Origin of the sequence: Pseudomonas sp. DP-17 (assembly GCF_022380625.1) — a bacterium.
Classification (GTDB): Bacteria; Pseudomonadota; Gammaproteobacteria; order Pseudomonadales; family Pseudomonadaceae; genus Pseudomonas; species Pseudomonas nitroreducens_A.
Window position 1 is genome coordinate 1 of sequence record NZ_JAKSXG010000012.1, and the last position, 376,465, is coordinate 376,465.

The following is a 376,465-nucleotide window of genomic DNA, read 5'->3' on the forward strand; positions in this document are numbered from 1 at the left end:
GTGGGCGCCCGGGGTCGGGCGCCCGCCCCCCCCCCCTCTGTTCGGTTCTGCGTAGGAGCGGACTCCGTCCGCGATGGTTGATCCCAACGCTGAACCCACTATTCGAACAACGCATCCAGCGCCTGCTCCAGGCGTGTGACCGCAATCACCTGCAGACCCGGCGGCGCTTCCTTCGGCGCGTTGCCCTTGGGCACGATGGCACGCTTGAAGCCATGCTTGGCCGCTTCCTTCAGACGTTCCTGGCCACTGGGCACCGGCCGCACCTCGCCGGACAGACCGACCTCGCCGAACACCAGCAACTGGTGGTCCAGCGGCCGATTGCGCAGGCTGGACATTACCGCCGCCATCAGCGCCAGGTCCGACGCCGTTTCCAGCACTTTCACACCGCCAACCACGTTGAGGAACACGTCCTGGTCATAGGTCGGGATGCCGCCGTGGCGGTGCAGCACCGCCAACAGCATGGCCAGTCGGTTCTGGTCCAGGCCCAGGGTGACGCGGCGCGGGTTGGCCAGGTGGCTGGTGTCCACCAGCGCCTGCACTTCCACCAGCATCGGCCGTGAACCTTCCCAGGTGGCCATGACCACGCTGCCCGGTACCGATTCCTGGGCGCGAGTGAGGAAAATTGCCGACGGGTTGGACACTTCCTTCAAGCCACGGTCGGTCATGGCGAACACGCCCAGCTCGTTGACCGCGCCGAAACGGTTCTTCACCGCCCGCAGCAGTCGCAGGCGGCCATCGGACTCGCCCTCGAAATACAGCACGGTGTCGACCATGTGCTCCAGCACGCGCGGCCCCGCCAGGGAACCCTCTTTGGTGACGTGGCCGACCAGGAAGATCGCCGTACCGCTCTGCTTGGCGAAACGCACCAGCAGTGCCGCGCTTTCGCGCACCTGGGCGACGCCGCCCGGCGCGGATTGCAGCTGTTCGGTGAAGATGGTCTGGATCGAGTCGATCACCATCACCTTGGGCTGCTCCTGGCGCGCCGTGGCGATGATGGTCTCGATGCAGGTCTCGGTCATGACCTTGAGCTTGTCTTCGGGCAGGCCCAGGCGGCGGGCGCGCATGGCGACCTGCTGCTGGGATTCCTCACCGGTGACATAGAGCGCCGGCAGGCGCGTGGCAATGTTGCAGAGGGTCTGCAGGAGAATGGTGGACTTGCCGATGCCGGGATCGCCGCCGATCAGCACCACCGAGCCGTCGACCAGACCGCCGCCCAGGGCGCGGTCCAGCTCCGCCGAGGCGGTGGAGAAACGCGGCATTTCCTCGACGCTGACTTCGGCGAGGGTCTTGATATTGGCCTGCTGGCCGGCCCAGCCACCACGGCCGGAAGCACTGCTGCCCGAACCACCCGTGGGGGTGGTGTCGATGACGGTTTCGACCAGAGTGTTCCAGGCACCGCAATCAGGACACTGGCCGGCCCATTTCGGGTAGGTGGCGCCGCACTCGGTGCAGCCGTACATGCGCTTGGCCTTGGCCATGAGGGACTTCCGTCGAATACAAAGTCCGCATCATAGCCAATCGAGCCAGACGCTTCAGCTCGCGAGGCGGCGGTACTGGCTTTCCATGTCGTGCTTGAGGCTCTCGCGACGCATCAGCAGCGAGGCCAGGGTGCAGTCGGGGCGTTCAATGCCCTCCTCCACGCGGCCGATGCGCTGGTCCAGCAGCTCGTACTGCAGCTTCAGGCGAACCAGTCGTTCCTGCGCGCGCAAGGCTTCGACGTTGCGATTGGGGAGCTTGGTGACGGGCTTGCCAGAGGACGAAATGGCTTTACGCATGGCGGTGGCACCGGTTGGAAAGAGATGACGGGAGCCTACGCCTCGCTCCGCCCCACACCCTTGACCCTGGTCAAGCTCAACCGGATCGCTTCAGCAGGTCGGAAATCTCGTCTTTCAGCGCCACACGCTGCAGTTTGAGGGAGTTGAGCGCGAGGTCGTCCATTGCCTGGCGGCCGTCCTCGATGTCATAGATCTTCTTGTCCAGTTCCTCATAGCTGGCAGCCATGCGGGTGAAGTTCGCGTCCTTCCCGTGCAACCGGGCCATCAGGGCCTTCTGGTCGGGGAATTCGCGGGAAAGGGGATGATGCTCGAGTGGCATGGCGGGCCTCCTTCTGTGGGTGGATTGCCCGATAAGCCTAGACCACAGCGCGATGCCGCCCACCGCCGCCGGTCAACCCGTTGGAATTGAACGCACGCAGGGTGTTCAGACGGCGACAGGCCGCTAAACTGCGCCTGTCCCCTCTATCTTGCGTAACAAGGAGTCAGTGCATGAGTCTGCTTAGCGAATTCAAGGCCTTCGCGGTCAAGGGCAACGTGGTCGACATGGCCGTCGGCATCATCATCGGTGCCGCGTTCGGCAAGATCGTTTCGTCCTTCGTCGGCGACGTGATCATGCCCCCCATCGGCCTGCTGATCGGTGGCGTGGACTTCTCGGACCTTGCGATCACGCTCAAGGCCGCCGAGGGCGATGTGCCCGCGGTGGTGCTGGCCTACGGCAAATTCATTCAGACCTGCCTGGACTTCATCATCGTCGCCTTCGCCATCTTCATGGGCATCAAGGCGATCAACCGTCTCAAGCGCGAGGAAGCCGTGGAGCCCAGCGCGCCGCCGGTGCCGAGCGCCGAAGAAACCCTGCTGACCGAGATCCGCGACCTGCTCAAGCAGCAGAACAACCGCGCTCCTTGAGCAGATCGCTGATCGGGCCGGGCGCGACCCCTCCTGGCGTCAGCCCGGCGGAGTCAGCAGCACGCGGCCGATGCGCCGCTCGCTGACGTCCGTCACCTCCAGGCGCCAGCCGCCCAGCTCCAGCGTGTCCCCCTTGGCCGGCAAGCGGCCAAGGTGCTTGAGCGCCAGCCCGCCGAGGGTCTGGTACTCCGCCGTCGGACGAGCGTGGAAGCCGACCCGTTCGGCCAGCGCCGACAGCGTCACGGCACCGTCCACCCGGTAGGCGCCAGCCTCTGCCTCGATGTCCGTACCGGACACCTCGCTGGCGTCCGGCAGCTCACCGGCGATGGCTTCCAGCACGTCGGTCATGCTCAGCATGCCCTCGAAGCCACCGAACTCGTTGACCACGAAGGCCAGGTGCGTCGAGGCCTCGCGCATCTGTTCCAGTGCGCCCAGCACCGAACTGCTGTCCGGGAGGCTCAGAGGCTCGCGCAGCAGTGGCAGGATGTCCAGTTCGCGGCCCTGCAGCAGGGCGGAGAACAGCTCCTTCTTGTGCACATAGCCCAGCGGCTCGTCGATGTTGCCTTCACGGATCACCAGCAAGCGCGAGTACGGCGACTCCAGCAGCGCACGGCAGATGTTCTCCGGGCTGTCCGCCACGTCCACACGGTGTACGCGCTGGCGGTCGATCATCACGGCCTTCACCGGGCGCTCGGCCAGGCCCAGCACACCGCTGATCATCACCCGCTCACGGCGATCGAACGGCGCATCGGTGCCATCGTCCGGGCCCACCAGGTCGGCGATCTCCTCACCCACCTCGTCGGCGTCGACCTTGCCACCCATCAGGCGCAGCACGGCGTGGGCGGTGCGCTGGCGCAGACCACGCTGACCGCGCTGGCTCTTCTGGCGCTTCCAGCGCACCAACTGGTTGGCCATCTCGATCAGCAGGCTGAAGCCAATGGCGGCGTACAGGTAGCCTTTCGGGATGTGGAAGCCCAGGCCTTCGGCGGTCAGGCTGAAACCGATCATCAGCAGGAAGCCCAGGCACAGCATGATCACCGTCGGGTGCTCGTTGACGAAGCGGGTCAGCGGCTTGCTGGCCACCATCATCAGGCCGATGGAGAAGATGACTGCGATCATCATCACTTCCAGCTGCTCGACCATGCCCACGGCGGTGATCACCGCGTCGAGGGAGAACACCGCGTCCAGCACCACGATCTGCGCCACCACCGGCCAGAAGGCGGCGTACACGCGCTTGCCGTTGGAGGTGTGGACGCGGCCTTCGAGGCGCTCATGCAGTTCCAGCGTGGCCTTGAACAGCAGGAACAGACCACCGAAGAGCATGATCAGGTCGCGGCCGGAGAAGGTCTTGCCCAGCACTTCGATCAACGGCTCGGTGAGCGTGACCAGCCAGGAGATGCTCGCCAGCAGACCCAGGCGCATCAGCAGAGCCAGCGACAGGCCGATCAGCCGCGCGCGGTCGCGCAGGTGCGGCGGCAGCTTGTCCGCAAGGATCGCGATGAAGACCAGGTTATCGATGCCGAGCACCAGCTCGAGCAGGATCAGGGTGAGCAGGCCAAGCCAGGCCGTGGGGTCCATCAACCATTCCATGTCGACTCACCTCGCTGGGTGCGCGCCATGGCAGGCTGGGAAGGCTTATCCGCGAACGCGGGTGCCGAGGGAGGTTCGCCGACCACCGGCTCTACAGGGGTAGATAGCGGGGTCGGCGTCGTACTTTGACTGTCCATAAGGTCCGAAAAAAGGAAAACGGACGCTCATCCTAAGGGCAAAGCCGTACCGACCTGAGGGGACAATCTTTTCAAAATCTATCGAGCGTGCCTTACCAATAGTTTTCCACGGCAATCTGGCCGGGCTTGCGCGTCAGCGCCAGGCTCATGCCACGGGCCTTCAGTACGGCACGGGTGTCCTCGATCATCTGCGGGTTGCCACAGAGCATCACCCGCGAGTGCTCCGGGGTAAGTTCCAGACCGGCGGCGCGTTCCAGCTCGCCGTTCTCGATCAGCGTGGTGATCCGCGCATTCAGGCAGCCGGGCACCTGTTCGCGGGTGACCACCGGGATGAATTGCAGCTTGTGGATATGCTCGGCCAGGTGCTCCATCGCGCCGAAGCTGGCGATCAGGTCACGGTAGGCCAGCTCCTTCTCCTCGCGGGCGCTGTAGACCAGCTTGATGGTCTCGAAGCGCTCCCATACCTCGAAGTCCTGCAGGATCGACAGGAATGGCGCAAGTCCAGTGCCAGTGGCCAGCAGCCAGAGGTCGCGGCCATCGGGGAAACGATCAAGGGTGAGGAAGCCGAAGGCCTGGCGGTCCACCAGCAACTGGTCGCCGACGCGCAGGCGGCTGAGCTCACTGGTGAATTCGCCGCCTGGGACGACGATGGAGAAGAACTCGAGGAAGTCGTCGTGGGGCGCCGAAACCATCGAGTAGGCGCGCCAGACGATGCTGCCGCTGGGCTTGTACACGCCCAGGCGGGCGAATTGCCCGGCACGGAAGCGGTAGCCGCTATCGCGGGTGGTGCGCAGGGTGAACAGGCTCGGGGTGAGCGTCTGCACCTCCACCAGGGTCTGGCGGGTGAACTTCTCTTCGCTGGCGGTCATCGTCCGCTCCTTTCTCAAGAACGGCCCATTTTCCCGTATTGGCGCGCGAAGAAACACCCGCAAGGCTTGTGGCTATCCCGCGAGATCGCCACAAGCCTGCCTCAGATCACTGCTGACGGATCAGTGCTTGCGGTTCACCACCTGGGCGGCGCGCAGCACGTCGGTGCCGATCTCGCCCTCGAACTGCTTCCACAGCGGCTGCATGGCGGTGCGCCAGGCCTCGCGCTCGGCCGGGGTCAGGGCGACGATACGGGCCTTGCCGTTGGCCACCACGTGGTCGCGCTCCTTCTGGTTCAGCGCCTCGGCGTCCTTGTTCACCTCGACAGTGACCTCTTCGATGATGCTCTCCAGCTGGGTGCGCACCGGGTACGGCATGCTGTTCCAGAACTTCTGGTTGCTGATCACCATGTAGCTGAGCACACCGTGGTTGGTCTCGGTGATGAACGGCTGCGCTGTGTCGAGTTTCTGGCTGCCGATGTTCGACCAGGTGTTCTCGGTGCCCTGAACCTTGCCGTCCTGCAGCGCCTTGAGGGTTTCGGCGAAAGGCATCTTCACCGACGTGGCTTCCAGCAGGCCGAACTGCGCGTTGAGCACCGATGAAGGCTGGATACGGAAGGTCAGTCCCTTGGCATCGGCAGGCGCACGCAGCTCGCGGTTGGCGGAGAGCTGCTTCATGCCGTTGTTCCAGTAGCCCAGGCCGTAGATACCCGAGCGCGCCATGGAGTGCAGCAGCTCACGGCTCTTGTCACGCTTCTGGAAGCGCTTCACCGCCTCCAGGTCATCGAACAGGAACGGCAGGTCGAAGACCTCCAGCTGCTTGGTATAGCCCTCGAACTTCGACAGCGACGGCGCCAGCATCTGTACCTTGCCGTCCTGCAGCGCCTGCAGTTCGTCCGCATCACCGAACAGCGTGGAGTTGGGGAACACCTCGACCTTCACCTGGCCGGCCAGGCGCTCTTCCACCAGCTTCTTGAACAGCAGCGCGCCACGGCCCTTGGGCGTGTCGTCGGCGACGACGTGGGAGAACTTGATCACGATGGGCGCATCGGCGAAGGCCGGTTGAGCCACGAGGAAAAGGGCGGACAGGGCCACCCCGAGCAACGACTTGTACATCGACATCCTTATGCAATGGCAATAGCCCGGCGCGCGAACGAGCGTCGCGTGTCGAGGATTCGTGAAGACTTGGAGGGGTGGCCGTCGGTCGGCGGAGCACGGCTCCGGGATCGGGCCCTACCGGGTCGCATGGACCGCCCGGTTATTATTGGGAGCCGCCGCGCATCGTCGGAAAGACGACGGCGGGCGGATAGGTCATAATTTTTCGGTATAACGCCGCCCTGCACAAGCAGATGATGGCCAACTGCTTCGCAGTTTGATGACAATCTCGTTGCAATCAGCCTCGTCTCATTGCGACTTCCAGCACCACCTGTTCTCAGCCCTATCTTCGTTCGAGAGTCCCATGCCCGTCCTCGCCAGCCCCTTCGCCCAGCTCGACCTGGTCCGCCACCCTGAACAGCGCGAAGATCCGCTGCAGGCCTTCGATGCGGCCGACGAGTACCTGCTCGCTCATCTGCACGAGCAAGGTGTCGGCGCGGACAGCCGCGTGCTGGTGCTCAACGACAGCTTCGGCGCCCTCGCCGCCAGCCTCGCGCCCCATTTACGCCTGACCAGCAGCGGCGATTCGCACCTGGGTTTCATCGCCCTTGAGCGCAACCTCGAACGCAACGGCCTGGCCGAAGCGCCGCTCACCTTCGTCCCCGCCAGCGAAACCCCGCAAGGCCCGTTCGACCACGTACTGGTGCGCGTGCCCAAGACCCTGGCGCTGTTGGAAGAGCAGTTGATCCGCCTGCACGACCACCTCGCGCCCGGCGCGAAAGTGGTTGCGGCCGGCATGATCAAGCACCTGCCGCGCGCCGCAGGCGATCTGCTGGAAAAGTACATCGGCCCGATGCAGGCCTCGCTGGCGGTGAAGAAGGCCCGGCTGCTGGTGGCCAGCGCCGAGCAGCGCCCTGCCCCCACCTCGCCCTACCCCAGCCGCTACCGCCTGGACAAACCGGTGCTGACACTGGTCAACCACGCCAATGTGTTCTGCCGCGAGGGCCTGGACATCGGCACCCGCGCCTTCCTCCCGCACCTGCCGCAGATCCACCACGCCGTGCGCGCCGCCGACCTGGGCTGCGGCAACGGCGTGCTGGGCATCGCCTTCGCCCTGCTCAACCCGCAGGCCGAGCTGACGCTGGTGGATGAGTCGTACATGGCGGTGCAGTCCGCGCAGGAAAACTGGCAGGCCGCCCTGGGCGAGCGCCCAGTGGATATCCACGCCGACGACGGTCTCGCCGGCCAGGCTGCCGACTCCCTGGACCTGGTGCTGTGCAACCCGCCCTTCCACCAGCAGCAGGTGGTCGGTGACTTCCTCGCCTGGCGCATGTTCCAGCAGGCCCGCGCGGCGCTGGTCACCGGCGGCGAGCTGTGGATAGTCGGCAACCGCCACCTGGGCTACCACGCCAAGCTCAAGCGCCTGTTCCGTGGCGTCGAGCAGGTGGCGGCAAATCCGAAATTCGTGGTGCTGAAAGCGACCAAATAAGCCGCCGGGATTGCTCCGGCCGGCGCGCCGGAGCAGCATGGATCGCCCCTACCCGGATGCGCGCCATGACCGCACAAGAAGCCGCCCCACTCTCACCGGAACTGATCCGCACCGCCGACGGCATCGATCTCGCCCTGCGTCGCGTGGGCCCGGCGGATGGCGTACCGGTAGTGCTGACCCACGGCACCTTCTCCAATCACCGCAGTTGCCTGGGGCTGGCCAATTACCTGGCCAGCCAGGGCTTCGCCTGCTGGCTGTTCGACTGGCGCGGACATGGCGACAGCGAACGCAACGACTTCGCCCATAGCTTCGACGACGTGGCCGAGCAGGATGTGCGGGCCATTCTCGATGCGGTGAGCCGACGCACCGGACAGACGGCGCTGCACTGGGTCGGCCATTCCGGCGGCGGGCTGATCGTCTCGATGTGGGCGGCGCGTTATCCGGAACTGGCAAAGCGCCGGTTGCGCTCACTGGTGCTGATCGGCTCCCAGGCCACGGCAGCCGGGACCAGCCCGCGACACTGGCTCGCGCTCCAGGCGTTCGACTGGATGCTGCGCTGGCGGCGCATCGCCCCCAGCCGCGCGAAAAGCGTCGGCCCCGAGGCGGAGAGCGCCCGACTGATGCGCCAGTGGTGCCAGTGGAATTTCCGGCGACGTTTCGATTCGCTGGACGGCTTCGACTACATGGCCGGGCTGGGCAGCATCGAGCTGCCGGTGCTGGGCGTGGCAGGCAGCGGCGATACCTTCATCGCGCCAATCGCGGGGTGCGAGGCGCTGGTGAATGCCTTTGGCGGGACAGAAGCGACGCTGGAGCTGTTCGGGCTGGCGTCCGGCGCGCGGGAGGACTACAGCCACAACCGCCTGCTGCTGTCGCGCAATGCCAGCCTGGAAGTCTGGCCGCGCATTGCGCAGTGGCTGGCGCAGCATTGATCCGCCGTTGGCCTTTGCGGCGGATAACGCTGGTGCGTTCTGTGCCCTACGAGGTTGCAAGCTGACTGCGTCGTTTCCCGTCGCTCTCACCTTCGATCCTATCGAAGTCGGCAGACACAAGCGGACTCTGTCCGCGATTGGCTTCCGGCGCGATGCGGACTATCGCGGACGGAGTCCGCTCCTACGTCAGATACTCAGGGCCTCAGGGGTATCGACGTCGCGCAGCACGCCAGCGTCGGCAACGTCCAGGGTGATGCAGCGATCGCGATGCGCCTGAACCAAAGCTCGGGCGCCTTCGTCGCCAGTGAGTTGGGTCAACGCCGGCCAGAACTCGCGGCCGAACAACACGGGATGGCCGCGCTGGCCGTCATGACGCGGGAAGAGAATGGTCGAGGGGCTGGCCGCTTCCGTTAACGCGCGCAGCGTTTCCGGAGCGATCCACGGCATGTCGCCCAGCAGGATGGCGACCGCCTGTGCCTGAGAATCGATCAGCGACGCCGCGCCGGCCGCCAGGCTGTGTCCCATGCCGAGCGCCGCCTCCGGGCTGTGGATAATCCGGCAGCCGGAGGGCAGGCCGAAATCCTCCGCCCGCTCGCCGTCACGCAGTACCACCCGCACTTCATCGAACACCGCCAGCGCCCGTTCGACGCTGTGAGCCAGCAGGCTGCGCCCATCCGGCAAGGTCGCGCGGCGCTTGTCCGCGCCGAAGCGCGAGCCCTGGCCGGCGGCCAGGACCAGCGCCACGACCGTCACAGCGCCTCGCGGGCGATACCGCTGCGGGTACGCAGGATGTCGGCGAGCACCGCCAGGGCGATTTCCGCCGGGGTCTTGCTGCCCAGGTTGAGGCCGATGGGGGCGTGGATGCGCGCCAGCTCGGCTTCGTTCAGACCGCCGATGCGGTGCAGGCGCTCCCGGCGCTTCTCGGACGTGGTGCGCGAGCCCATCACGCCGATGTAGAAAGCCTCGGTGCGCACGGCTTCGAGCATCGCCAGGTCATCGATCTTCGGGTCGTGGGTCAGCGCAACCACGGCGGTGTCCGCATGGCAACCGCCGTTGGCGATGAACACCGAGGGCAGCTCGCGACGGATTTCGATGCCATCGAGCACGACGCCATCCAGCGCCTCTTCGCGGGGGTCGCAGAGGATCACCTCGAAGCCCAGGCCCTTGCCGAACTCCGCGCAGAAATGCGCGACGCTGGAGTAGCCCGCCAGCAGCAAGCGCTGTGCAGCCCCCACGCGCAGCAGCACGCGGGCTTCGTCACGCTCGACGCGCGGGCCGTGCTCGTGGTCATCGCGCAGGTGGCGAGAACCGTCGACCAGACTCACTTCGCGCCGTAGACGGCGCTGACCGAGCAGCGCCGACTCCAGCTCGCGCAGGTGGGCCTGGACGTCGCAATCGGGGGCGAGGTTTTCCACCAGCACGTCGAGGATGCCGCCGCAGGGCAGGCGGATGTTCGTGCGGGTATCGGTGCCGTCGCCGTAGCGCACCACCACCACCGGCTCGTTGAACTCACCCTCGGCCACGCGTTCGAGGAAATCATCCTCGACGCAACCGCCGGACAGCGAGCCCACCCACTGGCCGCTGGCGTTGACCGCCAGCAGCGAGCCCGGCGCGCGGGGCGCCGAGCCGTAGGTGAAGAGCACGGTGCACAGCCAGACATGCTGGCCGGCAGCGGACCACTTGAGTGCCTGGCGGACGACTTGCAGATCAAGATGCTGCACGACTTACTCCGACTTCAGTTGAGCCACCTGTTGTACGCCCATGTCGCCCGGCAAGCCACCCCAGGCCTGGCGCAGGTAGTTGATCAGGTCGGCGAGCTGCTCATCGCTGAGCTTGTCGGCGAAGCCCGGCATCGGCTGCATGCGCTCGAAACCGGTGAACTGCTGCTCGCGGATGCCCTCGACAATCACCTTGGCCAGGTTGCGCGAATCGGCCAGGCGCAGGGTGGTGTTGCCCTGCATGGCCACCGCGATGTGCGGCTTGCCCTCGCCGTCGTTGCCGTGACAGCCGGCGCAGACGTTGAGGTATTGCTGGCGGCCGCGCTTGGCGCTGTCGCCGAGTTGGTCCTCGGCGACTGCCTGGACCACCTTGGCCTGCGGCGGCTGATCGCCCAGCAGGTAGGTGGACATGGCGGCCAGATCCTCGTCACCCAGGTGCTGGGTGCTCAGGTGCATCACCGGGAACATCTCGTTGAACATGCTGCCCTGGGGGCTCATGCCGTGCTTGAGGAAGCCGGTGAGATCGGCGCTGGTCCAGCCGCGCTCGGCCAGGTCCTGGGCCAGCAGGCTCGGGGCGCTGTAACCGTTGAGCAGGCCGCCGGTGAGGCGCTTGTCCTGCTGCAGGGCACCGATCTGGTTGCGCGGGGTGTGGCACTCGCCGCAGTGGCCGAGCACTTCCACCAGGTACTGGCCGCGCTTGTAGGCGTCGCTCTTGCCTTCGGTGCTTTCCAGCTGGACGCTCTTGCCATAGAGCATGTTCCAGCCGGTCAGACCCAGGCGCACGTTGAACGGGAAGCCCAGGCTGGTTTCGGGCGCGGCGCGGTGCACCGGCGTCTGGCTCATCAGGTAGGCGTAGAGGGCATCGCTGTCCTCGCGCTTGATGAGGTGGTAGGAGGTGTAGGGCATGGCCGGGTAGAGATTGGCGCCGTCCTTGCGCTTGCCCTCGGTGAGGGCGGCGAAGAAGTCGTCGGCGCTGTAGTTGCCAATGCCGAAGTCCTTGTCCGGGGTGATGTTGCTGCCGTAGATGGTGCCGAATGGCGAGTGGATCGGCAGGCCGCCGGCGAACGGCGCGCCGCCCTCGGCGGTGTGGCAGGCCATGCAGTCGGCAGCGCGGGAAACGTACTCGCCGCGCTTGACCAGCTCCTGGTCGGCCGCCTGGGCGCTCACGGCCAGACCGAGGCCGACAGCCAGCGCGAGGCCGGAAAGAATGCGCTGCATGCTTAGCCCTCCTTGACCAGGCCGAGATCGGTCAGCACTTCGCGGGTGGCGTCGTAGTAACGCACGTACCCGGTGCAGCGACAGATGTGGTGGCCAAGGCTGGCCTCGATGGTCGATTCCAGTTCGCTCTTCTTCAGCGGCTGGCGCTGGGCCTTCTCCACCAGCACGGTGGCGGCGTTGACGAAGCCCGGCGCGCAGTAGCTGCACTGGAAGGCGAAGCGGTCGACGAACTTCTGCTGGATCGGGTTCAGTTCCTTCACCGAACCGTCTGCCTCACGCTTGGCGTGGCCTTCGATGGTGCGCACCTTCTTGCCTTCGAAGTAGTGCGCGCCGGTGATGCAGGTGCGCACTTCCTCGCTGGTGCCGTCGGGGTTGTCGACGATCACCACGCAGGCGTGGCAGATGCCCTGGCCGCAGCCCAGGCGCGAACCGGTGAGGTTCTGGTATTCATGCAGGTAGTCGATCATCGGCAGGTCCTCGGGAACCTCGACCGGACCGACGGTTTGACCATTCAAGGTCAGGTTGAGCTGACGGTTAGCCATTGAGGGCCTCCTTGATGCGAGCGGGAGTGATGGGCAGGTCGCGGACACGCTTGCCGATGGCGTGGGCCACGGCGTTGCCGATGGCGCCGACCACCGGAATCATCACCACCTCGGCGATGCCCTTGGACGGATCGCTGGGCGAGAGCGGCGGAAGGATTTCCGAGCTCTGCTGCCAGACGGCCACGTCTTTCGCCTTCGGGAGACGGTAGCGGTTGAAGTTCCAATCGCCCTCGCCCGGCCCACCCTCGTACAGCGGCATGTCTTCCAGCAGCGCATGGCCGATGCCCATGGCAGTGCCACCTTCGATCTGGCCTTTCACCAGCTCCGGCACCAGCACGCGGCCGCACTCGATCCAGCTGTGGTGGTTGAGCACGCTGACTTCGCCGTTGCCCTTGTTCACCTTCAGCTCGACGATAGTGGCGACCGGGCTGTAGTAGGTGACCATGGCGTTGTTCAGCTGGGTCGCCGGGTAGGCCGCGTTCTGGCGGTCCAGCAGGTGGAAGCCGTTGCTGCTCATCTGCGCCTTCTTCACGGAGGGCGCACCGTCGCCGTATTTCACGGCCAATGCGTCGAGCGGCAGGCGATCACGCACACCGTCGATGACGAAGTCAGACTCGGCCCAGCTCCAGCGGTTGAAGCCGTGGACGCTGGCGCCGGTGACCAGCCCCAGCTCGTGGGCGGTTTTGGCCAGTTGCTCGAAGGCCAGCGGCTCCAGGCCGTTGGCGGTGAGTTTGCCGTCGACCCAATGGGCGTCCTCGCGGCGCACTACCAGCGGGTTGGCCGAGCCACCGAACGGGCCCTTGCCCCAGAGGTGCAGCGCTGCCGGCCACAGGCCGTGGTTGAACAGCACGCGCGCCGCTTCACGGGTGGCGTGGCTGAAATAGTAGGCCGAGTTGGTCGCCGACGAGGGCGAGGCCAGCTTGCCGACCCAGCGCGGGTTGCGCAGGGCGGCGTCCTGGTCGGCCTGGCTGATCAGGTAGGGGTTGCCACTGGTGGTCAGTTGCAGCTCCGGCCATTCAGTCTCGGCGGTGCGTACTTCGTCCGCCGGGCGGCCGAGGAAGTCACCGACCACGAAGGCCTGGGAAGTGGACATGCCGGTACCCAGCTCGGTGCCGATGTGGCGCAGGAACACGCGGCCATCGGCGCCGAACTCGACGTGGGCCATGGGCGACTCGGAACCGGTGCCGAAGTCCTTCTGGCAGATGGCGAAGCCGATGCCGTACCAGTGGTCCGGGTCCTTGGCGTCCATCTCCTTCTTGCGCGCGTCGCGGTTTTTCCACCAGTCGTGGGCTGCGGCCTTGTCGAGGATCTCGTGCAGGCGCAGCGCACCGGCGGGCACGGCGCCCTGGGTGTTCTTCATGCCCGACTTGAGGGCGTTGACGCGGCGCAGCTCGATGGCATCGACACCGAGGATGCCGGCGACTTCGTCCACCATCATTTCGGTGGCGGCCATGGTCTGCAGCGTGCCGTAGCCGCGCATCGAGCCAGCTTCCACGCCGCGCGAATGGTAGGCGGTCACCGACAGGTCGTTCTGCGGCATGTAGTAGATCGACTGCGCAGCCGTGGCGCCCACCGCCGCAACGGAGGGGCTGTAGTTGATGCGACCGCCGCCGTCGACGTTCATGTCGGCGCGGAAGATCTTGAAGCTGAGGTCGCTCTTGTCCACCGCCAACTGGTAGCGGATGTCGAACGGGTGACGCTTGATGCCGCTCTGGAACTGCTCGTAGCGGTCATTGGCCAGGCGCACCGGCACACCCTCGCCATACAGCGCGGCGACCGCGGCGTAGAAGACGAAGATGTTGTTGTCCTTGGAGCCGTAACCCACGGTGTAGCCGGGGTGCATGCTCAGCTTGTTCAGCGCAAAGCGCGACGGCTTGATCATGTGCACGCATTCGCTGGCCACCTCGAACGGGCACTGGGTGGCGACGACGAAGTGCAGGGTGCCGGTCTTGGCGTCGTACCAGCCGTTGCCGTTGTCCGGTTCCAGCGCTGCCGGCTCGATGGACGGGGTCCTGTAGCGCTCGTTGAAGACCAGCCAGTTCTCCGGCGGATTGTCGATCTGCTGCTTGATCTGCTGGGCGTAGAACAGGCCCTGCTCGGTCAGGTCGCCATGCTGCTTGGGCTCGGAGGTCCACACCGGCTTGCGGTTGAGGATGGTGGGGAACAGCATCGAGTCCTTCAGGCTGGAGAACTCGTCGTCGTCGAACGGCGTCTTGCCGCCCACGCGCACGAAACGGAAGCTGCCGTAAGGGTCGCGCTGGTACAGCGGCGCCTGGGCGCCGTAGCGGATCGCCTTGTCGTTGAACTTCAGCTTGAGCTTGGCCTGGCGATAACGCTCGAAATCCTTCCAGATCAGGATCGCCACCGGGTGGCCGATGAACATCGGCACCTGCCCCACAGGCAGCAGCGGGTCCGGCGAGTGCGCCTCGGGCCAGGCGATGCCGTCCTTTTTCAGGTCCTCGGCGGTGACGATGCGGTCCGGCTGCAGCTCGGCGCCCAGCCAGGACAGGTCGATGCCGTCGAACAGGCGGTCGGCCTTGGTGATCTTCAGCAGCATGGCGTGGCCCTGCTGCTGCGGCCAGCCGGGCATGTCCTTGGAGCGGATGTCGCGGGCGAACACCTTGTTGCCGCAGACCTTGGACAGCGCGTCGTTACGGAAGCGCGCCTTGCCGTCGTGGCCCATCCACTGCTGGGGGGAGACGGTGACGGAGTTCTCCATCAGGGCAGCGAAGGCCCGACTGCCGAGCGGCGCCATGGTCACGCTGACACCGGCAATCAGCCCGCCTTGCAGGAAGGCGCGCCGGGAAATATCACGGTTGGACATGGTTCATCCTTGGGACGGTGAAGGCCGCCCATATGGTGTTTTTTCTGTGCTGGGGAGAGTTCGGGGGCCGCACAATCGCGGGCGTCTCGGGGATGGCGCCGGAGGAAGGATCCTGCAGTAAAACCTGACTCCTCTGTCAACTTTAACGCACCTCAATAGTGCGAAGCAAAGTCAATCGGCCAGCTTGTCGCGGCGATGAAAATTTTAGTCGACGGGTCGAGACTAATCGCCAATAGCGCAATCCAGCGACGACCAGCGGAAAAGTGTTACGCCGTGCTACGCTGCGCAGCTCTTGCTTAGCCTCCTAACAAAAGCACTTCCCATGACCGCCCAAGCCACGTCCCTGCTGCGTCACCGGCCCTTTCTCGCCTTCTGGCTGGCGCGCGTCTGCACCGCCAGCGCCTTCCAGATGATCACCGTGGCCATCGGCTGGCACATCTACGAGCTGACCCACAATGTGCTCGATCTCGGCCTGGTGGGATTGGTGGAGTTCACCCCGCGCGTGCTGTTCATGCTGCACACCGGTCACGTCGCCGACCGCTATGACCGGAGGCGCATCGCCTCGCTCTGCCAGATCGGCCAGGGCCTCATCGCGGTGGCGCTGGTGGTGGGCGCCAGCACCGACAACGTGACGCGAGAGATGATCTTCGTGATGGCCTTCCTGCTCGGTACCGCGCGGGCCTTCGAGATGCCGACCACCCAGGCGCTGCTGCCGAACATCGTGCCCACCGCGCTGTTCCCCCGCGCCGTGGCGGCGTCCGCCTCGGCCATGCAGGCGGCGACCATCGCGGCGCCAGCCTTCGGCGGTTTCCTCTATGCGTTCGGTGCCTTCTGGGTCTACACGCCCACGGCGGTGCTGTACTTCATCGCCTGCACCCTGGTGCTCACCCTGCCCTCGCGCCAGGCGCCAGCCGCGCAAGGCAAGGCCACGCTGGAATCGCTGCTAGCGGGCATTCGCTTCATCCGCAGCCGCCCGGACATCTTCGGCGCCATATCCCTGGACCTGTTCGCCGTGCTGCTGGGCGGCGCCACCGCGCTGCTGCCGGTGTTCGCCAAGGACATCCTGCTCACCGGCCCCTGGGGCCTGGGCCTGCTGCGTTCGGCCCCGGCGGTGGGCGCGTTGCTGATGTCGTTCTGGCTGGCGCGCTTCCCCATCGAGCGCAACGTCGGGCGGATCATGTTCGCCGCCGTGGGCGTGTTCGGCGTCACCACCATCGCCTTCGGCCTGTCGACATCGTTCTGGTTCTCCCTGGCAGTGCTTGTGGTGCTGGGCGCGGCGGACATGATCAGCATGGTCATCCGTGGCGCCTTCGTGCAGCTCGAAACCCCGGATGAGATGCGCGGCCGGGTGAGCGCGGTGAACGGGCTGTTCATCGGCGCCTCGAACCAGCTGGGCGAATTCGAATCCGGCCTTACCGCCCACTGGCTCGGCACCGTCCCGGCGGTGGTGCTCGGAGGTGTCGGCACACTGGTCGTCACTGGCGTGTGGATGAAGCTGTTCCCGAGTCTGGCCAAGCGCGACAAGTTGCACTGATCGACCCACAACTGACCGTGGGCGGAGTCCGCTTCCACAGTCACCGGGTGCCACAACCGTAGGATGGTGTGGAGCGAAGCGATACCCATCGATCGATGCGCGAAAACGCTGATGGGTATCGCAAGCTCCACCCATCCTACGGGCCGACCTGAGGTTGCGCGAGCGAGCAAGCTGGCTCCTACAAAAAAGCCGACACCCAGGACAAAAAAATCCCCCGCACGAAACCGTGCGAGGGATGTGGGAACGGGCGCCGGGGGACGGCGCCCGGATGGGATCGATTGCGCGGGCTAGTGCGGCGTGCCCAGCCCCGCCGCGCTCATGAACAGGCGCATCAGCCAGGCCGCCACGCCAAGGGCGGCGACGCTCAGTACCCAGATCAGCACCAGCCAGCCCAGCCGCTTGCGCAGCGGTGCTTTCTCCTGCTCTTCATGAGTCATCGCACGAACCTCTAGTGGTAGCCATCGCCAGGCTTCACCTTGCCGCGGAACACGTAGTAGCTCCAGGCGGTGTAGCCGAGGATGAAGGGGATGATGAACAGCGCGCCGACCAGCATGAAACCCTGGCTCTGCGGCGGTGCGGCAGCGTCCCAGATGGACAGCGACGGCGGCACGATGTTCGGCCACAGGCTGATGCCCAAACCGCTATAGCCCAGGAAGATCAGCACCAGGGTGAGCACGAAAGGCTTCACGTGGTCGTTGTTCGCCACCGAACGCAGCAGGCTGTAGAAGGTCAGCAGCACCAGCAGCGGCACCGGCAGGAACCAGAACAGGTTGGGCAGGCTGAACCAGCGCTGGGCAATCTCGCCATGGGCCAGCGGCGTCCACAGGCTGACGACACCGATCACGGCCAGCAGTACCAGCGCCAGCGGGCGCGCCAGGTCATGCATGCGCTCCTGCAGCTTGCCTTCGGTCTTCATGATCAACCAGGTGCAGCCCAGCAGGGTGTAGGCCACCACCAGGCCCAGGCCGCAGAACAGCGGGAACGGCGCCAGCCAGTCCAGCGCGCCGCCAGCGAAGGCGCGGTTCTGCACCGGGATGCCTTCGATAAAGGCGCCCAGCGCCACGCCCTGGAAGAAGGTCGCCACCAAGGAGCCTGCGATGAACGACTTGTCCCACAGGTGACGCTTGTTGGCCCGCGCCTTGAAGCGGAACTCGAAGGCCACGCCGCGGAAGATCAGCCCGACGAGCATCAGAATCAGCGGCAGGTAAAGCGCCGAGAGCACGGCCGAATACGCCACCGGGAAGGCGCCGAACAGCGCCGCGCCGCCCAGCACCAGCCAGGTCTCGTTACCGTCCCAGACCGGCGCAACGGTGTTCATCATCACGTCGCGGTCGCTCTCGTCCTTGAAGAACGGATAGAGCATGCCGATGCCCAGATCGAAGCCATCCATCACGACGTACATCATGATCCCGAAGATGATGATGATCGCCCAGATCAGCGGAAGATCGATGCCCATGATTCAGTTCCTCCCTTCCAGGCTGTCGCTGTCGCCATCTTCCAGGCCCTCTTCGGCCGCCGACAGCGGCCGTGCCGGGGTGCGTTTCTGGCCTGCACCGCCGTGGCTGGTTTCGCGACCTTCGTGAGTGACCGGACCCTTGCGCACCAGGCGCATCATGTAGCCGATGCCCACGCCGAACAGCGTGAAATACACCAGCACGAACATCACCAGGGTCAGGCTCATCTGCGTGACGCTGTGATTGGACACCGCATCGGAGGTGCGCATCAGCCCGTACACCACCCAGGGTTGGCGACCGATCTCGGTGGTGAACCAGCCGGCGAGGATCGCGATCAGGCCGGACGGCCCCATCCACAGCACCAGGTGCAGGAACGCGCGGTTCGCGTAGAGCCGCTTGCGCCAGCGCAGCCAGACGCTCCACACGCCGATCAGGATCATCAGCAGCCCCAGGCCGACCATGACGCGGAACGACCAGAAGATGATGGTGGAGTTGGGACGGTCAGCCTTCGGGAAGTCTTTCAGTGCCGGGATCGGCTCGGTCAGGCTGTGGTTCAGGATCAGGCTGCCCAGTACCGGGATCTCGATCTTGAAGCGGGTTTCCTCGCGCTCCATGTCGGGCCAGCCGACCAGGATCAGCGGCGTCGGGCCGCCTTCGCTGTTGTCCCAGTGGCCTTCGATGGCGGCGATCTTCGCCGGCTGGTGCTTGAGCGTGTTCAAACCATGGGCGTCGCCCACCATGGCCTGGATGGGCGCGACGATCAGCGCCATCCACATGGCCATCGAGAGCATCTTGCGGATCGCCGGATTGTCCCGGCCGCGCAGCAGGTGCCAGGCCGCCGAGGCGCCGACGAAGAAGGCGGTGGCAACGAACGAGGCGATCGCCATGTGCAGCAGCCGATAGGGGAAGGACGGGTTGAAGATGATTGCCAGCCAGTCCACCGGCACCACGATGCCGTTGATGATCTCGTGGCCCTGCGGGGTCTGCATCCAGCTGTTGGAGGCGAGAATCCAGAAGGTCGAGATCAGCGTGCCGATCGCCACCATGACGGTGGCGAAGAAATGCAGGCCCGGGCCGACGCGGTGCCAGCCGAAGAGCATGACGCCGAGGAAGCCCGCCTCGAGGAAGAATGCCGTGAGCACTTCGTAGGTCAGCAGCGGGCCGGTGACGCTCCCGGCGAAGGCCGAGAAGGCGCTCCAGTTGGTGCCGAACTGGTAGGCCATGACGAGGCCGGAGACCACGCCCATGCCGAAGTTGACGGCGAAAATCTTCGACCAGAAGTGATAGAGATCGCGGTAGACCTCATCGCCGGTCTTCAGCCACAAGCCTTCGAGCACCGCCAGGTAACTGGCGAGGCCGATGGTGATGGCCGGGAAGATGATGTGGAAGGACACGGTAAAGGCGAACTGGATCCGAGCCAGGTCGAGCGCCTCCAATCCGAACATGACAATTCCTCTCTCAGGCTGACGCCGACCTCACGTAAAGGGCCGGGCACCGTACCTTGCGCATGCGCAGGGCGTTCTTGCGTGACGTGTTTTCGAGCCCGCCGGTCTGCTGCCGGTTCGACTTCATTTCGCTACAGACAGAATGGCCTGCGTTGCGCATTGACGCCGCTCAATGAAGCAAAGAGATATTACGCCGCAGCCCCGCGCAATCCGCCGTGGTGGGTTGCCGCGCGACGGGGTGCCGCGCGACAGCTTGTCCCAGGGCGCACCCTTGTGGCCGTATGAACAAAATCGAATATGAAAATGAAAAATTAATATTTTATTGGAATAAAAAGACCGGGTAGCTTTCACTGCAACCGCTGCCGAATGAGCCGCGGAAAAAGAATCCACCGCCCGTACGAAGGCCCCATCCCGGCCGGCCCGGACGCCAGCGGTCATCTGCCCCACAAGGACATCCGCAATGAAAAAGCTGCTGCTTCTGACCGCCCTCGCCGCTGCCTTCACCACTTCCGCTTTCGCCAACGAGAAGCTGGTCGTCGCTGCCACCCCGATTCCCCACGCCGAGATCCTCGAGCTGATCAAGCCGACCCTGGCCAAGGAAGGTGTGGACCTGCAGATCAAGGTCTTCACCGACTACGTGCAGCCCAACGTGCAGGTGGCCGAGAAGCGCCTGGACGCCAACTACTTCCAGACCAAGCCGTACCTGGACAACTTCAACTCCGGCAAGGGCACCGACCTGGTCACCGTGACCGGCGTGCATGTCGAGCCCTTCGGCGGCTACTCGAAGAAGTACAAGTCCATCGACCAGCTGCCTGACGGCGCCACCGTTGCCATCCCCAACGAAGGCAGCAACAGCGGCCGCGCCCTGCTCCTGCTGCAGAAGGCCGGCGTGATCAAGCTCAAGGACCCGAGCAACGCCCTGGCCACCCCCAAAGACATCGCCGAGAACCCCAAGCACCTGAAGTTCAAGGAGCTGGAGTCGGCCCTGCTGCCGCGCGTGCTGGACCAGGTCGACCTGGACCTGATCAACACCAACTACGCGCTGGAAGCCAAGCTCAACCCGGTGAAGGACGCACTGATCCTCGAAGACCGCAACTCGCCCTACGTGAACTACCTGGTGGCGCGCCCGGACAACAAGGACAGCGATGCCCTGAAGAAACTCTCCGCCGCCCTGACCAGCCCGGAAGTCAAAGCCTTCATCGAGAAGAAGTACAACGGCGCCGTGGTGCCCGCCTTCTGACCCGTCGCCCGGCCGAGTGTCGGGCGCAACGACTCCCACGCTGGGCGCGCCTTGGGCGCACCCGCTTCAACGCCGGTGGGCAGGTTCCACCGGCGTTTTTCTTTCCCAAGGACCTGCCATGAGCGACACCGCCAAAGGCCCCTCCACCCGATCCGTGCATGCCGGCCACGATGCCGACCGGCGCATGGTCACCCGCGCCAAGAGCCAGCCGATCTACCAGAGCTCGGTATTCGTCTACGACTCCCTGGAACAGGTCGACGACTTCCTTGCCGGCAACCCCGACAACTACATGTACACCCGCATCGGCAACCCCAACCACAGCGCCGTGGAAGAGCTGCTGCGCGAACTGGAAGTCGGCGAGGACGCGCTGTTCTCCGCCTCCGGCATGGCGGCCATTTCCGCTGCGCTGCTGGGGGTACTGGGCGCCGGCGACCACCTGATCGCCAGCCGCGAGCTGTACGGCACCACCCAAAGCCTGATCGAGAGGGAGCTGACCCGCTTCGGCATCGCCTCCACCCTGCTCGACCTCAACGACCTGGCGGCGGTGGAAGCGGCGATCACCCCCACCACGAAGCTGATCTACACCGAGACCGCCTCCAACCCGCTGGTGCGCATCAGCAATATTCCTGCGCTGGCCGATCTTGCCCATCGCCACGGTCTCAAGCTGCTGGTGGACAACACCTTCCTCTCGCCGGTGCTCTATCAGCCGCTGCGCGATGGCGCCGACCTGGTGATCCACAGCACCACCAAGTACCTCAACGGCCACAGCGACGCCATGGGCGGCGCGCTGATCGGCGACGCCCAGTGGGTTGCCGCCGCGCGGCGCTTCCAGATCAACGCCGGCGGCAGCGCCAGCCCCTTCGAAAGCTGGCTCAACTTCCGCGGCGCGAAGACCCTGGCCCTGCGCATGAAGGCCCACTCGCAGAACGCCCAGGCGCTGGCCGAAGCCCTCGAAGCACATCCGCAGGTGGCCCGCGTGTTCTACCCCGGCCTGCCTTCGCACCCGGACTTCGAGCTGGCGCAGCGGCTGTTCCGCAAAGGCCATTCGGGCATGTTGAGCTTCACCCTCAAAGGTGGCCTCGATCAGGTCGACGCGCTGATCGGCGAGCTGCAACTGGCTGCCTTCGCCCCCTCGCTGGCCGGAGTCGCCAGCAGCATCACCCACCCCGGCAAGACCTCGCATCGCGCGCTATCCGCCGAGGCCCTGACCGCGCTGGACATCCACGACGGCACCATCCGTGTGTCGGTGGGCATAGAGGACAGCGAGGACATCGTCCGCGACTTCCTGCAGGCGCTGGACGCGCTGTAGAAGCAGAAGGAGAAACCCCATGAATGCACCCCACGCGCCGCTACCGCTGCTGACCTTCCCCGACGCCGACAAGAGCCCGCTGAGCATCCGCGCCAAGGCGCTGGTGTTCTTCGACCCGCGCTCCCATGAAGTGCGCGACGAGGTGGAGCGCCTGGCGCCGTTGCCGCAGCCGGTGCTGATCCACGGCGAGACCGGCACCGGCAAGGAGCTGCTGGCCCGTCACATCCACCGCGCCAGCGAACGCCCGGGCCTGTTCGTCGCGGTGAGCTGCAGCGCCCTGAGCCGCAATTACGCCGAGGCCGAGCTGTTCGGCTATGCCCCTGGCGCGCACAACGGCCCGGTGGGCAGCCGCGCCGGCTGGTTCGGCTCGGCCAACGGCGGGACTTTGTATCTGGACGAGATCGCCGACCTGCCGCTGTCGCTGCAACAGAAGCTGCTGCGCGTGCTGCAGGAGCGCGAGGTGCTGCGCGTCGGTGCCCGCGAGCCGGTGCCGGTGGACGTGCGCCTGGTCGCCGCCACCAGCATCGACCTGGGGCAGGCAGTGAAAGCAGGGAAATTCCTCGAAGGGCTGCAGCAGTACCTGCACGACGGCAACCTTACGCTGCCACCGCTGCGCGAGCGCATCGGCGATATCCAGCCACTGGCCGAGTACTTCCTCGGCGTGCATGCGCAGCGCCTGGAACTGCCGGTGCCGCAGATCGCCAGTGACACCCAGCGCGCGCTGGAGGGCTATTCGTGGCCGGGCAATATTCGCGAATTGGAGAACGTCATCCACTTCGCCCTGCTGGTCAGCCCGGACGAGGAGATCCGCCCGGAGCACCTTAACTTTTCAGGTGGAGTGGCGGGATCAGGCGGCGTAACGGGAGCCAGCGAGGAAGCGCTGGAGCGCCTGGTACGCCAGCCCGGCGTCGAGGCGCAGTTGCGTGCGCTGCTGCAACGCCTGGAGCACGAGCGCGGCTGAGTCGCCGCGCTGTAGTCGCCAGCGCGACCCGATGGGTCGCGCACGGGCGACAGCATGCTGCTGGGGCTTACTTGGTAGCGGTGTTCGAGTGAGCAACCACCGGAGTGCACGACGGGTTGGTCAGCTTGGCCGGATCGGTCAGCAGGCCCGGCATCATGCGCGAGGTGCAGTTGAACACGCGGCCTTTGGTGGTGGTGGCGACATAGGAGAGTTCCTGGCCACCCAGGGCGTCCGGCTGGCCGGCTTTGACGTCGCTGACGACCAGCTCGTCGGAGGAGGCCAGACCGATCATCTGAGCGGTAGCGGCCTGCAGCGGAACGATGGCCTGGTTGGTGGTCATGGTCTGGCAACCGGCCAGCGAAGCGAAGAGTGCAGTGGCAATGGCGATGCGTTTGAAGTCCATCTCGAGATGCTCCCTGTTGGTGGATTTTTGTCCTGCGGGTGGGAGACTAACGGAACCGACGAGTCAATCGCCATACTCGCTTCACAACTTTTTCACAAAATATTGCACGCGTGTTCAGGTTTTCCAGCGCTGCCCCGCTCTATTTCGGGAATTGTGCTACGCGAAGCGCTGTATCACCGCGCTGACAGCCGGTAAATCGCTGCAATGCCAGCCGCGGCGCTGAACCGTTTCACCTTTAGCGACGAACGGTCGCAGTGAAAGGCTTCGCCGACCTGAAGATTTGCGAGAGGGAATCCTGAGCAACAAGTCAAAAACAGGACCATTCACCGCAAAACATCATGAAAGCAGTCTCATCGACCGCCTCAATACCTTCCATCAAGACCATTCACTTCTTTTTGTCACAATCTTCAGGGAAAATGGCTATCAGGCGGTCGGGACCCCTTTTCCCCGGCGCCATTGGAGACTACCGTGACCAGCTTTGCCGCTCTTGCCAACTTCTTCGCCGCCACCGCTTTCCTGACCGCGCCCGCGAAGGCCGACCCGGAACGCCGTGAGATCCGTGAGGCGAAAAAGAACCGCCGCAAGTAAGCAGTACCCGCTCCGCTCGGCCCTTGTACAGGGCCGGCGGCGGGACCACCGGTCCCGCCGATTGGCTTTCCAGGGCCTTCCCGTGTTTTCATTGAATGCTTGTTCAAGGAAAATTTCGAGGAACCCCGCCCGTTTTGTCCGTTGCACAATCCTCCCCGTCCGTAACATCCTCCCCCGCCATGCGCATGAACCCACCGGTCTTCTACGGTGCGGCCGCGCTGATCCTGCTCTTCGCCCTGATCGTCATCGCCCAGCCGCAACAGGCCGGTGAATGGCTGCTCGCCGCGCAGTCCTGGGCCGCCGACACTGTCGGCTGGTATTACCTGCTGGCGATGACGCTGTACCTGATCTTCGTGGTGGTCACCGCGCTTTCCGGCTACGGAAAGATCAAGCTCGGTGCCGACCACGACGAGCCGGAATTCAGCTACCTGTCCTGGGCCGGCATGCTGTTCGCCGCGGGCATCAGCATCACCCTGTTCTTCTTCTGCGTGTCCGAGCCACTGACCCACTTCGCCCAGCCGCCGCAAGGTGAAGCCGGGACCCCGGAAGCGGCGCGCCAGGCCATGCAGCTGCTGTTCCTGCACTGGGGCCTGCACGGCTGGGGCGTGTTCGCCCTGGTGGCGATGGCGCTGGCCTATTTCGCCTACCGCCATAACCTGCCGCTGGCGCTGCGCTCGGCGCTCTACCCGCTGATCGGCAAGCGCATCAATGGCCCCATTGGCTACACGGTGGACTGCTTCGGCATCATCGCCACGGTGTTCGGCCTGGGTGCGGACATGGGCTTTGGCGTGTTGCAGCTCAACGCCGGGCTGGACTTCCTCTTCGGCGTCGCTCATAGCCATCCGGTGCAGATGACCCTGATCGCACTGATGATGGGCGCGGCCATCCTGGTCGCCGTGTCCGGCGTCGACAAGGGCATCCGACTGCTGTCGGACATCAACATGCTGCTGGCCTGCGCGCTGCTGCTCTTCGTGCTGTTCGCCGGCCCCACCCAGCACCTGCTCAACACCCTGGTGCAGAACATCGGCGACTACCTCGGCGCCCTGCCGACCAAGAGTTTCGACCTCTATGCCTACGGCCAGGAAGGCAGCGACTGGCTGGGCGGCTGGACGGTGTTCTACTGGGCCTGGTGGATCGCCTGGGCGCCCTTCGTCGGCCTGTTCATCGCGCGCATCTCGCGCGGGCGGACCATCCGTGAATTCGTCTTCGGCGTGCTGTTCATCCCGCTCGGCTTCACCCTCGCCTGGATGTCGATCTTCGGCAACAGCGCCCTGGACCAGGTGCTCAATCACGGCTTCAGCGAGCTGGGCCGCGTGGCCATCGCCGACCCGTCGATGGCGCTCTACCAGATGCTGCAGAACTACCCCGCCAGCCGCGTGGTGATCGCGGTGACGGTGCTGGTCAGCTTCGTCTTCTTCGTCACATCGGCGGACTCCGGCACCGTGGTGCTCTCCACCCTCTCCGCCCGAGGCGGCAGCGCCGACGACGATGGTCCTAAGTGGCTGCGGGTGTTCTGGGGCGTGGCCACCGCACTGGTCACCGGCGGCCTGCTGTTCGCCGGCAGCATCGATGCGCTGAAGTCAGCCGTGGTGCTGACCTCGCTGCCCTTCTCGCTGATCCTGCTGCTGATGATGTGGGGCCTGCACAAGGCCTTCTACCTGGAGTCCCAGCGCCAGCGCGCGCGAACCCATTCACTGGCGCCGCCCTCGGCCAAGCCCGGCGGCTGGAAGCGGCGCATCTCCCAGGCGGTGCACTTCCCCACCCGCGACGAGGTGTACCGCTACATGGTCGACGTGGTCACCCCGGCGATCACCGAGGTCTCCGAGGTGTTCCGCGAGAAGGGCCTGCAGGTGGATTCCGACCTGGACCTGAGCAACCTGGAAATCGGCCTGGAGATCGGCCACGGCGCGCAGCATCCGTTCCTCTACCAGGTCTCGATGCGCGGCTACTTCACCCCCTCCTTCGCCCGTGCCGGCATGGGCGGCCTGCACCTGAAGAACCGCCGCTACTTCCGCGCCGAGGTGCACCTCTCCGAAGGCAGCCAGGACTACGACCTGATGGGCTACAGCAAGGAGCAGATCATCAACGACATGCTCGACCAGTACGAACGGCACCTGCAGTTCCTGCATCTGGTGCGCTGAGCCCGTACACCCACGAAAAAGGCGCCCGCAGGCGCCTTTTTCCCATCACGGCCAAGGATCAGGCGCGGGTGCCGGTCAGCACCTTGCGGTAGAACAGCACGCAGATCGCCACGAATACCACCAGCCCCAGCCACTGCGCGGTGTCCTCGAAAGACTCGCCGACCAGTGCCAAAGGCGTAGCGGAACCGGTGGCGCCGATGATGGCGGCGAGTAGGATGCCCATCAGGCTCTCGCCGACAATCAGGCCGGAGGCCAGCAGCACGCCCCGGCGCCTGGGCTCGTCGGAGAATTTCTCCACATCCTTGCCAGCCGCCGCCGCGCGCTTGGCCAGGGCGGTTTCCAGCAGCCAGCCGATCACCGCGCCGACCACCAGGGTCATGCCGATGGTCGGCGGCAGGTAGATGCCCAGGCCGACTGCCAGTACCGGCAGGCTGGCCTTGCCGGTGCGGCGCAGCAGCACGTCCACCAGGATCAGCGCGATGCCCAGCGCCACGCCGATCAGGATCATGTTCCAGTTCAGCGCGTTGTGGAAAATCCCGCTGGCAATCGCCGTCATCAGCGTCGCCTGCGGTGCGGCCAGCGCGGCGTTCGGGTCCATGCCCTCGCGCGGCAGCGCACCGGTGAAGCCGTAGGCGTTGAACAGCAACTCCAGCACCGGCGGGATCACCAGGGCGCCCACCAGGCAGCCGACGATCAGCGCCACCTGCTGGCGCCACGGGGTCGCGCCGACCAGGTAGCCGGTCTTCAGGTCCTGCAGGTTGTCGTTGGAAATCGCCGCGATGGCGATCACCACCGAGGTGGTGAACAGCGCCAGGGCGATGGCCAGCTTGCCGCCCTGCTGGTCGAGGAAACCGGTCTCCAGCGAGCCGACGCCCAGGATCAGCAGCGACACCAGGATCACCGCGATGATGCCGATGCCGGAGATCGGGCTGCTCGACGAGCCGACCAGGCCGGCCATGTAGCCGCAGGCGGCGGCGATCAGGAAGCCGAAGAAGAAAGCAAAGATCACGCAGACCGCCACCAGGCCCCAGAAGCCGAAGCCATGCAGGTCCGGCGCGGCCTCACCGAGGAAGTAGGAGAACACCACGAACAGCGCCAGCAAGAGAACCCCGGCAATGGTGACGATCCACTTCGCCGACAGGTCCTGCTCGGTGCGCAGGTCGCTGCTTTCACCACGGCCGCTGACGGCGCTGAGCGATGACCAGACGCCCTGCACCATGGGTTTGAACAGAGTGGCCAAGGTCCACAGCGCGGCGATACCGATGGTGCCGGCGCCGAGGAAGCGCACCTGGCTGCTCCAAAGCTTGTTTGCCAGCTCCGGCAGGCTCTGCCCGGCGGCCAGCACGCTGTTGACCGAGAGCAGCGGCACGGCCACGCCCCAGGCAATGACCACGCCGATCAGGATGGCGATGCCGGCGGTGATGCCCATCAGGTAACCGGCACCCACCAGCGCCAGGGAGAAGCCGGTGGACAGGCGGAACGCCGCTTGCCCGGCGGTGAGCCAGAAGCTGAAGCCTTCGGCGAGCACCTTGAAACCGCTGCTGAGCAGGCTGAAGGCGGCGGCGACCACACCGCCGGCGAGGATGTCGCGCAGGCCCGGGCCACCGGCTTTCGCGGACTTGCCGGCCTTCTCTTCCTCTTCGTCCTGGCTGCCGACGCGCAGGATTTCCGCCGCCGCCACACCCTCGGGGTACGGCAGGTTGCTCTGCACCACCATCACCCGGCGCAGCGGAATGGTGTACAGCACGCCGAGGATGCCGCCGATGGAGCAGATGGCCGCGGTCTGCCAGAACGGGAAGCCGCTCCAGTAGCCGATCATCAAGAGGCCGGGAAGGATGAAGATGATCGAGGACAGGGTGCCGGCCGCCGAGGCCTGGGTCTGCACCATGTTGTTCTCGAGGATGTTGGAGCCGGAGAAGTAGCGCAGCACGGCCATGGAAATGACCGCCGCGGGAATCGACGAGGCGAAGGTCAGGCCGACCTTGAGGCCGAGGTAGACGTTGGAAGCGGTAAACACCACGGTGATCAGCGCGCCGAGGATCAGGCCGCGAACCGTCAGCTCGGCGAGGTTGGACTCGTCGGGAATCCTTTCTTGCATGTAGGCAATCTCTTTACGAAGCGAAACTGCCAAAGCGTAGGACAGTGAGCCATCCACCGCGACCCAGAATGGCGACGATTGCGGTCTGCGGTGCGGCTTTGTTGCCGCAAGTCACGGGGATGACGGTAATTTCCGAGTGGCCGCTCCTACGAAAAGCCTGTTAGTTCCGTAGGGCGCATAACGCCTAGGGCGTTATCCGCCACGTCGGCGGATAACCCGTTCCGGGTTATGCGCCCTACAGGTGCCGCCCCGACGTCAGAACGGTTTGTCGCCCAGGATCGTCGCACGGTGCATCACGCGGCGCTGCGGGCGGTAGTCGTCCACCGCGTAATGCTGGGTCACACGGTTGTCCCAGAAAGCCACGTCGTTCTCCCTCCAACGCCAGCGCACGGTGAACTCCGGGCGGGCGAAGTGGGCGAACAGCAGGTCGAGGATGGCGCGGCTTTCTGCCGGCTCCAACTCGTTGATGCGGGTCGTGAAGCCATCGCTGACGAACAACGCCTTGCGCCCGGTAACCGGGTGCGTGCGGATCACCGGATGGCTGCGCGGCGGGTTCTTCTGGCGCGCCTCTTCCAGGCGCGCAAGGTCCGCGTCGGTGGCGCCGAAGCGTTCCTGGGGGAAGGACTTGCTGATGTCGTGGGTCGCGGTGAGTCCGTCGAGCAACCGCTGCAGCGGTTTCGACAGCGCCTCGAAGGCCGCGATGCCGCTGGCCCACAGCGTGTCGCCACCGTAGGGCGGCAGCTGCTTGGCGGCCAGCACGGCGCCCAGTGCCGGGGTCTCCAGGAAGGTGACGTCGGTGTGCCAGATGGCGTTGTCGCGCACGTCGGTGACGGCGGTGTCGAGGACGATGACCTCGCGCTGTTCCGGCGAACTGGGGTAGATCGGATGGATGTGCAGGTCGCCGAAGCGCGTGGCGAAGTTCGCCTGCTGGGTGGGAGTCAGCGGCTGGTCGCGGAAGAACAGCACGTGATGGTCGAGCAGGGCCTGCTCGATCTGGCGCTGCGCCGCGTCGTCCAGCGGGTCGGCCAGGCGCACGCCGGAAACGATGGCGCCCAGGGCCGGGCTGATGGGTTCGATGCTCAGGGTGGTCATGTTCGTGTTCTCTCGTGAGGTTCACGGGGTGGGCGGCTTGCTTGCCCTCTCCCCAGCCCTCTCCCTGAAGGGAGAGGGGGCCGTTTGGTTTGCGCGCAAAGGACGGAAAAGTCCTTCAGCCATGCAGATTCATCAATGAGGCAGGGGCCTCGAAGCCACTCGGGACAGGTCCCCTATCCCGCTTGCGGGAGAGGGTTAGGGAGAGGGGCTTTTACCCCGCCCGGCAGAAAGTCACTCCCAGGAAGCAAACCGCTTCTGCAGCCAGCGCAGCCCAAGCTCGAAGCTCAGCGCGATGGCGGCGATCAGCAGGATCCCCAGCACCACGACATCGGTGGCGAGGAACTGCGCGGCGGATTGCACCATGAAGCCCAGGCCGCGGTTGGCGGCGATCAGCTCGGCGGCGACCAGGGTCGACCAGCCCACCCCCAGGGCAATGCGCAAACCGGTGAGGACTTCCGGCAGCGCGCTGGGCAGGATCACGTGGCGCACCACCTGCAGGCGGCTGGCGCCCAGGCAGCGCACGGCCTGGATGCGCGACTTGTCCACACGGCGCACGCCGGCGGCGGTGGCGATCAGCAGCGGGGCGAACAGCGCGAGGTAGATCAGCAGCACCTTGGACAGCTCGCCGATGCCGAACCAGATGACGATCAGCGGCAGGTAGGCCAGCGGCGGCACCGGGCGGTAGAACTCCACCAGCGGGTCGAAGGCCGCGCCCACCAGCGGGTTGAGCCCCATCAGGATGCCCAGCGGAATCGCCGTCAGTACCGCCGCGCCCAGTGCCAGCAACACACGCAGCAGGCTGGTACCGATGTGCTGCCACAACGACGCATCGACGTAGCCTTCGGCAAGCAGGCGCTGGAAGGCTTCCACCAGTTGCTCCGGTGCCGGCAGGAACAGGGTGTCGACCCAGCCCAGGTGCGTGGCCAGCCACCAGAGCACGAAGATTCCGCCGACGCTGCCGGCTGCAGCCCAGCGGCGGTAGTCGCGCGGCACACTGCGGGATTGCGGCACGGCGGCCGGAAGTTTGGCGGCGAGGGTATCAGTGGGCATGCTCGGCCTCCGGTTCCTCAAGGAACTCATCCAGCAGCAGTTGGCGCAGACGCGCGAATTCCGGGTCGGACTTGATCGAACGCACTGGCTCGCCGGCGGCGTAGCGGCGCGCGAAGTCCAGTGGCAGGCGCTTGACGATGCGCGCCGGCGGGCCGTCCATCACCATCAGGTCGGTGGCCAGGAACAGCGCTTCATCGACGCTGTGGGTAATCAGGAACAGGCCCTTGCCGGTCTTGCGCCACAGGTCGAGGGTCAGCACCTGCATGCGCTCGCGGGTCAGCGCGTCGAGGGCGCCGAAGGGCTCGTCGAGCAGCAGGAAGTCCGGCTCCACCGCCAGTGCGCGGGCCAGGCCCAGGCGTTGCCGCTGGCCGCCGGACAGTTGCGAGATGCGGTAGTCCGCGTGCTCGCCCAGGCCTACCAGCTTGAGGACTTCATGGGCGCGGGCACTGCGCTCGGCAGCGCCGACGCCACGGATGCGCAGGCCCAGGGCGACGTTGTCCAGCGCGCTCAGCCAGGGCATCAGCGCATCGTCCTGGAACACAACGCCGCGTTCTCCGCCGGGACCGTCGAGGGTGCGGCCGTCGATCTGCACGCGGCCGCTGTCCGGCGCCTGGAAGCCCGCCAGCACGTTGAGCAGGCTGGACTTGCCGCAGCCGGACGGGCCGAGCACCACCAGGGATTCGCCCTTGGCGAGGCTGAGGGAAAGGTCCTGCAGCACGACGCGCTCGCGTCCGTTCTGCTGGAAAGTGAGGCTGACCGACTCGGCCGTCAGACGGCTCATGTTCTGCCCTCCGTAGGGTGAGAAAGGGATACTTCGGTGCGGCGATTGCCCTCTCCCTAACCCTCTCCCTGAAGGGAGAGGGGACCGTTCGGTGCCGGTTGAAACCATGGCGTCAGCTGGCAGGGACAGCTCCCTCTCCCTTCAGGGAGAGGGCGGGGGGAGAGGGGCCCCGCGGAAGAGTTTCAGGGCCTCAGCGCTGCCCGACCTGCACGCTCTGGGCCTGGCGCACGTATTCGGCGCTGACGTAGGGCGAGTAGTCCTTGAGCACTGAAGGCACGCGCTTCTGCTCTTTCAGGAATGCGGCCGTGCCGGCGATGTCCTTGGCGGTGCCGCCGCCCAGCAGGGCGGAGGACAGCTGCGCCTGGGATTCGGGGAAGGCGGAGCCGGCCAGCAGTTCAGGCACGTCCTGCGGATCGGCGCCGGTCAGCTTGGCGATCTTCTTCACCTGCTCGGAGTCGGCGGTCCACTGCGCCTTGTGGGCGTTGTAGTCAGCGAAGGAATCCAGGCTCACCTTGGCGAACTTGGCGATGATTTCCGGGTGCTTCTCGGCGAAGTCCTTGCGGGCTACCCAGACCTCGAAGGTCGGTGCACCCCACTGGCCGACTTCGGCGGCGTCGGTCAGCACCTTGCCGGACTTCTTGATCTCGCCCAGGGCGGGCGACCAGACGAAGGCGCCGTCGATGTCGCCACGGCGCCAGGCGGCGGCGATCTCGGTGGGGTTGAGGTTGACGATCTTTACCTTCGCCGGGTCGATCTGCCAGTGCTTGAGTGCGCCCAGCAGGCTGTAGTGCGAGGTGGAGACGAAGGGCGTGGCGATGGTCTTGCCGACCAGGTCTTCGGGCTTCTCGATCTTGCTGCCGTTGCGCACCACCAGGGCCTCGGCGGCGTTGATCTGTGCGGAGACGATGAAGGCAACGATCGGCAGACCGCGCGAGGTGGCGGCGGCCAGCGGGCTGGAACCGAGGTTGCCCAGCTGCACGTCGCCCGAGGCGATGGCGGCGACCACTTCCGGGCCGCTGTTGAAGCGGCGCCAGTCGAGCTTCTCGCCGATGACCTTTTCATAGGTGCCATCGGCTTGCGGAACCTTGGTCGGGTCGATGCCGGTCTGGTAGCCCAGGACGATGTCGGCGAACGCGGCGCTCTGGAAGGACAGGGCAGCCGCAACAGCGACGCCGGCCACGGCACGGCGTACGAAACGAGGTTTGTTCATGGTGTTTCCTCTGAAGGTAACGGCGGTGCCGGCCTCACAGAGGGGACGGACCACGGGACGGGATTCGATGGATGAAACAGGTGTCCGGCGGTCCGGTAGAGCTAGATTACCGATATAAAAAACTTCGAATAAATAATTTTTAGTTCTTAACTTATGAGCGCCAGCGCTTGTCTCGATTTGGCTACAGGCCCCGTGGCACGGCGCCTCAGGTCGCACCGGCACGCACACGGGCGCGAGTGCCCTCCTGGCGCAAGCCGACCTGCACCGCGTGTTGCGCCACCGCAGCGGTTTCCGCCACCAGGGTCGCCAATGCCGCGCTGCGGCTGAAGCTCAGGCTGTTGCCCGCCGCCTGGGCGGACTCGAAGGCCACCGCCGACTGCTCGGACAGCCGCAGCCCCAGCGCCAGCAGCCGCTGCAACTCGCCCGCCACCGCCCGCGCCGGCAGGTTCTCGAAGGCCTGCACGGCAAGGCCCAGGGCGATGTTCGCCTGCAACAGCGCGGAGAGGCTGCCGCGCAGTTGCGCACGGGGCGTCCACGGCAGACCGGGCGGCAGCAGGATGTCCTCGGGATGCAGGCGCACCTCGTGGCAATGCAGCAGTCCGCCGCCGTTGGGCTCGAATCGGTCCAGCCCGTTACGATCCGCCGGCAGCGCGGCGATCAGCAGCCCCTCGCTGGGCGCGTGCCGCGCCGAGATCAGCAGCCAGTCCACCGCCGCCGCGCCGAAGCAATCATGGCGCCCACCCTGCAACAGGAAACCGCCGCGCCGATGCTCGCGCGCCAGCAGGCGGCTTTCCTGGTGATCCACCGCTTCGCCCCACAGCCATTCGCGCTCCACGCTGAGCGGCAGCAGTCGCTCGCGCTGCTCGGTGCTGCCCAGCAGCAACACGCTGGCCAATTGCAGGTGATGCAGCGCGAACAGCCGCGCCAGAGTGCCGTCGCGCTCGGAGAGATCGCGCAGGGTCTGCAGCACCTCGTCCCAGCCGGCACCGCGCCCGCCGTACTCGCGTGGTACCGACAGGGCAAGCAGGCTGGACGCACGCAGGGCGTTGCTCCAGCGCTGGATGGGAGGCAGTTCGGACAGCGTGGAAAGCGGCACCAGCATGCGCACCTCGGCTCGAAGGGTGGATCAGTGGCCTGGGCGTATGGCGCGCGGGTGTACTGAAGGGAAAGAAGAACGGCCTCCGAATGGAGGCCGTTTCATACCCTAGCGAACCGCGCGAAGCGCGCGAAATAACCTTTCGGGCTTAGCTCATGCCACGAATCAGACGGCTTCCTTGCGCCGCCACTGCGGCAGGCCGATCAGCACCACGGCGCTGATGATCACCGCCATCGCCAGGGACTCCGCCAGGCCGATGTGCTCGCCGGCGAACACCACCCCGAGCATCACCGCCACTGCCGGGTTGACGTAGGCGTAGCTGGTCGCCGCCGCCGGGCGCACATTGGCCAGCAGGTACATGTAGGCACTGAAGGCGATGATCGAGCCGAACACCACCAGGTAGGCCAGCGCGCCCCAACCGGCGGCAGTGGGCATCTGTTCCATGCGCTCGCCGCTGAGGAAGCTGCCCAGCAGCAGCACGCCGCCGCCCACCAGCATCTCCACTGCGCTGGCCATAGCGCCGGCGGGCAGGTCCAGGCGCCGGCTCCACACCGAGCCGAAGGCCCAGGTCGCCGCCGCAAAGAGGATCAGCGCCGCCCCTGCCGGGCTTCCCTGCAGGTTCGACCCCAGGTTGAGCAGCACGATGCCGAACAGGCCCAGGGCGATGCCAGCCCACTCCAGCGCGTTGGTGCGATTGCCGAAGAAGCGCCCGAACACCAGGGTGAACAACGGCACGGTCGCCACCGCCAGCGCCGCCACGCCCGAGGCCACGCCCCAGTGTTCGGCCACCGTCACCCCGCCATTGCCGCAGCTGAGCAGGAGGATGCCGATGGCCCCCGCCGAAAGGCACTGTTTCAGCGTCGGCATGGGTGCTCCGCGCCAGAGCATCCAGGCGAACAGGATCACCCCGGCGATGATGAAACGGCAGCCGGCCATCAGCATCGGCGGCCAGGATTCGACGCCGATGCGAATTACCAGGTAGGTCGAGCCCCAGATGAAGTAAAGGGCGAAGAAGGCGGCGATCAGGGTCAATGAAACGCGGGCTCTGGGCATGGGCATCGTGGTCATGGAGGGGGCTCGACAAGGCAGGCAGAGCGCTTCATTTTATGCAGGTGAAACGCCTTGGATAAGGCACAGACAACGCCATTACTGGCATAACACTTTTCATTCGATGGAATTTCACGAGTCTTTCCGTTGATTCCAAACCGGAGCCAGACCATGGACAAATACGACCGCGCCCTGCTCGCCGCCCTGCTCGAAGACGGTCGCCTGTCCTTCGCCGAACTGGCCCGGCGCATCAACCTTTCGCCGCCGGCGGTGGCCGACCGGGTGGCGCGCCTGGAGGCGGACGGGGTGATCACCGGCTACCACGCCAGCGTAGACCTGTCGAAGATGGGCCGCTCGATCCAGTGCCTGATCGAGATGCGCCTGAACGACCACCGCAGCAGGACCATGCTCGACCCGCTGCTGGAGATCCCGCAGATCATCGACTGCTATCGCATCACCGGCGAGGCCTGCGTGATGCTCAAGGTGGCGGTGAGCTGCACCCAGGAACTGGAAGAGCTGATCGACCGCCTGGCGCAGTTCGGTACCAGCAGGACCTCGCTGGTGCTGTCCACACCCTTCTCGCGGCGCGTGCATCCGGGGATGTTGCAGGGCGGTTGAAGGGCGCATCTAGAAGGAAATTGCAGCGCGCCGATTTCGTAGGATGGGTGGAGCTTGCGATACCCGTCAGCAGTCCCTGATTGACTTCGATGGGTATCGCTTCGCTCCACGCCATCCTGCAAACGCCCGCTCGTCATGCGAAAAAAAGGCGGCGCCGCTCGCGCGGTGCCGCCTGAAGTCACGGAGTTGCTTACATCACGGGACCGAAAAGCATCGGTCCCGCTGTATTGGATTACCGTTCGACGATCGCGGTCACACCTTGGCCGCCTGCCGCGCAGATCGAGATCAGTCCGCGCCCCTTGCCGGCACCGTCCAGCAGCTTGGCCAGGTTGGCGACGATGCGCCCGCCAGTGGCGGCGAACGGATGGCCGGCGGCCAGCGAGCTGCCTTTCACATTGAGCTTGCTGCGGTCGATGGAGCCCAGCGGTGCGTCGAGGCCGAGGCGGGTCTTGCAGTAGTCCGCGTCCTCCCAGGCCTTGAGGGTGCAGAGCACCTGCGCGGCGAAGGCTTCGTGGATCTCGTAGAAGTCGAAGTCCTGCAGGGTCAGGCCGTTGCGCGCCAGCAGGCGCGGCACCGCGTAGACCGGCGCCATCAGCAGGCCCTCGTGGCCGCCGACGAAATCCACCGCCGCCGCTTCGCCATCCTTGAAATACGCCAGGATCGGCAAGCCACGCTCCTTCGCCCATTCCTCGCTGGCCAGCAGCACCACCGAGGCGCCATCGGTCAGCGGCGTGGAGTTGGCCGCCGTCAGGGTGCCGCGCGGCCCCTTCTCGAACACCGGCTTGAGGGTGCCGAGCTTCTCCAGGTTGATATCCGGGCGCAGGTTCTGGTCGCGCACCAGGCCGCGGAACGGCGTCATCAGGTCGTTCTGCCAGCCTTCGTCGTAGGCGGCGGCCAGCTTGTGGTGGCTCTCGAAGGCCAGCTTGTCCTGCTCGTCGCGCGGGATGGCCCAGGTCTGCGCCATCAGCTCGCAGTGCTCGCCCATCGACAGGCCGGTGCGCGGCTCGCCGTTCTTCGGGATGTGCGGCATCAGGTGGCGCGGGCGGATCTTCAGCAGGCTCCTGATCTTCTCGCCGTTGGACTTGCCGCGGTTGGCTTCCAGCAGGATCTTGCGCAGCCCCTCGTTGACGCCGATGGGCGCGTCGGAGGTGGTGTCCACGCCGCCGGCGATGCCGCAGTCGATCTGCCCGAGGGCGATCTTGTTGGCCACCAGGATCGCTGCTTCCAGACCGGTGCCGCACGCCTGCTGGATGTCGTAGGCCGGGGTTTCCGGCGCCAGGCGCGTGCCCAGCACGCACTCGCGGGTCAGGTTGAAGTCGCGCGAATGCTTGAGCACGGCGCCGGCAACCACCTCGCCCAGGCGCTCGCCGTGCAGCTTGTAGCGCTCGATCAGGCCGTCCAGCGCGGAGGTCAGCATCTCCTGGTTGCTCGCCGTGGCATACACGGTGTTGGAGCGGGCGAAGGGAATTCGGTTGCCGCCGACGATGGCGACCCGGCGCAGTTGGGTCATGCAGAGCTCCTACAAGGGTGAGCGTTGAAGTGCGGTCAAGGCTAACCTTAGCCGCTTGTGTCGCATTGGCCGCCCCGCCGTTGCGCAGGTCAGCGCGGTCAATTGCGCCGAACCCGCCGCTGCGTAGAGTGGTCAGCACTTTAGAGAACCCGTGCAGGAGCCCGTTCCATGACCGATCGCTACATCGCCTTCGCCAACTCCAACGTCGGCCGCCGCCTGGTCGGAGCCCTCGGCCTGCCCGCGCCGGTCCGCCTGGAGCGCTGGAGCGCCGGGCGCACGCGGCCGGTGGACGGAGCGCTGCTGCTCGGTGGCGAGGGCAATCTGAACGAGGCAGTGCTGCCGTTCGCCGAGCGCCTGACCGACGCGGTGTTCTCCTTCAGCGAAGGCCAGTACGGCCTGCCGCGCTGGACCGCCGAGCATGGCCCCAAGCTCAAGGCCATCGTCTTCGACGCCAGCGGCCTGACCCGCTTCGAGCAGACCCTCGAGCTGCGCACCTTCTTCCAGGGCGCCCTCAAGGGCCTGGATAAATGCCCGCACGTGGTGATCCTCGGCCGCGCGCCGGAGTCGGTGAAAGACCCGATCGCCGCCAGCGTGCAGCGCAGCCTGGAAGGTTTCAGCCGTTCCCTGGGCAAGGAAATCCGCCGCGGCGGTAACGTGCAGCTGGTCTACGTCGGCAAGGGCGCCGAGGACCAGCTCGAAGGCGTGCTGCGCTTCTTCCTCTCGCCCAAGAGTGCCTATGTGTCCGGGCAGGTCGTGCGCCTCGCCGCCTACGACAAGCAGGTGCAGGACTGGAGTCGTCCGCTGGTGGGCAAACGCGCGCTGGTGACCGGCGCCGCCCGCGGCATCGGCGCGGCCATCGCCGAGACCCTCGCCCGTGACGGCGCCGAAGTGGTGCTGCTGGACGTGCCGCCCGCCAAGGAAGCCCTGGATGCCCTGGCCGCGCGCCTGGGTGGACGTGGCGTGGCGCTGGACATCTGCGCCGCCGATGCCGGTGCGCAACTGGTCGAGGCGCTACCCGATGGCGTCGACATCGTGGTGCACAACGCCGGCATCACCCGCGACAAGACGGTCGCCAAGATGAGCGAAGCGTTCTGGAACTCGGTCATCGACGTCAACCTGAAAGCCCCGCAGGTGCTGACCCAGGCGCTACTGGACGCCGGCAAGCTGCACGACGACGGCCGCGTGGTGCTGCTCGCCTCCATCAGCGGCATCGCCGGCAACATGGGCCAGACCAACTATGCGGTGAGCAAGGCCGGCCTGATCGGCCTGGCTCAGGCCTGGGCGCCGGCGCTGGGCAAGAAGGGCATCAGCATCAATGCGGTGGCGCCGGGCTTCATCGAGACGCAGATGACCGCTGCCATCCCGCTGACCATCCGCGAAGCCGGCCGGCGCATGAACTCCATGGGCCAGGGCGGCCTGCCGCAGGACGTCGCCGAGACCGTGGCCTGGTTCGCCCAGCCGGGTTCTGGCGCAGTCAGCGGGCAAGTATTGCGGGTCTGCGGGCAGAGCCTGCTGGGCGCCTGATCGGTTCCAATCGACTCCATCTGTAGGATGGCGTGGAGCGAAGCGATACCCATCGATCCCTGCGACAGCATGGGTATCGCCTAGGCTCCACCCATCCTACGAACGAGCCACCTGCGAGCTCACTGCCGCGCCGCGATCAGCTCGCGGAACTCCTCCGCGCTCACCCGGTGATCGCCATTGCGGTCGGCGCGCACGATCAGCGCAGGCTCCTGGGTCAGGAATTCCGCTTGGCTGACCTTGCCGTCGCCATCCTGGTCCGGCCAGGCGATGGCGTTGGGCGAGACCTGCACGCTGGGATTGGGCGGGGTCACTTCTTCGCGGGTGAGCAGGCCATCCTGGTTCCGGTCCAGCCGGTGGAACATGCGCACGCGCATGGCGGACAGGTCATCGGCCTCGATGAAGCCGCTGCCATCGCGGTCCAGTCGGGAAAACGCCGTCTCGCCCATTTCACCCGCCACGGCTTGCTGAGCGCTCAGCAGCAGGACGGTGGACAGCAGCAGGGTCTGGCGGATTCGGCTTTGCATCGGGCGTACCTTGGCGGGAGTTGACCGGCAAAGCCTATCCAGAGGCGGACTCGAAACGGTTCGATCACTCCGCCGGCGGTTGCGGCCGGCCGCGGCGGCGGAACTCCACCGGGGTCTCGCCGACCCAGCGCTTGAAGGCACGGTAGAAGGTGCTCGGCTCGGAAAAGCCGGTGCGCTCGACGATCACTTCGATGCGCTCGTCAGTCTTGAGCAGCAGCTCCTTGGCCAGGCGGCACCGGTAGTCGGTGACCAGGTCGTTGAAGCGCACCCCGGCCATGGCCAGGCGCTCGCGCAAACGGCGGGCCGGCATGTCGAGACGGGCCGCGACCTGCTCCAGGGTCGCGCCGCCATCCACCAGCAACACGCCGATCAGCTCGCGCACCTTGCGCACCAGGTCCAGGCGCTCTACCTCCGCCAGTTGCCGGCGCGCCAGGGACTCGTGCATGCGCAGCAGTTCCGGCGCGGCGTGGCGCGAGGGTTTCTCCAGCACCTGGGCATCGAACACCAGCGCATAGCGCTCGGCGCCCAGCACCGCAGGGCAGCCATAAACCTCCCGGTAACGCGCGGCGGGCGCGCCTTCCTCGTGCATCAGCTGCACTTCATGGGGCTTGAAGTCGCCCTCGGTGAGCGCGTGGAACAGGCGCACCACCGCACCGGCGAGCATCTCGGGGAAATGTCGATTGGTCCCGGCGGTATGGCCGAGCAACAGCACGGCCTTCTCGCCCTCCACTTCCAGGCGGGCGTTGAGGGTGTCGGAGAGCAGGCGCACGTAGCGCAGAGCGTGGCGCAAGCCTTCGCCAAAGGTGGCACTGGAAAGGAACAGGTACTCCAGCAGCAGGCCATGGAACGCGGGCAGGTGGCCGGCCAGGTACAGGCCGACGTGCTCTTCGCCACATTCTTCGGCGGCCGCTTTCCAGAACAGGTTCTGTGCACTGTGGGGGAATCGTCCGGCAGGCAGGCTGCCGGCAGGCAGGCCGACGCGAGCCAGCACGCGGTCGGGGTCGGTGCCGCTGGCGCGCAGGGCGTCGATCACCGGGCGCATCAGCGCCACATCGTCGGTCAGATCACGCATGGTGTTTTTTCTAGTTATCCATGGGGCGGGCCCATCTTAGGCAGCTTTCCCATCCCCCCTCAAGAGAATCAGGAAGCAGGTTGAGGGAAATATCCGGGCAATCGGACGGTCACATTGACTTGCCTGCCGCGCGCCGCGTTGCCACGGCCAATGCCCGCGCCTGAGCGGCGGCTAAGCTGATTGAATACCGCAAGGAGATTCCCGATGCCCCGCGATTGGCTTGACCTGTCCGCACCACCCGCCCTCACCGGCCTGTTCGCCCGCGCCGCCGTGCGCCGCGGCGTGCGTGGCCGCAGCCTGCCGACGCGCGGGCTGCGCTGCCCGGTCACGGTGGACCCGAAGCACCTGGAGCGCTACCGCAAGGTCTGCGGTTTTACCGACAACCACCTGTTGCCGCCGACGTATCCGCACATCCTCGCCTTCGGCCTGCAGATGGGCCTGCTCACCGACCCGAGCTTCCCCTTCCCGCTCCTGGGCCTGGTGCACCTGGAAAACCGTATCAGCGTGTTGCGCCCACTGGGCGGCCTGGGGCCGTTCAACGTCAGCGTGCGAGTGCAGGACCTGCAACCCCACGAAAAGGGCGTGACCTTCAGCATCATCACCCAGCTGCACGACCAGCTCGGGCTGCTCTGGGAAGGCGACAGCCGCATCCTGTTCCGCGGCATGCGCCTGGACGGCACGCCACCTGCGCGCGAAGAGATGTCGGAGCTGCCGCTGGAGCAGATCGACGCCTGGAACTGCCCGGCGGACATCGGCCGGCGCTACGCCCGCGTGTCCGGCGACTACAACCCGATCCACCTGTCCGCCGCCAGCGCCAGGCTGTTCGGCTTCCCCCGCGCCATTGCCCACGGCCTGTGGAACAAGGCGCGCAGCCTGGCCGCCCTGGGCGAGCGCCTGCCGATGGCCGGCTATCGGGTCGACGTGCGCTTCCAGAAGCCGGTGCTGCTGCCGTCCCAGGTCAACCTGCTGGCCAGCGAGCCGGCGCCCTCCGGGCAGTTCAGCCTGCGCGGCAAGGACGGCCTGCCGCACATGGCCGGCAGCTGGAGCCCGCTGGACGTTTGACGCGCCAGGCTTGAAGCTATGGGGCTCACGTTGGAGCCCCATCTGCATGAACCTCGAAGCCATCACCGCGCGCCTGCACGCCATCCGCGACCACAACGACTGGAGCCGCTTCCACAGCCCGAAGAACCTGGCCATGGCGGCCAGCGTGGAAATGGCCGAGCTGGTGGAAATCTTCCAGTGGCTGCGCGAGGACGAATCGCGCCAGCTGCCCCCGGAGAAACTCGCCCACGCCGGGCAGGAAGTCGGTGACATCGTCCTTTACCTGCTGCTGATGTGCGCGGAACTGGGCATCGACATGAACCAGGCGGTGCTCGCCAAGCTGGCCGACAGCGAACGGCGCTTCATCGAAGGGGGCGCCAAGTGAGCGACTCCCCGAAGACCGGCGACCGCCATTTCGACGAACTGGCCACGCGCTTCGCCGAGAAGATCTATGGCGGCGCCAAGGGCGCCATCCGCCTCGCCGTGCTCCAGGCCGACCTTGCCGAAGCCCTGCCCGACCGCCCGCTGCGCGTGCTGGATATCGGCGCGGGCCTGGGGCACATGTCGCTGTGGCTGGCCGGGCGCGGCCACGACGTCACCCTCGCCGAACCCGCTGCGCCGATGCTCGAAGGCGCACGCCAGCGCTTCGAGGAGGCCGGCCTTGCAGCCACCTTCATCGAGGCGCCCTGGCAGGACCTGCTCGGCCAGCTCAACGAACCCTATGACCTGGTGATCTGCCACGCCGTGCTGGAATGGCTGGCCGAGCCGCTGGCGATCCTGCCGGTGCTGCACCAACTGACCCGTGCCGATGGCTGGCTGTCCCTGGCCTTCTACAACCGCGATGCGCTGATCTATCGCAACCTGCTCAAGGGCCATTTCCGCAAACTGCGCAAGAACCGCTTCTCCGGCGAGGGACAGAGCCTGACTCCGCAGGAACCGCTCGACCCGCGCGTACTCGAAGCAGCGATGGCCGGCCACTGGAACATCGCCGCACGCAGTGGCGTTCGGGTGTTCCACGACTACATGCCGGTGGAGTTCCAGCACAAGGCCGAACCGCTGGACCTGGTGGAGATGGAACTGCAATACCGTCGCCACCCCGCCTTCGCCGGTCTCGGCCGCTACCTGCACTGGCTGTGCCGGCCGCAGGATTAGGTGCATAGTTGCCACTGCGCACGCCCGTTGAAGTGAGCGTGCGGGAGTCCGTCATGCCGCGTTACCTGCTGATTCTGCCGCTATTCGCCACCCTGGCCGCGTGCCAGAGCCCGAATCCCTACAGCAATACCTCGCTGCCGATCCCACCCGCCCCCGCGCAGGCTGCCAACCCGGGACTCGATCCAGGGAGCTATCCCGCGCCGCCGCTGGACTACGGCCAGTACCGTTCGTGGAGCTGGGCCAACGGTGCCAGCTTCGGCGGCCCCTTGCAGGACGCCGTCAGCGAAGCCCTCGACCAGCGCGGCCTGCGCCCGGCACGCTCGAATACCCCGGCAGACCTGACCGTCAGCGCGCAGCTCTCCAGCGAACAGCGCACACGACAAACCACCGATTACTACAACGGCGGCTACTACGGCGGCTACAGCCGCTGGAACGATCCCTGGTATGGCGGCTACGGCGCGTCCTACCCGGTCACCCGTACCTACGTCGTCACCGTCAGCGTGGTGCACATCACCCTGTTCGACGCGCGCAATAACCAGCAGGTCTGGAGCGGCAGCGCCGAGTATGAGGGCGGCAGCAACCAGAGCGACCAGGCCCGCGCGTTGCGTGAAGCCGCACGCAAGGCCATGGACGGTTACCCGCCGGGCTGAACCTGGGCGCGCCGGTAGTCAGGCACGCTCGCGGGCGAATCCACCATCACGGCGTCCGCACCCAGCCCATGAGCCGCACCATAGGCCTGAGCCGAGTTGATGCCGAACATCACCACCTTCGCCCCCGGGGCGCGTCGCACGCAGGCCATTGCCTGCGGCGTCCACAGTCGCGCGGGCTTGACCTGGTAGGAGGACGACCCGAGGGTGAACTGCTCCGTCACCGTCAGATCGCGCTCCAGTTCGATGCCCATCCAGGTGTCCGCGGCCGGCGGCGAGCATCGGCCGGCCAGTGCCAGGTCGACCAACCGGTTGCGCGTGGCATCGCGGCTCTCGAAACGCTGCGCCCGGTCCGCGTAGTGCTGCGCCAGGTAATCGCTGGCATCACGCTCGGTGGAGTAGAAGCGCACCCGCGACCAAGCCTGCTGCTGATCCAGCGTGCGGGCCACCGCGTCGATGACATCGCCCACCGGTTGCGCCTTGATATCGAGGAACAGCGGAACCGACGGAGGAACGCTCCGCAGCGCCTCGGCCAGTGTCGGGATCGCCTGCGGCTGCGCACGGTACGGGTAGCCGCCCGCCGCATCCTTGAACTGGTAGCCCGCATTCACCGAGTGCAGCTGTTCCAAAGTCTTCGAAGCCACGGCGCCCTGGGCATCGGTCAAGGCAGAGAGATCCGCCGGCCGGTACAACACCGCGACGCCATCGGCGGAAACCTGCACCGACAGCCACAGCACATCACTCTGGTTGGCCAGTGCCTTGCGGATTGCCAGCAGCGTGTTCTCCGGAGCGTCCGCCGTGCCGGCTCGATGCGCCACCACCTTGGGTTGCGGCAACGATGGGCGCACGCCCTCGACGCTGCATCCCGCCAGCAGGGCCAGGCCGGCCATTGCCCCAGGCAACCACTGTTTCATACCCATCCCCCACCTTGAACGAGTGTCGACTCTAGCAAGCAGAAGCACCCCGCCAGACACCGAAGATTCCCTGCTTGCCAATCCTTCTGCCTTGCGCTTGGATGGAATTCTCTGACAGGAGTATTGCGACCATGATCCGCCGTTTGCTGTCCCGTTCACTGTTCCTGGGCTTGATCCTCGGCCTTGCCGCCTGCGAAACCACCAGCGTCAGCCGCGACTACGACACCACCCGCGACTTCTCCCGCTACCTGACCTGGAGCTGGGCGCAGCCGGCCTTCGAGTACCGCCCGGACGACCCGCGCATCAAGAGCGACCTCACCGAACAGCGCATCAGCGACGCCATCGCCGGCGAATTCGACCAGCGCGGGCTGCGCCAGGCACAGGGCGGCAACCCCGGCGACGTGAAGCTGCGCGCCTACCTGATCGTCGATCAGCGCCAGGACCAGGTCACCACTTACAGCGGCGGCTACTGGGGCGGTTACTGGGGTGGCTACTGGGGCCCGCCGCCCATGGCCGAGAGCCGCACCGTGACCTACAAGGTCGCCACCATCCAGGTCGACATGTTCGATGGCAAGGACGGCAAGCTGGTCTGGCGCGGCAGTGGCGAGCAGATCATGCGCAGCAGCCCGCCGACGCCCGCCGAGCGCGAAGCGGCGATCCGCGATACGGTGCAGAAGATCATTGCCCAGTACCCGCCGCACTGACCGCCGCAAAGACATCGGAGAACCTGTGAACCAGCCCGCCCTGCAACACCGCCCCGCCCTCGCCGACGACCTCGGCGAGGTGGTCGGCTTTCCCCAGGATGCCGACGAACTCTTCTATTGCTACCCCAAGGCGAGCTGGCCGCTGACCATCGGCCAACTCGCCGCCGCCATCGCCGAAAGGCGCGGCAGCACGGTAGCGCTGCTCGATGGCCGCCTCGCCGGTTTCGCCAACTTCTACCAGTGGCAGCCCAACGAGTTCTGCGCACTGGGCAACATGATGGTCGCGCCCTGGGCGCGTCGGCATGGCGTGGCGCAGTACCTGATCGAGGTCATGGAGAATCTCGCCCGCGACCAGTACAAGGCGCAGGTCATGAAAGTGTCCTGCTTCAACGCCAACGCCGCCGGCCTGCTGCTTTACGCACGCCTGGGCTACGAGCCGCAGGGCATAGTCGAGCGCGCCGATCCGCAGGGCCGGCGCATCGCCCTGGTCCAACTGGAGAAAACCCTTGTCCACGCCTGAGCCCCAGCGGGTGCTGATCGTCGTCAGCAGCGGCCCGAGCACCCCTGCGCGCTGCGCCGCGCCCTTCTACACCGCCACGCTGCTGGCGTGCATGGACGCCAAGGTCACCCTGTTCCTCAGCGGCGAAGGCACGCGCCTGGCCTTCCAGGACATCGCCGACCACCTCTACGCCGCCGAGGGCGGCGAGCCCATCAGCCACTTCATCCAGCAGGCCAAGGAAGCCGGCGCACGCCTGCTGATGTGCCGCGCACCGGGCGTGGCCATCGACGAAAGCCGGCTGATCGAGGAAGTCGACGAAATCGCCAGCGGCGGCGAGCTGGCCCGCATGATTCTCGAATACGACCGGGTGCTGACGCTGTGAAGCTGCACGGCCTGGAGTTCCCCGACGACCTGCTCTACGCCCCCGACTACAACCTCTGGCTGCGCGAGGAGCAAGGCGGCGCTGTCACCCTCGGGCTCACCGCCTACGGCTGCGCGGTCTACGGACAGATCTTCGCCTTCACTCCCAAGCGCGACGGCTGGCACATCGACTGCGACCGCAGCTTCGGCGTGGTGGAATTCGCCAAGGCCGCGTCGTCTGCGCGCAGCCCGCTGGACGGCACGGTTCTCGCCAGCAACGAAGCCGTGGTGCGTCGGCCGGGCCTGATCAACCAGGACTGCTACGGCGAAGGCTGGATGGTGCGCCTGAAGCCCGATGACTGGACCGCCGCCCGTGGCCACTTCCTGCAGGGCGACGCCGCACTGGAGGCCTTCGCCCAACGCATGCATCTGGACAATTTCGATCCCGACGACGATGGGGTCCAGGCCCTGCGTCCATGAGCCGCGCAGGCCTGAGCCTCGCGCTGCTGCTCGGCCTGCTGACCAGCCCGGCGCTGCGCGCCGACCAACCGACGCAGGACGGCTTCGTCTATCTCGATCAGGTTTTGAAGTCGGCACGCTACGACGTGCGCTACGCCGGCGCCGACAACTTCGTCGGCCAGCCCATCGATGGCTATCAGAAAGCCCGGATCATCCTCACCCGCGAAGCCGCCGTCGCATTGGCAGCCGTGGAAAAGGACGTCGCCCTGAGCGGCCTGGCGCTGAAATTCTTCGACGGCTATCGCCCGCAGCGCGCCGTGGACGACTTCCGCCGCTGGGCTGCCGACCCGCAGGATATCCGCCAGAAGGCCCGCTACTACCCGCAACTGGACAAGCCCGCGCTGTTCCGCGACGGCTACATCGCCAAGCACTCCGGGCACTCGCGCGGCAGCACCGTCGACCTCACGCTGGTGGATGCGAACAGCGGGAAAGAGGTGGACATGGGCAGCCCGTTCGATTTCTTCGGGCCCATCTCCCATCACGGCACCGCGCTGGTCAGCGTGCAGCAGACGCGCAACCGCGAAACCCTGCGCCAGGCCATGCTCCGGCACGGCTTCGAACCCTACGGCGCCGAGTGGTGGCACTACACCCTGAAAGCCGAGCCCTATCCCAAGACCTACTTCGACTTCCCGGTGCAGTGAAAGCGTCGCGGCCGTCCCTGGCCGCAGGATGGATCAGTCGTCGTTCTTCGTCGAATTGTCGCCGGCGTTGTCCAGGCCCTTGGTGTTGTGGGTGCCCGGAGTCGTGCCGGAAATCGCCGTCGCCTTGGACAGACCACGGGTGTCCTTCGAGTTCGCCACGGAAGAAGTGGTCTGGCCGTGGCCCTTGCTGTCGTTCTTCTCGCTGCCGTAATGGTTGCCACTCAGGCCATGATCGCGAGTGGCCTTGCCGGCGTGCTCGCCGCCGTCGTTGGCGCCGTTGCTGTTGCTGCCGTGATTGCCACCGGCGCCCCCCTTGCCACCGCCATGGCCACCGCCGTTACCACCGCCATTACCGCCGCCGTGGCCACCGCCATTGCCGCCACCGCCACCGTTACCACCACCACCGCCGCCGCCATTGCCCTTGGCGTAAACCGAACCGATTGGCGACAGGTCGGCGGGCAGCAAGGCTGTCGTGCCGAGTGCGAAAGCACAGGCTACTGCAACAACCAGGGATTTTTTCATCTTGTGATCGCCTCCAGGGCGGGGGGTTGAGATACCCGTATGACTCTCTGCAGCCGCCGTGGTTCGCGGCCTGCCGACGAAATGCCGGCACGCCGGTACCAAAATGCCTGCTGCCCGAAACGCCTGCAGCGGCTAAGCTGAGCGAAACGGCAGTTTTCCCTCTGAGGCTATACGGATATGTCCAGACCCAACCTGCTGCTCGCGGCCGCTCTCGGCCTGACCCTGGTAAGCACCAGCCCCCTTTTGCTGGCCGATCCGGGCAAGAACAAGGGGCATGGCAACAGCGGCCAACACGGCAATCAGGGCAACAACGGCCAGGGCGGTCAAGGCGGCAACAACTGGCAGGGCGGCGGCCCGAGCATCGATATCGGCGGCGTGCAAGTCATCCTCAATGACAACCGCAACTACTGGAACCCAGGCGCATCGCTGCCGCCGGGCATCCAGAAGAACCTCGCACGCGGCAAGCCACTGCCTCCCGGTATCGCCAAGAAGCTCGACGGCCGCCTGGTCGGCCGCCTGCCCCACTACGACGGCTACGAATGGCAACAGGCCGGCACCGACCTGCTGCTGGTGACCATCGCCACTGGCGTCATCTACGAAGTGCTGCATAACGTGCTGGATTGACCCTTCCGGACCTGTAGGAGCGGGTCGCTCCTACAGGTTTTACCTGGAACTCCGCCCTTGCGATCCCCCTCCAACCTTCGCCCCCATCGCCTTGCCGCTGGAGTTTCCGCATGACCCCGCAAGCCCCCGAATTCGACGGCCAGCGCTGGAGCAACGCCGACGAAGACCGCGTCGAAGTCGTGACCGCTGATCCCCACTGGCCGCAGCGCTTTGCCGAAGAAGCCGAGGCCATTGCCCGGGCAGCCGACCTTCCCGGCCTGGGCATCGAACACATCGGCAGCACCGCCGTGCCGGGGCTGGACGCCAAGCCGATCATCGACATCCTCCTGCTGCCGCCGCCGGGCAGCGACCCGCACCGCCTGATCGAACCGCTGCAGGGCCTGGGCTACCAGTACTGGGCCGAGAATCCCGACACTTCGCGGATGTTCTTCGTCAAAGGCATGCCGCCGCTGGGCAGAGGGCGCACCCACCACGTCCACGTCATGGACCTGAACGAAGCCTCGCGCCGTCTGCTGTTTCGCGACTGGCTGCGCACCCACCCCGAAGACGCCCGGATCTATGCGCGGGTGAAGCACGAAATGGCCCGGCGCTTCCCCACCGACCGCGACGCCTACACCGAGGGCAAGGACGAGGTGGTTGCGCAGATACTGGGACGTGCGCTCAACCCACCTGAACACCACCGCGACAGCTCGGGCGATGCGCCCCAGGGTGGTGAAATCCAGGGCCCGGACAGCCCGCGTTAATCCGCCGTTAATCCACCCGGCAGAAGCTCGGGGCTCACTCTCAGGAGGAAGTCCCATGCTCAAACTCTCCGTGGTCACCTTCGCCTGCGTCACCCTGGTCGGCTGCGCCGATGCCCCGCACTACAACCACTTCGGCGCCATCGAATCGCCTGTGCGCGAATCCTTCGGCGAAGACAACCTCGAACGTCAGCCCACCCGTGTGCGCCTGCAAAGCGACGATTACTCCGCGCAGCAACAGCGGATGATGTGGGGCCAGTGACGCCGCCCCTCGGCAGACCGCGCCAGCGGCTGCCGATTGCGCTATAACGGGCGCTCCACCACGCCACTGGAATGGACGCCATGGCCTTCGACTGGCACTGCGACCCGATTACCCGGCAAACCCCGCTGGATGCCCACTACCGCAACACCCAGAACGTCCGCCGCTTCATGACCCAGCATTGCGGTGACGGCTTCCACTTCGACCGCGCCTTCATGGCCTGGATACGCAGCGGTGCGCCGGCGGACATGGGGGCGGTGGTGGATGAGTGGCGGAGGCGGAAAGGCCTCGTCATTGGCTGAACACGCCGATTCCGACGATGGTGTAGCCACGGGATAGCCCGCTAGACTTCGCAGGGCACTCACCCCGGACACCGTCATGAAGAAATGGATCTTCCTCGCCGTGCTTGCGCTGCTCGCCTGGCAATACATGGACAACCCGAACTGGCAGTCGCGTATCTTCCGTTCGGCCCCGCCTTCCGCCAGCGCGCCGATTGCGCCCAATGCCCCAGCCTCCGAACCTGTTGCAACGATCCCAACGCAGCCGGAGCCCACACTCAACGTGCGCTGCGATGGCCGCCAGCACTGCTCGCAGATGACCTCCTGCGCGGAAGCCAAGGCCTTCCTGCGCAGTTGTCCGAACATGAAGATGGATGGCGACGGTGACGGCATCCCTTGCGAGGACCAATGGTGCCGCATGTAAGGATCAGCGGCGCTACAAGCCACCACCCAGCCACAGCGTGAACTGGCCGTCGCACACCGCCAGAGACTGCCGCACCACGCTATAGCGCATCGGCAGCACACTGCCGGTGCTGACCTTCAAGCGATCCGCCAACGCCAGCACCTCCTCGAAGGAAGCCTCCGGCAGGTACTTGTTGAGGGCGTAGCTGTCACGGCCGATCAGCACCTGCACCGCATGAACGTCCCGCTCGAGCGGATCGTAGGCCAGCAGGCCCTGCAACTCGATGCCCGCCGGCAGCCGGAACAATGCCCTTACCAGCAGCAACGACACCCCGGGCAGCACCTCCGCTGCCGTCGCCAGCGGCACCAGAAAGACATCCTCGCGAACGCCTTCCTGCCAGCGCCACAAGTCGCTCAGTTCCAGATGCTCTTCGGTGAAGTGATCCAGCCTGACCATGGCTTGCCTCGTCCTTGTGGGAATGCCTGCTGCGGTTCTCGGGCATCGAGCTTGATGGAAGCCTAGCTGTCCACGTCCGGGGCAACCTGCCCAGAAGCAGGGTCTGTCTCGCCCTTCCACAGCCAAAGCTCGTATTGCGGAAAAGCAGCAATCAGCTGCTCGAGGTCTTCCACTCGGGTCTTGGTCTTCATGTCCGTGGCAACGGTCTGCCAGCGACGGCGGTTGTTGTTGGCTGTTTCGACAGCCAAACGTGCAGCTCCCAGGTAGCGGACAAGAACCCGAAGACGTTCCTCGATCATAAAAGTGCTCGCGGCAAAGTGACGAAATATTTGACTGACAAATATTTCGTCTATACAGTTACTTGAGATGACGAAATATTCGTCATTCACGAGTTCCATTTGAAATGTCAGGCCTGAAGTACTGCTGGACGGATTCGAGGTTTGGCGAACTGAGGGTCATGGCTTGAGCTGCTGTCTTTCAGAAACCTGCAAGGAACCACCGTGGTCCAGCAATGTGAATAGTGAATCAACGGGTATGGAACTGGAAGCCTCGTACTGGCGGCGTGATTGAACCGGCCGAAAAGTGCCGATCAGAGAGCCCAAGGAGCTGTGCATGGCTGACTTTGATCTCGCCACCGCGATTGCGCTGATAGGGAAGTTTGCCCTGGTAGAAACGATTCACGGCGAAGGCACCGCATCCGGCTGGTACTGCGTGCACATTTTGGGTGTAGCCCCTCCCTCGGAAGGAGTATTTGCTCATCCTTTTTTCTTGGTGCGTGACATTCCGTTCGGGTCCGACCTGCCAGAAGAGCTGTTCTGGGAAGAAATCAGGTCTCTTCAAGTATTGGATTCGGAGGAAGTACAAGCGTGGAAGAAACACGTCGTGCCCTCAGGAGAATCGACATGACCCGATATGGATCGGAAAACCCCGTATCCCTGCTTGGCCAATACGCCTTGGTATCCACCACCTGCGACGCCGACCCGACTCCGGAACTGCACTGCATCCAGATCGTCGGCGTTGTGCCTCCGCTGGATCAGATCATCAGCCGCCCGTACTTCCTGGTCATGGACCAGATGCTTCGCCGGCCTTATCCACAGGAGATGTTCTGGCACAACATCCAGTCGCTGAAGGTGCTCGCTCCGGAAGAAGTGGAAGCCAGCAAGGACCTGATTCCCCAGGACGGGATCATGATCTGCTGAAGGAGAGTTGGCGGAAGGCAGTGAGAGTCGAACTCACCCAGGAACGGCTGCCGTCCCCCACCGGGTTTGAAGCCCGGCCACGCCACCGGGCGTGATTGCCTTCCCTGGACAGAAGCCGGCTGCGCGAGCGCAGCGGCGAAAGCGGGAGCCAGGATGTTGCCACTATTGCCGTGACGGATGCCAGCGCGGTGATGCCGCAGCAGCCGATGAAACAGCCAGTCCCCACCATCCACCGAGCACGGGAGTCCCCATGGGCAACCTGTTGTTGAGCCGCAATATCCTTGAAGCCATCCATCTCTTCGCCGACCCGGAGTGCTCCGACGAAGAACTGATCCGCCAACTTCGCAGCCAAAAGCTGGTGATAAGAATCGGCGGGGTCTGGGAGAAACAAGTGAGACTTGTCATCGCCGCGCCGCCTTGTATTCGAGTTTTGCGCGAGGAACTGCTGCCGGCCGATGCGCATCAGTAACGCCGCGCAAAGAGCCCGTCATCCTTTAGGATCGAATGCACTCCCAAGGTATCCACCTTCGACGAGGGCTTCTTTTCCCTGTCGAATACAAAGGTCCAGACAAGAACAAAACTAGCTTTCCATCCGCGAAAACCCGCTCACCGAGTACATCGCGATGCTCCGGGGTTGTAGTTTCAAGGGTTCTACTCCCCCTGTCCGGAAGGTCCACCTACCCCCTAAGCGGTCCACCGCCTCAGGCTGCTACCGACCCATAGCGGACATCGAAAAGGACAGTACATAAAGCACTTCCGGCAACCCAGGAATGGTTGCCGGAAGTCAGCGCGAGGCGCAATCCGGGAAGCTATGCCTGCACTGGTCAGAACTTCAGTTTGAAGTTGGCCCGCACGCCGCTATCGGTCACTCCATCGCCGTATTGGCCGTTGTAGGAAACACCAATCGAGGTGTTCTTGCCGACAGTGAAGTCGAGTCCGGTATCGACCACCGCAGCGTTCCTTGCGATTGGCACACCGGCGATGTGGAATGGTGTCGATCCACTGTCGTAGGCAAACGTCGAGTCGGGTGTGACGTCTCCAAACGCGTGGCGCCAACCCAGCGAGCCACTGACCTTGGCAGTGGTTTTGCCAACCTGGAACTGGGTCGACCCACGCAGCCCCAGGGTCGAGAAGGTGGCGTCGCTGTTCTGGCTCTTGGCGGTCAGCGCAGCCGCGCCACCGTGCTCGGTAAAGCCTTCGGTGTGGACGTTCACCAACGCCAGGTTGGCGAAGGGTTCCAGTGCGACTTCGCCGGCGTCCACGGCATACCCAAGCTCGCCGAAGACCTGTGCGGTCTGGGCGTGATAGTCGCCTGTCAGGCGATCATGGTAGCCGTTGAAGCTCGGCGAACGACGGGTCGAAAGGTCGTGCCAGGAATACGCGGCTCCCGTCCGCAAGGACAGCCTGTCCCACTGTGTCCCGGCATAGAGGCCCAGGTGGTAGTTGTCGCTGGTTGCCGACGAGTTGCGGTCGTTCACATCAAGGTCTGTCTGGCTATAGCCGCCGAATGCGCCTACCCGCCAACGGTTGGCCATGATGCCGTCGACACCCAGGAGCAGGCCGCCGACCGACCGGTCCAGGTGAGCGGCGTTGCCGTCGCTGTCGATATTCCCCCAGGACCCGAAGGCGCGCGTCCAAACCACGCTCTGTTCACCATCACAGTCCGTGTCGGCCGAGCGTGCATCGCTGCTGGCGAGGACAGTACTGGCGCCTGAAACGCCGCAGGTGGAGGAGCGCAGACGATCGAGGGCTGCTTCGCGGATGAATCGACTGTCTTCCAGGAAGGCGCTCTGGGCCGACGCATGGATTTCGCCGGAAAGCTGATCGAAGGCCGCTCGCGCGGAAGACTCGTCGAGCTGAACGACAGCGTCGTAGATCGGGTTGCCGTCTCCCAGGCTTTCGGTTCCTTCGCCAGCGGCCTTCTGATTGGGTGTGCCGCCGATGTCGCCGAAGCCGGTCTGGTTACGCACCATCGTCAGGTAGACATTGTTGGCGTCGTCGGTGAGTGACGGCGTGAGGAATGCCAGGTTGGTGGTGACGCCATCGAACTGCCCAGTGCGCCCTTGTGCTGCGGTGAGGATCGTGTAGGTATAGCTCGGCGCGTAGTTGCCTGCCCCGGCCAGCACGGCCACGGTACCGCCGTTGAGCGTTGCTTTTCCGGTGGCGTCGATGAGGGGGCCCGTGCTCGGATTGAGCGCGGCCTGGTAGGTTGATCCGGCATCGAAGGTGACGTCGCCAGAAACGCTGAGGGTGCCGATGCTGCCGTTGTTGCCTGGGGCTACCGTAGAGCCGGCGCGCGCCACGATACCACCCACGGTTCCTTCACCGCCAAGAGTTGCGCCGTCGCCGACCGTGACGTTCGAGTTGCCCAACGAGCCGTTGACGGCGAGTGTCCCGGCCACCACCGAAGTTGCGCCACTGAGCGAGCTGGTGCCGGTCAGATTGAGCAGTCCCTCTCCGCTCTTGGTGAGTGTCCCTGTGCCATTGATCGCATTGGCGAAGGTCGCATCGGCTGACTGGTCGAGCACCAACGCGGCGTTGTCCAGAATGTCGCCCGAGCCGAAGCTGGTCGCCGATCCTTTCAACGTGCCGTCGGAAATGACGGTGCCGCCCGTGTAGCCGTTTGGACCTGCAAGTGTCGTCGTCCCATCGCCGAGTTGCTCCACCGTGCCGCTTCCGACAATGGTGCCGGTGAAGTCCACGTCATCGGAGCGGTTAAACGCAAGGGTTCCATTATTGGCAACGGAGCCGAGTATCGAGCCGCTTGTCCCGCCGTCGCCGAGTTGCAGGGTGCCGGATGAGATCAAGGTTCCGCCGGTATAGGTGTTGACTCCAGTCAGCACCTGGGTGCCGCTGGCTTGTACCAGCGCACCAGCGCCTGACACGGCGCCTGCGAAGACGTTGGGATCGCTCCCGCCATTAAGGGTGAGGGCGTTGTTGCCGGACAACAGGATCTGGCTGTTCGCCGCGCCGTTCAGGTTATTCAGCGACTGGTTGAAACCGTGGGTATCGAATCGGGTACCAGCGCCCAGGGTCACAGCGCTCGAGGAGGCGATCACATTGGCTGCGCCGGCCTGCAGTGTCCCACTGGCGACCTCGGTCGTGCCGGTGAAGTCGTTGGTCGTGTTGGACAGCGAGACAGAATCGCCGGCGTTGATCAGGAGATTGCCGGTACCAGTGAGCTTGGCCGCCATATCCGCATCACTGCCCGATGCCCCCGGATCCTCGGCCAGCGTCAGGGTCTGGCCTGCCAGGATATCGATCTGCGAAAGGCCGTAGTTGACGTAGAGGCCGTCGTTTCCTTCCCCGGTGCTCAAACCGTAGCCGTAGGAGCCGACGGCGACGGTCGCGCCGTTCTGCGTCAACTCAACCTCGCGGGCGTCACTGACCGGCATGCCGTTCTGGTCCTGCAGCGTCAGGCCACTGGCATTGCCCACCACGTTGTCGGCGGTTGCCAGTTGCAGCAGCGCCGAGCCATGGCTTTGCGAGAACAGTGAGGATTGATCAGGCGGGGTGGGGAGAGCAGGAGCGTAGTTGTCGGGAATGTCGATGGAGACGGTTCCGGTGCCAGCGGCATTCAGACCGGTCAGCGCGAGCGTGCTATCGGCCACTGTCTGGGCGGGTGCAACGGCGCCGAAGTGGACGGTCCCACCATTGAAGGTCAGCCCACCGATCTGATGGTTGCCCTCAGCCACTGTGACATCACTCCCGTCATCGACTCGCAGCGTGGCGTGGGTCAATGTCGTTTCGTTGATCGCCCCTGTCGTTCCCGCTTCGCCGCCCAGCAGGAAGGTGTTATCGGAAAGCGCGACCGTGCCGGAAAAGGCATTGCCTGCACCCGCACCGAAGGAAAAGGCACCGCCGTCGTTGGATGCCAGCAGGGTGCCGGTCCCCGTCAACGCGTTTGCGAAGGAAAAATCACCCTGAGTCGCCGCCCGCAGCGTGCCCTGGCCGTCGATGAATACCGTGCCACTGCCCAGGCTGCTGGTTGATGCGATGCTGGCAGGATCGACTGCCAGCGTGCCACTGGTGATCGTGGTACCGCCGGTATAGGTGTTGCTGCCCGAAAGGATGGTTGTGCCGGCGAGTACGTTCACTGCCTGGCCGTCCAGACCGGAACCGCTGATGGTCGGGGCGAACAGGTAATCCGACTCGGTGTGATTGAACACCAGCGAGCCGCCGGAACCCAGCGTGACGGAGGGGCTGGCGAGGATGCCGGCACCTGTCGCAGCGCTGCCCTGTGCCGCGCCAATGTTGATTACTCCGGAACTGCCTTCAATGGTGGCGACCGTCACGCTGTCGGCACTGACCTGGCCGTCGTTGGCAAGGGTCAGGATGCCGTGACTGTGGTTGGAGTCGGCATCCAGTTCGCTGCCGCCCACGGACAGCGCTCCGCTGTTGTTCCAGGCCGATCCTGTTCCATCGATCAGCGCAGAACCGGTTTGACCGAAGGCGCCCACGTAGCCGCTGCCCGGCAGCAAGGGGGGCACCCCGGTGGTATAGACGGCGCTGCTGGCCACCCCGCCGTCGGTGATTGCCAGCGACCCTCCGCTGACGACTAGGAAGCCTGAACTGCTCCAGGTCGAGCCCGCCCCGCTGACGGTGGCGACCCCGTTTCCCGTGGCGTTGCCGATCGTGGCCGTGGCATCGGATACCGTGCCACCGTTGGTGATGTTCAAGGTTCCCGAGCCCGCGTTGCCGATCACCAGGTCCAGGGCGTTCGTCCAGGTCGAGCCCACGCCATCGACGGAAACCCTGCCGACCGCATTTGAGCCATTGCCAACGTAGCCCGCGGCATCGGTCACGGTGCCGCCGTTGCTGATGTCCAGCGTGCCCTTGCCGGATCCCCCCACCACCAGGTTGGTAGTGGTGTTCCAGGTGGAACCCGCACCGTCGACCGTCACCGAGCCTGAGGAACCGGAACTGTTGCCGACGGTAGAGGAGTTGTCCGAGACCAGGCCGCCATCGGTGATATGCAAGGTGCCGGTGCCGTAGCTGCCTACGGTCATGTGCCCGGAGCTGGTGAACGAGGAGCCCGCGCCATCGACTTCGACCGAACCGCGGTTGTAGTGGCCGATGATCGAGTTATAGGTCGTTGCGGCGCCGCCATTGGACATGCTGAGCGTGCCGTTGCCGTAGCCGCCGATGCTCAGCTGCACGCCATTGGTAAAGGTGGAGCCTGTGCCGTCGACCGTGACGGTACCGACCGAATTGTTACTGCTGGCGAGAGTGGTGTTCTGGCCAACCGAGACAGCGCCGCCGTTGCTGATGTCCAGCGTGCCGCTCCCCGAGCCACCGACGGTCAGGGTGGTGGAGTTCTTCCAGGTGGATCCCGGTCCTTCGACGGTCACGCTGCCCGAGCTGGCGGAGCTGTTGGCGACGGTGGCAGTTCTGTCCGATACGAGAGCGCCATTGGTGACGTCCAGCGTGCCGCTGCCATAGCTGCCCACGGTCATGTTCATCGTACTGGTGAAGCTGGAGCCCGGGCCATCAATATTCACCGCGCCGGTGTTGTAGTGGCCGATGATCGAGTTATAGGCTGTTGCGGTCGCGCCACTGTTGATGTTCAGCGTCCCGTCGCCATAGCTACCGACGGCGAGGAAGGTATTGGTAAACGCAGAACCGGTGCCATCCACGTTGACGATACCCACCGAATCGAAACCGCTGCCCAGGTAGGTGTTGACCTGGGAAGACACCACGCCACCATTGGCGATGTCCAATGTGGCATTGCCGCCGCCCCCTACCACCAGCTCCGTGTTGGCATTCCACCGCGAGCCAGGGCCGGTCACCACTACCCTGCCGTTGGAGCCCGCCAGGCTGCCGATCTGCCCTCTGGTGCTCGATAGAATCGAGCCTTGATTGATGGTCAGTGTGTCGGTGGCCCCGGTATTGGCGTTCTGGCCGACCACCAGACTGCCGAGGTTCCAGGGACTCGGCTGGTTCGTGGAGACGACCTCCACATCGTTGGCGTAAATGCCCCCGCCGCCGGAATCCGCAATGATGTCGGCATGCGCCGGGTGAGCGAGGGCCAGAGTCACCAAGCCTGCCAGTAGTGGCAGGGGGCTCAGTGCCGCTCGGAATCTTTGCGCAAACTCGGCGGACGAAGACGCCGTTGCCCGTCGACCTGAGCTTGCTCTCATTGCAGATTTACAGCATGACTTCGCCAGTTCAGACACAACCTGCCAAGTACCGAGATTGCGTTTGAAGACGATTTTGTAGGCGCGGTTCATGATCAGAAGCCTCGATGACATCACGTAACATGAGGAATGAACGAGAGGCCGTTCATGCTCGAAACCTGATGTTTCAAGGCGGTCAGTCCCTGGCCACGCCCCCTCGAATCCGAGCCGCGATTATCGGTGCCAAGAAAATTGTTTCTTTATGAGACGAATCTGAAAGTTGGGGGCGGTCTTCCAAAGGAGGTATCCGGCGTACTCCCCTTGGCGGAATGCGGCAACGCAGTGGTCATTCTTGGGATATCGAGGAGGCGGCAAGTTCTGCCTACGACGCCGGGAGCGCAGGTGTTCGCCACGAGAGGTCGTCCGATACGCATAAGCACTTACTGGTCAGTCGCAAGCGTCCGCTTCTGGCCGTTCTCTGCCGCTCACCTCTTCGGCGTGACTGTTTAAGCCGCATGCAAGCGGTGGTCAGCGGCAATGCCAATGGGTGGTCAAGCGCGATGCAATTACGCAACCTTGGTTCGCTGCGAGAATTAACGCTTCGAAACAGGGGGGCTCTGTTGGCACCACTTGAGCGCACGCAGGGCATCGTCCATTGGAACCAGGGCGAAACGGTAGTAGTACGTGGTGGGCCGGAATCGGGCTTCTATGGTGCTGGATAGGGCCTTTCCGTCGTTCTCGTAAGGGCTGGTGTTTTCTTGGTCGGCTATGAAGTAGGTCTTGCCCTCTTCAATATCCAGGTCGAATTCGGTGTCGCTCTCGTTGCCTATGACGGCTTCGGCGACGACGTGGATTCGGCCGGCATCAGCGTGTGTGACGAAGTATGAGCCCCCTGGCAGCTGGCCTACGGCTTTGCCGTTGATGGATATCGTCCTGGAGAACTTGCTGCCGAGGGTGGGTTTGACGCGGTAAAAGTACAGGGTGGCCTGGTCGGGGTGCGGCTGTTCGAGCATGTAGAAGAACGGCTGACCTGTCAGGTCGACTGTGCTGCAGGCGGAGAGGAGGGTAGCGGCCACCATCCATGCGGCGCTGCGGAACGCTTTGATCATCGCTGATGCTTCCATGCTACTTGCAGAGGCCTTTGCCGTGGTCACGAGCGTCGGAGGTTGGCCAGGGCTCGAACTTGCTTTCTGCTGCGAGGTTGATGATGGGGCGGCCCTTGAGGGTGGGGAATTTCTCTTCCAGGCGTGGCTGGGCCAGTTCAAGTTCGCTGGTGCGGAACAGGCAGTAGCTAAGGGCATTGGCCCGGTAGTTGCCGATGAAGGCTATTTCGCCGGCTTTGACGGTGAAACGGTCAGCGGTGCGCCTGGCCATCGATTGGCCGGCATAGAAATAGTACCGCCAGCTGGTGATTTCGTAGGTGCCGGGCGGCACTTGATACATGAAGTGCTCGCCGAGGGCGTTGCGGCCGCGGATGTCCTTGTTGTTGCCCATGGTTGTGAGCTGGATTCGAGTGGCCGGCTCGCCCTGGCGTTGGATCTCGATCTCCAGGCCGTGGGGCTGGGTGAGGAAGAGTTCAGCAACGGCGCCGACGATGACTGCTTGGCTGGGATCGAGCGGCTTGGTGTTGTCGTATTGGCTGGCGGTGCAGCCTGCCAGCAGAAGCGTAAGCAGGGTGAGGGCGAGGGTCTTCATGGTCTCGGTCCTTGAGAGGGTGAGGTTATGGGTTTTTCTGGGTGGCCTGGTGGATCTGCTCGAGCTGCTCCTGCAGGGTAACGGTGCGGTAGATGTCACCGGCGCCACGAAGGCAGAGGTCGGGCATCAGGGGTAGCTCGACGGTAGCGGCGCCAAGGGCGGTCAGCTTGCGGGCGCCAATCATGCAGCCGCCGCGGAAGGTGCCCAATTTGACCATCTCCAACTGAAACTCGTAGTCGCGGCCAGGCTCAGGGGTGAAAACGATTGGTTTGGGCGTGCAGGAAACGGCACTGCTCCAGCTGCCCAGGTAGACGATCAGGGGCTTGCCTGCCGGCACGGCGTATTCGTCGAACTGCAGCTTGGTGTCGTTGATGCTTTTTGAGGCTTTGGTTGGTGGGATGCCGATGACCAGATTTCGGGTATCCGACTCGCGCCATGGGTAAAGGCCTGGCGTGTGTACGTGTGCGTCTATCCAGCCGGATTGGTTGCGCGGCAAGGTTCTGGCGGACTTGTTGTAGAAGGTTTCGCAGGATTGGCCGATGACGTAGCCGCCGGCGGTGCCTTCGCCGGTAATTAGGCGGATACGGGCGGTGGTGGCGGGATCGTACTTGGCGGCTTCCGCTTCGTTGCGCACGTCGGTCTTAGTCGTGGCGCAGCCAATGAGGCTGGCAGACAGGAAGAGCAGGATAAGTTGTAGTTTCATGAGCGGTGTTATCTTCCCTGAGTGCTTAGGGCTACCTTGCCAGGGTCTAAAGTCCTTATAAATCAATCGTTTAACAGAGTATGTCGTTTGGGTAGGTGTTGCGCCAAATTTTACGCTCACAAAGCCCGGTTTAGACGGGTTTTATGAAAAATTGACGTGCCGCAGTGGTGTTGCATCAGGAATCGGCCAAGGTGTTGCACGCACTTTGTCGCGCATCATCCGCGTGAGGTGTCTCTCCTGCGTTTCGGATTAGTCGCATGACAGCAAAACGGTCGTGGCGCTGCCCAAGTGCGCAAGCCATCGATTCGCATATTTACCTAGGTCGTCGCATCGATACAGTGCGACGCGCTTTCTATCCCTGATGTTCCAGACAGATGCTGAGCGTCCGTTCCTGGCCGATTTCTGCCAGAGCAAAAAGGGACAGCAAAAAGGGAACAGGCTTATTTTTCACACGCCGCAGTGGACACCGGGTCATCCGATGCCCCACACAACGCGGCAATGTCATCATGGCCAAACAATATCTAAATGCCATTTATTGACCAGGTAAAGGCGGCAAATTGTCGGTCCGTGCTCTAACCTCGCTAGCAGTGTCCCAGGGAGCCCCACGGCATGAAGCCCACTCTACCCATCCTCGAAATTTCTCCTCACCAGTGTATTGGCCCGATCTGTCTCGGCGACACGCGAGCCATGGCGCGGGACGCGCTGGCCGCGGTTGGTTTCCCGCTGGAGTCATACAACGGGCCGACGGATTACTTCTGCCAGGCCGCGATCCAGACCGAGTGCGACGAGCACGGGTTCATCTGGTTCATCGGCCTGTCCCAGAGTGAGCGTTACCTTGCCCGCTACCGGGGCGTGGATGTGTTTGCGCTGCCGGCCGGCGAGCTGTTTTCACTGATCGCCTCGGCGGACGACTCCGGCGCACACGAGTTCAACGACAGCGAATACCTGTTTCCAGGGCAGATCATCACGCTGTGGGACGCGGACGAGCAGTACGACCGGCAAGGCAACGAGACGCGTGCGGTCTGGGCTCAAGTGGGTATCGGCAACGCCGATTACGTCGAGGCAGTCTCGGCTCTTTGATCCACAGGCGAACTTTGTGGCGCCGGGGGCTCTATGCTTGTCCCGCACGCTGACAAGGGAATTCCATGCTGAACGCAAAACTCACCAGGGCGCTGCTCTGGCTGGTCATTGTCATTCTCGCCATCGCCGTGCTGGCGTTGGGGCTGCGGGTCGCCGCGCTGCGCAACATTCCACCGCTGGAGCCCTGGCATACCTGGGTGCCCGAGGACCTGCACAGCGACGCCATCGACCGCACCGACTGGGCCGGCTACCTGGCCGCCGAGGACCGGTTGATGCAAGCCATGCGCAAGGAAATGGCGGCCAGCCTGCAACCCTTCGAGCGCGTCGCCTACAACCGCTACTTCGACCAGAGCCAGGTCTACCCCGGCCACTTCCCCACCGACTGGAATCGCTCCTACGAGATGCGCCCCGCCGGTGACGTGCGCGGCGCAGCGGTACTGCTGCACGGACTGACCGATTCGCCCTACAGCCTGCGCCACCTGGGCGAGCACCTGCGGCAGCAGGGCTTCGTGGTGATCGCGATCCGCATGCCGGGCCACGGCACTGTGCCGGCCGGGCTCACCGATGCGGACTGGGAAGACTGGATGGCCGCCACCCGGCTGGCTGTACGCGAGGCCACCGCGCAACTGCCCAAGGGTGCACCGCTGCTGATGGTGGGCTTCTCCAACGGCGGCGCGCTGGCGATGAAGTACAGCCTGGATGCACTGGGCGATACGAGCCTGACGATGCCGAAACAGCTGGTGCTGATCTCGCCGATGATCGGCGTCACCCGCTATGCGCAATTCGCCGGCCTGGCGGGCCTTCCGGCCCTGCTGCCGGCCTTCGCCAAGGCAGCCTGGCTGAGCGTGCTGCCGGAGTTCAATCCGTTCAAGTACAACTCCTTCCCCATCGCGGCGGCGCGCCAGACGGTGGAGCTGACGGACGCCGTGCAGGCCAGCCTGGAGAGCGCAAGCCGCAGCGGCAGCCTGGCCCGCCTGCCGCCTGTCCTCACCTTCCAGTCCCTTGCCGACAGCACCGTCAGCACCCCGGCGGTGATCAGCAACCTCTACGACCGACTACCGGCCAACGGCAGCGAACTGGTGCTGTTCGACCTCAATCGCTCGCTGAACTACGGCCCGCTGCTGCGCCCGGAAATGGCCACGCTCGGCAATCGCCTGCTGCCGGAGCGCGAACGCAACTACGACCTGACGGTGATCTCCAACAGTCCGCAGAGCAGCCAGACCGCCGCGCTGCATACGCCGGCCCACAGCCAGCAGCAGGAGAGCCAGCCGCTGGCCGCCAGCTATCCGCCGGACCTGTTCTCCCTTTCCCACGTGGCGCTGCCCTTTCCGCCCAACGACGCGCTCTATGGGCAGTACCCGAACAGCCTGGAAGACTACGGCATCCGCCTGGGCACACTGACGCCCCGCGGCGAGCGCGGCGTACTGATCGTCGGGCTGGACCTCTTCCAGCGGGTGACCTCCAACCCGTTCTACGACTATCTCGTGCAACGGGTCGATCAGGTATTACCAGAGCGCTAGCGCTTGCCCAGATCCAGCACGACGGCGATCAGGGTGATGGCGATGAACAGCAGAATCAGCCAGGAACTCATTGGACCCACTCCCCGGTAGTAAACAGGGCTATCGAGGGACGTGGGGGGCGGGGAGTTCAGAAAAGTTCTTGAGTGGTGCGACGGGTCGGGCGACAGCGAAGCTCCGGCCAAGTGATTTGCTGTCGCCGGCGATGCCATTCAGCACCGCCGTTTTCTTTCATTGCTTGCGAGTTGCCCCGGCTCGACGAGCGGCGAACTCCGCTTCGATGCCCTCGGCCGGTTGCCCTTCCCCGGAATTCAGAGAAGCCCTGGCAGCCTCCACTTTCGCCCGCCGGTAATCATCCTAATCCGTCTCGCTGGTGGTAATGGCCAAAGCAGAATCCTCCCTGATCCGCCGCTCATTGCCGAAGCGGCGGGTGAAGCCGATGCGGTCGAAGTACTCCAGCAACTGGATGCAGCGCTTGCGGCCGATGCCGATGCGGTCACGGAAGGCGGCGGCGCGGATGATGCCGGTTTCGTCACGCAGGTGCAGGGCGTGGCCGGCGAGTTGGCGCAGCGTCTGTTCAGGGTAGAACAGGTCTTTCACTACCTGGTGCAGCTGGCCCAGGCGGGCGAGTTTGCGCAACAGCAGGCGCACGTCGCCCTCCTCGGCCTTCAATTCACGGGCGAGGTCACGCACCCAGGGCGGGTCGAAGGCGCCGGCCACCAGCAATGGCCACAGGCGCTCGCGCAATTGCTCGTCGGCTTCGCCCAGCTGTACGCGATGATCGGGCAGGTGCAGCCAGGGGCCGCTGCTATCGACTTGTCCAGTCGCCAGCAGGCTTTCCAGCAAGGCGATGAAGACCGGCCGTTCGAGCGGCGAAAAGGCGTAGCGGCGCAGGCGGTCGCGGTCGGGACCGAGTTCGTCGGGGGCTTCGGTGTGGAAGCGTTGCAGGGCATCGAGCAGGTGCCGTTGCAGTGCGGACCAGCGTTCAGCGGCGAACAGCCGCGCGCCGAGCCGGGTGTGGATTTCGACCAGCTCGCCAGGCAACTGCCAGCCTTCGCGCGGGCGGTTGAACTGGCGTGCCAGCAGCGCGGGTTCGAGGCCGTTGCTGGCGTGGGCCAGCAGGGTCGCCAAGGCGCTTTCGAGGCTATCGCCCTGCAGGGCGCGGAGCTGCTCCAGCCGCTCCGGGCTACGCCGGTTGCGCGCCGGGGCGAATGGGTCGAGCACGCGACCGCCGCCGAGGGTACGTTGCGCGGACTGGTCACGCAGCACCAGGTGATCGCCATGCACGGCGTGGCTGGGCGCATTCAGCACCAGCTGCGCGAAGGCACGCTCGCCGGGTTGCAGATGCTCGCCTTCGAGCAGCGCGACGCGGCCGGTGACGTCCTGCGCGCCGAGGTGCACATGCACCGGCGTCCAGTGAGCGAAGGCGCGGGTTTCGCTGGGCAGCAGGTTCAGATCGATATCGATGCGCGTGGTGGGCGCATGCAGTTCGCCAGCAATCAGCCAGTCGCCCCGGTGAATCTGTTCGAGGTTCAGCCGCTCGCCAGCGATATTCACCGCCACGCGCTGCCCAGCGAGGGCCTGCTGCGCTTCGCGGTTCTGCGCGTGCAGGCCGCGCACGCGAACGCGGCGGCCGGCGTGACCCAGCAACAGCTCATCGCCAACGCTCACGGTGCCGGCAAAGGCCGTTCCGGTGACGACGACGCCTGCGCCGCTGACGCTGAAAGCGCGGTCCACCGCCAGGCGGAAGCCACCGGTTGCGGCGCGCTGATGCGTCTCACCGGCGGCGGCGGCGAGGGCTTTACGCAGCGCATCGATTCCCTCGCCGCTGACGTTGGAAACCGGAAAGGTCGGCGCGCCGGCCAGCGGTCCGTTCGCCAGCAGCTCATGCACTTCAGCGGCGACCTGTTCCACCCGTTCGCTGGAAACGCGGTCGGCCTTGGTCAGCACGACCATGGCGCGGCGGATGCCGAGCAACTCGACGATGGCGAGATGCTCGCGGGTCTGCGGCATCACGCCGTCGTCGGCGGCCACCACCAGCAGCAACAGGTCGATGCCGCTGGCGCCGGCGAGCATGTTGTGGACGAAACGCTCGTGGCCCGGCACATCGATGAAGCCGGTGAGCGCGCCGTCTCCCAGGTCGGCGTAGACGTAGCCCAGGTCGATAGTGATGCCGCGCTCGCGTTCGGCCGGGCGGCGGTCGCCCTGGATACCGGTAAGGGCGCGTAGCAGCGAGGTCTTGCCGTGGTCGATGTGGCCGGCGGTTCCGACTATCACGCGTCGTCCTCGGCCAGCAGCGGCAGTTGCGCGACAAAGCCGGGCTCGTCGTCGAGCTGGCGCAGGTCGAGCCACAGCGCGTCGTCATCAATGCGGCCGAGCACCGGGATCGGCAGGCAGCGCAGGCGTTCTTCCAGGTCCAGCAGCGCGCGGCCACGCTGGCGCTTGGGCTGGTTCGGGCGCAGGCACAGCGCGGCACTGGGCAGGCGCGCGACCGGCTGGGCGCCGCTGCCGATCATTCCCAAGGCATCCACGGCGCTGACGCTCCAGCTCCCGCCCAGCAGCGTGGCCAGGGCAGGAGCCAGGCGCTGGGCCTGGACGCGGATGTCGGCCTGTGGGCGGCTGAGCAAGCGCAGGCTGGTGAGACGTTCGGCGAGGCGATCGGGATCGCGGTAAAGGTTGAGCACGGCCTCCAGTGCGGCAAGGGTCAGCTTGTCCACTCGCAGGGCTCGCTTGAGCGGGTTCTTCTTGATCCGCCCGATCAGTTCCTTGCTGCCGAGGATCAGGCCGGCCTGTGGGCCGCCGAGCAGCTTGTCGCCGCTGAAGGTGACGATGTCGGCGCCGTCGCGCAGGGCTTCCTGCACGGTGGGTTCCCTGGGCAGGCCCCAGCGGGTCAGGTCGACCAGGGTGCCGCTGCCCAGGTCCTCCAGCAGCGGCAGACCATGGGCGTGGGCGATCTGCGCCAGCTGTGGGGTGGCGACGCTGGCGGTGAAGCCCTGCACGCTGTAGTTGCTGGTGTGCACGCGCATCAGCAGGCCGGAGCGCGGGCCGATCACCGCTTCGTAGTCCTTGGCGTGGGTGCGGTTGGTGGTGCCGACCTCGACCAGCTTCACGCCGGCGCGGGACATGATGTCGGGGATGCGGAAGGCGCCGCCGATCTCGATCAGCTCGCCACGGGAAATGATGCCTTCCTTGCGCGCGCCCAGGCTGTTGAGCGCCAGCAGCACGGCGGCGGCGTTGTTGTTGACCACGGTGACGGCCTCGGCGCCGGTGAGCTCGCGGATCAGCCCGGTGATGAGGTCGTCGCGGTCGCCACGCTTGCCGGTGGCGAGGTCGAATTCGAGGTTGAGCGGGTAGCGCGCGGCCAGCGTGATCGCTTCGATGGCTTCCTCCGGCAGCAAGGCGCGGCCGAGATTGGTGTGCAACACGGTGCCGGTGAGGTTGAACACCCGGCGCACGCGGCTGGCGTGGTGCGCGGCGAGACGCTCGCCGGCGCGGCCGGCGAGCACGGATTCTTCCAGCTCGACGGCAGCCAGTTGGCCGTGGCGTGCGGGATCGCGCAGCTCGTCGAGCAGGTCGCGCAGGGTCTTGAGCAGGGCCTCGCGGCCATAGCGTTGCTGCAGCGGCTGGCAGGCCGGGCTGCGCAGCAGGCGGTCGATGGAGGGCAAACGTACCGAGGTCATGGACGGGCCTTGTGCTGGGGACGATGGCTGGAGTCAGTGTAGGGCGAATAACCGCTCGCGGTTATCCGCCCTTGTCGCGCGACTTACGTAGGATGGGTGGAGCCTGCGATACCCATGCTGTGCTCGATGGCTATCGCTTCGCTCCACCCATCCTACGAGGAGCCGCCCGGCGCCAGCAGCAGGTTCGGCGCGGTGCGCAGGTAGCCGTCCTCGGCCAGGCGGATATCCAGCGCGAGGCTGGCCAGGTCGTCCGCCTGGGCCTCGGCGTGCTTGTCGTGCTGCAGGTAGAACTGCTTGAGGTAGGACTGGCAGCCGGGGCAGGTCTCGGCCTTGAGCGGTGCCTGGTCGCTGGCCACGCCTTCGCGCTGCAGCGAGTAGTAGGCCAGGCCCTTGCTCTCGGCGCAGTGGCTGCACTTCACACGTACGTAATGCCATTCGCAGGAGCACAGCGAGCAGGACAGGTAGCGCAGGCCGGCGAACTTGCCTTCCTGGCGGATCATCCCCGCCACCGGCGGCGCGCCACAGGCCGGGCAGAGGGTCTGGCTGTCGGTTTCCGCCAGGCTGTCGTCGGGCAGTTGCAGCAGCCACTGGCTGAAGGCGACCTGCAACACGGCACCGAGGAAGGGCACCAACGCTGGCGGCAACAGGTCGAACTGGCCGTTGAGCAGGCCCAGCGCCCAGGCCTTGCGCTGTCCGGAGTCGGCGTTGCGCAGGGTCTTCAATGCCTCGACCACGGCGGGGTTGGCGGTGAGTTCGTATGCGTCGAGGAAGGCGTCCAGCAACGGCAGCCACGCGCCTTCGCGCACCAGCACTTCATAGGCGAGCGGCGGCATGCGGTGCTCGCGGCTGCGGGCCAGTGCGGCGGCATCCGGCGAGGGCAGGAACAGCTTGCGGTCCAGCAGCGCTTGCTGTGATTCGCAGACGCCGGCGATGAGTTCGAGGTAGCCCTGCAGGGGATTAGCCGGTGCCAGCTCGCGCAGGCGTGCGGCGCGGCGGGAGAACAGATCATGAGGCGGCAGGTTGAACAGCGGCGGGATGTTGGCGGCAGCTTCGATCTGCCCGGGTTCGAGAATTCGGCCTGACACGCAGGACTCCTTGTTGGGTTCGGAGCGGGCCTGTGAAAGCCCCTCTCCCTGGCCCTCTCCCTGAAGCGAGAGGGGATGGTTCGTGCCGGCTGGCGCTTCAATGCCAGCCGGCGATGACGGCGTTGGTCAGTGGCCCTTGCCCTTGTCCACGTCCTTGAGCCACGCGGCGTGGTGCTTGCGCGCCCAGCCACGGCTGACCCAGCCGTAGAGCATGGCGCCCATCGAGCCCTTCACCCAGATACCGGCATAGATGTGCACCAGGATGCTGCAGATGAGCACGAAGGCGGCGAAGGCATGCAGCAGCGAGGCGATACGGATGAGGTCGATGCCGAAGAAATGGCTGAAGTAGGCGCGCCACATCACGAAACCGGTCACCAGCAGCACCAGCATGCACAGCAGCAGGACCCAGAACAGCAGCTTCTGCCCGGCGTTGTAACGGCCGACTTCCGGGAGGTTTTCCTCGCGGTTGGTCACCACGTCGCGCCATTGCTTGAGCCACTGCACGTCGCGCTTTTCCACCAGGTTATGGTGGGCGAAGCGGATCACCAGGCCGAGGAAGAACAGGAACATCGCCACCCCGAGGAAGGGATGCAGGATGCGCGTCCACGGGCCACCGCCGAACAGGTTGGTCAGCCAGAACATGGCCGGGTGGAACAGCGCCAGCCCCGAGAGGCCGGCAAGGATGAACAGAATGGCCACCATCCAGTGGTTGCTCCGTTCGTTGGCGTTGTAACGCTGGATATCTTTTTTCATGTCGTCGGGCTCCTGGGAGAGCTTGGAAGCGCCCTCTCCCCAACCCTCTCCCTGAAGGGAGAGGGGGCAGTTCGGCGTGCGGGCTCAGCGTGGAGTACGCGGATCATAGTCATGCACCGAAGGGTCGACCTTGTGCACCGGCGCCTGCGGGTCGGGCTTGTCTTCCTCGTCCTCTTCGACCCGGTTGGGGCCGACGCGGGTGTAGTGGAAGAACCCGGCCAGCACCACGCCCGCCATGGCCAGCAGGCCCAGCGGTTTGGTGAGGCCTTTCCACAGGCTGACCATCGGGCTGATGGCCGGCTTGTCGGGCAGGCCGGCGTACAGCGAGGGCTGGTCGTTGTGGTGCAGTACGTACATGACGTGCGTACCGCCCACCCCTTCAGGGTCATACAGGCCAGCATTCTCGAAGCCGCGGGACTTCAGGTCCTCGATGCGCTCGGCGGCGTGCTCCTTCATGTCTTCCTTGGTGCCGAAGACGATGGCGCCGGTCGGGCAGGTCTTCACGCAGGCCGGCTCCATGCCCACCGCCACGCGGTCGGAACACAGGGTGCACTTGTACGCCTTGTGGTCCTTCTGCGAGATGCGCGGGATGTTGAACGGGCAGCCGGTGATGCAGTAGCCGCAGCCAATGCAGTGGTCCTGGTTGAAGTCGACGATGCCGTTGGCGTACTTCACGATCGCCCCGGGGCTCGGGCAGGCCTTGAGGCAGCCGGGCTCCTCGCAATGCATGCAGCCATCCTTGCGGATCAGCCACTCCAGGTTGCCGGCCGGGTTCTCATGCTCGGTGAAGCGCATGACCGTCCAGGACTGGTCCGTGAGGTCGATCGGGTTATCGTAGGTGCCGTGGTTGTGGCCCACCTCGTCGCGCAGCTCGTTCCATTCCGAGCAGGCGACCTGGCAGGCCTTGCAGCCGATGCACTTGGACACGTCGATCAGCTTGGCCACTTCCTGCTCGTGCCGCACCGAGGGTGACGGCAAGGTCGTGGCGGAGCGGGCGTAGATGTCTTGACTACTCATGATTCACCTCACGCCTTTTCCACGTTGACGAGGAAGGACTTGAACTCCGGCGTCTGCGTATTCCCGTCGCCCACGAAGGGGGTCAGGGTGTTGGTCAGGTAGCCGTTGCGGGCGACTCCGGAGAAGCCCCAGTGCAGGGGGATGCCCACGTGGTGCACGGTCTGGCCGTTGACCTGCAGCGGACGGATGCGCTTGGTCACCACCGCCACCGCCTTGATGAAGCCGCGGTTGGAGGAGACCTTCACGCGGTCGCCGGCCTTGATGCCGATTTCCTTGGCCAGTGCCTCGCCGATCTCGACGAACTGTTCCGGCTGGACGATGGCATTCAGGCGGCAATGCTTGGTCCAGAAGTGGAAGTGCTCGGTGAGCCGGTAGGTGGTCGCGGCATAGGGGAACTCCTTCGCCGTGCCGAACAGCTCCATGTCGTTCTTGAACACCCGCGCCGCCGGGCTACTGATCGCCTGCGGATTCTTGTGCAGCGGGTTGACGCCGATCGGCGTCTCGAACGGCTCGTAGTGCTCGGGGAACGGGCCTTCGGCCATCTTGTCGACGGCGAAGAAACGCGCCACGCCCTCGGGGTTCATGATGAACGGGTTCATCCCGGCTTCCGGCGGTACGTCGACCTTGTAGTCGGGCACGTCGGTGCCGCCCCAGGCCTTGCCGTTCCACCACACCAGGCGCTTCTTCACCGGGTCCCACGGCTTGCCGCTGACGTCCGCCGAGGCGCGGTTGTAGAGGATGCGCCGGTTGGCCGGCCACGCCCAGGCCCAGCCCAGGGTCTGGCCCATGGCGTAGGGGTCGCTGTTGTCGCGGCGGGCCATCTGGTTGCCCGTCTGCGTCCAGGAGCCGGCGAAGATCCAGCAGCCGCTGGCGGTGCTGCCGTCGTCGCGCAGCAGCGCGAAGCCGGGCAACTGCTCGCCGGCTTTCGCCAGGACCATGCCATTGTTCGGGTCGACCAGGTCTGCCAGCGCCTTGCCGTTGTACTCCTTGGCGATTTCCTCGGGGGTCGGCTCATCGGGCGTCAGGTACGGCCAGTCGAGCCCGAGGATCGGGTCGGGGAACTTGCCGCCGTCCTTGCGATAGGCCTCGCGCAGGCGGTGCAGCAGGCCGCTCATGATGGCGATGTCGGTGCGTGCCTCGCCCGGCGGCTCGGCGCCCTTCCAGTGCCATTGCAGCCAGCGGCCGGAGTTGACGATGGAGCCGTCTTCCTCGGCGAAGCAACTGGTGGGCAGGCGGAACACCGTGGTCTGGATGGCCTGGGTGTCGACGTCGTTGTGCTCGCCGGCATTGCGCCAGAACTCGGAGGTTTCGGTCGCCAGCGGGTCCATCACCACCATCCACTTCAGCTTGGCGAGCGCGGCGCTGACCTTGGCCTTGTTGGGGAAGGAGGCGATGGGGTTGAAGCCCTGGCAGAAGTAACCATTGACCTTGCCCTGGTACATCATGTCGAAGTAGCGCAGCACGTCGTAGCCGGCGCCGGGCATATCCAGCTTGGGCAGCCAGTCGTAGCACCAGTTGTTCTCCTTGGTGGCGGACTTGCCGAACCAGGCCTTCATCAGGCTGACGTGGAACTTCGGGTAGTTCTGCCAGTAGGACAACTGCCCCGGGCGCAGCGGTTTGCTGGTGCGCTTGGTGATGTAGGCGTTGTAGTCCTGTTCGGCGTCGCCAGCCAAGGTCAGGTAACCGGGCAGCGAGTTGGACAGCAATCCCAGGTCGGTCAGGCCCTGGATGTTGGAGTGGCCGCGCAGGGCGTTCATACCGCCGCCGGGCATGCCGATATTGCCCAGCAGCAGCTGGACCATCGCACCGGTGCGGATCATCTGCGCGCCTACCGAGTGCTGCGTCCAGCCCAGGGCGTACATGATGGTCATGACCTTGGTCGGCGCCGCGGTGGTGGAAATTTCCTCCCACACCTTGAGCATCATGTCCTTGGGCGTGCCGCAGATGTTGCTCACTACGTCCGGCGTATAGCGGCTGTAGTGCTGTTTCATCAGGTTGAACACGCAGCGTGGGTGCGTCAGGGTCGGGTCGACCTTGGCGAAACCGTCCTCGCCCAGCTCGTACTGCCAGGAGGACTTGTCCGGGTAGGTGCGTTTCTCCGCGTCGTAGCCGTTGAACAGCCCGTCGTCGAAGCCGAAGCCTTCCTTCACGATGAAGGAGACGTCGGTGTAGTTGTGCACGTATTCCTTCTGGTACTTGTCGTTTTCCAGCAGGTAATTGATCAGGCCGCCGAGGAAGGCGATGTCCGTGCCGGTGCGGATGGGCGCGTAATAGTCGGCCACCGAAGCGGAACGGGTGAACCGCGGGTCGACCACCAGCAGGCGCGCCTTGTTGTGCGCCTTGGCTTCGGTCACCCACTTGAAGCCGCACGGGTGCGCTTCAGCGGCGTTTCCGCCCATGATCAGAATCAGATCGGCGTTCTTGATGTCGGTCCAATGGTTGGTCATGGCTCCACGGCCAAACGTCGGGGCAAGACTTGCCACCGTCGGGCCGTGTCAGACACGCGCTTGGTTGTCGAACGCCAGCAGTCCCAGGGAACGCATCACCTTGTGGGTGATGTAGCCCGCTTCGTTGGAAGACGCCGATGCGGCCAGGAAGCCGGTGGTCAGCCAGCGGTTCACGGTCTGGCCCTGGGCGTTCTTCTCGATGAAGTTGGCGTCGCGGTCTTCCTTCACCAGCTTGGCGATGCGGTCCAGCGCCTCGTCCCAGCCGACACGCTTCCACTCGGAAGAGCCGGCTTCGCGAACTTCCGGATACTTCAGGCGGTTGGGGCTGTGTACGAAGTCGAGCAGACCAGCGCCTTTGGGGCAGAGGGTGCCACGGTTGACCGGGTGATCGGAGTCACCCTCGATGTGGATGATGTTCTGCGCGACGTTCTTCGCCGCGTCGCCCTGGCTGTACATGAGGATGCCGCAACCCACCGAGCAGTAGGGGCAGGTGTTGCGGGTCTCGACGGTGCGCGCAAGCTTGAAGTGGCGGATCTGGTCGGCGAAGGCATCCGGGGGCGCAACCCCGAGTGCCGCCAGGCTCGATCCTCCAAGGCCCACGGCGCAGACCTTGAAAAATTGCCGACGGTTCATATCCATCGTGCGTCTCCTGATCAGGCAGCGTACGTCCGGTACATGGCCGGACCCTTGCCGCTTAAAAGATAGCCAAGCGGGCGCAATGCGCCAGCTTTGAGCGGGGCAGACCTTGCACGCGGAGGCTTTGCGGCGCATTGACGCGCGTCAGTGCGTCACTCAGAACGTGCTGCCGAGTACCCCCAAATGGGCAACGGGCGGGTAGGCACAGGAGATACTCTGGCCGTCCCCGCGGCAGGCGGATTGCGCGCGGTCCGGCTGGAGGGATTCGTGCAGCCCGAGCAGGGCCACGCCGATGAGGGCAGCGAGCAGGTAATGGCGCGCATGTCTTTTTCTTATCGCTTTCATGACGACCTCCGTCACTTCAGCCAGCGTTCGGGCCACGAGGCCCTGCCATGGGAGTCAGTCTGGAACCTGTGGCGCGGCTGTCAACCCGATGCGCTTGACCGAAATGCCCGAACGGCCCGGCAGCCGGGCCGTTAACCAAGGCGCGCGTTGCCGATTAGGGTGGCATGACCTGATTGCCAAGAGCGTTGCCATGTCGTCTGCCGCCTCGCCCTACCCTCACCTGCTCGCTCCGCTCGACCTGGGCCACCTCCAGCTGCGCAACCGCGTGGTGATGGGCTCGATGCACACCGGGCTGGAAGACCGCCTGTGGGATTTCGGCAAGCTCGCTGCTTATTACCGCGAACGGGCGCGCGGCGGCGTCGGGCTGATCATCACCGGCGGCTTTGCGCCCAACCGCGAAGGCTGGCTACTGCCGCTGGGCAGCAGCCTGACCAGCGGCCTGCAGGTGCCGGCGCACCGGCGCCTGACCCAGGCGGTGCACCGCGAGGGCGGGCGCATCCTGCTGCAGATCCTCCACGCCGGGCGCTACGGCTATCACCCGCTGGTGGTCTCGGCCTCGCCGGTGAAATCACCGATCAGCTGGTTCACCCCGCGCGAGTTGTCCGAGCGCGGCATCCTGCGCACCCTTGCCGCCTTCGTGCGCTGCGCGAGGCTCGCCCACGCCGCCGGTTACGACGGCGTGGAGATCATGGGCAGCGAAGGCTACCTGCTGAACCAGTTCCTCTGCCCGCGCACCAACCAGCGCGAAGACCGCTGGGGGGGCGATCTGGGCAACCGCATGCGCCTGCCGCTGGAGATCGTCCGCCGCATCCGCCGCGCGCTGGGCGAGCGCTTCCTCATCAGCTACCGCCTGTCGCTGCTCGACCTGGTGGAAGGCGGCAACAGCTGGGACGAGGTGCGCACCGTTGCGCGAGCCCTCGAAGGCGCCGGCATCGACCTGCTCAACACCGGCGTCGGCTGGCACGAATCACGGGTGCCGACCATCGTCACCTCGGTCCCGCGCGCGGCCTTCGCCGAAGTCACCGCGCGCCTGCGCGGCGAACTGCGCGTGCCGGTGATAGCCAGTAACCGCATCAACACGCCGGAAGTCGCCGAGCAGTTGCTCGCCGATGGCCACGCCGATCTCGTTTCCATGGCCCGGCCGCTGCTGGCCGACCCACAGTTCGTGGAAAAGGCCGCCGCCGGCCGCGCGAAGTCGATCAACACCTGCATCGCCTGCAACCAGGCCTGCCTGGACCACGCTTTCGCCAACCGCCGCGCCAGTTGCCTGGTCAATCCCCGTGCGGGATTCGAGACCGAACTGCGCTACCGCAAGGCACGCGTTCACAAGCGCATCGCGGTGATCGGCGCCGGGCCGGCCGGGCTGTCCGCCGCCTGTGTCGCAGCCGAGCGCGGCCACCGGGTGACGCTGTTCGAAGCCGCCGACGAGATCGGCGGGCAGTTCAACCTGGCCAAGCGGGTGCCCGGCAAGGAGGAGTTCTGCGAAACACTGCGCTACTTCGCTGCGCGCCTGGGTGAGTTGGGCGTCGAGGTGCAACTGGGCCGGCGGATCAGGCGCGGCGAACTGAGCGGCGAGTACGACGAGGTGATAGTCGCCACCGGCATCCAGCCGCGCACGCCGTCGATTCCGGGAATCGGCCACGCCAAGGTGCTCAGCTACCTCGATGTGCTGCGCGGCGCGCAGGTAGGCGAGAAGGTCGCGCTGGTCGGTGCAGGCGGGATCGGCTTCGACGTCGCCAGCTTCCTGCTGACCGAGCGCGAAGGTCCGCAACCGCTGGGGGAATGGCTCGGCCAGTGGGGCATAGACCTGGACAACGCCACGGGTGGCGGATTGATCCCGCCGGTCGCCGCGGCACCCCGCCGGCAACTCTGGCTGCTGCAACGCAAGGCCGGCCAACCCGGCGCCGGGCTGGGCAAGACCAGCGGCTGGGTGCACCGTGCGCACCTCAAGCATCACGGCGTCCGCATGCTCGGCGGAGTGGAATACCTGCGCATCGACGATGACGGTTTGCATGTGCGCATCGACGGCCAGGAACAATGCCTGGCGGTGGACAACGTGGTGATCTGCGCCGGCCAGGAGCCGCTGCTGGAACTGCAACCGACGCTCGCGGCGCAGAACCTTCGCTACCACGTCATAGGCGGCGCCAGCGTGGCGCGGGAGCTGGATGCCAAACGGGCGATCCGCGAAGGCGCGGAACTCGCCGCGCGGTTGTAACCGCCCAGGATCGGCGCCCACCGACGTTTCCGGCGTCCTTCAACGTAGGATGGGTGGAGCGCAGCGATACCCATGCTGCTCGGGTGAAGAGTTGATGGGTATCGCTGCGCTACACACCCTCCTACTCATGCTCATCCTGCAACCATTGGACGAGCCGGAGAGCAGTCAGCCCTCCAGCAACACCTTGATCGCCTGTAGATCACGCTCCACCCACTGCGCGTCGCGCTCGAAGGTGGCGTCGTCCATCTGCGGCTGGCGCAGCAGGGTGAGTTGCAGCTCGCAGCCATCGCCATTGGCGATCAGCCGTAGCGGGATATGGACTGCCGGTGCCTGCTTGGGCAACACGTCATGGTCCAGCACGCCGAACGCATTGCGCGGCGAGAAGCGCACGCGCATGGGGCCCTGGGGCGTCTGCGCCAGCCACAGACCATCGTCCAGCGGTTCGATGGCGTTGCACAGGCCGGACGCCCAGTAGGGAAAATTCTTCGGCTCGGCGAGGAAATCGTAAGCAGCATCGCGCGGCCGCTCGATGCGAACGCTCAGCACGCGGGAAACGCGGGTGGCCATGGTCAGGACCTCCATCGGGGCGGGAGCGATGCTCCGCATCTGGTGCATACTACGCGGCTGACCATTCTCGATCGACCGCAGGCCAGCCCTTGGCTGCCCTGCTTTGCGACCCTTTCCGGAGTTTCCCATGCCTACGCCGCCCTGGTGGTTGTTCGTTCTGCCGCTGATCGCCGGCGCCTGCCTGCCACTTCAGGCCGGCATCAACGGCCAGTTGGCCAAGCAGGTGTCCAGCGTGCTGGCCGCCGCGCTGATTTCCTTCTTCGTCGGCATGCTCGGCCTGCTCGCGCTGACCCTGGCCAACCGCGAATTCCCCAGCCTCGCGGCAATGCGCGGGATGCCCTGGTGGCAGTGGTGTGGCGGCTTCCTGGGGATGTTCTTCATCTTCATCGCCGCCTTCGCCGCACCGCGCGTCGGCGCGCTGATGTTCATGGTGTTGGTGCTTGCCGGCCAGCTGGGCATGGCGCTGGCGCTGGACCACTTCGGCTGGGCCGGTTTCAAGGAAGCGCCGGTGAGCGCCCTGAAGATCGCCGGCATGGCCGCCATCGCCGTTGGCATCTGGATGATCCGCAAGGGCTGACCGGTACCGACGAATGGCGCCGACGGCGCGGCTGCCCTGGCTATCCTTCTGGGACACGGACCGTGCCGAGGCGCACCATGGACAAGCACCCGCGATACGGCGACACCGCCGAGCAAGTATTCAGTTCGCGAGCGTTCAGCCTCCGCCGCGACAGCCTGAGTTGGCCCGACCGGCAGACCGAAGAGACGGCCTATATCCTCGAGTACCCGGACTGGGTGAGCGCCACGGCCATCACCCGCCACGGTGAACTGCTGCTGGTGCGCCAGTACCGCCATGGTGTCCGCGACTGGGTGCTGGAACTGCCCGGCGGCTGGATCAAGCCGGACGATATCGACCGTGAACACGCCATCCGCCGCGAGCTGCTGGAGGAAACCGGCCATGTCTTCGAGCGGATCGAACCGCTGATGTCGCTGTCGCCCAACCCCGGCACTCACAACAACCGCCTGCATACCTTCCTGGCCATCGGCGGAGAATCCCTGCGCGCACCGCGACCGGAAGACGACGAGCATCTTGAAGTGCTGACCATCCCATTGCACGAGGTCGAGGCCCGACTGCTCGACGGCGCATTGCTGGATAACGGCCACCTGAGCTGCCTGTTCCTGGGGCTGATGCGCCTGGGACGGTTGCAATTCAGCCATGACGAAGGAGCGGCGCCATGAGCGACATCCAGGTGATCCTGGTCGACGAACACGACAACCCGACCGGCACGATGGAGAAGCTCGAAGCCCATCGGCGCGGCCTGCGCCACCGCGCCATATCGGTTTATGTCTTCAACCGCGCCGGCAAGTTGCTGCTGCAACGCCGCGCGGCGGGCAAGTACCACTGTGGCGGCCTGTGGAGCAACACCTGCTGTGGCCATCCCTATCCGGACGAAGCCGCCAGGCTTGCCGCCGAACGCAGGCTGTTCGAAGAGATGGGTGTGCGCGTGCCGCTGCACAAGCAGTTCGAGTTCAGCTACTGCCTGGAGCTGCCAGGGGGCATGACCGAGAACGAGTTTGGCCACATCTTCGCGGCCCTGGACGACCAACGGCCGCAACCCGATCCCGAAGAGGCAGACGACTTCCGCTACGTCGCCCTGGCTGACCTGGAGCAGGAGATGGCCGCGCAACCCGAGCGCTTCACGCCGTGGTTCCTGATCTGCTACCCGGCGTTCAAGGACCACCTTCGAAACCACGGCGGGCTGTCGGCACTCTCGACCGCTTGAGCCCGGCAGCCCGCTAGACGAAAGGCCGCGCAATTCTTCGCGCCGACCACTATGATGCGCGCCTTCGCACCACCGCACCGACTTGCCGCCATGAGAAAACCACCGCTGATCGCCAACGCCGAACTGGACCGCCTGGAAACCTGGGCGAAGTACACCTCGGGCCTGTGCAAGGACTGCAACGCCACCTGCTGCACCATGCCGGCGGAAGTGAAGGTCAACGACCTGATTCGTATCGGCGTCGTCGACGAATTCGAGCGCGACGAGCCGGCGAAGAACATCGCCAAGCGCCTGCTCAAGGAAGGCATCGTCGAGCGCTTCAACCAGAAGAGCGGCATCTTCACCCTGACCCGCACCAGCAACGGCGACTGTTACTTCCTCGATCCCAGGACGCGCCTCTGCAGCGTCTACGCCAAGCGCCCGGACACCTGCCGCAACCACCCCCAGGTCGGCCCGCGTCCGGGTTACTGCGCCTACCGCAAGAAGACCGGCTGATCTCGGCTGGCTGAAGCGAGGGGCTCCCGGCTCGCTATACTGCGCGCCAGCTCAGGAGCCCCCTCATGAATTCCCTGCTCGAAGCCTGGCGGCATTCGCCGACCCACCGTCGCGTCTGGGCGCTCGCCGCGCCGATGATCCTCTCCAACGTCTCCGTGCCGCTGGTCACCCTGGTGGACAGCGCGGTGATCGGCCACCTGCCGCACGCCCACCAGCTTGGCGCCGTGGCGGTCGGTGGCGGGCTCTACACCCTGCTGGTGGGTGTGCTGGGTTTCCTGCGCATGGGCACCACCGGCTTCGCCGCCCAGGCTGCCGGGCGTGAAGATGGTGGAGCGCTGCGGCGCATTCTCGGCCAGGGCCTGCTGCTGGCTCTCGGCCTTGCCTTGCTGCTCGGCCTGCTGGCGGTGCCGCTGACCGGCCCCGCGCTGGCGCTGATGCGCCCGTCCCCCGAGCTGGATGTGCTGGCCCGCGAGTTCTTCCACATCCGCCTGTTCGGCCTGCCCGCAGCGCTGGCCACCTATGCGCTGGTCGGCTGGTTCCTAGGCACGCAGAACGCCCGCGCGCCGCTGGCGATCCTGCTGACCACCAACCTCATCAACATCGTGCTCAGCCTGTGGTTCGTGATGGGCCTGGACTGGGGGGTCGCCGGCGCGGCAAAGGCCGCAGTGACCGCCGAATGGGGCGGCGCGCTGCTCGGTCTGGCGCTGACCCGTGGCTCGCTGCGGCGCTTTCCCGGCCAGCCGGACTGGTCGCGCCTGCGCGCCTGGGCCAGCTGGCGGCCGCTGCTGATGGTCAACCGCGACATCTTCATCCGCAGCCTGGCGCTACAGGGCGTGTTCTTCCTGCTAACGGTGCAGGGCACACGCCTGGGCGACGCCACGGTGGCGGCCAACGCGCTGCTGCTCAACGGCCTGATGGTCACGGCCTACGCCCTCGACGGCCTGGCCCACGCCGTCGAGGCGCTGTGCGGCCACGCCATCGGCGGCCGCGACCGCACCGCGCTGCGCCGCTCGCTGGTGGTCGCGTGTGGCTGGTCGCTGATCGCCAGTCTGCTGTTCGTCGCCTTCTTCTCCATCTTCGGCCACCTGTTCATCGCCCTGCAGAGCGACATCCCGGAAGTGCGCGCCACCGCCGACCACTACCTGCCCTACCTCGCCTGCCTGCCGCTCATCGGCATGTGGAGTTACCTGCTCGACGGTCTGTTCATCGGCGCCACGCGGGCTCGCGAGATGCGCAACGCCATGCTGCTCGCCTGTGCCGCCAGCCTGCCGCTCGGCCTTGCGCTGCAGGGCTGGGGAAATCACGGTTTGTGGCTAACCTTCCTATGCTTCATGTTGCTGCGCGGACTGATCCTCGCGGCCTATGCCTGGCGACTGACGCGCCAGGACGCCTGGCAGGCGCCCGCCAGCCCCTGAATCTCTCGAGGAGAATCCATGCCGGCTTGTCCCATTCCCACTGACGAGTCCCTGCGTCAGCAGACTCTGGATGCGATGAACCTGCTCGACACCCCGGCCGAGCATTACCTGGATACGCTGGTGCAGCTCACCCAGGACCTGGCACAGGTCGACACCGTGCTGATCAGCCTGATCGACCAGGACCGTCAGTGGTTCAAGGCCAAGGTCGGGCTGGACGCCAGCGAGACCAAGCGTGACGTCTCCTTCTGCGGCTACGCCATTCTCAGCGAAGGCACCCTGCTGGTGCCCGACGCCAAGCGCGACCCGCGTTTTGCCGACAATCCGCTGGTGCTCGGCCCGCCCTATATCCGCTTCTACGCCGGCCGCCCGCTGCGCGCCGGCAATGGCCAGGCCATCGGCACGCTGTGCATGGTCGACCCTCGGCCGCGCACCCTCAGCGCCGCACAGCAGGCGAACTTCCGCGATCTCGCCACGCTCGCCGAGGGTTACCTGCAACTGCGCAGCCTGATCCAGAGCAACCGCGACCTGCGCGTGGAAGTGGACCGCGAACAGCGCAAGGCCCTGCTCGACCCGCTGACCCAGTTGTGGAACCGCGGCGCGCTGGCCACCTTCCAGGACCGCGAATGCCGCCTGGCGCGGGAGCACCAGGCCGAGCTCGGAGTGATCTACGCCGACCTCGACCATTTCAAATCCATCAACGACAGGCACGGCCATGCGGCCGGCGACCAGGTGCTGCGCGAATGCGCCCGGCGCCTGCGCGCCGCCTTGCGCCCGGACGACCTGCTGGTGCGCCAGGGCGGCGAGGAATTCGTCGCCCTGTTGCGGGTGAAGGACAGTAAGGAGCTGCAACGGATCGCCGAGCGCGTGCGCCAGCTGATCGGCAATGAACCCGTGGCATTGGCCAACGGCCCGCTGCCGGTCAGCCTGAGTATCGGCTGCACGCTGCTGGCTGGCGATGAGCAGGTCGACCAGGCACTGGAACGCGCCGATGCCGCGCTCTACAGTGCCAAGCAGGCCGGGCGTGACCGGGTGAGTTTCAGCTCGCCGCCAGCTTCAGCCTGATCCGCAAAGGCCCCAGCAGAGGACCCAACCATGGCCCAAGCCATCGCCGCTTACCTGCACTACCTGTCGATCTTCATCCTGTTCGCCCTGCTGGTGCTGGAGCACCAGCTGTTCCGCCTGCCGCTGGACTTGTCGCGGGCGCGCAGCCTGGTGATTGTCGACCTGGCCTACGGCGCCTGCGCCGGCGTCGTGCTGCTGACCGGCGCGGCGCGGGTGGTCTGGTTCGCCAAGGGCGCGGATTACTATCTGCACAACAGCCTGTTCCACGCCAAGATCGGTCTGTTCGTGCTGGTGGCATTGCTGTCGATCCTGCCGACCATGACCTTCCTCAACTGGCGCAACGAGTTCAAGGCAGGGCGCGTCCCGGTGCCCAGCGAACGCCAGGCGAAGCTGGTGATCATGACCATCCGCGTGGAGCTGCTGGCGCTGATGATCCTGCCGCTGCTGGCGAGCTTGATGGCGCGCGGCTTTGGGATGATCGGCTGAACGACGGCGTAACGCCCGTCCGCCTGGCCGCATTCCTACATCCAGAGCAGAGTAATCCGATTCAGCTGCTTGACCGATCGACGGATGCTCCCGCGCAGTTTCGGCTGCCGCAGGACATTCCATGCCTTCCCGCCCCCTCCGCCGCATTGCCCGGCGCCTGCTGCCCACGCTGGCGGCCCTTGCCCTGGGCGGTTGCGCCAGCAACGAGTTCACCCTGGAAGCGGACCTTCCCGGGGATTTCAGCCTGGTGGGTGACGCGCGCTACTCCCCTCCCGAAGGCCACCACTGCGACGCTTCCGCAGGCGACGACCTCAACCGGCGCATCTTCGCCACGCCTGGACACAGCGAACGGCCCTACCGGGTCAGCTACGCGGTGCCCCTGAGCCTTCGCAGCGGAGGTTGCACACGTGTGCTGAGCCATATCCGTCTGGAGATGGACGGCGAATCGGCCACCCATCCCCAGGACGCCGTGGCGCCCGACATCAGCTTCGCCCACCTGTCCATCCGCGACCGCCTCCCCGCCGGCATCCGCGGGATGCCGAAAAAGGGAACGCGCATCTTCGACGGCCGCTGCCGCTGGCTGCTGCCGGACGCAGCGGGCGGCGAGCGCCAGCTGCAATGTCACGCCTCGGACATCAATGGCAGCTGGTTCGCCGGCAAACCCGGAGGCGAGCTGCAGCGCGACGAGCTGCCCGGCCGCACCGTGCGCCTGGCCATCGGTGTCGCGCCGGATGTCCCTGCCAGCGCCGGTCGGGACAACGATCAGACCCTGAGCGCCGTGGAGTCGAGCAACTGAGCCAGCCGGCTGCGCAGCGCCCCGCCATCGAGATCGCCGGCGTGCAGAAGGAACTGCCTGTCCAGCACGTCCAACAGGTCATCGATGCTGTCGATGGCGCGCTGCTCGACCGAACCGTCTGTGTTGCGTCGCGTGAAGTGCCCGTTCAACAGCGACAGCCGCGCCCCCGCCTGGCTGAATGCCACGCGCAGGGAGTTGCGGAACACGCTCTGCGGGTAGGTCGAGGTGTACCAGTTGCGCATGGTGTAATCGGCCCAGTCTTGCGGCTCCAGGGTGAAGCGATACAGCGTCTGCCAGGACGACGTTGAGCGCGTCGCCATCTCCAGCTCGCCGTCGAGAGAACCGGCAATGCGCCAGCCGCCGGCCAATTCCTGGTTCACCCGCAAAGGCAGCGCGCGCGGCGAGGCCGGACCGCCGAAGCCGATGTCGACCAGATGCGGCCCTTCGGCCAGATCGACCCGCAGCAGCAGGTGGGTCTGCGGCGTCAGCGGCGCATCCGCCGGCAATCCCCAGCGCACCCGCGCCACCAGCAGCGTCACGCGGTAATCCAGGCTGGCGAGCAGGCGGGCGAACAGGCTGTTCAGCTCGAAGCAGTAGCCGCCACGCCGACGTTCGACGACCTTGGCGAACACCGCGTCCGGCTCGATCCGGATGGGCTTGTCCAGCAGCACGTCGAGGTTCTCGAAAGGCAGGTGATGCAGCGCCGCGACAATCAGCCGGTCGAGGTTCGCCAGCGTCGGCGCCGGGCGCTCCGCGGGCATGCCGAGGCGCGCCAGGGTCGCGTCGAGCTGGGCAGCACTGAAGGGAGTGAGCGGGGTCATGCGAATCTCCTTTCGCGACGTATCAAGGGTAGTGGTCAAGAGTGGTGCTCAAGGGTCGGCTCGGGAATCACCAGCGGACCACAGCCGTCGTCGCTGACGATGACCGCCAGCAATCGCGCGGGCTCGCTGGCACTGGGATTCTCGGCGAACAGATGCAGTTCGCGGCTGGGCTCGAACCAGGTCTGGCCCGCACCGTAAGTCTGCGCCGGAAGGCCCTGCATCCGCGAGCGCACCTGGCCGCTGAGCACGATGGCGGTCACCGCGCCGGGATGGCGGTGCGCCGGGGTGTAGCCGTTGGGCGGGAAATCCACCTGCAGCGTGGTCACGACCTTGCCGGGCATATCGGCCAGCGGCTCGCAGGACAGGGTCGTCACCTGGGTGGCCGGGCGCGTGCTGGCGGCGTGCCCGGCATGGCTCTGGGCAAGACTCAGCACCGGCCGCGACCCAGGCTGCCAGAGCAGTGCGCCAGCGGCCACGGCAGCCGCCAGCGCCACGCCGGTACGCGCTTCACGCGTCAGCGCGAAGTTCATGCCAGTACTCCCGCCAGGCGAAACCCCGGTTGCCAGCCCAGACGATGGCGCGCCCTGGCCGAGCTGACTTCGATGTCCTGTTCGGCGATGTTGTAGGCGCCGGGCGCGCCCCACTCCAGCGCCAGCAGCGCGGCGCGGGCGGCATCGTCGACGTGCACGGCCAGCCGCGGATCAGCCGCATCTGCGCCCGTACCGGGCCCGTAGAGCCGACCGTAGCGCAACACGATGCCCTCCACCGGCCGGGCACCGAGCACGGCCTCTTCCAGCGCCGCCACGCCGCCGACGCTGACGGCGCGCGGACCTTCGGCGCCAAGGTCCAGCGGTTGCTCCTCGTGCAGCGGCAATTCCCCCGGCGCATAGGCCCAGGCGATGCTCTGCGCCACCATGCGCTCCACGCCGGCCGCGCGAGCTGCCGCAACCAGGTTGGCCGTGCCCTCACGACGCAGACGTGCATTGCGCGGCTGGGCGGCAGGCATCAGGGCCGGGTCGAGACCGGCCGGCAGATCGGTGAGCTGGTGGATCACCCAGCGCGGCTGGAACTCCAGCATGGCGGCCTGCAGGGCCGGCGCGTCATAGACGTCCAGTACCCTCGCGCGCGCGCCGGCGGCCTCCAGCGCGGCGGCCCGCTGCGCGGAGCGACTGATCGCCAGCACCTGGTAACCGCGCTCCAGCAGCATCGGCAGCAGGCGCTGACCGATGGCGCCACTGGCGCCGGCGAAGAAGACTTTCATGCACATGGGGACCTCGAATCGGACAGTGCGGAACATGTCGCCACTCTAGCCACGCGATGCCCCACCCCACAGAGCCAAGATCATGCAGAACGACTGGGACATGATTGTCGAAGCTTGATCCATGTCCACGCAATGTCACGCCCATCGTCTATAACAAACGGCTCAATACCCCGATCCTGAGGAGTCGTCATGAGCCAAGTCTTCGATGTTGCCGTGGTCGTCGGCAGCCTGCGCAAGGAATCCCTGAACCGCAAGATCGCCAAGGCATTTGCCAGCCTGGCGCCGGCCAACCTGAAACTGGAAATCGTGGAGATCGGCGACCTGCCGCTGTACAACGAAGAGCTCGACGTGGGCGCTCCACCCGCCAGCTACACGGCCTTTCGCGAGCGCATCGCCCGCGCCGACGCGGTGCTTTTCGTCACTCCCGAATACAACCGCTCGGTGCCCGGCGTGCTGAAGAACGCCATCGACGTCGGCTCGCGCCCCTATGGCAAGAGCGCGTGGAATGCCAAGCCCTGCGCCGTGGTCAGCGCATCGCCGGGCGCCATCGGCGGCTTCGGTGCCAACCATCACCTGCGCCAGTCGCTGGTATTCCTCAACATGCCGGTATTGCAGCAGCCCGAAGCCTACCTGGGTGGCGCCGGCGGCTTCTTCGACGAAGCCGGCAAGCTGTCGGAGAAAACCCAGCCCTTCCTGCAAAGCATCATCGACGCCTTCGCCGGCTGGATCGAACAGAACCAGCCCCGCTGATTTCCCGAAGCGCCGGCCCGCCGGCGCATTCCCTTACCCGCCATTCTGAGTAACCGTTGGCAGGTCGCTGCGGCGCCTGGCATTCGCCATCTTTCCGGCTGGCTCCACATCCTCCCCCAAGCCAAGGTTCAGGCCCGACTCCCGCGCCCGGACCTCCGATGCTGCTGCGCCCTATCTCATCCTGTTTGCTTGCTCTGACCCTGCTCGCCGGTTGCTCTTCGCCACCGGTGAAGAAGGATGTCGACGGCGAAGGCTTCAGCTCCGGGCAGATGTTGCAGAACGACGCCAACCGCGCCGCCAACCTGGCGATGCGCGACAACCTCGACAGCCTGTCACTGCTGCTCGACAAGCTCTACAAGCGCAATCCCGGCCAATGGAAGAAAACAGGCGCGACTTCGCGTGAACAGGCTCACCAGCGAGTCATGGACGCCATCCGCAATCAACAGCCGCTGCCGGGGCTGGACGGCAGGAAGTCGGTGGACGTGCTTCCCCTGGCCTTCGCTCCCGACTTCCAGGGGGACCGGGCCGGCACGCTGATCTACGGGATGGGCAGCATGCTCTTCGAGCTTTACGGCGGAACCGACACGCAGCATCTGCTCAGTGGATTGAACGCGCAGATGACCGCCAACGCGGCCTGGAACATCGAGGTAGCCGCCTGGCTGCTGGCCAGTCGCACCGACAGCAACGGCCAGCCGCTACTGCTCTCCAACGAGATCAGCAGCAGCGGACGCAACCTGTCGTTCGAGCGGGAGTTCGGCCGCATGATCGGCCGCCTGGAGCTGCTGGCGCAGATGACCCATGAAAGCCTGCGCCGCAGCGGCATCAACTATGTGCAGGGCATCCTCGCCGCGCCGATCCTCGGCCTGGTGCAGTTCATCCCGCTGGACCAGGCCGCGGCCGCGCTGCAGTAACGCCGGCCGCTATTCCTCCAGCAATCGCGCCAGGCGCTGGCGCAGGTAACGGTTCTCCGCGCGCAGCTCATCCACCTCGTCCAGCAGGCGCAGCGCCAGGGCGATGCCCGGCCAGTCCAGCTCGAACTCGCGGCGCAGGCGCACCGCACGGCGCACCACGCTGACCGCCTGGTAATCGAAGACCCAATGCCCTGCGCGTTGTTCGCGGGGCTCCACGATGCCCACCTCGACGATCTCGACGAGCACGTCGCGGGGGAGGTTCACCGACTGGCAGAGCTCGTCGAGGTCCACCACCATCACTGTCGTCGTCATGCGCGTTTACCCCAATCGGCACGGGGGTCGAAGGCCGCCTTGGCAGCCAGTTCTTCCCAGAGTTTGCGGGTCGCTTCGTCCGCCGTCTTCGGCATCACCACCTTGAGCACCGCGTAGAGGTCGCCGGCAGCGGCCTCGCCCTTGTTCGGCAGGCCCTTGCCCTTGATGCGCAGGCGCTGGCCGGCCTGGCTGTTGGCCGGGACGCCGAGGTTGATCCGCCCGCTCAGCGTGGGCACTTCCACCTTGGCGCCGAGCGCCGCTTCCCAGGGCGCCACCGGTACGGTGACGATCAGGTCGCGGCCCTCCACGTCGAAGACCGGGTGCGGCACCAGGCGGATCGCCAGGTACAGGTCGCCCGCCGGCCCGCCGTTGATGCCCGGTGCGCCCTGCCCCTTGAGGCGGATGCGTTCGCCGTCGGCGGTGCCCACGGGAATCTTCACGTTCAGCGTCTTGTTCTGTGGCGGCAGCTTGCGGCCGTATTCGTCGTAGCTGGGCAGGCTGAAGCTGATGGGCCGGCTGTCGCCGGAGAGGGTTTCCTCGAGGAACAACGGGACCTCCATCTCCACGTCCTGGCCACGATGGGCCTGCGGCTGGCGCGCACCGCCGAAGCCTGCGTGAGCGCCGCCGGCACGGCTGCCGAAGATCTGCTCGAAGAAGTCGCTGAAGTCCTGTTCGTGCCCCGGCGACGGGCCGTCGAAACCACCGCGCGGCTGCCAGCCGGGCGGCGCCTCGAACTGCGGCCCCTGCGAGCTATAGCGGCGCAGTTCGTCATATTCAGCGCGCTTCTCCGGGCTTTTCAGCACTTCGTAGGCTTCGGAAACGTCCTTGAATTTCGCCTCGGCGTCCGGCTCCTTGCTGACGTCCGGATGGTACTTGCGCGCGAGCTTGCGGTAGGCGGTCTTGATCGCCTTCTCGTCGGCATCGGGCTCGACCCCGAGCGCGGCGTAATAGTCCTTGAATTCCATCGGTAGCGGTCACTCCTCACATGCGTTGGACCTGTCGGCGCCTGGGACACGGGGATTCGCGCGGGCAGCCGGAACTGCTGCGCGCGCTGCGAGGCGAACAGGTGGAAAAAAGCGGGTTCTGCAACAACAGATGGAGTCGCGAGCCCTGCTTTTCAACACTGCCTGCAAGCCTAGACGCTGATCCTGCATCGCGACCGCCGGGACGACTTGATGCCGGTCATGGCATAGTCGTCTTCCGGAACTTTTCCCGCCCTGGATAGGCCATGACCGCACCCGTCGATTCGTTCCGCCAACCGCTGGACCCCAGCCAGGAGTTGCCGATCTACCGGCAGCTCTACGAGCGCATCCGCGATGCCATCACCCGTGGCGCGCTGCGCCCGGGCGAGCGCGTGCCGCCGGTGCGCGGGCTGGCGGGCGAACTGGGCGTGGCGCGCGGCACCGTGGAGCTGGCCTACCAACTGCTGACCAGTGAAGGCTATTTGCTGGCGCGCGGACCGGCCGGCACCGTGGTCTCGCCGCAGCTGGCGGGGCGCACGGCCAGCGCGCCGGCCGTGGCGGTCGCGCCGGATACCGTCGAGCGCACCCTGCCCGGCCTGATAGCCCATGGCCCGAGCCTGCGGCCGTTCCAGCTTGGCGTACCGGCGCTGGACGCATTTCCCCGCGCACTCTGGGCACGCCTGTGCGCGCGGCGGCTGCGCCAGCAGAGCGCGTCCATGCTGGCTTATCCGGAACCCTGCGGTTATGGGCCGCTGCGCGAAGCGGTCGCCGCTTACCTGGGCATCTCCCGCGGCATCGTCTGCGACCCCGCGCAAGTGTTCATCTGCGCGGGTTACCAGGGCGCGCTGGACCTGATCAGCCGCACCCTGCTCGAACCCGGCCAGCGCTTCTGGCACGAGGACCCTGGCTACCCGCGCGGCCGCGAACTGCTGCGCCGTGCCGGCGGCGTGCCGGTACCCGTCGCGGTGGACGCCGATGGCCTGGGCGTGGAGGACGGTATCGCCCATGCGCCGGATGCCCGCTTCGCGCTGGTCACCCCGTCGCAGCAGAGCCCCACCGGCGTTGCCTTGAGCCTGCCGCGCCGCCTGGCCCTGCTGGACTGGGCGGCGGGCAGCGGCGCGTGGATAGTCGAGGACGACTACGACAGCGAATACCGCTACGCCGGCTTCCCGCTACCGGCACTGAAGAGCCTCGACCGCGCCGGCCGCGTGCTCTACACCGGCACCTTCAGCAAGGTGCTCTATCCTGCCCTGCGCCTGGGCTATCTCGTGGTGCCGGCGGAACTGGTGGAAGACTTCGTGCGTGCCCAGCAGGTGTTCTCCTCCGGGTGCGCGGAGCTGCTGCAGGCGACCCTCTCCGATTTCATGCAGGAAGGCCACTTCGCCCGCCACCTCAAGCGCACCCGCACGCTCTATGCCCAGCGCCGCCAATGGTTGCGCAGCGCGCTGGAAGAACGCCTCGGCGAGCGCCTGCGCTTCGCCGACACGCCCGGCGGCCTGCACCTGATCGGCGCGCTGGACCAGGACGACCTCGCCGTCGCCCGCCGCGCCCACGCCGAGGGCCTCGGCCTGCAGGCGCTGAACGCCTGGTGCGTGGAAGCCAGGCGCGAGCCGGCACTGATCATGAGTTTCACCAATGTCGCCGACGAGCAGTTCGCCGGGCGCCTGGCAGAGCGGCTGGCGCCCTTGCTCGGCTGATTTCGGAGTGCGGGGCGGTCAATACCTCCGATGGCAAAAATTGACTGACAGGTGACGTTGACCGAGGTCAATTTTCCTACGGACGAAGCCGCTAGATTCCCACAACATCTTGTTGTCTTGAATCCATCGAGACACAGCATGTTGTGGAACAAAGCCAATGCCTCTGACACGAACCGCCCTTCTTCCCACCAGCCTGCGCAAGCGTAACGGCAGCTTCGCCGCCTTCGACCCGAGCAAGATCGAACGCGCCATCGCCGCTGCCGGCGAGGCCTGCGGCGAGTTCACCGCGCCCCATGCGCAGGAGCTGACCCGGCGCGTGCTGGCCCGCCTGCCGGCGCAGAACGACCTGGACGTGGAGCAGGTGCAGGACGTGGTCGAGCGCGCCCTGATGGAGGCCGGCCATTACCCCACCGCCCGCGCCTATATCGTCTACCGCGAACGCCACGGTCGCCTGCGCCGCGAACGCAAGACGCTGGTGGACGTCGCCGCGTCGATGAACGAATACCTCTCGCGGGAAGACTGGCGGGTGCGCGCCAACGCCAACCAGGGCTATTCCCTCGGCGGGCTGATCCTCAACGTGTCCGGCAAGGTCACCGCCAATTACTGGCTGGACGAGGTGTACAGCGAAGGCATCGCCGTCGCCCACCGCGAGGCCGACCTGCACATCCACGACCTCGACATGCTCGCCGGCTACTGCGCCGGCTGGTCGCTGCGCACCCTGCTCAGCGAGGGCCTGAACGGCGTGCCAGGACGGGTCGAGGCCGGGCCGCCGAAGCACCTCTCCAGCGCGCTGGGGCAGATGGTCAACTTCCTCGGCACCCTGCAGAACGAATGGGCCGGCGCCCAGGCCTTCAGTTCCTTCGACACCTACCTCGCGCCCTACGTACGCAAGGACGGCCTGAGTTATCAACAGGTGCGCCAGGCGCTCCAGGAGTTCATCTACAACCTCAACGTGCCGTCGCGCTGGGGCACCCAGACGCCCTTCACCAACCTGACCTTCGACTGGGTCTGCCCCGAGGACCTGCGCGAGCAGATTCCCTACATCGGCGGCGTGGAGATGCCCTTCGCCTACGGTGAGCTGCAGGCCGAGATGGACCTGATCAACCGCGCCTACATCGAGGTGATGCAGGCCGGCGACGCCCACGGCCGGGTGTTCACCTTCCCGATCCCGACCTACAACATCACCCACGACTTCCCCTGGGACAGCGACAATGCCACGCGCCTCTTCGAAATGACCGCGCGCTACGGCCTGCCGTACTTCCAGAACTTCCTCAATTCGGACATGCAGCCCAACCAGGTGCGCTCCATGTGCTGCCGCCTGCAGCTGGATGTGCGCGAGTTGCTCAAGCGCGGCAACGGGCTGTTCGGCTCGGCGGAACAGACCGGCTCGCTGGGCGTGGTGACCCTCAACTGCGCGCGCCTGGGCTATCGCCATCGCGGCGACGCTGCCGCCCTCTACGCGCAACTCGACTATCTGCTGGAGCTGGCCTTCGACAGCCTGGAGGTCAAGCGCAAGGTCATCCAGCAGCACATGGACGCCGGGCTGTACCCCTACACCAAGCGCTACCTGGGCACCCTGCGCAACCACTTCTCCACCATCGGCGTGAATGGCCTGCACGAGATGCTGCGCAACTTCACCGACGACCGCGAAGGCCTGCACACCGAGGTCGGCCGGCAGATGGCGCTGGAGCTGCTGGACCATGTACGGGCGCGGCTGGTGCGCTTCCAGGAGGACAGCGGGCACCTCTACAACCTGGAAGCCACGCCAGCCGAAGGCACCACCTACCGCTTCGCCCGCGAGGACCAGAAGCGCCACCCGGACATCCTCCAGGCCGGCACACCGGAAGCGCCCTACTACACCAACTCTTCGCAGTTGCCGGTGGGCCTTACCGACGACCCGTTCGAGGCGCTGGAACTGCAGGACGCCCTGCAGTGCAAATACACTGGCGGCACCGTGCTGCACCTGTACATGGCCGAGCGCATCTCCAGCGCCGAGGCCTGCAAGACCCTGGTGCGCACCGCCCTCGGGCGCTTCCGCCTGCCCTACCTGACGGTGACGCCGACCTTCTCCATCTGCCCGGTCCACGGCTACCTCGCCGGCGAACACGAGTTCTGCCCGCGCTGCGACGAAGCTGCGCTGCGGAACGCTGCGTCCAGCAACTGCTGTGTCGGCTGACCCTCTTTCACTCTTATCCACGCAACAGAAAGGAGCACCACCGATGACTGCGAACCAACTACCCGAAAGCCAGCGCCAGCGCTGCGAGGTATGGACCCGTGTGATGGGCTATCACCGCCCGGTGACAGCGTTCAACGCCGGCAAGCAATCCGAGCACCGCGAGCGCCGCCACTTCCGCGAGACGCGATGAGCAGCACGCTCAGGGTCGGGGGCCTGGTGCCCCTGACCACCCTGGACTATCCCGGCCTGCTCGCCTGTGTACTGTTCTGCCAGGGCTGCGCGTGGCGCTGCCGCTACTGCCACAACCCGGAACTGATTCCGCCGCGCGGCGAAGCCGAGATCCACTGGAACGAGATCCTCGCCTTCCTCCGGCGACGCCAGGGCCTGCTGCAGGCCGTGGTATTCAGCGGCGGCGAGGCAACGCTGCAGAGCGCTTTGCCGCAAGCCATGGCCAGCGTGCGCGAGATGGGTTTTCGCGCCGGGCTGCACAGCGCCGGCATCCGCCCGGAAGCCTTCGCCCGCGCGCTGCCCCAGGCCGACTGGGTCGGCTTCGACGTAAAGGGGCTGGCCGAGGCCATGGACGCCATTACCGGCGCGAAAGGCAGCGGACTGGCCAACTGGCGCAGCCTGGAACTGTTGCTGGACAGCGGCGTGGAGTACGAATGCCGCACCACCGTGCACTGGCAGTTGTTCGACTTGGAACGCCTGCGTCGACTGGCCTTTCGGTTGCGCGGAATGGGTGTGGATAACTTCGTCGTGCAGCTGGCCCGCAGCGGTCGGCAACTCGATCCCGAGCTGATCGCCACGCCGGCGCCCCATGGCGCCATCGATCTCTGGCGGGAGCTTTATGCGCTGTTCCCACGCTTCGAATTGCGCGACACCTGAACGCCCCGCACTTCGTGACACCTGTTGCCCCTGTAGGAGCAACTGTCTTCTCCTGCGAGTCCGTGCCTGGGGGTTTCCCCCCTCTCCCCAGCCCTCTCCCTGAAGGGAGAGGGAGCCGTCTGTGCCGGCTGACGCATTGGTTTCAGCCGGTACCGATCCAGTCCCCTCTCCCTTCAGGGAGAGGGCAAGCCTCCGCAGAGGAATCCCAAATTGTGCAGCGGGCTATGCCCGCGATCGCGCGCAGTGCGCGCTCCTGCAAGTCAGCTCCGTCGCCGCCGACAGAAAAACAAAAGCCCCGCCGAAGCGGGGCTTTTCACTTACCCGAACTGCCAGCCCGTCAGGACGACAGGTAAGCCGAGCGGGTCAGCCCCAGGCGCAGCGCGTCGAGGTACTGGGTACGCTCGCGCACGGTGAGCTTGGCCCCGGCCACCTTGTCGCGGTAATGGGTCATCAGTTCCTCGGGCGACAGGTGCACATAGCGCAGCATGTCCTCGATGGTGTCATGGGTCTCGATGCCGGCGTGGTAGTAGCTGCCGTCGGCGTTCTGGTAGACGTTCACCGAGTCGGTGTCGCCGAACAGGTTGTGCATGTCGCCGAGGATTTCCTGGTAGGCGCCGACCAGGAAGGTGCCGATCAGGTAATCCTCGCCTTCCTTCACGTCGTGCACCGGCATGCTGGTCTCGATGCTCTGCTCGTCGACGTACTGGGTGATCTTGCCGTCGGAGTCGCAGGTCAGGTCCTGCAGCACCGCGCGGCGGGTCGGCTCCTCGCCCAGGCGGTGGATCGGCAGGATCGGCAGCACCTGGCCGATGGCCCAGGTGTCGGGCAGGCTCTGGAACACCGAGAAGTTGCAGATGTACTTGTCGGCCAGTTTGTCGTTGAGCTCGTCGAGCACCTGGCGGTGCGAGCGCTGGTGCGCCTTGAGCTGGTTGTGCAGGCGGCGGCAGATGGCGAAGTAGCACTGCTCGGCCAGGGCCTTCTGCGCCAGGCTGATCTTGCCTTCGGCGTACTGCGCGGCGGCGTCGCTCATGTAGTGGGTGGCGCGCCAGTAGGTCTCGGTGACCATCTCGGCGTCGGTCGGGCCGAGCAGGTCGGCCAGCCACTGGACGATCTCCGGTTGTTCGGCCAAGTCGGTGATCTTCGGCACTTCGTCGTTGTGACGCTCGACATCGGTGACCTGGGTGATCAGCACCGCGTGGTGCGCGGTCAGCGCGCGGCCGCTCTCGGAGAAGATGTGCGGATGCGGCAGGCCCTGCGCGTCGCAGAACTCCTTGAGCATGCCGACCACGACACCGGCATAGTCGTCGATGTCGTAGTTGATCGAGCTGGCGTTGCGCGAGTGGGTGCCGTCGTAGTCCACGCCCAGGCCGCCGCCGACGTCCACGTGGTCCACCGGCAGGCCGAGGGCGCGCAGTTCGCCGTAGTAGCGGATGGCTTCCTTGAAGCCGTGCTGGTAGTCGGCCAGGTTGGCGATCTGCGAGCCCATGTGGAAGTGCAGCAGGCGCACGCCCTGGTCCAGGCCGGCGGCGCGGAAGCGCTCGACCACCGACAGCAGTTGCGCAGCGGACAGGCCGAACTTGGCCTTCTCGCCACCGGTATCGGCCCACTTGGAGGACGCCAGCGAGGACAGCCGCACGCGCAGGCCGACCTGGGGCAGCACGCCGATCACGGCGGCTTCCTCGATCACCAGCTGCACCTCGGATTCCTTCTCGATCACGATGAACACGTTGTGGCCGAGCTTCTGCCCCATCAGCGCCAGCTTGATGAACTCGCGGTCCTTGTAGCCGTTGCAGACGATGGTGCCGCCCTTGGGCGCCAGTGCCAGCACGGCCATCAGCTCGGGCTTGGAGCCGGCTTCCAGGCCGATGGAAACGTTCTGGGTGGCGATGATGCTTTCCACCACCGCTTCCTGCTGGTTGACCTTGATCGGGTACAGCGCGGTGTAGCGGCTGGTGTACTCCAGACGCGCGATGTTGGCGTCGAAGGCGCCGGTGAGTTTGCGCACGCGGTCCTGGAGGATGTCCGGGAAGCGCACCAGCAGCGGCAGCGACAGGCCCGCCTCGCGCAGCTGCTCGACCACCACGTGCAGATCGATCGGCTGAGCACCGGCGCCCTGCGGGCGAACTTCCACGTTACCGGCGTCGTTGATGGCGTAGTAGCCAGCGCCCCAGTGGCGAATTCCGTAGATGCTGCGGCTGTCAGCCACGGTCCAGTTGCTGCCGTCGTCTTTGCGGGTCCGTCTAGCGGCCATGCGGGGTGGTCTCCTCAGATTGCGCGAATGTGTGCAGGCGCCCGCCCGGCGTGCGGGTGAGTCGTCAAGCCTGGTGGTTAAACCTAGCCGGGCCTCGTGACGTTGCCGTGTTGACCGCCGGCTTTGGCGGTAAGTTTAGGAAAATCCGACGACACGCCCAGGGCGCGCCGATAAATCTCCCATCTAGGGAAAGGGCTTGCCGGCCATGTGCGGAGGCACATCGCCTGGAACCCGTTCTCGACAGGGGAGAGTCGCTTGCCCCTTCAGACAAGCAGCAGGGCGGCTCAGCCGCCGGATTTCTTCGCCTTGAGGCCGCGCTTCTGCAGCTCTTCGAGGAGCAGGTCGACGTGGTCGCCCTGGATCTCGATGATGCCGTCCTTCAAAGCGCCACCCGTGCCGCAGCGCTTCTTCAGCGCGGTAGCCAGGTCCTTCAGCGCATCGGCCGCCAGCGGCACGCCGGTCACCGTGGTCACGGTCTTGCCACCGCGGCCCTTGGTTTCCCGACGCACGCGAGCGATGCCATCGCCGGCCGGAATATCGGCCTGCTTGCAGATGCACGCGCCAATGGGCTGATGGCAGTCCGGGCAGTGCCGGCCGGTATCAGTGGAGTAGACGAGCCCGCCGAGGGCGGACAGGGAGGAGGCTTTCTTGACCACCGGGCGTTTCCCCAGGATTGGCCTCTTCGGGCCAGGTCAACGAATGGCCGGCTGGCGCCGACCGCGACGCCCCACTCAGGCAGGGGCTGCGCAAATCCCGGCGGAGGACCCTGCCGGAAAGGTCGCGCAATTTAGCAGCATTGGAGGCAAATGCTAAGAGCGAAAATGCGTCATTGATCGGCGGTTTGGCGACATGGCCCTTTTCGAGGCTTCTGGAAGTCGGATCGAGCGATCGCGGACGGAGTCCGCTCCTACGCCAGGTTCAGCACCCGTGTAGGAGCGGACTCCGTCCGCGATTGCTCAAATCACCTTACCATCCCCACAGAAACAAACCCGGGACTTGCGCAGCGCCGCCAGCGAATCCGGGCAGTACGGCGTGCCCGCCCTGGCCTCGGCCAGCACCTGATGCGGATCGATGAAGCGCGCTTCCATGACTTCTTCGGGCTGCAACTTCAGCGGCGCATCGGACACGGCGGAGAACACTGCGCACCACAGGCGGTTGTCCGGCTGGTCGAAGAAGAACGAACCGTGCTCGCGCAACTCGACGCCGGAAATGCCCAGCTCTTCTTCCAGCTCGCGGGCGGCGGATTGGGCGTAGCTCTCGTCCGCCTGCACCATGCCGCCGGCGGCCGGATCCCAGTAGCCGGGGTAGATCGCCTTGCTCAGCGTGCGGCGGTGCACGCACAGCTCGCCGGCGGAGTTGAACAGCAGGACGAAGGTGCCCCGGCCGATCAGCCCGCGCTCGCGCAATTGCGCACGCGGCAGGCTGCCCTTGAGCTGGTCGTCGCGGTTCACCCAGGCGACCAGTTCGGCGTCCGAAGCCGCCCGGTGGGCGGCTTCCTTGTCGCTGATGCCGTCCATCAACCCTGGGCCAGCAGTTGGCGCAGATCAATGATCGCGGCGTTGGCGCGGGAAATGTAGTTGGCCATCACCAGCGAGTGGTTGGCCAGCACGCCGAAGCCGCTGCCGTTGAGGACCATCGGGCTCCACAGCGGTGCCTCGGCGGCCTCCAGCTCACGGATGATCTGGCGCACGCTGACAGTGGCGTTCTTCTTCGCCAGCACGTCGGCGAAATCCACCTCGATGGCGCGCAGGATGTGCGACAGCGCCCAGGCCTGGCCGCGGGCCTCGTAGAACACGTTGTCGATCTGCATCCAGGGGGTTTCCTGGATCACTTCCTCGACTTCCGGCGCCTGGCCCGGGGTGACCGGCTTGAGCGGCGTGATGTTGGTGTTCAGCTTGACCCGGCCGACGCTGGCCGAGAGACGCTGGGACAGCGAGCCCAGGCGCGTGGAAACGTCGCCCAGCCAGTTGTTCAGGCTGTCGGCACGGGCATAGAACTGCGCGCCGGCCGGGTCGGCGGAGAGACGGGCGAGGTAGCGGTCCAGCGACTTGATGCCCTCGGCATACTCCGATTCGGAGGACGGCAGCGCCCAGCTCTTGTTGTCGAAGTTGAAGCGCGGCTCGGCGCGTGCCAGGTCGGCGTCCTCGGTGGACTGCGACTGCGAGCGGGCGAAGTCCTTGCGCAGCGCGCGGGACAGGTCGCGCACCTGGACCAGGGCGCCGTATTCCCAGCTGGGCATGTTGTCCAGCCAGACGCCCGGCGGGAAGATGTCGTTGGACAGGTAGCCGCCCGGCTTGTTGAGCAGCGTGGCAACCACTTCCTTGAGGGTTTCCACGGTGGTGTAGCCCACCACCATCTGGCGGCCGGCGCGCTCGGCGGCGGCCTGGGCGTTCTGCTGCACGGGGAAGAGGTCCGGCTCCTGGCTCCAATACCAGCCGATCGCCCCGCAGACCACCAGGTAGACGCCCAGCAGACCGCCCAGCACGCGGCCCAGCCAGGGGCCGCCGAAGTAGGCGCGGGCGTCGTCCACCGAGTCGTTCACGCGATCACGCACGGAGCCGCGTTTCTTCCAGTTCCACATGGCAAGTTCCTTGATGTCCCGAATTCGAAGATAGCTTGGACCCACAACCGGCCCCAGGGTGCCGGGATTTTAGGCCCCGCTGCGCAAGCATGCCGCACGCGGGCGGGTCAGCGCAGCCTACCCTGCGCATGGTGCTAGGTAATGCTGCGAATTACAAAGCTTCGGATGTTTGACCGAAGGCACTGTTATTGCCATCAAGGATTGGTAGCATAGGGCCATCACTGTGTATCACGGCGGAAACATCTTCGCCCCGCAGGCCGCCGGTACGGCTCCATGAAGAAGCGCGCGATGACCGAGCTCGATGATCCATCCCTCGACCGCCTCAAGCATCACTTCGCCCAGCGGGTAATCCACCAGGCCCGTCACCTGCTGGAGGTCTGGCAACGCCTGTCGCGCTCGGAATGGAACAGCGCGGGAATGGCTGAGCTTGCCGAAGCCTGCCTGCGCCTGCAGCGCTACGCCGAACGCTTCGAGCAGGCCGAGCACGCGGACCTGGCCAAGGCCATCGACCACTGCCTGCGCGCCGTGCAGGATAACCGCGGGCGCCTCTCCAGCGAGCTGATCACCGAACTCAACCGCCTGATGCAGCGTCTTTCGCGCACCGGCCTGCGCCACGGCGACCAGTTCGAGCAGACCCACCTGCCGCCACTGCGCAAGCCGGTTTATCTCGCCCTGCAGGATCTCGAGCGCGCCGAACGCCTGGCCCAGCAGCTGGAATTCTTCGGCATGGCCGCGCAGCCTTGCGAGCACGCCAATGCTTTTCGCGCCGCCATGGCCGACCGCCATCCGGCGGCCATCGTCATGGAAATCGACTTCGCCGGCGGCCAGGGCCTGGCGCTGGCCGACGAGGCCCAGGCCGGCCTCAAGCACAAGCTGCCGGTCCTGTTCTTCAGCCATGAGGAAACCGACACCCCGACCCGCCTGGCCGCTGCCCGCGCCGGCGGCCAGGACTTCTTCAGCGGCGCACTGGATGCCTCCGGCCTTTTGGAGAAGATCGAAACGCTGACCCGCGTGGCCCATTACGAGCCTTTCCGCGTGCTGATCGTCGACGACTCCCGCGCCCAGGCCGCGCACACCGAAATGGTCCTCAACAGCGCCGGCATCGTCACCCGCGCGCTCACCGCGCCGCTGTCGGTGATGGCCGAGCTGGCCGAGTTCCAGCCGGACCTGATCATCCTCGACATGTACATGCCCGAGTGCCTGGGCACGGAGCTGGCCAAGGTGATCCGCCAGCACGAGCGCCATGTGAGCGTGCCGATCATCTACCTGTCCGCCGAGGACGACCTGGACAAGCAGCTCGACGCGATGAGCGAAGGCGGCGACGACTTCCTCACCAAGCCGATCAAGCCGCGCCACCTGATCGCCACCGTGCGCAACCGCGCCGCCCGCGCGCGCAGCCTGAAGGCGCGGATGGTGCGCGACAGCCTCACCGGCCTGTACAACCACACCCACACCCTGCAACTGCTCGACGATGCCCGCTTCCGTGCGCGCCGCGAGGAGCGCCCGCTGACCTTCGCAATGCTCGATATCGACCACTTCAAGCGGGTCAACGACACCTACGGCCATCCCATGGGCGACCGGGTGATCAAGAGCCTGGCGCTGTTCCTCAAGCAGCGCCTGCGCAAGACCGACCACATCGGCCGTTACGGGGGCGAGGAGTTCGCCGTGGTACTGCCGGACACCGACGCCGCCTCGGCACACAAGGTGCTCGAGGAAATCCGCCAGCGCTTCGCCGAAATCCGCTATCCGGCACAACCCCACGACCTTTCCTGCACCTTCAGCTGCGGCATCGCCGAGCTGGGCGATGACATGGACATCAAGACCCTCGCCAAGCAGGCGGACGAGGCGCTGTACACCGCCAAGCACGGCGGCCGCAACCGCGTCGAGGTCTACAGGTAACCCCGTCCCGGTCTGGCGCGGCGCTCTGCCGCGCGATTTTCCGACCGAATGCTGGCACCGTGTCATCAGGCAGTAACGAAACTGCAATAGGTTCAGGGCTCGCCGTATTTTCGCTGTCGGTCGAGACCTGCCATGCGCCTCAAGCTGCTCACCAACCTCAATACCGTCCTGCTCCTGCTCGTGTGTCTCGCGCTGGGCGCCACCCTGTGGTGGTCGCAGCGCGCCCTGGAGCGTCCCTTCACCCTGATGGATCGCTACCTGAAACTCTCCCAGGGCTTCGAGCGACAGGTCGCGCAGAACATCCAGGCCTACCTCGCCAGCGGTGACGCGCTCAAGCAGAAGGCCGCCCAGCAAGGCCTGGACGAACTCGCCCGGGAGCTGCCGCAACTGCCGGACAGCCTCAGCCAGCTGCTCGGCCAGAGTCTCGACGAACTGCACCAGTTCAGCGGCAACCAGTTGCTCGCCGCCGGCAAGCTGGCCGGCGACCCGCAAGGCCTGCTGCTGCAGGCCGAGCGCGAGCTGCTGGCCGCGCTGGACCAGCTCGGCGCCTATGCCGACGCCAGCCAGAACCCCGCCGCCACCGCGTACCGCACACCGCTGCTGCAAGCCGGCCTGCACCTGACGCGCCTGGCCCATGCCCGCGCCAAGCTGGTGGAAAGCGGCAATCCGGCATTGGCCGAAGACATCCAGCGCGAGCTGGAAACCCTGCGCCAGCTGGCCGAGCGCATCGATGCCCTGCCGCTGCTCGGCGTACTCGAACAACAGGCTTCCGCCTCCGATGACTTCGCCGCGATGATGGGCCTGGAATCCCAGCCGGCCGCCGAGGCACAGAGCGAGGACCGTGGCGTCACCCTCAAGCGCGACCTCGCCAGCGTGTTGCGCCGCTATCCGGACGAACTCGATCGCACCCGCCAGCTGATCGCCCAGCGCCAGCAACTGGCCAGCGCCACTGCCCAGCGCGTGGGCGCCGTGCAGCAGGCACTGGCGACCCTGGAGCCGCAAGTGCGCGAGGAGCGCTCGAAGATCCAGACGCAGGTGCGCGTCATCCAGGGCGCGCTGATCGCCCTGATCCTCGCCACTGCCCTGCTCATCGATACCCTGCAACGCCGCCTGGCGCGCGTACTCGGCCAACTGGTGCCGGCGCTCTCGACCTGGGCCCGTGGCGATTTCGCCCAGCCCATCGCCCTGGCCACCCGCACCCGCGACCTGCTGGAGCTGCAGGAATCGCTGAACCGCCTGCGCGATTTCCTCGGCACCCTGGTCGGCACCATCCACCAGCGCGCCGAGGAAGTGGCCGGCAGCAGCCGCGCCCTGGCCGAATTGAGCGGCGGCCTGCATGCCGGCGCCGAGCGCCAGGCCAGCGACACCGGGGAAATCCGCGACGCGCTGGGCGACATGGAAGCGGCGATCCAGCAGGTGGCCGGCGACGCCAGCCAGGCCGCTTCGGCCAGCCACGCTGCCGGCATGGCCGTCGAGCAGGGCCAGCAGGTGATCGGCAACAGCTTGAGCGGCATGCGCGCGCTGGTGGACGAAGTGCAGAGCAACGCCCAGGCCATCGAGAACCTGGCGGAAGAGTCGGCCACCATCGCCAACGTACTGGGGGTGATCCGCTCCATCGCCGAGCAGACCAATCTGCTGGCCCTGAACGCCGCCATCGAGGCCGCACGAGCCGGCGAGCAGGGCCGCGGGTTTGCCGTGGTTGCCGAGGAGGTCCGTTCACTGGCCCTGCGCACCGCCGGCGCCACCGAGGAAATCCAGCAGCTCACCGCGCGCCTGCAGCAGGCGGCGCGGCAGTCCGTCGAGGCGATGCGCAGCCAGGTCGAGCACGCCGAAGTCACCGCCAACCAGGCCGGCGCCGCCGAGGGCGCATTGGACGAAGTGGTCAGTGCTATCCGCACCATCGCCAGCATGGCCGAGCGCATCGCCGAGAGCTCCGCTCAGCAGAGCGGCGCAGTCAGCGAGATTCGCTCACACAGCGAGCGCATCCATGAACTGGGCAGCCAGAACCTGCGCCTGATCGGCCAGGGGCGTAGCCAGGGCGAGCAGTTGCAGGAGTTGGGCGGGGCATTGCACACCGCCGTGCGGGCGTTCCGCGTGTAACGAACCCGACCCGCGGGAGCTCTTGCCCGCTGTACGGCCCCGCAGGCAGCGTAGGAGCGGACTCCGTCCGCGATGGATCAGCCTTGCGCCATCAGGCAATCCGGAGCGGGCGTTGAGTCGATCGCGGACAAAGTCCGCTCCTACGATTTTGTCCCTGCAATTCAGCGTGAACTCAGCGCTCGCCAAGCTTGTGCCGCGCCGCGTACAGACAAACCATCTCCATCGCCAGGGTCGCGCCGGCCAGGGCGGTGATCTCGGCGCTGTCGTAGGGCGGCGCGACTTCCACCACGTCCATCCCCACCAGGTTGATGCCGCGCAGCGCGCGGAGGATTTCCAGCGCCTGGTGCGAACTCAGCCCGCCACAGACCGGTGTGCCGGTGCCCGGTGCGAAGGCCGGGTCGAGGCAGTCGATGTCGAAGGTCAGGTATACCGGGTGGTCACCCACCCGCGCGCGAATACGCTCGGCGATGGCCTGCGGCGTATGGCGGTGCACCTCGCGGGCATCCAGCACCTGGAAACCCATCACGTCGTCGTTGGTGGTGCGCAGGCCGACCTGTACCGAGCGCGACGGGTCGACCAGCCCCTCGCGGGCGGCGTGATAGAACATGGTGCCGTGGTCGATGCGCTGGCAGTCCTCGTCCGGCCAGGTGTCGCTGTGGGCGTCGAAGTGGATCAGCGACAGTGGCCCGTGCTTCTTCGCATGGGCCTTGAGCAGCGGGTAGCTGATGAAGTGGTCGCCGCCCAGGGTCAGCAGTGCGCAGCCGGCGTCGAGGATGCGCGCGGCGTGGGCCTCGATGAGTTCCGGGGTTTCCTGCGGCACGCCGTGGTCGAAGGAGCAGTCGCCATAGTCGATCACCGCCAGGTGGTCGAAGGGGTCGAACTCCCACGGGAAGTGCCGGGCCCAGGCCATCTGCACCGAGGCGGCGCGGATCGCCCGCGGCCCGAAGCGGCTGCCGGGGCGGTTGGTGGTCGCGGTGTCGAAGGGTACGCCGCTGACTACCAGGTCGACGCCGCGCAGGTCGCGGCTGTAGCGGCGGCGCATGAAGCTGGTGATGCCGGCGTAGGTGGATTCGGCAGCGGTGCCGTAAAGGCTGTCGCGGGTGATGGCCTGGTCGTTGTCGTTTGCGAGATCCATGGTGTCCTCATCGGTGTCTTTCGGGTTTTGTCCTGATCGCTCCGTGCCTGCCGGGTCGACCCTCTCCCCCGCCCTCTCCCTGAAGGGAGAGGGAGCTGTCTGTGCCGGCTGACACTTCGGTTTCAACCTGCACCGAAGGGTCCCCTCTCCCTTTAGGGAGAGGGTTAGGGAGAGGGCAAGCGCACACGAATCAGCTACGGGTGCGGAACGCTGACCACAGCCGGGTGCGGTCGCGCTGTTGCTTGAGGGTCAGCAACTGCTCGCCGAACAGCTTCTGGCGCATGGCCGGCGCCGGGTAGATGTCCGGATCGCTGGCGACTTCGGCATTGAGCAGCGGCGTGGCCTTGAGGTTGGCGTTGGCGAAGTACAGGGTGTTGGTCAGTTCGGCGATGGCGTCCGGGCGCAGCATGAAGTCGATGAAGGCACGGGCTTCCTGCGGGTGCGGGGCGTCCACCGGGATGGCCATGGTGTCGAACCAGATCAGCGTGCCTTCCCTGGGGATCCGGTAGATCACCTCGAACGGCTTGTTCGCCTGCCTGGCCTGCGCTGCGCCCATCAGCGCGTCACCGGTATAGGTCAGGGCAACGCACAACGAACCATTGGCCAGGTCATTGATGTGCTTGCCGCTGGCGATGTAGCGCACGTTGGGTTGCAGCTTGCCCAGCAGCTCACGGACCTGGGCGAGGTCGGCCGGATCGGTGCTGTAGGGCGGCTTGCCGAGGTAGTTCAGCGCCACGCTGATGACCTCCTGGGGCGAGTCGATCAGCGAGATGCCGCAGTCGGCCAGGCGGCTGGCGTATTCGGGTTTGAACAGCAGGTCGAGGCTGTCCAGCGGCGCATCGGGTATGCGCTTGAGCACTTCGTCCTGGTTGATCGCCAGGCCCACGGTGCCCCAGGTATAGGGCACGCCGAAGCGGTTGCCGGGGTCGATGGCGGCGAGTTTCGCCAGCAGTTCCGGGTCGAGGTTGGCGAGGTTCTTCAGCTGAGCGTCGTCCACCGGCTGCACGGCCTTGGCCTGAATCGCACGGGCCAGCCCGCTGCTGGCCGGGAACACCACGTCGTAGCCGCTGCGTCCGGTCATCAACTTGCTGTCGAGTACCTCGGCGCTGTCGAAGGTGTCGTACTTGACGCGGATGCCGGTCTCCTTCTGGAACCGCTGCAGGGCGTCGGCGCCGACGTAATCCGCCCAGTTGTACAGGTTGAGCACCCGCTCCTGCGCCTGCAGGGGCACGGCCAGCGCCACGGTCAGCGCCGCGAGGGTCGCCCGGAAGAACACACGCATGATCATCGCCTCAAGGTTGTTGTGGTTATGGGGCGAGCATGGGGCGGGCTTTACTTTGCAAAAATACAAAGTTAATAACTTTGGCATTTCACTCCCACAATGTTTGGTGCCCATCATGCTCAGCCAGTTGCGCGACCTCGACCTGCAGTTGCTGCGCCTCTTCGTCACGGTGGTGGAGTGCGGCGGCTTCAGCGCGGCACAGGGCGAACTGGGCTTGAGCCAGCCGAGCATCAGCATCCAGATGGCCAAGCTGGAGACGCGCCTGGGCTACCGCCTGTGCGAGCGCGGCAAGGGCGGCTTCCGCCTGACCCCCAAGGGCGAGCACCTGCTGCAATCGACACGACGGCTGTTCATTGCCATCGAGGGATTCCGCGACGAGGCGCGCGGCGTCGCCGACAAGCTGCTGGGCGAGGTGCGCATCGGCCTGTCGGAAAGCCTGGAAGAGAGCGTGCTGGCGCGTCTGTCCGACGCCATCCGGCGCTTCCGCCAGCGCAACGAGGCGGTCACCCTGGACCTTCTCACCGCCACACCCGCCGAACTGGAGCGCCTGCTGTTGCAGGACCGCCTGCACCTGGCGGTGGGCTATTTCGCCGGCACCCAGGCGGCGCTGCAGCACACCCCCCTGTTCATCGAGCCGCAGGGCCTCTATTGCGGGGCGGGCCATCCGGCCTTCAGGGAAAGCAGGCCGACCCGCGACTCCCTGGCCGACGCCGACCAGGTGCTGCACCCCTACCGCTTCATCGCCGCCGACGAGCCGTTGCAGACCAGCCGCAGCAGCGCGCGCTGCGAGCAGGTGGACGGCAGCCTGGCGTTCATCCTCTCCGGCGCGCACATCGGCTACCTGCCCCGGCATGTCGCCCAGCCCTGGATCGAGCGCGGCCAGTTGCGCGAACTGCTGCCCGGCGAGTTGGGCTTCGATGTGGCCTTCAGCCTGACCCGCCACCGCGGCCGCCACCCCGGCGACGCCGAGCAGGCCTTCGTCAGCGACCTGCTGGCAGCCTTCGGCCAGCACGCGGCCGATTGACGCGGCAGCGCCACGGGAACCGAGCCCTGCAGGCGCAGTCCCACAGCGGCTATCACTTCTTGTGACAGCTCATCCGGCAACGCCCCGGGCCGCACCGGAAGCTTTCCGCTATCATGCCCGCCACTTCCTCTGTCCGCCCATTACGTAGTCCGCGAGATGTCCATGCGCCGCCTGCTAACCCTGCTCCTGCTCCTGGTCGCCCTGCCCGCTTCCGCCGGCCTGTTCGACAAACCCGCCGACAAGGGCGGCTTCGCCGTCACGCAACCGGCCAAGGGCGACTTCCTGCCGGTGGCCGAGGCCTTCCGCGTCAGCGTCGAGGGCAGCGACAGCCAGCAGGTGAAGCTGCGCTTCATCAATGCCGATGGCTACTACCTCTACCAGCACCGCTTCAGCTTCAAGATCGAGCCCGCCGACAGCGGCGTGAGCGTCGGCGAAGTGAAGCTGCCGCCAGGCAAGCAGCACCACGACGACTACTTCGGCGACACCGTGGTCTACTACGCCATCACCGACATCGACGTGCCGCTGATCAATCCGCAGCACAAGCCCTTCACCCTGGTCGTCAGCTACCAGGGCTGCGCCGACAAGGGACTGTGCTATGCACCGGAAACCACCCGCCTGCAGATCGCCGACGGCCAGGCGGCCAGCGTGGTGGCGGGCCCCGCGCCCTCCGCCGCCGCCAGTTCAGCCACCGCTTCAGGCAACCCGCTGGCCAGCCTGCTGGGCGACCACGAGCCGGGCAAGATCAAGAAGCTCGGCCGTGCGCTGGTGATCTTCTTCCTGCTGGGCCTGGCGCTGACCTTCACCCCCTGCGTGCTGCCGATGCTGCCGATCCTTTCCGGCGTGGTCCTGCGCGGTCGTCCGGGCGGCATGCGCGGCCTGGCGCTGTCGCTGGCCTACGTGCTGCCCATGGCGGCCTGCTACGCGGTTCTCGGCACGCTGATGGGCCTGTTCGGTGCCAAGCTCAACCTGCAGGCGATGCTGCAGTCGCCCTGGGTGCTGATCCCCTTCGCGGCCTTCTTCGTGGTCTTCGCCATCGCCATGTTCGGCGTGTTCGAGCTGCGCCTGCCGGGCTTCCTGCGCGAGCGCCTGGACAACATGGCGAACAACACCCGCGGCGGTTCGATTGCCGGCGCGGCGACCCTGGGCGTGCTCTCCAGCCTGCTGGTGTCGCCCTGCGTCACCGCACCGCTGGCCGGCCTGCTGCTCTACATCAGCAGCACCGGCGATGCCGTCGGCGGCGGTCTGCTGCTGTTCTCCCTGGGCCTGGGCATGGGTACGCCGCTGGTGATCTTCGCCGTCGGCGGCGGCGCGCTGCTGCCCAAGAGCGGCGCCTGGATGAACGGCGTACGCAACGTCTTCGGCGTGATGCTGCTGGCGGTGGCCATCTGGATGCTCGAGCGACTGGTCTCCGGGCCGGTAGCCCTGACCCTCTGGGGCACTCTCGCCGGAGGCGTCGCGCTGGCCATCGGCACCCTTGAACTGGGGCCGAAGAAGCCGCTGCAACGACTCGGCCAACTGCTGGGCCTGATGCTGCTGGTCTACGCCGTGGCCGCCTGGACCGGTGCCCTGCGCGGCGAATCCGACCCGCTGCACCCGCTGGGCCGCAGCGGCGTCAGCACCCATGCCGGCCCACCGAGCGCCACCCCCGGCGATTGGCAGAACATCACCACCCCGGCGCAGCTCAACGCCGCGCTGGCCAGCGCCCAGGCCGCCGGTCGCCCGGTGCTGCTGGACTGGTACGCCGACTGGTGCATCAGCTGCAAGATCATCGAGCGCCAGGTGCTGCCGGCGCCGGAAGTCCAGTCGCAGCTGCCCGGCTTCGTCCTGCTGCGCTTCGACATGACCGCCAGCACCGAGGAACAGCGCGCCCTGCTCGACCGCTACAACCTGTTCGGCCCGCCGGCGCTGCTGTTCTTCTCGCCCAAAGGCGACGAATGGTCGGACCTGCGCATCATCGGCGAGACCGACGCCGCCACCCTCGCAGACCGCCTGAAACAGGCTGGCAAGCGCTCCTGACCACCGTTTGATTGCAATGGTTTTGCCGTAATCGGCTGGCAACATGCTGACATCTACGGCAAAACCCGCATGACTGGACAGTCACGCCAGCTTTCCGGCATAGTCCCGCCCACTCTTTCCCCGCCAAGAACAAGGACTACCGCATCCAGATGGCGACCTTACTGGTATTGCACGGGCCCAACCTCAACCTGCTGGGTACCCGCGAGCCCGACAAGTACGGCTCCGTCACCCTCGAGCAGATCAACCAGGACCTGGAGCGCCGCGCCCGCGAGGCCGGCCACCACCTGATGCACCTGCAGAGCAACGCCGAGTACGAATTGATCGACCGGATCCATGCCGCGCGCAACGAAGGCGTGGACTTCATCCTCATCAATCCGGCCGCTTTCACGCATACAAGTGTCGCTCTACGTGACGCATTGCTCGCAGTGAGCATCCCATTCATCGAAGTGCACCTCTCCAACGTGCACAAACGTGAACCTTTCCGGCATCACTCCTACTTTTCCGACGTGGCGGTAGGGGTGATCTGCGGTCTGGGAGCCACAGGCTACCGCCTGGCCCTGGAATCCGCCCTTGAACAACTTGAACGCCCGTGACCTCACCTGGGAGAGCGAACACTGATGGACATCCGTAAAGTCAAGAAACTGATCGAACTGCTCGAAGAATCCGGTATCGACGAACTGGAGATCAAAGAGGGCGAAGAGTCCGTACGCATCAGCCGTCACAGCAAGACCGCCGCCCAGCCGATCTACGCTGCCGCCCCGGCCTACGCTCCGGCTCCGGCCGCCGCTCCGGTCGCCGCCGCTGCCGCTGCCGCCCCGGCCGCTGAAGCCGCTCCGGCTGCGCAGAACCTCGCCGGCGCCGTACGCTCGCCGATGGTCGGCACCTTCTACCGCGCAGCCTCGCCGACCTCCGCCAACTTCGTCGAAGTCGGCCAGAGCGTGAAGAAAGGCGACATCCTGTGCATCGTCGAAGCCATGAAGATGATGAACCACATCGAGGCCGAGACCAGCGGCGTGATCGGCCAGATCCTCGTGGAGAACGGCCAGCCGGTCGAGTTCGACCAGCCCCTGTTCACCATCGTTTAAACCGCGGGGAACCTGCGATGTTGGAAAAAGTACTGATCGCCAACCGCGGCGAAATCGCGCTGCGCATCCTGCGCGCGTGCAAGGAGCTGGGCATCAAGACAGTGGCCGTGCACTCGACCGCCGACCGCGAGCTGATGCACCTGTCGCTGGCCGACGAAGCGGTCTGCATCGGTCCGGCCCCGGCCGCGCAGTCCTACCTGCACATCCCGGCGATCATCGCCGCGGCCGAGGTCACCGGCGCCGTGGGTATCCACCCCGGCTATGGCTTCCTCGCCGAGAACGCCGACTTCGCCGAGCAGGTCGAGCGCTCGGGCTTCACCTTCATCGGCCCCAGCGCCGACGTCATCCGCCTGATGGGTGACAAGGTGTCCGCCAAGGACGCCATGAAGAAAGCCGGTGTGCCGACCGTGCCGGGCTCCGACGGCCCGCTGCCCGAAGACGAAGAGACCGCGCTGGCGATCGCCCGCGAGGTCGGCTACCCGGTGATCATCAAGGCCGCCGGTGGCGGTGGTGGTCGCGGCATGCGCGTGGTGCACCACGAGGAAGACCTGATCAAGTCCGCCAAGCTGACCCGCACCGAAGCGGGCGCGGCCTTCGGCAACTCGATGGTCTACCTGGAGAAGTTCCTGACCAACCCGCGTCACGTGGAAGTCCAGGTCCTCTCCGACGGCCAGGGCAACGCCATCCACCTGGGCGACCGCGACTGCTCCCTGCAGCGTCGTCACCAGAAGGTGCTGGAAGAAGCCCCAGCCCCCGGCATCGACGAGAAGGCCCGCGCCGAAGTGCTGGCCCGCTGCGTCCAGGCCTGCGTGGAAATCGGCTACCGTGGCGCCGGCACCTTCGAGTTCCTCTACGAGAACGGCCGCTTCTACTTCATCGAGATGAACACCCGCGTGCAGGTGGAGCATCCGGTGTCGGAGATGGTCACCGGTATCGACATCGTCAAGGAAATGCTCAGCATCGCCTCGGGCAACAAGCTGTCGATCCGCCAGGAAGACGTGGTCATCCGTGGCCACGCGCTGGAATGCCGGATCAACGCCGAAGACCCGAAGACCTTCATGCCCAGCCCCGGCAAGGTGAAGCACTTCCACGCACCGGGCGGCAACGGCGTGCGTGTGGATTCGCACCTGTACAGCGGCTACGCCGTACCGCCGAACTACGACTCGCTGGTGGGCAAGATCATCACCTACGGCAAGGACCGCGATGAAGCCATGGCGCGCATGCGCAATGCGCTGGACGAGCTGATCGTCGACGGCATCAAGACCAACACCGAGCTGCACAAGGAGCTGGTCCGCGATAAAGAGTTCTGCAAGGGTGGCGTGAACATCCACTACCTGGAGAAGAAGCTGGGCATGGACAAGCACTGAGCCTGCCTGCTCCGCCTCGCTCCATCACAAGGGCTGCCTCCGGGCGGCCCTTGTGCTTTGCGGCCCCTGCACGCTGGCATGGCAGGGTGCCGTGCAGTAAGCTTGCCGCCTTTATCTGCGGGCCGCCCAGGCGGTCCGTTGTCTTTTCCAGCGCCATCCCAGCACGATCGAGGTACCGCCCCATGCCCTGGCTTCAAGTCCGACTCGCCATCACCCCGGATCAGGCGGAAACCTATGAAGATGCGCTGCTGGAAGTTGGCGCCGTCTCCGTGACCTTCATGGACGCCGAAGACCAGCCGATCTTCGAGCCGGACCTGGGCACCACCCCGCTGTGGAGCCACACCCACCTGCTCGCTCTGTTCGAGGCTGACACCGACGAGACGGCGCTGATCGCCCACCTTTCGCTGCTCACCGGCGGCGCACTGCCGGAGCACCAGATCGAGCGCATCGAGGACCAGGACTGGGAACGCAGCTGGATGGACAACTTCAAGCCGATGCGCTTCGGCCGCCGCCTGTGGATCGTCCCCAGCTGGCACGAGGCCCCGGAGCCGGAAGCGGTGAACCTGCTGCTCGACCCGGGCCTGGCATTCGGCACCGGCACCCATCCGACCACGGCGCTATGCCTGGAGTGGCTCGACGGCCAGGAGCTGGCCGGCCAGCAGGTACTGGATTTCGGCTGCGGCTCGGGCATCCTCGCCATCGCCGCGCTGCTGCTGGGCGCCGAACAGGCTGTCGGCACCGACATCGACCCGCAGGCGCTGGAAGCCTCCCGCGACAATGCCTCGCGCAACGGCATCGACCCGGCGAAATTCCCCGTCTACCTGCCCGCCGATCTGCCCAAGGCACAGGCGGACGTCCTGGTGGCGAACATTCTGGCCGGTCCGCTGGTCACATTGGCAGAACAGCTCACCGGCCTGGTGAAATCCGGTGGCCTGCTGGCCCTCTCGGGCATCCTCGCCGAGCAGGCCGAGGAAGTTCGCGCCGCCTATGCCGACGCCTTCGATCTCGACCCGACCGCCGAGCGCGACGGCTGGATCCGCATCAGCGGCCGCCGCCGCTGATGCCCGCCGCAAGGGGCTTGAGTTAGACTAACCGCCAGTTTTTTCCGCCGGACCGCCGCATGAGCGACAGCTTCATCACACAGTGCCCACATTGCCAGACCCGTTTCCGCGTCAACGCGGCGCAACTGGGTGCGGCCAGCGGTGCTGTGCGCTGCGGAACCTGCCTGAAAGTGTTCAGCGCGCCGCAGAACATGGTGGGCGAGCCGTCCCAGGTTCCCGCACCGACTGTCAGGGCAGCACCGCCGGTCGACGCCCCAGGACCTGTCCCGAACCCCGAGCCGGTCGCGCCACCTGCTCCGCCGAAAGCTCCGCAGCCCGTCGCAGCGGCGCCGAGTCCCACGCCAGCCTTCACGACCTTCACCCCCGAAAGGCCAGCGGCACCCGCCACCCCCGGCACCGCCACCCTCGGCTGGCCGCTGGCGCCCCATGCGGCAAGGCATTCCAGCGATGTGGCGGAAAAACCCGCCGTCGTCGAACCCAAGGCAGAAGCGAAACCGGCCCCCGTGGTCGAACCTGCCCCGGCCACCACGGTGATCGCCCCCGCGGCAACCGTGACCAGCGAGCCGTCCAGGCCCGCTCCCGTGCCGTCGAAAAAAGACGAAACCCTGTGGATTCACGACGACCTCGACCTGGACAGCCTCAATCTCGACGAGGAACTGGCCAAGCTCGATGAATTCGAACTGTCCCAGGAGTTCCTCAGCATCGATCGCGCCCCGCGCCCCAGCGAGGCCCTGCAGACCCGTCAGGAAGAAAAGCGCGACCCGCATGACGAACGCTGGGCCGAAGCGCTGCTGGAAGAGGAACAGAACGGCGCCAGCCGGGCATCCCGCCAGGAGCCCAGCCTCGGCCGACTGTCCGCCGACGAGCCCGAGGAGCCGCCCGCCAGCGCACGCCTGGTAGCCGACACGGCTCCCCAGCCCGAAGAGCCGGAGGACGAACCGGAAGACGAACCACGCATCGATCCAGCACCCCGGCGCATGGAGCCCTTGCGGGTAGAGACCGACGAGGAAAAGCTTCCTGCCTTCAGCGCCCGCCGCGACGATGACGAACCCGAAGCGGACGAGGACCAGGACGAAGCTCCGCCGCTGGCCGACCCGCGCGGCGACAACCGCCGCGCCGAACCCGCCCTGCACGATGGCGGCCTGCACGACCTGAGCGACGAACCCCTGCAGCTCGACTGGCAGAAGCCCAAGCGCCGCTGGGGCCGCCGCCTGATCTGGCTGCTGCTGGTATTGCTGGCCCTGGCCGGCCTCGCCGGCCAGTACATCGCCTATCACTTCGACGAACTGGCGCGCCAGGACCAGTACCGCCCGTGGTTCGCCCAGGCCTGCCCGGAGCTGGGCTGTACCCTGCCCTCCAAGGTCGATGTGGAGCAGATCCGCAGCAGCAACCTGGTGGTGCGCAGCCACCCGGACTTCAGCGGCGCACTGGTGGTCGACGCGATCATCTACAACCGCGCCAACTTCTCCCAGCCTTTCCCGCTGCTGGAGATGCGCTTCGCCGACCTGAATGGCCAACTGATCGCCAGCCGTCGTTTCAAGCCCAGCGAATACCTCTCGGGGGAGTTGGCCGGGCAGAACGAGATGCCGCCGCAGACGCCGATCCACATCTCCTTGGACATCCTCGATCCGGGTCCGAAGGCAGTGAACTACAGCCTGAGCTTCCACTCGCCGGAATGACCCGGCGGGTAGCTCAAAGCGCCTGAGAACGCCAGCTCCGCTCGTCTTCCTACCTTGAGTGCTAAGCCCGGAGCTGTTCAGAATTTATCCAAATTCGCCTTTATCCGGTCATCGAGAGCGGGTATCATGCCCTCCCTTTTTTGCTAGCACCGGTGGCAGGCCCCGAAACGCACCCGCGAGTCCCTAACGCGCGGCGCCTCGGTGTTCCCGCCCCATTGACCATGGAAAACCAGTCGGTGGTACGCATCGGCTCCTACACACTGCCCAACAGACTGATCCTGGCCCCGATGGCCGGCGTCACCGATCGTCCGTTCCGCCAGCTTTGTCGCCGCCTCGGCGCCGGCATGGTGGTCTCGGAGATGGTCACCAGCGACGTCCGCCTGTGGAACAGCCGCAAGTCGCGCCTGCGCCTGCAGCACGACCACGAGGACCAGCCACGTTCGGTGCAGATCGCCGGCGGCGACCCGCAGATGCTCGCGGAAGCCGCAAGGTGCAACGTGGAGCTCGGCGCCCAGATCATCGACATCAACATGGGGTGTCCGGCGAAGAAGGTTTGCAACAAGGCCGCGGGTTCCGCGCTGATGAAGGATGAACGGCTGGTGGCCGACATCCTCGAGGCGGTGGTCGCGGCCGTAGAGGTTCCCGTCACCCTGAAGATTCGTACCGGTTGGGACCGGTCGAACAAGAACGGTGTGACGGTGGCGCGGATCGCCGAGCAGTCGGGCATTCAGGCGCTGGCGGTGCACGGCAGGACGCGTGCCGACCTCTACACCGGCGAGGCGGAGTACGAAACCATCGCGGCGATCAAGCAGGCGGTTTCGATTCCGGTCTTCGCCAATGGTGATATCGATTCGCCGCGCAAGGCACGGCAGGTTTTCGAGCAGACGGGCGTGGATGCCCTGCTGATCGGCCGCGCCGCCCAGGGCAACCCCTGGATATTCCGCGAAGTCGATCATTACCTGAGCACCGGCGAGCTGCTGCCGGCGCCGAGTCTGCACGAGGTGCAGGGCATCCTGCTCGAGCACCTCGCTGCATTGCATGCGTTTTATGGGGAGGAAATGGGTGTGCGAATTGCCCGCAAGCATGTGGGCTGGTACCTCGCGACCCTACCGGGAGCGGCGGAGTTCCGCTCCCAGTTCAATCGTTTGCAGGACACGGATGCACAGAGCGCCAGCGTCAGGCAGTTCTTCGCCGAGCGCCACAATAACGGAGAAGGGGTGGCCGCATGACAACGATGACCGAGACATTAGTGAGTGGAATGACACCCGTGAGCGACAACGCCAACCTTAAACAGCACCTGACCACTCCGACGCAGGAGGGCCAGACCCTCCGCGACAGCGTGGAAAAGGCGCTGCACAACTATTTCGCCCATCTCGAAGGGCAGCCGGTCACGGACGTGTACAACATGGTGCTTTGCGAAGTCGAAGCACCGCTGCTGGAAACCGTCATGAACTACGTGAAGGGTAACCAGACCAAAGCCTCCGAACTGCTGGGGCTGAACCGCGGGACCCTGCGCAAGAAACTCAAGCAGTACGATCTTCTCTGACAGGTGGCAGGCGCGGGCCCGCGACCTCGAGGTCAGCCGGGCCCGCGCCTGACACGCGAAAAGCCCGAAGCCTTTGTGGAAGCCGCTATGACCGACCAAACCACCCGCCTGCCCGTCCGCCGTGCGCTGATCAGCGTTTCCGACAAGACCGGCGTCGTCGATTTCGCCCGTGAGCTGGCAGCCCTCGGCGTGGAGATTCTCTCCACCGGCGGCACCTACAAGCTGCTCAGGGACAACGCCATCGCCGCCGTGGAAGTGGCCGACTACACCGGCTTCCCGGAGATGATGGACGGCCGCGTGAAAACCCTGCACCCGAAAGTCCACGGCGGCATCCTCGGTCGTCGCGACATCGACGGCGCGGTGATGCAGGAGCACGGCATCAAGCCGATCGACCTGGTCGCGGTCAACCTGTACCCCTTCGCCGCCACCGTGGCCAAACCCGGCTGCACCCTGCCCGACGCCATCGAGAACATCGACATCGGCGGCCCGACCATGGTCCGCAGCGCGGCGAAGAACCACAAGGACGTCGCCATCGTGGTCAACTCCACCGACTATGCAGGCGTCATCGCGGCCCTGAAGGACGGAGGCCTGACCTACGCCCAGCGCTTCAACCTGGCCCTCAAGGCGTTCGAGCACACCTCCGCCTACGACGGCATGATCGCCAACTACCTGGGCACCATCGACCAGGACGCCGAGACGCTGTCCACCGAGAATCGCCTGCAGTTCCCGCGCACCTTCAACAGCCAGTTCATCAAGGCCCAGGACATGCGCTACGGCGAGAACCCGCACCAGAGTGCGGCGTTCTACGTCGAAGGCGGCGAGGCCAGCGTCTCCACCGCCATCCAGCTGCAGGGCAAGGAGCTGTCGTTCAACAACGTGGCCGACACCGACGCCGCGCTGGAATGCGTGAAGAGCTTCGTCAAGCCGGCCTGCGTCATCGTCAAGCACGCCAACCCGTGCGGCGTGGCCGTGGTTCCGGAAAACGAAGGCGGCATCCGCAAGGCCTATGACCTGGCCTACGCCACCGACACCGAATCGGCCTTCGGCGGCATCATCGCCTTCAACCGCGAGCTGGACGGCGAGACCGCCCAGGCCATCGTCGAACGCCAGTTCGTCGAAGTCATCATCGCCCCGAAAGTCTCCGAAGCCGCCCGCGCCGTGGTTGCCGCCAAGGCCAACGTGCGCCTGCTGGAATGCGGCGAATGGCCGGCCGAGCGTCCTGCCGGCTGGGACTTCAAGCGCGTCAACGGCGGCCTGCTGGTACAGAGCCGCGACATCGGCATGATCACCGCCGATGACCTGAAGATCGTCACCCAGCGCGCCCCGAGCGAGCAGGAAATCCACGACCTGATCTTCGCCTGGAAAGTCGCCAAGTTCGTGAAATCCAACGCCATCGTCTATGCCAAGAACCGCCAGACCGTCGGTGTCGGCGCCGGCCAGATGAGCCGTGTGAACTCCGCCCGTATCGCCGCCATCAAGGCCGAGCACGCTGGCCTGGAAGTGAAGGGCGCGGTCATGGCCTCCGACGCCTTCTTCCCGTTCCGCGACGGCATCGACAACGCGGCCAAGGCCGGCATCACCGCCGTGATCCAGCCGGGTGGCTCGATGCGCGACAACGAAGTGATCGCCGCTGCCGACGAAGCCGGCATAGCCATGGTGTTCACCGGTATGCGCCACTTCCGCCACTAAGTGGCAAGGACGCACTCGGACTCGCATCTGCGGCGTTGCCCGGCCCTTCCCCCATGCTCATTGCCAGAAGGCAACTCCGCTGGGTGAAGGGCCGGGCGCCTTGCATCTACGAGCCCGATTGCGCCCCTTGAGACTGGTTCGTGAAGAGCGGACTGATCGTGAGAATTCGTAGGTTGGGTGGAGCGAAGCGATACCCAACGATCCGGCCAAGCCGGAACTGTTCAGGAGAACTCCAATGAACGTACTCATCATCGGCAGCGGCGGTCGCGAGCACGCGCTGGCCTGGAAGGTCGCGCAGGATTCGCGCGTACAGAAGGTCTTCGTCGCGCCGGGCAACGCCGGCACCGCGACTGAAGCCAAGTGCGAGAACGTCGCCATTGACGTGCTGGCCCTGGAAGAGCTGGCCGACTTCGCCGCGAAGAACGTGCAGCTGACCATAGTCGGCCCCGAGGCCCCACTGGTCAAAGGCGTGGTCGACCTGTTCCGCGCCCGCGGTCTGGACATCTTCGGCCCCACCGCCGGCGCCGCCCAGCTGGAAGGCTCCAAGGCCTTCACCAAGGACTTCCTCGCGCGCCACAGGATCCCCACCGCCGACTACCAGAACTTCACCGAAGTCGAGCCGGCGCTGGCCTACCTGAAGGAGAAAGGCGCGCCCATCGTGATCAAGGCCGACGGCCTGGCCGCAGGCAAGGGCGTGATCGTCGCCATGACCCTGGCCGAAGCCGAAGACGCCGTGCGCGACATGCTCGCCGGCAACGCCTTCGGTGACGCCGGTTCGCGCGTGGTGATCGAGGAATTCCTCGACGGTGAGGAAGCCAGTTTCATCGTCATGGTCGACGGCCAGAACGTGCTGCCCATGGCCACCAGCCAGGACCACAAGCGCGTCGGCGACGGCGATACCGGCCCGAACACCGGCGGCATGGGTGCGTACTCCCCCGCTCCGGTGGTGACTGCCGACGTGCACCAGCGCGTAATGGACGAAGTGATCTACCCGACCGTGCGCGGCATGGCCGAAGAAGGCAACGTCTACACCGGCTTCCTCTACGCCGGCCTGATGATCGACAAGAGCGGCGCGCCGAAGGTCATCGAGTTCAACTGCCGCTTCGGCGACCCGGAGACCCAGCCGATCATGGTCCGCCTCGAATCGTCCCTGGTCCTGCTGGTCGAGGCCGCCCTGGCCAAGGCGCTGGACAAGGTCGAAGCCACCTGGGACCCGCGTCCCACCGTGGGTGTCGTATTGGCCGCCGGCGGCTACCCGGGCGACTACGCCAAGGGTGACGTCATCGAGGGCCTGGACGAAGCCGCCAAGCTCGACGGCAAGGTGTTCCACGCCGGTACCGCGCTGAAGGACGGCCAGGTCGTCACCAGCGGCGGCCGCGTGCTGTGCGCCACCGCCATCGGCCCGAGCGTTTCCTCGGCCCAGGAACAGGCTTATCGCCTGGCCGAGAAGGTCCGCTGGAACGGCAGCTTCTACCGCAAGGACATCGGCTATCGCGCCATCGCTCGCGAACGCGGCGAGGGCTGATCCGACGGGCGGAGGCGTCCGCCGTCGGACGCCTCCGCTACCCTGATCCCCGCGTGCACGGGTGGATTCCGGGCCTCAGTACACTTGGCTATAATTCGACCACTCACTACCGAAGGGACTTCGCCGTGCGTCGGCTCTGGATTGCCATAGGACTGCTCATCAGCCTCGTGCTGCTGTTGCCTGCGCTGGCTGCGTCGAGTAATGGCGATGCAACCCTGGCGCCGCAGTCCGTTGTCCTGCGTAATACCTCGACACCGCCTCCACTCACCGCGCATTGGAACGTCCTGCGCGACGAGAGCGCGCAACTGCAGATCGCCGACGTCCTGCAACGCAAACAGCAATTCTTCCCGCTCGACAAACACTCCTTCATCTACCCCGCCAGTTCCCAGGCCGTCTGGCTGCAAGTGCAGCTGCCGGCGCAGCAGCGCCCCAGCTGGCTGTGGATCTTCGCCCCGCGCGTTCAGTACCTCGATTACTACCTGGTGCAGGACGGCCGGCTGCAAAAGCAGCTGCACACCGGTGAGCTCCGGCCGTTCCAGGAGCGCCCGCTGCCTTCGCGCTCCTATCTCTTCGCGCTGCCTACCGATGGCCAGCCGATGACGCTCTACGTGCGGATGACCTCCAACCATCCGCTGATGGCCTGGTTCGAACAGATCGACGACGCCGGCCTGGTGGCCCTGGAGCGGCCGGCGTACTTCTTCGGCATGCTCCTGGGCGCCATGCTCCTGCTGATGCTGTACAACCTCACCCGCTTCGCCTACATGCGCGGCAGCACCAGCAGCCTCTGGCTGGCGGCGATGCATGGGTCGCTGGCGCTTTGCGCCGCCGCCAACCTGGGGCTGGTGGCCTTCGCCCTGCCCTGGCTGACGTTCAACCAGTCGCTGGTTGCCGACCTTGGGGCGCTGGGCGCCGCTGTCTGCCTGCTGGGTTTTGCGGCCAGCTTCTTCCGCGGCACCGTGAACAGCCCGCTCAATCGCCTGCTCCACGCCGAGGCACTGGCAATCCTGCTGATCGGCATGCTCATCGCCTTCACCCAGGTGTTCTGGTTCAGCTGGCTGGTCTACCTGCTGGTGATCCTCTGCTCGCTCAGTGTGCCGCTGGTGGCCGCCTGGCACTGGTACCACGGCTACCGCCCGGCTCGCCTGGTCACCATCGGCATGCTGGTATTCAACGGTGGCTTCCTGGTGTTCCTGCCGGTTCTGTTCGGCACCCACCAGCTGGAGCCGGGCTGGCTGGTACTGGGCGTCTTCAGCTTCGCCACCCTCGCCGGATTCATCCTCAGCGTGTCGCTTACCGAGCGCCAGCGCCTGCTGCAGCAGCTCAACCTGCAGCAGCGCACCAGCGAGGCGGCGCATGCGGCTGAGTTGCAGGCCAAGGGCGACTTCCTGGCCAAGATCAGCCACGAGATCCGCACCCCCATGAACGGCGTGCTGGGCATGACCGAGTTGCTGCTCGGCACCCCGCTCTCGGCCAAGCAGCGCGATTACGTGCAGACCATCCACAGTGCGGGCAACGAACTGCTGTCGCTGATCAACGAGATTCTCGACATCTCCAAGCTGGAGTCCGGACAGATCGAGCTGGACGAGGTGCAGTTCGACCTCGGCGCGCTGATCGAGGACTGCCTGGCGATCTTCCGCGCCAAGGCCGAGCAGCAGAAAGTCGAACTGATCAGCTTCACCCAGCCGCAGGTGCCGCGCATCGTCAGCGGCGACCCGACACGCCTGCGCCAGGCCGTGCTGAGCCTGCTGGACAACGCCTTCAAGCAGACCGACGAGGGCGAGATTCTGCTCGTCGTCGCCCTCGACGGACCGCCAGAGCGTCCGCGCCTGCGCATCGCCGTACAGGACAGCGGCCGACCGCTGGACAGCGCCGACCGCCAGGCGCTGCTCACCGCCGAGCTGCACAGCCGCGACTTCCTCTCCGCCACCCGCATCAGCAGCCGCCTTGGCCTGATCATCGCGCGCCAGCTGATCCGCCTGATGTCCGGCGACTTTGGCATCGAGAGCGGTATCGAAAGCGGCCAAGGCGCCGAAGGCGCCGGCAACCTGTTGTGGCTCAGCCTGCCGCTGGACCCGCAGCAGATCGACCAGTCCGGCGCCGACCTCGACGGCCCGTTGCAGGGCGCCCGCCTGCTGGTGGTGGACGACAACCAGACCTGCCGCAAGGTGGTGGTGCAGCAGTGCAGCGCCTGGGGCATGAACGTCAGCGCGGTGTCCTCGGGCAAGGAAGCGCTGGCCCAACTGCGCACCAAGGCGCACCTGCGCGAATACTTCGACGTGGTCCTGCTCGACCAGGACATGCCCGGCATGACCGGCATGCAGCTGGCCACCAAGATCCAGGAAGACCCGAATATCAATCACGACCTCCTGCTGATCATGCTCACGGGCATCAGCAATGCGCCGAGCAAGATCATCGCGCGCAACGCGGGCATCAAGCGCATCCTCGCCAAGCCGGTGGCCGGTTACACGCTCAAGGCGACCCTCGCCGAAGAACTGTCGCAGCGCGGCCCGAGCGGCGTCAGCAACTACCTGTCGCCAGCGAGCGAACCGGCCTCGAACGTGCCGCCGACCGATTTCCGCATCCTCGTCGCCGAGGACAACAGCATCTCCACCAAGGTCATCCGCGGCATGCTGAGCAAGCTCAACCTGCAGCCCGATACCGCCAGCAACGGTGAGGAAGCGCTGGCGGCGATGAAGTCCACCCAGTACGACCTGGTGCTGATGGACTGCGAGATGCCGGTACTCGACGGTTTCTCCGCCACCGAGCGCCTGCGCGCCTGGGAAGCCAGCGAGCAGCGCCCGCACACCCCGGTGGTGGCGCTCACCGCGCACATCCTCAGCGAGCACAAGGAGCGCGCGCGGCTGGTCGGCATGGACGGCCACATGGCCAAGCCGGTGGAGCTGTCGCAACTGCGCGAGCTGGTGGCCTACTGGGTCGGCGAACGCGATCGCCGCCTGCGCCAGCAGAGCGACGCGCTGCCTTCCTGATTTCGCCCCCGCCCGTCCTCTCCCTTGGCGTAGGAGCCGACAGACCGAGCGGGCATTTGCCCCGCCGCAATGCCTCCCGCCGCGCCACCCGCTATGCTGTGCCCTGCCGCGCCCTCTCAATCCGGACGAGTCGTTCCCATGCAAGTGATGTTCAGCGTGTACCTGAAGATGCTGGTGCTCTACAGCCCGTTCTTCGTCCTTTCCTGCTTCATCAGCCTGAACCGCGGCTTCGCCCCGCGCGACCGCAAGCGCATGGCCTGGCGCGTGGCCCTGGCGGCACTGATCGCCAGCGTGCTGCTGTACCTGTTTGGGCGCTATATCTTCACCCTGTTCGGCATCACCGCCGACGCCTTCCGCATCGGCGCGGGCAGCGTGCTGTTCATCTCCGCGCTGGGCATGGCCCAGGGTCGTTCGGCCGTGCAGGCGGACAACGTGCAGCAGGACGTCACCATAGTCCCGCTGACCATTCCCATCACGGTCGGCCCGGGCACCATTGGCGCGCTGCTGGTGATGGGCGTGAACCAGGACTGGGAGCACAAGCTGCTGGCCATGGCGGCGATATTCCTCGCCTGCCTGACCGTGGGCGTCACGCTCTACCTGTCCGACAAGATCGAGAAGGTACTCGGCGAGCAAGGGCTGATGATCGTCAGCCGCCTGATGGGGTTGTTCGTCTGCGCCCTCGCCGCGCAGATCATCATGACCGGCGTGCGCGGCTACTTCATTCCACAGTAGTGCGCACCATTGGGGAGCGCCGTGCGCCAAAGCGCGTTCGGCGCACCAAAGCCGCGCACTGAAAAACCTTACCGTTACGACAGAAAATCGCGTGCAGCCCATCTACGCCGAGGCTTTTGCCTGTTTGGCATGGATGCTGCGATGGCAGCTTCGATCCGGTCCACGGATCGCCCCATTTCCGGGGAAGCTGCCGCACCGGCAACTCCCCGCCCCTGGATAGCCAAGGAGGCTGCCGCGATGAAACGTCGTCCGCTGTTGAAAAGTACGCTGGCCATGAGCGCCCTGCTGCTCACCGGCCTGTTCCCGTTCAGCTCCCAGGCCGCCGAGACCATCAAGGTCGGCATCCTGCATTCGCTGTCCGGCACCATGGCGATCTCCGAGACCTCGCTCAAGGACATGGCGCTGATGACCATCGACGAGATCAACGCCAAGGGCGGGGTGAACGGCAAGAAGCTCGAGGCGGTGGTGGTCGACCCGGCCTCCAACTGGCCGCTGTTCGCCGAGAAGGCGCGCCAGCTGCTGACCCAGGACAAGGTCGCGGTGGTCTTCGGCTGCTGGACCAGCGTGTCGCGCAAATCGGTGTTGCCGGTATTCGAGGAACTCAACGGCCTGCTGTTCTACCCGGTGCAATACGAGGGTGAAGAAATGTCGCCCAACGTCTTCTACACCGGTGCCGCACCGAACCAGCAGGCCATCCCGGCAGTGGAGTACCTGATGAGCGAGGATGGCGGCGCCGCCAAGCGCTTCTTCCTCCTGGGTACCGACTACGTCTACCCGCGCACCACCAACAAGATCCTGCGCGCCTTCCTGCACAGCAAAGGCGTGGCCGACAAGGACATCCAGGAGGTCTACACGCCGTTCGGCCACAGCGACTACCAGACCATCGTCGCCGACATCAAGAAGTTCTCCGCCGGCGGCAAGACGGCGGTGATCTCCACCGTCAATGGCGACTCCAACGTGCCGTTCTACAAGGAGCTGGCCAACCAGGGGCTGGAGGCCACCGAGGTCCCGGTGGTGGCCTTCTCCGTGGGCGAGGAAGAGCTGCGCGGCATCGACACCAAGCCGCTGGTGGGCAACCTCGCCGCGTGGAACTACTTCGAGTCGGTGAAGAACCCGGAGAACAGCAAGTTCGTCGCCGACTGGAAGGCCTACGCCAAGGCCAAGAACCTGCCCAACTACAGCACCGCCGTGACCAACGACCCGATGGAGGCCACCTACGTCGGCATCCACATGTGGGCGCAGGCCGCCCAGAAGGCCGGAAGTACCGACGTGGACAAGGTCCGCGAGGCCATGGGCGGGCAGACCTTCAAGGCGCCGTCAGGCTTCACCCTGACCATGGACAAGACCAACCACCACCTGCACAAGCCGGTGATGATCGGCGAGATCGAGGACAACGGTCAGTTCAACGTGGTCTGGAAGACCCCCGAGCCGATCCGCGCCCAGCCGTGGAGCCCGTTCATTCCGGGCAACGACAAGAAGCCGGATTACGCGGTGCGTAGCAACTGATCTGGAGCGGGCCCAGAGCCCCTCTCCCTAACCCTCTCCCTGAAGGGAGAGGGGACCGTATGGCGCAAGATCAAGCCACGGCGTCAGCCGGCTCGGACAGTCTCTCTTTCTGACAGGAGAAGGACAGCCAGGCGCAGGATGGCACCTACGTATCGAGCGGCACGGACAGCTCCCTCTCCCTTCAGGGAGAGGGCTGGGGAGAGGGTGCATCCGCCCACACCCGCCTCTCAGGGGAAACAACACGCATGCCCACTGCCTCGCTCCACCTGCTCCGCTTCTGCGCACTGCTGCTGGCCGCACTGCTGCCGCAGCTCGCCTTCGCCGGCCCCGCGCAGGACTTCGCCAGCGCCGACAACGACGCCCGCGCCCAATTGCTCGAGCAATGGGCCGCCGCCCCCAACGCCAACCGCCTGCCGTTGCTGGACGCCATCCAGTCCGGCCGCCTGGCCGTCGATACGCAGGGTCGTGCCTTCCTTCGCGGTGACGATGGCGAATACCACCCGGTCGAAGGCGGCGCTCCTGCGGTCGGCGAGCCCGACAAGCTGCGCCTGAACAACCGCCTGCGCGGCCTGGTGAACACCGCCATGGCCAGCCACCAACTGGTCGCCGACAGTCCCGAAGTACGCCTGGAAGCCGCGCGCCAGTTGCAGAAGAGCGCCCGCCCGGCGCAACGCACGCTGCTCGAATACCGCCTCAACGAAGAGTCGGACGACAGCGTCAAAGCCGCCCTGCAACTGGCCCTGGCCAACCTGCAACTGGCCGACCCGGCTCCAGCGGTGCGCCTCTCCGCCGTGCGCCTGCTGGGCGAATCCGGCGATCCCCAGGCGCGCACCCGCCTGGAAAACCTTCTCGACCCCGCCATCGAACCCGACGAGTCCGTGCGCACCGCCGCCGCCACCAGCCTTGGCCAGGTCAAGCGCCGGCTACTGATGGGCGACCTGTTCGGCCAGGCTTTCAGCGGCCTGTCGCTGGGCTCGATCCTGCTGCTGGCGGCGCTGGGCCTGGCGATCACCTACGGCCTGCTCGGGGTGATCAACATGGCCCACGGCGAGATGCTGATGCTTGGCGCCTACTCCACCTACGTGGTGCAGCTGCTCTGCCAGCGCTTCGCCCCCGGCCTGCTGGAGCTGTACCCGCTGCTGGCGCTGCCGGTGGCCTTCCTGGTCACCGCGTGCATCGGCATGGCCCTGGAGCGTACGGTGATCCGCCACCTCTACGGCCGCCCGCTGGAAACCCTGCTCGCCACCTGGGGCATCAGCCTGGTGCTGATCCAGCTGGTACGCGTGCTGTTCGGCGCGCAGAACGTCGAGGTCGCCAACCCCGCCTGGCTTTCCGGCGGCATCCAGGTGCTGCCCAATCTCGTGCTGCCGTGGAACCGCATCGTCATCATCGGCTTCGCGCTGTTCGTACTGGCGCTCACCTGGTTGCTGCTCAACCGCACGCGGCTGGGCTTGAACGTCCGTGCCGTCACCCAGAACCGCAACATGGCCGCCTGCTGCGGCGTGCCCACCGGCCGCGTGGACATGCTCGCCTTCGGCCTCGGCTCGGGCATCGCCGGCCTGGGCGGCGTGGCGCTGTCGCAGGTCGGCAACGTTGGCCCGGACCTGGGCCAGAGCTACATCATCGACTCCTTCCTGGTGGTGGTGCTCGGCGGTGTCGGCCAGCTCGCCGGCAGCGTGCTGGCCGCCTTCGGCCTGGGCCTGGCGAACAAGATCCTCGAGCCGCAGATCGGCGCGGTGCTGGGCAAGATCCTGATCCTCGCGCTGATCATCCTGTTCATCCAGAAACGTCCGCAGGGGCTCTTCGCTCTGAAAGGGAGGGTCATCGATTGAACCAGCCACTCACCGTGACGGCCGCACAGAAGGCCGGCCCGAAACTGACCGCCGGACTTGTCGGCGCCGCGCTCATCGTGCTGCTGGTCCTGCCGCTGCTGCACCTGCTGCCGGAGAGCCACGCACTGCACCTCTCCGCCTACGGGCTGACGCTCACTGGCAAGATCCTCTGCTACGCCATCGTTGCCCTGGCGCTGGACCTGGTCTGGGGCTACGCCGGCCTGCTGTCCCTGGGCCACGGCCTGTTCTTCGCCCTGGGCGGCTACGCCATGGGCATGTACCTGATGCGCGAGGCCGCCGGCGACCAGTTGCCCGCGTTCATGACCTTCCTCTCGTGGACGGAGCTGCCCTGGTACTGGGCCGGAACCCAGCACTTCCTCTGGGCGCTGTGCCTCGTCGTGCTGGCGCCCGGCCTGCTGGCGCTGGTGTTCGGTTTCTTCGCCTTCCGCTCGCGGATCAAGGGCGTGTACTTCTCGATCATGACCCAGGCGCTGACCTTCGCCGGCATGCTGCTGTTCTTCCGCAACGAGACGGGCTTCGGCGGCAACAACGGCTTTACCAACTTCCGCAGCATCCTGGGCTTTTCGATCACCGCGCCGGGCACTCGAGCAGCACTGTTCATCGCCATCGTCCTGCTACTGGCGGCAAGCCTGGCCATCGGCTTCGCCCTGGCGCGCAGCAAGTTCGGCCGGGTCCTCACCGCCCTGCGCGACGCGGAGAACCGCCTGATGTTCTGCGGCTACGACCCGCGCGGCTACAAGCTCTTCGTCTGGACACTGAGCGCGGTGCTCTGCGGCCTGGCCGGAGCACTCTTCGTGCCGCTGGTGGGCATCATCAACCCCAGCGAAATGTCGCCGACCAACTCCATCGAAGCCGCCGTCTGGGTCGCCCTGGGCGGGCGCGGCACGCTGATCGGCCCGCTGCTGGGCGCCGGCGTGGTGAACGGCGCGAAGAGCTGGTTCACCGTCGCCTTCCCCGAGTACTGGCTGTTCTTCCTCGGCGCGCTGTTCATCCTCGTCACCCTGTATCTGCCGCGCGGCATCCTTGGCTTGATCAAGCGGGAGAAAGAGCAATGAGAGCGGTCCCCCACCTGATGCTGGAACCGGCCTACGATCCCAACCGCGACCCGGGCGCCAGCCGCGATGCCATCGGCATCGGTTCGAGCGCCAGCGGCCAGCTGGACGTGCGCCACGGCACCATCCTCACCCTGGAAGACATCAACGTCAGCTTCGACGGCTTCCGCGCCCTGCGCGACCTGACGCTGTACATCGGCGTCGGCGAGCTGCGCTGCATCATCGGCCCCAACGGCGCGGGCAAGACCACGCTGATGGACGTGATCACCGGCAAGACCCGCCCGGACAACGGCAAGGCCTACTTCGGCGAAACCCTCGACCTCACCCGCATGAGCGAAGTGGAGATCGCCCAGGCCGGCATCGGCCGCAAATTCCAGAAGCCCACGGTATTCGAAGCGCTTTCGGTGTTCGAGAACCTGGAACTTGCGCAGAAGACCGACAAGTCGGTGTGGGCCAGCCTCAAGGCGAAACTGACCGGCGAGCAGAAGGATCGTATCGAAGAGGTGCTCGCCACCATCCGCCTGCGCGAGTCGCGCAATCGCCCCGCCGGATTGCTGTCCCACGGGCAGAAGCAGTTCCTGGAGATCGGCATGCTGCTGGTGCAGGAGCCGCAATTGCTGCTGCTCGACGAGCCTGTGGCGGGCATGACCGACGCCGAGACCGAGTTCACCGCCGAACTGTTCAAGTCCCTCGCGGGAAAACATTCGCTGATGGTGGTCGAGCACGACATGGGCTTCGTCGGCAGCATCGCCGACCACGTCAGCGTGCTGCACCAGGGGCATGTGCTGGCCGAGGGTTCGCTGGAGGACGTGCAGGCGAACGAACAGGTCATAGAGGTCTATCTCGGCCGCTAGTTCTGAATCGGCCGCACTCGCACCCGCGTCTGCGGCGTTGCCGGACACTTCCCCCATGCTCATTGCCAGTCGGCAACTCCGCTGGGTGAAGTGCCCGGCGCCTTGCATCCACAGGCGCGATCACGGCCTTTTACAACGGCGTTCTCAAAGCCAAGAGCCCAGGAACTAATCCATGCTGCAAGTCGACAAACTCCACCAGTACTACGGCGGCAGCCACATCCTGCGTGGCCTGTCGTTCGACGCGAAGATCGGCGAGGTCACCTGCCTGCTCGGGCGCAACGGCGTGGGCAAGACCACCCTGCTGCGCTGCCTGATGGGCCTGGTGCCGGCCAAGGACGGCAAGGTCAGTTGGGAAGGCAAGCCGATCACCGGTTTCAAGCCGCACCAGCGCGTGCACGCCGGCATCGCCTACGTGCCGCAGGGACGGGAAATCTTCCCCCGCCTGACGGTGGAGGAGAACCTGCTGATGGGGCTGTCGCGTTTCAGCGCAGGCCAGGCCAAGGCCGTGCCCGAATTCATCTACGAGCTGTTCCCGGTGCTCCGGGAAATGAAGCAGCGCCGCGGCGGCGACCTTTCCGGCGGCCAGCAGCAACAGCTCGCCATCGGCCGCGCGCTGGCCAGCCGGCCGCGCCTGCTGATCCTCGACGAGCCCACCGAAGGCATCCAGCCCTCGGTGATCAAGGAGATCGGCGCGGTGATCCGCAAGCTCGCCGAACGCGGCGACATGGCCATCCTGCTGGTGGAGCAGTTCTACGATTTCGCCGCCGAACTGGCCGACCAGTACCTGGTGATGTCCCGCGGCGAGATCGTCCAGCAGGGGCGCGGCGTGGACATGGAAAGCGACGGTGTACGCGGGCTGGTGGCCATCTGAGACGACCTGTCACTGGCGGATGATGGCGGTGAATGGCAAGCTGCCAAGCCCCGTACTGGTTATTTCTGGAGCCCGCCATGCCGATCACCCTGCGTCCCGCCGTCAACGACGACGCCGGATTCGCCGCGGTCTGCGTGGCGGCGGCCTACGCCCAGTGGATTCCCAAACTGGGCCGCAAGCCGGGGCCGATGCTCGACGACTACCACGCGGTGATCGCCGAGGACCGCGTGCTGATCGCCGAACAGGACGGTGCGCCGGTCGGCCTGCTGGTGATGCGCGAGACCGACGAAGGTTTCCTGCTCGACAACATCGCCGTGCTGCCCGAGTGCTCGGGGCAAGGCATCGGCCGCGAGCTGCTGGTACACGCCGAGCAAGCCGCCGCGCAGCTGGGCTACCCGTCGCTGTACCTCTACACCAACGAACGCATGGTGGAGAACATCGAGCTGTACGCGAAGAACGGCTACCGGGAATACGCGCGCCGGCTGGAAAACGGCTTCCGCCGCGTGTACATGCGCAAGCAGCTGGGCTGAGGCACGGCTCTTGTAGGAGCGGATCCATCTGCGATCAGCCTATCCCTGCGCGGGAGGCGAATCAATCGCGGACAGAGTCCGCTCCCACGCACCGTTTGAGTGCATGCGCAGCGCTGTTGCACCGCAACCGCGCCCATACCTGACCGATCGGACAATCCCCCGCTCCGTTTCAAACCCTCGCCAAACCTGCATTGCGGCATTACCAGCAGGCCTCATGCACTATCCTGGCGCGTTCCGGCACGCCGCTTGCTCTGTCCCGTGCATCCTTCGTTTCGAAGCTGCCCATGAACGCACCGGCCACCCTCTTCCACCCCGCCTGGCACGCCGAGCTGGAGCTGTCCTACGCCCGCGTCGGCGACAGCTCGCGCCCAGTCACCCGGCGCCATCTCGGGCCGCTGCGGGTGCAGAAGCACCTGTACGCCGAAGGGCCGCAGGTCTGCCAACACATCGTCGTGCACCCGCCCGGCGGCATCGCCGGCGGCGACACCCTGAACCTCGACATCCACGCCGGCCAGGACAGCTGGGCGCAGCTCACCAGCCCCGGCGCCGCCAAGTGGTACCGTGCCAACTGCCCGGCGCAGCAGCAGCTGGACATCCGCGTCGGCCCCGGCGCCACGCTGGAATGGCTGCCGCAGGAAACCATCGTCTACTCCGGCGCGCAGGCCGAGCTGATCACACGCATCGAGCTCGAAGGGGACGGCCGGTTGTTCTATTGGGACATCGTCGCCCTCGGCCGCCCGGCCAGCGGCGAGCGTTTTGACGACGGGCATTTCGCCGCCGCCCTGGACATCCGTCGGGACGGCCGGCGCCTGTGGCACGAGCGCCAGCGCGTAACGGGTAGCGACCGCCTGCTGGATTCGCCCATCGGCCTCGCCGGCCATCCGGTGATGGCGACGCTGATCGCCAGCGGGCAGGTCGACGCGGCACTGCTCGAGGCCTGCCGCGCCGCCCCCTGCCAGGGACGCGGCAATCTCACCCAACTGCCCGGCCTGGTGGTCGCCCGCTGCCTCGCCCACGAGGCGCTGCACGCCCGCGCCTGGCTCATTGAACTCTGGCGCCGGCTGCGGCCCGCGCTGCTCGGCCGCGAGGCCGTTCCGCCACGAATCTGGAGCACCTGAGATGGACCTGACGCCCCGCGAAAAAGACAAACTGCTGATCTTCACCGCCGGCCTGGTCGCCGAGCGCCGCCTGGCCCGTGGTGTGAAACTCAACTACCCGGAAGCCGTGGCGCTGATTTCCGCTGCGCTGCTCGAAGGCGCCCGCGATGGCCGGACGGTGGCCGAGCTGATGCACTACGGCACCACGCTGCTGACCCGCGAACAGGTGATGGAAGGCGTGCCGGAGATGATCCCGGAGATCCAGGTGGAAGCCACCTTCCCGGACGGCACCAAACTGGTCACCGTGCACCAGCCCATCGCTTGATCACGCTGCGGTGCAAAGACAACGGCGGATGAAGCGTTCCGCTTCGTTCGCCCTACGTACAGAGGAACCACCATGCTCATCCGCGACGCCAGCCAAGCCGACCTCGGCAGTCTGCGCGACATCTACAACGACGCCGTGCTCAACACCACCGCGATCTGGAACGAGGCCGCCATCGACCTGGAGAACCGCCGCCAGTGGCTTGCTCTGCGCGAGCAGCAGGGGTTCCCGGTGCTGGTGGCCGAGGATGGCGGCGAAGTGGTGGGCTATGCGAGCTACGGCCCATGGCGCGCCTTCGATGGCTTCCGCGAGACCGTCGAGCACTCGGTCTACGTGCGCGCCGACCAGCGCGGCAAGGGGCTGGGTCCGCTGCTGATGCAGGCGCTGATCGAGCGCGCCCGCGCCCAAGGGCTGCACGTGATGGTCGCGGCCATCGAGAGCGGCAACGCGGCGTCGATCCGCCTGCACGAGCGCCTGGGCTTCGCCATCACCGGGCAGATGCCCCAGGTCGGTCAGAAGTTTGGCCGCTGGCTGGACCTGACCTTCATGCAACTGATCCTCGACCCAAGGAGCGCCCCATGATTCCTGGCGAATACGACATCCAGAGCGGCGAGATCGAACTCAACGCCGGCCGCCGCACCCTTGCCCTGACGGTGGCCAATAGCGGCGACCGGCCGATCCAGGTCGGCTCGCACTACCACTTCTTCGAGACCAACGACGCGCTGCTGTTCGACCGCGACGCGGCACGCGGCATGCGCCTGAACATTCCTGCCGGAACAGCAGTGCGCTTCGAGCCGGGGCAGAGCCGCGAGGTGGAACTGGTGGAGCTGGCGGGGGACAGGAAGGTTTATGGATTTGCCGGACGGGTGATGGGGGCGCTCTGAGAGCCCTCTCCCCCGCCCTCTCCCTGAGAGGAGAGGAAGAAAGCAGACCGCCACGGCGGAACCACACTGTGCTCCGATCAGCCTCCTCTCCCTTCAGGGAGAGGGTTGGGGAGAGGGCAAACCAGCGCAGGGAATGACCAAGGAGCCCCGATGAAAATCAGCAGACAAGCCTACGCCGACATGTTCGGCCCCACCGTCGGCGACCGCGTGCGCCTGGCCGACACCCACCTGTGGATCGAGGTGGAGCAGGACTTCACCGTCTACGGCGAGGAAGTGAAGTTCGGCGGCGGCAAGGTCATCCGCGACGGCATGGGCCAGGGCCAGCTGTGCGCTGCGCAGGTCGTCGACACAGTGATCACCAACGCGCTGATCCTCGATCACTGGGGCATCGTCAAGGCCGACGTGGGCTTGAAGCACGGCCGCATCGCCGCCATCGGCAAGGCCGGCAACCCGGACATCCAGCCCGGCGTGACCATCGCCCTGGGCGCCAGCACCGAAGTGATCGCCGGCGAAGGCATGATCCTCACCGCCGGCGGCATCGACACGCACATCCACTTCATCTGCCCGCAGCAGATCGAAGAGGCGCTGATGAGCGGGGTCACCACCATGATCGGTGGCGGCACCGGGCCGGCCACCGGCACCAACGCCACCACCTGCACCTCCGGTCCCTGGCATATGGCGCGCATGCTCCAGGCCGCCGATGCCTTCCCGATGAACATCGGCTTCACCGGCAAGGGCAACGCCAGCCTGCCGCTGCCGCTGGAGGAGCAGGTGCGCGCCGGCGCCATCGGCCTGAAGCTGCACGAGGACTGGGGCACCACCCCGGCGGCCATCGACAACTGCCTGTCCGTGGCCGACCGCCTCGACGTGCAGGTGGCGATCCACACCGACACCCTCAACGAATCCGGCTTCGTCGAAACCACCCTCGCCGCGTTCAAGGGCCGCACCATCCACACCTACCACACCGAAGGCGCCGGTGGCGGCCACGCGCCGGACATCATCAAGGCCTGCGGCTTCGCCAACGTGCTGCCCAGCTCGACCAACCCGACCCGGCCCTTCACCCGCAACACCATCGACGAACACCTGGACATGCTCATGGTCTGCCACCACCTGGACCCGAGCATCGCCGAGGACGTGGCCTTCGCCGAGTCGCGCATCCGCCGCGAGACCATCGCCGCCGAGGACATCCTCCACGACCTCGGCGCCTTCAGCATGATCAGTTCCGACAGCCAGGCCATGGGCCGCGTGGGCGAGGTGATCACGCGCACCTGGCAGACCGCCGACAAGATGAAGCAGCAGCGCGGCGCGCTGGACGGCGACGGCGCGCGCAACGATAACTTCCGCGCCAAGCGCTACATCGCCAAGTACACCATCAACCCGGCGATCACCCATGGCGTGGCCCATGAAGTGGGCAGCATCGAAGTGGGCAAGCTGGCCGACCTGGTGCTCTGGCGCCCGGCCTTCTTCGGCGTGAAGCCGAGCCTGATCCTCAAGGGCGGTGCCATCGCCGCGAGCCTGATGGGCGACGCCAACGCCTCGATCCCGACGCCGCAGCCGGTGCATTACCGGCCGATGTTCGCCAGCTTTGCCGGCAGCCGCCACGCCACCTGCCTGACCTTCATCAGCCAGGCCGCGTTCGACGCAGGCGTGCACCACGAACTGGGGCTGCGCAAGGCCATCGGCGTGGTGAAGGGTTGCCGCACGGTGCAGAAGACCGACCTGATCCACAACGCCTACCTGCCGCACATCGAGGTCGATGCGCAGAACTACCAGGTGCGCGCCGATGGGCAGTTGCTGTGGTGCGAACCGGCGGACGTGCTGCCGATGGCGCAGCGGTACTTCCTCTTCTGAGAGAAGCTGCTAAGGACAGACTATTCCGAAGACCGATTCCGAAGATTGCGACACATTGCCGGCTTCCGCTATGGCGCAATGATGGCTACCCTGCGGCCCCCTGGGAAAGAGTCCCGGGGTTTCAACTCAGGAGAGTCACGTGAAGTTCACCCGTATCGCCGCCACCCTGCTGGCGACCGCCGTCCTCGCCGGCTGCACCGGCACCCCGATGAAGACCCAGACCTACAGCCCCGAGCAGTACACCGTGCTCGGCCACAGCGAAGGCAAGGCCACCGGGGTCATGCTGTTCCAGTTCATCCCGATCCAGCAGAACGACCGCTTTGTCCGCGCACAGGATGCCGCCATCAAGGCCAAGGGCGGCGACGCGCTGATCAACACCCAGGTGCAGGAAAAATGGTTCTGGGCCTGGATCCTCAACGGCTACACCACCACCGTTTCCGGTGACGTGATCAAGCTGAACAAGTAAGGCTCTGCCTGCTTTCCGGACCGGCGCGCCATGCCCGGTCCGGCTTCATCCTTTGCCATAAATCAAGCTTTGCTCCATCCCCCCGCCCCGCTGCCCGCCGATTGAGATTCGTCTTATTCGGCTGCCTGAACGCGCGCTGAACAATGTGCCCACTGATACGGCAAAGCCTTACGCGGCGGCCGATCTGGCGTGGCGCGACGGCTCGCAGCCATGCCTCCCCAACGCAACTTCCAGTGGAAGCAGGACCCCGATCTGGAGTACTCCGATCCCCCGCCAGGACAGGCTCACACAGGCGCTGGAAATCCGCCCCGCATCGTCATACGGCGACGGGCGCAAGGAGGTTTGCAATGCGCTTTACCAAGACCCTTCTGGCCACGCACGTGGCCGTGGCGATCGCCCTGCTCGGCCAAGCCGGCGGCGCTCAGGCCGACTGCAGCAAGGTCGATGACACGACCCTGTCGTGCAACAACACGCTGTATTACACCAGCGGCTTCAACCCCAATGAGTTCGACACTGTCCAAATTGTCACCACTGGCGAAGGCACGCCGGGCGGCGGTGGCAAAGCCCTCGGCGGTTTCGGCATCTACGGCAACAGCTCGCAGTACACGCTGAACAACCTCGACATCACGACCAGCGGCAGCAAGGCCGACGGTATCCAGGCGAACAACGGCTCCAGCAAGATCACCGTCGAATCGCTGAACATCACCACGACCGGAACATCAGCCGACGGAATCAACGTCACCCGCAATTCCAACAACTCCACCGTCACCGTTGGGGACAACGCGGTGATCACCACCAAGGGCATGGGCGTGCGCGCCAATTCCTCTCCCAACGAAGGCGCTCGCAACGTCATCACGCTGGGTGAAGGCGCGCAGATCCGCAGTTCCGGCAACGGCTCCAACCTCGACCTGGGCTCGCTGGGCGAGTACGGCGACGGCTACACCGTCTACGCCGGCAATACCAACAGCGCAGCCAAGGGTGATGCCGAGGTGAACATCGGCGACAACAGCATCATCGAGTCCACCGGCGCCCGCGCCCACGCCGTGTTTGCCAACAAAGGCGGCGTGATCAACCTGGGCGATACGCAGATCGGCGCGGCACAGGCGACGTCCTATGGCATCTACGCCGAAACCAGCACGACCGGCCTGGGCAACCGGGGCGGCGAAGTGAACCTGCTGGGCAACACCCGGGTCACCGTGACCGATGGCGGCCGCGCCATGGCCGCCAGCGGAGAAGGCTCGCAGATCGTCTCCGACCAGGCCCACGTCTACCGCCTGGACAGCAGCGCCGAGACGACACTGGAGAACCGCAAGGGCATGGCGCTGTATGCGGAGAAGAGCGGTGTCATCGACCTGAAGATGGCCGCCGGCTCCTACCTCAACGGCACCACCAGCACCGCCACCGATGGCGTGATCGACCTGGCCATGGACGGGGCCTCGAGCCAGTGGTTCATGACGGGCAACTCCAACCTCACCAACCTCACGCTCACCGATGGCGCCCAACTGGTCTATGACCGTCATGACGAACACGGCGCATACACCTACAAGACCCTGACCGTTGATGGCGACTTCACCGGCGGCGGTCACCTGGTGATGAATACCTACCTGGGCGACGACACGTCCGAGACCGACAAGCTCGCCATCAGCGGCAGCACTTCGGGCGATACGCGCGTCACCGTCAACAACACCGACGGCCCCGGTGCCGAAACCCTGGAAGGCATCCAGATGATCACCGTCGGCGGCACCTCCGCTGGCGAGTTCAAGTCCGACCGGGTCACCGAGGGCGGCTACGAGTATGTGCTGCGTCGCGGCGGCAGCTTCGTCGGCTCCACTGGCCGGGACAGCGACTGGTACCTGACCTCGTACAAACCGACCGATCCCGATCCGGAGGACCCGCCACCGGTCGATCCACCGCCAGTTGATCCGCCACCGGTTGATCCGCCACCGGTTGACCCGCCGCCAGTCGACCCACCACCGGTTGACCCACCACCGGTTGACCCGCCGCCAGTCGATCCGACCCCGGAAGAGCCCGGTCCCGTCGACCCGGGCCCGACCGACCCGGTGCCGGAAAAACCCACGCCCAGCGACAAGGACCGCGTGCTTCAGCCCGAAGGTGGCAGCTACACCGCCAACCTCGCAGCGGCCAACACCATGTTCCTGCATCGCCTGCATGACCGGACGGGCAACCTGACCTACGTCGACCCGGATACCGGCAAGGAAGTTACCTCGATGCTGTGGATGCGCAACGTCGACGGCTCCAGCCGCTGGGAAGACAGCAGCGGGCAGCTGAAGACCGAGTCCAACCGCTACGTGTTGCAACTGGGCAGCGATCTGTACCGCAAGCAGACCGACAACGGTGACTGGGTCGTCGGCGTAATGGCCGGCTACGCCAACGGCAACTCCACCACCAGGTCGCGCATCACCGGCTACCGCTCGCGCGGCGAGATCGACGGCTACAGCCTGGGCGTGTATGGCACCTGGTACCAGAACCAGGACGACGAGAATGGCGCCTATGTCGACAGCTGGGTCCTGTGGAATGACTTCGACGCCGAAGTGCGCGGCGAGCAATTGGCCAAGGAGAAATACGACGCCAAGGGCATCACCGCCTCCATCGAGGCCGGCAAGACCTTCGAAGTGGCCAAGACCGAGAGCGCCAGCTACTACGTGCAGCCGCAGGCGCAGGTCGTCTACATGGGCGTGAAGGCCGACAGCCACCGCGAAGCCAACGGCACCAAGGTTACCGGCCAGGGCGACGGCAACGTCATGACCCGCCTGGGCGCCCGCGCCGCCGTGCGCAGCAACCAGGAAGGCGGCTTCGCCAACACCTACGGGGTCGAGCCCTACGTGGAAACCAACTGGATCCACAACTCCAAGGACTTCGGCGCGAAGATGGGCAGCACCAGGTTCGAGATGGACGGCGCCAGCGACATCTTCGAAGTGAAGCTCGGCGCGACCAGCAAGGTCAACAGCCGGGTCAACGTCTGGGGTGAAGTGGGCAAGCAGTACGGCGACAACGGCTACCGCGACCAGGCGCTGACGCTGGGGCTCAAGGTCAACTTCTGACCGCGCCCCCCTGGGCCGCCGTACACCTTGTGCGGCGGCCTTTTTGCGCCCGCACGCCCCATCACTTCCCGGCCGTTGCCAGCCACCCGAAAGCTGATATATCGATCAACTTTTCTCTTGCCGCCCCGGTCGCACCGTTCGAACTGCTATGCTCTGCTGCTCGAAGAAAAAGGTGGACCCGCGATGACGGCGATGACTTCGCAACCGAACGAACGCCCAGGCATCTCGCCCGCACTGGCCGCGCTGCGTGCCGCCACCCATGAGCTGCATGCCGACCTCGACAGCCGCTCGCCGCTCACTGCCACGCTTACTCACGCCGACTACCTGCACCACGCTGCCCGCGTGCTGGGCTGGATGAGGCCACTGGAGCTGGCCCTCTGGCCGCTCTGGCCGGATGCCGAAGATGCCAGCCTGCGTCGCGGCAAGAGCCAATGGCTGGAAGCCGACCTGCTGTCCGGAGCGCGCGCCATCCAGCGCCTGCCCGACTGCCCTGTCGCTCCAATCCCCCGGAGCCTTGCCGAAGCCTTCGGCATCGCCTACGTCGCCGAAGGCGCAACCCTGGGCGGACGCGTGCTCTATAAGCGCCTCAAGGTCACCCTCGCCCCGCTGCCGCTGCGCTGGCTGCAAGGTTACGGCGAGCACACCGGCGAACGCTGGGGCGCCTTCGGGCGCCTGCTGGCCGAGCACGTCACCACGCCCGAGGACATCGCCCTCGCCCAGGATGCCGCAGTGCGCGCTTTCAGCTCGTTCCGCGACTGGGTGCTGGTCGCCGCGCCGAGCCACGCGGAGCACCCATGAGCGAGCCGCCGGTCACCCTCGCCAACTGCGAGGACGAACCTATCCACCTGCCGGGCGCTATCCAGCCGCACGGCGCACTGATCGCTCTCGACGACCAGGGCCGCGTGCTCGGCAGCAGCGATAACCTGGGCACCCTGCTCGGCATCTGTGCCACGCTGGGCGAGCCCCTGGCGGAGTCGGACGTCGGCCCCGGCGTGCTGTCGATGCTCGCCGAAGGCGTGCGCGAGGAAGGCCCCTGGGTGAACAGCGTGGAAGCACGGATCAACCGGCGCTTCTTCGACGTGATCGGCCACAGCCATGAAGGCGTGCGCTACCTGGAATTCGAGCGGCGCGCGGCCGGCACCGCCTCCTTCACCAGCTTCGCCCTCAATGCCCAGCGCCTGGTCAGCCAGCTGCAGTTGCGCAACGACGTCGAAAGCCTGCTGGTCAGCGTCACCGAGGAAGTGCGGCGGATGACCGGTTACGACCGCGTCATGGCCTACCGTTTCAACGAGGACGACTCCGGCGAGGTGGTCGCCGAATCCCGCCGCGAGGACCTGGAAAGCTACCTCGGCCAGCGCTACCCCGCGTCGGACATTCCGGCCCAGGCGCGCCGCCTCTACCTGCAGAACCCGGTGCGACTGATCGGTGACGTGGCCTACCAGCCGGTGGCGGTGCGACCGACACTCAACCCGCAGAGCCGCCAGCCGTTCGATCTGAGTTACAGCACGCTGCGCAGCGTTTCGCCGATCCATTGCGAATACCTCGCCAACATGGGGGTGCGCGCGTCGATGAGCATTTCCATCGTGGTCGGTGGACGCCTGTGGGGGTTGTTCTCCTGCCACCACATGAGCCCGAAGCTGGTGCCGTATCCGATCCGCATGTCCTTCCAGGTGTTCTCCCAGGTGTGCAGCGCCCTGGTCGAGCGACTGGAGCAGAGTCGCATCAGCGAACTGCTGCGCCAGGCCTCGGAGCGCCAGCAGGCGCTGCTGCGCCGCACCCGCGACGCCGACGACCTGCTCAGCGCCCTGACCCGTCCTGGCGCGAGCGTCGCCGACCTGCTGCCCTGCGACGGCGCGGTGGTGATGCTGGGCGGGCGCGCCAGCAGCATCGGCGGCGACTTCGAGGATCTGGCCGTATCGATCATTGCGCAGCTGCAGCACGACGAGGAGCTCGACCTGTTCCACAGCGACCGCCGCCTGGAGCTGAGCGACGACCGCAACGACCCGCGCTACTGCGGCGTCATGGCCATCCGTTTTCACCGCCAGGAAGCGGGCTGGATCGTCTGGTTGCGCATGGAGCAGGTGCACCGCATCCGCTGGGGCGGCAAGCCGGAGAAGATCGTCAGCACCGGCCCGTCCGGCCCGCGCCTGACGCCGCGTGGCTCGTTCGAGGCCTGGGAGGAAGTGGTGCGCGGGCGCTCCATGCCCTGGACCGGCATCGACCTCTCCATCGCCGAGAAGCTGCGCACCGAACTGGTGGAGCTGTGCCTGAACCGCGCCGGCGAAATCGACCGCATGCGCCAGCGTCTGATCGCCGTGCTCGGCCACGACCTGCGCAACCCGCTGCAGTCGATTTCCATGGCCGCAGCCATGCTTTCCTCCAGCGACGTACGCAACGCCGAGTTGCGCCAGCACATCACCTACTCCAGCAGCCGGATGGAGCGGCTGATCAGCCAGATCCTGGAGATGAGCCGCTTGCAGAGCGGCGCGGGAATGACGGTGAAACCGGTGGGCGCCGATCTCTCGCGTCTGGTGCACGACATCGTTCAGGAAACCGACGTGGCCTATCCGGGCCTGGCCATCGAGACGGCCATCGAGTCCGGCGTGCAGGCGCGTGTCGACCCGGACCGCTACCTGCAGGTGGTCGCCAACCTGCTGAGCAATGCGCGGCACCATGGCCGCCCCGGCCGACCGGTGCTGGTGGAGCTGTGCCGCCAGGGCGAGCTGGTCCGCCTGAGCGTGCTCAACGAGGCAGAGACCCTGGATGACGCGCGCCTGGCCAACCTCTTCGTCCCGTTCAAGCAGGAAGCCGGCGGCCACAGCCGCAACAAGAGCGGGCTGGGCATCGGCCTCTACGTTTCCCAGGCCATCGTCCAGGCCCATGGCGGTCGGATCGAAGTCGAACAGGCCGACGGCATCATCACCTTCAGCGTGCTGGTGCCGCTCAACCCCTGACTTCGGCTTTTCGCAGGAGTGGGCCTGCTCCTACAGTTCCTCACGAAGAACGGCGCCTTTGGGCGCCGTTCCAATGTCACACCGAATATCAACGCAGCTGGCTGTCCTTGCTGCCGCGACGGTTGTAACCGGCGTAGTTCGCCTGCTCCTTGTCATGTTCGGTCTGGCACTTCACGCACAGGCGCACGCCGGGGATGGCCTTGCGCCGTGCCTCGGGGATCGGCGCATCGCACTCCTCGCAATGGGTCAGGCTTTCGCCCTTGGGCAACTGGTTGCGCGCCCGCGCGATAGCGTCCTCGATTGTGCTGTCGATCTGCTCCTGAACCGCTCCGTCGTTTGCCCAGCCACTGGCCATGGCGACCTCCCGTGCAAGCTTGGTGTGTCTTTCACATATGCAGGGCCCTGGTGGCGATTGCAAGGGCGATGGCGCGGGAAGCGACGAGTGCGTCGCCGGCAAAACCAGATGCGTCTTATGGCCAGGACCGAAACCCTTGCGAAGAATCGCCGGATCGCCGTCTGCCAGGAATCCTCCATGCGTTATGCCACCGCCCTGATCGCCAGCCTGTTGTTCGCCGGGCTGCTGCCGCGCGCCGCCAATGCCGACGCCGTCGATGCCAGCCTGCGCGACATGGAGCGCTACCTGCTGCTCTACAGCGCCACCGGAGACGAACGATTCCTCTCGCGGCTCGATAACCTGGGCCACAGCTTCGAGGAACAATTGGCGCAACAGAAGAACGCCGGCGCGCTGCAGGACCTCTGGCAGCTCTATCGACAGACGCTGCAACAGGTGCGGGAGGCCTACAGCCTGAAAGGCGTGGACCTGCGCCAGGCCGTGGCGCGGACTCAGGAAGTGGCGGGGCTGTTCGACAGCTTCGTTCTCGCCCGCGAGCCGGCGCCGCAAGGGCTCGAGGATGAACTGCGCGAACTGGCGCTGCTGGAAGCCCGGCAAGCCAATCGACGGCTGCTGGGACGGGACTTGGAGGACGCGGGGGAACGCATCGAGGCACTGCAGGAGAAGATCGGCGAACGCCTGGCGGCGCTACCCGCCGGTGCCAGCCGGGACTCCCTGCTCTCGCGCTGGAAATACCTGCGCAAGGCGGAGAAACCCGAAGGCACTCTGCTCTATCCCTTCAACGCACAGGTCGAATACCTGCTGGCGCATCTGCCGAATCGCTGAGCGGCACCGGATAGAACAAAACAGAGCAGGCGGCCCTACTCCTTGACTTCCATGTATTCGCGCGCCCAGATCTGGTACTCCTCGGGCAGCGTGTACTTCTTCGCCAGTTCCGAGGCGGTCAGGTCTGAGGCATGCACGCCGCGCTGCTCGCGCAGGCAGTCGTAGGTCGCCTTGATCGCGGCGAAGTAGGCGGCGTGGCCGTCGACCACGATGCGCACCCCCAGCTCGGCCAGTCGAGCGTCGTCGCGCAGCTCGGGGTTGCCGTAGGACACCAGCATCAGCGGCACGGACAGGTGGCGGGAGATGGCCTCCAGGTGGTCGAAGTCGCGGATGCCGACCATGCAGATGCCATCGGCGCCAGCGGCCTGGTAGGCCAGGGTGCGGCGGATCACGTCGTCCACCTCCAGCACTTCGGCATTGGTGCGGGCGATGATCGCCATTTCCGAGTCGATGCGCGCTTCCAGCGCCGCGCGGATCTTGCCGACGCCCTCCTCGACCGGGATCAGGTCAGTGGACTTGCGGCCGAACTGCGCGGGCAGCAGGGTATCCTCGATGGTCAGCGCGGCCACACCGGCGCGTTCCAGCTCGACGATGGTACGCATGGTGTTCAGCGCGTTGCCGTAGCCGTGGTCAGCGTCGGCGATCACCGGCAGACGGGCGACGCGACCGATGCGGGTGGCCTGCTCGGTGAATTCGCTCAGGGTGATCAGCGCGAAATCAGGCGCCGCCAGAACTTGTAGTGAAGCTACAGAACCGCCCAGGATGCCCACTTCGAACCCCAGGTCGCCGGCAATGCGCGCCGACATGGGATCGAACACCGAAGCGGTGTGATAGCAGGCTGAAGAACTCAGTAAGGCGCGGAAATCCTTGCGCAATTCGTGGAAGGAGGCTCTGTGCATGGTGGGATCCAACTGCGGTACGGGGTGGGAGAACGGAAATCAGATAATGGAAAACTCTTGTAGGAAAACTACAGGAACACAATGTAGCAAAACTACAAGCTACTCCCCAAGCCCTCTTTGCCACCATAGTCTTCCGACGGATACCCTGAATTTCGGCAGACACTCGCGTACACTGCGCGGCCGTTTTTTCTCCGGACACCCCGCATCATGTTCCCGACCACTGCGGCCCGCGCCCTGGGCATCGACTTCGGCACTTCCAACTCCACCGTCGGCTGGTGGCGTCCGGACAGCGAACCGCTGATCGCCCTGGAAGACGAGAAGATCACCCTGCCCTCGGTGATCTTCTTCAATGTCGAGGAACGCCGTCCGGTGTACGGCCGCCTGGCCCTGCACGAATACCTGGAAGGCTACGAAGGCCGCCTGATGCGTTCGCTGAAAAGCCTGCTGGGCTCCTCGCTGTTGAAAAGCGAGACCACCGTGCTGGGCAGCGCCATGCCGTTCAAGGATCTGCTCGGGCTGTTCATCGGCGAGCTGAAGAAGCGCGCCGAAGCAGTCGCCGGGCGCGAGTTCGAGTCCGTGGTGCTGGGCCGTCCGGTGTTCTTCGTCGACGACGATCCCAAGGCCGACCAGGAAGCCCAGGACACCCTGGTTGCCGTGGCGCAGAAGCTCGGCTTCAAGGACGTCTCCTTCCAGTACGAACCGCTTGCCGCGGCCTTCGACTACGAGCGCAGCATTGCACGTGAAGAACTGGTGCTGATCGTCGACATCGGTGGTGGTACCTCGGACTTCTCGCTCGTGCGCCTGTCGCCGGAGCGCCGCGAAGTGGCCGACCGCCAGGGCGACATCCTCGCCACCGGCGGCGTGCACATCGGCGGTACCGACTTCGACAAGCAGCTGAGCATCCAGGGCGTGATGCCACTGTTCGGCTACGGCAGCAAGATGAAGAGCGACGCCTTCATGCCGACCAGCTACCACCTCAACCTCGCCACCTGGCACACCATCAACGCGGTGTACGCGCAGAAGTCCCAGCTGGCGCTGCAGAACATGCGCTACGACATCGTCGACGCCACCGGCATCGACCGGCTGTTCAAGCTCATCGAGCAGCGCGCCGGCCACTGGCTGGCGATGCAGGTGGAAGCCAGCAAGATCGAACTGTCCGACACCGAGCGCCGCGACATCGACCTGGCGCGCATCGAAGCCGGCCTGGTCGCCGAGCTGAGCCGCGAACTGTTCGAAAGCGCCATCGGCCCGCTGCTGGAGCGCGTGCGCGGCAGCATCAGCGAGCTGCTGAGCTCGGCTGACGTAGACCCGGCGCGGGTCGACACCGTGTTCTTCACCGGCGGCTCCTCCGGCGTACCGGCGCTGCGCCAGAGCGTGGCGGCCATGCTGCCCAACGCCCGCCACGTCGACGGCGACCGCTTTGGCGGCATCGGCAACGGCCTGGCCATCGAGGCGATGAAGCGCTACGGCTGAGCAGCGGCTCACTGACGCAACGGCCGCCATGCGCTAGTGTGGCGGTATACCCCTCGCGCTCGGAGCCCACCATGCGCCCTCTCCAACTGACCAGCCTGCTGCTCCTGTCCGCCGCGCTGTCCGCCTGCGGCCTGGGCGAGACCGCCGCCACCGCGGCCACCACCGCCAACCTGCAGGCCCAGCAGGCGCAACAGGCCCAGCAGCAGATGCAGCAGCTCAAGCAGCAGGTCGATGCGGCCAATGTGCAGAACCAGCAGCGGCTGGACGACGCACTCAAAGCCAGCGAGTAAAGGCGGCCGCGATCACAGCATGCAGATTTCTTGAACGTCCGCGCGCTCAGGTGGCTCAAACTTGAGCGAGTGAGTTGCTCAACCAAGGAGAACACCATGTACAAGCGATCACTGCTGGCGCTGTTGGTACTGGCCTCGGTGGCGGGCTGCGCTTCCACCAAGGTGCAGAACCCGGTCAACTACATCACCTTCCGCGACCAGCCGCTGGTGCGCAACGTCGAGAAGGGGATGAGCCAGGAAGAAGTCCTGAAGATCGGCGGCACGCCGTCCTCCACGCAGAAACGCCTGATGAAGCCGGGCAGCTGCAACAGCTACATTCTCAGCAAGGACGGCCAGCAACAGCCGTTCTACGTGAGTTTCGACGGCAGTGGCCGGGTGGATGGGTCGGGCTTCATGACCTGTTCCGAACTCGACCGCCACGAGCGCGATGCCCAGCCGTGACGGTGCTCCCGGTGTGACCACAAGGCCCTCGCCCATCGGCGGGGGCCTTTTCATTCGGCAACCTTTCCAGGCATAGCGCCACGATCACGGACGCCGGGATGTTCCCACCACTCGGTGGCCGTCTATCATCCCAGCAGCGACCTCAGGAGCCGACCATGAAATACCGCATCATCGAATTGCCCGCCTTCGAAGTGGTGGGCATGGACTACCGTGGCAGCACGCAGGACGACAGTATCGGCCAGCTGTGGCAACGCTTTCTGCCACGCGAGCAGGAAGTCGCGGCCAGCGCGACGGACAAGTCCGCCTATGGCGTCTGCACTCAACTGCCGGGCGGCGAGTTCCACTATATCGCCGGCCTGCCGGTGGCGTCCGGCGCCGCCATTCCCGAGGGCATGGTGAGCTTCCAGGTACCGGCGCAGAAGTACGCGGTGTTCACCCACATTGGCCCGGTCACCGCCATCGCCGACAGCTTCCAGGCCATCTATTCCAGCCTGCTGTCGCGCCACGGCCTGGAGCCGAAGAAAGGCGTGGACCTTGAGCGTTACACCGAGCGGTTCCTTGGCCCGGAAGACCCGGCTTCGGAAACCGACCTCTACGTACCGGTCTATTAAGCCAACGCCCCTTCCTGCGACCGTTTGCATCGGACGGCCCTCTCCCTCCGTCCTGGCTAAGCGCCCCGCTTCGAGGGGAGAGGGAGCCTTCTCGGCAATTGCCCTACGCTCGGTCAGCCTTACTTGCGCTTGACCGGTGCCGGCGCCTTCGACGGCTGCTTCATCTGCTGCAGCAGCGCGGCACACTGGTTGTCGTCCTGCTTGCTCGGCGCGATCAGCGCAAGCAGCGCGGCGGCCGGCGCAACCGCCACGCCGAGGGCGACCATTCCTGCGCCGCGCGCCGCCAGCGGCACCACATGCACGCCTGCCCTGGGACTCTTGAAAGTGCCTTGTACATAGAGCGGTGAGCGCAGCGAGAAGATGCGCACGCCCTTGCTCTGCGGGGTGATGTCCAGGTCGAGTTGTTCGCTGGCGAAATTCGCCGTGCCGTCCACCGTGATAAACGCGTTCTCGGTGTCGAAGGCGAACAGCCGCGGCTTGGCCAGGCCATTGGTAATACCCACGTCCGCGGCGGCGCAGTTGATCTTCACCTCGTCGTCGCCGAACAGCTTGTTCACCACGTAGTTGCCCACGTTGAGTCCGGCGATCTCCATCAGGCTGCGGCTGATGCGGCCATCGTTGATCAGCAGCTTCATCTCGCCGTTGGCGCCCGCCAGGATGGTCGCCACCGAGTTGCCGGTGCCGGTGAGGGCCGCGTCGCCGTTCAGCTCGCCGAAGCTGGACTGCATCGGCGCGAAGCTGGGGAACAGCTCCTTGAGCTTGAAGCTGCGCGCCTGCAACTGAACCCTGCTCTGCAGCGGCGTCTTGCCGCCGTCCAGGCGGATGTGCGAATCCAGCGTGCCGCCGGCCACGCCGAAGCGCAGCGGCTCCAGGGTCAGCAGACCGTCATTGAGCACCAGATGGGTATAGAGGTCGCTGATCGGCAGCTTGTCGCTGTGCACGATGCGCTTGCCGGTGAACTCCACGTCGGCGTCCATGGCGCGCCAACGGTCGGTGCGGAACTCTTCCACCGGCAGCACCTTGTCCGCCGGCTGGCGGGCGCTCTGGCCACGCGCCTGTTTCTCCTTGTTGGAATCGGCGCCGATCAGCGGACCGAGGTCGGCCATGCGCAACTGCTCGGAGCGCAGCTTGCCGGAGAGCTTGGGCCGCGGCTGGCGATTGACGAACAGCAGGTCGCCATGCAGGTCGCTGTCACCGACCTTGCCGTTGAAGTTCTCGTAGTGGAATTGCGCACCGGCGGGATCGTGCAGCTCCGCCTTCAGGCGGCCATCGGTCTCGTAGGCCGGGGTATCGGGCAAGGTCACGCCGGTAAGCGGAAAGAGATTGGCCATGCTGGTCCCCGCCAGCTTCAGGCGCAGGTCCAGGGCACCGAGGTTCAGCGGGTCGACCAGCGTGCCGACGATGCTCGCACGCGTGCTGCCGGCAGACACATCGGCCTGCACCGGGAAGGGCCGGGCCGCATCCTGCAGGGCGAGCATGCCACCGACCTTGCCGGAGCCATTGAGCGGCAGGCCCTTGTACTGGCCCTTGAGCTTCCAGCCGAACACGTAGTCCTGGGTGCCGGCCCTCTCGCCGCCGGCCAGCGCCTTGCCCGCCAGCTGGCCGAAGGGTACCGGCTTGCCAAGCGGATCAACCACCAGCTCCAGGCGGGTCTTCAGGGTCTGGTCGTCGAGGGTGACGCTGCCCTTGTCGAAGCCGATCTCGCCGATGTCCAGCGTCCACGAGGACTTTTCGGGCAGGGCGTCGGGGTCCTCCTCCTCCTTCGGCAACTCGAAGGTCCAGGTCGCCCGCCCGTCTGCGAGCCGCAGGAGATCGGCGCTGGGTCGGGTGAGGACGATCTGCGGAATGCGCACGGTCTGCCACAGCAGCGGCAACGGGGCGAGCCGGAACTCCACCTTCTCCAGGCTGGCGAACAGGTTCTTGCCCGAGAGCGCCGAGCGCGTCTTGCCGGCCGCCCAGTCGGGGTTGCCCAGGGTGATATCGGCGGCGCTGAAATGCGGCCACGGCACATAGGCGCGCCAGCCGCCTTCTGCGGGTTCCGTGCGCCAGAAAACCTGCAGGTCGCCGTTGATGGCGAAGGTGCGGCCCAGCTCGGTGGACACTTTCTCATTGATGGTCGGCTTCAGCCGGTTCCAGTCGAAGGTGGCGATGAAGACCACCAGCGCAGCGATCACCGCGAGGATACCGAGGAAGACCCAAAGGCAGATTCTTTTCCCGCGCGTCATATCCGAAAACTCCCTGCTTGCCGCGTCGGTGGAAGCAGCGGAGCCCCCGCACCGCTGCCGATAATCGTCGGCCGCCTGAGCATGCCGGGCCGGCATTCTCCCTTGGCCTGTGGTCTTGGACCAGCATAGCCAGCCGATGGCTCCCGTTAACTGCAAGACAATCGCAGCGCGGCAAACGGCCAGGCAAAAAAACCAAACTTTCCGGCGCCACCACGACTCACACCCCTTGTGACCCGATTCGTGCCGCGCGCCAACGCAGCGCCGGCCCGTCACAAGGCCCGCCGTAAGGAGACAACTGATGAACCAGGCACAACTGAGCGACGTCCAGACCCTGCGCGAACGAGCGCGCCGCAACATAGAAGAAGGCGCCGTGACCGAGGGCTACCAGGCCGACCGGCAGACCGTACTGCGGCTGCTCAACGAGGCGCTGGCCACCGAACTGGTCTGCTACCTGCGCTACAAGCGCCACTACTTCATGGCTACCGGCCTGAAGGCCAGCGTGGCCGCCGCCGAATTTCTCGAGCACGCCGGCCAGGAACTGCAACACGCCGACCAGCTGGCCGAGCGCATCGTGCAGCTGGGCGGTGAGCCGGACTTCAACCCCAACGGGCTGACCCAGCGCTCCCATGCCGAATACGTGGCCGGAGCCAACCTGCGCGAAATGGTGACCGAGAACCTGGTCGCCGAGCGCATCGCCATCGACAGCTACCGCGAGATCATCGTCTACCTGGGCGATGCCGATCCGACCACGCGCCGCCTGTTCGAGGAGATCCTCGCCCAGGAAGAAGAGCACGCCGACGACATGGCGGACATCCTGCAAGACCTGAAGTAAGCCTTTCCTGACCTCATCGAAGCCCGGCTCCGGCCGGGCTTCGTGCTGTTTGCGCCGACGCCGGAGGCAACCGTGGGAGCGGAAATAACCGCGATGCCTTCCACCGGAGGCGGGCCTATCGCAGACGGCGTCCACTCCTACGAATCCATGGGCACCGGCGCCCCCAATCAGGCCCCTCGTGGCCGCCAACCCTCATCCCAGAGCCTTTTCCTCACCACTTCCTCTCAAAACATCTATAAATACGATACTAACAATCACGCCGATATCGCCCATTGAAGGCGTTGATACAAGTCATTATTAAAAAATAAGTACATGATTTTAAAGTATATTTCTAACAATCATCGACATCGATAGCGACTATCTTCCAGCATCGTTTTCCAATCGATAATCCAGAACAGATACTGAGCCCGTGTCCAACGAACTCCCCACTCTTTCTGGAGCCGCATCATGAAACGCACCCTCGTACTTGGCTTTGCCCTCTCCGTACTTGCTGCCAATGCCGCTTTCGCCGGCTCCCAGCAGGACTCCCCTGTAATCAACGCCAGCCAGACCCAGGTTCTGGTTCAGGAAGGCGCCGAACGCAGCCTGGGTCAGCAGCAGAAACTGCTGGACGCGGCCAAGGCCCGTATCGCCGAAAACGGCTCCAGCCAGTCGGTCGATCGCCTGATCCAGAAAATGAACGTGGCCGAGAATGGCTCCAGCCAGACCGTCGACCGCCTGCACAAGCAACTGGGCGTGGCTGAAAACGGCTCGAGCCAAACCATCGACCGGCTGCACAGCGAGATGAGCGTTGCCGAAAACGGTTCGAGCCAGTCGGTTGACCGCCTGCACCAGGCAATGAGCGTCGCCGAGAATGGCTCCAGCCAGACTGTCGACCGCCTGCACAAGCAGCTGGGCGTGGCTGAAAACGGCTCGAGCCAAACCATCGACCGTCTGCATGAAGAGATGAGCGTTGCCGAAAACGGTTCGAGCCAGTCGGTTGACCGCCTGCACCAGGCAATGAACGTCGCCGAGAATGGCTCCAGCCAGACCGTCGATCGCCTGCACAAGCAACTGGGCGTGGCTGAAAACGGTTCGAGCCAAACCATCGACCGCCTGCATGAAGAGATGAGCGTTGCCGAAAACGGCTCCGAGCACACCATCGACCAACTGCACAGCAACATGGTGGCCGAATCGGGTGGCGACACCGTCTTCGATGCCCACCTGAAGGCATGAAGCTCCAGGCAGTACACCGCAAGGTGAGAGAAAAGCCCGGTCCCGCCGGGCTTTCTTATCGCTCGAAACCCGCGAAACCCCGCCATCGATAACAGGCCAGCCGTGATTTGTAACGGCGTCTTGCCTGAAACCTGCTCAAGCATGCTTGAAAACACCGCCCTAGAGCGGTTTTCGTCGTCCCATCATTGACGGCGATAGTTGAAATTAGCCGGCTAAATAATCGACAACACTGATGCTCTGTATTACCCAGCATCGTTTTTAAATCGATTTATCCGAAGGGAAAATAACCCTGTAGCCAAAACATACCGCCCCCCTTTCGGAGCCACACACCATGAAAACCAAGATCGCCCTCAGCCTTGCACTGACTTCCCTGATGACCGCCAGCGCCGTCTTCGCCGCCCCGGCCATCCTCAACAACGGCCCGCGCAGCACCGAGCAGCTTCAGCAACAGAGCGCCGAAGCCCGCGTTGCCGCCAACGGCGCCGAGCGCACCATCGATCGCCTGCACAAGCAGATGGGTGAAGGTCGCGTAGCCGATAACGGTTCCGAACGCACCATCGACCGCCTGCACAAGCAAATGGACGAGGCCCGCGTCGCCGACAACGGTTCCGAGCGCACCATCGACCGCCTGCACAAGCAGATGGATGGCGCCCGAGTTGCCGACAACGGCTCCGAGCGCACCATCGACCGCCTGCACAAGCAGATGGAAGACGTCCGCGTAGCCGAGAACGGCTCCGAGCACACCATCGACAAGCTGCACGGCAACATGGTCGCCGAGTCCGGTGGTGACACCGTGTTCGACGCCCACCTCAAGCGTGTTTCCTGATCGGCACGAAATACGCCGAACAGGCGAAAGAAAAGCCCGGCATCTGCCGGGCTTTCTCATTTCTGCGCTGACGCAATCCGATCAGTGTTTCGTCTCGCCCGCATCCGGCTCGCCATCGGAGCGACCGATGCTCGCTGGCGCTTCCACCACCAGCTCCTCCGGCACCTCCTCGACGCGCGGGTCCAGCGCGGCCGCCATCGGGCTGACGGTGTCGGGCATGGCCACGTGATGCAGCGGCGCCTCGTCGACGCGGTGCACACCGGTCACGCGCTTGGGCTGCACCCAGAAGATCAGGATCAGCGCATAGGCCGACACCAGCATGTAGAACATGCCCGGCCCGAAGTGGCGCATCATCGCGCCGGCGAACAGCGGGCCGATACAGGCGCCGACGCCGTAAGTGGTCAGCAGCATGGCCGACAGCGCCACCCGGCGGGACTGCTCGACGTGGTCGTTGCCCAGGGCCACGGCCAGCGGATAGAGGGTGAACAACAGCATGCCGGTGACGAAACCGTTCACCAGCAGCAAGGTATACGGCAACTCGATCAGCCCCCACATCGGCACTGCGGCCAGGCACAGCAGCAAGGCGTTGACGCGGATCAGCCAGCTGCGGTTGACGCGGTCGGACAACCAGCCCAGCGGCCACTGCGCGCAGAAGCCGGCGACGATGCACATGCCGACGAAGAAGCTCGACTGCGCGGTGTCCAGGCCGTTGCGCGCCGCGTACACCGGCGCCAGGCCATAGAAGGCGCCGACCATCAGGCCAGCCACGAAGATGGTGCCCAGCGACTGCGGCACGCGCTTCCAGAAGAAGCCGATCTCCAGCGGCGCCGCCACCAGCTTGGCCGGGTGCACGCGACGGGTCAGCGCCAGCGGGATCAGGCAGGAGGAGAAGCAGATCGCGACCAGCAGCAGCGGCTTGTAATCCAGCGCCGGGCTCAGCGCCAGCAAACCCTGGCCGACCACCAGGCCGGCGTCCACCGCCACCATGTAGCCGGCGAACACCTTGCCGCGCTGGTGCCCTTCGGCCTGCTCGTTGAGCCAGCTCTCGATCACCATGTACTGGTTCATCATCACCGCGCCCATGACAAAGCGCAGGACGATCCACACCTCCAGTTGCGAGACCAGCGCGTGGATCAGCACGATCACCGTCGCCATGCCGGCGCAGGCCACATAGGAGCGGATGTGGCCGAAGCCGGCGATCAGCTTGTGGCCGAACTTGCCGCCACAGACCAGGCCGAAGTAGTAAGCCGCCATCAGGCCGCCGACCCAGAGGTCGCTGACGCCTTCCTGGGTCAGGCGCAGGCCCATATAGGTGGTGAACAGGCCGGAGCCGGCGAGCATCAGCAGCGTGGCGGTATAGAGTGCGGGGAACGTGACGAGCGGGCTGAACATGGCAGGTCCGGCAGGCAGAAAGGAACGGAGGGTGTGGCGGCAGAAACCGGCCGTCCGGACATCGGACAGCGCCGGCGAGGCAAAGATCACATGCCTGCACCGCCAAGCATTATGGTCGGCAGCCGGCCCGGCGGCTATCGGCCGCGCGCCCGCCGGGACCCGGTCGGGAGATGGCGATCTGCATCCTGATGCGGGCCATGGGCGGGTTGCCATCGGTGCGACATCATGACCGTCCATCCGAAAGCAACTTGTTGAAATTTATTGGAAATACTCAGGTCGTAGGGTGCGTGCAGTTTTCAGGAGAACACCACGTGAACCACGCAACCCGTAGCCTGCGAAAGACCCTTGACGCCGTCGCCGCCAACAATGAAGCCACGGCCCTTGAAGTCATGCGGGCGGTCGAACAGGTCCAGGATGACCTGCTCCGACAGAAGCTGCTCAAGGCCGTCCATCATCTCAACCTGGACGCCGCCGAACTGCGCGCCCTGCGTGAAGAGATCGCCTCGCCGCTGACTCGTCGCGCCTGATTCGCCTCAGGCGATGGCCGGCTGTGTCGGCCGGCGGTGGACCCAGATGCGCTTGAGCACCGTGGCGAACTGTGCCGACAGCCGGCCGCTGTTGTAGGTCTGGCCGTAGCGCGCGGCAATCGCCTGCACCTCCTTCGACAGCTGCGCATAACGGCGCGCCGGCAGGTCCGGATAGAGGTGGTGCTCGATCTGGTGACTGAGGTTGCCGGTGAGGATGTGGAACAGCGGACCGCCCTCGAGATTGCTCGACCCGCGCAACTGGCGCAGGTACCAGTGGCCGCGCGTCTCGCCCTGCAGCACCTCGGGCGGGAACACCGCCGCCTTTTCGGTGAAGTGGCCGCAGAAGATCACGGTGAAGGTCCACAGGTTGCGCATCAGGTTGGCAATCACGTTGCCCAGCAGCACCGCGCCGAAAGCGCCGGTGAACAGCCCGAGCAGCGGGAAAACCCCGTAATCCTTCACCCACTGGCGACCGACCTTGGCGTTGAACTGGCGCAGCAGCGGGCGCAATTCCTCCTTGCTCATCCGCCCTTTAACATACTTGTCCAGACGCAGGTGCTGCACCGCCACGGCGTATTGGAACAGCAGCGCCTGCAACGTCACCCACAGCGGCTGCCAGCGATAGAACGGCTTCCATTTCTGCTCGGGGAACAGCCGTACCACCCCATAACCCACGTCGTCGTCCATGCCCAGCACATTGGTGTAGGTGTGGTGCACATGGTTGTGCGTGTGCCGCCAGAAATCCGCGGGGCCGACGATGTCCCACTCGTACTGCCGCCCCGAGAATCCCGGGTCGTTCATCCAGTCGTACTGGCCATGCATGACGTTATGGCCCAGCTCCATGTTCTCCAGGATCTTGCCCAGCCCGAGCAGGAAGGTGCCCAGCAGCCAGGTGGGCGGGAACCAGCCGGCCATCAGCAGCGCGCGGCCACTCCAGCAGCAGAAGCGCACCGCCGCGCGGATGCGGCGGATGTAGCGGGCGTCGCTCTCGCCCAGATCATGCAGGGTGCGCTGGCGCAGGGCGTCCAGTTCGGCACCGAAGGCTGCCAGCTCGGCAGCGCTGAGGTCGCGGTCTTCACGCATGGCGATGGCTTCCAGAATATTCAGAGATCGACAGTCAGGTCGCCCTGGGGCGCGCTGACACAAATGCGGATGGGCTGGCCGGGCTCGCTGAACAGCTCGCCGCTGCGCAGGTCGCGCACGCAGCCGCTGACCAGCGTGCAGGTGCAACGGGTGCAGACTCCCTGGCGGCAGCCATGCACCGGACGCAGTCCAAGGGATTCGGCCTGCTCCAGCAGGCTGCGGCGGCTGTCGCCGGCCACCTGCAGTGCGCTGCGGGCGAAGCGCAGGTTCACGGCTTTCGCCGGTTCGCGCTCGTCCCAGGCCGGCGGACTGAAGCTTTCGACCTGCAGGCTGCGGCTGCTCGCACCCAGCGCTTGGCGCACGGTTTCGACAAATCCGCCGGGGCCGCAGGCCAGCACGTGGCGACCATCCAGGTCGGCCACGTGATCGTGCTGGAAGCGCCCGGACAGCTCGCCGTCCAGCGCGGCATCGCCGCTCAGTGCCCAGCGCAGCTCGAGGTTGGGGTATTGCCGCGCCAGCGCTTGAAGGCCCTCGACGAAGGCCTTCTGGCCGTGCTGGCGGACGTAGTGCAGCAGCGTGACAGGGCCGCTGTAACCGCGCGCCAGTGCCTCGCGCAGCAGACCGAGCAAGGGTGTCAGACCACTGCCTGCGGCCAGCAGCAGCACACCCTGGTCATCGGTCGGCCAGCTCAGGTCGCCGTCCGCCTGGCCCAGTTCCAGCATTTCGCCGACGCACAGTTGTTGCAGCAGGAAAGTGGAAATCCGTCCGCCCGGTTGCAGCTTCACCGCGAACTCCAGGCAACCGTCCTCGGCGATCCGGGTGAGACTGTAGCTGCGGCGGTGGCGCACACCGTCGCGCTCGACGAATAGCTGCAGGTGTTGGCCAGGCCGCGCGCCGCGCCAGTGCGCGTTGGGGCGCAGGCGCAGTTCGAGCATGTCGTCCGCCACCCACCGCCGCGCCTCGACCCGCGCGAACACCCGGCGCAACGACCAGCCACGGTTGCACGCGCGCAGCACGGCATCTACATCCGCCTCGCGCAGCCACTGGCTACGCACCAGCGCGCGAAGCGGAGACAGCAGGGGCGAGATGAAACGCAGGCCCTCGAAGGGAAGCAGGGACATGAAGGCGCACCGAACAGTAAACATGTGTTCACTTAAAATCGCACGACCCGGACTTTTCAGTCAACACTTGTTCACTGGAATGATCAGGAACCTCCCCGGCGCCGACTCGCATTTGCTAGAGTGCCTGCGCCTTCGCCTTGGATAGCAGTGCCTTATGTCCACTCCCCGCGCCGAACAGAAACAACAGACCCGCCTGGCCCTGATGGATGCCGCGCGCAGCCTGATGGACAGCGGCCGCGGCTTCGGCAGCCTGAGCCTGCGGGAAGTGGCGAAGGCGGCAGGCATCGTGCCTGCCGGGTTCTACCGGCACTTCACCGACATGGACCAGCTCGGCCTCGCCCTGGTCGCCGACGTCGACGAGACCTTCCGCAAAACCCTGCGCGTGGTGCGCCACAACGAGTTCGAGCTGGGTGGCGTGATCGAGGCCTCGGTGCGCATCTTCCTTGATGCGGTGACTGCCAACCGCACCCAGTTCCTTTTCCTCGCCCGCGAGCAGTACGGCGGCTCGCACCCGATCCGCCAGGCCGTGGGCGAGCTGCGCCAACGCATCACCGACGACCTCGCCGCTGACCTTGCGCTGCTCAACAAGCTGCCGCACCTCACCGCCCGGGACATCGACGTGATCGCCGACCTGGTGGTGAAGACCGTGTTTGCCACCCTCCCCGAACTGATCGACCCGCCGGCCGACAGCCTGCCGACGCACCTGTCGCCCCAGGCCAAGATCACCCAGCAGCTGCGCTTCATCATGATCGGCGCCAAGCACTGGACCGGGATCGGCTCACGGCCTTGAGATGCCCCGACTTGGTGCGCACCGTTTTCGTGCGCACCATCCTTGCGCGCACGCACCATTCCTGACCGCTCGGACAACCGCTCCAACCCGCGCCAGCACTGACGCTGGGCCGCACTGGCAAGCCCCTTGCTGTAGCACCGCCATTGCTACTGCCGGACGCTGCCATGCTGGTCATTCATCAACGAATCGAACCCCGCGAACACTGGGACGCCGAGTTGCGCCTGAACTACGAGGCGCGCAGCAAGAGCCGCCTGCGCTGCTTCACCCTTACCGGTGAAGACGTCGGCCTGTTCCTCGAACGTGGCCAGCCGCCGCTGGCCGATGGCGAGTGCCTGCTGGCCAACGATGGCCGCGTGGTGCGCGTCCGCGCGGCGCCGGAAAAACTGCTGCACGTCACCTGCGCCAACGCCCGCGAGCTGAACCGCGCCGCCTACCACCTGGGCAATCGCCACGTCGCCCTGCAAGTCGGCGAGGGTTGGCTACGCCTGCTCGACGACTACGTCCTCAAGGCCATGCTCGACCAGCTCGGTGCCACCGTGGAGGCCATCGAAGCCCCCTTCCAGCCCGAGCACGGCGCCTACGGTGGCGGCCATCACCATTCGTATCACGGCGAGGAGCAGTTCAATTACGCGCCGAAGCTGCACCAGTTCGGAGTGCGGTTGTGATGCTCCTGCACGGGTGTCCTGCCCTCTCCCGGAGGGAGAGGAGGCAGATCGGCGCACCTGCACGGGCCGTCGCCCATGGCTGAATCCTCGAGCGCCTGGGCGCTGCTGCGCCTGGCCAGCCCGCAGTTGCCCATTGGTGGCTACAGCTACTCGCAAGGGCTGGAAAGCGCCATCGACCAGGGCCAGGTGAAGGACGCCGATGACGCCCGCACCTGGCTCGCCGATCAACTGCACCTGAACCTCGCACGCTTCGAGGGTCCGCTGCTGGCCGAGCTGCTGCGCGCCGCGCAGAGCGCTGACTGGGACGCCCTGCGCGATGCCGCCGAGCGCCATCGCGCCAGCCGCGAAACCCGCGAGCTGGGCCTGGAGAACCGGCAGATGGGCTTCTCCCTCGGCCAGTTGCTCGAAGCGCTGCCCGAGCTGGACGAGCCGGCGCGCCAATGGCTCGCCAAGCAGGGCGAACCCTCCTTCGCCGCCGCCTGGGCACTGGCCGCCCGTGCCTGGGAGCTCTCCCCGGAACAGGCCCTCGGCGCCTGGCTGTGGAGCTGGCTGGAGAACCAGCTGGCAGTACTGATGAAGACCCTGCCACTGGGCCAACTGGCCGCCCAGAAGCTCACCTCGCAACTGCTTCCCGACCTCGACGCAGCTTGCCGCGCCGCCCTCGAAAACGCTCCCCACGGCGGCGCGCCCTTCGGGCTCGCGCTGGCCTGCATGACTCACGAAACCCAATACAGCCGTCTGTTCCGCTCCTAGGAGAACTGCCATGAACTCTCAACCTCTTCGCGTCGGCATCGGCGGCCCGGTGGGCTCCGGCAAGACCGCCCTGACCCTGGCGCTGTGCCGCGCCCTGCGCCAGCGCTACAACATCGCAGTGGTCACCAACGACATCTACACCCAGGAGGACGCGCAGTTCCTGGTGCGCAACGAGGCACTGGAGCCGGAGCGGATCATCGGCGTGGAAACCGGCGGCTGCCCGCACACGGCGATCCGCGAGGATGCCTCGATCAACCTGGAGGCCGTGGACCAGCTCAACCGCCGCTTCCCCGGCCTCGACCTGATCCTGGTGGAATCGGGCGGCGACAACCTCTCGGCCACCTTCAGCCCCGAGCTGTCGGACCTGACCCTCTACGTGATCGATGTGTCCGCGGGCGACAAGATCCCGCGCAAGGGCGGCCCGGGCATCTGCAAGTCCGACCTGCTGGTGATCAACAAGATCGACCTGGCCCCGCTGGTGGGCGCCTCGCTGGAAGTGATGGACCAGGACGCCACGCGCATGCGCGGCGACAAGCCATTCGTGTTCAGCAACCAGAAGACCGGCCAGGGCCTGGCCGAGATCATCGCCTTCATCGAACGCCAGGGGCTGCTGACCGCGGCCTGATGCCTTCTGCGCGGCCGCGGATGCCGGCCGCCCCACGACGCTCCATCACAAGAATCAGGGAGATTTCCATGTCATTGCGCAAAGTCCTCTACAGCATCGCGCTGTTCCTCACCCCGGCCGTGGCCTTCGCTCATCCGGGCCACGGCGACCATGGCCTGATCGCCGGCATCGCCCACCCCGTCACCGGCCTCGACCATCTCCTGGCGATGCTCGCGGTCGGCCTCTGGGCCGCCCAGCAACAGGGCGCGGCGCGCCTGGCGCTGCCCTGCACCTTCGTCGGCACCATGCTGATCGGCGGGCTGCTCGGCTTCGAGGGGTTGGAAATTCCGTTCATGGAAACCGGCATTGCGGCGTCGGTGCTGGCGCTGGGCCTGTGCGTGGCGCTGGCGGTTCGCCCGCCCCTGGTAGTCGCCATGGGCGTTACCGCGCTGTTCGCCCTCGCCCACGGCGTGGCCCACGGGCTGGAGTTGCCGGACCTGAGCAGCCCGTGGCTGTATGCCGCCGGCTTCGTCGGCGCGACTGCCGCGCTGCATGCGGCGGGTTACGGTCTGGTTCGCGTGCTGCCGCAAGCCGCGGCGCCGCTGGTGCGTTTCGCCGGCCTGGCTTCGGCGAGTGCCGGCGCCTGGCTGCTCGCCGGCTGACGCTTTACCCGTAGGGCGCATGACGCGCCAGCGTTATCCGCCCTGCGGGAAGTCCAGCCGCAGCTATGCAGGATGAACCTTCCCTGCCGACACCGCGGACCGTTCGATCAGCCCTTGCGATGCACCGAGAACCCCGCCCAGGCCTGGCTCACCGGCATGATCTCCAGGGTGTTGATGTTGATGTGCGGCGGCTGGTTCAGGATCCAGTGGATGGTCTCGGCGATGTCCGCGGATTGGATCGGCTCGGCGCCGGCATAGGTCTTGTCGTACTTCGCCTGGTCACCGCCGAAGCGCACCAGGGAGAACTCGCTCTCGCACATGCCCGGTTCCAGGTTGGTGACACGCACGCCGGTGCCCTGCAGGTCGCAACGCAGGTTCAGCGAGAACTGCTGGACGAAGGCCTTGGTCGCGCCGTAGACGTGGCCGCCCGGATAGGGCCAGTGACCCGCGACCGAGCCCAGGTTGAGGATGCTCGCGCCCGGGCCATGGGCGATCAGGCGCGGCAGCAGCAGGCGGGTCGCGTACATCAGGCCCTTGATATTGGTGTCGACCATGGTGTCCCAGTCATCCAGCTCGCACTCCTGCGCCGGGTCGGTGCCCAGGGCAAGGCCGGCGTTGTTGATCAGGCCACGCAGCTTGGCGAATTTCTCCGGCAGGCTGTCCACGGCGGCGGTCATCGCCGCACGGTCGCGCACGTCGAGCACCAGCGGCAGCACGTCGGTCTCGGTGGAAAGCTCCTGGGCCAGCGCGTTGAGGCGCTCCTCGCGGCGGCCAGTAATCACCAGCGACCAGCCATCACGGGCGAAACGCCGCGCACAGGCTTCGCCGAACCCGGAGGTGGCGCCGGTAATGAACAGAGTGGGAGTGGTCATCGCAGAGATCCTCTAACTGGGCGCCGCCGTCGCCGGTACCTGCCGGGGAATCATGCCGCGCGTGTTCTTGTCGGTCGGTCGAGCATAACAGCCTGAACCGGCCGCGTTGCGTTACAGCCAAGCTGGATAAAACCCGAACAGCCGCTGGAAAGCCCCATGGCTACGGGGCTGCCGCGAGTTGCACCCACCTTGTCCACAGGCTGCTCCACGGATTCTGTGGGCAAGCGGCATCAGGGTTTGCCCCTGGACGATTTTCGAGCGCTCCGCCGCAGGCCGCGTCGCCGCTGCGCTGGAGAAGTTCTTCCCAAGGTTATCCACAGGTCTTTCAACGGCTGGCGGGGACAACTATCAGAGATGCGGAACTTTTCCGCAGAGCCGTACCTGTCCATCCATACAGGGGTTGCAGGGCAATCGCTCAGAAATCGAGCGGCGCTGGCGGGGCCTGCGGCCACGCGGTCCCGCAGGGTTCGCCCAGATGTTATCCACAGCGCCGCCCACAGAATTTCGGGACAACTTCACTGCACGAGCAAGCGCGCCGCGATCAGGTCTTCCAGTGCATAACCCACGGACTTGAACAGGGTGATCTCGCTATCGTCCCTGCGGGCGCCGCGACCTTGCAGCAGGTCGCTGAGCTGGAGGTGGATGGCGCTCTCGTCGATCACGCCTTCGCCCAGCGGAATCAGCAGATCGCCCGCCTCTTCCAGCGCGCCTTCGCGGGTGTCGACCAGGATGCGCGCACGCTGCACGGCTTCGCTGTCGGTCTCGCGCATGCTGGGCAGGAAGGCGCCGACCAGATCGAGGTGGCAGCCCGAGCGCAGCCAGGCGCCGTGGACGATGGGCTCGCGGGAGGTGGTGACGCAGCTGATGCAGTCCGCGGCCGCGACAGCGCCGCGCAGATCGGCACAGGCGTGGACGGGATAGCCTTCGTCCTGCAGTTGCTTCACCAGCGCCTGCACCTTGTCCTCCTGGCGGCCCCAGACGGCAATGTCCTCGTACTCGCGCACCGAACTGTGAGCGCGGACCATGTGCGGCGCCAGGGTGCCGCTACCGACCACCAGCAGCCGTCGCGCATCGCGGCGCACCAGGTAATCGGCAGCCAGCGCGGAGGTACAGGCGGTGCGCCGGGCGGTCATTTCCGAAGCTTCGAGCATCGCTAGCGGGCGGCCGGTTTCGCCGTCGAACAGGCAGAACAAGGCGCCCACCGCTGGCAGGTTCTTTGCGCCGTTGCCGGGGAACACGGTGACCAGCTTCACGCCGATGTCCTGGCCCGGTCGCCACACCGGCATGGTCAGTAGCGAGGCGTTGCCGGGCAGTTCATGGCAGCCGCGTACCGGGGCTTCGCAGGCTCCGGCGAGGCCGATGCGCAGGGCTTCGATCAACTGGGGATAACTCAGTCGTTCGGCGACGTCGGCGTTGGTGAGGAAGCGGAGGTCTTGCATGGAAACCCCTCTTCGGGAAAGCGGTGAAGGAAGCGTAGGAGCGGGGACTCCGTCCGTCCGCGATGTCCCCAGGCGCGCCGGGAAGCATCGCGGACGAAGTCCGCTCCTACGAAGGGCGAAGGCGTCAGTGCCCGCCCAGATACGCGTTGCGAACCTCCTGGTTACCCAGCAGTTCCGCACCGGTACCGCTCAGGCGGATCTCGCCGTTGACCATCACGTAGCCGCGGTCGGAGAGCTTCAGCGCATGGTTGGCGTTCTGCTCCACCAGGAACAGCGTCATGCCGCTCTTGGCCAGCTCGCGCAGGGTCTGGAAGATCTGCTTGACCACGATGGGCGCCAGCCCCAGCGAGGGCTCGTCGAGCAGCAGCAGCTTGGGCCGGCTCATCAGCGCGCGGGCGATGGCGAGCATCTGCTGCTCGCCGCCGGACATGGTCATGGCGCGCTGGTTGCGCCGCTCCTTCAGGCGCGGGAACAGGTCGAACATGCGCTGCATGTCCTCCTGGGCATGCTCCATGCCGACGGGAATGGTGCCCATCAGCAGGTTCTCTTCCACGCTCATGTCGGGGAACACCCGACGCCCTTCCGGCGACTGCGCGATGCCGTTGGAGGCCACGTAGTGCGCGGACTTTTGTCGGATGTCCTGGCCCTTGTAGAGGATCGCGCCGCTGGCGGCGCGCGGCTGGCCGAAGATCGACATCAGCAGCGTCGACTTGCCCGCGCCGTTGGCGCCGATCAGCGCCACGGTTTCCCCTTCGCCCACGGTCAGCGAGACTTTCTTCAGCGCCTGGATCGGCCCGTAGAACACATCCACATCACGGAACTCCAACATCGGCGCCGTCATACCAGCTCCTCTTCGTCCGCGCCGAGATAGGCGGCGATTACCTTGTCGTTGTGGCGGATCTCGTCCGGTGCGCCGCGGGCGATGACCACGCCGTGGTCGAGCACGATGATGTGGTCGGAGATGTTCATCACCATGCCCATGTCGTGTTCGATCAGCAGCACGGTGATGCCGTGGTGGTCGCGCAGGTAGCGGACGATCCGCGCCAGCGCCTGGGTTTCCGCGGGGTTGAGGCCCGCAGCCGGTTCGTCCAGGCAGATCAGCTCGGGCCGCGTGCACATGGCGCGGGCGATCTCCAGGCGGCGCTGCTGCCCGTAGGACATCTCGCCGGCCAGGCGGTTGGCGCAGTCCACCAGGTCCACCACTTCCAGCCAGTAGAAGGCGTGGTCCAGCGCCTCACTTTCCGCACGGCGGTAGCCGGGGGTGTTGAGCACGCCGGCGATGAGGTTGCGGTTGACGAACATGTGCTGGGCCACCAGCAGGTTCTCCACCACCGACATCTCGCGGAACAGCCGGATGTTCTGGAAGGTGCGCGCAAGGCCGGCGCGGTTCACCAGGTGGGTGCCGCCGAACATCTTGTAGTAGAGGCGGTTGCCGAACTGCGCCGGGTTGACGAAGTCGCCACCCTGGAACGGCTGGCCGAGCACCTTGATGACGTCGGTGGTGCCGCCCTGGGTATTGAGCAGGATGTTGCCGCCGGTGGCCTTGTAGAAGCCGGTGAGGCAGTTGAACACCGTGGTCTTGCCGGCGCCGTTGGGGCCGATCAGGGCGGTGATGGAGCCGCGCTCCACGTCGAGGTTGACGTCGTTGAGCGCCTTGATGCCGCCGAAGTGCATCATCAGGTGCTCGACGCTGAGGATCTTGTCGCTCATGGCGCCACCCCCTTGCGTACGGCGAAGCCCGAGCGGCTGATGCGGATCAGCCCGCGCGGGCGCCAGATCATCATCAGCACCATGAGGATGCCGAACAGCAGCACGCGGTAGTCGGCGAAGCTGCGCAGCAGTTCCGGCGCCACGGTGAGGACGAAGGCGGCGATCACCACGCCCACCGTCGAGCCCATGCCGCCCAGCACCACGATGGCGAGGATCAGCGCCGACTCGAAGAAGGTGAAGGACGACGGGTTGACGAAGCCCTGGTAGCTGGCGAAGAACACGCCGGCCAGGCCCGCGGTGGAGGCGCCGAGCATGAACGCCGAGAGTTTCACCAGCACGTGGTTCAGGCCCATGGCGCGGCAGGCGATCTCGTCCTCGCGCAGCGCTTCCCAGGCGCGGCCCACCGGCATGCGGGTCAGCCGGTGCTTGATGTAGAGCACCAGCAGCACGACGAGGAAGAGCACCACGTAGATGAACAGGAACTTGAAGTTCTGGTTGTAATCGATGCCGAGGAACTCGTGGATCGGCGTGCCGCCCTCCTTCGCCCGACGGCCGAACTCGAGGCCGAAGAAGGTTGGCGACGGCACCGGCATGCCGTTCGGGCCGCCGGTGAAGGACAGCCAGTTGTTGAGGATCAGGCGGATGATCTCGCCAAAGCCCAGGGTCACGATGGCCAGGTAGTCACCGTGCATGCGCAGCACCGGGAAGCCCAGTAGCGCACCCGCCAGCGCGGCGGTGAGCGCCGCCAGCGGCAGCACCGTCCAGAAACCCAGGCCCAGGTACTGGTAGCCCAGCGCAAGACCATAGGCGCCGATGGCGTAGAAGGCCACGTAGCCGAGGTCGAGCAGGCCGGCGAGGCCGACCACGATGTTCAGGCCCAGGCCCAGCAGCACGTAGATCAGCCCGAGGATGATCACGGTGAGCAGGTACTTGCTGGCGAAGAACGGGAAGATCACCGCGGCGAGGATCACCAGCGGGACTATCCAGCGCAGGCGCGTCTTGTAGCCCGGCGGCAGCACGCTGATGCCCGAGTCGGAGCTTTCGAAGCGGTCCATGATGCGCAGGCCGGCCGGTGTCTGCAGGTACAGGCTGAGCAGCAGGCGACCGAGCATCACCGCGCCGATCATCCAGGCAAGGCGCACGGGTTCGAGCTTGAAGCTGTAGCCGTCGAGCACCACGCCGACGATGGGGCCGAACACGATCAGGGCGATCAGCCCCGCCAGGATGGTGTCGACGAGGCTCTTCTTGATATCGATGCGCGCGGGTTTCGACGCGGCTGAGGTCTGGGTTGCGGACATCATGCTTACACCTTCGAAACCTGGGGACGCCCCAGGAGCCCTTGCGGCCGGAAGATCAGGATGGTCACCAGCAGGCCGAAGGCGAACACGTCCTTGAAGTCGGTGTTCACCATGCCCGAGAACTGTGCCTCGGCCACGCCCAGGATCAGCCCGCCGAGCATGGCCCCTGGCAGCGAGCCGATGCCGCCGAGCACGGCGGCGGTGAATGCCTTGATGCCGATGATGAAGCCGGCATAGAAGTCGAAGGTGCCGTAGTTCATGGTGATCAGCACGCCGGCCAGAGCCGCCATGGCGGCGCCGATGATGAACACGTAGGAGATCACCCGGTCGGTGTTGATCCCCAGGATCGAGGCCATCTTGCGGTCCTGCTGGGTGGCGCGGCACATGCGCCCGAGCCTGGTGTACTGGATCACGTAGGTCAGCACCGCCATGCCGACGAAGGCAGCGATGAGGATGAACACCTTGGTGTAGGTCAGCTGCACGAAGCCTTCGCCGATGTGGAACTTGAAGGCGCCGTCCAGCAGCGTGGGCACGCCTTGCTGGCGCGGGCCCTGGGCCAGTTGCACGTAGTTCTGCAGGATCAGCGACATGCCGATGGCGGAGATCAGCGGAGCCAGGCGCGTCGAATTGCGCAGCGGCTTGTAGGCGATGCGCTCGATCACCCAGCCATAGACGCCAGTGACGAAGATGGTGAAGACCAGGGTGCCGAGGATCAGCAGCGGGAACGACTCAAGGCCGAAGAACGCCAACAGCGCCAGGGCCACGGCGGAGAGGTAGGCGGAGATCATGTACACCTCGCCGTGGGCGAAGTTGATCATGCCGATGATGCCGTAGACCATCGTGTAGCCGATGGCGATCAGGCCGTAGACCGACCCCAGGGTCAGCCCGTTGATCATTTGCTGGAGGAAAATACCGTCCACGATTGGGTACTCACACAGACAGGGCAGGGAAGGCGGGCGGCAAGCGGGCTGAACGGCTCGTGACCGTCGCCGGGCAAGCGCCGACCTGCGGGGATGCCGGCACCGCTCGTGGCGGTGCCGGCCAATCACACGGGGTGCGCAATCGCTGCAGCAAGGCCCGCTGCAACGACCAGGCGGGCCTGGTCGCTGCAGCCGGAGCCCCTCGACAGGAGCCGGCCCCTTACTTCTGTTTCTCCAACTGGTGGTACTTGCCCTTGTCGTCCCACTGGTAGACGACATAGTCGGAGACCTTCAGGTCGCCCTTCTCATCCCACTCCTTCTTGCCCATGACGGTGTCGACCGGGTGGGTGTGCAGCCACTTGCTGGCCGCCTGGGGATCGTTCTTGCCCGCGCCGTTGAAGGCAGCGGCCAGCGCCTGCAGGGAGGCGTAGGCATAGAGGGTGTAGCCTTCAGGCTCGAAGCCGCTGGCGCGGAACTTGTCCACCACAGCCTTGCCTTCGGGAATCAGGCGCGGGTCGGCGCCGAAGGTCATCAGCACGTCCTTGGTGTATTGCGGGCCGCCGGCGGTGGTCACCAGTTCGTCGGTGACGATGCCGTCATCGGAGAAGAACACGGTGGTCAGGCCCTGCTCGCGCATCTGCCGGACCAGCGGGCCGGCTTCGGGGTGCAGGCCGCCGAAGAACACCACTTCCGCGCCCGAGGAACGGATCTTGGTGACCAGGGCGTTGAAGTCCTTCTCGCCGCGGGTCAGGCCCTCGTAGAGCACTTCGGTGACGCCCAGCTTGTTCAGCTGCGCCTTGGTCGCATCGGCCAGGCCCTGGCCGTAGGTGTCCTTGTCGTGGATCACCGCGACCTTCTTGGCCTTGAGCACGTTGACGATGTAGTTGCCGGCGACCACGCCCTGCTGGTCGTCGCGGCCGCACATGCGGAACATGCCGGCAAGCCCGCGTTCGGTGACTTTCGGGTTGGTCGAGCCGGGGGTGATGGTGATGAGACCGGCCTCGTCATACACCTCGGAGGCGGGGATGGTATTGGAGGAACAGAAGTGGCCGACCACACCGATGGCCTTGTCCTGATCGACCAGGCGGTTGGCGACGGCCACGGCCTGCTTCGGCTCACAGGCGTCGTCGGCCTTCACCAGCTTGATCTTTTCCCCGTTGACGCCACCGGCGGCGTTGATCGCCTCGGCCGCCATATTGGCGCCGCGCCAGTACTGTTCCCCGAACGAGGCGTTAGCCCCGGTATGCGGTCCCGCGACGCCGATAACGACATCGGCCTGCACTACGGAAGACATGCCCAGCGCGGTGGTTACCGCCAGAGCCAGAAAGCCTTTTCTGAAAATCTTCTGCGACATGGAGTTTTGCTCCTGAGGGTTTTTGTAATGGCGCGTTGTGTTTCTTGTTGGCGATTTCTCGTATAGCGATTCAACGACTAAGCGATTAATCAACAGCAAGCGGCGTGCCATTCGTTTTTGTTATTAACCAAGTCCTACAGCGAAAACAGCCAAAGCTGGCAGACATCAAGCGCTAGACACGTGCAACCCATCGATAGCACAAGGTGCAACCAATCAGGCGACAGGGTGCAACCGCCCTTCCCGTGAGCTGGCATTTTTCAGCCACCACAGGCGCAACCCCAACCGTAACCATCGCTGTCACCGAACTGCACATCCGCGGTGCAGACCCATCGGGGTAACGCACCATAAGAGGCTAGACCAAAGTGCAGCGAGCGTTGGTGGGTCGAACCGGGGCGGCGCCCGCCCCAACCTGAACGACCTCAGATCACCACCCGCAGGCATTGCCCGGCGTGGTAGAGGGAGAAACCGGCTTCGTACAGACAGCTGCGCAGGCCCACAGCGGAGATTTCCTCCATGGGCCTGAGCGGCATCGGCAAGGCGCTGGCGTCGCCGTCGAGCAGGAAGTCGGCGAAGGCCTTGCCCACCACCGTGCCGGTGGTGACGCCACGACCGTTGTAGCCGCTCATGGCGACCAGCCCCGGCGCCGGCTCGAACAGGCGCATGAGGTGGTCGGGGGTGAAGTCGATGCAGCCGGTCCAGGTGAACTCCCAATCCACCTTGCCCAGCTTGGGGAAGTAGTGCTGCTGGATGCGGTCGGCCCAGCTTTTCAGGAACCACGCGGGCTTGCCGGTGCCCTTGCCGAGGCTGCCCAGCAGCAGGCGGCCTTCGGCGTCGCGGCGGATGCTGCTGAGCACCTGGCGGGTATCCCAGGAGCCCTGCCCGCCCGGCAGGATGCGCGCAGCTTCGGCGCCCTCCAGCGGCCGCGAGGCAACCTGGTAGTAGTAACCGGGAAAGAAGGTGCGGCGCAGTTGCGTCCACTCGCCTTCGGTGTAGGCGCTGGAGGCGATCACCACCTTGTCGGCGGTGACCACGCCACCGGCGGTGATCACGTTCCACGCGCTGCCAACGCGCACCAGGCCGACCACCGGGGAATGGTGGTACAGCTCGCCCCCCAGGCCGAGCACCGCGCGGGCCAGGCCGCTGACGTAGGCCATGGGGTTGAGCGTGCCGGCACGACGGTCGAGCAGTGCGCCAGCGATCTTCCCGGTGCCGCAGGCCTGCTCGCAGTCGGCCCCGGTTAGCAGCTCCACCGGGGCACCACGACGCCCCCACTGCTCGCAGCGGCTACGCAGGTCCGCCAGGCCACGGGCGTTGTGTGCCATGTGCAGCGTGCCTTCGCGGCGTGCCTGGCATTCGATGCCGTACTTGTCGATCAGGGAGAACACCAGCGACGGTGCATTGCCGAGCATGCGATTGACCCGCTGGCCGACCTCCGCGCCCATGCCCGCTTCGATCTCGTCCGGGGGAATCCACAGTCCGGCGTTGACCAGCCCGACGTTGCGCCCCGAGCCACCATGCCCGGTGGTATGGGCTTCCAACACGCAGACCTTCTGGCCGCGCTCCAGGAGATGCAGCGCGGCGGACAGGCCGGTGAAGCCCGCGCCGATGACACACACGTCGACCTTGCGATCTCCGCGCAGCTCCGGAGCTTGCGGACGATTTGGGGTCAGGTGTTCCCACAGACACTCTTGGCGAAGCGACATCCAGCGATCCTTCTACGCGAACCTTTGTGAATGACTCTGTACAGCGACCCTATGGCTCGTTCCTGCTGGGGAAACCCGGTACCTGCGGCTCCCTCTCCCTCTCCCTAACCCTCTCCCTGAAGGGAGAGGGACTGGTGCGTCGCAAACCGAAACCAGAATGTCAGCCGGCACGGTCAGCGCCCTCTCCTTCAGGGAGAGGGCGGGGAGAGGGATGCGCATGGCACCGAAATCCAGCGGAAGGGCCCCACATCGCAGCCTCAGTCGAAGACTATGCCCTGGGCCAGCGGCAGTTCCCGCGAGTAGTTCACGGTGTTGGTCTGCCGGCGCATGTAGCCCTTCCAGGCGTCGGAACCGGATTCGCGGCCACCGCCGGTTTCCTTCTCGCCGCCGAAGGCGCCGCCGATCTCCGCGCCGCTGGGGCCGATGTTGACGTTGGCGATGCCGCAATCACTGCCCACCGCCGAAATGAAGGCTTCCGCCTCCCGCAGGTCGGTGGTGAAGATGCACGAGGACAGCCCCTGCGGCACGCCGTTGTTCAGCGCTACAGCGTCGTTGAAGTCCTTGTAGGGCACCACGTAGAGGATCGGGGCGAAGGTCTCGCTGCGCACCACGTCGCTCTGCTCGGGCATCTCGACGATGGCCGGCGACACGTAATAGGCCTCTGGGAATTTGTCGGCCAGCTGGCGCTCGCCGCCGAACACCACGCCGCCCTCGCCGCGCGCCTGCTCCAGCGCGCCCTGCATGGCCAGGAAGCTGCGCTCGTCGATCAGCGGGCCGACCAGGTTGCCTTCCAGCGGGTGGCCGATGCGCACCTTGGCATAGGCGGTCTTCAGGCGGCTGACGAACTCGTCCTTCACCGACTCGTGGGCGATCAGCCGGCGCAGCGTGGTGCAGCGCTGCCCGGCGGTTCCGACGGCACTGAACAGCACGGCGCGCACGGCCATGTCGAGATCGGCGCTGGGCGTGAGGATCATTGCGTTATTGCCGCCCAGCTCGAGGATGCTGCGACCGAAACGGGCCGCCACACGCGGGCCGACTTCACGCCCCATGCGGGTGCTGCCGGTGGCGCTGACCAGCGCGACGCGCGCGTCGTCCACCAGCGCTTCGCCGGCACTGCGATCGCCGATCACCACTTGGCTGAGGTAGTCCGGCGCATCGCCGAATTTCTTCAGCGCACGCTCGAACAACGCCTGGCAGGCCAACGCGGTGAGCGGGGTCTTCTCCGACGGTTTCCACACCACCGAGTTGCCGCAGACCAGCGCCAGCGCGGTGTTCCACGACCACACCGCAACCGGGAAGTTGAAGGCGCTGATCACGCCGACCACGCCCAGCGGATGCCAGGTCTCGCGCATGTGGTGGCCGGGACGCTCGGAGGCGATGGTCAGGCCGTAGAGCTGGCGCGACAATCCGACGGCGAAGTCGCAGATGTCGATCATTTCCTGGACTTCGCCCAGGCCTTCCTGGGTGATCTTGCCGGCTTCCCAGGACACCAATTCGCCCAGCGCCGCCTTGCTCGCCCGCAGCTCCTCGCCGAACAGCCGCACCAGTTCGCCACGGCGCGGCGCCGGCACCTTGCGCCAGGCGTCGAAGGCGTGCGCGGCGCGGCCGATCTTCTGTTCCACCTCGGCGGCGCTTTCCAGGCGCACTGCGCCCAGGCGGCTGCCATCGATGGGAGAGTGGACGACCTGATCGCCACCGGTGGCCAGGCGAGAATCGACGCCGAGGGATTCGAGCAGTGCGGAAATCATGCGGACTCCTGTGTCATTGCGATAACCCATTGGAATGCCAGCAGTAATAAACGGCTTGCCGAGGCACAACAAACGACGTTTCCTATGCACATCATTCCGTAAATTCATGAACTGCCTGCCATGCTGAGCAAACGCCACCTGCCGTCCATGACCGCCCTGCAATGCTTCGAAGCGGTGGCGCGGCACCTGAGTTTCACCCGCGCCTCCGAGGAGCTGAACCTGACCCAGAGCGCCGTCAGCAAGCAGGTGGCGCAACTGGAGGAAATGCTCCAGCACCTGCTGTTCCGCCGTGTACGCCGCCGCCTGCAGCTGACCCCGGCGGGCGACCTGTACCTGGTGGAAGTGCGCAAGATCCTCACCCAGGTGGAGATGTCCACCCACTACCTGCTGTCCTACGGCGGCGAAACCGAGGTCCTGCGCGTGGCGACCCCGCCGACCTTCGGCGCGCGCTGGCTGATCCCGCGGCTGAACGGCTGGCGCCACCGCCACCCGAACATCCACCTCGACCTGCGCCAGGAACTGGAACCGGGCGACCTGCTGCAATCGCGCTGCGACATCGCGTTCTTCTTCGGCGCCGGCACCCTGCCCGGCGCGGAATGCGTGGCGCTGTTCGGCGAGGAGATGGTGCCGGTGTGCTCACCGGCGATCCTGCCGGCGCAACCGCTGAACGACCCGACCCAACTGGCTGACCTGGTGCTGTTGCAGAACGCCACGCGCCAGGAAGCCTGGCACGAATGGTTCCTGAGCCTCGGCCGACACAGCGAGCACAGCTACCACGGGCCGCGCTTCGACACCTTCTACATGTGCATCCGCGCAGCGCAAGCCGGCTGCGGCGTGGCGCTGCTGCCGCGTTTCCTGGTGGAAGAGGAGCTGAACGAGGGCAAGCTGGTGATCGCCTGGGACCACGGCCTGCAGAGCCGCAGCGGCTACTACCTGGCGTACCCCGAGCACGCGGCGGCGGTGCCCAAGGTTCGGGCGTTCGTGGAGTGGATCGGGGAGCGGGTGGAGGGGTGATTTTCGTGTGACCGGGAACGCCCTCTCCCCAGCCCTCTCCCTGAAGGAAGAGGGAGTTTTCGTGCCACCGCAGCCATCGGTAGCGCTTATTACTCTGGTGTTTCCATCTAACTTCGTAAAATCCCCCTTGTGCCAAGTCAGTCCCCTCTCCCTTCAGGGAGAGGGTCAGGGAGAGGGAACGCCCAGCGGCGACCTCCTCCGAAAACACCTAAACCAACAAACTCCGATCAAACACGAACGCCCCATCCCCCCGCGGGGTAAAGCGCAGCACATGCTGCGGTCGCCCCATCGGTGGCTGATGGCGCTCGCCAGTGTCTTCCACCCAGCCCGCCGTCTTCATCCGCTCCAGCCTTCCGCGCAGGCTGGAGTGCTGGATTTCCTCGCCGATGGACCACTCGAAGGCCTTCAGCGCCTCCGCCACGGTGAAGCGCTCGGGCAGCAGGTGAAGCGGCAGGGCGCTGTAAACCGACTTGCCCGCCAACCGTTCGCAGGCCTGCTGCACCAACTGGGTGTGGTCGAAGGGCAAGGCGAAGCGCTCGCCGCGCACGGCATCCAGCGGCACGAAATCCAGGTCGTCGGCGGCAAGCCCGGTCTGCGGAGCCACCAGTACCAGATAGAACACGCTCAGCGACCAGCCACGCGGATCGCGCACCGCGTTGCCCACGGTCGCCACCTGTTCCATGTAAGCCGGCTCCACCCGCGCCTTCTCGCGCAGCGCGCGCAGGGCCGCATCGTCCAGGCCATGATCGGCGCAGCGGCCGTTGATCAGTATGCCGGGCAGCGCCCACTGCCCCTCGAACGGCGCCTGGGCGCGACGGATCAGCAGCAATTCAAGCCCACGCTCGGGGTTCAGGCGCAGCGCCACGATATCCACGGTGGCCAGCACTTCAGCGGTACTCATTGATGCTCCTTACAGGCGTCCTCGCCGGAAAGCCCTGTGACTTATTTCACCATGTACAGAAAGCATCTTCCACCTTTGGAAATTTTTCATCTTTCTGCTTGACGACTTATTTCACGTCGTGAATTATGTAGCCACGACAGGCCACCAACGGTCAAGCGGAGGCTTCCATGAACCTGATCGCCAGTTTCGATGTAGACGCCCAGAAGAGTTTCACCCCGCTCTGCCCCGACGAACTGCCGGTGCCGGGCGGCGATGCCATCGGCGCCGCGCTGAATTTGATGGCAGAGCACGCCAGCCTGCGCCTGGGGAGCAAGGACGCCCACAGCCCTACCGCCCCCTGGGTGGTGAACGAGCCGGCACAGATGCTGCAACCGCTCAGCCTGCCCGATGCCGACCTCACCTGGGTCAGCCACTGCGTGCCGGGCACGCCGGGCTTCGAGCTGCTGGACGAACTGCCCAGGCCGATGGACTACGACTTCTTCATCTGGAAGGGCGTGGAGCCGGACCTGCACCCCTACGGCGCCTGCTACCACGATCTGGCTGAACGGCGCAGCACGGGCGTGATCGAATACCTGCGGCAGAATGCGGTCAGCCACGTGCTGATCGGCGGCCTGGCGCTGGACTACTGCGTGAAGACCACCGCGCTGCAACTGCGCCGCGCCGGTTTCCAGGTGCTGCTGTACCTGCCGGCCTGCCGCGCCATCGCGGAGGAAACCGCGAAGATAGCGTGCAACGAAATGCGCAGCGCCGGGGTCCTCCTCTGCGCGGACGAGAACGAACTGGACGAAGCCCTCATGGGCATCAGGGAGAATTGATCATGGCCGAGAGCGTCTTTGCCGAGCGCATCGTGCAGAACCTGCTGGACACCGACTTCTACAAGCTTACGATGATGCAGGCGGTGCTGCACAACTACCCCAACGCAGAAGTGGAGTGGGAATTCCGCTGCCGCAACGCTGAGGACCTGACCCCGTACCTGGCGGAAATCCGCTACCAGATCGAACGCCTGGCCGAGCTGGAGGCCACCCCGGACCAGCTCGCCTTTCTCGAGCGCATCCCGTTCATCAAGCCGGACTTCATCCGTTTCCTGAGCCTGTTCCGCTTCAACCTGCGCTACGTGCACACCAGTATCGAGGATGGCCAGTTGGCCATCCGCCTGCGCGGGCCGTGGCTGCATGTGATCCTCTTCGAGGTGCCGCTGCTGGCCATCGTCAGCGAGGTGCGCAACCGCTACCGCTATCGCGAGGTGGTGCTGGAGCAGGTCGGCGAGCAGCTCTACCGCAAGCTCGACTGGCTCACCCGCAACGCCAGCGAGGAGGAGCTGAAGGAGTTCCAGGTGGCTGACTTCGGCACCCGCCGGCGCTTCTCCTACCGCACCCAGGAAGAAGTCGTGCATATCCTCAAGCGCGACTTCCCCGGCCGCTTCGTCGGCAGCAGTAACGTACACCTGGCCCGCGAGTTCGACGTGAAACCCATCGGCACCATGGCCCACGAATGGCTGATGGCGCACCAGCAGCTCGGCCCGCGGCTGATCGACAGCCAGATCGCCGCGCTGGACTGCTGGGTGCGCGAATACCGCGGCCAACTGGGCATCGCGCTGACCGACTGCATTACCATGGACGCCTTCCTGAGCGACTTCGATCTGTACTTCGCCAAGCTCTTCGATGGCCTGCGCCACGATTCGGGCGATCCGCTGGTCTGGGCCGAGAAGGCCATCGCCCACTACCGCCGCCTGGGAATCGACCCGATGACCAAGACCCTGGTGTTCTCCGACGGCCTCGACATGCCCAAGGCGTTGCAGCTCTTCCGCGCATTGCGTGGCAAGATCAACGTCAGTTTCGGCATTGGCACCAACCTGACCTGCGACATCCCCGGGGTGGAACCAATGAACATCGTGCTCAAGATGACGGCCTGCAACGGCCACCCCGTGGCGAAGATTTCCGACACCCCGGGCAAGACCCAATGCCGCGACGAGAACTTCGTCGCCTACCTGCGCCACGTATTCAAGGTGGCGTAGCCATCCCATTCCGCACCGACAGGAGCCCATCCGATGAAAGACAGACAGGCCGCCATCGCCAGAGAACTCAATGTACAGCCGCCCTTCCAGTCCGACGCCGAGCTGCAGGCCGAGATCCAGCGCCGCATCCGCTTCATCCAGGACTGCCTGAAGAACTCCGGCATGAAGACCCTGGTGCTGGGCATCAGCGGCGGCGTCGACTCGCTCACCGCCGGCATGCTCTGCCAACGCGCCGTGGAGGGCCTGCGCGCCGAGACCGGCAACCCGGACTACCGCTTCCTCGCCGTGCGCCTGCCCTACAACGTGCAAGGCGATGAACAGGACGCCCAGGACTCGGTGGACGTGATCGCCCCGGACGAGCGCCATACCGTCAACATCGGTCCGTCGGTTCAGGCGCTGGCCGCGCAGACCCAGGCGCTGGAAGGTCTGGCACCGGCCACCCGCGACTTCGCCCTGGGCAATACCAAGGCGCGCATCCGCATGGTCGCCCAGTACACCATCGCCAACGCCCGTGCCGGCCTGGTGGTCGGCACCGATCACGCCGCCGAGGCGGTCATGGGTTTCTTCACCAAATTCGGCGACGGCGCCTGCGACCTCGCCCCGCTCAGCGGCCTGGTGAAGAACCAGGTACGCAGCATCGCCCGCAGCCTGGGCGCGCCGGAAAACCTGGTGGAGAAAGTGCCGACCGCCGACCTCGAGGACCTCGCCCCCGGCAAGCCGGACGAACACGCCCACGGCGTGACCTACAGGGAAATCGATGCCTTCCTGCACGGTCAGGACGTCGGCCAGGAAGCCTTCGACATCATCGTCCGCACCTTCGAGAAGACCCACCACAAGCGCGCACTGCCCATCGCGCCATAAGCCCCGAAAGCCGTTGGCACGGAAAACTCCCGCGCCAACGGCTCAAGGTTCAGTGCTGGGGAATGACGTAGCGCCAGATGGCGATGAAGTGCAGCAGGCTGCCGGCGATCACGAACAGGTGCCAGATGCCGTGCCAATGGCGGAAGCGGCTGTCGTAGGCGAAGAAGATGATGCCGATGGTGTAGAAGGCGCCACCGCCCACCAGCCAGGCGAAGCCCGCGCCGCCCAGTGCGCGGTACAGCGGCCCGACTGCGATCAGCACGATCCAGCCCATCACCGCGTAGATGATGATCGACAGCACCCGCGCCTCGGAGCGCGGCTTGATCTCCTGCAACATGCCGATCACCGCCATCGACCAGACGATGCCGAACAGCGTCCAGCCCCAGGCTCCCTTGAGCGTGACCAGGCAGAAGGGCGTGTAGCTCCCCGCGATCAGCAGGTAGATCGACAGGTGGTCGAGCTTGCGCAGGATGATCTTCGCCCGCCCTCGCACGCTGTGATAGAGCGTCGAAATACTGTAGAGCAGAGTCAGCGTCGTGCCATACACCGCCACACTGACGATGCGCAGCGGCTCGCCCACCAGGCTGGTGGCGACCAGCAGCCAGATGCCGCCCACCAGCGCCAGCACGGCGCCAACCAGGTGGGTCCAGGCGTTGAAGCGTTCACCGTGGTACATGGGTCCCCCGTCAGGATTTCAACCATGGACACCCTAGCGCCATTTGAGGAAATAAAAAGCCCGACCATGGGTCGGGCTTTTCGGATCACGCACTTTCGAACGAAAGCGGGATCACTTCACGGCCAGGGTGCCCTTCATCATGGCCGAGTGGCCCGGGAAGGAGCAGAAGAAGGCGTATTCATCACCGGCCTTGAGCTTGGACACATCGAAGGTCACCGAGTCCTTCTCGCCGGAACCGATGATCTTGGTGTGGGCGATGACGCGGGTGTCGCCTTCTTTCACGTAGTTCTTGTCCAGGCCTGCGGCCATGCCGTCGGTCACCACGCCCTGCATGTCGGCGGCGGTGGTCAGGACCCAGTTATGGCCCATGACGTTCTTCGGCAGGCTGCCCGGGTGGGACAGGTTCACGGTGAAGGTCTTGCAGCTCTTGTCGACGGTGATGGCGTTGGTGCTGAACTGCATCTGGTCGTTGCCCTGGATGTCCACGGAGCATTCGGCGGCCAGCAGCGGGGCACTGAACAGGCCAAGCAGGGATACAGCGGCGAGTTTACGGAACATGACATGCCTCCTAGGCAGGTTGGGCGGAGAATCCTGAAGGGGAAGACTGCCCGAAGGCGATCGGGGTTCCCCTGATCTGCATCAATGGCCTTCGGCCACGAACCAAGCTTCGAACTGTCTATCAGGTCGATCAGCAGGATCAACGAGGCAGAACAGCGCACCCCGCCTAGCATAGACGTCTCACCCAGGCTCAACAGGAGTTTGCGCCATGCACCGTCTTGCGCTGTTACAAAGCCCATGGTTACAGGACCTGCTCGCTTGTTACGCACTCGCCTCCGCAGGCGGCTGCCAGCACGACTGAAATCGGCTTGGTTGCTCCTCTCGCAGCCGGTAACCTGACGGCCTGCTGAAAGAGGACAGCTCCATGACCTTGCGTTCCATCTGCGTATTCTGCGGCGCCAGCCCCGGCGCCTCCCCGATCTACCAGGAAACCGCCGAAGCCCTCGGCCGCCACCTCGCCGAGAGCGGCATCCAGCTGGTCTACGGCGGCGGCGCCGTGGGTCTGATGGGCATGGTCGCCAATGCCGCGCTGGCGGCCGGCGGCGAAGTCATTGGCATCATTCCGCAGAGCCTGAAAGACGCCGAGGTCGGCCACAGCGGCCTGACGCGCCTGGAAGTGGTGGACGGCATGCACGCACGCAAAGCCCGCATGGCCGAGCTGAGCGACGCCTTCATCGCCTTGCCGGGCGGCCTCGGCACTCTGGAAGAGTTGTTCGAGGTCTGGACCTGGGGCCAACTGGGCTACCACGCCAAGCCGCTGGGCCTGCTGGAAGTGAACGGCTTCTTCGATCCGCTGCTGACCTTCCTCGACCACCTGGTGCAGGAGCGCTTCGTGCGCCAGCCACACCGCGACATGCTGCAGCGCGCCGACTCGCCTGCCGAACTGGTCGGCGCCCTGGCCGCCTGGAAACCCCTGGCCGCGCCCAAGTGGGTGGATCGCACGCCGACCTGACGCCGCCTACCAGCAACGCTCCGTGGCCGCACCACGGAGCCCGCTGTCGGCCAGTGTCAGCACCCCGCAGGCATCTTCCGTCATCGCACCGAGAGGTTCTGCCTGCAGGACATAACCCGATGCGTCAGGGCCGCTGGCAAAACCCAGCCGGTAGTACGCCCTCCCGGCGTCCCGTGGCGAGCGGTCGAATGGCAGCGTAGCGCCAACATAGGTGCCGCGGCTGGTGTAGAAGCGCTCCAGAGATTGCGCCAGCTCCACCAGGGCTTTCTGCGCATCCACCCGGTGCACCCGCCGGATGTGCTCCCGATACGCCGGTAGCGCCACGCCCAGCAGGATGCCGACCAGCGCAAGGCAGACCAGCAGCTCCACGAGCGTGACGCCGCCAGCCCACCGGCTCATCGATTTCATTCAGCGAGACTCCCACCAGGCCTTGCGCCCGACGTCGCGAGGCAGATTGATTTTCTGGCCCAGCGGGCGGCCTTCCGCATCGACGCCGAGGATTTTCCATTCACCGTCCGGACCGGCCTGGAGCAGCGCGCCGCTGGACTGATGCGCCGCATCGTCGCCTGCCGCATCACTGCCCGGCAGGCTCCCCACCAGCCGCTCTCCACTGCGAAGATCCAGCACGAGCGATGCGTGAGTCAGCGGATCGCTGCAAGGGTCGTTTCCGGGGGCGATCAGGTTGAACAGCACGAATTTCCCTTCACGAATCTGCGGCGGTTCCACCGCGCGTGTGCCATCCGCCGGCAGGTCCAGGTACCAGCCATGCGCGTCACCCGTGTCGATTTTGGAAGACACCGGGCGTAGATCCGACCGCCCGGCGATCGCCTGCCCACCGTCGAGCACTCCGTACAGGCTTTCGCTCTTCGCCGAGGGTTCTTCGTCACCCACACGGTAGAATCGACCGCTGCCAAACAGCACGCGCACCCGTCCACCACCGTCCAGCGCGGCCGCCACCGGCGCACTGATCGCCTGCGGGCTGCCGTCCGGCGTCAGCGCCCGGAAGAGCGGCTTGCCGGCCAGGGAAGGTGGAATTGCCGAGTCGCCGCCCTCTTCGCCAGCCAGATCCACACGCCAGAGATTCCCGAGGCTGTCACCCACATAGAGGCGGTTGGCAGTCACATCGCCCCTGCTGCTGATCGCCGTCACCGGCCCCAGGTCGCCGGCCTCGGGCAGGTGGACGCGCTTGAGCACATGACCATCCGCCGCATCGAGCAGCCAGATGTACCCGCCGCGGCTTTCCGGATCCCTGGCCCCCGAGGAAACCGCCACCACGAACCGGCCCGAACTCAGGGCCATGAGTGCTGGCCGCCCCAGCGTGTAGCCGAGGTCGGGATGGCTGAACTCCCAAAGTACGCTGCCCGGCTGCACGCGCTCAGGATCGCTGATATCCAGCGCAAACAGGCTGTTGCCGCCCGCCCCGGTGCCGCCCACCAGCAGGGTGCGCCACTGCCCGGAGATCCAGGCATTGCCCACCGTTGGCGAGCCATCGACGTAGTAGCGATGGGCATAGTCCGGATCGGCCAGCTCGCGAAGATGACCGAGCACAGCCGCCGGTACGTAGGCGAACAACTCGCGTCCGTCGCGCGCGTCGAAGCCGTGCAGCATGCCATCGTTGGCGCCCACCGCCACCAGCGGCGCACGCTGCCGGTAGAGCTCACTGGCAAGGAACTCCCGGTAGCGGTCGCCCAGCGAACTGGGCAGCTCAGCGTAAGGCTGCGCGTCGTGCCAGGAATAGGCTGGCCGCGAACCCACGATATCGCCCAGCCGGCTGGCTCGCCGGCGGAACGGCAACGCACTGCCGGGCTCGCGCCGCTCCTGCAGGCGCGAACCGCGCAGGTAGTCCACCAGCGACTCACCCTGCTCGCTCCCCAGCCTTAGGCGCTGTTCGTCATCCAGGGCGCTCCAGGCGAAGGGCATGCCTGCCCGCGCGATGAGCGATCCATCCGTCCCAGCAGTGGCGGGCCGCACGGTGAGGATGTTTCGCCCCGCCACTTTCGCCTCGCTCAGCTCGTCCAGCTGCTGCGCAGCAGACCACAACGGCTGACGCTCACCGTCACGCAAGAGCAGCAGGTCGCCGCTCCAGCGCCGCCCCTCCAGCCGGGTACTGAACCACTCGCCGGTCTGCGGGCCTGCGCTGAAGTTGCCGATGCTCCTCTGCTCATCGTTGGCCGCATGGGCGAATGCCGGGCTCAACGCGTCCCGTAGCTTGTCAGGCTCGGTGAGCTTCAGCAGTTTGGCCGGCCCACCATCCGGCCCCTTCCACCAGCTTTCAGGCAACGGTGCGGTACGTGTGAAGGAATAGCGGGGCGGAACAGCGAAACCGCCGTACTGGGCCGCCAGCCATAGGGCGCTGCCCTGCCCGGCTGCCTCGTGGGTGGCCGCCAGCCAGAAGGTGGAGGCGCTCTGCCGGCCGGGAAGGTCAGTGCGCAGGTCTCGTACATGGGCATCGTAGGCGAGCCCCGCCAGCGCGAGTGCAGCGGCGGAACCCGCGCCACCCTGCATGGCCGCGACCTGCTGTGTTGCCCGCGCCAGCTCCGGATCGCCAAGGCGCAGCAGGCTCGCGCCAGCCTCCCCGTCCCCCGCACCGCCAATCCCCAGCATGGCGTTACGCTGGCAGGCGTAGGTGAGCGGGTCCGCGTGATCCCCCTGATGACGCAGGAAGCGCGTGGCGGCATGCAACAGCTCGCCCACATCATCAGAAGGCCGCGATCCGGCGTCGTCAAAACGATTGAGGAAGGCGACCACCCCCACCTGCCGGTCAGTGAAAACGCCGGTCTGCGCCGACCACTCCTTCAACGGGTTATCCCGCCCGTCATCCAGCCACGGACCAATGAATTTCTGCGGCGTGCGCACCACGGCGCCTCCGCCCTCATCGGCGCGACCGAAGATGCTGTAGCGCAGGCGTCCGGCGTAGTGCTGCAACAACCCTTCGGGCTTATGGCTCGAGCCGTAGCGCTGGCAGTTGCGTTCCAGCTGGCCTGCCGCGCAGGCCTGCACGCGTACCGCGAGTCGATAGGTCGCGCCGGGTAACAACGGTTCGCCGGGTATAAATTCCTGCGGCTCACCGGGAAAGTCCGGGCTGCGACTCAACAACAGGCTCCGCGCTTCGCCCTCCACCCGCAGATGCAGCGGCATGCCCGACAATGGCGTGGCGCCCCCAACGCTATCGCGTGGCAGGCTTCGATCCGGGAAGACACCGTCGCGCTGCGTACTCAGCCCCTTCTGCAACACCGTCAGCCCGGCGCTGTCGATGAAGCGGTCGCCACCGGCCAGCACGGCGCGATAGACATCGATGGCCTGCGCCGTGGCCCAATTGAGGAAGTTGCCGCTCCAGGCTTGTCGGCAGCCGTGGACCAGGGCCGGGCCGATGGGCTGGAAGTAGCGCTCCATCTCCGCCGCCGCGTCGCGGTAGGTGTAGCACTTGTCCGAGTCGAAATAGCCGAAGTACCGATCGCCGGTAATATAGACAGCGCCCGGATTGGCAGGCGCCGCCGTCGCCGCATGGGCCGAGGACGGCAGCAAAAGCAGGTTGCCCGGCGCACCGCTGGCGATCTCCAGCGGGACCTGGCTGACCGGCGCCGCCAACGGTGCTCCCGACAGGGTGAGGCCCAGAATCAGGAAACAGATTCTCGTCAATCTCACGGCTACCTCCCTGCCTGCTAACGAATGAAAAAAATGCTGTTCAGCCGCACGCTGGACACCGCTTCCCCCGATGGCTGGCGACGTGCGCCAAACCCCGTCGCGCGTACCTCGATGGCCACGCCATTAGCCGCCCCGCCCTTGCCGACTTCCAGTCCTTCACTGGCCAGCCAGCGCAGGAAGCGCAGCTGGTAGACCGGCTTCGCTGCGCTGTCCGAAAAGCCGCTCACCTGACCGTCGCGGCTATAGGCAGCAGCCTCGTGATGGTTCTGCCGATGAATCTCCAGCGCAGCTTGCTCACCTGCACGCAGCGCGGCTTCCGCCGCCTGGAAAGCCATCTGTCGGTCACGCAGGTTACCGGCCATGCGCTCCTCCAGTTGCACCATGCGCATGCCCGCCAGGCCGATCAGCGTGAGCAGCAACAGCATGACCAGCGAGACCAGCAGCACTGCCCCGCACTCGGATCGACGAGGTATCGACGGGCTCCAGCTCATGGCGGCAGGTTGCGCAGGGCGATAGTGCTACCCATCACCAGCCGCAGCCGGCGATCCGCGTCCGGCGCGAGGCTGCGACCATCGAAAACCATTGAATTCGGAGCCTCGTCGACGTCGCGGGTCTGGCTCTGCAGCAGCAGGTTGACGCGCACCGTCCGCACCTGGCGCCATTCCTCGGCGGTCATTTCGCGCGCGGCCTTGTAGGTCGCCACCACCGTGCTATCCATCCCGGCCACGCCGTAGCGCAGGCTCATTCCCGCGACACCGGTCACCAGTTCGCTGGTCTGCACCTTGTCCGTGGTTTCGCTGTTATCGGTGACGAACAACCCCGGCGTTCCGGACTCTCCCCGTCCGATCCAGTAGATGGCGAAGCGGTAGGGATAAACCCGCGTCGCCGGCGCCAGGAAGTGCTCCAGCGGGCGATCCGCGATCAGGCTCAAAGCATTGCCGGCATTGCGCAGCAGCAGGCAGGACTGCTGATCGCTGAGCAGATAGAAAGCGCCGGCGACCGCAGTGGACGACGTGAGCAGCAGCCGGTTCGCGGTGATCGAACGGGCTGCGAGAATGGGCTCGGCCGCAGAGCGCAGCAGCACTGCATCGGTGTTCGCCAGGCGCCCGCTGGGCATCCAGACCACCGCCGGCATTCCCGCACCGTATCCTTCAATTGCCGACTTTTCCAAGGCATACCGGGCGTTATCGGTGCCCGAGGCATTGACCAGACCAGCAGGGCAGGCACCGGTGAAACCGGCATGGCGCAGGTCCTGCGCAATGGCTTCCAACGCGAAGCGGCCGTTTTCCTGCAGCTCGGCCAACGCGACGCTGTTCTGATAGCTGCGCTTGCTGCTGAGGACGACCTGGATCACGCCCGCCAGAAGCAGCAAACCCAGGGCCATGGCAATCAGCAGTTCGACCAGCGACAGCCCGCGCTGGCGCATGTCAGAACCCCGCCCGGTAGGCGAAGGTCTCCTCGGCGTCGCCTGTCGTCCCCAGACGATCACGGGCCCGCCGGTCATTCCAGCGCACGGCGATCAGCGCGCTGTACAGATTGCCGCTGCGGATCACCTGCACGGAGCCGCTGCCCGTTCCGCCGAGCGTCTCGCACACATCGGCCTGCCACTGGTTGAGGTCGAGTTGGGCACGCGTCGAACCCGTGGGCCTGGGGCAGCCGCCGGCCACATCGGCGAAGCTCGTATCGTAGGCGCCGGAACGGGCCGCCTCCGGATTGGCGCGCAGCAGGTCGGCCATCTCGCCGGCCAGCCAGGACGCCTGGGAACGCTGCAGCGCACTATAGCCGGCACTGATGCCGACACGCTGCAACCCCGCCAGCCCCAGCACGCCAATGCCGAGCACGAGCACCGAGACCAGCACCTCCACCAGGGTGAAACCTTCGCTCCGCTTGCCGCCATCCATGCTCGTCGCCTCGCTGCTGAGGAATGAGCCTCAAGGTTGCAAGGCGCAACGCAGCGCGGTCAGCCAGACATTGGCTGGGAGATCGAAGGGAAAAGTCCGCACGCCGAACAAGATCGGGCGTGCATCTAGGACGGCGTCCGATGTACTGGCCTACCTGTCGGTGCTCCCGTGCCATCAGTCCCCGCAAAAAATTACAGCGGAAAAAGAAAAGGCCACCTCACGGTGGCCTTTGCAGGAACACGAAGACCGTCAGCCGTTCGCCGACTGCTGGACGATCACCGTCTGTGCCGGCATCGGTGCCGGGAAGTCGGTGCCCAGGGCTTCCTTGATGGTGCGGTTGGTGTCGAAGTAGACCTGCCAGTAGGCGTCGTTGTGGCAATACGGACGTACGGCGAGCACCGGTCCCACCAGATTGAACTCGAGGATTTCCACGTCCACCGGCGGTTCGCTCAGCACGTTGGGGATGGCGGCGATGCGCTGCTTGAGCACGGCGGCGGCGGCCTGCCAATCAGCGGCGCCGGACAGTTGCGCCTTGAGCTCCACGCGGCGGTAGGGGTTGTGGGTGTAGTTCTGGATGGTGTCACTGAAGATCTTGTTGTTGCCCACCAGGGTCAGGACGTTGTCCGGAGTGTTGATGGCGGTGACGAACAGGCCGATCTCCTTCACGGTGCCGGTAACGCCGCCGGCAGTGATGAAATCACCGACCTTGAATGGCCGCAGCACGATGATGAAGCCGCCGGCCGCAAGGTTCGCCAGCAGGCCGGACCAGGCCATGCCGATGGCGAGGCCGATGGCGGCGATCAGCGCGGCGAGGCTGGTGGTCTGCACGCCGAAATAGCCGAGGATACCGACGACCAGGAGGATGTTCAGGGTGACGGTGATGAAGGAGCCGACATAGCGCAGCACCGTCGGGTCGACGCTCTGCCTGGCCAGGGCCCTTTCCACCATGCCAACGGCGAAGCCGATCAACCAGCGGCCCAGGACCCAGAAAAGAATGGCGACGAGGATCTTCACACCGAATGCGAGCGCGTACTGCGAAACCGTCGCCCACAGTGCGTTGATCTTCTCCGTACCCACATTGATGATGTTCGTATCTTCCATGGAAGCGCACCTGCGAGAGAAAGGGACCAGATGAACGCTAGCACGGCCCCAGCGGTTTGCTCGTCGCAGCACGCAGCCCAGAGCCCTGGCGGGCTCCAGGCCTCATTCCACTAGCAGTCGCCGGGCAGCGAGGCGATCCAGAGGTTGAGCAGTTCCAGCCCCTCGCGGTGCACCAGGGTGCGGCCCAGCTCGGGCATCATGTCGCCCGGCTTGTCGCTGCCGACTCGGTAGCTGAGGACTGACTTCTCCGGGCTGCCGGGGTGGATGTCTTCCAGCCGCCCGCCGGTGCCGCCGCCCGCCGCCACCGGTGGTTTGCAGAGGCCGTAGGCGATGGAGACCGGCGTGTGCGGGTCGAGGTGCAGGCCCGAAGTGCGCGCCGCGCCTTTGGGGTTATGACAGTGCGAGCAGTTGGCGTCGAGGTAGCTGCGGGCCTGCTTCTCCAGGTCCTCGTCGGGGCGAGGATGGCCCCATAGCGCATTCTGCGGCACCTGCGCCAGCGCCGGCAGCCCCTGGAGGAAACCGCGTGACTGCCAGTGCTGCAGCTGGTTCTCGCTGCCACCTGCGTAGGCGAAGTCCTTGTTCAGGTGCCGCGCCTTGGGCCCCAGCGGAGCGATGCCGCCGCCCTTCTGCTCGGCGTGGCATTCGGAGCACTGGTTGGCGTCCGGCACCATGTAGGTGAAGGCGGTCTTCCTGCCGTCCTCGGCGGTCAACTCCAGTGCCGGGCTGTCGCCGGCAAGCTCCAGGGTCGCTTCGCTCTGATCGGCATTCCACACGTAGGGCAGCGCCGCCCAGCCGTCTTTCTGCCGAACCAGTACGCGGGTTTCCACCAGATGGACCTTGGCCATGTCGAGCCCGGCCTTCGGGTCACGGTCGTCCTGGCTATTCTGCAGCAGGTTGCCCTGGGCGTCCTTGGGGTAATAGAAGGTCTTGGTCAGCACAGTGCCGACGGGGTAGTCGAAGCGCTCCTCGGCGTATTGCGCCGACTGCCCTTCGGGCATCCACACGGTGCGCAGCTTGTGCGCGTAGTCGGTGAACAGCGAGGTATTCAGGTCGTAGGGCAGCACCTCGGCGGTCGGCGCCAGGTGGCCGCCCGCGAGGTGCAGCATGCCCCAGCCGCTGAGCTTTTCCGGGTAGTCGTCGCCTTCGGGCTGATAACGCGGCTTGCTCTCCTGCCCGCACCCGGCCACCAAAGTGGTCAGGGCGAGCGACAACAGGAACGAAGCGGGTTTCATCATGCCTTGTTGCCCTTCTCGCCCAGGCCGGCCTGTTCGATCTTCGGCAGCGGCTTGAGCTTGCACTGGTGCGAGCTGATGTCGGTACTGATGTTCTTGTAGCCGTTGGGGCCGTCGACGTTGACGATGCCGGCGTTGCCGTTGTCGATGCAGATGGCCAACGCTTCGGGGAGCTTGCCGTCGACCAGTTTCTTGTCGTTGAAGTAGCCGTCCCAGAGGATGTCCGGCAGGCGGCCGTTGAGGCCGAACTTGGCGATCTTCAGCGCCTTGAGCTCCAGGTGGTCGGGGCTGTCGCCACCGGGGCCGAAGGTGTTGCCGTGGATGAAGATGCCCTCGGGGTAGGGGTCGAAATTGGGCTGGGTCGCCTTGTCCGAATAGCCGGTGCTGAAGTAGCTGCTGACGATGACGTTGGCGGTCTTGTGGTTGCCGATCCTGTTGTTGAAGATTTCCACGTCGTCGTTGGAGTTCACCACCACGCCAGAGCCCGCCGGCACGCTGGCCACCGGGGTGCCCTTGTGGCCGAAGTTCTCGTGGTTGTTGCCCTGCACGTCGTTGTCGAAGACGCGGGTGCCGCGCCCCGGCTGCGGCAGGTTGGGCATGTTGAAGACGAGGATGCCGCCAGTGTTGTCGGTGGCGACGTTGTTGTAGACGTCGGCGCCGATGGTGTTCTCGATCTCGATGCCGGCGACGTTGCGCTCGGCGCGGTTGTTGCGCACCACCACGTTGCGCGACTGGCCGACATAGATGCCCGAGTCGGAGGCGCCGATGGCGACGTTGCCCTCGAGCAGGGTGTTCTCGGTCTGCACCGGGTAGATGCCGTAGCCGCCGTTTTCCGTGGAGGCGCCATTGGTCCACTCGGTGCGGATGTTGCGGATGACGATGTTCTTGCCGCCGAAGACCTTCAGGCCGTCGCCCTTGGTGTCCTCGATGGCGAGGTTCTCGACGGTGAAGTCGGAGGCGTCGACGAACAGCCCTTCGGCGCCGGCCTTCTGGTTCTTGAAGCTGAGGATGGTCTTGTCCATCCCGGCGCCGCGGAGGGTCACGCCGTCTACCTTCAGGCTGAGGCTGCGGTCCAGGTGGTAGGTGCCGGCGGGAATGTCGATCACATCGCCGGCCTTGGCCCTGATCAGGCGGGCCTGCAAGTCCTTCTGGAAGTCGCTGCTGACGGCGGCGGTATGCTTGTCGCCTTCGCCGCAGGCGGCCAGGGCAATGGAGAAGGCGAGAAGGGAGAGGGTTGCGAGACGCATGGCAGGCTCCGGTCTTGTTCTTATGACATGGAACGATGGTACCAGTTTAGCCGGAGAATACTCCTACACCCCGCGCCACGCTAGTCCTTCAGACACTTCACACTTTGATTGATTGACGTCACGGCTGCCCGATGGCGGATCGGGATGATCTGCGCATCCAACCCAAGGAGTGCACGGATGAGCTTCATGCCCTGGAACGAAGAGTTCGTCATCGGAATCGAGCGGATCGACCAGCAGCACCGCTGGCTGGTCGACCTCACCAACGCACTGTACGACAGCCTCGACGGCGCGGATGGCGAGGGCCAGCCCATCGGCGAACTGCTGGAGCAACTGGTGGAGTACACGATGAATCACTTCATCGTCGAGGAGGTGCTGTTCCAGCGCCTGGGCTATCCGGAGGAAGAAGCGCACCGGGCCGAGCACGACCGCTTCAACCGTCAGATCATCGACCTGCTGTACCGTCACGAGGCTGGCGAGGTGGTCTCGGTCGAAGCACTGGAGCTGCTCAAGGCCTGGCTGATCCACCACATCCTGAAGGTGGACAAGGCCTACGTGAGCTTCTTCCAGCAAAAAGGCGTGACCGCTTAGCGACCACGCCTTTTTTCACAGCACAGAGCAGACGGATCAGCGCGGGATGTTCGGCTGCCGCTTGGTGGTGCGCTTCTTGCCCTTGGCGTAGCCGGTGGCCTTGCCTTCCTCGGCCTTGTTCCACGGCTTGGAGCCATTGCTGGCGCGCGGCGGCAGGCCGGTGTGCTGGGTCAGCAGCGGCTTGCCGGTCTTCTTGCTGCCGGCCGGGGTGGAATTCTTGCGGCGCGCGCTCTGGTACTCGTCGGTCTGCGGCTGGTAGGTCGGGATCAAGTGGTGCTTGCCGTTGCCGATCAGGTCCGCGCGGCCCATGCGCTCCAGCGCTTCGCGCAGCATCGGCCAGCCCTTCGGGTCGTGGTAGCGCAGGAAGGCCTTGTGCAGGCGGCGCTGCTGGTCGCTCTTGACGATGGTCACGCCGTCGCTCTTGTAGGTGACCTTGCGCAGCGGGTTCTTGCCCGAGTGGTACATGGCGGTCGCGCTGGCCATGGGCGAGGGATAGAACGCCTGCACCTGGTCCGCGCGGAAACCGTTGCGCTTGAGCCACAGGGCGAGGTTCATCATGTCCTCGTCGGTGGTGCCCGGGTGCGCCGCGATGAAGTACGGGATCAGGTACTGCTCCTTGCCCGCCTCCTTGGAGAACTTCTCGAACATGCGCTTGAAGGCATCGTAGGTGCCGATGCCCGGCTTCATCATCTTCGACAGCGGGCCTTCCTCGGTGTGCTCCGGGGCGATCTTCAGGTAGCCGCCGACGTGGTGCGTGACCAGCTCCTTGACGTACTCGGGCGACTGAACGGCAAGGTCGTAGCGCAGGCCGGAGGCGATCAGGATCTTCTTCACGCCCGGCAGGGCGCGTGCCTTGCGGTACAGCTCGATGAGCGAGGAGTGGTCGGTATTGAGGTTCTCGCAGATACCCGGCCACACGCAGGACGGCTTGCGGCAGTGACGCTCGATCTCCGGGTCCTTGCAGGCGATGCGGTACATGTTGGCGGTCGGCCCGCCCAGGTCGGAGACGACGCCGGTGAAGCCCGGCACCTTCTTCATTTCCTCGATCTCGGCAAGGATCGACTCGTGGGAGCGGTTCTGGATGATCCGCCCCTCGTGCTCGGTAATCGAGCAGAAGGTGCAGCCACCGAAGCAGCCACGCATGATGTTCACCGAGAAACGGATCATCTCGTAGGCCGGGATCTTCTCCTTGCCGTACACCGGGTGCGGCACGCGCGCATAGGGCATGCCGAACACGTAGTCCATTTCCTCGGTGCTCATCGGGATGGGCGGCGGGTTGAACCACACGTCCACCTCGCCATGCTTCTGCACCAGCGCGCGGGCATTGCCCGGATTGGTCTCCAGGTGCAGCACGCGGTTGGCGTGGGCATAGAGCACCGGGTCGTTGCGTACCTTCTCGAAGGACGGCAGGCGGATCACCGTGCGCTCGCGGGTCAGCTTCGGGCTCGGCAGCAGCTGCACCACCTTGGCTTCGTTGGGGTCGTCCTGCGGGCCCTTGTCCTGCTCGATGGCGCAGGCGGCGGTGTCCTGGGTGTTCACGTAGGGGTTGATGATCTTGTCGACCTTGCCCGGGCGGTCGATGCGGGTGGAGTCCACCTCGAACCAGCCTTCGGGAGTGTCGCGGCGCACGAAGGCGGTACCGCGCACGTCGGTGATCTGCTCGACCGACTCACCAGCAGCCAGGCGCTGGGCGATCTCCACCACGGCGCGCTCGGCGTTGCCGTACAGCAGGATATCGGCAGTGGCGTCCATCAGGATGGAGCGGCGTACCTTGTCCTGCCAGTAGTCATAGTGGGCGATACGGCGCAGCGAAGCCTCGATGCCGCCGAGAACCACCGGCGTCTCGCTGTAGGCTTCCTTGCAGCGCTGGCTATAGACCAGGCTGGCGCGGTCCGGGCGCTTGCCCGCCAGGCCGCCGGGCGTATAGGCGTCATCGCTGCGGATTTTCTTGTCCGCGGTGTAGCGGTTGATCATCGAGTCCATGTTGCCCGCCGCCACGCCGAAGAATAGGTTCGGCTGGCCGAGCTTCATGAAGTCGTCCTTCGAGCGCCAGTCCGGCTGGGCAATGATGCCCACGCGGAAACCCTGGGCTTCCAGCAGGCGGCCGATGATGGCCATGCCGAACGACGGATGGTCGACGTAGGCATCCCCGGTGACGATGATGATGTCGCAGGAATCCCAGCCCAACTGATCCATCTCTTCCTTGCTCATGGGCAGGAACGGCGCCGGGCCGAAACACTCGGCCCAGAACTTGGGATAGTCGAACAGCGGTTTGGCGGCTTGCATCACGGGCACCGGGGTATCTCTAAGTAGGTATCGCGGAAAAACGCGGGCGCGGAATATAGCACAAAAAGTGTACAAATCCGACCAGCGAGCTCAGATTTAACTGGGATCAGCCGATGATTTAACCGGCCTGCGGTAGATTGCCAATGCCATCATCTGGCTATACTTCAGCCACTATCCGCAGTACGCCTGGCCATCCCGCCCAGGCCAGGGAGTGCCTGTCGTGCGTCGTGCCTTCGTGCTGTTGCTTACCCTGCTGTTCTGCCATACGGCGCTCGCCTTCGAACTGGACGACAAGGCCAGCGGCGCGTGGCTCAACGATCACCTCGAACTGCTGCAGGAACGTGACGGCCCGCTGTCGCTGGAAGCCGTGCAGGCCAGCCGCGATTTCGTCCCGGCCAACGGCCGCACCAGCGTCGGCCAGAGCCCCCACGGCTGGTGGCTGCGCCTGGACCTCGACCGCCGCACCACCCCGCCCGGCGGTTGGTGGCTGGAGGTGGACGCGGTCAATCTGAAGGACCTGCGCCTCTACGTACCCGACGCACAGGGCATCTACCGGGAAACGCTGTCCGGCGAGGCCGTTCCCTTCGCCCAGGGCCGCGACCGCGACTACCGCCGCCCGATCTTCCACCTGCCCGAAGGCAACGGCCCTGTGCGCCTGTATGCCCGCGTCTACGATCCCGCCGGCAACTCCTTCCCGCTGCGCATCTGGTCGCTGGACGACCTGCAGGACCACCGCGCCGATACCAGCCTGGTCCTCGGTTTCATCTACGGCCTGATCGCCGCCCTGCTGCTGTACAACCTGTTCATCCTGCTGACCCTGCGCGACCCGGCGTACTTCTGGTACGTGCTGACCACCGCCAGCGCGCTGCTGTTCAGCTTAGGGATGAGCGGCCATGGCTTCGAGTACTTCTGGCCCGATCACCCGGTACCCTGGTGGCTCGACCGCATCACCCTGCCCTCGCTCTGGGGCCTGTGCGTGCACCGTTTCACCATCACCCTGCTGCAGACCCGCCGCCACGTGCGCTGGTCGCACTGGCTGCTGAACCTGAACTGCGTGCTGTATGGGCTGACCATTGTCGTAGGCGCCCTGGGCCTGCGCGGCGCGGCCGGCTGGATGCTGGTGGCCATCACCCTGATCGGCGTGCCGGCCGCCCTGGGCGGCGCCCTGGTGCGCTGGCGCCAGGGCTCGTTCCCGGCCTTTCTCTACCTGCTCGGCTTCGGTCTGGTGCTGACCAGCGTCAGCATCTCGGTGATGCGCGCAACAGGCCTGGTGCAGCCCTCACCGCTGACCTCGTACATCTTCCCCATCGCCGTGGCCATGGAATCGGTGCTTTTCTCCTTTGCCCTCACCTCTCGCATCCAGGGCCTCAAGCGCGAGCGCGCCCAGGCGCTGGAGCAGGCGGACCGCGAGAAGAGCGCTCGCCTCACCCTGATGCAAAGCGCCCAGCAGGACCTGGCGACAGCCGTGGCCGAGCGTACCGCCGAACTGACCCAGAGCAATCAGCTGCTGCGCGAGCGCGAGGCGCAACTGCAGCATGCCGCACACTACGACCCGCTGACCGGCCTGCCGAACCGCCGCTATCTGGTAGAGCACGCAGAGCTCGCTCTGGCCCATGCCCAGCAGAACGGCGAGACCCTGGCCCTGATGCTGATCGACCTCGACCACTTCAAACCGATCAACGACAGCCACGGCCACGACGCCGGCGACTTCATGCTGCAGAACGTCGGCAATCGCCTGCGCCAGTGCGTGCGCGGCAGCGACTGTGTGTCGCGCCTGGGCGGGGATGAGTTCGCGGCGCTGATCTCCGGACCCGACGCCGAGGGTCACGCCAAGGAAATTGCTTGCCGCATCCTCAACGAGCTGTCGCGGCCGGTGAAGTTCGACAACCTGGAGTTGCGCGTTACGCCCAGCATCGGCGTCGCCATCTATCCCAGCCACGCGATGCAGTTCAGCAAGCTCTACAAGGCCGCCGACCAGGCACTCTACGAAGTGAAAGGCAACGGCCGGGCCGCCTATGCCCTGGCCAGCGAGATCAACGAGGCCGCCGGGGAAACCAGCGATCTCTGGCTGGAAAGCGAAGACCGCGCCTGATCAGCTGCGGTAGCGACGCGGCACGCGGGCGGTGACCTTGGTCAACAGCTCGTAGCCAATGGTCCCGGCGTGGGCCGCCACCTCGTCCACCGGCAGGTTGGCGCCCCACAGCTCAACGCGGTCACCCACTGCGGCATTGGGCAGGTCGGTCAGGTCTACCGCCAGCATGTCCATCGACACGCGCCCGGCCAGCCCCGTGCGCTGGCCCTCCACCAGCACCGGCGTGCCACTCGGCGCGTGGCGCGGGTAGCCATCGGCATAACCGCAACTCACGGTGCCGATGCGCGAAGGCCGCTCGGCCACCCAGGTTGCCCCGTAACCAACACTTTCCCCCACCGCCACCTCGCGCACGGCGATCAGCTGCGCCTCCAGACTCATGGCCGGGCGCAGGCCCAGCTCGGCGGCGCCGATGTCAGAGAAGGGCGTGGCGCCGTAGAGCATGATACCGGGGCGAACCCAGTCCATGTGCGCGGCGGGAATGGTCAGCACGGCGGCGGAGTTGGCCAGCGAGCGCAGGTCGAAATCCAGGTCCAGCACGCTGAGGAAGCAGGCCACCTGGTCTTCGGTCAGCTCGTCGCCGCGCAGGTCGGCGTTGGCGAAGTGACTCATCAGGTTCAGCTCGGCCACCTGCGGTGCCCGGCGAAGGCGCGAATGCCAGTCGCGTAGTGCTTCGGGCGAGAAGCCCAGGCGGTGCATGCCGCTGTCCAGCTTCATCCACACATTGAGCGCACTGGGCAACTGGGCGGCGAGCAGCGCCTGGGCCTGCTCAGGGCCCTGCACCGCCACGTCCAGGCGCAACTGGGCGGCGATCAGGTATTCCGCCGGCTCGAAGCAGCCTTCCAGCAGCAGGATACGGGCGCCGGCCTGCAGGGCGCGCACCTCGGCGGCTTCTTCCAGGCAGGCCACTGCGAAGCCATCCGCCTCGTCGTGCAGGCAGCTCACCACCTCCCGCGCGCCATGCCCATAGGCGTTCGCCTTGACCACCGCAAAGGCATCACGGCCGGGCGCACAGCGCTTGGCGACGGCGTAGTTGTGGCGAATGGCGGTTAGATCGACGTGGGCGACGAGCGGGCGCATGGCGGCCTCTGCAAAGAAAACGGGCGCCTATCTTAAGGCGCCCGTCGGTCATGCGGAATGCGGCATCGTCACTCGTCTTCGAAGTTGTACATACCCGGCGCGAGGTTCTCGAAGCGGCTGTAGCGGCCGAGGAAGGCCACCCGCACCGTGCCGATGGGGCCGTTACGCTGCTTGCCGAGGATGATCTCGGCGACGCCCTTGAACTCGGTTTCGGGGTGATACACCTCGTCGCGATAGACGAACATGATCACGTCGGCGTCCTGCTCGATCGCACCTGATTCGCGCAGGTCGGAGTTCACCGGGCGCTTGTTGGGGCGCTGCTCCAGCGAGCGGTTGAGCTGGGAGAGCGCCACCACCGGGCAATTGAACTCCTTCGCCAAGGCCTTGAGCGAGCGGGAAATCTCGGAAATCTCGTTGGTCCGGTTGTCGCCGGCGGAACCGGGGATCTGCATCAGCTGCAGGTAGTCGACCATGATCAAGCCGATTTCGCCGTGCTCACGGGCCAGGCGGCGGGTCCGCGCGCGCATTTCCGAGGGCGAGATGCCGGCGGTGTCGTCGATGAACAGCTTGCGGTCGCTGAGCAGGTTCACCGCCGAGGTCAGGCGCGGCCAATCCTCGTCGTCCAGCTTGCCGGTCCGCACCTTGGTCTGGTCGATGCGCCCGAGCGAGGCGAGCATACGCATCACGATGGAGTCGGAGGGCATCTCCAGGGAGTACACCAGGATCGCCTTGTCGCTGCGCATCAGGGCGTTCTCCACCAGGTTCATGGCGAAGGTGGTCTTGCCCATCGACGGACGGCCGGCAACGATGATCAGGTCGGACGGCTGCAGGCCGCTGGTCTTCTCGTCGAGGTCGGTGAAGCCGGTGGTGATACCGGTCAGCGCATCCGAGGTGTTGAACAGGTGGTCGATGCGATCGATGGTCTTGACCAGGATGTCGCCGATGCCCACCGGCCCGCCGGTCTTGGGACGCGCTTCGGCGATCTCGAAGATCTTGCGCTCGGCTTCGTCGAGCACTTCGTTGGCGCTGCGCCCTTCAGGGTTGAAGGCGCTGTCGGCGATGTCGCTGCTGATGCCGATCAGCTGCCGCAAGGTGGCGCGCTCGCGGATGATGCCCGCGTAGGCCTTGATGTTCGCCACCGAGGGCGTGTTCTTCGCCAGCTCGGCGAGGTAAGCAAGGCCGCCCACCTGGGACAGTTGCCCTTCGCGCTCGAGCTGCTCGGAGAGGGTCACCACGTCGATCGGCTGGTTGGCTTCGGCGAGCTTGTAGACGGCGCGGAAGATCAGGCGGTGGTCATGGCGATAGAAGTCGCCATCGGACACGGCATCGGAGACGCGTTCCCAGGCGTTGTTGTCGAGCATCAGGCCACCCAGCACTGCCTGCTCGGCTTCGATCGAGTGCGGCGGCACCTTGAGGGAAGCGGTCTGCAGGTCGTATTGCTCGGGAATGGTGATGTCGTTCATGGGCTCTTCGTGTTGTGTGAAACGGCGGAAAAACAAAGGGCACGGACCGAGGATCGGTACCGTGCCCATTGTTATTGGACTGATTCACCCAGGCAAGCCGTGTGAATCGTCCTAGCGACGGATCGCTTACTCGGCGACTACAACCACGTGCAGGGTTGCATCAACATCCATGTGCAGTTGCACTTCGATGTTGTACTCGCCTACAGCGCGCAGGGCGCCGTCGGGCAGGCGAACTTCGCTCTTTTCCAGCGGGTAGCCGGCAGCCGAAACGGCGTCGGCGATGTCGCGGGTGCCGATCGAACCGAACAGTTTGCCTTCGTCGCCAGCGTGGGCGCCGATGGTCACGATCAGTTCGGACAGCTGGGCAGCACGAGCTTCAGCGGCAGCTTTTTTCTCAGCAGCGGCTTTTTCCAGCTCTGCGCGGCGCTCTTCGAAAGCAGCGACGTTGGCAGCGGTGGCAGCGGTGGCTTTGCCCTGCGGCAGCAGGTAGTTACGAGCGTAACCGCCCTTTACGTTCAGCTTGTCGCCCAGGTTGCCCAGTTTGGCGATCTTTTCCAGCAGGATGACTTCCATTTGAGTCTTACCTCTTAACTTTTAACCTTCACCGTTCGCAGCTTTCTGGCGCTTGGCCAGGCGACCGCGAAAATCAAACAGACTGTCGACTACGGCGACAAGACAGATCACATTGCCCAGTACGAATACCAGCAGGTACAGCGGTGCGAGCCAGAAGCCCGGGAGCCTCTTCAGCGCGGCCAGGCCGTGCCCCAGTGCGATCCCGGCGAACAGCAGCGGGATCATGCACAGCGGCGCCAGCATGGTGGCCGCGGGCCCTGCGAAAGGCAGTGCCACAACGCCGACCAGCAGCGCTACAGCCGTGCCCGGCGACAGGCGCAGTGCGCGGAACTCGCGGCCAAACCCTTCCGGGTTGAACAGTACTGCTTGCCAATAACGCGCCAGCATCAGGCACAACAGGCTGATCGTCTGCAGCGAGGCTGCCATCAGGCCGGTGATGGTCGGAACCATCTCCGCCTGCAGGGCGGCCATCTGCTCCGGCGAAAGCTTGGCTTCGGCCAGAACCTGCGGCAGCGCCTTGCCGAATGCATCGGCAAGACCTGCGACCAACCCGGCCGACACCGTGCTGAGCAGCAGCACGAACACCGCACCGAGCACAACGCTCGCCAGCATCACCTGGTTCCAGGACACCTTGCTGCGCAGAACCTGCGCCAGCACGGCACTACCCACCAGAACCAGACTTACGCTGGGGTCACCCAGGTACCACCAGGCCAGTGCCGGAAGCAGCGCCCAGGCCAGGATGCCAAAGGCATCGCTGGGACCACGGCGCAACAGCACCAGACTGCCTGCTGCGGCACCGAGCCAGAACAAAGGCTGCAGTACCGCGGCTGCGACGACCACCAGGGTCGCCTGCATGCGGCCTCGCATGACAAATTCAGCCAATGCGCGCATGCGATCTATCCATCAATTCCAGTCGACTGCCCGATCAACGGCCGTGGCTGTCGGTGTAGGGAAGCAGGGCCAGGTAACGGGCGCGCTTGATAGCGGTCGCCAGCTGACGCTGGTACTTGGCTTTGGTGCCGGTGATACGGCTCGGAACGATCTTGCCGGTTTCGGAAACGTAGGCCTTCAGGGTGTTGAGATCCTTGTAATCGATCTCTTTCACGCCTTCAGCGGTGAAACGGCAGAACTTACGACGACGGAAGAAACGTGCCATGTGTGTGGCTCCTCAATACTGGTCCGGGATTACTCGTCAGCGCTGTCGCGGCTATCATCGCCGTCAGCGGACTCGCCCTCGTTCGATTCGGGACGCTCACGGCGCTCGCGGCGCTCGTTGCGGCTCTCTTCGGCCTTCAGCATTTCGGACTGGCCGGTAACGGCTTCGTCGCGACGGATGACCATGTTACGGATCACGGCGTCGTTGTAACGGAAGTTGTCTTCCATTTCTGCCAGGGCCTTGGCGGTGCACTCGACGTTCATCAGAACGTAGTGAGCCTTGTGCACGTTGTTGATGGCGTAAGCCAGCTGACGACGGCCCCAGTCTTCCAGACGGTGGACTTTGCCGCCGTCTTCTTCGATGGCCTTGGTGTAACGCTCGACCATGCCACCGACTTGTTCGCTCTGGTCCGGGTGAACCAGGAACACGATTTCGTAATGACGCATAAATGCTCCTTACGGATTGCAGCCTGCCGACAAAGCGGTCAGACAAGGAGTGAATGATTTTTTCCTTGCCACTCGGTAGGACGCGCGAACGCCTGCCCGGACGACAAGGGCCGACATTCTAGAGAAGCGCGCCGGGGGGCGCAAGGAAAACTGGTGAAACTTTGAACAGCGCGAGGCGGAGCAACCCGCCTCGCATGGGGGACGTCAGGCGCCGGCCTTGAGCTGGCGCTGGCGGACGATCTCGAACAGGCACACGCCGGTGGCCACCGAGACGTTCAGGCTGCTGACGCTGCCCTGCATCGGCAGCTTGGCCAGGTAGTCGCAGTGATCGCGGGTCAGGCGGCGCATGCCCTTGCCCTCGGCGCCCATCACCAGCACGGTCGGCCCGGTGAGGTCCAGCTCATAGAGCATCTGGGTCGCCTCGCCGGCGGTGCCGACGATCCACAGGCCGCGCTGCTGGAGTTTCTCCAGGGTACGCGCGAGGTTGGTCACCGCCACCAGCGGGATCACCTCGGCCGCGCCGCAGGCAACCTTACGCACGGTGGCATTGAGGGTGGCGGACTTGTCCTTCGGCACAATGACCGCCAGCGCGCCCGCCGCATCGGCGGTCCGCAGGCAGGCACCGAGGTTGTGCGGGTCGGTCACACCATCCAGCACCAGCAGCAGCGCCGGGCCAGCGGAGCGCTCCAGCAGCTCCTCCAGCATGTTCTCTCCCCACACCTGGCTCGGGCTGACCTCGGCGACCACGCCCTGGTGCACGCCTTCGGCCCACTCGTCCAGTTCCTTGCGGTCGCGCGTCCCCACCGGCACGCGCGCCTGACCGGCCAGCTCCACCAGCGCCTGGACCCGCGGGTCCTGGCGGCCTTCGGCCAGCCACAGCTGCTTGACCCGTTTCGGATGATGGCGCAGCAGCGCTTCTACGGCATGGACCCCGTAGACCTGTTCCCACTGACTCATTTCTTCGCCTTACGCTTGCTGGCCGGAGCACCACCGGACGCAGCGCCCTTGGGCGCGGACGAGCCCTTGCGGTGCTTGGACGGTTTGGCGGACCGGGATTTCTGTTTCGAAGGATTGCGCGGCTTGCCCGCGGCAGGCGCGCTCCTGCCTTTGCCACCCGCCGGCTTGTTGCCGCCGACCTTGGCCTCGTCGAGCAGGGCCTTCTTCACTTCGCGGCTCTTGCGCACATCCGTATTGCCGAGCATCTCCTCGGCCTTGGCGAGCATCTCCGGGGCGACCGACGGCAGCGCCTGAACCACGCCGACCTTACGCTTGCGCGGCTGCACGGCCACGTCCGGAGCGAGGTACGGATCATCCGCAACGGCACGAGGAGTCCTGGCCGGCTTGTCTTTCGCCGCCACCCCCTTGGCTGCCTTGCCCTTGGCCACTTTGCCCTTGGCGGCCGGCTCGGCCTTCTCGCCACGCTTCTTGCGGCCAATGGGCGCGCTGAGCACGTTGTCGGAGAGCTCGAAGTCGATCTTGCGTTCATCCAGGTCGACACGCGCCACGACGACTTCCACGGTGTCGCCCAGGCGGAAGCTGCGACCCGTGCGTTCGCCGCTCAGGCGATGGTGCACGGCGTCGAAGTGGTAGTAGTCGCCCGGCAGCGCAGTGACATGCACCAGGCCTTCTACGTAGATGTCGCTCAGCTCCACGAAGATGCCGAAACCGGTGACTGCGGTGATCACGCCCGGGAAGGTCTCACCCACGCGCTCGCGCATGAACTCGCACTTCAGCCAGTTGGTGACGTCGCGGGTCGCTTCATCCGCACGGCGCTCGGTCATCGAGCACTGCTCGCCCAACTGGGCCAGGCGGGCTTCGTCGTACGGATAGATACGCGCCTTGGGCATGCTGGCGGCACCAACGCGCTGCACGTGCTCGGAGGCCGCCTTGGAGCGGATCAGGCCACGGATGGCGCGGTGGGTCAGCAGGTCCGGGTAGCGGCGGATCGGCGAGGTAAAGTGTGTGTAGGCCTCGTAGTTCAGGCCGAAGTGGCCGGCATTCTCGGGGCTGTACACCGCCTGGCTCAGCGAGCGCAGCATCACGGTCTGGATCAGTTGCAGGTCCGGGCGGCCCTGGATGGACTCCAGCAGCTTCTGGTAATCCGCCGGCGTCGGGTCGCCCTTGCCGCGATAGAGCGTCAGGCCGAGTTCGCCGAGGAACTGCCGCAGGTTGTTCAGCTTCTCCTGCGGCGGGCCGTCGTGGACGCGGTACAGCGCGGGAATCGCATGCTTCTCGAGGAACCTGGCGGTGGCCACGTTGGCCGCCAGCATGCACTCCTCGATCAGTTTGTGCGCGTCATTGCGCTGGGTCGGGCGGATTTCCGAGATCTTGCGGTCCGCGCCGAAGACGATGCGGGTTTCCTGGGTCTCGAAATCGATCGCCCCACGCACATGGCGCGCGCCGACCAGGACCTTGTACAGGTCATAGAGCGTATTGAGGTGCGGCACCACCGCCGGCAGTTGCTCCTTCAGGCGCTGGCCTTCGGGGCTGTCCGGGGTTTCCAGGTACTGGCTGACCTTGGTGTAGGTCAGGCGCGCATGGGAATGGATGACCGCCTCATAGAACTGGTAGTCGGTCATCTTGCCGGCCTTGGAGAGATTCATCTCGCAGACCATGGCCAGGCGATCGACCAGGGGATTCAGGGAGCACAGACCGTTGGAGAGAATCTCCGGCAGCATCGGGATCACGCGCTCGGGGAAGTACACCGAGTTGCCGCGCTTGGCCGCCTCTTCATCCAGGGCCGAACCGACCTTCACATAATGAGAGACGTCAGCGATGGCGACGAACAGCTTCCAGCCACCACCCTTGCGCTTCTCGGCGTAGACCGCGTCGTCGAAGTCGCGGGCGTCCTCGCCGTCGATGGTGACGAAAGGCAGGGCACGCAGGTCGACGCGTTTCTCCTTGTCCTTCTCCAGCACCTCGGGCTTGAGCTTGGCCGCTTCCTTCTCCACGGCCTCGGGCCAGGTGTGGGGAATGTCGTAGCTGCGCAGGGCGACCTCGATCTCCATGCCGGGCGCCATATAGTCGCCGAGCACCTCCACCACCTCACCCTGGGCCTGGCGATGCACGCTCGGCCAGACGTCGATGCGCACCTGGACGAACTGGTTGTGCCTGGCCTTGCCGGCCTTGCCTGGCGGGATCAGCACTTCCTGCTGGATCTTCGGGTTGTCGGCGACCACTGTGCCAATGCCGCTCTCGTCGAAGTAGCGACCCACGATGGTCTCGTGGGCGCGCTCGACCACTTCCACTATGGCGCCTTCGCGGCGACCCCGGCGGTCGAAGCCCGACACGCGCGCCAGGGCGCGGTCGCCGTCGAACACCAGGCGCATCTGCGTCGGGCTGAGGAACAGGTCGTCGCTACCGTCATCGGGGATCAGGAAGCCGAAGCCATCGCGGTGGCCGGCGATGCGGCCGAGGATCAGGTCGAGCTTGTCCACCGGCGCGTAGGCGCCACGGCGGGTATAGATGAGCTGGCCGTCGCGCTCCATGGCGCGCAGTCGGCGGCGCAGCGCTTCTTCCGGCTCTTCGCCGGAGAGGCCGAGCTCTTCGAGCAGCTGGGCCCGCGTCGCGGGGGCGCCGCGCTCGGCGAGATGCGCCAGGATGAGCTCACGGCTGGGAATGGGGTTGTCGTATTTTTCCGCCTCGCGGGCGGCCTCGGGATCGAGGTTTTGCCAATCGGCCATTAAAGTGCGGTCACCTTATATATAGGGGTATGGTTCGCCATCTGCTTATTGAAGCGCGAAATCCGCTTGTCGGTCAGCTTTGGGCAAGAATAAATTTTTTATCGCATCAGGGGTTTACAAGCTAAAAGGGGCTCCGTATAGTTCGCGCCCACAGCGTCAGACAGACGTTGTAACACGGAAACGATGAGCGATCATCGACTCCAGTGCCCAGGTGGCGGAATTGGTAGACGCACTAGGTTCAGGTCCTAGCGGTGGCAACACCGTGGAAGTTCGAGTCTTCTCCTGGGCACCACTTATTCAAGGATAAAGTCAGTCGCTGACGGGCTTTATCAGGCGGGTTCGGAACCCTGATAACCGAACAATAGACCGCCAGATGCAACCAAGGGTTGCATCACCGCAAGACGATGAGCGATCATCGCACCCCATGCTGAAAAGCATGCCCAGGTGGCGGAATTGGTAGACGCACTAGGTTCAGGTCCTAGCGGTGGCAACACCGTGGAAGTTCGAGTCTTCTCCTGGGCACCATCTTCAAACGAAAAAGCCGAGCACTGCTCGGCTTTTTCGTTTCCGGCGTTCGTGAAATTCAAACCTTGCGTAGGAGCGGACTTCGTCCGCGATGTGCTATCGGCTAGCTCCGAGCTGCGGGCGATCTATCGCGGACGGAGTCCGCTCCTACGAATGCGCTAGCATCCTCAAGCCTTGAACTGCCCCAGGCTGGCGCGCAGCTGACCGGCCAATCCATCCAGCACTCGCCCACTGCTGGCGGTCGCGCTCACCGCCTCGGCCGCGCGGCTCGCCTCGGCATGGATCACCTCGACGCGGCCGCGCACCGCCTCAGCGCCAGCTGCCTGCTGTTGTGCCGAATGAGCGGCAGCCTCGATGGCACCATGCACTTCTTCCACCGCACTCTGCACCTCGCGCTGCAGTCGCTCACTGTCCTGCAGCGCCGCCAAGCCCTGCACTGCCTGCTCGCGCGCCTGCCCAATGGCCGACACCGCCTCGCGCGCGCCCTCCTGCAGCGCACCGATGTGCGACTGGATATCACCGGTGGATTGCTGGGTCTTGCTGGCCAACGCGCGCACCTCATCCGCCACCACGGCGAACCCTCGCCCGCTCTCGCCAGCGCGCGCCGCTTCGATGGCCGCATTCAATGCCAGCAGGTTGGTCTGCTCGGCGATGCCATGAATCACCGAGAGCACCACTTCGATCTGCTCGCTCTGCCGCGCCAAGCGCTCGATCACGCCGGCGCCGTTCTGCACGCGCGACTCCAGGGCTTCGATCAGGCCACCCACCTTGCGAGCGATGGCCGCATTGTCCTGCGCCGCCTTGCGGATCTCACCGACCCGCGCCAGAGCCGCCTGCATGGAGCGACTCTCCATTTCGGCTTCTGCGGCCATGCCGGAGAGCGCCTCCAGGCTGCCCGCCACCTCATTGCGCTGCCTGTCCGCCGCCGCTTCGGCACTGGCACTGCGGCTGGCCAGTGCGGCGATCTCGCTGCCGGTCTGCTGCGCCACCTGCCCCGCCTCCCGCACGATGGGCTGGAGCTTGTCGACGAAACGATTTACCGCTGTCGCCATCTCGCCCAGCTCATCACGGCTGTCCAGCCGCACGCGCCGGGTCAGGTCACCCTCTCCGGCCGCCAGGTCATTCAGCGCATCGATCAGCAGGCGCAGACGATTGACCACACGACGGCCCAGCACGATCGCCAGGCACAGCAGCACACCGAGGCCGACCAGCAGCAGGCCCATGCCGATACGCCAGCGCAGCGTTCCCGCCGCGTCTTCGATGGAAGCCTTCGCGCCCAGGCTCATGCCATCCGCAGCCTGCTTCGCGGATTGCAGACGCGCGGTGAGCGCCTTGGCGCTATCAGCCGCCGCCCCGGCAAGGCTGTCGCCCACCAGTTGATCGCCACTGGCGACCAGGGCGGAAAAGCGCTGATCCAGCGCAGCGATCTGCTTCTCGATGGCCTCAGTGGAAACGCCCAGGCGCACCGTGCCGATGACCACCCCATTGGGACTGATCGGCGCCTCGACGAGGAACACCGAACTGTCATGACTGGCCGCTTCCAGCACCTTGTCCAGCGCTCGCTCGCCCTTGCCCTTCTCCAGCAGCACCTTGATCCGCGCGTCCTCGCGATTGAGGTAGCGGGTCAGGTGCTGGCCCTGCGGATCGTCATAGACCACGAAAAGCACGTTGGGGTTGGCCTGGGCGCGCCGCGCATAATCGGAAAGCAGCGGAACATCGTTGTCCCACATGGCCTTGGGCGCCACGGCCGCCAGCAGCTGCGCCAATTCTGTGGCGGATTGGCGCAGGCTCTGCTCCAGACCTTCGCGCAGCTGGCCCTGCTCTTCCTCCAGACGCGCAGACAGCGCCGAGCCCAGACGCTCACGGGTTCGCGCGGACAAATCGTTCAGCCCGGAACTGACTTCCTTGCCGGCCTGCTCCAACTCGCCGGCCAGGCGTTGCGATTCGTTACCCAGGCGCGCTCCCAGGTCGGCGACCAGGCCATCGACAGTGCTACGGGTAAGCCAGAGGGCAATCGCCAGCTGCACCAGCAGCGCGACGCCCAGGGCGATAAAAGCGGGTCGCAGCAAGCGACTGCGCAACAAAGACAGGACGGCGGACACGGCGGATTTCCTCCGGACGTAACGGATGTCTGGCGCGAAAGGCGCCAATCCGTTTCTCCAGCAAAGCGCGTGCCGCTACGCAAAGCCAAACCCCGGAAACGGCAACGGGCCGCATGAGCGGCCCGTTGCAGTGTGCAGCTGTGGATCAGCCGAACGGATGGCGCAGGACGATGGTCTCGGCGCGGTCCGGGCCGGTCGAGATGATGTCGATGGGCGCACCGACCAGCTCCTCGATGCGCTTGATGTAAGCACGCGCATTGGCCGGCAGGCCTTCCAGGCTCTGCACGCCGACGGTGGATTCGCTCCAGCCCGGCAGGTCCTCATAGACCGGCTGCAGGCCGATGTAGCTGTCAGCGTCGGTCGGCGCGTCGGTCAGCAATTCGCCAGCGGCGTTCTTGTAACCGGTGCAGATGCGCACGGTTTCCAGGCCGTCGAGGACGTCCAGTTTGGTCAGGCACAGGCCGGACAGGCTGTTGATCTCGATGGCGCGACGCAGGATGACGGCGTCGAACCAGCCGCAACGGCGGGCACGGCCGGTGGTGGCACCGAACTCGTGACCGACCTTGGCCAGGCGCGCGCCGACGTCATCGAACAGCTCGGTCGGGAACGGGCCGGAACCGACACGGGTGGTGTAGGCCTTGGTGATACCCAGGATGTAGTCCAGGTACAGCGGACCGAAGCCCGAACCGGTAGCGGTGCCGCCAGCGGTGGTGTTGGAGCTGGTGACGAACGGGTAGGTACCGTGGTCGATATCCAGCAGCGAGCCCTGGGCGCCTTCGAACATGATGTTCTCGTTGGCGCGACGCAGGTCGTGCAGCGCCGAGGTCACGTCGATCATCAGCGGACGCAGCTCATCGGCGTAGGCCATGCACTCATCCAGGGTCTTCTGGAAGTCGACGGCCGGCTCCTTGTAATAGTGCTGCAGGACGAAGTTGTGGTAGTCCAGAACCTCGCCCAGCTTGGCGGCGAAACGCTCGCGGTGGAACAGGTCGCCCACGCGCAGGCCGCGACGGGCCACTTTGTCTTCGTAAGCCGGGCCGATACCGCGACCGGTGGTGCCGATCTTTGCGTCACCACGAGCCTTCTCTCGCGCCTGGTCCAGGGCCACGTGGAAGGACAGGATCAGCGGGCAGGACGGGCTGATGCGCAGGCGCTCGCGCACCGGTACGCCCTTCTCTTCCAGCTTGGCGATCTCGCGCATCAGCGCGTCGGGCGCCAGCACCACGCCGTTGCCGATCAGGCACTGCACGCCTTCGCGCAGGATGCCCGACGGAATCAGGTGCAGAACAGTCTTCTCGCCGCCGACTACCAGGGTATGACCGGCGTTGTGGCCGCCCTGATAACGCACCACGGCAGCAGCCTGGTCGGTCAGCAGGTCGACGATCTTGCCTTTGCCCTCATCACCCCACTGGGTGCCCAGGACTACGACATTCTTACCCATAACACTTGTCCCCATCGTGGATGTTCGGTGCCGGCCGCGGCCGGCGGAAACTCGAAGTGGCGCGCCTCAGAGCGGCGCCACCTGCCAATTGCCATTGCGAACCAGCAGTTGCTGGTCGCAGCCCGCTTCGGAAGCCGAAGCCGCATCCTGCCCGGGCAGCGCCTGTACCACGCGCACGCCCTGACGGCGCAACTGCTGCACCGCCTGCCACAAGCCAGCCCCTTCGGCCGGCGCCCAGACTCCGGTGCGCGGCTCGTCGAGCTGGGCGCGACCAAGAGTGACCAGGGTCTTGAGGTCGGTCGAGAAACCGGTGGCCGGACGCGCACGGCCGAAATCGGCGCCGATGTCGTCGTAACGGCCGCCCTGGGCGATGGATTCGCCAACCCCAGGCACGAACGCGGCAAACACCACACCCGTGTGATAGTGATAGCCGCGCAGCTCGCCAAGGTCGAAGTACAGCGGCAGCTGCGGGAAGCGCGCCGCCAGCGAGTCGGCAATGGCTGTCAGATCGGCCAGCGCCGCCTGGACATTGGCCGGAGCGCCAGCGAGCACTTCGCGTGCCTGCTCCAGCACCTCGCGGCTGCCACACAGTTCGGCGAGCGCGCGGAGCATGCCGGCGAGCTCGCTCGGCAGGCCCTCGGTCAGCGCTGCGACCTCATCCACGGCCTTGCGCTGCAGGGCGTCGAACAGCAGTTGCTCGACCTCGCCGGACAGGCCGGCAGCCTGGGCCAGGCCACGGTAGATGCCGACGTGGCCGAGGTCCATGTGCACGTCCGGCACCTGGGCCATCTCGAGCATGTCGAGCAGCAGGCTGATGACTTCGACGTCCCCGGCGGAGCCGGTGTTGCCGTAGAGCTCGGCACCCAACTGGATCGGGCTGCGCGAAGTGGCCAGCGCACGCGGGCGGGCATGCAGCACGCTGCCGGCGTAGCACAGGCGGTTCGGGCCTTCGCGACGCAGGCTGTGGGCATCCATGCGCGCCACTTGCGGCGTGATGTCCGCACGGAACCCCATCAGTCGGCCGGACGCAGGATCGGTGACCTTGAAGGTACGCAGGTCCAGATCCTGGCCGGCACCAGTCAGCAGGGATTCGAGGTATTCGATATGCGGGGTGACGACGAACTCGTAACCCCAGCGCTGGAACAGATCCAGCACCTGACGGCGGGCTGCTTCAACGCGCGCCGCCTCCGGTGGCAGCACTTCTTCGATTCCATCTGGCAGCAGCCAGCGGTCTACCGTTGCCATGTCGCCTCTCTCCTTTTTTAGGCCGGGCGGCACTTCAATGAATGCAGTAAAGAAGGACGGTGCCGAGCAGCATGCTGCCCAGCCCGATGAGTCTCAGACTGCGGTCGCCAAGGCGCCCGAGCCCGCTCACGGCGTCGCGCCAGCCACGCGGATACAGGAATGGAAGGATGCCTTCCAGCACCAGCAACAGACAGAACGCCTTGCCGAATTCCTGCCACATGGCTCTCGTACATCATTCTCGCGGACGCAAAAAAGCCGGGATTTCCCGGCTGACCCATGATAACACGATTTCTCCGGCGGGCGCTGCCGCCCGCCGGAGAGTTGAAAGGGTCCGTTGATGTTTCGGCGTGAATCGCGTTGCCGCGGCAAATCACGTCAGGCTAGACGCGGGGCGACGACAATGGCCGGCCCTTGCCTAGCCCCGCAACGACGCATGGCGTGATTTGACGCGCAACCCGAAGGGACGAACCCCGTGTTGCGCGGCGCCCGGACCTCAACTCGGCATCGGGACAACTCGCAACACGGGGTTCGGCGCGGTCACGGCGAAGCGTCGACGGACCCTTAGGGTTTAGCTTTTTCCAGATAGCGGAAGAACTCGTTGCTCGGATCGAGCACCAGCACGTCCTTCTTGTCTGCAAAGCTTTCGCGGTAAGCCTTTAGGCTGCGAGTGAAAGCGTAGAACTCCGGATCGGCGGTGTAGGCCTTGGCATAGATCGCCGCCGCCTTCGCGTCGCCGTCACCGCGGGTCTCTTCCGACTCGCGATAGGCCTCGGCCAGCAGTACACGACGCTGACGGTCGGCATCCGCACGGATACCTTCGGCCAGTTCGCGACCCTTGGCCCGGTGCTCACGGGCTTCGCGCTCACGCTCGGTGCTCATGCGCTCGAACACGCTGCGGTTCACTTCCTTGGGCAGGTCGATGGCCTTGACGCGAACGTCGACCACCTCGATACCCAGCTCCTTCTGCGCCATGCGGTTCAGCGAAGCGGTGATATCGCCCATCAGGGCATCACGCTCACCCGACACCACCTCGTGCAGGGTGCGCTTGCCGAACTGGTCGCGCAGGCCGGCTTCCAGACGACGGGACAGACGCTCATCGGCGATCTGCTTCATGCCCGAAGTCGCGGTGTAGAAGCGCTCGGCATCGGAGACGCGCCACTTGGCGTAGGCGTCGACCATCACCGCTTTCTTCTCCAGCGTCAGGAAGCGCTGGGTCGGCGAGTCCAGGGTCAGCAGGCGGCCGTCGAACTTGCGCACCGTGTTGACGTACGGAATCTTGAAGTGCAGGCCAGGCTTCACGTCCGGCTCGACCACGCGACCGAAGCGCAGCAGTACCGCGCGCTCGGTCTGTTGCACCACGTAGACGCTGCTCCAAACGGCAACAGCAACCACCACACCCGCGATGAGGGCGATCAGGGACTTGTTACTCATCAGCGGCTCTCCCGGGTACGCGTGTCACGCTGCTGCAGGTCGTTGGCAACCCGCGAACCGATATCCGGCGTGCTGCTCGCGCTCGGCGCAGCGCTCGGAGCTGCCGAACCACGGCCATCCATCATCTTGTCCAGCGGCAGGTAGATCAGGTTGTTCTGACCCTGCTGGCCGGTCACCAGCACCTTGCTGGTCTGGCTCAGGACATCCTGCATGGTGTCCAGATACAGACGCTGACGGGTGACTTCCGGTGCCTTGTGATACTCGCTGGCCAGCTTGGCGAAGCGGTCAGCCTCACCCTGGGCGCGGGAGACCACTTCATCGCGGTAGCCATTGGCCTCCTCAATGATGCGCTGCGCCTGGCCACGGGCTTCAGGTACCACGCCATTGGCGTAGGCTTCGGCCTGGTTCTTCTCGCGCTGCTCGTCCTCGCGGGCACGGATCACGTCGTCAAACGCTTCCTGCACCTCACGCGGCGCGGCGGCGCTCTGGATGTTCACCTGGGTCACCGTGATACCGGTCTTGTAGGTATCGAGGAAACGCTGGAGGCGATCACGCACCTCGGTGGCCATCTGTTCACGGCCCTCGGTGAGGATCTTGTCCATGGTGGTGGAGCCAGCCACGTGGCGCAGGGCGCTTTCGGTAGCGTGCTGCAGGCTGACTTCAGGCTGGTCGACGTTGAGCACGAAGTCCTTCAGGTTGCTGACCTTGTACTGCACGGTCAGCGGAACCTCGACGATGTTCTCGTCCTCGGTGAGCATCTGCCCCTGCTTGCTGTAGGCACGCTCGCGGGTGACGTTCTCCTGGAACTTCTTGTCGATCGGTGGGAAGTAGATATTCAGGCCGGGGCCCACGGTGTCGTGGTACTGGCCGAAGCGCAGGATCACCGCCTGCTCCTGCTCATCCACTACGTAGATGGCGTTGTACAGCCACAGCACGGCGAGGATCGCCAGGCCGATACCGAACAGACCGAGGCTACCGCCCCGACCATTGCCGCCACCGCCCGAGCCGCTGCCGCGCTTGGGTTTTCCGAAAATTCCGTTCAGGCTGTCTTGCAGCTTGCGGAAAGCCTCATCCAGATCAGGCGGGCCCTGGCGACCACCACCACGGCGTCCACCCCAGGGGTCCTGGTCGTTCTTGTTCGAGTTGTCACCCGGCTCATTCCAAGCCATAGCGCTCTCCATCTGATAACGCGAAAACGCGCCTACGGCGCGCCCACCTATGCTACCGAATGCCCCTTACCCTGCCAAAAGCAGTGTGCCGGGCTTTATTGCAAAGTGTGTTGCGCAATGAACTCCGCCGGCTGCCAGCCTTCGCGGCTCACCATGCGGTTCAACTCGACACGCGGCAGGCGAACCTGCAATACGGCGCGCCCTTGGTCGTCGTGATTCTCCGACTGTACCGCACCCAGCTCGAAGAACTGAGCCCGCAGTCGCCCCAGGCGCTGTGGCAGGCAGAGCGTTCCCACGAACATGTCCTCGCCCAGCAACTCGGAAATCGCCTGCTCCAGCAACTCCAACCCACGCGATTCCCGCGCCGACAGCCAGACACGGACCGGCTTGCCCAGCTCGTCGCGCTGGATCATCGGCTGGATATCCGGCAGCAGGTCGATCTTGTTGTACACCTCGAGCATCGGCAACTCGTTCGCGCCGATTTCCTTCAGGACAGCCAGCACCTGTTCGATCTGCGCATCGCGATCCGGCTCGTGGGAGTCGATCACATGCAGCAGCAGATCGGAGTTGCTGGACTCTTCCAAGGTAGCTCGAAACGCCTCCACCAGCTTGTGCGGCAGGTGGCGAATGAAGCCAACGGTGTCGGCCAGCACGATCGGCCCGACGTCATCCAGCTCCAGGCGGCGCAGGGTCGGGTCGAGGGTGGCGAACAGCTGGTCAGCCGCATAGACCTCGGAAGTGGTCAGCGCATTGAACAGCGTGGACTTGCCGGCGTTGGTGTAGCCCACCAGGGACACCGCCGGAATCTCCGCACGGCGGCGACCGCGACGAGCCTGCTCGCGCTGGCTGCGGACCTTCTCCAGGCGCGACTTGATCTGGCGGATGCGCCCACGCAGCAGGCGGCGGTCGGTTTCCAGCTGGGTTTCACCCGGGCCACGCAGGCCGATACCGCCTTTCTGGCGTTCAAGGTGAGTCCAGCCGCGCACCAGACGCGTGCTCATGTGCTCCAGTTGGGCGAGCTCCACCTGCAGCTTGCCCTCGTGGGTACGGGCACGCTGGGCGAAGATATCGAGGATCAGCCCCGTACGATCGAGCACGCGACATTCGAGCGCTCGCTCGAGGTTGCGCTCCTGGCTCGGCGTAAGGGTGTGATTGAAGATGATCAGCTCGACCTTCTCGGCGTGGACGAGGTCGTGCAACTCTTCGACCTTGCCGCTGCCGATCAGGTACTTGGCTGAGGGCTGATGGCGCGAAATGCTGACGAAAGCAACCGCTTCCGCGCCTGCCGAACGGGCCAGCTCCTGGAATTCCTGCGGGTCTTCGCGCGCCTCGGGGTCCTGACCTTCCAGATGGACCAGAATGGCCCGTTCCCCACCACCCGGGCGCTCAAAGAACAAGGCGGACTCCCGTCAAACGTTGCCCGGCTCGGCCGGTTGATCACCGGTGGGCAGGCGCACAGGGCGGCTGGGAACCACGGTGGAGATAGCATGCTTGTAGACCATCTGGCTGACAGTGTTCTTCAGCAGGATGACGAACTGGTCGAAGGATTCGATCTGGCCCTGCAGCTTGATGCCGTTGACGAGATAGATGGAAACCGGAACGCGTTCTTTGCGCAGGGTATTGAGGTAAGGGTCTTGTAGCGAATGCCCTTTTGACATATGCCGCACTCCTTGTAAGGGTAAATAACTGATTTAGTAGTAGTCGAATTTGGCTGAACGCCGTCCTGAACCCCAAGGATAGACGGCCGAAATTAAGGTCTCGAGCCTATATGGAGACCGCCTCAAAGTATTTCAAGGCACGCGGCAAATTGTCGCTTGCCTGACTGTCCAACCAGTGTAGATCGCTCCAACTGCGGAGCCAGGTGAACTGGCGCTTGGCCAGCTGCCGCGTGGCGATGACGCCGCGCTCCACCATCTCAGCGTAGGACAGTTTGCCCTCGAGGTATTCCCATACCTGTCGGTAACCCACCGCTCTTATGGACGGCAGCCCTACGTGCAAGTCACTTCTTGCGCGAAGGCGTTCGACCTCGGCGATGAAGCCCTGTTCCAGCATCTGATCAAAACGTTGCGCGATACGCTCGTGCAACACCTGGCGCTGCAGAGGCGCGATCGCCAGATGAGCCACAGTATACGGTAATTGTCCACCGCCTTGCGCGCCGAGACCCGCATTTTCACTCGCCTGGCGCAGGCGGTGTGCAGTCATGGACATACCGCTCACACGGTACACCTCGAGGGCACGGACAAGCCGCTGGGGGTCGTTGGGATGGATACGTGCGGCCGACTCCGGGTCGACGCGGGCCAGCTCTTCGTGCAGGACGCTCCAGCCTTCGGTGGCGGCCCAGGCTTCAAGCTCAGCGCGCACGGCAGGGTCGGCGCTGGGCATATCGGCCAGACCTTCCAGCAACGCCTTGAAATACAACATGGTGCCGCCGACCAGCAGCGGGATCTTCCCGGCCGCAGTGATCTCGGCCATGGCCGCCAGGGCGTCGGCACGGAATTCCGCTGCCGAATAGGCCTCGCTGGGGTCGCGGATATCGATCAGGCGGTGCGGAAACGCCTCCAGCACCTCGCGGGACGGCTTGGCAGTGCCGATATCCATGCCGCGATAGATCAGTGCCGAGTCCACGCTGATCAACTCCACCGGCAGCAGGCGCGCCAACTCCAGCGCCAGGTCGGTCTTGCCGGCAGCGGTGGGACCCATGAGGAATATTGCGGGAGGCAGGGACATCGGAAGCTCGTTATCGCGCACTGCTGAATCGATTGGCGTGCAGTTTACTGCACTTTCCTGAACGCAGGCTTACGAAAATCAACGTCCCCGCAGGAACAGCTTGTCCAGTTCGTCGAGCCCCAGCTGGGTCCAGGTCGGCCGGCCGTGGTTGCACTGGCCGCTGCGCTCGGTCACTTCCATGTCGCGCAGCAGGCCGTTCATCTCCGGCAGCGTCAGGCGGCGATTGGCGCGCACCGCGCCGTGGCAGGCCATGGTGCCGAGCAACTCGTTGAGGTGCGCCTGGATGCGGTCACTGGTGCCGTATTCCAGCAGGTCGGCGAGCACGTCGCGCACCAGCTGGGTGGCCTCCGCCTGCTTGAGCAACGCGGGAATCTGCCGGATCGCCAGGGTTTCCGGGCCGAGCCGCTGCAATTCGAAGCCAAGCCTGGAGAACCAGGCGCCATGTTCCTCGGCGCAGTCCGCCTCGCGCTCGCTGACTGCGATGGACTCGGGCACCAGCAGCGGCTGGCCGCGCAGGCCTTCGCTGGCCATGGCGGTCTTCAGTCGCTCGTACATGATGCGCTCGTGGGCGGCATGCATGTCCACCAGCACGAGGCCGTGGGCGTTCTCGGAAAGGATGTAGATGCCCTTGAGCTGCGCCAGGGCATAACCCAGCGGCGGTACGTCCTGGCTGCTTTCCAGCAACGCCTGCGGCGCCTGGTCGGGCAGCGGAGCGAAGTAGGCCTTGTAGGCGCCCTGGGCTTCCTGGATCGGCGGGATCTCCGGGCGCGTCTGCTGGTAGCTGTAACCACCACCGCCACCACTGGAACCGCCGGAAGCCGGGCTCGGCTGCCAGGCACGCGCAGCGGCCGGGGCTTCGAGCACCGTCTCGGACAGGCGCATCTCGCCCTGCGGGCCGAACTCGCCGGCCTCCGCACCGGTGGGGCGCGGCACGGTCAAAGTGGTCGCTCCCGGCGGCGCCAGTTGGTCGTCCGGCCGCACTTCCGCCAGTGCCCGGTGCAGGGTGCCGTAGAGGAAGTCATGCACCATGCGGCTGTCGCGGAAACGCACTTCATGCTTGGTCGGGTGGACGTTGACGTCCACCACCGACGGGTCGACCTCGAAGAACAGCACGAAGGTCGGATGACGACCGTTGTACAGCACGTCGCGGTACGCCTGGCGCACGGCGTGCGCGACCAGCTTGTCGCGCACCATGCGGCCGTTCACATAGAAGTACTGCAAGTCCGGCTGGCTGCGGGAGAAGGTCGGCAGGCCGACCCAACCCCACAGGTGCAGACCGTTGCGTTCCACTTCGATGGGCAACGCCTGCTCGAGGAACCCGGTGCTGCACACGGCACCCACGCGGCGGGCGCGGGACGCTTCGTCCTTGGCTTCGTGCAGCGAGAGGATGGTCTTGCCGTTGTGCCGCAGGTGGAAAGCCACGTCGAAGCGCGCCAGCGCCAGCCGCTTGATGACTTCCTGCAGATGATCGAATTCGGTCTTCTCGGCACGCAGGAACTTGCGCCGCGCCGGAGTATTGAAGAACAGGTCGCGCACTTCGATGCTGGTGCCCACCGGATGGGCCGCCGGCTTCACGGTGGATTCCATGTCGCGGCCCTCGACTTCCACCTGCCAGGCCTGCTCGGCGTCGGCAGTACGCGAAGTCAGGGTCAGGCGCGAGACGGAGCTGATCGAGGCCAGCGCTTCGCCGCGGAACCCCAGGCTCATCACCCGTTCAAGGTCTTCGAGCTCGCGGATCTTGCTGGTGGCGTGGCGCGCCAGGGCCAGCGGCAGGTCGTCGGCGGGAATTCCGCTGCCATCGTCGCGCACGCGCAGCAGCTTGACGCCGCCCTGCTCGACCTCGACGTCGATGCGCTTGGCGCCGGCGTCCAGGCAGTTTTCCAGCAGTTCCTTGACAACCGACGCAGGCCGCTCGACCACTTCGCCGGCAGCGATCTGGTTCGCCAGCCGCGGGGTGAGCAGCTGGATTCGGCGCACCTCACTCATTGCTGCGACGCCAGAGAGGTGCCCGGAATCTTCAGCACCTGGCCAATCTTCAGCTCGTCGCTCTTGAGCGAATTGGCGCTGCGGATCGAAGCGGTGCTGACGTCGAAGCGGCTGGCAACCATCGCCAGGCTGTCGCCACTGCGCACCACGTATTCGCGCGGACCGGAAGCCAGTTGGCCGCCGTCACGCAGCGAAGCAATGTAGGTGCCCGGCGGCGGAGTCTGTACGAAATACTGGCGCACGCCGCTGGCGATGGAGCGCGCCAGCGCCTGCTGGTGCGAGCCACTGGCCAGCTTGGCGGATTCGTTCGGATTGGAGATGAAGCCGGTTTCCACCAGGATCGACGGGATATCCGGGGACTTCAGCACCATGAAGCCGGCCTGCTCCACGCGACGCTTGTGCAGCGGCGTGACACGGCCGACGCTGGTCAGCACCTTGTGACCGACGTCCAGGCTGGAAGACATGGTGGCGGTCATCGACAGGTCGAGCAGCACACCGGCGAGCATCTTGTCCTTGTCGTCGAGGTTCACGCCGCCGTCGCCGCCGATGAGGTCGGAGCGGTTTTCCGTGTCAGCCAGCCAGCGCGCGGTCTCGGACGTTGCGCCACGGTCGGACAGGGCGAACACCGAGGCCCCGAAGGCGCTGCGGCTGGGCGCGGCGTCGGCGTGGATGGAGACGAACAGGTCCGCGCCCTTCTTGCGGGCAATCACGGTGCGGTTGCGCAGCGGGATGAAGTAGTCGCCGGTGCGCGTCAGTTCGGCGCGGAAGCCCTTCATCTGGTTGATCTGCCGCTGCAGTTCGCGGGCGATCGAGAGGGTGATGTTCTTCTCGTGCAGGCCGTTCGGGCCGAGGGCGCCGGGGTCTTCGCCGCCGTGACCGGCATCGATGGCAATCACGATGTCGCGCTTGCCGCCGCTGCTGGGTGCGGGAATCTTGGCCACCGACTGCGCAGGGCTCACCGGCGTGGCGGGCACGCTGGGCGTCGGGGTCGCAGGGACGTCCGGAGCGATATCGGCGCCCTGGTCATAGAGATCGACGACCAGGCGATTGCCATACTGCTGGTTTGGCGGCAACACGAAGCTCTTGGGCGTGACCGCGTTCTTCAGGTCCAGCACCAGGCGCAGGTCGGTGGGCGAGCGCTGGGCGGAGCGCATCGCCGTAATCGGGGTATTGCCGAGCTTGAGCTTGTCGAGGGCAGCGGACATCTGCGCGCCGTTGATGTCGACGACGATGCGGTTGGGCGCACTCAGGGTGAACAGACTGTGCTGCACGGGACCGGACAGATCGAACACCAGGCGTGTGTTGTCCGGCGCGCGCCAGATGCGCACGCTCTTGATTTGCGTGGCGGCAGACACCTCGCCGGCAAAGAATGCCAGCAGAACGGACACCCCGATAAACAACGCCCGAAGGCGCAACCCCCAACCCATCTTTTTTCTATGCTCCCGTGGCCAGGGCGGCACACCAGGCTTCGCCCCGTGTTCCGTGCGGGTCGAGGCGCAGCATGCGTCCGCCCGCATGCGGAACAATGGTAATGTCCATGTCGGCCTTTGGCAAAATGCCTTTGCCGCGCTCCGCCCACTCGATCAGGCACAACGCATCGCCTTCGAAGTAGTCGCGAATACCCAGAAACTCCAGTTCCTCGGGGTCGGCAAGGCGGTAGAGGTCGAAGTGGAAGGCGCGCAGATCGCCGATTTCGTAGGGTTCGACCAGGGTAAAGGTCGGACTTTTTACCGATCCGCCATGACCCAATCCCCTCAGGATGCCGCGCGACAGCGTGGTCTTGCCCGCTCCCAGGTCGCCATGCAGGTAGAGGATCCCGCGTCCCCCGGTCGCCTCGGCAATCCGGCGGCCGAGATCGACCATGGCCTCTTCGCCATCGGCGAACAGATTCAGTTCAGGCATGGGGACAACTCCTCGAGCAACTGACGAACGGCAGGAATCAGATCAGCGGCAGCCAGACCGCGCCCCTCTGCGCCCAGCGACTCGCCGGCGCGCGCATGCAGCCAGACTGCCAGGCAGGCGGCATCGAAAGCAGGCAGCCCCTGCGCCAGCAGCGCACCGAGGATGCCGGACAGCACATCCCCCAGCCCCGCGCCGGCCATGGCGGGATGCCCGTGGTTGCACAGCGCCAACCGGCCGTCCGGTGAGGCGACCAGGCTGCCGACACCCTTGAGCACGACCACTGCCTGATAGCGCTGCGCCAGCGCGTGCGCGGCTCTTGGCCGGTCAGCCTGGACCTCGGCGGTGGGAATGCCCAGCAGGCGCGCTGCTTCGGCCGGATGGGGCGTGATCACCCAGTCGCCGGACGGACGAGCGACCAGGCCTTCAGCCAGCAGGTTGAGCGCGTCGGCGTCCCACACCTGCCGGCGCTCCAGGCTAGCGGCGGCGCTGACCAGTACGCGCCCCCAGGCCTGGCGGCCGACACCGGGGCCGATCACCAGCACATCGGCGCGCTCGGCGAGGCGCAGCAGCTCAGCGGAAGAAGAGACGCCACGCGCCATCAGCTCAGGCCGGCGAGCCAGTGCAGCGGGTACGTGAGCGGCACGGGTCGCCAGCGACACCAACCCGGCACCGCAGCGCAGCGCGCTCTCGGCGGCCAGCAGCACGGCGCCGCCCATACCGGTATCACCACCGATCACCAAGGCGTGGCCGAACAGCCCCTTGTGCGCGGCCTTCGGGCGCGCAGCCAGGCGAGCCAGCGAGGCGGGAGCGAGACGGCGCGCCACGCCGTCCTCGGAAATCAGCGCAGGATCGGCATCGAGTCCGTCGAACACCAGCTCGCCGCATTGATCGGGGCCTTGAGCGGTGAACAGGCCGAGCTTGAGGCCGATGAAGGTCACGGTCAGGTCGGCATTCACCGCACAGCCCAACACTTCTCCCGTGTCGGCACTGAGGCCGGAGGGAATGTCCACGGCCAGCACCGGCAGGCCGCTGGAGTTGATCGCAGCGATAGCCGAGGCGTAAGGCTCGCGCACCTCGCCACCCAGGCCGGTGCCCAGCAGCGCGTCCACCAGCACACCGCGCAGCTCAGCGCGATCACTCCAGGTCTCGATATCCACGCCGACCGAGCGCGCTTCGCCATGGGCCGAAGCCGCATCGCCGGACAGGCAGGAGACATCGCCCGCCGCCAGCACGCGCACGCTCCAGCCGGCGCGCAGGGCCAGGGCGGCGATCAGGTAGCCGTCGCCGGCGTTGTTGCCGTGGCCGGCCAGCACGGTGATCTCGCCGGCATCCGGCCATTGCCGACGCAGGGCGCGCCAGGCGGCGTGGGCGGCGCGGCGCATCAGTTCGAAGCCGGGCGTACCGGCGGCGATCAGGCGCGCATCGAGGTCGCGCACCTGCTGGGCGCTGTACAGATTCAGAGGCAATTCGTCGTGGGCAGTCATCGCGGTTCCGGGCGGCAGAATGTGTCGCCTTGGCGTTCGGGCGGGCCGACGCCGGCAAGGTCTGGCAGAATTATACGCACCCGGACTTCGCTTTCTCGCCTTCCATGCACGATTCGACACTCGACTATGCCGACCTCGCCCTCTCCATCAAGGAGTGGGGGCGTGAACTCGGCTTCCAGCAGGTCGGCATCAGCGGGCTCGACCTCGAGGCCCACGGCGAGCATCTGCAGCGCTGGCTGGAAGCGGGCTACCACGGCGAGATGGAATACATGGGCGCCCACGGCAGCAAGCGCTGGCGGCCGGACGAACTGGTGCCAGGCACCCTGCGGGTGGTGTCGCTGCGCATGGACTACCTGCCCGGCGATACGCGCATGGCACAGGTGCTGGCTGATCCGGAGAAGGCCTATGTGTCGCGCTACGCCCTGGGCCGCGACTACCACAAGCTGATCCGCAAGCGCCTGCAGCAACTGGCCGAGCGCATTCAGCAGCAGATTGGCCCGTTCGGCTTCCGCGCCTTCGTCGACAGCGCGCCAGTACTGGAGAAGGCCATCGCCGAGCAATCGGGCCTGGGCTGGATCGGCAAGAACACCCTGGTGCTCAACCGCAAGGCCGGCAGCTACTTCTTCCTCGGCGAGCTGTTCACCGACCTCCCGCTGCCGGTGGACGAGCCGCACGGCACAGAGCATTGCGGGCGCTGCTCGGCCTGCATGGACATCTGCCCCACTGCCGCTTTCGTCGCGCCCTATGTGCTGGACGCGCGGCGCTGCATTTCATACCTGACCATCGAACTGAAGGGCTCGATTCCCGAGGAGCTGCGCCCGCTGATCGGCAATCGCGTGTTCGGTTGCGACGATTGCCAGATGGTCTGCCCGTGGAACCGCTTCGCCCGCGCCACCGACCAGGGCGACTTCCAGCCGCGCCACAGCCTGGACAATGCCGCATTGGCGGAGCTGTTCCTGTGGACGGAGGAGGAATTCCTCAGCCGCACCGAGGGCTCGCCGCTGCGGCGCGCCGGTTACGAGCGCTGGCTGCGCAACCTGGCCGTGGGGCTGGGCAATGCACCGTCGACCATTCCGGTGATCGAGGCGCTGCGCGCGCGGCGGGAGTTCCCGTCGGAACTGGTGCGAGAGCATGTGACCTGGGCGCTGCATCGGCACGGCGCCTGAGTTCCTTGCAGGGCGTATAACGCACCAGCGTTGTCCGCCTCGCGCCAGTCGGCGCATAGCCCGTTCCAGGTCATGCGCCAACGAAATGCCGACCACTCAGAGTTTGATGAAGTGCTCGCGGTAGTAGCGCAGCTCGGCGATGGACTCGCGGATGTCGTCCAGCGCGAGGTGGGTGTTGCCCTTCTTGAAGCCGTCACGCACCGCCGGCGCCCAGCGCGCGGCCAGTTCCTTGAGGGTGGAGACATCCAGGTTGCGGTAGTGGAAGTAGCCTTCCAGCTTCGGCATGTGGCGGTAGAGGAAGCGGCGGTCCTGGCAGATGCTGTTGCCGCAGATCGGCGAGCTGCGCTTGGGCACCCACTTTTCCAGGAAGGCGATGGTCATGGCTTCGGCTTCGGCGGCGGAGATGGTGCTTTCGCGCACGCGCTGGGTCAGGCCGGACTGGCCGTGCTGGCGGGTGTTCCATTCATCCATGCCGGCGAGCAACTCCTCGCTCTGGTGCACGGCGATCACCGGGCCTTCCTCGAGGATGTTCAGGTCACTGTCGGTGACGATGGTCGCCATCTCGATGATGACGTCCTTGTCCGGGTCCAGCCCGGTCATTTCCAGGTCGATCCAGATCAGGTTCTGCGGGTTCTGCATGATGGGGCTCCTCAGCTCAGCCCTCTAGTTTAGCGGGAAGCGGGCGTGCGCATGCTAAACTGCGGCGCGATTTTCCCTGTGGATACCCTATGGCCAAGCGTCACCTCACCCGCCGGCAGAGCTGGCGGATCGAAAAAGTCCAGGAGGAACGCGCCGCCCGCGCGGCGAAGCGCGAGTCGCGTGCCCTGGAAGAACTGGAAGGCGGCGACCTCGGCCCGGAACAGACCGGCCAGGTGATTGCCCACTTCGGTGTGCAGGTGGAAGTCGAGGCCCAGGACGGCGACGCCGCCGGCCAGGTGTTCCGCTGCCACCTGCGCGCCAACCTGCCACCGCTGGTGACTGGCGACCAGGTGGTCTGGCGGCCGGGCAACCAGGGCATCGGCGTGATCGTCGCGCAGCTGCCACGCACCTCCGAGCTGCGTCGCCCGGACATGCGCGGCGTACTCAAGCCGGTGGCGGCCAACGTCGACCGCATCGTCATCGTCTTCGCACCACGCCCCGAACCCCACGCCAACCTCATCGACCGCTATCTGGTGGCCGCCGAGCACGCCGGCATCGAGCCGTTGCTGCTGCTGAACAAGGCCGACCTGATCGACGAGGACAATGCGCCCTTCCTCGATTCGCTGCTGGGCACCTACCGCGAGCTGGGCTACCCGCTGCTGGAGGTGTCGGCCGCCAACGGCCTGGCACTGGACGCCCTGCGCGCCGCACTGAACGAGCACGTCAGTGTGTTCGTCGGCCAGTCCGGCGTGGGCAAGTCCTCGCTGGTGAATGCGTTGCTGCCGGGCGTCGACACCCGCGTGGGCGACCTGTCGGAAGTCACCGGCAAGGGCACCCACACCACCACCACCGCGCGGCTGTTCCACTTCCCGGCCGGCGGCGACCTGATCGACTCCCCCGGCATCCGCGAATTCGGCCTCGGCCATGTCAGCCGCGACGACGTGGAGGCGGGCTTCATCGAATTCCACGACCTGCTCGGCCACTGCCGCTTCCGCGACTGCAAGCACGACCGCGAGCCGGGCTGCGCGCTGCTCAAGGCGCTGGAGGACGGGCGCATCTCGCCGCAGCGGATGGCCAGCTACCGGCACATCCTCGCGGGCCTGCCGGAAGACGAGTACTGAGCGAGTCGCGGAGCGTCTTACGCCTCACTCGCTGCACCGATGTTGCATGGGGTCTGCAGGAGCGAGCCCATGATCCAGCCCCAAAGCAGAAGGCCAGCTTTTCAGCTGGCCTTCGCGCTTCTCACTGCTGCTTGTTCAGCTCGTCGAGCTTCAGCGTGCCACCGTCGTCGAACAGGTTGAGCTTCTGCTTGAGCTGGTCCGGCGGAAGCGGGTCGCCCTGTCCGGCGGCCGGCTGGGCCGGCGCGACATTGGGCGCCGCCGTGCCCGGAGCCGCCGGAGCGGCGCCCTGGGCCGGCTTCTCGGCCTTGCCGTCCTGGCCTTCGATGGCGCGCTGGGCCTTCTTGGTCAGGACGATGATGTCGATGCGGCGGTTCACCGGGTTGAGCGGCTGGTTGCGGTCGAACAGCGCGGACGAGGCATAACCCACCACCCGGGCGATCTGGTCCTGCGGGTAGCCGCCGGCCTCCAGCGCCCGGCGCGCAGCGTTGGCGCGATTGGCCGAGAGCTCCCAGTTGCCGAACTCGCCGTTGCCGGCGTAAGGCTTGGCGTCGGTGTGGCCGCTGATGCTGATCTTGTTCGGCACCTGCTTGATGGTCTCGGCCAGCGCCAGCAGGATGTCCTCGAAGTACGGCTGCAGGCGCGCGCTGCCCAGGTCGAACATCGGCCGGTTGTCCGAGTCGACGATCTGGATGCGCAGGCCGTCCTGGGTGATCTCGAACAGGATCTGGTCCTTGAAGCGCTTGAGGGTCGGGTTCTCGTCGACCTTGTTCTGCAACTCCTGCAGCAGCAGCTCCAGGCGCTCCTTTTCCACCTGCTCGGCAACGTCCTGCGCCTGTTGCTCGGTGATCTTGGCATTCTCGTCCGGGTTGACCCGGGTCTCGTCGGCGTCCGGCTGGGCCTGGATCTGCGGGTTCAGCGTCTTGTCCGGCGCCGGCGTCGGCGTGCCGCCCAGGTCGATGACGTAGGGACTGGCGCTCTCGGTGAAACCGATCGGGTCCTGGAAGTAGCCGGAGATGGCCTTCTTCTGCTCGGGCGTGGCCGAAGACAGCAGCCAGAGCACGAGGAAGAACGCCATCATGGCAGTGGCGAAGTCGGCGAAGGCGATCTTCCAGCCACCACCATGGTGGCCGGCTGCGTAGCGTTTGACGCGCTTGACGATGATCGGCTGGTTGTTATCCATGCGTCAGGCGACCCATCAGCGACCGCGAACGGCCTGCTCCAGCTCGCTGAAGCTGGGGCGATGCGCCGGCAGCAGCACCTTGCGGCCGAACTCGACGGCCAGCGAAGGCGGCATGCCGGAGGCGGAAGCCACCAGGCAAGCCTTGATCGATTCGTACAGGTTCAGCTCTTCCTTGGCGTCGTGTTCCAGGGCGTTGGCCAGCGGGCCGACGAAGCCGTAGGCGGCGAGAATACCGAGGAAGGTGCCCACCAGCGCCGCGGCGACATGGTGGCCGATCTCGGCCTGGCTGCCCTGGCCGAGCAGGGCCATGGTGATCACGATGCCCAGCACCGCGGCGACGATACCGAAGCCCGGCAGGGCATCGGCCACGCGGGTGACGGCATGGGCCGGGTGTTCGAGGTCTTCCTTGAGACTGCCCAACTCCATGTCGAACAGGCCTTCCAGCTCGTGGGGGGCCATGTTGCCGGAGGACATGATGCGCAGGTAGTCACAGACGTAGGCGGTCATGCGTTCGTCCTTGAGCACCGCCGGGTACTTGCTGAAGATCGGGCTGGCGGCCGGGTCCTCGACGTCGGCTTCGATGGCCATCATGCCTTCGCGGCGGCTCTTGTTGAGCACCTCGTAGAGCATGCCCAGCACTTCCAGGTAGAAAGTGTGGGTGAAGCGGTTGCCGAACATCTTCGGCGCCTTCTTCAGCACGGTCATGAAGGTGCTGCCAGGGTTGGCCTGGAGGAAGGCACCCAGCGCCGCGCCGCCGATGATCAGCACTTCGAACGGCTGGATGATGGCCGCGATCTTGCCGCCGGAGAGCATGTAGCCGCCGAGGACGCTGCCCAGAATGACGATGATGCCGATGATTTTTGCCATGGGGACCGGACTGAAACGGTGAACAGAAAGGGAGGCACTATTCCCGCCTCCCTGTTGTTATCGGAGATTTCGGGCAAGACTATAGGCCGAAAACACTAAAAACCAGTTCGGCGCCTCACGCATGTCAAAGCAAATGCTTCATCCAGAGCGTCTCAAGGCCTGGCTAAACCAGCTGGAATCTCTGCCTTTGCCCGTTCCCCTGGAGCAACGCGATCACATTCGCCGGGCGCTGAACGACAGCCGCCGCTCGATACGGGACATTGCCGACCTGCTGCAGGACGCGCCGACACTGGCTTTCGCCATCCTGCGCGAGGCCAACCGCGCGGCAAGCGCCAAGGACAATCCGGCGGAAAGCCTGGAAGTCGCGCTCAACCGTCTGGGCCTGAGCCGCGCCAGCCAATTGCTCGACAGCCTGCCGGCGGTACCCGAGGCACAGATGCCGCGTGCGCTGAACCAGCTGCTGCTGATCAGCCGTCACGCCATGCAGCAGGCCAGCGGCCTGTTCGCCAACCGCCTGGCGCGGCTGTGGCAGGAAATCCACTGGGGCAGCCTGTTCACCCTCGCGCCGCTCTGGGCGCTGGCCACCGCCAAACCCGAACTGCTGGAGAACTGGCAGCGCCAGGTCTATGGCCTGGGCCGCTGCAGCAGCGAAGTGGAGGAGGAGTTGCTCGGCACCCGCCTGCTGCCGCTGTGCCGCGCACTGGCCGACAGCTGGCGGCTGCCGGACTGGGTCGGCCAGGGCTACGCCCTGCTCAGCGACGACAAACGCCTGCTGGTGCGCGCCCTGCACGTCGCCCATACCGAGCACGATCCACTGGGCCAGCAGCAGCGCCTGGACGCCGACCCCGAACTGCAGCGCTGGCTGACCCGTCCGGCTAACACCATCCTCCTCGCCAACAGCCTCGCCATGGCCGCGCACCAGTCCTGGGGCGGCGTGCACATGCTGCGCTGGCAACGCCTGACCAGCCTTTACCTGCAGATGCCGCTGGAAGAATTGCAGCAGACCGTCCACGGTCTTGCCGCACAAAGCGCTCGCCGCCACGCGCGGCCGCTGCTCTGGCACCCGGCCGAGGCGTTGCTCTGGCCCTGGGCGGCGCGCCGCTGGCTCAATGGGCCGAAAACCGAGGAACCGGCCAAGGCGCCGGACACCCTGGCCGAATGGCGCCAGCACTGCACCCGCCTGATGCAGTCGCCCAGCCCGTTTGGCAACGCCGTGCAATTGCTCGACTGCGCCACCGACGCGCTGCTGGCCTGCGGTCTGCAGCGCGGGATGATCCTGCTGGCCGACAAAAGTGGCAGTTGGCTGCAAGCGCGCCGGTACTTCGGCCTGGACGGCGAGATCGGCGACTTCAAGCTGGAAGTCGCCGCCAGCCCGGTGCTGCGAAAACTCCTGCAACAACCCGGTCAGCTGCGCCTGAGCCCGGCCAACATCGCCGAGTTTTCGGCATTGCTTCCCGGTTCGCTGAAAGCTCTGATCCCCAGCGAACACCTGCTGCTGCGTTCGCTGGGCAATGGCGCGCGGGTGGTCATGCTGGTGGTTTGCGACCGTCACGGCCAGCCATTGGCGGACCTTCACGCCCAGGCGTTCGGCCGGACCGCTCAGTGCATCGAGCACGCGGTGAGGCACATGGCGCGAGGCGCCTGATCGGCGAAAGGTTTGCGCCCCGCCGCGTCCCCTTTAAACTAACCGCCCTCAAGGGGTAGCCCAGGGCGCCTGCTCACGTTGCCTCCGCCACCGTTCCCGCCGGGAGACTCCGACATGTCCGCCTTCTCCGCCCTGCCCCTGGTGATCGAACCGGCTGACCTCGCCAGCCGCCTCGAAGCCCCCGAACTGATCCTGGTCGACCTGACCAGCGCCGCACGTTATGCCGAAGGCCACATCCCCGGCGCCCGCTTCGTCGCCCCTGCGCGCACCCAACTGGGCGGCCCGGCACCGGGCCTGCTGCCAGCCAAGGCCGATCTGGAAACGCTGTTCGGCGAACTGGGCCACAACCCCGATGCCGTCTACGTGGTCTATGACGACGAAGGCGGTGGCTGGGCCGGTCGCTTCATCTGGCTGCTGGATGTGATTGGCCACCACAACTATCACTACGTCGACGGCGGCCTGCATGCCTGGCTCGCTGACGGCCTGCCACTGAGCCAGGACGTCCCTGCGCCTGCCGGCGGCCCGCTGCCGCTGACCCTGCACGACGAACCCACCGCCACCCGCGAGTACCTGCAGAGCCGCCTGGGCGCCGCCGACCTGGCCGTCTGGGACGCTCGCAACCCCAGCGAGTACAGCGGCCAGAAAGTCCTCGCCGCCAAGGCCGGCCACGTGCCCGGCGCCGTCAATTTCGAATGGACCGCCGGCATGGACCCGGCCCGCGCCCTGCGCATCCGTACCGATATGCCGCAGATCCTTCAGGACCTGGGCATCACCAAGGACAAGGAAGTGATAACCCACTGCCAGACCCACCACCGTTCCGGCTTCACCTACCTGGTGGCCAAGGCTCTCGGTTATCCGCGGGTCAAGGGCTATGCCGGTTCCTGGTCGGAATGGGGCAACCATCCCGACACCCCCGTAGAGGTTTAAGGAATGTCGTTCAAAGATCGTCTGTTCATCCTCGCCCAGTACCTGCTGCCGCATCACCTGCTGTCGCGCCTGATCGGCTGCGCGGCCGAGTGCCGCGCGCCCTGGTTCAAGGATCGCCTGATTCCCTGGTTCGCCCGCCGCTACCAGGTCGATATGCGTGAAGCCCAGGTCGAGGACCTGAGTGCCTATGAGCACTTCAACGCCTTCTTCACCCGCGCTCTCAAGGAAGGTGCGCGTCCGCTGGACGAAAGCGAAGGCGCAGTGCTCTGCCCGGCCGACGGTGCCATCAGCCAGCTCGGCCCGATCGAGCATGGCCGCGTGTTCCAGGCCAAGGGCCACAGCTACAGCCTGATGGAACTGCTGGGCGGCGACGCCGAGCGCGCCGCGCCCTTCATGGGCGGAGAGTTCGCCACCGTCTACCTGTCACCCAAGGACTACCACCGCGTGCACATGCCGCTGGCCGGCACCCTGCGCGAAATGGTCTACGTGCCGGGCCGCCTGTTCTCGGTGAACCAGCTGACCGCCGAGCAGGTGCCGGAGCTGTTCGCCCGCAACGAGCGCGTCGTGTGCATCTTCGACACCGAGCGCGGGCCGATGGCCGTGGTGCTGGTGGGCGCGATGATCGTCGCCTCCATCGAAACCGTGTGGGCCGGCCTGGTCACGCCGCCCAAGCGCGAACTGAAGTCCTTCTCCTACGACGAGGCTTCCCGCGCGCCGATCCATCTGGAGAAAGGTGCCGAGCTGGGCCGCTTCAAGCTGGGCTCCACCGCCATCGTGCTGTTCGGCCCCGAGCAGGTCCGCTGGGCGGAAAACCTCGCCGCCACCAGCGCCGTGCGCATGGGCGAGCGCCTGGGCGGCGCGCGCCAGGGCTGACGCCTGCTGTCCATAAGGCAGGCGGCCAACGAGCCGCCTGCCACTGCTTTGTGCCTCATCGTGCCAGTTCTGCCATGAATCGTTTCCTGCACCTGATGGGCTGGCGAGCCAACGCCACCAGTCATCTTGAAAAATGGCTCTCCGCCATCGGAGCGCTCTGCGGCATCGCCGCCATCTACGCCGTTACCCACTGGGTATTGCCCGGCGAAGCGGCCATCTGGGTCGTCGCCTCCATGGGCGCCAGCGCCGTGCTGCTGTTCGCCGTTCCCCACGGCGTGCTGTCGCAGCCCTGGGCAGTGCTGGGCGGGCAGGTACTCTCAGCCCTGGTCGGGGTGATCTGCCAGAAGCTCTTCCCTGAGCAATCCTTTACCCCGGCCCTGGCAGTGGGCGCGGCCATCCTGGTGATGCACTACGCCCGCTGCATCCACCCGCCGGGCGGTGCCACCGCGCTGGCGGCGGTCTCCGGCGGGCCGGCGATCAGCGCCCTGGGCTTTCACTATGTGCTCAGTCCGGTGCTGCTCAATGTGGTGCTGATCCTTGCCGTCGCCGTGGCCTTCAACGGACTGTTCGCCTGGCGCCGCTATCCCGCTCCGCTGGCGCGCCTGCCGGCCACGCCGAAGCTTTCCGCCGGGCCGGCGCCGGAAGACCTGTATCACGCGCTGCGCAAGATGGATTCCTACATCGACGTACAGTTCGACGATCTGTTGAAGATCCTCCAACTGGCCCAGCAACACGCCCAGGCACAGCGCCTGACGCCCGACGACATCCTGCTCGGCGCCAGCTACAGCAATGCCCAGAGCGGCGATGCCTGGGCCGTGCGCCAGGTGATCGACGACCACCCGGGCAAGCGCGGCCGCCAGGACCAGGTGGTCTACAAGGTGGTGGCCGGTGCAGGCAAGGGCAACACCGGTGTCTGCCGGCGCCAGGACCTGCTCGACTGGGCCGCGCATGCGGTGATGCCCCAGGGGGACGGGTGGGTCCGCGTCACCGCCCAGGATTCGTCGCGCGACGCTCTGCAACGCCAGATAAAAGGCGAAACGCCACTGCCGTGACCTGTCCGCGCACCAGTCGGGCGATGGGCTGCGGCGGGCCACGGATGCTGCTAGAGTTCGGAAAAAGCCGACAGTAATGACCAACCGGTTCGTACAACGAAGCGGATTGTGGAGAAACCATTCCCGCCATGGACAACAGTCCCCAGCAGTTTCTACGTGTCCCCACCCCGACGCACGAGAGCCTGAGCTTCTGCAACGCCAACACGCGCGAGCTGAAAAACTGGCTGGATCACCTGCCCAAGGCCAACCTCGGGGAGACTGCCCGCCAGCTCTACCAAGGCCTGATCGAACTCAACCAGCTCAAGCTGCCGGTCGAAACGCGTCTGCAATTGCTGGAGCTGTTCCGCCCGGAAGTCCACTTCGTCTGCCATAACCTGGAGCGGCATTTCCTCAACCAGTCCATTGTCCTGGACGAGCGCCCGCGCAAGGTCGCCAATCTCTGCCAGGCGCTGCAGAACCATCTGGCCATCGGCTACAAGCTCATCGTCGTACGTGAAGCTTCGCGCTTCACCCGCGAGCGCGCCCAGGTCATGACCGCCGCCATCCAGCGCGCCATTCGCAGTCTCTGCGGGCCTCTGGTGCGCGCCTCGCAGCTGTACTGCCCGGTGCCCGAGCACCTGTGGCTGGAACTCCACCAGCTCTACCAACTGGCCCGCCAGCACGGCCTGCAGCACACCCCGGTGCGCGACGCCCTGGCGCGCCAGTCCCAAGGGCTGTCCATCGAGCACGCCTACCTGGTGGCGCTGATGCTCGGCTCTGCACGCTGCAACCAGATGCGCCAGAACAACATCGCCCGCGTTGCCGAAGCTCTCGAGAGCTGGACGACTCAGGTGAGAGTCCAGGCCGCCGATGCGGCCTCCACGCTGTTCGTGGTGGTGCCCCAGGTAGATGGCCCGCCACGCTACCGCACCCTATTCAAGGAAAGCGATCTCGCCGGCGGCCTGGGCATCGACCCGCAACCACTGGTGGACCTCATCCGCGAGTACCTGCTGCTGCCGCCGGAGAATCGTGCACAGGCGCGCCTGAAGGTGCCCGAGGGCATCAGCATCGACCTGCTGCAGCACCTCGCGGCCGCCTGGGGCGACATCGCCGAACGCACATTCCACCGCACTCCCGGCCAGGGCCAACTGACCCTGTGCATCGGCATGAGCGCCCTGCACTATTTCCTTGCCGGCCGCAAAAGCTTCAATGAGCTGCTGAAAATCCAGGTTCAGGAGCAGGTACCGACCTTCAAGGCCGAGGTGAAGGACGCCTGGTCCGGCGCTTTCGACGCGCAGAAGGTCAACGACTGGCAGCCCGGCATGCCGCTGGAAGAGATCGAATACACCGCACCGCGCAACGCCGACGACCGCGGCGGCAGCCTCACCGCGGAAAGCACGCGTGACGACTACCCCGTCCACACCCTTGCCATCGTCAACCACAGCCCCGGCGGCTACTGCCTGACCTGGCCGAAGGAAATCCCGAGCCAATTGCAGGCCGGCGAACTGCTGGGCATCCAGGACACGCCGGAGCACGGCTGGAGCGTCGCCGTGGTGCGCTGGATCCGCCAGGTCCGTGGCGGCGGCACGCAGATGGGCATCGAGCTCGTCGCTCCGCTGGCCCAGCCTTGCGGCCTGCAACTGCTGCGCAAGACCGAACAGGGCAGCCAGTACCTGCGCGCCCTGCTGCTGCCGGAGATTGCCGCGATCTCGCGCCCGGCCACCGTCATCACTCCGCGCCTGCCCTTCCAGGAAGGCAACCGCGTGCAGCTCAACCTGAACGGGGACGAGCGCCGCGCCACCCTGACCCGCAAGGTCACCGCCACTGCCAGCTTCACTCAGTTCGAATACCAGGCGCAGGACGCGGCCGGCCTTCCGAGCGATAAGCCCATCACAGGGTCGAACGCTCGTCCCAATAGTGGGGAGGAAGACTTTGACTCCCTATGGAAGTCTCTGTAGATTCCGGAGAATTCCCTTTCGTCGCCTCTTTGCTGCCGTCCAGCGCGGTATAAGCAGCCTTCCCCATGGCCAATGAAAAGAAAACCATCCGCCTGCTGATCCTGGAAGACTCGCAGAACGAAGCCGAGCGCCTGGTCAGCCTGTTCCGCAACGCCGGTCGCGCGACCCGCGTCCACCGTATCACCTCCAGCGAAGACCTGACGGACATCCTGCCCCAGGGCTGGGACTTGCTGATCGCAGCGCCCGAAGCCGAGGCGCTGGACCCCAGCGAAGCGCTGGGCGCGATCCGCCGCCAGGCCAAGGACATCCCCTTCATCCAACTGGTCGGCGGCAACGATTCCGACGCCGTGACCGAGGCCCTGGCCCTCGGCGCGCAGGATGCCCTGCCGCAAGGCGAGGATGAGCGGCTGATCCTGGTGGCCAACCGCGAACTGGCCAACCTCGAGGAACGCCGCGCGCGCCGCGCCGCCGAAGTCGCCCTGCGCGAAGCGGAGAAGCGCTGCCAGCTGCTGTTGGACAGCTCGGTGGACGCCATCACCTACGTCCACGACGGCATGCACATCTACGCCAACCGCGCCTACGTCAGCCTGTTCGGCTATGAAGACGCCGAGGAGCTGGAAGGCATGCCGATGATCGACCTGATCGCCGGTTGCGACCAGGCCAACTTCAAGGATTTCCTCAAGGGCTACCATCCCTCCAAGGACAGCAGCGAGGACAACCTCGACCTGGCCTGCAGCGGCATCCGCAGCGACGGCCAGGCGTTCGCCGCGCGCATGACCTTCTCGCCGGCGACCTACGACGGCGAGCCTTGCATCCAGGTAGTGATCCGCGCCGAATCCGACAATGCCCAGCTCGAAGAAAAGCTGCGCGAAGTCAGCAGTCAGGACCTGGTCACCGGCCTGTTCAACCGCGCCCACTTCCTCGACCTGATGGATGGCGCCGTCGAGCGCGCAGTAACCGCCGGCCAGCCGGCGACCTTCGCCTACATGCAGCTCGATCGCGCCCAGGCCCTCCAGCTCGACCTCGGCGTCGCCAGCATCGACCTGCTGCTGGCGGACCTGGGCAACCTGCTGCGCGGTCAATTCCCCGAGCAGGTCCAACTGGCCCGCCTGAGCGACGACGTCTTCGCCGCGCTATTGCCGGGCGAAACCCCGGAACAATCCGCGCCTCGCTTCAGCGCCCTGCTGAAAAAGGTCGAAGGCCACCTGTTCGACATCCATGGCCGCACCGCGCAGGTCACCCTGTCCATCGGCACCGCCGGGCTGGACGAGAAGACCACCCGTCCCCAGGACGTCATCGAACGCGCCCACCGCGGCGCCGACGAGATCGCGCAGAAGGACGGCAACGGCCTGAAGGTCTTCAACCCGGCCGATGAGCTGGCCGCCGCCGCGTACCGTGGCGACGTCAGCGCAATCGTCCGCCAGGCGCTGGAGCAGAACAGCTTCCGCCTGCTGTTCCAGCCGATCATCAGCCTGCGCGGCGATACCCACGAGCACTACGAAGTGCTGCTGCGCCTGCTCAACCCGCAGGGCGAGGAAGTGCCTCCGGCAGATTTCCTCAATGCCGCGAAGGCCAGCGGCCTGGCCGAGAAGATCGACCGCTGGGTGCTGCTCAACTCCATCAAGCTGCTCTCCGAGCATCGCGCCAAGGGCCATGAGACCAAGCTCTTCGTGCATCTCTCGGGCCCCAGCCTGCAGGACCCGGAACTGCTGCCGTGGCTGAGCGTGGCGCTGAAGGCTTCGCGCCTGCCGGCCGACGCGCTGATCGTGCAGATCAGCGAACCGGACGCCATCGCCTATCTGCGCCAGGCCAAGATCCTCAGCCAAGGGCTGGCGGAGCTGCACTGCCAGATCGCGCTGTGCCAGTTCGGTTGCGCGCTCAACCCGTTCAACACGCTCAAGCACATGAACGTCGACTTCGTGAAGGTCGATGGCTCCTACGTGCAGGACCTGAACATTCCGGAAAACCAGGAAAACCTGAAGACCCTGATGGCCAGCCTGCACGCCCAGGCCAAACTGACCATCGTGCCCATGGTGGAAAGCGCCACCGCACTGGCCACGCTCTGGCAGGCCGGCGCCAACTACATCCAGGGCCGCTACCTGCAGGGCCCGAGCCAGGCGATGGACTACGACTTCGCCTCGGATGAATAAGCGCCAGTCACGGCGCAGCTCCAGCATTGAGGGGTGATCCATCGCGGACAGAGTCCGCTCCTACCCCCAGCCTGCGCGCAGGAGCGGACTCTGTCCGCGATTGGGTTGGCTTCACGCCGAGCCATCCATAGCATGCGACAACAAAAAGCCGCCCCGAGGGGCGGCTTTTTCATTCCGGCGTCGACCCGTGCGGATCAGGCACCTTCGCGATCACGGAAGCCGAGCAGGTAGAGGATGCCGTCCAGCCCCAGGGTGGAAATCGCCTGCTTGGCCGACTGCTTGACCAGCGGCTTGGCGCGGAAAGCCACGCCCAGCCCGGCCAGCCCCAGCATCGGCAGGTCGTTGGCGCCGTCGCCCACGGCAATCGTCTGCTCCAGTTGCAGGCCTTCCTTCGCCGCCAGTTCGCGCAGCAGGTCGGCCTTGCGCTGGGCGTCGACGATGGGCTCGATGGCCACGCCGGTGAGCTTGCCGTCGACGATCTGCAGTTCGTTGGCGAACACGTAGTCAATGCCCAGCTTCGCCTGTAACTGCTTGGCGAAGTAGCTGAAGCCGCCGGAGAGAATCGCGGTCTTGTAACCCAGGCGCTTGAGTTCGGCGAAGAGGGTTTCGGCACCTTCGGTGAGGCGCAGCGAGGCGCCGATCTCTTCCAGCACGTCCTCGGACAGGCCCTGCAGCAGCGCCAGGCGTTCCTTGAAGCTGGCACGGAAGTCCAGCTCGCCGCGCATGGCGCGCTCGGTGATCTCGGAGACCTGCTCGCCAACACCGGCGGCCTTGGCCAGCTCGTCGATCACTTCGGCCTCGATCAGCGTCGAGTCCATGTCGAACACCGCCAGGCGACGGTTGCGACGGAACACCGAGTCCTGCTGGAAGGCGATGTCGACGTTCAGCTCCTGGGCCACGCTGAGGAACTCGGCGCGCAAGGCCGCCGGATCGGCAGGCTCGCCGCGCACGGAGAACTCGATGCAGCCCTTGCCTTCGTCGGCCGGCGTATCCAGCGGCATGCGCCCGGACAGGCGATCGATCTGGTCGATGTTCAGGCCGTACTTGGCAGTGATGGAGCTGACCCGCTGCAACTGCTCGGCGGTCACCCGGCGGGTGAGCAGGGTCACGATGTGGCGGGGCTTGCCCTGGCCACCGACCCACTGCCGGTAATCGTCTTCGGACACCGGCGTGAAGCGCACCTGCTGGTCGAGCTTGTAGGCCGTGAACAGCACGTCCTTGAGCACCGACGAGGCCCGCTCGGTATCCGGAATTTCCACCAGGATGCCGAAGGACAGGGTGTCATGGATCACCGCCTGGCCGATGTCGAGGATGTTCACGCCACCCTGCGCCAGGACGCCGGTAATGGCCGCGGTGAGGCCGGGGCGGTCTTCCCCGGTGATGTTGATCAGGACGATCTCGCGCAAGGCGCTGTCTCCGCCATGGAAAAAAGGCCGACATTCTACCTGCTTTCGCTGCCTCTCGGATGCTCCGCTCGCCCGCCCGCCCACTGTTCGAGAGACGGCACCGCCGATCGGAATGCGCGGCAGATCGGTGCGGCCTGCCGACTTTCGCCGCCTTGACGGAACCTGCGGCGCTTTGCCCCCCGTTAGGGCCTCGTTATACTGGCCCGCATCTGCCTTAGAGAAGACCGAGCCCGCTGTGACCCGGCCCACCTCCGTCAAGCCCGACAATTTCTTCCTGCTGCTCTTCCACGCCCTGCGCCAGCGCCGCGTGCCGATTGCGCTGCGCATCGCCATCCACGGCCTGCTGCTGGTGGCCGCCGCCCTGGTGATCTACGCCTGGGTGATGGGCATGCAGTTCAAGCAGGCCATGCAGCAGCAGGCCGACGCCCTTGGCCAGAGCCTGACCACGCAGACCGCGCAGTCGGCCACCGAGCTGCTGGTGTCCAACGACCTCCTCAGCCTCAATGTGCTGCTCAACAACCTGACGAAGAACCCGCTGGTGGCCCATGCGGCCATCTACAGCGTGGACAACCGCATCCTCGCGGAGTCCGGCACGCGGCCCAAGCAGGGCCTGCTGGGCGACGCCGAGGGCCTGTACTCCACGCCCATCACCTTCCAGGAAGTGATCGCCGGCCACCTGCGCATCAGCCTCGACATGCATCAGTTCGAGCAGCCGATGACCGTCAGCCTGCAGAGCATGGGGCTGATCAGCCTGATCCTGCTGCTGCTCACCCTGACCTTCGGCCTGCGCCTGGGGCGGCAGATTTCCACACCGCTGCTGCAGCTTCGTGTCTGGCTGCGCGACCCGGACGACCCCGCGCCAGGCGCCGGCCTGCAGAACGAGATCGGCGACCTCGCCCGCCAACTGCAAGCGCGACTGGTGCCCGAAAAGCCGCCGGCCCCGGAGCCGGTGGCCAGCGCCCCCGCTCCGCGCCCGAAAGCGCCGGCCAAGGCAGGCAAGCCCGCCGCCAGGGAGCCGTCACTGGAAGCAACCGGCTCCACAGACGAACACGAGTTCGACGAGAACATTTTCTCCGACGAAGAACTGCTCGCCCCTGCCGCGCGCCGCAAGGCGGGCGAGGACCAAGACTTCCCCGAGGAAGAGTTCGAGGCGGCGGTGGAAGAGGAAGCCGAAGACGAAATCGGCGTCGAAGAAGAGCCCGAAGCCGAACCGGAGCCGGTTTCCGCCGGCCCCAGCGCCGTGCTGGCCGTGCAACTGGGCGCACAGGAACAACTGCGTCGCCTGCCGCGCGCTCGCCTGGTCGACCTGCTGCAACGCTACCGCGACTGCCTGGAGCAGGCCGCGCGCCTGTACAAGGGCGCGCTCTATACCCTCAGCGATGGCGGCAGCCTGATCCTCTTCCACAGCCGCGACCAGGACGAGGAATTCCTGACCAACGCGCTGTGCTGCGGCGAGCTGATGCGCGCCCTGGGCCATGCCCTGCAGATCGAGGTGGCCGATAGCGGCATCACCCTGCAACTGCAACTGGGCCTGGTACTGGGCGAGGATATCGCCGACCTGGAACAGGCCGATTTGCTGCAGGACGCTTCGGCCCAGGACGCCCTGGCGCTCAGCCAGCACAGCCGCAACCTGCTGCTGGTGGAGAAATCCATCGGCGACGACGAGAAGGTCCGCGAACGGGCACGCATCCGCCCCATCGCCAGCCCGGAAAACGCCTGCTGCGTGGAATGGCTGAAGGAACCCTACCCGTCCATGCTGGAGCGTCAGCTCTCGCGTATGCGCGCCCTGCGCACGACCTGACCCCCACTAGAAAGAGAGGGGGCCGCCGGGCCCCTCGTGGAAAGGATTCCATGACTACCCTGATCACCCATCCCCTGCCCGCGCTTGCCGTGGGCCTTGCGCTCGGCTCGCGCTTCATCCCGCCGCGCCTGCTGCTGGCCGGCATGCTTGCCGCCTGCCTGCCCGACCTCGATGTGGTCGCCTTCAAGCTCGGCATCGCCTATAGCGATGCCTTAGGTCACCGCGGCTTCAGCCATTCGTTGCTGTTCGCAGCCTGCCTGGGGGTGCTCGGGGCGCTTTGCTGCCGCCTGCTGGGTAGCGGCCCCTTGAAAGCCGGCCTGTGGATCGGCCTGGCGACCGCATCCCACAGCATGCTGGATGCGATGACTGATGGTGGGCTTGGGGTGGCCTGGCTCTGGCCGTGGAGCGACCAGCGCTACTTCCTGCGGCTGCACCCCATCGAAGTCTCGCCCATCGGCTTGTCGCGCTTCTTCAGCCCGCGCGGGCTGGAGGTGCTGCTGTCCGAGGCGCGCTGGGTCTGGCTGCCCTGCCTCGCCGTAGCCATTGCCGGTACCACTGCACGCCGCCTGCTCTGTCGCCGCGACTCACGCAGCGCCGGCTGACTCAGTGCTTGTCGAGTTGCGCCTGGAGTTGATCCAGTAACGATGCTTGCCCGCTCTGTTGCGGCAACTGCGCGCTATAGCCCTGGAAACTGCCGAACCGCGCCTGGTAATCCAGCTCGATCTGGAAGCGGTTGTTCCAGCCAGGCGAATCCTCCGGCATCAGTTGGTCGCAATCGCGCAGTGCCTCGGGCGACTCGCAGGGCTTGTAGGCTTGCGGGTAGACCTGGCGCTTCCACAACACCCAGGGTGACAGGGCCAGTCCGGCAATGCGGTTGCGCCGCAGATCCAGTTCGAGCAGTTGCAGCAGGCCGTTGCCACCCAGGTACTGGTGCTGGTAGTCGACCATCACCATGTCCACGCTGTGCCCCAGGTCATTGAGCATCCGCGTGTGCACTGCGCCATCGGCATGGGCGTTCAGGGTGAGGAAAATCTGGTCGTTGCGGCGGATCAAGCGGTCCCACAGCAGCTCGCCGCTGGCGTTGTCCTCGTGGGACAGCTCCGCGATACCGCTGGGATTGCGCCGCAGGATGCTGTGCGAAGCGAGGATGACGGGCACGTGCGGATGCTGGTCGATGACGCTCTGCGCCCAGACGAGGGTGGTGTCCGAGGGATTCCAGTCCAGCGCCAGCAACATGAACGACTGACCGTAGCGCTGGAACATGTGCACCTGGCTCAGCCCCTTGGGGTCGCTGCCGACATAGGTGCTCTGCCAGGCGGCGCGCTCGGGGCCGAAGTGATCGGAGAAACGATCGAGGAAGGAGCGCCGATCATCGGTGCTGGCCTCTTCATGCACGTCACGCTCCCCTGTAGCGATGCTATAGGGAACGCCGCGCTCCTCCAGGATGCGCATCGCGCCGCTGGCGGTCTGCCATTGAGTGGCGACACCGGCGTTTTCCACCACGTCCCCCAGGTGCACCACCAGCGGAACCTGCAACACCTCGGCGTGCCTGGCCAGCCAGGAGGTCTGGGCGAAGAAGGCCAATGCCGGCTGGTACGGCAGGTCGGGGAAGCGCTCCTCGCTGCGGAACAGATGGCGCTTGCGGTGGTTGTTCTCCGCGTAGAACTGGGTGTCCGGCAGCAACGGCAGGACGAAGCTGCCGCCGCCGGAGACGAGCTCCAGGGGCGGTAGCGGATGCTGGCGGAAGAATGCCTGGTCTCGTTCGACGACATCCTGGGTATCCGAATCACCGCAGCCACCCAGCAGCAGGCAGCAGGCAAGCAGGGAAATCAGTGCTTTCATAAGGGGTTGGAGCCCACTCCGGGGAGGCGTAGCAGGCGGTAGGTGTCATTGTCGAAACGGCCTTCGAACAGCTGCTGCGAGGCCGCAGGCAGAGCGGCGGCGATACGCTCGGCATCGCGCGCCTGGATCATCAGATAGAACGGGCCATTCTGCGCCGCGAGTTGACCAGGGCGATCGAGGAACAGCGGCTGAAGGTCGCGGTCGAGGTTGACCATCAGCTTGATCGCGCGCGCGTCCGGTGCCATGCCATAGAGCGCCAGCGGCGCAGGCTGCGCGTCAAGCCGGCGGACCAGCTCGCGGGAGAACGCCTGGGAGTCGTAGAGACGATGTTCCGTCGGCTCGAAGACCAGGATGTAGCTTGCCCAGAGCGCCAGCGCCGCCCCCAGCGCCAGCGCCGCCGGGCGCTGCCAGCGCAACGCGCCGAAAACCAGCAGCGCCGCGAGCGCCACTATGCAGGCCGGCACGCGCCAGCCCAGCGCGGCGACCTCCTGCGGATAACGCTTCCAGGCCAACCACAAGCCGGCCAGCAGCAAGGCAGGCAGGACCAACCACAGGAAGCGCAGCAAACCGCGAAGCAGCTGCGCCAACCGACCGCCAGCGACCATGAATGGGTAGCCCGCGATGATGGCCGCCAGCGGCGCCAGCGCGATGATGTAGCGGGCCTTCTTGGCTTGCGGCACCGACAGGCCGGCCATGACCACCAGCGCCGCCAGGGCGCAACCCGCCACCAGACGGAACGCGGGCTCGTGGCGACGCGGCCAGAGCAGCACCAGCGCCGGCAGCGCCAGCGGGAACGCCAGCGCATAGTTGCCCAGCGAACTGCGGAAGTAATAGAGCGCATCGCTGGAACCGGCAGAGCCATCCAGGCGGCCGATCACCTGCATCTGCAGGACGTCCTGGACGAAAGCCTCGCCGCCCGAGGAGCGCGCCAGGGCGATCAGCACGAACACGCAGAGGATCAGTAGCGCCAGAGCACTGGCGGAAAAGGCGAACAGCGGCTTCCAGCGTCGATCCAGCAGCAATTGGCTGCAGACCATACCCGCCGGCACTACCAGCCCCAGCGGACCACGCAGGGCAAAGCCCAGCAGCAGCAGGGGCAGCACGCGCACCAACAGTCCCGACACGCCAAACCGATGGGCGTGGAAGGCGGCGTAGAAGGCCAGCAGGCCCACGGCGGCGACCATCAGGTCGAGGGAAACCGCGCGCGTCTCGCTGACGAAGGTGGCGGTCAGCAGCAGCATCGCCACGCTGATCAACGCCCATGAGCGCGAAAAAGGCGCCACCAGGCGATAGACCACCCCGGCGCAAATGGCCCCGGCCAGTGCAGTGGGCAGCCAGGCGGTGAATTCGCTGACCCGTCCCAGCGGCAGCGACAGCAGGTAGATCAGGAAGGTCGAGGTCGCCGGATAGTCCGGGTAGGGCAAGCCATAGGTGGTCGGGAACCAGCCCGGACCATGACGCAGCATTTCGCGGGCGAACAGGACGAAGCGCGAGTCGAAGCCGACGAAGGCATCGCCCTGCACGCCAAGCAGGAACAGCAGCAGGGTCGCCAGCATGACGCAAAACGTCTGACGACTCAGGGCGGAATCCGCCTGAACACCGGGAATAGGGGGGAGTGAAGACACGCGCGAGTCTCTTGCAGGTCCCGCTCGGAAACGTCCGGGCGCCAATCGCCTGCACAAGGGCCCGTAAATACCACGGAGGCCGTCAAGAAGATGTCAAAAGCGGCCACGCCAGACGCAGAACGGCCCGCAAAGCCATGCCTTGCGGGCCGTGAAAGTGCGTATCGACTGACTGAGGCTTAGAAGCGGTAAACCTCGACATCGGTGCGGATCGGCACCACCAGCGGAATTTTCGGCCCCTCTTCCTTGGGCTTGGCCACCTGCTCGGTGTTCGCCACCGCCGGCTTGCGTGGCGGAGCGGCCTGCTGCTCGGCAATCGCCGCAGCGACCGGTCGCACGTCGCGGGCCAACTGCACGGACAGCTTGCGCAGCAGATCGCCCTGGGCGCGCACCTGGTCCTGCACGCTGCCCGAGTGTGCCTCTTCCTCGCGGAAGACACGGCTGTCGCGCAACTCACCCTTCTGGTCGAGCAGGCGCCAGCGCGCCTCCAGTACCGCCGGCTCCTTGGGGCCGGAGTCCAGGCGGCTGATGGTCAGCATGACCTGCACCTGCGGGGTGAAGCCGGGCTTCTCCGGGAACAGCGCCAGGCGGGTGCTGTCCAGCTCCCCCGAAAGCAGGCGCATCAGCTGCTGGCTGACGTTGGTCTCCAGGCTGCCGGCCCAGCGGGCTTCGGTGGACAGATTGAGGATACCGTCGGCCTGACGCTGGACCATGGTCTCGCGCTTCAGGTAATCGGCCAGGGACACCGGGCCGAGCAGTACTGCGACTCCGTTGTCACGGGTCGGGACAGGAACCGCACCGGCATCCAGCTGGTACAGCTGGGTCGGTCGGTTCACTGTACACCCCGTCAGCCCGAGAAGGCTGGCGAGGGAAAGAAAGGCCAAGACGCGCCACGCGCTCATCTGGATCACCGTCATTCGCCGGATTTCGGCGCTACTTCCAACAAATTTCACAATAACTTCAGGCAACGCGCCAAGGCGCCGGTAGCCAAAGGGACGTATCATCCCCTAACCGGCGCCTGAGCTCCAGAGGCAGAATGTATCGAACCGCGTTTCAATCCTGAGACAGCGATTCTACCAGCAAGGCATCCACTCGCTGGAAACCACGCGGCAGTTTATTACCTCGGCGGCCCCTTTCGCCCTTGTAGTGCTCCAGGTCGTCGCCCTTGAGGGAGAGCGTGCGCTTGCCTGCCTGCAGTACCAGGGTCGCGCCCGACGGCAGAACCGCCAGGTCGGTCAGGTACTCTTCGCGGCTCGCCACGCGCTCGCCCGGCACGCTGATGATCTTGTTGCCCTTGCCCTTGGCCAGTTGCGGCAGGTCGGAGACCTTGAACAACAGCAGGCGGCCTTCGGTAGTGACTGCGGCGATCCAGTCCTGTTCCAAATCATTTACCGGCCGCGGCGCCATCACTTGCGCGCCGCTGGGCAGGCTGAGCAGCGCCTTGCCGGCCTTGTTCTTGGCCTGCATGTCCTCGCCCTTGGCGACGAAGCCATAACCGGCATCCGAGGCCAGCACATACAGGGCATTATCCTCCGGCAGCAGCACACGGTCGAAGGACGCGCCCGGCGGCGGCGTCAGGCGACCGGTCAGCGGTTCGCCCTGGCCACGGGCAGAGGGCAGGCTGTGGGCCGCCAGCGAGTAGCTGCGCCCCGTGGAGTCGATGAACACCGCGTACTGGTTCGAGCGCCCCGGCGCGGCCGCCTTGAAGCCGTCGCCGGCCTTGTAGGAAAGCCCGGTGGCGTCGATATCATGACCCTTGGCGCAGCGCACCCAGCCCTTCTCGGACAGCACCACGGTCACCGGCTCGGTCGGCATCAGCTCGGTTTCCGACAGGGCGCGGGCCTCGGCACGGGCGACGATGGGCGAACGGCGGTCGTCGCCGTAGGTCTCGGCGTCGGCCAGCAGTTCGTCGCGCACCAGTTTGCGCAGCTTGGCGTTGGAACCCAGGATCGCCAGCAGCTTGGCGCGCTCCTTGGCCAGTTCGTCCTGCTCGCCGCGGATCTTCATCTCTTCCAGGCGCGCCAACTGACGCAGGCGGGTGTCGAGGATGTAGTCGGCCTGCAGCTCGGAGAGCTCGAAACGCTGCATCAGGACCGGCTTGGGCTGATCCTCGGTGCGGATGATGTGAATGACTTCGTCGAGATTGAGGAAGGCGACCAGCAAGCCTTCCAACAGGTGCAGACGCTTCTCGACCTTGTCCAGGCGGAACTGCAGGCGGCGGCGCACGGTGTCGGTGCGGTAGGTCAGCCATTCGCTGAGCACCTGGCGCAGATCCTTGACCTGGGGTTTGCCGTCCAGGCCGATGACGTTCATGTTCACCCGGTACGAGCTTTCCAGGTCGGTGGTGGCGAACAAATGGGTCATCAGTTCTTCGGCATCCACGCGGTTGGAGCGCGGGATGATGACGATGCGGGTCGGGTTCTCGTGGTCCGACTCGTCGCGCAGGTCGGCCACCATCGGCAGCTTCTTGGCCTGCATCTGGCCGGCGATCTGCTCCAGCACCTTGGCCCCGGAGACCTGGTGCGGCAGCGCGGTGACCACGATGTCGCCGTCCTCGACGCGGTACACGGCGCGCATGCGCACCGAGCCGCGGCCGGTTTCGTAGATCTTCTGCAGGTCGGCGCGCGGGGTGATGATTTCCGCCTCGGTGGGGAAATCCGGGCCCGGTACGTGTTCGATCAGGTCGGCGACGGTGGCCTGCGGCTCGTCCAGCAGACGGATGCACGCAGCAGCCACTTCGCGCAGGTTGTGCGGCGGAATGTCGGTGGCCATGCCCACGGCGATACCGGTGGTGCCGTTGAGCAGCAGGTTGGGCAGGCGCGCCGGCAGCACGGCCGGCTCTTCCATCGTGCCGTCGAAGTTCGGCACCCAGTCCGCGGTGCCCTGGCCCAGCTCGGAGAGCAGGGTCTCGGCATAGCGCGACAGGCGGGCCTCGGTGTAACGCATGGCGGCGAAGGACTTGGGATCGTCCGGCGCCCCCCAGTTACCCTGGCCATCCACCAGCGGGTAGCGGTAGGAGAACGGCTGCGCCATCAGCACCATGGCTTCGTAGCACGCCGAGTCGCCGTGGGGGTGGTATTTACCCAGCACGTCGCCGACGGTACGCGCCGATTTCTTGTGCTTGGCGTCCGCGTCCAGGCCCAGTTCGCTCATGGCATAGACGATGCGCCGTTGCACAGGCTTGAGACCGTCGCCGATATGCGGCAGCGCACGGTCCATGATCACGTACATGGAGTAGTTCAGGTAAGCCTGTTCGGTGAAGTCGGCCAGTGACCGGCGCTCCACGCCCTCCAGACTCAGATCGAGGGTTTCGCTCATGCGTGCCTCACGGTTTGGATCGCTGGCGCAGCACCAGGGTGCCGTCCTGCTGGGTGAAATCGAGTTGTCTGAGTGCGCTCATGCCGAGCAGCACCTCGTCGCCTTCCATGCCCGGCGCGATCAGCGCCGGCACATCGGTCAGGCGGATGTCGCCAAGCTGCAGGCTGGGCAGGCGCGTGCGCCAGCCCTGGCTGCGGCCGTTGGCGGTGTCCAGGGTCACCGGCAAGCCACGCGGCAGGCCGAGGCGGTCGGCCAGGCGCTGCGGCAGGGCCACCTGGGTGGCGCCGGTGTCGAGCATGAAGGTCACCGCCTCGCCATTGATCCGGCCATCCGCCACATAGTGGCCGGAGCGATTGCCCACCAGCCGCACTTCCACTTGGCCACTGGCATGGGTCGACTGCGGCTGCGGGTTGGGGTTGTGCTGGCGGGTTTCCCAGGCGCCGAAATAGCGGGTGGCCAGCAGAATGCCCGCGCCCCAGGCGAGGAACATCATGATCTTGCCGATCCGCTTGCCCGGCACCGCGTCGTTCATTTGCCACCGAGCCAGCCGCCGGCCGGTGCTGCGAAGCGCAGCACGTAGGGACGACTATCGCCGTCGGCGCGGGCGTGCTCGCCGTTGTCCAGGCCGATCCAGGCGCCCGCATCGTCGAGGATCAGCGCCTCGGCCACGCCATAGGGCAGGTCATAGCGCCGCTCCGGTGCCAGCGCGCCTGCGGCGAAGGACCAGCACTGTTCCTGCACGCCGGTCTTCGCATCGCGGCGGCAGATCTGGTGCGCGAGGCGCTCCAGGGTGAACAGCCTGTCCTTGTACAGCGCGAGGTCGGAGAAATCGATCGGCAGCGCGCGCTCGGCGCCCAGCTCAGGCGGCGGCAGCGCGGTGCCGCCTTCGCTGAGCATCACGCAGTTGCCCTCGCATTTCCAGGTGCCATTCTCGTTGTGCACCTTGAGCAGGCCACGGCGCTGGCGCTCGGCGGCCAGCCACAGCTGCTTGCCGTCGGCGCTGACGGCGACGCCTTCGTAGAGCGCGTTGAACTCCATCAGCAGGCCACTGGCACGGGCCTGGCGCAGCAGGCTCTGCGGCAGCGGCAGCCAGCTCGGCTCGCCAACGGCGGGCAACAGCAGGACGGCGGCATAGCCCTCGCTGACCACATAGCGGTTGCCCGCCTGGTCGCAGCTGATACTTTCGAAATCCATGGCGCCGCCACGCAGCAGGCCGCCTATGCTGACCCGCGCGCGCGTGCCCCACGACAAACCGCTTTCCGGCGTGCCCGGCACCACGAAGGGCTCGGCGGTAGCCTGCCAGGCCTTGCCCGGCGTCTCGTCGATGAGCAGGCGGTAGATGCGGTCGTCGTCACGGTCGGACACCGTCCACATCTCGCTGCCGCACAACGCCAATCCGGAGAGATTGCCGCTGGGCATGCCTTCCACCGGATGTTCCGCGACGAACTGCAACGACGCCGGCGCCATGGGCGCGGCGAGCGACGCGGCAGCCTTGGGAGCCTGCTCGGGTGCCTGGGCGGCGACGGCAAGTCCCGCGCAAAGCCCCGTGATCAGCCAGGAGCAGGCCAGCAATCCGCGCATCAGGCGATGTCCGCCAGGTTGCCCTTGGTTTCCAGCCAGGACTTGCGGTCGCCGGCGCGTTTCTTGGCCAGCAGCATGTCCATCATTTCCACGGTGCCGTCGGTGTCTTCCAGGGTCAGCTGGACCAGGCGGCGGGTGTTCGGGTCCATGGTGGTTTCGCGCAGCTGCGGCGGGTTCATCTCGCCCAGGCCCTTGAATCGGGTGACCTGCGGCTTGCCCCGGCGCTTCTCGGCGGCCAGGCGATCGAGGATTCCGTCGCGTTCGGCTTCGTCCAGGGCGTAGAAGACTTCCTTGCCCAGGTCGATACGGAACAGCGGCGGCATGGCGACGTAGACGTGGCCGGCTTCCACCAGCGGGCGGAAGTGGCGGACGAACAATGCACAGAGCAGGGTGGCGATGTGCAGGCCGTCGGAGTCGGCGTCGGCGAGGATGCAGATCTTGCCGTAGCGCAGCTGGGTCAGGTCGGCGGCCCCCGGGTCGACGCCGATGGCCACGGCGATATCGTGGACTTCCTGGCTGGCGAGCACTTCGCCGCCGTCCACTTCCCAGGTGTTCAGGATCTTCCCGCGCAGCGGCATGATCGCCTGGAATTCCTTGTCCCGCGCCTGCTTGGCCGAGCCGCCGGCGGAGTCACCCTCCACCAGGAACAGCTCGGCGCGCATCGGGTCCTGCCCGGCGCAGTCGGCCAGTTTGCCGGGCAATGCCGGGCCCTGGGTGATCTTCTTGCGCTCGACCTTCTTGCCCGCCTTGAGGCGCCGGCCGGCGTTGCTGATGGCCAGTTCAGCCAGTTGCAGGCCCAGCTCGGGGTGGGCGTTGAGCCACAGGCTGAAGGCATCCTTGACCACGCCGGAGACGAACGCGGCGGCTTCGCGGGAGGACAGGCGCTCCTTGGTCTGGCCGGAGAACTGCGGCTCCTGCATCTTCATCGAGAGGACGAAGGCGATGCGCTCCCAGACGTCTTCCGGGGCCAGCTTCACGCCGCGCGGCAGCAGGTTGCGGAATTCGCAGAACTCGCGCATCGCGTCCAGCAGGCCCTGGCGCAGGCCGTTGACGTGGGTGCCGCCCTGGGCGGTGGGGATCAGGTTGACGTAGCTTTCCTGCAGCGATTCGCCGCCCTCGGGCAGCCACAGCAGGGCCCAGTCCACGGCTTCCTTGTTGCCGGCCAGCGCGCCGCAGAACGGCTCGTCAGGCAGGCGCAGGTTCTCGGACACCGAGTCGACCAGGTAGGAGCGCAGGCCGTCCTCGTAGTGCCACTCGATGCGCTCGCCGCTGGACTTGTCCTCGAAGGTCACCAGCAGGCCCGGGCACAGTACGGCCTTCGCCTTGAGCACGTGCTTGAGGCGGCTGACGGAGAACTTGTGCGAGTCGAAGTACTTGGCGTCCGGCCAGAAATGCACGCTGGTGCCGGTGTTGCGCTTGCCGACGGTGCCGATCACTTCCAGGTCGCTGGACTTGAAGCCGTCGGCGAAGGTCATGCGGTATTCGTTGCCGTCACGCTTGACGCGCACCTCGACCAGGGTCGACAGCGCGTTCACCACCGAGATGCCTACACCGTGCAGGCCACCGGAGAACTGATAGTTCTTGTTGGAGAACTTGCCGCCGGCGTGCAGCTTGGTGAGGATCAGTTCGACGCCGGGCACGCCCTCTTCGGGGTGGATGTCCACCGGCATGCCGCGGCCGTCGTCGATCACTTCCAGCGAGTTGTCCTCGTGGAGGATCACCTGCACGCTCTTGGCGTGGCCGGCAAGGGCTTCGTCGACGCTGTTGTCGATGACTTCCTGGGCCAGGTGGTTGGGCCGGGTGGTGTCGGTGTACATGCCCGGGCGCTTGCGCACCGGGTCGAGGCCGGAGAGAACCTCGATGGCGTCTGCGTTATAGGCGTTCTGCTGGGCCATGGGGTTCCTGCTTAATCAGTCGAAGAGGTGATGGCTTCAAATTCGGAGAAATCCACGTCGCGCCACTGGCTGGACGGCACGCCGGCGAAAGCCAGCAGCGCCGGCAGATGGCTGACGAAGCGCTGGAAGCCGTGGTCGCCGCCGGACTCGATGCGCAGCGCCCCGGCCCGGTAGTAACGCTCGGCCGCACGGTAGTCGAGAGTCTCGTCGGCGGTCTGCAGCCATACCTGATAGCGCGCGCCATCGATGGGTGCGGGGACTTCGAGTTCCGCCAGCGCGGCGACGTGGTCCAGGGTCAGCTCCCAGGTCTCGCCGCTGTAATAGTTGGTCTGAGGGCCGAGCTGGCCGTCGAACAGCCGGTGCGGGGCCACGGCCGGGTTGATCAGCACCGCCTTCAGGCCATGGCGCTCAGCCAGGTAAGTCGAGTAGTAGCCGCCCAGGGAGCTGCCGATCAGCAGCGGCTGGCCCAGTTCGGCGACGGCGGACTCCAACTGCGCCATGGCTTTGCGCGGATGGTGATGCAGCGCGGGCACGCGCACCTGATCGGCCAGGCCCAGGCGCTCCATGGCGGCCATGAACTGGCGCGCCTTGTGCGAGCCGGGCGAACCGTTGAATCCGTGGATATAGAGGAATGCGGTCATGGGCCGGGAGGCTACAAGCTGCAAGTGGCATGCCGCAAGTGGGTCAGCGTCGCAAGGCGTTCTAAGCGTGACCGATCAATAGCCCTTGATGCTGTAGTCGACTTCGAACGCGATGTCGGTCACCCGCGAAACGCCGGTTTCCACTCCCCCGTCGGGCAGCAGGCGCAACCACCGGTAGCCAGGCGCGGGGCTGTCGACGCAGAAGTCCTCGCTGCCCGGTGTGAACTGCACGCAGGTCGAGGGCGAGGCCAGCAGGCGCACGTCACCGCGCAGGCGGTCGATTTCCTGGTGCACGTGCCCCCAGAGCAGGCAGCGTACGTTCGGGTAGCGGTCGAGCACGGCGAACAACCGCTCCGGGTTGTAGATGCCAATACGGTCCATCCACTGGCTGCCGATAGGCACCGGATGGTGGTGGAAGCTGATCAGCAGGTGCTTGTCCGGCGCGGCCTGAATGGCGCGCTCCAGCAACTGGATCTGTTCGATGCTCATCTGCCCCGGCACCGCGCCGGGGATGGTGGAATCCAGCAGGATCACGCGCCAGGCGCCCAGGTCGATCACCGGGTCGAGCAGGTCGGTACCGGCGGCGACTTCGCGCATGGGCTGCATTTCGTCGTGATTGCCGGGAAACCAGCGGATGGGCGCGGAAATCGGCGCGGTGATGGCGCGAAAGCGCTGGTACGACTCCACCGAGCCATCCTGGGAGAGATCACCCGTGGCCAGCACCAGGTCGATCGCCGGCTGCTCCTCGCCGACCAGGCGCACGACCTGCGTCAGGCTATCGGCGGTGTCCATGCCCAGCAGCCGGCCGTTCTCTTGCGCGAACAGGTGGCTGTCGGAAAGCTGGACGACCAGGACGGAATCGGAAGCGGTGGGCTGGGTGGGCAAAACGCCTTCTCCTGTGAGGCGGGCGTGCGGGAATTCGTGACGAAGTATGGTGACAGGCGCCCCCCTGAGCAAACCGGGAAAGCGTCACAGATCACAGTTAGGGACACGAGTCTGCGATGGGCGGGCAGAATATCACGCGCCGCCATGCCATTTGGCCATCATCGAGATATCAGCGTTGCAGCACCGGCTCGAGTTCGTGGCCGCAGGACAGGCAGTGGCTCAGCCATTCGCCGAGGAACTGGTTGAGCTGGTTCTTCTCGTCCGGCTGGTGCATCGCCTGGTTCGGGTAGGGATAGATCGCCAGCAGGCGGCGCGCCTGCTCGGCGCCGACCACTTCGGCCATGCGCGCGTCGTGGTACACCCGCACTTCCAGCTTGGGCGCCGGCAGCCAGGGCAGGCCCAGTTCCTGGCGCACCTGCAGTACGGTGGTGTACGGACAGGCTTCGATCACATCCAGCGCCAGCACGCCGAGCAGCCGCTCGCCTTCGCTGAGCGCCACACGGCGTGAGACCTGGGCCTCGCGCATTTCCGGCAACAGGCGCATCAGGCGCAAGTAGTTCGCCTCGCAGGTCGCCTGCAACCCCGCCAGGTCGACGCGATAGCGCTCGCGCAGCAGATTCACACCCATAACCCCCTTACCTCGGCGCGGTTCAGCGCCAGCCATTGCAGGGCGAGCATGCTCGCCGCGTTATTGATGCGGCCGTCACGCACGGCCTGCAGTGCTTCCTCGAAAGGCAAGACATGGACGCGGATGTCCTCGCCCTCTTCTTCGAGGCCATGGATACCCGAGGCATTGCTGCTGTCGCAGCGGCCGACGAACAGGTGGACCAGTTCGTTGCTGCCGCCGGGCGATGGCAGGTACTGCGCAATCGGCCAGAGCGCGCCGAGGGTCAGGCCGGCTTCCTCCACCGCTTCGCGGCGGGCGACCTCCTCGGGCTCCTCGTCCTTGTCGATCAGCCCGGCCACCAGTTCCATCAGCCAGGGATTGACCCCGGCGTCCATGGCGCCGACTCGGAACTGCTCGATCAGCACCACTTCATCGCGCTGTGGATCGTAAGGCAGTACGCACACGGCATCGTGGCGCACGAACAGCTCGCGCTTGAGCACCGGTCCCATGCCGCCGGCAAACTGGCGGTGGCGCAGGTGCAGGCGGTCGACCTTGTAGAAGCCCTTGAAGCACTGTTCGCGCTTCTGGATCTCGATGTCCTGGGGGCCTGGCTTGAACGTTTCCGACATCCCGTTCCTACTCCCGTTCCTACTGACTGTACGTTGAACTTCGCGCCATCCTATCGCGCCACCGAGGCTCACGCAGCCTCTTTTGCCAGCAGGCGAATGGCCAGATGGCCTGTGACCGCCGCACGCAGCCGTGGTTCGCAAAGTGGTTCATAATCCACCGCCGAACCGGCAGCGCCAGTGGCGGTCGAACCACTCCATTGCCGGCGAATGTCCACGACAAGGAATCCCATGCGACTTCTGAAACTAGCAGCCCTTTGCGGCATCAGCCTGTTACTGGGGGCATGCCAGGGTCTGTTCAAGCCCGCGCTCGACGAACCGCTGACCGCGCAACACACCGCCTTCGAACACGCCAAGCCGGATTGCCAGGGCGATCAATGCCCGCTGTTCAATCTCGACACTGTCAGCTTCGACGACGAACCGGCGCTCAACGAAGCGATCAACAGGCAGCTGCTGCAACTGGCCCGCGAAGGCGACGGCACGATCCCCGCGAACCTGGATGTCTACGAGAAGCGCTTCCTCGATTCGGCCCAGCCGGGCTGGAGCAGTTACCTGCAGGCCAAGATCCGCGAACAGCATGACGGTCTGGTGATCATCGAGTTGTCCAGCTATCGCTTCACCGGCGGCGAGTACGGCCAGCCCGGCCGCGCGTTCATCAATTATGATCGACGCCTCCACAAAGTGCTCAGCCTGCAGGACATTCTCCTGCCCGGCCAGGAGGACAACTTCTGGAAGGTGGCGCGCATGGCGCACCAGGCGTGGATTCTGCAGAACAAGCTGGACGAGCAGGACCCGAACTTCTCGAAGGACTGGCCGTTCCAGCCGACCGAGCACTTCGCCCTCACCTACGGCGCCATGACGCTCAAGTACGACATCGACCGCATCGCCCCGCACTCGGTCGGACACCCGGAGCTGAAGATTCCGTATCCGCGCCTGAACGGCATCGTGAAGACCTATTACTTCCCGGGGCGCGGTACGCAGTAGATCAGCACTGGAGTTGCCGGCGAATCATCGCGGACGGAGTCCGCTCCTACGCCAGATTTCAGCATGTGCGTAGGAGCGGGCTTCATCCGCGATTGCCTGCCCCGTTTGGCGCAGGGCCCGCATCAGGCCGAAGCCGGCACCTTCGCCCCACCCCACCCCAGCAGCAGCTGCAGCACACCCGCCACCACCAGCGCCGGCAGGGTCGCGCCCAGGTCCGGCTGGTAATTCGCCAGCAGGTGATAGACCACCACGCCACCGGCCCAGGCCAACAGCGAGCCCCAGCGCAGGCCGTGAGGAATAGCAGCCGGCGCGCGGCGGCGCAGGACGAAATGGTCCACCAGCACCACGCCGAACAGCGGGGCGAATACCGAGCCGATCAGCAGCAGGAAGTTCTGGTACTGCGCCAGCGGCGCGAACCAGGCGATCAGGGTGCAGATCACGCCGATGGCCAGCGCCAGGTGCTCGACCTTGAGCGGCAGCAGGATGCCGCTGGACACCGCCGCCGAGTGGATGTCGGCGAAGGCCTTCTCCGATTCGTCCAGCAGGATCAGCAGCAGCGGGATGCCCATGCCGGCGCCGGCCAGTGCCAGCAGCAGCGCGTTGGCGTCGCTGCCCTCGGCGAAGGCCAGGGTGTAGGCCACGCCCAGGCCCATCAGCCAGAAGCAGCCGATGAAGAAGCCCAGCGCGGCGCCGCCGAAGGTGTGCCCGGCGCGCTTGCCGAAGCGCGAGTAATCGGCAATCAGCGGCAACCAGGACAGCGGCATGGCGATGGCGATGTCGAAGCCCACGGCGAACGGCATCGAACCGTCGCCAGCCTTGGCCCAGAGCGCGGCCAGGTCGGCGCGCTGGAACAGGTCGAAGGTCAGCCAGATACAGGCGGCGATCAGCAGCCAGATACCCCAGCGGCGCAGCACGCGGCGAACGAAGGCGAGCGGCCCGCTGACTGCCAGCAGGGTCGCCAGGGCGCCGAACACCAGGGTCCAGAGTGCCGGGCTGGTCCAGCCGCTGCCGTCGCCAAGGGCACGGCCCGCCAGCAGGCTGGCGGCATCGCGCATGACGATGATCTCGAAGGCGCCCCAGCCCACCAGTTGCAGCAGGTTGAGCAGCGCCGGCAGCGCCGCGCCGTGGCTACCCAGGCTCAGCTTGAGCGAGGCCATGGCGGCCAGGCCCGTGTCGGTGCCGATCACCCCGGCGCTGGCCAGCAGCAGCACGCCGACCAGCGTACCGAGCAGGATCGCGCCCAGAGCGCCGGCCAGGCCCAGGCCAGGCGCCAGCAGCGCGCCGGTCTGCAGCACCATCAGGCCGATGCCGAGGGAGAACCAGAGGGAAAACACGTCGCGCAGGCCCAGCACACGCTGGGCGCTATCGACGGCGACGGTGGGGGAATAATTGGTGGCGGTGGTGGTCACGATGCGTGCAGGGCTCAGTATTGGAATAGGTTTTGTTTCTGCTTTGGTTTTTGCAGGAGCGGATTCATCCGCGATGCTCTCGTGCAGTCGGATGCCAATCGCGGATGAAGTCCGCTCCTATGGGCGCTACCCGGTCACACCTGCTTGTAGATCACCGAGCCTTCTTCCTTGAAGCGCGCGGACTGCTGCTGGAACCCGGCCTCGATGGCTTTCTGCTCATCGGTGAGGCCGTTCTCCTTGGCGTAGTCGCGGACTTCCTGGGTGATCTTCATGGAGCAGAACTTCGGCCCGCACATGGAGCAGAAGTGCGCGACCTTGGCCGAGTCCTTGGGCAGCGTCTCGTCGTGGAAGGCGCGGGCGGTGTCCGGGTCCAGGCCGAGGTTGAACTGGTCTTCCCAGCGGAACTCGAAGCGCGCCTTGGACAGCGCGTTGTCGCGGATCTGCGCGCCCGGATGGCCCTTGGCAAGATCGGCGGCGTGCGCCGCGATCTTGTAGGTGATGATCCCGGTCTTCACGTCATCCTTGTTCGGCAGGCCCAGGTGTTCCTTGGGCGTGACGTAGCAGAGCATGGCACAGCCGTACCAGCCGATCATCGCCGCGCCGATGCCGGAGGTGATGTGGTCGTAGCCCGGCGCGATGTCGGTGGTCAGGGGCCCGAGGGTGTAGAACGGCGCCTCGTCGCAGCACTCCAGCTGCTTCTCCATGTTTTCCTTGATCAGGTGCATCGGTACGTGGCCGGGGCCTTCGATCAGTACCTGGACGTCATGCTTCCAGGCGATGCGGGTCAGCTCGCCAAGGGTCTCCAGTTCGCCGAACTGCGCGGCGTCGTTGGCGTCGGCCACCGAGCCCGGACGCAGGCCATCGCCCAGCGAGAAGCTGACGTCGTAGGCCTTCATGATTTCGCAGATCTCTTCGAAATGCGTATAGAGGAAGTTTTCCTGGTGATGGGCCAGGCACCACTTGGCCATGATCGAGCCGCCGCGGGAAACGATGCCGGTGACGCGCTTGGCGGTCAGCGGCACGTAGCGCAGCAGCACGCCGGCGTGGATGGTGAAGTAGTCCACGCCCTGCTCGGCCTGTTCGATCAGGGTGTCGCGGAAGATTTCCCAGGTCAGGTCCTCGGCGATGCCATTGACCTTCTCCAGCGCCTGGTAGATCGGCACGGTGCCGATGGGCACCGGGCTGTTGCGCAGGATCCACTCGCGGGTCTCGTGGATGTGCTTGCCGGTGGACAGGTCCATCACCGTGTCGGCGCCCCAGCGGATGCCCCAGGTGAGCTTTTCCACTTCTTCCTCGATGGAGGAACCCAGCGCGCTGTTGCCGATGTTGCCGTTGATCTTCACCAGGAAGTTGCGGCCGATGATCATCGGTTCCAGTTCGGTGTGGTTGATGTTCGCCGGGATGATCGCACGGCCGCGGGCCACTTCCTCGCGGACGAACTCGGGGGTGATTTCCTTCGGGATGCTGGCGCCGAAGCTTTGGCCCGGATGCTGGGCATCGAGCAGGCCGGCGGCGCGGGCTTCCTGCAGCTTCATGTTCTCGCGGATGGCGATGTATTCCATCTCCGGTGTGATGATGCCCTGGCGCGCGTAGTGCATCTGCGTGACGTTCTTGCCAGCCTTGGCGCGGCGCGGGGTGCGCACGTGGGCGAAGCGCAGCGCGTCGAGGCTGGCGTCGGCCAGGCGCGACTGGCCGAATTCGGAAGTCAGGCCGGGGAGGATTTCGGTATCGCCGCGCTCGTCGATCCAGCGCGAGCGCACGTCCGGCAGGCCCTTGCGCAGGTCGATGCGCACGTCCGGGTCGGTGTAGGGGCCGGAGGTGTCGTAGACCATCACCGGGGCGTTCTTCTCCCCGCCGAAGGCGGTGGGGGTATCGGCGAGGGAGATTTCCCGCACGGGCACACGGATGTCCGGGCGCGAGCCGGTCAGGTAGACCTTTTTCGAATTCGGGAAAGGCTGGGTCGACTGGCGATCCAGCTGTTCAAGGCGGGTGACGTTGTTTTTCTGGGTGCTCATCCTGGCTCTCCTGGGGTGATTGCCGGGGAGAACCTGGGGCGAAAGGAGCTGCTTGCCGCAGCGAAGGGACGCACCCCGGAATGGGCTGGGGCCGGGGCGGAATGCGCCGCGGGGTGCGTACTTCTTGTTCCCTACGCGGGTGCTAACCCGATCAGGTTCAACGGGATCCGGAACTATCCGATCTCAGCCCCTCGCAATGGGGCACCCCGACAAGAACGACCGCAGTCTAATCAAGTGCGCGCGGATTAGCCAACGCCGTCCGGCCGAAACGCGCAATTGCCTACACACAACTACACTCCTGCCTCGGAAGGCTCGTACGAACGTGCCTTGACCGCCATCGGCGGCAACCGTAGCCTTGCTCCACCTCGCATCACTTTCCAGGATGAACGAATGCTGCGCAGACTCTCTCTGGCTGTCGCTGTAGCCGCAACGACAGGCTTTGCCTGGGCTGCCCAGCCCGCTCCGGCCGCTCCAATGCTGCCCTCCAAGACGGACCTTATCAGCGTCTATAAAGATGCCGTCGACAACAACGCCGACCTCGCCGCCGCCCAGGCCGACTTCCTGGCGCGCAAGGAAGCCGTGCCCCAGGCACGTTCCGGCCTGCTGCCGCAGATCAATGCGGGCGCCAGCACGGGGCAGACCCGCACCGCGCTGGACGAGCCCAGTGCAACGCTGAACCGCAACAGCCAGTTGGTCCAGGCGAGCCTGAGCCAGCCGCTGTTCCGCGCGGACCGCTGGTTCCAGCTCAAGGCCGCGGAAAACACCACCGAACAGGCCCAGCTGGAATTCTCCGCAACCCAGCAGCAGCTGATCCTGCAGACCGCCCAGACCTACTTCGGCGTATTGCGCGCCCAGGACAACCTGGCCGCCAGCAAGGCCGAGGAAGCGGCGTTCAAGCGCCAGCTCGACCAGTCCAACGAACGCTTCGACGTCGGCCTCTCCGACAAGACCGACGTGCTCGAATCCCAGGCCAGCTACGACACCGCGCGGGCCAACCGCCTGGTGGCCGAGCAGCAGGTGGATGACGCCTTCCAGGCCCTGGTGACCCTGACCAACCGCGAGTACAGCTCCATCGAGGGCATCCTCCACTCGCTGCCGGTGGTGGCGCCGGTGCCCAACGATGCCAAGGCCTGGGTGGATACCTCGGTCCAGCAGAACCTGCGCCTGCAGGCCAGCAACTACGCGGTCGACGCCGCCGAAGAGACCCTGCGCCAGCGCAAGGCCGGCCACCTGCCGACCGTGGACGCCGTGGCCCAGTACCAGAAGGGCGACAACGATGCCCTGGGCTTCGCCAACACCGGGCAGCCGGGCGAGCCGCACTACGGCAAGTACGTCGACCAGACCAGCATCGGCCTGCAGCTGAACGTACCGATCTACAGCGGCGGCCTGACCAGCTCCCAGGTCCGTGAGGCCTACCAGCGCCTGAACCAGAGCGAGCAGCTGCGCGAAAGCCAGCGCCGCCAGGTGGTGCAGGACGCCCGCAACCAGCACCGCGCGGTGAACACCGACGTCGAACAGGTGAAGGCGCGTCGCCAGGCGATCATCTCCAACCAGAGCTCGCTGGAAGCCACCGAGATCGGTTACCAGGTGGGTACCCGCAACATCGTCGACGTACTGGACGCCCAGCGTTCGCTGTACAACTCGGTGCGCGACTACAACAACACCCGCTACGATTACATCCTCGACAACCTGAGCCTCAAGCAGACCGCCGGCACCCTCGCGCCGAGCGACCTGGAGGCACTGGGCGCCTACCTGAAGCCGGACTACAACCCGGACAAGGACTTCCTGCCGCCGGACCTGGCCAAGGCCGCCGAGGCGCAGCTCAAGTCCAAGCCCCAGTACTGATCCGGCCCCATGAAAAAGCCCCGCGATGCGGGGCTTTTTCTTTGGCCGATCATCACGCCGATAGCACAGCGTAAAGCGAACCCGATCGCGGACGGAGTCCGCTCCTACACGAACCTTATCCCGCGCGTAGGAGCGGACTCTGTCCGCGATCGGTCGAGCCGTGCGCCCCCCGACCAATGGAGCGCCGAATGGTCAATCGCGGTAACCGGGCGATACCCGGTCCAGCATGCGCAGCAGCGCACTCCACGCCAGGTCGTAGCCATCCGGGTCGCTCAACTCGCCTTCCGCCAGCGGCCGCGCCGGGGCGTTGAATTGTTGCTCGGTATGGCGGCACACCTCCTCCGGCGGGATCACCAGCTCGCCGCCCGCCTGGGCCGCCAGCTGGATGTCACAGGCCTTCTCCAGGTAGTACATGCGCAGGAAAGCCTGCTGCACCGTCTGCCCCACCGTCAGCAGGCCGTGGTTGCGCAGCATCAGGCCGAAGTGGTCGCCCAGGTCGCGTACCAGGCGCTCCTGCTCGTCCATCGACAGGGCGATGCCTTCGTAATCGTGGTAGCCGATGCGCCCGTAGAACTCCAGGGATATCTGGTTCAGCGGCAGCAGCCCGCAGGCCTGCGCCGCCACCGCGCAGCCGGCGCGGGTATGGGTGTGCAGTACGCACTGCGCGTCTTCGCGGGCGCCGTGGATGGCGCTGTGGATCACGAAGCCGGCCGGGTTGACCTTGTAGGGCGACGGCTCCACGGCGCGGCCGCTGAGGTCGATCTTCACCAGGCTGGAGGCGGTGATCTCGTCGAACATCAGGCCATAGGGATTGATCAGGAAGTGGTGCTCGGGACCGGGGATGCGCACCGAGATGTGGGTGAAGATCAGGTCGGTCATGCGGTAGTGCGCAATCAGGCGGTAGCAGGCCGCCAGCTCCTCGCGCAGCTTCCATTCCTCGGGCGAACAGGTGGCGCGGCTGGGCGCCTGCAGCGACGTCATGGTGCACTTCTCCTCAAGGCTGGAAGACGCCGAGGCACAGGCCCCGGCGTCAGGGTCAGGTTCTGGTCATTGGGCCGCCCAGGCATTGAAGCGCTCTTCCAGCTCCTCGCCGTGGTCGACCCAGAACTCATCGTCCATCGCCAAGCCCTGGGGCAGGTTCTGCGTGGAGGTCGGCACCCAGCCGGCCAGGTCGGACGGCAGGCGCTCGGCGGCCTGCTTGTTGGTCGGACCATACGCAATGTGCTTCACGTAGTCGACCTGGGCATCGGGCTGGTTGGCAAAGGCGATGAAGCGCTTCGCCGCATCGACGTGCTGCGAGCCCTTGATGATCGCCCAGTAGTCCATGCCATACAGGCTGCCCGGCCAGACCAGTTGCAGGTTGCGCCCGCCCTTGTAGGCATCGGCGATACGTCCGGTGTAGGTGGTGGTCATCACCACGTCACCGGCAGCCAGCCACTGCGCCGGTTGTGCGCCGGCTTCCCACCACTGCACGTAGGGCTTGATCTGGTTGAGCTTGGCGAAGGCGCGGTCGACGCCGGCCTGGGTGCCCAGTTCCTTGTAGACATCGGCGGGCTTCACGCCGTCGGCCATCAGGGCAAACTCGAGGTTGTAGATGGCGCGCTTGCGCAGCCCGCGCTTGCCGGGGAATTTCTGTACGTCCCAGAAATCCGCCCAGGACTGCGGCGCCGGCTTGAGCTTGTCGGCGTCATAGGCGATGGCCACGCCCCACACCAGGGCGGCCGAGCCGCAGTCCTTGGCGGCATTGGCGATCAGCTGGTCCTTGCCGCCGATCTGCTGCCAATCCAGCGGCACGAACAGGCCTTCGTCGCAGCCACGGGCCAGATCCGGGCCCTCGATCTGCACCACGTCCCAGTCGGCATGGCCGGTGTCGGCCATCACCTTGATGCGGGCCATTTCGCCGTTGTATTCGCTCTGGGTCACGCCGACCCCGGACTGCTGGCTGAACGGCTGGAAAAAGGCCGCATCCTGCGCCTTCTGGCCGGCGCCGCCGTAGCCGACCACCACCATGTTCTCGGCAGCCTGGGCGGCGCCGCAGCTCAGCCCGAGGGCGAGCAGCAGCGGCGAGACGGCGGTCCTGAAGAAGGAGCGTTTGTGGCAGGTGTTGCGGTGAAAAGTCATCGAGCATACCCCCAGTCATAGGTGGCCATGGGCGCAGCCGGGATGGCCGCGCACACGCTGGACGGGCGCGCCGAAACAACGTTGCAGGAAAGGCAGGGCAGAGAAATATCGATTGCCGGCGGGTGAGCCCGCCATGCGAGGGGGGACCGTACGGAACGGTTCATGCGCCTCTCCTCTTGTAGTTGTTGTGGAGCACGTCGCGGTGACCCCGGAATCGTCCGGAGCGGGATTGAAACTACTCAGTCACTTTTAAAAAAACAAGTTGATTTTTTACTTTTGGTAAATTTCCATAGGCGTAACTTAAGAGCACTTTCCGACTCAGGAGAAGCCGCCGTGTCCCAGGTCCGCCATTTCCAGCAATCCGCCCTGCAGTTCCAGCCCTACGCTGGCCAGGACATCGAAAGCGCCGCCATCTGCCGGCTGATCGGCCCGGCGGACAGCGAGACCATGGGGGCGGGCCTCGCCCGCTTCGACGGGGTCTCCATCGAGTGGACCGTGCTCTACGACGAACTGATCGTGGTACTGGAAGGAAACTTCCGCCTGCGCCTGGCCGACCAGGTGATCGACGCCAGGCCGGGCGACGTGATCTGGGTGCCCGAACGCACGCCGCTGGCCTACGAGGGTGAGAAAGCCTGCGTGTTCTACGCCCTCTACCCGGTGGACTGGCAGGCGCGCAACGCCTGAGTCTGCGCCCCGGCCGCCCGCTGCACCACAACAAGAATCCGGAGTTGCCCGATGAGCCAGTTTCCCCACCTGTTCAGCCCGCTGCACATTCGCGGCAAAGTGCTGAAGAACCGCATCATGTCCACCGGGCACGACACTTCGATGCCCACCGACAACCTGGTCAACGACCAGCTGGTGGCCTACCACAGCGCCCGCGCCAAGGGCGGAGTCGGCCTGATCGTCCTGCAGGTCGCCGGCGTGCATGACAGCGCCCGCTACACCTCCCACGTACTGATGGCCACCGATGACGAGTGCATCCCCGGCTACCGGCGCATCGCCGAAGCCTGCCACGCCGAGGGCACCGTGGTGCTGTCCCAGGTGTTCCACCCCGGCCGGGAGATCATGGAATCCAGCGACGGCCTGCTGGCCGTGGCCTACGCGCCGTCCGCCTCGCCCAACGAGCGTTTCCGGGTGATGCCGCGCGAGCTGAGCCAGGCGATGATCGACGAGATCGTCCAGGGTTATGCCGACGCCGCGCGCCGCCTGCACGCCGCCGGCATCGACGGCGTGGAAGTGGTCGCCAGCCACGGCTACCTGCCGGCACAGTTCCTCAACCCGCGCGTGAACCGCCGCAGCGACGGCTACAACGGCGACCTCGACGCCCGCCTGCGCTTCACCCGAGAAGTGATCGCCGCCGTGCGCGCCGCCACCGACGAAGACTTCATCGTCGGCCTGCGCATCTCCGCCGACGAGCGCGACCCGGAAGGCCTGACCGAAGACGAGTCGCTGCAGGCGGTGAAATCCCTGCAGAACCAGCTGGACTACGTGCACATCGTCGCCGGCACCTCGGCATCGCTGGGCGGCGCCATCCACATCGTCCCGCCGATGGCCATCGAGGCGGCCTACCTGGCCAATGAAGCCGGCACCTTCAAGCGCAACCTGGAGATCCCGCTGTTCGTCACCGGACGCATCAACCAGCCGCAGGAAGCCGAGCTGATCGTCGCCCGCGGCCAGGCCGATGTCTGCGGCATGACCCGCGCGCTGATCTGCGACCCGCAGATGCCGAGCAAAACCGAAAGTGGCCACGTCGAGGACGTGCGCGCCTGCATCGCCTGCAACCAGGCGTGCATCGGCCACTTCCACCGCGGCTACCCGATCTCCTGCATCCAGCACCCGGAAACCGGCCGCGAGCTGATCTACGCCGAACGCCAGATGGCCATCCAGCGCAAGCGCGTGCTGGTGGTCGGCGGCGGGCCGGCCGGCATGAAGGCTGCCGCCGTCGCGGCGCAGCGCGGTCATGAGGTCACCCTCTGCGAAGCCAGTGGCCAGCTCGGTGGACAGGTCAACCTCGCCCAGCTGCTGCCGCGCCGCGCCGAGTTCGGTGGCGCTTCCACCAACCTGCAGCGCGAGATGCAGCTGGCCGGCGTCGAAGTGCGCCGCAACACCCGCGTCGACCGCGCGCTGGTCGAGCAGGAGCGCCCCGACGTGGTGATCGTCGCCACCGGCGCCACGCCCTACCGCCCGCCTTACGAGGAAACCGGCGAACTGCAGGTGGTGGACGCCTGGCAGGTGCTGCGCGGCGAAGTGCAGCTGGGTCGCTCGGTGCTGGTCACCGACTGGCGCGCCGACTGGATCGCCCCCGGCATCGCCGAGCGCCTGGTGCGCGACGGCCACCAGGTGCACCTGGCGGTGAACGGCACCCACGCCGGCGAAAGCCTGCCGCTCTACGTGCGCGATCACATGGCCGGCGAACTGCACCGCCTGGGCATCACCATTACCCCCTACGCCCGCCTGTACGGCGTCGATGACAGCACCGTCTACCTGCAACACACCGCCAGCGGCGAGCCGATGCTGGTGGAAAACATCGACACCCTGGTGCTCTGCCAGGGCCACCAACCCGTGGACGAGCTGGCCGACGAGATCACCGACCTCGCCGAGGTCCGCCGCATCGGCGATTGCCTGGCGCCGCGCACGGCGGAGGAAGCGATCTACGAAGGGCTCAAGGCGGGTTGGGCGATCTGAGCCAGCTTGAACGCTGGGGAAGGATCAATCCGTCCCCGGCACCCACCAACCAGGATTGCGCTCTAGAATGGCTGCTTTGCAGCCAATCGTTGAAGCCATGAATCCAGGTCTCGCCAGACTGATCGCCGACTACCAGCGCGCCGTACGCCAGGCAGTGGCGTTGCTCGAACATTCGGCCATCAATCGCCCCGCCAGTAATCACGAATGGGCATTCCGCGACATTCCCCACCGGGGAACACTCAATGAAGGTGTGCGCTACTTCAAGCACGGCTACGGCTGCGCCGTGCACCTGCCCGAGGGAACTGTGGACTTCGATTTTGGCGCCAAGGGTGAAATCGACGGGTTCGATGTCTGGCGTCTGGCCGGCTTCGCGGAGGCTCGGCTACCCGACTATGGCTTTGCCGACGAAGACGCCCTCAAGGAGTGCATCAACCAGGAGATCGAAGCAGGATCGCTGCACTACTCCGGCTACATCCTCTACTACCTTGCGCCTCTTGAGCCGAACTGCGCGCAACGATGAATCGGCGCATTGTTTAAAATGCCCCACGACGCCACTCGCCAGGACCCCTTCGCATGAGCCGCAAAGCCCCGCAGGAAGCCCCCGCCAACGCCGAAGCGCAGTTCCTCGGCACCCGCATCCGCGGCCTGCGCAAGCGGCGCGGCATGACCCTGGCGGAGCTGGCCGAGCAGAGTGGGCTGACCGCTGGCTACATCAGCCAGCTGGAACGCAACCTGGCCTACCCGTCGATCCCGGCGCTGTTCAACATCGCCCGCAGCCTGGGCGTGACCATCCAGTGGTTCTTCGCCAGCGAAGTGCAGGTCGACCCGGCGGACGCTGGCTACGTGGTGCGGCGCAACGCCCGTACCAGCGTGCATTACGAAGACGGCATCGTCGACGAACTGCTCAGTCCGCAGCCCAGCCGCCAGCTGGAAATCCTCCACTCGCGCTTCCCGCCGGGCACCTACAGTCAACAAAGCTACAGCCACGATGGCGAGGAAGCCGGCTACCTGCTCAGCGGCACGTTCGAGCTGTGGGTGGGCGAGCGCTATTTCCTGCTCAATGAAGGTGACAGCTTCAGCTACTCCAGCCAGGAGCCGCACCGCTACGGCAACCCCGGAGAGGTGGATGCCGTGGTGCTCTGGGTGATTACGCCGCCGACGTTCTGAGGTGCTACGGGCTTTTTGTAGGAGCGAGCTTGCTCGCGAACGCTCCCCCGGCGGCTCGGGTGCCAAGCAGGTTCGCGAGCAAGCTCGCTCCTGCAGCCAGGGCACCGGGAAGCTCTGGGAGAGGGCAAACCGTCACGCCGCTCCCCAATCAATCCACGATCAACCGTCCCAGCCCATTGAGCAGCCTTTCCAGCGCACCCTGGTTGGCCTTCATCACGCCCAACCCGGCCTCCGCCATGCGATTGGCAGCCGCAGGCTCGTCCCACAACGCCGCCACGGCAACCGCCACCGAAGGCGCATCGGCCACTTCGCGCAGCGCACCGACCTCGCGCAGTTGCGCGGCGATTTCCAGGAAGTTGAACAGGTGTGGGCCGGACAGCACCGGCTTGCCCAGCGCCGCCGGTTCCAGCAGGTTGTGCCCGCCATTGGGCACCAGGCTGCCGCCGACGAAGGCGACATCGGCCAGCGCATAGAGGAACAGCAGTTCGCCCATGGTGTCGCCCAGCAGCACCTGGGTATCAGCCGTGACCTGCTCACCGCTGGAGCGGCGCCGGGTGCGGAAACCCTCGCGGGTGCACAGCTCGAACATCGGGCTGAAGCGCTCCGGGTGGCGCGGCACCAGGATCAGCAGCGCCTGCGGGTGTTTCTCCAGCAATTGGCGGTGGGCGGCGAGGATGATTTCGTCCTCCCCGGCGTGGGTGCTGGCGGCGATCCACACCGGACGCTGCTGCGCCTGCCACTGGGCGCGCAGCTCATCGGCGCGCGCCAGCAGTTCAGGGTCGATGGTCAGGTCGAACTTGATCGAGCCGGTGACGCTCACGCAGTCCGGGTGCGCGCCGAGCTGGCGGAAGCGCTCGGCCTCGGCCTCGGTCTGTACGGCGATCCAGCTCATCTCTTCCAGCATCGGCCGGGTCAGCCCGGCAAAGCGCGCATAACCGCGCGCCGAGCGCTCGGACAGCCGCGCATTGGCCAGCGCCACCGGGATGCCGCGCTTGGCACACTGGTGGATGTGGTTCGGCCACAGCTCGGTCTCCATGATCACGCCCAGCACCGGCCGCGCGCGGTCGAGAAAGCGCGACGCCGCCCAGGGCAGGTCATAGGGCAGGTAGCAGTGCTGCACCTGGTCGCCGAACATCGCGCGGATACGCTCGGAGCCTGTGGGCGTCATGCAGGTGACAGTGATCGGCAGGCCGGGATGGCGCTGCATCAGCGCGCGGATCATCGGCGCAGCGGCGATGCTTTCGCCCACCGACACCGCATGCACCCAGATGCCGCCGGGCTTGAGCGCCGGCAGGCCGAGGGCGAAGCGCTCGCCGACGCGCCGGGCATAGGCCGGCGCCTTGCGCGAACGCAGGAACAGGCGCAGCGCAACCAGCGGCAGGCCCAGGTGGAACAGCAGGGTATAGAGGGTCCGGTTCATGGCGGCGGAGAGTAGCAAATTACCCGCACGGCCCGCTGCAATTGGCGCATTAGGTGGGAGACGCGTAGGAGCGGACTACGTCCGCGATCGGCCACCCACGCCTGGGGAAATCATCGCGGACGGAGTCCGCTCCTACGAAAAGCTTCAGACCGGCGAAGCGAGATGCTCGGCGAAGCACTCGCCCAACCAGTTGGCCGCCGGCCCCAGCGGCTCGTCGCGGCGCCACACCAGCTCCACCACCAGCGGCGGCGGGGTCCAGTCGCTGGCCAGCTCCACCAGCAGCGGCTGGTAAGCCGGGTACTGCGCCACGTGGGTCGGCAGCCAAGCCCAGCCGAGGTCGCGCATCAGCAGTTCGGCCATGGCGTAGAAACTGTCGGCGCGCCAAACCAGCGGGCTGATCTGCTCGCCGCCGGGGTAGTGGCTGTCCTGCGGCGCCATCAGCAACTGACGGTGCCTGGCCAGCTCGCGGCGGTCCGCGTAATCGAGTCTGGCCAACTCGTGGCCGGCGCCGCAAACGGTGACCATCTCGATGGTGCCCAGGCGCTGCCGCTCCAGCGCTGCCGGCATGCCCTCATGGTGGAACAGCAGCCCGAGGTCGGCGCGGCGCTCCAGCAGCTTGCGCGCCACGTCGCCCTGGGCACTGCTGGAAAGCTGCACTTCTACCGTGGGAAACTCCTGCGCCAACGCCTGCAGCCCGGAGAGTACAGGCTGGTAAGGCATCGCCTCGTCCTGCGCCAGTCGCAACAAAGGCTCGGTGCCGCGCACCAGGGACAGCGCGCGGCTTTCCAGGCGCTCGCACTGGCGCAGCACTTCGCGGGCTTCATCCAACAGCGCCCTGCCCTCGCCGGTCAGCACCGGCTGGCGGCCGCTGCTGCGCTCGAACAGGATCACGCCCAGGTCGCTCTCCAGCAGTGCGATGGACGAACTCACCGCAGACTGCACGCGCTTGAGCTGCCGCGCGGCGGCGGAAAAAGACGACTGATCGGCGACGCTGACGAACAGGCGCAACTGGTCCAGGTTCCATTGCATAACCTATCTCCATAGCAGATAGGTAATGACTTTATCCCATCACCACCGGGACTAGAATGGGCGCCAGAATCGAACGTCAGCTGCGTGTCGCTCATACCGAGCGGCGTGTCGTTCCGGGGAGCACCCACCATGCCCGGCTATCTCTACCTCGCCATCGCCATCGTCGCCGAAGTCATCGCCACCGCTTCGCTCAAGTCGGTGAAGGGCCTGTCGACTCCCCTGCCGCTGATGCTGGTGATCGTCGGCTACGCCATTTCCTTCTGGATGCTCACCCTGGTGGTGCGCAGCATTCCCGTGGGCATCGCCTACGCCATCTGGGCCGGCCTGGGCATCGTGCTGGTCAGCATCGCGGCGCTGGTGCTCTACCAACAGAAACTCGACACCGCCGCGCTGCTGGGCATGGGCCTGATCGTCAGCGGGGTCGTGGTGATCCAGTTGTTCTCCGGTAACGCCGGCCACTGACGAGGCAACGGCGCGCGGCCTGCCGCCGCGCGCCAACGGGTTATACTGCGCGCCTTGTTTTCCCCTTCGAGGCGCTTTCATGTCCGAATCCCTGAGCACCGACATCCTCATCGTCGGCGGCGGCATCGCCGGTCTCTGGCTCAATGCCCGCCTGCGGCGCGCCGGCTTTTCCACCGTGCTGGTGGAAAACACCGCGCTGGGCGGCGTACAGAGCATGCGCTCGCAGGGGATCATCCATGGCGGCACCAAGTACGCCCTGCACGGCGCGCTGACCGGCGCCTCCGAAGCCATCGCCGACATGCCCGCGCTATGGCGCGACTGCCTGGCCGGCACCGGCGAAGTGGACCTGCGCGGCGTGCGGGTACTCTCCGACGCCCATTACCTGTGGTCCCCCGGCGGCCTGGCCGGCAACCTCACCAGCTTCTTCGCCAGCAAGGCGGTGCGCAGCCGCGTCGCCCAGGTGAAAGGCAGCGACCTGCCACCGGCCCTGCAGGACAAGGCCTTCAAGGGCAAGGCCTACCGCCTCACCGAACTGGTGCTGGACGTGCCCAGCCTGATCGCCCGCCTGGCCGAGCTGGCCGGTGACAGCCTGCTGGCCGGCGAACGCATCGAAGCGCTGCGCGACGGCGACAAGCTCGCCGGGCTGCGCGTGGATGGCCGCGAGATCCGAGCCCAACGCGTGGTGCTCAGTGCCGGCGCCGGCAACGAGGCGCTGCTGCGCGAGCTGGGCCTGGAGCGCCCGGAGATGCAGCGCCGTCCGCTGCACATGGTGCTGGTCACCGCGCCGACCCTGAAACCGCTGTACGCCCACTGCCTGGGCGGCGGGCCGAAACCCCGCGTCACCGTCACCACCCACCCGCTGAGCAATGGCGACTGGGTCTGGTACCTGGGCGGCGATATCGCCGAAGCCGGCGGCGTGGCGCGCAATGAGGCCGAGCAGATCACCGAGGCGCAACGCGAACTGCACAAGCTGGTGCCCTGGATCGACCTTTCCGCCGCGCGCTGGGCCACTCTGCGCGTGGACCGTGCCGAGCCCTCGCAGAACAACCTGTTGCGTCCGGACAGCGCCTTCCTGGCCGAGGACGGCGCGCTGCTGGTCGGCTGGCCGACCAAGCTGGCCCTGGCGCCAAACTTCGCCGACCGCGTGCTGGAGTCCCTGGAGAAGAGCGGCATCCGTCCGCAGGCGAGCGCTGCCTTGCCCGCCCTGCCGCGCCCGGCCCTGGCCCGCCCGGTGTGGGAGGAACTGCTCGGATGAGGACCCTGCATCACCTGCATCGCCCGCTGGGCAGCACCGGCCTGAACGTCTCGCCGCTGGGCCTGGGCACCGTGAAGCTTGGCCGCGACCAGGGCGTGAAGTACCCCGAGGGCTTCCGCATCCCCGATGACCGCGAGGCCGCCGACCTGATCGCACTGGCCCGCGACCTGGGCATCAACCTGATCGACACCGCGCCGGCCTATGGCCGCAGCGAGGAACGTCTCGGCCCGCTGCTGCGCGGCCAGCGCGATGCGTGGGTGATCGTCAGCAAGACCGGCGAGGAGTTCGTCGGCGGCCAGTCGCAGTTCGATTTCAGCGCCGCCCACACGCGTCGCTCGGTGGAGCGCAGCCTGCAGCGCCTGGAGACCGATTACATCGACCTGGTGCTGGTGCATTCCGATGGCAATGACCTGGACATCCTGCGCGGCACCGAGGTCTACGCGACCCTGGAACAGCTGAAGAAGGAAGGGCTGATCCGTGGCTTCGGCTTCTCCGGCAAGACCGCCGATGGCGGGCTTCTCGCGCTGGAGCGCGGCGATTGCGCCATGGTGACCTACAACCTCAACGAGCAGGCGGAAAAACCGGTGATCGACCATGCCCAGGCCCATGGCCGCGGCATCCTGATCAAGAAGGCCCTGGCCAGCGGCCACGCCACCCTCGCCCCCGGCGTCGACCCGGTGCGCGCCAGCTTCGAGCTGGTGCTTGGCCATCCGGGTGTGGCCAGCGCCATCGTGGGCACCATCAATCCGCTGCACCTGGCCCATAACGTGGCGATCGCGGCGGAGGTCCTCGACCGCTGATCGACGGTCATGTGGATTACGTATTCCTGTGCCATGCTCCAACTCCACCGGCGAAAACCGGTGGCACAGAAACTGTCGCCAGCCGGCGATTCCCACGCAAAAGCCTCGGAATCGCCCAGCCTTTCAGGGAAAAACCCGGAAATCCTTTCGATTTTCGATGACACCAGGAGAGGTGTCAGGCTGTTCAGGTTGTAGCGACCCCGTAATGAATGATCGGCCGGACCGTCTCCATCAGATGGTCAGCGTTCGCGTCGGCGCCGCTTTCTGACCCGGCACGCTCCCGCGCAACCCGGTGCCCAGTACGACCAAGGCCCTGTGACAGAAGGAAGCCCCTATGCCCCGTACGCTCGCCCGCAAGGACCCGACCGCCTTCAAGACCCTGCCGCTGCTGGTGCAAGCCAGCGCGGAAGGTCTCGCCTACCAGACCCTCGGCAAGCCCCTGAACTTCGCCCAGGTCCTGGAAAAGCGCCGCCCTATCGAGATCAACGAAACCGAGCGCTTCGACGCTGAACTGGCCAACCTCGGCGTGTCAGTGCGACTGACCCTGAACTATCAGGGGCGCGATCACTGGATCCTGGTGCGCCAGCGCCGCCTGGACCGTGGCGACACGGTGCTCAAGCTGATTTCCGGCTACGTGCCGGCCCACGAACTGAACCTGCCGCTGCTCACCGCGATCCAGGAAGTGGCCGAGGAATGCCTGGTGGAAACCGCCGACGGCTGGCTCGGCGGGCGCTTCGGTGATACCTGGCTGCCGACGCCCTACGAGGGCATCCTGCGTTACCGCGAGACCAGCCACTTCTCGCTGACGCCGCTGTCCGGCGCCGCGCGTCCGGTTCAGGCGGGCGCGCTGCGTCTGCTGGAGCGTCCGCAGGCCTATGTGCACCTGCCGACGGCCTCGCTGCAGCTGGTCTATGACCTGCGCATGGAGCTGCCCAAGGACGCGCGCGAAGTCAGCCTGTTCCATGTCGACGAGAAACTCGAGAGCGGCCCGCTGGTGGCGCGGCTTGACCGCCGTCGTCCGGACATCTACCTGTTGCCGCTGGAGCATGGGCAGCCGACCGGCCAGCTGTTCACCCTGAGCAAGGGCGAACTGTGCAAGGCCAGCACCCGTGGCCTGTGGCTGTCCGAGAGCTTCGCCGAGCAGGATGGCTGGCTCGTGCGCGAGGAACGTATCCGCTTCCGCGAATGGATGGAGCAGTGGCCGCCCGCCGCCGGCATTGCCGGCAGCGGGCGGCGCACGGCCTGAGGCCGTCATCTGTCCCAGCCGGCCTTGACCTGTAGGAGCGAGCTTGCTCGCGAACCGCCCAACGCCATCGTGCTCGGGGACGTTGTTCGCGAGCAGGCTCGCTCCTACAAGAGCCCCGCACTTACTTCAGCTGACTGGAACTCTTGCCCAGCACCCGCCGCGCCACGATCAGCAGCTGGATCTGCTGGGTGCCTTCGAAGATGTCGAGAATCTTCGAATCCCGCGCCCATTTCTCCAGCAACTCCTCTTCCCCATAGCCCAGCGCGCCGGCCAGCTCGACGCATTTGAGCGTCACCTCGTTGGCCACCCGCCCGGCCTTGGCCTTGGCGATGGAGGCCTCCTTGGAGTTGGGCAGGCGGTTGTCTGCCATCCAGGCGGCTTTCAGGGTCAGCAGGCGCGCGGCCTCCCACTCGGCTTCCAGGCGGTACAGCGTGGCTTGGGCGTGGCTGGCGCTGAGCAGCGGCTGGCGATAATCGAAGCGGCAGCCCGCCTTCTTCAGCAGCTCGCGAGTGCGATCCAACGAGGCCTTGGCCACGCCGATGGCCATGGCCGCCACCAGCGGGCGGGTGTTGTCGAAGGTTTCCATCACCCCGGCAAAGCCCTTCTGCACGTCGATCTCGGCATTGCCCAGCAGATTGCCAGCCGGCACCCGGCAGTCGGTGAAGCTGATGGACGCGGTGTCCGACGCCTTGATGCCGAGCTTCTTTTCCAGGCGGGTGACAGTCATGCCCGGCGTGCCCTTCTCCACCACGAAAGACTTGATCGCCGCGCGGCCCAGGCTCTTGTCCAGGGTCGCCCAGACCACCACCGCGTCGGCGCGGGCACCGGAGGTGACGAAGATCTTCTCGCCGTTGAGCACATAGTGATCGCCATCGCGGGTAGCGGTGGTGCGGATCGCCGCCGAGTCCGAGCCGCAGCCCGGTTCGGTGATGGCCATGGCCGCCCAGGTGCCGGAGAAGCGCTTGAGCTGCTCCTCGTTGGCCACTGCGGCGATGGCCGCATTGCCCAGGCCCTGGCGCGGCATGGCCAGCAGCAGGCCGGTGTCGCCCCAGCACATTTCCATCACACCCAGGCAGGCGGAGAGGTTGCCGCCGTTCTTCACGCCCTCCTCCGCGCCGGCCTTGCGCTTGCTGGCTGAAGTGGCGCCAACGGCGTCCGGCGAGCCGGCGTTCATGCCGTCCAGCAACGCGGCCAGCAGGTCCAGTTCCTTGGGATAGGCGTGCTCGGCCTTGTCGTACTTGCGCGATATCGGTCGCAGGTAGTTCTCCGCCACCTGACGGGCCTGGTTCTGCAAGGTACGGAATTTCTTTGGCGTCTCGAGGTACATGCAAGGCTCCTTACAGGTGCAGTCCGCCAGCCATCAGGCTGACGGCGCGCAGGTCGCGGTACCAGCGCTCGGCCGGGTGTTCCTGGGTGAAACCATGGCCGCCGAGCAGTTGCACCGCGTCGGTGCCGATCTTCATCGCCTTCTCGGCGCAGAGCAGCTTCGCCAGGTAGGCCTCGCGGTGGAACGCCTGCCCGCGTTCGGCCAGCGCGCAGGCGCGCCAGACCATCAGGCGCATGGCGTCCAGCTCGACGGCGATGTCCGCGACCATGAAGGCCACGCCCTGGCGATGGCTGATCGGCTCACCGAAGGCCTCGCGCTCGTTGCAGTAGGTGATCACGTAATCGAGTGCTGCCTGCCCCGTGCCGACGGCCAGCGCACACCAGGCCAGCGCGGTGTGATCGAGGAAGGCCTGGTAGTCGAAGCGCTCCGCCGCCAGCCGCTGCCCGGCCGGAACCTTCACGCCCTTGAAGCGCACCCGTGCGGTGCCGGTGGCCTTGAGGCCCATGGCTGGTTCGGCGCGCACTTCCACGCCCTTGGCGCGGGTATCGACGAGGAACAGCGCCGGGCCGTCGCCGGCATCCGCCGCGACGATCAACTTCTGCGCATCCACGCCGCGCACGACCAGGCACTTCTCGCCGGACAGCGTGTAGCTCGAACCGCGCTTGCGCGCCTTGGTGGACAGCCGCAGCGGATCGGCCAACAGTTGCGGCTCGTTGACCGCAATGGCGATCAACGGCGCGGCCTCTTCAGCGACGAAAGCCGGCAACCAGCGTGCCTGTTGCTCCGGCGAGCCCCAGCGGCGAATGCAATTGGCGGCCGACAGCGGGACCAGCAGCGCGGCGGCCAGGCTCAGGTCGCCACGGGCAAGGGATTCGGCGATCAACGCGTTGGTCACCACGGTGCGCTCACCGGCCATGCCGCCGTGCACTTCGCTGACGCCATAGTGGGTCAGGCCCAGTTCCTGCGCCTGGGCCAGCAGTTCCAGGCTCAGGCCGGCCTTGGCGTCAGCCTCATGGGCAGCCGGGCGCAATACTTCGGCGGCAAAGCCTTCGAGCATCTCCACCAGCATCTGCTGCTCGTCGGACAGGGACAGGTCGAACAACCCGTCCGGGTCAGCCTTGCGCGGGGTCTTGGGTTGCTTGGCGGCGCGCTCGCTGGCCAGCCGGAAGCCGGTGCGGCTGCCGCTGTAGAGCAGGCGCTCGAAGGGCTTGCGCAGCTTGAGTCGATCCGGCCAGTCGGCCTGGGCGACACGATTCAACACGGCCAGGGCACGGCCCTGCACGTCGGTGGTCATGGCATCTCGCTCCGCGGAGGGTGGATGCCGCGATCATGCGCTGCAAAATGCCGCAGGGACCATGACCGCTTTGCCGCTGGTCACTGGCAGAGCGGTCAGTGCATCGCCACAAACAAAAAGGGCGCTACCCGGTAGCGCCCTTTCTGGGGAGGAGAGGATCAGCCCTGGTGGCGGATCTTCTCGACGATGGCCGTGGTGGAGCTGTTTTCCACCAGGCCCAACACGCGGACTTCGCCGCCGTAGGCCCTGACGATGTCGGCGCCGACCACCTGCTCGACGCCGTAGTCGCCGCCCTTCACCAGCACGTCCGGGCGGACTTCGGTGAGCAGGCGCTCGGGGGTGTCCTCGGCGAAGCTGACGACCCAGTCCACCGCACCGAGGCCGGCCAGCACGGCCATGCGGCGGTCGACGCTGTTGATCGGGCGGCCCGGGCCTTTGAGGCGGGTCACCGAGGCGTCGTCGTTGGTGGCGACGATCAGGCGGTCGCCCTGGGCGCGGGCCTGTTCCAGGTAAGTCACGTGGCCGGCGTGGAGGATATCGAAGCAGCCGTTGGTGAAGACGATCTTCTCACCATGGGCGCGCGCGTCCTCGATGGCCAGCAGCAGCTGGTCGAGGCTCAGCACGCCACGCTCGGAGCCCTGTTCGCGCTGCACGGCGCGGCGCAGTTCCGGGGCGCTGATGGCGGCGGTGCCGAGCTTGCCGACGACGATGCCGGCGGCCAGGTTGGCCAGGGCCACGGCCTGCGGCAGCTCTTCACCGGCCGCAATGGCGCCGGCCAGGGTGGAAATCACGGTGTCGCCGGCGCCGGTGACATCGAACACTTCGCGAGCGCGGGCCGGCAGGTGAAGGGCGTTGTGACCGGGACGCAGCAGGGTCATGCCGTGCTCGCCACGGGTGACCAGCAATGCACCGAGTTCCAGCTCGGTCATCAGTTGCTGGCCCTTGGCGACCAGGTCGGATTCGTCGGTGCAGCGGCCGACTATGGCTTCGAATTCGGAGAGGTTCGGGGTGATCAGGCTGGCGCCGCGGTAGATGGCGAAGTCCTTGCCCTTGGGATCGGCCAGCACCGGAATGCCGCGCTGGCGGGCAGCCTGGATCAGTTGCTGGTGGTTTTTCAGCGCGCCCTTGCCGTAGTCGGAGAGCACCAGTACCCGGACGTTATCCAGCAGCGCCTCGACGTCGGCGGACAGCGCCACGGCGTCGGTGCGGAAGGCTTCTTCGAAGTCCACGCGCAGCAGTTGCTGGTGGCGGCTCATGACCCGCAGCTTGACGATGGTCGGCTGGCCGGCGATGCGCTGGAAGCGGGTGGTCACGCCCACCGCACTGAGGCTGTCGGTCAGACTGTCGGCGGCTTCGTCGACACCGGTGACGCCGACCAGGAAGGCGGGCGCGCCGAGGGCGGCGAGGTTGAGCGCGACGTTGGCGGCGCCGCCGGGGCGGTCCTCATGCTGCTCGACCCGCACCACGGGCACCGGCGCCTCGGGCGAGATGCGCGAGGTCGCGCCGTGCCAGTAGCGGTCGAGCATCACGTCGCCTACCACCAGCACGGGGGCCTGATCGAATCGGGGCATGGTCAATTTCATGGGAACTCCGCAGGTCGAAATCGCCGCGGATAATACCATAGCCGCCCAGTGCGACTTGCGCCGGGCACCGGGCGGTCACGGCAATCTCTAAGGGACTTTGCGAACCCAGAACAGCTCGTGGCGGCGCACCGCCTTGCGGAAGAACTCGTCGTCGCCGGTGGGAGGCCAGCGGCGCCCGGCGAGCACGCGCTGGATCAGTCGGCGCAGGCGTTTCTTGCCGGTAAGCGGGGTCTGCAGGTCGTGCTGCAGGGCCAGTGCCTGGGCCTTGTCGACGCGGGTCGCGGCATCCAGCACCGGGCTCCACAGCGGGTCGGCCGGCAACGCCTCGATACAGGGCGGCAGGGCAATGCCACCGTCGGCCGGTCCCATGGGCCAGCGGTCATTGTCGTGCAGGTGATTGGCATAAAGCAGCAGGGTCTGCGGCTTCCAGCTGCTGCGCTCGACGGCTTCCAGCGTCGCCCGGGTGGCATGCACGTGGTCGGCGTGAGGGTCCAGTTCCGGGTGCGCGGTTAGGATCACCTCTGGTCGGATGCGCTCGATCAGCGCCGTGAGGTCGGCCACCAGATTCAGCCAGGTCGGCGCGCCGTCGCTGTCGGCGGGCAAAGCGAACGGATTGAATCCGCGCACACTGCGGACGTCGGCCTCGCCGGATTCCTTCGAGCCGAACGCCTGGCTCGGCTCGGCGGCCATGGCCGGCAGCTGCAGGCAGTAATAGCCCAGCTGCACGCAGCGCTCGGCCGGCACGCCGCCCCAGAGCGGCGCGGCAATGCTGTCCCAGGTGCGCAGGCGGCCCTTCAGCCGGGCGGCGGCGGCCTTGTCCAGCCCGAGCCGCTGGTAGTGCTCGGCCTCGATTTCGCCCTGGGTCAGGGTGGCGATCCAGGCCTCCGGGCAGCGGCTGTACTGGCCAAAGGCGGCCAGCTCGGCATCATCCGCATGGGGCGCAATGATCAGCAGGCGCTGCCGGGCATAGTCGGGATTATGGAAGGCGTGCAGCACGCCTTGATGCGCGAGCCGGCAATGGCGGCTGCGCAAACGCAGGTGCCCGGCGCGCAGGGCTTCGCCCTGGCCGGACAGGTTGATATAGCGCTTGCCGCTGACACCGCGCTCGAAGTCCTGGCGATCATTCTCGACGCCTTCGATCAGCACCTGCGGGTCGAGCCAGCGGCCGAGCAGCGAGGACTTGACCTCGATCTCCAGCACCAGCGTCTCCTCGCTCTCCGACAGCGCGCCGGTGGCGACGTGCAAGCCGTGCGGGCCGAGGGAAACCGGCAGGGCGACGGAGCCCTCGGGGAAGTCGTAGCGGTAGTCGTCGCGCGGGGAGTAGAACAGGTGGTCGGCGAACCAGGCCTCATGGGCGACCCAGCCGAGCAGCACCGCCAGCGGCACGCTCCACCAGGGCGCGAAGATGCCCAGGAGGATCAGCGCCAGCAAGGCGAAGAGCAGAACCGCGCGCTTCTTGCGGCGATGCTGTTTGAGCAGGTGCTGCTTGCGGGCGGTCATGGTTGTGCTCCGTCAGGGACAGTGGCGAACGAAGTCCGCTCCAACGGGGAAGATTGACGTTCGGGGCCTCCCCTCTCCCCCCGCTCTCTCCCTGAAGGGAGAGGGCGCCGTACGTGCCGACTGAAGCCGTAGTGCCATCTTGCGCCGAACAGTACCCTCTCCCTTCAGGAAGAGGGTTAGGGAGAGGGCACTTCAGACCTGAAACACCGGCACGCGATGACACCAGCGGTCCTTGTACTCGCGATCGGCGCGGCCGAAGGAATAGCGCAGGGGCTTGCCCAGCGCTTCGGCTTCGGCCCAGGCCTCCTGCGTATTGACGAAGCTGAGCACGCTGCCGGGGCTGAAGTCGCGATTTTCCGGCGCCACGCCGCCATTGATGTATTCGACGCTGATCCACTTCGGCGCCTCGACCCGGTAGAGAATCTGGATCGCCACCGGCTCGTCGTCCAGGCGCACCAGCGAGCCGCGCATGAATTCGCGCATCAGGCCGAATACTTCGGCCAGCCGCGCCTTGCCCGGCACCTCGAATTCCCAGCGACGCTGGAACAGGTCCGCATAGATGCTCGCCTGCTCCTCCGGGCTCAACTCGCTCATGGGTTGCAGCACGCCGCCCGCCTCTTCCAGCAGGCGCTGTTCGCGGCGCTGGTTGTAGCGGAACTTCTTCGAGAAGTCGGCCGGGGCGCGGTTCATCGCCAGTTGCTCGGGCTGCGCGCGGGCATCGCTGACCTGCTCGCGATTGAGTTCGGAGAGGTAGCGCACCTGATGGCGCAGTTCGATGCGCGTGCCTTCGGCAATCGGCAGGATGATCTCCGCGTTGCCCAGGTCGAACAGGGCCTTCTTGCCCTCGCGCTTGAGCACGTCCTTGGACAATGCCAGGTTGCGTCCCCAGGTCGGCACGGCGGCGCGCAGTTCATCGCCCTCGAACCAACCCAGGTAGCGCACCGGAATGCCGGCCAGATGGGCGAGGCGTTCGACCACCTCCGGGTGGGTGGCGACGCTGCCGCCGAAGCGCTGCCAGGCGGCCGCATAGTCAGCTGCCGCGATGGGCGTCCAGCCGCGTTCGCGGAAGACTCGCAGACGGTTCAGCATGTCGGGTGCCGCGTCATACCGGCTGCTCGGCGGTCAGCTCGTTGCCATCGGCCGGATCATCGGCGAACTGGCGGGCGTGCAGGCGTGCGTAGTAGCCATTCTGGGCAATCAGCTGGTCATGGGTGCCACGCTCGACGATGTGGCCCTGGTCCATCACCAGGATCAGGTCCGCCGCCTCGATGGTGCTCAGGCGGTGGGCGATGACCAGGGTGGTGCGACCTTGCATGACCTTCTCCAGCGCGGCCTGGATGTGCCGCTCGGACTCGGTGTCCAGTGCCGAGGTGGCCTCGTCGAGGATCAGCACAGGAGCGTCCTTGAGCAGCGCGCGGGCGATCGCCAGGCGCTGGCGCTGGCCGCCGGAAAGCATCACGCCGTTCTCGCCGACTTCGGTGTCGAACCCTTCGGGCAGGCGGTCGATGAACTCGCGGGCGAACGCGTCCTCGGCGGCCTTCTCCACCGCTTCGCGCGGTTTGCTGGCGAGGTCACCATAGGCGATGTTGTTGAGCACGCTGTCGTTGAACAGATTGACCTGTTGGGTCACCAGCGCGATATGCCGGCGCAGGTTGCTCAGCTTGTAGTCTTCGACGTCCGTACCGTCGAGCAGGATCTGCCCGTCGCTGTGGTCGTAGAAGCGTGGAATCAGGTTGGCCAGGGTCGACTTGCCGCTGCCGGAGCGGCCGACCAGCGCCACCATCTGGCCCGGTTCGACGCTGAAGTTCAGGTCGTTCAGGACCTTCTTCTCGGTGCCCGGGTAGGTGAAGCTGAGGTTCTTCACTTCCAGGCGACCCTGTACGCGGTCACGCTCGACGGTGCCGTTGTCCACCTCGGGCTGCTCGTCGAGCTGCTCGAAGATGCTCTCCGCACCGGCCACGCCCTTCTGGATGGTCGAGCTGACTTCGGACAGCTGGCGGATCGGCTTGGGCAGCAGGCCGGCCATGGAGATATAGGCCACCAGGTCACCGACGGTGGCATCGCCGCGCAGCAGCAGCACGAGGTACAGCAGCACGGCCATGGCGCTGTAGATCACCAGCTGCAGCATCGGCGTGTAGATCGCCGAGGTCTTGTTCATGCGCAGGTTCTTGCTGGTGTTCTCATCGGTCACGTTCTGGAAGCGTTGGCGCTCATAAGGCTCGCCGCCAAAGCTGCGGACTACCCGGTAGCCCTGGATGGTCTCGGAGGACACGTGAGTCACGTCGCCCATGGCCACCTGGATCTTCTTGCTCTGCTTGCGGAACTTGCGGCTGGCGCTGGTCACCATCAGGGCGATGACCGGCAGGATCGCCAGCATCACCAGGGTCAGCTTCCAGTTCATGTAGAGCAGCGAGAGAAACAGGAAGACCACGGTCATGCCTTCGCGGATCACCACCTTGATGGCATCGGTAGCCGCGCCGGTGACCATGGTCACGTTGAAGGTGATGCGCGAGATCAGGTGCCCGGAGTTGTTGCTGTCGAAGTAGCGATTGGGCAGGGTCAGCAGATTGTTGAACAGCGCGATGCGCAGGTCCTGCACCAGCCCCAGGGAAACCTTGGCGATGTAATAGTTGCCGAGGAAGGAACCGACGCCCTGCCAGACAGCGATCAGTACCACCAGCAGCGGTACCGCATAGAGCAACGAGAGGTCGCGCAACCAGGCCCAGGGCGCGTTGGGGAACAGCTTGGCATCCGGATGGGCCAGGCCGTCGACGAAATACTTGAGGATGCCCGCCAGCATCGGCTGGGTCGCGGCGAAGATCAAAAAGCCGATGATGCTGAGCAGGAACATCCCGATATACGGGCGCACATAGGTCAGCAGTCGGAAGTAGATCTTCAGGCTCGAAGGTGCCTGGGGTTCTTTACCGGACATGTAGGAATCGCACGCTTAAAAGGTCGGCGATTATAACACAGCGCTCTCGTTTGCCCGGCGGCTGGGCTACTATAGCCGGCTATCGATTCAGGGACCCGCCATGCAAGACCTTGCTCTCTCCGCCTACGAAGCGCTACGCGCCGGCGCCCAGGTGCTGGAAGCCGACAAGCATGGCGACAAGGTTCTGCGCCTGGCCGATGGCAACTTCCTGAAACTGTTCCGGCGCAAGCGGCTGATCTCCTCGGCGGCGCTGTATCCCTACGCGCAGCGCTTCGCCGACAACACCCAGACGCTACAGCGTCTGAAAGTGCCGTGCCCGCAGATCATCGCGGTCTACCGTATCCCGGAACTCGCCCGCGATGCTGTGCACTACCAGCCATTGCCCGGCGACACGCTGCGCCAGGTAATCGCCGCCGGCGAGGCGGACGCGAAGCTGGCAGCCCAGTTGGGCACACTGATCGCCGAATTGCATGATCAGGGCGTGTACTTCCGCTCGCTGCACCTGGGCAATGTGGTGAGGACGCCGGAAGGGTCCCTGGGCCTGATCGACCTCGCGGACATGAAGAAGCAGCGGCGCGCGCTTTCCCGCCAGCAGCGCAAGCGCAACTTCGCACACATGCTGCGCTATACCGGTGATCGTCAGTGGCTGCTGGCCGGTAACACCGACAGCCTGTCGCAGGCTTACCTGGCGCGCAGCCAGGTTCGCTGGCCGCTACCGGACCTCAAGCAGTTTCTCCGTTCGGCGTCCTGACTGCCGGCCGCACCGGCGGCCAGCGCTCAAGGGTCAGCCCGAGCAGGATCACCACCCACGGCATCAGCCACATGGCGCGCGTTCGCTCCCAGAGGCTGAACACGTCGAACTGCATGGCAACGCTAGAGAACACCCACAGCAGCATCACCGACAGGCCCAGCGCCCGGGAGCGGCTGCGCCAGGCGTTGTAGCCGATCGCCCCCCATAGCGCCAGGAACGCCAGCAGAGCCGGCACACCGTACTGGATCGCAGTATGTACGGGGAAATTGTGCGCCCCGTTCTGGTACACGGAGCTCCCGCTGGTCACCGAATAATCGGACCCCAGCCCAACCCCGAACCAGAAATGCTGCTGGATCTGCGGCCAGGCATTGCGCAGCAACTCGAAGCGCTCGGCATCTCCGCGCTCCATCAGACCCGGCTCGACGATAACCAGTGCCGCCCCGCCCACCAACAGGAGCAAAGGTAGCAGCTTGGCTATCCGCCCTGGCACCAGGCTCAAGCTGAAGATGGCCGTGACCATCAGCGCCAGCAATGCCCCGCGACTTCCGCAGAGCACCACGTAGACAAGCGATGCGGCCAGCAGCAGCACCCAGGGCAACTGCGACCAGCCGCGTCGCGGCAGCAACGGCACGCATAACACCGTGACGAAGGCGATCGAGTAGGCCGCTGCATTGGGGTTGTCGAGGAAGCCGCCAAACCCGTTCAGGCGCCCCATTCCGAAAGCTGGGGCAAACAGCAGTGCCGCCACGCTGTAGAAACCGACCACGAGCGCCAGCGATAGCATCGTCAGGTGCAGCCGGCGCTCGTCCGCGCGGGCCCAGAGCACCCAACCGAAGATGAACAGCATGAACAGCGAAACACTCTTGAGTTGCCCCAGCGGCTTCCCCGATGTCGACCAGAGCAGCGAGAGGACCGCCCAACCAAACAGCGCCAGGAGCACCCACATCTCCCGGTGAGCCCGCAGCAAGTGGCCAAGCTCTTCGCGGCGAGCGATGCACAACCACAGCGATGGCACGTAGACGAACAGCGCAACCATCTGGAAGTAGAATTTCATGCTGGGCGTCAGCATCACGCCCGCGATGGTCCACAGCACGCCGATACCCAGCATTGCCTCGGCTATCCGGCTTCCCCGGCGCTGTGTCACGCCAGTGGGGGTTACAGCGGGGCACCAGGCCCTCCAGGCCGGAGCAATCACATCTTTCATCAGCAAACGTCTTATTCCCGCCCGAACTTGAACAGCAAATGGCGAACCCGCCGCAGGGTAATACGATTCCAGCGCCACGGCGGAAGCTGCAGCAACAGCGACCAGGCGTAGCCCTTGTCATTGACCACGGACTGCTTGAGCGCCTTGTTGAGAATACAGGTCATACCAGAGCCGTACGCCGGGTGATCACGGTAAGGAGCGACCGCCATCCGATCATAATGCAGCTGGTTCTTGTAGGCCGTACGCGACAGGTTGCCCTCGTGGCGGCGGTAGCCGCTGACGACCTCCGGCAGGACTTCGACCCCGTAGCCCAGATGAGCGATTTTCAGGGTCATCTGGAAGTCCTGGATGCGAATCTGCGGGTCGTAGCGCCCTGCCCGCTCCATGGCCTCGCGCCGGTACATGGCTACCGTCGCGCCGATGGCGATGGCCTCGCCCAGCAGCTCATCGAAGCTGTAGCGGCGAACAGCGCTGCCGGGGCCGCCCTTGAGGTGCTTGCCATTGGCATCGATATAGACGGCGCGTCCGCCGAGGCAACCGACCTGCGGATGCTCGCGCAGGTATCTGGCCTGCAGGCTCAGGCGCCCCGGCAGCATGATGTCGTCGGAGTCTGGCGTGGCTACCAACTCGCCCCGTGCATGGCTCAGGGCAGCATTGAGCGCGGCGCTGACGCCCTGGTTGGCCTGGCGGTAGAACTGGAATCCATGCTGTTGCTGCAGCGCCTGGATCTTCTCGGCACTGCGGTCCTGGGAGCCGTCATCCACCACGATCAGTTCGAAGTTCGGATAGTCCTGCCCTAGGATGCTCAGCAGCGCCTCTTCGATATAGCGTTCGCGGTTGTAGCAAGGCACCAGCACAGAAATCAGCGGGTAATCCACAGGCACCTCGGTGTCCGGCGAAGAAGTGGGCACAGGTCAGATCCCCAACGCCAGACGGCAACGTTCGAGCATTCCGGGCTGCGGTCGTTCGCGCAGCGGCTCGGCCATCGCCTGGACGATCCGTGCGCCGATCTGGCTGAAGCCGAAACCTTCAACCGCCAGCGCTCGTCCAGCCTCGGCGATACGGGCGGCGTGCTGCGGGTCGCTCCGCAGCAATTGCAGCTTGCTGCGCAGCTGGGCGACATCGCGGTACAGCACCACGTTGTGCATGTCCTGCAAGCCAAGTGCGCGGTTCTCCGCCTCCCCCTGGTCATAAGCCAGCAGCACGCAGCCGCAGGCCATGGCCTCGAAATTCTTGATCATGTATTCGCCCATGCCGACATCCGCGCTGACGAAGAAGCGGATGCGGTTGAGCGTGTTCAGGTAGTCCTCGCCTGAGTTGGTCTTGGTGACCAGCAGGTTTTCCACCTTGCCCAGCTCGTCCAGCAGCGCCTTGCGGCCGCTGTAGGCAACGCTGCCGGTGCTGCCGACGAATGCCAGCTCGATATCGCGCTCCCGCCCCAGATCGTGGAGCAGGTCCTGGTCGTAGCCCTTGGGCACGAAGACCGCATCGAAGCCTTCCTGGCGCAGCCGCTCGCTGACCATGAAACCCGAGCTGATCACCCTGGCCCAGGGCAGGCGACGATAGTGCGCACTGAACTTCCCGGTGTACTTGCAGGGGATGTAGTTCTGGTAGGCATCGTGCTCGAGGATGACCAGATTGGGCACGCTGCGAATGAAGGCCGCCTGGCGCATTTCCTTCTTGAAGCGCAGGAAGAACAGGATGCGGTCGTACTTCGACACATCCACCTGTTCACGGAAATAGCGGCGCAGGTTGGCCTGCTCGTCACTGCTCAGCCAGCGCAGGTCGCACTCGCAATGTTCGGCGATGCCGTCATACAGGCGGTCGAGGATGGCGCGTTGCTCTTTCTGGACCAGGAACAGAACTTTCAAGACTCACCTTTGCATCCCAGAGTGCGGGCAATCGATTAGCGTACATCTCAAGCCGGATTCGGCTATCGCCCAGCGTCCCATGCGCACCGCCCTGCTGCACCCGTGAAACAGGCCGCCAACCGGGACAATGCGCCGCGAAGATTAGGGGACGCGGAACAACCCGGTCAAGGCGACGGCCGTCTCAGGAAGAGGCATGGAGCAGGTGATTCTGCCGCACGTTGTAGAAAGTGCAGCCCGCAGGGATGTCCTTGTTGACAAACGACATGGCCCCAATGGTGACACCGCTGCCAATTTCGAGTTCATCGGCAATGATGCAGCTGTGCGCCCCCAGGCTCACGTCATCCCCGATCACCAGCGAATAATGCGGCCGCCCCAGGGTCTTGATGCCCACCGTGGAGTTCTGCCGAATGAAGAAATTCCTGCCGATCTGCGCATATCCGGTGATGACGACCCCCGGAAGATGCGCAATCCTAAAACCAGGGCCGATCCGCGCAGCAATGCTGATGTCCACCGCATAGCGCCGGTTCAGCTTGCGCTGCATGCGCAGCGCATAACGACGCCGCATCCCGCCCTTGGCATAGAGGAACTGGGCCAGGCGGTACTGCAACAGATAGCGCAGCACGTTGTGCTTGTAGGCCCGCTTCAGGATGTTGCTGAACAAGCCAATACGGCTGCCCGGTTTCTTCTTGTTGGAGACCTCGCACCTCCAGCACTCGATCAGTAGCTGCAGATCCATCACGACCTCACCCGAAGTTGCCTGCCATCCTGGCTTGCCATTTCCCCCTCCAGAAGCGCGTCCAACGCCACCAGATCGACCTTGGGCAGCACGCTCGCCGGCAGACGGCTGTTCTGCGCCAGGTTGTAGACCTTCAACGAATAACGCGGCGCGACCTTTTCGGCGACGATGCGGAAGCTGGGCAGGATGTAATCGTCGAAATCCTCGTCGAGGCTGCTCGGCAACGCCGCCGCACCGGTTTCGTAGAAGCGCCCGATACTCTTGTTCAGGTCCATGCCGATGATGAATATCTGGCTGAACCCTAGATGGCAAGCCAGCTGCGTCGCCGCGTAGGGAATGGTGCGGGCACCGAAATAGCCCTTGCTCATGTCACGGCTGAAGCCGATGCGATTGGTTTTCCGGCGCAACAGGGAGAACCCGCAGATCAGGTCGGGATCGTTGCGTACCGACCAGGCATAGGAGCGATCCGAACGCTCCGCCAGCCCATGCATGCGATTGACGCGCTCGAGCAGCATGACGCTGTCGCGCTGCGCCAGCAGAGCCGGGTCCTGTTCATGGAGCGCCTGGAAGCAATTCAGGCTCATCGCCAGATGAGTCGCCTGGCGCGCGCCCAGCGCGGCAAGTTCCGGGCGCTGACGGACGAAACCGGGATCGTCGCAGATGTAGAAGAACGGTCTGACACCCTGCTCGACGCAGCGCACGATCGATCCGTTCATCGCGATAACGGGCCAATCCGCATAGCGGAACAATGGAAAATCACTGGCGGAAGGCCCGGACGCCAGGAGAAACACACTCCCCTGGAAGCATCCGCGACAGGCCCCGAACTCCTCGATGGAAATCCGTACCTTCTCGTCGCTCAGCCAGCGCCGACCGCTCTCCAGCTTCAGTTCCAACATAGGCAAGTCGCAGGTTCGTCAATGAAAACCGGCCAGGACGCATTGCTGCCCTGGCCGCAAGAAAATCCAGGCGAGGGGTCGCTAGGACACCCCGGCGATGATCGCCTTCACCAGCGGCAGGCTCCAGAATTCCTGACGCACGGCGGCATCCGAGAAGCGCGTCTGCAACCTTTGCTGCATTTGCTGCGCACAGGCTTCACGTTGACCACGATCAAGCGCGGCCATGTGGCCCAGGCCTTCAGCCAGCGACTTGTCGTCGTGCAGCGGGAACAGGATACCGATACCCTCGACGACCTCGCCGGCGCCACCGCCGGCCGTGGAGATCAGCGGCACGCCGGCAACCATTGCCTCCAGCAGGACCATGCCGAACGGCTCGTGATCGGAGGTCAGGGCAAACACGTCGAATGCCTTGAAGTAGCGCTTGGCCTCGGGTACCTGACCGAGGAACAGCACGCGGTCGGCGATGCCGAGCTCGCGCGCCAGGTCCTTGAGATCCTCTTCCAGGCGGCCCTTGCCGAGAATCACCAGCACGCTGTTGTGCGGCAGGCGCGGCAGGGCGCGGGCGAAGCCGCGCAGCAGGGTGGCCTGGTCCTTGTCCGGATGCAGGCGGCCGACGTTGCCGACCACCCAGGCGTTGTCCGCCAGGCCCAGGTGCTGGCGAGCCGGATAGCGCTCGACCTGCTGGCCCTCGAGGGCGTCGAGGTCGACGCGGTTGTACAGCGTCTCGATGCGCTCCCGGGGCCAGGCCGGCAGGCAGGCGCGGATTTCGTCGCGGACGGCATTGGAGACACCCAGCAGGCTCAGCCGTTTGGCAAAGAAGCGCGCGAACAGCTTGCGTCCCAGGCGCTGGAAATCACCGAAACCATGATGCACCCCGATAATCGGCAGCCGGGTTCCGAGCATGGCGATCCAGGTCGGCTTGAAGCGGTGCGCGATGCAGAAGCGGAAATCGCGGGAACGGGCGATTTCGCGGATGTCGCGGATCGCCTTGAGTTTCAGCCCACGGATGTCCCGCGAGCTGTAGTCGAGGAAAAGCACTTCGTCGCTGGCGCAACCGGCAACCACCTCCGGATCGGGCGCACCGGTGAGAAACACCGTGGTGACCCGATAACCGGTACCGGCGAACAGGCTGGCGTACTGACGGGCACAGTCGAGGAACGGCCCGTCATAGCCATGGCAGAACTGCAGGACGCGCGGTTCAGCCGAGCGAGTCATAGGCCTTCGCGCCGTCCTTGACCACCAGGATGTCCTGCATGATCAGGTATTGCAGGTCCGAGCCGTAGAACATGTTCAGGGCGTCGGTCGGCGAGCAGACCATCGGCTCGCCGCGGCGGTTCAGCGAGGTATTGAGCGCCACGCCGTTGCCGGTGAGCTTCTCCAGCTCCTTCATCATGTCGTAGTAGCGCGGGTTGAACTCGCGCTTGAGCACCTGGGCGCGGGAGGTGCCGTCCTCGTGGACGACTTCCGGCACGCGGGTCTTCCACTCTTCGTTGACTTCGAAGGTGAAGGTCATGAAGGGCGCCGGGTGGTCGATCTTGAACATCTGCGGGCCGACGGTGTCGAGCATCGACGGGCAGAAGGGCCTCCAGCGCTCACGGAACTTGATCTGCGCGTTGATGCGGTCGGCGACACCGGCGATGCTCGGGCAGCCGATGATCGAGCGACCACCCAGGGCGCGCGGGCCGAACTCCAGGCGCCCCTGGAACCAGGCCACCGGGTTGCCGTCGACCAGCACCTTGGCGATGTGTTCGGGCACGTTGTCGATCTTGCGCCACTGCGGCTTGGCCTCGTGGCGGGCGCAGGCGGCGATGACGTCTTCGTTGCTGTATTCCGGGCCGAGGTAGACGTGCTCCATCTTCTCGACCGGCACGCCGCGCTCCCACGACACATAGGCCGCCGCGCCAACCGCGGTGCCGGCGTCGCTGGCCGCGGGCTGCACGTACAGCTCCTTGACCTCGGGACGGGCGATGATCTTCTGGTTGAGCTTGACGTTCAGCGCGCAGCCGCCGGCGAAGGCGATCTTGCCGGTCTCGCGGATGATGTCGCCCAGGTAGTAATCCATCATCTCCAGCGCCAGCTTCTCGAACAGCGCCTGGATGCTGGCGGCGTAGTGGATGTACGGATCGTCGGCGATGTCGCCTTCACGCTTCGGACCGAGCCACTCGATCAGCTTGGGCGAGAAGTAGTAGCCCTTGCCCTTTTCCTTGTAGCGACGGAAGCCGATGACGTTGGCGTAGTCGGTGTTGATGATCAGCTCGCCGTTCTCGAACTTGGCCAGGCGGGAGAAATCGTACTTGCTGGCGTCGCCATAGGGCGCCATGCCCATGACCTTGAACTCGCCGTCGAGCATGTCGAAGCCGAGGTACTCGGTCAGCGCGCCGTACAGGCCGCCCAGGGAGTCCGGATCGTAGAACTCCTTGATCTTGTGGATCTTGCCGTTCTCGCCGTAGCCGAAGAAGGTGGTGGCGTACTCGCCCTTGCCGTCGATCCCGAGGATCGCGGTCTTCTCCTTGAAGCCCGAACAGTGGTAGGCACTGGAGGCGTGGGCCAGGTGATGCTCGACCGGCTGTATCCTGGTCTTCTTCAGGTCGAAGCCCAGCTGCTGCAGGCACCACTGGATGCGCTTGTAGTAGCGGTGGTAGCGGCGGTTGCCGAGCAGGATGGCGTCCAGCGCGCGGTCCGGCGCGTAGGCGTAGCGCTTGGCGTAGTGCCAGCGGGCCTTGTCGAAGATGCTGATGGGGGCGAAGGGAATGGCCACCACGTCAACGTCCGACGGCTTGATCCCGGCCTGCTCCAGGCAGAACTTGGCCGACTCGTAGGGCATGCGGTTCTTCGCGTGCTTGTCGCGGACGAAGCGCTCTTCTTCGACGGCCGCGACCAGTTTGCCGTCGATGTACAGGGCGGCGGAAGGGTCATGGCTTACGGCGCCGGACAGGCCGAGGATGGTCAATGCCACAGGGTCTAGCCTCTTTCATCTGGGCGGGTGCCGGGCACCCGCGGTAAACGTTCGTCGAGCAGCCGGTGCAGTGCGCTGCCCTCTGGCCAGTTGCGCAGGAAGCGCGCACGGTCGCGGGCATAGGCGCGGGCGAAGCTCGCTTCTCGCGAGTGGCGCTGCATGGCATCGAGGTCGATCAACGACCATTGCCCGCCTTCGCCCTGCTCCTGCCAGAACAGGTTGTGCCCCTTCAGGTCGCCGTGGCTGATGCGCTCGCGCACCAGCGCCGCGAACAGTCTGTCCAGGGCCGCAAGATCCGATTCCGGCGGCAGGCCGCCCCCCTCCGGATGATCCAGGTAGGGTTTGAAACGAGCGATTATATCCTGACCCGCCAGGTAATCGGTAATCAGGAAGGCCGGGCCCCGCAGCCACAGCCAGCGCCGCTCGATCACCGCCAGCGGCTTGGGCGTGGCGATGCCGAGGAAGTCCAGGCGGTTGCCCTCGCGCCAGGAAGCCCAGGCGCGACTAGGGCGCCAGAAGCGCTTGAACCAGTGCAGCAGGTTCTTGATGTTGTAGCGCTTGACCACCAGGGGCCGACCATTGAGCTCCACGCGGGCGACAGTGGCAGCGCCGCCGGTCTTGTAGATGTGTCCGCGATCTATGTAGGAATCCGGCTCGGCCAGCAGCGGCTGCAGCCCTTCCTCTTCCTCGCGGCGCACCGCCCGCAGGCCGAACGGCCCCTTGAATACGCTGAACAGGCTGCAGTCGCGGGCGATCTTCTTCATCAGGTCGCCGACGCGCCAGCGTCGAACCCTGGCGATTTCCTTCTGCAGGGCTTCCAGCGGCAGGGCGTGCTCACCATTGGCCAGCAGGTAGTGGATCAGCAACTCTTCCAGATACGGATCGAGGCTCGCCGGCAGCTGGGCGAAGAACACCCCGAGGTTTTCCAGAACATGCTTGCGCGACAGCGGCTGGCCGGGGGTTTCCGCGCGGATGCCGGCGCCATCGATCAGGTACAGCCTGCCGGCGTGACGCAGCAGGTTGTCCAGGTGCAGGTCTTCCTGCCACAGGCCCTTGGCGTGCAGCTGGGCGATGGCCGTGAGCGCCTCGGCGATGACGGCGGTCTGGCCGTCGGACAGCAGCGGCTCGCCTTCCACCGCGCGCCAGGCATCCCAGAGGCTCTCCGCGTTATCGAGGAACTCGAAGAGCAGCCAGCCGCCCTCGCCGTCCTTCAGACCATCGGCCAGCAACTGCGGCGTGGTCAGGCCCTGCTCGGCGAGCAGGCGCACGCCCTCGCGTTCGCGCTGGAAATGGCGCGCGGCCTTGCCGCCGACCAGCAGTTTGGCCAGCACCGGTTGGCCGCGCCAATTGGCCGCACCGACGTAGCGCTGGCCGGGCAATACGCGCAGCAGGCTGTCCAGGCGCAGTTCGGCCGGGCCGGCGCCGTCTTCCAGCTCGATGCGCAGGGGCAGCGCTGGAGTGCGGCCGGCATCGCGCAGGGCGGACAGCCTCATGCGCGGTTTTCCTTCTTCTTGCGGCGCGCGCCCAGGCGGCGGTACCAGTCGTCCACTTCAGGGCCGGTGGACGAGGTGCCCAGGTAGGCCGCCAGCAGGTTGCGCACATCGGTCTCGTTCCAGTCCGGCGCGCGGCGCAGCAGCGGCTCGAGGTCGCGCACGCGGTCGCGCTGGCCGAACCACAGCGGGCGGGTCTTCTCCAGGTCGATCAGGGTCGCCTCGTAGGCGTCATCGGTTTCGCGCAGGAAGATGTGCTTGGGGTAGAAGCAGCCATGCATCTGCCCCGCTTCGTGCAGGCGGCGGGCGAGCATGCCGCAGGCGCGCAGGATGGCCTGCCGACGCTCGGCAGGCAGGTTCGACCAGCCCTGCAGCAGGCTGTCCAGGTCACGCCAGCCGTCCAGGGCGCGGGTCATCAGGATCGCGCGGCGCTCGCCGCCAACCTGCCGCGCGCCGAAGAAGGCCGCCTGCATCGAGGGAATACCGAGTTGGTGGTAGCGCTGGATATTGCGGAACTCGCGACTGAAGGTCGGCTCGCCCATGGGTTTGCGGACGCTGCGGGTCAGGTGGTTGCTCTGGCGCTTGAGGTAATAGGCGGTGCCGTCCAGCTCCAGCCGATAGACGCTGCTCCAGCCACCGCGCTCGGTATTGGGCTCGTCCACGGCGTCCAGCTGCAGGGCCCAGAGGGCGTCGAAATCGGCCAGGGCGTTGCTTTCCAGCAGGGCCTGATCGCCCTCGGCAATGAAATCCTTCACTCGCGTCCCTCGAAGAAATGGACGATCTGTCGGACACGCTTCTTATCCGACGCGTTCAGTCGCTCGCGGCGCCGGTACAGCAGGTAGAACTGCAGGCGCTGCGTATAGGAGAGGTGGTACTTGGCGACCTTGTCGAGGGTGGCCAGGTCCTTGGTGATGCGGTAGCGCAGCATGAAGCTGATCCAGAAATCGCCGATCGGGCAGTCGATGAAGTACACCGTGCCCTCCTTGTCCACCAGGATGTTGCGCCACTTCAGGTCGTTGTGGGTGAAGTGGTGGTCATGCATGGTCCGGGTGTAGCCGGCCAGCTGACGCATGACGTGCTCGACCCAGGCGCGATCCTTCAGGCGCGGATCGTTCTGCTTGGCCAGGGCATGCAGGTCCTCGGTGCCGACCAGCTCGCGGGTGATGATCGCGCCACGGGAGAAGCCGCCGTTGATGCGCTCCAGTCCGTAGGCCACCACCTGTGCGGTGGGAATGCCCCACTTGCCGAACTGCTTGAGGTTCTGCCATTCGGCCTTCACCCGCGGGCGCGGCAGATAGCGGCGCAAACCCTTGCCCGGCTTGCGGTAGCGCTTGACGTAATAGCGCACGCCGTCGCGTTCGATGCGCACGACGTCCGACATTGCATCCTTGGTGATGCGCTCGCCTTCGATGGCGAACACGGCATCCAGGCTGCCGAAATCGGCGGCGAGATGCTGGTAGTCGGCTTCGAGTACCCAGCCGGCCATCAGAGCAGGTCTCCGTAACGTTGTTTGCGGTCGTAGAGCTTCGCCGCCTTGCGCTCCATCCACGCCAGCAGCGCCGCTTCCTCACGGAGGATGTCACGCAGCGGGCGCTGGAAGTAACCGCGCAGGAAGCGCAATTTGTCACGGCGCGTAAGGCCGATGTCCAGCGCGGAGAAGTACAGCGCCGCCAGGTCCTTGTCGCGCCAGCGGCGTGGGGTAGCGGTGCGGGTCTGGGCACGGTGCAGGTCGATGACCGACAAGCGAAGGTCATCGGCGCTGATCGGGCGGTCGGTGTGCAGCAGGAAGTGGCAGATGTAGCAGTCGCGGTGGTTGACCCCGGCGCGATGCATGGTGCCCACCATCTTCGCCACCTCGGCGATCAGCGCGCGCTTCAGGCGTGGCTCGGGCGGCGTCTGCAGCCAGTCCAGCGAGAGGACTTCCAGGTCGGTGGTCGGCGCCAGCTCCTCGGTGATGATGAAGGAGTGCTGCGCGGCCGGATTGCCGCCACGCTCGCCGTAGGCTACCGAGGTCATGGTCGCCACGCCGGCCTGGTGCAGGCGCTCCAGGGCGCGCTGTTCCTGGCCCGCACCCAGCACCGGAAGCTTGGCGCTGAACAGGTTCTTGACGATCTCGCCCCAGCCGATGCCGCGGTGGATCTTCACGAAATAACCGCGCCCTTCGACTTCAGTGCGCAGCGTGCGGCGGCCCTCCAGCTCGCGGTAGACCTTGCCCTGCAGGCGTTCGACTTCGGCGAACGGGTCCTTGCCGGCCCAGAGGGTCTTGAAGGGCTCGTGCAGTTCGAGCTTCATGCGCGCTCCCGCAGGATCAGGTCGGCGGCGTGCTGCGGCATGCTGTAGAGATCGGCGGTCTCGGCAAAGGCCAGGCCATTGCGCCCCCACTGCCCACGCGCCGCGTCATCCTCCAGCATGTCCTTGAGCAGGGCGTTCAGGCGCTCCTGCTCGAAGGGCGACGGCACCACGCGCCCGGCTTTCGCCTCGTCGATGTAGTGTGCGTAGCCGCAGACGTCGGTAACCAGCACCGGCAGGCCCGCGACCAGCGCTTCCAGCAGCACGGTACCGGTGTTCTCGTTGTAGGCCGGATGGATCAGCAGGTCGGCGCCCAGCAGGAAACGCGGGATATCGCTGCGCCCCTTGAGGATCTGTACGTTGTCCGACAGACCCAGCGCCTTCACCTGCAGCAGGAACGGCTTGGGATCGTCCTGGCCGATGGCGATCAGCCGGGTGCGCTTGCGCAAGCTGCGCGGCAGCGCGGCCAGCGCCTTGAGGCTGCGGTCCAGGCCCTTGGTCTTGAAACCGGAGCCGATCTGCACCAGCAGCAGGTCGTCGTCAGCCAGCTTGAACTCGCGGCGGAAATCGGCGCGGATCTCGGCGGCGTTGGCCGGCGCGCGGCGGTCCTGGGCGATGCCCGGCGGCAGCAGATGGAAGCGTGCCTCGGGGGTGCGGTAATGCTTGATGAACAGCGGTTGCTGGACTTCGGAGATCATCAGGATCTCGGTCTTGGACTCCGGCGCAAACACCGCACGCTCGTAATCGGCGAAGTGCTTGTAGCGGCCCCAGCGACGGTAGAAGGCATTGCGCAAGGTCTGCGCCTTGTCCTCGAAGCAACCGTCGGCGGCGTAGTAGACGTCCAGGCCGGGCATCTTGTTGAAGCCGATCACCCGGTCCACCGGCGAGCGCGCGAGGTCCGCCGCCAGCCACGCGCTGAATTTCTCGTTGCGGCGATGGTTGAACAGCGACTTCACCGGCGCCACGCGCACGTCGAAGCCGGGCGGCACCTCGCCTTCCCAGATCGGCGTGTAGACGCGGATGGAGTGGCCGCGCTGCTGGCATTCCAGGGCAATGCGCATGAAATCGCGCTGCAGCCCGCCGAACGGGAAGTATTTGTAGAGGACGAAAGCCAGGGTCATCGAAGCGTCTCCGGGGCCAGCAGCAGTGCCTCCAGTTGTATCGCCACGCGCTGCGGGTTGAGTCGCGTGAAGCACAGGGGCTGTTCATGCCGCAGGTCGAACTGGCGCTTGTCTTCGGCCGTCGGCTGGTAGGTGCAGGTCTTCTGCAGGCAAGGCGCGCAAGGCCAGTCGCTGGCCAGGTGCACCTGCGAATGCCCGTAGGCGCCGGTCAGACCGGGATTGGTCGGGCCGAACAGCGACAGCGTCGGCACGTCCAGAGCGGCGGCCAAGTGGCCGAGCCCGGTGTCGACCGCCACGCAGGCGGATGCGCCGGCCAGGACCTTGGCCATGCCCGCGAGGCTTAATCTGGGGAGCACCGAGGCGTTTTCCAAGCCATCGGCCAGCCGTTCGGCTCGCTGCCGCTCGGCCTCGTTACCCCAGGGAAGGCGAACCTGCCAGCCGCGCTCACCCATGCGCTGCGCCAGCTCGCGCCAGTAGACCTCGGGCCAGTGCTTGGTCACCCAGGTGGTGCCGTGGAGGAAGACCAGGTAAGGCTCGGTCTCCACCGAATCCAGCAGGCGACTGCGGTCCAGGCCGTAGTCACCGGTGGCGGTGGGCAGCGGGTAGTCCAGCGCCTGGGCGAACAGCTGGCGCACGCGCTCGACGGCGTGCTGGCCCCAGGCGACCGGATAGGTACGGTTATAGAAGCGGCTGGCGGCCGGCTCGCGGGCTGACTGCTTGTCCAGCCCGGCGATCGGCGTGCGACGGCGCGCATAGCGGGTCAGCCAGGCGCTCTTGAGCAGGCCCTGGGCGTCGATCACCAGGTCGTAGTCGACTTCCTTCAGGCGGCGCTTGAAGCGACTCCATTCACCGCTCCTGAGGGTCTGCCAGAGGTTCTTGCGCCAGCGGCGGATTGCCACCGGGATCACCTGGGCCACGGCCGGGTGCCAAGCGGGGATCTCGGCGAAGCCCTCCTCCACCACCCAGTCGAACTGGATGCCGGGAATGGCGCGGGCGGCGTCGGTCAACGCCGGCAGGGTGTGGATGACATCGCCCAGGGACGAAGTCTTGATCAGCAGGACCCTCATTCAGCGCTTTCCACATCCACCGGGTCGGCGACCAGTCGGTCCAGCGCTTCGAGCACCGGGCGCGGCTTCAGCTCGCGCAGGCAGTTGTAGTGGCCGAAGCGGCACACGCGGTCGAAACAGGGGCTGCATTCCAGGCCCAGGCGGACAATCTCCACGGCATCAGCCAGCGGCGGGGTGAACTGCGGCGAGGTGGAGCCGTAGACCGCCACCAGCGGGCGGTTCAGCGCAGCGGCCACGTGCATCAGGCCGGAGTCGTTGGTGACCACGGCACTGGCGCAGGACATCAGGTCGATGGCTTCGGACAGGGCGGTCTCGCCAGCGAGATTGACCGATTCCTCGCGCAGGCCTGGAATCAGGCGCATGCGGATGTCTTCGCCGCCGGGATGGTCGTTCTTCGAGCCGAAGATCCACACTTGCCAGCCGGCGCGGATCTTCACTTCGGCGACCTTGGCGTAATACTCCGCCGGCCAACGCTTGGCCTCACCGAACTCGGCGCCGGGGCACAGCGCCAGCACCGGGCGGTCCAGGCTCAGGCCGAACTTGGCCAGCGCGGCCTCGCGGCTCTGCGGGTCGATGGACAGACGCGGCTGTGGATAAGGCTGCGGCAGCTCGACGCCCGGTTCGTAGGCCAGGGCCATGAAGCGCTCGATCATCAGCGGGTAGCGTTCTTTATCCAGCGTGCGGATGTCGTTGAGCAGACCGTAGCGCATCTCGCCTTTCCAGCCGGTGCGCCTGGGGATACCGGCGAAATACGGCACCAGCGCCGACTTGAGCGAATTGGGCAAGAGGATCGCCTGGTCGTACTGGCCCTTGAGGGACTTGCCGATGCGCCGGCGCGAGGCGATGTCCAGCACGCCGTGGCCGAGCGGGAAGCTCAGGGCCTGGCGCACCTCGGGCATGCGCTCGAGGATCGGCCGGCTCCAGTCGGGCGCCAGCACGTCGATCACGCAATCCGGATGCTGCTGCTTCAGACACTGGAAGAGTGTCTGCGCCATCACCATGTCACCCACCCAGGAGGGGCCTACGATCAGAATTCTCATGCCTTTTCCGAAAAACGACCGGGGAGGCTCTCGCCTCCCCGTATTCCATTCATCCAGTCGTGCGGCAGGTGCCGTCACGAGCGGGTGCCGAGCATCGAATGCCGGCAGTCTAGCCCAGCGAGCCTTGCGGCCGGGCGGATTTCGTCACTCCCTGTGACCTGGCGCAATGGCATCACGCGCCCCATTCCTGACATCTCTTTAGCCCCGCAAACAACCGACAGCGCGACCCGCTCCGGCGATCATCATCCGCCGGATGCGGCTCCATCGTTCAAAAGCCCTGGGAGGAAATCGCAGCGAGTCAGGTCAGCTCCAAGGCCTTCCACATCTGCATCACCATGCGCCTTTCTGCATGGAAGTGGTCGCCGCTCACCACGCCCGGCTGCTTCTGCAGGGACAATCGGTGCGCCGCCGCCCGGTAGGCCTTGTAGGCGTCCTGCAGATTCAGGACATTCTCGCCGGACATCAACCCGACCCGCTCCAGCGCTTCCAGAATGCGGATATTGTCGGTGAACTCCACCAGCTCCGGGTGTTTCCACGACCAGGCCAGGGCCGCGTATTGCACCATAAATTCGATATCGACGATACCACCGGCATCCTGCTTGAGATCGAACGGGGCCGCGGCCTCGAAGGCATTTGGCGCCGTGCCGGCAGCCGTGGTCGACGTGCCGAGGTTGTCGCGCATCTTCGCGCGCATCTCGCTGACTTCCTTGCGCAACTCGGCCAGGTCGCGCTGCTGACCGAGGACTTTGGCGCGGATCGCTTCGAACGCCCCCGCAACCCGCTTGCAGCCGGCGAGCACGCGGGCGCGCACCAGCGCCTGGTGCTCCCAGGTCCAGGCCTCACCCAGCTGGTAGGCCTCGAAGGCGCGCAGCGAGCTGACCAGCAGGCCGGAAGCGCCGCTCGGACGCAAGCGCATGTCCACTTCGTAGAGCATGCCCGAGGGCGTCTGCGCGGTGAGGAAGTGGATGATCTTCTGCCCCAGACGCGTGTAGAACTGCGCGCCGTCGATGGGCTTGGCGCCATCGGTTTCGCACTGCGGGTCGCCGTCGTGGATGAACACCAGGTCAAGGTCCGAGCCGTGGCCCAGCTCCAGGCCGCCGGACTTGCCGTAGCCGATGATGATGAAGTCCGGTTCGCAGGGCGTGCCGTCGACGCGGGTCGGCCGACCGTGGCGCTGCACCAGCTGGTCCCAGGTCAGGCTCAGCACCTGCTCGAGGATCGCTTCGGCCAGCCAGGTCAGGTAGTCGCTGACCTTCATCAGCGGCAAGGTGCCGGCGATTTCCGACGCCACCACCCGCAGGGCGTGGGCCAGCTTGAAGTGGCGCAGGGTTTCCATCTGCTGCTCGAGGTCGTCCACGGGGATGCGCATCAGCCGCTCGCGCAGCTCGGCGCCCAGTTCGGTAGCCTGCGGCGGACGGAACAGCCGCCCTTCATTCAATAGCTCGTCGAGCAGAATCGGGAAGCGGGCGATCTGCTCGGCCACCATCGGGCTGGCCGCGCAGAGCGTCAGCAGGCGCTCCAGAGCGCCGGGGTTTTCGGTGAGCAGCACGAGATAGGCCGAACGCCGCGCCACCGCCTCGATCAGCGGCAGCACGCGCTCCAGCAGCACGTCCGCCGGACCGCGCTCGGCGATCATGTTCAGCAGGCGCGGCATGAAGGCGTCCAGCCGTTCGCGCCCGAGCCGCTGCATGGCACGCACCTGCGTTCCGTGGCGCAGATCGGTCAGGCGCTTCCAGGCCTGCGCCGGCTCGGCGAACCCGGCGTCGGCGAACTGCCGGCAGGCGGACTCCTCATCGACCGCCTCCTCCCACAGCGGGATCCACTCGCCACCGATGGTGGTATCCACCTGGCCATCTTCGTCCTCGTCAGGGTCGGCGATGACCTGGCGGAAATGCCAGTCGATACGATCGCGCCACTGGTTGGTGGCCTGGTGGAAGGCCGACCAGTTGGCGAAGCCCATGATGAAGGCCACGCGGATACGCTCGAACTCGTCCTCCGGCAGCATCTGCGTCTGCCGGTCGGCGATGGCCTGCAGCGCGTGCTCGGCGTAGCGCAGGAACTCGTAGCCTTCGCGCAGCTCGGCGACCACCTGCGGCGGCAGGTAGCCCTGCCCTTCCAGGATCGCCAGCACGCGCAGCAGTGGCCGCTGCTGCAGGCTGAGGTCACGGCCACCATGGATCAGCTGGAAGGCCTGGGCGATGAACTCGACCTCACGGATGCCGCCGGCGCCGAGCTTGATGTTCTCGCTCATGCCCTTGCGCCGGACTTCCTGCTGGATCAGCTGCTTCATGGTGCGCAGCGCTTCGATGGCAGAGAAGTCCAGGTAGCGGCGGTAAACGAACGGACGCAGCAGCTCCAGCAGGCGCTGGCCGGCCTCCTGGTCGCCGCCGACCACGCGGGCCTTGATCATCGCGTAGCGTTCCCAATCGCGCCCCTGGTCCTGGTAGTACTGCTCCAGCGCGGCAAAGCTGTGCACCAGCGGGCCGCTGGAGCCGTAGGGGCGCAGGCGCATGTCGACGCGGAAGGCGAAGCCCTCGACAGTGATGGCGTCCAGCGACTTGATCAGCTTCTGCCCCAGGCGGGTGAAGAACTCCTGGTTATCCAGCGCGCGCTTGGCGCCCTGGGTCTCACCGCCTTCGGGGTAGCCGAAGATCAGGTCGATGTCGGAGGACAGGTTCAGCTCGCCCGCCCCCAGCTTGCCCATGCCCAGCACGATCAGCTTCTGCGGCAGGCCCGAGCGGTTGCCGATCGGCACGCCGAACTGCTGGCAATGGCGCTGGTAGAGCCAGGCCAGGGATTGGTCGATGCAGGCGTCGGCAAGGTCCGACAGGTCGCGGCAGGTACCGGCCAGGTCGCTGCGGCGGGTCAGGTCGCGCCAGATGATGCGCACCTGCTGGCGTCGGCGGAAGCGACGCAGGCGGCGGCCCAGTTCGTCTTCGTCGGCGCAGTCGGCGAGCAGTGCTTCCAGCTGGACGCCCATCTCGCCGGGTTGCAGAGCACGCTCCAGTTCACCGGTCGCGGCCAGCGCCAAAAGAAAGGCAGGATCGCGCTGGACCTGTTCGGCGACGAAATCACTGCCGGCGGTGACGCGGGCGAAATCGGCATGCCGCTCGTCGGACCAGGCTTGGAAGCTTTCAATCTGCTCGGCAGAAAGCGCGGCGATGGCGGTGCGGAAATTCTGCTCAGCGCGCTCGGCGAGAGGCTTGAGAGTAGCCGGCAAAGCGGCCAGGGACGGCAGGCTCATGGTCTATCCTGAGTGGTCGGCGAGGCGCCGGCATTCCTGTCTTTTCGCGCCCCTGTAGTTTTACTACTAACTTTTTCTGGCAGAGGGATGTATCCGCCGGCGATTTGTAGTAAAACTACAACCCGCCGGGCGTACCCCCGGAGCACTTCCAAGAATTCGCCGCGTCGCCCACGAGGTTGGCGCAGCTATCGGCAACGATCTACTGGCTTCCGATTCTGGAAGCCTTTCCGCCCTGGAGCAAGCCATGCAAGACCTCGATCCCGTCGAAACCCAGGAATGGCTGGACGCCCTGGAATCGGTCCTGGACCGTGAAGGTGAAGACCGCGCCCATTACCTGATGACCCGCATGGGCGAGCTGGCCAGCCGGTCCGGCACCCAACTGCCCTACGCCATCACCACGCCTTACCGCAACAGCATCCCGGTGACCCACGAAGCGCGCATGCCCGGCGACCTGTTCATGGAACGCCGCATCCGCTCCCTGGTGCGCTGGAACGCCCTGGCGATGGTGATGAAGGCCAACAAGAACGACCCGGATCTGGGTGGCCACATCTCCTCCTTCGCCTCCTCGGCGACCCTGTATGACGTTGGCTTCAACTACTTCTTCCAGGCCCCGACCGAAGAACACGGCGGCGACCTGGTGTTCTTCCAGGGCCACGCCTCCCCCGGCGTCTACGCCCGCGCCTTCCTCGAAGGCCGCATCAGCGAAGACCAGCTGAACAACTTCCGCCAGGAAGTGGACGGCAACGGCCTGTCTTCCTACCCGCACCCCTGGCTGATGCCGGACTTCTGGCAGTTCCCGACCGTCTCCATGGGTCTGGGCCCGATCCAGGCGATCTACCAGGCGCGCTTCATGAAGTACCTGGAAAGCCGCGGCTTCATCCCCGCCGGCAAGCAGAAGGTCTGGTGCTTCATGGGCGACGGCGAGTGCGACGAGCCCGAATCCCTGGGCGCGATCTCCCTGGCCGGCCGCGAGAAGCTGGACAACCTGATCTTCGTCATCAACTGCAACCTGCAGCGCCTCGACGGCCCGGTTCGCGGCAACGGCAAGATCATCCAGGAACTCGAGGGCGTGTTCCGTGGCGCCGAGTGGAACGTCAACAAGGTGGTCTGGGGTCGCTTCTGGGACCCGCTGTTCGCCAAGGACACTGCCGGCCTGCTGCAAGCGCGCATGGACGAGGTCATCGACGGCGAGTACCAGAACTACAAGGCCAAGGACGGCGCCTACGTGCGCGAGCACTTCTTCGGTGCGCGTCCCGAGCTGCTGGAGATGGTCAAGGACCTCTCCGACGAAGAGATCTGGAAACTCAACCGCGGCGGCCACGACCCCTACAAGGTCTATGCGGCCTACCACCAGGCGGTCAACCACAAGGGCCAGCCAACCGTGATCCTGGCCAAGACCATCAAGGGCTACGGTACCGGTTCGGGCGAAGCGAAGAATATCGCGCACAACGTCAAGAAGGTCGACGTCGAGTCCCTGAAGTCGTTCCGCGACAAGTTCGACATCCCGATCAAGGATGCCGACCTGGAAAACCTGCCGTTCTACCGCCCCGAAGAAGGCAGCGCCGAAGCCAAGTACCTGGCTTCCCGCCGTGCCGCGCTGGGCGGCGTGATGCCGGTTCGCCGCGAGAAGAGCTTCCAGGTCCCGGTTCCCCCGCTGGAAACCCTCAAGGCCATGCTCGACGGCTCGGGCGACCGCGAAATCTCCACCACCATGGCCTTCGTGCGGATCATCTCGCAGCTGGTCAAGGACAAGGAACTCGGCCCGCGCATCGTCCCGATCGTGCCGGACGAAGCCCGCACCTTCGGTATGGAAGGCATGTTCCGCCAGCTGGGCATCTACTCCTCCGTCGGCCAGCTGTACGAGCCGGTGGATAAGGACCAGGTGATGTTCTACCGCGAGGACAAGAAAGGTCAGATCCTCGAGGAAGGCATCAACGAAGCCGGCGCCATGTCCAGCTGGATCGCCGCGGGTACCTCGTACTCCACGCACAACCAGCCGATGCTGCCGTTCTACATCTTCTATTCGATGTTCGGCTTCCAGCGCATCGGCGACCTGGCCTGGGCCGCTGGCGACAGCCGCGCGCACGGCTTCCTGATCGGCGGCACCGCCGGCCGTACCACCCTGAACGGTGAAGGCCTGCAGCACGAAGACGGTCACAGCCACCTGCTGGCGGCGACCATCCCGAACTGCCGCACCTACGATCCGACCTATGCCTACGAGCTGGCGGTGATCATCCGCGAAGGCTCGCGCCAGATGATCGAAGAGCAGCAGGACATCTTCTATTACATCACCGTGATGAACGAGAACTACGTCCAGCCGGCCATGCCCAAGGGCGCCGAGGAAGGCATCATCAAGGGCATGTACCTCCTCGAGGAGGACAAGAAGGACGCCGCGCACCACGTGCAGCTGCTGGGCTCGGGCACCATCCTGCGCGAAGTCGAAGCCGCCGCGAAGATCCTGCGCGAAGACTTCGGCATCGGCGCCGACGTCTGGTCCGTTCCGAGCTTCAACGAACTGCGCCGCGACGGCCTGGCCGTGGAGCGCTGGAACCGCCTGCACCCGGGGCAGAAGCCCAAGCAGAGCTATGTCGAAGAGTGCCTGTCCGGCCGCAAGGGCCCGGTCATCGCCTCCACCGACTACATGAAGCTCTATGCCGAGCAGATCCGTCAGTGGGTTCCGAGCAAGGAATACAAGGTCCTGGGCACCGACGGCTTCGGCCGCAGCGACAGCCGCCGCAAGCTGCGCGACTTCTTCGAAGTCGACCGCCACTGGGTCGTGCTGGCTGCGCTGGAAGCCCTGGCCGATCGTGGTGATATCGAACCCAAGGTCGTGGCGGAAGCCATCGCCAAGTTCGGCATCAACCCCGAAAAACGCAACCCGCTGGACTGCTGAGGAGAGGCACGATGAGCGAACTGATTCGTGTACCCGACATCGGCAATGGCCAGGGTGAAGTCATCGAACTGCTGGTCAAGGTCGGCGACACCGTCGAGGCCGACCAGAGCCTGCTGACCCTGGAATCCGACAAGGCCAGCATGGAAATCCCCTCGCCGAAAGCCGGCGTGGTGAAGAGCCTGAAGGTCAAGGTGGGCGACACCCTGAAGGAAGGCGACGAGATCCTCGAGCTGGAAGTCGAGGGTGGTTCGGCTGCCGCCGAAGCGCCCAAGGCCGAAGCACCGGCTCCGGCCGTCGAGGCACCGAAGGCAGAGGCTCCGGCCGCTGCCCCGGCGCCGGCTGCCGCGCCTGCCGCTGGCGCCAGCGTCCAGGACATCCATGTCCCGGACATCGGCTCCGCCGGCAAGGCCAACGTCATCGAAGTCATGGTGAAAGCCGGCGACACGGTCGAAGCCGACCAGTCGCTGATCACCCTGGAATCGGACAAGGCCAGCATGGAAATCCCCTCGCCGGCTTCCGGCGTGGTGGAGAGCGTGTCGATCAAGGTCGGTGACGAAGTCGGCACCGGCGACCTGATCCTCAAGCTCAAGGTCGCGGGCGCTGCTGCCCCGGCCGCTGCGCAAGCTCCGGCTGCTGCTCCGGCTCCGGCCGCTGCTCCTGCCGCCGCCCCCGCGCCGGCCGCCGCAGCGCCGGGCAAAGTTTCTGCAGCCGCCCCCGAGGCCGCTCCGGTGGGTGCGCCCAGCCGTGACGGTACCAAGGTTCACGCAGGCCCCGCCGTGCGCATGGTTGCCCGCGAGTTCGGCGTCGAACTGGCCGAAGTGAAAGGCACCGGCCCGAAAGGTCGCATCCTCAAGGAAGACGTGCAGGCGTTCGTCAAGGAACAGCTGCAACGTGCCAAGTCCGGCTCGGCTGCGGGCGCTACCGGTGGCGCAGGCATCCCGCCGATTCCGGAAGTCGACTTCAGCAAGTTCGGCGAAGTGGAAGAAGTGGCAATGACCCGCCTGATGCAGGTCGGCGCCGCCAACCTGCACCGCAGCTGGCTGAACGTGCCGCACGTGACCCAGTTCGACTCGGCCGACATCACCGAGATGGAAGCCTTCCGCGTGGCTCAGAAAGCCGTCGCGGAGAAGGCCGGCGTCAAGCTGACCGTGCTGCCGATCCTGCTGAAAGCCTGCGCCCACCTGCTCAAGGAAATGCCGGACTTCAACAGCTCCCTGGCCCCGAGCGGCAAGGCGCTGATCCGCAAGAAGTACGTGCACATCGGCTTCGCCGTGGACACCCCGGACGGTCTGCTGGTCCCGGTGATCAAGAACGTCGACCAGAAGAGCCTCCTGCAGCTCGCCGCCGAAGCCGCCGAACTGGCCGAGAAAGCGCGCACCAAGAAGCTCTCCGCCGACGCCATGCAGGGCGCCTGCTTCACCATCTCCAGCCTCGGCCACATTGGCGGCACCGGCTTCACGCCGATCGTCAACGCGCCGGAAGTGGCGATCCTGGGTGTCAGCAAGGCGACCATGCAGCCGGTGTGGGACGGCAAGGCCTTCCAGCCGCGCCTGATGCTGCCGCTGTCGCTGTCCTACGATCACCGCGTGATCAACGGGGCGGCCGCCGCGCGCTACACCAAGCGCCTGTCGGACCTGCTGGGTGATATCCGCACCCTGCTGCTGTAAGTGTTGTAGAAGGCCGGCCCTGCGCCGGCCTTTCCTCTCGACGAGCACGCCACGCTCGTTCTCTCCAGCCCTGCCGGATGGCGGGGCTTCTTTTTGTCAGGACCGGCGGTCACGCCCGGCTCCTGCCCCTGGCTCAACTTCCCTCTGTGACGGCCGATACAGTCTTGGCTTGTCATGGCCCCGTGCCTCATGCAAATCTTGCCAACGCCCATAGAAGTCGGGCGGGGCCATGTACCTCGTCCAGCACCCTGGAAATCCACCGCGAATGAAGAGTCATCCCGATGCCGCCAGCCGTCAGGCGGCCGAGGTTGTCACGCAGCTTCCCGTCCCCTCCAGGCTCGGGATGTTGCGCTTCGAGCGCCTGAATGAACCCAGCTGGACCCTGCTGTTCCTCGACCCCGGCTGCGAACGCCAGATCGGCGTGCCGGCCCAGGACCTCTGCGGCATCCTCGACGCCCCCTATGCCAGCCTGATGGAGCCCGAAGCGCGCCATCGCCTGCACGAACAGGTTCAGCAGCAGTTGCTCAAGGACGGCCGCTACCGGGTGCGCTACCTGCTCCACTCGCCGCGCGGCACGCTGAACGTGCTGGAGGTCGGCGAGAGCTTCCAGCAGCACGGTCGCCAGCTGCTCCACGGCTACATCCTGCAGGACGAGGGCGACGAGCAGAGCGGCGAGCTGGACCCGCGCCTGCTGGACCTGGAAGCACAGAACATCCGCCTGAAGATGTCCCTGGAGATGTACCAGCGCTCCCAGGACGAACACCTGCAGCACCTGGTGCGCTCGCGCACCCAGCAAAACCTGATCGTCCGCCTGGCGCGGCACCGCTACCTGTCCAGCGACCCGCTGCTCGAAGCTGCCCAGTTGATCGCCCAGGCCGCCTGCGAGGCCTACGACGTGGCCCGCGCCGGCATCTGGCGCCTGCACGCGGATCATCGGCTGGAGGCGGTGACCATCTACCGCCGCGACATCGACCAGTACGAAAAGCCGCAGGACATCGACGCCAGCAACTTTCCCAACTACCTCGACGCGGTCCACAGCGGCCGTGCCATCGACGCCCACAACGCCCAGCAGGACCCGCGCACCCAGGAACTGGCCAAGCGCTACCTGCGCCCGCAGGGCATCAGCGCCATGCTCGACGCCACCATCCGCGTGGGCGGCGAGGTGGTCGGCGTGCTCTGCCTGGAGCACGTTGGCGAAGTGCGCATGTGGCAGAGCGACGAGATCGCCTTTGCCGGCGAGCTGGCCGACCAGTATGCCCAGGTCCTGATGAACCACGAGCGGCGCAACGTTTCCAGCGCCCTGCACCTGTTCCAGCGCGCTGTCGAGCAGAGCGCCAGCGCCTTCCTGCTGATCGACCGCGACGGCTTGGTGGAGTACGTCAACCCGAGCTTCACCGCGATCACCCAGTACGGCGCCGACGAAGTGCGCGGCCGCCGCCTGCCGGAGCTGCCGGCACTGGCCAATCTCAGCGAGCTGCTGTTCGACGCGCGCTCCACCCTGGTCACGCAGAACAGCTGGCAGGGCGAGTTCCGCAGCCGGCGCAAGAACCTCGAGCCCTACTGGGGCCAGCTTTCGCTGTCCAAGGTCTACGACGACAAGGGCGAGCTGACCCACTACATCGGCATCTACGAAGACATCACCCAGAGCAAGCTGGCCCAGCAGCACATCGAGAAGCTCGCCTACCGCGACAACCTCACGGGCCTGGCCAACCGGCACTTCTTCATCAACGCCCTGGAAGAGCGCCTGCAGGTAGGCAGCGAACACTCGCTGAGCCTGCTGCTGGTGGACATCGACAACTTCAAGCGGATCAACGACAGCCTCGGCCACCAGACCGGCGACAAGCTGCTGGCCAACCTTGCCCGCCGCCTGCGTAGCAGCCTGAGCGACAGCGCCACCCTGGCGCGCTTCGCCAGCAACGAATTCGCCGTGCTGCTGGAGGAGTCCGTGGCTGGGCGTGGCGAGAAGATCGCCGCGCAGATTCTCGATGTGCTCGACAAACCGCTGTTCGTCGACAACCAGCTGATCAGCATCACCGGCTCGGTCGGCATCGCCTACGCGCCACAGCACGGCCAGGACCCGCAGACCCTGATGAAACACGCCGGTCTCGCGCTGCACAAGGCCAAGGCCAACGGCAAGCACCAGGTACAGACCTTCACCGAGGCGATGACCGCCGAGGCCAGCTACAAGCTGTTCGTAGAGAGCAACCTGCGCCGCGCGCTGGTGCAGGACGAGCTGGCGGTGCATTACCAGCCCAAGCTGTGCCTGCGCAGCGGCGCACTGCTCGGCCTGGAAGCGTTGCTGCGCTGGCAGCACCCGGAAAAGGGCATGATCCGGCCGGACCAGTTCATCAGCGTCGCCGAGGAAACCGGGCTGATCATCCCCATCGGCAAATGGGTGATCCGCCAGGCCTGCCGCCAGGTGCGCGAGCTCGCCGCCAAGGGCCTTGGCGAGCTGCACATGGCAATCAACCTGTCACCCAAGCAGTTCAGCGACCCCGATCTCGTCGGCTCCATCGCCGCGATCCTCCATGAGGAAAGCATCCCGGCCTCGCAGCTGGAGCTTGAACTCACCGAAAGCCTGCTGCTGGACGCCACCGACGACACCCGCCAGCAGCTGGAGCGCCTGAAGAGCCTCGGCCTGACCCTGGCCATGGACGACTTCGGCACCGGCTATTCGTCGCTGAGCTACCTGAAGAAGTTCCCCATCGACGTGATCAAGATCGATCGCAGTTTCATCAAGGACATCCCGGACAACCAGGACGACATGGAAATCACCTCGGCGGTGATCGCCATGGCCCACAACCTCAAGCTGCAGGTGGTCGCCGAAGGCGTCGAGACCGCCGCCCAGCTGGCGTTCCTGCGGCGCAACCGCTGCGACATCGGCCAGGGCTACCTGTTCGACAAGCCCATCCCCAGCCACGATCTCTCCTCCAGCCTGCAGCGCTACCCCTGCCGTCCGCACTGAGCCGCTCTGGCGCGGCGTGCCCGCAGCCATGCCCGCAACCCCGCTCAAACATCCCGCAAAGCGAATCAAACGCTGTAATCTTCGGCGAGTACCCGAGTCTATTGCCGCCCCCATTCCGAGGAGACGAATGCCATGACCCTGCGCTCGCAAATACTTGCCCACAAGCTGGAACTGCCCAGCTCCGCCCAGGCCCTGCCGGGACGCGAGAGCCCCATGCCGGTGCCCGAAGCGCATTACGTCAATGGCCGCCCCCTGACCGCGCCCTTCCCCGCTGGCGTGCAGCAGATCGTTGTCGGCCTGGGCTGCTTCTGGGGCGCCGAGCGGCGCTTCTGGCAACAGCCTGGCGTGTGGGTCACCGCGGTGGGCTACGCGGGCGGCTTCACGCCGAACCCGACCTACGACGAAGTCTGCTCCGGCCTGACCGGCCACAGCGAAGTGGTGCTGGTGGCGTACGATCCGCGCGAAACCAGCATCGAGGCGCTGCTCAAGGTGTTCTGGGAATCCCATGACCCGACCCAGGGCATGCGCCAGGGCAACGACACCGGCACCCAGTACCGCTCGGTGATCTACTGGTTCGACCAGGCACAGAAAGCCGCCATCGACGCAAGCCGCGCGGCCTTCCAGAAGGAACTGAGCGCCAAGGGCTACGGCGAGATCACCACGGAAATCCGCGAAGTGCCGCCGTTCTACTACGCCGAGGCTTACCACCAGCAGTACCTGGCGAAGAACCCCAACGGCTACTGCGGCCTGGGCGGCACGGGCGTTTGCCTGCCGGCGTGAAGCTTCGCCGAGCGCACCACGAAAAAGCCCCGGCACTGCCGGGGCTTTCTTCATTCGGCGATCAGCCAGTCCACCTGGCTGCTGCCTTCGCTCTGCGCCAAGGTCTCGGCTAACCAGGGCAACAGACCGCGCAGCTCTTCGTCCAGCGGCCATGGCGGGTTGGCAATCACCAGCCCGGATCCGTTCAGGCGATCTGCCGTATCGGCCGGGTGCACACACAGCTCCACGCGCAGCAGCTTCGGCGCCGAGCTTTTCTCCAGACGCTGGTAGAAGCGCTTGAGCTGGCGGCGGTCCTTGATCGGGTACCAGATCGCGACCACGGTCTGGCGCATGCGGCCGATGGCTTCGTCCAGCGCGGTCACGCAGCGCTCCAGGTCGTCGGGCTGTTCGAAAGGCGGGTCGATCAGCAGCACGCCGCGCTTCTCGGGAACGGGCAGGAAAGCACGGGGCAGCAGCCAGCCGTCGCCCTGGTGCACCGCGATGCGGCGCTCGCCGGCCATGTTGGCCTTGAGCAGGCGACCATCTTCCGGGTGCAGCTCGTTGAGCATCACCCGGTCCTGCGGGCGGGTCAGGCGGCGCCCCAGCTCCGGCGAACCAGGGTAGAACTCCAGGCCGCCATCGGGATTCAGCGCGCTGACGACGCCCAGGTAGTCCTGCAGCAGCTCCGGCAGGTCATCGCGCCCATACAGGCGGCCAATGCCCGACTCCCACTCGCCGGTGCGGCTGGCTTCGTCGCCCAGCAGGTCGTACAGGCCGATGCCGGAATGGCTGTCGAGGTAGGCGAAGGGCGTGTCCTTGCGCGCCATCAGCGCGAAGATGCGGGCGAGGACGATGTGTTTCAGCACGTCGGCATGGTTGCCGGCGTGGTAGGCATGGCGGTAGTTCATGGATAGCGGACTCCTCAAGGCGCGCAGTTTAGGTCCTGCGGCGGGTACGGTGCGAGTCCGCCGTGACCGGGGCCTGCCGGGAGGCCGGGCGTTTTAGCCCTTTATCACGCTCATGGATGATTCTGTGCGCGCTTCATTCACCAGACTAGACTGCGCCGATTCCCACGGAGGTCGATCCATGTCCGAGACCCTGCTCAGCTCCCGCAACCTCGCTTTCGAACTCTACGAAGTGCTCGACGCGCAGGCCCTGACCCGGCGCGAACGCTTCGCCGACCACAACCGCGAGACCTTCGACGCCGCGCTGGCCACCGCCCGGGGCATCGCCGAGGAGCTGTTCGCCCCGCACAACCGCAAGAACGACGAGAACGAACCGCAGTACGTCGATGGCGGCGCGGTGCTCATCCCGGAAGTGAAGCCGGCGGTGGACGCCTTCAACGAGGCCGGTTTCCAGAACGCCTCGCGCAGCTTCGAACAGGGCGGCATGCAGCTGCCGCACCTGCTGTCGCGCGCCTGCTTCGCGCACTTCCAGTCGGCCAACATCGCCACTTCGTCCTACCCGATGCTGAGCATGGGCGCCAGCCACCTGATCGAAACCTTCGGCAACGAAGAACAGAAGCGCCTGTTCCTGCAGCCGATGATCGAGGGCCGCTGGTTCGGCACCATGGCCCTGACCGAGCCCCACGCCGGCTCGTCCCTGGCCGACATCCGCACCCGCGCGGAACCGGCCGCCGACGGCAGCTATCGTATCCGCGGCAACAAGATCTTCATCTCTGGCGGCGACCACCCATTGTCGGACAACATCGTCCACATGGTGCTGGCCAAGCTGCCGGACGCCCCGCCGGGCGTGAAGGGCATCAGCCTGTTCATCGTGCCGAAGTTCCTGGTCAACGCCGACGGCTCCCTCGGCGAGCGTAACGACGTGACCCTGGCCGGCCTGTTCCACAAGATGGGCTGGCGCGGCACCACGTCCACCGCGCTGAACTTTGGTGACAAGGGCGATTGCGTCGGCTACCTGGTGGGCAAGCCGCACCACGGCCTGGCCTACATGTTCCAGATGATGAACGAGGCGCGCATCGGCGTCGGAATGGGCGCGATCATGCTCGGCTACGCCGGCTACCTGTACTCCCTGGAATACGCCCGCGAGCGCCCGCAGGGCCGCCCGGTGGACGCCAAGGACCCGAACTCCGCGCCGGTGGCCATCGTCCAGCACACCGACGTCAAGCGCATGCTGCTGACCCAGAAGGCCTATGTCGAAGGCGCCTTCGACCTCGGCCTGTACGCCGCGCGCCTGGTGGATGATTGCGAAACGCTGGCCACCGAGGACGAGCGCAAGCAGGCCCACGAACTGCTCGACCTGCTCACCCCGATCGTCAAATCCTGGCCCTCGGAGTTCTGCCTGAAGGCCAACGAACTGGCGATCCAGATCCTCGGTGGCCACGGTTATACCCGCGAGTATCCGGTGGAGCAGTACTACCGCGACAACCGCCTGAATCCGATCCACGAAGGCACCCACGGTATCCAGTCGCTGGACCTGCTGGGCCGCAAACTGGCGCAGAACAACGGCGCCGGCCTCAAGCAACTGACCCGCCTGATCAGCCTGTGCTGCGAACGCGCCGGCGCGCACCCGTCGCTGGACAAACTGCGCGAACCGGTCGAGCAACTGATGGCGCGCCTGTCGGCCACCACCCTGAGCCTGCTCGGCGACCTGATGCAGGGCCGTGTCGCCCAGGGCCTGGCCAACTCCGCGCTGTACCTGAAGGTCTTCGGCCACGCCGTGATCGGCTGGCGCTGGCTGGAGCAGGCGATTCGCGCCGAGGAAGGCCTCGCCCTGATCCAGAAGGGCAGCGGCAACGCCGCCGACAGCGACTTCTACCACGGCAAATTGCAGGCCGCGCGCTACTTCCTGACCTGGGAAGTGCCGGCCTGCCACCACGACCTGACGCTGCTCGAAGCCCGCGACGACACCTGTTCCACCATGCAGGACGCCTGGTTCTAGGTCCCCGCATGTTTCTTGCGCCCCGGTCACGTCCGGGGCTTTTTTATGCCTGTGGAAAATTTCAGCTCCGACAGGGATGCAGCAGAACGCCGAATGAATTGAAGGAAGTTTCAGACAACAACAGCTGACCAGGCTGACAGCAAAGCCGGGGCAATTGCCGTTGAATGGCGCCCGCGCAACTTTTTCGTCTTCATGACCATGGCCATTCACCCCTTCTTCCTCAGCTTTGCTTCACGCCGTTGTCTGCATCTTTTCCCGCTGCTCGCCGTCACCGCGGCGCTGGGCTGCGTGCTCGCACTGTTCAATACCGGTCCAGCCGATGCCCTGCCCAACAGCAACGCGCAAAGCACTCCGACGTCCTCGCTGAGTTCTGCGCCCATCTTCACCGACCCCGGCGCAGAAGCCTGGCAGCACGCCGACGACTATCTGCAGAGCATCGACAAGGCCATGTCCAACGGACTTGAAGTCCTGCGCGGCGGTGATGGCAAGTCGATCGCAGCGCAGAGCCGCTACTTCAATGCCCTGGTCAACGCCGGCTACGCCCAGTTCGGCTCGTCCTACTACGACCCGCTGGGCAGTTGCGGCGTCGCCGGCAGCTCGGCCCGCCATCTGTGGCACACACAGGTCCGCGCCATCAGCGGCGAGGCGAACATCGCCGGCGAAGTGAGCAGGGCCCGCACCACCTTGCAGCGCGACCGCCAGGCCTGCCTCGATGCCGTCCGGCTCCCCCTGGACGAGGCCGTCCCGTGGGCACCCGGCGAACTGGCTTCGCTGGCCCTGGCCCCCAGCTGGTCTTCCAGCGGCGCCTGGCCGCAAAGCGCCGGCGAAACGCCCGCAACAAACCTTTGACAGCCTTGTAAATCCGCAGGTTAGAATCGATTGGCATGCGGCCTGCATCCTGATCCTCGAGTAGCGTCGCCACTCCCCCATTCCCCAGGAGGTCGACACCTTGGATGCCGTGGCCATCAACAGCTATTTCCTGATCGCTGCGGTGCTGATCGGCATGAGCATCCTGGTCAGCTCGCTGTCCTCGCGCCTGGGCATCCCGATCCTGGTCATCTTCCTCGCCGTGGGCATGGTCGCGGGCACCGACGGCCCCGGCGGCATCGGCTTCTCGAACTACCCCATGGCGTACCTGGTGGGCAACCTGGCGCTGGCGGTGATCCTGCTGGACGGCGGTTTGCGCACCCGCGTGTCGAGCTTCCGCGTGGCGCTCTGGCCGGCGCTGTCGCTGGCCACCGCCGGGGTACTGATCACCGCCGGGCTGACCGGCATCGCCGCTGCCTGGCTGTTCAAGCTGAGCTGGATGGAGGGGCTGTTGATCGGCGCCATCGTCGGCTCCACCGACGCCGCGGCGGTGTTCTCGCTGCTGGGCGGCAAGGGCCTGAACGAACGGGTCACCGCCACCCTGGAAATCGAATCGGGCAGCAACGACCCCATGGCGGTGTTCCTCACCGTCACCCTGATCGACATGCTCGCCCACGGCGAGAGCGGCGTGAGCTGGAGCTTCCTCTGGCATTTCCTGCGCGAGTTCGGCATCGGTTCGGTGCTCGGCCTGGGCGGTGGCTGGCTGCTGCTGCAGGTGATCAACCGCATTCACCTCGCCAACGGCCTCTATCCGCTGCTGGCGATCAGCGGCGGCCTGCTGATCTTCGCCCTGGCCAACGCCGTGCACGGCAGCGGCATCCTCGCCATCTACCTGTGCGGCCTGGTGCTGGGCAACCAGCCGATCCGCTCGCGCCACGGCATCATGCACATGCTCGACGGCATGGCCTGGCTGGCGCAGATCGGCATGTTCCTGGTGCTGGGCCTGCTGGTCACGCCCCACGACCTCTGGCCCATCGCCCTGCCTGCCCTTGGCCTTGCACTGTGGATGATCCTCTTCGCCCGCCCGCTGTCGGTGCTGGTCGGCCTGTTCCCGTTCCGCGCCTTCCATGGCCGCGAGAAGGCCTTCATCGCCTGGGTCGGCCTGCGCGGCGCGGTGCCGATCATCCTCGCGGTATTCCCGCTGATGGCCGGGCTGCCCAATGCCCAGCTGTTCTTCAACGTGGCCTTCTTCATCGTGCTGGTCTCGCTGCTGGTACAGGGCACCAGCCTGCCCTGGGCCGCCAAACTGCTGCGCGTGGTGGTGCCGCCGGACCCGGCGCCGATCTCCCGCGCCGGCCTGGAAGTCCACCCGACCAGCGAATGGGAACTGTTCGTCTACCACCTGAGCAAGGAAAAGTGGTGCATCGGCGCCGCCTTGCGTGAGCTGAAGATGCCCGAGGGCACCCGTATCGCCGCGCTGTTCCGCGGCACCCAACTGCTGCACCCGTCCGGCAGTACCATTCTCGAGGCCGACGACATCCTCTGCGTGATCGGTCACGAGCATGACCTCTCCGCGCTGGGCAAGCTGTTCAGCCAGGCGCCGGACCGCGGCCTGAGCGCGCGCTTCTTCGGCGACTTCGTCCTCGAGGGCGACGCCCAGCTCTCCGCCGTGGCCTCGCTCTATGGCCTGAAACTCGAAGGCGTGGACGGCGAGCAGAACCTGGGCCGCTTCATCGCCCACGAAATCGGCGGGCAGGCGATCATCGGCGACCAGGTGGAATGGAACGGCCTGACCTGGACCGTGGCCGCCCTGGACGGGAACAAGATCCGCAAGGTCGGGGTCAAATTCCCGGAAGGCCGTCCCGGCCCTGGCCTGTTCCTCTGACCGCCCACCAGCACCCGCTTGCGGGTGCCGGCCTGCCAGCACTACCCTCACTCCACTTTTTTTGCACGAGCCGCTGAACGCGACCATGTCATTCCTGCTGCGTACCCTGCTGACTGCCGTCCTCCTGGGCGGCTCGCTCACCGGCCTGCCCGCGCTGGCCGCCGAATCCACCGTGCCGAGCGCCGAAAAGGTGCAGCAGAGCCTCGATGGCCTGGCCGACCGCAAGCTGGCCGACGCCGACGCCAAGCCGCTCAAGGCCAGCCTGGAAAACACCCTCAAGCTGCTGGCGGCCAAGGCTGACAGCGAGAAAGAGCTGGAGGAACTGAACGGCAGGCTGGCCGATGCTCCCAAGCTGATCAACGAGAACCAGAAGGCCCTCACCCGACTCAAGGCCAGCAGCGAGAAGCCGGCCAGCCAGCGCTACGGCAGCTACAGCGCCACCCAGCTGGAAATGCTCCTCAACGAGCAATCCACGCAGTTGGCCGCATGGCAGAAGGACATGATCGACGCCAAGAGCGAGATCCTCACTGCGCAGACCCGCCCCGAACGCGCCCAGGCCGACCTGAGCAAGAACCAGACCCGCCTGCTGGACATCAATACCGTGCTCAAGGCTGGCAAGGAAGGCGCCAAAACCCTGACCGACGAGCGCCGCAACGAGCTGCTGGCGGAACAGGCCGCGCTGACCGCGCAGAACCTGCTGCTGCGCAAGCAGCTGGCCGGCAACAACCTGCTGCTCGACCTCGCCTCCAGCCAGCGCGATCTGCTGGCCGAACAGATCGGTCGCGAGGAGCGCCAGACCCTCGAACTGCAGGCGATGATCAGCGACAAGCGCCGTGAGCAGTCGGAGAAGGCTGTCGCCGAACTGTCCAAGGACAGTAGCCAGGCCGCCGGCACCGACAGCCTGCTGAGTCAGCAGAGCGCTGCCAACCTCAAGCTCTCCGACTACCTGCTGCGCACCACCGACCGCCTCAACACCCTCACCCGGCGCAACCTGGAAGCCAAGCAGCAGCTGGATAACCTGACCCAGGGCGAGCAGGCCCTGGACGAGCAGATCAACGTGCTGCGCGGCAGTCTGCTGCTGTCGAAGATCCTCTACCAGCAGAAGCAGTCGCTGCCGGTGATCAAGACCGACCAGGACCTCGCCGACGAGATCGCCGACCTGCGCCTGTACCAGTTCGAGCTGAACCAGAAGCGCGACGAGATCAACAACACCCAGGTCTACATCGACAACCTGCTGGCCCAGCAAACGCAGGAAAGCGTCACCCCGCAACTGCGCCATGATCTCGGCGAACTGGTGGACACCCGCCTGGAGCTGATGGAGCGCCTCAACCACGAGCTGAACGCGCTGCTCAACGAAGCCATCACCCTGCAGCTGAACCAGAAGCAGCTCAAGGAAACCAGCGACAGCCTGCGCGCCACCCTCGACGAGCAGATGTTCTGGATTCCCAGCAACCGTCCGCTGGACCTGTCGTGGTTCAAGATGACCCCGACCCTGCTGCACCACCAGCTGGCCGAAGTGCCCTGGGGCTCCGGGGTGAAGGAGCTGTTCGAAGGCCTGATCGATCGTCCCTTCCTGTTCCTGCCGCTGCTCCTGCTGGTCGCGGGCTTGTTGTGGAAGCGCAAGTTCCTCTACGACAAGCTGGAGTCGCTGAATGACGACATCGGCCACTTCAAGCGCGACAGCCAGGCCCACACCCCGCTGGCCCTGCTGCTCGCCGTGTTGCTGGCACTGCCCGGCACCCTGGCGCTGGCCATCGCCGGCCTCGCGCTGCTGCTCGACGCCCGTGGGCAGAACGCCACCCTGGGCAGCGCGCTGCTGGAGATGGCGCAGGTCTGGCTGGTGTTCTACACCGCGCACCGCATCCTGCGTCCGGGCGGCATCGCCGAGCGTCACTTCCACTGGAGTCAGCCGCAGGTGCTGTTCCTCGGCAAGCTGATGCGCCGACTGGGCCTGGTGGTGATGTCGCTGGTCGCCGTGGTCACCGTCGCCGAGCACGCGCCGGCCTCCCTGGCCGATGACGTGATCGGCATTGCCGTGGTGCTGTTCGGCTACGGCGCCATGACCTGGCTGCTCGCCCAGCTGCTGTTCAACAGCCCATCCAGCGAGCGCCCGTCGATGATCAAGATGATCGTCGGCCTGGGCTTCACCGCCCTGCCGGTGGCGCTGTTCCTGGCCGTGGGCTTCGGCTACTACTACACCGCGCTCAAGCTCACCGACCGACTGATCGATACCCTGTTCCTGCTGATGTTCTGGATGGTGGTGGAAGCCACCTTCGTCCGCGGCATGGGTGTCGCAGCCCGCCGCCTGGCCTACCAGCGCGCCCTGTCGAAGCGGCAGAACGCCCCCAAGGAAGGCATCGAGGGCACCGAGGTGATCGAAGAACCGACCCTGGGCATCGAGCAGATCAACGACCAGTCCATGCGCCTGATCCGCCTGGGCCTGCTGATCGGTTTCGTGGTCACCCTGTACTGGGTATGGGCCGACCTGATCAGCGTCGTCTCCTACCTCGACAACGTGACCCTCTACCAGTACACCAGCGGCACCGGCGACACGGCGTCCACCACGCCGATCAGCCTGAGCGACTTCCTCATGGCGCTGGTGATCGCTGCCGTCACCGTCGCCCTGGCGCGCAACCTGCCCGGCCTGCTGGAAGTCCTGGTGCTGCAGCGCCTGACCCTGGCCCAGGGCAGCGCCTACGCCATCACCACCCTGCTGTCCTACACCATCAGCGGCGTCGGCATCGTCAGCGCACTGTCCACCCTCGGGGTGAGCTGGGACAAGCTGCAATGGCTGGTAGCCGCGCTGTCGGTCGGCCTCGGCTTCGGCCTGCAGGCGATCTTCTCCAACTTCGTTTCCGGCCTGATCATCCTCTTCGAGCGCCCGGTGCGGATCGGCGACGTGGTGACCATCGGCACCCTGTCGGGCACCGTCAGCCGGATCCGCATCCGTGCCACCACCATCACCGACTTCGACCGCAAGGAAATCATCGTTCCCAACCAGACCTTCATCACCGGCCAGCTGGTGAACTGGTCGCTGAGCGATACCGTAACGCGGGTGACCATCAAGATCGGCCTGGCCTACGAGAGCGACCTGCCACTGGCGCGCAAGATCATGCTCGACGCCGCCCACGCCAACTCCCGCATCCTGCGCGATCCGGAGCCGGTGCTGTATTTCACCACCATCAGCGCCAGCACCTTCGACTATGAACTGCGCTTCCACGTGCGCGAGCTGGGCGACCGCAACCCGGCGGTGGACGAAACCCTCACGCGCATCGCCCTGGCCTTCCGCGAGGCCGGCATCGACATGGCATTCAACCAGGTCGACGTGTTCCTGAAGAACTTCCAGGGCCAGGAAGCCCAGGTGATAGTCGGTCAGCAGTCGCCCGCTGCAGCGCCGGTGAAGCTGCCCGCGCCCCAGGACAAGCCCGGCGGCGACAAGGCCTGAGGGTGGACGCCTTCGGACAAGTCCGAGCACAATGCTCGGACTTGTCCGGAGTTAGATTGTGAAAAAGCTCGACGAACTGACCTTCGATAACCGCTTCGCCCGCCTGGGCGACGTGTTCTCCACCCAGGTTCTGCCCGATCCCATCGCCGACCCGCGCCTGGTCGTCGCCAGCCCCGCCGCCATGGCCCTGCTCGACCTCGACCCGAGCGAGGCGGACACCCCGCTGTTCGCGGAAATCTTCGCCGGCCACAAGCTCTGGGAAGAAGCCGACCCGCGCGCGATGGTCTATTCCGGGCACCAGTTCGGCTCCTACAACCCGCGCCTGGGCGACGGCCGCGGCCTGTTGCTGGGCGAAGTGGTGAACGAGGCCGGCGAGCACTGGGACCTGCACCTGAAAGGCGCCGGACAGACGCCCTACTCGCGCATGGGCGATGGCCGCGCCGTGCTGCGCTCGTCGATCCGCGAATTCCTCGCCAGCGAATACCTCGCCGCCCTGGGCATTCCCAGCAGCCGCGCACTGTGCGTCACCGGCTCCAGCACCACGGTATGGCGCGAGTCGAAGGAAAGCGGCGCCATGCTGCTGCGCCTGGCGCCCAGCCATGTGCGCTTCGGCCACTTCGAATACTTCTACTACACCAAGCAGGAAGAACACCTGCGCACCCTCGGCGAGTACGTCCTGAAGTCCTACTACCCGCAGTGCCTGGACGACGAGAAGCCCTACCTGGCGCTCTTCCGCGAAGTGGTCGAACGCAACGCCGAGATGATCGCCCTCTGGCAGGCCTACGGCTTCTGCCACGGGGTGATGAACACCGACAACATGTCGATTCTCGGCATCACCTTCGACTACGGCCCCTACGCCTTCCTCGACGACTTCGACGCCAACCACATCTGCAATCACTCCGACGACACCGGCCGCTACTCCTTCAGCAACCAGGTACCCATCGCCCACTGGAACCTCGCCGCCCTCGGCCAGGCGCTGACCCCCTTCGTCGAAGTGGACGATCTGCGCGCCACGCTGGACCTGTTCCTGCCGCTGTACCAGGCCCACTACCTGGACCTGATGCGCCGGCGCCTGGGCTTCACCACTGCCGAGGATGGCGACCTGGAGCTGGTACAGCGCCTGCTGCAGAGCATGCAGAAAGGCGCGGTGGACTACTCGCTGTTCTTCCGCCGCCTCGGCGAGCAGGCGCCGGAACAGGCGCTGGCCGTGGTCCGCGAAGACTTCGTCGACCTCGCCGGTTTCGACGCCTGGGCCGCCGACTACCGGGCCCGCGTCGAGCGTGAAGGCGGCAGCCAGGACGAGCGACGTGCCCGCATGCACGCCGTCAACCCGCTCTACGTGCTGCGCAATTACCTCGCCCAGGAAGCCATCACGGCTGCCGAAAAGGGTGACTACAGCGTCGTGCGCCGCCTGCATGAAGTGCTGAGCAAGCCCTTCGAAGAGCAGCCCGACGCCGAAGTCTTCACCCGCCGCCCGCCGGACTGGGGCAAGCACCTGGAGATCAGTTGCTCGTCCTGAGCCAGTTATAAGCTCAGCGAAAAGCGATCTAGCGGCGCCCCGGCCACATTGCTCCCGGTCATTGACCGGGGCCGGGCGCCACTCGCATCCTCGGGGCTTTCCGCCACAAGGACGCTCGAACAATGAAACCGGAAACCCTGGCCATCCACGCCGGCTACAGCCCCGACCCGACCACCAAGGCCGTGGCCGTGCCGATCTACCAGACCAGCTCCTACGCCTTCGACGACACCCAGCACGGCGCCGACCTGTTCGACCTGAAGGTCGCCGGCAACATCTACACGCGCATCATGAACCCCACCAACGCGGTCCTGGAGGAGCGCGTGGCCGCCCTGGAAGGCGGCGTCGCAGCACTGGCCGTGGCTTCCGGCATGGCCGCCATCACCTACGCCATCCAGACCGTCGCCGAAGCCGGCGACAACATCGTCTCGGTGGCCAAGCTCTACGGCGGCACCTACAACCTGTTCGCTCACACCCTGCCGCGCTTCGGCATCCAGACCCGCTTCGCGCCGCACGACGACATCGCCGCCCTCGAAGCGCTGATCGACGAGCGCACCAAAGCCGTCTTCTGCGAATCCATCGGCAACCCGGCGGGCAACATCGTCGATCTGCAGGCACTGGCCGATGCCGCGCACCGACACGGCGTGCCGCTGATCGTCGACAACACTGTCGCCACGCCGATCCTCTGCCGCCCCTTCGAACATGGCGCGGACATCGTCGTGCACTCGCTGACCAAGTACATCGGCGGCCACGGCACCAGCATCGGCGGCATCGTCGTCGACTCCGGCAAATTCCCCTGGGCCGACAACAAGGCGCGCTTCCCGCTGCTCAACACGCCGGATGCGTCCTACCACGGCGTCACCTACACCGAAGCCTTCGGCCCCGCCGCCTTCATCGGCCGCTGCCGCGTCGTACCGCTGCGCAACACTGGCGCCGCGCTCTCGCCGTTCAACGCCTTCCTCATCCTGCAAGGCCTGGAAACCCTCGCCCTGCGCATGGAGCGCCACTGCGAGAACGCGGTGAAGGTCGCCCAGTACCTGCAGGAGCACCCGCAAGTCAGCTGGGTGAAGTACGCAGGCCTCGCCAACCATCCCGAGCAGGAACTCGCGCTGCGCTACATGGGCGGCAAGCCGGCGTCGATCCTCTCGTTCGGCATCAAGGGCGGGCAGGAAGCCGGCGCGCGCTTCATCGACGCGCTCAAGCTGGTGGTGCGCCTGGTGAACATCGGCGATGCCAAGTCCCTCGCCTGCCACCCGGCCTCCACCACCCACCGCCAGCTCAACGACGAGGAACTGCAGAAGGCCGGTGTGCCGCGCGACATGGTGCGCCTGTCCATCGGCATCGAGCACATCGATGACATCCTCGCCGACCTCGCCCAGGCGCTGGACGCTGCCAAGGCCTGACACCCGTACCACGCTCGTTTCAACCGAACCGCCGGCCAGCTGCGCAGCAGACCGGCGGTTTTTTTCGCCTCGACCATACGGATCTGCCGAACGCGGCCGATAGCGACAAAGCGCGGTACGCCCGCCTGGCCCCCCAACAAGAACAATCTCCGAACGGCCTGACTTCACACAACCTTTCCTGGAGATCGTCAATGAACCGCTGGATTTCCGACTTGAGCGTCAACCTCAAGTTGGCCCTGGGCTTCGGCCTGGTGCTCGCCTTCACCGCCATCCTCGCCATCGTCAGCTGGGTCGGCCTGGGCTCGCTGATCGACCGCAGCAACTGGATGAGCGACATCACCGAGCTGAACTCGCGCCTCACCAAGCTGCGCATCACCCGCCTGCAGTACATGATCGCCGACGGCGCCGAGCAGGAAGCCGCCAACGTCATGAGCACCCTGGCCGACTTCAAGGCCCAGCAGCAGAAACTGCGCGCCTCCTTCGTCAGCTCCGAGAACGTGCGCATGCTCGACCAGCTCGGCGGCGTCATCGGTGACTATGAGAAATCCCTGGCCGCCATGCGCGCCGGCTACCAGAGTGCCAGCATCACCCGCCGGACCCTGCAGGACAACGCCGCGCGGGCCAACGAACTGACCGCTCGGATCCAGCAGGACATCCTCAAGGCCCCGGCCGACGAAGAGCGCGCCACCCGCTTCCAGGCCATCACCGGCACCCGCGAGGACCTGCTGCAGGCGCGCTACGACGTGCGCGACTATCTCGCCACCGCCCTCACCAGCAACGGCGAGGGCGTGACCCGCGGCCTCGACGAGAGCATCGCCGGCCTGCCTGCCCTTGAGAGCGTGCTCGGAGTTGACGAAGCGCAATACGTCCAGCAACTCGGTGCCGCCCTGCGCACCTACCGCGACGCCGTCGTCACGCTACGCCAGAACATGGCCGCGATCGTCCAGGCGCGCAAGGAGATGACCACCCAAGGCCAGGACATCGTCAAGATCAGCGAAAATCTCTACCAACTGCAGCTCGATCGCCGCGACGTAGAAAGCACCAAGGCTCGCAGCCTGCAGACCCTGGTCACCCTGCTCGCACTGGTATTGGGCAGCATCGCTGCGCTGATCATCACTCGCCAGATCACCCGTCCGCTGCACGACACCATGGCGGTGGTCGACCGCATCGCCGCCGGCGACCTGTCGCAGAGCATCCAGGTCAGCCGCCGCGACGAACTCGGCCGCCTGCAGCAGAGCATGCAGCGCATGAGTCAGAGCCTGCGCGAGCTGATCGGCGGCATCCGCGATGGCGTCACCCAGATCGCCAGCGCCGCCGAGGAACTCTCCGCCGTGACAGAGCAGACCAGCGCTGGCGCCAACACCCAGAAGGTCGAGACCGACCAGGTCGCCACCGCCATGCACGAGATGTCTGCCACCGTGCAGGAGGTCGCGCGCAACGCCGAGCAGGCCTCCCAGGCCGCCTCCGCCGCCGACCACCAGGCCCAGGACGGCGACCGCGTGGTGAACAAGGCCGTGGAGCAGATCGAACGCCTGGCGGAGGAAGTGGAGCGCTCTGCCGAGGCCATGCAGCGCCTTGAGCAGGAGAGCGAAAAGATCGGCAAGGTCATGGACGTGATCAAGTCGGTGGCCGAGCAGACCAACCTGCTGGCCCTCAATGCCGCCATCGAAGCCGCCCGCGCGGGCGAGGCCGGCCGCGGATTCGCCGTGGTCGCCGATGAAGTTCGCGGCCTGGCCCAGCGCACTCAGCAATCCACCGAAGAAATCGAAGCCCTGGTCGCCGGCCTGCAGAGCGGCACCCGCCAGGTCTCCAGCGTCATGCTCGGCAGCCGCGAACTCACCGCCAGCAGCGTTGCCCTGAGCCGCCAGGCCGGCGAGTCGCTGGGCGAGATCACCCGCACCGTCTCCAACATCCAGGCGATGAACCAGCAGATCGCCACCGCCGCCGAAGAGCAGAGCGCCGTGGCCGAGGAAATCAGCCGCAGCGTCGTGAACGTGCGTGATGTGTCAGAGCAGACCGCCTCGGCCAACGAAGAAGTCGCCGCCTCCAGCGTCGAGCTGGCCCGGCTTGGCGGGCAGTTGCAGACGCTGGTGAGTCATTTCCGGGTGTGAACCTGCGGCCGCCGCCCCACGGCGGCCGCTTTACCTGACGCGCTCGAAGCGCTCCCTGGGGCATTGCCCGGGATCATCTCGCAGGGCATCCACCTCCCCCAAAAGCGAACGGGAGAACTCGCCTGAACGCTCGACGCGACAATTGCCTGGCAGCCGGCTGCCGATAGCTGCCACCGTCGAGCAGCGAAGTTCAGTTAAGGAGTTGATGCGAAATACAGTAAGTGCCAGCAGATAACGCCCCGAGCAATGCTACTCATTTAAATCTTACTTGCCGCCCTTGCACAACTGGGGATGATATTTGCACTTATGGGCTCCCGTTGTTTCCTTGGAAGCGGCCGAGGCGGCAGAGGACATGGACAGTGCAGCGATACCGGAGAGGACAATGACAGCGGAAAGAAACGACGAAATGATAGTTTTCATTTTACCCTCTGATATTAAGGAGTGCGTTCAAGTTACCGCTCAACAGAGCGAGCATACTCAGCGTAAGAGCACAACCTGGCGGACAGAATGAGGATATCCCCTCGACAGGCATGGAAACGGGCAAAATTAATTAAGGAATATTCCGAGAGCCATCCATATCAATCAGCAGAACAAGCCGATCCTTTTCTGCACGAGGCGCCCGACTTACCAATCCAATTCACGGAATAACTAAAAAGGACAAAAACAGCGCGCAAGGAAAGATCTCCAATCAAACCCACCCCGAGCAAAGAACAAAAAATAGCCTTTATAAAATACAACTCACCATGACTTCGCTCGTAGCTCAGAGAATCCTGAAAGACCAGTTGATACTCAACTTTGACGAGCACGCTCACCCGCCCTCCCATTGATAATCTACCTCCTCGCCACCACCTAGCTCCCCATAGCCCGAGGAGCCCCGCCATGTCCGATTCCCTGATCATTCCCTGCCCCCACTGCAACGGCCTCAACCGCGTGCCCGCCGCACGCCTGGGCGATTCGCCCAGTTGCGGGCGCTGCCAATCGCCGATCGTGCTGGATACGCCATTCGACCTCGACGAAGCCGGCTTCGCCGCCCAGGCCAAGGGCGACCTGCCGCTGCTGCTGGACGTCTGGGCCGACTGGTGCGGGCCGTGCAAAGGCTTTGCGCCGGTGTTCGAGCAGGCCGCTGCGCGGCTGTCGGGTAAGGTGCGACTGGCCAAGCTGGACAGCGATGCCAACCCGAACCTCTCCACGCGCCTGGGGATTCGTTCGATTCCCAGCCTGATCCTGCTGCGCAACGGCCAGGAAGTGGCGCGCCAGAGCGGTGCCATGCCACTGCCGCAACTGCTGGACTGGCTCTCCCGCCAGGGCATCTGACGGCGAGCGTTTCGGTCAATCGGTGCGGTCATTGCCAGACCGCACATGCGGGCTAGGCTTGGGCAAAAAAACGGAGCACGCCCATGCCTTCCTATCCCGAAGACTTCATCCGCCAGCTCACCGAAGATCACATCGCCTTCGTCAAGCGCACCGGCCTCAAGGCCGAGGTGCTGGAAGCGGGGCATGTGCGCCTGCGCATGCCGCTCAAGGGCAACGAGAACCACATCCAGAACATGTACGCCGGCGCCTTGTTCACCGTGGCTGAATTGCCGGGCGGCGTGCTCATGCTGACCAGCTTCGACGCGCGGCGCTTCTACCCCATCGTCAAGGAAGCCGGCCTGCGCTTCCTGCGCCCCGCCGCCAGCGACGTGACGGTGGACGCCCGGCTCAGCGACGAGGAAATCCAGCGCATCGGTGAGGAAGCCACCCATCACGGCAAGTCCGAGTTCGTCCTCGACCTGCAATTGAAGGACGCGGAAGGCAACGTCGTCGCCGAAAGCCACGCCATCTATCAGCTGCGTAGCCGCTGAATCCGAGCCATTGCCCTGCATCAAGGTGAAATTTCCTACGTGGCGCGACAGTGGACGCGCCACAGAGGGAGCCCACCATGTACCGGAACCTGCTCGTCGCCCATGACCTCAGCGTCGAGGCGGATATCGCGGTGCGCCGCGCCGCGCAGCTGGCTAGCCAGCACAGTGCCAGCATCACGCTGCTGCACGTTATCGAAGAATTCTTTCCGGACCGCATGATGGCCACGGTACGCGAAGCTGCCGAAGTGGCGCTGCGCGATGCGGCTCGCGCCAGTGACATCACCGACTACCAACTGGTGATCCGCCAGGGCCGCGCTGCAAGTACCGTCACCCAGGCGGTACAGGAACTGGGCGCCGATCTCCTGGTGATCGGCGCGCACCACCAGCAGTTGCTGGAGCGCTTCGACGGCACCACCCTGGAGCGCATCGCCCGGCACTGCCGCGCGCCGATCCTGCTGGCGGTGGACGAATCCGCCAGGCCTTACGCGAAGGCGCTTTCCGGGCTGGACCTGTCGCACTGCGCCCGCCAGGCCTGGCGCGCCGGCTACAAGCTCCTGGCGCCCGAGGCCGAGCTGCTGGCGCTCAACGCCTACCAGCCAGGCAAGAAAGCCGGCCGCGCCGACAGCCACCTGGAGACCCAGCGCGAACTGCTGCGCCAGGCACTGCAGGATGAGCGCGCCCAGGTGCCGGCCACGGGGCCGCAACTGCTTTGTGCGGTGCAGCAGGGAACGCCCCAGCAGGCGCTGGAGACGGCATTACGGGAATGGACGCCGGACCTGCTGGTGCTTGGTAGCCGCAGTCGCGGCGCCATCGAGCAGGCCATGCTGGGCAGCTCGACGCGCTATTTCCTGCGCCGGCCACCCTGTGACGTGCTGATCAGCCAGTAACCGCTCAGGCTTCCAGCAGGCCGTGCAGTTCGACGAACTGCTGGGTCAGCTTGTGCCGCGGCTCCAGAAAGATCAGCGGGGTGCACGCCTGGTGCGACTCGCGCATCTTGACCGAGCTCATCAGGTACACCGGCAGCACCGGCAATTCCTCTTCCACCAGCTCATCCAGCAACTGCTGCGGCAGGGTGGCGCGCGGCTGGAACTGATTGACCACGATGCCCTCGACTTCCAGGTCCTCGTTGTGGTCTTCCTTCAGCTCTTCGATCTCCTGCAGCAGGCCATACAGTGCCTGGCGGGAGAAGCTGTCGCAGTCGAAGGGAATCAGGCAGCGATCCGCCGCGATCAGTGCGGAAACCGTATAGAAGTTCAGCGCTGGCGGGGTATCCAGGTAGATCCGGTCGTAGTCGTCGGCGAGCTCGTCCAGCAATTTGCGCAGCTTGTTGATCTTGTGCTTCTGCTCGAGCTTGGGCTGCAGGTCGGCGAGCTCCGGGCTGGCAGTGACAATGTGCAGGTTGTCAAAGGGCGTCTCGTAGATGTCCACCTTGCCCTTGCGACTGAAGGGCCCGGACGACAACGTCTGCTTGAAGAAGTCGGCGATGCCCACCGGCAGGTCCTCGCCGGTCAGGCCCGTGAGGTAATGCGTGGAATTGGCCTGGGCGTCCAGGTCCACCAGCAAGGTGCGGTAGCCCTCTGCCGCGCTCACTGCCGCCAGGTTGCAGGCGATGCTGGACTTGCCCACCCCGCCCTTCTGATTGAACACCACACGCCGCATGAGCCGTCCCTCCAGGAACCAATCGAGTGCCGATGGATTCTATGCAAAGCCCATGACAAGGGCGAGCACCCTTCGCCACACGACCGCTCGGCGGCTCCCGGCGATTGCTCCGAGCTTCGTAACAGGCGCGAGGGTAAATTGAGAACCTTCCTAAGCCTTTGTAAGCAAAAGTTTGCTTGACCTCGGAACGACCGGGATAATACCGGCATTGCGCCATGGCACGTGTCGACGAAGCCCTTGGTGGACCAGGGAAGACTCATTTGCCGACAGGAACGCCCCCAAGGGCCCACAAGAGCTCGCAGCGTGATTCAATTCGATATCGACCAGTGGAGCGCCTGGGCTCCCGGCCTGTCCACGGTCTCCGACTGGCAGAGCTGGGTACGGGAAGAGCGCCTTCCCGATTCCATCACCCAACCGGATGTCGCCTTTCTCCCCGGCATGCAGCGCCGCCGCCTCAGCCCACTGGCGCGGATGGTGTTCAGCGTCGCCTGGCCGTTGGCGGAAGGCCGCCCGCCGATGCCGCTGGTCTTCGTGTCCCGCCACGGGGAAACCGGCCGCAGCCTGGAACTGCTGCGCGAGCTGGCCGTCGAACAACCACTGTCGCCGACCCAGTTCAGCCTTTCCGTGCACAACGCGGTAATCGGCCTGTGGTCGATCCTGCGGCAGGACACCAGCGAAATGACGGCGATCGCCGGCGAACGTGACGGTTTGGAACACGGTCTGCTGGAAGCCGTCGCGCTGCTCGCCGAAGGCGCCCCGGAAGTCCTGCTGGTGGTGACCGAAGAGGCGCTGCCGGAGCTGTATCTGCCCTGGGTCGATGACGTGCCCTTCCCCTATGCCGTGGCCCTGCGCCTGAAGGCCGGCAGCGAATGGTCGCTGGCACTCGGGGAAAACGGCACGGCCCTTGCTCCGCCGTCCCACCCCAATGCCCTGAACCTGGTGCGCGCGCTGATCGAACGCACCGGCCTGTTCCACCACCCCTGGAAGAAGCGTCTATGGACCTGGCAACGCAACCACTGAGCAAGCGCGCCGACGCTTGGCTGTGGCGCCTGTTCGCCACCGGCCTGTGCTTCGCCCTCTTCGGTATCGGCGGCCTGCTGCTGCGGGTGCTGGTATTCCCGCTGCTGGCCCTGTTGCCCGGCGATGCGCTGCGCTGCCGCACCCGCGCACGCCAGACGGTAAGCCGGCTGTTCTGGCTGTTCGTGCAGATCATGCAGCGCAGCGGCGTCCTGACCTTCGAAGTGGCAGGCGTCGAGCGCCTGGGCCGGCCAGGGCAGATGGTGATCGCCAATCACCCCTCGCTGATCGACGTGGTCTTCCTCATCGGCCTGATCCGCGATGCCAACTGCGTGGTCAAGCAGAGCCTGTTCGCCAACCCCTTCACCCGTGGCCCGGTGACGGCGGCGCAATACATCAGCAACAACGGCAGCATGGACATGTTCGATGAGGCCGTGGAGGCGCTGCAGCGGGGGCAGACGCTGATCGTCTTCCCCGAGGGCACGCGCACCACACCGGGTGCGGCTCCGCAATTCCATCGTGGCGCAGCATCCATTGCCCTGCGCGGCGCCAGCATCATTACCCCGGTGACCATCACCGTGACCCCGACCACCCTGACCAAGGCCGAGCCCTGGTACAGCATTCCCGCTCGCCGCGTGCATTTCCGCCTGCGCGTGGGCGACGACATCGATCCGCGCGAATTCGCCAGCCAGGGGCCGGCCCCGGCCGCCTCGCGTCGGCTCAATGCCTTCCTGCACCAGCATTTCATCAAGGAGCTCGCAAGAGATGAGCGATCTGCAACTGGAGATTAAACAGCTGATCATCGATGCCCTCGGCCTCGAAGATATCGGCCCTGACGACATTGGCGCGCAGGACGCGCTGTTCGGCGAGGGCCTCGGCCTGGATTCGGTGGACGCACTGGAACTGGGCCTGGCCATCCAGAAACGCTACGGCATCAAGATCGACGCCGATGCCAAGGACACCCGCCAGCACTTCGCCAACGTGGCAAGCCTGGCGGCCTTCGTGACTGCCCAGAAAGCCGCCTGAGATCGCCAACCATGCAAACCCGTGAGGACATTTTCAACACCCTGCGCGACGCCCTGGTCGAGCTGTTCGAACTGGAGCCGGAGCAGGTCAGCCTCCAGGCCAACCTCTACGAGGACCTGGAGATCGACAGCATCGACGCCGTCGACCTGATCGACCACCTCAAGCGCCACACCGGCAAGAAGATCGCCGCCGAGGAGTTCAAGTCGGTGCGTACCGTCGGCGATGTGGTCGAAGCGGTCTATCGCCTGGCCAACCCATGACACGCCTGGTCGGGCTCGGCCTGCTGCTGGCCGGGCTGCTCTACCCGTTCGCGATCTACTTCGGCATCGATCACCTGTCGCCGAAATTCTTCGCGCTGCTGCTGGGCGGCCTGTGGTTCGCCCGCGGCCTGGGCAGCGGGCAACGCCCCGGGCAACGCTGGATGGCGCTGGCCGCCGTGGCCTTCTGCATGCTGCTGTGGTTCCTCAACGAGCCGCACCTGCTGCGCTGGTACCCGGTGCTGATCAGCGCAGGCCTCTTGAGCCTGTTCGCCCTCAGCCTGAAATTCGGCCCGCCGCTGGTGGAGCGCCTGGCCCGCCTGCGCGAGCCGGATCTGCCACCCCATGCGGTGCGCTACACGCGCCGGGTGACCCAGGCCTGGGTGCTGTTCTTCCTGGGCAACGGCCTGATCGCCGCGGCCCTCACCCTGTGGGCGCCGCTGGCCTGGTGGACGCTGTACAACGGCCTGATTTCCTACCTGCTGATGGGCGTGCTGTTCGCCGTCGAGTGGCTGGTGCGGCAACGGGTCAGAGGTCAAGGATGAAACCGATTTCCCTCGCCCGGTTGCTGCTGGAACTGCCTGCCGGACGCTTGCTGGCATTGGAACCGACGCTGCTCGCCGGCGACTTCGTGCAACGCGTCTGCGCAGCCGCCGGCGCGCTGCGCCAGCGTAATGTTCGGTGCGTGGCAATCCACCTGGAAGATGCCGCCGAATTGGCCGTCGCCCTCTACGCCGCCTGGCTCGCCGGCGCCGAAGCCATACTGCCGGCGGACAACCTTGCCCACAGCCGCGAGCGCCTGGCCGCCCAGATCGACGCCTGGATCGGTGACCAGCCCGGCGAGCTGCAGATTGCCGAGCTGAACGGCCCTGAGCTGCAACCCGCCGAGCTTGACCTCGACGCCTGCCGCCTGGTGCTCAGCACTTCCGGCTCCACCGGCGAGCCCAAGCTGATCGGCAAGTCACTGCGCCAGCTGAGCAACGAGGTTCAGGTACTGGACAACCTCTGGGGCGCCGAACTGGGCGATGCGCGCATCCTCGGCAGTGTCGCCGCGCAGCATATCTACGGCCTGTTGTTCCGGGTGCTCTGGCCACTGTCCGCCGGCCGCGCCTTCCTCCGTCGGCAGATCGCCTTCCCCGAAGACCTGCAACGCCACAGCCTCGACCAGCCACGCTTCGCCTGGATCGGCAGCCCGGCGCTGCTCAAGCGCATGGGCGACAACCTCGACTGGCCGGCGCTGCGCCGGGTAGTGCGGGTGTTCTCCTCCGGCGGCCCGCTGCCGGCCGAAGCCGGCGAACTGCTGCACGAGCGCCTCGGCCAGGCACCCACGGAAATCTACGGCAGTTCCGAGACCGGCGGCATTGCCTGGCGCCAGGGCGGCCAGCTCTGGCAGCCGTTCGAGGGCGTGGTATTGAGCCAGGACGAGCATGGCGCGCTACGCATCGAATCGACCTACCTGCCGCCCGGCGCAACCGAGCAGACCGCCGACGCCGCGCGCCTGTGCGCCGACGGCCGCTTCGAGCTGCTGGGGCGGTTGGACCGCATCGTCAAGCTGGAAGAAAAACGCATCTCCCTGCCGCAGCTGGAAGCGGCGCTGGCCAAACATCCCTTCGTCAGCGAAGCACGCCTGGGCGTGGTGCAGGAAAACCGCGCCAGCCTCGGCGCGCTGGTCGCCCTGAGCGACGCTGGCCTGCACGCACTGCGTAACGGCGGCCGGCGCGCACTGACCCAGCGCCTGCGCGAGCACCTCGCCGGCCACTGCGAGGCTCTCGCCCTGCCGCGCCGCTGGCGCCTGCTGCGACGCCTGCCGGGCAATGCCCAGGGCAAGTTGCCGCAAGGCCTGGTGGACGAACTGCTGCACGCCCCACGCAGCCTCGCCCCAGAGGTCCTGGCGCATAATGAAGTCGACGGCGAACAGCACTTCCAGCTGGAAATCCCGCCGGACCTCGCCTGCTTCCCTGGCCATTTCCTCACCGCACCGGTACTGCCCGGCGTGGTGCAGGTGCAGTGGGCGCAACAGTTGGGCCGTCAGGTACTGCAGCTGCCGCCGCGCTTCGGCGGCATGGAAGTGCTGAAGTTCCAGCAACTGCTGCGGCCCGGCGATATCTGCCAACTGGCCCTGCGCTGGGACGCCGCGCGCGGCAAGCTGTACTTCGCCTTCACCCGTGGCGAAGCGGCCTGCTCTTCCGGGCGCATCCTGCTGGGGGCGCACGAATGAGCCCCAAGCCCTGCGCAGTGATCCCGGTGTACAACCACGAGCATGCGCTGCCCAAGGTCGTGGCCGAACTACTCGCCACCGGCCTGCCCTGCGTGCTGGTGGACGACGCCTCCAGCCGCGAGTGCGCAGTGGTGATCGACCGGCTCGCCGAAGTCCGCGACACCTTCCTGGTGCGCCTGAGCGTGAACCAGGGCAAGGGCGGCGCGGTGATGGCCGGGCTGCGCGAAGCTGCGCGCCTGGGCTTCAGCCACGCGCTGCAGGTGGACGCCGACGGCCAGCACGACCTGGGCGACGTGCAACGTTTCCTCGACGCATCACGCGAGCGCCCCGAGGCCCTGATCTGCGGTTATCCGCAGTACGACGAGAGCGTGCCCAAGGGCCGTCTCTACGCGCGCTACCTGACCCACATCTGGGTGTGGATCAACAGCCTGTCGCTGTCGATCCGCGACGGCATGTGCGGCTTCCGCGTCTATCCGCTGGGCCCCACGCTGGAACTGATCGACAGCGCAAAGCTGGGCAAGCGCATGGACTTCGATCCGGAAATCCTCGTCCGCCTGGCCTGGCGCAACCAGCCGATGCATTGGCTGCCGACCAAGGTGCACTACCCGCTGGACGGTCTCTCGCACTTCCGCCTGTTCCACGACAACGCCCTGATCTCCTCCATGCACGCCCGGCTGTTCTTCGGCATGCTCTGGCGCTCGCCGGCCATCCTCTGGCGCCGCCTGCGGAGCGCCGCGTGAGCGCCCAGCACTGGGCGCAACAGCGCGAGCGCGGCAGCCTGCTGCTGATGCGCTTCACTGCCTGGGCGGCGCGAACCCTCGGCCGTCGCCTGCTGTCGCCGCTGCTGCACCTGATCGTGCTGTACTTCTTCCTCTTCGGCGGCCGTGCGCGCCGCGCCATCGGCGAGTACCAGCAGCGCCTGGCACAGCACAGCGGCGACGCTTCGTTGCGCCCGAGCACTGGCCGCGTGTTCGGCCAGTTCATGGCCTTCGCCGACGCCATTCTCGACAAGCTCGATGTCTGGGCCGGTCGCCTGGACCTTTCCAGCATCGAACTGAACGACCCGCACAACCTGCGCGCGCAACTGCGCAGCGGCCGTGGCCAGATGCTGGTGGGCGCGCACCTGGGCAACCTCGAAGTCTGCCGCGCGCTGGCCGAACTGGGCGAAAAGGTACGCATGAACGTGCTGGTGCACACCCGCCACGCGGAGCAGTTCAACCGGCTGCTGGGCGAGTCCGGCGCCAGCCACCTGCGGCTGATCCAGGTGAGCGAGCTGGACCCGGCGATCATGCTGCAGCTGTCCCAGCGCCTGGATGCCGGCGAGTGGCTGGCGATCGCCGGCGACCGTATTCCGCTGCACGGCGGGCGCAACGTCGAAGTCGATTTCCTCGGCGCCCAGGCCGCCTTCCCGCAGGGGCCCTGGCTGCTCGCCGGGCTGCTGCAATGCCCGGCCAACCTGATGTTCTGCCTGAAGGAAGAGGGCCGCTACCGCGTGCACCTGGAGCCCTTCGCCGAACACATCCAGTGGCGCCGCAGCGACCGCGCCGAGGTTCTCAAGCACTGGACCCAGCGCTACGCCCAGCGCCTGGAACACTACTGCCTGCGCGCGCCGCAGCAGTGGTTCAACTTCTACCCGTTCTGGAAAGCCCATGACGACAGCCACTGAAGCGCCGGTTTTCGGCCAAGGCCACCTGAGCATCGAGCAGATAGTCGCCCTCGCCGAGCGCCGCGTGGAAAGCCGCCTGGACGACGACGCCGGGTTCCGCGCGCGGATCGCCCGCGGCGCGCAGTTCCTCGACACCCTGCTGGACATGGAAGGCGTGATCTACGGCGTGACCACCGGCTATGGCGACTCCTGCGTGGTGGCCGTGCCGCTGGAGCACGTCGAGGCGCTGCCGCAGCACCTGTTCACCTTCCACGGCTGTGGCCTGGGCAAGCTGCTGGAGCCGGCCGCCGTGCGCGCCGTGCTCGCCGCGCGCCTGCGCTCGCTGAGCCATGGCGTTTCCGGTGTACGCCTGGAGCTGCTGGAACGCCTGCATGCCTTCATCGAACACGACATCCTGCCGCTGATCCCGGAAGAGGGCTCGGTGGGTGCCAGCGGCGATCTCACGCCGCTGTCCTATGTCGCCGCGACCCTCGCCGGCGAGCGCGAAGTGCTGTGGCGCGGCGAGCGGCGCAGTGCTGCCGAGGTCCACGCCGAGCTGGGCTGGCAGCCGCTGGTGCTGCGGCCCAAGGAAGCGCTGGCGCTGATGAACGGCACGGCAGTGATGACCGGCCTGGCTTGTCTCGCCTATTCGCGCGCGGACTACCTGCTCAAGCTGGCCACGCGCATCACCGCGCTGAACGTCATTGCCCTGCAGGGCAACCCGGAACACTTCGACGAGCGCCTGTTCGCCGCCAAGCCCCATCCGGGGCAGATGCAGGTCGCCGCGTGGATCCGCCAGGACCTCGCCATCGGCGCGCCGACGCCGCCCCTGCACCGCCTGCAGGATCGCTACTCGCTGCGCTGCGCTCCCCATGTGCTCGGCGTGCTGGCCGACAGCCTGGGCCTGCTGCGGCAATTCATCGAGATAGAACTGAACAGCGCCAACGACAACCCGATCATCGACGCCGAGGACGAGCGCGTACTCCACGGCGGGCACTTCTACGGCGGGCACATCGCCTTTGCCATGGACAGCCTGAAGAACCTTGTCGGCAACGTCGCCGACCTGCTCGACCGACAGCTCGCACTGCTGGTGGACAGCCGCTACAACCACGGCCTGCCAAGCAACCTCTCGGGTGCGCCGGCCGAGCGCGCCATGATCAACCATGGCTTCAAGGCCGTGCAGATCGGCGCCAGCGCCTGGACCGCCGAGGCGCTGAAAAATACCCTGCCGGCGAGCGTGTTCTCGCGCTCCACCGAGTGCCACAACCAGGACAAGGTGAGCATGGGCACCATCGCCGCGCGCGATGCCCTGCGTAGCCTGGAACTGACCGAGCAGGTCGCCGCCGCCGCCTTGCTGGCCGCGCAACAGGGCGTCTGGCTGCGCTGTGGCGAAGCCGATGCGCGCCCGTTACCGGCACCGCTGGGTGTCATGCACGAACAGTTCGGCCGAGACTTCCCGCCGCTGATCGAGGACCGCGCCCTGGAAGGCGAACTGCGCCTGTGCCTGGAGCGCATCCGCGCCCGCCATTGGAGGCTCTATGCGTAAGGCCGGGGTACTGCAGGCCGAGGTGGAAATCCTCGTGCCGTTCTTCGACGTCGACATGATGGAAGTGGTCTGGCACGGCCACTACGTCAAGTACCTGGAAGTCGCGCGCTGCGCCCTGCTCGACAAGCTCGACCACAACTACTCGCAGATGCGCGATGCCGGCTACGCCTGGCCGGTGATCGACCTGCAGCTGCGCTACGTGCGCGGCGCACGCTTCGGCCAGCGCATCAGCGTGCGCGCCGACCTGGTGGAGTGGGAGAACCGCCTGAAGATCAACTACCTGATCAGCGATGCGCAGACCGGCGAGCGCCTGACCCGCGCCAGCAGCACGCAGGTGGCGGTAGCGATCGCCAGCCGCGAGATGCAGATGGTCTCGCCCGCCGTGTTCGTCGATGCCGTGCAGCGCGCGCTGGAGGCCGAAGCATGCTGAAGCGTGCCCTGCTCGTCTGCAGTCTCCTGACTCTGTTCATCAAGAGCATCCCCCTGGCCCACGCCTTCGACCTGCCGCAACTGGCCGCACAACTCGGCAAACCGGCGGTGGTGCGCGGCGAGTTCGTCCAGGAAAAGCACCTGCGCTCGCTGCCGCAGCCGCTGGTGAGCAAGGGCCACTTCGTCCTCGCCAAGCAGCACGGGTTGCTCTGGCTGTTGCAGACGCCGCTCAAGCAGGACTACCGCATCGACGACCAGGGCATCGCCCGGCGCGACGCCAACGGCTGGCAGCCACTGCCGCAACGCAGCGCCAGCGCGCAGCAGAATCGCCTGTTCCTCGCCGTACTGGAAGGCGACAGCAGCGGCCTGCAGCGCGACTTCGACCTCGCCCTGAGCGGCGAGGCGAACGACTGGAAACTCACCCTGACCCCGCGCGCGGTGCTGCTCAAGCAGATCTTCGACAGCATCGAGATCGCCGGTGGCGAGCTGGTGCAGCGCATCGAGCTGCACGAAGCCCAGGGCGACCGCACCGTGCTGCGCATGAGCAGCAGCCAGCCCGGCGACAGCCTGACCGATACGGAGCGCAGCGACTTTGCCCGCTGATCGGCCGCAGTGGCTGCCGCGCCTGGTGATCGCCGGGCTGCTGGCGCTGCTCGCCCTCGCCGCCTGGCAATGGCGCGGCGCCGCGCCGCTGAGCACCGACCTGCTGGAACTGGTACCCGGTGGCAGCCGAGATGCCCTGCAGAAGCAGGCCGAGCAGCGCATGCAGGAGCCGCTCAACCGCGAGCTGCTGGTGCTGGTCGGCTACCCCGAACGCGACACCGCCATCGCCCACGCCCGCGAACTGGCCGAACGCTGGCAAGCCAGCGGCCTCTACGAGAAGGTGCAATGGGGCGTACAGGCGGACCTGCCGGCCCTGCGCGAACAACTGCGCGCAGGCCGCCTCGCGCTGCTCAATGCCGAAGACCGCCGCCAGCTCGCCGATGAGCCCGCCGCCTTCGTCCAGCAGCGCGTCGAACAGCTCTTTGATCCCTTCTCCGGCTTCGGCCTGCTGCCCAACGACCAGGACTGGTTCGGCCTGGCGCTGCGCATCCAGCACCATCAGCCGCTGACGGCGAAGGTGCAGTTGGACATCGGCAGCGGCGCGCTGGTCGCCGAAGCCGATGGTCGCAGCTGGGTGCTGCTACGCGCCCGCACCCGCGCCGATGCCTTCGACATGAACCTGCCGCGCGCCGTCGCCGCGCAACTCGCCGAGGCGCGACAGCAGCTGGCTGCCGGCGGCGGACAGATGGTCGCCGCCAGCGGCCTGCTCTATGCTGCCGACGGCCAGCGCCAGGCCAGCCGCGAGATGACCTGGGTCGGCGGTGGCGCCGCGCTCGGTACCCTGCTCCTGCTGCTGCTCGCCTTCCGCCGGGTGCGCGCGCTGCTGGCCTTCCTGCCGGTGCTGGTGGGTGTGCTGGCCGGCGCCACCGCGTGCATCGCGCTGTTCGGCAAGATCAACCTGCTCACCCTGGTATTGGGCGCCAGCCTGATCGGCGTGGCCTCGGATTACCCGCTGCACTATCTGTCCAAAGCCTGGACGGCCGCTCATTGGCAGCCGTGGCACGCGCTGAAGCGCAGCCAGCGCGGGCTGTTCCTCAGCCTCGCCACCAACCTGATCGGCTACCTCGCCCTGGCCTGCACGCCCTTCCCGGCGCTGACCCAGGTGGCGACCTTTTCGGTCGCCGGCCTGCTCGCCGCCTACCTGTGCGTCATCGGTCTGCTGCCGCTGCTGCTGCGCGGCGATGCCATCGCGCCGCAACCCTTGCTGCTGGCGCTGGGGGAGCGCCTGATCGGTCTTCGCCAGTCGCTGCTCCAGCGCACTGGCAGTTGGCCGTTGCTCGCGGTGGTCGCGCTGTTCTGCGCCGGCGGACTGTGGCAACTGCAGGTGAAGAACGACCTGCGCCAATGGCTGGGCGCCAAGCCGCAGTTGCTCAGCGAGGCCCAGGCCGCCGCGCGCATCACCGGCTACCAGCCCACCAGTCAGTTCTTCCTGGTCCGCGCCAGCGACGAAACCCAACTGTTGCAGCGTCAGGCCGAACTGGCCGCGCGGCTGGATCGACTGGTCGCCTCCGGCCAGCTCAAGGGCTATCTCGCGCTCAACCAGTTTCTCGCCACCGCGCAGCAGCAACAGCAGGCCCGAGAGGCCCTGCGCCAACTGCCGCAACACTGGCAGGCGCTGATCGACCTGGGCATTCCGCAAGCCGCGCTACAAGCCGAACTGGACCAGTTGGAGAAACTTCCCCCGCAATCCCTGGGCCAGGCCCTGCAAGGCCCGCTGGGCGAGCCCTGGCGGCCCCTGTGGCTGGGCACGGTGGATGATGGTGTGGCTGGGCTGGTGAGCCTGCAGGGTCTGTCCGATGCCGGCGTGCTGGCCGAGCAGGCCAAGGGGCTGGAAGGCGTGCAGCTGGTGGACCGCCTCGGCGAGCTGAACCGCCTGTTCGCCGCCACCCAGGTCAGCGCCACCGAACTCAAGCTGCTCTCCTGCGTGCTGATCTTCGCCCTGCTGCTCAAGCCCTTCGGCCCGCGCGGCGCGCTGCGCATCGTCCTGCTGCCGCTGTTGGCGGCGCTGTGCAGCCTTGCCAGCCTCGGCTGGCTGGGCCAGCCGCTGACGCTGTTCAGCCTGTTCGGCCTGCTGCTGGTGACCGCCATCGGCGTGGATTACACCATCCTCATGCGCGAGCGCGTCGGCGGTGCGGCAGTGAGCCTGGTGGGTGTGCTGCTCGCGGCCATCACCACCTGGCTGTCGTTCGGCCTGCTGGCGCTGTCGGCCACCCCCGTGATCAGCAACTTCGGCCTGGCCGTGGGCCTGGGTCTCGCGTTCTGTTTCCTGTTCTGCCCCTGGGCACAGGCAGGCACCCGAGAAGGAACTGCGGCATGCTGACGATCCTTTTCTGGCTGGCCATGCCGCCGCTGTTCGCCCTGGCGGTGATCGGCGGGCGACGCCTGCGCCTGCTGCCCATCGTCAGCCAGTTGCTGGTGGCCGGCCTGCTGTTGCCGCTGTTGTTCGTGGCCCTGCAGAGCCAGGGCTTCGAGGTGCGCACACTGGTCGCCGCGCCCTGGCTGCGGCCGCTCTACGACATCGGTTTTGCCCTGCTGCTGGGACACATCCTGAGTGACGTGATCGACCTCGACCTCAGCCGCCAGAGCCTGAAGATCGCCCTGCCCAGCTTCGCCGTGCCGCTGGCCTGCGGCATGGCCAGCGCGTGGTGGCTGCTGGGCGTGCGCGAGGGCATCAGCGTGCTGGGCATCGGCCTGCTGTTCGCGATCACCGCGATCCCGGTGCTCTACCTGTTCCTGCGCAACATCAACTACCCCGAGGATGCCACCCGCCGCCTGATGCACGCGGCGGTGCTGATGGACCTGTGGTGCTGGAGCCTGTTCGGCCTGGCCCAGGGCAGCAGTGATCCGTCGAAGTTGGTGTGGCCGCTGCTGGCGGGCGCGGTTCCGTTGCTGCTGCGCCTGCTCGGCGTGCGCCAGCACCTGGCCTACAGCCTGCCGTTCTTCGGCCTGATGATCGCCTTCCAGCACTGGCACCTGAACACCCTGGTGTTCGCCATCACCTGGCTGATGGCCCAGGCCGCAGTGCGCCAGCCGTTCCGCCTGCCGGTCCCGCCACGCGTGGCGCTGGCCTTGCAGAACACACTGCTGGTGCCGCTGGTGCTGGCCTTCGGCATCCTGCAGATCGATTTCCACAACGCCCTCTCCGGCTATTCCTGGCTGTATCTCGGCGCGCTGCTGGTACTGCCGGTGCTCAGCAAGCTGGCCGGCAGCTGGCTCGGCCTGCGCTGGGCGCTGCCGGGCGCGAGCCGTGGCGAGCTGTGGAAGGAAAGCCTGCTGCTGAACATTCGCGGGCTGACCGAAATCGTCTTCCTCAACCTGTTGTTCCAGCAGGGCCATATCGACTCGCTGCTGTATTTCAGCCTGCTGCTGATGAGCCTGTTCGCCACCCTGCTGCCCGCTTTCTGCGGCGTGCGCCGTCCGCGCGCCGCCATCCAGCCTGACTCCGAGGACCAGGCACCGGCAAGGAGCCCTTCTGATGCCCGCCCCTGAACTGCAACAACGCACCGTCGTCGTCATCGGCGCGGGCCCTTCCGGCGCCATCGCCGCCGCCCTGCTCAAGCGCAAGGGCCACGACGTGCTGGTGCTGGAGCGCCAGCGCTTCCCGCGCTTCTCCATTGGCGAGAGCCTGCTGTCGCACTGCCTGGACTTCGTCGAGGAAGCGGGGATGCTCGATGCAGTGTTCGCTGCCGGCTTCCAGACCAAGCACGGCGCGGCCTTCGGCTGGGGCGAGCGCTACACCGCGTTCGACTTCCGCGACAAGTTCACCGATGGCAAAGGCTCGACCTTCCAGGTCCAGCGCGCACGCTTCGACCAGTTGCTGGCCGACCAGGCCGAGTTGCAGGGTGTGGAAATCCGCTACGAGGAAGAGCTCATCGCCGCCGATTTCGCCGTCGGCTGCCCGCGCCTGCGCGTGCGCCGCCTGGACGGCAGCGAATACGAGGTGGAGTGCGCCTTCGTCCTCGATGCCAGCGGCTACGGCCGGGTGCTGCCGCGCCTGCTCGACCTCGAAGCACCGTCCGGCTTCCCGGTGCGCCGCGCGGTGTTCACGCATATCGAGGACCGCATCGACGCGCCGGAATTCGACCGCGAGAAGATCCTCATCAGCATCCACCCCGAAGAGCGCGGCATCTGGTACTGGACCATCCCCTTCAGTGATGGTCGCACCTCCGTCGGCGTGGTTGCCGAGGACCGCCACTTCGAAGGCAAGCTGGACGACCTGGATGCGTGCCTGAGAGGCTTCTTCGACGCCGCGCCGAACCTGCGCCCGCTGCTGAGGAACGCCGTGTGGGATACGCCGGCGCGCACCCTGGGCGGCTACTCGGCGAACGTCAAGCGCCTGGCCGGTCCGGGCTTCGCCCTGCTGGGCAACGCGGCGGAATTCCTCGACCCGGTATTTTCCTCCGGCGTCACCATCGCCATGCGTTCTTCCAGCATGGCGGCCAACCTGCTCGACCGTCAGCTCAAGGGCGAGACGGTGGACTGGGAAACCGACTTCGCCCAGCCGCTCAAGCGCGGCGTGGATACCTTCCGCGCCTACGTCGAGGGCTGGTATGACGGCAGCTTCCAGGACGTGATCTTCTACGAGAAGGCCGACCCGGAAATCCGCCGGATGATCTGCTCCATTCTTGCCGGTTACGCCTGGGACACGCGCAATCCCTTCGTCGCCGAACCGCAGCGCCGCCTGCGGGTGCTTTCCGAAATCTGCGCCAGCTGAAAAGGACAAGGACTGTCATGACCCGCCCCGCCTCCACCTACGTCGAAGAAACCCGTTTCGGTTTCTGGTTCCTGCAGAGCCACACCTGGCAGCACCACGTGCTGCGCGTGGCGATCAACGACCTCAAGCGCCTGGTCAGCTGGAACACCCCGCAGAACCCGGTGCTGCTCGACGCCGGCTGCGGCCAGGGTCGCTCCTTCCGCCTGCTGCGCGATGCGTTCAGGCCCAGCCGCTTGATCGGGCTGGACGCCGATCCGCACAGCCTCGACTGCTCGGCCATGGAGGCTGCGCGGGAGAACATCGAGGTGGAGCTGAACTGCGCCGACTGCGCCGACCTGATGCTGCCCTCGGCCAGCGTGGACATCCTGTTCTGCCACCAGACCTTCCATCATCTGGTGGAGCAGGAGCGTGCGCTGGCCGAGTTCTGGCGGGTGCTCAAGCCGGGCGGACTGCTGCTGTTCGCCGAGTCCACCGAGGCGTACATCGACACCTGGGTGATCCGCTGGCTCTTCCGTCACCCGATGCACGTGCAGAAGAGCGCCGCGCAGTACCTGCAGATGCTCCGCGAGCAGGGCTTCGAGTTCAGCGAGAGGAACGTCTCCTACCCCTATCTGTGGTGGAGCCGCGCCAAGGACTTCGGCCTGCTCGAGCGCTGGGGCCTGCGCAAGCCCAAGCCGTTCGGCCAGCGCGAGGAAACCCTGGTCAACGCCGTGGTGCGCAAGCCACTGGAGAGCCGCTGAGCATGATCCGCTGGCTGAGTCTTGCCTTCGTCCTGCTGGCGGCCGGTTGTGCCCAGCATGCGCCGCTACCGACCGCGTTGCCGCTGCTGGCGACGCCGTTGCAGCTGCACATCCAGCGCGAACAGGCGGGTGCCAGCCAGGACTGGCTGCTGGTCATCCAGCAGGAGGACGGCGCGCTGCGCTGGTCGTTGATCGATCCGCTGGGCATCCCGCTGTCGCGCCAACTGCTGCTTGAGGGAGAATGGCGCAACGACGGCCTGCTGCCGCCCAACCCCGAAGCGCGCGAGTTGTTCGCGGTGCTGCTGTTCGCCCTTACGCCGGGCGACGAGCTCGCCGCACGCTACCGCGCCACGGACTACCAGGTGCGCGACGGCCAGCGCAGCCTGCAGCAGCACTGGAAGATCAGCTACCGTTCGGCGCAGGACTTCGACCTGGAAAGCCCTCACCTCCGCTACCACGTGACGCCCCTGGAAACAGCTCCATGACCGCGACCTACCTGAACGAGCTGGGCCTGATCTGCGCGCTGGGCAATGACCGCCGCGAAGTGGCCGCCGCGCTGCTGGCGGGCGAGTCCGCCGGCATGCAGGTGCAGGCCGGCTGGGTGCCGGGCAGGAGCCTCCCCGTGGGCACGGTCAAGGCGCGCCTGGCGGCCATCCCCGAGAAGCGCCACGACACCCGCAACAACCGCCTGTTGCTGGCCGCTGCCACGCAGATCGACCCGGCCATCCGCGCAGCCATCCAGCGCTACGGCGCCGCACGCGTGGCGGTGGTGCTGGGCACCAGCACCTCGGGCGTCCAGGAAACCACCCAGGGCATTCGCCATCACCGTTTGCACGGTCAGTTGCCCGAAGGCTTCCACTACTCGCACCAGGAACTGTCTGACCCGGCGGTGTACCTCGCGGAACACTACGAACTGGCCGGCCCGACCTACGCGATCTCTACCGCCTGCACCTCCAGCGGCCGCGCCCTGCAGAGCGCGCGCCGGCTGCTGAAGCTGGGGCTGTGCGACGCCGTGCTGTGCGGCGGCGTGGACAGCCTTTGCCAGCTGACGCTCAACGGTTTCAGCGCGCTCGAAGCGGTCTCCGACGAACTGTGCAAACCCTTCTCGGCGAACCGCAAGGGCATCAACATCGGCGAAGGCGCCGCGCTGTTCCTGATGACCCGCGAGCCCGGCGCAGTCGCCCTGCTCGGCGCCGGCGCCAGCTCCGACGCGCACCACATCTCCGCCCCCGAACCCGAAGGACGTGGCGCCCGCGAGGCGATGCGCAAGGCGCTGGTCGAGGCACGCCTGGACGCTGCGCAGATCGCCTACCTGAACCTGCACGGCACCGCGACCCTGCACAACGACGCCATGGAAAGCCTGGCCGTCAGCGCGCAATTCCCCGCCGGCGTGCCCTGCTCCTCGACCAAACCGCTGTCCGGGCATACCCTCGGCGCCGCCGGCGCGCTGGAAGCGGCGTTCTGCTGGCTGCTGCTGGGCGAGCACAACCCGCAGAAGCGCCTGCCGCCACAACGCTGGGACGGCGTCGCCGATCCGCACTTGCCGGCGCTGCAACTGGTGGGCGAAGACGCGCCGCGGCTGCCGGCCGAAGGCCCGCGCTACCTGATGAGCAACTCGTTCGCCTTCGGCGGCAACAACATCAGCCTGATCCTGGGCGAGATGAGCAAGGACTCTGGAGTGACCCGATGATCGACTGGCCGATCGCCTCACTGCTGCCCCACGCGGGCGACATGATCCTCATCGACGACGTGCTCGACTTCGGCAACGAGGACATCCGCACGCGCCTGACGGTGCGTCCGGGCGGCCTGTTCAACGAGGCCGACGGCAGCCTGCCGGCCTGGGTCGGCGTGGAGCTGATGGCGCAGAGTGTCGCTGCCTACGCCGGTTGCCAGGCGCGCTCGCGCGGCGAGCCGGTGGAGCTGGGTTTCCTGCTCGGCACGCGCCAGTACCAGTGCGACGTGGCGAGTTTCCCGGCCGGCGCGCAAATCACTATCCACGCCATCCGTACCCTGCAGGATGACAACGGCATGGGCGTCTTCGAATGCCATCTGGAAGGGCCGGGGATCAAGGCGCTGGCGCGCCTCACCGTGTTCCGCCCGCCCGAGGTTGCCAGCTACCTGCAGGAACCCGATTTCAAGAAGACCGATTCGAAAGAGCCAAGCGTATGACTGATTCCATCCTCGTAACCGGCTCCAGCCGTGGCATCGGCCGCGCCATCGCCCTGCGCCTGGCCCAGGCCGGCTTCGACCTGGTGCTGCACTGCCGCAGCGGCCGCGCCGAAGCAGACGCCGTGCAGGCCGAAATCCAGGCACTGGGGCGCAGCGCCCGTGTGCTGCAGTTCGACGTGGCCGACCGCGAAGCCGCGCGCAACATTCTCGAAGCCGATGTGGAAACCCACGGCGCCTACTACGGCGTGGTGTGCAACGCCGGCCTGACCCGCGACGGCGCCTTCCCCGCGCTCACCGAGGAAGACTGGGACCAGGTGCTGCGCACCAACCTCGACGGTTTCTACAACGTCCTGCACCCGGTGATGATGCCGATGATCCGCCGCCGCCAGCCGGGGCGCATCGTCTGCATCACTTCGGTGTCGGGGCTGATCGGCAACCGCGGCCAGGTCAACTACAGCGCCTCCAAGGCCGGCGTGATCGGCGCCGCCAAGGCGCTGGCCATCGAGCTGGCCAAGAGGAAGATCACGGTGAACTGCGTGGCGCCGGGGCTGATCGACACAGCGATGCTCGACGAACAGGTGCCGGTGGAGGACATCCTCAAGATGATCCCGGCCCAGCGCATGGGCACCCCGGAAGAAGTCGCCGGCGCAGTGAACTTCCTGATGTCGGCCGAGGCCGGCTACATCACCCGCCAGGTGCTGGCGGTCAACGGAGGACTGTGCTGATGAAGCGCGTGGTCATCACCGGCATGTCCGGCATCACGTCCCTGGGTTCGGACTGGGCGAGCATCGACGCAAACTTCAGCGCCAACCAGAGCGGCATCCGCCGCATGGATGAGTGGGACCGCTTCACCGAACTCAACACCCGCCTGGCCGGCCCGGTGCTGGACTTCACGGTGCCCAGGCACTGGACCCGCAAGCAGCTGCGCAGCATGGGCCGCGTTTCCCGGCTGTCGGTGGGCGCCGCCGAACGCGCGCTGGCCGATGCCGGGCTGCTCGACGATGAGTCCATCCGCGACGGCCGCATGGGCGTGGCCTGCGGCTCGTCCACCGGCAGCACCGACGAGATCAAGGCGTTCGGCAACATGCTGCTCAATTCGGTGGCGGACGGCCTCAACGCCAACTCCTACGTGCGCATGATGCCGCACACCACGGCGGCGAATATCAGCATCTTCTTCGGCCTCAAGGGCCGGGTGATCCCCACCTCCAGCGCCTGCACCAGCGGCAGCCAGGGCATCGGCTATGCCTACGAGGCGATCCGCTTCGGCCGCCTGCCGCTGATGCTCGCCGGCGGCGCCGAGGAGCTGTGCCCGACCGAGGCCATGGTGTTCGATGCGCTCTACGCCACCAGCCTGAAGAACGACACTCCGCAGCAGACGCCGCGCCCCTATGACAGCGGCCGCGATGGGCTGGTGATCGGCGAAGGCGCCGGCATGCTGGTGCTTGAAGAGCTGGAACACGCCCTGGCCCGCGGCGCGCGCATCCATGCCGAGATCGTTGGTTTCGGCAGCAACGCCGACGGCCAGCACACCACGCGCCCGGAACAGGCGACCATGCGCCGCGCCATGGAGCTGGCGCTGGAAGATGCGGGCCTCACGCCCGACGCCATCGGTTATGTGAACGGCCATGGCACCGCCACCGAGCAGGGCGACATCGCCGAGACCCTGGCCACCAGCGAACTGTTCGGAAAGCGCATGCCGATCAGCTCGCAGAAGAGTTTCCTGGGCCACACTCTGGGAGCGTGCGGCGCGCTGGAGTCGTGGTTCAGCATCGAGATGATGAACAGCGACCGCTATGTGCACACCCTGAACCTTGACGAGATCGACCCGCGTTGCGGCGAGCTCGACTACCTGCGGGGCGAGCCGCGCGTGATGAGCCACGAGTACGTGATGAACAACAACTTCGCCTTTGGCGGGATCAACACCTCGCTGATCTTCCGCCGCTGGCGCTGAGCCCTTTTCACCGTAACAACCCAACGACACTGCAAGGAGAGCAATCCATGTCCCGACTGATCCGTAGCATCATCCTGTGCATGACTGCCGTGCTGCTCATCGGCTGTACTGGCAGGGCCGTGCAGAACGTCGACCAGAGCCTGCCGCCGGACAGCCAGCGCACCGCCGCCCAAGTGCAGCAGGCGATCCACAAGGCGCTGGCGGAGCAGAAGTGGACGCTGCAGCAGGACAACGGCAGTGTGATCTACGCAGAGATCACCGTGCGCGAGCGCCATCACGCCGAGATCAGCATTCCCTACAGCAGCCAGCAGTACTCCATCAAGCTGCGCAGCAGCCGTGGCCTGGACGAGAAGGACGGGCAGATCCACCGTAACTACAACAACTGGGTCATCCTCCTCAACGAGAAGATCCAGCAGAACCTGGGCATCACGCCGACGCGCTGATCCGCCTCTGTTTGCCAAGGCCTGCGACCGTATGCGGGAAGCGTGCGGCGCCCGGCGCTCTTGCGTCAGGCGAGAAAAGCCAGCAGCGCCTGGAACACCCCTTTGCCCGCTGCAGCCCGACACCTTGTCGAGCGTGCAGCAGCGGGCCTGACACCGAAGCACCAGGAGAAAAAGGATGCTCTCGTTCGTTCGCTGTATTGCTTTGTCCGCCGCGGTCCTCACCCTCGCCGCCTGTACCTCGAAGCCGGTCTACGCCCCCACCGAGCAGTTCCCCAGCGACTTGCACATCACTCCCGTACAAATGCAGACCGCCATCATCAGCGGCCTGCAGAAGCGCCAGTGGACGGTGCAGAAAGTCACCCCCAGCGAGATCCAGGCCGCCATCACCGTGCGCGGCCGCCACCATGCAGAGGTGACGATTCCCTATTCCACCACCCAATACCGCATCGGCTACCGCGACAGCTGGGGCCTGGATTACAAGGACGGCAAGATCCACCGCAACTACAACCGCTGGATCAGCCTGGTCAATGACAACATCCTGCGCGAGTTGCATCTGGACCCGATCGGCGAACGCGTCGATGCGATGCCGGGGATCGCCCAGACAACCGACGACGTGCCGTTGCTCCTGGAGTTCAACCGCGTGGTCCAGCGCGCTACCCAGGCCGGTCATCTCGACGGCAGCGTGCGCTTCTTCCTGGCCGGCGAGCATGTGCCTGGGCTGGTCAACCCGATGAGCGAAACCTCCACCAGCAAGAAGACCAACTCCACCAACAAGACCGATGAAGAAGCCTGCGACTGGGCGATGATTTCGGCCCTGGCAACACTGCAGAACGCCGCCAAGAAGGAAGGCGCAAATGCGGTGGTGGATATCGTCAGCTTCTACAACCGCAAGGTCTACAGCGACAACGCCAAGTACGAATGCCACACCGGCTCGCTGATGGCCGGCGTAGCTCTGCGCGGAAAGCTGGCGGAAATCCAGTAAGGCCTCAGCGCCTCACCAGCCCGCGGGGGAATAACGCCCCCTGTCTGCCTGCGGGTGAAGGCGGATAGAGCGTTCCGCTTTATCCGCCCTGCGATCGCTCAGCCAGCCCTGCCGGCCTGGACTTCCTGGGTCACCAGGTCGAAGAACGACTGCGCCAGGCGCGACGTCTCGTTGCGCCGCCGCACCAGCCACACCGAACTGGTCGCCCCCGGATCGCTCAGGGTGCGATAGACCACGCCGTCCACCCGCGTCCGGCGGAACGACGCCGGCAGCATCGACACGCCCAGCCCTGCCGCCACCAGGCCGATGATGGTCATCGCCTCGCCGGCTTCCTGGGCGATGCGCGGACTGAAGCCGGCCTGCCGCGACAGCGCCATCAACTGGCTGTAGAGCCCGGTGCCGTAGCTGCGCGGGAAGAACACGAAAGGCTCGTCCGCCAGCGCGGCGAACTCCAGTCCCTCCTGGCTGGCCTGCGCCAGCGGATGATCGGCGCGCAGCACCGCCACCAGCGGTTCGCTGAACAGCTCCACGGCCTCCAGGGTTTCCGGCAGCGGGATCGGGCGGATCAGGCCGACCTGCACGCGCTCCTCCAGCAGCGCCTGCACCGCCTGGCCGCTGCTGAGTTCCTGCAGGTCCAGGTGCACATCCGGATAAGCCTGGCGGAACGCCAGGATGGCGCGTGGGATGCTGGAGGTGAAGGGCGCCGACGCGGTGAAGCCGACCTTCAGCTCGCCGATTTCCCCCTGATGCGCTCTTCGGGCCAGCAAGACGGCGCGGTCCACCTGCTGCAGCACCTGCCGCGCTTCATCGAGGAACAGCTTGCCGGCCTCGGTGAGCGCCACGCGGCGGTTGGTGCGCTCCAGCAACCGCGCGCCGATCTCTTCTTCCAGCGCCTGGATCTGCTGGCTCAGCGGCGGCTGGGAAATCCCCAGTTGCTCGGCGGCGCGGCCGAAGTGCAGCTCTTCCGCCACGGCAATGAAATAACGCAGGTGTCGCAGTTCCATCTTCTCTCCCAGAAGCACCGATGTTCCCGGTTGGGTAGGAGCGGACTTCGTCCGCGATCGGTTTCGCACCGCACCGGTCTCAACGGCGCGGCCACCAATGATTCGCAAAACGACTCAAACGTGTCGATTAATATATTGGAAATAATAAAGCCCGCTCCTTATCCTTTCCACACAAGCCCAATAACGACTACCAACCTGCTCCCTGCCTGGCCGCGCGGGCCCTTGCCGCCATTCCAGGCCCTCCTGCTTTTACCAACCTGAGGTGTGTCGTGAGTCAACCTGCCCTGCGGGCTTTGCGGGAAGAACATCCCATGGAGGCCGAACCGGCCGTCGTACAAGAACCAGTCGCCGCCAACGACCCGGCGGAGGTGCTGCCCGATCTGCGCGAGAGCGCACGCGAAGCCAATAGCGACGTGGTGCGAGCCGTCGAAGACGTCGAAACCTACATCGAGAAAGGCACCCCGGCGTTCATGCGTACCTCGCTTGCGCTGTTCTCCGGAGGCTTCGCCACCTTCGCCCTGCTCTACTGCGTGCAGCCGATGATGCCGGTACTGTCCAAGGCGTTCAGCCTGACCGCCGCGCAGAGCAGCCTGGTGCTGTCGATCTCGACCATCACCATGGCTTTCGGCCTGCTGGTCACCGGGCCGATCTCCGACGCCATCGGGCGCAAGTCGATCATGGTCGCCTCGCTGGTCCTCGCCGCCCTGTTCACCCTCGGCAGCTCGCTGATGCCGACCTGGCACGGCGTGCTGGCCATGCGCGCGCTGCTCGGCCTGTCGCTCAGCGGCCTGGCGGCAGTGGGCATGACCTACCTCTCCGAGGAAATCCATCCGCAGCACATCGGGCTGTCCATGGGGCTGTATATCGGCGGCAACGCCATTGGCGGCATGAGTGGGCGACTGATCAGCGGCGTGCTGGTGGACTACGTGAACTGGCACGTCGCGCTGGCCACCCTGGGCGTACTCGCCCTGGCCGCAGCGCTGCTGTTCTGGCGCATCCTTCCCGAATCGAAGAACTTCCGCCCGGCGCCGCTCAAACCGCGCCGGCTGATCGAAGGCTTCACCGGGCACTTCCGCGACGCCGGCCTGCCCTGGCTATTCCTGGTCGGTTTCCTGCTGATGGGCGCCTTCGTCACCCTGTTCAACTATATCGGCTACCGCCTGCTGGCGGAGCCCTACCACCTGAGCCAAGCCATCGTCGGCGTGCTCTCGCTGGTCTACCTGTCGGGAATCTACAGCTCGGCGTGGGTCGGCTCGCTGGCCGACAAGCTGGGCCGGCGCAAGGTGCTCTGGGCAATGATCGCGCTGATGCTCGGCGGCGTGCTGATCACTCTGCTGCAACCGCTGGCCCTGGTGCTGGCCGGGCTGCTGGTTTTCACCTTCGGCTTCTTCGGCGCGCACTCGGTGGCCAGCAGCTGGATCGGCCGCCGCGCCCTGAAGGCCAAGGGCCAGGCCTCGTCGCTGTACCTGTTCTGCTATTACACCGGCTCCAGCGTCGCCGGCACCGCCGGCGGTCTGTTCTGGCACCAGTACGGTTGGAACGGCGTGGGCCTGTTCATTGCCGGCCTGTTGGGTATCTGCCTGCTGGTGGCCCTTCACCTGATGCGCCTTCCGATGTTACCGCGCGACCTACCAGCACTCAACAAGACTGGGTAGTTTCTACACAGGTGACAAGCAGAATGCCTAAAAACGACATGGAACGGTCGTGCAAAGACATTTATCTCAGATCCGACAACGCCTGCCACACGGGCGTTGTGAGATTTATTCCCAACCTACGACTTAAGTCGTAACAAGATGTGGCGCGATCCTTGCGTTCACAATCTCGAACGACTTGTTGGAATCCTGAAACGGACCTCGACTCCCGCAGTACGCAATTCCCTCCGTAGTTGTAGGTAAAGCATGAGCAGCACCCCTTCTTCCGGGCTCTCCCAGGGCCTGCAAAATCGTCACGTCACGATGCTTTCGATTGCCGGCGCCATTGGCGCGGGCCTGTTCGTAGGCTCCGGCCACGCCATCGCCGAAGCCGGCCCGGCCGTCATGGTTTCCTATCTGGTCGCCGGCCTGCTGGTGGTCCTGGTGATGCGCATGCTGGCCGAAATGGCCGTCGCGCAGCCGGACAGCGGCTCCTTTTCCACCTATGCCGACCGCGCCATCGGCCACTGGGCCGGCTTCACCATCGGCTGGCTGTACTGGTGGTTCTGGGTCCTGGTGATCCCGCTGGAAGCCAACGCCGCCGCGGCCATCATCCACGCCTGGTTCCCCGGCGCGCCGATCTGGGTGCTGGCCTTCCTGATCACCTCGGCACTGACCGTGACCAACCTGTTCAGCGTGAAGAACTACGGTGAGTTCGAGTTCTGGCTGGCGCTGATCAAGGTCGTCTCGATCATCGCCTTCCTGGTGCTGGGCTGCGCGGCCATCTTCGGCTTCTCGCCCAACAGCGAAGTCTCCGGCATCGGCCACCTGACCAGCGAAGGCTTCCTGCCCAAGGGCTGGGGCGCCGTGCTCGCCGCGCTGCTGACTACCATGTTCTCCTTCATGGGCTCGGAAATCGTCACCATCGCCGCCACCGAGTCCAAGGACCCGGAGCAGCAGATCACCCGCGCCACCAACTCGGTGATCTGGCGTATCGCGCTGTTCTACCTGCTGTCGATCCTGATCGTGGTCTGCCTGGTGCCGTGGAACGACCCGCGGCTGGTAAGCATGGGCTCCTACCAGACCGTGCTGGAACACCTGCACATCCCGTACGCCAAGCTGATCGTCGACATCATCGTGCTGGTCTCGGTGACCAGTTGCCTGAACTCGGCGCTCTACACCGCTTCGCGCATGATGTACTCGCTGAGCAAGCGCGGTGACGCGCCGAAGATCGCCCAGGTGACCAGCGTCAGCCGCACCCCGGTGTACGCCGTGCTGCTGTCCACCGCCATGGCCTTCCTGTGCACCTTCGCCAACTACCTGGCCCCGGCCGAAGTGTTCAACTTCCTGCTGGCCAGCTCCGGCGCCATCGCCCTGCTGGTGTACCTGGTGATCGCCCTGTCGCAGCTGCGCATGCGCAAGAAGCTGCTCGCCCAGGGCCACCAGCTGAAGCTGAAGATGTGGCTGTTCCCCTGGCTGACCTGGGCGGTGATCCTGTTCATCGTCGGCGCCCTGGTGATCATGCTGATCCGCCCGGACCACCGCATGGAAGTGGTCGCCACCACCCTGCTGACCGTCGTGGTGGTCTGCTCCGGCCTGCTGGTATCCAACCGCCGCAAGTCCCAGCGCGCCGCTGGCGTGGTCGGCGATGCTGCGTGATGCACTCTGATGGGGCTTGAGGCTCCATGAGGGAACGAAAAGCCCCGCTTCCGAGCGGGGCTTTTTTTGTTCGGAAAATCCTCCGCTGCTTAGGCCGATCGCGGACGGAGTCCGCTCCTACGCTCGGGAAGGCCTTTGCAGCGGCGGCGCCGGACATGTTCGCGAGCAAGCTCGCTCCTACAGGCAGGTACCGGAGTGCTCTTCGTAGGAGCGAGCTTGCTCGCGAACCCGATTAACCGCAGAACTTGCCGGAAAATCACGAAAAGCCGATACCCGGAAAGGAAAAAGCCCCGCGACTGCGGGGCTTTCCGGTGGAGCCTCAGGCTCAGTGATACTGCGCCGACAGCTCGTGCACCGCCTCGAAGAAGGCGCCGGCGTGTGCCGGATCAACCTCCGGGGTGACGCCATGACCGAGGTTGAACACGTGGCCATTGCCATTACCGAAGGCGCCGAGGATCCGCGCGACTTCGGCGCGGATGGCTTCGGGCTTGGCGTAGAGCACCGCCGGGTCCATGTTGCCCTGCAGCGCAACCTTGTCGCCGACGCGGGCGCGAGCGCTGCCGATGTCGCAGGTCCAGTCCAGGCCCAGGGCCTCGGCACCGGTGTTGGCCATGGATTCCAGCCACAGGCCGCCACCCTTGGTGAAGAGGATCACCGGTACGCGGCGACCTTCGTGTTCGCGGATCAGGCCGTCGACGATCTTCCGCATGTAGGCGAGGGAGAACTCCTGGTAGGCCGCCGCCGACAGCGCGCCGCCCCAGGAATCGAAGATCTGCACCGCCTGGGCACCGGCCAGGATCTGACCATTGAGATAGCTGGTGACCGACTGCGCCAGCTTGTCCAGCAGGGCGTGCAGGGCCTGCGGATTGTCGTAGAGCATCGCCTTGGTCTTGCGGAAGTCGCGGCTGGAGCCGCCTTCGACCATGTAGGTGGCCAGGGTCCAGGGGCTGCCGGAGAAGCCGATCAGCGGGACGCGGCCATTCAGCTCGCGGCGGATGGTGCGCACGGCGTCCATCACGTAGCCCAGGTCCTTCTCCGGATCGGGGATCGGCAGGGCGTCAATGTCGGCCTGGGTGGTCACGACCTTCTTGAAACGCGGACCTTCGCCGGTCTCGAAGTACAGGCCCTGGCCCATGGCGTCGGGGATGGTGAGGATGTCGGAGAAGAGGATCGCCGCGTCCAGCTGCGGATAACGGTCCAGCGGCTGCAGGGTCACTTCGCAGGCCATCTGCGGGTTCATGCACAGGCTCATGAAGTCACCGGCCTTGGCGCGGGTAGCGCGGTACTCCGGCAGGTAGCGGCCGGCCTGGCGCATCATCCAGACAGGGGTGACATCGACGGGCTGCTTGAGCAGGGCGCGGAGGAAGCGATCGTTCTTCAAGGCAGTCATAACGGCATCCGGCAAAAAAGTGCGGGTATTTTCGCAAAGCCCAAAAGAAAAGGCACGGCGGGGGCCGTGCCTTTTGTCCATCGCGACAGTTTGTCGCTGCGGATAGCTTTTTTGTAGGAGCGAGCTTGCTCGCGAACAACACCCCGCTTCGGGGCCAGGTTCGCGAGCAAGCTCGCTCCTACAGGTCCGGCTCAGACGCCCAGGTAATCCAGGATGCCTTCGGCAGCCGTGCGGCCTTCGAAGATCGCCGTCACCACCAGGTCGGAACCACGGACCATGTCGCCGCCGGCGAAGATCTTCGGGTTGCTGGTCTGGTGCTTGAACTGCGCGGCGGCCGGGGCGATGACGCGACCCTGGCTGTCGATCTCCACCTGGTGCTGGTCGAACCACGGCGCCGGGCTCGGGCGGAAGCCGAAGGCGATCAGCACGGCTTCGGCCGGGATGATCTCCTCGGAACCCGGGATCGGCTCGGGGCTGCGACGGCCGCGGGCGTCCGGTTCGCCGAGACGGGTCTCGACCACCTTCACGCCTTCCACCTTGTCCTCGCCGACGATGGCGATGGGCTGGCGGTTGAAGAGGAACTTCACGCCCTCTTCCTTGGCGTTCTTCACCTCTTTGCGCGAGCCGGGCATGTTTTCTTCGTCACGGCGGTAGGCGCAGGTCACGCCCTTGGCGCCCTGGCGAATGGAGGTGCGGTTGCAGTCCATCGCGGTGTCGCCACCGCCCAGTACCACGACGCGCTTGCCCTTCATGTCGACGAAGTCTTCCGGCGACTTCTCGAAGCCCAGGTTGCGATTCACGTTGGCGATGAGGAAGTCCAGCGCATCGTGCACGCCGGGCAGGTCTTCGCCGGGGAAACCGCCTTTCATGTAGGTGTAGGTGCCCATGCCCATGAACACGGCATCGTACTCATCGAGCAGCTGCTCCATGGTGACGTCCTTGCCGATCTCGGTGTTCAACCGGAACTCGATGCCCATGCCGGTGAAGACTTCACGACGACGCGAGAGCACCTGTTTCTCCAGCTTGAACTCGGGGATGCCGAAGGTCAGCAGGCCGCCGATTTCCGGGTTCTTGTCGAACACCACCGGGGTCACGCCGTTGCGCACCAGCACGTCGGCACAGCCCAGGCCCGCCGGGCCCGCGCCGATCACGGCGACGCGCTTGCCGGTGGGCTTGACCTTGGACATGTCCGGGCGCCAGCCCATGGCGAAGGCGGTGTCGGTGATGTACTTCTCCACCGAGCCGATGGTGACCGCACCGAAGCCGTCGTTCAGGGTGCAGGCGCCTTCGCAAAGGCGATCCTGCGGGCACACCCGGCCGCAGACTTCCGGCAGGGTGTTGGTCTGGTGGGACAGTTCGGCAGCCGCGAGGATGTTGCCTTCGGAGACCAGCTTCAGCCAGTTGGGGATGAAGTTGTGTACCGGGCATTTCCACTCGCAGTACGGGTTGCCGCAACCCAGGCAACGGTGGGCCTGGTCAGCCGCCTGCTGCGGCTTGAACAGGTCGTAGATTTCCACGAACTCGCGCTTGCGCTGGCGAAGAAGCTTCTTCTTCGGATCCTTGCGCCCGACTTCGATGAACTGGAAGTCATTGTTAAGACGTTCAGACATTTTCAGACCTCATCAAACTTCAGGCGCTTATTGCGGGTTGGCACGAGTGCTGGTCAGCAGGGAACCGAGGCTGGCAGCCTTCGGTTTCACCAGCCAGAACCGACGCAGGTAGTCGTCGAGGTTCTCCAGCAGATGTGCGCCCCACTCGCTCGCCGTTTCCGCCACGTACTCGACCAGCACCTTGCGCAGATGGTTGCGCTGGGCCTCCATCGCTTCGCCGCTGATCCGCTGGATTTCAACCAGCTCATGGTTCACGCGGTCGACGAAGGAGTTGTCCATGTCGAGGACATAAGCGAAGCCGCCGGTCATGCCGGAGCCGAAGTTGTAGCCGGTCTTGCCCAGAACGCAGATGAAGCCGCCGGTCATGTATTCGCAGCAGTGGTCACCGGTACCTTCAACCACGGCATGGGCGCCGGAGTTGCGCACGCCGAAGCGCTCGCCCGCGGTGCCGGCGGCGAACAGCTTGCCGCCCGTGGCGCCGTACAGGCAGGTGTTGCCGACGATGGCCGATTCCTGCGACTTGAACGGGCTGCCCTTGGGCGGGGTGACGACCAGCTTGCCGCCGGTCATGCCCTTGCCGACGTAGTCGTTGGCGTCGCCTTCCAGGTACAGGTGCAGGCCGCCGGCGTTCCACACGCCGAAGCTCTGGCCCGCGGTGCCCTTGAAGCGGAAGGTGATCGGCGCCTTGGCCATGCCCTGGTTGCCGTGGACCTTGGCGATTTCGCCGGAAATCCGCGCGCCGATGGAGCGGTCGCAGTTGCAGATATCCAGTTCGTACTCGCCGCCCTTGGCGCCTTCGATGGCGCCACGGGCCAGCTCGACCATCTTCTCGGCCAGCAGGCCCTGGTCGAACGGCGGGTTCTTCTCGACTTCGCAGAACTGCGGCTTCTCGGCCGGGATCAGGTCGCTGCCCAGCAGCGGCGTGAGGTCGAGGTTGCCCTGCTTGGGCGTCTCGCCCGGCAGGATTTCCAGCAGGTCGGTGCGGCCGATCAGTTCTTCCAGGCTGCGCACGCCAAGCTTGGCCAGCCACTCACGGGTTTCGCTGGCGATGAAGGTGAAGAAGTTCACCACCATGTCCACGGTGCCGATGAAGTGGTCCTTGCGCAGCTTGTCGTTCTGGGTGGCGACGCCGGTGGCGCAGTTGTTCAGGTGGCAGATGCGCAGGTACTTGCAGCCCAGGGCGATCATCGGCGCGGTGCCGAAGCCGAAGCTCTCGGCGCCGAGGATGGCCGCCTTGATGACGTCCAGGCCGGTCTTCAGGCCGCCGTCGGTCTGTACCCGGACCTTGCCGCGCAGGTCGTTGCCGCGCAGGGTCTGGTGCGCCTCGGCGAGGCCCAGCTCCCACGGCGAACCGGCGTACTTGATGGAGGTGATCGGCGAAGCGCCGGTACCGCCGTCATAGCCGGAAATGGTGATCAGGTCGGCATAGGCCTTGGCCACGCCGGCGGCGATGGTGCCCACGCCCGGCTCGGAAACCAGTTTCACCGATACCAGCGCCTGCGGGTTGACCTGCTTGAGGTCGAAGATCAGCTGGGCGAGGTCTTCGATGGAGTAGATGTCGTGGTGCGGCGGCGGCGAGATCAGGGTCACGCCGGGCACCGCATAGCGCAGGCGGGCGATCAGGCCGTTGACCTTGCCACCGGGCAGCTGGCCGCCTTCGCCGGGCTTGGCGCCCTGGGCCACCTTGATCTGCAGGACTTCGGCGTTGACCAGGTATTCCGGGGTCACACCGAAGCGGCCGGTGGCCACCTGCTTGATCTTCGAGCTCTTCAGCGTGCCGTAGCGCGCCGGGTCTTCACCGCCCTCACCGGAGTTGGAGCGACCGCCCAGGCGGTTCATGGCCTCGGCCAGGGCCTCGTGGGCCTCCGGCGACAGCGCGCCAAGGGAGATGCCGGCGGCGTCGAAGCGCTTGAAGATGGACTCCAGCGGCTCGATCTCGTCCAGGCTCAGCGGCTGCTCGGAAGTCTTCACCTTGAGCAGGTCGCGCAGCATGGAGACCGGACGCTGGTCCACCAGCGCGGTGTATTCCTTGAACCTGGCGTAGTCGCCCTGCTGCACAGCAACCTGCAGGGTGTTCACCACGTCAGGGTTGTAGGCGTGGTACTCGCCGCCGTAGACGAACTTCAGCAGGCCGCCCTGCTGGATCGCCTTGCGGTTGTTCCAGGCCTCAGAGGCCAGCAGCTTCTGCTCGTTCTCGATATCGAGGAAGCGCGCGCCCTGGATGCGACTCGGGGTGCCCGGGAAGCACAGGCCGGTGACTTCGTCGGACAGGCCGATGGCTTCGAACAGCTGGGCGCCGCGGTAGGAAGCGATGGTGGAAATGCCCATCTTCGAGAGGATCTTCAGCATCCCCTTGGAGATGCCCTTGCGGTAGTACTTGAAGACCTCGTAGAGGTCGCCCAGCACTTCGCCAGTGCGGATCAGGTCGGCCAGCACCTCGTAGGCGAGGTACGGGTAGACCGCGGACGCGCCAAAGCCCACCAGCACCGCGAAATGGTGCGGGTCACGGGCGGTGGCGGTTTCCACCAGGATGTTGGAGTCGCAGCGCAGGCCGGTCTGCACCAGGCGGTGGTGCACGGCGCCGACGGCCAGGGCCGCGTGCACCGGCAGCTTGCCGGGGGCGATGTGGCGGTCGGAGAGCACCAGCAGCACCTTGCCGGCGCGCACGGCTTCCTCGGCCTGGTCGGCGATGTTGCGCACCGCCGTCTCGAGGCCGACGCTTTCGTCGTAGTTCAGGTCGATGTGGTGCAGGTCGAAGCCCGGACGCTCCAGGTTCATCAAGGTCCGCCACTTGGCCGGGGAGATCACCGGGGTGGTCAGGATCGCCTGGTTGGCGTGGTGCGGGGACTCTTCGAAGATGTTCTGCTCGATGCCCAGACAGGTTTCCAGGGACATCACGATCGCTTCGCGCAGCGGGTCGATCGGCGGGTTGGTGACCTGCGCGAAGACCTGGCGGAAGTAGTCGTAGGGCGAGCGGATGCGCTTGGACAGCACCGCCATCGGGGTGTCGTCGCCCATCGAGCCGACTGCTTCCTGGCCCTGCTCGGCGAGCGGGCGCAGCACCTGGTCACGCTCCTCGAAGGTGACCTGGAACATCTTCATGTACTGCTTGAGCTGGTCGCCGTCGTAGCTGGCAACGCCCTGGTCATCGTCCAGGGTCGCCTGGATGCGCAGCGCGCTCTGGCGCAGCCACTGCTTGTAGGGGTGGCGCGACTTGAGGCGGTTGTCGATGTCCTCGGTCTGCAGCAGCTGGCCGGTCTCGGTGTCCACCGCGAGGATCTGGCCCGGGCCGACGCGGCCCTTGGCGATGACGTCCTCGGGCTTGTAGTCCCACACGCCGATTTCCGAGGCGAGGGTGATGTAGCCGTTCTTAGTGGTGACCCAGCGCGAGGGACGCAGGCCGTTGCGGTCGAGCAGGCAGACGGCGTAGCGGCCGTCGGTCAGCACGACGCCGGCGGGGCCGTCCCACGGTTCCATGTGCAGTGAGTTGAATTCGTAGAACGCCCGCAGGTCGGCGTCCATGGTCTCGACGTTCTGCCAGGCCGGCGGAATGATCATGCGCAGGCCGCGGAACATGTCCATGCCGCCGGTGACCATCAGCTCGAGCATGTTGTCCATGCTGGAGGAATCCGAGCCCACGCGGTTGACCAGCGGGCCGAGCTCATCCAGGTCCGGCATCCATTCGTTGGCGAACTTGGCGCGGCGGGCCTGGGCCCAGTTGCGGTTGCCGGTGATGGTGTTGATCTCGCCGTTGTGCGCCAGCAGGCGGAACGGCTGGGCCAGCGGCCATTTCGGCAGGGTGTTGGTCGAGAAGCGCTGGTGGAAGACGCAGATGGCGGTCTTCAGGCGCTCATCGGAGAGGTCCGGATAGAAGGCGGCGAGGTCCGCCGGCATCATCAGGCCCTTATAGATGATGGTCTTGTGCGAGAAGCTGCAGACATAGTGATCGGCGTCCTCGGCGTTGGCCACGGAGGAGCGGCGACGGGAGCTGAACAGCTTGACCGCGAACTCCTGGTCGGACAGGCCTTCACCGCCGATGAACACCTGCTCGATCTGCGGCAGGCGCTCCAGCGCCAGGCGACCCAGGACGCTGGTGTCGATCGGCACCTTGCGCCAGCCGACCAGCTTCAGGCCGGCGCGCTCGATCTCGCGATTCATGTTCGCGCGGGCGGCTTCGGCTTTCACCGGATCCTGGTTGAAGAAGACCATCCCGACCGCGTACTGGTCAGGGAGATCGGCGCCGAAGGACTCAAGGGCCACGGCGCGCAGGAACTGGTCGGGCTTCTGGATCAGCAGCCCACAGCCGTCCCCGGTTTTCCCGTCCGCGTTGATCCCACCTCGGTGGGTCATGCAGGTCAGTGCTTCGATGGCGGTTTGCAGAAGTTCGTGGCTTGCCTCGCCCGTCATGTGGGCGATCAGACCGAATCCGCAGTTATCCTTGAACGTCTCAGGATGGTACAGACCTGCTTTCATAGGGAACTCTCACCGGCAAAACTTTTATAGATTCCAGGGTCTGCTGACGTTTCGCCATCGCCCAGTTTCGCCGTGCAGGCTCGTTTCCCGCGCACCCCAAAGGCTCGGGCCGCTTCTATCGAGCAGCGCCGTTGCAGCCCCTGGTTCACCTGGAATGACCGTTCCGCGCGAGTTGCCACGTCTTACCCAACGTAGCGGCGGTTCCGGCCCTGGCCATGACGAAACGTCAGCAGACCCTCTACAAGCACTTCGCCTGTCTACTCGCTCAAGCGGCAAGTTTCCGATAGGCAAAGGGAGGTCATTGTACACATGGGGAAAGCGACGTCACTGTTTTTTTTGACGCACTGCTGACACCCGATGTCGCATTTTTATAAGAATCCTGTCAAAGACACAAGCCAATAAAAAAGCCGAGCCCCGCGGGGCGGGGCTCGGCTTTTCAGTATTGCGACACTGCGACCTTTCAGCGCGCCCCGGCGATGTCCTGCTGGATGCTGGAGAAAGGACGGGCCCAGGGCTTGGAGGCCTGAATCTTCGCCGGCAGCTTCTTGATCGCCGCCTGCGCGGCAGTGCGATCAGCAAAGTTACCGTAGGTCACGACATAGAACGGCTTGCCCTGCAGGTTCTTGCGGAAGTAGCGGTAGTCGCCGCCGCCCTGCTGGCTGATGAAGGCCTTGGCGCTGGCTTCGGAGCCAGTGCCCAGCACCTGCACGGAGTAGCGCGAGCCGGCCTGTGACTGGTACCAGCTGCTGCCACCGGCGCTGCCCGTTGCCGCGGCGGGCTTGCTGGCGGCGGTCGCCGGCTTGGCGCTGGCGATGGTTGTGGCAGGCTTGGTCGCAGCCGGCTTGGCAGCCTGGGTGGGCTTGGCCGGTGCGGTGGCAGCGGGCTTGACCGGTTCCGGGCGCGGAGTGGGCGCGGGAGTCGGGGCCGGCTGGATGGCAGCCTGCTGCTGTACCGGAGCCGTCGGCACCGGGTTCAGCGGTTTCGGACCATTGTTCGCCAGCGGGGTGACCGGCGGCGCGGTGGTGGTCACGGTCGGCGGAATGGCTGCCGAGGGCATGCCACCCTCGTCGGCATCTTCCTGACCACCGGCCTGAGCCAGGGGTTCACGGATCACCGGCTGGCTTTCGCCCACCAACGGCAGCGGCAGCGGCTGGTTGGAACCGGCGAATTCCACGGACGGGCCGTTGCCCTGGGCATCCGGCTGCGGCTGTGCGTTCGGCTGCGGAGCTGCGCCACCGCCCAGCGGCAGTTGCGACGAAGTCTGCGCAGCGGTGTTGCTCGCGGTCTCCGGCTTGGTGGTCTTGCCCTGCATGAACCAGGCGGCGATGACACCAATGGCGACCACGCCGAGGATTGCCAGGTGCTTCTTCGGCAACTTGAAGCCGGCACCGGCGGCTTTGCGTTCGCCACTGCGATCAGCCAGCATCGCTTCGATCATCGCATCGCGAGCGGTCTGGTTGATGGTACCCGGCCAGCCGCCGGATTGTTCGTGGATGTCGGCCAGCAGGTCGGCGGAAATCAACTCGATACCCTGCCCCGCACCTTCGAGGCGCTGCGCCAGGTACTCGCGGGTTTCTTCTTCGCTGTAGGGTTGCAACTCGATGGCGTGGAAACGCTCCTCGCCCTCGGATAGCACCTCCAGGCGCGAGAGCAGCTCAGGCTCGCCAAACAGGAAGACGTGCAGGCGCGCTTCGGAGTTGCCGGCGGCCAGCAGCAGAAGGACTTCGAGAGCATCGTCGCGTAGCTGCTCGGCGTCATCCACCAGCAGGTAGACGTCCTGCCCGGTGATCGCCAACTGGGCGACCTTGGCAAGGATCGCCTCGATGCTGGTCTGGGTGATGCCCAGGCCTTGCGCGAGCTGGCGCAGCAGCGTGGCCTCGTCGGTCACCGAACGACCGGAGATCACCACGCTGGAGACGGCGTCCTTGTTGGTGCTGGCCACCAGGGCCTGGCGCAACAGGGTCTTGCCGCTGCCCAGCGGACCGGTAACGGCCAGCAGCAGGTGGCTGTAGCGCGCCAGGTGGTGCAGCTGGCCCAGTACGGGCTTGCGCTGCGCCGGGAAGAACTTGAAGCCCGGAACCCGCGGTGCGAAGGGGTCATGACTGAACTGGTAGTGGGCCAGGAAGGCCTCATCGGCATGCAAGCTGGACATGGGACCTCAGTGTTCTCCTGCCTGACCGACCAGTGACTGGTAGTCAGCGCGCAGTGTTTCTTCCAGAATCTCACGGGGGAATTCGGCGGTCACGACCGCGCCCCCCAGCCCTTGGAGCAATACCAGACGCAGACGGCCATCGAGCACTTTCTTGTCGACGGCCATGTGCTCGAGAAAATGCTCGGCGTTCATTTCCTGCGGCGGGACCACCGGCAGCTTCGCCGCGGCGAGCAGGCGGATGCCGCGGTCGAGTTCGGCCTTTGTCAGCCATCCCAGCCGATGCGACATCTCGAGTGCCATCACGGTTCCCGCACCCACGGCTTCGCCGTGCAGCCAGACGCCGTAACCCATGTGGGTCTCGATGGCGTGACCGAAGGTATGGCCCAGGTTCAGCGTGGCGCGCACGCCGGTCTCCTTCTCGTCGGCGCCGACCACGCGGGCCTTGGCCGCGCAGGAGCGCTCGATGGCTTCGGTCAGCGCGACAGGCTCCAGCGCGAGCAGATCGCCCATGTGCGCTTCCAGCCAGGCGAGGAAAGGCTCGTCGCAGATGAAGCCGTACTTGATCACCTCTGCCAGGCCCGCCGACAGCTCGCGCGGGGGCAGCGTCTTGAGGGTCGCGGTATCGATGACCACGGCCTGGGGCTGATAGAAGGCCCCGACCATGTTCTTGCCCAGCGGATGGTTGATACCGGTCTTGCCACCCACCGAGGAGTCCACCTGCGACAGCAGGGTGGTCGGCACCTGGATGAAGTCGACGCCGCGCTGGTAACAGGCAGCCGCGAAACCGGTCATGTCGCCGATGACGCCACCGCCGAGGGCGATCAGGGTGGTCTTGCGGTCATGGCGTGCGGTCAGCAGGCCATCGAAGATCAGCTGCAGGGTTTCCCACTGCTTGTAGGCTTCGCCGTCAGGGAGCACGACCGTGGTGACCTTGTAGGCGGCCAGGGTCTTCTGCAGTCGATCCAGGTACAGCGGCGCGATGGTTTCGTTGGTGACGATGGCTACCTGGCGGCCGCGGATGTGCGGCTCGAAGTAGCGCGGATCATCCAGCAGCCCCTCGCCGATATAGATCGGGTAGCTGCGATCGGCCAGATCGACGTTGAGTGTGCGCATGAAACCCCCGGACAGGAAAGGGGACTAGGATACCCCAGATTGCAGCGCCGTTAATGGCGCTCCAGCTCACGCAGGCGCTCGATGATCTCCAGCACGACGAGACGCGGAGGCCGCTCGTCGGTTTCGATGATCACGTCGGCGATTTCGCGATAAAGCGGATCGCGCATCTGCATGAGGTCGCGAAGGATCTGTTCCGGATTGGGCTTCTGCAGCAGAGGGCGATTCTTGTCGCGCGCCGTGCGGGAAATCTGCTGCTCGACCGAGGCGTGCAGGTAGATCACCTTGCCGCCATTCTTGAGGATGAGGCGATTGGCGTCGCGCATGACCGCGCCGCCGCCCGTGGCAATGACCACGCCCCCTTCATCGCACAGCTCGGCCAGCATCGCCTGCTCACGCTCGCGGAAGCCCGCCTCGCCCTCGACATCGAATATCCAGGGGATGTTGGCTCCGCAGCGCTGCTCGATCTCTTTATCCGAATCTTTGAAGACGAGGTGAAGTTCTTTGGCGAGAAGACGCCCGATGGTGCTTTTACCAGCTCCCATCGGGCCTACCAGAATCAAATTGGACACGACATTGATCAACGGCCGACTGCAATGGCCTGATTATTCATGATCCGCGGGGTAAGGAAAACCAGCAGCTCGTTCTTGCTGTCGGTTACCGAGTCGCGACGGAACAGTCGGCCAATGAACGGAACGTCACCGAGGAACGGAACCTTGTCGGTCGCCTTGGTCTGGGTGTTGGAGAACACGCCACCGATCACGATGGTTTCGCCATCGTTGACCAGTACCTTGGCGTTGACTTCGTTCTTCTTGATCGGCGGTACGCCGTTCAGGGCGTTGGCGTAGTCCGGCTCGTCCTTGTTGACCTTCACTTCCATGATGATGCGGTTGTCCGGAGTGATCTGCGGAGTCACTTCCAGGGCCAGTGCGGCCTCCTTGAACGAAACCGAGGTCGCGCCACTGGAACTGGCTTCCTGGTACGGAATCTCCGAGCCCTTGAGGATCTTTGCGGTTTCCTTGTCGGAGGTGACGACCTTGGGCTGGGACACCACTTCGCCGTTACCGCTCTTCTCCATGGCGGAGAGTTGCAGGTCGAGCATGGCATGGTTGCTCAGGAAGCCGATGCCGATACCGGAAGTACTGTTGGTCACGCCCATGTCGACGAAGGGAACCGGCGCTACGCCGTCGGCGGCAGTCCAATTACCCACGGTAGAGGTTCCCGGCAGGTAGAGCTGGCCGGAGTCGCTATCGACGGTCCGGGCGCCGTCCTTACCGTAGAAGTCCCAGTTGCCGCTGCTGAAGGCACCGCCCCAGCGAACGCCCAGGCTCTTGCTGTAGTCCACCGCCGCTTCGACGATGCGCGCTTCGATCATCACCTGGCGAACCGGGATGTCGAGTTGGGCAACGATACGGCGCAGTTCGTCGAGGCGGTCCTGGGTCTGGTAGGCAATGATGGCGTTGGTACGGTCATCTACAGTGATCGAACCCCGGTTATCGCCGCCGGGAGCGGCACCCGGAGCACCGCTGGTGCCGGTCACCGACTGGAACAGCTTGGCAATGTCCGACGCCTTGGCATAGTTCACCTGGATCAGCTCACGACGCAGCGGAGCCAGTTCGGAGATCTGCTTCTGCGCCTCCAGCTCCTGGCGCTCGCGAGCGGCGATTTCATCGGCCGGTGCAACCAGCAGGACGTTGCCGACCTTGCGCTTGTCCAGGCCCTTGGTCTTGAGCACCAGATCCAGCGCCTGGTCCCACGGCACGTTCTGCAGGCGCAGGGTGATGTTGCCCTGCACGGTGTCCGAAGCCACCAGGTTCAAGTCGGTGAAGTCGGCAATGAGCTGCAGCACCGAACGCACGTCGATGTCCTGGAAGTTCAGCGACAGCTTCTCGCCGGTGTAGGCGAAGTTGTCCTTCTTGCGCTTCTCGGCATCGTCCTGGGTCAGCGGCTTGATGCTGACGGTCATGCGGTTGTCGGTCTGATAGACGAGATAGTCATACAGCCCGGTCGGCTCGATGGAGATACTGGCCTTGTCGCCAGCGGCCGCGGCGTTGACGAACTGCACCGGGGTGGCGAAGTCCTTCACGTCCAGTCGCACGCGGAGGTTATCCGGCAGCTGGGTACGCGGGAAGTCCAGGCGGATCTTGCCGCCTTGCTCCTGGATATCAGGACTGACCGTCGGATCGGACAGATCGATCACGACATTGCCTTCCCCCTGTTCGCCACGCTGGAAATCGATATTGCGGATCGCCTTGCCAGCCGGAAGGTAAGGCTTGGGCTGGGCAGGCTTGGCAACCGGAGCCGGCGACGGCGCGGCAGAAGCGTAGGAACTGGAGGTCGCACCGCCCGCACCGACCACGACATAGAGGTTCGAACCTTCGGCACGCGTGGTGTAAGGCACCAGGGTACTGAGGTTGACGATAAGGCGGGTGCGGTCCTTGGCCTCGACCACGGTCAGGCTGCGGGCGTTGCCCACGCCCAGCTCGCGATTCTTGCTACCCAGCTTGTTCTGCACGCCCGGCAGGTCCAGCGCAATACGCGCCGGCTGCTCGATGGTGTAGCCGCGCGGCGCCGCCACCGGCTCGTCGAAGCCGAGCTTCAGCTCCACGCGGTCGCCCGGCAGTGCCGCCACATCGACGCTCTGCAGGTTGGCGGCGAGCAGCGCCGGCGCGAATACGGCCGCGAGCACGGAAATGCTCAGGCGGGAAAGCGTTCTATTCATCGTCTGAATCCGTCGTGCAGACTGCTGTTTGTTATCCATGTTCATCCCCGCCCTTAGGAGCGTTCCTTGAGAGTCAGGCTGCGCGGACGCTCCAGCCAGCCGCCCTCACCATCAGGAACGATTTCAATCACGTCGATCTTGGCTTCGCTGATCGCAACGATCTTGCCGTCGTTGCGCCCAAGGTAGTCACCCACTCGTACCCGATGCACCCCTCCTGCACCTTTTACGAGAGCGAATGTCTGGTTATCCCTGGCCAGCGTGCCGACCATCTCGAAAGTCTCGATATTGAAGCCTTCGAGGAACTGCTTGACCCGCGTCTCATCGGGCTTGATGACCTTGTTGCCCTTCTGCTTGACCGCCAGGTCGATCTTCACCGGCGGCTGGAAGGGACTGCGCAGGGACGAGGCGCTGTAGGTGAATGCCTCGTATGCCTGGAACTTGGGCAGCGGCTCGATAGCCCCTTTCGGGCGAGCCCTGACTTCGTCCAGGTAAGCCTGCAGGTCGGCAAAATCACCACCCGAGCCACAGCCATTCAAGGTCAGGAGCAGAAAACTGCAGATAATCAGGCGCCCCCTCATTTCTTCGCTCCCGCAGTCGGGGCCGTCGTCTTCACGCCCTTGTCGTTATACCGGTAGGTCTTTGCCAGGATGCTCATGCGCAGCTTGGAAGTGCTATCGGGGCTTGCGGGTTTGATCTCGAAATCATGCAGGGTCACGATCCGCGGCAGGCTGGACACACCACTGACGAAGGTCGCCAGGTCGTGATACCCGCCCACGACGCTGATCTGGATAGGCAATTCGATGTAGAACTGCTGCGTCACTTCCGGCAGCAGCTTGATCTCCTCGAATTCGAGGCCGCTACCCAGGCCGGTGCGGGTGATGTCTTCCAGCAGCCCGGGGACCTCGGTATCGCTCGGCAGTTGACGCAGCAAGGCGCCGAAGGATTCTTCCATCTCCTTCATCTGCACCTTGTAAGCATCCAGGTTCGCCGCCTGGAACGCCTTGGTTGCGAATTGCTGCTTGAGGGTCTGCTCCTCGTCGCGGTTGCGATCAAGCTGCTCCTGCAGGTCCTTCAGGTGGAAGTTGTACCCAAGCGCCAGCACCACCGCCATCAGCAGCACGCAGGCAATCACCTTGACCGCCGCCGGCCAGGAGCCGAGGTTGTTCAGATCAAGATCGTTGATGTCGATCTTGCGCAAGCTCTCCAGGGAACTGGCCAGACTCATTTCTTGGCTCCTTGCGCGGGACTTTTCTTGTCCTGTTCCTCACTGCCGGGCTGGGTCTGCTGCACGGTCAACTGGAAGACGTTTGCCTGATCCAGGGCGCCCTGGGTGACCGCCTTCACTTCGGTCAGGTTCGGCGCAGTCAGCCACTCGGACGAGTCCAGGTTACGCATGAGGTTGGAGACGCGGTTGTTGGATTCGGCCGCGCCGGCAATGGCGATGGACTTCCCGGACATCTTCAGCCCGGTGAAGTACACGCCATCGGGCAGGGTCCGAACCAGCTGGTCGAATACACGGCCGATGATCGGGCGGTTACCCTGCAGGTCCTGGATGATCTTCATGCGCTCGAGCAATTGCTGGCGGCGAGTCTTCAGCTCGCTGATCTCCTTGATCCGCGCATCCAGCACGGCGATTTCCTTGCGCAGGAAGTCGTTGCGCGCGCCCTGGTTCTCGATGGCCGAGTTGAAGTACTGGTCGCCCAGGAAGATCACGGCCCCGGAAGCCAGCAGCACAGCGCCCAGAATCACCAGGAAGCGCTGCTTGCGTTCCTCGCGCAGCTGCTCCCGCCAGGGCAATAGGTTGATGCGTGCCATCAGTCGAAACTCCTCATCGCCAGACCGCAGGCAATCATCAGCGCAGGCGCATCACTGGCCAGCGCACCGGCGTTGACCTTGCCGCTCAGCACCATGTCGGCGAACGGGTTGGCCACCAGGGTCGGAGTACCGATCTTCTGCTGTATCAGGCGATCCAGGTCCGGAATGGACGCGGTGCCGCCTGCCAGCAGGATGTAGTCCACATCGTTGAACTGACCGGCCGCGAAGAAGAACTGCAGCGAACGGGACACCTGCTGAACAACGGCGTCCTTGAACGGCTGCAACACTTCGCTGTCGTAGTCATCCGGAAGACCGCCCTGCTTCTTGGCGAGACCCGCTTCCTCGACCGACAGTCCATAGCGCCGCTGGATTTCCTCGGTGAGCTGCCGCCCGCCAAAGAGCTGCTCGCGCGTATAGATGGTGCGGCCATGGTGCAGCACACTGAGCGTGGTCATGGTGGCGCCGATGTCGACCACCGCAACTGTGAGCTCGTCGGCATTGCCGCCCAGCTGGTCTCCCAGCAGACTGAACGCTCGCTCCAGCGCGTAGGCCTCCACATCGACGACCTTGGCCGTGAGGCCCGCAAGCGCCAATGCCGCTTCACGCACCTCGACGTTCTCCTTCCGACAAGCAGCAAGAAGAACATCGACGCGATCCGCGTTGCGCGCTGACGTACCCTGCACCTCGAAGTCGATAGCGACCTCTTCGAGGGGGTAGGGGATGTACTGGTCGGCCTCGATCTTGAGCTGATTTTCCAGCTCGTCGTCCGAGAGCCCGCCGTCCATCTCGATGGTTTTGGTGATGACCGCCGAGCCGGCAACCGCGACCGCAGACGTCTTCACTGCGGTCCGCGCCTTGGCGACCACACGTGACAACGCCTGGCCGACACCCTCCAGCTCAGCGATGTTCTTTTCTACGACTGCGTTGGGCGGGAGCGGCTCGACAGCATAGGCCTCTACCTTGTAGCGGCCTCCAGAGCGGCTCAATTCGAGAAGTTTGACCGAAGTCGAACTGATGTCTATCCCCAGCAGCGTGTTCGCTTTCTTATTGAAGAGCCCTAGCACGACTGATTTCCTATCAGCATCCGAGACTTACGGACGATTTATGTTTTTCCACATTAGATACCAGACTTGACACCTGCGCAAATGGCTTGCCAGCAAAAAAACTGCTTATAATGTGATCAGCTTTTCCCTTTTTACCGCACCATCCGCTTAACTCTTTCTTTTCTCTGGAAATCCAAGACCTTCCGATGCGCCTGCTGAAGTTTCTGTGGTGGACCTGCGTCACCATTATTTGTGGAGTGCTGCTCAGTTTCAGCGGCGCCTATCTGTACCTCAGCCCGAACCTCCCGTCCGTGGAAGCCTTGCGCAACGTGCGCTTGCAGATGCCGCTGCGCGTGTACAGTGCTGATAACAAATTGATAGCAGAGTTTGGCGAGATGCGCCGAACGCCGATTCGATTTGCTGAAATCCCCCCGGATTTCACCCACGCACTGTTATCGGCTGAAGATGACAATTTCGCCAACCATTATGGCGTGGACGTCAAAAGCCTGATGCGTGCTGCCGCGCAATTATTGAAAACCGGGCACATCCAGACCGGCGGCAGTACGATCACCATGCAGGTGGCGAAGAACTATTTCCTCACCAACGAACGCAGCTTCTCCCGCAAGATCAACGAGATATTGCTCGCCCTGCAGATCGAGCGCTCGCTTACCAAGGACGAGATCCTCGAGCTCTACGTCAACAAGATCTACCTGGGCAACCGCGCCTATGGCGTGGAAGCCGCCGCCCAGGTCTATTACGGCAAATCCATCAAGGACCTGAGCCTGGCGCAGATGGCGATGATTGCCGGCCTGCCCAAGGCGCCGTCACGCTATAACCCGCTGGCCAATGCCGCACGCAGCCTGGAACGACGCAACTGGATTCTCGAGCGCATGCTCAAGCTCGGCTTCATCGACCAGCCGCGCTACCAGGCTGCCATCCAGGAGCCCGTGGGCGCGTCCTACCACGTCCAGACTCCGGAACTGGCCGCCCCCTACATCGCCGAGATGGCCCGCGCCGAACTGGTCGGCCGCTTTGGCGGCGACGCCTACACCGAGGGTTATCGCGTCTATACCACCGTGCGCAGCGACCTGCAGGAAGACGCCAACACCGCCCTGCGTGAAGGCCTGCAGGATTACGACCAGCGGCACGGCTACCGAGGCCCCGAGACCCGCCTACCCGGCAAGACCCGTGACGCCTGGCGCCAGGCAATTGCACAGCAGCGCCCGCTGGGCGGCCTGGAACCGGCCATCGTCACCCAGGTCGAGAAGAGTGGCGCCATGGTCATGACCCGCGACGGCAAGGAAGAAGCGCTGGGCTGGGACGGCATGAAGTGGGCTCGCCCCTACCTGAGCAACAACAGCATGGGCCGCATGCCCAGCCAACCCAGCGACGTGGTGCAGGCGGGCGATGTGATCCGCGTACAGCGCAAGGACGACGGCTCGCTGCGCCTGACCCAGGTGCCGGCGGCGCAGAGCGCCCTGGTCTCGCTCAACCCGCAGGACGGCGCGATCATGGCGCTGGTGGGCGGCTTCTCCTTCGAGCAGAGCAACTACAACCGCGCCACCCAGGCCCGCCGCCAGCCCGGCTCCAGCTTCAAGCCGTTCATCTACAGCTGTGCGCTGGACAACGGCTTCACCGCTGCCTCGCTGATCAACGACGCCCCGGTGGTGTTCTATGACGAATACCTGGACAAGGTGTGGCGTCCGAAGAACGACACCAATACCTTCCTCGGCCCGATCCCCATGCGCGAGGCGCTGTACAAATCGCGCAACATGGTGTCGATCCGAATTCTGCAGGCGCTGGGCGTTGACCGCGCACGCAACTGCATCAGCAAGTTCGGCCTGAACAAGGACGACCTGCCGCCGAACCTCTCCATGGCCCTGGGCACCGCGACCCTGACGCCAATGGAGATCGCCAGCGCCTGGACCGTCTTCGCCAACGGCGGCTTCAAGGTCTCGCCGTACATCGTCCAGCGCATCGAGAGCCGTGACGGCCAGGTGCTGTACCAGGCCAACCCGCCCAGCATCCCGCAGAACGAGGAGCAGGTACAGACGCAGGCACAACCTGCTCCTGCCGACGCCTTTGGCAACGACGACCCGAGCCAGGCCAAGACCACGATCGAACCGGCCGCCGCCGAGCGCGTCATCGATGCGCGCACTGCGTACATCATGACCAGCATGCTGCAGGACGTAATCAAACGCGGGACCGGTCGCCGCGCCCTGGCCCTCAAGCGTGATGACCTGGCGGGCAAGACCGGCACCACCAACGAGTCGAAGGACGCCTGGTTCTCCGGCTTCAACGCCGACTTCATGACCACCGTATGGGTCGGCTTCGACCAGCCGGAAAGCCTCGGCCGCGCGGAATACGGCGGCAACGTCGCCCTGCCGATCTGGATGCGCTACATGGGCGCAGCGCTGAAAGACAAGCCATCGCACCTGTTGCCCGAGCCGCCCGGCATGGTCAGCCTGCGTATCGACCCGGTCACTGGCCGCGCGGCGCCTCCGGGCACCCCGGGCGCGTACTTCGAACTGTTCAAGAACGAAGACACACCGCCTTCGATGAACGAACTGGCACCCGGCAGTGCTCCTGGCAGTGGAATGCCAGCGGAGGAAGAAGCGCCGATCGACCTGTTCTGATGAAAAGGCCCCTCCCCGGAGGGGCCCTTTCATTTCGGGAATCGCCTCGACAAAATCATAGCACTTAGCCAACTCATTGATTAATCTGTGCTTTGCGGCGGCGAACAACCCCGGGCGACCGACCCCATCCGGCACGTCAGGGGCTTCCCGCAGCAACTTCTTCAGGAGTGTCGGATGCAACGCGCCGCACCAGGATGGCTGTTCTGCCTGTCCACTCTCCTGCTCGGCGCGCCCCTGTTGCGCCTGCTCGCGCAACCCCGTTCGCTCGAGAGCGCTCCGGACCTCGTCTACCTCGACCAACTGTTTGCCGCCCTGATTGCCAGCGCAGGCCTGGCGGGGTTGCTCATCGCCTTCCTGCTGCGACTGGCGGGACGGACCCCGGTAGCACTGGCGCTCCTTCGGTGCGGTTTCGCCCACCACGGAACACTATAAGTGGCTGCTGGCGGGCCTGATGGCTTACGCGCTGGCGCTCGCGGCAATCCATTGGGCGAGCCAGACAGGGAACCGCGCGCGCCAGGTGCTGCGCTACCTGGGCTTCGTCCTGTTGCTGCCGTGGTGCCTGGGCCTGATCTATCTGGCGCGACTCTACTACTGAGGCAGGTCGCGCCAGGTCAGGTAGACGCGCAGGTCGAACTCCAACTGGTGATAGCCAGGCAGCATGTGCTCGCAGAGCTGGTAGAAGGCCTTGCTGTGATCGCGTTCCTTCAGGTGCGCCAGCTCATGAACGACGATCATCTGCAGGAATTCGGGGGCGGCGTCCTTGAACAGCGAGGCGACGCGGATTTCCTTCTTCGCCTTCAGCTTGCCGCCCTGCACGCGAGAGATCGCCGTATTCAGGCCCAGCGCACGCTGCACCACGTCGAGCTTGTTGTCGTAGAGGACCTTGTCCACCGCCGGCGCGGTGCGCATGTATTGCTGCTTGAGGTCCATCGCATAGCTGTACAGAGCCTTGTCGCTCTGCACGTCGTGACGGCTCGGATACCGGCGCTGCAGATACTCGCCCAGGCGGCCCTGCTCGATGAGTTGGCGAACCTGTTCCTGAAGTTGTGTCGGATAGGCCTGGAGATAGCGAAGCGGCTGCATGGCAAGCGACTGGCGGCGGAAACACCCGCCAGTCTAACGCATCCCCGGTCAGACCAGGGCGCGGGTGCTGTAGGCCTCGGTGCGATAGGGGAAGGCGATTTCGTTTTGCCCCTTCAGCGCCGGATGTGTGGAGATCAGCTCGTGCAGCTGCTCCGCAACGCGCTGCTTCTGCTCGTCCGGCAGCGCCGCGATGAAGCTGACCGACAGGGTGCGGGCGACAATGACCTGTTCCGGCGGGCCGACATGCTGGTAACTGAACTCGCGCAGGCGCAGGTCTTCGAAGCGCGACCCGGCAAAGGCGCGGCGCCATTGCCCCGTGTGAAAGCGTGGCGTGCTGCCCTCGTAGCGTTCGAGGATGCGCGTGACCTGGGCGACCCAGTCGACCCGCTCGTCGCGCACATTCCAGACCAGCCCGAGATGGCCACCCGGCCGCAGCACGCGGTGGATTTCTGCCAGCGACCGCTGGTCAGCGAACCAATGGAACGCCTGGGCACAGGTCAGCGCGTCGACACTGTCCGCTGCCAGCGGCATGGCCTGGGCGGTCCCGTTGAGCACCTTCACGGCGCCCAGCGATGCGCTCAGTTGCTCCCGCATCGCCGCCACCGGCTCGATAGCGGTGACTTGCGCGCCCGTGCGCAACAACAGGGAGGTGAACTTGCCGGTGCCCGCGCCGAGGTCGACGACTTCCTTGCCGGCTCCAATATCCAGCTCCTCGCCAAGCCAACCCAGCAGCTCTTCGGGGTAGTCTGGCCGGCCGTGGGCATAGGCCTTCGCCTCACGGGTAAAACCTTCCTGCGCGCTGCCATGTACATCCGTCATCGTGCCTCCAGAGCCCGCCCGGACCGAGCACCAGCGCTCAGCGGAACCGGCAGGCCTTGCCGTCGAGATAGTTACGGTAGCAGGTGAGCAGGCGCGAGTCCTTGATGCGGCAGCGCTTCTGTCGGCATTCGCTGGAGAACTCGAAGCGGCCACCATCCGGATCGCCCAATTGGATACGGATAGCCGGCCAGCCCCGCTTCGGAGCCTTTTCCGGCGTGCTCAGTACGCGGCTCTCGTTCTCCACCAGGGCTGCACCCGCCTCGGCATAATCGAAGACGAACAGCAGGGTGCGCGAAGTCTTGAGCGTACATTCCTGGTGAGTCAGGCAGTTCTGCGCGTCCGCCGGCAGGTCCACCGGAGGCTTGGGTGGCGGCGCGACAGGCGTGGCCGGGCGCAGTGAACAACCGGCGAGGAACGTCAGCAGCAGGATGCAAAGCAAGGCACGCAGCATCGGCGTTTTCCTTCTGGCGGATACGAAAGAGCCCCGCAGGGCGGGGCTCTTCAGCTCTTCAGCTCTTCAGCTCTTCAGCTCTTCAGAAACAGAGAGAGAGAGCGAAAGCGGGAACCGGGCTCGGGATCAGTTGACCTTCGACACCAGCTCACCCTTGGCGTAACGCTGGAACATGCCTTCCAGGGAGATCGGCTTGATCTTCGAGGCATGGCCGGCAGTGCCGAAGGCTTCGTAGCGAGCGATGCAGATATCGCGCATGGCGACGATGGTCTTGGCGAAGAACTTGCGCGGGTCGAACTCGCTCGGCTGCTCGGCCATCATGCGGCGAATGGCACCGGTGGAAGCCAGGCGCAGGTCGGTGTCGATGTTGACCTTGCGCACGCCGTGCTTGATGCCTTCGACGATTTCCTCGACCGGCACGCCGTAGGTTTCCTTGATGTCGCCGCCGAACTCGTTGATCACCTTCAGCCACTCTTGCGGCACCGAGGAGGAGCCGTGCATCACCAGGTGGGTGTTGGGGATGCGCTTGTGGATTTCCTTGATGCGCTCGATGGAGAGCACGTCGCCGGTTGGCGGCTTGGTGAACTTGTAGGCGCCGTGGCTGGTGCCGATGGCGATGGCCAGCGCGTCGACCTGGGTCTTCTTGACGAAGTCGGCGGCTTCTTCCGGGTCGGTCAGCAGTTGGCTGTGATCCAGCACGCCTTCGGCGCCGACGCCGTCTTCTTCGCCGGCCATACCGGTTTCCAGGGAGCCCAGGCAGCCCAGCTCACCTTCCACGGACACGCCGCAGGCGTGGGCGAAGGCAACGGTCTGCTGCGTGACGCGGACGTTGTATTCGTAGTCGGCCGGGGTCTTGCCGTCTTCCTTCAGCGAGCCGTCCATCATGACGGAGGAGAAGCCCAGCTGGATGGAGCGCTGGCAGACGTCAGGGCTGGTGCCGTGGTCCTGGTGCATGCACACCGGAATGTGCGGGAATTCTTCGATGGCCGCGAGGATCAGGTGGCGCAGGAAGGGAGCGCCGGCGTATTTGCGGGCGCCAGCGGAGGCCTGCACGATCACCGGGGAATCGGTCTTGTCGGCCGCTTCCATGATGGCGCGCATCTGCTCCAGGTTGTTGACGTTGAAAGCCGGAACGCCGTAGCCGAACTCGGCGGCGTGGTCCAGCATTTGGCGCATGCTGATGAGTGCCATGGTCTTCGCTTCTCCCAGAAGTCAGGCTCGGTTACACGAGCCCCTTAACTACATGTTTGGAAGCCTGCCGCAGGGGCAGGCCGTGTTCAAGTCTTCCGGCGCGTGCCGGACAGTCGGCGCTCAGCGCGCCTTGCAACCCCGGCCGATCAGGTCGTTGCTCTCGACCCAGTAGACCAGGCCCTGGTCGCCTTTGATGCTCAAGCCGATCAGCCCGTCGCTATAGAAAGCGCCGGAGCCGCCGGGTTCCTCTTCCAGGTGATGGACCACATCGTCTTCACCCAGCTTCAGGTCGACCACCGACCTGCTGGGATCGACGTAGCGCCACTGCACCTGGGCTTCGCTGTCGCAGACCCACTGGTTCCAGCCGCTGCCCGAAGCGGCCTTGCCGCCGGACGAATGGCTGGAGCAGCCCGCCGTCAGCGATAGGGCCAGGACCGGGACGATATAACGCAGCATCGGGCGACTCTCCTTCGGGCGGACGCGCCGCCGGATATCCAATGCGCCAGATTGCCCGTCCCGCCGCAGGAACGCCAGCGCCGCCTGTACTCGCGCACAGGCGGCACTGTCAGATCGTGATCCCGACCCTCAGTTGACTGCCTCAGGGGCAGTTCACCGGTTTCTGGTCAGGCGTCGGATCGCCGCTGCTCTGGCTCTCCACCCGCTCGCGGTTCTGGTCCGAAGGCACCATGACCGGCGGCGGGCTCATCACTTCACAGGTACTGGGGGCGCCACCGCTTCCGGCGCAACCCACCAGCACGAGGCAAAACGACAGCACAGGGGTGACAGCTCGCATGACCCTTCTCCTTGGCATCCGTACAAGGCTTGTGACCCGAGGATGCCGCAGAGGTTTGCTTTACTGTCGCCCGGCAGTACAGCCAGGATCAGGCCTTGGCGCGCTGCTCCAGCACTTCCACGGCCGGCAGGACCTTGCCCTCGACAAACTCGAGGAAGGCGCCACCACCGGTGGAAATGTAGGAGATCTGCTCACCGATGCCGTACTTGTCGATCGCCGCCAGGGTGTCGCCACCGCCGGCGATGCTGAAGGCGCTGCCTTCGGCGATGGCCTTGGCCAGGGTCTTGGTGCCTTCGCCGAACTGGTCGAACTCGAATACGCCCACCGGACCGTTCCACAGGATGGTCTTGGAGGTTTTCAGCAGCTCGGCGAACTGGGCGGCGGTCTTCGGGCCGATGTCCAGGATCATGTCGTCGTCGGCCACGTCAGCGATGTCCTTGACGGTGGCGACGGCAGTCTCGGCGAATTCCTTGGCAACCACCACGTCCACCGGCAGCGGCACGCTGACCTTGGCGGCGATGGCCTTGGCGGTGTCGACCAGGTCGGCCTCGTACAGCGATTTACCGACCTTGTGGCCCGCCGCGGCGAGGAAGGTGTTGGCGATGCCGCCGCCGACGATCAGTTGGTCGCAGATCTGCGCCAGACTGTTCAGCACGTCGAGCTTGGTGGAGACCTTGGAGCCGGCAACGATGGCCGCCATCGGGCGAGCCGGGTTGCCCAGGGCCTTGCCCAGGGCGTCCAGTTCGGCGGCCAGCAGCGGGCCGGCCGCGGCGACCTTGGCGAACTTGGCCACACCGTGGGTCGAACCCTCGGCGCGGTGAGCGGTGCCGAAGGCGTCCATGACGAACACGTCGCACAGGGCGGCGTATTGCTGGGCCAGTTCGTCGGCGTTCTTCTTTTCGCCCTTGTTGAAGCGCACGTTTTCGAACAGCACGACTTCGCCGGGCTTCACCTGGACGCCGCCCAGGTAGTCCTTGACCAGCGGCACGGCGCGGCCAAGGGCCTTGGACAGGTAGTCGGCGACCGGCTGCAGGCTGTTCTCTTCGGAGAACTCGCCTTCGGTCGGGCGGCCCAGGTGCGAGCAGACCATCACTGCCGCGCCCTTCTCCAGGGCCAGCTTGATGGTCGGCAGCGAGGCCAGGATGCGCGCGTCGCTCTTGACCACACCGTCCTTCACCGGAACGTTGAGGTCTTCGCGGATCAGCACGCGCTTACCTTGGAGGTCGAGGTCGGTCATCTTCAACACGGTCATGACAGTCAGTCCTGTTGGGGCTGTTTGATTAACGTTCGGTAGCGGCGACACGCAGGTAGTGGCCTGCGGTGTCGAGCATGCGGTTGGCGAACCCCCACTCGTTGTCGAACCAGGCCAGCACGTTCACCAGCCGGGGGCCGGAAACGCGGGTCTGGCTGCCATCGACGATGGCCGAGTGCGGGTCATGATTGAAATCACAGCTGGCGTGGGGCAGCTCGGTGTACGCCAGCAGGCCTTTCAGCGGGCCCTCGGTGGCAGCCTGGCGCAGCACCCGGTTGATCTCCTGCGCGGACGTATCGCGGGAAACCTGCAGGGTGATGTCCAGGGCCGAGACGTTCACCGTCGGCACCCGAATGGCTTTGGCCTGGATTCGCCCGGCGAGTTCCGGCAACAGGCGCTCGATACCGCGCGCCAGCCCCGTGGACACCGGAATCACCGACTGGAAGGCGGAGCGCGTACGGCGCAGGTCTTCGTGGTGATAGGCGTCGATCACCGGCTGGTCGTTCATCGCCGAGTGGATGGTAGTGATCGAGACGTACTCGATGCCCACGGCCTCGTTCAGCAGCTTGAGCAGCGGCACGCTGCAGTTGGTGGTGCAGGAGGCGTTGGACACCAGCGTCTCGGTACCGGAGAGGCCCTGCTGGTTGATGCCGAAGACCACGGTGGCATCGATGTCCGCTTCGCTGGCCATCGGCTGGGAGAACAGCACCCGCGGCGCGCCAGCGCCGAGGAAGCGCTCGCCGTCGGCGCGGGTGTGGTAGACGCCGGAGCATTCCAGCACCAGGTCGATGTCCAGGGCGCGCCAGTCGATGGCCTCGGGCTCGGCTTCGCGGAACACCTTCACACAGTCGGCGCCGACATGCAGGCATCCGTCGGCCACGCTCACCTCGCCGGGGAAGCGGCCGTGGGTAGAGTCGAAGCGGGTAAGGTATTCCAGGCTGGCCAGGTCCGCCAGGTCGTTCAGCGCGACAATGGAGAAATCGGCCTTGGCGCCGCGTTCGTGCAGGGCACGGAACACGCAGCGGCCGATACGGCCATAGCCGTTGAGGGCAACTCGGTAAGGGCGCTTGGACATTGTTATCCCTTGGTGATCGCTGCCGGGGCGTTAAGCGCCCCGGCAGGCTCAGGCGCTCGTCAGGCTTCGAGCAGCTCGGCGGCGACTTCCAGCACGTTCTCGACGGTGAAGCCGAAGTGCTCGAACAGCGCCGGGGCCGGGGCCGACTCACCGAAGGTGGTCATGCCGATCACGCGGCCTTCCAGGCCGACGTACTTGTACCAGTAGTCGGCATGGGCGGCTTCGATGGCGATGCGCGCAGCCACCTGGACCGGCAGTACGGCCTGCTTGTAGCCGGCGTCCTGCTGGTCGAAGACGCTGGTGGACGGCATGGAGACCACGCGCACCTTGCGGCCTTCGGCGCTGAGCTTGTCGAACGCCTGGACGGCCAGGCCGACTTCGGAGCCGGTGGCGATCAGGATCAGCTCCGGCTCGCCGTCGCAGTCCTTCAGCACGTAGGCGCCACGCGCCACGTCGGCCAGCTGGGCGGCGTCGCGCGGCTGGTGTGGCAGGTTCTGGCGGCTGAAGATCAGCGCGGACGGACCGTCGGCACGCTCGATGGCGTACTTCCAGGCCACCGCGGACTCCACGGCATCGGCGGGGCGCCAGGTATCCAGGTTCGGGGTCAGGCGCAGGCTGGCCAGCTGCTCGATCGGCTGGTGGGTCGGGCCGTCTTCGCCCAGGCCGATGGAGTCGTGGGTGAACACGTACAGCACACGCTGCTTCATCAGGGCGGACATGCGCACCGCGTTGCGGGCGTATTCCATGAAGATCAGGAAGGTCGCGCCGTAGGGGATGAAGCCGCCATGCAGGGCCACGCCGTTCATGATGGCGCTCATGCCGAATTCGCGGACACCGTAGAACAGGTAGTTGCCGTTGGCGTCGTCGGCGCTCACGCCCTTGCAGCCCTTCCACAGGGTCAGGTTGGAGCCGGCGAGGTCGGCGGAGCCGCCCAGCAGTTCCGGCAGCAGCGGGCCGAAGGCGTTCAGGGCATTCTGGCTGGCCTTGCGGCTGGCGATGGTCTCGCCTTTCAGCGCGACGTCGGCGACGTAGGCGGCGGCCTTCTCGGCGAAATCGGCCGGCAGCTCACCGGCAACGCGGCGCTCGAACTCAGCGGCCAGCTCCGGATGTGCGGCCTGGTAGGCAGCAAAACGCTTGTTCCACTCGGCCTCACGGGTGGCGCCGCTATCCTTGGCGCTCCACTCGGCGTAGATGTCCGCCGGGATTTCGAACGGCGCGTGGTTCCAGCCCAGCGCGGCGCGAGTGGCGGCCACTTCGTCGACGCCCAGGGCGGCGCCATGGCTTTCTTCCTTGCCCTGCTTGTTCGGCGAGCCGAAGCCGATGATGGTCTTGCAGCAGATCAGGGTCGGCACGTCGCTCTTGCGGGCGGTCTCGATGGCGGTCTTGATCTCGTCGGCGTCATGCCCGTCGACATTGCGGATCACCTGCCAGCCGTAGGCCTCGAAGCGCTTGGGGGTGTCATCGGTGAACCAGCCGTGGACTTCGCCGTCGATGGAGATGCCGTTGTCGTCGTAGAAGGCAATCAGCTTGTTCAGGCGCAGGGTGCCGGCCAGCGAGGCGACTTCATGGGAGATGCCCTCCATCATGCAGCCGTCGCCCAGGAAGGCGTAGGTGTAGTGGTCGACGATGCTGTGGCCGTCGCGGTTGAACTGTGCGGCCAGCACTTTCTCGGCCAGCGCCATGCCCACGGCGTTGGCGATGCCCTGGCCCAGCGGGCCGGTGGTGGTCTCGACGCCGGCGGTGTAGCCGTACTCCGGGTGGCCCGGGGTGCGCGAGTGCATCTGGCGGAAGTTCTTCAGGTCATCGACGGTGACGTCGTAGCCGGTGAGGTGCAGCAGCGAGTAGATCAGCATCGAGCCGTGGCCGTTGGACAGTACGAAGCGGTCGCGGTCGGCCCACTGCGGGTTGCTCGGGTTGTGCTTGAGGTAGTCGCGCCAGAGGACTTCGGCGATATCCGCCATGCCCATGGGGGCGCCGGGATGGCCGCTGTTGGCTTTCTGCACGGCATCCATGCTCAGTGCGCGGATGGCGTTGGCTCGCTCACGACGGCTGGGCATCGCTGAATCTCCTGCGGGGGCTGCTTCGAAAGATCGAAGGGAATGAAAAAAGGCCGGCATTTTCGCCCAGCGGGGCCCTGTGGGGCAATGACAGATCGCCAGATGGCTGATGCAAGGCATGGGGTTGCGACACCCAATCGGTCAAAAACCACTCATCCGCCAATATCAAAACTTTTTGATACAGCTATTGCCCACCCCGGAAGCCACGACTAGACTGCGCGACCTATGAGTCTGCGCCTGCCCGAAATCCGCCACGACGATTGCGATCAGCTGGCTGCCCTGTGCAAGGCCGGCGGCGATCCGCTGCGGCTGAATGTGCTGCGGGTGCTGGCCAACGATTCGTTCGGCGTGCTGGAGCTGGCGCATATCTTCGGTGTCCGCCAGTCGGGCATGAGCCACCACCTGAAGGTGCTCGCCCAGGCCGGCCTGGTCGCAACGCGCCGCGAAGGCAACGCGATCTTCTATCGCCGCGCCCTGCCCCAGGGTGAAAGCCTGGGTGGCACGCTGCACGGGGCGCTGCTCGAAGAAGTGGACGAGCTGGCACTGGCCGACGACGTCAGCGCCCGCATCGATGGCGTGCACGCCCAGCGCGCCGCCGTCAGCCGCGACTTCTTTGCCCGCAGCGCGGAGAAGTTCCAGGCGACCCAGGACCTGATCGCAGGACTGCCGCAATACCGCGAAAGCGTGCTGGCGCTGCTCGATGCACTGAGCTTCGCCCCCGGCGCCACGGCGCTGGAGGTCGGCCCCGGCGACGGCGGATTCCTCCCCGAGCTGGCCCGGCGTTTCGCTCAGGTCACGGCGCTGGATAACAGCCAGGCCATGCTCGAGATGGCGCGGCAACGCTGCGCCAGTGAAGGTTTGAATAACGTCCGGCTGCGGCTGGGCGATGCCCTGCAGGACGTCGACGACGCGGCGGACTGCGTGGTGCTGAACATGGTGCTGCACCACTTTGCCGCACCGGCGGAGGCCGTGAAGCAGCTGGCGCACCTGGTGAAACCCGGTGGCAGCCTGCTGGTGACCGAACTCTGCAGCCACGACCAGAGCTGGGCCCGCGAGGCCTGTGGTGACCTCTGGCTGGGGTTCGAACAGGAAGACCTGGCCCATTGGGCCGACGCCGCCGGGCTCGCGTCCGGCGAAAGTGTTTACATCGGTTTACGCAATGGCTTTCAGATCCAGGTACGGCACTTCGCCAAACCGGATTCGCGAAGCGTCCTCACCCACCGGTAAATGATAGGAACCGTTAGATGAGCGAATACTCTGTTTTCACCTCCGAATCCGTCTCCGAAGGCCATCCGGACAAGATCGCGGACCAGATTTCCGATGCGGTGCTCGACGCCATCATCGCCAAGGACAAATACGCCCGCGTGGCCTGCGAAACCCTGGTGAAGACCGGTGTCGCGATCATTGCCGGCGAAGTCACCACCTCCGCCTGGGTCGACCTGGAGGACCTGGTGCGCAAGGTCATCATCGACATCGGCTACAACAGCTCCGACGTCGGCTTCGACGGCGCCACCTGCGGCGTGCTGAACATCATCGGCAAGCAGTCGGTGGACATCAACCAGGGCGTCGACCGCGCCAAGCCCGAAGACCAGGGCGCTGGAGACCAGGGCCTGATGTTCGGCTACGCCAGCAACGAAACCGACGTGCTGATGCCCGCGCCGATCTGCTTCTCGCACCGTCTGGTGGAGCGCCAGGCCGAGGCCCGCAAGTCCGGCCTGCTGCCGTGGCTGCGTCCCGACGCCAAGTCCCAGGTCACCTGCCGCTACGAGAACGGCAAGGTCGTCGGCATCGACGCCATCGTCCTGTCCACCCAGCACAACCCGGAAGTCAGCTACAAGGACCTGCGCGAAGGCGTGATGGAGCTGATCATCAAGCAGGTGCTGCCGGCCGAGCTGCTGCACAAGGACACCCAGTTCCACATCAACCCGACCGGCAACTTCGTGATCGGCGGCCCGGTGGGCGACTGCGGCCTGACCGGCCGCAAGATCATCGTCGATTCCTACGGTGGCATGGCCCGTCATGGCGGCGGCGCGTTCTCCGGCAAGGACCCGTCCAAGGTCGACCGTTCTGCCGCCTACGCCGGCCGCTACGTGGCCAAGAACATCGTTGCCGCAGGTCTGGCCGAGCGTTGCGAGATCCAGGTGTCCTACGCCATCGGCGTGGCCCAGCCGACCTCCATCTCGATCAACACCTTCGGCACCGGCAAGATCAGCGACGACAAGATCATCCAGCTGGTCCGCGAGCACTTCGACCTGCGTCCGTACGCGATCACCAAGATGCTCGACCTGCTGCACCCGATGTACCAGCCGACCGCGGCCTACGGCCACTTCGGTCGCAACCCGTTCGAAATGACCTACGGTGACGACACCTTCACCGCCTTCATCTGGGAGCGCACCGACAAGGCCGCCGCCCTGCGTGACGCCGCCGGCCTGTAAGACCCGGTAGCAGGAAAAGCCCCGCCTCGGCGGGGCTTTTTCGTTTCTGGTCGCTGACTTCCGACACAGCACAGCGAAGTCTCCTTCGCCTCCCTCGGCCACGACCGCCGCGCAGCGCTTCTAGGCTGCCCCTCACTTCCTCGTGCGGAGGCTGCCATGCCACGCCTGCTACCCGCCCTGCTGCTTTGTCTTGCTTCCACCCTCCAGGCCTGCCCGGACTGGCCGGCCGAACAGGCACCCCAGCAGATCGACGCGCTCCGTGCACAGCTGAAGCAGTGGGACGACGCCTACCACCGCGACGGCCACTCACCGGTCGCCGACGAACTCTACGACCAGGCCCGCGAACGGCTGCAGCAATGGCAGCTGTGCTTCCCGCAAACCCCTGCCGGCCCGGAATCACCGCTGGCCAGCAGCGCCGGGGAGGTTCGCCATCCCTTCGTCCACACCGGCCTCGACAAGCTTCCCGATGCCTTGGCCGTGCGCACCTGGCAGCTGAACCGCAGCGATCTCTGGGTGCAACCCAAGGTCGATGGTGTGGCGGTCACGCTGGTCTACCGCAAAGGTCGGTTCGTCCAGGCGATCAGCCGCGGCGACGGCACTGCCGGGCAGGACTGGACCGCCAATGCGCAGCGGATCGCGGCAATCCCCAAGGAACTACCCGGCACGGACGCTGAGCTGGTCCTGCAAGGCGAGCTGTACTAGCGACTGCCTCGGCATGTGCAAGCCCTACAGGGCGGCGCGGGGGCGCGCGGCAAGGTGGCCGGGCTGATGGCGCGCAAGGCGCTTGGCGACGAAGGCACACAGATCGGCCTGTTCGTCTGGGAGCTGCCGGACGGCCCGCTGGAGATGCCCGAGCGCCTGGCACGCCTGCGCCAGCTGGGATTCGGCGACAGCGCCGAGCTGACCGAGGCGGTGGCAGGGCTGCCCGACATCGAGGCGTGGCGCGAGCACTGGTATCACCAGCCCCTGCCGTTTGCCAGCGACGGCATCGTCATCCGCCAGGGCCGCCGGCCACCGGGGCAAGCGTGGAGCGCGCAGGCGCCGGGCTGGGCGGTAGCGTGGAAGTACCCCCATCAACAGGCACTGGCCGAAGTACGGCGCGTGGAGTTCAAGGTCGGCCGCAGCGGACGGGTCACGCCCGTCCTGCATCTCGCCCCGGTGGAGCTGGATGGGCGGACCATCCAGCGCGTCGGCGTCGGCTCGCTCAAGCGTTGGCGCAGCCTCGACGTGCGACCCGGCGACCAGGTCGCCATCGCCCTCGCCGGTCTGACCATTCCACGACTGGACGGCGTGGTCTGGCGTTCGCCGATTCGTCCCGAAATGGCGATACCCAAGGACGAGCAGTTCAACGCCCTCTCCTGCTGGAAACCTACGGAGGGCTGCGAGGAACAGTTCCTCGCCCGACTCGACTGGCTGGGCGGAAAACGTGGCCTGGACCTTTCCGGCGTCGGCCCAGGCACCTGGCGGCGCCTGCACGAAGCCGGCCTGCTGCCGGGGCTGCTCGACTGGATGGCGCTGACCCCGAAGCAACTGAGCCAGGTGCCCGGCCTGGGCGAGCGCAGTGCCGCCAGCCTGCACCAGCAGTTCCAGCTGGCTCACCAACGCTCGTTCGCCGCCTGGCTACGCGCGCTGGGCGCCCTCGCAGCCAACGCCCATCCGGCGGGAGAGGACTGGTCCGCACTGGCCGCCCGCAGCGCGCCGCAGTGGCAGGAGCATCCGGGGATTGGCAAGGTTCGCGCAGCGCAACTGGAAGCCTTCTTCAAGGCGCCGAAAGTCGTGCAACTGCGCGAGCAGTTGCACGACCTCGGCATCGCCGGCTTCTGAGCGCCTCAGCGCATCTGGAAGGCTTCCTGGTGGAAGCGGTTTCCGGGCATGCCCTGGCGACGAAGGTCACGGCGCAGCAGTTCGGCCAGCGCCTGCGGACCGCAGAACCAGATGCTCGGCCAGCGTCCCTGCGCTCCGGGTTTTACCCCCAGGTCAGCCGCCTGCAGGTAGCCTGCGCTCTCGCTGTAATGCATGCGCAAATCGATGCGCGGCAATTTCGCGCACAGCTCACGCAGGCGACCCGCGTAAATCGCATCGGACGGCGAACGCACGCAGTACAGCAACGTTACTTCCGGGCAGTCGTCCGGCCGCGCCTGTAGAGATTCGAGCCAGGCCAGGAACGGGGTGATGCCGATACCACCGGCGATCCAAACTTGCCGTTCGCCCCTGTCGCGGCGGAAGTCGAAGCGGCCGTAGGGCCCTTCTACCTTCACCGGATCACCAACCTTCAGGGCATCCTGAAGGCGCTGTGTGTAGTCCCCGAGCGCCTTGATGCTGAAGCGCACCTCGCCATTGCCCTGGTCACCACTGGAAAGGGTGAAGGGATGCTGCCCCTCCAGGCGATCACAGGTCAGGAAGGCGAACTGGCCAGCCCGGTGCCGCCAGCGCCCCTGAAGCCTGCAGGTCACCTCCAGCATGCGCTCGCCGGGACGCTCGATCGCTACCACCACGCCTTCATGGGTGCGCCGACGGCCGATCTGCCCGGTCAGCGACCAGAGCGCGCAGAGGCTGCCCACTGCAGCGCAGAGCGCCACCAGCCAACCGATCGGTTGCGTCCAATAGCCCGCAGGCGCCAGCACCACGCCATGGAAGGCGAGCACCAGGTAGACCACTGCGAGGGTTTTGTGAATGTAACGCCACAGGTGGTACGGGAAGCGTTGCCAGAGGGTGATGACCAGCATCGCCGCGAGCAGCCAGGCCGACCATTCGCCCAGGTCTTTGGCCGAGCCGCGGAACACGTCGAGGAAGGTTTCCACCCGCGGCCCCTTGGCCGGCTTGGTAATGAACTCGGCGAGCAGCGGCCCGCCCAGTTCCATCAGGTAGTGCAACAGACCCAGCACGATAGCCAGAATGCCCGCCCATTTGTGCGCGCGGTACATGCGGTCGAGCCCGTCGAGGGGCTTTTCCAGCCAGACCGGTCGCACGGCCAGCAGCATGATCAGGGACATCAGCGCGAACGATGCGACGCCGGTAAAGAGAATGGCCTGCTTGCGCACGACCCAGATGTCCAGCGTTGCCGGCGGGTCGACGAACAGTGCCAAACCAAAGGTGGCCGCCACGGCCAACAGTACGATCCAGATGAGTTTCACGGGTCCTCCTTGGGGCGCCGAAACTGCGGGCCCAGGTGGAATCTGAAGGGTTCTTCTGAATCATCCCTTAATTTCGTAAGGTCTTTAGGCGCACATCCGGATTTCTATGACGCATGTCAAAGGCATCGCCCTTCGCTATGCTCGGCAAATTCTTACAGACCAGTGCCAGTCATGCGCCTGCGAGTCCTTTCCGACCTCCATCACGAACATTTCCCCAACGGCCGTCGCGAGCTGCCTCCTGCCGCCGCAGATGTCGTGGTGCTGGCCGGCGACATCCATGAACACCTGCAAGGCCTGCACTGGGCTCGCGAGGAATTCCCCGACAGCGAAATCATCTACGTCGCCGGCAATCACGAGTTCTATCACTCCGACCAGCCCGAGTTGACCCAGGCCATGCGCAACCTGGCCCGCGCGCTGGATATCCATTTCCTCGAGAAGGACAAGGTCATCCTCGGCGGGGTGCGCTTCCTCGGCACCACACTGTGGACGGACTTCCAGCTCTACGGCGAATCCGCGTCAGAACTGGCCTGCGAGCAGGCGCAGCTGCTGATGCCCGATTTCAATACGGTGGATTACTTCACCCAGCCTTTCACACCCCAGATGAGCCAAGAACTGTATGGCGCCAACTGCGAGTGGCTGGCAGCGGAGCTGGATCAACCCTTCGCCGGCCCGACTGCGGTGGTGACACACCACGCCCCCAGCACCCGCTCGATCCCCTCGCACTATGTCGGCGACGCCCTGTCGCCTGCCTTCGCCTCAAACCTGGAAAGCCTGGTCGAGCGGTGCGATCTATGGATTCACGGACACGTTCATGAGTGCCTGGACTATCGCATCGGCAAGGCGCGCGTCGTCGCCAATCCCGGCGCCTACCCCGGTGAGGACAGCGGCTTCGATCCCTGTAGGGTGATCGAACTCTAGAACAGCGGCTCGCTCTGTGGCGGCTCGTCAGGTGACAGTTCGCTGAAGAAGCGCCAGATTTCGGCAGGCCCATCCAATTGCGGATCGACGCGCCCCAACAGGCGCGGCGGCCGGTACAGCGGCTGCGAAATCAGGTGCCCACCACCGAACACCGTTACCAGCTCAACGGGCGGCCCGCCGCTGTCGGCCCAACGTTGCCGCTGCGTCCATACAGGGCCGGGTTGGGTCAGCTTGTCCACCTGCGGCTCGCCACCCTGGCCGTTGCGCTTAGCGAGCGCCAGGGCGGACTCCTCGGCGGAAAGCACGTTGCCACGGTCACCGAAGCCGAACAGCGTGACCCGGCCACCCGCGTAGGGATTGATCGGGTCCCGCGTGCCGTTCATCAGCAGCACAGCCTTGGGCTGCTCGGCGGGGCGACAGGCGTCGTTGTCCGCGCTCGGCAGGCTGGCAGCCACGGCGGCGACGCCGTCAACCTTGTCCGGAGCCTCGGCGGCCAGGCGCAGCGCCATCTGCCCGCCATTCGAGTAGCCAGTGACGAACACACGCGCCGGGTCGACGCCGCGCTCGCGCTGCAGGCTGTCGATCATCTGCGAGAGGAAGCCGACGTCGTCAATGTTCAGACGCCGGGTGCTGTAGGAAGCCACCCGCCGACAGTCATTCCAGTGCCCTTCGAAACCATCGGGATACAGCACCAGAAAGCCATCACGGTCGGCCAGGGCGTCGAAGCGGTAACCGCTGTCGCGGCGCATGCGCTCGCCGTTGCTCTGCGAGCTGTGCAGCACCACCAGCAGCGCCGGATGCTCGGCAAGCTTGTGCGGCACGTAGAGCACATAGCTGCGGCGCCGCTGCCCCTGGCGCACCGAAGCATCCTCGCTGCTGCCGGTCAGCGTCGGCTGCAACTTCAGCTCACCGGGCACGTACCACCAGCCCCCTACCAGCAGCGCCAGCACCAGCAGCGCGATGAGTGCCTGCACGATTCGCATCGCCACCCGCATACCGCCTCTCCTTGCCCGCCCGGCGGGCCTTGCGAGCCCCGGCCGGCTGCTGAGCAACCGAACCGCGGGCACTTGCCCTGAGACAGCCCCTCGCCTTGACGTCCATGGCAAACTCTAGCCGCTGACTCCAACGTCATAGTGTTTGGTAACCAAGGATTCCGAAAATGTTCCGAAGCTCTGCCCTGATGGCCGCCGTACTCGTCCTCGGCTGCGCAAGCCCGCTGTTTGCCGCCGATACCGCCCAGCAGCCGCTGACCGGCTGCGCCGCCAAGCGCGCCGCCATCGAAACCCAGCTCGAACAGGCCAAGGCCCAGGGCAACGGCAACCGCGTCGCCGGCCTGCAGACCGCTCTGGAGAAGGTGAAGACCTACTGCACTGACGCCAGCCTCACGCAGGAGCGCAAGCAGAACGTGCTGGATGCAGAGAAGGACGTCGCCCAGCGCGAGAAAGACCTGCGCAAGGCGATGAGCAAGGGCGATCCGGAGAAGATCGAGAAGCGCAAGGACAAGCTGGCCGAGTCCCGCGCCGAACTGGAGCAGGCCAAGCGCGAGCTGGAGGAGTAATACCGGGGATCGGCCTGCGGCGGGGTCGCGGACGGCGTCCGCTTACCTGAAATATTGCGCCGGGGCCTGCCTTCTCCCTTCGGAGCAGGGCGCGATGCCAGGGTCAGGGAGAGGGGAGTTCTCGGCACGGACTTGCGGAGAAAGACAGTGGCTCCTACAGAATCGGGCACTGCCCTTGCAGGAGGAGCCACGCCCGCGAGGGCGTGGCAAAGTCCGCCGCTGCCCTGCGCTCAGAGTGCGCGGAATTTCTTGTGGCAGGCTTCGCAGGCGTCTTCTACCGCAGCGAAGTCCTTGCGCACGCCCTCGGGCGTCGGCGCGGCGTTGCGGGTGTTCTCGCCCAGCGCGCGGACGGCCTGCTCGAAGGTCTTGGCGTCGGCCTGGAACTCCAGCTGGCGCTGCCAGATTTCCGCCTTGGCGCGGGTGTCGTCGCTTTCCACCTGGTCAGCCGGCGGCTGGGTCGACGGGAAGTACTGCCAGGGCTTGTCGGCGAGCTCGCCGAGCTTGGTCGAATTCGCGCGGAACTTGTCCGCGTCGAAGGGAATACGACCACGCAACATGCCACCCATGTCCTCGCTGGTCTTGAGCATCTCCTTGAACACTGCCTGGCGCTTGTACTCCGGCGAGTTGGGGTCCTGGCGATGGCAGCCGGCGAGCGCCGCGCCGGCAAGCAGCAGAACGAGCAGGGTCTTCAACTTCATGGGGGACTCTTGTAGGACGGCTGGACACGGAAGCGCCGGATTATCCGCCCCGATGTCCGAATGTTCCAGAGCGCGCCCGAGCGTCTGCGGCCATCCGCCGCAGCCGCACGCCTTTCGTTCAGCCGCCGTTCAGGCGCGCAAAGGTCAGGCGGAAACGACGAAGATCGCGATGATCAGGCCCATGCCGAGGAACCATACCAGCGAGCGCAACAGCGCCAGGTCGGCAACGTAGAAGATCAGGTAGAGCAGGCGACTGGTGACCCAGGCGATGGCCAGGCGGTCGATGGTGGCAGGTTCGGCGTTGTTCACCACATAGGCGATGATCACCGCCGCGGCGAAGGCCGGGGTCACCTCGAAGCTGTTCATCTGGAAGGCGTTGGCGCGCTTGCGGTAACCCTCCAGAGTGGCGAGGAAGGTGCGCGGGTCGTGGTTCTGCCGGAGGCCGAAGCCGCCGCCGGTGAACTTGGCGATGCTGGTCCCGACATAGGGCAGGAAGATCGCGATCAGGACACACCAGAAGGCAATGGGCATGGTGAGAATCTCGTCGAGGGGAAAGCGCGCAGCTTAGATCACGGCTGCACGCCGCGTCCTTGACCGGCCTGGCGCCTCGCAGCGTAGCGCGGGCCAATCCTCAGAGCTTCATCACCAGCATGCCCGCCAGCACCAGGCTGCACGCGGCCAGGCGCGGCAGGCCGAAAGGCTCCTTGAGGAAGCGCATGCCGAACAGCACCACCAGCAGCACGCTGGTCTCGCGTAGCGCGGCGGCCTCGGCGATGGAGCCCAGCTGCATCGCCCAGAGCACCAGCCCGTAGCTGAGCAGCACGCAGAAACCGACGCTCAGGCCGAGCTTCCAGTCGTTGATCCAGAACTTGGCGAAGGCCCGCGTCCGGCCGAACAACGCCAATAGCGGAAACGGCAGGCCGGAGAGCAGCGACAGCCAGACCAGGTAGTCCAGCGGCTTGGGCCAGAGCTTCAGCGCGTTGCCGTCGGTCCAGGTGTAGCTGCCGATGCACAGGCCCATCAGCAGTACGGTGGGATAGGCGATCCACGGCAGCTTCGAGCCGCCGCCGCCCTTGAGCAGGAACAGCATGCCCAGCGGGATCAGCAGGATGCCGAGGATCTGCTTGTCCGTCAGGTGCTCGCCACCGAAGGTCAGGGTCAGCGCCAGCACCACCAGCGGCGACAGCCCGCGCATCAGCGGATAGACCAGCCCCAGGTCACCGACCTTGTAGGCCTGGATCAGCAGCACCCGGTAGACCAGCTGCAGCGACACGGCTGCGAGCAGCCAGGGCCAGACCTCGGCGGGCGGAATCTCGATCCAGGGCAGCAGCGCCAGGCCGGCAGTCAGGCCGACCACGTCCATGCAGGCGACCACCAGCAAGCGGTCGTTGCTGAATTTGACGAGGGTGTTCCAGGTGGCGTGCAGCAGGGCGGCCAGCAGCACCAGGGTAGTGGCGAGCACGAAAACGAACTCCTGGTATAGACCAGCCTGATTCTATCCCGAGCCACCCCGTGGCCGGCAAGCACCGGCTGTTTCGGACATTTCCAACTGACTCCTCGGCCGGAACTGGCCTAGACTGGGGCTTTTCGCCAGCACGAGCGCCTGCCATGCCACGCCTGTTCAAATTCCTGACTGCTTACATCCTCGTCTCCCTGCTCTCCGGTTGCGGCTACAACGCCATGCAGGCCGGCGACGAACAGGTGAAGGCCGCCTGGTCGGAAGTGCTCAACCAATATCAGCGCCGCGCCGACCTGATCCCCAACCTGGTCAGCACCGTGAAGGGCTACGCCGCCCATGAAGCCAGCGTGCTGACCCAGGTGACCGAGGCCCGCGCCAAGGTCGGCAGCACCACCCTCAATGCCGACCAACTGGATGACCCGGAAGCGGTCAAGCGCTTCCAGCAGGCCCAGGGCCAGCTCAGTTCAGCGCTTTCGCGCCTGCTGGTGGTCTCGGAGAACTACCCGCAGCTCAAGGCCGACGGTCTGTTCAAGGACCTGCTGACCCAGCTCGAAGGCACCGAGAACCGCATCACCGTCGCCCGTGGCCGCTACGTGAAGGCCGTGCAGGAGTACAACGTGATGATTCGCCAGTTCCCGCAGGTGATCACCGCGAAGATCTTCGGCTACAAACCCAAGGCCAACTTCAGCGTCGAGAACGAAGCCGCCATTTCCACCGCGCCTAAAGTGGACTTCGGCAACGCGCCGGCGCAGCCCGCGCAATGACCCTGCCGCGCTGGCTGCTGGCCGCCCTGCTGCTGTGCTGGGCGGCTCTGCTGCAGGCCGCGCCGGTCGCCATCCCGCCGCTCAGCGCCCGCGTCACCGACCTCACCCAGACCCTCGACGCGGGCCGGCGCGCACAGCTGGAAAGCCAGCTTGCGGGCCTTGAGCAGCGCAAGGGCGCACAGATTGCCGTGCTGCTGATCCCCAGCACCGGCGAGGACAGCATCGAGGACTACGCGGTCCGTGCCTTCGAACAATGGAAGCTGGGGCGCAAGGGCGTGGACGATGGCGTGCTGCTGGTGGTCGCCAAGGACGACCGCACGCTGCGCATCGAGGTCGGCTACGGGCTGGAAGGCACCATCACCGACGTACAGGCCGGCCGCATCATCCGCGAGCAGATAGTGCCGCACTTCAAGACGGGTGATTTCGCCGGCGGCATCCAGGCCGGTGTGGACAGCCTGGTCGCGCTGATCGAGCCACCCGCGGCGGCGCCTGCCGACCAGGAAGAAAGTGCAGCGGACCAGCTGCCGCAGACAGGCCCGGTGACGGGCTATAGCGACGCCTATTCCAACCGCAACGCCAGCGCCGCCGAGGAAATCCCGCCCGCGCGCCTGCTCGGCCTGCTCGCCCTGCTGGTGGGTGTGCCGCTGCTGTGCCTGCTCTTCCCGGTGCAATGGCTGCGCCAGCGCAGCATGGGCCGCTACCTGCTGTGCAGCGCCCTGGTCGGGAGCGTGGCCTCGGCAGTGCTGCTGTTCAGCGAAGCCAACCCCGAAGCCCTGCAACAGCAGATGATCGGCTCCTTCTCGATCCCGCTGGTGCTGTACGTCTTCTTCCTGCCCCCGATGTGGCTGACCTCAGGTGTGCTGCAGCTGCTGCTGATGATCATCAGCTCGATCGGCCGTGGCGGCGGTGGGCGTGGAGGCGGCGGAGGCGGGGGAAGCGGCGGAGGCGGTGGTTTCAGTGGTGGCGGTGGCTCCAGCGGCGGCGGCGGTGCCTCCGGCCGCTGGTAGCAGGCCCTACAGGGCGGCGACGCCCTGTTCTTCCTCGCGGATCGAACGCAGCACCTGGCGCTGCAGCTCGATGAACTCGGCGCTGGCGGCCATGTCCTCGTGGCGCGGGCGGCCGAGATTCACATCGAAGGTGGTCTTGATCCGTCCCGGCCCCAGGCCCATCACCACGATGCGGTCGGACAGATACACCGCCTCCTCTACGTCATGGGTGACGAACATCACCGTCAGCCGGTGGGTTTCCCAGATGCGCGTCAGTAGTTCCTGCATCTGGTGGCGGGTCATGGCGTCCAGCGCGCCGAAGGGCTCGTCCATCAGCAGGATCTTCGGCCGGTAGGACAGCGCCCGGGCAATCGCCACGCGCTGCTTCATGCCGCCGGACAGCTCGTTCGGATAGGCCTCGGCGAACTTCGCCAGCTTCACCAGCTCCAGGTGCTCGTCGGCAATCTCGCGGCATTGCGCGCGGGACAGGCCGGCGGCCTTGAGGGCGAACTCGACGTTCTGCCGCGCCGTAAGCCACGGCAACAGGGTGTAGGACTGGAACACCACACCACGGTCCAGGCCCGGCCCGGTGATCGGTACGCCGTCGACCTGCACGCTGCCGCTGTCGAAGTCCTCCAGGCCGGCAGCGATCGACAGCAGCGTGCTCTTGCCGCAGCCCGAGGTGCCGACGATGGAGACGAACTCGTTGTCTGCCAGGGTCAGGTCGATGTTGCGCAGCACCTCGCGGCGCTCCTTGCCGACCGCGAAGCTCTTGTTCAGGCCGGTGATTTCCAGGGTCGCCATCAGCTGCGCCTCCGGTTGTAGCGGAACAGGATCTTCTCGCCGGCGCGCATGGCCTGGTCGGTGACCAGCCCGAGGAAGCCGAGCAGGAGGATGTAGCCGATGATGGTGTCGGTCTGGAAGAAGCGCTGGGACACGGTGATGCGGTAGCCCAGGCCGGAGGTCGCGGCCACCAGCTCGGCCAGCACCAGCCAGGTCCAGGCCCAGCCAAGACTGATGCGCAGGGCATCCCAGATGCCCGGCAACGCGCTGGGCAGGACGATCTTCAGGAGAATGCGGCGATCCGGCATGCCGAGGGTGCGGCCCAGGCCGACGAAGTCCGCCGGCACGCGCTTGATGGCGTCCATCACCATCAGCACCTGCTGGAAGAAGGTGCCGATCCAGATGATGAGGAATTTTTGGAAGTCGCTGGTGCCGGCCCAGAGGATGGTCAGCGGGACGAAGGCGACTACCGGCATATAGCGCACGAAGTCCACCAGCGGCTCGGTGGCAGCCTTCCAGAAGCCGTAGCAGCCGGCGAACACGCCGATCACGATGGACATCGCCGAGGACACCAGGAAGGCCACGGCGATGCGGTACACGCTGACCTTCAGATCCGCCCACAGGGTGCCATCGGCAGCCAGCTTGAGCATGCGCGCCCAGACGTCGCCGGGCACCGGCAGGAAGATCTTCGGTACCGCGCCGCTCGCCCCGGCCAACCACCAGAGCAGCGCCAGCAGGACGAACACGGCGCCGCCGATGAGCAGGAAATGGCGCTGCGCGATCGGCTTGCCGATGGTGAACAGCGGGTTGGATTGTCGGGCTTTCATGTCGGGCTCTTCGAACGGAGAAAGACGCGGGGCGGCGGGGGGG

At 65.8% G+C, this 376,465-nt stretch carries 334 protein-coding genes, 3 tRNA genes, 2 pseudogenes and 1 riboswitch; of the genes and pseudogenes, 166 read left to right on the top strand and 173 right to left on the bottom strand.

The genetic code is table 11. The features are described 5' to 3' along the window. Positions 1-98: 98 nt before the first annotated feature. The 3 genes from radA to MJ122_RS18595 all read right to left on the bottom strand — a co-directional run bounded on the left by radA (position 99) and on the right by MJ122_RS18595 (position 2,094). Complete coding sequence (gene radA, locus MJ122_RS18585; protein ID WP_088416331.1) at positions 99-1,478, bottom strand: DNA repair protein RadA; 1,380 nt, start codon at positions 1,476-1,478, stop codon at positions 99-101. 54 nt (positions 1,479-1,532) lie between these two features. Beyond that, positions 1,533-1,775, bottom strand: a complete 243-nt coding sequence (locus MJ122_RS18590) for a hypothetical protein (protein WP_088416330.1) — start codon at positions 1,773-1,775, stop codon at positions 1,533-1,535. 76 nt (positions 1,776-1,851) lie between these two features. Further along, a complete protein-coding gene (locus MJ122_RS18595) occupies positions 1,852-2,094 on the bottom strand; it encodes a YdcH family protein (RefSeq protein ID WP_017520672.1) in 243 nt (80 codons plus the stop codon). A gap of 170 nt (positions 2,095-2,264) precedes the next feature. Between MJ122_RS18595 and mscL the strand changes: the two genes are divergently transcribed. Beyond that, entirely contained in the window at positions 2,265-2,681 is a 417-nt protein-coding gene (mscL, locus tag MJ122_RS18600) for a large-conductance mechanosensitive channel protein MscL (protein WP_088416329.1), read from the top strand. Between the two features lie 39 nt (positions 2,682-2,720). Here the strand turns inward: mscL and MJ122_RS18605 are convergent, their stop codons facing one another. From MJ122_RS18605 to MJ122_RS18615, 3 genes are all read right to left on the bottom strand, one after another. Next, on the bottom strand, positions 2,721-4,271 hold the full coding sequence (locus MJ122_RS18605; RefSeq protein ID WP_239745433.1) for a TerC family protein: 1,551 nt from the start codon (positions 4,269-4,271) through the stop codon (positions 2,721-2,723). A 229-nt stretch (positions 4,272-4,500) separates the two neighbouring features. Next, positions 4,501-5,277 carry a ferredoxin--NADP reductase gene (locus tag MJ122_RS18610; RefSeq protein ID WP_138524583.1) on the bottom strand — a complete coding sequence of 259 codons (777 nt, stop codon included), beginning with the start codon at positions 5,275-5,277 and terminating at the stop codon, positions 4,501-4,503. Positions 5,278-5,397: 120 nt separating this feature from the next. Continuing rightward, positions 5,398-6,390 (bottom strand): TRAP transporter substrate-binding protein, encoded by a 993-nt coding sequence (locus MJ122_RS18615; protein WP_239745444.1) that lies wholly within the window; start codon positions 6,388-6,390, stop codon positions 5,398-5,400. 343 nt (positions 6,391-6,733) lie between these two features. Between MJ122_RS18615 and MJ122_RS18620 the strand changes: the two genes are divergently transcribed. Both MJ122_RS18620 and MJ122_RS18625 read left to right on the top strand, forming a co-directional pair. After that, positions 6,734-7,858: a class I SAM-dependent methyltransferase gene (locus MJ122_RS18620; protein WP_239745446.1), complete on the top strand. Its 1,125-nt coding sequence runs from the start codon at positions 6,734-6,736 to the stop codon at positions 7,856-7,858. Positions 7,859-7,923: 65 nt separating this feature from the next. Further along, positions 7,924-8,787 carry an alpha/beta hydrolase gene (locus MJ122_RS18625; RefSeq protein ID WP_239745448.1) on the top strand — a complete coding sequence of 288 codons (864 nt, stop codon included), beginning with the start codon at positions 7,924-7,926 and terminating at the stop codon, positions 8,785-8,787. Between the two features lie 186 nt (positions 8,788-8,973). Here MJ122_RS18625 and MJ122_RS18630 read toward each other — a convergent pair whose 3' ends face one another. The 5 genes from MJ122_RS18630 to MJ122_RS18650 are packed head-to-tail and all read right to left on the bottom strand — an operon-like array spanning position 8,974 to position 15,089. Continuing rightward, complete coding sequence (locus tag MJ122_RS18630) at positions 8,974-9,540, bottom strand: nucleotidyltransferase family protein (protein ID WP_239745467.1); 567 nt, start codon at positions 9,538-9,540, stop codon at positions 8,974-8,976. Then, positions 9,537-10,508, bottom strand: coding sequence for an XdhC family protein (locus MJ122_RS18635; RefSeq protein WP_239745469.1), 972 nt, complete (start codon positions 10,506-10,508; stop codon positions 9,537-9,539). Before MJ122_RS18635 ends, MJ122_RS18630 begins: the two co-directional genes overlap by 4 nt. 3 nt (positions 10,509-10,511) lie before the next feature. Beyond that, on the bottom strand, positions 10,512-11,723 hold the full coding sequence (locus MJ122_RS18640) for a cytochrome c (RefSeq protein ID WP_239745474.1): 1,212 nt from the start codon (positions 11,721-11,723) through the stop codon (positions 10,512-10,514). 2 nt (positions 11,724-11,725) lie between these two features. Beyond that, positions 11,726-12,265 (bottom strand): (2Fe-2S)-binding protein, encoded by a 540-nt coding sequence (locus MJ122_RS18645; RefSeq protein ID WP_088416320.1) that lies wholly within the window; start codon positions 12,263-12,265, stop codon positions 11,726-11,728. Continuing rightward, positions 12,258-15,089: a xanthine dehydrogenase family protein molybdopterin-binding subunit gene (locus MJ122_RS18650; RefSeq protein WP_239745476.1), complete on the bottom strand. Its 2,832-nt coding sequence runs from the start codon at positions 15,087-15,089 to the stop codon at positions 12,258-12,260. Before MJ122_RS18650 ends, MJ122_RS18645 begins: the two co-directional genes overlap by 8 nt. A gap of 322 nt (positions 15,090-15,411) precedes the next feature. Between MJ122_RS18650 and MJ122_RS18655 the strand changes: the two genes are divergently transcribed. Beyond that, entirely contained in the window at positions 15,412-16,623 is a 1,212-nt protein-coding gene (locus MJ122_RS18655) for an MFS transporter (RefSeq protein ID WP_239745478.1), read from the top strand. A gap of 287 nt (positions 16,624-16,910) precedes the next feature. Here the strand turns inward: MJ122_RS18655 and MJ122_RS18660 are convergent, their stop codons facing one another. Genes MJ122_RS18660 through MJ122_RS18670 form a run of 3 tightly spaced genes read right to left on the bottom strand, consistent with a single transcriptional unit; the run spans position 16,911 to position 19,522 of the window. Continuing rightward, the gene (locus MJ122_RS18660; RefSeq protein ID WP_017520659.1) at positions 16,911-17,060 is read right to left on the bottom strand and encodes a DUF2474 domain-containing protein; all 150 of its coding nucleotides are present in this window, start codon (positions 17,058-17,060) and stop codon (positions 16,911-16,913) included. Positions 17,061-17,071: 11 nt separating this feature from the next. Next, positions 17,072-18,079 carry a cytochrome d ubiquinol oxidase subunit II gene (gene cydB / locus MJ122_RS18665; RefSeq protein ID WP_239745481.1) on the bottom strand — a complete coding sequence of 336 codons (1,008 nt, stop codon included), beginning with the start codon at positions 18,077-18,079 and terminating at the stop codon, positions 17,072-17,074. Between the two features lie 3 nt (positions 18,080-18,082). Then, entirely contained in the window at positions 18,083-19,522 is a 1,440-nt protein-coding gene (locus MJ122_RS18670) for a cytochrome ubiquinol oxidase subunit I (RefSeq protein WP_088416316.1), read from the bottom strand. Between the two features lie 460 nt (positions 19,523-19,982). Here MJ122_RS18670 and MJ122_RS18675 point away from each other — a divergent pair, with 460 nt between their 5' ends. The 3 genes from MJ122_RS18675 to MJ122_RS18685 all read left to right on the top strand — a co-directional run bounded on the left by MJ122_RS18675 (position 19,983) and on the right by MJ122_RS18685 (position 23,032). Continuing rightward, positions 19,983-20,762 carry a MetQ/NlpA family ABC transporter substrate-binding protein gene (locus MJ122_RS18675; RefSeq protein ID WP_239745483.1) on the top strand — a complete coding sequence of 260 codons (780 nt, stop codon included), beginning with the start codon at positions 19,983-19,985 and terminating at the stop codon, positions 20,760-20,762. A gap of 118 nt (positions 20,763-20,880) precedes the next feature. Beyond that, complete coding sequence (locus MJ122_RS18680; RefSeq protein ID WP_239745493.1) at positions 20,881-22,071, top strand: PLP-dependent aspartate aminotransferase family protein; 1,191 nt, start codon at positions 20,881-20,883, stop codon at positions 22,069-22,071. 19 nt (positions 22,072-22,090) lie between these two features. Then, complete coding sequence (locus tag MJ122_RS18685) at positions 22,091-23,032, top strand: sigma-54-dependent transcriptional regulator (protein ID WP_088416313.1); 942 nt, start codon at positions 22,091-22,093, stop codon at positions 23,030-23,032. A gap of 67 nt (positions 23,033-23,099) precedes the next feature. On the opposite strand, the gene MJ122_RS18690 is transcribed toward MJ122_RS18685, so the two are convergent. Further along, positions 23,100-23,435, bottom strand: coding sequence for a hypothetical protein (locus MJ122_RS18690; RefSeq protein ID WP_015478994.1), 336 nt, complete (start codon positions 23,433-23,435; stop codon positions 23,100-23,102). Positions 23,436-24,208: 773 nt separating this feature from the next. Here MJ122_RS18690 and betT point away from each other — a divergent pair. Then, positions 24,209-26,164 carry a choline transporter BetT gene (gene betT / locus MJ122_RS18695; RefSeq protein WP_239745495.1) on the top strand — a complete coding sequence of 652 codons (1,956 nt, stop codon included), beginning with the start codon at positions 24,209-24,211 and terminating at the stop codon, positions 26,162-26,164. A 58-nt stretch (positions 26,165-26,222) separates the two neighbouring features. On the opposite strand, the gene MJ122_RS18700 is transcribed toward betT, so the two are convergent. From MJ122_RS18700 to yedA, 7 genes are all read right to left on the bottom strand, one after another. Next, a complete protein-coding gene (locus MJ122_RS18700; protein ID WP_239745496.1) occupies positions 26,223-28,262 on the bottom strand; it encodes an oligopeptide transporter, OPT family in 2,040 nt (679 codons plus the stop codon). Positions 28,263-28,517: 255 nt separating this feature from the next. Then, positions 28,518-29,354, bottom strand: coding sequence for a taurine dioxygenase (gene tauD, locus MJ122_RS18705; RefSeq protein WP_239745505.1), 837 nt, complete (start codon positions 29,352-29,354; stop codon positions 28,518-28,520). Between the two features lie 231 nt (positions 29,355-29,585). Beyond that, positions 29,586-30,404, bottom strand: coding sequence for an ABC transporter permease subunit (locus MJ122_RS18710; protein WP_239745507.1), 819 nt, complete (start codon positions 30,402-30,404; stop codon positions 29,586-29,588). Then, positions 30,394-31,185 carry a taurine ABC transporter ATP-binding protein gene (locus tag MJ122_RS18715; RefSeq protein WP_239745517.1) on the bottom strand — a complete coding sequence of 264 codons (792 nt, stop codon included), beginning with the start codon at positions 31,183-31,185 and terminating at the stop codon, positions 30,394-30,396. Before MJ122_RS18715 ends, MJ122_RS18710 begins: the two co-directional genes overlap by 11 nt. Positions 31,186-31,375: 190 nt before the next feature. Beyond that, positions 31,376-32,395 carry a taurine ABC transporter substrate-binding protein gene (tauA, locus tag MJ122_RS18720; protein ID WP_239745528.1) on the bottom strand — a complete coding sequence of 340 codons (1,020 nt, stop codon included), beginning with the start codon at positions 32,393-32,395 and terminating at the stop codon, positions 31,376-31,378. A gap of 205 nt (positions 32,396-32,600) precedes the next feature. Beyond that, complete coding sequence (locus MJ122_RS18725) at positions 32,601-33,497, bottom strand: acyl-CoA dehydrogenase family protein (protein ID WP_239745530.1); 897 nt, start codon at positions 33,495-33,497, stop codon at positions 32,601-32,603. 159 nt (positions 33,498-33,656) lie between these two features. Further along, a complete protein-coding gene (gene yedA, locus MJ122_RS18730; RefSeq protein WP_088416433.1) occupies positions 33,657-34,544 on the bottom strand; it encodes a drug/metabolite exporter YedA in 888 nt (295 codons plus the stop codon). Between the two features lie 165 nt (positions 34,545-34,709). On the opposite strand from yedA, the gene MJ122_RS18735 reads away from it, so the two are divergent. Further along, positions 34,710-35,156: an Lrp/AsnC family transcriptional regulator gene (locus MJ122_RS18735; RefSeq protein WP_088416305.1), complete on the top strand. Its 447-nt coding sequence runs from the start codon at positions 34,710-34,712 to the stop codon at positions 35,154-35,156. Between the two features lie 232 nt (positions 35,157-35,388). Here the strand turns inward: MJ122_RS18735 and MJ122_RS18740 are convergent, their stop codons facing one another. Next, on the bottom strand, positions 35,389-36,666 hold the full coding sequence (locus tag MJ122_RS18740) for an acetyl-CoA C-acetyltransferase (RefSeq protein ID WP_239745532.1): 1,278 nt from the start codon (positions 36,664-36,666) through the stop codon (positions 35,389-35,391). A gap of 168 nt (positions 36,667-36,834) precedes the next feature. Between MJ122_RS18740 and MJ122_RS18745 the strand changes: the two genes are divergently transcribed. Next, the gene (locus MJ122_RS18745) at positions 36,835-38,190 is read left to right on the top strand and encodes a 3-oxoacyl-ACP reductase (RefSeq protein ID WP_088416303.1); all 1,356 of its coding nucleotides are present in this window, start codon (positions 36,835-36,837) and stop codon (positions 38,188-38,190) included. A 119-nt stretch (positions 38,191-38,309) separates the two neighbouring features. Here MJ122_RS18745 and MJ122_RS18750 read toward each other — a convergent pair whose 3' ends face one another. Beyond that, entirely contained in the window at positions 38,310-38,714 is a 405-nt protein-coding gene (locus MJ122_RS18750; protein ID WP_239745534.1) for an EF-hand domain-containing protein, read from the bottom strand. A gap of 64 nt (positions 38,715-38,778) precedes the next feature. Next, positions 38,779-39,786: an AraC family transcriptional regulator gene (locus MJ122_RS18755; RefSeq protein ID WP_088416301.1), complete on the bottom strand. Its 1,008-nt coding sequence runs from the start codon at positions 39,784-39,786 to the stop codon at positions 38,779-38,781. A 204-nt stretch (positions 39,787-39,990) separates the two neighbouring features. Here MJ122_RS18755 and MJ122_RS18760 point away from each other — a divergent pair, with 204 nt between their 5' ends. The 4 genes from MJ122_RS18760 to MJ122_RS18775 are packed head-to-tail and all read left to right on the top strand — an operon-like array spanning position 39,991 to position 42,629. Further along, on the top strand, positions 39,991-40,848 hold the full coding sequence (locus tag MJ122_RS18760) for a MaoC/PaaZ C-terminal domain-containing protein (protein WP_239745536.1): 858 nt from the start codon (positions 39,991-39,993) through the stop codon (positions 40,846-40,848). 46 nt (positions 40,849-40,894) lie between these two features. Further along, entirely contained in the window at positions 40,895-41,212 is a 318-nt protein-coding gene (locus MJ122_RS18765; RefSeq protein WP_024766201.1) for a nucleotide pyrophosphohydrolase, read from the top strand. Beyond that, positions 41,209-41,979 carry a methyltransferase domain-containing protein gene (locus MJ122_RS18770; protein ID WP_239745537.1) on the top strand — a complete coding sequence of 257 codons (771 nt, stop codon included), beginning with the start codon at positions 41,209-41,211 and terminating at the stop codon, positions 41,977-41,979. Before MJ122_RS18765 ends, MJ122_RS18770 begins: the two co-directional genes overlap by 4 nt. 53 nt (positions 41,980-42,032) lie before the next feature. After that, a complete protein-coding gene (locus tag MJ122_RS18775) occupies positions 42,033-42,629 on the top strand; it encodes a DUF4136 domain-containing protein (RefSeq protein ID WP_239745539.1) in 597 nt (198 codons plus the stop codon). Here MJ122_RS18775 and MJ122_RS18780 read toward each other — a convergent pair. Then, positions 42,614-43,516 carry a glycerophosphodiester phosphodiesterase family protein gene (locus tag MJ122_RS18780; RefSeq protein WP_345772982.1) on the bottom strand — a complete coding sequence of 301 codons (903 nt, stop codon included), beginning with the start codon at positions 43,514-43,516 and terminating at the stop codon, positions 42,614-42,616. The two genes, MJ122_RS18775 and MJ122_RS18780, sit on opposite strands and share 16 nt — an antisense overlap. 155 nt (positions 43,517-43,671) lie before the next feature. Here MJ122_RS18780 and MJ122_RS18785 point away from each other — a divergent pair, with 155 nt between their 5' ends. Genes MJ122_RS18785 through MJ122_RS18805 form a run of 5 tightly spaced genes read left to right on the top strand, consistent with a single transcriptional unit; the run spans position 43,672 to position 46,263 of the window. Continuing rightward, on the top strand, positions 43,672-44,244 hold the full coding sequence (locus MJ122_RS18785) for a DUF4136 domain-containing protein (RefSeq protein ID WP_239745552.1): 573 nt from the start codon (positions 43,672-43,674) through the stop codon (positions 44,242-44,244). A gap of 25 nt (positions 44,245-44,269) precedes the next feature. Then, positions 44,270-44,764 carry a GNAT family N-acetyltransferase gene (locus MJ122_RS18790; RefSeq protein WP_239745553.1) on the top strand — a complete coding sequence of 165 codons (495 nt, stop codon included), beginning with the start codon at positions 44,270-44,272 and terminating at the stop codon, positions 44,762-44,764. Further along, positions 44,751-45,125, top strand: coding sequence for a DsrE family protein (locus MJ122_RS18795; protein WP_088416295.1), 375 nt, complete (start codon positions 44,751-44,753; stop codon positions 45,123-45,125). The genes MJ122_RS18790 and MJ122_RS18795 overlap by 14 nt, the downstream gene beginning before the upstream one ends. Beyond that, complete coding sequence (locus tag MJ122_RS18800; RefSeq protein WP_017520632.1) at positions 45,122-45,583, top strand: glycine cleavage system protein H; 462 nt, start codon at positions 45,122-45,124, stop codon at positions 45,581-45,583. Before MJ122_RS18795 ends, MJ122_RS18800 begins: the two co-directional genes overlap by 4 nt. Further along, the gene (locus MJ122_RS18805; RefSeq protein ID WP_239745555.1) at positions 45,580-46,263 is read left to right on the top strand and encodes a M15 family metallopeptidase; all 684 of its coding nucleotides are present in this window, start codon (positions 45,580-45,582) and stop codon (positions 46,261-46,263) included. Before MJ122_RS18800 ends, MJ122_RS18805 begins: the two co-directional genes overlap by 4 nt. A 33-nt stretch (positions 46,264-46,296) precedes the next feature. Here MJ122_RS18805 and MJ122_RS18810 read toward each other — a convergent pair whose 3' ends face one another. After that, entirely contained in the window at positions 46,297-46,785 is a 489-nt protein-coding gene (locus tag MJ122_RS18810; protein ID WP_197698103.1) for a hypothetical protein, read from the bottom strand. Between the two features lie 177 nt (positions 46,786-46,962). Here MJ122_RS18810 and MJ122_RS18815 point away from each other — a divergent pair, with 177 nt between their 5' ends. The 5 genes from MJ122_RS18815 to MJ122_RS18835 all read left to right on the top strand — a co-directional run bounded on the left by MJ122_RS18815 (position 46,963) and on the right by MJ122_RS18835 (position 49,110). Then, positions 46,963-47,409 (top strand): anti-virulence regulator CigR family protein, encoded by a 447-nt coding sequence (locus MJ122_RS18815; RefSeq protein WP_239745557.1) that lies wholly within the window; start codon positions 46,963-46,965, stop codon positions 47,407-47,409. Positions 47,410-47,519: 110 nt separating this feature from the next. Beyond that, the gene (locus MJ122_RS18820) at positions 47,520-48,152 is read left to right on the top strand and encodes a GrpB family protein (protein WP_239745566.1); all 633 of its coding nucleotides are present in this window, start codon (positions 47,520-47,522) and stop codon (positions 48,150-48,152) included. A gap of 55 nt (positions 48,153-48,207) precedes the next feature. Next, positions 48,208-48,411 carry a hypothetical protein gene (locus tag MJ122_RS18825; RefSeq protein ID WP_017520627.1) on the top strand — a complete coding sequence of 68 codons (204 nt, stop codon included), beginning with the start codon at positions 48,208-48,210 and terminating at the stop codon, positions 48,409-48,411. A gap of 80 nt (positions 48,412-48,491) precedes the next feature. After that, positions 48,492-48,710 carry a DUF6434 domain-containing protein gene (locus tag MJ122_RS18830; protein ID WP_239745567.1) on the top strand — a complete coding sequence of 73 codons (219 nt, stop codon included), beginning with the start codon at positions 48,492-48,494 and terminating at the stop codon, positions 48,708-48,710. A 76-nt stretch (positions 48,711-48,786) separates the two neighbouring features. Continuing rightward, complete coding sequence (locus MJ122_RS18835) at positions 48,787-49,110, top strand: excalibur calcium-binding domain-containing protein (protein WP_239745570.1); 324 nt, start codon at positions 48,787-48,789, stop codon at positions 49,108-49,110. Positions 49,111-49,122: 12 nt separating this feature from the next. On the opposite strand, the gene MJ122_RS18840 is transcribed toward MJ122_RS18835, so the two are convergent. Both MJ122_RS18840 and MJ122_RS18845 read right to left on the bottom strand, forming a co-directional pair. Next, positions 49,123-49,545, bottom strand: coding sequence for a hypothetical protein (locus tag MJ122_RS18840; protein WP_239745572.1), 423 nt, complete (start codon positions 49,543-49,545; stop codon positions 49,123-49,125). Positions 49,546-49,607: 62 nt separating this feature from the next. Next, positions 49,608-49,943, bottom strand: a complete 336-nt coding sequence (locus MJ122_RS18845; protein WP_239745574.1) for a hypothetical protein — start codon at positions 49,941-49,943, stop codon at positions 49,608-49,610. 214 nt (positions 49,944-50,157) lie between these two features. Here MJ122_RS18845 and MJ122_RS18850 point away from each other — a divergent pair, with 214 nt between their 5' ends. Both MJ122_RS18850 and MJ122_RS18855 read left to right on the top strand, forming a co-directional pair. After that, positions 50,158-50,451: a hypothetical protein gene (locus MJ122_RS18850; RefSeq protein WP_239745576.1), complete on the top strand. Its 294-nt coding sequence runs from the start codon at positions 50,158-50,160 to the stop codon at positions 50,449-50,451. Further along, positions 50,448-50,744 carry a hypothetical protein gene (locus tag MJ122_RS18855; RefSeq protein WP_239745578.1) on the top strand — a complete coding sequence of 99 codons (297 nt, stop codon included), beginning with the start codon at positions 50,448-50,450 and terminating at the stop codon, positions 50,742-50,744. The genes MJ122_RS18850 and MJ122_RS18855 overlap by 4 nt, the downstream gene beginning before the upstream one ends. Before the next feature lie 8 nt (positions 50,745-50,752). Here MJ122_RS18855 and MJ122_RS18860 read toward each other — a convergent pair. Further along, positions 50,753-50,848, bottom strand: a tRNA-Sec gene (locus tag MJ122_RS18860). Between the two features lie 146 nt (positions 50,849-50,994). Between MJ122_RS18860 and MJ122_RS18865 the strand changes: the two genes are divergently transcribed. Then, positions 50,995-51,213 carry a carbon storage regulator gene (locus tag MJ122_RS18865; RefSeq protein ID WP_017520612.1) on the top strand — a complete coding sequence of 73 codons (219 nt, stop codon included), beginning with the start codon at positions 50,995-50,997 and terminating at the stop codon, positions 51,211-51,213. A 355-nt stretch (positions 51,214-51,568) separates the two neighbouring features. Here the strand turns inward: MJ122_RS18865 and MJ122_RS18870 are convergent, their stop codons facing one another. The 4 genes from MJ122_RS18870 to MJ122_RS18885 form a co-directional block, all read right to left on the bottom strand. After that, on the bottom strand, positions 51,569-56,974 hold the full coding sequence (locus MJ122_RS18870) for an autotransporter domain-containing protein (RefSeq protein WP_239745580.1): 5,406 nt from the start codon (positions 56,972-56,974) through the stop codon (positions 51,569-51,571). 479 nt (positions 56,975-57,453) lie between these two features. Continuing rightward, positions 57,454-57,969 carry a DUF2846 domain-containing protein gene (locus tag MJ122_RS18875; RefSeq protein ID WP_239745582.1) on the bottom strand — a complete coding sequence of 172 codons (516 nt, stop codon included), beginning with the start codon at positions 57,967-57,969 and terminating at the stop codon, positions 57,454-57,456. 16 nt (positions 57,970-57,985) lie between these two features. Continuing rightward, complete coding sequence (locus MJ122_RS18880; protein ID WP_239745584.1) at positions 57,986-58,555, bottom strand: hypothetical protein; 570 nt, start codon at positions 58,553-58,555, stop codon at positions 57,986-57,988. 25 nt (positions 58,556-58,580) lie between these two features. Further along, positions 58,581-59,258 carry a hypothetical protein gene (locus MJ122_RS18885; protein WP_239745586.1) on the bottom strand — a complete coding sequence of 226 codons (678 nt, stop codon included), beginning with the start codon at positions 59,256-59,258 and terminating at the stop codon, positions 58,581-58,583. Positions 59,259-59,867: 609 nt separating this feature from the next. Here MJ122_RS18885 and MJ122_RS18890 point away from each other — a divergent pair. Next, entirely contained in the window at positions 59,868-60,338 is a 471-nt protein-coding gene (locus MJ122_RS18890; protein WP_239745588.1) for a hypothetical protein, read from the top strand. Between the two features lie 65 nt (positions 60,339-60,403). Further along, positions 60,404-61,858 carry an alpha/beta hydrolase gene (locus MJ122_RS18895; RefSeq protein ID WP_239745590.1) on the top strand — a complete coding sequence of 485 codons (1,455 nt, stop codon included), beginning with the start codon at positions 60,404-60,406 and terminating at the stop codon, positions 61,856-61,858. A 354-nt stretch (positions 61,859-62,212) separates the two neighbouring features. Here MJ122_RS18895 and selB read toward each other — a convergent pair whose 3' ends face one another. From selB to MJ122_RS18930, 7 genes are all read right to left on the bottom strand, one after another. Continuing rightward, positions 62,213-64,132: a selenocysteine-specific translation elongation factor gene (selB, locus tag MJ122_RS18900; protein WP_239745592.1), complete on the bottom strand. Its 1,920-nt coding sequence runs from the start codon at positions 64,130-64,132 to the stop codon at positions 62,213-62,215. After that, positions 64,129-65,535 (bottom strand): L-seryl-tRNA(Sec) selenium transferase, encoded by a 1,407-nt coding sequence (gene selA / locus MJ122_RS18905; protein ID WP_239745602.1) that lies wholly within the window; start codon positions 65,533-65,535, stop codon positions 64,129-64,131. The genes selB and selA overlap by 4 nt, the downstream gene beginning before the upstream one ends. Before the next feature lie 152 nt (positions 65,536-65,687). After that, entirely contained in the window at positions 65,688-66,620 is a 933-nt protein-coding gene (gene fdhE / locus MJ122_RS18910) for a formate dehydrogenase accessory protein FdhE (protein ID WP_088416274.1), read from the bottom strand. 126 nt (positions 66,621-66,746) lie between these two features. Then, positions 66,747-67,373 carry a formate dehydrogenase subunit gamma gene (locus tag MJ122_RS18915; RefSeq protein WP_088416273.1) on the bottom strand — a complete coding sequence of 209 codons (627 nt, stop codon included), beginning with the start codon at positions 67,371-67,373 and terminating at the stop codon, positions 66,747-66,749. An 84-nt stretch (positions 67,374-67,457) separates the two neighbouring features. Next, positions 67,458-68,390 (bottom strand): formate dehydrogenase subunit beta, encoded by a 933-nt coding sequence (gene fdxH / locus MJ122_RS18920; protein ID WP_239745604.1) that lies wholly within the window; start codon positions 68,388-68,390, stop codon positions 67,458-67,460. Positions 68,391-68,398: 8 nt separating this feature from the next. After that, positions 68,399-71,476: a formate dehydrogenase-N subunit alpha gene (gene fdnG / locus MJ122_RS18925; protein WP_239745606.1), complete on the bottom strand. Its 3,078-nt coding sequence runs from the start codon at positions 71,474-71,476 to the stop codon at positions 68,399-68,401. A 153-nt stretch (positions 71,477-71,629) separates the two neighbouring features. Next, positions 71,630-71,818, bottom strand: a complete 189-nt coding sequence (locus tag MJ122_RS18930; RefSeq protein ID WP_088416269.1) for a hypothetical protein — start codon at positions 71,816-71,818, stop codon at positions 71,630-71,632. A gap of 190 nt (positions 71,819-72,008) precedes the next feature. Here MJ122_RS18930 and MJ122_RS18935 point away from each other — a divergent pair, with 190 nt between their 5' ends. Beyond that, on the top strand, positions 72,009-74,033 hold the full coding sequence (locus tag MJ122_RS18935; protein ID WP_239745608.1) for an NADPH-dependent 2,4-dienoyl-CoA reductase: 2,025 nt from the start codon (positions 72,009-72,011) through the stop codon (positions 74,031-74,033). Between the two features lie 165 nt (positions 74,034-74,198). Here MJ122_RS18935 and MJ122_RS18940 read toward each other — a convergent pair whose 3' ends face one another. Then, positions 74,199-74,600 (bottom strand): SRPBCC family protein, encoded by a 402-nt coding sequence (locus tag MJ122_RS18940; RefSeq protein ID WP_239745610.1) that lies wholly within the window; start codon positions 74,598-74,600, stop codon positions 74,199-74,201. A gap of 127 nt (positions 74,601-74,727) precedes the next feature. Here MJ122_RS18940 and MJ122_RS18945 point away from each other — a divergent pair, with 127 nt between their 5' ends. The 8 genes from MJ122_RS18945 (at position 74,728) to MJ122_RS18980 (ending at position 80,632) form a co-directional block, all read left to right on the top strand. Continuing rightward, the gene (locus tag MJ122_RS18945) at positions 74,728-75,177 is read left to right on the top strand and encodes a DMT family transporter (RefSeq protein ID WP_017520596.1); all 450 of its coding nucleotides are present in this window, start codon (positions 74,728-74,730) and stop codon (positions 75,175-75,177) included. Positions 75,178-75,254: 77 nt separating this feature from the next. Beyond that, positions 75,255-75,836 carry an NUDIX hydrolase gene (locus MJ122_RS18950; protein ID WP_239745613.1) on the top strand — a complete coding sequence of 194 codons (582 nt, stop codon included), beginning with the start codon at positions 75,255-75,257 and terminating at the stop codon, positions 75,834-75,836. Continuing rightward, positions 75,833-76,381, top strand: coding sequence for an isopentenyl-diphosphate Delta-isomerase (gene idi, locus MJ122_RS18955; RefSeq protein ID WP_239745615.1), 549 nt, complete (start codon positions 75,833-75,835; stop codon positions 76,379-76,381). Before MJ122_RS18950 ends, idi begins: the two co-directional genes overlap by 4 nt. 90 nt (positions 76,382-76,471) lie before the next feature. Further along, entirely contained in the window at positions 76,472-76,873 is a 402-nt protein-coding gene (locus tag MJ122_RS18960; protein ID WP_239745617.1) for a YkgJ family cysteine cluster protein, read from the top strand. Positions 76,874-76,938: 65 nt separating this feature from the next. Then, complete coding sequence (locus tag MJ122_RS18965; protein WP_239745618.1) at positions 76,939-78,288, top strand: MATE family efflux transporter; 1,350 nt, start codon at positions 76,939-76,941, stop codon at positions 78,286-78,288. 18 nt (positions 78,289-78,306) lie between these two features. Further along, complete coding sequence (locus MJ122_RS18970; protein ID WP_239745620.1) at positions 78,307-79,350, top strand: sensor domain-containing diguanylate cyclase; 1,044 nt, start codon at positions 78,307-78,309, stop codon at positions 79,348-79,350. A gap of 30 nt (positions 79,351-79,380) precedes the next feature. Then, positions 79,381-79,836, top strand: a complete 456-nt coding sequence (locus tag MJ122_RS18975) for a DUF2214 family protein (protein ID WP_239745622.1) — start codon at positions 79,381-79,383, stop codon at positions 79,834-79,836. Between the two features lie 121 nt (positions 79,837-79,957). Next, on the top strand, positions 79,958-80,632 hold the full coding sequence (locus MJ122_RS18980; protein WP_239745624.1) for a hypothetical protein: 675 nt from the start codon (positions 79,958-79,960) through the stop codon (positions 80,630-80,632). On the opposite strand, the gene MJ122_RS18985 is transcribed toward MJ122_RS18980, so the two are convergent. Genes MJ122_RS18985 through MJ122_RS18995 form a run of 3 tightly spaced genes read right to left on the bottom strand, consistent with a single transcriptional unit; the run spans position 80,599 to position 82,720 of the window. Beyond that, positions 80,599-81,453 (bottom strand): arylamine N-acetyltransferase, encoded by an 855-nt coding sequence (locus MJ122_RS18985; protein ID WP_239745626.1) that lies wholly within the window; start codon positions 81,451-81,453, stop codon positions 80,599-80,601. The two genes, MJ122_RS18980 and MJ122_RS18985, sit on opposite strands and share 34 nt — an antisense overlap. Before the next feature lie 35 nt (positions 81,454-81,488). Beyond that, complete coding sequence (locus MJ122_RS18990; protein WP_088416259.1) at positions 81,489-81,983, bottom strand: cupin domain-containing protein; 495 nt, start codon at positions 81,981-81,983, stop codon at positions 81,489-81,491. Continuing rightward, the gene (locus MJ122_RS18995; RefSeq protein ID WP_239745844.1) at positions 81,980-82,720 is read right to left on the bottom strand and encodes an NAD(P)-dependent oxidoreductase; all 741 of its coding nucleotides are present in this window, start codon (positions 82,718-82,720) and stop codon (positions 81,980-81,982) included. The genes MJ122_RS18990 and MJ122_RS18995 overlap by 4 nt, the downstream gene beginning before the upstream one ends. 183 nt (positions 82,721-82,903) lie before the next feature. On the opposite strand from MJ122_RS18995, the gene MJ122_RS19000 reads away from it, so the two are divergent. Both MJ122_RS19000 and MJ122_RS19005 read left to right on the top strand, forming a co-directional pair. Beyond that, positions 82,904-83,464: an NAD(P)H-dependent oxidoreductase gene (locus MJ122_RS19000; RefSeq protein ID WP_239745627.1), complete on the top strand. Its 561-nt coding sequence runs from the start codon at positions 82,904-82,906 to the stop codon at positions 83,462-83,464. 158 nt (positions 83,465-83,622) lie between these two features. Next, complete coding sequence (locus MJ122_RS19005; protein ID WP_239745629.1) at positions 83,623-84,375, top strand: hypothetical protein; 753 nt, start codon at positions 83,623-83,625, stop codon at positions 84,373-84,375. 9 nt (positions 84,376-84,384) lie between these two features. Here MJ122_RS19005 and MJ122_RS19010 read toward each other — a convergent pair whose 3' ends face one another. Together MJ122_RS19010 and cbpA are read right to left on the bottom strand one after the other, a co-directional pair. Continuing rightward, a complete protein-coding gene (locus MJ122_RS19010; protein ID WP_239745631.1) occupies positions 84,385-84,687 on the bottom strand; it encodes a chaperone modulator CbpM in 303 nt (100 codons plus the stop codon). Beyond that, positions 84,684-85,652: a curved DNA-binding protein gene (cbpA, locus tag MJ122_RS19015; protein ID WP_239745633.1), complete on the bottom strand. Its 969-nt coding sequence runs from the start codon at positions 85,650-85,652 to the stop codon at positions 84,684-84,686. The genes MJ122_RS19010 and cbpA overlap by 4 nt, the downstream gene beginning before the upstream one ends. A gap of 263 nt (positions 85,653-85,915) precedes the next feature. On the opposite strand from cbpA, the gene MJ122_RS19020 reads away from it, so the two are divergent. From MJ122_RS19020 to MJ122_RS19030, 4 genes are all read left to right on the top strand, one after another. Continuing rightward, positions 85,916-87,346 carry a PLP-dependent aminotransferase family protein gene (locus tag MJ122_RS19020; protein ID WP_239745635.1) on the top strand — a complete coding sequence of 477 codons (1,431 nt, stop codon included), beginning with the start codon at positions 85,916-85,918 and terminating at the stop codon, positions 87,344-87,346. 157 nt (positions 87,347-87,503) lie between these two features. Then, entirely contained in the window at positions 87,504-89,522 is a 2,019-nt protein-coding gene (locus MJ122_RS19025; protein WP_275590743.1) for a ribonucleoside triphosphate reductase, read from the top strand. A gap of 43 nt (positions 89,523-89,565) precedes the next feature. Beyond that, entirely contained in the window at positions 89,566-89,712 is a 147-nt protein-coding gene (nrdD, locus tag MJ122_RS30070) for an anaerobic ribonucleoside-triphosphate reductase (protein WP_015479043.1), read from the top strand. Beyond that, positions 89,709-90,407 carry an anaerobic ribonucleoside-triphosphate reductase activating protein gene (locus tag MJ122_RS19030; RefSeq protein WP_239745637.1) on the top strand — a complete coding sequence of 233 codons (699 nt, stop codon included), beginning with the start codon at positions 89,709-89,711 and terminating at the stop codon, positions 90,405-90,407. Before nrdD ends, MJ122_RS19030 begins: the two co-directional genes overlap by 4 nt. A gap of 337 nt (positions 90,408-90,744) precedes the next feature. Here the strand turns inward: MJ122_RS19030 and speA are convergent, their stop codons facing one another. The 4 genes from speA to MJ122_RS19050 form a co-directional block, all read right to left on the bottom strand. After that, positions 90,745-92,658 (bottom strand): arginine decarboxylase, encoded by a 1,914-nt coding sequence (gene speA, locus MJ122_RS19035; protein ID WP_239745639.1) that lies wholly within the window; start codon positions 92,656-92,658, stop codon positions 90,745-90,747. 284 nt (positions 92,659-92,942) lie between these two features. Next, on the bottom strand, positions 92,943-93,314 hold the full coding sequence (locus MJ122_RS19040) for a translation initiation factor Sui1 (RefSeq protein ID WP_239745641.1): 372 nt from the start codon (positions 93,312-93,314) through the stop codon (positions 92,943-92,945). A gap of 300 nt (positions 93,315-93,614) precedes the next feature. Continuing rightward, a complete protein-coding gene (locus MJ122_RS19045) occupies positions 93,615-94,178 on the bottom strand; it encodes an NUDIX hydrolase (RefSeq protein WP_239745643.1) in 564 nt (187 codons plus the stop codon). After that, the gene (locus tag MJ122_RS19050) at positions 94,175-95,239 is read right to left on the bottom strand and encodes a DUF2333 family protein (protein WP_088416251.1); all 1,065 of its coding nucleotides are present in this window, start codon (positions 95,237-95,239) and stop codon (positions 94,175-94,177) included. The genes MJ122_RS19045 and MJ122_RS19050 overlap by 4 nt, the downstream gene beginning before the upstream one ends. Positions 95,240-95,527: 288 nt before the next feature. Between MJ122_RS19050 and MJ122_RS19055 the strand changes: the two genes are divergently transcribed. Then, positions 95,528-97,138: a PleD family two-component system response regulator gene (locus MJ122_RS19055; protein WP_026079219.1), complete on the top strand. Its 1,611-nt coding sequence runs from the start codon at positions 95,528-95,530 to the stop codon at positions 97,136-97,138. 132 nt (positions 97,139-97,270) lie between these two features. After that, a complete protein-coding gene (locus tag MJ122_RS19060; protein ID WP_239745645.1) occupies positions 97,271-99,238 on the top strand; it encodes a methyl-accepting chemotaxis protein in 1,968 nt (655 codons plus the stop codon). 172 nt (positions 99,239-99,410) lie between these two features. Here MJ122_RS19060 and speB read toward each other — a convergent pair whose 3' ends face one another. Both speB and MJ122_RS19070 read right to left on the bottom strand, forming a co-directional pair. Continuing rightward, positions 99,411-100,373 carry an agmatinase gene (gene speB / locus MJ122_RS19065; RefSeq protein ID WP_239745647.1) on the bottom strand — a complete coding sequence of 321 codons (963 nt, stop codon included), beginning with the start codon at positions 100,371-100,373 and terminating at the stop codon, positions 99,411-99,413. Positions 100,374-100,563: 190 nt separating this feature from the next. After that, positions 100,564-101,655, bottom strand: coding sequence for a polyamine ABC transporter substrate-binding protein (locus MJ122_RS19070; protein ID WP_239745649.1), 1,092 nt, complete (start codon positions 101,653-101,655; stop codon positions 100,564-100,566). A 115-nt stretch (positions 101,656-101,770) separates the two neighbouring features. Here MJ122_RS19070 and MJ122_RS19075 point away from each other — a divergent pair, with 115 nt between their 5' ends. The 28 genes from MJ122_RS19075 to MJ122_RS19215 all read left to right on the top strand — a co-directional run bounded on the left by MJ122_RS19075 (position 101,771) and on the right by MJ122_RS19215 (position 135,668). Continuing rightward, a complete protein-coding gene (locus MJ122_RS19075; RefSeq protein ID WP_239745651.1) occupies positions 101,771-102,679 on the top strand; it encodes a LysR family transcriptional regulator in 909 nt (302 codons plus the stop codon). Positions 102,680-102,841: 162 nt separating this feature from the next. After that, positions 102,842-104,695 carry a protein-disulfide reductase DsbD gene (locus tag MJ122_RS19080; RefSeq protein WP_239745653.1) on the top strand — a complete coding sequence of 618 codons (1,854 nt, stop codon included), beginning with the start codon at positions 102,842-102,844 and terminating at the stop codon, positions 104,693-104,695. Between the two features lie 149 nt (positions 104,696-104,844). Continuing rightward, positions 104,845-105,288: a type II 3-dehydroquinate dehydratase gene (gene aroQ / locus MJ122_RS19085; protein WP_015479055.1), complete on the top strand. Its 444-nt coding sequence runs from the start codon at positions 104,845-104,847 to the stop codon at positions 105,286-105,288. A gap of 24 nt (positions 105,289-105,312) precedes the next feature. Then, positions 105,313-105,780, top strand: coding sequence for an acetyl-CoA carboxylase biotin carboxyl carrier protein (gene accB / locus MJ122_RS19090; protein WP_017518189.1), 468 nt, complete (start codon positions 105,313-105,315; stop codon positions 105,778-105,780). A 17-nt stretch (positions 105,781-105,797) separates the two neighbouring features. After that, complete coding sequence (accC, locus tag MJ122_RS19095; RefSeq protein WP_017518190.1) at positions 105,798-107,147, top strand: acetyl-CoA carboxylase biotin carboxylase subunit; 1,350 nt, start codon at positions 105,798-105,800, stop codon at positions 107,145-107,147. A gap of 182 nt (positions 107,148-107,329) precedes the next feature. Next, a complete protein-coding gene (gene prmA, locus MJ122_RS19100; protein WP_088416245.1) occupies positions 107,330-108,208 on the top strand; it encodes a 50S ribosomal protein L11 methyltransferase in 879 nt (292 codons plus the stop codon). Positions 108,209-108,267: 59 nt separating this feature from the next. Next, a complete protein-coding gene (locus tag MJ122_RS19110; protein ID WP_345772980.1) occupies positions 108,268-109,887 on the top strand; it encodes a DUF3426 domain-containing protein in 1,620 nt (539 codons plus the stop codon). A gap of 221 nt (positions 109,888-110,108) precedes the next feature. Further along, positions 110,109-111,116, top strand: a complete 1,008-nt coding sequence (gene dusB, locus MJ122_RS19115; protein ID WP_088416243.1) for a tRNA dihydrouridine synthase DusB — start codon at positions 110,109-110,111, stop codon at positions 111,114-111,116. Beyond that, positions 111,113-111,433: a DNA-binding transcriptional regulator Fis gene (gene fis, locus MJ122_RS19120; protein WP_026078947.1), complete on the top strand. Its 321-nt coding sequence runs from the start codon at positions 111,113-111,115 to the stop codon at positions 111,431-111,433. Before dusB ends, fis begins: the two co-directional genes overlap by 4 nt. Before the next feature lie 87 nt (positions 111,434-111,520). After that, a complete protein-coding gene (gene purH / locus MJ122_RS19125) occupies positions 111,521-113,122 on the top strand; it encodes a bifunctional phosphoribosylaminoimidazolecarboxamide formyltransferase/IMP cyclohydrolase (protein WP_017518195.1) in 1,602 nt (533 codons plus the stop codon). Between the two features lie 235 nt (positions 113,123-113,357). Next, the gene (gene purD / locus MJ122_RS19130) at positions 113,358-114,647 is read left to right on the top strand and encodes a phosphoribosylamine--glycine ligase (protein WP_239745655.1); all 1,290 of its coding nucleotides are present in this window, start codon (positions 113,358-113,360) and stop codon (positions 114,645-114,647) included. A 125-nt stretch (positions 114,648-114,772) separates the two neighbouring features. Continuing rightward, positions 114,773-117,634 (top strand): hybrid sensor histidine kinase/response regulator, encoded by a 2,862-nt coding sequence (locus MJ122_RS19135; RefSeq protein ID WP_239745665.1) that lies wholly within the window; start codon positions 114,773-114,775, stop codon positions 117,632-117,634. A gap of 138 nt (positions 117,635-117,772) precedes the next feature. Continuing rightward, on the top strand, positions 117,773-118,366 hold the full coding sequence (locus MJ122_RS19140; RefSeq protein WP_088416240.1) for a MarC family protein: 594 nt from the start codon (positions 117,773-117,775) through the stop codon (positions 118,364-118,366). A gap of 237 nt (positions 118,367-118,603) precedes the next feature. After that, complete coding sequence (gene urtA / locus MJ122_RS19145) at positions 118,604-119,872, top strand: urea ABC transporter substrate-binding protein (RefSeq protein WP_239745667.1); 1,269 nt, start codon at positions 118,604-118,606, stop codon at positions 119,870-119,872. A 245-nt stretch (positions 119,873-120,117) separates the two neighbouring features. Continuing rightward, the gene (gene urtB / locus MJ122_RS19150; RefSeq protein ID WP_239745684.1) at positions 120,118-121,704 is read left to right on the top strand and encodes an urea ABC transporter permease subunit UrtB; all 1,587 of its coding nucleotides are present in this window, start codon (positions 120,118-120,120) and stop codon (positions 121,702-121,704) included. Then, positions 121,701-122,780, top strand: coding sequence for an urea ABC transporter permease subunit UrtC (urtC, locus tag MJ122_RS19155; protein ID WP_239745685.1), 1,080 nt, complete (start codon positions 121,701-121,703; stop codon positions 122,778-122,780). The genes urtB and urtC overlap by 4 nt, the downstream gene beginning before the upstream one ends. Next, on the top strand, positions 122,777-123,631 hold the full coding sequence (gene urtD, locus MJ122_RS19160) for an urea ABC transporter ATP-binding protein UrtD (protein WP_088416236.1): 855 nt from the start codon (positions 122,777-122,779) through the stop codon (positions 123,629-123,631). Before urtC ends, urtD begins: the two co-directional genes overlap by 4 nt. A 172-nt stretch (positions 123,632-123,803) precedes the next feature. After that, the gene (urtE, locus tag MJ122_RS19165; RefSeq protein WP_088416235.1) at positions 123,804-124,502 is read left to right on the top strand and encodes an urea ABC transporter ATP-binding subunit UrtE; all 699 of its coding nucleotides are present in this window, start codon (positions 123,804-123,806) and stop codon (positions 124,500-124,502) included. 77 nt (positions 124,503-124,579) lie between these two features. Then, positions 124,580-125,032: a GNAT family N-acetyltransferase gene (locus tag MJ122_RS19170; RefSeq protein WP_239745694.1), complete on the top strand. Its 453-nt coding sequence runs from the start codon at positions 124,580-124,582 to the stop codon at positions 125,030-125,032. Positions 125,033-125,316: 284 nt separating this feature from the next. Continuing rightward, positions 125,317-126,150 (top strand): urease accessory protein UreD, encoded by an 834-nt coding sequence (locus MJ122_RS19175; protein ID WP_239745696.1) that lies wholly within the window; start codon positions 125,317-125,319, stop codon positions 126,148-126,150. A gap of 1 nt (position 126,151) precedes the next feature. Further along, entirely contained in the window at positions 126,152-126,454 is a 303-nt protein-coding gene (gene ureA, locus MJ122_RS19180; RefSeq protein ID WP_088416232.1) for an urease subunit gamma, read from the top strand. A gap of 72 nt (positions 126,455-126,526) precedes the next feature. Further along, positions 126,527-127,033 carry a GNAT family N-acetyltransferase gene (locus MJ122_RS19185; protein WP_239745705.1) on the top strand — a complete coding sequence of 169 codons (507 nt, stop codon included), beginning with the start codon at positions 126,527-126,529 and terminating at the stop codon, positions 127,031-127,033. Beyond that, positions 127,030-127,335 (top strand): urease subunit beta, encoded by a 306-nt coding sequence (locus tag MJ122_RS19190; protein WP_088416230.1) that lies wholly within the window; start codon positions 127,030-127,032, stop codon positions 127,333-127,335. Before MJ122_RS19185 ends, MJ122_RS19190 begins: the two co-directional genes overlap by 4 nt. A 150-nt stretch (positions 127,336-127,485) precedes the next feature. After that, positions 127,486-129,186: an urease subunit alpha gene (gene ureC / locus MJ122_RS19195; RefSeq protein WP_239745715.1), complete on the top strand. Its 1,701-nt coding sequence runs from the start codon at positions 127,486-127,488 to the stop codon at positions 129,184-129,186. 139 nt (positions 129,187-129,325) lie between these two features. Continuing rightward, complete coding sequence (locus tag MJ122_RS19200; protein WP_088416228.1) at positions 129,326-129,652, top strand: hypothetical protein; 327 nt, start codon at positions 129,326-129,328, stop codon at positions 129,650-129,652. A gap of 347 nt (positions 129,653-129,999) precedes the next feature. Then, positions 130,000-132,714, top strand: coding sequence for an autotransporter outer membrane beta-barrel domain-containing protein (locus MJ122_RS19205; protein WP_239745717.1), 2,715 nt, complete (start codon positions 130,000-130,002; stop codon positions 132,712-132,714). A 192-nt stretch (positions 132,715-132,906) separates the two neighbouring features. Further along, positions 132,907-133,512, top strand: coding sequence for a biliverdin-producing heme oxygenase (locus tag MJ122_RS19210; RefSeq protein ID WP_239745727.1), 606 nt, complete (start codon positions 132,907-132,909; stop codon positions 133,510-133,512). Beyond that, positions 133,509-135,668 (top strand): GAF domain-containing protein, encoded by a 2,160-nt coding sequence (locus MJ122_RS19215; protein WP_239745728.1) that lies wholly within the window; start codon positions 133,509-133,511, stop codon positions 135,666-135,668. The genes MJ122_RS19210 and MJ122_RS19215 overlap by 4 nt, the downstream gene beginning before the upstream one ends. Before the next feature lie 88 nt (positions 135,669-135,756). On the opposite strand, the gene MJ122_RS19220 is transcribed toward MJ122_RS19215, so the two are convergent. Next, a complete protein-coding gene (locus MJ122_RS19220; protein ID WP_017518214.1) occupies positions 135,757-136,023 on the bottom strand; it encodes a DksA/TraR family C4-type zinc finger protein in 267 nt (88 codons plus the stop codon). Positions 136,024-136,200: 177 nt separating this feature from the next. Here MJ122_RS19220 and MJ122_RS19225 point away from each other — a divergent pair, with 177 nt between their 5' ends. Further along, positions 136,201-136,845: a hypothetical protein gene (locus MJ122_RS19225; RefSeq protein ID WP_088416225.1), complete on the top strand. Its 645-nt coding sequence runs from the start codon at positions 136,201-136,203 to the stop codon at positions 136,843-136,845. A gap of 35 nt (positions 136,846-136,880) precedes the next feature. Here MJ122_RS19225 and MJ122_RS19230 read toward each other — a convergent pair whose 3' ends face one another. After that, positions 136,881-137,744: an oxaloacetate decarboxylase gene (locus MJ122_RS19230; protein ID WP_239745729.1), complete on the bottom strand. Its 864-nt coding sequence runs from the start codon at positions 137,742-137,744 to the stop codon at positions 136,881-136,883. Between the two features lie 207 nt (positions 137,745-137,951). Between MJ122_RS19230 and MJ122_RS19235 the strand changes: the two genes are divergently transcribed. From MJ122_RS19235 to MJ122_RS19250, 4 genes are all read left to right on the top strand, one after another. Next, positions 137,952-139,217: an Hsp70 family protein gene (locus tag MJ122_RS19235; RefSeq protein WP_239745730.1), complete on the top strand. Its 1,266-nt coding sequence runs from the start codon at positions 137,952-137,954 to the stop codon at positions 139,215-139,217. Between the two features lie 71 nt (positions 139,218-139,288). After that, a complete protein-coding gene (locus MJ122_RS19240) occupies positions 139,289-139,507 on the top strand; it encodes a hypothetical protein (protein ID WP_088416222.1) in 219 nt (72 codons plus the stop codon). A 96-nt stretch (positions 139,508-139,603) separates the two neighbouring features. Further along, entirely contained in the window at positions 139,604-139,948 is a 345-nt protein-coding gene (gene osmE, locus MJ122_RS19245) for an osmotically-inducible lipoprotein OsmE (protein WP_017518219.1), read from the top strand. Between the two features lie 155 nt (positions 139,949-140,103). Continuing rightward, complete coding sequence (locus MJ122_RS19250) at positions 140,104-140,559, top strand: GyrI-like domain-containing protein (protein ID WP_088416221.1); 456 nt, start codon at positions 140,104-140,106, stop codon at positions 140,557-140,559. 119 nt (positions 140,560-140,678) lie between these two features. On the opposite strand, the gene MJ122_RS19255 is transcribed toward MJ122_RS19250, so the two are convergent. After that, the gene (locus tag MJ122_RS19255) at positions 140,679-142,784 is read right to left on the bottom strand and encodes an AsmA family protein (RefSeq protein ID WP_239745731.1); all 2,106 of its coding nucleotides are present in this window, start codon (positions 142,782-142,784) and stop codon (positions 140,679-140,681) included. 298 nt (positions 142,785-143,082) lie between these two features. On the opposite strand from MJ122_RS19255, the gene MJ122_RS19260 reads away from it, so the two are divergent. From MJ122_RS19260 to MJ122_RS19270, 3 genes and pseudogenes are all read left to right on the top strand, one after another. Beyond that, entirely contained in the window at positions 143,083-143,616 is a 534-nt protein-coding gene (locus MJ122_RS19260) for a ferritin-like domain-containing protein (protein ID WP_088416219.1), read from the top strand. 447 nt (positions 143,617-144,063) lie between these two features. Beyond that, entirely contained in the window at positions 144,064-144,831 is a 768-nt protein-coding gene (locus MJ122_RS19265) for a hypothetical protein (RefSeq protein WP_088416218.1), read from the top strand. 331 nt (positions 144,832-145,162) lie between these two features. Continuing rightward, a pseudogene (locus MJ122_RS19270) lies at positions 145,163-145,555 on the top strand (phage infection protein); the annotation flags it as partial. Between the two features lie 183 nt (positions 145,556-145,738). On the opposite strand, the gene MJ122_RS19275 reads toward MJ122_RS19270, so the two are convergent. Then, positions 145,739-147,049, bottom strand: a complete 1,311-nt coding sequence (locus MJ122_RS19275; RefSeq protein ID WP_017518225.1) for an MFS transporter — start codon at positions 147,047-147,049, stop codon at positions 145,739-145,741. A 311-nt stretch (positions 147,050-147,360) separates the two neighbouring features. On the opposite strand from MJ122_RS19275, the gene MJ122_RS19280 reads away from it, so the two are divergent. Beyond that, positions 147,361-147,576 carry a hypothetical protein gene (locus tag MJ122_RS19280; RefSeq protein WP_017518226.1) on the top strand — a complete coding sequence of 72 codons (216 nt, stop codon included), beginning with the start codon at positions 147,361-147,363 and terminating at the stop codon, positions 147,574-147,576. Positions 147,577-147,582: 6 nt separating this feature from the next. On the opposite strand, the gene MJ122_RS19285 is transcribed toward MJ122_RS19280, so the two are convergent. Continuing rightward, positions 147,583-148,683, bottom strand: a complete 1,101-nt coding sequence (locus MJ122_RS19285) for a fatty acid desaturase (RefSeq protein WP_239745846.1) — start codon at positions 148,681-148,683, stop codon at positions 147,583-147,585. After that, positions 148,680-149,780 (bottom strand): iron-sulfur cluster-binding domain-containing protein, encoded by a 1,101-nt coding sequence (locus MJ122_RS19290; RefSeq protein ID WP_239745733.1) that lies wholly within the window; start codon positions 149,778-149,780, stop codon positions 148,680-148,682. The genes MJ122_RS19285 and MJ122_RS19290 overlap by 4 nt, the downstream gene beginning before the upstream one ends. Before the next feature lie 154 nt (positions 149,781-149,934). Between MJ122_RS19290 and MJ122_RS19295 the strand changes: the two genes are divergently transcribed. The 5 genes from MJ122_RS19295 (at position 149,935) to MJ122_RS19315 (ending at position 153,254) form a co-directional block, all read left to right on the top strand. Next, positions 149,935-150,570, top strand: coding sequence for a TetR family transcriptional regulator (locus tag MJ122_RS19295; protein WP_088416215.1), 636 nt, complete (start codon positions 149,935-149,937; stop codon positions 150,568-150,570). Positions 150,571-150,734: 164 nt separating this feature from the next. Next, a complete protein-coding gene (gene ureE / locus MJ122_RS19300; RefSeq protein ID WP_239745734.1) occupies positions 150,735-151,235 on the top strand; it encodes an urease accessory protein UreE in 501 nt (166 codons plus the stop codon). A 75-nt stretch (positions 151,236-151,310) separates the two neighbouring features. Beyond that, a complete protein-coding gene (locus MJ122_RS19305) occupies positions 151,311-151,988 on the top strand; it encodes an urease accessory protein UreF (protein WP_088416213.1) in 678 nt (225 codons plus the stop codon). Positions 151,989-151,998: 10 nt separating this feature from the next. Then, positions 151,999-152,613: an urease accessory protein UreG gene (gene ureG, locus MJ122_RS19310; protein ID WP_017518232.1), complete on the top strand. Its 615-nt coding sequence runs from the start codon at positions 151,999-152,001 to the stop codon at positions 152,611-152,613. A gap of 68 nt (positions 152,614-152,681) precedes the next feature. Further along, a complete protein-coding gene (locus MJ122_RS19315) occupies positions 152,682-153,254 on the top strand; it encodes a HupE/UreJ family protein (RefSeq protein ID WP_239745735.1) in 573 nt (190 codons plus the stop codon). 107 nt (positions 153,255-153,361) lie between these two features. Here MJ122_RS19315 and MJ122_RS19320 read toward each other — a convergent pair whose 3' ends face one another. The 9 genes from MJ122_RS19320 to MJ122_RS19360 form a co-directional block, all read right to left on the bottom strand. Then, on the bottom strand, positions 153,362-154,126 hold the full coding sequence (locus MJ122_RS19320; RefSeq protein ID WP_239745736.1) for an SDR family oxidoreductase: 765 nt from the start codon (positions 154,124-154,126) through the stop codon (positions 153,362-153,364). A 515-nt stretch (positions 154,127-154,641) separates the two neighbouring features. Further along, positions 154,642-155,565, bottom strand: a complete 924-nt coding sequence (locus MJ122_RS19325; RefSeq protein ID WP_239745737.1) for an ornithine cyclodeaminase family protein — start codon at positions 155,563-155,565, stop codon at positions 154,642-154,644. A gap of 124 nt (positions 155,566-155,689) precedes the next feature. Further along, positions 155,690-156,406, bottom strand: coding sequence for an ABC transporter ATP-binding protein (locus MJ122_RS19330; protein WP_088416209.1), 717 nt, complete (start codon positions 156,404-156,406; stop codon positions 155,690-155,692). Beyond that, positions 156,403-157,275 (bottom strand): ATP-binding cassette domain-containing protein, encoded by an 873-nt coding sequence (locus MJ122_RS19335; RefSeq protein WP_239745738.1) that lies wholly within the window; start codon positions 157,273-157,275, stop codon positions 156,403-156,405. Before MJ122_RS19335 ends, MJ122_RS19330 begins: the two co-directional genes overlap by 4 nt. Then, complete coding sequence (gene livM, locus MJ122_RS19340) at positions 157,272-158,573, bottom strand: high-affinity branched-chain amino acid ABC transporter permease LivM (protein ID WP_239745847.1); 1,302 nt, start codon at positions 158,571-158,573, stop codon at positions 157,272-157,274. The genes MJ122_RS19335 and livM overlap by 4 nt, the downstream gene beginning before the upstream one ends. Positions 158,574-158,578: 5 nt before the next feature. Next, entirely contained in the window at positions 158,579-159,493 is a 915-nt protein-coding gene (locus tag MJ122_RS19345; RefSeq protein WP_026078950.1) for a branched-chain amino acid ABC transporter permease, read from the bottom strand. A 220-nt stretch (positions 159,494-159,713) separates the two neighbouring features. Beyond that, positions 159,714-160,847 (bottom strand): branched-chain amino acid ABC transporter substrate-binding protein, encoded by a 1,134-nt coding sequence (locus MJ122_RS19350; RefSeq protein WP_017518249.1) that lies wholly within the window; start codon positions 160,845-160,847, stop codon positions 159,714-159,716. A gap of 419 nt (positions 160,848-161,266) precedes the next feature. Next, entirely contained in the window at positions 161,267-162,550 is a 1,284-nt protein-coding gene (locus MJ122_RS19355; protein WP_239745739.1) for an FAD-binding oxidoreductase, read from the bottom strand. A gap of 257 nt (positions 162,551-162,807) precedes the next feature. Beyond that, a complete protein-coding gene (locus tag MJ122_RS19360; protein WP_275590744.1) occupies positions 162,808-164,298 on the bottom strand; it encodes an aldehyde dehydrogenase family protein in 1,491 nt (496 codons plus the stop codon). Positions 164,299-164,418: 120 nt separating this feature from the next. Here MJ122_RS19360 and MJ122_RS19365 point away from each other — a divergent pair, with 120 nt between their 5' ends. Continuing rightward, entirely contained in the window at positions 164,419-165,312 is an 894-nt protein-coding gene (locus tag MJ122_RS19365) for a LysR family transcriptional regulator (RefSeq protein ID WP_239745741.1), read from the top strand. Positions 165,313-165,520: 208 nt separating this feature from the next. On the opposite strand, the gene MJ122_RS19370 is transcribed toward MJ122_RS19365, so the two are convergent. Continuing rightward, positions 165,521-166,213, bottom strand: a complete 693-nt coding sequence (locus MJ122_RS19370) for an NUDIX domain-containing protein (RefSeq protein ID WP_239745742.1) — start codon at positions 166,211-166,213, stop codon at positions 165,521-165,523. Between the two features lie 167 nt (positions 166,214-166,380). On the opposite strand from MJ122_RS19370, the gene MJ122_RS19375 reads away from it, so the two are divergent. The 3 genes from MJ122_RS19375 to nadE are packed head-to-tail and all read left to right on the top strand — an operon-like array spanning position 166,381 to position 169,088. Continuing rightward, the gene (locus MJ122_RS19375; RefSeq protein WP_239745743.1) at positions 166,381-167,028 is read left to right on the top strand and encodes a nicotinamidase; all 648 of its coding nucleotides are present in this window, start codon (positions 166,381-166,383) and stop codon (positions 167,026-167,028) included. A gap of 2 nt (positions 167,029-167,030) precedes the next feature. Next, on the top strand, positions 167,031-168,227 hold the full coding sequence (pncB, locus tag MJ122_RS19380) for a nicotinate phosphoribosyltransferase (protein ID WP_239745744.1): 1,197 nt from the start codon (positions 167,031-167,033) through the stop codon (positions 168,225-168,227). Positions 168,228-168,260: 33 nt separating this feature from the next. After that, entirely contained in the window at positions 168,261-169,088 is an 828-nt protein-coding gene (gene nadE, locus MJ122_RS19385) for an ammonia-dependent NAD(+) synthetase (RefSeq protein ID WP_239745745.1), read from the top strand. A 49-nt stretch (positions 169,089-169,137) separates the two neighbouring features. Here nadE and MJ122_RS19390 read toward each other — a convergent pair whose 3' ends face one another. Together MJ122_RS19390 and azu are read right to left on the bottom strand one after the other, a co-directional pair. Next, the gene (locus MJ122_RS19390; RefSeq protein WP_017518257.1) at positions 169,138-169,764 is read right to left on the bottom strand and encodes a hemolysin III family protein; all 627 of its coding nucleotides are present in this window, start codon (positions 169,762-169,764) and stop codon (positions 169,138-169,140) included. 111 nt (positions 169,765-169,875) lie between these two features. Next, a complete protein-coding gene (gene azu / locus MJ122_RS19395) occupies positions 169,876-170,322 on the bottom strand; it encodes an azurin (RefSeq protein ID WP_017518258.1) in 447 nt (148 codons plus the stop codon). Between the two features lie 364 nt (positions 170,323-170,686). On the opposite strand from azu, the gene MJ122_RS19400 reads away from it, so the two are divergent. Further along, the gene (locus tag MJ122_RS19400) at positions 170,687-171,274 is read left to right on the top strand and encodes a TIGR00730 family Rossman fold protein (RefSeq protein WP_017518259.1); all 588 of its coding nucleotides are present in this window, start codon (positions 170,687-170,689) and stop codon (positions 171,272-171,274) included. 6 nt (positions 171,275-171,280) lie between these two features. Here the strand turns inward: MJ122_RS19400 and MJ122_RS19405 are convergent, their stop codons facing one another. The 8 genes from MJ122_RS19405 to MJ122_RS19440 all read right to left on the bottom strand — a co-directional run bounded on the left by MJ122_RS19405 (position 171,281) and on the right by MJ122_RS19440 (position 180,400). Next, positions 171,281-171,682, bottom strand: coding sequence for a type IV pilin protein (locus tag MJ122_RS19405; RefSeq protein ID WP_088416200.1), 402 nt, complete (start codon positions 171,680-171,682; stop codon positions 171,281-171,283). Continuing rightward, entirely contained in the window at positions 171,683-174,919 is a 3,237-nt protein-coding gene (locus MJ122_RS19410; RefSeq protein ID WP_239745746.1) for a PilC/PilY family type IV pilus protein, read from the bottom strand. Between the two features lie 17 nt (positions 174,920-174,936). Further along, on the bottom strand, positions 174,937-175,365 hold the full coding sequence (locus MJ122_RS19415; protein ID WP_345772981.1) for a PilX N-terminal domain-containing pilus assembly protein: 429 nt from the start codon (positions 175,363-175,365) through the stop codon (positions 174,937-174,939). A 41-nt stretch (positions 175,366-175,406) separates the two neighbouring features. Then, positions 175,407-176,345 (bottom strand): PilW family protein, encoded by a 939-nt coding sequence (locus MJ122_RS19420; RefSeq protein WP_239745748.1) that lies wholly within the window; start codon positions 176,343-176,345, stop codon positions 175,407-175,409. Position 176,346: 1 nt separating this feature from the next. After that, positions 176,347-176,820: a type IV pilus modification protein PilV gene (gene pilV / locus MJ122_RS19425; protein WP_239745749.1), complete on the bottom strand. Its 474-nt coding sequence runs from the start codon at positions 176,818-176,820 to the stop codon at positions 176,347-176,349. A 249-nt stretch (positions 176,821-177,069) separates the two neighbouring features. After that, positions 177,070-177,921: a mechanosensitive ion channel family protein gene (locus MJ122_RS19430; protein ID WP_088416195.1), complete on the bottom strand. Its 852-nt coding sequence runs from the start codon at positions 177,919-177,921 to the stop codon at positions 177,070-177,072. A 110-nt stretch (positions 177,922-178,031) separates the two neighbouring features. After that, positions 178,032-179,153: an SO2930 family diheme c-type cytochrome gene (locus tag MJ122_RS19435; protein WP_239745848.1), complete on the bottom strand. Its 1,122-nt coding sequence runs from the start codon at positions 179,151-179,153 to the stop codon at positions 178,032-178,034. Next, a complete protein-coding gene (locus tag MJ122_RS19440) occupies positions 179,153-180,400 on the bottom strand; it encodes a parallel beta-helix domain-containing protein (protein WP_239745750.1) in 1,248 nt (415 codons plus the stop codon). The genes MJ122_RS19435 and MJ122_RS19440 overlap by 1 nt, the downstream gene beginning before the upstream one ends. Before the next feature lie 177 nt (positions 180,401-180,577). Here MJ122_RS19440 and MJ122_RS19445 point away from each other — a divergent pair, with 177 nt between their 5' ends. Further along, on the top strand, positions 180,578-180,988 hold the full coding sequence (locus MJ122_RS19445) for a bacteriohemerythrin (RefSeq protein ID WP_239745751.1): 411 nt from the start codon (positions 180,578-180,580) through the stop codon (positions 180,986-180,988). 36 nt (positions 180,989-181,024) lie between these two features. Here the strand turns inward: MJ122_RS19445 and MJ122_RS19450 are convergent, their stop codons facing one another. Beyond that, on the bottom strand, positions 181,025-183,274 hold the full coding sequence (locus tag MJ122_RS19450; RefSeq protein ID WP_088416191.1) for a YgiQ family radical SAM protein: 2,250 nt from the start codon (positions 183,272-183,274) through the stop codon (positions 181,025-181,027). A 220-nt stretch (positions 183,275-183,494) separates the two neighbouring features. Here MJ122_RS19450 and MJ122_RS19455 point away from each other — a divergent pair, with 220 nt between their 5' ends. Continuing rightward, entirely contained in the window at positions 183,495-185,366 is a 1,872-nt protein-coding gene (locus MJ122_RS19455) for a GGDEF domain-containing protein (protein ID WP_239745752.1), read from the top strand. Here MJ122_RS19455 and alr read toward each other — a convergent pair whose 3' ends face one another. From alr to rnr, 8 genes are all read right to left on the bottom strand, one after another. Beyond that, complete coding sequence (gene alr / locus MJ122_RS19460) at positions 185,367-186,443, bottom strand: alanine racemase (RefSeq protein ID WP_239745753.1); 1,077 nt, start codon at positions 186,441-186,443, stop codon at positions 185,367-185,369. It abuts the gene before it with no gap. Between the two features lie 68 nt (positions 186,444-186,511). After that, positions 186,512-187,906 (bottom strand): replicative DNA helicase, encoded by a 1,395-nt coding sequence (gene dnaB, locus MJ122_RS19465; RefSeq protein ID WP_017518272.1) that lies wholly within the window; start codon positions 187,904-187,906, stop codon positions 186,512-186,514. A gap of 126 nt (positions 187,907-188,032) precedes the next feature. Next, positions 188,033-188,479, bottom strand: a complete 447-nt coding sequence (gene rplI, locus MJ122_RS19470) for a 50S ribosomal protein L9 (protein WP_017518273.1) — start codon at positions 188,477-188,479, stop codon at positions 188,033-188,035. 21 nt (positions 188,480-188,500) lie between these two features. Then, positions 188,501-189,370: a hypothetical protein gene (locus MJ122_RS19475; RefSeq protein ID WP_088416188.1), complete on the bottom strand. Its 870-nt coding sequence runs from the start codon at positions 189,368-189,370 to the stop codon at positions 188,501-188,503. A 34-nt stretch (positions 189,371-189,404) separates the two neighbouring features. After that, a complete protein-coding gene (gene rpsR, locus MJ122_RS19480) occupies positions 189,405-189,635 on the bottom strand; it encodes a 30S ribosomal protein S18 (protein WP_003095634.1) in 231 nt (76 codons plus the stop codon). A gap of 29 nt (positions 189,636-189,664) precedes the next feature. Next, positions 189,665-190,081 carry a 30S ribosomal protein S6 gene (gene rpsF, locus MJ122_RS19485; RefSeq protein ID WP_017518275.1) on the bottom strand — a complete coding sequence of 139 codons (417 nt, stop codon included), beginning with the start codon at positions 190,079-190,081 and terminating at the stop codon, positions 189,665-189,667. A 204-nt stretch (positions 190,082-190,285) separates the two neighbouring features. Then, entirely contained in the window at positions 190,286-191,038 is a 753-nt protein-coding gene (gene rlmB, locus MJ122_RS19490) for a 23S rRNA (guanosine(2251)-2'-O)-methyltransferase RlmB (protein WP_045216244.1), read from the bottom strand. Next, positions 191,035-193,764, bottom strand: a complete 2,730-nt coding sequence (gene rnr, locus MJ122_RS19495) for a ribonuclease R (protein WP_239745754.1) — start codon at positions 193,762-193,764, stop codon at positions 191,035-191,037. Before rnr ends, rlmB begins: the two co-directional genes overlap by 4 nt. Before the next feature lie 205 nt (positions 193,765-193,969). On the opposite strand from rnr, the gene MJ122_RS19500 reads away from it, so the two are divergent. Both MJ122_RS19500 and MJ122_RS19505 read left to right on the top strand, forming a co-directional pair. Then, a tRNA-Leu gene (locus MJ122_RS19500) sits at positions 193,970-194,056 on the top strand. Between the two features lie 146 nt (positions 194,057-194,202). Further along, positions 194,203-194,289 (top strand) — tRNA-Leu (locus MJ122_RS19505). 167 nt (positions 194,290-194,456) lie between these two features. Here the strand turns inward: MJ122_RS19505 and MJ122_RS19510 are convergent. The 13 genes from MJ122_RS19510 to MJ122_RS19570 form a co-directional block, all read right to left on the bottom strand. Next, a complete protein-coding gene (locus MJ122_RS19510; protein ID WP_239745755.1) occupies positions 194,457-196,391 on the bottom strand; it encodes a methyl-accepting chemotaxis protein in 1,935 nt (644 codons plus the stop codon). Positions 196,392-196,536: 145 nt separating this feature from the next. Continuing rightward, positions 196,537-197,832, bottom strand: a complete 1,296-nt coding sequence (locus tag MJ122_RS19515) for an adenylosuccinate synthase (protein WP_088416184.1) — start codon at positions 197,830-197,832, stop codon at positions 196,537-196,539. A 66-nt stretch (positions 197,833-197,898) separates the two neighbouring features. Next, the gene (locus MJ122_RS19520) at positions 197,899-199,077 is read right to left on the bottom strand and encodes an ATP phosphoribosyltransferase regulatory subunit (RefSeq protein WP_239745756.1); all 1,179 of its coding nucleotides are present in this window, start codon (positions 199,075-199,077) and stop codon (positions 197,899-197,901) included. Between the two features lie 34 nt (positions 199,078-199,111). Next, positions 199,112-199,297, bottom strand: a complete 186-nt coding sequence (locus tag MJ122_RS19525; protein WP_037012084.1) for a DUF2065 domain-containing protein — start codon at positions 199,295-199,297, stop codon at positions 199,112-199,114. A 341-nt stretch (positions 199,298-199,638) separates the two neighbouring features. Beyond that, positions 199,639-200,508 carry a protease modulator HflC gene (gene hflC, locus MJ122_RS19530; protein ID WP_088416182.1) on the bottom strand — a complete coding sequence of 290 codons (870 nt, stop codon included), beginning with the start codon at positions 200,506-200,508 and terminating at the stop codon, positions 199,639-199,641. Continuing rightward, positions 200,508-201,677, bottom strand: a complete 1,170-nt coding sequence (hflK, locus tag MJ122_RS19535) for an FtsH protease activity modulator HflK (protein ID WP_017520391.1) — start codon at positions 201,675-201,677, stop codon at positions 200,508-200,510. The genes hflC and hflK overlap by 1 nt, the downstream gene beginning before the upstream one ends. Positions 201,678-201,772: 95 nt before the next feature. Continuing rightward, complete coding sequence (hflX, locus tag MJ122_RS19540; RefSeq protein WP_239745757.1) at positions 201,773-203,074, bottom strand: ribosome rescue GTPase HflX; 1,302 nt, start codon at positions 203,072-203,074, stop codon at positions 201,773-201,775. A gap of 12 nt (positions 203,075-203,086) precedes the next feature. Then, a complete protein-coding gene (gene hfq, locus MJ122_RS19545; protein WP_017520393.1) occupies positions 203,087-203,335 on the bottom strand; it encodes an RNA chaperone Hfq in 249 nt (82 codons plus the stop codon). A 106-nt stretch (positions 203,336-203,441) separates the two neighbouring features. Next, positions 203,442-204,404, bottom strand: a complete 963-nt coding sequence (gene miaA / locus MJ122_RS19550) for a tRNA (adenosine(37)-N6)-dimethylallyltransferase MiaA (RefSeq protein WP_239745758.1) — start codon at positions 204,402-204,404, stop codon at positions 203,442-203,444. 78 nt (positions 204,405-204,482) lie between these two features. Further along, a complete protein-coding gene (gene mutL / locus MJ122_RS19555) occupies positions 204,483-206,390 on the bottom strand; it encodes a DNA mismatch repair endonuclease MutL (RefSeq protein ID WP_239745759.1) in 1,908 nt (635 codons plus the stop codon). Next, on the bottom strand, positions 206,387-207,817 hold the full coding sequence (gene amiB / locus MJ122_RS19560; RefSeq protein WP_239745760.1) for an N-acetylmuramoyl-L-alanine amidase AmiB: 1,431 nt from the start codon (positions 207,815-207,817) through the stop codon (positions 206,387-206,389). The genes mutL and amiB overlap by 4 nt, the downstream gene beginning before the upstream one ends. 7 nt (positions 207,818-207,824) lie before the next feature. Next, positions 207,825-208,292 carry a tRNA (adenosine(37)-N6)-threonylcarbamoyltransferase complex ATPase subunit type 1 TsaE gene (gene tsaE / locus MJ122_RS19565; protein WP_088416178.1) on the bottom strand — a complete coding sequence of 156 codons (468 nt, stop codon included), beginning with the start codon at positions 208,290-208,292 and terminating at the stop codon, positions 207,825-207,827. Further along, on the bottom strand, positions 208,280-209,776 hold the full coding sequence (locus tag MJ122_RS19570) for an NAD(P)H-hydrate dehydratase (RefSeq protein WP_239745761.1): 1,497 nt from the start codon (positions 209,774-209,776) through the stop codon (positions 208,280-208,282). The genes tsaE and MJ122_RS19570 overlap by 13 nt, the downstream gene beginning before the upstream one ends. 104 nt (positions 209,777-209,880) lie before the next feature. Here MJ122_RS19570 and queG point away from each other — a divergent pair, with 104 nt between their 5' ends. Next, the gene (gene queG, locus MJ122_RS19575; RefSeq protein ID WP_239745849.1) at positions 209,881-210,942 is read left to right on the top strand and encodes a tRNA epoxyqueuosine(34) reductase QueG; all 1,062 of its coding nucleotides are present in this window, start codon (positions 209,881-209,883) and stop codon (positions 210,940-210,942) included. Positions 210,943-211,038: 96 nt separating this feature from the next. Here queG and orn read toward each other — a convergent pair whose 3' ends face one another. Further along, on the bottom strand, positions 211,039-211,581 hold the full coding sequence (gene orn / locus MJ122_RS19580) for an oligoribonuclease (RefSeq protein ID WP_088416176.1): 543 nt from the start codon (positions 211,579-211,581) through the stop codon (positions 211,039-211,041). An 89-nt stretch (positions 211,582-211,670) separates the two neighbouring features. On the opposite strand from orn, the gene rsgA reads away from it, so the two are divergent. Then, complete coding sequence (rsgA, locus tag MJ122_RS19585; protein ID WP_088416175.1) at positions 211,671-212,702, top strand: small ribosomal subunit biogenesis GTPase RsgA; 1,032 nt, start codon at positions 211,671-211,673, stop codon at positions 212,700-212,702. A 121-nt stretch (positions 212,703-212,823) separates the two neighbouring features. Here rsgA and motB read toward each other — a convergent pair whose 3' ends face one another. Together motB and motA are read right to left on the bottom strand one after the other, a co-directional pair. Further along, complete coding sequence (gene motB, locus MJ122_RS19590; RefSeq protein WP_239745762.1) at positions 212,824-213,882, bottom strand: flagellar motor protein MotB; 1,059 nt, start codon at positions 213,880-213,882, stop codon at positions 212,824-212,826. 15 nt (positions 213,883-213,897) lie between these two features. Further along, positions 213,898-214,749, bottom strand: a complete 852-nt coding sequence (gene motA / locus MJ122_RS19595) for a flagellar motor stator protein MotA (protein WP_088416173.1) — start codon at positions 214,747-214,749, stop codon at positions 213,898-213,900. 133 nt (positions 214,750-214,882) lie between these two features. Here motA and MJ122_RS19600 point away from each other — a divergent pair, with 133 nt between their 5' ends. From MJ122_RS19600 to MJ122_RS19625, 6 genes are all read left to right on the top strand, one after another. Beyond that, positions 214,883-216,394, top strand: coding sequence for an HDOD domain-containing protein (locus MJ122_RS19600; RefSeq protein ID WP_239745763.1), 1,512 nt, complete (start codon positions 214,883-214,885; stop codon positions 216,392-216,394). Between the two features lie 114 nt (positions 216,395-216,508). After that, positions 216,509-217,321: a thiosulfate sulfurtransferase gene (gene rhdA / locus MJ122_RS19605; RefSeq protein WP_088416171.1), complete on the top strand. Its 813-nt coding sequence runs from the start codon at positions 216,509-216,511 to the stop codon at positions 217,319-217,321. Positions 217,322-217,324: 3 nt separating this feature from the next. After that, the gene (gene asd / locus MJ122_RS19610) at positions 217,325-218,194 is read left to right on the top strand and encodes an archaetidylserine decarboxylase (protein ID WP_017520406.1); all 870 of its coding nucleotides are present in this window, start codon (positions 217,325-217,327) and stop codon (positions 218,192-218,194) included. A 74-nt stretch (positions 218,195-218,268) separates the two neighbouring features. Beyond that, the gene (locus MJ122_RS19615) at positions 218,269-219,246 is read left to right on the top strand and encodes an HPP family protein (protein WP_239745764.1); all 978 of its coding nucleotides are present in this window, start codon (positions 218,269-218,271) and stop codon (positions 219,244-219,246) included. A 128-nt stretch (positions 219,247-219,374) separates the two neighbouring features. After that, on the top strand, positions 219,375-221,183 hold the full coding sequence (locus MJ122_RS19620) for a molecular chaperone (protein WP_088416169.1): 1,809 nt from the start codon (positions 219,375-219,377) through the stop codon (positions 221,181-221,183). A 65-nt stretch (positions 221,184-221,248) separates the two neighbouring features. Next, positions 221,249-223,333, top strand: a complete 2,085-nt coding sequence (locus tag MJ122_RS19625) for an EAL domain-containing protein (protein ID WP_088416168.1) — start codon at positions 221,249-221,251, stop codon at positions 223,331-223,333. Positions 223,334-223,527: 194 nt separating this feature from the next. Here the strand turns inward: MJ122_RS19625 and serB are convergent, their stop codons facing one another. Next, positions 223,528-224,739: a phosphoserine phosphatase SerB gene (serB, locus tag MJ122_RS19630; RefSeq protein WP_088416167.1), complete on the bottom strand. Its 1,212-nt coding sequence runs from the start codon at positions 224,737-224,739 to the stop codon at positions 223,528-223,530. 235 nt (positions 224,740-224,974) lie between these two features. On the opposite strand from serB, the gene MJ122_RS19635 reads away from it, so the two are divergent. Both MJ122_RS19635 and MJ122_RS19640 read left to right on the top strand, forming a co-directional pair. Further along, positions 224,975-226,540 (top strand): AhpA/YtjB family protein, encoded by a 1,566-nt coding sequence (locus MJ122_RS19635; protein ID WP_239745765.1) that lies wholly within the window; start codon positions 224,975-224,977, stop codon positions 226,538-226,540. Positions 226,541-226,590: 50 nt separating this feature from the next. Continuing rightward, positions 226,591-227,142 (top strand): metal-dependent hydrolase, encoded by a 552-nt coding sequence (locus MJ122_RS19640; protein WP_239745766.1) that lies wholly within the window; start codon positions 226,591-226,593, stop codon positions 227,140-227,142. A gap of 1 nt (position 227,143) precedes the next feature. On the opposite strand, the gene MJ122_RS19645 is transcribed toward MJ122_RS19640, so the two are convergent. The 11 genes from MJ122_RS19645 to MJ122_RS19695 all read right to left on the bottom strand — a co-directional run bounded on the left by MJ122_RS19645 (position 227,144) and on the right by MJ122_RS19695 (position 239,560). Then, positions 227,144-228,382 (bottom strand): calcineurin, encoded by a 1,239-nt coding sequence (locus MJ122_RS19645; RefSeq protein WP_239745767.1) that lies wholly within the window; start codon positions 228,380-228,382, stop codon positions 227,144-227,146. Further along, on the bottom strand, positions 228,379-229,938 hold the full coding sequence (locus MJ122_RS19650) for a phospholipid carrier-dependent glycosyltransferase (RefSeq protein WP_239745768.1): 1,560 nt from the start codon (positions 229,936-229,938) through the stop codon (positions 228,379-228,381). The genes MJ122_RS19645 and MJ122_RS19650 overlap by 4 nt, the downstream gene beginning before the upstream one ends. Before the next feature lie 245 nt (positions 229,939-230,183). Next, positions 230,184-230,906 carry an ABC-type transport auxiliary lipoprotein family protein gene (locus MJ122_RS19655; RefSeq protein WP_026079199.1) on the bottom strand — a complete coding sequence of 241 codons (723 nt, stop codon included), beginning with the start codon at positions 230,904-230,906 and terminating at the stop codon, positions 230,184-230,186. A gap of 151 nt (positions 230,907-231,057) precedes the next feature. Then, positions 231,058-233,322 carry a DNA topoisomerase IV subunit A gene (parC, locus tag MJ122_RS19660; RefSeq protein WP_088416162.1) on the bottom strand — a complete coding sequence of 755 codons (2,265 nt, stop codon included), beginning with the start codon at positions 233,320-233,322 and terminating at the stop codon, positions 231,058-231,060. 7 nt (positions 233,323-233,329) lie between these two features. Beyond that, a complete protein-coding gene (locus tag MJ122_RS19665; RefSeq protein WP_017520417.1) occupies positions 233,330-233,854 on the bottom strand; it encodes a TIGR02281 family clan AA aspartic protease in 525 nt (174 codons plus the stop codon). Further along, positions 233,851-234,903 (bottom strand): esterase-like activity of phytase family protein, encoded by a 1,053-nt coding sequence (locus MJ122_RS19670; RefSeq protein WP_239745769.1) that lies wholly within the window; start codon positions 234,901-234,903, stop codon positions 233,851-233,853. Before MJ122_RS19670 ends, MJ122_RS19665 begins: the two co-directional genes overlap by 4 nt. Then, complete coding sequence (gene parE, locus MJ122_RS19675; RefSeq protein WP_088416160.1) at positions 234,903-236,798, bottom strand: DNA topoisomerase IV subunit B; 1,896 nt, start codon at positions 236,796-236,798, stop codon at positions 234,903-234,905. Before parE ends, MJ122_RS19670 begins: the two co-directional genes overlap by 1 nt. Positions 236,799-236,809: 11 nt before the next feature. Continuing rightward, positions 236,810-237,439 carry a YqiA/YcfP family alpha/beta fold hydrolase gene (locus tag MJ122_RS19680; protein ID WP_239745770.1) on the bottom strand — a complete coding sequence of 210 codons (630 nt, stop codon included), beginning with the start codon at positions 237,437-237,439 and terminating at the stop codon, positions 236,810-236,812. Between the two features lie 75 nt (positions 237,440-237,514). Then, positions 237,515-238,324, bottom strand: coding sequence for a 3',5'-cyclic-AMP phosphodiesterase (cpdA, locus tag MJ122_RS19685; RefSeq protein WP_017520421.1), 810 nt, complete (start codon positions 238,322-238,324; stop codon positions 237,515-237,517). A gap of 169 nt (positions 238,325-238,493) precedes the next feature. Further along, on the bottom strand, positions 238,494-238,952 hold the full coding sequence (locus MJ122_RS19690) for a DUF1249 domain-containing protein (RefSeq protein WP_045216166.1): 459 nt from the start codon (positions 238,950-238,952) through the stop codon (positions 238,494-238,496). After that, positions 238,943-239,560, bottom strand: coding sequence for an NUDIX domain-containing protein (locus MJ122_RS19695; RefSeq protein WP_088416157.1), 618 nt, complete (start codon positions 239,558-239,560; stop codon positions 238,943-238,945). The genes MJ122_RS19690 and MJ122_RS19695 overlap by 10 nt, the downstream gene beginning before the upstream one ends. A 228-nt stretch (positions 239,561-239,788) precedes the next feature. On the opposite strand from MJ122_RS19695, the gene MJ122_RS19700 reads away from it, so the two are divergent. Continuing rightward, positions 239,789-240,541, top strand: coding sequence for an RsiV family protein (locus MJ122_RS19700; RefSeq protein WP_239745771.1), 753 nt, complete (start codon positions 239,789-239,791; stop codon positions 240,539-240,541). A 122-nt stretch (positions 240,542-240,663) separates the two neighbouring features. Here the strand turns inward: MJ122_RS19700 and cytX are convergent, their stop codons facing one another. Continuing rightward, positions 240,664-241,950 (bottom strand): putative hydroxymethylpyrimidine transporter CytX, encoded by a 1,287-nt coding sequence (cytX, locus tag MJ122_RS19705; RefSeq protein ID WP_239745772.1) that lies wholly within the window; start codon positions 241,948-241,950, stop codon positions 240,664-240,666. 134 nt (positions 241,951-242,084) lie between these two features. After that, complete coding sequence (gene thiC, locus MJ122_RS19710; RefSeq protein WP_239745773.1) at positions 242,085-243,965, bottom strand: phosphomethylpyrimidine synthase ThiC; 1,881 nt, start codon at positions 243,963-243,965, stop codon at positions 242,085-242,087. Positions 243,966-244,076: 111 nt separating this feature from the next. Then, positions 244,077-244,184: riboswitch (TPP riboswitch) on the bottom strand. Between the two features lie 171 nt (positions 244,185-244,355). On the opposite strand from thiC, the gene MJ122_RS19715 reads away from it, so the two are divergent. Next, positions 244,356-245,810, top strand: a complete 1,455-nt coding sequence (locus tag MJ122_RS19715) for a TolC family outer membrane protein (protein WP_088416153.1) — start codon at positions 244,356-244,358, stop codon at positions 245,808-245,810. Positions 245,811-246,002: 192 nt separating this feature from the next. Here the strand turns inward: MJ122_RS19715 and MJ122_RS19720 are convergent, their stop codons facing one another. Both MJ122_RS19720 and MJ122_RS19725 read right to left on the bottom strand, forming a co-directional pair. Continuing rightward, on the bottom strand, positions 246,003-246,791 hold the full coding sequence (locus tag MJ122_RS19720) for a class II aldolase/adducin family protein (RefSeq protein ID WP_088416152.1): 789 nt from the start codon (positions 246,789-246,791) through the stop codon (positions 246,003-246,005). Positions 246,792-246,857: 66 nt separating this feature from the next. Then, complete coding sequence (locus MJ122_RS19725) at positions 246,858-247,931, bottom strand: ABC transporter substrate-binding protein (protein WP_088416151.1); 1,074 nt, start codon at positions 247,929-247,931, stop codon at positions 246,858-246,860. A gap of 333 nt (positions 247,932-248,264) precedes the next feature. On the opposite strand from MJ122_RS19725, the gene MJ122_RS19730 reads away from it, so the two are divergent. The 4 genes from MJ122_RS19730 (at position 248,265) to MJ122_RS19745 (ending at position 251,783) form a co-directional block, all read left to right on the top strand. Next, on the top strand, positions 248,265-248,615 hold the full coding sequence (locus tag MJ122_RS19730; RefSeq protein ID WP_088416150.1) for an AraC family ligand binding domain-containing protein: 351 nt from the start codon (positions 248,265-248,267) through the stop codon (positions 248,613-248,615). Positions 248,616-248,666: 51 nt separating this feature from the next. Beyond that, a complete protein-coding gene (locus tag MJ122_RS19735) occupies positions 248,667-250,616 on the top strand; it encodes an FAD-dependent oxidoreductase (RefSeq protein ID WP_239745774.1) in 1,950 nt (649 codons plus the stop codon). 67 nt (positions 250,617-250,683) lie between these two features. Then, the gene (locus MJ122_RS19740) at positions 250,684-251,136 is read left to right on the top strand and encodes a hypothetical protein (RefSeq protein WP_239745775.1); all 453 of its coding nucleotides are present in this window, start codon (positions 250,684-250,686) and stop codon (positions 251,134-251,136) included. Positions 251,137-251,189: 53 nt separating this feature from the next. Beyond that, positions 251,190-251,783 (top strand): cupin domain-containing protein, encoded by a 594-nt coding sequence (locus MJ122_RS19745; RefSeq protein WP_239745776.1) that lies wholly within the window; start codon positions 251,190-251,192, stop codon positions 251,781-251,783. A 148-nt stretch (positions 251,784-251,931) separates the two neighbouring features. On the opposite strand, the gene waaA is transcribed toward MJ122_RS19745, so the two are convergent. Both waaA and MJ122_RS19755 read right to left on the bottom strand, forming a co-directional pair. Further along, the gene (gene waaA / locus MJ122_RS19750) at positions 251,932-253,203 is read right to left on the bottom strand and encodes a lipid IV(A) 3-deoxy-D-manno-octulosonic acid transferase (RefSeq protein WP_239745777.1); all 1,272 of its coding nucleotides are present in this window, start codon (positions 253,201-253,203) and stop codon (positions 251,932-251,934) included. A gap of 144 nt (positions 253,204-253,347) precedes the next feature. Continuing rightward, entirely contained in the window at positions 253,348-254,232 is an 885-nt protein-coding gene (locus MJ122_RS19755) for a LysR family transcriptional regulator (RefSeq protein WP_239745778.1), read from the bottom strand. A 129-nt stretch (positions 254,233-254,361) separates the two neighbouring features. On the opposite strand from MJ122_RS19755, the gene MJ122_RS19760 reads away from it, so the two are divergent. The 4 genes from MJ122_RS19760 to MJ122_RS19775 all read left to right on the top strand — a co-directional run bounded on the left by MJ122_RS19760 (position 254,362) and on the right by MJ122_RS19775 (position 257,995). Then, complete coding sequence (locus tag MJ122_RS19760) at positions 254,362-254,694, top strand: multidrug efflux SMR transporter (protein WP_088416146.1); 333 nt, start codon at positions 254,362-254,364, stop codon at positions 254,692-254,694. Positions 254,695-254,773: 79 nt separating this feature from the next. After that, positions 254,774-255,949, top strand: coding sequence for an FAD-dependent oxidoreductase (locus tag MJ122_RS19765; RefSeq protein WP_239745779.1), 1,176 nt, complete (start codon positions 254,774-254,776; stop codon positions 255,947-255,949). Continuing rightward, positions 255,946-256,749, top strand: coding sequence for an aldo/keto reductase (locus tag MJ122_RS19770; protein WP_239745780.1), 804 nt, complete (start codon positions 255,946-255,948; stop codon positions 256,747-256,749). Before MJ122_RS19765 ends, MJ122_RS19770 begins: the two co-directional genes overlap by 4 nt. A 334-nt stretch (positions 256,750-257,083) precedes the next feature. After that, positions 257,084-257,995, top strand: a complete 912-nt coding sequence (locus tag MJ122_RS19775) for a metal ABC transporter ATPase (protein WP_239745781.1) — start codon at positions 257,084-257,086, stop codon at positions 257,993-257,995. A gap of 121 nt (positions 257,996-258,116) precedes the next feature. Here the strand turns inward: MJ122_RS19775 and MJ122_RS19780 are convergent, their stop codons facing one another. The 6 genes from MJ122_RS19780 to msbA all read right to left on the bottom strand — a co-directional run bounded on the left by MJ122_RS19780 (position 258,117) and on the right by msbA (position 266,631). Next, a complete protein-coding gene (locus tag MJ122_RS19780) occupies positions 258,117-259,322 on the bottom strand; it encodes an acyl-CoA dehydrogenase family protein (protein ID WP_239745782.1) in 1,206 nt (401 codons plus the stop codon). Between the two features lie 10 nt (positions 259,323-259,332). Continuing rightward, positions 259,333-260,616 carry an acyl-CoA dehydrogenase family protein gene (locus MJ122_RS19785; RefSeq protein ID WP_239745783.1) on the bottom strand — a complete coding sequence of 428 codons (1,284 nt, stop codon included), beginning with the start codon at positions 260,614-260,616 and terminating at the stop codon, positions 259,333-259,335. Positions 260,617-260,774: 158 nt separating this feature from the next. Further along, positions 260,775-262,199 (bottom strand): bifunctional D-glycero-beta-D-manno-heptose-7-phosphate kinase/D-glycero-beta-D-manno-heptose 1-phosphate adenylyltransferase HldE, encoded by a 1,425-nt coding sequence (gene hldE, locus MJ122_RS19790; RefSeq protein ID WP_239745784.1) that lies wholly within the window; start codon positions 262,197-262,199, stop codon positions 260,775-260,777. An 87-nt stretch (positions 262,200-262,286) separates the two neighbouring features. Beyond that, complete coding sequence (locus tag MJ122_RS19795) at positions 262,287-263,699, bottom strand: PIG-L family deacetylase (protein ID WP_239745785.1); 1,413 nt, start codon at positions 263,697-263,699, stop codon at positions 262,287-262,289. A gap of 192 nt (positions 263,700-263,891) precedes the next feature. Next, positions 263,892-264,788, bottom strand: coding sequence for a GNAT family N-acetyltransferase (locus tag MJ122_RS19800; RefSeq protein WP_088416138.1), 897 nt, complete (start codon positions 264,786-264,788; stop codon positions 263,892-263,894). 13 nt (positions 264,789-264,801) lie between these two features. Continuing rightward, entirely contained in the window at positions 264,802-266,631 is a 1,830-nt protein-coding gene (gene msbA / locus MJ122_RS19805) for a lipid A export permease/ATP-binding protein MsbA (protein ID WP_088416137.1), read from the bottom strand. A 100-nt stretch (positions 266,632-266,731) separates the two neighbouring features. Here msbA and MJ122_RS19810 point away from each other — a divergent pair, with 100 nt between their 5' ends. Then, on the top strand, positions 266,732-267,382 hold the full coding sequence (locus MJ122_RS19810) for a lipopolysaccharide kinase InaA family protein (protein ID WP_239745786.1): 651 nt from the start codon (positions 266,732-266,734) through the stop codon (positions 267,380-267,382). On the opposite strand, the gene MJ122_RS19815 is transcribed toward MJ122_RS19810, so the two are convergent. The 15 genes from MJ122_RS19815 to glnE all read right to left on the bottom strand — a co-directional run bounded on the left by MJ122_RS19815 (position 267,354) and on the right by glnE (position 285,296). After that, complete coding sequence (locus MJ122_RS19815) at positions 267,354-268,490, bottom strand: O-antigen ligase family protein (RefSeq protein WP_239745787.1); 1,137 nt, start codon at positions 268,488-268,490, stop codon at positions 267,354-267,356. The genes MJ122_RS19810 and MJ122_RS19815 overlap by 29 nt on opposite strands. Positions 268,491-268,597: 107 nt before the next feature. Continuing rightward, the gene (locus tag MJ122_RS19820; protein WP_239745788.1) at positions 268,598-269,497 is read right to left on the bottom strand and encodes a glycosyltransferase; all 900 of its coding nucleotides are present in this window, start codon (positions 269,495-269,497) and stop codon (positions 268,598-268,600) included. Between the two features lie 3 nt (positions 269,498-269,500). Then, positions 269,501-270,457 carry a glycosyltransferase gene (locus tag MJ122_RS19825; RefSeq protein WP_239745789.1) on the bottom strand — a complete coding sequence of 319 codons (957 nt, stop codon included), beginning with the start codon at positions 270,455-270,457 and terminating at the stop codon, positions 269,501-269,503. Between the two features lie 181 nt (positions 270,458-270,638). Continuing rightward, positions 270,639-271,193 (bottom strand): serine acetyltransferase, encoded by a 555-nt coding sequence (locus MJ122_RS19830; RefSeq protein WP_088416132.1) that lies wholly within the window; start codon positions 271,191-271,193, stop codon positions 270,639-270,641. Then, complete coding sequence (locus MJ122_RS19835) at positions 271,193-272,089, bottom strand: lipopolysaccharide core biosynthesis protein (protein ID WP_239745790.1); 897 nt, start codon at positions 272,087-272,089, stop codon at positions 271,193-271,195. Before MJ122_RS19835 ends, MJ122_RS19830 begins: the two co-directional genes overlap by 1 nt. Before the next feature lie 81 nt (positions 272,090-272,170). Beyond that, on the bottom strand, positions 272,171-273,304 hold the full coding sequence (locus MJ122_RS19840; protein ID WP_239745791.1) for a glycosyltransferase: 1,134 nt from the start codon (positions 273,302-273,304) through the stop codon (positions 272,171-272,173). Further along, positions 273,288-275,045 carry a carbamoyltransferase gene (locus MJ122_RS19845; protein ID WP_088416129.1) on the bottom strand — a complete coding sequence of 586 codons (1,758 nt, stop codon included), beginning with the start codon at positions 275,043-275,045 and terminating at the stop codon, positions 273,288-273,290. Before MJ122_RS19845 ends, MJ122_RS19840 begins: the two co-directional genes overlap by 17 nt. A 5-nt stretch (positions 275,046-275,050) precedes the next feature. Beyond that, positions 275,051-276,538: a lipopolysaccharide kinase InaA family protein gene (locus tag MJ122_RS19850; protein WP_239745792.1), complete on the bottom strand. Its 1,488-nt coding sequence runs from the start codon at positions 276,536-276,538 to the stop codon at positions 275,051-275,053. Beyond that, on the bottom strand, positions 276,535-277,290 hold the full coding sequence (locus MJ122_RS19855; protein ID WP_088416127.1) for a lipopolysaccharide kinase InaA family protein: 756 nt from the start codon (positions 277,288-277,290) through the stop codon (positions 276,535-276,537). Before MJ122_RS19855 ends, MJ122_RS19850 begins: the two co-directional genes overlap by 4 nt. After that, complete coding sequence (locus MJ122_RS19860; protein ID WP_239745793.1) at positions 277,287-278,021, bottom strand: lipopolysaccharide kinase InaA family protein; 735 nt, start codon at positions 278,019-278,021, stop codon at positions 277,287-277,289. The genes MJ122_RS19855 and MJ122_RS19860 overlap by 4 nt, the downstream gene beginning before the upstream one ends. Next, complete coding sequence (gene rfaP / locus MJ122_RS19865; protein WP_239745794.1) at positions 278,021-278,827, bottom strand: lipopolysaccharide core heptose(I) kinase RfaP; 807 nt, start codon at positions 278,825-278,827, stop codon at positions 278,021-278,023. The genes MJ122_RS19860 and rfaP overlap by 1 nt, the downstream gene beginning before the upstream one ends. Next, entirely contained in the window at positions 278,824-279,945 is a 1,122-nt protein-coding gene (locus MJ122_RS19870; RefSeq protein ID WP_088416124.1) for a glycosyltransferase family 4 protein, read from the bottom strand. Before MJ122_RS19870 ends, rfaP begins: the two co-directional genes overlap by 4 nt. After that, on the bottom strand, positions 279,942-281,012 hold the full coding sequence (gene waaC / locus MJ122_RS19875; RefSeq protein WP_088416123.1) for a lipopolysaccharide heptosyltransferase I: 1,071 nt from the start codon (positions 281,010-281,012) through the stop codon (positions 279,942-279,944). The genes MJ122_RS19870 and waaC overlap by 4 nt, the downstream gene beginning before the upstream one ends. Next, the gene (waaF, locus tag MJ122_RS19880) at positions 281,009-282,052 is read right to left on the bottom strand and encodes a lipopolysaccharide heptosyltransferase II (protein ID WP_026079205.1); all 1,044 of its coding nucleotides are present in this window, start codon (positions 282,050-282,052) and stop codon (positions 281,009-281,011) included. Before waaF ends, waaC begins: the two co-directional genes overlap by 4 nt. Positions 282,053-282,350: 298 nt before the next feature. Continuing rightward, a complete protein-coding gene (glnE, locus tag MJ122_RS19885; RefSeq protein ID WP_239745795.1) occupies positions 282,351-285,296 on the bottom strand; it encodes a bifunctional [glutamate--ammonia ligase]-adenylyl-L-tyrosine phosphorylase/[glutamate--ammonia-ligase] adenylyltransferase in 2,946 nt (981 codons plus the stop codon). Between the two features lie 244 nt (positions 285,297-285,540). Between glnE and aceE the strand changes: the two genes are divergently transcribed. The 4 genes from aceE to msrA all read left to right on the top strand — a co-directional run bounded on the left by aceE (position 285,541) and on the right by msrA (position 293,601). Further along, a complete protein-coding gene (aceE, locus tag MJ122_RS19890) occupies positions 285,541-288,189 on the top strand; it encodes a pyruvate dehydrogenase (acetyl-transferring), homodimeric type (protein WP_088416120.1) in 2,649 nt (882 codons plus the stop codon). Between the two features lie 11 nt (positions 288,190-288,200). Further along, positions 288,201-289,856: a dihydrolipoyllysine-residue acetyltransferase gene (aceF, locus tag MJ122_RS19895; protein ID WP_239745796.1), complete on the top strand. Its 1,656-nt coding sequence runs from the start codon at positions 288,201-288,203 to the stop codon at positions 289,854-289,856. A gap of 265 nt (positions 289,857-290,121) precedes the next feature. Then, a complete protein-coding gene (locus MJ122_RS19900; protein ID WP_239745797.1) occupies positions 290,122-292,821 on the top strand; it encodes an EAL domain-containing protein in 2,700 nt (899 codons plus the stop codon). A 132-nt stretch (positions 292,822-292,953) separates the two neighbouring features. Continuing rightward, positions 292,954-293,601 (top strand): peptide-methionine (S)-S-oxide reductase MsrA, encoded by a 648-nt coding sequence (gene msrA, locus MJ122_RS19905; RefSeq protein ID WP_017520467.1) that lies wholly within the window; start codon positions 292,954-292,956, stop codon positions 293,599-293,601. Between the two features lie 50 nt (positions 293,602-293,651). On the opposite strand, the gene MJ122_RS19910 is transcribed toward msrA, so the two are convergent. Further along, a complete protein-coding gene (locus MJ122_RS19910; RefSeq protein WP_239745798.1) occupies positions 293,652-294,488 on the bottom strand; it encodes a 23S rRNA (adenine(2030)-N(6))-methyltransferase RlmJ in 837 nt (278 codons plus the stop codon). Positions 294,489-294,666: 178 nt separating this feature from the next. Here MJ122_RS19910 and MJ122_RS19915 point away from each other — a divergent pair, with 178 nt between their 5' ends. The 10 genes from MJ122_RS19915 to MJ122_RS19960 all read left to right on the top strand — a co-directional run bounded on the left by MJ122_RS19915 (position 294,667) and on the right by MJ122_RS19960 (position 310,382). Beyond that, positions 294,667-296,484: an acyl-CoA dehydrogenase gene (locus MJ122_RS19915; protein WP_239745799.1), complete on the top strand. Its 1,818-nt coding sequence runs from the start codon at positions 294,667-294,669 to the stop codon at positions 296,482-296,484. 198 nt (positions 296,485-296,682) lie between these two features. After that, complete coding sequence (locus tag MJ122_RS19920) at positions 296,683-297,333, top strand: hypothetical protein (RefSeq protein WP_239745800.1); 651 nt, start codon at positions 296,683-296,685, stop codon at positions 297,331-297,333. 100 nt (positions 297,334-297,433) lie between these two features. Continuing rightward, positions 297,434-299,176 (top strand): potassium/proton antiporter, encoded by a 1,743-nt coding sequence (locus tag MJ122_RS19925; RefSeq protein WP_017520471.1) that lies wholly within the window; start codon positions 297,434-297,436, stop codon positions 299,174-299,176. Between the two features lie 85 nt (positions 299,177-299,261). Further along, a complete protein-coding gene (gene mscK / locus MJ122_RS19930; RefSeq protein WP_088416114.1) occupies positions 299,262-302,621 on the top strand; it encodes a mechanosensitive channel MscK in 3,360 nt (1,119 codons plus the stop codon). A 58-nt stretch (positions 302,622-302,679) separates the two neighbouring features. Beyond that, the gene (locus MJ122_RS19935; RefSeq protein WP_239745801.1) at positions 302,680-304,140 is read left to right on the top strand and encodes a YdiU family protein; all 1,461 of its coding nucleotides are present in this window, start codon (positions 302,680-302,682) and stop codon (positions 304,138-304,140) included. 122 nt (positions 304,141-304,262) lie between these two features. Continuing rightward, the gene (locus tag MJ122_RS19940; RefSeq protein WP_017520474.1) at positions 304,263-305,540 is read left to right on the top strand and encodes a bifunctional O-acetylhomoserine aminocarboxypropyltransferase/cysteine synthase; all 1,278 of its coding nucleotides are present in this window, start codon (positions 304,263-304,265) and stop codon (positions 305,538-305,540) included. A 191-nt stretch (positions 305,541-305,731) separates the two neighbouring features. Beyond that, positions 305,732-307,651, top strand: coding sequence for a methyl-accepting chemotaxis protein (locus MJ122_RS19945; RefSeq protein ID WP_239745802.1), 1,920 nt, complete (start codon positions 305,732-305,734; stop codon positions 307,649-307,651). 879 nt (positions 307,652-308,530) lie between these two features. Beyond that, positions 308,531-308,965, top strand: coding sequence for a thioredoxin TrxC (gene trxC / locus MJ122_RS19950; protein WP_239745803.1), 435 nt, complete (start codon positions 308,531-308,533; stop codon positions 308,963-308,965). A gap of 83 nt (positions 308,966-309,048) precedes the next feature. Then, positions 309,049-309,495, top strand: a complete 447-nt coding sequence (locus MJ122_RS19955) for a YiiD C-terminal domain-containing protein (protein WP_088416109.1) — start codon at positions 309,049-309,051, stop codon at positions 309,493-309,495. Between the two features lie 77 nt (positions 309,496-309,572). Continuing rightward, positions 309,573-310,382 (top strand): universal stress protein, encoded by an 810-nt coding sequence (locus MJ122_RS19960; RefSeq protein ID WP_239745804.1) that lies wholly within the window; start codon positions 309,573-309,575, stop codon positions 310,380-310,382. Between the two features lie 4 nt (positions 310,383-310,386). Here MJ122_RS19960 and MJ122_RS19965 read toward each other — a convergent pair whose 3' ends face one another. Next, positions 310,387-311,154 (bottom strand): ParA family protein, encoded by a 768-nt coding sequence (locus MJ122_RS19965; RefSeq protein ID WP_088416107.1) that lies wholly within the window; start codon positions 311,152-311,154, stop codon positions 310,387-310,389. Between the two features lie 303 nt (positions 311,155-311,457). Here MJ122_RS19965 and MJ122_RS19970 point away from each other — a divergent pair, with 303 nt between their 5' ends. The 22 genes from MJ122_RS19970 to MJ122_RS20075 all read left to right on the top strand — a co-directional run bounded on the left by MJ122_RS19970 (position 311,458) and on the right by MJ122_RS20075 (position 330,894). Continuing rightward, positions 311,458-312,174 (top strand): beta-ketoacyl synthase chain length factor, encoded by a 717-nt coding sequence (locus MJ122_RS19970; protein ID WP_239745805.1) that lies wholly within the window; start codon positions 311,458-311,460, stop codon positions 312,172-312,174. Then, on the top strand, positions 312,150-312,962 hold the full coding sequence (locus MJ122_RS19975) for a lysophospholipid acyltransferase family protein (RefSeq protein ID WP_239745806.1): 813 nt from the start codon (positions 312,150-312,152) through the stop codon (positions 312,960-312,962). Before MJ122_RS19970 ends, MJ122_RS19975 begins: the two co-directional genes overlap by 25 nt. Further along, positions 312,937-313,197: a phosphopantetheine-binding protein gene (locus tag MJ122_RS19980; RefSeq protein WP_017520482.1), complete on the top strand. Its 261-nt coding sequence runs from the start codon at positions 312,937-312,939 to the stop codon at positions 313,195-313,197. The genes MJ122_RS19975 and MJ122_RS19980 overlap by 26 nt, the downstream gene beginning before the upstream one ends. Positions 313,198-313,208: 11 nt before the next feature. Further along, the gene (locus MJ122_RS19985; protein ID WP_017520483.1) at positions 313,209-313,457 is read left to right on the top strand and encodes an acyl carrier protein; all 249 of its coding nucleotides are present in this window, start codon (positions 313,209-313,211) and stop codon (positions 313,455-313,457) included. After that, positions 313,454-313,999: a hypothetical protein gene (locus MJ122_RS19990; protein WP_239745807.1), complete on the top strand. Its 546-nt coding sequence runs from the start codon at positions 313,454-313,456 to the stop codon at positions 313,997-313,999. Before MJ122_RS19985 ends, MJ122_RS19990 begins: the two co-directional genes overlap by 4 nt. Beyond that, entirely contained in the window at positions 313,996-315,672 is a 1,677-nt protein-coding gene (locus MJ122_RS19995; RefSeq protein ID WP_239745808.1) for an AMP-binding protein, read from the top strand. Before MJ122_RS19990 ends, MJ122_RS19995 begins: the two co-directional genes overlap by 4 nt. Then, positions 315,669-316,412 carry a glycosyltransferase family 2 protein gene (locus MJ122_RS20000; protein ID WP_239745809.1) on the top strand — a complete coding sequence of 248 codons (744 nt, stop codon included), beginning with the start codon at positions 315,669-315,671 and terminating at the stop codon, positions 316,410-316,412. Before MJ122_RS19995 ends, MJ122_RS20000 begins: the two co-directional genes overlap by 4 nt. 47 nt (positions 316,413-316,459) lie before the next feature. Next, positions 316,460-317,338 carry a glycosyl transferase gene (locus MJ122_RS20005; RefSeq protein WP_239745850.1) on the top strand — a complete coding sequence of 293 codons (879 nt, stop codon included), beginning with the start codon at positions 316,460-316,462 and terminating at the stop codon, positions 317,336-317,338. Next, positions 317,322-318,863: an aromatic amino acid ammonia-lyase gene (locus MJ122_RS20010; RefSeq protein WP_239745810.1), complete on the top strand. Its 1,542-nt coding sequence runs from the start codon at positions 317,322-317,324 to the stop codon at positions 318,861-318,863. Before MJ122_RS20005 ends, MJ122_RS20010 begins: the two co-directional genes overlap by 17 nt. Then, positions 318,856-319,293, top strand: coding sequence for an acyl-CoA thioesterase (locus MJ122_RS20015; RefSeq protein WP_239745811.1), 438 nt, complete (start codon positions 318,856-318,858; stop codon positions 319,291-319,293). The genes MJ122_RS20010 and MJ122_RS20015 overlap by 8 nt, the downstream gene beginning before the upstream one ends. Continuing rightward, positions 319,287-319,895, top strand: coding sequence for an outer membrane lipoprotein carrier protein LolA (locus tag MJ122_RS20020; protein ID WP_239745812.1), 609 nt, complete (start codon positions 319,287-319,289; stop codon positions 319,893-319,895). Before MJ122_RS20015 ends, MJ122_RS20020 begins: the two co-directional genes overlap by 7 nt. Continuing rightward, positions 319,885-322,215 carry an MMPL family transporter gene (locus MJ122_RS20025; protein WP_239745813.1) on the top strand — a complete coding sequence of 777 codons (2,331 nt, stop codon included), beginning with the start codon at positions 319,885-319,887 and terminating at the stop codon, positions 322,213-322,215. Before MJ122_RS20020 ends, MJ122_RS20025 begins: the two co-directional genes overlap by 11 nt. Further along, the gene (locus tag MJ122_RS20030; RefSeq protein WP_239745814.1) at positions 322,209-323,384 is read left to right on the top strand and encodes a sodium:proton antiporter; all 1,176 of its coding nucleotides are present in this window, start codon (positions 322,209-322,211) and stop codon (positions 323,382-323,384) included. Before MJ122_RS20025 ends, MJ122_RS20030 begins: the two co-directional genes overlap by 7 nt. Further along, positions 323,371-324,609 (top strand): NAD(P)/FAD-dependent oxidoreductase, encoded by a 1,239-nt coding sequence (locus tag MJ122_RS20035; protein WP_239745815.1) that lies wholly within the window; start codon positions 323,371-323,373, stop codon positions 324,607-324,609. Before MJ122_RS20030 ends, MJ122_RS20035 begins: the two co-directional genes overlap by 14 nt. A gap of 17 nt (positions 324,610-324,626) precedes the next feature. Beyond that, the gene (locus MJ122_RS20040; RefSeq protein ID WP_017520494.1) at positions 324,627-325,349 is read left to right on the top strand and encodes a class I SAM-dependent methyltransferase; all 723 of its coding nucleotides are present in this window, start codon (positions 324,627-324,629) and stop codon (positions 325,347-325,349) included. Positions 325,350-325,351: 2 nt separating this feature from the next. Continuing rightward, the gene (locus MJ122_RS20045) at positions 325,352-325,834 is read left to right on the top strand and encodes a hypothetical protein (RefSeq protein WP_239745816.1); all 483 of its coding nucleotides are present in this window, start codon (positions 325,352-325,354) and stop codon (positions 325,832-325,834) included. After that, the gene (locus tag MJ122_RS20050) at positions 325,831-327,039 is read left to right on the top strand and encodes a beta-ketoacyl-[acyl-carrier-protein] synthase family protein (protein WP_239745817.1); all 1,209 of its coding nucleotides are present in this window, start codon (positions 325,831-325,833) and stop codon (positions 327,037-327,039) included. The genes MJ122_RS20045 and MJ122_RS20050 overlap by 4 nt, the downstream gene beginning before the upstream one ends. Then, on the top strand, positions 327,036-327,518 hold the full coding sequence (locus MJ122_RS20055; protein WP_239745818.1) for a hotdog family protein: 483 nt from the start codon (positions 327,036-327,038) through the stop codon (positions 327,516-327,518). The genes MJ122_RS20050 and MJ122_RS20055 overlap by 4 nt, the downstream gene beginning before the upstream one ends. Beyond that, positions 327,515-328,243 (top strand): 3-oxoacyl-ACP reductase FabG, encoded by a 729-nt coding sequence (fabG, locus tag MJ122_RS20060; protein ID WP_017520498.1) that lies wholly within the window; start codon positions 327,515-327,517, stop codon positions 328,241-328,243. Before MJ122_RS20055 ends, fabG begins: the two co-directional genes overlap by 4 nt. Continuing rightward, positions 328,243-329,469, top strand: coding sequence for a beta-ketoacyl-ACP synthase (locus MJ122_RS20065; RefSeq protein WP_239745819.1), 1,227 nt, complete (start codon positions 328,243-328,245; stop codon positions 329,467-329,469). The genes fabG and MJ122_RS20065 overlap by 1 nt, the downstream gene beginning before the upstream one ends. 47 nt (positions 329,470-329,516) lie before the next feature. Further along, the gene (locus MJ122_RS20070) at positions 329,517-329,912 is read left to right on the top strand and encodes a hypothetical protein (protein WP_239745820.1); all 396 of its coding nucleotides are present in this window, start codon (positions 329,517-329,519) and stop codon (positions 329,910-329,912) included. 175 nt (positions 329,913-330,087) lie between these two features. Next, positions 330,088-330,894: a hypothetical protein gene (locus tag MJ122_RS20075; RefSeq protein ID WP_239745821.1), complete on the top strand. Its 807-nt coding sequence runs from the start codon at positions 330,088-330,090 to the stop codon at positions 330,892-330,894. A 98-nt stretch (positions 330,895-330,992) separates the two neighbouring features. Here the strand turns inward: MJ122_RS20075 and MJ122_RS20080 are convergent, their stop codons facing one another. Further along, positions 330,993-331,898, bottom strand: a complete 906-nt coding sequence (locus MJ122_RS20080; RefSeq protein ID WP_045215991.1) for a LysR family transcriptional regulator — start codon at positions 331,896-331,898, stop codon at positions 330,993-330,995. A 311-nt stretch (positions 331,899-332,209) separates the two neighbouring features. Between MJ122_RS20080 and MJ122_RS20085 the strand changes: the two genes are divergently transcribed. Then, complete coding sequence (locus MJ122_RS20085) at positions 332,210-333,553, top strand: MFS transporter (protein WP_239745822.1); 1,344 nt, start codon at positions 332,210-332,212, stop codon at positions 333,551-333,553. A gap of 243 nt (positions 333,554-333,796) precedes the next feature. Then, positions 333,797-335,188 (top strand): GABA permease, encoded by a 1,392-nt coding sequence (gene gabP / locus MJ122_RS20090; RefSeq protein WP_239745823.1) that lies wholly within the window; start codon positions 333,797-333,799, stop codon positions 335,186-335,188. Between the two features lie 325 nt (positions 335,189-335,513). On the opposite strand, the gene hemE is transcribed toward gabP, so the two are convergent. The 11 genes from hemE to MJ122_RS20145 all read right to left on the bottom strand — a co-directional run bounded on the left by hemE (position 335,514) and on the right by MJ122_RS20145 (position 351,524). Continuing rightward, on the bottom strand, positions 335,514-336,578 hold the full coding sequence (hemE, locus tag MJ122_RS20095) for a uroporphyrinogen decarboxylase (RefSeq protein ID WP_239745824.1): 1,065 nt from the start codon (positions 336,576-336,578) through the stop codon (positions 335,514-335,516). Positions 336,579-336,769: 191 nt separating this feature from the next. Continuing rightward, on the bottom strand, positions 336,770-338,188 hold the full coding sequence (locus MJ122_RS20100; RefSeq protein ID WP_088416086.1) for an FAD-dependent oxidoreductase: 1,419 nt from the start codon (positions 338,186-338,188) through the stop codon (positions 336,770-336,772). Between the two features lie 27 nt (positions 338,189-338,215). After that, a complete protein-coding gene (gltB, locus tag MJ122_RS20105; protein ID WP_239745825.1) occupies positions 338,216-342,661 on the bottom strand; it encodes a glutamate synthase large subunit in 4,446 nt (1,481 codons plus the stop codon). Positions 342,662-343,121: 460 nt separating this feature from the next. Continuing rightward, a complete protein-coding gene (locus MJ122_RS20110) occupies positions 343,122-344,813 on the bottom strand; it encodes an AAA family ATPase (protein WP_239745826.1) in 1,692 nt (563 codons plus the stop codon). Positions 344,814-344,819: 6 nt separating this feature from the next. Next, the gene (gene aroB, locus MJ122_RS20115) at positions 344,820-345,926 is read right to left on the bottom strand and encodes a 3-dehydroquinate synthase (RefSeq protein WP_239745827.1); all 1,107 of its coding nucleotides are present in this window, start codon (positions 345,924-345,926) and stop codon (positions 344,820-344,822) included. A gap of 50 nt (positions 345,927-345,976) precedes the next feature. Beyond that, a complete protein-coding gene (gene aroK, locus MJ122_RS20120) occupies positions 345,977-346,495 on the bottom strand; it encodes a shikimate kinase AroK (protein WP_026079212.1) in 519 nt (172 codons plus the stop codon). Positions 346,496-346,503: 8 nt separating this feature from the next. Continuing rightward, positions 346,504-348,645, bottom strand: a complete 2,142-nt coding sequence (gene pilQ / locus MJ122_RS20125) for a type IV pilus secretin PilQ (protein WP_017520511.1) — start codon at positions 348,643-348,645, stop codon at positions 346,504-346,506. 53 nt (positions 348,646-348,698) lie between these two features. Next, positions 348,699-349,223, bottom strand: coding sequence for a type 4a pilus biogenesis lipoprotein PilP (gene pilP, locus MJ122_RS20130; RefSeq protein WP_088416082.1), 525 nt, complete (start codon positions 349,221-349,223; stop codon positions 348,699-348,701). Continuing rightward, positions 349,220-349,870, bottom strand: coding sequence for a type 4a pilus biogenesis protein PilO (pilO, locus tag MJ122_RS20135; RefSeq protein ID WP_017520513.1), 651 nt, complete (start codon positions 349,868-349,870; stop codon positions 349,220-349,222). Before pilO ends, pilP begins: the two co-directional genes overlap by 4 nt. Then, positions 349,867-350,460 carry a type 4a pilus biogenesis protein PilN gene (pilN, locus tag MJ122_RS20140; RefSeq protein ID WP_017520514.1) on the bottom strand — a complete coding sequence of 198 codons (594 nt, stop codon included), beginning with the start codon at positions 350,458-350,460 and terminating at the stop codon, positions 349,867-349,869. The genes pilO and pilN overlap by 4 nt, the downstream gene beginning before the upstream one ends. After that, positions 350,460-351,524 carry a pilus assembly protein PilM gene (locus tag MJ122_RS20145; protein WP_017520515.1) on the bottom strand — a complete coding sequence of 355 codons (1,065 nt, stop codon included), beginning with the start codon at positions 351,522-351,524 and terminating at the stop codon, positions 350,460-350,462. Before MJ122_RS20145 ends, pilN begins: the two co-directional genes overlap by 1 nt. 185 nt (positions 351,525-351,709) lie before the next feature. Here MJ122_RS20145 and MJ122_RS20150 point away from each other — a divergent pair, with 185 nt between their 5' ends. From MJ122_RS20150 to MJ122_RS20160, 3 genes are all read left to right on the top strand, one after another. Next, positions 351,710-354,139: a penicillin-binding protein 1A gene (locus MJ122_RS20150; protein ID WP_239745828.1), complete on the top strand. Its 2,430-nt coding sequence runs from the start codon at positions 351,710-351,712 to the stop codon at positions 354,137-354,139. Positions 354,140-354,313: 174 nt separating this feature from the next. Next, positions 354,314-354,571 (top strand): hypothetical protein, encoded by a 258-nt coding sequence (locus MJ122_RS20155; RefSeq protein WP_239745829.1) that lies wholly within the window; start codon positions 354,314-354,316, stop codon positions 354,569-354,571. A 19-nt stretch (positions 354,572-354,590) separates the two neighbouring features. Then, complete coding sequence (locus MJ122_RS20160) at positions 354,591-354,734, top strand: hypothetical protein (RefSeq protein WP_239745830.1); 144 nt, start codon at positions 354,591-354,593, stop codon at positions 354,732-354,734. Here the strand turns inward: MJ122_RS20160 and MJ122_RS20165 are convergent. The 9 genes from MJ122_RS20165 to tkt form a co-directional block, all read right to left on the bottom strand. Beyond that, on the bottom strand, positions 354,728-355,222 hold the full coding sequence (locus tag MJ122_RS20165) for a M48 family metallopeptidase (protein WP_088416079.1): 495 nt from the start codon (positions 355,220-355,222) through the stop codon (positions 354,728-354,730). The two genes, MJ122_RS20160 and MJ122_RS20165, sit on opposite strands and share 7 nt — an antisense overlap. A gap of 48 nt (positions 355,223-355,270) precedes the next feature. After that, positions 355,271-356,041 (bottom strand): class I SAM-dependent methyltransferase, encoded by a 771-nt coding sequence (locus MJ122_RS20170; RefSeq protein ID WP_239745831.1) that lies wholly within the window; start codon positions 356,039-356,041, stop codon positions 355,271-355,273. Between the two features lie 37 nt (positions 356,042-356,078). Further along, entirely contained in the window at positions 356,079-356,492 is a 414-nt protein-coding gene (locus MJ122_RS20175) for a hypothetical protein (protein WP_239745832.1), read from the bottom strand. Between the two features lie 126 nt (positions 356,493-356,618). Further along, the gene (gene fba, locus MJ122_RS20180) at positions 356,619-357,683 is read right to left on the bottom strand and encodes a class II fructose-bisphosphate aldolase (protein WP_024764154.1); all 1,065 of its coding nucleotides are present in this window, start codon (positions 357,681-357,683) and stop codon (positions 356,619-356,621) included. A 120-nt stretch (positions 357,684-357,803) separates the two neighbouring features. Beyond that, a complete protein-coding gene (locus MJ122_RS20185) occupies positions 357,804-358,139 on the bottom strand; it encodes an MliC family protein (protein ID WP_088416076.1) in 336 nt (111 codons plus the stop codon). A gap of 142 nt (positions 358,140-358,281) precedes the next feature. Further along, positions 358,282-358,476, bottom strand: a complete 195-nt coding sequence (locus tag MJ122_RS20190) for a hypothetical protein (RefSeq protein WP_026079214.1) — start codon at positions 358,474-358,476, stop codon at positions 358,282-358,284. A gap of 88 nt (positions 358,477-358,564) precedes the next feature. Continuing rightward, complete coding sequence (locus MJ122_RS20195; RefSeq protein WP_088416075.1) at positions 358,565-359,728, bottom strand: phosphoglycerate kinase; 1,164 nt, start codon at positions 359,726-359,728, stop codon at positions 358,565-358,567. Between the two features lie 28 nt (positions 359,729-359,756). Beyond that, positions 359,757-360,803, bottom strand: coding sequence for an erythrose-4-phosphate dehydrogenase (epd, locus tag MJ122_RS20200; protein WP_088416074.1), 1,047 nt, complete (start codon positions 360,801-360,803; stop codon positions 359,757-359,759). A 59-nt stretch (positions 360,804-360,862) separates the two neighbouring features. Further along, positions 360,863-362,860 carry a transketolase gene (tkt, locus tag MJ122_RS20205; protein WP_239745833.1) on the bottom strand — a complete coding sequence of 666 codons (1,998 nt, stop codon included), beginning with the start codon at positions 362,858-362,860 and terminating at the stop codon, positions 360,863-360,865. Positions 362,861-363,085: 225 nt separating this feature from the next. Here tkt and MJ122_RS20210 point away from each other — a divergent pair, with 225 nt between their 5' ends. From MJ122_RS20210 to ligB, 3 genes and pseudogenes are all read left to right on the top strand, one after another. Beyond that, positions 363,086-364,087, top strand: a complete 1,002-nt coding sequence (locus MJ122_RS20210; RefSeq protein ID WP_239745834.1) for a metalloregulator ArsR/SmtB family transcription factor — start codon at positions 363,086-363,088, stop codon at positions 364,085-364,087. Between the two features lie 17 nt (positions 364,088-364,104). Next, a complete protein-coding gene (metK, locus tag MJ122_RS20215; protein ID WP_239745835.1) occupies positions 364,105-365,295 on the top strand; it encodes a methionine adenosyltransferase in 1,191 nt (396 codons plus the stop codon). Between the two features lie 156 nt (positions 365,296-365,451). Then, a pseudogene (gene ligB / locus MJ122_RS20220) lies at positions 365,452-367,119 on the top strand (NAD-dependent DNA ligase LigB). A 5-nt stretch (positions 367,120-367,124) separates the two neighbouring features. On the opposite strand, the gene MJ122_RS20225 reads toward ligB, so the two are convergent. Continuing rightward, positions 367,125-368,429, bottom strand: a complete 1,305-nt coding sequence (locus MJ122_RS20225) for a ferric reductase-like transmembrane domain-containing protein (protein ID WP_239745836.1) — start codon at positions 368,427-368,429, stop codon at positions 367,125-367,127. A 171-nt stretch (positions 368,430-368,600) separates the two neighbouring features. On the opposite strand from MJ122_RS20225, the gene MJ122_RS20230 reads away from it, so the two are divergent. Continuing rightward, on the top strand, positions 368,601-369,347 hold the full coding sequence (locus MJ122_RS20230) for a metallophosphoesterase (protein ID WP_239745837.1): 747 nt from the start codon (positions 368,601-368,603) through the stop codon (positions 369,345-369,347). Here MJ122_RS20230 and MJ122_RS20235 read toward each other — a convergent pair. After that, a complete protein-coding gene (locus tag MJ122_RS20235) occupies positions 369,344-370,342 on the bottom strand; it encodes an alpha/beta fold hydrolase (RefSeq protein WP_239745838.1) in 999 nt (332 codons plus the stop codon). The two genes, MJ122_RS20230 and MJ122_RS20235, sit on opposite strands and share 4 nt — an antisense overlap. A gap of 164 nt (positions 370,343-370,506) precedes the next feature. Between MJ122_RS20235 and MJ122_RS20240 the strand changes: the two genes are divergently transcribed. Then, positions 370,507-370,905 carry a DUF1090 domain-containing protein gene (locus tag MJ122_RS20240; RefSeq protein WP_088416066.1) on the top strand — a complete coding sequence of 133 codons (399 nt, stop codon included), beginning with the start codon at positions 370,507-370,509 and terminating at the stop codon, positions 370,903-370,905. Positions 370,906-371,135: 230 nt separating this feature from the next. Here MJ122_RS20240 and MJ122_RS20245 read toward each other — a convergent pair whose 3' ends face one another. From MJ122_RS20245 to MJ122_RS20255, 3 genes are all read right to left on the bottom strand, one after another. Continuing rightward, positions 371,136-371,603: a cytochrome c gene (locus tag MJ122_RS20245; protein WP_239745839.1), complete on the bottom strand. Its 468-nt coding sequence runs from the start codon at positions 371,601-371,603 to the stop codon at positions 371,136-371,138. Between the two features lie 144 nt (positions 371,604-371,747). Continuing rightward, positions 371,748-372,134 carry an MAPEG family protein gene (locus MJ122_RS20250; RefSeq protein ID WP_239745840.1) on the bottom strand — a complete coding sequence of 129 codons (387 nt, stop codon included), beginning with the start codon at positions 372,132-372,134 and terminating at the stop codon, positions 371,748-371,750. 100 nt (positions 372,135-372,234) lie between these two features. Then, positions 372,235-373,065: an EamA family transporter gene (locus MJ122_RS20255; protein ID WP_088416063.1), complete on the bottom strand. Its 831-nt coding sequence runs from the start codon at positions 373,063-373,065 to the stop codon at positions 372,235-372,237. Between the two features lie 146 nt (positions 373,066-373,211). On the opposite strand from MJ122_RS20255, the gene MJ122_RS20260 reads away from it, so the two are divergent. Continuing rightward, a complete protein-coding gene (locus MJ122_RS20260; protein WP_017520537.1) occupies positions 373,212-373,826 on the top strand; it encodes a LemA family protein in 615 nt (204 codons plus the stop codon). Continuing rightward, complete coding sequence (locus MJ122_RS20265) at positions 373,823-374,833, top strand: YgcG family protein (protein ID WP_239745841.1); 1,011 nt, start codon at positions 373,823-373,825, stop codon at positions 374,831-374,833. Before MJ122_RS20260 ends, MJ122_RS20265 begins: the two co-directional genes overlap by 4 nt. A 6-nt stretch (positions 374,834-374,839) precedes the next feature. On the opposite strand, the gene MJ122_RS20270 is transcribed toward MJ122_RS20265, so the two are convergent. Together MJ122_RS20270 and MJ122_RS20275 are read right to left on the bottom strand one after the other, a co-directional pair. Further along, the gene (locus MJ122_RS20270) at positions 374,840-375,616 is read right to left on the bottom strand and encodes an ABC transporter ATP-binding protein (RefSeq protein ID WP_239745842.1); all 777 of its coding nucleotides are present in this window, start codon (positions 375,614-375,616) and stop codon (positions 374,840-374,842) included. Then, the gene (locus MJ122_RS20275) at positions 375,616-376,422 is read right to left on the bottom strand and encodes an ABC transporter permease (RefSeq protein ID WP_239745843.1); all 807 of its coding nucleotides are present in this window, start codon (positions 376,420-376,422) and stop codon (positions 375,616-375,618) included. Before MJ122_RS20275 ends, MJ122_RS20270 begins: the two co-directional genes overlap by 1 nt. Positions 376,423-376,465 lie beyond the last annotated feature (43 nt).

Bases quoted from the DNA above. Each gene is read 5' to 3' on its own strand.
- radA (WP_088416331.1), bottom strand. From the start codon at position 1,478: ATGGCCAAGGCCAAGCGCATGTACGGCTGCACCGAGTGCGGCGCCACC.
- MJ122_RS18590 (WP_088416330.1), bottom strand. From the start codon at position 1,775: ATGCGTAAAGCCATTTCGTCCTCTGGCAAGCCCGTCACCAAGCTCCCC.
- MJ122_RS18595 (WP_017520672.1), bottom strand. From the start codon at position 2,094: ATGCCACTCGAGCATCATCCCCTTTCCCGCGAATTCCCCGACCAGAAG.
- mscL (WP_088416329.1), top strand. From the start codon at position 2,265: ATGAGTCTGCTTAGCGAATTCAAGGCCTTCGCGGTCAAGGGCAACGTG.
- MJ122_RS18605 (WP_239745433.1), bottom strand. From the start codon at position 4,271: ATGGAATGGTTGATGGACCCCACGGCCTGGCTTGGCCTGCTCACCCTG.
- MJ122_RS18610 (WP_138524583.1), bottom strand. From the start codon at position 5,277: ATGACCGCCAGCGAAGAGAAGTTCACCCGCCAGACCCTGGTGGAGGTG.
- MJ122_RS18615 (WP_239745444.1), bottom strand. From the start codon at position 6,390: ATGTACAAGTCGTTGCTCGGGGTGGCCCTGTCCGCCCTTTTCCTCGTG.
- MJ122_RS18620 (WP_239745446.1), top strand. From the start codon at position 6,734: ATGCCCGTCCTCGCCAGCCCCTTCGCCCAGCTCGACCTGGTCCGCCAC.
- MJ122_RS18625 (WP_239745448.1), top strand. From the start codon at position 7,924: ATGACCGCACAAGAAGCCGCCCCACTCTCACCGGAACTGATCCGCACC.
- MJ122_RS18640 (WP_239745474.1), bottom strand. From the start codon at position 11,723: ATGCAGCGCATTCTTTCCGGCCTCGCGCTGGCTGTCGGCCTCGGTCTG.
- MJ122_RS18645 (WP_088416320.1), bottom strand. From the start codon at position 12,265: ATGGCTAACCGTCAGCTCAACCTGACCTTGAATGGTCAAACCGTCGGT.
- MJ122_RS18650 (WP_239745476.1), bottom strand. From the start codon at position 15,089: ATGTCCAACCGTGATATTTCCCGGCGCGCCTTCCTGCAAGGCGGGCTG.
- MJ122_RS18655 (WP_239745478.1), top strand. From the start codon at position 15,412: ATGACCGCCCAAGCCACGTCCCTGCTGCGTCACCGGCCCTTTCTCGCC.
- MJ122_RS18660 (WP_017520659.1), bottom strand. From the start codon at position 17,060: ATGACTCATGAAGAGCAGGAGAAAGCACCGCTGCGCAAGCGGCTGGGC.
- cydB (WP_239745481.1), bottom strand. From the start codon at position 18,079: ATGGGCATCGATCTTCCGCTGATCTGGGCGATCATCATCATCTTCGGG.
- MJ122_RS18670 (WP_088416316.1), bottom strand. From the start codon at position 19,522: ATGTTCGGATTGGAGGCGCTCGACCTGGCTCGGATCCAGTTCGCCTTT.
- MJ122_RS18675 (WP_239745483.1), top strand. From the start codon at position 19,983: ATGAAAAAGCTGCTGCTTCTGACCGCCCTCGCCGCTGCCTTCACCACT.
- MJ122_RS18680 (WP_239745493.1), top strand. From the start codon at position 20,881: ATGAGCGACACCGCCAAAGGCCCCTCCACCCGATCCGTGCATGCCGGC.
- MJ122_RS18685 (WP_088416313.1), top strand. From the start codon at position 22,091: ATGAATGCACCCCACGCGCCGCTACCGCTGCTGACCTTCCCCGACGCC.
- MJ122_RS18690 (WP_015478994.1), bottom strand. From the start codon at position 23,435: ATGGACTTCAAACGCATCGCCATTGCCACTGCACTCTTCGCTTCGCTG.
- betT (WP_239745495.1), top strand. From the start codon at position 24,209: ATGAACCCACCGGTCTTCTACGGTGCGGCCGCGCTGATCCTGCTCTTC.
- MJ122_RS18700 (WP_239745496.1), bottom strand. From the start codon at position 28,262: ATGCAAGAAAGGATTCCCGACGAGTCCAACCTCGCCGAGCTGACGGTT.
- tauD (WP_239745505.1), bottom strand. From the start codon at position 29,354: ATGACCACCCTGAGCATCGAACCCATCAGCCCGGCCCTGGGCGCCATC.
- MJ122_RS18710 (WP_239745507.1), bottom strand. From the start codon at position 30,404: ATGCCCACTGATACCCTCGCCGCCAAACTTCCGGCCGCCGTGCCGCAA.
- MJ122_RS18715 (WP_239745517.1), bottom strand. From the start codon at position 31,185: ATGAGCCGTCTGACGGCCGAGTCGGTCAGCCTCACTTTCCAGCAGAAC.
- tauA (WP_239745528.1), bottom strand. From the start codon at position 32,395: ATGAACAAACCTCGTTTCGTACGCCGTGCCGTGGCCGGCGTCGCTGTT.
- MJ122_RS18725 (WP_239745530.1), bottom strand. From the start codon at position 33,497: ATGCTGGTGCCGCTTTCCACGCTGTCCGAACTGCCTCCCATCCAGCGC.
- yedA (WP_088416433.1), bottom strand. From the start codon at position 34,544: ATGCCCAGAGCCCGCGTTTCATTGACCCTGATCGCCGCCTTCTTCGCC.
- MJ122_RS18735 (WP_088416305.1), top strand. From the start codon at position 34,710: ATGGACAAATACGACCGCGCCCTGCTCGCCGCCCTGCTCGAAGACGGT.
- MJ122_RS18740 (WP_239745532.1), bottom strand. From the start codon at position 36,666: ATGACCCAACTGCGCCGGGTCGCCATCGTCGGCGGCAACCGAATTCCC.
- MJ122_RS18745 (WP_088416303.1), top strand. From the start codon at position 36,835: ATGACCGATCGCTACATCGCCTTCGCCAACTCCAACGTCGGCCGCCGC.
- MJ122_RS18750 (WP_239745534.1), bottom strand. From the start codon at position 38,714: ATGCAAAGCCGAATCCGCCAGACCCTGCTGCTGTCCACCGTCCTGCTG.
- MJ122_RS18755 (WP_088416301.1), bottom strand. From the start codon at position 39,786: ATGCGTGATCTGACCGACGATGTGGCGCTGATGCGCCCGGTGATCGAC.
- MJ122_RS18760 (WP_239745536.1), top strand. From the start codon at position 39,991: ATGCCCCGCGATTGGCTTGACCTGTCCGCACCACCCGCCCTCACCGGC.
- MJ122_RS18765 (WP_024766201.1), top strand. From the start codon at position 40,895: ATGAACCTCGAAGCCATCACCGCGCGCCTGCACGCCATCCGCGACCAC.
- MJ122_RS18775 (WP_239745539.1), top strand. From the start codon at position 42,033: ATGCCGCGTTACCTGCTGATTCTGCCGCTATTCGCCACCCTGGCCGCG.
- MJ122_RS18780 (WP_345772982.1), bottom strand. From the start codon at position 43,516: ATGGCCGGCCTGGCCCTGCTGGCGGGATGCAGCGTCGAGGGCGTGCGC.
- MJ122_RS18785 (WP_239745552.1), top strand. From the start codon at position 43,672: ATGATCCGCCGTTTGCTGTCCCGTTCACTGTTCCTGGGCTTGATCCTC.
- MJ122_RS18805 (WP_239745555.1), top strand. From the start codon at position 45,580: ATGAGCCGCGCAGGCCTGAGCCTCGCGCTGCTGCTCGGCCTGCTGACC.
- MJ122_RS18810 (WP_197698103.1), bottom strand. From the start codon at position 46,785: ATGAAAAAATCCCTGGTTGTTGCAGTAGCCTGTGCTTTCGCACTCGGC.
- MJ122_RS18815 (WP_239745557.1), top strand. From the start codon at position 46,963: ATGTCCAGACCCAACCTGCTGCTCGCGGCCGCTCTCGGCCTGACCCTG.
- MJ122_RS18820 (WP_239745566.1), top strand. From the start codon at position 47,520: ATGACCCCGCAAGCCCCCGAATTCGACGGCCAGCGCTGGAGCAACGCC.
- MJ122_RS18825 (WP_017520627.1), top strand. From the start codon at position 48,208: ATGCTCAAACTCTCCGTGGTCACCTTCGCCTGCGTCACCCTGGTCGGC.
- MJ122_RS18830 (WP_239745567.1), top strand. From the start codon at position 48,492: ATGGCCTTCGACTGGCACTGCGACCCGATTACCCGGCAAACCCCGCTG.
- MJ122_RS18835 (WP_239745570.1), top strand. From the start codon at position 48,787: ATGAAGAAATGGATCTTCCTCGCCGTGCTTGCGCTGCTCGCCTGGCAA.
- MJ122_RS18840 (WP_239745572.1), bottom strand. From the start codon at position 49,545: ATGGTCAGGCTGGATCACTTCACCGAAGAGCATCTGGAACTGAGCGAC.
- MJ122_RS18845 (WP_239745574.1), bottom strand. From the start codon at position 49,943: ATGGAACTCGTGAATGACGAATATTTCGTCATCTCAAGTAACTGTATA.
- MJ122_RS18850 (WP_239745576.1), top strand. From the start codon at position 50,158: ATGGCTGACTTTGATCTCGCCACCGCGATTGCGCTGATAGGGAAGTTT.
- MJ122_RS18855 (WP_239745578.1), top strand. From the start codon at position 50,448: ATGACCCGATATGGATCGGAAAACCCCGTATCCCTGCTTGGCCAATAC.
- MJ122_RS18865 (WP_017520612.1), top strand. From the start codon at position 50,995: ATGGGCAACCTGTTGTTGAGCCGCAATATCCTTGAAGCCATCCATCTC.
- MJ122_RS18870 (WP_239745580.1), bottom strand. From the start codon at position 56,974: ATGAACCGCGCCTACAAAATCGTCTTCAAACGCAATCTCGGTACTTGG.
- MJ122_RS18875 (WP_239745582.1), bottom strand. From the start codon at position 57,969: ATGATCAAAGCGTTCCGCAGCGCCGCATGGATGGTGGCCGCTACCCTC.
- MJ122_RS18880 (WP_239745584.1), bottom strand. From the start codon at position 58,555: ATGAAGACCCTCGCCCTCACCCTGCTTACGCTTCTGCTGGCAGGCTGC.
- MJ122_RS18885 (WP_239745586.1), bottom strand. From the start codon at position 59,258: ATGAAACTACAACTTATCCTGCTCTTCCTGTCTGCCAGCCTCATTGGC.
- MJ122_RS18890 (WP_239745588.1), top strand. From the start codon at position 59,868: ATGAAGCCCACTCTACCCATCCTCGAAATTTCTCCTCACCAGTGTATT.
- MJ122_RS18895 (WP_239745590.1), top strand. From the start codon at position 60,404: ATGCTGAACGCAAAACTCACCAGGGCGCTGCTCTGGCTGGTCATTGTC.
- selA (WP_239745602.1), bottom strand. From the start codon at position 65,535: ATGACCTCGGTACGTTTGCCCTCCATCGACCGCCTGCTGCGCAGCCCG.
- MJ122_RS18915 (WP_088416273.1), bottom strand. From the start codon at position 67,373: ATGAAAAAAGATATCCAGCGTTACAACGCCAACGAACGGAGCAACCAC.
- fdxH (WP_239745604.1), bottom strand. From the start codon at position 68,390: ATGAGTAGTCAAGACATCTACGCCCGCTCCGCCACGACCTTGCCGTCA.
- MJ122_RS18930 (WP_088416269.1), bottom strand. From the start codon at position 71,818: ATGAAAGCGATAAGAAAAAGACATGCGCGCCATTACCTGCTCGCTGCC.
- MJ122_RS18935 (WP_239745608.1), top strand. From the start codon at position 72,009: ATGTCGTCTGCCGCCTCGCCCTACCCTCACCTGCTCGCTCCGCTCGAC.
- MJ122_RS18940 (WP_239745610.1), bottom strand. From the start codon at position 74,600: ATGGCCACCCGCGTTTCCCGCGTGCTGAGCGTTCGCATCGAGCGGCCG.
- MJ122_RS18945 (WP_017520596.1), top strand. From the start codon at position 74,728: ATGCCTACGCCGCCCTGGTGGTTGTTCGTTCTGCCGCTGATCGCCGGC.
- MJ122_RS18950 (WP_239745613.1), top strand. From the start codon at position 75,255: ATGGACAAGCACCCGCGATACGGCGACACCGCCGAGCAAGTATTCAGT.
- idi (WP_239745615.1), top strand. From the start codon at position 75,833: ATGAGCGACATCCAGGTGATCCTGGTCGACGAACACGACAACCCGACC.
- MJ122_RS18960 (WP_239745617.1), top strand. From the start codon at position 76,472: ATGAGAAAACCACCGCTGATCGCCAACGCCGAACTGGACCGCCTGGAA.
- MJ122_RS18965 (WP_239745618.1), top strand. From the start codon at position 76,939: ATGAATTCCCTGCTCGAAGCCTGGCGGCATTCGCCGACCCACCGTCGC.
- MJ122_RS18970 (WP_239745620.1), top strand. From the start codon at position 78,307: ATGCCGGCTTGTCCCATTCCCACTGACGAGTCCCTGCGTCAGCAGACT.
- MJ122_RS18975 (WP_239745622.1), top strand. From the start codon at position 79,381: ATGGCCCAAGCCATCGCCGCTTACCTGCACTACCTGTCGATCTTCATC.
- MJ122_RS18980 (WP_239745624.1), top strand. From the start codon at position 79,958: ATGCCTTCCCGCCCCCTCCGCCGCATTGCCCGGCGCCTGCTGCCCACG.
- MJ122_RS18985 (WP_239745626.1), bottom strand. From the start codon at position 81,453: ATGACCCCGCTCACTCCCTTCAGTGCTGCCCAGCTCGACGCGACCCTG.
- MJ122_RS18990 (WP_088416259.1), bottom strand. From the start codon at position 81,983: ATGAACTTCGCGCTGACGCGTGAAGCGCGTACCGGCGTGGCGCTGGCG.
- MJ122_RS18995 (WP_239745844.1), bottom strand. From the start codon at position 82,720: ATGTGCATGAAAGTCTTCTTCGCCGGCGCCAGTGGCGCCATCGGTCAG.
- MJ122_RS19000 (WP_239745627.1), top strand. From the start codon at position 82,904: ATGAGCCAAGTCTTCGATGTTGCCGTGGTCGTCGGCAGCCTGCGCAAG.
- MJ122_RS19005 (WP_239745629.1), top strand. From the start codon at position 83,623: ATGCTGCTGCGCCCTATCTCATCCTGTTTGCTTGCTCTGACCCTGCTC.
- MJ122_RS19010 (WP_239745631.1), bottom strand. From the start codon at position 84,687: ATGACGACGACAGTGATGGTGGTGGACCTCGACGAGCTCTGCCAGTCG.
- cbpA (WP_239745633.1), bottom strand. From the start codon at position 85,652: ATGGAATTCAAGGACTATTACGCCGCGCTCGGGGTCGAGCCCGATGCC.
- MJ122_RS19020 (WP_239745635.1), top strand. From the start codon at position 85,916: ATGACCGCACCCGTCGATTCGTTCCGCCAACCGCTGGACCCCAGCCAG.
- MJ122_RS19025 (WP_275590743.1), top strand. From the start codon at position 87,504: ATGCCTCTGACACGAACCGCCCTTCTTCCCACCAGCCTGCGCAAGCGT.
- nrdD (WP_015479043.1), top strand. From the start codon at position 89,566: ATGACTGCGAACCAACTACCCGAAAGCCAGCGCCAGCGCTGCGAGGTA.
- MJ122_RS19030 (WP_239745637.1), top strand. From the start codon at position 89,709: ATGAGCAGCACGCTCAGGGTCGGGGGCCTGGTGCCCCTGACCACCCTG.
- speA (WP_239745639.1), bottom strand. From the start codon at position 92,658: ATGGCCGCTAGACGGACCCGCAAAGACGACGGCAGCAACTGGACCGTG.
- MJ122_RS19050 (WP_088416251.1), bottom strand. From the start codon at position 95,239: ATGTGGAACTGGAAGAAACGCGGCTCCGTGCGTGATCGCGTGAACGAC.
- MJ122_RS19055 (WP_026079219.1), top strand. From the start codon at position 95,528: ATGACCGAGCTCGATGATCCATCCCTCGACCGCCTCAAGCATCACTTC.
- MJ122_RS19060 (WP_239745645.1), top strand. From the start codon at position 97,271: ATGCGCCTCAAGCTGCTCACCAACCTCAATACCGTCCTGCTCCTGCTC.
- speB (WP_239745647.1), bottom strand. From the start codon at position 100,373: ATGGATCTCGCAAACGACAACGACCAGGCCATCACCCGCGACAGCCTT.
- MJ122_RS19070 (WP_239745649.1), bottom strand. From the start codon at position 101,655: ATGCGTGTGTTCTTCCGGGCGACCCTCGCGGCGCTGACCGTGGCGCTG.
- MJ122_RS19075 (WP_239745651.1), top strand. From the start codon at position 101,771: ATGCTCAGCCAGTTGCGCGACCTCGACCTGCAGTTGCTGCGCCTCTTC.
- MJ122_RS19080 (WP_239745653.1), top strand. From the start codon at position 102,842: ATGCGCCGCCTGCTAACCCTGCTCCTGCTCCTGGTCGCCCTGCCCGCT.
- aroQ (WP_015479055.1), top strand. From the start codon at position 104,845: ATGGCGACCTTACTGGTATTGCACGGGCCCAACCTCAACCTGCTGGGT.
- accB (WP_017518189.1), top strand. From the start codon at position 105,313: ATGGACATCCGTAAAGTCAAGAAACTGATCGAACTGCTCGAAGAATCC.
- accC (WP_017518190.1), top strand. From the start codon at position 105,798: ATGTTGGAAAAAGTACTGATCGCCAACCGCGGCGAAATCGCGCTGCGC.
- prmA (WP_088416245.1), top strand. From the start codon at position 107,330: ATGCCCTGGCTTCAAGTCCGACTCGCCATCACCCCGGATCAGGCGGAA.
- MJ122_RS19110 (WP_345772980.1), top strand. From the start codon at position 108,268: ATGAGCGACAGCTTCATCACACAGTGCCCACATTGCCAGACCCGTTTC.
- dusB (WP_088416243.1), top strand. From the start codon at position 110,109: ATGGAAAACCAGTCGGTGGTACGCATCGGCTCCTACACACTGCCCAAC.
- fis (WP_026078947.1), top strand. From the start codon at position 111,113: ATGACAACGATGACCGAGACATTAGTGAGTGGAATGACACCCGTGAGC.
- purH (WP_017518195.1), top strand. From the start codon at position 111,521: ATGACCGACCAAACCACCCGCCTGCCCGTCCGCCGTGCGCTGATCAGC.
- purD (WP_239745655.1), top strand. From the start codon at position 113,358: ATGAACGTACTCATCATCGGCAGCGGCGGTCGCGAGCACGCGCTGGCC.
- MJ122_RS19140 (WP_088416240.1), top strand. From the start codon at position 117,773: ATGCAAGTGATGTTCAGCGTGTACCTGAAGATGCTGGTGCTCTACAGC.
- urtA (WP_239745667.1), top strand. From the start codon at position 118,604: ATGAAACGTCGTCCGCTGTTGAAAAGTACGCTGGCCATGAGCGCCCTG.
- urtB (WP_239745684.1), top strand. From the start codon at position 120,118: ATGCCCACTGCCTCGCTCCACCTGCTCCGCTTCTGCGCACTGCTGCTG.
- urtD (WP_088416236.1), top strand. From the start codon at position 122,777: ATGAGAGCGGTCCCCCACCTGATGCTGGAACCGGCCTACGATCCCAAC.
- urtE (WP_088416235.1), top strand. From the start codon at position 123,804: ATGCTGCAAGTCGACAAACTCCACCAGTACTACGGCGGCAGCCACATC.
- MJ122_RS19170 (WP_239745694.1), top strand. From the start codon at position 124,580: ATGCCGATCACCCTGCGTCCCGCCGTCAACGACGACGCCGGATTCGCC.
- MJ122_RS19175 (WP_239745696.1), top strand. From the start codon at position 125,317: ATGAACGCACCGGCCACCCTCTTCCACCCCGCCTGGCACGCCGAGCTG.
- ureA (WP_088416232.1), top strand. From the start codon at position 126,152: ATGGACCTGACGCCCCGCGAAAAAGACAAACTGCTGATCTTCACCGCC.
- MJ122_RS19185 (WP_239745705.1), top strand. From the start codon at position 126,527: ATGCTCATCCGCGACGCCAGCCAAGCCGACCTCGGCAGTCTGCGCGAC.
- MJ122_RS19190 (WP_088416230.1), top strand. From the start codon at position 127,030: ATGATTCCTGGCGAATACGACATCCAGAGCGGCGAGATCGAACTCAAC.
- ureC (WP_239745715.1), top strand. From the start codon at position 127,486: ATGAAAATCAGCAGACAAGCCTACGCCGACATGTTCGGCCCCACCGTC.
- MJ122_RS19205 (WP_239745717.1), top strand. From the start codon at position 130,000: ATGCGCTTTACCAAGACCCTTCTGGCCACGCACGTGGCCGTGGCGATC.
- MJ122_RS19210 (WP_239745727.1), top strand. From the start codon at position 132,907: ATGACTTCGCAACCGAACGAACGCCCAGGCATCTCGCCCGCACTGGCC.
- MJ122_RS19215 (WP_239745728.1), top strand. From the start codon at position 133,509: ATGAGCGAGCCGCCGGTCACCCTCGCCAACTGCGAGGACGAACCTATC.
- MJ122_RS19220 (WP_017518214.1), bottom strand. From the start codon at position 136,023: ATGGCCAGTGGCTGGGCAAACGACGGAGCGGTTCAGGAGCAGATCGAC.
- MJ122_RS19225 (WP_088416225.1), top strand. From the start codon at position 136,201: ATGCGTTATGCCACCGCCCTGATCGCCAGCCTGTTGTTCGCCGGGCTG.
- MJ122_RS19230 (WP_239745729.1), bottom strand. From the start codon at position 137,744: ATGCACAGAGCCTCCTTCCACGAATTGCGCAAGGATTTCCGCGCCTTA.
- MJ122_RS19235 (WP_239745730.1), top strand. From the start codon at position 137,952: ATGTTCCCGACCACTGCGGCCCGCGCCCTGGGCATCGACTTCGGCACT.
- MJ122_RS19240 (WP_088416222.1), top strand. From the start codon at position 139,289: ATGCGCCCTCTCCAACTGACCAGCCTGCTGCTCCTGTCCGCCGCGCTG.
- osmE (WP_017518219.1), top strand. From the start codon at position 139,604: ATGTACAAGCGATCACTGCTGGCGCTGTTGGTACTGGCCTCGGTGGCG.
- MJ122_RS19250 (WP_088416221.1), top strand. From the start codon at position 140,104: ATGAAATACCGCATCATCGAATTGCCCGCCTTCGAAGTGGTGGGCATG.
- MJ122_RS19255 (WP_239745731.1), bottom strand. From the start codon at position 142,784: ATGACGCGCGGGAAAAGAATCTGCCTTTGGGTCTTCCTCGGTATCCTC.
- MJ122_RS19260 (WP_088416219.1), top strand. From the start codon at position 143,083: ATGAACCAGGCACAACTGAGCGACGTCCAGACCCTGCGCGAACGAGCG.
- MJ122_RS19265 (WP_088416218.1), top strand. From the start codon at position 144,064: ATGAAACGCACCCTCGTACTTGGCTTTGCCCTCTCCGTACTTGCTGCC.
- MJ122_RS19275 (WP_017518225.1), bottom strand. From the start codon at position 147,049: ATGTTCAGCCCGCTCGTCACGTTCCCCGCACTCTATACCGCCACGCTG.
- MJ122_RS19290 (WP_239745733.1), bottom strand. From the start codon at position 149,780: ATGTCCCTGCTTCCCTTCGAGGGCCTGCGTTTCATCTCGCCCCTGCTG.
- MJ122_RS19295 (WP_088416215.1), top strand. From the start codon at position 149,935: ATGTCCACTCCCCGCGCCGAACAGAAACAACAGACCCGCCTGGCCCTG.
- ureE (WP_239745734.1), top strand. From the start codon at position 150,735: ATGCTGGTCATTCATCAACGAATCGAACCCCGCGAACACTGGGACGCC.
- MJ122_RS19305 (WP_088416213.1), top strand. From the start codon at position 151,311: ATGGCTGAATCCTCGAGCGCCTGGGCGCTGCTGCGCCTGGCCAGCCCG.
- ureG (WP_017518232.1), top strand. From the start codon at position 151,999: ATGAACTCTCAACCTCTTCGCGTCGGCATCGGCGGCCCGGTGGGCTCC.
- MJ122_RS19315 (WP_239745735.1), top strand. From the start codon at position 152,682: ATGTCATTGCGCAAAGTCCTCTACAGCATCGCGCTGTTCCTCACCCCG.
- MJ122_RS19320 (WP_239745736.1), bottom strand. From the start codon at position 154,126: ATGACCACTCCCACTCTGTTCATTACCGGCGCCACCTCCGGGTTCGGC.
- MJ122_RS19325 (WP_239745737.1), bottom strand. From the start codon at position 155,565: ATGCAAGACCTCCGCTTCCTCACCAACGCCGACGTCGCCGAACGACTG.
- MJ122_RS19330 (WP_088416209.1), bottom strand. From the start codon at position 156,406: ATGACGGCGCCGATGTTGGAGTTCCGTGATGTGGATGTGTTCTACGGG.
- MJ122_RS19335 (WP_239745738.1), bottom strand. From the start codon at position 157,275: ATGAGCGACAAGATCCTCAGCGTCGAGCACCTGATGATGCACTTCGGC.
- livM (WP_239745847.1), bottom strand. From the start codon at position 158,573: ATGTCCGCAACCCAGACCTCAGCCGCGTCGAAACCCGCGCGCATCGAT.
- MJ122_RS19350 (WP_017518249.1), bottom strand. From the start codon at position 160,847: ATGTCGCAGAAGATTTTCAGAAAAGGCTTTCTGGCTCTGGCGGTAACC.
- MJ122_RS19355 (WP_239745739.1), bottom strand. From the start codon at position 162,550: ATGTCGCTTCGCCAAGAGTGTCTGTGGGAACACCTGACCCCAAATCGT.
- MJ122_RS19360 (WP_275590744.1), bottom strand. From the start codon at position 164,298: ATGATTTCCGCACTGCTCGAATCCCTCGGCGTCGATTCTCGCCTGGCC.
- MJ122_RS19365 (WP_239745741.1), top strand. From the start codon at position 164,419: ATGCTGAGCAAACGCCACCTGCCGTCCATGACCGCCCTGCAATGCTTC.
- MJ122_RS19370 (WP_239745742.1), bottom strand. From the start codon at position 166,213: ATGAGTACCGCTGAAGTGCTGGCCACCGTGGATATCGTGGCGCTGCGC.
- MJ122_RS19375 (WP_239745743.1), top strand. From the start codon at position 166,381: ATGAACCTGATCGCCAGTTTCGATGTAGACGCCCAGAAGAGTTTCACC.
- pncB (WP_239745744.1), top strand. From the start codon at position 167,031: ATGGCCGAGAGCGTCTTTGCCGAGCGCATCGTGCAGAACCTGCTGGAC.
- nadE (WP_239745745.1), top strand. From the start codon at position 168,261: ATGAAAGACAGACAGGCCGCCATCGCCAGAGAACTCAATGTACAGCCG.
- MJ122_RS19390 (WP_017518257.1), bottom strand. From the start codon at position 169,764: ATGTACCACGGTGAACGCTTCAACGCCTGGACCCACCTGGTTGGCGCC.
- azu (WP_017518258.1), bottom strand. From the start codon at position 170,322: ATGTTCCGTAAACTCGCCGCTGTATCCCTGCTTGGCCTGTTCAGTGCC.
- MJ122_RS19400 (WP_017518259.1), top strand. From the start codon at position 170,687: ATGACCTTGCGTTCCATCTGCGTATTCTGCGGCGCCAGCCCCGGCGCC.
- MJ122_RS19405 (WP_088416200.1), bottom strand. From the start codon at position 171,682: ATGAAATCGATGAGCCGGTGGGCTGGCGGCGTCACGCTCGTGGAGCTG.
- MJ122_RS19420 (WP_239745748.1), bottom strand. From the start codon at position 176,345: ATGCGCCAGCGCGGGCTGTCGCTGGTCGAACTGCTGATTGCCATGGCC.
- pilV (WP_239745749.1), bottom strand. From the start codon at position 176,820: ATGGATGGCGGCAAGCGGAGCGAAGGTTTCACCCTGGTGGAGGTGCTG.
- MJ122_RS19430 (WP_088416195.1), bottom strand. From the start codon at position 177,921: ATGGAAGATACGAACATCATCAATGTGGGTACGGAGAAGATCAACGCA.
- MJ122_RS19435 (WP_239745848.1), bottom strand. From the start codon at position 179,153: ATGAAACCCGCTTCGTTCCTGTTGTCGCTCGCCCTGACCACTTTGGTG.
- MJ122_RS19440 (WP_239745750.1), bottom strand. From the start codon at position 180,400: ATGCGTCTCGCAACCCTCTCCCTTCTCGCCTTCTCCATTGCCCTGGCC.
- MJ122_RS19445 (WP_239745751.1), top strand. From the start codon at position 180,578: ATGAGCTTCATGCCCTGGAACGAAGAGTTCGTCATCGGAATCGAGCGG.
- MJ122_RS19450 (WP_088416191.1), bottom strand. From the start codon at position 183,274: ATGCAAGCCGCCAAACCGCTGTTCGACTATCCCAAGTTCTGGGCCGAG.
- alr (WP_239745753.1), bottom strand. From the start codon at position 186,443: ATGCGCCCGCTCGTCGCCCACGTCGATCTAACCGCCATTCGCCACAAC.
- dnaB (WP_017518272.1), bottom strand. From the start codon at position 187,906: ATGAACGACATCACCATTCCCGAGCAATACGACCTGCAGACCGCTTCC.
- rplI (WP_017518273.1), bottom strand. From the start codon at position 188,479: ATGGAAGTCATCCTGCTGGAAAAGATCGCCAAACTGGGCAACCTGGGC.
- MJ122_RS19475 (WP_088416188.1), bottom strand. From the start codon at position 189,370: ATGCGCGCATTGGCTGAATTTGTCATGCGAGGCCGCATGCAGGCGACC.
- rpsR (WP_003095634.1), bottom strand. From the start codon at position 189,635: ATGGCACGTTTCTTCCGTCGTCGTAAGTTCTGCCGTTTCACCGCTGAA.
- rpsF (WP_017518275.1), bottom strand. From the start codon at position 190,081: ATGCGTCATTACGAAATCGTGTTCCTGGTTCACCCGGACCAGAGCGAA.
- rlmB (WP_045216244.1), bottom strand. From the start codon at position 191,038: ATGAGTCAGTGGGAACAGGTCTACGGGGTCCATGCCGTAGAAGCGCTG.
- rnr (WP_239745754.1), bottom strand. From the start codon at position 193,764: ATGGCCGATTGGCAAAACCTCGATCCCGAGGCCGCCCGCGAGGCGGAA.
- MJ122_RS19515 (WP_088416184.1), bottom strand. From the start codon at position 197,832: ATGGGTAAGAATGTCGTAGTCCTGGGCACCCAGTGGGGTGATGAGGGC.
- MJ122_RS19520 (WP_239745756.1), bottom strand. From the start codon at position 199,077: ATGGCAACGGTAGACCGCTGGCTGCTGCCAGATGGAATCGAAGAAGTG.
- MJ122_RS19525 (WP_037012084.1), bottom strand. From the start codon at position 199,297: ATGTGGCAGGAATTCGGCAAGGCGTTCTGTCTGTTGCTGGTGCTGGAA.
- hflC (WP_088416182.1), bottom strand. From the start codon at position 200,508: ATGAGTAACAAGTCCCTGATCGCCCTCATCGCGGGTGTGGTGGTTGCT.
- hflK (WP_017520391.1), bottom strand. From the start codon at position 201,677: ATGGCTTGGAATGAGCCGGGTGACAACTCGAACAAGAACGACCAGGAC.
- hfq (WP_017520393.1), bottom strand. From the start codon at position 203,335: ATGTCAAAAGGGCATTCGCTACAAGACCCTTACCTCAATACCCTGCGC.
- miaA (WP_239745758.1), bottom strand. From the start codon at position 204,404: ATGTCCCTGCCTCCCGCAATATTCCTCATGGGTCCCACCGCTGCCGGC.
- mutL (WP_239745759.1), bottom strand. From the start codon at position 206,390: ATGAGTGAGGTGCGCCGAATCCAGCTGCTCACCCCGCGGCTGGCGAAC.
- amiB (WP_239745760.1), bottom strand. From the start codon at position 207,817: ATGGGTTGGGGGTTGCGCCTTCGGGCGTTGTTTATCGGGGTGTCCGTT.
- tsaE (WP_088416178.1), bottom strand. From the start codon at position 208,292: ATGCCTGAACTGAATCTGTTCGCCGATGGCGAAGAGGCCATGGTCGAT.
- MJ122_RS19570 (WP_239745761.1), bottom strand. From the start codon at position 209,776: ATGACTGCCCACGACGAATTGCCTCTGAATCTGTACAGCGCCCAGCAG.
- queG (WP_239745849.1), top strand. From the start codon at position 209,881: ATGCACGATTCGACACTCGACTATGCCGACCTCGCCCTCTCCATCAAG.
- orn (WP_088416176.1), bottom strand. From the start codon at position 211,581: ATGCAGAACCCGCAGAACCTGATCTGGATCGACCTGGAAATGACCGGG.
- rsgA (WP_088416175.1), top strand. From the start codon at position 211,671: ATGGCCAAGCGTCACCTCACCCGCCGGCAGAGCTGGCGGATCGAAAAA.
- motB (WP_239745762.1), bottom strand. From the start codon at position 213,882: ATGGATAACAACCAGCCGATCATCGTCAAGCGCGTCAAACGCTACGCA.
- motA (WP_088416173.1), bottom strand. From the start codon at position 214,749: ATGGCAAAAATCATCGGCATCATCGTCATTCTGGGCAGCGTCCTCGGC.
- MJ122_RS19600 (WP_239745763.1), top strand. From the start codon at position 214,883: ATGCTTCATCCAGAGCGTCTCAAGGCCTGGCTAAACCAGCTGGAATCT.
- rhdA (WP_088416171.1), top strand. From the start codon at position 216,509: ATGTCCGCCTTCTCCGCCCTGCCCCTGGTGATCGAACCGGCTGACCTC.
- asd (WP_017520406.1), top strand. From the start codon at position 217,325: ATGTCGTTCAAAGATCGTCTGTTCATCCTCGCCCAGTACCTGCTGCCG.
- MJ122_RS19615 (WP_239745764.1), top strand. From the start codon at position 218,269: ATGAATCGTTTCCTGCACCTGATGGGCTGGCGAGCCAACGCCACCAGT.
- MJ122_RS19620 (WP_088416169.1), top strand. From the start codon at position 219,375: ATGGACAACAGTCCCCAGCAGTTTCTACGTGTCCCCACCCCGACGCAC.
- MJ122_RS19625 (WP_088416168.1), top strand. From the start codon at position 221,249: ATGGCCAATGAAAAGAAAACCATCCGCCTGCTGATCCTGGAAGACTCG.
- MJ122_RS19640 (WP_239745766.1), top strand. From the start codon at position 226,591: ATGACTACCCTGATCACCCATCCCCTGCCCGCGCTTGCCGTGGGCCTT.
- MJ122_RS19645 (WP_239745767.1), bottom strand. From the start codon at position 228,382: ATGAAAGCACTGATTTCCCTGCTTGCCTGCTGCCTGCTGCTGGGTGGC.
- MJ122_RS19650 (WP_239745768.1), bottom strand. From the start codon at position 229,938: ATGCTGGCGACCCTGCTGCTGTTCCTGCTTGGCGTGCAGGGCGATGCC.
- MJ122_RS19655 (WP_026079199.1), bottom strand. From the start codon at position 230,906: ATGAGCGCGTGGCGCGTCTTGGCCTTTCTTTCCCTCGCCAGCCTTCTC.
- parC (WP_088416162.1), bottom strand. From the start codon at position 233,322: ATGAGCGAAACCCTCGATCTGAGTCTGGAGGGCGTGGAGCGCCGGTCA.
- MJ122_RS19665 (WP_017520417.1), bottom strand. From the start codon at position 233,854: ATGAACGACGCGGTGCCGGGCAAGCGGATCGGCAAGATCATGATGTTC.
- MJ122_RS19670 (WP_239745769.1), bottom strand. From the start codon at position 234,903: ATGCGCGGATTGCTGGCCTGCTCCTGGCTGATCACGGGGCTTTGCGCG.
- parE (WP_088416160.1), bottom strand. From the start codon at position 236,798: ATGGCCCAGCAGAACGCCTATAACGCAGACGCCATCGAGGTTCTCTCC.
- MJ122_RS19680 (WP_239745770.1), bottom strand. From the start codon at position 237,439: ATGACCGCATTCCTCTATATCCACGGATTCAACGGTTCGCCCGGCTCG.
- MJ122_RS19690 (WP_045216166.1), bottom strand. From the start codon at position 238,952: ATGGGTGTGAATCTGCTGCGCGAGCGCTATCGCGTCGACCTGGCGGGG.
- MJ122_RS19695 (WP_088416157.1), bottom strand. From the start codon at position 239,560: ATGTCGGAAACGTTCAAGCCAGGCCCCCAGGACATCGAGATCCAGAAG.
- MJ122_RS19700 (WP_239745771.1), top strand. From the start codon at position 239,789: ATGCGACTTCTGAAACTAGCAGCCCTTTGCGGCATCAGCCTGTTACTG.
- thiC (WP_239745773.1), bottom strand. From the start codon at position 243,965: ATGAGCACCCAGAAAAACAACGTCACCCGCCTTGAACAGCTGGATCGC.
- MJ122_RS19715 (WP_088416153.1), top strand. From the start codon at position 244,356: ATGCTGCGCAGACTCTCTCTGGCTGTCGCTGTAGCCGCAACGACAGGC.
- MJ122_RS19720 (WP_088416152.1), bottom strand. From the start codon at position 246,791: ATGACGTCGCTGCAGGCGCCCAGCCGCGCCACCTGTTCGCCCGAGGAA.
- MJ122_RS19725 (WP_088416151.1), bottom strand. From the start codon at position 247,931: ATGACTTTTCACCGCAACACCTGCCACAAACGCTCCTTCTTCAGGACC.
- MJ122_RS19735 (WP_239745774.1), top strand. From the start codon at position 248,667: ATGAGCCAGTTTCCCCACCTGTTCAGCCCGCTGCACATTCGCGGCAAA.
- MJ122_RS19740 (WP_239745775.1), top strand. From the start codon at position 250,684: ATGGCTGCTTTGCAGCCAATCGTTGAAGCCATGAATCCAGGTCTCGCC.
- MJ122_RS19745 (WP_239745776.1), top strand. From the start codon at position 251,190: ATGAGCCGCAAAGCCCCGCAGGAAGCCCCCGCCAACGCCGAAGCGCAG.
- waaA (WP_239745777.1), bottom strand. From the start codon at position 253,203: ATGAACCGGACCCTCTATACCCTGCTGTTCCACCTGGGCCTGCCGCTG.
- MJ122_RS19755 (WP_239745778.1), bottom strand. From the start codon at position 254,232: ATGCAATGGAACCTGGACCAGTTGCGCCTGTTCGTCAGCGTCGCCGAT.
- MJ122_RS19760 (WP_088416146.1), top strand. From the start codon at position 254,362: ATGCCCGGCTATCTCTACCTCGCCATCGCCATCGTCGCCGAAGTCATC.
- MJ122_RS19765 (WP_239745779.1), top strand. From the start codon at position 254,774: ATGTCCGAATCCCTGAGCACCGACATCCTCATCGTCGGCGGCGGCATC.
- MJ122_RS19770 (WP_239745780.1), top strand. From the start codon at position 255,946: ATGAGGACCCTGCATCACCTGCATCGCCCGCTGGGCAGCACCGGCCTG.
- MJ122_RS19775 (WP_239745781.1), top strand. From the start codon at position 257,084: ATGCCCCGTACGCTCGCCCGCAAGGACCCGACCGCCTTCAAGACCCTG.
- MJ122_RS19780 (WP_239745782.1), bottom strand. From the start codon at position 259,322: ATGTACCTCGAGACGCCAAAGAAATTCCGTACCTTGCAGAACCAGGCC.
- MJ122_RS19785 (WP_239745783.1), bottom strand. From the start codon at position 260,616: ATGACCACCGACGTGCAGGGCCGTGCCCTGGCCGTGTTGAATCGTGTC.
- hldE (WP_239745784.1), bottom strand. From the start codon at position 262,199: ATGAAATTGACCATGCCCCGATTCGATCAGGCCCCCGTGCTGGTGGTA.
- MJ122_RS19795 (WP_239745785.1), bottom strand. From the start codon at position 263,699: ATGACCGCCCGCAAGCAGCACCTGCTCAAACAGCATCGCCGCAAGAAG.
- MJ122_RS19800 (WP_088416138.1), bottom strand. From the start codon at position 264,788: ATGCTGAACCGTCTGCGAGTCTTCCGCGAACGCGGCTGGACGCCCATC.
- msbA (WP_088416137.1), bottom strand. From the start codon at position 266,631: ATGTCCGGTAAAGAACCCCAGGCACCTTCGAGCCTGAAGATCTACTTC.
- MJ122_RS19810 (WP_239745786.1), top strand. From the start codon at position 266,732: ATGCAAGACCTTGCTCTCTCCGCCTACGAAGCGCTACGCGCCGGCGCC.
- MJ122_RS19815 (WP_239745787.1), bottom strand. From the start codon at position 268,490: ATGCTGGGTATCGGCGTGCTGTGGACCATCGCGGGCGTGATGCTGACG.
- MJ122_RS19830 (WP_088416132.1), bottom strand. From the start codon at position 271,193: ATGGATCTGCAGCTACTGATCGAGTGCTGGAGGTGCGAGGTCTCCAAC.
- MJ122_RS19835 (WP_239745790.1), bottom strand. From the start codon at position 272,089: ATGTTGGAACTGAAGCTGGAGAGCGGTCGGCGCTGGCTGAGCGACGAG.
- MJ122_RS19840 (WP_239745791.1), bottom strand. From the start codon at position 273,304: ATGACTCGCTCGGCTGAACCGCGCGTCCTGCAGTTCTGCCATGGCTAT.
- MJ122_RS19850 (WP_239745792.1), bottom strand. From the start codon at position 276,538: ATGAGGCTGTCCGCCCTGCGCGATGCCGGCCGCACTCCAGCGCTGCCC.
- MJ122_RS19860 (WP_239745793.1), bottom strand. From the start codon at position 278,021: ATGGCCGGCTGGGTACTCGAAGCCGACTACCAGCATCTCGCCGCCGAT.
- rfaP (WP_239745794.1), bottom strand. From the start codon at position 278,827: ATGAAGCTCGAACTGCACGAGCCCTTCAAGACCCTCTGGGCCGGCAAG.
- MJ122_RS19870 (WP_088416124.1), bottom strand. From the start codon at position 279,945: ATGACCCTGGCTTTCGTCCTCTACAAATACTTCCCGTTCGGCGGGCTG.
- waaC (WP_088416123.1), bottom strand. From the start codon at position 281,012: ATGAGGGTCCTGCTGATCAAGACTTCGTCCCTGGGCGATGTCATCCAC.
- waaF (WP_026079205.1), bottom strand. From the start codon at position 282,052: ATGAGAATTCTGATCGTAGGCCCCTCCTGGGTGGGTGACATGGTGATG.
- glnE (WP_239745795.1), bottom strand. From the start codon at position 285,296: ATGAGCCTGCCGTCCCTGGCCGCTTTGCCGGCTACTCTCAAGCCTCTC.
- aceE (WP_088416120.1), top strand. From the start codon at position 285,541: ATGCAAGACCTCGATCCCGTCGAAACCCAGGAATGGCTGGACGCCCTG.
- aceF (WP_239745796.1), top strand. From the start codon at position 288,201: ATGAGCGAACTGATTCGTGTACCCGACATCGGCAATGGCCAGGGTGAA.
- MJ122_RS19900 (WP_239745797.1), top strand. From the start codon at position 290,122: ATGAAGAGTCATCCCGATGCCGCCAGCCGTCAGGCGGCCGAGGTTGTC.
- msrA (WP_017520467.1), top strand. From the start codon at position 292,954: ATGACCCTGCGCTCGCAAATACTTGCCCACAAGCTGGAACTGCCCAGC.
- MJ122_RS19910 (WP_239745798.1), bottom strand. From the start codon at position 294,488: ATGAACTACCGCCATGCCTACCACGCCGGCAACCATGCCGACGTGCTG.
- MJ122_RS19915 (WP_239745799.1), top strand. From the start codon at position 294,667: ATGTCCGAGACCCTGCTCAGCTCCCGCAACCTCGCTTTCGAACTCTAC.
- MJ122_RS19920 (WP_239745800.1), top strand. From the start codon at position 296,683: ATGGCCATTCACCCCTTCTTCCTCAGCTTTGCTTCACGCCGTTGTCTG.
- mscK (WP_088416114.1), top strand. From the start codon at position 299,262: ATGTCATTCCTGCTGCGTACCCTGCTGACTGCCGTCCTCCTGGGCGGC.
- MJ122_RS19940 (WP_017520474.1), top strand. From the start codon at position 304,263: ATGAAACCGGAAACCCTGGCCATCCACGCCGGCTACAGCCCCGACCCG.
- MJ122_RS19945 (WP_239745802.1), top strand. From the start codon at position 305,732: ATGAACCGCTGGATTTCCGACTTGAGCGTCAACCTCAAGTTGGCCCTG.
- trxC (WP_239745803.1), top strand. From the start codon at position 308,531: ATGTCCGATTCCCTGATCATTCCCTGCCCCCACTGCAACGGCCTCAAC.
- MJ122_RS19955 (WP_088416109.1), top strand. From the start codon at position 309,049: ATGCCTTCCTATCCCGAAGACTTCATCCGCCAGCTCACCGAAGATCAC.
- MJ122_RS19960 (WP_239745804.1), top strand. From the start codon at position 309,573: ATGTACCGGAACCTGCTCGTCGCCCATGACCTCAGCGTCGAGGCGGAT.
- MJ122_RS19965 (WP_088416107.1), bottom strand. From the start codon at position 311,154: ATGCGGCGTGTGGTGTTCAATCAGAAGGGCGGGGTGGGCAAGTCCAGC.
- MJ122_RS19975 (WP_239745806.1), top strand. From the start codon at position 312,150: ATGGACCTGGCAACGCAACCACTGAGCAAGCGCGCCGACGCTTGGCTG.
- MJ122_RS19980 (WP_017520482.1), top strand. From the start codon at position 312,937: ATGAGCGATCTGCAACTGGAGATTAAACAGCTGATCATCGATGCCCTC.
- MJ122_RS19985 (WP_017520483.1), top strand. From the start codon at position 313,209: ATGCAAACCCGTGAGGACATTTTCAACACCCTGCGCGACGCCCTGGTC.
- MJ122_RS19990 (WP_239745807.1), top strand. From the start codon at position 313,454: ATGACACGCCTGGTCGGGCTCGGCCTGCTGCTGGCCGGGCTGCTCTAC.
- MJ122_RS19995 (WP_239745808.1), top strand. From the start codon at position 313,996: ATGAAACCGATTTCCCTCGCCCGGTTGCTGCTGGAACTGCCTGCCGGA.
- MJ122_RS20000 (WP_239745809.1), top strand. From the start codon at position 315,669: ATGAGCCCCAAGCCCTGCGCAGTGATCCCGGTGTACAACCACGAGCAT.
- MJ122_RS20005 (WP_239745850.1), top strand. From the start codon at position 316,460: ATGCGCTTCACTGCCTGGGCGGCGCGAACCCTCGGCCGTCGCCTGCTG.
- MJ122_RS20010 (WP_239745810.1), top strand. From the start codon at position 317,322: ATGACGACAGCCACTGAAGCGCCGGTTTTCGGCCAAGGCCACCTGAGC.
- MJ122_RS20015 (WP_239745811.1), top strand. From the start codon at position 318,856: ATGCGTAAGGCCGGGGTACTGCAGGCCGAGGTGGAAATCCTCGTGCCG.
- MJ122_RS20020 (WP_239745812.1), top strand. From the start codon at position 319,287: ATGCTGAAGCGTGCCCTGCTCGTCTGCAGTCTCCTGACTCTGTTCATC.
- MJ122_RS20030 (WP_239745814.1), top strand. From the start codon at position 322,209: ATGCTGACGATCCTTTTCTGGCTGGCCATGCCGCCGCTGTTCGCCCTG.
- MJ122_RS20035 (WP_239745815.1), top strand. From the start codon at position 323,371: ATGCCCGCCCCTGAACTGCAACAACGCACCGTCGTCGTCATCGGCGCG.
- MJ122_RS20040 (WP_017520494.1), top strand. From the start codon at position 324,627: ATGACCCGCCCCGCCTCCACCTACGTCGAAGAAACCCGTTTCGGTTTC.
- MJ122_RS20045 (WP_239745816.1), top strand. From the start codon at position 325,352: ATGATCCGCTGGCTGAGTCTTGCCTTCGTCCTGCTGGCGGCCGGTTGT.
- MJ122_RS20050 (WP_239745817.1), top strand. From the start codon at position 325,831: ATGACCGCGACCTACCTGAACGAGCTGGGCCTGATCTGCGCGCTGGGC.
- MJ122_RS20055 (WP_239745818.1), top strand. From the start codon at position 327,036: ATGATCGACTGGCCGATCGCCTCACTGCTGCCCCACGCGGGCGACATG.
- fabG (WP_017520498.1), top strand. From the start codon at position 327,515: ATGACTGATTCCATCCTCGTAACCGGCTCCAGCCGTGGCATCGGCCGC.
- MJ122_RS20065 (WP_239745819.1), top strand. From the start codon at position 328,243: ATGAAGCGCGTGGTCATCACCGGCATGTCCGGCATCACGTCCCTGGGT.
- MJ122_RS20070 (WP_239745820.1), top strand. From the start codon at position 329,517: ATGTCCCGACTGATCCGTAGCATCATCCTGTGCATGACTGCCGTGCTG.
- MJ122_RS20075 (WP_239745821.1), top strand. From the start codon at position 330,088: ATGCTCTCGTTCGTTCGCTGTATTGCTTTGTCCGCCGCGGTCCTCACC.
- MJ122_RS20080 (WP_045215991.1), bottom strand. From the start codon at position 331,898: ATGGAACTGCGACACCTGCGTTATTTCATTGCCGTGGCGGAAGAGCTG.
- MJ122_RS20085 (WP_239745822.1), top strand. From the start codon at position 332,210: ATGGAGGCCGAACCGGCCGTCGTACAAGAACCAGTCGCCGCCAACGAC.
- gabP (WP_239745823.1), top strand. From the start codon at position 333,797: ATGAGCAGCACCCCTTCTTCCGGGCTCTCCCAGGGCCTGCAAAATCGT.
- hemE (WP_239745824.1), bottom strand. From the start codon at position 336,578: ATGACTGCCTTGAAGAACGATCGCTTCCTCCGCGCCCTGCTCAAGCAG.
- MJ122_RS20100 (WP_088416086.1), bottom strand. From the start codon at position 338,188: ATGTCTGAACGTCTTAACAATGACTTCCAGTTCATCGAAGTCGGGCGC.
- gltB (WP_239745825.1), bottom strand. From the start codon at position 342,661: ATGAAAGCAGGTCTGTACCATCCTGAGACGTTCAAGGATAACTGCGGA.
- MJ122_RS20110 (WP_239745826.1), bottom strand. From the start codon at position 344,813: ATGTCCAGCTTGCATGCCGATGAGGCCTTCCTGGCCCACTACCAGTTC.
- aroB (WP_239745827.1), bottom strand. From the start codon at position 345,926: ATGCGCACACTCAACGTCGATCTGGCCGATCGCAGCTACCCGATCTAT.
- pilQ (WP_017520511.1), bottom strand. From the start codon at position 348,645: ATGAATAGAACGCTTTCCCGCCTGAGCATTTCCGTGCTCGCGGCCGTA.
- pilP (WP_088416082.1), bottom strand. From the start codon at position 349,223: ATGAGGGGGCGCCTGATTATCTGCAGTTTTCTGCTCCTGACCTTGAAT.
- pilO (WP_017520513.1), bottom strand. From the start codon at position 349,870: ATGAGTCTGGCCAGTTCCCTGGAGAGCTTGCGCAAGATCGACATCAAC.
- pilN (WP_017520514.1), bottom strand. From the start codon at position 350,460: ATGGCACGCATCAACCTATTGCCCTGGCGGGAGCAGCTGCGCGAGGAA.
- MJ122_RS20150 (WP_239745828.1), top strand. From the start codon at position 351,710: ATGCGCCTGCTGAAGTTTCTGTGGTGGACCTGCGTCACCATTATTTGT.
- MJ122_RS20155 (WP_239745829.1), top strand. From the start codon at position 354,314: ATGCAACGCGCCGCACCAGGATGGCTGTTCTGCCTGTCCACTCTCCTG.
- MJ122_RS20160 (WP_239745830.1), top strand. From the start codon at position 354,591: ATGGCTTACGCGCTGGCGCTCGCGGCAATCCATTGGGCGAGCCAGACA.
- MJ122_RS20165 (WP_088416079.1), bottom strand. From the start codon at position 355,222: ATGCAGCCGCTTCGCTATCTCCAGGCCTATCCGACACAACTTCAGGAA.
- MJ122_RS20170 (WP_239745831.1), bottom strand. From the start codon at position 356,041: ATGACGGATGTACATGGCAGCGCGCAGGAAGGTTTTACCCGTGAGGCG.
- MJ122_RS20175 (WP_239745832.1), bottom strand. From the start codon at position 356,492: ATGCTGCGTGCCTTGCTTTGCATCCTGCTGCTGACGTTCCTCGCCGGT.
- fba (WP_024764154.1), bottom strand. From the start codon at position 357,683: ATGGCACTCATCAGCATGCGCCAAATGCTGGACCACGCCGCCGAGTTC.
- MJ122_RS20185 (WP_088416076.1), bottom strand. From the start codon at position 358,139: ATGCTGCGTTATATCGTCCCGGTCCTGGCCCTATCGCTGACGGCGGGC.
- MJ122_RS20190 (WP_026079214.1), bottom strand. From the start codon at position 358,476: ATGCGAGCTGTCACCCCTGTGCTGTCGTTTTGCCTCGTGCTGGTGGGT.
- MJ122_RS20195 (WP_088416075.1), bottom strand. From the start codon at position 359,728: ATGACCGTGTTGAAGATGACCGACCTCGACCTCCAAGGTAAGCGCGTG.
- epd (WP_088416074.1), bottom strand. From the start codon at position 360,803: ATGTCCAAGCGCCCTTACCGAGTTGCCCTCAACGGCTATGGCCGTATC.
- tkt (WP_239745833.1), bottom strand. From the start codon at position 362,860: ATGCCCAGCCGTCGTGAGCGAGCCAACGCCATCCGCGCACTGAGCATG.
- MJ122_RS20210 (WP_239745834.1), top strand. From the start codon at position 363,086: ATGAGTCTGCGCCTGCCCGAAATCCGCCACGACGATTGCGATCAGCTG.
- metK (WP_239745835.1), top strand. From the start codon at position 364,105: ATGAGCGAATACTCTGTTTTCACCTCCGAATCCGTCTCCGAAGGCCAT.
- MJ122_RS20230 (WP_239745837.1), top strand. From the start codon at position 368,601: ATGCGCCTGCGAGTCCTTTCCGACCTCCATCACGAACATTTCCCCAAC.
- MJ122_RS20235 (WP_239745838.1), bottom strand. From the start codon at position 370,342: ATGCGGGTGGCGATGCGAATCGTGCAGGCACTCATCGCGCTGCTGGTG.
- MJ122_RS20240 (WP_088416066.1), top strand. From the start codon at position 370,507: ATGTTCCGAAGCTCTGCCCTGATGGCCGCCGTACTCGTCCTCGGCTGC.
- MJ122_RS20245 (WP_239745839.1), bottom strand. From the start codon at position 371,603: ATGAAGTTGAAGACCCTGCTCGTTCTGCTGCTTGCCGGCGCGGCGCTC.
- MJ122_RS20250 (WP_239745840.1), bottom strand. From the start codon at position 372,134: ATGCCCATTGCCTTCTGGTGTGTCCTGATCGCGATCTTCCTGCCCTAT.
- MJ122_RS20260 (WP_017520537.1), top strand. From the start codon at position 373,212: ATGCCACGCCTGTTCAAATTCCTGACTGCTTACATCCTCGTCTCCCTG.
- MJ122_RS20265 (WP_239745841.1), top strand. From the start codon at position 373,823: ATGACCCTGCCGCGCTGGCTGCTGGCCGCCCTGCTGCTGTGCTGGGCG.
- MJ122_RS20270 (WP_239745842.1), bottom strand. From the start codon at position 375,616: ATGGCGACCCTGGAAATCACCGGCCTGAACAAGAGCTTCGCGGTCGGC.
- MJ122_RS20275 (WP_239745843.1), bottom strand. From the start codon at position 376,422: ATGAAAGCCCGACAATCCAACCCGCTGTTCACCATCGGCAAGCCGATC.